The organism is Bacteroides graminisolvens (assembly GCF_963666085.1).
GTDB classification, from domain to species: domain Bacteria; phylum Bacteroidota; class Bacteroidia; order Bacteroidales; family Bacteroidaceae; genus Bacteroides; species Bacteroides graminisolvens.
In genome coordinates, this window is the sequence record NZ_OY762556.1 from 2764065 (window position 1) to 3225437 (window position 461373).

A 461373-nucleotide genomic window follows, 5' to 3' on the forward strand; every position below is an offset into this window, starting at 1 on the left:
CTACCATATTCTTTTAGCTGATTTATGTTTTCCTGATAGGTAAAATTGAAAGCTTCGTCATGCGCTACGGCAATTTTAAGTTTTCGGGGAGAACATGACGAAACGGGTGCGTATATGGGCTGTACGTTTTCCGTCTCTTTGCTGCAAATATTTAACAAATCATCTACCTGTATGTACTGTTCTATTGATGCGGCAATGCGGTCGGCAAACTCCTCGAAACGGAATTTTTCATCGAGTGTAAGGCCCAAATGACGCGACGGAATCTCAATGTCTTTTTGTCTCGGAAGGTACCCGAAGCAATGAACCCCTGCATCGGTACAGGCTTGTTTCAGGTAGCTGAAATGGCTTTCACCGGCTACTTGGTTAAAGATGACTCCGGCAATGCGCACCGTCGGATTGAAATGTTTGTATCCGTAAAGTATAGGAGCTACCGAGTAAGCCATGGAGCGGGCATTGAGAACCAGTACCACGGGAATTTGGAGCAGGGAGGCAATGGCAGCACTACTACCCTTCATACCATCGTATCCGTCGAACAACCCCATCACTCCTTCCGTGAGGCAAACATCGGCTTTGGCTCCGTAACGGCTGTAAAGCTCGCGCACATGTTCCTCGGAAGCCATCCATGTATCCAGATTCACCGAAGGGCATCCCGCAGCTAGTGCATGGTGCTGGGTGTCAATGTAATCGGGACCGCATTTAAACGGTTGCACCGCATACCCCCGTTTACTCAAAAGCCTGAGCAAACCCAGCGTGAGCGTTGTTTTTCCGCTGCCCGAAGAAGCGGCACCTATCAATATATGGGCATTCATTTGGTCTATCAATTTGAATTAATAAGATGCAAATATAAAATAAATTAATAACTTTGCGGCGCTTTGGTGATGTAACGAACATCCTGTTTGCTACATAAAAGGGAATCCGGTGAGAGTCCGGAGCAGTGCCCGCTACTGTAATCCCCTGCCCTTACGGGGCATCACCTGAAGAGCTTACTCGCTCACATGCCACTGTTTCTTATTGCATAATGAAACGGGAAGGCGCTCTTCAAGGGGAAAGTCAGGAAACCTGCCAGGCAATATAATGAATACAGCAATCCCGGGGTCAGGAATGCTATTTATTAACTACTTATCATATATCAATGAGGAAAAAATGCCTGCTTGCAATCCTTGTAGAAGGTTGCATTGTTATGAATTCGTTCGCGCAAGTAACGCTGAGCGGAAAAGTGATTGACGCAGAAAACGGACTACCCGTGAGGGGTGCCAACGTTCGTTTGGAACAAACTACTATCGGTTGTGCTACCAATGCCAAAGGAGAATTCACTCTCAGTAATGTGAAAGAAGGGGAACAAGTGCTCAGGGTGAGCTGCTTAAACTATGCTCCGCTTAGTCGGAAAATATCGGGCAGCAACTCCAATCTGGTACTAAAGTTGAAGAACGCGTACATCAACCTCGATCAGGTGGTTGTTACGGGTACCGGTACGCATCACAAGTTAAAGGACACTCCCGTACCCATTGAAGTGATGAGTGCCGCCGACATCAAGAAAGCCGGAATCACCGATTTTCAAACGGCCATGACCATGCTTCAGCCTTCGCTTTCTTTTTCAACCAATGCCATGGGGTCTTACCTGATGATGAACGGATTGAGCAACAAATACGTGCTCATTCTGGTGAATGGTAAGAAGCTGACGGGTGATACATCGAACAACATCGACCTGAGTCAGATCAACATGAACAACGTGAAGCGCATAGAGGTTTTGAAAGGAGCTGCTTCTGCTCTTTACGGCTCCGATGCCATTGCCGGGGTAATCAACATCATTACAGACAACCCCAAGAATTTGATTACCGTTACTTCGAATACGAAGATGGAGGAGCGCGGGCAGTTTACGCAGGGTGTCAATGTAGATGTTAACACCGGAAACTTCGGATCGTTCACTTCATACACCCGTCAGCAGTCGGATAGCTGGAAGCTGAGTTCGTACGACGAGGATGGTAACCTGACGGATAAGTTACCCGTGAATGCTTTTTATTCCGATGTGATTAATCAGAAATTTACCTACTCGCCTACCGCGGCTTTATCCATGTATGCCGAAGGCGGATACTATGACCGGATGACGAAGCGTCCCGTCAGTGCTTACACCTACAACATGAAATACGATGCGTACAATTTGGGTGCCGGTGCCAAATATTTACTGGGTAACTCATCATACCTCAGCTTGGATCTGACTAAAAACAACTACGTGTCATACTATAAATACCTCAAGGAGTCGGGCAATTTTAAGGAGGGTGATGAGAGCATGACCAAGAAACAAAACTACTACAACGCCAATTTGAAAGGAGTTTTCAAACATTCGGATGCTTTTAAAAGCATTGTGGGATTGGAGTATGTTACCGACGAGTTGAAGCGTCCCGATGCGAGTGTTGACGAAAGCGTATATACCGCTGCGGCTTTCTGGCAGGAAGAAATCAATATACTAAAGAACCTGCAGGCCATTGTGGGACTTCGTTATTCGCACCACGAAACTGCGGGCAACGGCTTTACTCCCAAGGCTTCGTTGATGTATAGTCTGGGCGACTTTAATTTCAGGGCTTCATACGCAGCGGGATTCCGTGCACCGGGCTTGGATGAACTATATTATTATACTTTTAAAACCAAAACCATTACGGCAGGTAGTACCGAACTAAAACCCGAGAAGAGTCATTACGGTTCTTTGAATGTAGAGTATGTGCACAACCGTTTCACCGCTTCGGTCAATGCTTATGTTAATTCCATAGAAGATATGATCAGTAGCAAAACGACAGCCCTTTCGTCTATGCCGGCTGATCAACAAGCGGCTATTCTGGAAAAAGCGACTGCCGTTTTCGGAGCTACCGAAATTAAAAACCTGAAGAATTACAAGGAGTATAAAAACTTCGATAAAGCGTTGGTGAAAGGTTTTGATGCCAATCTGAATGCAGCACTGGGTTACGGATTCATGCTGGGCGGCGGGTATTCTTTTGCATATGCCCGCGGAAAGGATGAAAGCGGATGGGCCAATATAGAGAGAAGCATTCGTCATACGGGTAGTGTTACAGCCAACTGGGCACATTCGTGGAAGGCGTATCAGCTTAACGTGAACCTCAACGGACGTGTACAGAGCAAACGTTTCCACCAGTCGGGCGATTTGGATGAATCGGCTCCCGGGTTTGGTCTTTGGAACCTGAATACACGACACACTTTTGATAAGTGGGATCATTTTATTTTGGAACCGGGCTTGGGTGTGAATAACATTTTCAATTACCGTGACGACCGTCCGTATGGAGTTAATTATGCATCGCTTACTCCGGGGCGTACCGTGTATGTGAGTCTGCTTCTTAAATTCAAGAAATAACCATGAGAAAATTCATCTTTTGTTTCGCAATTCTTTTTAGTGTCATGATGAAGGCTCACGAAGGAGGAAATTTTGTAGAGTCGGACATGCTTGCATCGCTCCAACCTGGCGATAAGGCGGCCTTGCTGGTAGTGCATTTCGGTACTACCTATCCTGAAACCCGCCAACGGACCATTGAAGCTATCAATCGAAAAATAGCGGATGCTTTTCCGCAACTGACAATACGTGAGGCCTGGACCTCACGTATTGTGATTAAGCGCATGGCTGCCCGTGGAGAAAAGATTTCTGTTCCTGCCCAAGCATTACAGCAATTGCACGCAGAAGGTTTTACGCACGTGGTGGTACAATCAACCAATATTATTGAGGGCATTGAGATGGAAGCTTTGCGGGGTGAGGTAGCTCAGGCTGCTTCACTTTTCAAAGACATCCGGGTGGGTAATCCCCTGCTCTATTCAGTTGACGACTACCGTCAGGTGCTTCAAACGGTAGTGCAGCACGCACCTGCTCGTAAAGAGGTTGTATTGGTGGGGCACGGTACATACACTCCCAGCACATCTACCTATGCCATGATGGATTATATGCTAAAGGCCAAAGGATATGCTAATTTTCACGTAGGTACTATTGAAGGCTATCCTTCTTTTGATGATATGTTGCAACAGCTCAAAGCCAGCGGAAAGAAAGAAGTTACACTGATGCCTTTCATGTTTGTTGCCGGTGATCATGCCAACAATGACATAGCTGTTGATTGGAAAGAGGCATTAGTAAAAGAAGGCTTTCGGGTAGATGTAATGATGCAGGGTTTGGGTGAGTTACTCCAGATTCAGGAGCAGTTTATGGAGCATGCCCGTTTTGCGCTGACTCATAAATTAATTGATATTAAAGACAAGAAGAAACAATACGCACAATCAGAAAATGAATAAAAACAGACGATAGTCAACTATGATAAATAAAATAATCTATTCAATTCACAGAATACTGGGCACTTTGCTCAGTATTCTGTTTCTAATGTGGTTTCTTACGGGTCTGGTTTTGATGTACCATACTTTTCCCAAGGTTAATAACAAACAGAAAACGAAGGTGCTCGATACTTTGTCGATTGCCCATTTACCTGATTTCAATTCGGTACTGCATCAGATTCCTGATTCGATGCTCGAAGGAACCATCAGACTGGATCAGTTCTTGGGCGAAACAAAGTTTCATGTACAAGCAGGCAAAACAGAATGTATAATACCTGCCGATTCATTGAAAACATTCTCTGAGGTTAACTGGAATTACATAAAGCAGACTGCTGAAAAGTGGTGTAGCGCCCAAGTGATCAGGGTTGACACATTAAGAAAACTAGATCAGTGGATACCGTTTGGGCAATTGAAGAAAGATTTCCCCATCTATAAATTCTATTACGATGATGAAGAGAATCACCAATTGTATATTTCATCCAAATCGGCAGATGTACTTCAGTTTACTACGTCCGATCAGCGTTTTTGGGCGTGGGTGGGCGCTATACCGCATTGGGTGTATTTTACAATCTTGCGGCAGGATAAAGACCTATGGGTGAAGTCGGTTGTGATCCTGTCTGCTCTGGGTATTCTAATGACAGTATCGGGCATTTGGGTAGGTATTGATGCTTATTTGCAGAGATACCGCCGACAAAAAACACTGGCTTCTCCTTATAAGAAGAAATGGTATTGGTGGCACCACGTTACCGGTGTGCTGTTTGGAATCTTTGTGCTTACATGGATCTTTAGCGGAATGATGTCTCTTGTCGACACCCCTTCGTGGTTAGGACGAACACGGAATGAATCTTCGGTCGATCGGGTTTTGTCTCACCGCAACGTTTCTTCTTTGAACTACAAACTTGATTACCGTACTGTAGTTAAGGCGTATAGCGGAAAAATAAAATCGGTGGAATGGGATAACTTCAGAAACATTCCATTGTACAATATCGTGACTGAGACGGATAAAGTAACGATAGATGCATCTGCCGATACGCTTCGAGTTTTACAATTAACAGAGCAGGATGTGTTAAGCGTAATCCATGAAATTCATGGCAACCATATTCCTAAAAATATATCGTTGCTTACTGAGTACGATGCTTACTATATTTCAAAGGCAGGACACCTCCCCTTACCTGTATATCGGGTTAACATTGATAATGAAGACAAGGATACTTACTATATCAATCCGGCTACAGGAAAGTATCGCCATGTGAATAATCACGATCGTTGGGGCTTCTGGATGTATCAGGGGTTGCACAGTTTAAAGATTAAGTTCTTGCTTGATTATCCGTGGGTGTGGACCCTTGTGATGTGGACATTACTAACCGGTGGAGCCGTTGTTTCGCTGAGTGGCGTAGTGCTTGGTTACAGATATGTGGCGCGCAAATGCCGAAAACTAAAGAGTTAATTTTATCTTTGCATATTCAGATAGAAAAAAATATGAAAAAAGGAAAAATCATAGTAGCCGGTATCGGACCGGGCAGTGAGGCCGACATAACCCCGGCTGTGCTCCATGCCGTTGCTCATGCCGATGTGGTGGTAGGCTATAAATATTATTTTCAGTTTATAAAGCCTTATCTTGCTCCCGACACGGTGTGTGTGGATACCGGCATGAAGAAAGAAAAACAGCGAGCCGAACAAGCGTTTGAATACGCTGATCAGGGAAAAACGGTTTGCGTCATCAGTTCGGGAGATGCCGGCATTTATGGCATGACTCCGCTGGTTTACGAAATGAAGAAGGAACGCCGCAGTGAGGTGGAAATTGTTTCATTGCCAGGCATTAGTGCTTTTCAGAAGGCAGCCAGTTTGCTGGGTGCGCCTGTGGGGCATGATTTCTGCGTCATCTCTCTGTCGGACCTGATGACTCCCTGGGAGAAGATTGAGAAAAGAATCATTGCGGCTGCAACAGCCGATTTTGTTACTGCTATATATAATCCCCGTAGTGAAGGGCGTTACTGGCAATTGCACCGATTGAAGGAGTTGTTCCTCGAAGCAGGTCGCTCGCCGGAAACACCTGTGGGACTGGTTCGTCAGGCGGGACGGGAAGAACAGCAGGTGAAGCTTACTACGCTGCATGATTTTCAACCCGATGATGCCGATATGTTTACCGTTGTGCTAGTGGGTAACTCACAATCCTACAATTGGCAGAACACGTTTATTACTCCCCGCGGTTATTACAAGGAAGATGCGGAAGAGGCCAACGGCATTGGACAACAGATTATGATTCGCAGTTTCCGTACCATTGAGGCCGAACTGAAAGACAAGAACATTCCCCTGGGACGTAAATGGGCTTTGCTGCATGCCATTCATACCACGGCAGATTTCGATATGGAAAAACTGCTTAAGATAGACGATAATACGGTGGAGAATCTCTATTCTCGCTTTGAAAAGAGAGAGATAAAGACAGTGGTGACGGATGTAACAATGGCTGCATCGGGCATTCGGAAAGGTGCTTTGCAACGCATGGGCGTGGAGGTGAAATGCTACTTGGGCGATGAACGGGTGGCTGCTCTGGCTGCCGAAAAAGGTATTACCCGCACACAGGCAGGTATTCGCCTAGCCGTTGAGGAACATCCCGATGCGCTGTATGTGTTTGGCAATGCCCCTACTGCACTGATGGAACTTTGCCTGCTTATCAAAAAGGGAAAGGCTGCTCCTGCGGGGGTTGTTGCTGCTCCGGTAGGCTTTGTACATGTAGAAGAATCCAAGCACATGCTGAAACCTTTTGCCGCTGTACCCAAACTAATTGTAGAGGGACGTAAAGGGGGCAGCAACCTGGCTGCTACGCTAGTCAACGCTATTTTGTGTTTCAATGATGCCGAACTGTTAAAGCCTGGAAGAGACGTATAGACATGGAACAGCAATTGTTTACAGTCATTGGGTTGAGTGACGGCAGGGAACTGTTTCTGCCTCCGCACATAGAGCGCATCATCCGTAACGGTGAGGTGTTCTCGGGTGGGGTGCGTCACAGACAGATTATGGAGAATCACTTACCACAGGGTGCTTTGTGGATAGACATAACCACACCGCTCGATGATGTGTTCCGGCAGTATGCTGGTCATTCTCACGTGGTGGTATTTGCTTCGGGTGATCCGTTGTTTTTTGGTTTTGCCACCACCATACAGAAGAGGCTTCCGCAGGCACGGGTGGTAACTTACCCTGCGTTCAACTCATTACAGATGTTGGCACATGAACTGACTATGCCTTACCACGACATGCAGGTGGTGTCGCTTACGGGGCGTCCGTGGCAAGAATTTGACAATGCGCTGATTCGCCGCACAGTTAAGATGGGGGTGCTGACCGACAGGGAGCATACGCCTGCTACTATTGCCGCGCGCATGTTATATTACGGCTACAGCGATTACACTTTGTTTGTAGGCGAATGTTTGGGTAACGAAGAAGAACAACGGATTCGTGCACTGAGTTTGGAGGAAGCTTCCAAAGAGTCGTTCAAACACCCAAATAACCTTATTCTGATGGCTCAAGGTGAAAGCAGACCCCGTTATTTCGGTATTCCCGATGGTGAGTTTGAGTTGCTTCACAACCGTGACAAGATGATTACCAAAGCTCCCCTGCGGCTGATGGATTTAAGTGTGTTGGGATTGCAAAACCGTCGTTCGTTTTGGGACGTTGGCTTTTGTACCGGGTCGGTGTCTATTGAGGCCCGATTGCAATTCCCTCACCTGCTCGTTACCTCCTTTGAAATCCGTCCCGAAGGCGAACAGTTGATGGAAGCTAACTCCCGTCGTTTCGGTGCTCCGGGTATACGGAGTGTGATAGGTGATTTCACTGTACAGGACTTATCTTCCCTACCCGCTCCCGATGCCGTATTTATAGGTGGTCACGGCGGTAAGCTCAAAGAGGTGATGGAACAAATCAGCCGGGTGTTACTGCCCGGAGGCATTGTGGTGTTCAACTCGGTGAGCGAAAACAGTTACCGTTTGTTTCTGGAAGCCGTGGAAACCACCCCATTGACCTTACAAAACGAGTGCCTCGTTGCACTCGATGATAATAACCCGATACGAATTTTAAGTGCCGTATTATGAAAAAGAAAACTGCCATTATATTGGTTTCTCCTTCCGGTTTACCCGTTGCGTCTGTCTTACAAAAAGAGTTGGAGCAGAGTACCGTTTATACTGCTGCTCCGGTAGAAGGTTGTACGCAAATTGACCATATAGCTGCTTTTGTGGAGCAAAGCTTCACAGGGTTCAGCACATTTATTTTTATTGGTGCCATGGGCATTTGTGTTCGTAGCATTGCTCCCTGCCTGGGGCACAAACATACGGATCCGGCAGTGATCAACGTTGACAGCACCGGCAAGTATGTGGTTTCCGTCCTTTCGGGACACGTGGGCGGTGCCAATGAGTTAACGCGTCACGTGGCATCTGTGCTTGGCGCCGAACCGGTTATTACCACGCAGAGTGATAATAGCGGACTGTGGGCGTTAGATTTGCTGCCGTCCTTATACCATTGGGTGGCTGAGCCGTGTGGTGCAAGCATGAACCAGCTTATTGCTGCTTTCGTGAACGGTGAACCTACTGCTTTGCTACTCGAGGTGAGAGATGCAGGTACCTCTTATCTGGAGCGTACCTTGCCGCCTCATGTACATGTATGCTACCGTTACGAGGACATTCCGGTTGCGGATGTTGGTTTGATTATAGCTGTTACCCCACGCATTTACACTGTGGATGTTCCGGTATTGTACTTCCGCCCCAAGGTGCTCCATTTGGGTATGGGATGCCGTAAGGAGGCTCATCCGCAGGGGGTGAGTGAGTATATAAAAGAGGAATTGGTAAAAAGCGGACTTTCTCCGTTGTCGGTTGTTAGCTTGTCGACCATTGACCTGAAGAAAGAGGAGCCTTTGCTGGCCAATCTTCAACAAAGTTTCGGGGTGAACGAGCTGCACATCTACTCGGGTGAAGAGTTGAATGAAGTAGCCGTACCGCACCCATCGGAAAAGGTTGATACGGTAACGGGCACATCCAGTGTAGCCGAAGCATCGGCCATTCTGGCATCGGGCGGTGGTGCTCTTTGTCTGGAAAAGCAGAAGGGAGTACTCACAGAGAACAGCCATTTTACTTTTGCAGTGGCTATGGATAGCAGTGCTTGTCGCGGCGGACATATTGAAATTGTGGGTGCCGGACCGGGTGATCCGGATCTTATTTCCGTCAAGGGGCGTCACTTTCTTGAAGAGGCCGATTTGATACTTTATGCCGGTAGTTTGGTACCTCGGGAGCTGACTTACTGTGCCAAGAAGGGAGCCACCGTGCGTAGTTCGGCTTCCCTTGCGCTCGAAGAACAGTTTGCTCTAATGAAGGAGTTTTACGACAGGGGGCAATTGGTGGTGCGTCTGCATACGGGAGATCCTTGTATTTACGGTGCCATACAAGAACAGATGGCCTTTTTCGATCAGTACGGCATGCGTTATCACATTACTCCGGGCATTTCATCGTTTCAGGCGGCAGCGGCAGCTTTACAGTCGCAATTCACCATTCCCGAGAAGGTACAAACCATCATTCTGACCCGTGGTGAGGGACGTACGCCCATGCCCGATAAAGAGAAACTGCATCTGCTGGCTCGTTCTCAGAGTACGATGTGTATCTTCCTGAGTGCCGGAGTGGTTGATCAGGTGCAAGCGGAGCTGTTACAACACTACCCGCCCACTACACCTGTGGCGGCATGTTATCACCTCACATGGAAAGACGAGCGCATCTACCGCGGTGAACTTCAAAACCTGGCATCCATCGTAAAGGAGAACAACCTGACGCTGACCACTATGATTGTGGTGGGCGATGCCATTGACAACCGGGAAGGATTGTCGAAATTATACTCGCACAAGTTTACTCATTTGTTCCGTAAAGGAACGGAAGGAGATGCAAAATGATTCTGGTTTTAGGCGGTACTACGGAAGGTAGAAAGGCGGTTGAGGTGCTTGAAGAGGCGGCACAGCCATACTTTTATTCTACCAAGGGCGAAGTGCAACAAGTGGCTTCTCCTCACGGAACACGCATTACGGGGGCGCTGGATGCAGCCTCTATGCTTGCTTTCTGCAAAGAGCACGGCATTCGTTTGCTGGTAGATGCCGCCCACCCTTTTGCTGAAAATCTTCACTGCACCGTAGCGGATGTTTCCGGCGAGCTGGACATCCCGGTAGTCCGCTACGAGAGGCAGTATCCTCCGAAAGACAATGACTTGGTGTGGTGCAATGATTACCAGGATGCCATGCAGCAGATGGAGGCAGCTGGAGTAGATCGTTTGCTGGCGCTCACCGGGGTACAAACCATCGGTAAATTGGCTCCTTTTTGGCAAAAGCATCTTTGTTGGTTTCGGGTATTGGACCGGGAAGAGTCGCTGCAACTAGCTGTGAAACAAGGTTTTCCGGCCGAAAGAGTTCTTTTCTACCAACCCGGTGGTGACGAGAGTGAAGTGTTGAATCAGCTGCATCCGCAGGCAATCATAACCAAAGAGAGTGGTGCAAGCGGTGGATTTAATGAAAAAATAGAAGCAGCCCGCCAAGCGGGTGTGAAGGTTTTTGTGGTGAAAAGGCCTGAATTGTCGCCCGACTTTCGGTTAGTAGACGGTCCGCACGGTCTGCGTAGGACTGTAGAGCAGCTCTTGCCGGGGTTCTATCCGCTTCGTACGGGTTACACCACAGGCAGTTGTGCCACGGCAGCATCTTTAGCTGCATTAAAAAAGTGGCTGGGGGAAGCTGTTGCGCATGTATCCATCTTTTTACCCGACGGAGAAAGCATCTCCATTCAAGCTGAAGCTCGTCTACTTAGTGATTATTCGGCTATGGGCTGTGTTGTGAAAGATGCAGGCGATGACCCCGATATAACCAGTGGAACAGAGATTTGGTCGACCGTGGAATACCGTCCTTCAGCCGGTCAACTCGAAATCGACATTCAGGGTGGTCAGGGCGTGGGACGCGTTACCCTGCCCGGATTGGGACTTGAAGTGGGCGGTGCGGCTATCAACCAAACTCCCCGCCGGATGATAGAAGAAAATCTTCGCTATCACCTTCGTCAACAAGGTATTACGACGGGAACCATTACTGTAACCATTGCCGTTCCGCAAGGAGAAGAGTTGGCAAAGAAAACATTCAATCCTCGTTTGGGCATTGAGGGAGGCATCTCCATCATTGGTACGTCGGGCATTGTGAAGCCCTTTTCTTCAGAAGCATTCGTTAACTCCATTCGCAAGCAGGTTGAAATGGTTCAGGCGTTGAAGGTGGAACGTTTGGTCATCAATTCGGGTGCCAAGAGTGAGAAGTACGTGCGCAAGCTCTACCCTCACCTGCCCTCACAAGCTTTTGTGCATTACGGTAACTTCATTGGTGAAACGATTCGTGTGGCTCACGAGGTGGGCTTGCCCCGGGTAACCATGGGTATTATGATTGGCAAGGCGGTGAAGCTGGCCGAAGGTTCGCTTGATACGCATAGCAAGCACAGTACCATGAACAAGTTGTTTTTGCAAGACATGGCACAACAGGCAGGATGCTCAGCGGATGCTGTGGCTGCCATTGATTCCATCACGTTAGCACGTGAGCTGTGGAGTCTGTTTCATGCCGACGATCATAAACGGTTCTTTACTTCGCTGTTACAGGCATGTCACCTGCACGCCGATGTGCTGCTTCCTCAGGGCGAACTGACTATTTTGTTGCTTACGGAAGAAGGGGATGTTTATTGATGCGGAATTAACTTAGCGCATATGTAATTCCGGCTACACGGGTTGTTTTGTTCCTCATAAAAAGTATAAAAAGAAGTATCACCAAGTATCACCAACTTTTTTGGCGATGATTCCTTATAGACATATATCTGTTTATTGTTTTTATATAGGGCTTTTCGTTAGTTCCTTTATGTATTTATTTTGCGTATTGGCCGTTTTTGTTACATTCGAAACACCGCGGTTTGTGCCCCAATAATAACCTGATAAAATAACCACAATGATTTGGAATTGACAGTATAATGTATTATCTTTGTACTTATAATCTTATAGTATATTCAAATTATTATAGGCGCAAAGGCAGGAGCTCATACTCTTGCCTTTTTTTATGCCTTAACGGTTTATTATTGCATTAATACGGTATCTCGCGCCGGTTTGCACGGTAGCAAAAGGCTCCTGAGAAACCGTCTTACGGCGAAGAGACGGTTGCTCATGACCCAAAAGACGGTTTATGATTTAAAATTGCTCGTTATCTTTTTGAAAAAGTCGGTTATGTTTTTCAAAAAGTTGGTTATGTTTTACCAAAGTCTTGCTGTTCCTTGTTGCTTCCCGGTTTACCCGTTAATAATATATAAAACTGCTCTTGACAAGATTTGCCTGATTCATGATCTCAAGGGGTGAATTTGTAAAAAGAAAGTAGCGTATTTCACAATACACCACCCTCACCAGTTGTCTGAATTCACATGAGTATCTATATTATAATTGCTATTCAGCTGTTTTTATTGAATAGATAGTATCGTCTGGAAAGACGAATTTAATAGAATCACATGCCGATACTATTTTAGTTTCCTGAAATAGATAGTCTTTATGTATCTTCTCAGCATCCCACGAACGATTACTTAGATAAATGCGATATTCATAAATACAGCCGGCATAAAGCAGAGGTACCACAAAATCAAGAGTATCCAATACATCTTTTTGATAAGAAAAATCATTCATGAATCTGGTATAATTTTCATTAGGATAATAAACCCGTAAACAAAATTCCGCCATTTCATAACTGTTCTCATTCGTCGCATTGTGCTTCTTGATAAATCGAAATACACTGTTCTCCTTAACTGCCGGAACAGGCGAATTTTCGTCATTGCTACTACTACAACTAGCAAAAACAAGAATCAATAATACAGATAGATATTTAATCATAATTTAAATACTCTCTATTGATATGAAAATTATTCCTTTCTTAAGCTTATCGGCACTTCTAAAATTGAAAAAGAAGGCAGCGTACTTCACAATGCACCACCCTCACCAGTTGTCTGAATTCACATGAGTATCTATCGTCATGTATCGGATAATACTTGCTAATATATTTTCTAAATAGAGCCTCTCCGTAGCTTACGCTTAAACCACGGAGGGCACATTTACCTAAAAACTAGGTAGTGAAAAAGAAAACACATCAAAAAAATATTAGCGAATAATATATTTGTAAAACGAATCATCTTAGAATTTTCCTATTAACAGGAGACATTTTCCTAAGGTATAGAGAAAACAGACTCTCAGTTATTTAGGAATTAAATACACCTAATCAATCTTACTTAAAGTGAAAGCTTAATAACTCACTTCAATTATTCCCAAGCAGTACCAAAAACATAATTAAACCTATATGTAGTAGGGGCAGCCATTTGACAAGTCGCAAATTTATTTATAGCCTTAAAGCCTGTCACTGAATCAAAAGAAGAACTTCCCGTTTGAAAAGTAATTAAACCTGCTCTACTTGTGTGTTGAGCAAGCATTACTCCTGTAGCCAAATCTGTAATATCACAACAAAAATAGGCTGTTCTAGTACTCGCTGGAAAAAAGTGATTTAAATTCAACTCCACATAAGAACTAAGTTTTCCTTCTTCTAGAGTAATAGAACCAACTGAATCCCATGTTCTAAAGTCTGTAGATGTAAATATATCTACTTTCGCTGAATTCCCTATTCCCTCAATACCATTATAGAAAAAACGCACTTTAATTCGGCTCGATTCAGATGGATCTTCATCCTCCACCGTGGGTGACAAAGAAATAGTTGATCCTGGCAATTGGATTAAAGAAATTACTCCATTCTCAATTGTGACCTCCTTTTCTAATTCCGGTGTTGTCTCATCATTCCTATAAACTCTCAGTACCCCGGATGTTTGTTCTCGAGGCACAATAATTCCTGTATTTTGTTTGATTGTGTCATTATCAAACGTCATTTTATAGTCAATGTTAGCATCTGCCTGCCACTCTATTTTTACCGTAAAGGAAACATATCCGGCATCAGTATATTCTCCTTCTGTATCACAACCAGACAATATTAATATAAAAAAATACAGAATAAGTGATTTTACATTCTTCATTTAGTCTAATTTTAAATAAAAGAGCAGAGTCGTTTGCGGAAATAATCCGCAAACGTTACTGTTCTTTTATTACTTAAAAAATTATCATACAATATTTATCTTACCCAAGTAGCACTTGCCCAAGTATCTTCAGTGCTAGAGAAAGCTCCTTTATAGGTTGTTGAAGTGAAAAAGTTAGCATCTAAACCTGTAAAATCTGCTCCAGTAAGGGCAGGAGCACTAAACGCTGCTAAAGCAAAAGTACTCTGATATCCACCCCAAGCGTCAAATAAACCATTAGCGCTACTTGCAACCAATGAATTATTCACATTAGTAAATGTGCCACTATTTGAGCTACTTACAATTTCATTTCCAGATGGTTCAGAAGATATTACATTATAGGTAAGCACACTATTATCTAATTGTACTTGTGGCTCATCAGTAAAATAAATTCCTTTAGGGAAACCGTACAAAACACTATTTCTCAGAGTGAATAGAGTTCCTCTACGGAAGTTAGCAGCAGATTTCAAAGCAACACCAGCACTAGTTTTACCTGTAGAAGTACCTACAATAGTAAGGTTACTCAATACAGGATGCGTATAAGGAGTGTGAGTAGCATTGTATGGATTTTCATTATCGCACTCAATACCATTGGGATCTGAAGAGTAAGTCAATGAAGGATCAATAGTTGCTACAGCAAATTGAATTTTGCCTCTGTAACCAAAGTCAAAATCAAACGCATCATCATCACAAGCAGTTGCAATAAGATACTTACAATTAACTGCACCACCGAAGAATTCGAAAGCGTCATCTGCTCCGTGGTATGCTTGGCAATGTTCAACAGTTGTCAATGAGCCTACGCCACCAAAAGTAAAGGCATTCAATTCATTTGCATCTGCGATAGAGGCTCCTGCATTTTCCACACGTACATATTTTAATGTACCGGAACTTACGTTATTAAGTGCATTAATTTGAGCCTCAGTCATTCCCTGAGCTGGAGTACCATAAGTAATGTCATTACCTGCAGCCTGAACAGAGGTAATACCTTCGATGGTTTTTGCTGTACTCTGGTTAATAGCTCCCGTACCAAGAAGTACAAGTCCGCCCCATGCCCCTTTGGTATCAGTTTCACCTTTGAAGATAATAGTACCATTGGTACCATCTGCATTAATTGTACCGGTTTTAGTAATAATCAAAGCAGAAGCTAGTTCAGCAGTGCTCTTTGCTTTACCGATAATTGTTGTTCCTGCAGCAATGTTCAGGGTTCCGTTAACTAAAAACACTTTACCATCCAAATAGACGGTTCCACTCCAATTATTAGTACCCGTAATAACGCCGGAAACAGTAATTGACTGAGTAGCACGCGTGTCTACACTACTTAACTCAGAATCATTGGAACAAGAAATCATTGTTACGCTGGCAAATAGTACTGATAAAAGTACCAAACTTTGCTTCAAGAGAAATTTTTTCATAAAATCTTTTTGTTTAAATAAAAAATAAAACTCAAATAAACATTTAAACTTAAATTGTATCTACTTCTTGACAGAGAACGAAAAGCGTGCATTACGTCTAATGTTTGCTTCCCATGAGTACATTTCACTATATAGAAAATATATACATTTTTTCATGCTATTAAAATTTGTAACCGATTGAGAAAGAAAGATTAACTCCCCGCTTGATTCGGCTCATCACCCAATCGCCGGTATTATAATCCATACCTAAATTAGTTCGATTTAAATATCCATCATCCGAGGCATCACCACTCATTTCATAACCACAATTTCGATATATAATAATGTCTTGGTTTAGTAGGTCACTAGCATTAAATTTCAGTTCAAGCTTATCTTTCAGGAGACGGGTGGATAATTGTAAATCAAGCACATCACGCGGATTTTCGTATTGGTCATACTTGTCCGCTTCTCCGGCAAAGACCAATCTTCGTCCCGTTCGTCCATAATTCAATGCTGCCCCTATTTGTTTTCCGTCATAGGCAAGCCCCAAATTAACCGTGTAAGGTGCCAGCCCTTGCAAAGGACGATTACGATCTTCCGTGTATATTTTCTGCGTAACTCCCGTTGCTGCAACCAATTTGTCATAATTATAGGTTACGTTTCCTTTTATTAAGGTAGCATTCCCACTTACATAAATGTCTTTTAAAAATGTGCTGACTCCAATAAAGCCGAGTGATTTACGAATATTAAATTCAATCCCTTTGACCGTAGCATCATCCAAGTTAAATGCAAACTGATGATAAGAGTTTCCATCACTTAACATATACGAAACCATCTCGACCGGATCTTTAAATTTCTTATAAAATCCGCTGACAGAGATTATCTCACCGGCACGCGGATACCATTCAAGACGTAAGTCAAAATTATCTGTCTGTGACTGCTTTATAGCTCCTAGCCCAACTACTGTCATGCGATCATCTACATTGTAGTATTCAGTAGGGGTCATCTCCCTGAAGTCTGCCCGGGCAAGGGTACGGCTGTAAGCCAGACGGACATTTACTTCATTCGTTATATTATATACAACTGTTGCTGCCGGAAGCCAATCCTTTTTCTCTACAGTAATGAGGCTATCTCTATACTTGAAACCGCTTCCATCATCCTCATAGCTATGATACTTGGTATGCACTTCTGTTTTAGCATCTTCCATGCGAAACCCGGTTGTAAAGTGTAATTTGCGAAAGAAAGAAAATTCACCCATCAGATAAGCGGCATGGATGGTTTGCTTGCCGTCATAAAAATCGATGCCGTCACCTTTCCCACCCTGTACATATTTCAAAACTCCACTTGAAAAGCTTTCGGAAGCAAAATAATCTTGTATGGGAGAGCCATAAAGAGGAGTCGATCTATCAACAACGCCGTCAGCTTTGAGATATTGTTGTTCAAAATCCGAAGAACGGAACGTACCCATATAGCCGGCCTTGAGTCGTTGAGGATTACCTGCTACCACAAATGGGTATTCCAGATTACCACCAACTGTTTTCTTAGTCTCTTTCAACTCACTATACATGATATGGCTGTCATTCAAATTGACTCCACCAAACTGAGTGGACCATCCCCAATCAACAAAAGATTCTCCATCGGCATTTTCACTTAACACAGCTCCTTTCGCGTAGCGATCGTCCGGATTGGTTCGCTTCACCTTGTTATAAGAGCCGTTCCAAGTAAAGATTAGCTTCTTATTGAACAGATAATGTTCACCGTCCAACTGGGTTTGTATCAAATTGGAGATTAAAGGCACGCTATATTGTTCGTAAGCTTTTGACGTATTTTCATACGTATTATAATAGATATTGATATATCGTTCCATATTGGTATGCGTAAAGCGATTGTTGTACAGATTGCGCCATGTGATGCGATGATTAGGCATCTCCCACCCTATATTAGCCACCGCACCGGTGGAGGTAACAAACTTATAGCGATGAGAAGTTTTGTAGATGCTATCGCGCGTTATCATGTGCGCCTCCTTTATTTCGTCCGTGGTTTGCTCGTTACGGTAAGTGACAGCCGTCACAAAGCCCAACTTTTGGTTGTTGCCCAAATCAAGCGGAAGTCCCCAAGTCAGGCTATAATTTTGCATGGGAGAAGCGCTGTATTTCTTAAAACCATAACTGTTCATTTGAGACGCATTCTGGATGTTCTGCTCTCTTATATCTTCACCCTTCCCCACATACCATTGGCGTTTGTCTTTTTCGCCAAACAACCAGTCGGAGCCGTAACGTTTGGCACTCAAGAAATCTTTTCCCGTGCTTTGCGTGTTCATACCTGTACCCAGAGTAACAGTAAAGAAGCTTTTTTGAGGCACTGAAAGCGTTTGCACCTCTACTAAACCACCGGTAAACTCTCCCGGAAGATCAGGGGTAAAGGTCTTGGAGATCGTTACATTATCTATCAGGTTAGAAGGTATGACATCAAAAGCGAAGTTGCGACGGTTAGGTTCTGTAGAAGGGAGCGTAGCACCGTTGAGTTGCACGTTGTTGTATCTTTCGCCCATACCGCGAATGGTTACATATTTGCCATTATCAATAGTAACCCCACTGACTCTTTTGAGCACTTGCGCCACATTGTTATCGCTGGTTTTCTTTATCAGGTCGGCGCTTACACCGTCGCTCATGGCAGTCATGGTTTTTTGCTTGGCATAGAGCCCTTTGGCAGAGGCATCGTTATATTCAGCTGTTACCACTACTTCACCCAACTCTTCGCTGGCTTCCTTCATCACAAGGTCTAGCTCCGTGGTGCGTGCCGGGTTAATCTTTACTTGCGTAATCTTTTGTGTTTCGAAAGAAAGATAACTGGCTTCTACCGTTACCGTGCCAACAGGAACTGTTTTCAGCGTATATTTTCCTTCAATATTGGTCACTGTGCCTAGCTGTGTGTTGGGTATTCGTACCGTGGCACCTACCAGTGGTTCGCCTTTCTGGTCGAGGATAAACCCTGAGAGGGTACCCGTATCGGTCGACTTTGTTTTTTTCTTGTTGTCGTCATCTGATTTGTAAATGATGTAAGAATTATTGTCGTATTTAAACGTGTAACCTGTTGTATTGAGGCTGCTGGTTAGTAATTGCTCTAAATTATGATTGTTGGCAATTAACGCAGGTACAACAACATTACCTACTTGGGTGGCATCAAATGTAATTGTTTTGTCGGTAATTTCTGCCAATTGTTTGATGCGTGCAGAGAGCTTTTCTTGTGGAAACTTTCGTTTAATAAGTTGTGCATAGGTACCTAACGGACTCCATAATAACAGGGCCGAAAGTAACACGGCAAAATGCAGATTAGTTTGTTTAATACTACTTTTCATCACGTTTATGAGTTTATTAATTTTGATATGAATAATTTTATTTTATTTCTATTTCTTCTTGTAATTTACGGAACACAATGACTTGTTCTCCCTCTATCTTGTATTGTGTGCCATATACCAGCATCAACCGTTCCATCACTTGGTTCAGTGTTGCATTGGAAGCGAACTCTGAATTGAAGCACACGTTGGTGCCTAATGCCTGTTTTTCAATCACCAGTTCTTTGTTGAATGCTTGTTTGATGCGCATAGCTATCTCTTTTTCGTTAGCATCAACCCATACTATTTTTCCGTCAATCCACCCGGCAGAAGATTGCCAGCTCCTATCCCGAACGGTATATTTACCGGTTATTTTGTTGTATAGAAGTTGTTTGTTTGCTGTGAGCATGGCTATTTGCTTACCTTCTGTACTAACCGACACAACTCCCGTGCGTACGGTTATAGTGCTGACATCTAACTCCGGATAATCACAAATAGTAAAAGAGGTTCCTTTTACCTGAGTTTGTAGTACACTATGTGCTATAATAAATGGTTTTTGTGTGTTTTTAGCTACTTCAAAAAAGATCTCTCCCGTCATTTCAACTTTACGAGAATGGTGGTTGAAATCACGACTAAGTGTCAGGCGGCTATCACGATTCATTTGTATGTGGGTGTTATCGGGCAACTGTTCACTAATTATATTATGATTTGATTGTAGCACTTCATTTGGTGTGTAATACTGAAATAAAACGAAGCAAAACATAATAGCAATCATGGCAGCCACACCAACGTATAAAGAAGTTGCTAGTTTTGATTTTTGTGGCTTAGGTGTATGTTGAGTATGAGCAGTGTTAATCATTGCTTCATATTCAGCTAACTTTACTTCCGGTTGTTGTGCTACAAGTTTCCAGTCGCTTTGAGGAAACTCCTGACTGATGGCTACTTTTCTGTAAATCCGTTCGTTTACTTGAGTAAGAACTGAAAAGGGTAGTTCTTGAAATTGTTCGCCGTTAAAGGAGTTACCTTCTTCTGCGCGCCAACTTTCTATAACTTCTCTTTCGCGGTCGGTAGCTTCTCCTCTGACATAACGACGTAATAAGGTGTGTACGAACAAAAATCGTCTTACTCGCCATTCAGGAGTGCTTCCTTTCATCATTTCTCTGGTCCGTTTTTCAATTTTACGGTTTATCATATCTATAAATTTTAAAATGTTTCTTTGTTATCGTCTATATAGATATACGATATGAGAAGACCGGAATGGGAATGAAAAGCAATTAAGATTCGGTTACATTTTTCCAAGTAAAGAACTTAACATCTTTGTAACAATGAATATGAAATAAACATTGTAGTTTTGTGGAAATGAAAATCAATGTCTTATGGGTACTTCGGATGGTGAATTACTGGCAAGAATAGCAGAACAGGATTATGATGCGTTTAATATACTATACGCTCGTTATAATCGTTTGTTCATGACGTGGACGTACAAGCGTACGCGAAGCAGCCAAACATCGGAGGATATTATGCAGATCTTTTGGGCCAATTTATGGAATACCCCTAGTGTTTTTAATGTGAATGAAATGGGCACTGCCAAACAAAGTTTCCTTAAAATTCTTTCGTTCCGCATTACTGACTATCTCAGGGCTATGGAAAGAAAAGAGGAGACTACTGCGGATGGGGATATTATGTCTGAATTAAGTTCAGATCTATCTTATACGCATGTTTTCGAAGACTTACAGGAAGATGAGATTCATAAAATACTAAATAAGGTGCTTACTACTTTGCCTCAGTTACATCAGGATATTTACCATCTACGTTGGCACCAGCACTATTCTACCAAGGAAACAGCTGAGTCATTGGGCATTTGCGAAAAGGTGGTGCGCGAAAGATATAAGAAAACACTTACTTATTTAAAAAAACGTTTGACGGAAGATTATCTTAATGATAAAAAAACGAATCAATCGTCGGCCATCGTTTTGCTACTGCTCATTCGCCTGAATCTTTTTTATTTGTCGATATCTGGCATGGCCAATGATTTTTTAACTGCTATGGGTATTCGTTAATTGAGCCCGTAAACATGACTCCACTCTAATTTACTGAAATAGTATGTGTACTCTGTGGTTCCTGACCATTTACTGAGGGGTACATAAACGCTTAAACCGCTACATGCTGTCAGCGATAAATCACTGGCAAATTTTTCGGTTGTTGCTTTGTAGAGAACAGTTTGCGCCAGTTGTGTTTTAAATGTGTTGTATTGGGCGGTGGTGCTTGTTAGTTTCATAATTGCATCTAAATCAAAAAAAATCTTAGGCAAGCTGCCTCTGTGGTAAACCTGCACTCCATCAGTATTTAAACTTTGCATGGCGGCTAACCGATTATCGAGTATGCTGTTGACCGTTGAATAGAGCCCGTCTAACTGTTGTGCATCAATGAGTGTAATGGTGGCTGAACGCAGAATCTTGGCGCTCATGTTGTTATAATGGTTGTAGTATTTTTCGCAAGCCAAGGCTAATTCTTCTTTTCCTCCGAATAACTGGGGGAGTAATTCAGAATAAGGCATGCCGGAAGCATCATAATCTGCTTCCATTAGTATTTCGGCAGGAGAAGCAATGAAGTAGCGGCACTTGTTTCGAAGCTGATAGAGGGCTTCAACGCTACCCATCATACAAGCATCAAACAACATGAATTGGGCTACGTTATCAGGCAGTGCAGCTGCCATTTCATCTATCTCCATCAGTGTGAGTCCTTGTGTGTTAAGGGCTTGATGCTCGTCCATACCCAGGTATCGGGTGCGGGGAAAAGAGGCTTCATTGGAAACAGTTGCGCGCGTGTCTTTCGAATATCCTGAGGGCACCCATCCCATGGAGTGCGACCAGTAAACTAATCCGAAAGTTTCCGATGGTACCAGTGTTTTAGTTTCGGCTATGACTCGTGCCAATGTTTCGGCACTGGCAGAGTTTTCTTCTTCGTAGTCTTTTAAAGCAACTTCCTCGCCATCGGCGGTAATCTGAAAAAGACGAGGTGCTGCGTCGGATCTATCCAGGTAGACTACCGTATTGCCACCACTGCGTTTCATGCCTTCTTTGAGTTCCTGCAAGGTATAGTCTACCTCAGAATTCATGGAGTTGTCTGCCGCCATATATATTAATAAGCTGTATGACACAGGCACCACCGGCGAATCGTTATCATCAGTGGAGCAGGCAGTAAAAAGAAAGAGATGACAGAAGAGCACACTGCACAAGGAAAAAACGTTTTTCATACGCTAACCCACAATGGGATTTTTATTTATGCAGCAAATGTAAGGGAAGGATGTTACAATTTGAAGACAAACGTTTGAAATAACAATATATGTTACACCCCATTACCTATATTGTTAGACTCACAACATATATTGTTATCGGGTGATACTAATGGTTGGGCTTTTGTTGTAATACGTAGTTCAACAATTCTTCGATGGAATGGACTGTAAATGGTTCATTATCAATAGGATGCACCACGTATTTCGTGTCTTTCAAATCTCCGGTTTCAATAAAAAACTCCGATTCCACCGAACGACCTGCCAGTATTCCGTTGCGTTGCAAAGCTTTACGAGCCATGGCGTACTTTTGTCCGTGTCCTACCAGTCGCAACTCCGAAGTATGCACATTCTCTACTCGGAACAAACCCGTTTCCCGATCAAAAGTAATCCCTTTGCGGGCAAAGAATCCGCTCAGACTGCCGTTTAACGACAGGTCTTCGGGGGTTCCGATGGTTAATCCGTTGGTTTTGTCCATCATCCAAATCTTGTCGGCTATCTGTAAAGCCAGCTCCAGGTCGTGTGTGGAAAGGAAGATGGTCTTTCCGGTTTCTCTGCTCAAACGGTGCAACAGTTGCATGATTTCTACTTTGCTGGGGAAATCAAGAAAAGCAGTGGGTTCATCGAGGAAAATGACAGGCGTTTCTTGTGCTAAAGCCTTGGCAATCATCACCTTCTGCCGTTCACCATCACTCAGGGTGTGTACCATGCGGTCTTTTAGTTCTCCGGCGCGAACCAGTTCGATGGAGTGTTCCACTATGCGGCGGTCGTCTTTGGTCAGTGTACCCCAGAAATTGGTATACGGACTTCTTCCCAGTCCCACCAGTTCGGTAACCGTCATGTTGCGCACATCGCATTTTTCCGTCAACACCACGCTGATTACGGTGGACAAATCACTGTCTGTGTAGTCCGAAATATCTTTCCCCTGAATGAATATGTGTCCTGAAATCTTAGGTTGAAAAGCCGATAATGTACGCAGCAAGGTCGACTTACCCACTCCGTTGGCACCCAACAGACAGGTTAGTTCCCCACTGTTAATGGTAGCGTTGTAGTTCGCGGCTACCACTTTTACACTGCTTTTTCCACGATATCCGATGGAAAGGGAATCAATTCGTATCGTTTCGCTTTTCATATCAGTTTTATTCATTCAGTTCGTTTTTTCTTTTCTTGAATAGTACGGAGGCCACAATAGGTGCTCCTACCAGTGCGGTAACCGAGTTAACGGGCATAGCTCCTTCGAAGCCGGGCATGCGCGAAATAAGGTTGCATATCAGTGCCAATGAAGCACCGGTCAGCAATACGCCGGGCATCAGTACACGGTGATCTGACGTATGGAAAATAGCCCTGCACAGATGAGGAACGGCTAGTCCCAGAAACATGATAGGGCCACAGTAGGCCGTTACGATGGCTACCAGCACACCCGAGCAAACAATGACCAACAGTCGCGCCCGCTTGATGTGAAGTCCCAGGTTACGGGCATAGCTATCGCCCAACAGCAAGAGGTTCATTGTTTTAATGAGCAGAAAAGACAAAGGCATCAGCACTAGCATGAGGCATACAAACAACACCATTTGATCACCCGATACGCGCGAGAAACTGCCCAGTCCCCAGATAACATAGGCCCGTATATCTTCCTCCACACTAAAATATTTCAAAACGCCGATAATGGCATTGGCCACGTAGCCAATCATAACACCGATAATGAGCAACGTAACGTTTCCTCTTACTTTTTGTGATACGTATACGATGATGGCCATAACCGCAAAAGCCCCAATGGTAGCCGAAATAGTCAATGCCATTTCGCCGAAATAGCCCATGTTGCTTAACGCCACGCCTCCTATGCTCCCCGAAATAAGTACGGCAAAAGCAACGCCCAGACTGGCTCCCGAACTGATACCCAACACCGAGGGACCTGCCAACGGATTGCGAAAAACAGTTTGCATCTGCAAGCCGCTGATGGATAGTCCGGCTCCTGCCACCAAGGCTGTTAACGCCTGTGGTACACGAGACTTCAGGACAATGTTTTGCCATACCACCGATTGCTCCTCACCGCCCAACAAGATATTCACTACAGATGACAACGGAATATCCACCGAACCAATTAATAGGTTCAGCAGGAAGAACAGAAAGATAGATGCTGCGATCATTGCCATCAGCAGGGAGGTGTGTCTCTTCATGGTGCTGCTACTTTAACAGTTCGTAATAACCGGGTTTGTGATTGGGCAATAAATCAGGATGAAACACGTGTATAAAATCGGCAAGTACCACTTCGGGTTCCACCGGCATGCTTTCGTAGAAGGGCGTTTTAGACATGTTGCAGTACACCACCTTATGTTCTTTGAATGCTTTGAAATCAGCATAACGGGCATCTTCTTCTTTCAGGGTTTCATAACTGAAATTACCTTTGAAGCTATTAACAATGCGCCAGTAGTCAACGTCTTCTGCCTGGTTATACACCGTTTCAAAGTCGAGCGTTACCCCACCCGATGTAGAATCATTCCTTAAGAAGTAATCGGCTCCGGCGTCACGAAACAACTGTGCCAGAAAACTCTTTCCACCCACGGCATACCAATTACCACCGCGCAACTCACCGCTGAACACTACCGGACGTTTTTCTACATTCGCCGCTAATTGTTTCAGTTCGTTGTATCGTTTTTCAGTAGCCGAGAAAAGCTTGTTGGCTTTGGCTTCTTGTCCGGTAAACAGACCGATAAACTTCACCCACTCTGCTTGCCCCAACGGTGACGTTTCTTTGTAACCCAGGTGCGGAATGAGTGGAATTCCTACTTCATGCATGGCATCGTAACCGCCTCTCTTAAAGGGAGATATGAATATGACATCGGGGTTGATACCCATAATGAGTTCATTGTCAAAGTTGCCTTCAATGCCTATTTTTTGTGCTGCACCGCTCTTCAAACGCTCTTTCATTTCCTTATTGAATAGGTGACGTGAACTGGTAATACCGGTCACTTTGTTAACCGCTCCCAATTTAATGAAGTTAGAAAGCTGAAGAGAAGTCATACAGATAACCCGGTCAACCGGTACATGAATCACTGTATATCCCGAAGGTATGTTCTTGGTTTCTGTATTTTTGTCAATCAAAGCAAAATGAAACGTTTTACCTCCATGCTTTTGTGGGTCCTGAACATCTACCAGTCGGCAATTATCGCTCAGGTATTTTACAGTAAACCCTTTGGCATAATGAGTAGTGACCTGTGTCTCCGCATCTGCTGAGGTGATTTCCGTTCCGCTGGTTGAGTGAGAGGAGGAAGTAGTCTTTTGTTTGCATCCTGTGCCGCATAATGCCCATAACAGACAGCATACACTTGCTATTTTATAATTCATGTGTTGTTTAATCTACAATTAATCTTAAGTGAGGAACAAAGATACTTAATTATTCTTGTTCGGCAGAGATATTTTAAGCACTTTTGTATTTTGAAAACGCTAAATAAAACGAACCATGAACCTACACGAGGTATCTTTTGTATCGCTGGGTCCGGGCGATCCCGAATTAATCACGCTAAAAGGCTTGAATACGCTTCGCCGGGCCGATGTAATCTATTGCCCTGCCACGCTTACTTCTTCGGGTAAACAACTCTCCCGCTCGGCCGACATTCTTCGTGCGCTTGACGTAGACGAACAACATATTCAGTATTTTATTGTACCCATGAGCAAAGATCGTGCGGCCGCTATGGAGGCTTATGAAAAGCTTTCGACTGAAGCTGCCGCTTCGTATGCTGCCGGTAAACTTATTGCCATTGTGGCCGAGGGGGATGCCGGCTTTTATTCGTCGGTACATTATGTGTTTGAGCAATTGCTGGCGCAGGGCATTGCTGTGCAACAAGTGGCAGGAATCCCTGCTTTTATTGCTTCGGGGGCGCTGGCCGGACTTCATATTGTTAGTCAGGAAGAGCGCCTGATGGTGATCCCCGGTAATACCACGGCTCAGGAACTAAGTGATTGGCTGGATGCCGGACTGGTAGTAGTCATCATGAAGCTTTCTCAGTGCAGGGAAGCGGTGAAACAATGCATGGCACAGTATAATGATCATACCTTTCATTATTTTGAGAACGTAGGTACCCCGCGTGAGGTGTATATCAGGGCTACAAAAGAGCTTATTGAGAAGGAATTTCCTTATTTCTCGCTAATGATTATTAAAAAAACAATGTAACTACACTATTTATTAGGCGTTTATCTGTTTTTCAACGTATCTTGTTAACAAACAATTATAAAATCAATTTAAACAAATCATGAAAAAACAATTGTTAACCTGTTGCATTGCTTCGCTTTGCTTGGGAGTATCGGCACAGACCAACGAATGGCTTAATCCGGAGGTCAATGCGGTGAACCGTGCACCGATGCATGCTAACTATTTTGCTTACGAATCTCCTGCAAAAGCCGCTCAGGGAGTGAAGGAAAAATCATCTAACTACATGTCGCTTAATGGCTTGTGGAAGTTTAACTGGGTTCGTCATGCCGAACAACGGCCAACAACGTTCTTCCGTACTGATTTCAATGATAAGAGTTGGGATCATATTCAGGTACCTGCGTTGTGGGAAATTAATGGCTATGGTGATCCTATCTATGTGAATGTAGGCTATGCCTGGCGTAACCAATTCAGGCACAACCCGCCTCAGGTACCTACGGAAAACAATCACGTGGGTTCTTATCGAAAAGAAATTGTATTGCCTGCCGATTGGAAAGGGAAAGAGGTGTTTGCTCATTTCGGTTCGGTAACGTCTAACATGTATTTGTGGGTAAACGGCAAGTATGTGGGCTATAGTGAGGACAGTAAACTCGAAGCGGAGTTTAACCTGACCAAGTATCTGAAACCGGGTAAAAACCTGATTGCTTTTCAGGTGTTTCGTTGGTGTGACGGGTCTTATCTGGAAGATCAGGACTTCTTCCGCTTTAGCGGTGTAGCTCGTGATTGTTATCTGTATGCCCGTAACAAACAACGCATAGAAGATATTCGTGTTACGCCCGATCTAGATGCTCAGTACAAGGATGGAACGTTGCACGTTGCTCTTCAGCTTAATGGCGGTAATACCGTAGAGTTGAGTTTGACCGATGCACATAACAAGCAGGTGGCTCAACAAATGGTTAAAGGTAGTGGCAAAGTAACTGCTACGTTGCAAGTGGCTAACCCTGCCAAGTGGACTGCCGAAACACCGAATCTTTATACGCTGACTGCTACGTTGAAAGACGGCGGTAAAACGTCGGAAGTGATTCCCGTAAAGGTGGGCTTCCGTAAAATAGAAATGAAGAATGCACAGATATTAGTCAACGGTCAGCCGGTGCTTTTCAAAGGTGCCAACCGTCATGAAATGGATCCCGATCATGGTTATCACATCTCTCGCGAACGGATGATTCAGGACATTCTTTTGATGAAGCAATTCAATATTAATGCCGTACGTACCTGTCATTATCCCGACAATAACCTGTGGTATGATTTGTGCGATGAGTATGGACTTTATGTAGTTGCTGAAGCCAATGTGGAATCACACGGTATGGGTTACAAAGAAACAACATTGGCCAAGAATCCTGCTTATGCTAAACCACACATGGAACGCAATCAACGCAATGTGCAACGTGGGTTTAACCATCCGTCCATCATCTTCTGGTCATTGGGTAATGAAGCCGGATTCGGACCTAATTTCGAAGCTTGTTACCGTTGGATTAAGAATGAAGACAAGAGTCGTCCCGTTCAGTACGAACAGGCTCACGGAAATGAATTTACGGATGTTTACTGCCCTATGTATCTGGATTATCACGGAAGTGAGAGGTATGTAAGCGGTAATCCAACCAAACCTCTTATTCAATGTGAATACGCTCATGCCATGGGTAATTCCATGGGAGGCTTTAAGGAATATTGGGATCTTACCCGCAAGTATCCTTCTTATCAGGGAGGTTTCATTTGGGACTTTGTAGACCAGTCAATCCGTTGGAAGAACAAAGAAGGCAAAGAAATATATGCCTACGGAGGAGATTTCAATGCTTACGATGCATCCGACAATAACTTCTGTGACAACGGTTTGGTTAGTCCCGACCGTGTACCCAATCCCCACATGTATGAGGTAGGTCATATCTATCAGTCTATCTGGGTCAGTGATGTGAAACAAGCCGATAAAGAGCTTGAGGTTAGTGTTTATAACGAGAATTTCTTCCGTGATTTATCTGGCTATTACATGGAATGGCAAATCCTGGCCGACGGAGAAGTGTTGCAATCAGGTGTTGAACAAAACCTCCAAGTAGCACCTCAACAAACGGTTAAGGTGAAACTTCCTTTGCGGGCTGCATTACCCGCCACAGAGAAAGAGTTGCTGCTTAATGTAGCCTTTAAACTGAAAGCAGCTGAAACGTTATTGCCTGCCGGATATGCCGTAGCTCGTAATCAGCTGGTACTTACTCCGTGGAAAGCATCTGTTGTTGCCATAAGCAATCAGGAGGAAACGAATCAAGCCGTTGTGGCTCCTCAGGTGAAGGATAATGATTTTAACTACCTGATTGTCAACGGACAAGACTTTACGCTCAATTTCAACCGTTTCACCGGATATCTTTGTAAATACGTATCGGGTGGCAAGGAATTGATTCAAGAACAAGGTGCATTGACACCCAACTTCTGGCGTGCTCCTACCGATAATGATATGGGTGCCAACCTGCAAAACAGATACCGTGTTTGGAATAACCCCGAACTTAAATTGGTTTCGTTGCAGCATGCCACTGTCGATGGAATGGTACAAATTGTAGCACAGTATGACATTCCTGCTGTTTCCGGTAAGCTATCATTAACCTATCTGGTTAATAATCAGGGTGCTATCAAAGTAACCCAGAAGCTTACAGCTGATAAAAATGCTAAGGTGGCCGATATGTTCCGCTTTGGTATGCAAGTACAAATGCCCGATTCTTATGTACAGAGCATTTATTACGGACGCGGTCCGGTAGAGAACTACGTGGATAGAAATAATGCTGCATTCATCGGTAAATACAAACAAAATGTAGATGAGCAGTTCTACTCTTATATTCGTCCGCAGGAAACAGGAACGAAAACAGATATCCGTTGGTGGAAACAAGTAACCAAAGGAGGCTTCGGCTTGCAATTCACATCCGATGCAGCTTTCTCGGCTTCTGCTCTTAACTACAGCATTGCTTCGCTTGATGACGGAGTTGATAAAGATCAGCGTCACCCTGCTGATGTTGACAAAGCCGGCTACACCAATTTATGTATTGATAAGATGCAAATGGGATTAGGTTGCGTAAATAGCTGGGGAGCATTACCTCTTGAGAAGTATCGTTTGCCTTACGGTGATTATGAATTTAATTTCCTAATTACTCCGGTGAAATAGTGCTTTTTGTAATAGATACGATTGTATCTTAAGTTTTAAAAGCGGTTGTTCCTTTACGAACAGCCGCTTTTAATTTTATAATAAATGCAATGGTTACCATACAAAAAAGTCTCGTTTCATTTGCATGAAACAAGACTCAGTTATGATTTAGGATAATTATAAAAATTGAGCGAAAGACGGGACTCGAACCCGCGACCCTAACCTTGGCAAGGTTATGCTCTACCAACTGAGCTACTTTCGCAAATAATCAACATCAAATAGAATGGTGAAGAGAATGAGACTCGAACTCACACGACATAACTGTCACTACCCCCTCAAAGTAGCGCGTCTACCAATTCCGCCATCTCTCCAACATATTATAAGATCGCTTGCAGTTTCTTACTTATGTGCCCAGAACAAGACTCGAACTTGCACGTCATTGCTAACACTAGTACCTGAAACTAGCGCGTCTACCATTCCGCCACCTGGGCATTAGTAGAAACTGTTTTCGTTGAGCGAAAGACGGGACTCGAACCCGCGACCCTAACCTTGGCAAGGTTATGCTCTACCAACTGAGCTACTTTCGCGATTGCGGTTGCAAAGGTAGATATTTTCTCTAAACCTCCAAATAATCCGAAGTTTTTTTTTCGTGTAAAAACAGTCTGCCCTTTTCCCGCTATAAGCCATTATATTGATTATCAACTCATTCGGTCTCGATAATCTTCATAAGAAAATTGTTTGTAGATTTCCGCTTTTCCTTCTTTCGTCCACAAAGCAATGGCCGGATGGTGAATTCCGTTAAACATGTTTGTTTTTACGGTAGTATAGTGAATCATATCTTCAAACACGATGCGTTCGCCTATCTTTAATTCATGGTCAAAGCTCCAATACCCCATGTAGTCACCACTTAAGCAAGAGTTGCCGCCTAACCGATAAACATAAGGTCCCTCCTCGCCCAGTTCTGCACCTCTTACCGTGGGTTGATAAGGCATCTCCAGGCAGTCGGGCATGTGACAGGTAAAGCTCACATTTAATATGGCAGTTTTTATACCTTTGCTCTCTACCACATCAACCACATTGGCTGTTAGTACCCCTGTTTGCCATGTGAAAGCCGATCCGGGTTCCAAGATAATTTGCAGGTGCGGATAACGTTCCTTCAATCCTTTCAATAATCCGATAAGATGTTCTACGTCATAATTTTTGCGGGTCATCAGGTGGCCGCCTCCCAGATTAAGCCATTTAAGGTACTTAAACCAATGAGAGAAACGCTTTTCCAGATGCACCAAGGTTTGCTCCAACTCATACGAAGAAGATTCACAGTGTGCATGGCAGTGAAAGCCCTCTATACCTTCGGGTAATACGTCGGGAAGTAAATCGGATGTAATTCCAAAACGCGTACCGGGAGCACAAGGGTTATACAATTCAGTTTCTACTTCAGAATATTCGGGGTTTACACGAATGCCGCAAGAGATACCCTCTTGGGCAGCCTGCTGGTAGAAACGCTCATATTGAGTCAATGAATTGAAAGTAATGTGGCTGCTGCAGCGCATTATTTCAGGAAAATCTTCTTCAGTATATGCAGGTGAATAAGTATGCGCCTTGCTTCCAAATTCTTCCAGAGCTAAACGTGCCTCGTAAACCGAACTAGCTGTAGAGTGGTCTATATATTCCCTAAAGATTGGGAAAGAACGCCACATAGCAAACGACTTGAAAGCCAGAATAATTTCTACACCGGCTCTGTCTTTAACGCTTTGAATCAGGTTGAGGTTGCGTCTTAGTAGTTCCTCTTCCATGATGTAACAAGGAGAAGGGAATTGGTTAAAATCTATCATTTGTCAGTCACTAAACTATTATAAATCATTTTAGTCTGCAAAGTTAGACAAATGTTTCGGTTAACTAGTCGATTGAAGAAACAAAAAAGGGCAATAAGTTTGAGTGCTGATTCGTAACCTATTGCCCACTTGACGACATCTAACCGATGCCAATCAATAGCTTAACAGTTTGGATACCCGTATTTTACTACCGGAGTGGTATCTTGACTGCAAGGATAACCGTACTTCAAAAGTGCCGCATCATTTTGAGCACAAGGGTAACCGTACTTCAAAAGTGTAGCATCCTGACTGCATGGATAACCATATTTATCAGCTACAGCATTTTCTTGTGCACACGGATAACCATACTTATATGCAGCTGCATCCTGACTACACGGATAACCGTATTTATAGGCTGCTGCATCTACGCTACAGGGGTAACCATACTTCAGTCCGACTCCTGATTCAAGGTTACACGGATAGCCATACTTTAACGCAGTGATCAGGTCACTGCCACCACCAGGAGAATACATTGCCGCATTACCGCTGTATTGAACAAACTTACTTCCTTCAAGTTTATTTGCAGGAATTACGTTTACAAACACAGTTACCATTTCTTCATACTTGAAAGGATTCAATTCTGAAGGATTCTGAGTAAGACAGCACAAACCAAAGTCAATTTCTGTCTTCTCTTGAGTAGCTTCTGTAGCAATGAAATAAAAGATTTGGTTTACCAATGCATTTCGAGTACCATCTTGAAATGCCGGTTCGTTGGCCTGTCCTGCTAAGATAATTCCTTTCGGCAATGAAATTAAGCACCAGCCATAGTTCGTACTTCCCAGGTACGATTGCAATGTCACATTAAAACTCTTGCCCTCATAGGCGGAAATTGATTCTTCCATTAACAAATAATTTAAAGTTAAACATAGAGATTATATTATCTGGAAGCCAGATGTTCTTGTTTCAATACATTCATATCATGAATAATGTCCATGTCGGCTCCGTTGCTTAATTGGTTGGCACGTTCCATCAATGCCATAACCTCCTCGTACGGAAGCTTATTTTGCTTGTATACAGATAAAGCCAGTCCTTTCAGAGCATAAGCGTCGTTCTCGTTTAGTTTTAATGCCTCTTCATTGCTTTTTTGTGCTTCTTTGTAATTGCCACACATGTAATCGGCATACCCTTTGAGGCGATAAAGTTCTGTGTTTACCCTGTCGAGTTCCAATGCCCGTTGTGCCAAGATAGCCGCTTCCTGAGGCTCGTTAGATTGAACAGCCTGTTGCGCTTTCATTAAGAGAGTCTTTGCATTGGTTTCACGGGCTATTTCGGCCATTCTTTGTTTGAGATACACATTATACGAGCAATACTTGTTTTCGCCGTATATGCTTCCTTCCATGGTAAGACGCGTATTGGCACAGCCTCCCAGACACCTGCTGCCGTACTTACATGTGCGGCACTCTCCGCTTAGCATTTCTTTCGTCATATTTCTACGCCAGGTAAAAGAATTGGTGCCAGTCCATATTTCATTCAGTGATTTTTCCCGAACATTGCCTTCTATAAACTCAGGGCTTCTTACAGAGGTGCAGCCTATTACGTCTCCATTTTGTAAAAGTCCAAATCCTCTTATTCCGGCATTACATCCTTCCCACAATATACCCTCGGCGTTATATGCACGTCTTTTTACTTCCTGCTCTTTGACCGTATAGTAGCCAATGCAATCGGCCGGGTACATCTTTATTTTGCCTTCGAGAGCCGTTTCGTAACAAAAATCAATAATCTTGTCAACTTCCTGCGGCTCAATAATGTTTTCTTTATGCTTTAGCAAATTGCCCATGGGTAAGCCAATCTGTACTTGCCAGGAGTTAACTCCTGCTTTTATTAAGTCTTCTTTCAGTACCCTTAACACATACAGATTTTTTTTGGTAATAGTGGTTATAACGCCAACTTCTACTCCTAGCTTACGGAGATGGGCTATGCCCACTAAATCACGCTCAAAAGATCCTTGTTTACGGGTTTCATTATGTATTTCGCGCGTACCGTCAATGCTGATAGCCACTACAGATACTCCTGCATCTCTAAGCTCTTGAGCCATATCGGGCAACAGCCAACCGTTTGTAATCACGTTGGCACTCATCCCCATTGCTTTGATTTTTCTAATGAGTAACGGTAAATCTTTTCTGGTAAGAGGTTCGCCACCCGAGAGGGTTATCCATTTAACACCTAACGCTGCTATATCTTCAATGGTAGTTACGGCTTCTTGCGTGGTTAGTTCATCCGGGTATGGTTTGTTGCAAGAAGACCCACAATGCGCGCAATTCATGTTACATCCCATGGTAACTTCCCATACAACAGTTACCGGGCGATATTTGCCTGTTACGTTTTTAATCATTTTCTAAGTATTTAAATTTATAAAAGGTTAGAAATCAGAATGGTATAATGAATTTATATAAAAATATAAGAATAAACATATCAAAAGTAGATTTGTTTATTCTTATACCTTGTTTTTTACTCTATATTTTATTTTTTTCTTTCCAAACGGTTTTAAACTGCGTGCTCATATCCACTTGTATCCATTTATTAATTTCAAGCGAATCTTGCCAAGCCGGAACCGCTGTTCCGTGATAGGGAGGATAAGCATATTCGCGTTGATCGTCATCGTGGTTTAACATTAATTCCATGTGAGGATATTTGCTTGTGGCAGTCAGATGAAACATACCGAAATCTCCTGTCGTGTTTCCAAAAGCAAAAACAGGAATCTTACCTATGGCATTATAAATGTTCAGGCTCTTACCATTTCCGTCATTTTTGGGAGGAAAAATGGCCTTTTCAATGCGTAGTATGGTTTTGCCGTCTTGGTATATGGGGGTAAGTGCTTGTCGGGTACCAATGAGATGCGCTCTGTTGAAGCCTATTGTTTGCGGACAAATACTCCAGATAACTCCCGTCATTGATCCGGACACAATGTAAACATCGAACTCGTTTTTCTGAAGTAGCTCTATTAGTTCAAGCATGGGTTCGTAAAACATATCTCCTAAAATCATATTAAACTTTTTGTCTTTTGTTTCCATGAGATACTTGGCAGACATATCGATAGACGTTTCAAAGTCGACCGGTGTAAATGCTTTTAATATGATGGAGTCCAGGTAGTTCACACCGTCTACCATCCAATGATTAAGAACGGTAGTATCGGCCGGATTTTCCCATAACTTTTTGGCGTATTGGTACTCTTTGAGCTTCAGTAGTTCCGGTTGCTTTACATATTGCTGGTGCATGCCATATACAGCTGTAGCCATTTCAAACCAAAGCGGAGTTTCGCAGGCTATGGTTCCGTCCATATCAAACACGGCAACACGATCTTCAACCGGAATTTCTTTTTGTGCCAACGCCACATAATTCAGAATCTGTTGTTTCACAGGAGTGTCATTCCATGCCGATAAGGCATCATCTTGTTTGTTGTTTGGGGTACACGAAAACAACAAGGCTGTCACCGCAGCAATGATCATTACATTTTTGTTCATAGATATAATTTTAATTGGGTATTATATAGCATTTAAGTAATTTAATGCGATATCAATTTTCAGTTGCGTTCTTTCTGTATCTACAGCACTATTTTGAGCACTCAGCATATTATTATTTCGGGCAGCTTCGGCATCATATCCTTTTTCTTTGTTGAATGATGAGTTCTTGCCAGTATAATCATCTTGCCACATGTAGTACTTGTAAAATTCGGGGCCATATCCGTATTCATCAGATCTGCATGCTGTCCCGTCCGACTTCTTGAAGTAATTTTTACGATCAACAGCTATGTCCTCGAATGTATTGTTTATGTGCTTAATGGCATCACTCTTCATTTTGACTATGCTGGTAAGGTAGTATTGAGACGTTTTGTAATTAGCCTCTCCTTTGTCTTGCATAGCCATCTCTTTCCAAACACCTATTGCCATAGCCACTGCCTGAATATAGACGGTAAGTCCTGGCTTTCTAAACGGATCCGTAGCTAAAGTGCCTATAATGGTATTCATGGATGCCTCCGGAATACGCAGTAAAGCGATTAATTCGGCCTGCGACTTTGATTGTTTCATCGCTGCACTATACGTATATTTCATGTAATTAACCACCCCGTTTATTTTGCCATTTTCCTCATCAATGGTATTTTGATTGACGGCAGATTTCACGATGCCGGCAATGCGTTGGTAGTCAATTTCAAAATGTTGTTCCGGAAATACCAATTCAAAGATAGAACCGCCTGCTTTCTCTGCCAATCCTTTTAGTAAGGATATAAATAACTTTTCAGCTACTTCGCCTCTTGTTACAGGGGGCATAAAACTGTGTTTGGGGGGCACTGGCAATTGCATGCTAACCTCTTTACCCGACCACTGATGAAAGTCGAATACGTAATAGAGAGTTGCCTGACTGGTTTGTCTTATCAGTACAGGAGATCCGGCAACACACGAGCCATATCGTTCTTTTAAATATGTAAAACTGTCGTTCAATAACTCCTCACCTGCCAGTAGCGGATAAGATTCATTGATGTACTTTAGTCCGCATGCCTGTCGGTTGCGTAGTTCAGCAACATCTTTGGCACTCAGCTTTTTGCATTCGTGTTGGTATTCGCTTTCGGTAATTAGCGGCAAAGAAAGATTCTTTATGAGATTTTCCGGAGCGATCGTGTTTTTAAAATCATCGGCATTTTCTCCCAATCGTTGGGCAATGTACGCTAAAGCCTGATCTTTGTTTGTTACGTGAATAAAAATCTTCATAGGTCATTAATTAGTTAGAAATATGAATATCACAAAGAACGCAATAATCAGCAAAAAATGCAACTATTCTAGATATAAATTCAATACATTTTTTTATTATCTCCTCTTTGTTTTCATTAAGAATATTCTTTTAAGCCATTCACGTACAGGTTCATCATATAATTTTAAAGAAGCATAGGCAATAGCTATGGATAGGAAAAAGACTGAAATTCCAACGAATATATGTACACCTAACGGTGCACTGGGATGATTACGGGCCCATCCTGTTTGCATGTATATAAGCGGGTAATGCGTGATGTAGAGCGGATAAGAGATTTCACCGAAGAATTTGCAAACGGCTACAGAACGGGTGCCTGTAACTCTACTGCCGGCGCCTGTTGCCACTATTAACGGGAATAACATGAGTACGCATACAGCTTCATACATTCCGTTCATCCACATATTGGTTTCTCCGCCGATGCGAGGCATTACCAGGATTATGGCAATAAACAGCGAACACCACCAAAAGCCTCTTTTTATTTGAATGAGTTTGTTGATGCGTGACAGTAGTAATCCGGCAAAGAAAGGATATAGTAAGCGGGTTGCTCCGATGTACATTTGGTCGGGCGTGATGCTCCACCCGCCAATGAAAGTATATGCGGCATAAGATCTGTTGGCCAACAAGCCAAACGTGTCGATATTCAAAGCAATGTCTACGGTCAGATAAGCAGTCAGCAACACAAATATGCCAAGAGCTACTTTTGAAAAGCGTCGTATAAAGAGAGCATACAAAATATTGGCCACGTACTCCCACATCAACGACCAAGCGGGACCGTTTAAGGAATTGGTTTCACCCCATCCGCGTATATCCCATGACGGTGGTGTAGGAATCATCATACATCCTAGCAACATAACGAATAATACTTGCCACAAAGGAGTTTGCATGATATGAGAAAAGGCAGGGCTTTCTGAAAAATAAAACAAAGCTCCGCCAATCAATGTACCCATAATAACCATGGGGTGTAGGCGTACCAGCCGGCGTTTGAAGAAATCTTTCAGAGACATGCTATTCCACCGATCATCATAGGCATAACCTATTACAAAGCCCGAGAGTACAAAGAAGAAATCGACCGCTAAGTAGCCGTGGTTCAAGGTTTGATATACTGGTCCCCGAGAATATGTTTCAAATAGGTGAAAAGCTACTACGATAAGTGCAGCTACTCCACGCAGTCCGTCGAGAATTTCGTACCGGGGCTTAGATTCAAGATAAGTTGTTGTCATTTAAAATTATGTTTTATTTTATGTTAGGGGGGGGACTTTGCACGCTCACTCCAAAGAAGGCTTAGTGGGTGAAATGTGGCAATGAATGATTTTCCATTCGTCATTGTCTTCCAGACGATACACCTCTGTACAATTTTCTTTCCAGAGCATATCCCCTAGTCGAATGTGCAGATTGTAAGTCAGTATAGCTATCGTGTCGGTTGATTGTACAACGGGATTAATCATCTGAAATTGATCAATCTTGGCTTTTCCCCGCATGCTTTCATAAAGCTCCTCTATCTTATTCCAGCCATCCAGTCGCCATTCTAACGACGGATCAAAGTACGTAAAGTCTTTCGAATAAAGATCCAAAAATGGAGACGGATTGCCGTTAAGCCATGCTTGCATAGCTGCTTTTTCTAATGCAATGATTGTTTCTGAAATATTCTGTTTACTCATAGTATTGTTAACTAAATTATTATTGAATTAGTAGTGTTTGAATAAACAATTCAACCTTTGTTACGGTGGGATATGTTGCTTGATATTCTTTGGTCAGATCTTTCACAAGGTAAAATACCCCCTCCAGGTTACGTGTATAATATGTCATGATAACAGTGCTATAATCTGCCGAAAAGATTTCTATTTGTTCACTGCTTATTTTCTCATGAACCGGGCCGCTAAGAATGCAGTTATTATCCTTGTCGTATACATCCAAACGAACAACTTTATCACCAAACGGAATGTATGAACGTGTTTTGTATACGTATTTGTAATCTTTGTCGTTTGCAATGGCATGGGCTGCAATAGCAGCAGAATCTGCCCGTGTAGTACCGGTTACAACACATTGTTTGGTACCTCTTACAGTGCTGACACTTTTTTGGCTCCATAATTCTTCTACATCTTTAACAACAACGGTGAAACGTTTGGAATTTCCTTCAGCATCTGTCACTGTAACAAAGACATTACCCACAGCATGAGCCTTTACCTGTACAGATTTTGTCTCTTCGTTCTGGCAGGTGGCTGTTGCTATTTTGTCGTCAGATGAAGTGGCACTGATAACTCCTTTGGATCCCTGTACATTTACCCCTCCACCTTCTGTGGTGTAGATGCTTAGTGTATTATTCTTCAAGCCTATTTGCTTACCCGTGAGTATATCTCCTTGTATGATTTCGTCTTGCGTAAAATAGATTCCGTCTTCATCATCACAGGCCACAAAAGTTAATGTACAGCAAATGAATAATAATAGTTTTGCAAATTTGTTCGTTCTCATATTTTTGATTTTATCAGTTACCTAGTTAAAATGCAGGAGCTACCAAATTACTGCATGTGTTTGCATTGAATTCATTCTTTTTTCTCATTAGATTTGTAGGTATCATAAATCGATTGATCTTTATACATTTCTTGCTTTACAAGAATAGAGTCCCGAAAGGTAAACATGGTGGTAACAACATGCCAGCCTACATTGTATAAGCGTTCCATGTAAAATAACCTTTCTTCCATTACGCTGTCGGGGGTGTAATATGCGTCCTGACTGTATGGCATACCATATTGAGCTAAAAACAACTCTTTGCTTATGCCTAAAAGTTCCTGACCCTTGGCAAACTTGCTTACGGGGATAAATTGAGAGCAGCTGCTTAATAAAACAGTGCTCACCAACAGACTAAAAAAACAGAATGCTTTCATAATAATTTATTGAATAGTTTATAATTAATTGCCTTGCTGTTAGCTTTTATTTTTATTGAAAACAAAAATAAGCTTTTTTTCTATAAAAACAGCATTTATTCCATTTATTTTTCTTCCTAATATCATAGTATATATTTTAAAGGCTGTGTGTGTGTAATTAAATAGAGGGTAGGTATACCTAACCTATATTAATATACACACACAACAAACAAAATAATCACTCACTTTTCGAACATAAATTACGGTCCAATACTTAATATATATTAAATTCGCGGCTTTTTCTTTTAATATAAATAGTAATTATGGCTAAAAAAGACTCATTAAAAACAGTGAATATGCTGGAGACACAAGAGTTCATTATCGTTCTTAAAAATGACACGGAAGAAACACGTAGCAAGCTGAAAAAGCTGATATCGGGCAACACTAAAGTATTGGAAATCAGAGACCAAGATCGTTTCATAGAAGGGGTAGTAAAGCTGCTGTACATTGATCATAACTTAAAAGATCAGCTTAGTGTAAAGGAGCTTGCAGTTCATTTTGACAGTTGTTACGACTTCAGAAACAAGCGATGCCCCGACAAAAAAATATCATTGAAAAGTTTGGAAACAACCATTCACAGGATGGTTACGGAGTTTTTAGAGAATGTTGACGCTGATGATTAGTGATTTTGGCGCAAATTGACTACAAAGTACTAATTTCAATATCCGGTTATTTCATGCATCTTTGTACCGTCAACAATGACAAAACAAATTTTTAACTATGATTGAAAACATTCTTGTTAACCGTTACAAAGGTTTCACAAAAGTATCCGGCGACTTAACTTTTTCTGATTTCATCAATGAAATCAAGAGTGCTAAACACAGTAAAGCTATTGAAAAAATAGCTGCTTTGGTAGCCGACGGCAGAATGGCAGAAGCTCAAAACTCCAAGAAGCAACTGCCATTCTTTACCGTTACGGCAAACTACCGCGAAAAGAGGCTTCCCGAAAGTGTTCTTCGTTACAATGACGTGCTTACCATTGATGTTGACGGACTGTCTGATGAACAGGTCGTTCACATGCGCCCGCTTATTGAGGCCGATCCTGCTGTACTGGCCAATTTTCTTACGCCCAAAAGGCATGGCTTTAAAATCTTCGTTTACCTCACTTCTGCTTTGATGGAGCATCTCAGGCTATCTGCCTTTACGAAAGGGAAAATTGCCTGGCAAGAGTTGGAGCATTATCATGCGCAGGCTTACGAAGCGGCTCGGCGCCATTTTGAGCAGCTGCTGGGTGTACCGGTTGATACCAGCGGAAAGGACATCGGACGCGGGGTGTACGCCTCCTATGACCCCAATGTTTACCTTAACGAGCAACTGTTGCAAAAGCTAAAAGTGCCCGATGTAGAGATTCTGCCTCCGGTGGTTACAGCTAAGAAATCCGGTCGTCAAAAGGTGGAGAAGGGAAATTCGGCAGTAGATATTACCGGTATAAGTACGTGGGACAAAGCCTCTTTTGCCAAGGCGGTAGCCGCCACTCGCAGAACCATGCGGTTTGAAGAGGGCAAACGCGACACGTTTTTGTTTACCTTGGGCAACAAGTGTTACCGCAACGGATTATCCGAGGAAGTGGTGAAACTCCTGGCACGACGTGAGTTTGAGTCCGATGGACTAGATGTGGAGTTACCTATAGCCAACGCTTATCAGTACACTGATAAAACCGAGACGGCCATACAAAACACGGAAGAAAAACGTCCCGTTGTGGAGCAGGTCATTGAGTTCATTGACGAGCATTACGACATCCGTCGCAACATCATTCTCGATAAGCTGGAGTATGCCGAATGTGCCGACAACATACCCCAAGAGAAGCGCATGTACATACCCATGCGCCGCAAAGACTTTAACACGGTGTACATGAAAGCGCAACTGTCGGGTCTGAGGTGCTCTCAAAACATGGTTTACGCCATCATTGACTCCAATTACGCCCGTCCATACAGTCCGTTTGAACACTACTTCTGTTCCCTCCCACCCTGGGATGGTCAGACCGACTACATCAACGAACTGGCCAACACGGTAACCACTACAGATCAGGCGTTTTGGCAAGATAGCTTCAAGCACTGGCTGGTGGGCATGGTGGCCTGTGCGTTGTATGACGAAGTGGTTAACCACCTGGTGATCATCCTCAACAGTAGTCAGGGAAAAGGCAAAAGTACATGGATTCGCAACCTGTTGCCCCCTTGTCTGAGAGACTACTACCGCAACGGAATGATAAACCCCGAAAATAAGGACCACGCCTTGCTCCTTGCCACGCACATACTCATTAACATGGAAGAGTTCGAAGGTATGAGAAACGGCGACGTAGCGGCTCTGAAACGTCTCATCACGTTGGAACTGATTACCGAACGCAAAGCCTATGACACGAATGTGGAGAGCTACAAACGCCACGCTTCTTTCATTGGCAGTACCAATGAAAAACATTTCCTGCAAGACTTTAGCGGGTCGCGCCGCTTTATTTGTCCCACGGTAGAAAAGATTGATTGCCTAACCAAAGTGAACTACACTGGTGTATACAGTCAGGCAATGCACCTGTTGCGCAATGGTTACCGGTATTGGTACGAAGGTCACGAGATTAGTGAAATTAACGACCGCAATGAGCAGCACCGCATGAAGGATCCTATAGAGGAACTGCTTTACATTTACTTCCGCAAACCCGTAGCTACCGATCTGGATACGAAGTGGAAGCCCGCTGCTTCTTTGCTGGTTTATCTTTCCATTCACGGGCGTGTTCTGGTCAACAAAGCCTCGCAGCAAAATCTTATTAAAGTGTTGGAGAAGGGCGATTTCACCAAACGAACCAATGAGCAAGGTGTTGATGAGTATGCCGTTATTCAGTTTTGTATGGATGAGGTGGAGCGAAATTTTAAACGACTGTAACCGTTTGCTTGTTTGTTACGTATAATGTAATGCCCCTTTACATATATTGTTATTTCGATATGAATATATGTAATGGGGCATTAAGTGTATTGCAATTAAGGTTCTCCCAGGTATTTAACAATGATTCGTACCTCGAGCGGCGTAAGTGAATGCCGCGAGCTTTTGTAGCAGGCATCCGTCAGCTCTTGCTGTAGCTTCTTATTAAATCGTATCCAGCGGTTGAACATACCCAAAGAGACTTTGGAGGTGGCAGCGGGATAGTAAAGGCCGGCCAGCTCTGATTTTACATAGGTACGATACTCAAACTTTTTCTCCGTAACTTCCTTTTTTTCTTCTTTTATCATATTCTATATTCATTTTGATTACATTGTAAATATAATCATTTATTACGTGTTTAGCAACTAAATAAAGCTCTATATTTCCTTGTTTTGACTCCTATTGTCGTATAACTATTTCATCACAATGCGCCCTGTGTTATCTTTGCTGCATACGCTTATAGAAGGGAGGTTTATTATGCTTTGACAGTAACGTAAAGAGCCGTACAACACGGTGACGGCGGTGATTCCGACCGAGAGTGCATGCACTCATTTTTTTTTAAATAGTAATCAAATAAAAAGAAAGTAAACTATGGCTATTCCATATAAAAAAATAGGTAGAAAGGATACGCGCAAAGCAGATGCCAAACTGCTCTATTATCCTCAATTGGTGACGATGGGGCAGAATGCCACGCTCGACTCCATTGCTTACCGTATGAAAGAGACCAGCTCGCTGTCGCTGGGTGATATTCAAAGCGTGTTGAGCAACTTTGTTGAAGCTATGCGCTCGGCATTATATAACGGGCAGTCGGTTAATATCAGAGACTTTGGCGTATTCAGTTTGTCGGCCCGCACACAGGGCACTGAGTTAGAAAAGGATTGTACTACGAAGAATATCAAGGCGGTTAAAATTAACTTCCGTGCTTCGAGCAGTGTACGTCCCAACCTCACCTCCACCCGCGCGGGCGATAAGCTGGAGTTTATTGACATTGTGGCGGCACTAGCCGGTCAGAAAGAAGGCGGGGGCGATAATGGCGGTGGTACGCCTACGGATCCGGGCAATCCGGGTACTCCCGGCGATGACGATGATGATCCTAACGGTTAACTTTTAAAAACGAACAACTATGAATATTTTATTTAAAATTCTGAGGTGGTTGCTTTATCGCATCTTTCCTCGTACAGCCTGATAATTAGCTAAAAAACTGCCGGCAAATTACTTACATAGTAACATGGCCGGCAGTATCACTGAAATACCGAAAAAATAATTCTTTTACAGATGACTCTCGAAATAAGTTATTGTTTTCTTCAAGCCTTCTTCCAGCTGTATCTGAGGTTGCCAGCCGTTGAGTTTCTCCATGGCCAGCGAAATATCCGGTTTCCGTTGCTGCGGGTCATCACCCGGCAATGGCATGTGTACAATAGAGGAGCGGGAATTGGTCAGATCAATAACCTTCTGTGCCAGCTCCAGCATAGTGAATTCACCCGGATTGCCAATGTTGACAGGTCCAATGAAGTCGTCACCTGTTGCCATCATGCGGGTCATGCCCTCAATCAAATCATCAATATACTGAAAACTGCGTGTTTGCAAACCGGTACCGTAAATGGTAATATCCTCGTTGCGAAGAGCCTGCATAATAAAGTTAGACACTACCCTTCCGTCATTCGGATTCATGCGTGGACCGTAAGTATTGAAGATGCGGATAATCTTAATACGTACTCCGTTTTGGCGATAATAATCCATGAACAATGTTTCGGCGGCACGCTTCCCTTCGTCATAACAAGAGCGTATACCGATGGGATTAACATGTCCCCAGTAGCTTTCCGGTTGCGGATGTACTTCGGGGTCTCCGTAGACTTCACTAGTGGAAGCCTGCAAAATCTTGGCCCTTATACGTTTGGCAAGTCCCAGTGTATTCATGGCTCCGTATATGGAGGTTTTCATGGTTTTAATGGGGTTGTACTGGTAGTAAGGCGGCGAAGCCGGACAGGCCAGGTTGTACACCTCGTCAACTTCAGCAAAGTAAGGAGAGGTAATGTCGTGGCGCACCAGTTCAAAGTTATGGTTATCGAGCAGATGGCGGATGTTGTCTTTACTGCCTGTGAAGTAATTGTCCAGACAAATCACATCATGTCCCTCATTGATAAGTCGTTCACAAAGATGAGAGCCTATAAATCCGGCTCCCCCTGTTATAAGAATTCTTTTCATAAACCGGTATTATTTCAAGCCGATGCGGCTATAAGTGAAACCATTGTCCTGAAGCTCTTTGGGATCATAAATATTACGTCCGTCAACCACTACGTGATTTCTCATGGCCTTGCGAATGATAGACCAGCTAGGCATGCGGAACTGTTTCCATTCGGTGAGCAATGCCAGTGCATCGGCATCAATCACAGCTTCGTACATGTCTTTACAGTAAGTGACTTTATCGCCTATCCTACGGTGGGTCTCCTCCATGGCAATGGGGTCATAAGCACGAACAACGGCACCTGCCTCAATCAGTTTTTCAATGACAACCAGAGAGGGAGCCTCGCGCATATCGTCAGTTTCGGGCTTGAAAGAAAGTCCCCACATGGCAATAACCCTACCACGCAAGTCACCGTCAAAAGCTCGCAACAGTTTCTCGAATACTATATTTTTCTGTGCCTCGTTAACGGCCTCAACCGCTTCGATAACACGCATGGGGTAACCGTTTTCAATACCGGTATGTGCCAGTGCTTTTACATCTTTGGGGAAACAAGAGCCACCATAACCGCAACCTGCATACAAGAAATGCTTGCCGATGCGCGGATCAGAACCCATACCCTTGCGCACATTGTCAACATTGGCTCCTACCCGTTCGCACAGATTGGCAATGTCGTTCATGAAGCTGATACGGGTAGCCAGCATGGCGTTGGCGGCGTATTTGGTCATCTCGGCAGAAGGCACATCCATCACCAGAATGGGGTAACCGTTGAGCGTAAAGGGGCGGTAAAGGCGTTCCATGAGTTCACGGGCTTTTTCGCTCTCAACTCCCACTACAACCCTGTCGGGTGACATGAAGTCTTTAATGGCAGCTCCTTCTTTCAGAAATTCGGGATTAGAAGCAATATCGAAGGGGATGTTCACTCCGCGCTTATCAAGCTCTTCTTGTACAGCCATGCGTACTTTAGGGGCCGTACCCACGGGTACCGTACTTTTGGTAACAAGTACCAGGTATTTGTTCATGTGGCGTCCTACCGTGCGGGCTACTTCGAGCACGTAACGCAGGTCGGCGCTGCCGTCTTCATCGGGCGGAGTACCTACCGCGCTGAATACAACATCCGTATCATCGAGACAAGAAGTTAAATCGGTGGTAAACTGAAGACGGCCTTCGCGTACATTACGCAAAACCAAATCTTCCAAACCGGGTTCGTAAATTGGCATAATGCCCTGATGTAATTTTTCAATCTTGGCACTGTCAATATCTACGCAGGTTACGTTGATTCCCATTTCAGCGAAACAGGCACCCGAGACAAGTCCCACGTATCCGGTTCCTACTATTGCTATATTCATATATCGTTTGTTTATGGTTACTATCTTATTTTAAAAAGCCTGTTCAACTCATCTTGTAGTTCTTCGGATACCCAGAATACGCTGTTTTGTTCCATGTTTGTGAAGCCGCAGTCAACTACAGCCGATGTATATTGTGGAAACGAATTGGCTTTGCTGAAATTATTTTTCCAATGCATGGCACGTATATTCAGCGGATGATTCCACAATTCACGAGGAATACCCAGAATGTTAAGCCGGGAAGTTGGATATACATGATCAATTTCCCAGCCAAACATGCTTTCCTTATTGTTGAAATCATCATAAGCAATCCACGCGCCACAAGCATCCTTCCTTATGCGGTCGGGGTTGTATTCGTCAACGGCTATGGCTGCACGCCAAGCTATATCTTTTAGTTCGGGTTTCATGAAAGTTTTAAACTCATTCAACTGTTTACGTACTAAATGTATTGGTTCGTCAAAGATTGAAAAAAAAAGCATTTTGCACAATGGTTTTATCAGTTTTTTTTCTATTTTTTTAATCAATAACGGTAAAACGTGCAAAGCGTAGTAACAATTGTTTTTCGCCTGCATGACGGAAACGGATCGTTGCTTTGGCATTGTCGCCACTACCTTCCAATTTAGTAACCTCTCCCATCCCGAAGCGCTCGTGCTGTATGTTTTGTCCCACTCGCAGTTCGCCCAAAGAGGTTTGCATGCTTTGAGCCGACTGGTTTTCTGCACTGCTGCTTGCTACCTTTTTAAGGTTGCGGGGCAGCGTTGGTGCAATAACCTGTGCTCGGGGACGTATTTGCTGCCGTACTTCTTCTTTCCGGAAACGAGCAGCCCCTTCGTCCACTTTGTGACCGATGCCTGCTTCGTGCGGTAAATCCAGAAAACAGGTATCAATGTCACGTAAGAACCTGCTGGGTGTGCCAAATTCCATCTTTCCGTAACGGAAACGAGTGCGAGCATATGACAAGAAGCAATGTTCCTCGGCACGGGTAATGGCCACATAAAACAAACGGCGTTCTTCTTCCATGGCACGGGGGGAATCTCCCGCCATGCTTCCGGGAAATAGATTCTCTTCCATACCTACTACAAAAACGTTACGGAATTCAAGTCCCTTGGCTGAGTGTACGGTCATGAGTACCACCTTAGCCCCTTCGTTATCTTTGTCGGAATCCTGATCGGTAAGCAAGGCTATGTCCGACAGGTAGTCCGACAAGCTGATGTCTGTACTACCCTCTTCCATACGCAGGGCACAAAAATCCTGCAGACCGTTTACCAACTCCTCAATATTTTCTTGTCGGCTCAAGCTTTCGGGAGAATTATCGGCATGTATATCGGTCATAATACCTGAACGGCGGATGATATCAGTACCTATCTGATAGGCATTGTCTGTACCTAGGCGATCACGGAACGATTCAATGAGTTCACGAAACTCCTGCAACTTGGTATGAGTACCTTTATTTATAGAGAGCTGATACGCCAGCGGATCACACAATACATTCCACAAGCTGGTATTATTTCCCGTTGCCGCCTCAATTATTTTACCCAGAGTGGTATCACCGATTCCCCTTGCCGGGTAGTTAATGATACGTTTGAAAGCCTCTTCATCAGCCGGATTTACCGTTACACGGAAGTATGCCACCACATCTTTGATCTCTTTACGCTGGTAAAATGAAAGTCCGCCATAAATTTTATAAGGCATTCCGTTTTTCCGCAAGGTCTCTTCAAAAATACGGCTCTGAGCATTGGTACGGTACAAAATGGCAAAATCACTGTATTCATAGTCGTGACGGCGGCGAAGATCTTTGATTTTGTTAATCACAATGTCGCCCTCTTCAACGTCAGAATAGGCCTGAAATACACCGATGGCCTCCCCTCTTTCCTTTTCAGAGAAGACCTCTTTGCGTATTTGCCGCTGGTTTTTTTCAATGAGACTGTTGGCCGCACACACTATGGTTTGTGTGGAGCGGTAGTTTTGTTCCAGCTTAAATACGCGGGTATTGGGATAGATCTTGGTAAAATAGAGAATGTTATCAATGTCGGCACCACGGAAAGAATAAATACTTTGGGCATCATCACCCACCACACAAATGTGTTGATGTTCGCCGGCCAATTGTTGCACAATGCTGTGTTGTGCATAATTGGTATCCTGATACTCGTCGACCAACACGTAACGGAACTGCTCGCGGTAGCGTGCCAGCACATCAGGATGCTTCTGAAACAGTATCCAGGTGTAGAATAACAGATCATCAAAATCCATTGCTCCGGCCTGTCGGCAGCGTTCCCAATATCGTTGGTACACTTCACGTATGGCGGGCATTTTAGTTGCCGCATCGGCTTCACAGGCTTCTTTGTTGGCAGCATAGCTGGCAGGAGAAACCAAATGATTCTTAGCATTAGAGATACGGGCTTGTACGGTACCGGGCTTGTAAGTCTTTTCATCAAGTCCCATTTCTTTGAGTATGGAACGGATGAGACTTTTACTATCTGCCGAATCATAAATGGTAAACCGCGAGTTAAACCCCAGATGTTCTGCTTCGGCACGTAGAATGCGGGCAAATACGGAATGAAAGGTTCCCATCCAGAGGTATCGGGCAGCTTCTGCTCCTACCTGACGGGCAATACGTTCTTTCATCTCACGGGCGGCTTTATTGGTAAAGGTAAGTGCCAATATGTTGCTTGCACGGTAACCGCTGCTCAGCAACCAGGCTATTTTGTATGTCAGCACGCGCGTCTTGCCTGAACCGGCACCTGCAATAACGAGAGAAGGTCCGTCATTGTAGAGTACGGCAGCACGTTGGCTTTCATTGAGTTCTTCCAAGTAATTATCTTGCATGATGAAGTGTTTCTATCTGTTTTGATACGCAAAGATATAAGAAAGTTGTAATACTGGCGAACCTTTTTATAAATATGGCGTTATTATAATCAAAGTTTCAATCACGATTAAACATTGAGCTTATGAATACATTATTAATGTCTTTAATATTTATGACTATGACTTATAATATGCCGACGCTTCCTTATGCAACCAATGCATTGGAACCTGTAATCAGCCAGCAGACAATTGAGTTTCACTACGGTAAACACCTGCAGGCTTATGTAAATAACTTAAATAGCCTTGTTCCGGGTACGGAATTTGAAGGAAAAAGTGTGGAAGAAATTGTAAAAACTGCTCCCGATGGCGCTGTATTTAACAATGCCGGACAAGTTTTGAATCACGAACTGTACTTCACACAATTTGCTCCGAAACCTGCTCATAGCGAACCGGTAGGCAAACTAGCCGAGGCTATTGTGAAAGATTTCGGCAGTTTTGATAATTTCAAGAAAGAGTTTACTGCTGCCTCTGTTGGCCTGTTTGGCTCAGGATGGGCATGGCTTTCTGTTGATAAGAGCGGTAAACTGGTAATTACAAAAGAAGCCAACGGAAGTAACCCGGTGCGTGCAGGACTGAAACCGTTACTAGGGTTTGACGTATGGGAACACTCTTATTACTTGGATTATCAAAACCGCCGTGCCGACCACATCAATGCTCTTTGGAGTATTGTTGACTGGGACGTTGTAGGAAGCCGCTTTTAAGGCTTGACTCACACCGCTTTACTAAAAGCGTGGCGTTGAAACAAATAAAACACAGATATTGATTTTAATGTCTGTGTTTTTTTATACCTTTGCGGCCTGTATAATATCTGATGTCTATGAAGTTTGTTTATAAAGATCAAGTACAGCGATTTCTTCTGGTAATATTTTTACTGTTTTTCTGTTTGATAGCTATCAAGGCGCATGACTTGACAGTTGTAAAAGATCAAATAAAAGATAGTAAAGAGATTCTTTTTATCAGCGCATACCACTCCGATACACGCTACACCTCCGAAAACATAGCCGAATTCATTGACACTTACCGCAATCTGGGCGGAAATTGTTCCGTAGTTATTGAAAACATGAACTGCATGGGGCTTGATGAAGCGTATGAATGGCCTCATAGACTGAAACGGCTTCTTGATAAGCATCCTAATGTTGCCATGATTATATTATTGGGTGGTGAGGCTTGGAACTCTTTCCTGAAATTGAACGATCCCGAATATAACAAGGTGCCGGTGATGTTTGCTATGGCTTCCCGCAATGGTTTCTTGATTCCGAACGATTCTATTTCTCTCACTGATTACGAACCGCAGTCTGTGGACATGTACGAGCAAATGCACAGTGTAAATGTGAAGATGGCTGTTGCCAGTAATCACGATGTGATTAAAAACATAGAACTGATTCGCACACTTTATCCTAAAAACAATCATTTGGCCATATTGACAGATAATACTTACTATGGCCTGGCACATTATGCGTACATAAGGAAAGAACTAAAGAAAATTCGGGAGATTCATCCTATTTACATTGACGGAAGAAAAAAGAACCTGGATCAGGCTGTAGAGGCTTTGCATGAGGTTCCTCACAACAGTGTGTTGTTGCTTGCCATGTGGCGGATAGACAGTTTGAAGATGTCTTACGTGAATAATGCTGCAACTGCTTTTCAATTTGTACAACCACATATACCGGTATTTTCGCTGACAGGCACTGGTATGGGGCATTGGGCTATTGGCGGATACATGCCTCATATTGAAGGAATTGGCAGAAGACTTGGCTTTAAGGCCTATGAGGTGCTTGACAAAAAAGAAGTCAAGGCTCCCGAAATGATTACTTTGCGCAATGAATACAGGTTTGATGATCAAAAGATCAAAGAGTTCAAAATAAAGTCCTCACTGTTACCCGAAAATTCAATTCTGATTAACCACATCCCTCCTTTCTTTGTGGTTTACAAGAAAGAAATAGAAACTTTATTCTTGGTTTTCATTACGTTAGTATTGGGTCTGGTTACCAGCTTGTACTATTACTTTAAAATGAAAGCTCTGAAAAATAACATGGCTTCTTTGAATGAAGAGCTTAGACACGATAAGGCTAAGCTGGAAAAATCAGAAGCCGACTTACGTCATGCCAAAGAATTGGCCGAAGAAGCTAACCTCATGAAGAGTGCTTTTGTGTCTAACATGAGTCATGAAATTCGTACGCCTCTTAATGCCATAGTGGGGTTCACCAGCTTATTGGTTGAAAATGATTGTGCCACGGAGGAACAAAAGGAATATGCCAAGATCATTCAAACCAATTCAGATTTACTGTTGCAACTCATTAGTGATGTACTTGACATTTCTAGACTGGAATCGGGTCGATTGAAGTTCAATTATGAAATACGTGATTTGGCGGCTACACTGAGCGATATGGTTGTTCAAACGCAACGCTTGTCGCAAGAAAAACAAGTAGCGATAGTTACCAGTTTTTCTGATGAGTCACTGATCATTGAAACGGATCCGTTGCGCTTACAGCAAATTGTAATTAACCTGGTAAATAATGCCTTGAAATTTACTCCTCCCGGAGGTAAAATTACCATAGGATTTGAAAAAGATGTTGAAGATAAATGTGTGCTGGTTTCTGTCACAGATACCGGTCGTGGCATTCCTGCCGAGAAACATCGGGATGTATTTAAACGTTTCGAAAAGCTAGATGAATTTATTCAGGGCACGGGACTAGGGCTCTCCATTTGTAAACTTACCATTAATTATATGGGAGGTGATATCTGGATTGATCGCGCATACACTGACGGAGCACGTTTTGTGTTCTCGCATCCGTTTACACAAGCGGATAGAAAAGCATAGTCTTTTTATTTATCTCCGAAAAATTACTTTTTCAATAGGGTTTCTCAATTATTTTGTTTTACTTTGTCCGCTGTAAAGACAAAGGGGTGCCCTAAAGGCTGAGATTATACCCTACGAACCTGATGCAGATAATACTGACGCAGGGAATTGTTATTTTTCTTTTCTTATGTAAACTCTTCTTTTAACAGGCGCTACGCTTTGTTTTTACATCTATTTAATACTGAAAATAATGGAGGTAATAGTCAACAACAAAGCAACAGTGATTTCCGAATCAGCTACACTGGAACAGCTCATTAGTGGGCTCAACATCTTGTCCACAGGAATGGCGGTGGCTGTGAACAAACAATTAATTCCTCGTACACAGTGGAAAACCTTTTCATTAACTGAAAAAGATGAAGTAGTGATCATCAAGGCAGCCTGCGGAGGATAACACATGGCCAGTCTACAATTTATTACCCACGAGACGGAACAGTTTTCGTATCGTGAAGGGGCTTTTATGGCTTTGGAAGCCGGCTGTAAATGGATTCAACTGCGCATGAAAGATGTAGCTGTTGAAACGGTGCGGCAATTGGCTGAAGAGCTAAAAAAGGCTTGTGAAAACCACCATGCATTGCTCATCATTGATGACTATGTTGAGGTAGCTCGTGAAGTGAAGGCCGATGGTGTGCACTTAGGTAAGAATGACATGCCCATTGAGGAAGCTCGTAAACTGTTGGGTGAAGGCTTTATCATTGGTGGTACAGCTAACACCTTTGAGGATGTGAAGCGACATTACGAAGCAGGGGCCGATTACCTGGGCATCGGACCGTTTCGTTTTACTACGACCAAAAAGAACCTGAGTCCTGTTCTGGGACTGGAGGGGTATCGTAACATCAAACAACAAATGATTGAAGCCGGTATTATTTTACCGGCGGTAGCTATTGGCGGTATCACCGTGGAAGATATTCCGGCTATACTGGCAACCGGCATAGAAGGTATTGCCATGAGTGGCGCCATTCTACAAGCACATGATCCGGCTGCTGAGATAAAACGCATACTTACCATGTAGTGAAAAACATACGTTTAAAGAAATGAATACAATGAAGAAACTTACAATTGCAGGGAGAGAGTTTACCTCCCGTCTGTTCTTGGGAACGGGAAAATTTAGTTCGAATGAACTGATGGAAGAAGCTATTCTGGCTTCGGGCACACAACTGGTCACAGTGGCAATGAAACGAATCGACATGGATAATCAGGAAGATGACATGCTGAAACACATTGTGCATCCGGGTATCGGACTGCTACCTAATACATCGGGCGCACGCAATGCCGAAGAGGCTGTCTTTGCAGCACAAATGGCACGTGAAGCCTTTGGTACCAATTGGTTAAAGCTGGAAATTCATCCTGATCCGCGTTACTTGCTGCCCGATCCTATTGAAACATTAAAGGCCACGGAAGAACTCGTGAAACTGGGATTCGTAGTACTCCCCTACTGTCAGGCCGATCCTGTGTTTTGCAAACGTCTGGAAGAGGCAGGTGCGGCTGTTGTGATGCCGTTGGGCGCTCCCATTGGTACCAATATGGGGTTACAAACACGTGACTTCCTTCGTATCATCATTGAACAGGCTAACGTTCCTGTGGTGGTAGATGCCGGTATCGGTGTGCCCAGCCATGCTGCCGAAGCCATGGAAATGGGGGCTTCGGCTGTATTGGTTAATACGGCTATAGCTGTAGCAGGCAATCCGGTAGCCATGGCTGTTGCATTCAAAGAGGCAGTTATTGCCGGACAAAGAGCGTTTGAAGCAGGTCCGGGTATGACGGGAATCTTGGCAGATGCCAGTTCACCACTTACCGCATTTCTGGATTAAATGAAGCGTATTGTTTAACGTGACAAAAACGAAATAAACCTATAAAGATGAAAAATAGAATTGAATTTCCAGCATCGGAAAAAGTATATATGACAGGGACCCACTACCCTGATTTACACGTGGGTATGCGTAAAGTTGAACAAATGCCAACCGTAACGGTTAAAGATGGGAAAAAAGAACTGGTTCAAAATCAGGATGTTTACTTATACGATACCAGTGGCGCTTACAGCGATCCTGATGTTTGCATTGATTTGGAAAGAGGCTTGCCCCGCATACGCGAACGTTTTATTCGGTGTAATGATGATATTGTACAACTAGAAGAGATCACTTCTGAGTACGGACGTATGCGTCTGAAAGACTCTTTTTTGGATACGCTTCGGTTTAAAAACACGGTTCCACCTTATGTGGCGGCTGCTGGTAAGCAAATTACTCAACTATACTACGCTCGTTGCGGAATGATTACGCCCGAAATGGAATACGTGGCCATCCGTGAAAACATGAACTGCGACCAACTGGGTATTGATACGCACATTACTCCCGAGTTTGTACGAGATGAGATCGCTGCCGGACGGGCTGTGATTCCTGCCAATATCAATCATCCGGAAGCGGAACCTATGATTATCGGACGTAATTTTTTGGTGAAGATTAATACCAATATTGGGAATTCGGCTACCTCTTCGAGCATGGAGGAGGAAGTTGAAAAGGCTATTTGGAGCTGTAAATGGGGCGGTGATACCTTAATGGATCTTTCAACCGGAGCCAATATTCATGAAACACGCGAATGGATTATCCGAAACTGTCCGGTACCGGTGGGCACTGTCCCTATTTATCAGGCACTGGAAAAGGTGAATGGTAAAGTGGAAGATCTTACGTGGGAAATATACCGGGACACACTGTTGGAACAGTGCGAGCAAGGAGTCGATTACTTTACCATACACGCCGGTATTCGTTTGCAAAATGTTTACTTGGCGGAGAAACGACTGACCGGAATCGTGTCACGCGGAGGTAGTATCATGTCAAAATGGTGTTTGGTACACAACCGTGAGAGCTTTTTATACGAGCATTTTGATGATATTTGTGATTTACTGGCCCAATATGATGTAGCCATTTCGTTGGGCGACGGTTTACGTCCCGGCTCCATTCACGATGCCAATGATGAAGCTCAGTTTGCTGAACTCGATACTCTAGGCGAACTGGTGCAACGAACATGGAATAAGAATGTTCAGGCATTTATTGAAGGTCCCGGACATGTACCAATGCACAAGCTGCGTGAAAATATGGACCGTCAGATGAAGGCTTGTCACGAAGCTCCTTTTTATACTTTAGGTCCTTTGGTAACGGATATTGCACCGGGCTACGACCACATTACATCGGCCATTGGAGCTGCGCAGATTGGCTGGATGGGCACAGCCATGCTATGTTATGTCACGCCTAAGGAACATTTAGGATTGCCTGATAAAGAAGATGTGCGTACCGGGGTGGTGACTTATAAGCTGGCAGCTCATGCGGCCGATTTGGCAAAAGGGCATCCTGTAGCTCAGGTAAGAGACAATGCGCTGTCAAAAGCTCGCTACGAGTTCCGTTGGAAAGATCAGTTTAACTTGTCACTTGATCCGGAGAGAGCATTGGAGTACTTCAAAGCGGGGCATCACGAAGAAGGAGAATACTGTACCATGTGCGGTCCTAACTTCTGTGCCATGCGTTTGAGCAGAGATTTGAGTAATTGTAGTTTATAGGGCACTAAAAGAAATAATATGTGGTTTTCAGAAGAACTGGAAAAGATATCGTGGGAACAGACAACCCGCGATATCTACGAAAAGACCGATGCCGATGTGCGTAGGGCCTTAGCAAAAAAGCGTCTGGACGTGGAGGATTTCAAAGCACTTATTTCACCTGCGGCAATACCTTATCTGGAGGTGATGGCGCAGCTTAGCCGAAAGTATACATTGGAACGTTTTGGTAAAACTATTTCTATGTTTATCCCGCTCTATATTACCAATTCTTGTACCAATTCATGTATCTATTGCGGCTTTAATCATAACAATCCCATGAAGCGTACCATCCTCACGGAAAAGGAAATGATTAACGAATACAAAGCCATTAAGAAGCTGGCTCCTTTTGAGAATTTATTATTGGTAACGGGCGAGAATCCGGCTAAGGCAGGGGTTGATTACATCAAGCGGGCTTTGTTATTAGCACGCCCTTATTTTTCTAATCTTCAAATTGAGGTTATGCCTCTTAAATCAGAAGAATATGAGCAACTTACACATGCTGGATTAAATGGAGTTATCTGTTTCCAGGAAACGTATAACCGAGCTAATTACAACCTTTATCACCCTCGCGGGATGAAGTCTAAATTTGAATGGCGTGTTAACGGCTTCGACCGTATGGGACAAGCCGGCATACATAAAATAGGTATGGGTGTACTGATTGGTTTAGAAGAGTGGCGCACAGATGTTACCATGATGGCTTATCACTTGCGTTACTTACAAAAGCATTATTGGAAAACAAAGTACAGTGTAAACTTTCCTCGCATGAGGCCTTCTGAAAATGGAGGATTTCAACCCAATGTCGTTATGAGTGATCGGGAACTGGCACAGCTGACCTTTGCGATGCGTATCTTTGATCATGATGTGGATATCTCCTATTCCACCCGCGAATGTGCCGAACTTCGTGATCAGATGGCTACGTTGGGGGTAACAACCATGAGTGCGGAAAGTAAGACTGAACCGGGTGGTTACTTCAGTTATCCGCAAACATTGGAGCAATTTCATGTGAGTGACGAACGTAAAGCAGTGGAGGTTGATGCTGCCTTGCGTGCATTGGGAAGAATACCGGTATACAAAGACTGGGATTTAGCATTAGACAGAATAAAATGATGGAGAGATATAACAGGCAGATGATGCTCCCGGAAATAGGTCAGGAAGGGCAAGACAAGCTGCAAGCTGCTAAAGTACTTGTTGTTGGCGTTGGGGGACTGGGCTCTCCCATCGCCCTTTATCTGGCTGGTGCCGGCGTAGGTACGCTGGGACTGGTAGATTGTGATGTGGTAGATGTGTCGAACCTGCATAGGCAGGTATTGTATACGGAGGATGAAACGGGTGATTTGAAGGCAGTGTGTGCTGCCATGCGTTTGCAGGCGCTCAATCGGAGTATTACCATTCATGCTTTTTCGGGCAGGTTGACGAAGGAGAATGCTGAAGAGCTGATTGGTGCTTACGATTTGGTGGTTGACGGATGCGATAATTTTGCCACCCGGTATTTGATAAACGACGTATGCGTAAAGTTGGGTAAGCCCTATGTGTACGGGGCTATTTGTGGTTTCGAGGGGCAGGTATCTGTCTTTAACCACAATTCGGATAAAACATATCGCGACTTATTTCCCGATGAAGAGTTGATGCTCAAAATGCCCCCGCCTCCCAAAGGCGTAATAGGTATGACACCGGGTGTAACAGGCTGTGTGCAGGCTATGGAAGCCGTGAAGATTATTTGTGGTTTGGGTGAAGTGATGGCGGGTAAACTTTGGACTATAGATATTAGAACCTTGCAAACTAACATCTTTTCACTATAAAGTTTGGAGCGTATGGCATGAATGAGCTAACTTTGTGGCAATTTTCACATTTTTAGAATGAAACTGATTGTAATAACGACTCCGAATTACTTTGTAGAAGAGGATAAAATCATTACTACTCTCTTCGAAGAAGGACTGGATATCCTTCACTTACGTAAGCCCGACATGCCGGCTATTTATGCGGAAAGACTGCTGACTTTGATACCCGAGAAGTATCATCGTCGCATCGTAACGCATGACCATTTTTATTTGAAAAATGAGTTTGATTTGATGGGTATTCACTTGAATCGTCGTAATCCGGAGGAACCTCATGATTACCACGGACATGTGAGTTTCTCTTGTCATTCCTTGGAAGAGGTTGAGCAGTACAAAGATAAATACGAATATGTTTTTCTGAGTCCGGTTTACCCCAGTATATCGAAAGCTTCTTACGAGCCTCCTTATACGCCTGAGGAAATAAGAGAAGCAGTTGCCAAAAAGATTATTGATAAGAAAGTCATTGCTCTAGGGGGCATAACTCCTGAAACATTACCCGAAATAAAAGATTTCGGATTTGGAGGTGCGGCTGTATTAGGTGATCTTTGGAATAAGTTCGATGCATGTACTGAAATAAACTACAAAGGTATTGTAGAGCATTTCCGACAGTTAAAGGATATGGCGGAATAAAAACAGAATCATCATTATACACAATAAACAGGGCTGCCAAAAAAGCAGCCCCATTTTTTGATATAAAAAACTTAAATTTAAGGATAAATCATTCTTCAATGGCTGCCTGCGCTGCTGCTAAGCGAGCAATGGGCACCCTGAAAGGAGAACAGCTTACGTAATTGAGTCCCACTTTATGGCAGAACTTCACAGAAGAAGGTTCACCACCGTGTTCACCGCAAATACCACATTTCAAATCGGGACGAACAGAACGTCCTTTCTCGGTTGCCATTCTTACCAGCTGTCCCACTCCATTCTGATCCAGTACTTGGAATGGGTCTACCTTTAATATTTTCTTTTCCAGATATACCGGGAGGAAAGAAGCAATGTCATCACGAGAGTAACCAAATGTCATTTGTGTGAGGTCATTGGTTCCAAAGGAGAAGAATTCTGCCGATGCAGCAATCTTGTTGGCTGTAAGTGCTGCACGAGGTATTTCAATCATCGTACCTACTTTAAACTCAATGCGCATTCCCTTTTCGGCAAATAAAGCTTCAGCCTCGCTGCGAATCACCTTTTCTTGCTCGTTGAATTCGTACACAATTCCGGTCAGCGGAACCATGATTTCAGGTATCGTTGTTATGCCTTCTTTTTTCAGTTCAAGTGCAGCTCCCAGAATGGCACGAGTCTGCATTTGAGTTATTTCAGGATACGTGTTTCCTAAGCGACATCCGCGGTGTCCTAACATAGGGTTGTGTTCGCACAAAGCTTCCACACGCTGCTGAATATACGCAAGCGTAACTCCCATGGCTTCTGCCATTTCTTCCTGACCTTTCAAATCATGCGGAACAAACTCATGCAAAGGAGGATCCAGCAAACGAACTGTAACCGGATAGCCTTGCATGGCTTTAAATATTCCTTTAAAATCATCTTGCTGATAAGGTAATATTTTGGCTAAAGCTTTGCGTCTGCCTTCAGCATCAACAGCCAGAATCATTTCGCGCATGGCTTTAATCTTTTCACCTTCAAAGAACATGTGTTCCGTGCGGCACAAGCCGATACCGACCGCACCAAAATTACGGGCAACAGCAGCATCGTGAGGCGTGTCGGCATTAGTCCTTACTTGCAATTTGGTATATTTATCGGCAAGTTTCATTAATTCAGAGAAGTCGTCTGATAACTCGGCAGCACGGGTTTCTACTTTGCCTTGGTAAACCTCTCCTGTACTACCGTTAATTGAGATGAAATCACCTTCTTTTAACACGGTTCCGTCAATCTCTACCGTACGAGCTTTGTAATCAATATTGAGAGCACCTGCACCTGATACACAGCATTTACCCATTCCTCTGGCCACTACAGCTGCATGCGAAGTCATACCTCCGCGAGCCGTGAGAATACCTTGTGCTACTTGCATTCCGGCCAAGTCTTCCGGAGAAGTTTCCAGACGAACCATCACCACCTTATTACCGGCAGCATGCCATTCGGCGGCATCATCAGCAAAGAATACAATTTGTCCGGTGGCAGCCCCAGGCGAAGCCGGAAGTCCACGAGTCAGTACAATGGCTTGACTTAAAGCTATTTTATCAAATACCGGATGAAGCAGTTCATCTAATTTATTAGGTTCTACGCGAAGTATAGCTATTTTCTCGTCAATCATTCCTTGGCGTAACAAATCCATGGCAATTTTAACCATAGCAGCACCGGTACGTTTACCGTTACGCGTTTGCAGGAACCACAACTTGCCTTCCTGAACGGTGAATTCCATGTCTTGCATGTCACGGTAGTGATTTTCCAGTTTGGTTTGCAAACGATCAAGTTCAGCATAAATCTCGGGCATAGCCTCTTCCATTGACGGGTAGCATTTGGAACGAGTCTCCTCACTAACGCCTGCCAAAGCAGCCCAACGTTGCGAACCGATGAGTGTAATTTGTTGTGGAGTGCGTATTCCAGCTACCACATCTTCGCCCTGTGCATTAATCAGGTATTCACCGTTGAAAAGATCTTCACCGGTACCGGCATCGCGTGAAAAACACACTCCCGTTGCCGATGTTTCGCCCATATTTCCAAATACCATGGCTTGCACGGTAACAGCCGTTCCCCATTCGTCGGGTATACCTTCCATTTTGCGGTACAAGATGGCACGTTCGTTCATCCAGGAATTGAATACGGCACATACGGCTCCCCATAACTGTTCGAAAGCAGATGTAGGAAAATCCTTACCGGTACGTTCTTTCACAGCAGCTTTAAACTTAGCAACCAGTTCTTTCAGATCCTCTACCTTGAGTTCGTTGTCGAGCTTAACGCCCTTGGCGTGTTTCACTTCCTCAATAATTTCCTCAAAAGGATCAATTTCTTCCTTGTTTGAAGGTTTCATTCCAAGTACCACATCGCCATACATCTGAACAAAACGACGGTATGAATCCCATGCAAAACGTGCATTGCCTGTTTTACGGGTTAGTCCTTCAACCACCTCGTCGTTTAAACCTAAATTCAGAATCGTATCCATCATACCGGGCATGGAAGCACGAGCTCCCGAACGTACGGAAACCAATAAAGGATTCTCCACGTCGCCGAATTTGGATCTCATCAATGTTTCAATATGTGCAATGGCTTGTTCAACCTCGTTTTTAAGTAGGGCAACCACTTTGTTGTGACCTAGTTCATAGTATTCAGTACAAACTTCAGTGGTTATTGTAAATCCGGGAGGCACCGGAACGCCAATCAGGTTCATTTCTGCCAGGTTTGCCCCTTTGCCGCCTAAAAGGTTTTTCATGTCGGCTCTACCTTCGGCTTGTCCGTTCCCGAAGGTGTAGACTCTTTTTTTGTCCATAAGTGTGTGTTTAAAGTTATATAAGGTTTTTTCTGTTCGCAAAACTAATGATATTTTGGAGACTGCAAAACATTTTAGGGAAAAATATTCACGTTAAATGTAATTTCAAGATGGCAATATTTAATATTTATAGAGATAGAGAGAATTCTCCCAAAAATGCTTATTTTTGCAAAATAATTAATTATACTGGTGTAAAAGTGGCAAGAAAGAAAAAAGAACTTCCCTTTTTGGAGAAGGTGACTATAAAAGATGTGGCGGCTGAAGGAAAAGCAATTGCTAAGATTGACGATTTGGTAGTGTTTGTTCCCTTTGTTGTGCCCGGAGATGTGGTCGATTTACAAGTCAAGAGAAAGAAAAACAAATATGCGGAAGCTGAAGCTGTGAAATTCCATGAGTATTCACCTGTCCGTGAGGTAGCATTTTGTGAACATTACGGTGTGTGTGGCGGATGCAAATGGCAAATTTTACCTTATCAAGAGCAAATAAAGTACAAGCAGAAACAAGTAACGGACAATCTGACCCGCATCGGAAAGATTGAACTTCCGGAGATCTCTCCTATTCTGGGATCTGAGAAGACAACGTTTTACCGTAACAAGCTGGAATTCACTTTTTCTAATAAGCGTTGGCTTACTTACGAAGAAGTAAAGCAAAACGTAACTTATGATCAGATGAATGCGGTGGGATTTCACATTCCTAATGCGTTTGATAAAGTGCTGGCCATAGAGAAATGCTGGTTGCAAGATGATATTTCAAACCGTATACGTAATGCTGTACGCGACTATGCCTATGAGCATAATTATAGCTTCTTTGACTTGCGCAATCAGGTAGGTATGCTTCGTAACATGATTATTCGTACCTCTACTACGGGAGAACTGATGGTCATTCTTATCTGCCGCATTGACGAAGAACACCATGAGGAAGAAATGGTACTCTTTAAGAAACTGTTGCAGCACATGGCAGATTCTTTCCCCGAAATAACTTCTCTCCTTTATATTATTAATAATAAATGCAACGATACGATAACAGACAGAGACGTGTTTGTCTTCAAAGGGAACGATTACATTTATGAGGAGATGGAAGGATTGAAATTTAAAATCGGTCCGAAGTCATTCTATCAAACCAATTCCGAACAAGCTTATAATTTGTATAAGATAACTCGAAACTTCGCACAACTAACGGGCAATGAGCTGGTATATGATTTGTATACGGGTACAGGTACTATTGCCAATTTCGTTGCAAGCAAGGCCAAACAGGTTATTGGTATTGAATATGTTCCCGAGGCTATTGAAGATGCTAAGGTGAATGCTGATATTAACGGCATCAAGAATACGTTGTTCTTTGCCGGTGATATGAAAGACATGCTGACGCAAGATTTTATCAACCAATATGGCAGACCGGATGTGATCATTACCGATCCTCCCCGTGCCGGTATGCATCAGGATGTAGTAGATGTTATTTTGTTTGCAGAACCTCAACGCATTGTTTATGTGAGTTGCAATCCGGCAACACAAGCGCGTGATTTGGCTTTGTTGGATGAAAAATATAAAGTGACTGCCGTGCAACCGGTAGATATGTTCCCGCATACGCATCACGTTGAGAATGTGGTATTGCTTGAAAAGCGATAAAAACCGGACCGTATGAATGGTCTTTATAAATGATGAATTATGGTGATAACCAAAAAGAAAAAAGAAAAGAAGAGTAAGCCTGTAGCAAGAGCTAAGGCAAAATATACAGCGTATTCTGTGAAAGAAGCCAGCGAACTGATGGATTTCTTAATGAATAAGATAGACGGTATAAGCAGAACTACAGCGAAATCTCTGTTGAGCAAGCGCATGGTTATGGTCGACAATGTGATCCGCACGCAATATAATCATCCGCTTAAGCCGGGTATGAAAGTGCAGGTGAGCAAAAATAAGGGCAATAAAGAATTTAGAAGCAGTCTCCTGAAACTGGTATACGAAGATGCTTATCTTTTGGTGGTTGATAAACGTGAAGGACTTCTCACTATAGGAACTGATAAGCAGAAGGAACGTACTGCTCACAGCATCTTGAATGAATATGTACAGCGCTCCGGCAAAAACCATAGAATATATGTGGTACATCGCTTAGACCGTGATACATCGGGCTTATTGGTTTTTGCCAAGGATGAGAAGACCAAAATTACTTTGCAGGATTATTGGGACAGAATTGTGAAAGACAGAAGGTATGTGGCTGTTGTATCGGGTGAGGTGGAGAAAGACGGTGGTACCATTACTTCGTGGTTGAAAGACAACAAGGTATTTATCACTTACTCAAGCATGACCAATAACGGAGGTGATAAAGCCATTACGCATTACAAGGTAATCAAAAGAGCAAATGGTTATTCATTGCTGGAACTTGAACTGGAAACGGGACGCAAAAACCAGATTCGCGTACATATGCAAGATCTCAAACATCCGGTTCTGGGAGATGTGAAATACGGTGATGGCAACAATCCTATTGGACGCTTGGCATTGCACGCCTACAAACTCTCATTCTATCATCCTGTAACCGATGAGTTGTTAGAGTTTGAAACACCTTATCCTTCGGAATTCAGGAAAATCATGTTGAAACAAAAGACAGCAAAACCAAAGGAAGATGTCATTGATACCGAATAATCTGAAGCGGCTATTCTCTTGATTATTACATAAAAAAGAGTGCTTTTCATTGCGAAGAGCACTCTTTTTATATAATATATTTTATAGACTAATTAAAAGATATCGGAATTAGTAAAAGTAGATTGTATTCCATCAAAAACTCCCGAAAGATAATCATTTCTCACCCAAACATCATCAAAATAGATATAGTTACCCGATCCATACTCTAGAACTAACCCCTCTCTGTAGTCGTTTTGCCAATACCACACAAAACTCCGTGTTTCAGTTTTATAAGGTGCTAGTAAACTACCACTGGTATTGTAACGTTGGTAAATAAAGATTTCGCGGCCCGAGCCGTTGTAGGCAAATTCCAATTGATGCGTACAGTGGTCTCCTGCATTTGTTTCATATGCTTCAACCCACAATTTGGTACATAATTTTGATTCACTGTTTTGGAAATCTTCATTTTCTTCGCAGGAAGTTAACCCCAGAACTGTGATTACTGCAAGTAAGATGCTTACATAGTTTAATTTTCTCATTTTAGTTTTTATTATATAATTGATACTTAATTAAATTTGGTGCAAAGATAAAATTATATTTGAAAGATTCTTTTGTTATTTATACTTTTTTTGCACAATAACGGATGATAACGAACTCTAAAAAGATGTATATTTGCGCCCAAGTTAAGGAAAGATGCCAGAGTGATCGATCGGGACGGACTCGAAATCCGTTGTACGGCTTTGCTGTACCGTGGGTTTGAATCCCACTCTTTCCGCTAAATTGTTCGTTGTGATAAAGGTTGTCTGATTTATTGGGCAGCCTTTATTTGTATATTTTGTATTTTCCTTCAATTCTGGTCGCGGCATTACCACCAAAACAGACCCTGACCTTATTGCTTTCATCTTTTTGCATTTGCAATTTAACAACGTTATAATTGTCAATTAATCCATTTTGTTCTATCGTTAGCAGTCCTTCCGTCCACCAATCGTTTTTTATTAAATAGTAACCAAAGGCGGAATTACCGGAACCAGTAGCAGGATCTTCAAGATAGCCGAATGTGGGCGCAAAAACTCTTGTCCTGTAATCATTCCTTTTGTTTCGTGTTTCGGCAGTATATACTTCAATAATATCAATCTGACTTTTCACACAAAACCGTTTTAGTTCCTCCATATCGGAGTTTATTTTTATAATTGCTTCCAATGAAACAATGGGCACAATCAGCGTGGTTAACCCCGCATTAATAACAGATATGGGGCGTTTCGCGTCGACTTCACCCAATGTAAGTTTCAGTTGCTTTGCCAATTCTGCACTGTCAATCAAGATATTCTTGTGTTCCGGTACGGGTGACATGATGAAAACGGCATCTTCGGATTTCGTTTGATTGTAGACGGTGAGAGAACCTCTGTTGGTGTTTATTTTCAGGGTAGGAACTTCGGCCAAGAATTTATTTGTTTTGATCAGATCATACATGATTGCAATGGTTGCATGACCACAAAAATCGACTTCTCTTTCGGACGAATAGTAACGTAGATCGAATTCAAAATCATTAACTTGAGCTAGATATCCTACTTCATTGACAAAGCCTTTTAATTCTTTGGCTATTTGTTGCATCTCGGCAGTTGTTATATCTGCCAGTTCAGCCAAACGTATATACCCTGCCGGGTTTCCGGTTGAGCTTTCTGTTGCAAATGCATCAATCTTCTTAAAATTGAATTCTTTCATCCTTCTTTAGAATTGAGTTCTGTTCGTACCTCAGATATTGTCTGTGTTAGCTAATACAACAGATGTTTCCACTTGCCTGCCAGGTATCGACCAATATTTCTTCAATAATAGATTCTTTTTATTTTCCTCCACCAGATGAAAGCCGTGCTTTTCGTAAAAACTGATTGCCCATGTAGCATCTTTCCAAGTACCAATGAGTATAGGAACGCTTGCTAATTTCATTAAATGGGTCAAGAGCTTTCCGCCAATACCTTTTTGTCTGGAAGTTGTACGAACATAGGCATGGCGTATTAATATCACATCGCCTTTATATTGTATACCCATTACTCCTTTAATTTCGTCATCTTCCTCATATTTCCAAATTTCAACACCTTCTTCTATTTCATGTTTCAATTCTTCTTTTGTCATGTAAGGCTCTTTCCAGCGGTCGGCCGGGATTACTCCTTTGTACGCAACAGACGCATCATTTATTATCTCGTGTATTATCTCAAAATCATGTTTGGTACTTTTAGAAATCATATTATGATATTATGAAGTAATTAATAATCTTACTAGTAAACCGCATCAAAAATACTTTTTTTTCTTAAATGTCCTTTCTTTTTTATTGAAAATAATGATTTAATTCATTCTCTTTTGATAAACGGATAAAATAAAAGCATTACTTTTGTGAGACAAACTTCTTACAAGATGAAAAAAATAATGAATGGTGGCCGGTTTACACCTAAAAACTATCCGGATGAAATGGAAGAAAGAATCCAAAAATATAGAAAGCAAGGCATTAAACTCCCCCCTAGAAAAGTGCTGAGAACACCGGAACAGATTGAAGGGATAAAGGCTAGTGCGCTTATCAATACAGGAGTACTTGACCATGTAGCGGCACATATCCGTGAGGGAATGAGCACAGCCGAAATCGATAAGCTGGTGTATGACTATACGCTTGCTCATGGTGCCATCCCCGCTCCGCTCAACTACGAAGGGTTCCCTAAAAGTGTTTGTACTTCAATTAATGATGTAGTGTGTCACGGCATTCCATCGGAACAAGAATTTCTGAAGAACGGCGATATTGTCAATGTGGATGTTTCTACCATCTATAATGGTTATTTCTCGGATGCATCGCGCATGTTTATGATTGGCAATGTGCACCCGGCTATCAAAAGATTGGTAGATGTGACCAAAGAGTGCCTGGAAATTGGTATTCAAGCAGCGCAGCCCTGGGCCCGACTGGGTGATGTGGGTGCGGCCATTCAACAACACGCTGAAAAGAACGGTTACAGTGTGGTACGTGAGTTGTGCGGACATGGTGTTGGCATTAAGTTTCACGAAGAACCTGATGTAGAGCATTTTGGACGTAAAGGAACGGGAATGATGATTTTGCCGGGCATGACTTTTACTATTGAACCGATGATTAATATGGGTAAGTGCGATGTTTTCATTGATGAGGAAGACGGATGGACTGTTTACACAGATGATAGCATGCCGTCTGCTCAATGGGAGAAAATGATTCTGATTACGGAAACGGGCAACGAGGTGCTTACTTATTAATCGCTTACTACTTTATGGAGATTGTTTTGCTAACGGTCAACTTGGTGTTGCTGCTGGTGTTGCTTTTCCTTTTTATCGGACGCAGACAAACCAAACAGTGGGATGAACTGCAAACCGTTTTGCGTCAGCAGATGCAAGAAAACCGTGAAGAGCTAAACCGTAGCATTCGTGAGTTACGCATGGAAATAACGCAAACGTTGAGTGAAAACATTCGTCATTTGCAAGATGCCATGTATCAGAATATGCGTGCTAACGGTGAGTTGCAGGCGCAAAAATTCGATGAGCTGACCAAGCAGCAGGATAAACTGGTGACTTCCACGGAAAAGAGACTCGATGATATGCGCGTGATGGTTGAGGAAAAGCTACAAAAAACATTGAACGAACGCATTGGTCAGTCGTTTGAAATCGTTCGTTCGCAGCTCGAAAACGTGCAGAAAGGACTAGGCGAAATGCAATCGTTGGCGCAAGATGTTGGGGGCTTGAAGAAAGTACTGAGCAATGTGAAGATGCGCGGTACTTTCGGTGAAGTACAATTGGGGGCTTTGTTGGAGCAGATGTTGAGTCCGGAGCAATATGCCGTCAATGTGAAAACCAAAAAGAGTTCTACCGATTTTGTAGAGTATGCCATCAAACTTCCCGGAAAGAATGATAACGAAGAGGTGGTGTACTTACCGGTCGATGCCAAATTTCCACAGGATATTTACGAACGCTATTATGATGCTTTTGAGGCCGGAGATGCCGTAGCGATGGATGCTTGCGGCAAACAGCTGGAAACTGTCATTAAGAAAATGGCTAAAGATATTCATGAGAAGTATGTTGATCCGCCTGCCACAACTGATTTTGCTATTATGTTTTTACCTTTTGAAAACATTTACGCTGAAGTGATTCGGCGAACGGCATTGGTAGAGACTCTGCAGAAGGAATATAAGATTGTGGTTACCGGTCCTACTACCCTGGGAGCCATACTAAATAGTTTGCAGATGGGTTTCCGTACGTTGGCTATTCAGAAGCGTACCAGTGAAGTGTGGAGCGTGTTGGGTGCTGTCAAAACAGAATTTGGAAAGTTTGGTGGCATGTTGCAAAAGGTTCAAAAGAATCTGCAAAATGCAGGAGACCAACTGGAAGAGGTAATGGGAAAACGAACACGCGCCATTGAACGTAGGTTGCGGCAAGTGGAGGAACTACCCCAAGATGAAAGTCGTAAGATTCTTCCTCTGGAAGCTTTTGATGACGACGATGACGAGACAACGGAAAATCTTTAATCGGCTACATAAACTGAATCGCCCCAAAAGTTCACCAGAGCTTTTGGGGCGATTTGTTATTGATAACATGCCGTTTATTAATGTTTCAATTTCCTTTCATCATAGGCCAATGCCCAACGCAGGTAGAGAAATCCCAGCATACCCGCCACTAAAGTACCCAGAAGTACACCGAACTTAGCTTGATTTAGCAGTACTGCCTGCCCGTCTCCAAAAGATAGATTTGTGATAAACAGGGAAACGGTAAAACCGATACCGCCTAGCAAGGACACTCCCGCCGTTGTTTTCCAGGTCATACCCCTTGGCATGCCGGCAATGCCCGTTTTAACGGCAAGCCATGTGAATAGATATATACCGAAGAATTTCCCGAAAAGCAATCCGGCTGCAATGGCCCAGGTTACATCTCCTACCAACTCCCCGCTTCCGCTAAACACCACACCGGCATTGGCAAAAGCAAATAAAGGCAAGATCACAAAGTTTACTGCCAGGTGTAGGTTGTCTTCCAGTGATTGTAGGGGACTAATTACGCGGTCGGAAGCAGACTCCACCCGTTTCAGCATGGCGATTTGCCTGTTGGTAAGTACAATCTCATCTTCGTTCGTTACCGGGAACATATTAATAGTACGCCGGATGCGTTCAATGTATTTTCCTACATCCAAACGCGGACGAGCGGGGATCACGAAGGCAAGCAATACGCCTGCAATGGTACTGTGTATGCCCGATTGCAAAAAGAGATACCAGATTACAATTCCAATCAGCATGAAGAAAGTCTTGTTGGTCGACACTCTTTTACCTATGAGGAACAACATCAGCAATAAAACGGCTGCCCAAGCTAAATATCCCAGACTTACATGTTTACTGTAGAATGCTGCTATCACCATGATACCACCAATATCATCGACCACAGCAAAGGCGGTGAGGAATATTTTCAAACTTAGTGGCACTCGCTTTCCCAGTAAACTAAGTACACCAAGCGAAAAGGCGATGTCTGTTGCCATAGGAATAGCTAACCCGTGGCCTGCATCGGTATTTGCCGGACAAATAAACGTGTAAATAGCCACCGGAACAATCATTCCGCCACAGGCTGCAATGAAAGGTAACAATGCTTTGCGAACGGACGATAGCTCACCTACCAGTAGTTCACGCTTAATTTCCAATCCCACGGTCAGGAAGAAAACCGTCATCAATCCGTCGTTAATAAACTGATGCACCGTTAGGCTGTGACCATTGTGCGAAAACAGATTGAAATCACCAACCTGAAAATACAGTTGATGCGACAAGAAATCGTTGTAAACAGGAGCGAAAGAAGAATTGGCAGCAACGGCAGCCAATAACGCCATCAGAAAGAGAAATGCACTGGCTACTATATTCATGGGCACCGCAGCGCTCCACAAACGAATGGTTTTAAGAATTGAATTCAGAACTTTTTCCATATAAATCTAGATTATAAAGGGGTAACTTCGCTCAAAGCTCTGCGAACAAGTGCAGTTACCCCTTTTTGTTTTTTACTAATCGAGTTTCAGCACTGCCAGGAAGGCTTTCTGGGGAACTTCCACATTACCAATCTGCTTCATGCGCTTCTTACCCTTCTTTTGTTTCTCAAGCAATTTACGCTTACGACTGATGTCACCTCCATAACATTTAGCGGTAACATCTTTACGAACGGCTTTGATTGTTTCCCGGGAAATAATCTTGGAACCGATGGCTGCCTGAATAGCAATATCAAACTGCTGGCGCGGTATGAGTTCTTTGAGCTTTTCACACATTCGCTTGCCTAATTCGTAGGCATTATCAACGTGGGTCAGTGTTGACAAAGCATCAACCGGCTCGCTGTTGAGCAGGATGTCCATCTTAATCAGTTTGGATGGTCTGAATCCGTCGGTATGATAATCAAAGGAAGCATATCCTTTGGAGATACTCTTCAGTTTATCATAAAAATCAATCACAATCTCTCCCAAAGGCATGTTATAATGAATCTCTACCCGATTGCCCGATATGTACTCTTGCTTAATCAGCTCTCCGCGCTTTCCAAGACAAAGGGTCATAATCGGCCCGATGTAATCCGTCGTGGTAATAACCGAAGCCTTGATGTAAGGTTCTTCAATACGGTCAATCAGTGTTGGGTCGGGCATACCTCCCGGGTTGTGTATTTCGGCCATGTTGCCCTGTTTGTCGTACACCTTGTATGACACGTTGGGAACGGTGGTAATCACATTCATATCGAACTCGCGGTCCAAACGTTCCTGAACAATTTCCATGTGGAGTAAACCCAGGAATCCGCAACGGAAACCAAAACCCAAAGCCAAAGAAGACTCCGGCTGGAAGGTAAGCGAGGCATCGTTGAGCTGTAATTTCTCTAAGGAGGCACGCAAATCTTCAAAATCTTCGGCTTCAATGGGGTAAACGCCGGCAAAGACCATAGGCTTCACCTCTTCGAATCCTGAAATGCCCTTGCTGCAAGGACGTGCAATGTGGGTAATGGTATCACCTACTTTTACTTCTTTTGAAGTCTTTATTCCCGAAATAATATAACCTACATCGCCTGTGCGAAGTTCTTTCCGGGGTACCATATCCATTTTTAGAACCCCAATTTCATCGGCCATGTATTCTTTTCCGGTATTGAAAAACTTCACTTTATCTCCCGTGCGAATCACACCGTTTGTAATTTTGAAGTAGGCAATGATACCGCGAAACGAGTTGAATACAGAGTCGAAAATCAAGGCCTGTAGCGGTGCTTCTTCATCACCCACCGGACAAGGAATACGTTCAATGACGGCAGCCAGTATTTCTTCTATTCCCATACCGGTTTTACCCGACGCACGAATAATCTCTTCGCGTTTGCATCCCAGCAACTCAACTATCTCATCTTCCACTTCTTCGGGCATGGCACTGGCCATATCGCATTTGTTGATGATGGGAATGATTTCCAGGTCGTGCTCAATGGCCATGTAAAGGTTGGAAATGGTTTGCGCCTGAACTCCTTGCGAAGCGTCGACAATCAGCAAAGCTCCTTCACAAGCGGCAATGGAACGGGATACCTCGTAAGAAAAGTCTACGTGTCCCGGAGTATCAATCAAGTTGAGAATATATTTTTCGCCATTATACATATATTCCATCTGAATGGCATGACTTTTAATGGTGATGCCCCTCTCCTTTTCCAGGTCCATATCGTCGAGCATCTGCCCTCCCGTAACCTGAATGGTTTTGGTGAATTCCAGCAAGCGGTCGGCCAGCGTTGACTTACCGTGGTCTATATGAGCAATGATACAAAAGTTTCGAATATTCTTCATGTTGGATATTTAACTTTAATTTAGTGTGCAAAGATACATAAAGGGAAGAATAAAAAAAAGTGTACCTATCACATATCGTAATGTAATGGCACACTTTTTTTGCATTTTATGTGTTTGCAGTAAGTTTGTTCTTACTTTAGTTTTGCAAACAGTTCTCCATCGACTTCAGAGGTCGAAATTTTGTCTTCTCTCAACAACCATCCAAGACCCAAATAAAGGTCTTTATCCACTAGTTTAGTGGCCTTTTTTAGCTGTTTGGCTGTGAGCCCTTCGCTTTCGCTTAGCGCATTCCAGATTTTTCCGGCTGTTTCGCCTGCTTTTTCTTTTAACATTCTTCTAGAGTTTTGGTTAGACATTCTTTTCAGTGAACTGGCAATCAATTCACTACGTATGTTTGCAAATATATATAAATTATATGTTTTACAACACAAAAAGCCGACTTTATTTTACTTTTTCAAGGTATTCGGCCCAAATGCAGGCTGCTTCCTCAACCATTTTAACGCAAGGTCTTTTGGCATAGTATTGTTCTGTGCGCTCTTCGGGAGTCGATACAACCGGAGTTTGGGGCTTTAGTCCCAGCAATTCGGCACAGATTAGCGAACCGTTTCTCTTACGAAATTCGGCGGCCAGCTCTTGTACCAAAGCATAATTGACTGCTTTTCCTTCACGATCACCGGCTACCACGCTCCCTTTTTCTAGTCCGGCTAAGATAAACATACCACAGGCTGCACCGCAGGTTTCACGCATGCGTCCTATTCCTCCCCCGAAGGAGGCCGACATACGCAGGGCCTGTTCTTCGGTAAATCCGTACATGTCGGCAAAAGCCGCCACGACAGACTGAGAGCAGTTGTAGCCGTTTTTAAACAGTTCAACTGCTCTTTCAATTCTTTTTTGCATTTCTTCCATGTTTCAAATTACACTATTTCGAGCATCATGGGGCAGTGGTCCGAGTGAACGGCATCTCCCAAGATGCGTGCTTCTTTTAGGTCTGGTTGCAGATTGGCGGTAACCATACAGTAATCAATACGCCATCCTTTGTTTTTTGAGCGTGAGTTGAAACGATAGCTCCACCAGGTATATTCTTGTTTCTGGGGGTACAGATGCCGGAAGGTGTCAATGTATCCATCGGCTAAAAAACGTGTCATCCATTCGCGCTCTTCGGGTAAGAAACCGCTGTTGGTTGCATTGCGCACCGGGTCGTGAATGTCAATGGGCTCGTGGCAAATGTTGTAGTCTCCGCAAAGAATCAGCTTGGGACGTTCCTTGCGCAGTTGGTTAACGTACTTTTGAAACGCTTCCAGCCAGATCATCTTAAAATCTTGCCGCTCATCACCACTGGTACCCGAAGGGTGGTACACGCTGACAACCGACAAATCGCCAAAGTCGGCACGGATGAAACGCCCTTCGCGGTCGTACTCCTCCAGTCCCATGCCATACTCCACGTGGTCGGGTTCACGACGTGTTAAAATGGCCACTCCGCTGTATCCTTTCTTTTCTGCCGAAAAAAGATACGCTTTATAACCCAGCGCTTCAAATTCAGAAGCAGGATACTGATCGGGTTGCAGCTTGGTTTCCTGAAGGCAAAGCACATCGGGGCTTTCTTGCTCCAGCCAGTTTGGCAGTCCTTTGCTTGCTGCGGCTCTCAGGCCGTTAACGTTGTATGTAATGATCTTCATAATCTATGAAAAAAGTAACATGATATTTAATATAGATACGATAACTGCAATGCTGTAAAGCACAAAAGTACTCCAACGGCTATTCACATATTTACCCATCACACGGGGCGAGGAAGTGAGTCCCACTTGCAGGAAAACGGTAAACGGCAACTGAATGCTCAGAATCATTTGCGAAATAATAAGTCCCTTGAACGGATCACCAATGAAAAAGATAAGCAGCAGAGCCACACCGAGCGATAGCAATACACCTACCTGTGAATGGCTGTCTTTGATGTGGTATGATTCGCCGAATATGCCCGAAAAAATAGAGCCCGCCGCCATACCGCTGGTAATGGTCGAGGAGATACCTGCCATGAGCAATGCCAAAGCAAATACCATGGCGGCATTATTACCCAAAAGCGGTTCCAATAAAGACTTTGCCTGTTGCAATTCTTCAACTTGTATACCACTTTTAAAGAAAGTGGCTGCTGCCAGCAGAATCATAGCACTGTTGATGGCCCATCCCACAATCATGGAGAAGAGTGTGTCAAACAGCTCATATTTCAACACTTTACGAATGGAGTTATCGTCTTTTTTATTGTATTCGTGACTTTGTATGACCTCCGAATGCAGAAACAGGTTATGAGGCATGACCACAGCACCCAATACGCTCATAATGATGAGCATACTTCCTTTCGGGAAAGAGGGTGTTACCCACCCTGCGGTAGCGGCAGGCCAGTCAATTTCGACCAGAAATAATTCATAGATGAATGAAAGTCCGATAACGGATACAAAGGCGATAATGGAACGTTCAATCTTTTTATATGAATTGGTGAAAAGCATCAATAGAACAAAGAGTGTGGTGAGTATGGCACCCCAGAGTATGGGGATGTCAAACAGCATTTCCAGAGCAATGGCTCCTCCCAGAATTTCGGCCAGCGAGGTGGAGATGGAGGCCAGCACGGCAGTGCCCAATATAGGGCGGGATATCCATTTGGGAGTGTATTGGGTGGCAGCTTCCGACAAGCATAAGCCGGTTACAATGCCCAAGTGGGCTACGTTGTGCTGCAAAATAATCAACATAATGGTTGAGAGGGTTACTACCCATAACAGTGAATAGCCGAATTCGGAACCGGCAGCAAAGTTTGATGCCCAGTTGCCCGGGTCGATAAAACCTACCGTCACGAGTAGTCCCGGACCTATGTATCTGAAAATATCAAGACCACCCAAATAACGCTTGTGGTCTTTCCGTTTTAAATCTTTTAAATAGTTCTTCATATTTTCATCTGTTTGTGCAAAGATAATGTTTTAAAACAATTATTCTTGTTCATGGTTCAATTATAACGGTGCATTTTGGTGGTGTTTCGGTAGTATCTAAAAATGGGTTTTGTTGAAGTAATGCTATACTTTAATGCATACTGTATGTTTCCTTTTTTGATGGTTTACAAACTTCGTATACACCCGGGTGTATGGAACGTGTACACCCGGATCTACAAGTTGTGTAAATGGGGGTGTATAACTGTTGTACACCCGGGTGTACAACGATTTTGTTCACGTGCAAATCAATAGATTAAAACCGCCATTTTGTCTATATAATGCTTATTGATAATTACCTAAATGTGTAATGAATGATTTATAAAAACAGGTGTGACACTTGGTGATACTTGGTGATACTTTTTTTGAGCAAGTATCACACCTTAACAACTTGACTTTCAGCGCATTGCAAGGTTGGTGATACTTGGTGATACTTTTTTTCATAACTTTTATGTAGCGAAACGACGGAAACGGAAATACCCCAAAAGCCATTTCAATAGCCTTTGGGGTATTATAAAAACCGGCAAAGTAAATGTATTGCTGATTACTCTTCGTCCTCAGCCGGCTTCAAGTTGGTATATACGTTCTGAACGTCTTCATCATCTTCGAGGCGTTCAACCATTTTTTCAATCGTTGCACGTTGTTCGGCATTCAGTTCTTTTTCATCTGTGGGGATGCGCGTGAATTCCGAACTTTTAATTTCGTATTGGTTTTCTTCCAGGTATTTTTGAATCAGATTGAATGACTGGAATTCACCGTAGATAGTCAACTCTTCGCCATCATCATCTACGTCTTCATCTACTCCGAAATCAATCAGTTCCAAGATAAGGTCTTCTACAGACATTCCTTCTTTCTTGGCGATGGTAAATACGGATTTGTGACTGAACATGAAGTCCAAGCTGCCCGATGTACCCAAAGTACCGCCAAATTTATTGAAAACGCTGCGAACGTTGGCAACGGTGCGAGTCGTGTTATCGGTTGCTGTTTCCACCAAAACTGCAATACCAAAGGGTCCGTAACCTTCGTACACCATTTCTTTGTAGTCCTTCTGGTCTTTACCCATTGCATTTTTGATAGCACGCTCTACGTTATCTTTGGGCATGTTCTCGCGTTTGGCATTGGCTACAACCGCTCTCAGGTGAGGATTGTTTTCAATATCCGGACCACCGGCTTTCACCGCAATGGCTATTTGTTTTCCTATTCTGGTAAATGTACGGGCCATGTTGCCCCATCTCTTCATTTTAGTGGCTTTTCTGTATTCAAATGCTCTTCCCATTGGTGTAATTTTTAAGCCTGTCTCTATGAGGAAGGCAGGCATTTGTTATTTATTTTATTATTAATTCTTATCTCAGGCGTGCACCTAGCTTGTCTTCCAGATTCTTAATGAGTTTGCTCATGACCTTATCGATGGTCTTGTCATTCAGCGTCTGATTCTCATCTTGAAGCAAGAAGCTGACTGCGTATGATTTCTTTCCGGCATCCAGGTTTTTACCTTCGTACACATCAAAAAGAGAGACTTCCTTCAGTAGCTTCTTCTCTGTATCATAAGCTATCTTTTCTATTTCGGCAAAGGTTACCGAGCGGTCAATCAACAAAGCTAAATCTCTTTTCACAGCGGGGAACTTCGACAATTCGGTATAGCTTACTTTTACTGATTTGATGGCTTTCATCAACTCTTTCCAGTTAAGGTCAGCATAATACACTTCATTGTCGATGTCGAATGCCTTCAACAGTTTTTTGGTTACCACACCAAAGACGGCCAATCGCTTGCCTCCGCGTGTGTTCACAGAAAGTGCAGAAGTAAATACGTCATCGGCAAGGTTACCGATAACCAAATTCTGTGGGTTTAATCCCAAACGAAGGAGTACGTTTTCAACGTATGCTTTCAGTTCGTAAACGGAACTGTTCTCGTCGGCGTGTGCCCATGAGCCCGATACTTTTTTACCAGTTACCCACATGCCCAGGTGATAGTCTTCCGAATAAGGCGCAAGTACTTTCTCCGCATTCTTTTTCTCGGCATTGAAATAGTAACAATTACCAAACTCAAAGAATTTCAGGTCGGCATTCTTACGATTTGCATTGTGCGCAATGCTTTCCAAACCACCAAACAAAAGTGTTTGACGCATTGCATTCAAATCGGCACTTAGCGGATTGAGCAGCATCACCAAATTATCTGCGGGGAAAGTAGGGAGTTCATTATAATAAGCAGCACGTGTCAGTGAGTTGTTCAATATTTCATTGAATCCGCAACCAACCAACTGTTCTGCTATCAAATTCTGTAACTTGTTCGACTTGTCGGCTTCTCCTTTGGTGGTGAGGCTCGACTTCAGCGTACTGGGAATTTCAACGTTGTTGTATCCGTAAATGCGCAGAATGTCTTCAATTACGTCAACATCGCGTTGCACATCTACCCTGTAAGGAGGTACGGCAAGTACCAATCCCTCTTCTGTTTCCGAAGTGATCTTCATCTCCAGACTGAGAACGATGCTCTTTATCTTGTCTGTCGGAATCACTTTTCCAATCAGCGTGTTTACTTTGTCGTATGATAGATTCACCATGAAATCTGCCGCAGGTGTTGCACACACATCTTTGATTTCAGATGAAACGGTTCCTCCCGCCAACTCTTTCACCATAAGTGCAGCCAGTTTCAGGCAGTAAAGTGTAATATTGGGATCGATACCTCTTTCAAAGCGGAACGATGCATCTGTATTCAACCCGTGACGACGAGCGGTTTTACGCACCCATGTGGGATGGAAGTAAGCACTCTCGAGGAAGATGTCGGTCGTAGTTTCCGTTGATCCTGATTCCAGTCCGCCAAAAACTCCGGCAATGCACATCGCCTCTTCGCTGTTGCAAATCATCAGATCCTTATCGGCCAGTTTGCGTTCTACTCCGTCAAGGGTAACAAAAGGAGTTTCGTTCGGCATGGTTTTTACGACCACGCGGTTTCCTTTAATCTTTGACGCATCAAAGCAGTGCAACGGTTGCCCAAAGGCGTGAACAATATAATTGGTAATATCTACTACGTTGTTGATGGGGCGGATACCGATGATGCGCAGTTTATCTTGCAACCATTCGGGGCTTTCCTTAACGGTAACTCCTTTGATGGATACACCAGCGTAACGCGGACAAGCTTCTGTATTCTCTACCTGAACATCTATATCCAGATCGTGATTATCCACCTTGAACTCATCTACCGAAGGGCGTTTCAATGTAGCTTCGAAACCATTGCTAAGCAAGTAAGCGTACAAATCTCTTGCCACACCGTAATGAGAGCAGGCATCGGCTCGGTTGGGGGTGATATCCACTTCGAGCACATAGTCGCTTTTGATGTTGTAATAGTCTTTGGCCAGTGTACCGGGAACAGCGTCGGCGGGCAATACAATGATGCCGTCATGAGAAGTACCGATACCTATTTCGTCTTCAGCGCAAATCATACCGTTTGATTCAACGCCGCGTATTTTTGATTTCTTGATGGTAAAACTTTCCTCGCCGCTATAAAGAACGGTGCCCAAGGTAGCAACAACAACTTTTTGTCCGGCAGCCACATTGGCGGCACCGCACACAATCTGAGAAGGTTCACCGCTACCCAGGTTAACAGTAGTTACGTGTAGATGGTCTGAATTGGGATGCTCTTCACATGTCAGCACTTCGCCGATAACCAAGCCTTCCAATCCGCCTTTAATGGTTTGCATTTCTTCTACTCCTCCGGTTTCAAGGCCGATTGAGGTTAATGCAGCGGCAACTTCGTCGGGAGTTAAATTAAAGTCGACATACTCTTTCAGCCAATTATAAGAGATATTCATATCATTAGTATTTTATTATTTTCAAAAACGACACGCAAAGTTAATAAGATTTTTTGGTTGTCAGATTATTATGCTTATGAAAATCGTGTCATCCTTTTATAAGCCATAGCATAAATGCCAATAACAAGGAAGCAAATAAGTGGTACAATAAAGCCAATTGCCATGTTGTTTTCTCCAATCAACCCCATCAGAACAGGGGCAACAGCTCCACCTACGATGGCCATAATCAGGAACGAAGAGGCTCTTTTGGTGTGATGTCCTAACCGCACAATGGACAAAGCAAACAGGGTTGGGAACATGATCGATTCGAAAAGGTAGCAGATGAATAGTCCGCCAACCGACAGCCATCCCCAATTACCTATCACAATAACCATGCACACAGAAGCGCCCACCGCAAAGTAGAACAATAACTTCTCCGCCCGCACCAGATTCATCAGCCAGCTTCCCAGAAAACGTCCCAGCATGAAAAGTCCCATTCCTCCAAAAGAAAGTAACAGGGCTGCGGTGGCATTGTTAACCTGTAAATAGCTCTCGGTTACATAATTGATAAAGAAACTATTGATACCTGTTTGTGCGGCAACGTAGCAAAACAAAGCTATTACACCCCATAAAAAATGGGCGTGCTGCCACAAGCCTTTATTCAGAACAGCGGCATCAGTCGAGGGTTCTTCTTCTTTTATCTCGGGCAACCGAATGCGCATAAAAAAGAAAGCGACTAGTAACACGACACTTCCTATGATGATGTAGGGAATAGACACGTCGGCATTGGTAGAGAACAAAGCCATACCTCCCACCAAGGGACCAAGTATCCAACCCAATCCGTTGAATGACTGAGCCAGGTTTAGTCGGCTGGCACCATACTTTAAATCGCCCAATACGGTGATGTAGGGATTAGCGGCTGTTTCCAGACAAGTAAGTCCGCAACCGATAATGAAAAGAGAGAAAAGGAAAAACTCAAAAGACATGAGCCGGCTGCCGGGTATAAACAAAAAAGCTCCAATGGCATAAAGCAACAGTCCCAATACCACTCCCTTGCGATAGCCGTATCGTTTAATAATGTATCCTGCCGGTAGTGCCATAAGGAAATAACCTCCGTAAACCACTGCCTGAATCAATGCCGATTTGGCTTTCGAAATAACCAGCACTTCCTGAAAGTGCTTATTCAGTACATCGAGTATGCTATGCGCAAATCCCCACAGAAAGAAAAGCGAGGTGACTAATACAAAAGGCCAGAAGTATGAGATACCTTCTTTGGTTCTTACTATTTTCATGGTGTTTTGTTTTATGAACGTGATATTTGCAATCCTTTGTTGGAAAGATCCATGCGTACAAAACGGGCACGGGCATTGGGTGGATTGTTGGTTAATATTTCTTTGATTCTTGCGGCTGCTTCAACGTCTTTGGCTACCATATAGAGGTATCCGCCACCTCCTGCACCGGGAAGCTTGTAACCGAGTGTGTAATCTTTAATCCGGTCGATAATCGCTTCAACGGAAGGGGGATTGGTTCCGCTGTCAAGGGCTTTGTTTTGCATCCACGATTTGCCCACTAGTGTGGCGTACCGATTAAAATGACCTCGTTGAACGGCTTCGGCCATGTCGAGTGCATGTGCTTTCATTTCGGCTAGCAGACTAAGATGTGCCGATGAATTGAGGAACATGGAACTCACTATCTCTCCTAAAATGCCTTTGGCTGTGCGGGTTATGCCCGTATAGTACAGCAAATGACATTCTTTGAAACCCGGTTCACTAAAGAGGTAGTCGGGTAACCAGCGAACCTGTGGCGATTGATTGAAACCATCTTCCGTTTGCAGTAGTTTGATGCCGTGCAACACCCCACCGTACTGGTCTTGCCAACCACCACCGGTAGTAAGTAACTGTTCGAGCACAAGTGTGCGGCGACAAATTTCGTTCTTATCCCAGGCTAATCCGCAGAAGTCATTTACAGCCCCCAATACGGTAGAAGCTAAGATGGAACTCGTCCCTAAACCCGAACCGGCAGGTATGGCAGCCAGCAAAGTAATTTCCAGTCCGGCTCCAAATGCTTCCAACTGCTCGTTCAGTGTGCCGTAATGTTCAGCAAAGAAATCGGGATGAAAGCCGGCCAGTACCAAGGCAGCTTTGGGAATGGAGAAGGGGGAGCCGACTTTCTTATATTGGCTTAACTCCTCATACGTTTTGATGATTTCCATTGCTCCCATATCAATGGAACGCAATATAATGTGGTGCTCGTTGCAAGGTTTGATATACACCTGTAACGGTGGCTGTCCGTTTAGCTCAATGGCCAGGTTCACTACATTTCCTCCCGAATACAAAGAGTAAGGAGGTGTATCGGTCCACCCGCCGGCTACGTCAATGCGTACCGGACTGCGTCCCCACACAATCTGATCTGAGTATACGTTGAGTTGCGGAAGGCTTTTCTGATTGCTTATTTCTCCTAATAAACCATCACGCAGCAATTCAAATGCCTTGAGTTTTTCCGCTTCGCCATCAGTTCCTTTCCGGCTGTTGATGCGTGAGCGAAGCATGTGATTATGTATTCTCGACATGAGTTGAGCTTCTTCGGGAAGTTCATCGGGCGCATCGAGATCTAAGCGTACAAACTCATCGGCAGCATGTTGAAGATCAAGCTGGTAGAACACACTTTTTTCATAATTGTGTGCCAGACTTACCCAGTTTTGACGGGTAAACTCTTCACGTTGTGCATACAGGCGTTTGAGGTTGGCTTGGGATGCAATTTCATCGGCAGATAGTCGCGTGGCATGTTTCCAAATTTCTTTGCCTGCTTCCAGCCGGGCTTCGGATACCATCCAGCGGAGCACCTGTCCCATTTCTTCCACGTTAGTAACGACAGGAAATATTCCGGCCGCTTGCAAATCGTTTGTGTTTGTACCGTTAAAATCTTCCAAAGTGAGATTTCTTTCAGACATCCATTGGGTGAAAGGTTTCTCTAGGAAATGAGTATCTGTAGCTGTCAGACTTCCCCTGAAAGCATCGTTCATGCCGTAAGGACGCACTGCCCACTCCTTATCGCCAACCGGAACAATGTCTACACAAACACCTTCGGGCAGGGTTATTGTCCACTGGTTAACCGGTACTCCGGTAATGATGTGCCGACTGGAAAGTTGCCAGCCTTGAGGTACATAGCTATTTTCAATCCATAAATCGGCATTGACCGCAGTCAGGTCTACCGGCGTGCAGGAGTTTTGAATAAACATAGCCGGGTTGGGCTTGATCTTACGATGTATGATGCGGCGTTGATCATATACTTTATTTTGAAGTGAGAGTGTGGATGAAATGAGTTCACGACTGGTGCCGTAGTGATAAAACTCCCCTCCTTGCAAAGGTAGAATGGCGACTGACAATTCGTTAAGTTCCGGGTCGGGCAGTAAAGGATGATTGCCCAATGCCAACCCAAACTCCGAATATAAATCGTAATAAGTAAGGTCGGCAGAGTCTTTTTTACGAGACTTCTGCATCAATAGCCTGATGGCCTTGTCACTCAGCAGCCACACCCCAATATCCATAAGAAAGATGTGTGTTTTAGATAATTCTTCGAGCTTGCCCAGCGTTGGTTTCTGAATCATAAAATCGAGTTCGGCAGGGTTATTTCGTTCCGAAACATATACTCCGTGATGTGTGGCGAGCGAAGGATCTACCCAAAGCCCGTAGCATACAACGTCGGCTTCGGGAATAGGCTGTAACGGCTTGTCAGAGCGGATGTACACATCACCACTGGCAATGAGCGTGTGCAGCGATTGCGGTGCTTGAGATAAAATACGTTCGTAAAGCGGAAGCTGCAAAGACAAAAGATTCTGATTCAGTTTCTGTCCGCGTTCCCAACGAAAAACGGGTATAGGCGTAAGTATTTTCCCCGAAGGAGCATATCCCGGCAAACGCCGGCTTTGTCCGCCTGCATGCAATAAAATGCGTTTATCACTTCTCAACCATTCATCGAAAGACAAGTTATTGCCTTTGTTTCGGTAGCAAGATTCCAACAACCAGGTGGTTCCCCCACCCGATCCGAGCTTGGATCCTACCGGATCCGAAGTACAAAACCATTCGTCGGTAGTAATTTGCTCTAACTCATAAAAATAGTCCACCAAATTAGACGGTACAGATAGTAATTTTTGCATTTTATTCATGTTATCAGATTCTGTAATGTATGAGCGTTAAAAAGGGAGCGGTCCGTCGTTTCCATTGCTTCCGAACGGATTTTCCGGAAACGGTACCCCTTCTGTTGGCGGAGGCGGTATGGCTCCGGCATGGTTGCGGTTTATCTTTGAACCCAGTACGGCTCCCGAGTCAGGTGTCGGAATAATCATATCATCATCCGGATTCTGGAAGCGGGCAAACTCTCCTTTGAATCGTAGCAACACATCACCGGTGGCACCGTTACGATGCTTGGCTATAATGATTTCGGCCATACCACGGAGGTCGTTACCTCGGTCATCTTCATATATCTTATAGTACTCGGGGCGGTGAATGAAACATACCATATCGGCATCCTGCTCAATGGCTCCCGACTCACGAAGGTCGCTCAATTGAGGTCGTTTACCTTCAATACCTTCACGGCTTTCAACACCACGGTTCAACTGTGACAAGGCAATGATGGGAATGTTCAGTTCTTTGGCTAGTCCTTTGAGCGAACGTGAAATGGTACTTACCTCTTCCTGGCGACTGCCGTATGACATTCCACTGGCATTCATCAACTGAAGGTAGTCAATAATGATGACTCTCACTCCGTGTTCTCTTACCAAACGACGCGCTTTGGTACGCAGTTCAAATACCGAAAGAGACGGAGTATCATCTACATACAAAGGGGCATCAATCAAATCCTTCAACTTATAATCGAGTTGCTGCCATTCGTAAGGCGCCAGCTGACCGCTTTTGATTTTCTCACCCGGAATTTCGCAAACGTTCACAATCAAACGGTTTACCAGCTGTACGTTACTCATTTCAAGCGAGAACAAGGCTACGGGGTGACGGAAGTTAACGGCAATGTTACGAGCCATGGAAAGTACAAAGGCTGTTTTACCCATGGCGGGACGGGCAGCGATAATGATCAAGTCGGAATTTTGCCAGCCCGAAGTCATCTTGTCGAGTTTAGAGAATCCACTTTCCAAACCACTTAAACCGTCGGTACGGGCGGCTGCTTTCTGTAAGAGATCATACGCTTCGGCAATAACCGGATTGATCTGGGTATAATCTTTCTTCATGTTTCGTTGAGAAATCTCAAAGAGCTTACCTTCCGCCTCCTGCATCAAATCATCAACATCGAGTGTTTCATCAAATGCTTTCGATTCAATGTCGCTACTGAAACTAATCAACTCGCGAGCTAAGTATTTTTGCGCAATAATACGAGCATGGTATTCAATGTGTGCCGAAGAAGCAACCTTGCTACTCAGTTGGGTGATATAAAACGGTCCGCCTACCTCATCAATATCTCCGCGTTTACGAAGTTGCTCAGTTACGGTAAGGATGTCGACAGGCTTTTGCTGAACGGCCAAATCGGTAATAGCTGAATAAATTAATTGGTGTCTGTGTTCGTAAAACGATTCGGGACGTAAAATTTCACTAACCTGGGCATAAGCATCTTTTTCTATCATTAAAGCCCCCAACACGGCTTCTTCCAGTTCGGGTGCCTGAGGTTGTAGTCTGCCATAATCACTGACAGGCTGGGGTGATCGGGTTTTGGTAGTACGGGTGTTTCTCTTTGCTTCAGCCATTTTATCGTTAATTATATCGTTGTTATTTAATTTTAGAGCTTACAAAGTTAGTCATTGAATTCAAAATAAAAACTTCTGCCTATTAAATATTTCTATTATGTAATTTAATCATAACTTTGTGCACTGTTTAATACGTAAAACTCATGATTACTTTCCCTAATTCGAAGATAAACATAGGATTGAATATAGTAGAAAAGCGGGTTGACGGATATCATAATCTGGAGACGGTTTTCTACCCCATCCCACTACAAGATGCACTTGAAATTGTTCCTGCTCCGGCACAGGAGAACGGTTTTCGCTTCACTGCATCGGGCGTTGACATAGAAGGTGATCCGGATACTAATTTGGTTGTGAAGGCATACAAACTACTATCAGCTGCCTATCAACTGCCTCCTATTGATATTTATTTGCATAAAAACATCCCCACCGGCGCCGGATTAGGTGGAGGCTCGTCTGATGCAGCATTTATGTTGAAGCTTCTCAATGAGGCTTTTAGCCTAAACCTACAGACTGAAGAGCTGGAGATATATGCAGGAAAATTGGGAGCCGACTGTCCCTTCTTTATTCGCAATACACCGGTTTATGCCGAAGGCACTGGAAATTGGTTCTCTCCTGTCAGTCTGTCATTGAAGGGTTATAAACTGATATTAGTTAAACCTCGTGTATTTGTTTCAACCAAAGATGCTTTTTCTAGGATCATCCCTATCAAACCGCCGGTATCAGTGAAAGAGATTGTAGCTACTCCCATTACGGAATGGAAAGAACTACTGAAAAATGACTTTGAAACAAGCGTTTTTGCACTTTACCCCGAGATTGCACAGATAAAGGAAGAACTGTACGCACGCGAAGCAATTTATGCATCAATGAGTGGATCGGGAGCTTCGGTATACGGATTGTTCAATGCCGAGCAACAAGTAAATACCAATGTATTCGGTAATTGCTTTGTATACGAAACGTTGCTTGATTAAACGGTCACATATTCAGGTAATAATCGCGGGTTAAAGCGATATATTCTTCGCTGTATTGGTGGCGACTTATCTCGGTAAGCAAGGTTTCATTGTCGCAAGGTTGTTGTGTAAACGAGAAGGTGACTACTACTCTTTTGGGGTTACTGCCCGGTTTGGTTAATACCAATAAACAGCGTATGGGGTATAAATGGTGCTTGCCGGCAAGTGTTACCAAATCAGCATACACGTCGAACGGAGCAATCATTGTAAATTCACCTGTTGATTCCATGCATAGTGCAACTCCCTTGAAAAGATCTTCGTAAGTAAGTTCATCCGTATGCCGCGCTGTGGTGCGCTTTTTATCCGGACTTTTCAGTGAATCAATAAAATAGGGAGGATTGCAAACAATGGTATCATATAGTGCGCCTGCCTGATAGCTGGTGAAGTCGTGTTGCTCTACCGCAATGCGATGTGCCCAAGGAGATTTTTCGGCATTCTCTTTGGCTTGCATAACAGCATCTGCATCAATATCTATTGCGGTAATTAGAGCATCGGAACGCTGAGCAAGCATCAGAGATACCAAACCGGTACCGGTACCCACATCTAATATGCGTTTAGAATGTGTCACACGGGTCCACGCACCCAATAAAACTCCATCGGTACCTACTTTCATGCCACATTTGTCATGCCATACCGTAAATTGCTTAAACTGAAAATATGAATTGGACATTGCTTTCAACAATCTATATGTTTTGCAAAATTAAATAAATATTTGAAGAGTAATAAAGACCTTTTCAGATATTTGGCATTGTTTTTGTTCCTTTATAACTGCTTTATTTCATATTATTAAAAAATAAATTAACTTTGCAGCCGCTTTATTTCCATGAAGAGGACATTATTAAAAACTAGAAATATACGAAAAATGAATGATTTTATATACAGTTCAGAAACTGACCAGCAGGATGATGAAGTCTTTTCTTTCTTGACAGATTATCAAGATGATGAGAAGGTTTCTGAGATGAAATTTGACTTAGATGCGATGCCTGTTCTTCCGCTTCGGAATCTGGCTTTATTTCCACATGTACTGATGCCGGTACACGTGGGTAGACCCTCTTCCTTGAAACTAATCAGAGAGGCTTATAAGAAGAAGAAAGAAGTAGCTCTGTTCTCTCAAAAACAAGCAGAAACCGAATTCCCTGAAAAAGATGATTTACATAAATATGGCACTATAGCCAAGATACTTCGTATATTGGAAATGCCTGATAATAACGTGACCGTTATTTTTCAAGGTTTGGTACGTTGCGAACTAAAACAAATTGTTCAAGATGCTCCTTACATCAAAGCGGAAGTAGAACTTGCCAGAGAAGATCGTCCGGAAAAGGATGATAAGAACTTTCAGGTTTTGGCTGATACTTGTAAAGAATATGCTATTACCTTGCTTAAATTGTCCGAACTGAAAGATGAAGCAACTTTTGCCATTCGGAATATTCCGAATGCAACGGCTTCTATTAATTTTATCAGTAACAATATATCGCTTTCTGTTAAGCAAAAAAATGAGCTTTTAAGTTGTTCTTCTATTTTGGATCGTGGACAGCTTTTACTGCGTATGTTATCGACAGAACTGCAAATGGCAGAAATCAAGGCAAACATACAGATGCGGGCTAAGGAAGATATTGATCAGCAACAGCGTGAGTATTTCTTGCAACAACAAATTAAAACCATTCAAGATGAATTGGGCGGCAGTGCTCAGGAACAGGAAATAGAAGAACTCCGTGAGAAATCTTTAAAAATGAAATGGTCTGCCGAAGTTCAGGAAGTTTTCAATAAGGAACTGGCCAAACTAGAAAGAACGCACTCACAATCACCCGATTACAATGTACAACTTAGTTATTTACAAACTATGTTGGGACTTCCGTGGGGTGTGTACACTACCGATAGTCTGAACTTGAAGAATGCCGAGAAGGTATTGAATAAAGATCACTACGGACTAGAGAAAGTGAAGGAACGTATCTTAGAGCATCTGGCGGTTCTGCAACTTAAAAACGATATGAAATCGCCCATTATCTGTCTTTACGGCCCTCCGGGGGTTGGTAAAACGTCTTTGGGTAAATCAATAGCTGCAGCTTTGAAAAGGAAATACATCAGAATGTCTTTGGGTGGCGTACATGATGAAGCAGAGATTCGTGGACACCGTAAAACGTACATCGGCGCTATGCCGGGACGTATCATCAAGGGGTTAGCTAAAGCTGGCTCTTCCAATCCGGTATTCATTCTTGATGAAATAGACAAACTTAGTTCGGATCGTCAGGGAGATCCTTCTTCTGCTTTACTTGAAGTTTTGGATCCCGAACAAAATAATACATTCCACGATAACTACCTGGATATTGACTATGATCTTTCTAAGGTTATGTTTATTGCTACTGCCAATAACTTGAATTCAATACCGGCTCCGCTACTTGATCGTATGGAACTAATTGAGGTAAGCGGTTATATAACTGAAGAAAAAGTGGAAATTGCAAAGAAGCACTTGGTTCCTAAGGAAATGGAAGCTAACGGGATCAATAAGCACGATATCAAATTTGCTAAGAAGACGCTTGAGGCAATGGTGGAGTCGTATACGCGTGAAAGTGGTGTACGTGAACTAGAAAAGAAAATAAATAAGATATTCAGAAAGCTGGCACGCGAATATGCTACTGATGGATTCTTTAGTCGCAAGGAAATCAAACCTGAGGATTTGTATTACTTTCTGGGACTACCTGAATACAATCGTGATAAATATCAGGGCAATGAGTATGCCGGTGTTGTTACCGGATTAGCGTGGACAGCTGTTGGCGGTGAAATCTTGTTTGTGGAAACAAGTTTAAGCAAGGGAAAAGGTGGCCGACTGACGTTGACGGGTAACTTGGGTGATGTAATGAAAGAGTCGGCCATGCTGGCTTTGGAGTACATCAAGGCTCATGCCGCAATGTTGCAGATTGAAGATGAGATCTTCGAAAATTGGAATATACACGTGCACGTACCTGAAGGTGCCATTCCTAAAGATGGACCTTCTGCCGGTATTACTATGGCTACTTCTATTGCATCTGCATTAACGCAACGCAAGGTAAAAGCCAACATTGCCATGACCGGTGAAATTACACTTAGAGGAAAAGTGCTTCCTGTAGGTGGAATTAAAGAGAAAATATTGGCAGCTAAGCGTGCTGGTATTAAGGAAATCATCATGAGTGCAGAGAATAAGAAAAACATAGAAGACATTCAGGATATATATTTAAAGGGACTGGAGTTTCATTATGTAAATGATATAAAGGAAGTTTTTGCGCTGGCTTTGAGTGAGGAAAAGGTGGCAGATGCTATCGACTTTACTATAAAGAAAACAACAACGAAAGAATGAAATTCGAGTTACAATATACTGATTCAAAAAGCAATGCCCGTGCCGGATTGATTACAACTGATCACGGGCAAATTGAAACTCCTATTTTCATGCCGGTTGGTACCCTTGGCTCTGTAAAAGGAGTACATCAAACAGAACTGAAAGAGGATATTAAAGCGCAGATTATACTGGGTAATACATATCACTTATATCTGAGACCGGGATTGGATGTTTTGGAAAAAGCGGGCGGTTTACATAAATTCAACGGCTTTGATCGTCCCATGCTAACAGATAGTGGTGGCTTTCAGGTGTTTTCTTTGGCGGGAATTCGTAAGCTTAGAGAAGAAGGTGCCGAGTTTCGATCTCACATTGATGGAAGTAAGCATGTGTTCACTCCGGAAAAGGTTATGGATATTGAACGAATTATCGGGGCAGATATCATGATGGCTTTTGACGAATGCCCTCCGGGAGATTCTGATTATGAATACGCTAAAAAGTCAATGGGACTTACGCATCGTTGGCTCGACAGATGTATTAAACGCTTCAATGAAACAGAACCTAAATACGGATATAGTCAATCTTTGTTCCCTATTGTACAAGGTTGTGTTTATCCTGATTTGAGAAAGCAGTCGGCTGAATTTATCGCATCGAAAAATGCAGATGGTAATGCTATTGGCGGATTGGCAGTGGGTGAACCGGTTGATAAGATGTACGAGATGATTGAACTGGTTAACGAAATACTGCCTACTGATAAACCACGTTATTTAATGGGAGTAGGAACTCCCGTTAATATTTTGGAAGGTATAGAAAGAGGAGTTGATATGTTTGATTGTGTAATGCCTACGCGAAACGGACGAAATGGCATGATTTTCACCAAAGACGGCATAATGAATATGAGGAACAAAAAGTGGGAAACAGATTTTTCTCCTATTGAAGCCGATGGTGCATCTTATGTAGATACCCTTTACAGCAAAGCTTATCTGCGTCACTTATTTCATGCTCAGGAACTTTTGGCCATGCAAATAGCTTCTATACACAATCTGGCATTCTATTTATGGTTGGCAGGCGAAGCACGTAAACATATAATTGCCGGTGATTTTTCGATCTGGAAGCCAATGATGGTTAAACGTGTTTCAACAAGATTGTAACATACGAACATGAATAACAAATTTATTAAAAGGCTGGATTGGTACATCATTAAAAAGTTCTTGGGTACCTATGTATTTGCTATCGCTTTGATTATATCTATTGCGGTAGTATTTGACTTTAATGAGAAGATGGACAAGTTTATGACCAATGAGGCTCCATGGAAAGCAATCATTTTTGATTACTACATGAACTTCATCCCCTACTTCGCCAATCTTTTCAGTCCTTTGTTTGTATTCATTGCCGTTATATTCTTTACCTCCAAGCTTGCTGAAAATTCGGAGATCATTGCCATGTTCTCTACGGGCATGAGTTTCAAAAGACTAATGCGCCCCTATATGATATCAGCAGGTATCATTGCCTTGGTTACTTTTGGTCTCGGATCTTATGTAATCCCCAAAGGGAGTGTGAAACGCTTAAATTTTGAGGATAGGTATTATAAAAAAAGAAAGGCTACTTCAGTAAGAAATGTACAGCTAGAAGTTGATAGCGGAGTTATTGCATATATAGAGAGATATGAGGATTATAATAAGACCGGTTATCGCTTTTCCTTGGATAAATTTGTAGATAAAAAGTTGGTTTCACATCTTACCGCCCGTAGTATATCATACGATACAACCACAGTAAACAAGTGGATTATTAAAGATTATATGATTCGTGAGCTTCATGGAATGAAGGAAAAAATAACTCGTGGTGAAACGCTTGATTCTACTATCGTCATGCAACCTACTGATTTTCTAATTATGAAAAACCAGCAGGAAGTTCTTACGAGCCCGCAGCTAGGGTCGTACATAGACAGGCAAAAACAACGAGGGTTTGCTAATATAAAAGAATTTGAGATAGAGTATCATAAGCGTATTGCTATGTCTTTTGCTTCATTTATTCTAACCGCAATAGGGTTGTCATTATCCTCCAAAAAAGTAAAGGGTGGAATGGGACTTCATTTAGGAATAGGTTTGGCACTTAGCTTCTCATATATATTATTTCAAACAATCTCATCAACATTTGCCATTAATGGTAATGTTCCGCCAGCACTGGCCGTATGGATCCCGAATGTTTTATATGCATTTATTGCTGTCTATTTATATATGAAGGCTCCTAAGTAAATGGTGATGACTAGTAATAATAAAAAAGTCCCGTTACACTTCAATAAAGAAGTTAACGGGACTTTTTGTTGTTGTATACATTTGTAGCATTCAGCAGATGTGACTTACTCTTAATTTAAAATAGAGAGTAAATTTTCTGCAGAGATGTTTTTGGCTATAATTGTGCCATTATCATCTAATAAGTAATTTGCGAAACCACGGTTTAAACGATACTTTTTGAATAAACCTGAATCTTCCCCTTTTGTTTCGACAGCACAAACACGTGCATTTAGTCGGTCTTTGCGAATGGTTTCTTTGCATACTGACGAAAATTCATCAAATGAAACAGAAACCATTTCAACCTTTCGGGAAGTGTGATTGAGTACCTCGTTCAACTGCGCATTATGCATGCGCGAAAGAGCATCATAACTTGCCCAAAAGCTAATAAGCACATACTTGCCTTTTAAATCGTCAAGCTTAAATTTGTGCCCACTCAATGTAGATTCGATTATAAAATCCGGGGCTACATCACCCACATTCAATCCTTCAGTGGATTTGTCTTTTGCTACAAAAGAAGTCAAGGAACTAATTAATAATACAACAAAAATCCATTTTACATATTTCATGTAATTAGGTTTTAGTTAATACTATCCGGGCCTGTCTTCCAACAGCGATTTCTACCCGAAACATTGTCTGTGAAAGGCATTCAGTATACTAAATGTACTGATAATCAAGGCCTTTATTTATAGAAATCAGTGCAAAGGTAAGTAATTATTATCTTAACATCCAAATAATAATACTTTTTTCTTCCTTGCCAGCTGTAATATTTGATGTTATTTAGCATAGAATGTAGGTTTTTTCCTTACTTTTGCCAATTATATAAAATATAAGTTATGGAATTATCAAATACTGAACTTATCTTAATGCGCATAACCGGAGAAGATAGGCCCGGTTTGACAGCTTCAGTTACAGAAATATTAGCCAAATATGATGCAGCTATCCTTGATATCGGACAAGCTGATATACACAATACTCTGTCATTAGGTATTCTTTGTAAGACGGAAGAACAATATTCCGGATTTATAATGAAAGAATTGCTGTTTAAAGCTTCCAGTTTAGGGGTCACCATTCGGTTTTATCCTATCTCAGTTGGTGAATATGAGAATTGGGTTAAAATGCAAGGGAAAAACCGTTATATATTAACGCTTTTAGGACGTAAGTTGACTGCTCGCCAAATATCTGCCGTAACTCAAATATTGGCAGAGCAAGGCATGAATATTGATGCGATTAAACGTCTGACGGGACGTATTCCGCTTGAGGAATGCAAAGCCAATATCCGTGCATGTATTGAATTCTCTGTACGCGGTACGCCTAAAGATAGGATACAAATGCAGGAGCAGTTGATGAAGTTAGCAAGCGAATTAGAGATGGATTTTTCTTTCCAGCTTGATAACATGTATCGTAGAATGCGGCGTTTAATCTGTTTTGATATGGACTCTACATTGATTGAAACGGAAGTTATTGATGAATTAGCTATCAAAGCGGGCGTAGGCGATCAGGTGAAAGCAATCACAGAGCGGGCTATGCGAGGTGAAATTGATTTCACCGAAAGTTTTCGTGAACGTGTGGCACTTCTTAAAGGGTTGGACGAATCAGTAATGAAGGAAATAGCAGAAAATTTGCCTATTACTGAAGGGGTCGACCGATTAATGTATGTGTTGAAAAGATATGGTTATAAAATCGCAATTTTATCAGGTGGATTTACTTATTTTGGTCGTTATTTGCAAGATAAGTATGGTGTAGACTACGTTTATGCTAATGAATTAGAAATTGTTGATGGAAAGTTAACCGGTAATTACTTAGGAGATGTGGTTGACGGTAAACGAAAGGCTGAACTGCTGAAACTGATTGCTCAAGTTGAAAAGGTGGATATTGCCCAAACGATAGCTGTTGGTGATGGTGCTAATGACCTCCCCATGCTTGGTGTAGCTGGTTTAGGTATCGCTTTTCATGCGAAACCAAAAGTAGTAGCAAATGCCAAACAGTCAATTAATACGATTGGCCTTGATGGGGTTCTTTATTTTCTCGGATTTAAAGACTCTTATTTAGATGAACAAGGCATATTGTAACATCTATCCTGAAAAGATTTGTGAGCACAATGAATTAGTTTATCTTTGTACATAAATAGATAATAAGATGAAGTTTTCTGAACTTGAATTAGAAGAGAGTGTTCTAGAGGCACTTGATGCCATGAGATTTGACGAGTGCACCCCTATACAGGAACAAGCAATTCCAATTATCCTCGAAGGCAAAGATTTAATAGCTGTAGCGCAAACAGGAACCGGTAAAACGGCTGCTTTTCTTTTGCCAGTGCTCAACAAACTATGTAAAGGCGAACACAGACAGGATGTTATAAATTGCGTGGTTATGTCGCCTACCAGAGAACTGGCTCAGCAAATAGACCAACAAATGGAGGGCTTTTCTTATTTTATGCCCGTATCTAGTGTCGCTGTATACGGCGGAAATGACGGAAGCTTATTTGAGCAGCAGAAAAAAGGTTTATCTTTGGGCGCAGACGTTGTCATAGCAACTCCTGGACGACTGCTTTCTCATTTGAATTTAGGATATGTAGATTTGTCACATGTTTCTTATTTCATACTTGATGAAGCTGATAGAATGCTTGATATGGGTTTTTTTGACGATATAATGCAGATTGTCAAGCATATGCCTAAAGAAAGACAAACAATCATGTTTTCTGCTACTATGCCGGCCAAGATACAACAGTTAGCAAACACAATTCTACGTAATCCTTCTGAAATTAAATTAGCGGTATCTAAACCTGCCGAAAAAATTATTCAGGCTGCGTACGTTTGTTACGAACGCCAAAAGTTAGGTATTGTACAACACCTCTTCGAACAGGAAGTTCCCGAAAAAGTGATCGTATTTGTATCTTCTAAGATAAAAGTTAAAGAGGTTACACGTGCTTTGAAAATGAAAAAGCTCAATGTTGGTGAAATGCATTCTGATTTAGAGCAAGTTCAGAGAGAACAGATTATGCGCGATTTCAAATCGGGCAGGATAAACATTCTTGTAGCAACTGATATTGTATCAAGAGGCATTGATATTGACGATATTCGCCTAGTTATCAATTATGATGTTCCAAATGACAGTGAGGACTATGTACATCGTATTGGTAGAACTGCGCGCGCTAATAATGATGGCGTAGCTATTACTTTCGTAAACGAGAAAGAACAAAGCAATTTTAAAAATATTGAAAACTTTCTTGAAAAAGAAATTTATAAAATTCCAGTTCCAGTTGAATTAGGCGAATCTCCTGAGTATGCGCCAAGAACAAGATCAAATAGCCACAATAATTCTTCAAGAAATAAGAAGCGCTTTAACAGAAAGCCTTCCCAAAGGAAATAAGACTACATTTCAGATTACTACCTACTGTGCATGAATAATGAAGCTATATGTTTCATTATTCGTGAATAATAGACTACATTTGTATCTGTAGTAATCATAAATACCATATGGAACTTTTAGTTTATAAGGCGTCTGCCGGTTCAGGCAAGACATTCACTTTGGCTGTTGAATACATAAGACAGCTTATTCTCAATCCGCGTTCTTACCAACAAATTTTAGCTGTAACATTCACTAATAAAGCTACGGCTGAGATGAAAGAGAGAATTTTAAGTCAGCTGTACGGTATTTGGATAGTAGATGCTGATTCGGATGCTTATCTGAAAAGAATTACTCAATTAACCGGAATGGAAGAGAAAGAAATCAGAATTGCAGCGGGTCAAGCTTTAAGATACATGTTACATGATTACACGCGTTTTCGTGTTGAAACTATCGACTCTTTTTTTCAATCGGTAATGAGAAATTTGGCTAGAGAACTAGAGCTAAGTCCTAATTTAAATATCGAATTAAACAATGAAGAGATTCTGGATGTTGCTATTGATTCCATGATAGAAAAATTAACCCCGAACTCTCCTATTTTAGCTTGGTTACTTGATTACATTGATGAACGCATTGCTGATGACAAGAAATGGAATGTTGCTTACGAAATCAAACGTTTTGGGAAAAATATTTTTAGTGAGGAGTATATTGAAAAAGGAGGTAAGTTGCGAGAAAAGCTCAAAGATCCAAATATCATAAAAAAATACAAAGTACATCTTAATGAACTCCAAAAAGAAGCTCTAGAACAGATGAAAGGCTTTTCCGATCAATTTGAAGGCGAATTAGAGAGGCATGGACTTACTTCTAATGATTTAAAAAATGGGTCAAAGGGTATAGGAAGTTATTTTAGGAAGTTGTACAATGGAAATTTAAGCAATGAAATACGAAATGTAACGGTTGATAAATGTTTGGAAAGCGAGGACAACTGGGCTGCCAAAAGTTCATCTAGATTTTCAGATATAACATCTTTAGCAGCCTCTAGCTTGATCCCAGTTCTTCAAGATGCTGAAGAACTGCGTGCTAAAAACAATCTTATTGTAAATAGTTGTAGCCTATCTTTGCAGCACCTTAATAAACTGCAACTATTAGCCAGTATTGATGAAGAAGTACGTTCTATAAATAAGGAAAAGAACAGTTTTTTACTTTCGGATACTAATGCATTACTTCATAATTTGATAAAGGAAGATGATTCTTCTTTTGTCTTTGAAAAAATAGGAACCAGTATTCGTAATGTTATGATTGATGAATTTCAGGACACAAGCCGAATGCAATGGAATAATTTTAAATTATTATTGCTTGAAGGATTATCCCAAGGAGCCGATAGTCTAATTGTAGGTGACGTGAAACAATCAATTTATAGATGGCGAAGTGGTGATTGGAGTATATTGAATAACCTGAATGAAAAAATAGCCCACTTTCCTATTAGAGTAGAAACGCTAAAAACGAATAGGAGAAGTGAAGTTAACGTTATAAATTTTAATAATTCAGTCTTTCAACAAATAGTTTCAGTTTTAGATAAGAAACATCAGGATGAGTTAGGCGTGAGTTGTGAATCATTGGTAAAAGCTTATGCTGATGTTGAGCAAGAGTGGCCAAATGGTAAAGAAGAAAAAGGTTATGTAAAAGTTTCCTTCTTAGAAGATGATGATGAGAATAGCTATTCTGATAATATGCTTTCTGAGCTGGGTAAAGAAGTTAAACATTTGCTTGCAAGTGGAGTTAAGATGAATGATATTGCTATTCTAGTAAGAACAAATAAAACGATTCCTCTTATTGCTACATATTTTGATGAGAATATGAACTTCAAGATTGTGTCTGATGAAGCGTTCAGACTGGATGCATCTTTTGCATTATGTATGTTAATCAATGCTCTCCGTTTTTTATCTGATAAAAATAACACAATTGCTCTGAGTTTGCTTGCTTTATCATATCAAAGAGATATTTTAAAACAGACAACAGATATAAATCGTATACTTACAGAAAATACTGAAGAATTTCTTCCAAAAGATTTTATTAGCTGTTCGGAGAGAATGAGGCTTATGCCTTTATATGAATTACTGGAAGAGTTATATTCTCTTTTTTCGATGGATTTAATTGAAAAACAAGATGCATACGTATTTGCTTTCTTTGATGCCGTGATTGAATATTTGAAAAGCAATTCTTCTGAGATTGATAATTTTATTCGTTTTTGGGATGAAAAACTATGTAGTAAAACAATTCCGGGAGGGGAAATAGAAGGTATCAGAATCTTGTCTATTCATAAATCAAAAGGGCTTGAATTTCATACAGTATTAATACCATATTGCGATTGGTCAATAGAGAACGAAAGGCACGGACAATTGGTTTGGTGTTTTCCTGAAACTTCCCCATTTGATGAAATTGACATTGTTCCTGTTAATTATTCCAGAAAGATGTCTGAATCAATTTATAACAATGATTATTTACATGAACGTTTGCAGCAATGGGTAGATAATATTAATCTATTATATGTTGCATTTACAAGAGCAGGGAAGAATCTAATTATTTGGGGGCATAAGAAAAAAAATAATTCCGTATCATATTTATTGACATCTAGTCTTCCGCAAATTGATAATATGAGAGAATATTGGGACGATACATTGTGTAGCTTCGAATATGGAAATCTATCTTCTTCAGAAATGATAGTGGATAAAGAGAAAAAAAATAAACTATTACGTAAATCTAGTAAAAGATTGGTGAAGATGTTATCTGTTAAACCAGATATTGAGTTTAGACAATCAAATAAATCGGCAGATTTTATATCGGGAGTTGAAGAAGATAAATCTGATAAACGTTTTATCAACCGAGGGAAATTATTACACTCTCTCTTCTCTGTGATCCGAACAGATCAGGATATAGAAGGAGCTATCCAACAGCTTATATTTGAAGGTGTAATTGACAATAAGGAAATTGAAGATGAGATCAGAAAATTGACAAAGAAAGCTTTCTCAAATGAACGTATCAAAGATTGGTATTCGGGAGCATGGATTTTGTATAATGAATGTGCTATTATATATAAACAAAATGGTGCTTTACAGATTCGTCGTCCGGATCGTGTAATGATGAAAGATGGAGAAGTTGTAGTTGTTGATTTTAAGTTTGGAAAACCAAACAGTAAGTACAACAAACAAGTTGTTGATTATATGCAACTACTGAGTAAAATGGGATATGAAAATATATCTGGTTACCTATGGTATGTTGAAGAAGAGAGAATTGAGCTAGTAAGAACAAATTAAAGAAGCCTAAAATTGATTTTATATGGAAACTTTCTTAAATATTGTAGCTAAAGATATATATACTAAAATTGGAAACGATTTATCAAAAGTTGCGATTGTATTCCCAAATAAAAGAGCAAGTCTTTTTTTTAATGAGTTTTTAGCAGACCAAAGTGAGAACCCTATTTGGTCTCCAGCTTATTTAAGTATCAGTGAATTATTTCAGCAACTGTCTGTTTTAAAATTGGCCGATTCAGTAACTCTAGTATGTGAACTTTATAAAGTATTTATTGAAGAAACTAAAAGTTCTGAGACTTTAGATGAATTTTATTTTTGGGGTGAATTGCTTATCAGTGATTTTGATGATGCAGATAAAAACATGGTTGATACAGTGAAATTATTTTCTAATTTGCAAGAGTTAAAAAATATCATGTCAGGGTACGATTATCTTGATAAGGAACAGGAAGAAGCAATACAAGCATTTTTTCAGAATTTCTCAATTGAGCGTCGTACGCAATTGAAAGAAAAGTTTATTTCACTATGGGATAAGCTTGGAAATGTCTATAATCAATTTACCTATAGCTTACGTACTGCAGGAATAGCATATGAGGGTCTGTTATACAGAGATGTCATTCAAACTATAAAATCCGAATCATTTAAGTATGATAAGTATGTTTTTGTTGGCTTTAATGTTTTAAATAAAGTTGAGAGTTCCTTGTTTGAAACTCTTCAAGCAGATAATAAAGCTATGTTCTATTGGGATTTTGATGTCTATTATACTCAGACTACTGGTTTTAAACACGAAGCTGGTGAGTTTATTAATAGGAATATCCAACGCTTTCAATCTGAACTGAAAGGTCAATATTTTGATAATTTGCGTAAGCCTAAAAATATTAAATTCATTTCGTCTCCTACTGAAAACGCTCAGGCACGTTTTTTGCCCGAATGGATTAGTGAGGTTTATTCCAATAATGAAAGAGAAAATGCTGTTGTATTGTGTAATGAGACATTATTATTGCCTGTTTTACATTCTATCCCAAAACATGTGAATAATTTAAATATCACGATGGGATTTCCATTATCACAAACACCTGTATATAGTTTTATTGATGCTCTTATTGATTTACAAATAATAGGTTACAAACATAAAGAAGGATGTTTTATTTATGATGCAGTGCTTGCTGTCTTAAAACATCCATATACGAGAATGCTTTCTGCTAATGCAAAAGATTTGGAAAGAAGTATATTAGAAAGAAATAAATTTTATCCTCTTCCTTCTGAATTAAGAAAAGATGAGATCTTAGATCTAATATTTACCCCTTGTTCTAATCTATATTCTTTGTGTCAATATTTAAAAGAATTAATATCTGTAGCAGCTTCTTTATACATAGAAAAAGAGGGAAGTACTGATGATATATTCAACCAGCTGTATAGAGAATCTCTTTTTAAAAGTTATACCTCAATTAATCGTATAAGCAACCTAATAGAAAATGGTAAATTGGAGGTTCGGGTAGACACTTTCAGAAAACTAATTAACAAAATATTATCTTCCTTAAATATTCCTTTTCATGGAGAGCCTGCCATTGGAATGCAAATAATGGGAGTACTAGAAACTCGAAATCTAGATTTTAAAAATTTAATTATAATGTCATTAAACGAAGGACAATTGCCCAAATCTGGAGGTGATGCTTCTTTTATTCCTTATAATTTAAGAAAAGCTTTTGGAATGACAATAATAGAGCACAAAAATGCAGTTTATGCATACTATTTTTATCGATTGATCCAAAGAGCAGAAAATGTTACTTTATTATATAATAATTCTTCTGACAGCTTAAACAAAGGAGAATGGTCAAGATTTATGTTACAATTATTACTGGAATGGCCAAACGAAATAAAAAAAGAATATATTGAATCGGGGCAATCTCCACAAACGATTGAAAGTATTACTGTTAATAAAAGTCCCGATTTATTATTAGAACTGGAATATAAGTTTGACACATCATATAACAATAGTGCATTATTGTCTCCCTCAGCTCTAAACACATATCTTGATTGCCCACTGAAGTTTTATTATCAATACTTGGTTGGTTTGAATAGGCCCAATAAAGTCTCATCTGAAATTGACGCAGCACAATTTGGTAGTATATTTCATTTATCAGCACAAAAGACCTATGAATATCTTACTTCACGAGATGATTTGATCACAAAAGATATCCTTGAATCATTAATAAAGAAAGATGTCAAATTACAATCTTACGTAGACTTTGCTTTTAATAATATTTTATTTAAATCTAACGATGATTTGAAACCAGAATATAATGGACAACAACTTATTAATTCAAAAGTGATTGTTTCATATCTCAAACAGCTATTAAGAAATGATATACAATACGCTCCCTTTCAAATGATTGCCATGGAAAAATTTATATCAGAAGATTTTCCTATAATAATAAATGGTAAAAAGCTGAATTTAAGATTTGGAGGAATAATTGACCGAATAGACAGAAAAGAGGATACGTTGCGTATTGTTGATTACAAAACGGGAGGAACGCCTGAAACTCCAGCAAACCTAGAAGCGTTATTTACGCCTTCGAAGAAAAGACCGAGCCACATTTTTCAAACTTTTTTATATGCATCAATACAATGTAAAAAAGAATCTTTGAAAGTAGCTCCGTCATTACTTTATATTCATCATGCATCATCTGAAACATATTCTCCAATTATCGAGATAGGAGAACCAAGGAAAGCCAAGATTCCTGTTAGCGACTTCTCAATATATGAGGAAAAATTTAGAGATAGACTAAGCTTACTTATAAAAGAAATTTTCAATCCGGAAATACCTTTCACTCAAACCAAAGACATTGATTTTTGTGAATATTGTGATTTTAAGACTTTATGCAAGAAGTAATAAAATAGCCCGATCAAATGTCGCGGGCTATTTTATGTTTATTTTTTTAATGGTATTGAAAAACTGAATGTAGAACCTTTTCCTTTTTCTGATTCAAACCATAAATCTCCACTGTTTTTTTGAGCAAAATCTTTGCAAAGAAGTAAACCTAATCCAGAGCCTTCCTCATTATTTGTACCAAATGTACTGAAGTGTGTATCAGTATGTAAGAGTTTCTTTTGCCCTTCTGAATCAATTCCACAGCCATAATCCTTCACACTGAGCACAGAGAACTCTTCTTTATCGGTTACAACTACAAGAATCTCTGATTTTTGATTACTAAACTTGATTGCATTACTCAGTAAATTACGAACAACTGTTTTAACCATGTCAATATCTCCATGGACAATTAATTTTTCAGGTGTTTCCAGTTTTATTGATATTTTTTTGGCGGCTGCAACCATGGAAAAAATTTCAATTACTCCTTGAGCAACCTCAACAATATCAAAATCTTGATATACAACTTTCATCCTACCTATTTGGCTTTTAGTCCACTTTAACAAGTTGTCAAGGAGAGAAAATACATCTTCTGTTGTTTGATTAGCCATTGTTAGCAATTCATACATCTCTTCTCCTATTTTTGAACTAGGTAAATTGAGGATAAGCATATTAAGAACCATTTTAATAGAACCGACGGGCGAACGAAGATCATGTGCAATAACTGAATATAATTTATCACGACCAATAATAGTTTTTTGAAGTTCTTCTGTTTGTGCTAAAATAATTCTCTTTGCAGCAACTAATGATATCTGATGTGTTATACGAATTATAAGTTCTTCTTTATTAAAAGGTTTGGATATAAAATCATTACCACCTACTTGAAAGCCCTTTACGACATCTGTTGTTCCATTTAATGCGGTTAAAAATATTATGGGGATCTCTGATGTTTCAGTTTTTTGCTTTAATATTTGTGCAACCTCAAATCCATTCATTTCTGGCATCATCACATCTAGCAAGACTAAATCGGGACGGTCATTTTCAACAAGTTCAAGTGCTTGTTTGCCGCTGCTGGCAGTAATGACATTGAATTTTTCGTTTGTCAGTAATACCTTCAATAGCAAAACATTAGATGTTACATCATCTACAATAAGTATCTTATATTCAGACGGAGTTATTTTCATGGTATTGTAATTTTGCACTTTGTTAACTGTTCAAATTAGAATTGTGTAAACTACACTTCTACAAATTTAAACGTTTCTTTAAAATTAGCAAAACTCTATGTTACTTATTCTAGCTAAAAGAGTTATTTTAATAAAAAAAAACAAAATGCCTAGAATTGGACTTTATATAATCTTGTACAAAGCTATTATTCAATTAAAAAGGAGGAATGCTATTATAAATCTGCATTCCTCCTTTTTTGGGATTGAAAAAACTTATAGATTGATTATTTATATTCTTCCCAACTCTTAATTGCTATGTCATCTATGCTCATTGTGCAAAAAGCATTGATAAATGAACTTGCTAAACGTGCATTGGTTATAAGCGGAATATTCAAATCTATCGCAGCTCGCCTTATTTTATACCCATTATCAAGTTCTCCTGCTGTTAGATTTTTTGGAACATTAACAACCATGTCGAGTTCTTTTTTATGTAGCATATCAAGAGCTTGTGGCTTTCCTAATTCACTAGGCCAGTAGACTAATGTACTTTCAATATTATTTTCAGTAAGGTATTTATGTGTTCCTCCTGTCGCATATATTTTATATCCTTTGTTAGCCAAAAGTCTGGCCGCATCAATCATGTCTGCTTTTTGTTTCGGGGTTCCCGTTGATAACAGAATATTCTTTTTAGGTATTCTGTGCCCCACAGATAACATGGCTTGAAGTACTGCACTTGAAGTGTCAGACCCGATGCACCCTACTTCTCCTGTTGAAGCCATATCAACTCCCAAAACAGGGTCAGCTTTTTGCAAGCGGTTAAAGGAGAACTGAGAAGCCTTAATTCCAACATAATCAAGCTCAAATAAGTTTTTTGATGGTTTCTCAACAGGAAGCCCCAACATAACTTTGGTCGCCAACTCTATGAAATTAATTTTCAGGACTTTACTTACAAATGGAAAGCTTCTAGATGCACGTAAATTGCATTCAATCACTTTAATATCATTTTCCTTAGCTAGAAATTGAATATTAAAAGGTCCAGAAATATTAAGCTCTTTAGCAATTTCCCGGCTGATACGTTTGATGCGCCTTACTGTTTCAACATATAGTTTTTGAGGAGGAAATTGAATAGTGGCGTCTCCACTATGTACACCAGCAAATTCAATGTGCTCGCTGATTGCATAAGCTATTATCTCGCCATTTTTGGCTACAGCATCCATTTCCACTTCTTTGGCGTGTTCTATGAACTGACTTACAACAACGGGATGCTTTTTACTTACATTAGCGGCAAGTTTTAAAAAGCGTTCGAGTTCCTCATCGTTTGAACAAACATTCATTGCAGCTCCAGATAGTACATAAGAAGGCCTTACTAGCACAGGAAAACCAACTTCGCTTACGAATGAATTAATATCTTCAAGCGAAGTTAATTCCCTCCAACGTGGTTGATCAACCCCAATACGGTCCAACATAGCAGAGAATTTTTCTCTGTCTTCTGCATTATCAATGCTTGTGGCTGTAGTCCCAAGAATGTTGATTTTTTGTTCGTCCAATCGCATGGCTAGATTATTGGGTATCTGACCTCCTGTAGAAACAATGACTCCATGAGGATTCTCTAATTCAAGAATATCCATTACTCTTTCAAAAGTCAACTCATCGAAGTAAAGTCTATCGCACATATCATAGTCCGTAGAAACGGTTTCCGGATTGTAGTTGATCATAACACTACGGAACCCTTCTTGACGGATTGTATTTAATGCTTGCACACCACACCAGTCAAATTCAACAGATGAGCCGATACGATAAGCGCCTGATCCCAAAACTACTATTGATCTGTGATCGCCTAAGTATTTAACGTCATTAGTTACACCATTATACGTAAGATATAAATAATTAGTCTGTGCAGGATATTCAGCTGCTAACGTATCTATTTGTTTAACAACAGGCACAATGCCAATGCTTTTTCTATAATTTCTGACAGAAAGTATCCCTTCTTCCATATCACCGTCAAAACCTATAGCACGAGCTATTTGGAAATCAGAAAATCCTTGTTTCTTGGCTTTCATCAGAAGATCAGATGAAAGAGATGCTATTTGTTTGTTATTATTCCCCCATTTATTTAATTCTTTCGAAGTCTGATAGATATTCATCAATTTATCAAGGAACCACTTATCTATTTTGGTAAGCTCGCGAATTTGATCAATGGTATATCCGGCTCTAAATGCTTCTGATATCACAAAGATTCGTTTGTCTGTTGGCTCTCTTAAAGATTTGTCAATATCTTCAATTACCAATTCTTTATTACCAACGAATCCATGCATACCTTGTCCAATCATTCGAAGACCTTTTTGAATGGCTTCCTCAAATGTTCTACCAATAGCCATTACTTCACCTACTGATTTCATTGAAGAGCCTAATTCTCTATCAACACCATGAAATTTACCTAAATCCCAGCGAGGTATCTTACAGACTACATAATCAAGTGCAGGTTCAAAGAAAGCTGATGTAGTTTTAGTTACTGAATTTTTAAGATCAAAAAGACCGTAACCCAATCCTAATTTGGCAGCGACAAAAGCTAATGGGTAACCTGTTGCTTTAGATGCTAAAGCAGAAGAACGGCTCAATCTTGCATTTACTTCAATGACGCGATAATCTTCCGATTCAGGATCAAAAGCGTATTGTACATTACACTCACCAACAATTCCAATGTGACGAATAATACGAATAGCCAATTCGCGCAATTTGTGATATTCGGCATTAGTTAATGTCTGTGATGGAGCGATTACTATAGATTCTCCTGTATGAATACCCAATGGGTCAAAGTTCTCCATGTTACAAACTGTAATACAGTTATCATAACAGTCTCTTACTACTTCGTATTCAACTTCCTTCCAACCTTTAAGACTTTTCTCTACTAATACTTGAGGAGAAAATGAAAATGCCTTTTCAGCAATTTTATCGAGTTCTTCTTCATTATCACAGAATCCGGATCCTAATCCCCCTAAAGCATAAGCAGCACGAATGATAACCGGATAACCTAATTCCTTAGCAGCTCTTCGAGCATCGGGTATATTATTTACGGCTTCACTCTTAATAGTCTTAACATTAATCTCATCGAGCTTTCTAACAAAGAGTTCACGATCTTCAGTATCTATAATTGCTTGTACAGGAGTACCTAGCACTTCTAAATCATACTTTTCAAGTACGCCTGATTTATAAAGTTCCACTCCACAATTTAATGCTGTCTGTCCACCAAAAGCAAGTAAAACTCCTTGCGGCTTTTCTTTCTGAATGACCTTTTCTACAAAGTAAGGAGTGACAGGTAAAAAGTATATTTGATCAGCCACGCCTTCACTCGTTTGTACGGTTGCTATGTTAGGATTAATAAGAATAGTCTCAATACCTTCTTCTTTTAAGGCTTTTAAGGCTTGTGAGCCTGAATAGTCAAACTCACCGGCTTCTCCAATTTTAAGGGCACCAGAACCTAGCAGCAAAACTTTCTTTATATCTTTTCTCATTATTCTGTTATTTTAGAAGTGCAACAAACTCATCAAATAAAAATTCCGTATCAGTCGGTCCACTGGCCGCCTCTGGATGGAACTGTGCAGAGAACCAGGGGTTCTTTTTATGTTTGATACCCTCATTTGATCCATCATTCATATTTATAAATAATGGTTCCCAATCAGTAGTTAAGGTATTGTTATCAACTGCGTAACCATGATTCTGGCTTGTGATGAAACAACGATTAGTACCTACCATTCTCACAGGTTGATTGTGACTTCTATGTCCATATTTTAATTTATAAATTGATGCTCCTCCCGCTTTTGATAGCAATTGGTTTCCCATGCATATACCGAAAATAGGTAAGTTTTGATTTTGCATTGCTTTTCTAATATTTTGAACAGCAGCATCACAGGTATCTGGATCGCCAGGACCGTTACTGATAAACAATCCGTCATATTGAAGATTTGTAAAATCGTAGTCCCATGGAACTCTGATTACTTCGACATCACGTTTAAGTAAACATCTAATTATATTTGTTTTTACTCCACAGTCTACAAGCACTACTTTTTTCTTATCAGTTCCTTCATTGTATCTGATAATCTCTTTACATGAAACTTGGTCGACGTAGTTAACACCACTATAAGTTGCTTCTATTGTGTGCTCCGCATCGTCATCAAAGATGATTTTGCCCATCATAACGCCATGTTCTCTTAATACTTTAGTTAGCTCACGAGTATCAATACCGGTAATACCTGGTACTTTTTCGCGTTTAAGCCAGTCTGCTAAACTTTCTTTAGCGTTCCAGTGACTAAATTCATAAGAATAATCACTAACAATAATTGCTTCAGCATGAATTCTTTCACTTTCCATCAAAGTGGCTAATCCGTTTGATTCAAAAGTAAACGGCGGAACTCCATAGTTACCCACTAACGGATAAGTGAGAGTCATAAGCTGTCCGGCATAAGAAGGATCTGTTAAACTCTCCGGATAACCTGTCATAGCAGTGTTAAAGACAACCTCACCAGCTACCGGCTTTTCATAACCAAACGACTTGCCGTGAAAACAGCTCCCGTCGTCAAGGATTAATGTTACTTTTCTTTGTTGCATTGCAGTCACTCTATCTATATACTAAATTATAGTTTAAACATTAAAATTGATAAACTTGTTCTATATAATCAATAAAGGCTTGGTTAACCAACTTCACACCTCCTGGAGTGGGATAATCTCCTGTAAAGTACCAATCACCTTTGTGATTCGGACAAGCTTCATGTAGTCCTTCAATATGTTGGTATACAATCTCAACTTTGGCCTTAGTCCCTTTGGGAGTTAGCAATTCTACCATTTTTTCAGATATCTCTTCGTCAGTGAATGGAGCATATATGTCTTTCACATAGTTAACCATTTTTTCTTTTTCTACGTTAACCTGTTCTTTAGCTTTGTTATATGCTCGTTCAATAACGTCTCTCATTTCTCTTTCTTTAAGCAGTTCAATTGCAGCTCTAAATGCAATAAACTCATTCATTCTAGCCATGTCAATACCATAATAATCAGGATACCGTACTTGGGGAGAAGAAGATACTATGACTATTTTTTTAGGATGTAAACGATCTAATATGCCAATAATACTTTGTTTGAGCGTAGTACCTCGAACAATACTGTCGTCTATGACTACTAAATTATCTTCGTACGGTTTTAAGCTTCCATAGGTAATGTCGTATACGTGAGCTGCTAAGTCATTTCTACTATTACCTTCAGCTATAAAAGTTCTAAGTTTAATATCTTTAATGGCCACCTTTTCGCTCCTAATCCTCATAGAAAGAATTTTTTCTAGTTCGTCATGATTGGGTTTATGACCTAATTCTTCAATACGTTTAACCTTTTGTTCATTGAGATAATTATCAAAACCTTCCAATAAACCATAAAAAGCTACCTCAGCAGTATTTGGGATAAATGAGAACACAGTGTGTTCTATATCGTAATTGATAGTTTTAAGAATTGGCTCAACTAATTTTTCACCCAGTCTTTTTCTCTCTTTGTAAATATCAATATCACTACCACGAGAAAAATAAATTCTTTCAAAAGAGCAAGGTTTAATATTTTTAGGAGTGTTGATTTGCGTTAAGCGCATCTTGCCGGCTTTATTCCAAATTGCAGCTTCACCAGGCTTTAATTCTTTAATAGATTCAGCAGGAACATTAAATGCCGTTTGAATAACAGGGCGTTCTGAAGCTAATACTGCAACTTCATCATCCATATACCAAAAGGCCGGACGTATACCCCAAGGATCTCTGACCGCAAATGCTTCTCCACTTCCTGTGATACCGCATACCACATATCCCCCATCCCACTCTTTCGTAGATGTTTTAAGTACATTTGACAAATCGATTTTCTCTTCTATTTGATGGGTAATTTCCATACCCTGCAATCCTTCATCTTCACATTCACGATACAGACGTTCAACCTCTCTGTCTAATCTATGCCCCACCTGCTCAAGCATAATGTAAGTATCGGAATATTTTCTTGGATGCTGTCCGATCGTTGTTATTTTAGTAAAAATTTCATCGACATTGGTCATATTAAAATTACCACATAATGCCAGATTTTTTGCTCTCCAGTTATTCCTTCTTAAGAAAGGGTGTACATAAGTAATACCCGATTTCCCAGTCGTGCTATATCTCAAATGTCCCATGTACACTTCACCGGCAAATGGTAAGCAACACTTGGCAAAATTGACATCAGATAATCGATCAGATGGTGCTTCTTTAAAGTAATTTTGTATGTTACCAAAAATTTCAGTAATGGCTCCGGAACCTAAGGCACGTTCACGGAACATATATTCCTCACCTGGATTGGCTTGAAGTTTAACACAAGCTAAGCCGGCCCCTTCTTGTCCACGATTATGTTGTTTTTCCATTAATAAGTATAACTTATTAAGTGCATACATCCACGTACCATACTTTTTCTGATAGTACTCCAAAGGTTTGAGTAAACGAATCATGGCTACGCCACATTCATGTTTCAATTCTTCCATCTTAATATTTAAAAAACAATATTATTCTACTGTAACAGATTTAGCTAAATTACGAGGTTGATCAACATCCATACCTTTACAAACGGCTATATGATAGGCCAATAATTGCAATGGTACTGTTGTTATCAACGGATCAAGGCATTCTATAGTTTCCGGTAATTCAATACAATAATCTGCTATATTGCTTATGTATGTATCGCCTTCGGTTACTAAAGCAATTACTTTTCCTTTTCTTGCTTTTATTTCTTGAATATTACTCAGTACTTTCTCATAAAGCCCATTATGTGTTGCTATTACAACAACTGGCATTTCAGCATCAATCAAAGCTATCGGACCATGTTTCATTTCGGCAGCGGGATACCCTTCTGCATGAATGTATGAAATCTCTTTTAACTTCAGTGCCCCTTCTAGAGCTACCGGGTAACTGTAGCCACGACCTAAATAGATAAAGTTGTGAGCATAAGTAAATATTTTAGACAGCTCGGCTATTTTAGAATTTAATTCCAGTACCTTTTTCATCTTTTCCGGAATCATATTTAACTCTTTTACTATGCTCAAAAAATCATTTTGAGTTATCGTAGCTTTTTCTTTTGCAAGAGTTAAAGCTAACATAGTGAGTACTGTAACTTGTCCGGTAAATGCTTTTGTGGACGCAACACCAATTTCTGGTCCTACATGGATATATGAACCTGTATGTGTTGCACGAGGAATAGAAGATCCTACAGCATTGCAAATTCCATAAATAAAAGCTCCTTTACTTTTTGCTAGCTCTATAGCAGCTAGTGTATCAGCTGTTTCTCCTGATTGTGATATGGCTATAATTACATCATCAGAATTGATGACCGGATCACGATATCTAAATTCGGAAGCATATTCTACCTCAACAGGGATGCGACAGAAACTTTCAATTAAATGCTTGCCTATTAACCCAGCATGCCAAGAAGTACCGCAAGCAACTATAATAAAACGTTTCGCATTCAATAACTTCTCTTTGTAATCAATAACTGCCGATAGAACAACATTTGAACCTTCAATATTAATACGTCCTCTCATGCAATCGTGAATACAACCGGGTTGCTCCACAATTTCTTTTAGCATAAAATGGGGGTAACCTCCTTTTTCCAATTGCCCCAAGTTTAGCTTAACGCTTTTTACTTGGTGTAGCATTTCTACATTATTCAGATTTACAATTTTTAAATCCTTATGACGTCTAATTAAAGCTATTTCCTCATCTTCCAAATAAACTACTTTGTCCGTGTATTCAACTATTGGAGTTGCATCAGACGCTAAAAAAAACTCATCCTGACCAATTCCTACAACCAAAGGGCTACTTTTACGGGCTGCAATAATTTCGTCAGGATGATTTTTCTCTAAAACAGCAATAGCATAAGCGCCAATAACTTCCCCTAGCGCAAGTTGAACTGCTGATAATAAATCTAAATTATTTGATATTTTAATATATTCAATTAGTTGGACTAATACTTCAGTATCCGTACTGCTTTTGAATGAATATCCTTTTTCTTGTAGTTTTTCTTTTAGTGAGGCATAGTTTTCAATGATGCCGTTATGGATGAGTGCTAAGTTTTCGGAAGAAGAATAATGAGGATGAGCATTTTCTGAACAAGGCTCCCCATGAGTAGCCCAACGTGTATGGGCAATACCAATATTACCAGAAATGTCTTTTTGAACAACAAAATTTTCGAGATCACTGACTTTACCTTTCGTCTTATATACGTTTAAATCTTGATTCTCGTTTATCAATGCTACCCCGGCACTGTCATAACCTCTATATTCCAGCCTTTTTAATCCTTTTATAAGAATTGGGTAGGCATCTCTATTTCCAATATAGCCTACGATTCCGCACATATTATTATATCATGTATTTGTTTCGCATGCAAAGATACACATTATAATGACATAAATATCACAAGTCTCTATAAATATTTGACATAAACGCCAAAATTCCGGCAAATGATTATCAGAAGAATATATATGCATAAGTTTTTCATTCAGCATCAAAAGTGATGTTTTGAAATTAAAAATGATATATTTGTTTTAAAATGAAATATAAATAGATATATTAATAATGAAATGAAACTAGTAATATGTAAACAGGAAAATAATGCGTCATTAAAACAGTGCAATAAGAATCACATTGAAATCAAAATGCTATATTTGCAGAACAAATTGACAGTATCAGTAGGTATAAAACAATATTAAGTTATAATGCATGAAAGAAAAAGAACTTTTTAACAACGAAACAAAAGCCGATTCATTCCAACAACATTTTAGTCAGACAGGATTATATGATCCTTCCAATGAACATGATGCCTGTGGTGTTGGTATGCTGGTAAATATTCATGGAAACAAATCACATGAGTTAGTGGAGTCAGCACTAAAAGTATTAGAGAACATGCGTCATAGAGGCGCGGAAGGTGCTGATAATAAGACAGGTGACGGTGCGGGAATTATGTTGCAAATTCCGCATGAGTTTATACTGCTTCAAGGAATTCCAGTTCCTGAAAAAGGAAAGTATGGAACAGGATTACTGTTTTTACCAAAAGATTCTCAATCTCAAGCCTATATTTTAAGTGTTATTATTGAGGAAATAGAGAAAGAAGGATTAACACTTATGCATTTAAGAAATGTACCAACAAATTCAACAATTTTGGGACATGATGCTTTAAGCCGCGAGCCAGAGATTAAACAGATATTCGTGACCGGATTTAGTGATTCGGATACGGCTGATATACAATTATATGTAATCCGCAAGAAGATTGAAAATAGGATATTAGCCTCCGAGTGTAATAATAAAGAGGATTTTTACATTGTATCTCTTTCAACTAAAAATATTATTTACAAAGGAATGTTGTCTTCGCTCCAATTGAGAAGTTACTTTCCTGATCTTACAAATAATTATTTCACTAGCGGTTTAGCATTAGTACATTCTAGGTTCAGTACAAATACCTTCCCTACTTGGAGCTTGGCGCAGCCATTCAGATTGCTAGCTCACAATGGTGAAATTAATACCATAAGGGGTAACAGGGCTTGGATGGAAGCGCGCGAAACAGTATTATCCTCTCCGGCTTTAGGTGAAATCAAAAACATTCATCCGATTATTCAAAAGAATATGAGTGATAGTGCTTCTCTGGATAATGTTTTGGAATTCCTTGTCATGTCTGGATTAACATTACCACATGCAATGGCAATGTTAGTACCCGAATCCTTTAATGAAAAAAACCCAATTAGTGAAGATCTTAAAGCTTTTTATGAATATCATTCCATCTTGATGGAACCTTGGGACGGTCCGGCCGCTTTACTATTCAGCGACGGAAGGTTTGCTGGCGGTATGTTGGATCGTAATGGTCTTAGACCTGCCAGATACCTCATTACTCACAATGATATGATGGTCGTTGCTTCTGAAGTTGGAGTAATGGATTTTGAGCCGGGCGACATCAAGGAAAAAGGGCGTTTGCAACCCGGGAAAATATTGATGGTTGATACTGAAAAAGGAAAAGTATACTATGATGGTGATTTAAAGCAAGATTTAGCTTTAGCCAAACCATATCGTGCGTGGCTATCTACCAACCGTATTGAACTTGATGAACTTAAAAGTGGCCGTAAGATTTCACACAAAGTTGATAATTACAACCAAATGTTGCACACATTTGGGTATTCAAAAGAAGATGTAGAAAAAATTATAGCTCCAATGAGTACCACAAGCGCTGAGCCCATAAATTCAATGGGTAACGATACTCCGCTTGCTGTATTATCTGACAAACCACAACTATTATATAATTACTTTAGGCAGCAGTTTGCGCAGGTAACTAACCCTCCTATCGATCCGATAAGGGAAGAACTGGTCATGTCGCTGACTGAATACATTGGAGCAGTTGGGATGAATATACTTACGCCCAATGAAAGTCACTGTAAGATGGTGCGTCTTAATCATCCGATATTGACAAATACGCAGTTGGATTTATTGTGTAACATCAGATATAAAGGATTTAATACGGTTAAACTTCCTATACTTTTTGAAGTAGAAAAAGGGAAAGCTGGGTTGCAACAATCGTTAACTGATTTGTGTAAACTTGCAGAAAAATCTGTCTCTGAAGGAGTTAACTACATCATTTTGTCGGACAGAGACGTTGATGAAAAGCATGCTGCAATACCTTCGTTATTAGCTGTCAGTGCGGTTCATCACCATCTTATCTCTGTAGGGAAACGTGTACAGACCGCTTTGATAGTTGAATCGGGAGAGATACGTGAAGTAATGCACGCAGCACTTCTGCTAGGTTTTGGTGCTAGCGCACTAAATCCATATATGGCATTTGCTATTTTGGATAATCTTGTAGCAAAGAAAGAAATTCAGCTAGACTATGCAACAGCGGAAAAAAATTATATCAAAGCGATATGCAAAGGTTTACTGAAGGTTATTAGTAAGATGGGTATCAGCACGATACGTTCATATCGTGGAGCTAAGATTTTTGAAGCGGTTGGATTGAGTGCAGAATTAAGTAATGCATACTTTGGCGGTATTAATTCAAGTATCAGCGGTATTGGTTTGGAAGAAATCGCTAAAGATGCTATTGCTTTTCATCAGGATGGATTTGCCAATGAAAATATTGACGGATTACTTATAAACAAAGGCATTTATGCTTATAGAAAAGATGGAGAGCAGCATGCATGGAATCCTGAAACGATAAGCACATTGCAACTTGCAACAAGATTGGGAAGCTATAAAAAATTCAAAGAGTTTTCTTCTTTGGTTGATGGTAAGGAGTCTCCTATTTTCTTGAGAGATTTTTTTGAATACAAACGTAGTCCCATTAGTATTGATCAGGTTGAACCTGTCGAGAATATCATGAGACGGTTCGTAACTGGTGCTATGTCATACGGTTCTATTAGCAGAGAAGCTCATGAAGCAATGGCCATAGCCATGAACAAAATACATGGTCGTAGCAATACGGGAGAAGGTGGTGAAGATGCTGCCAGATTTATTCCTCGTGAAGATGGAACAAGTCTTCGTAGTGCTATCAAACAAGTTGCTTCCGGACGATTTGGTGTGACCACAGAATATTTAGTTAATGCAGATGAAATCCAAATTAAGATAGCACAAGGAGCTAAGCCCGGTGAAGGCGGACAATTACCAGGATATAAAGTTGATCAAGTTATTGCTAAGACACGCCATAGCATACCCGGTATATCACTTATTTCTCCTCCACCTCACCACGATATATACTCTATAGAAGATTTAGCACAGCTTATTTTTGATTTGAAAAATGTAAATCCGAACGCAAAGATAAGTGTCAAATTGGTTGCTGAAACTGGAGTTGGAACTATTGCAGCTGGTGTCGCAAAAGCTAAGGCAGATCTCATTGTGATTTCAGGAGCAGAAGGTGGAACAGGTGCTTCACCTGCATCTTCAATTAAATATGCAGGTATATCACCGGAATTGGGCTTAAGCGAAACTCAACAAACTTTGGTATTGAACAGCTTAAGAGGACAAATTAAGCTACAAGTTGATGGTCAGATAAAAACTGGTCGTGACATTGTCATAATGGCTATGTTAGGAGCCGAAGAATTTGGTTTTGCTACTTCTGCATTAATTGTGTTAGGTTGCGTCATGATGCGTAAATGCCACATGAATACTTGTCCTGTTGGTGTTGCAACCCAAGATGCAGAACTAAGAAAAAGATTTTTGGGACGTAGCGAATACCTAGTTAATTTCTTTACTTTCTTAGCAGAGGAAGTTAGAGAACATCTTGCCGAGATGGGATTCACTAAGCTCGATGACATAGTAGGACGTACGGATTTGATTAACAGAAAATCGGAGAATAAAACAGAAAAGCATGCTTTGCTTGACTTCTCAAAAGTTTTATTCAGAATAAATAACGATGCAGCTTTAAGACACATTATCAACCAAGATCACGGAGTAGATCAGGTGAAAGATGTTGCCATCATTCAAGCAGCTAAAGCGGCCATTGAGGATAACAAAGAAATATCTTTGGAGTATACAATTGCCAATACAGATCGTGCTGTCGGAGCGATGCTCTCTGGTACTATTGCCACTAAAAACGGTGAAAAAGGACTACCGGAACATACCTTGAATATTAAGTTTAAAGGTTCTGCCGGACAGAGTTTCGGAGCTTTCCTTGTTCCCGGAGTCAATTTCAAATTGGAAGGAGAAGCTAACGACTATTTAGGCAAAGGGCTTAGTGGTGGCCGCATAGCAGTTTTACCACCAGTTCGAAGTAACTTTGATGCCGAAAAGAATACCATTGCAGGTAACACTCTTTTGTATGGGGCTACTTCTGGAGAAGTTTATATTAATGGCAAGGTGGGCGAACGTTTTGCAGTACGTAATTCTGGGGCAATAGCCGTTGTTGAAGGAGCAGGTGACCATTGTTGCGAATACATGACTGGTGGTCGTGTGGTAGTATTGGGAAGTACCGGAAAGAATTTTGCTGCAGGTATGAGCGGTGGTGTTGCTTATGTATGGAACAAAGATGGCAACTTTGACTTTTTCTGTAACATGGAGATGGTTGAACTATCGTTGATTGAGGAAGCTAGTTACCGGAAAGAATTACATGAATTAATTCGTCAACATTATCTCTATACAGGCTCTAAGTTGGCTAGAACAATGCTTGATGACTGGAATAAATATGTTGATCAATTTATTCAGGTAGTGCCAATTGAATACAAAAAAGTTCTGCAAGAAGAGCAAATGCAGAAATTGCAGCAGAAAATAGCCGATATGCAGAGAGATTATTAAAACAAATCACCACAAAAGATTATTAAAAAGTTACATTATGGGAGATCCGAAAGCATTTCTTAAAATACATAGACAAGAGGCAGGCTATAGACCTGTACATGAACGTATTACCGACTTTGGGGAAGTTGAACAAACCCTCAATACGAATGATCGCCGACTTCAGGCGTCTCGCTGCATGGACTGTGGCATTCCTTTCTGTCATTGGGCTTGTCCTGTAAGCAATAAACAACCTGAATGGCAAGATGCTCTTTACAGAGGAAACTGGAAAGAAGCATACGAAATACTCTCATCCACATGTGATTTTCCGGAGTTTACGGGTAGAATTTGTCCGGCGCCTTGCGAGAAGAGTTGTGTGCTTAAATTATCTTCGGATGAACCTGTAACTATTCGTGAGAATGAAGCTGCAATTGTTGAAGCAGCTTTTCGCGAAGGATATATTAAAGCAGTTACTCCTAAAAGAAATGGGAAAAAGGTAGCCGTTATTGGTGCAGGTCCTGCCGGACTGACAGCTGCCAACCGATTGAATAAAAAAGGTTATTTAGTGACTTTATTCGATAAGGCTGAAGCTCCAGGAGGTTTGTTGCGTTTTGGTATTCCTAACTTTAAGCTGAATAAAAACATAATTGACCGTCGTATGGTTTTCTTGAAAGCTGAAGGCATTCAGTTTGAAATGGGTGTTGAAGTTAATCTTCAAAACCTTCCTGCCGGTTTCGATGCTTATTGTATTTGTGTGGGGGCAGAAACTCCAAGAGATTTGTCTGTTCCGGGAAGAGAGTTCAAAGGAATACATTTTGCTATGGAGATACTAAGCCAGCAAAATCGCATTTTGGAAGGACAAACTTTCCCCAAAGATAAATTAATTAATGCCAAAGGTAAAAAAGTGCTTGTTATTGGCGGTGGTGATACCGGATCAGACTGCATAGGAACCAGTATCCGTCAAGGTGCACTGAGCGTTACTCAAATTGAGATTCTCCCTCAGCCTCCTGCCGGACATAATAGCGCAACACCTTGGCCACAATGGCCCAATGTATTGAAAACCAGCTCAAGTCATGAAGAAGGCTGTTTGAGAAGATGGAGTTTGACTTCTAATCAATTTCTGGGCAAGAATGGAAAAGTAACAGGTGTAGAGGTTGAAGAAGTAGAATGGATTCCCTCTGAAAATGGAGGTCGTTCTACCATGAAAGCTACAGGTAAAAAAGAGATAATAGAGGCCGATTTAGTTTTATTGGCTATGGGATTCTTAAAACCTGAAGTACCACAATATGCCCAAAATGTTTTTGCTGCCGGAGATTATATCAGTGGTCCAAGTCTTGTTGTAAGAGCCATGTCGGCTGCAAAAGAAATGGTTCAAAAAGTTGACCAGTACTTAAGCAAGTAAAATATAAAAACTCCTTTTAAAGAAGTATTAACACCCCCAAAAAAGTAAACTTATGTGCGGAATCGTAGGAATATTCAATATAAAAGAGCAGAAAAAAGAGTTAAGACAAAAGGCTCTTAAAATGGCCCAGAAAATACGTCATCGCGGGCCCGATTGGAGTGGAATTTACGTAGGCTCCAAGGCTATATTGGCTCATGAGCGTTTGTCAATAGTTGACCCTCAAAGTGGAGGACAACCACTCTATAGTGCTGATAAAAAACAAGTGCTTGCTGTGAACGGTGAGATTTATAATCATCGGGACTTGCGTAATGAATATGCCGGTAAATATGACTTCCAAACAGGGTCTGACTGTGAAGTTATTCTTGCTTTGTATAAACATAAAGGCATTGATTTTCTAGAAGATTTGAGTGGCATTTTCGCTTTTGCTTTGTATGACGAAGAAAAAGATGAATTTCTTATTGCCCGAGATCCTATTGGTGTGATACCTCTTTATATAGGTAAAGATGCAGATGGTAAAATCTATTGTGCAAGTGAATTAAAAGCACTTGAAGGCTTTTGCGATGAGTATGAACCTTTTTTACCAGGACATTATTATTGGAGTAAAGAAGGGGTCATGAAGCGCTGGTATCAACGTGAGTGGACTGAATATGAGACAGTTAAAAACAATGATGCCAAAGTTTCTGATGTACACGATGCGCTTGAAGATGCCGTACAAAGACAATTAATGAGTGATGTTCCCTATGGAGTACTATTAAGTGGAGGACTTGACAGTAGTGTTATTTCTGCCGTTGCTAAAAAATACGCATCTAAACGCATTGAAACTGATGGCGCAAGTGATGCATGGTGGCCGCAGTTGCACTCTTTTGCTATAGGTCTAAAGGGAGCACCGGATTTATCAAAAGCACGTGAAGTGGCCGACTATATAGGAACAGTGCACCATGAAATTAACTACACCGTTCAAGAGGGTTTAGATGCCATCAGAGATGTTATTTACTTCATTGAAACCTATGATGTTACAACCGTACGTGCTTCTACCCCGATGTATTTATTGGCTCGTGTCATTAAATCAATGGGCATTAAAATGGTACTGAGTGGTGAAGGTGCCGATGAAATTTTTGGAGGTTACTTATATTTTCATAAAGCCCCTGATGCGAAAGCTTTTCATGATGAAACCGTTCGTAAATTAAGCAAGTTACACATGTATGATTGTTTACGAGCAAACAAAAGTTTGGCAGCATGGGGAGTTGAAGGAAGAGTTCCTTTCCTTGATAAGGAGTTTCTCGATGTGGCAATGCGCCTGAATCCTCAAGCTAAAATGGCTCCTGGAAATGTTATTGAAAAGAAAATTGTTCGCGAGGCATTTGCCGATATGTTGCCCGAGAGTGTAACATGGCGTCAAAAAGAACAATTTAGCGATGGCGTTGGCTACAACTGGATTGATACTCTCAAAGAAGTCACAACGAATGCTGTAACAGAAGAACAAATGCTTCATGCTCACGAAAGGTTCCCCATAAATACTCCTTTAAGCAAAGAAGAGTATTACTATAGAAGCATTTTTGAAGAACATTTTCCTAGTGAAAGCGCGGCTCGTTCAGTGCCCAGTGTGCCTAGCGTAGCATGTTCAACAGCCGAAGCATTGGCTTGGGATGCTTCTTTTCAAAACGTCAATGATCCTTCGGGTAGAGCTGTAAAAGGCGTACATGCCGAATCATATTAAACAATACATCTAGTTTGTCATTTTACAATGGTGGCATAGTGATCACAAGATATTGTCCTCTGTGATTTCTATGCTACCATTTTTTTATACCTTTGCTTCTGTACATTAAAACCTATATTATGAATATTAAAAGATTATTTTTTGCAGGAGCGTTTGCTCTTTTTGTGAGCCAAATTAGCGCACAAACAAATGTTATTGCCCACAGAGGCTTCTGGAAAACAGATGGTTCTGCACAGAACAGTATTGCGGCCTTAGTAAAGGCAGATTCAATAAACTGTTATGGTAGTGAATTTGATGTTTGGCTCACTAAAGACAATAAGCTCATTGTTAACCACGATGCATCATTTATGGGGCAAAGAATGGAGGACAGCAATTACGAACAATTACAAAAATTACGCCTTAAAAATGGAGAAACGATGCCTGGCCTGTCTGACTATCTGACTGAAGCAAGCAAACTTAAAACTAAATTAATACTTGAGCTTAAAGAACAGAGTAGTGCTGAACGTGAGAGCGAAGCTGTTAAGAAGATAGTAACTATGGTACATAATATGAAACTAGAAGATAGAATAGAGTACATTAGTTTCTCAAAACATGCAGTGAAAGAGTTTATTAGACTTGCTCCTCAAAATACACCTGTTTATTACTTGAAGGGAGACTTAAGCCCTGCACAGTTAAAGGAGTTAGGGGCATCTGGCGCTGATTATCACCTGAGTGTATTCCAAAAAAATCCTCAACTCATAACAGAATGCCATCAATTGGGTTTAAAGGTAAATGTGTGGACGGTTAATAATACGGAAGACTTTCAATGGTGTATAACTAATCAGGTAGATTTTATCACAACCAATGAACCTATTAGTCTACAAAATGTTTTAAAAAACAAATAATCGCTATCTATTTGTGCTTTATTAGTCTCCTAATGATGTTATTTTATAACTATCATTAGGGGTAATTAAGCCCACATACTTTCAGTTTTTAATTATATATATCGTATAAATATTAATGTGATACTAAATATACCCTATTTGCATTAAAATAATAAGTCTTTTAAATTATTTCTATAAATGAAAGCATTTAAAGCATTATTTCATCAAAAAGATATATATTTGCATTATAAAACAACAAAAAGAAATAATTTAAGAGAATAGAACCTCAAAATGGTAAAGGTAATTAAGTTCACGAAAATGCATGGTGCCGGTAATGACTATATATATGTAGATAATACTAAGTACCCAATTGCAAATCCAGAAGAAAAATCTATCATTTGGAGTAAGCCACACACTGGTATTGGAAGTGACGGGTTGGTCCTGATTGATAAATCAAAGATAGCAGATTTCAGTATGCGAATATTTAATGCCGATGGCTCGGAAGCTATGATGTGCGGAAATGCCAGTCGTTGCATCGGCAAATATTTATATGAATATGGACTGACTGCAAAAAGAGAAATTTCATTGGAAACATTATCGGGCATAAAGTTGCTCAAGCTTTCTATTAAAGAGGATAAAGTTGAAGCTGTTACAGTAGATATGGGCGAACCTTCCATGGAACTGATTGAATATAGAGAGGGTGGAATAAAAGAAGAAATGATTGCCCAGCCCATAAAAGTAAACGGAAAAGAATATAAAGCAACGGCTATATCGATGGGAAATCCTCATTTGGTAATTTTCGTAGAAGATATAACAAAAGTTGATTTACCTATAATAGGGCCTGTGTTAGAGAATCATTCTTACTTTAAAGATCGCATAAACGTTGAATTTGCAGAGATACTAACAAACGGAGATATTCGGATGCGAGTTTGGGAAAGAGGATCAGGTATTACACAAGCGTGCGGAACCGGAGCATGCGCAACAGCGGTTGCTGCTTTTATAAATAAAAAGAGTGGAAGAACAAGCAATGTTGTGATGGACGGAGGGACGCTGACCATTGAGTGGGACGAAAAAAGCAACCATGTATTTATGACTGGTCCCGCAACAAAAGTGTTTGATGGTGAAATTGAAGTTGAAGATTAAGATTTATACATTGACAGATACAACAAACTTAAAACAATAAACAAGTATGGCATTAGTTAACGAACATTTTTTAAAATTGCCTGGAAGTTATTTATTTTCAGACATAGCAAAGAAAGTTAATACGTTCAAAGTTACACACCCTAAGCAGGATATTATTCGTTTAGGAATTGGAGATGTAACACGCCCTTTGCCACAAGCATCCATTGAAGCGATGCACAAGGCTGTTGAGGAGTTAACAAGCAAAGGAACCTTTCGTGGTTATGGTCCGGAACAGGGATATGATTTTTTGATAGACGCTATTATTAAAAACGATTTCACTCCGAGAGGAATACACCTTAGTCCAACGGAAGTTTTCGTAAACGACGGGGCAAAGAGTGATACCGGCAATATCGGTGATATACTTCGTCATGACAACAGTGTGGGAGTTACCGACCCTATTTATCCGGTGTATATTGACAGTAACGTAATGAGCGGTCGCGCCGGTGTATTACAAGAAGACGGGAAATGGAGCAATGTGGTTTATATACCCTGCACAAGTGATAATGATTTCATTCCTCAGATACCCGACAAGCGAATTGATGTTTTGTATTTATGTTATCCTAACAACCCAACGGGAACCACATTAACGAAAGAAGAACTGAAAAAGTGGGTAAACTATGCGTTGGCAAATGACACGCTAATCTTGTTTGATGCAGCATACGAGGCTTACATTCAAGACCCAGAAATCCCCCACTCTATTTATGAAATTAAAGGTGCTAGAAAATGCGCCATTGAATTTCGTAGTTTTTCAAAAACAGCAGGGTTTACAGGAGTAAGATGTGGTTATACTATTGTGCCGAAAGAAGTAACGGCTGCTACATTATCCGGCGAGCGTATATCGCTCAATAAGCTTTGGAATCGCAGGCAGTGCACCAAGTTCAATGGAACTTCATATATAACCCAACGCGGAGCTGAAGCCATATATAGCCCAGAAGGAAAAGAACAAGTGAAAGAAACCATAAACTATTACATGACCAACGCTAAAATTATGAAAGAGGGGCTCGAAGCTACAGGCTTAAAAGTTTATGGAGGCGAAAACGCTCCTTATTTATGGGTAAAAACGCCCAATAATACAAGCTCATGGCGTTTCTTTGATCAGATGCTTTATGAGGCCAATGTAGTAGGAACACCGGGTGTAGGATTCGGACCAAGTGGCGAAGGATATATCAGGTTAACTGCTTTTGGAGAACGAGAAAACTGTATTGAAGCAATGAGAAGAATCAGAAACTGGATTAAATAAAAACTCTTTCTTTTTCATTGCAGCTTTAAAAAGATAGTAATTGCGCGCTACTATATATTTGGGACGACAAATCCACAATTTTTCTAACTTAAAATGTAAAAACGATGAGCAAAATGAATTTAACAAAATGGGGAGTAATTGCAGTTGCGTTACTAACATATCTAATGCCTTCTGACGTAAAGGCACAAGATAAAGTGGAAGTTTCTTTAGGTGCTGATTTAGTTAGTGGATATGTCTGGAGAGGACAAGATTTAGGAGGTGTTAGTCTTCAACCCAGTATTTCTATCTCAAAAGGAGGTTTATCTCTTACCGGATGGGGATCTGTTGGTCTTGAAAAAACAGACACACGTGAATTTGATCTTACTCTGGGATATAGCACCGGAGGGTTGAGCTTAGCATTTACTGACTATTGGTTTAACTACTATGGAACTGAAAGCAAATATTTCGATTATGGCGCTCATAGCACAGTTCATGTGTTCGAAGCAACAATCGGATATGACTTTGGTCCGCTGGCTTTATCATGGAATACCAACATTGGTGGTGCCGATGGAACGAAAGAGAACGGTGACAGAGCTTACTCTTCTTACTTCGAAGCAAGTGCTCCTTTCAAATTGGGAGGTGTTGATTGTTCGGCAGAAGTTGGTGGAACTCCTTGGGAAAATACATTCTACGGAGCATCTGGATTTGCTATAACAAACATTGGTTTCAAAGCGACTAAAGAAATTAAGGTAACAGATTCATTTACGCTACCCGTTTTTGCGAAAGCAATTTGGAATCCATGCTCAGATAAAGCTTATCTTACTTTTGGCATGACATTCTAAAAATAAAAAAACAATTCAGAGAGTATAAAGTGAGGTAGCCGTAGTTTATTGATTTTTCGGTTTGTTGTATGGTAACCTTACTGTGGCTGCCAACACTTTATACCTCTTTGAGTATTAGCGACACACTAATTTTAAAGCATATGAAAAAGATTGAGGCAATTATCCGTAAAACCAAGTTCGAAGAAGTTAAAGACGCACTTCTGGAAGCGGACATTGAGTGGTTCTCTTATTATGATGTAAGAGGGGTAGGAAAAGCAAGACAAGGACGTATCTATCGTGGAGTGGTATATGATACCAGCTTTATTGAAAGAACCTTGATTTCTATTGTTGTACGCGACAAAAATACAGAGAAGACTGTACAAGCAATTATCAAATCGGCTCAGACCGGTGAAATTGGAGATGGAAGAATCTTTGTTATTCCCATTGAAGATTCCATTCGTATCCGTACCGGTGAGAGAGGTGACATTGCTCTTTATAACGCAGAACAAGAAAAGTAAAATCAGGTTTGACAATAGGTATAATATTATATTAAAATAAGACTCACGATTATGGATACATATAAAAAACATAGCATTGCGAAGCTATGGATTGCAGGCGCCATGATGATGGCATTCTTCTTCGCAACAAGTGCCTTGGCACAAGACACGACAGCAGTAGATAGTACTGCGGTAGCCCCGGCAGTGGCTGAGGCAGTGGCTCCCGCTGCTGAAGCAGCACCCGACACGGTAGGCGATTTGGCATTAGGATTGAACACAGTATGGATGTTATTAGCAGCAGCTCTTGTGTTCTTTATGCAGCCCGGTTTTGCTTTAGTGGAAGCAGGTTTTACCCGGTCAAAGAATACAGCCAATATTTTGATGAAGAACTTTGTTGATTTCTTATTAGGTTCTTTGCTTTATTGGGCTATTGGTTTCGGATTGATGTTTGGAGTTGGAGGTTTTTTAGGTGCTCCGCACTTCTTTGATTTATCTTTCTATTCAGGTAGTTTGCCCGCAGAAGGATTCCTTATTTTCCAAACTGTTTTCTGCGCTACGGCTGCTACTATCGTTTCGGGAGCAATGGCAGAACGCACCAAATTCTCTGCATACATTGTCTATACTGTAATTATCAGTGCAATAATATATCCTATATCCGGTCACTGGACCTGGGGAGGAGGCTGGCTGATGAACGGTGCTGCAGACAGCTTTATGATGACTACTTTCGGAGCTACATTCCATGATTTTGCAGGTTCTACCGTTGTACACTCTGTAGGTGGATGGATTGCATTAGTAGGTGCTGCTATACTAGGCCCGCGTCTTGGTAAATATGGAAAAGATGGCAAATCAAAGGCTATCCCCGGACACAGTTTGACTATGGCAGCATTGGGTGTATTTATCTTATGGTTCGGTTGGTTTGGATTCAACCCCGGCTCACAATTAGCAGCAGCTACAGAGACTGACCGTATTGCCATATCACACGTATTCCTTACAACAAACTTGGCAGCTTGTGCAGGTGGTGTACTAGCCTTGGCTTTAAGTTGGTTTAAGTACAGTAAACCGTCTCTATCATTAACTTTAAATGGTATTTTGGCCGGACTGGTAGGTATTACAGCAGGATGTGATCTTGTTTCTCCGCTTAGTGCAGTAATTATTGGTGCTGTGTGCGGAGTTGTTATGATCTACTCTGTTGAATTTATAGAGAAAGTGTTGAAAATAGACGATCCCGTTGGTGCTTCATCAGTACACGGTGTATGCGGTTTCTTAGGTACAGTGATGACCGGCTTATTTGCTGCCGAAGGCGGACTATTCTTCGGTGGTGGTACTTCACTTTTGCTTGCTCAGTTATTCGGCGCACTTCTTATCGGAGTATGGGCAGCAGGTATGGGTTTCATCTTGTTTAAGGTTCTCGACAGAGCACATGGTCTTCGTGTTACGGCACGTATTGAAGAAGAAGGATTGGACATTTACGAACATGGCGAATCCGCTTACAACTAAAATATATTATCCCGGACGGGCTTGGCCGCCTTTCCGGGAACGAAGAAAGAGTTACTTAAAATTTTTTATCAACAAATCAAATTTCAAATTATGTCAAAATTAAGATTTAGAGTCGTTGAAACAGCCTTCAAAAAGAAAGCTGTGGAGGTAGCTGTACCGGCCGAGCGCCCTTCAGAGTATTTTGGAAAACTCGTGTTTAACCGCACCAAAATGTACAAGTACCTTCCTGGCAAAGTTTACCAGAAATTAGTTGATGCTATTGACAACGGTACTGCACTTGATCGCACTATTGCCGATGATGTAGCTGCCGGTATGAAAAAATGGGCCATTGAAATGGGAGCTACCCATTACACACACTGGTTTCATCCTTTGACAGAAGGCACTGCAGAAAAGCATGATGCATTTGTTGAACATGATGGCAAAGGTGGAATGATGGAAGAATTCTCGGGCAAATTGTTGGTTCAACAAGAACCTGATGCATCGAGTTTCCCTAACGGTGGTATCCGTAACACTTTCGAAGCTAGAGGATACTCTGCCTGGGATCCCTCCTCACCTGCATTTATTGTTGACGATACCTTGTGTATCCCAACCATATTCATAGCATACACCGGCGAATCTTTAGACTATAAAGCTCCTCTTTTGAAAGCATTGAGAGCTGTTGACAAAGCTGCTGTTGAAGTATGCCACTACTTCAATCCTGAAGTGAAAAAAGTATATGCTTATTTGGGCTGGGAACAAGAATACTTCCTAGTTGACGAAGGCTTGTACGCTGCACGTCCCGACTTGTTGCTTACCGGACGTACCTTAATGGGTCACGACAGTGCCAAAAATCAACAGTTGGAAGATCACTACTTTGGTGCCATTCCTACTCGTGTAGCTGCTTTCATGAAAGACCTTGAAATTGAATCATTAAAGCTTGGAATTCCTGTTAAAACCCGCCACAACGAAGTTGCTCCAAACCAATTTGAACTTGCGCCAATCTACGAAGAATGTAACCTGGCTGTTGATCACAACATGCTTATCATGTCTGTTATGCGCAAAGTATCACGTCGTCATGGTTTCCGCGTACTGTTGCACGAAAAACCTTTCAAAGGCGTAAACGGTTCGGGTAAACACAATAACTGGTCATTGGGAACCGATACCGGCGTACTGTTGATGGGACCGGGCAAAACTCCTGAAGAAAACTTGCGTTTCATTACATTCGTTGTTAACACCCTGATGGCTGTTTACAAACACAACGGAGTGCTTAAAGCAAGTATTTCAAGTGCTACCAATGCACACCGTTTGGGAGCCAACGAAGCACCTCCCGCAATCATCTCTTCTTTCTTAGGCAAACAGCTTACACAAGTATTGCAGCACATTGCCGAAAGCACAAAAGATGATTTGATCAGCTTAAGCGGCAAACAAGGATTGAAATTGGATATTCCACAAATTCCTGAATTGCTGATTGACAACACTGATCGTAACCGTACTTCTCCTTTTGCTTTCACAGGTAACCGTTTTGAATTCCGTGCAGTAGGTTCTGAAGCTAACTGTGCATCGGCCATGATTGCTCTTAATGCTGCTTTAGCTGAGCAATTGGTTAAGTTCAAAAAAGACGTTGATACTTTGATTGACAAAGGTGAACCGAAGATTTCTGCTATTCTCGAAATCATCCGCGGATACATCAAAGAGTGCAAGAACATCCATTTCGATGGTAACGGATACAGCGACGAATGGAAAGTTGAAGCAGCTAAACGTGGTTTAGACTGTGAAACAAGCGTTCCTGTTATCTTCGATAATTACTTGAAACCCGAAACCATTGCCATGTTTGAGGCTACCGGTGTTCTTACCAGAAAAGAACTCGAAGCGCGCAACGAGGTTAAATGGGAAACATATACCAAGAAAATTCAAATTGAAGCACGTGTGTTGGGCGATTTAGCCATGAACCACATCATTCCCGTGGCAACACAGTATCAAAGCGATTTGATTGATAACGTGTACAAAATGAAGAATCTGTTCCCGGGTGAAAAAGCTACAAAGCTTTCTGCTAAAAACCTTGAGCTGATTGAGGAAATTGCAGACCGTACAGCATACATCAAAGAACATGTTGACGCCATGATTGAAGCTCGTAAAGTGGCTAACAAGATTGAGAGCGAACGTGAAAAAGCAGTTGTTTATCACGATAAGATTGTTCCTATGCTGGAAGAAATCAGATATCACATTGATAAGCTTGAGTTAATTGTCGACAACCAAATGTGGACACTGCCTAAGTACAGAGAACTCTTGTTTATCAGATAAAGATAAGAATCTAGATAATCTAAAAATTATCTATTTCTTTTGTTGGTTGTTTTAAGTTTGCAGGAGAGGGGTGCCGTGAGGTAGTCCTCTTCTCATTTTTAGGAAATCAAGATTTCAAAGAACGCCGGCAGATTCCATATCACACCTAAAAGCCTGCTCTTCTACCCTATTGCAGGTCTCTTCCTTTTGCATAACAGCTGATAATATCTACTTTGAAAATTGCTCGGGGCAATTTAACAACTGCTCGGGGCAATTGAGTGAATTGGTCGTTGCAATCGAACCAATTGCTCGTGGCAATTTTCTACTCAAATACAATGCACGAACGGGCCCTGATAAGGCATGTATTGAAGTGTAGGAAAAATCACTTGGCAAAGAAAAGCATAAAAAACAGATTAGGTGCAGGACATTTGTCCTACACCCAAACTTTTTTTTATTTTTCTTTTAGGGGGCAAAAAACGTGAGATTGAAATAGAAGCATCACATTCTGTGACACCCAAAAAAACAACTGCTGCTGCTTTCTTTTTCTTCTTCGGCAGAAGAAGTTTTTTCTTTATTTCTTCTATACTTTACTCTTCTTTTCTTTTCTCTTCTATTCTTTTCTCTTCTAGAAACGCGCTTGCAAACAATTGATAATCAGCGTGTTACAAAAGCCATTTTTTGCATGTTTTTTAGTTGTTTTTTAAGCTTCATCTTCAATGATTTCTGCATCCTCAACCGGGGCAATCATTTTATTTTGAGGCTTCAATCTTAGGAATTTAAACCAGTTAATAAGTTCTGCAACGGCATAGACTAAACAAGTAATTCCAATGATGATAAAGGTCGTATTTAATGTTTCAACTGGATTTAATAAAATAATGATTCCTGCCAAGAGTATAAGTACCGGAATCACGTAAAACAGTCCCGGTACTCTCACCCATTTCCTGGCTGAAAACAGTGAAGCAATTTGTTGTATGCCGGCCATGATCAGTATGAATCCCAATAGGAACATTAGTATATTGACAAAGAAATCGGGCATAATAACCAGCCACAAACCTAAGAGGATGCTTCCCACGGCCTCAATCGGAAAACGTGTAGAAAGCTCAGGCATATTTTTACTTGCAAAATAACCCACAATGCTTATTATTCCGGGAATAATAAATAAAATCCCTATGGTTATGGCCATGTAATTAGCAGCCGCATCCGGCCAAACGACCAATACCAAGCCTATAATCATGGCAAATATGATTCTCATCAAAGAATTATTCACTGTTTTCATGCTCATTAGTTATTAAGGATTTATCAATTAAAGACAACTTTCAAGTATCTGCCTGGCTACCGCGGCGGTTACCTTACCGTTTTCGCCGTAAGCCACATTGCGTTCGGTAAATCGTTTCTCAATTTCGTTGATGGTAGCTTCACCAATTTGTTCTTCATTAAGGCGCGTAGTGAGTCCCAGTGAACGGAAAAACTCTTCAGTTTTGGCAATAGCTTTGTTGATACGTTCTTCATTGCTACCTGTGTTGATTTGCCATACTCTTTCAGCATATTGTAGAATCTTACCGGCTTTATCTTCTTTTAAAACCCGCAGCGTAGCCGGATAAACAATGGCCAGCGTATGTCCGTGCGACAAGCCGTGAAGTGCTGTCAGCTCATGCCCAATCATGTGTGTGCCCCAGTCTTGCGATACACCCATGGCAATAAATCCGTTCAAGGCCATAGTAGCAGAAAGCATAAAATCGGCCATCAACTGATAATCAGTTTTGTTTTCACGAATTTTAGGTGCAATTTCAATCAACGTCTGCAAAATAGATTCTGCCCACCTGTCCATCAGGCGAGATTGCCCCGGAGTTGTCATGTACTGCTCCATTACATGCACAAACGTATCAGCTAATCCGCAGGCAATCTGATGATCGGGCAACGTAAAGGTTACTTCCGGATCAAGAATAGAGAACACCGGATAATTAGCAAAAAATGCATGCTTCACTTTCTTTTCATAACTAGAGATGACAGCACCGTTATTCATCTCAGAACCCGTAGCAGGTAGCGTTAGCACCGTTGCTAAAGGCACTGTTCCTGCAGCAGGCTTACCGGTAAGCACCATATCCCAGGCATCACCGTCGTACAACAAACCGGCAGAAATCAGTTTAGTTCCGTCAATGACCGATCCACCACCTACTGCCAACAAAAAATCGACTTTCTTCTCTTTACCCAAAGCAATAGCTTTGCGCAGAGTTTCAATAGAAGGATTGGGCTCAATTCCCCAAAATTCAACGGTATTATAGCCTTGTAAGGCTTTTATTACCTGATCATAAACTCCATTCTTTTTTACACTACCTCCGCCAAAGGTAATCATGATGCTTTTGTCTTTGGGTATTTCATTTGATAGAGTGGCAATGGTACCCTTGCCCATAATTAACTTGACGGGATTTTGAAAACTAAAATTGTACATAGCTACACTTTTTGATTTTAAATTAATATGCTATAAAAATACTCATTTTGAAATAAAACAGCAAGGAAGAAGAAATGTTCTACAAACTTTTTTCAGGTCGACACAAAAAAAAGTAAGATTTTGTTTGGTATTAAAATCAATCTGATTACATTTGCAACCGAATAAGAACAAAATATAATGAGAATAATTTTAGTAAATACAGGTTGGTGGCGCTACTTACAACTCCATAAGGTCGTAAGGTAGCAGTCTCGTGTATATATACTAAAGAAGATATTACAGTTAAAGAGCCCTGTCGAACTTACGACAGGGCTCTTTCTTTTTTCAGACAAAAATTATAATATATATAAAAGCATTATGAAAAGTTTTTTAGTAGATCAAAATGGGTATTACGGCGAGTTTGGTGGAGCATACATTCCGGAAATTCTTCACAAATGCGTGGAAGACCTGAAGAACAATTATCTGAAAGTTTTGCAGAGTGATGACTTCAAAAAAGAGTTTGAACAACTGTTGAGAGATTATGTGGGACGCCCTTCTCCGCTGTATTTGGCAAACCGCCTTTCGGAAAAATACGGATGCAAGATTTACCTAAAACGCGAGGATCTTAACCACACCGGAGCTCATAAAATAAACAATACCGTGGGACAGATTTTGTTGGCTAAACGGATGGGCAAGAAAAGAATTATTGCCGAAACCGGTGCCGGGCAACATGGAGTAGCTACTGCTACGGTTTGTGCCCTAATGGATCTTGAATGCATTGTTTACATGGGCAAAACGGATGTAGAACGCCAACACATTAATGTTGAAAAGATGAAAATGCTGGGTGCTACAGTAGTTCCTGTTACATCGGGAAACATGACATTGAAAGATGCCACTAACGAAGCCATACGCGACTGGTGTTGTCATCCGGCCGATACGTTTTATATTATCGGTTCTACGGTTGGTCCTCACCCCTATCCGGACATGGTAGCCCGTTTGCAATCTATCATCAGCGAGGAAATAAAAAAACAGTTGCTCGAAAAAGAAGGGCGCGATTATCCTGATTACCTGATTGCTTGTGTAGGAGGCGGAAGCAATGCAGCCGGAACCATTTATCATTTTATTGATGACGAACGCATTAAGATTGTATTAGCAGAAGCGGGAGGAAAAGGAGTTAACACGGGGCTTACGGCTGCTACCATTCAATTGGGAAAAACGGGTATCATACACGGGTCACGTACGTATGTTATTCAAAGTGAAGACGGACAGATAGAAGAGCCTTATTCTATTTCAGCCGGATTGGATTATCCGGGTATTGGCCCTATTCATGCTAACCTAGCCGCACAAAGGAGAGCAACTGTCATTGCAATTAATGACGATGAAGCCATTGAAGCTGCTTATGAATTAACCCGAATAGAAGGAATTATTCCGGCACTGGAGTCGGCACATGCCTTGGGAGCACTCAAAAAAATGTCTTTTAAGCCCGAAGATGTGGTGGTACTTACCGTATCTGGTCGAGGCGATAAAGATATAGAGACCTATCTCGATAATGCTCCTGCTCAATAATGAATAAACACAATTACCTTTAAAAACAGGAAATCATGAAACAATTTTCATATAAAACCAATAGCAAGAAAGTGCTGGGAGATATGCATACACCCGTAAGCATTTACTTAAAAGTGAGAGATTTGTACCCTCAGTCGGCATTGATGGAAAGCTCCGATTATCATGCGGGAGAAAACAGTTTATCGTTCATTGCATTGTGTCCCATGGCCAGCGTAGGCATTAACAACGGAAAAGCAACCATGACTTATCCGGATAACACAACAGTAGAAGAAACATTGAGTAAGGCTTTTACTGTAGAAACGGCTCTCAATCGTTTTATCTCTGAGTTTAAGGTTAGTGGCGAGAACTGCAACATTTGCGGATTGTATGGCTACACAACATTCAATGCGGTAAAGTACTTTGAAAATATTCCGGTGAAAGAAAGCCATGACGATTTGAATGATGCTCCCGATGTATTGTATATTTTATATAAGTATATTATCGTATTCAATCATTTTAAAAACGAGCTCACCTTAGTGGAAATGTTATGTGAGGATGAAGAAAGCGGACTGGAACAACTCGAATCGGCCATAGAGAACCGTAATTATGCTTCTTATAACTTCTCAGTTACCGGCCCTGTAACCAGCACCATTACCGATGAACAGCACAAAGCCAATGTCCGCAAAGGAATAGCCCACTGTTTGAGAGGCGATGTGTTTCAAATCGTCTTGTCCAGGCGATTTATACAACCTTACGCAGGCGATGATTTTAAAGTGTACAGAGCTTTGCGAAGTATCAACCCCTCTCCTTACTTGTTTTACTTTGATTTCGGAGGTTATCGCATCTTTGGTTCATCTCCCGAAACACATTGCAAGATTGAAAACGGAAATGCATACATTGACCCCATAGCCGGAACCACTCGCCGCACCGGAGATGCGCTGAAAGATAAAGAGCTGACCGAGGCCTTGCTGGCCGACCCGAAAGAAAATGCGGAACATGTGATGCTGGTTGATCTGGCACGCAATGACTTAAGCCGCAATTGCCACGATGTACGTGTTCTGTTTTACAAAGAGCCACAGTACTACAGTCACGTCATACACTTGGTATCCAGAGTTTGTGGTGAATTGAACGAGGGAGCCAATACCATGAAGGCTTTTATTGATACTTTTCCCGCCGGTACGCTGAGCGGTGCTCCTAAGGTGCGCGCCATGCAGTTGATTAGTGAAATTGAACCGCATAATCGTGGTGCATACGGAGGATGCATAGGGTTCATCGGTCTCAACGGCGAACTGAATCAGGCCATTACCATCCGTACGTTTGTAAGTCGTAACAACGAATTATGGTTCCAAGCCGGAGGTGGTATTGTGGCACGCAGCGAAGACGAATATGAACTGCAAGAGGTGAACAACAAACTAGGTGCATTGAAAAAAGCCATAGACCTGGCAGTTACTTTAAAAAATTAATCCCACTGTTTTATCATTCAATATTTAAAACAATGAAAATACTTATATTAGATAATTACGACTCATTTACGTATAATTTATTGCATTTGGTAAAAGAGCTTGGCGAAGAAGATGTAACGGTTGTAAGAAATGATCAAATTGTGCTAAGCGAGGTGGAACAGTATGATAAAATCATCCTTTCTCCCGGTCCCGGAATACCCGAAGAAGCCGGACTCCTGCTACCGCTCATAAAGGAATATGCCGACAAGAAACCCATATTAGGAGTCTGCCTAGGGCATCAGGCCATAGGCGAAGCCTTTGGTGGCAAACTGGAAAACCTGAAGGAGGTGCATCACGGTGTGCAAACGCCCATCAGCATTATAAAAAGCAATGAATTGTTTAGCGGACTGGAAGGAGAAATATTAGTAGGCAGGTATCACTCCTGGGTTGTTAGTCCGCAAGAATTTCCCGATTGTTTGGAAATAACGGCCGAAAGCAAAGAAGGAGAAGTCATGGCCTTGCGTCACAAACAATACCGTGTATTCGGCATACAGTTTCATCCGGAGTCGGTGTTAACCCCACAAGGTAAAACCATTATCAGTAATTTCTTAAATTTATAATCTTATGAAACAAATATTATACAAACTGTTTGAACACCAATATCTGGGACGCAGCGAAGCGCGAGATATTTTGCAAAACATAGCGCAAGGTAAATACAGTGATGCGCAAATAGCCTCTCTGATTACCGTTTTTCTGATGCGTAACATTTCGGTGGAAGAGCTCTGCGGATTCCGTGATGCCCTACTTGATATGCGCATACCCGTTGACCTCAACGAGTTTTCACCCATCGACATTGTTGGCACCGGTGGTGATGGCAAAAATACATTCAACATATCAACGGCATCTTGTTTTGTATTGGCAGGCGCCGGATATCCGGTGGTGAAGCACGGAAACTATGGCGCAACCTCGGTAAGCGGAGCTAGTAACGTGATGGAACAGCACGGCGTGAAGTTTACCAATGACAATGACAAACTGCGTCGCAGCATGGAACAATGTAACATGGCTTATCTGCATGCACCTTTATTTAACTCGGCCATGAAAGCGGTTGCTCCTGTTAGAAAGGCCTTGGGAGTGCGCACTTTCTTTAATATGCTAGGCCCTTTGGTCAACCCTGTATTTCCGAAATATCAATTACTGGGTGTGTATAACTTGCCTTTGTTGAGATTATACAGTTACACCTATCAGCAAAGTGATACCCAATTTGCCGTAGTACACAGCCTTGACGGATACGATGAAATTTCTCTGACTACCGAGTTTAAAGTAGCCACATCCGGCAATGAAAAGATATATACGCCGGAATCATTAGGCTTTTCGCGCTACCAAGAAGCTGATTTGTATGGAGGAGATACTCCTGAAGAAGCTGCTAAGATATTCAATAATGTATTAAAGAATAAGGCGACAAGTGCCCAACGTGATGTCGTGATTGCTAACTCGGCATTTGCCATACAAGTTATTGAATCGCAGAAATCAATTTTTGAATGCATTGATATGGCCAAAGAGTCTTTGGAAAGCGGCAAGGCTTTACAGGTACTGAATAAATTTGTTGAACTCAACAGCTAAGCAAGATGAAAGATATACTGTCTGAAATTATAGCCAATAAGCGATTTGAGGTTGATTTGCAGAAACAAAGCATATCATTGGAACAGCTTCAAAACAGTTTGGAAACCACAGTTAAACAGCGGTCGCTCAAAGAAGCTTTAAAGAGTTCTTCAAGCGGTATCATTGCTGAATTCAAACGCCGGTCGCCTTCCAAAGGGTGGATCCATCGCAAGGCTCAGGCTGAAGATATTGTGCCCGGATATGCCAATGCAGGTGCTTCCGCTGTATCCATACTGACGGATGAAAAGTTTTTCGGAGGGAATCTGAAAGACATTAAGGATACTCGTCCGCTAATTGATATTCCCATTTTACGGAAAGATTTTATAGTTGATGAATACCAACTTTACCAAGCTAAAATAATAGGTGCCGATGCCGTACTGTTGATTGCTGCTGCATTGAAGAAAGAGGAATTGCACGCTTTGGCTGCCAAAGCGCATGAATTAGGACTGGAGGTTTTGCTGGAAATACACAGTGCTGAAGAGTTGAAGTATATCAATGCAAACATGGATGTCATTGGTATTAATAACAGGAATCTGGGCACGTTTTTTACGGATGTGGAAAACTCTTTCAGGCTGGCTGAACAATTACCATCGGATGCTGTTTTGGTTTCCGAAAGCGGTATTTCTGATCCGGCAACGGTAAAAAGGTTGCAGAAGGCCGGATTTAAAGGTTTTCTTATAGGTGAGAACTTTATGAAAACCGATAATCCCGAGCTGGCTCTGAAATCATTTATTGAAGATCTGAGTACAAATTAATAGTGTAGAACATGATAAATGGTAAACTGATTAAAGTATGCGGCATGCGCGTAGCCGATAACATTGCCGAGGTTGAATCTTTGGGAGTTGACTTGATGGGGTTTATTTTCTATCATAAGTCTCCACGCTACGTGTTTGACATCCCGGCTTATCTACCTACTAAGGCCAAAAGAGTAGGTGTTTTTGTGAACGAAACAAAAGAAATGGTACACACTATTGCCGATCGCTACGGACTGGATTATATTCAGCTACACGGCAATGAATCTCCTGCTTACTGTAAGTCATTGCAGCAATGCGGCATGAAGGTTTTTAAAGCTTTTTCGGTCGACAAGCCCAAGGATTTGAATGGCGTGGAAGAGTATCACGGATTGTGTGACTACTTTGTGTTTGACACCAAGTGTGAGCAATACGGAGGCTCGGGCAATCAGTTCGACTGGAGCTTGCTCGACGAATATAAAGGAAACACTCCTTTTCTGTTGAGCGGTGGCATTAATTTGTATAGTGCAAAGGCATTAAAAGAGTTTCAGCATCCTCAACTGGCAGGCTACGATTTAAACAGTAGGTTTGAAACAGCACCCGGAATGAAAGATATCGGGCGAATACAACTTTTCTTAAAAGAATTACAGCAACAAGACTGAACTCGTTTTTCAGTCATAAAATAAAAAACAATGAATAGAATCAATCATTTATTCAGTAACAAAGAGAAAGACCTGTTATCTATTTACTTTTGTGCAGGTCACCCTACCTTGGAAGGTACCGCTGAGGTTATTAAAACCTTGGAGGACAATGGTGTGAAGATGGTAGAAATAGGTATACCGTTCAGTGACCCTATGGCCGACGGTGTTGTGATACAAAATGCTGCAACACAGGCCTTAAGAAATGGCATGTCCTTGAAAGTTCTTTTTGAACAGCTAAAAGACATTCGCAAAACGGTAACTATTCCACTTGTTTTGATGGGGTATTTGAATCCCATCATGCAATTTGGTTTTGAGCACTTTTGCAAACAGTGCACAGAGTGTGGGGTGGATGGTATGATTATACCCGATCTTCCTTTTAAAGATTACCAAGAACATTACCGTATTATTGCGGAACGGTACAACCTGCGCATCATTATGCTTATTACTCCCGAAACAAGCGAAGAAAGAGTGCGGGAAATTGATGAGCATACCGCTGGCTTTATATACATGGTTTCATCTGCTTCCACTACCGGAGCACAACAAGACTTTGATAGTCAGAAGCGTAATTACTTTAAGAGAATTGAAGAAATGAAACTTCGCAACCCCAGAATGGTTGGATTTGGCATTAGCAATAAAGCAACCTTTAAAGCTGCATGCGAACACGCTTCAGGTGCTATTATAGGAAGTCGTTTCGTTACACTGTTGGAAGAAGAAAAAGACCCACAGCAAGCAATAACTAGTCTGTTGAACGGATTAAAGGAATAAAACGAACTTGTGTTTGAATTAAAATCTGCATATATTATGGCAAATTGTCAGAAATATATGCAGATACATAATAAGTCATATTCAAATGCGATATACTCTTCGGTTAGAACGCTATAATTCATGTTTATTTGTTCTAAAGCTGTATCTTTGCAAAAATAAATATCAGCAACTATGTATATCACTACTGATTATCCATCCGTTTTGCTCATATATACAGGCGGTACAATAGGAATGATTGAAAACCCGGAGACCGGTGCACTCGAGAACTTCAACTTCGATCATCTGATGAAACATGTTCCCGAACTGAAACGATTCAACTATCGCATATCATCTTATCAGTTTGATCCTCCTATCGATTCTTCTGACATGGAACCTTCCTACTGGGCCAAGTTAGTGAAGATCATCAATTATAATTATGATTATTTCGACGGGTTTGTGATTCTTCACGGAACCGATACCATGGCTTATACAGCTTCCGCCTTAAGCTTTATGCTCGAGAATTTGAATAAACCGGTTATACTCACCGGTTCACAGCTACCTATTGGAACGTTGCGTACCGACGGAAAAGAGAATCTGATTACTGCCATAGAGATTGCTGCTGCCAAAAACAGTGACGGAATGCCTATCGTTCCTGAGGTTTGCATTTTCTTTGAAAATCATTTAATGAGAGGTAATCGCACCACCAAGATTAATGCCGAGAACTTCAATGCTTTTCGTTCATTTAATTATCCGGCATTAGCCAGAGTAGGTATTCACATTAAGTATGAACCTTCGCTCATTCTAAAGAGAGATACGGCCCTACCCTTAAAGCCACATTATCTGTTTGATGCCAATGTGGTTATTCTGACTCTGTTTCCGGGTATACAACAAAGCATTGTTTCAGCCGTGCTTCATGTACCCGGCTTAAAGGCTGTCGTTTTAAAAACATTTGGTTCAGGCAATGCTCCTCAAAAAGAATGGTTTATACGTGAACTAAAGGAGGCTACGGAAAGAGGCATTATCATTGTCAACATTACTCAGTGTACTTCCGGTGCAGTTGAAATGGAACGTTACGAAACGGGTATTCATTTGTTGGAAGCCGGAGTGATTAGCGGTTATGACAGTACTCCTGAATCGGCCGTTACCAAATTAATGTTCTTGTTGGGACATGACCTTAGCAACAAGGAGATAAGAAATAAAATGAAAACATCTATTGCGGGTGAAATAAGCAAAAGCAAACACTAAATTCATTGCAAAAATAAGTTGTGTGTGATGGAGCAGTTGATTGTGGACAGAATATACAACTTTAGTAGATACAGAATTTATATACCATGCTATAATAACTGAAAACAAAAACTTTATTCTTTCATATACACCATATTCAACTTGTCAATTATGACTATATTCATGTTAAAAATGCACAAATAGAGCAACAATAGGCTATCGAAAAGCGTTCAAATCTTGTAAATGATTTAACTTTGCAAAATAAAATAAACTTTAAGAGCTTATTATAATTTACTCGTATATGAAAATGACATCAAAACAAACATTAGTTATAGGTTTATTTGCCTTGGCTATTCCATTCACTAGCTGTGTTGATTCTGGCAAAGACCTATTTGACGCTGAAGAAGCTGCTAAACTCTATGCGGAATCCTTTCCTGTTAAAAACGTAGATCCGGATATGGATTGGAAAACGACTGCATCTGCGAATGTTACAGTAAAAGTAAATGCTGATGCAGGTGTTACATACAAAATTGAAATTTTTGATTCCAACCCTTTGGCAGTAAGCAGTACAGCTAAATTGCTGACTTCAGGTGAAGCAAGCAATAATCTTGTTTTTAGCACCAAAATGGACTACCCTTCCGCACTCAATACTGTTTATGTTGCACGAGTGGATGAAAAAGGAAGATATGCTGTTCAACCAGCCACAATTGAGAACGGTGTAATAGATGTTACTTTTGGTAACACATCTACTACTAAAAGCACCAGAGCTACATCCGATGATATTCCAGAAATGGCTGTGCCTTATACTGATGCTCAACTTTCAACAATGCTAGCTTCTGCCACTGAAATTCAAAATAATTGGGATATATCAGCTCCATCTAGTTGGGGGGGGCAGTATTCAGCACCAGTATTCAATCAATCATTGAGATATTTCAAAATAACAAAAGATTTTAATGGCACTTTTAGTGCAACACAAACTAATGTTACTATTAAAATCATTATTACTGCAAAAGTGACTTTAAATCAGTTAACGTCAATAAATTCAGGTGAGTTTATTATTGCAGATGGTGGCGAATTAGTTCTAAACAACCAGTTAACGCTTACTAATGGCGGATATGTAACCGTATTAGGAGGTGGTAAGATATCGGGTAGTACTTTGTATTTTGCAAATGCGTCTAATGGAATTGCAAACTACAACGGAGGTACTATCAACTTAACAAACCTAGATATAAGTTGTGCAGGAACTTTTTATAATGCAGGAACAATGACTTTAGGCAAGTATAATGCTTCAAGCACTGATATGCAGTTGGTTAATCGTGGAAACATTAAAGCTACCGAAATATTTGGCAACAACAACACTGATATTAAGAATGCTTGTTATATAGAAGTCACAAACAATCTTACTGCTAGAAAATTTATACTTGGAAGCAATTCGGCCATTAAATGTGGAAGCTTTACCTCTGATGGAAGCAACGGTTTAACCATGATTATGAATAGCAATTCCATGTTTGAATGTACTGGCAATATCAGTTTAAAGCGCAATATAACAGGACCAACAACAGGTAAGGCCTTACTTAAATTTGATGGTAGCAAAATACAAGATAATATTAAATATGCTAATTCTACCACCTCTAATAACGTTATTTGTGAGGTTGCCAACCAAAATCCTAGTGGTGGAATATATACATGGCAGTTTAACAACTACGATTGGTTTGTTTATGGCTTAAAAGACGGAGCTACTATCTGCAATCCGGGCAAAGCAGACTTTTTACTACCTGCAGGAGATTGCACAGGTGCAGGTTATACTCCCGAAAGTACAGGAGATGTAATCACTGTTGATCCTATCGTTTATACTTATGCATTTGAAGATAATTTTCCTAAAGTAGGTGATTATGATTTTAATGATGTTGTAATGGATCTTTCGACCGAGTACACAAAAAGCAATAACAGAATAAAGAGCATCCAGTTAAATGTTACGTTAAAAGCTATTGGAGCAACTAAACAATTAGGTGCTGGATTACGATTAGTAGGTGTTTCTAAAAATGCCATTAAGTCGATTACTTTTAGTGGTGATAAAGATGTATATAGAAACACATTAACTGCTACAAATTCTATATTTGAGAATGCAACCACTGAATCTGGTGATAACGATATTGTAATTCCTATTTTTGGCGATGCACATAAGGTTTACGGATATAGTGACAGAACCATGCTTAATACGAGTGGAGTTGAACTTCCCCAGTTATACACATTGAAAATTATCATTGAGCTTGCTGACCAAACTCAATTAATGCCACTTGTCACAAATGATAATCTTGACATGTTTATTGCATACGGCAATTTAGCAAAACGTAGCGAAATACATCTGTATGAATTTAGAAGCTACGGTGCTACTGCTCACGGAAATGTCCACTCTGAGAATTTGGATGTTGCAGGAAATTATACTTGGGGCATAAAAGCTCCGGAGTTCAAATATCCCAAAGAAGGTATCAATATCGTAACCGCATATCCGGAGTTTTCAAAATGGGCGCAGAATAGATTAGAAAATACTAATTGGTATATGAATCCTGAATTAAGCAATGTTTTTTCTAATGAATAATTATTATTAAGCTGTAATGTACTTAATAAAGGCCGAGGCATTCTCGGCCTTTTTACATTTTATGCTCAATGAGTGACACTCAAAATCACAATTATGCGTTTTTAGTTTTAATAAAATAAAAATATCCATATCTTTGCTAAATAATTAATACAAGTAAATCATAAAACATAAATCTCCTTTTATGAAGAAAAAAATAGTTCTTATTGACGACAAAGTTTCAATAGCCAAAGTGGTATCGATCTATCTTAGTTCGGAATACGAGCTTATATATTTTGAAAATCCTATAAAAGCTATTGAATGGTTGCAAAAGGGTGATATGCCCGATTTAATCATTTCAGATATTCGCATGCCAGAGATGAGAGGTGACGAGTTTTTGAGTTACATGAAAAAAAACGAACTTTTTAAGTCCATACCCATCATTATGCTTTCTAGTGAAGAGAGTACAACAGAAAGGATTAGGCTTCTTGAAGAAGGCGCGGTTGATTATATCCTCAAACCATTTAACCCGATGGAGTTGAAAGTACGTATCAAGAAAATAATTTAGACAAATGCAATATTTGGTATATGTCGGTGTAAACAATGAAACTATCAATCATTTCTCAAAGTTGTCTGATGGTGTGTTTTGCGCTACGCCTAATTCGGCAAAGGCATCCAATCTAATTGATAGTATTAAAAGCAAAGATGACATTGCAGTACTTTTTGAAAGGCAAAACATTCAAAAGGACTTGCTAGACATTGCATATCTCAGAAAAAAATACCCGTCAGTTTACATGGTGTTAGTTACCAGTGAGCTTACCAAAGAGGAAAGTTTGAAGTATCTGAAGGCTGGCATAAACAATACCATCATACCACAAGCTCAAAAGGAATCGATAACTGATTTATATAGATTTATTCTTATACGTAGTGAAAGTAAAAGCAAAGGCCGATATAAGAAAGAAAAAAAACAGAGTGTAAACAGCTTCCGTTTACCGTTGTGGAAGAGAGTCTTTGATATTATATTTTCATTAGTTGCTCTGTTATTTCTCTCTCCTCTACTATTGGTTACTGCATGTGCTATTGCAGTTGAAAGCAAAGGTAAGATTATCTATAAATCCAAAAGAGTAGGTAGTAATTATCAAATTTTTGATTTCTTAAAATTCAGATCCATGTATTCTGATGCCGATAAGAAACTCAAAGAACTTAATGAATTAAATCAATATCAATCGGAGCAAGATACCATCGAATTACTACCCGATCAAGCTCAAGAAGATACTGTAGAAGATATTATTTTAGTTTCTGATGATTTCGTTATTTCTGAACAAGAATACTTGGTTCAAAAGACTGTTGAGAAAAAGAACAGCTTTGTTAAATTAGAACATGACCCGCGTATCACAAAAGTGGGACGGTTTATTCGAAAATACAGTATTGATGAACTTCCTCAATTGATTAATATATTGAAAGGAGATATGTCAATTGTAGGCAACAGGCCTTTGCCTTTGTATGAAGCCGAACTTCTGACTAGCGATGAATACATAGACCGTTTTATGGCACCGTCCGGGCTGACAGGGCTGTGGCAAGTTGAAAAGCGAGGCGAATCAGGTAAATTATCTGCTGAAGAAAGAAAACAGCTGGATATTATATATGCAAAAAACTTTTCTTTTTGGCTGGATGTGAAAATCATTCTAAAAACATTTACTGCATTTATTCAGAAGGAAGATGTGTAACGTTATTGATTCTCCGCTTTTATCTATTGTGACCATCAACTTTAATGGTTACAAAGATACTTGTGAACTGATTGATTCAATAAAACGCCATATTCACTCTGTTAGCTATGAAATTATTGTAGTTGATAATGCCTCGAGGCAACAAGAAGGCGAACTCATAAAATCAAATTATCCTTGGGTAAGCGTAATCTGTAGCACGGTTAACCTGGGCTTTTCAGGAGGGAATAATCTAGGTATAAAACAAGCTAATGGTGAATATATCTTTCTATTGAATAATGACACTTATGTGTGTGATGACCACTTCGATGTACTTATTAAGCTATTAAAAGAGAATGATCGAATAGGCATTATTTCGCCTAAGATACGTTTTGCAGCTCAACCTCAGCTCATTCAATATGCAGGGTTTACCTCGTTAAGCCATATCACATTAAGAAATAAAGCCATCGGATATGCTGAAGTTGACAATGGACAATTTGATTCAACGTATCAAACGGGGTATGCTCATGGTGCCGCACTTCTCATAAAAAAAACGGTTATTGAGAAGATTGGTTTGATGCCGGATATTTTCTTCTTGTACTATGAAGAACTTGATTGGTGCACAAAGGCTCTGGAAAATAATTATGAAATATGGTATAGCGGTTTAGCCACGGTCTATCATAAGGAGAGTCAAAGTACAGGTGAAGCAAGTCCACTAAAAACCTATTTTATGACAAGAAATCGCTTGTTATATGCGTGGCGGCACAAAGAAGGTTTATGAAGTGGGTTTCTTTGCTATACCTAATCATAGTAGTGTCATTGAGAGATTCATTAAAATTTCTATTATCCGGCAAGTATCACCTTATAAAGGCTACTTGGAAAGGTATTATTGACTTTATTAAATTACCTCATAAATTGAGTTAAACATGAATCTGAGCACCTTTAAAAAACGTATTGCCGAGCATCCTCAGCTAAAGACAAAACTGCATAACTTAATTATGCACCCTATAAAAACTCGCCCCAGATGGTGGGTGCGTGCCGTGTATTTCTTATACTTAAAAAGAGGAAAAGGGTCTGTTATATATAGTAGTGTTCGCAAAGACCTCCCTCCTTTCAATAAATTCTATTTAGGTAAATACTCGGTTATAGAAGATTTTTCATGCATAAACAATGCTGTGGGCGATTTAATTATTGGTGATTATTCAAGAATCGGGCTTAGAAACACCATTATTGGTCCGGTAACAATAGGAAACGATGTGCATACTGCACAGAATGTTACCGTTAGCGGTTTGAATCATAATTATCAAGACGTTACCGTATGTATTGATAAACAAGGAGTATCAACTAATCCTATAATCATAGAAGATGATGTATGGATAGGAGCTAACAGCATTGTATTACCGGGCGTGGTAATTGGCAAACATAGCGTTGTTGCAGCTGGCAGTGTGGTATCTCACTCAATCCCTTCGTACTGTGTATGTGCCGGCATTCCGGCACGCGTCATCAAAAAATATAATTTCTCTTCGCAAGCATGGGAAAAAGTGAACTTATAGCTCCTTGTCTCACTATTAATAATTACTTCTCATAAAGAATATACCACATAAAGGTGATTGCACAGCCACCCGATTCCCATTATCTTTGCAGTATCAGAATTTAATTAATTAGTCATAATTTTATTACGTAGCCACATTTGAGTAAAATTAACAGGTCCTGCCGAAGTGATTCGTCGGGATTTTGTTTTTAATCTCTTTTATACTCTATAAAAAACCTCTTTATCTTTTTTAAAAACATAAAGGCGTTTTTTGAAAACATAAAGAGGTTTTTTATTAAAGATAATGAGCCTTCAAATAGCTACATAAATGACATCTTAAAATTTAATAATAGCTGCTTAATTGAGAAATGAGTCAGCAAACATTATCGTAAAGTGATACGTTATTATATAATCAAAAATATAAAGTAGTAGAACAATGAAAAAACTTATATTAGTAAGGCATGGCGAAAGCCAATGGAACAAAGAGAATCGGTTTACAGGATGGGCAGATGTACCTTTAAGTGAAAAAGGAGAAAATGAAGCTCGTGAAGCCGGCCGATTAATTAAGAATGCGGGAATTAAGATTGATTTGGCCTTTTCTTCTGTGTTGAAACGAGCCATCAAAACGCAACACCTGTTACAAGAAGAAGCCGACCAGATGTGGATTCCTGAAGTTCATCACTGGCGTTTAAACGAGCGGCATTACGGAGCTTTGCAAGGTCTAAATAAGGCAGAAACAGCTGCAAAGTACGGAGACGAACAGGTGCATATCTGGAGACGAAGTTTTGATATAACCCCTCCTCTACTCTCTCCTGATGACGAACGTTGTGCTAATCATGAAAGTAAATATGCAAAATTAGATCAAAGTTTACTTCCGCTAAGTGAGTCTCTTAAACTAACAATAGATAGAGTGCTTCCTTTTTGGCACGATGCCATAGCGCCTGCGCTTTTGGATGACAAAACAGTGCTAATTGTAGCGCATGGTAATAGTTTGCGTGCTTTAATTAAGTATCTGGAGCATATTAGTGATGAAAACATTGTGAGCTTGGAGATACCAACAGGGATACCGCAGGTATATGAACTAAATGATGATTTGAAACCCGTTAATCATTACTATTTAAAGTAATAACATAAAAAAATTCCTTCTTCGATTTCTCAAAGAAGGAATTTCTATTATAAAGCGGAGAGACAGGGATTCGAACCCCGGGAACCTCGCAGTTCAACGGTTTTCAAGACCGCCGCAATCGACCACTCTGCCACCTCTCCCAATACTAGTTTATAACGCTTTTCGTTTAAAGCGGTGCAAAGATACATACTATTTTAAAACTTCCAAGCAATATACTAAAAACAAATTATTTTTTTTTAGCTGTCGGGCATTCCACGACCCGTAGAATAACTATATATTAGTATTTTTATGCTGAACAACATAAAAACAGCCTTTATTATAGCTGTATTTCACAAAAAGATAGTAAATTTGCACGCTCTAAAGGATAACTAACCAGTAACTAATAACATTATGGAATCAGTTAAGAAATTCAAAGATGGTCTTTGGAGCAAAGAAATCAATGTGAAGGATTTTGTTAGCAATAACATCAAACCGTATGACGGGGATGCTTCCTTTTTACAAGGACCAACAGAAAGAACTAAACAAATTTGGGATATTTGCCTTCAGGCAATTGAAGAGGAAAGAGCTAATAACGGACTTCGCTCACTAGATAACAAAACAGTATCAACAATTACTTCCCACAAAGCCGGATATATTGATAAAGAGAACGAACTGATCGTTGGCTTACAAACTGATGAATTATTGAGACGTGCCATTAAACCCTTTGGCGGTATCAATGTAGTTGCAAGAGCATGTAAGGAGAACGGTCTGGAAGTTGATGAAAAAGTAAAAGATATTTTCACTCATTACAGAAAGACTCATAATGACGGAGTATTTGATGTGTATACTGATGAAATCCGCTCATTCAGATCATTGGGATTCTTGACCGGATTGCCCGACAATTATGCACGTGGTCGTGTTATCGGTGACTATCGCAGATTGGCTCTTTATGGTATTGACAGACTTATTGAAGCTAAATTACAAGATTTGCAGACTCTGACGGGGCCAATGACTGAGGCACGTATCCGTTTACGTGAAGAAGTTGCTGATCAGATAAAAGCATTGAAGGATATAAAAGTGATGGGCGAATACTACGGATTAGATCTTTCCCGTCCGGCTCACACAGCTCAAGAGGCAGTGCAATGGGTGTATATGGCTTATTTGGCTGCGGTAAAAGAGCAAGACGGTGCAGCCATGTCACTCGGAAATGTTTCTTCATTCTTAGATATCTATATTGATTATGAACTAAGCAATGGAACAATTGATGAAACTTTTGCTCAGGAGCTAATTGATCAGTTTGTGATCAAACTTCGTATGGTTCGTCATTTACGCATGCAATCATACAATGATATATTTGCTGGTGACCCCACATGGGTAACTGAAGCAATTGGAGGACGTTTAAACGATGGTCGTCATAAAGTTACGAAGACATCATTCCGCTTCCTTCAAACATTGTACAACTTAGGACCGTCACCCGAACCAAACATGACAGTTCTTTGGTCACCCGAACTTCCTGAAGGATTCAAAAGTTTCTGCGCCAAAGTTTCTATTGATACTTCTTCTATTCAATATGAGAACGATGATTTGATGCGTAGTGTACGCCATTCTGATGATTACGGAATTGCATGTTGCGTATCATTCCAAGATATAGGACGTCAAATTCAGTTCTTCGGTGCAAGAGCTAATCTTGCAAAAGCTCTCTTATTGGCTATAAATGGAGGACGTTGCGAAAATACAGGCACGTTAATGGTTAAAGATATTCCTGTACTGACAGGTGATGTTTTAAACTTTGACGAGGTAATGGCCAATTACAAAAAGGTATTGAAAGAAATCGCTCGTGTTTATAATGATGCAATGAATATCATTCATTATATGCATGATAAATACTATTACGAAAAGGCTCAAATGGCGTTTGTTGATACCAACCCAAGAATTAACTTGGCATATGGTGCTGCCGGGTTGTCAATTGCAGCCGATTCACTTTCTGCCATTAAGTTTGCCAAAGTAAAAGCACAAAGAAATGATATCGGATTAACAACTGCATTCGATATTGATGGCGATTTTCCTTGTTATGGCAACGATGACGATCGAGTTGATAGCTTGGCAGTTGAGCTTACTCATCATTTTAGTGAAGAATTAAGCAAACTTCCAATATACAAGAATGCACGCCCTACTCTATCCATTCTGACCATTACTTCTAACGTAATGTACGGAACAAAAACAGGCGCTACTCCAGATGGTCGTAAAAAAGGTGTTGCCTTTGCTCCGGGTGCTAACCCCATGCACGGACGCGATGCCAAGGGTGCTATTGCTTCACTTACTTCAGTTGCTAAAATTAGTTATGAAGATGCACAAGACGGGGTAAGTAATACTTTCTCCATTGTGCCTAAATCATTAGGAGTAACAGAAGAAGACCGCGTTGATAACTTAGTAGATATGATGGATGGATATTTCAGTAAAGGAGCACATCACCTTAACGTGAATGTACTTAACAGAGAAATGCTTGAAGATGCTATGGAGCATCCTGAAAAATATCCTCAATTGACCATTCGTGTATCCGGATATGCTGTACATTTTGTAAGCTTAAGCCGTGAACATCAGCTAGAGGTTATTTCTCGCAGTTTTCACAATAGAATGTAATATGATCAAAGTTCATTCATATGAATCAATGGGAACATACGACGGGCCGGGCTTACGGCTCGTCGTTTTCCTTCAAGGATGTAATTTCCGCTGTTTATATTGTGCCAATCCTGATACAATAGCATTACAGGGTGGAACAGTTACTGACGCTGAAGAGATTGTACGAATGGCACTTAGCCAAAAAGCATTCTTCGGGAAAAAAGGAGGTATCACATTCTCAGGAGGAGAGCCTACTTTACAAGCTAAAGAATTAATTCCGCTATTCAAACGCTTGAAAGCTGAAGGCATACATATTTGTTTAGACAGTAACGGAAGCGTATGGAATCAGGATGTTGAAGAGCTGTTGCAACTAACGGATCTTGTATTGCTGGATATAAAACAGTTTAACAGTCAACGCCACCAAGAGCTAACAAAGCACAGTAATTCGCAAACAATAAAGACCGCAGCATGGCTTGAAGAGCACAACAAACCATTCTGGCTAAGATATGTATTGGTTCCGGGATACAGTGACTTCGAAGAAGATATAATGATGTTGGGTGAGCAATTAACCAACTATAAGATGATTCAACGTATTGAGATTCTGCCTTACCATACGCTTGGTGTTCATAAATACGAAATCATGGGTCAAGAGTATCAACTCAAGAATATAAAAGAAAATACGCCCGAACAGATTGAGAAGGCTGCCGGGCTGTTTAAACGTTTTTTTAATTGTGTTTACGTGAACTAATCATTAATATGTAAAGCGGACTCCCGCTTGCAGATTGAAGTTAAAGGGAGTCTCTTTTCGTATTGTTTCAATTTCAGAACCGTCGTCAAAGAAGTAAGCTACACCCGGTTCAAGGTATAATCCTATATTTTTATTTATATTTAATTGTGCTCCCAGCGCACTCGATATAGATAATTGAAGCGGCTTAACTGTTATATCCTCATCGCCCAACTTTCCATATACAGCTTTCTCAATCATTCCACCTCCTGTTACATAAAATGTGAAGCGTTTACTATTTGCAAAATTCCAGTTTAGTTTCAGGGGAATGCCTAGATAATGAATTTTCTGCTCTAATTCTTGACTTCCCCCTACAAATTTAATATCAGATGATAACAATGTGTAGGTTAACCCTGTTTCTAAAGATAGGTTCGAAGTAAGTTCTTTACGTAGCGAAAGTCCAAACGAAATAGGTTGATGATGATTCACGTCACTAATTTCGCTTACTAAATAAGGTACTCCTTCTTTAAAGGAGATACTTTGATTAGATGGTATAGTTATAAAACTATTGGCTACATCCGATAAACTAAGTCTATCGTAACTAGAATACATAAAGGCATCCTCCGTATTTCCTGATGCCCCAGCGGCATTACCAATGTGTACTCCCATTCCCCATTTCTTATGCTTTTTATTTTCGGCAGAAGGTATGTGTAGTTTGTCCCTCGTTGAGGGCTTGCGTTCCACTTTTTTTGTTTCTACAGAAGTGCTGGCAGATGCTTCTACCTCAGTTTCATTTATTCTTTCTTCTTTAGTATCAGCAGCTACTTCGTTTTTATTTTTAAATTCAGTCACTTCTTCTTCGGGCTGAAAAGTCTTCGGGTCCGAATCAATATTTGCCCGTATAAAAGCTTCTATATTCTGTTTTTTTATAACTTGGCTGGATGTATTTGCCAAACTTTCACTCTCTGTTTTATCGTCTTCATTTTCAATTCTTGCAGTAGGGGCTGGTAGCGGCATAACCTTCTCGTCCAGATCATTAGTTATAAATAGGAATGTGACAGCAGTAATAAATAGGGCTATCACTGCTGCAACGCTCATCCAACCATATATCGATATTTTTGGCGCAGTTTTGGAGGAGGGCAATGTATTTTCGAGCCTTTGCCAACCATCTTGAGGCAACGGTTCGGAGTAATCTTTTAAAGATTCTCTCATTTTCTTCATCCACAACTCTTTATCTTCTTTTACCATATCAAAATTTATTCGGCGTTGTTTTCTAAATACAATTTAATTTTCTTTGCTAATGATTGTTTAGCCCTAAATAATTGAGAAGCTGATGATTTCTCATTGATACTTAAAAGCTGAGCAATTTCCTTATGTGATTTTTCTTCGAAAGTATACAGATTAAATACAGTTCTATACCCTTCAGGTAATTCAGAAATGAATCTCATCAAAACAGTATTAGGTATTCGCTCTACATCTTCAACATCTGGTTCTTCTGCGTCAAATGATTCATTTACATCATCAATATTAACTGCTAAACTCATTACATCATTTTTGCGTAAATGTTGCAGGGCAGTATTAACCATTATTCTTTCAATCCAAGCTCTTAAAGAACCCTCTCCCCTCCAAGTAAATTTATCAAATGAACCATATATTTTAATAAACCCGTCATGCAAAACATCCTGAGCCGTTTCTCTGTCATTCACGTAACGCAAACAGATTGCAAATAACCTGCCTCCATAACGCTCATACAGTTCCTTGCGAGCCAAGTTATTACCTTGCCTGCACTTTTCTACCAGCTCATATTCTTCCATTCCTTGAAACACGTGTTTATCAAATAAATGCCAACTCACTAAAAATACTGCATGCGAACAGAATATCTTCTTCTTTTTTACAATATTTAATATTTTCAGATGCAATAACAGCGAAGTTAGAGCATTTTACAAACAAAAGAAAAAAATAATGTATTAATTAGATTGATAGAAGTTATGAAAAAGGTAAAATGGATATTATTTAGTTTTCTATTGATTGGTGGTTCATTATTATTGCAATCGTGCTTGGACGATGATGATAATAATGATTATAATTCTCTGGCAATAACAACAATAAAAGTGAAGGCCGGGCAAGATTATTATTTTGCTTTGGATGATGGAAAAAAGATGTTACCAGGAGATACTACTTCCATTCATAATTACCTCGTAAAAGATGGACAAAGAGCTTTTGTTTATTTCAATCTTCTTGAAGAAAAAAAAGAAGGCTATGATTATAATGCGAAGGTTCAATATATAGAAAACATCTTAACTAAGAGTGTAATACCAATGGATGAACAAACCACCGATAGCATTGGTGATGATCGGATTAATATAGTTGATATGTGGTTAGGCGGTGGCTATCTTAATATTGAGTTTCAATTGTTTGGTACTCAAAACATTCAAAAGAAACACATGCTTAACTTAGTTAGGAATGAAAGGCAAGATGCCCCTCAAGAAGATGCCGATTATATTAATCTGGAGTTTAGGCACAATGCATACGATGATACTCCGGCATATTTAGGAAATGGATTTGTATGTTTCAAACTTGACAACATTGATACCACCAAAAAAGGATTTAATATTCGGGTTAATACTTTATACAATGGCATAAAGCAATATAAAATAAATATGGATACTAGCACAGCAGCATTAAATGCTTCATTAAAAGCATATACAGAACAAACTATTCCTATAAAATAAGATACAATCTCAATAATTTTCCTAGATCTTAATTCAAGGAGGATGTACGCTACGAAGCAATCATCCTCCTTTCTTACTAATTATACAATATATTGCAACGCTTGCAAGTTTAGCATTTCTTTCGGCACTGCTGCAAGTATTTCTTTTCTAAGAACATCGAGTATACTATTTCTGATAAAGCCTTTTTTAGTCACTACAACAATTTGACGAGTTGGACGAGGTACTGCAAATGAACGAACAAGCTCCTTTTGCTTTTCACCCAACTGCAACATTGCCAATTCCGGAATGAAAGTAATTCCTTTGCCGCTTTCAACCATTCGCATAAAAGTTTCCAAACTACCAAGTTTGTATGCCATTTGGTTTAACTTTACAGACTCCATCTGGCAAAAACGAATAAGTTGATCTCTAAAACAATGTCCCTCATCAAGAAGCCAGAGCCTCTCTCCTGTTATATCAGATGTTTTAATCAAATTATGCTTAAATAATGTTTCTTTACGAGATACGTAAGCAAAAAATTGTTCGTAAAATAAAGTCTCACTAACCAAAAGAGTATTTTCAGGGTGATTTGCAATAATAGCAGCATCAAGCTCTTCATTTAATAAAGATCTTCGAATATCCGTTGTTTTCATTTCCGTAACGCGGATATCCATTTCGGGATATTTTTCCATTAATTGAGGGAAAAAACGAGGCAATAAATAAGGAGCAATAGTTGGTAATACGCCTAAATGAAAAGTACCCGATAAAGAATGCTGTTCTTCGTTGATTATTTCTTTTACATGAGTAGTCTGTGCTAAAATCATTCTGGCCTGCTCTAGTACCTTTATCCCTATTGCAGTAGGGCAAACTGGCTGAGTAGTTCTGTCAAAGAGCTTAACACCAAGCTCTTCCTCTAGCTTTTGTATCATCGCACTGAGTGTAGGCTGAGTTACATTGCAATACTCTGCAGCCTTAGCAAAGTGGCGAAATTGATCCACAGCTAAAATGTATTCAAGTTGTTGAATCGTCATGCTTATTTAGATTTAATCTATAAATAAATTCTATGCAAAGATAGAAAAATAGAATTTTCAAGAAACATATAATGGAGTAACTTTGTTTTCAATTCAACAGAAAGAAGTGTAATTTATAAAATTATTTATTATGAAGACCTTAAGTTATACCAAATTAAATGAAAAAGAAGTGAACAATGTTATTGCTTCCTTGCAGCAGTTATTAGCCGATTTTCAGGTTTACTACACAAATTTAAGAGGGTTTCATTGGAATATCAAAGGACATGCATTTTTTATTCTACACTCTAAATTCGAAGAAATTTATAATGATGCAGCCGAAAAAATAGATGAGATAGCCGAGCGAATATTGATGTTGGGTGGTACGCCCTACAATAAATTTAGTGATTACCTGAAGATTGCAAAAGTGAAAGAAGTAGATGGAGTATATACTGCTGACGCATCTTTACATGTTGTTTTAGAAACATTAAGCCATTTGATTGCGGAAGAAAGAAAGATTTTATCGCTAGCATCCAATGTAAAAGATGAAGTTACCGTAGCCCTAATGAGTGATTATTTAAAAGAACAAGAAAAAGTGGTATGGATGCTAACTGCATATACCTATAAATAAATTTAATAGACTCTTAATGAGTTTACCTTCACGCAAAAGTTTTTAGTAATTTTTGCGTGATTTCTTTTTATATATATACTTTTGTACGGCTATATAATAGATTTTAAAATGGATATTCTGCTTATTGAAGATGATTTACGTATGGCTGAACTAATCAGTAGAAGGTAACGGGATCGGTTTATATCTCACACAAAAAATAATTGCTCTACATCTTGGACAAATAGAACTAACATCATTAAATCAAATAACTTCCTTTAAAACAAAACTTCCAATGTTTGAAGGCTAGGTATAAAAAAGACGGCACCTCGATTCTCATCGCTGTACCGCCACAACACAAACACAAAATAAAACACGACAAAACTACTATGCAATCTTACCTGTTTATGCCGGAGAGGCATAAGTAACCATCATAAATATTCACATACAAATAATTAGTTCAGGTTGACTTGCAATTATAAAACACTTAACCTTCACATTTGTTCGAATATAATAAGTTAAAATGAAAGAAAATAATTATTTAACTTTTATTAGTATTGACATTATTGAATACCTCTTTCTCTTAGTTTCAATTGCCACGCCCACGCAGACTTTAAAGTCTCTTCAATAGATATTTCAGCTTTCCATCCCAATTCATTATTTGCATAATCAGGATTTGCCCATACCTTTTCAATATCTCCGGCGCGTCTTCCTACAATCTCATAATTCAATTTAACTCCCGTAGATTTTTCAAATAGGTTGATTAGTTCAAGCACAGATAATCCTCTTCCAGTGCCTATATTGAAAGTTTCAACTGCTTGTTTTTGCTTCTTATCAAGAATGCGTTCAATAGCAGTAACATGTGCTTTAGCTAAATCAACTACATTGATAAAGTCTCTGATGCATGAGCCATCAGGCGTATTGTAATCGTTTCCAAATACACTTAGTTTCTCACGTATTCCAATGGCTGTTTGAGTAAGGAAAGGTATCAAGTTTTGAGGCACACCATTGGGCAGTTCACCCAATAATGCGGTTTGATGTGCTCCTATCGGATTAAAATAACGCAATAGAATAGCACTAATAGGACTACCCGATTTTATTGTGTCACAAATAATTTCTTCATTAACTTGTTTGGTATTACCGTAAGGCGACTCAGCCTTTTTAATAGGAGCTTTCTCGGTTACGGGAAGTTCATCCGGTTGCCCATAAACGGTACATGAAGATGAAAAAACAATGCCTTCCACACCATGTTGAGGCATCAACTCCAAAATATTAATTAAAGAGAGTAAATTATTGCGGTAATATAATAATGGCTTTTGAACTGACTCACCAACTGCTTTACTTGCTGCGAAATGAATAATTGCCTTAATTCCTTTGTGTTTGGCAAAAACAGTATTCAATCCTTCATAATCTAAGCAATCAAGTTCTTCAAAAATAGGTCTTACTCCTGATACTTTTTCTATATTATCAACAACATCGGCACTAGAATTTGATAGATTATCAATTATAACAACTTCATAACCACTGTTTTGCAATTCTACTACTGTGTGTGAACCAATATATCCAGTACCACCTGTAACCAATATTTTCTGTTTCATTTTGTTGAGTAATTAATTCATAATAAGATTTCGTTCACAAAAGTAGAGAAATAATTCAAAACCGTGTTATTATTACATAGAAATAATTCTATAAATAAAAAAACGCTTGAGATAAGGCCCAAGCGTTTTTTTATTTATGATATAAAGACAAATGTGCTATACTACACCCGAGAATCCCATAAATGCCATAGCCAATAGACCTGCAGTTATCAAAGCAATCGGAGTACCTTCCATACCTTTAGGAATACGAACCAAGCTCATTTGCTCTCTTAAGCCAGCAAACAAAACTAATGCAAGTCCGAATCCTAAGGCGGTTGAGAATGCATAAACTACTCCTGTCAGAAGATTGAAATCTTTTTGTATTACTAAAATGGCAACTCCCAAGATACAGCAGTTGGTAGTAATCAAGGGTAAGAAAACTCCCAAAGCCTGATACAAGGCAGGAGACACTTTCTTTAAAATGATTTCAACCATTTGAACTAAAGCAGCAATGACTAATATAAAAGTAATTGTCTGCAAATAACCTAGTCCAAATGCATCTAACACGTATTTTTGAATCAAGAAAGTAACAATTGTGGCAATTGTTAGCACAAAAGCTACAGCTGCCGACATACCCAAGGCTGTTTCTACTTTTTTAGAAACACCTAAGAACGGGCAAATGCCTAAGAACTGTGACAATACGATATTATTAACGAATACCGCAGAGATAAATATTAATATATATTCCATAATTCGTTCTCTTTTACGTTATGCTTTTTTAAAACTATTAATCAGAGCAATTAAATACCCTAAGGCAATAAAAGCTCCAGGTGCCAACACAAAGACCAACATGCCATATTCTTCTGGAAGAATACTTAAATTAAAGATCTTGCCCGTTCCTAAAAACTCCCTAACAGCTCCCAAAAGAGTTAACGCAATAGTAAATCCTAAGCCCATACCCAAACCATCAAATAAAGAGGCTAACGGATTGTTTTTTGCTGCAAAAGCTTCAGCACGGCCAAGCAATATACAATTCACAACAATCAATGGGATAAACAAACCTAAAGTGGCATATAAAGCCGGAACAAAAGCTTGCATAACCATTTGCAATAACGTAACAAAAGAAGCAATCACAACCACAAAAGCAGGAATACGAACCATGTCCGGGATGAGATTCTTGATACTTGAAATAACGACATTTGAGCAGATAAGAACAAATGCTGTTGCCAATCCCATTCCCATACCATTAATAGCAGAAGAAGTCGTACCTAATGTAGGACACATACCGAGTAAGAGTACAAATGTTGGGTTCTCTTTTACGATACCATTCATTAAAACTTTAAAGTTATTCATATAATCTCCCCCTTATTAATTAGCACTGACTGAATCAGTATATTCAACATGTTGTGTCGCTCCCGTAGTGGCATTTGTATCACTATCTTGAGTATTACCTTTGTAGGCAGAATAAGCAGCATTTACCGCATTTAAGAAGGCACGAGATGTAATAGTAGAAGCCGTGATAGCATCAACTTGTCCACCGTCTTTGCTTACTGCTAACGGTGTTTCGCCGGGGTTAAGTCCTTTAATACTTCCTTTATTCCCTTCTTTAAACCAATCAGCAGCCTTTGAGCCTAATCCCGGAGTTTCAGCATGCGCTAACAATGAGTAATTATAGATTTTGCCGTCGGCATCAAATCCTACCAAAATTTTCAGTTCGCCACCAAATCCCATTGATTTAGCTTCAACAGCCGTACCGACTGTTTCTTCGCCATTCTTTGCCGGATAAATAATAAAATCAACGATCTTTTTCCCATCCTTTTCACTGAATATGGTATCACATTCGGCTACAGGATTATTTGTAAACGCGGGCACCACACTTTTTAAAGCTTCATTCAGAGTCTTTGCATTTGCTTGAGCAATAGGTTCTTTGGTCAGTTCATTCACGTACGCCAAAAGAGCAACAGAAACTCCTGTTACAGCTGTTAGTACAAGCAACATATTTTTTAATGATGATTCTAACTTCTTCATTTTGTCTTAGCTACCTCCCCGAAGCGTTTTGGTTTACAATACGTATTAATTAGTGGTGTAAATGCATTCATAATAAGAATTGCAAAAGACATACCTTCGGGGTATGCACCAAACAAGCGGATAATGACAGTGAGTAATCCAATGCAAACACCATAAATCAACATTCCTTTGTGACTCATCGGTGATGTAACGTAGTCTGTTGCCATAAAAATAGCTCCTAGTAACAAACCACCCGATATTAGTTGAATTACCGGTGATACATATATTTGCGGATTAACAAGATACATTATTCCTGAGAAAACAAATACAGTTACCAAAATCGATACCGGCACGTGCCAAGTTATGATCTTCTTCATCAACATATAAACTAGCCCTATTAATAAAGCTGCTGCACTTACTTCTCCTATACAACCTCCATTATTACCAATGAATAAATTAAAGGAATCGGGTAGTTGATCAAGAGAATAGCCGGGAGCTCCTTTGATTACACCTTTCATAATAGATAACGGAGTTGCTGCAGTTTCTGCATCAATGTAAGAAGACAGTTGACCAACTTTAGGCCAGGTAGTCATTTGCACAGGAAATGAGAGTAATAAGAATACGCGTCCCGCCAAAGCCGGATTAAACGGATTATTTCCTAAACCGCCAAAAGACATTTTTCCAACTCCAATTGCAAAAAGAGCACCAATGACGATAATCCATACCGGTAAATTTGAAGGCAAATTAAATGCCAGTAAAACACCTGTTATTGCAGCAGAACCATCGAGGATGGAATTACCTGAACGTTTCATTATAAAACGAGCTATAGCCCATTCAAAAAACAAACAAGCTGCAACTGAGGTCAGCGTTACAATTAACGCTCCTAAACCAAAATAGATTAGCGATACGACAAATGCAGGCAGCAAAGCAATCAGCACACCATACATGTTTTTCTCAACACTGTCACCACTATGTACATGCGGAGAAAGAGATACTAATAATTTATTATCCATAAAATCTTAATTATTTAGCCTGACGTGCGCGAATCATTGCACCAACTTTTGATTTTCCTAAACGACAATAATCCAATAAAGGACGATAAGCCGGACAGGTAAACTGGCACGAACCACATTCAATACAATCCATAATTCTTTCCTTTTCCATTCTCTCAAAATCCTTGTTCTCTGCTAAAGCTCCTAACAAAAAAGGTTCAAGCCCCATCGGACATACGCTTACACATTTTGAACAACGAATACAATTGCGTTCTTCACCACGCTTGGCCTCTTTTTTATTCATTATAAGAATACCTGAGCTTCCTTTGGCTGTAGGCACGTCTGTGTTCACAAGTGCTTTACCCATCATAGGACCTCCACCGATAATTTTACCGGTATCTTCAGGCAATCCGCCACAAGCATCAATTAACTGGCTCATTGGCGTACCAATTCTAGCCATGAAGTTTGAGGGCTTCTGAAGAGATTTCCCTGTTACTGTAATAACACGCTCTAGTAATGGTTTATTCTTTTGAACAGCTTCATACACAGCGAAAGCAGTCCCAACGTTTTGAACAACTGCACCTGTTGCAATAGGCAATGCTCCACTAGGAACCTGACGTGCTATGATAGCGTCAATCAATTGCTTCTCACCTCCCTGAGGGTATTTAACCTTTAAAGGAACTACACTGATTCCTGCGTAGGTTGATGCAACCTTGGTCATCAGCTCAATGGCGTCAGGTTTGTTATTCTCAATTCCAATGAATGCTTTATTTACTTTAATAGCTTTCATTAAGATAGAAACGCCAACCATAATTTCTTCTGCACGTTCCAACATCAGTTGATGGTCGGCAGTCAAATAAGGTTCGCACTCTACCGCATTAATAATAAGACATTCAGCAGTAAATGATGGAGGAGGACAAAGTTTTACTTGAGTTGGGAAACAAGCGCCGCCCAGACCAACAATACCTGCATCTGCTATTTTCTTCACAATTTCTTCAGACGAGAGTGAGCATTCTTTTATCAGTGTTGTGTCACGATCAATAGATTCTTCCCATTCATCACCTTCCACATCTATAAAAATAGCAGGTTTTGCATAGCCACTAGCATCAATAACCGAATCTATTTTTGCAATCTTTCCACTAACAGAAGAATGGATAGCTGCAGAAACAAATCCGTTTGCATCTGCTATTTTTGTACCCACTTTAACCATATCTCCTTTTGCGACAATTGGTTTTGCAGGAGCACCGATGTGTTGACCAAGCAAAATAATTGCTTTTGCAGGAACATCTGCTGCAACAATGGGTTGATGCGCTGAAAGTTTATTTTCTTGCGGATGAACACCGCCAATTGAAAATGTCTTCAACATACATTATGTATTTTATCAGTTTATATTCTGTTTATTATGCTTCAGCTACCGGAGCAGTTTCAACTGCCTCTTGTTTAGGCTTACGAGGAGGAAAGTTAACCTCAATGATTGTACTCTGAGGGCAGACTTCCACGCACTTACGGCAAGATTTGCACTTGTTGTAATCAATGTAAGCCAAATTGCTGGTCACTGTGATAGCTTCGTAAGGACAGGCTTTCACGCATTTACTGCATCCAATACATCCTACATCACAAGCTTTACGAGTTAAAGCACCCTTATCCTTGTTAACGCAAGATACATACACACGGCGTGATTTTTTACCTTTTGCACGAAGTTCAATAATAGATTTAGGACAAGCTTTAACGCACGCATTACAAGCAGTACACTTATCCTCATCTACTTCAGGAAGTCCGGTTTCAGGGTTCATGTGTATCGCATCAAACTGGCAAGCTTCCACACAATCGCCACAACCTAAACAACCGTAACTGCAACCGGTCTCTCCTCCATAAAGAGAAGCGGCAATAGCACAACTCATCGGACCATCGTAGGTATTCAAACGAGGGCGATGTTCGCAGCTTCCGTTACATCTAACCACAGCTACCATTGGATCAGAGGCCTCTGCATCCATACCGAGTATAGACGCAACCTGTCCCATTACTGACTGACCGCCAACCGGGCAATACTTACCCTCTAAAGTCTCTGCTTTTACACATGCATCAGCAAAAGCACTACAACCCGGGTAACCACAACCTCCACAATTAGCTTGAGGTAAAACCTCTCCAACTTTAGCAATACGTGGATCTTCATACACGGCAAATTTCTTAGAAGCTACAAATAATATTGCTGCTGAAATAAGCGCAATAGCCCCCAAAGAAATCACTGCTATCAGAATCAAATTCATAAATTAGTTATTTTATTGGTTTTATAGTAAATGAAAAATGTTTTTTCATTTTAGCCTTGCTTACCCATAATATTAGGTAATAAGGAACAAGAAGTATGAATGAAACGGCAGATGATAAAAGTTCATTGCCACCTGATAAAGACATCGTTGAAAATAAAGAGATTATAAGAATCAGAAAAGGTAAAATGAAAGCCCACAGCACAGCCATCATTCCCATTGATGTCTGCCCTGTAATTTCTACAAAGTCGCCAACATTATAATTCATTGAATCATAATCAGTCACTTCTATTGTCTTCTCTTTGCTTTCTGAAGAAGAACAATACCCCCTGGCACTGCACGAAGCACAACCTGTAGTTTGGACAATTCTCACAAAGATTTGAGAACCGATTATGTTTTCCACAATACCTTGATGTTTAATAGTATCCGCCATTTTTGCAAACTCAACATTACAAATTGCGGCAAATTTAAGCATAATTTATAAACTACGAAGCTTTCTACTGTTTTTTATATGGTATAAAATGCCTTTTTTGAATGCTCAAACAAACCAATTTTTACACCATTCTATATCATTGGAAAAGAATATTAATCGTATAAACTTCAATTTATCATTCAGCTAACGGAATAAAATACAAAAGAAAAGAAAAACAGCTTTATTTGCAACAATATACAAAAAGCGAAGACGCCTTCAGAAACTATATAGAAACAGTTTTCTGAAGGCGCCTTCGCCTGAGACTGAACTTAATTACCAGGTGTAATTAATACCAAAGCTTAAAAGCTCTTTCAGTTGAAAGTAACTAGATCCTTCACTGCGTGTAGAACTATCGTCATAACGAGCATGCACAAACAGCTTTGTAGAAAGATAACGGTTCAACACAAAATTAAATGTGTTCTCCCATTCTGCTTCCACCTTCTGATAATTAGAAAAATAATATAAGCGCGAATTCAGAGTTATCGAAGGAATTATTGTCCAGGCCAGTGTGGTTTCAACTTTAGAACCGATAACATGCAAAGTTGACTTTCCTTCATCCAAACCAAATTTTGTTTCATCAACTTTCTTATCACCAACATAACGGAGGTTATATGAAACAGGAGACATTAAGACAGACAAATTTAGTTTTTTATTTTTCAATTTATAGTCCATACCGACACTGAATATAAAATTAGCCGGTGACATGAATGAAGATACAACATTATTGGTGTTTGTTTTATAATTCTTCCAAAATTGGGTGTTAAACTCGGAAGAAATAGTATAATACCACTTCGAAGCCGCCTGAATACCTAATTTACTATATAAACGAAGCACATCCGTATTAATTCTATATTCTCTGACTGTATCCGAAGGAACCGTGTTAAATCCCATTTTTATTTCCATCAGGTTTTCAAACTGCACCTTCTCCTTATCATTATAATTAGCGTAGAGCTGCAGGTTACCCAAAACAGAATTAGTACTTTCTCCACCTTTGTACCAGTTATCAGAAATATAGTTTTGAGTTATTTGAAGCGAGCCGCTACCACCTGTAACCCACCAATTAGGTTTACGAATAACCACTTGAGCTTTCCCAACATCTTCTTTAACCTCCTCGGGTTTGAAAAGTTTCATCACTCGCGTTTCAGATGACATTTTAACGGGAATGTCTTCACGGAACAAACGGCGGCTCCTTATTTGATCTTCTGTTGTTACTACAAGATCCGGCCTGCTAACGTACAGGTTTAACAGCACTTTATTAACCTGTTTATTCGTTCGAGCCGTTTTATTGAACAACTTATCATTGTATGATAGCAATCCGCTACCTATGGACTGAACAGAATCGGGCATTTGAAAACTCCAATTCATCTCAGATGCTTGTTTGATGGGAGCATAATAATAAGCTATTGGAACAAACAACTGATAATAGTCCGGATCAGATTCAATATACCTCATGGGAACCGTATCATTATTCAATGAATCAAGTTGCCCAAAATAATGCTGATACAATAAGCTGGGAACTGTATCAACATGATTTTTGTCTGTGTTGTGATTTACACGTGTTCTACCATTTCTAGCTGACCTTTGAGCATCTGCCGGTGATAGAAATAATACCAATAAGATCAAAAATGCATAAAGTTTCCTCATACGAATTCATGTTTGAACAGCAAAAATACACTAAAATCCGGTGAATAACAAAATAAAAATCACATCCGGAGCAATTCTATCTGTAAAATGCAAAAATCAATAATTTGTTTAGCTAAAGCCTATGTACTTCCTCTTTTTTTTCTAATTTTGCATTTTTAAGCCAACTTACAGTATATAACAATTAAAATATAAAACAGTACAACTGTGGGAGAAACAAAGTACATTTTCGTGACCGGTGGTGTTGCCTCTTCTCTTGGAAAAGGAATTATATCATCTTCCATCGGTAAATTGCTTCAAGCAAGAGGTTACAAAGTAACCATTCAAAAGTTTGACCCGTATATCAATATTGATCCGGGAACATTGAACCCTTACGAGCACGGAGAATGCTATGTTACGGTAGATGGTCACGAGGCCGACCTTGACCTGGGACACTACGAACGTTTTTTGGGCATTCAAACAACAAAGGCGAACAACATTACTACTGGCCGCATTTATAAAAGCGTCATAGATAAAGAACGAAGAGGTGATTTTCTGGGTAAAACAATTCAAGTGATACCACATATTACCGACGAAATTAAACGCAACGTAAAATTACTTGGTAACAAGTACAAGTTTGACTTTGTTATTACTGAAATAGGTGGAACTGTGGGTGATATTGAATCATTGCCATATCTTGAAAGCATCCGTCAGTTAAAATGGGAACTCGGTCAGAATGCTTTATGCGTACACCTTACCTACGTGCCTTTCTTAGCTGCTGCCGGTGAATTAAAGACCAAACCTACTCAACACTCCGTAAAAGAGCTACAGTCATTAGGCGTACAGCCGGATGTTTTGGTGCTTAGAACAGAGCACAACTTAAACATGTCTTTGCGTAAGAAAGTGGCATTATTCTGTAATGTGGCCGAAGAAGCTGTTGTGCAATCCATTGATGCTTCTACTATATATGAAGTTCCCTTGTTGATGCAAGATCAAGGTCTTGACGAAACTATTCTTAAGAAAATGGGATTGCCAACCGGCGAAAAGCCAAATCTAGAGCCTTGGAAAGAGTTCTTGAAGAGAAGATCCCAAGCTACAGATGAAGTGAAAATAGCTTTGGTCGGTAAGTATGTTGAATTGCAAGACGCTTACAAATCCATATTGGAATCACTCTCGCAGGCTGCCACCTACAATGATCATAAATTGAAGATTGAATATGTGCAGTCCGAACAACTCACAGAGGCTAATGTTGATGAAAAGCTGGGTCATGTTAATGGCGTAGTTATATGCCCGGGCTTTGGTTCCAGAGGTATTGAAGGAAAATTTGTTGCAGCCAAATACACTCGTGAACATGACATTCCCACTTTCGGTATTTGTTTAGGCATGCAATGCATTGCCATTGAGTTTGCCCGCAACGTATTGGGTTACCCAGATGCCAATTCCGTTGAATTCAATGAAAAGACTCCTCACAACATTATTGATATTATGGAAGAACAAAAAGCCATAACCAATATGGGAGGAACGATGCGTCTGGGAGCTTTTGAATGTATCATTAATAAGAATTCCAAAGCCTATCAGGCTTACAAACAGGAACACATACAAGAACGCCATCGCCATCGTTATGAATTTAACAATGACTACCGCAAGCAATTTGAAGACAACGGCATGAAATGTGTAGGAGTCAATCCGGAATCTGATTTGGTTGAGATTGTGGAAATTCCAGCACTGAAATGGTACATTGGTACTCAGTTCCATCCGGAATACAGTAGCACAGTGCTTAATCCGCATCCGCTATTTATTTCCTTTATCAAAGCTGCTATTGGTAAATAAAAGGTTTCTAACAATTATTATATAAACAAATTTATGGACAAAAACACCGTAACAGGTCTGGTTTTAATAGGTATATTACTAATTGGATTCAGTTATTTCAGTCGTCCCAGTGATGAAGAACAAGCTGCCATGCAGCGATACAATGATTCTATCACCGTAGTAAAGCAGCAGGAAGCCGCATTGGAAGCTAAAAAAACAGCAGCTCTGGCAAATGAAACCCAGAAGGTGAATACAGCCGATTCCAATTCCGTTTTCTTTCAATCAGCCAATGGCAGTGAACAAGTTACGACTATTGAGAATAATTTGATTAAGCTGTCAGTGACTAATAAGGGAGGATACGTTAATTCGGTTCTTTTGAAGAATTACAAAGGACAAGACAAACAACCGCTGGTTCTTTTTAAAGAAAACGATGCGACTCTTAACTTTAACTTCTATAATAAGGAAGAGGTTATACAATCAAAAGACTATTACTTCCAAGCGATAAACCAAACAGATAGTACGCTTACTATGCGTTTGGCTGCTGATAGCACAAGTTACATAGACTTTGTGTACAAACTACACAACGACAGCTATATGGTAGACTTTTCTATTCAGGCAACAGGCATGCAAGGAAAGTTAGCCAGTACAAACTATGTCGACATTCAGTGGGCACAGCGCGCGCGTCAATTAGAGAAAGGCTTTACGTATGAAAACCGTCTATCTGAACTTACATTCAAGTATTCGGGTGATAATTCCGATTACCTTTCGGCATCTAAAGACGAAGAAAAGTCTGTTCCTGAAAGACTTGACTGGATCGGTTATAAAAATCAGTTTTTCTCTTCGGTGCTGATAGCCGATAAAGATTTTGAGAAAAGTGTATTAAAGACAAAGATAGAGACACAAGGAAGCGGATACATCAAAAACTATGCTTCAGAGATGAGCACATTCTTTGATCCGAACGGCTCTGCTCCTACTGCTCTTCATTTTTATTACGGTCCTAACCACTACAAAACTCTTAAAGCCTTTGATAAAGACAGAGACGATAAGCTGGAACTCGATAACTTAGTTTATCTGGGATGGCCTGTTGTACGATCAATAAACAAATGGTTTACTATCAACATCTTCGACTGGTTGTCAAGCTGGGGATTAAGCATGGGCATTGTATTATTACTGATGACAATTATTGTAAAAGTGGTTGTATTCCCTGCTACATGGAAAACGTATATTTCATCTGCCAAGATGCGAGTTCTAAGACCTCAGGTGGAAGAAATAAATAAGAAATACCCCAAGCAGGAAGACGCCATGAAGAAACAGCAGGAAGTCATGTCACTCTATAGCCAATACGGCGTAAGTCCCATGGGCGGATGCTTACCTATGTTGCTTCAATTCCCAATTTTAATGGCACTCTTCATGTTTGTACCAAGCGCTATTGAGCTTCGTCAGGAAAGTTTTCTTTGGGCAGATGACCTTTCAACGTATGATGCCATTGTGACGTTCCCCTTCCACATTCCGTTCTTGGGCAATCACTTGAGCTTATTCTGTATTTTGATGACGGTAACTAATATTTTGAATACTAAGTTTACCATGTCACAACAAGATACCGGACAGCAACAAATGGCTGCAATGAAGTGGATGATGTACCTTATGCCGGTTATGTTCCTATTCGTATTGAACGACTACCCCGCCGGTTTGAACTATTACTACTTCATCTCTACCCTAATCAGTGTAGTAACCATGATTGTTTTGCGTAGAGTAACGAGTGAAGACAAGCTGTTGGCTCAACTGGAAGTCAAAAAAGCAAAGCCCAAGAAGAAATCAGGTTTTGCTGCTCGTTTGGAACAGATGCAGAAACAACAGGAACAAATAATGAAAGACCGTCCCAAAGGCAAAAAGTAAAACTTTGGAATTTGATTTGATATTTTTCAGCTAACGATAAACTCCGCCTCGCAATGATTGCCCGGCGGAGTTTTTTTATTGCTTTGAAAATAATCGTATCTTTACGGCATGACAATTATAAAACGAATTATTAATATGAAATCTGCAAACCTAATGATTATGTCGGCAGCCATGGCACTAGCCACAAGCACAGCTGATGCGGCGAATGCAAGTCAGGAACTGATTGGAAAGTCGGAAGTCCGCATCACCGACGGGCGTATGACTCCCGAAGCACTCTGGGCTATGGGCCGTATGGGCGGTGTATCCGTATCGCCCGATAACAAAAAAGTAGTGTATACGGTAGCTTATTATAGCGTTCCGCAAAACAAAAGTAACCGTGAGATATTCATCATGAATGCCGACGGCAGTGGACAACAGCAGCTCACAGCTACTCCTTTTTCGGAAAACGAAGCAACCTTTATTAAAGGAGGAAGCAAAATTGCTTTTCTCAGTTCAGAGAGCGGAAGCAGTCAGCTTTGGGAAATGGACCTCGACGGCACGAACCGGAAGCAATTGTCTCAATACGATGGAGATGTAGAAGGCTTCTCTTTCTCACCTGACGGAAAGAAAGTTCTTTTTATTGCTCAGGTAAAAACCGTTCCGAGCACAGCCGATAAATACCCCGACCTGCCAAAAGCTTCAGGAGTTGTAGTGAACGACCTCATGTATAAGCATTGGGATGAATGGGTTACAACCGCTCCACATCCTTTCGTTGCCGATTTTGACGGCTCTTCTTTGAGCAATGTAACCGACATCATGCAAGGAGAACCTTATGAAAGTCCCATGAAACCCTTTGGCGGCATGGAACAGCTGACATGGAACACCACTTCCGACAAGATCGCTTACACCAGTCGCAAGAAGACAGGCAAAGAATATGCCGTTTCTACCAATTCAGACATCTACGTGTACGACCTGCAAACAAAAAAGACGGTTAACATAACCGAAGGTATGATGGGTTATGACACCAATCCGCAATATTCGCCCGACGGAAAGAGCATTGCTTGGTTAAGCATGGAACGCGACGGATACGAAGCCGACCTCAATCGTCTCTTCGTTATGAACCTGGAAACCGGAGAAAAACGCTTTGTCAGTCAGGCATTTGAATCCAACGTTGACGGTTTCTGCTGGAACACCGATAGTAAAAGTATTTATTTCACCGGAGTTTGGCACGCCACTTCACAAATTTACTCAGTCAACCTGAAAGACAATTCCATCAAGGCACTCACAAGCGGTCAGCACGATTATGCTTCCATCGCACTCTGCGGAAAGAAACTTATTGCGACAAGACACTCCATGAGCATGCCCGATGACATTTATGCTGTCGATTTAAAAGGAAAAGCAACCCAGCTGACCTTCGAAAACAAGCACATAACCGACCAAATTGAAATGGGCAAGGTAGAAGAACGTTGGATGACAACAACCGACGGCAAGCGCATGTTGACATGGGTTATCTATCCCCCTAAGTTCGATCCGACTAAAAAACACCCCACCCTGCTCTACTGTCAGGGAGGTCCGCAAAGCGCAGTCAGCCAATTCTGGTCATATAGATGGAACTTGCAGATCATGGCTTCCAACGATTACATTATTGTTGCCCCCAACCGCAGAGGACTGCCCGGATTCGGTAAAGAATGGAACGAACAAATCAGTGGCGATTACGGCGGACAGTGCATGAACGACTACTTCACCGCTATTGACGAAATGGCTAAGGAACCGTTTGTTGATAAAGACAGACTGGGCTGTGTTGGTGCCAGCTTTGGCGGTTTCTCAGTTTACTGGCTGGCCGGTCATCACAACAAACGCTTCAAAGCATTTATTGCACACGACGGTATTTTCAATATGGAAATGCAATACCTCGAAACAGAAGAGATGTGGTTTGCCAACTGGGACATGGGAGGCGCCTATTGGGAAAGAAACAATGCAACAGCGCAACGCACCTTTGCCAATTCTCCCCATCAGTTTGTCGACAAATGGGACACACCCATCCTCTGCATACACGGCGAAAAAGATTATCGCATACTTGCTTCGCAAGGAATGGCAGCATTTAACGCAGCCATATTAAGAGGCGTTCCCGCCCAATTGCTTCTTTATCCGGATGAGAACCATTGGGTTCTTAAACCACAGAACGGCATTTTGTGGCAACGCACCTTCTTCGAATGGTTAGACAAATGGTTAAAAAAATAAGAGCATGAAAATAAATATATTAGTTTGTGATTGGTTTGAAGACATCCTCCCACCTTTTCTTCCAACCTTTCCTACGTTGATATACAACCTTTTCAATCAGGTTGACGCAACAATAGAATACGAATTGTTTGATGTGCAAAAAGGAAATTTACCTCAGCTGAACGGTAATGAGATCAATCTCATTGCCGGCAGTCGGGCCGGCGCCTATGAAAATCTGCCGTGGGTGACTAATTTGCTTGACTTTATCCGCAGCGCCCATCAGGCCAAAGCCAAGCTCGTGGGATTTTGTTTCGGACATCAGGCCATCGCCCAGGCATTGGGTGGCGAAGTGGCTCCCTCCGGTAAAGGATGGGGCACGGGAATCCGATCGTCTCAAGTGATACATCCCAAAGCATTGAAGTACTTCCCTGACGGAAAGATGTACCTTAACTACAACCACAACGATCAGGTAATGCAATTACCACCCGAAGCCGAACTGCTTGCAACGAGTGATTTCTGTCCAAACGAAGCCTTCATGGTGGGCAATCATATTTTGTGTTTTCAGGGACACCCCGAATACACCAAACAATACGCCCAACACGTTCTAGAAAAAGCAAAAGGAAAAGATGCAGAGCTGATTCGGAAAGCGACAGAAAGCCTGCAATTGCAAACTGCACAAGGAGCAACCATAGCCCGTTGGATACTCAACCTCAACTAAATGCGTGCCGATGCACCATAAAAAAGTCCGGCAAAACATACTAAAATGCTTTGCCGGACAACCAACTAAATATAACTAAATTATGAAATCAAGTCTTCTTAATGTGTAGTAGCACTCACTAAAAAAGTTCCAAAAGCAGAAGCCTCTTGCTCTTTATAATGATACAAGCCTGTAATTGGCGTGTAGTTGTAAGGCACAAACTGGAACAATTGCACAACTGAAAACTGATGATCGGCAGAAACCAGCACATCCATTCTCAAATTTCCGCTTGTTTCACTTTTTAAAGCTTTCAAAGAAGAAAAATCCTTCTTATCCAAACCATCCTTCAGTGCATCGAGATGCTTCAAATCAAAATACACACTTTTTTCTTTCACAACACTACCTGTAGGTACGTAAACCATCTGTTTTGATTTCCAGAACAAGCGGAAAACTCCTGTAAGAAACAAAACAGAACCCGCCACCATGGCCATCATGCTTAAAGTTGACGACCTATCGTCCATTCCAAGAATGGAAACAAAACTCAAAACACCTAAAGCCAACATCGTTAATGAGATTCCAATTTTTGACGCACTGGCTTTCTTCGCCACATCGGCGTAAGAGGATGCAAAAATAGTTGCAACCTGAACATTATCTGTCATATAAATACTGTTTAAACGTTATTTAATCAATGATTAAAAAGAGAAAGGTCAACAAAAAAACACGTATTTAAACAGCTAAATCATGATGCGTCTTAACGTATACACATAATAATTGGTGAGTCCTGATACCGTTCGATACGGAGCATGCAGCAGCGCAGGCCATTTGTGCATGAACTCGGACGATTTATGCAGAGACATACATTGAAGAATGCCCCTCAAAGAACCGTGATATTCTACCAGATTTACGCGTTGCAGGCGGGTATCAACGGCATGATAGCCGTCGCAAAAGCCACTGCCCAGTTCAGCATCCGAGAAGTTTGAATGCCTCACCATGTCAATCGTGTAGGTCTTTGAGGTAAATGCGGAAGAGTGATCAGCAGCATGAGCAGCACCGCCTGCTACAGCTTCCGGCTGCAACAAGACAGAACAGTCCACATAGCACACAGCTATAACAGACAGAATAAACAAGGCTACTTTTATCACTCGTACCATAGATGGCTGCAAATATAGTTTTAAATCCGCTTATTTGCTTAAAATCGTTATTTATTTAAGTTTATTCTCCCTAAAAACATTAAAAATCGTAGGCAGCAGTCCGTTACAAGCTGGCTAACCGCCTATAAACAGGCTCCTGCAGTCAGCAAACGAGCCACTTCTTCCATGTGCCTGTAGTCCGTGCCGCAACAACCTCCAAAGATGCGAAGTCCGTTTTCTTGCCGTAACTTCATCATGTCACACGCAAGCGCCACCGGGTCCGAACTCTTCAAATCGACCGCATTATCAAGTTCAGCATAAGAAAGCGGCGACGTATTGGCCTGTATGCCCAAGAAACGTTTTCTCACCAGATCCGTATCATTGAATGCCCGATGCAAAGCATCATACACAATGCCGGGGTGAACACAATTAGTCATGTAGCACACCGGAGGAACATCCGTTGCAGCATCAATCGTTTCGATAGCCTGATGAATACTCGTTCCGTCAATCAACAACCCATTTCGTTCGATGGTGAAACTGATTATATAAGGAATTCCCGTGCTGCACATGGCGCGAGCCATCCCTATCGCTTCGGATAAAACAGGCATGATGCCCGCAAATAAAAAATCGGCACCGGCTTCCTTGAATTGCTCCGCCTGCCAGGAATGAAAACGGTATGCATCCTCTTCATTCAAAGCATCACTACCCGTGTAAGCATCGCCTTTGCACCCCATTAAACCGCCAACATACATCTCCATGCCCGCGTGCGATTGAATTTCCTTCAAGAAAAGAACATTATCAGATATGATCTGATGAGTCATACCGCTTTTCAGCACACGCTCCGAATTGGCTCTTCGGGTAGGAGTTGTTGCCAAAAACGGCAGTTGATGCCTACGGGCAATATCCAGATACCCGTTCCACAAAGACCTCAATGCCGCCCTACCCGCCTCCGAATAGATTAAATCGGCCATAGCCACATCGGGATGAAACGACAGATGGAACTCCCGTTTCAATCTCTCGCCCAAGGCCCCCTCCAAGAGAACGCATTTATTCGTATGAATGCACTGAATGAAATTTTGCATACCTATTATATTATATGAATTGCTGATAAATAAACCTGAAACACAAAATTATAAATCTTTTATGACTACATGATGCATTTATCAATCAAAAAGCTTTATTTTTGTCCATGTATAACGGTTTTCCATACAAGTTACCAACCTTATTGATTTTTTAGAAAGAAAAACATGATGCTACGAACTGTCAGGCTTATTGCCGCCGTGGTGTGTTTTGTACTTATCACACTGCTTTTTCTTGATTTTACAGGCACGCTGCACCCCTGGCTGGGCTGGCTTGCCAAAATACAGCTGCTCCCTGCCATACTGGCAATGAATGTAGGTGTCGTTTTGTTCCTCGTTCTGCTTACGTTGCTCGCCGGCAGAATATATTGTTCCGTCATCTGCCCGCTGGGTGTGTTCCAAGATGTTGTTTCGTGGATAGCCGGAAAGCGCAAGAAAAGACGTTTCTCCTATTCGCCGGCCATGAACCGGTTGCGTTATGGCGTGCTGATTCTTTTTATTGTTGCCCTGGTAGCCGGAGTCGGCTCACTGGTAGCCCTGCTCGATCCCTACAGCGCCTTCGGAAGAATAGCGGCAAACCTCCTCAATCCTGCTTATTTGTGGATAAACAACCTGCTGGCCGATGCCGCTGAGCGGATGGAAAGCTACGCGTTCTATCACACAAATATATGGATCAGAAGCCTGTCCGTCCTCATTACCGCCGCCGTAACACTGGTCGTTGTCAGCGTATTGGCTTGGCGAAACGGAAGAACTTATTGCAACACCGTTTGTCCGGTAGGTACCTTTCTGGGCTTCTTATCGAAATACTCCTACCTCAAACCGATTATTAATACCGATAAATGCAATTCGTGCGGACTCTGTTCACGCAATTGCAAAGCCTCGTGCATCAACACCAAAGAGCACAGCATTGATTACAGTCGTTGTGTAACCTGCATGGACTGCCTGAACAGCTGCACCAAAGGTGCCATCACTTACGCACATGCCCCTAAGGCAACCCAGTCGGTTGCTGCGGAAATGCCCGCCACTCCGGCAGAAGGTAGTCCGAACAACCGCAGAGATTTCCTATCGCTCACGGCGTTGATTGCCACCACCTCCTTTCTGAAAGCCCAAGAGAAAAAGGTAGATGGCGGACTGGCGGCCATTGAAGACAAGAAAGTGCCCAACCGCCTCACTCCCATCGTGCCTCCCGGCTCCCGAGGCCTGCACCACATGGCACAACATTGCACCGCCTGTCAGCTCTGCGTAACGGTTTGCCCCAACGAAATATTACTGCCTTCGCAAAAACTCAGCAACTGGATGCAACCCGAGATGACGTACGAAAGAGGCTATTGCCGCCCCGAATGCACCAAATGCTCCGAAGTTTGTCCCACAGGCGCCATTGATCTGATCAGCCGTGCCGACAAATCGTCAACACAGATAGGGCACGCCGTATGGATCAAAGCCAATTGTGTGGTGATAACCGACGAAGTAAAATGCGGAAACTGCGCCCGTCATTGTCCCGCCGGCGCCATCTTGATGGTTCCTTCGAGCAAAGCCCCCGATTCATTGGAGATACCGGTGGTAAACACCGAGCGCTGCATCGGCTGCGGAGCCTGCGAGAACTTATGCCCTGCCCGCCCGTTTAGCGCCATCTACGTGGAGGGTCACGAAATGCACCGAGTAATATAATCTTTCGAAAGATTCTGAACATGAAAGAACAAGATAAAAATAAAATCAACCGCCGCCATTTTCTAAAAATGATGGGCGTAGGTGCGGCAGCCGGCACCACCTTATTATATGGTTGCCATTCAGACAAGAAACAAAGCAGCAAGAGCAGTGCCCAACTGCCCGTGCCCACAGATAAAATGACCTACCGCATCAACCCCAGTACGGGCGACCGCGTATCGCTTTTGGGCTACGGTTGCATGCGTTGGCCCACCATGCCTTCACCCGACGGTAAAGGAGAAATTATAGACCAAGAGCAGGTGAACCGATTGGTTGACTATGCCATTGCCCACGGAGTGAACTTCTTCGACACATCGCCCGTTTACGTGCAGGGATTGTCCGAGAAGGCTACGGGCATCGCGCTGAAAAGACATCCGCGCAACAAGTACTTTATCTCGACCAAACTCTCGAACTTTCAGAATTACAGCCGCGAGAATTCCATCGCCATGTACAAGCAGTCGTTTCAAGACTTGCAAACAGATTACATTGACTATTACCTGCTGCATGCAGTTGGCGGCGGAGGAATCAGTGCTTTGAAAGAAAGGTATTTTGATAACGGCCTGCTCGATTTTTTGCTCAATGAGCGCAAAGCGGGACGCATACGCAACCTCGGCTTTTCTTTTCACGGCGAGGTGGAAGTGTATGATTACCTGTTGGCATCGGACATCAAGTGGGATTTTGTGCTCATTCAGCTCAACTATGTTGACTGGAAGCACGCATCGGGTTTCAACGTCAACGCCGATTATCTGTATGGCGAGCTGGTTAAAAAAGGAATCAGAGCCTTGGTTATGGAACCGCTGCTGGGCGGCCGGCTAACGAAGCTGAGCGACAGTCTGGTGGCCCGCCTCAAAGAAAGGCGTCCCGAAGACAGCGTGGCCTCTTGGGCATTTCGTTTCTCGGGATCGCCCGAAAACGTTCTGTCCGTGTTGAGCGGCATGACGTACATGGAGCACCTGCAAGACAACATTCGCACTTATTCACCACTGGAACCGCTAACCGACGAAGAGAAAGACTTCCTCGAAGAAACGGCGCAGATCCTGCTGAAATACCCCACCATACCCTGCACCGACTGCAAATATTGCATGCCGTGCCCGTATGGAATAGACATACCAACCATATTCATGCACTACAACAAATGCGTGAACGAAGGCAACGTACCCAAAAGTCAGCAAGATCCTATTTATCGTGAGGCGCGAACGGCCTTTTTGGTGGGCTACGACAGAACGGTGCCCCGCTTGCGACAGGCCAGCCACTGCATAGGTTGCGAAATATGCAAGCCCCACTGTCCGCAAAGCATTGAGATACCCGAAGAGCTTCATCGCATTGATGCCTTTGTGGAGCAGCTCAAGCAAAACACCTTATAAAGTCCCCTCGCCCGAATTAGTTCGAGGGAAACACCCAGTCATTGATATCTTTCTGCGCTTCTATGCTCTTCTCTACCTCATCGGGCAAAGCCGGAAAGAAATCGATGGCGGTGATACGCTCCACCTCATCAACCGAGTTCACATAAGCATCGAGCGGATGATTGCCCGATGTGTTTTTATAAATAAAACCGATCGCCTTCGGATGGTCGCCCAAAGACAACACCACCTTAAAAAACGCTTCGGGAACTGCCACTTTATGCTTGCCAATGGTTTTATGCGGGCGGTCATACAAAACCGGTCCGCACACAATGTACACAGCCCCGCTCTCCTTTGCCCACTCCCGGCACGCCTCTTCCAGCTCCTTCCAGTCGCCCCTGTTCAGGTTGTTGTTCTGCGGACAAATGTTAGTCATGTAAAAACTCTCGACCATAGCCATGCGCGTCCATTTATTATCGCCTGCCGGACACATGTGCCCGCGGTCATAGCCTGAACGTTTATAATCATCCGTGGTAACCGCCTCGTTGGGACTCAAATCCGGGTCGGGCAAGAAATCATTCGTCCGGCTCTCTCTGTCCACCAAACGCCGGGGCGTTAGCTTCCACGCAACCCAAATCGGCAATTTCGTCTTTTTATTGTAAGAAACCGTGTAACCCTTGCGCACCAAAATGAGTTCCGGACGATCCGTGAGCCGGGCAGGAATTTCAATCACATCATCCACTTTCATGGGCAAAGCAGATACCGTTGCCTCCTCTTTATTCAGAGAAACTTTCTTGCCATCCGTAACATCCGGTATTTCATTCCATGCGAATTGAGCCAGATAAAACAATCCGGCAACAACTACCATCCATACAAATTTCGCTTTGCTATTTTTCTTTTTACCCATACAAGTCATTCCGTTACGCAACAAACCTTTGCCACTTTGTAAAACCAGTGCGAAGGTAATACATTTCGCTTACAACAGAAACGGAAAGCCAACCTAAAATATCCCTTTACCACAAACAAGCTAAGCAAAAACAGCGCCTATACTAAGGCAATACACCGTACAAACTAAGCCATTTCTTCTTTATATACAGTTCGTCCCCGCTACCTGTGACGAATAGCCCCGCATGCGGGGACAACAGTCACCGCTACCCGTGACGAATGGCATGGCATGCGATGACGAACTAGTCTTCCTTAAGAAATGGCTTACTACTAGTGCCCAATTAGCATAGTCTTTACTATATTTATGCTAACTTTGTGGTAACAAAAAAAAGAAAGCACCCATGAAACAATCCATAAGAACCCTGTTAATGCTGGTAGCAATAAGCATCAGTTGCTCAGTAGTCTACGCCGCTACTCCCCTGCGCAACGGCGATTTAATATTTCAGGAGTCGTGTCGCGGCACCATGAACGATGCCATTAAAGGAGTTACCACCAGCATTTCCGGTTATCAGTTTACGCATGTAGGAATCGTATGGATTCATCAGAAAGACACCTTTGTGGTTGAAGCCACCCGTCCGCGTGTAGCCATCACCCCGCTGAAAGAGTTCCTGCATCCCGAAGCAGAGAAATCCTGTCCGCCCGTCTCCGTACTGGCCCGAATGAAACCACGTTTCCAATCACTCATCCCGCAAGCCATTGAAGAAGCCCGCCGGCTTGTTGGCAAAGACTACGACAGCGCCTTTATTCTCAACAACGACATGTATTATTGCTCCGAACTGGTATACGAAATCTTCCTTAAAGCCAACCAAAACGTCCCCGTGTTTACGCTGAACGCCATGACTTTCAAAGCCCCCGGAAGCAAGGATTTCACCCCCGAATGGGTTGAGTATTATAAAAAACTGGGGCAACCCATCCCCGAAGGCGAACCGGGAATCAACCCCGGAGCCATGTCAAAAGCAGATGTGATTGAGATACTTGGGGAGTTGTGACGTGAAGGGTTTGCCGATTCATTGAAGAGATTTGTGGTAAAGTCAATAATCTTAAAAACATTTTGAATCATAAAATTTTAAAATATAAGAAGAAATAGTTGGCTTTTTCAAATACGTTGAGTAAATTTGCTCATCACACTGAGTAAATTTATTATTTATGTTTCAAAGACCTCATATTGAGCTAGTTAAATCACGAATAGAAGAGCCTAGAAAGTTCATTCAAGTTATTTTAGGGCCGCGTCAAGTAGGTAAAACTACGATGATAAGCCAGCTTTTATCAGAGCTATCTGTTTTCAATCTATTTGAATCTGCAGATGCTATTTCTGCCACAAATTCAGCTTGGTTAGTGCAAGTGTGGGAATCGGCTAGATTGAGATTAAAAGCATCGGGCGCAACGGAATACTTATTGGTTATTGATGAAATACAAAAGATAGATAACTGGAGCGAAATCGTCAAACAACAATGGGATAAGGACACTCGTGAAAACATTAACATAAAGGTAATCCTCCTCGGATCCTCCCGTTTATTAATTCAGAAAGGATTGACAGAATCTTTAGCCGGTCGATTTGAAACACTCTATTTGGGACATTGGTCTTATCCGGAGATGCAAGAGGCGTTTGGGTGGAGCATTGAGCAATATGTTTATTTCGGTGGTTATCCTGGATCGGCTTCGTTAATCAATGATGAGGAACGTTGGAAGAACTACATAAAAGATTCGCTTATTGAGACCAGCATCTCAAAAGATATATTGATGCTGACACGGGTAGATAAACCCGCCTTATTGAAACGGCTGTTTGAACTTGGCAGTTTATATTCCGGACAGATCCTGTCGTATACAAAAATCATTGGGCAGCTTCAAGATGCGGGAAACACCGTTACATTAGCCAATTACTTGAAAATCTTATCTGATTGCGGACTATTGGGTGGTTTGGATAAATACGCCGGAGATATTATCCGCAAACGTGGTTCAAGTCCCAAGTTCCAAGTATATAATAATGCCTTAATTACTTCACAAAGTAATGATACGTATGAGAAAACCATCATTAATCCCGAGCTATGGGGACGATTGGTTGAATCTTCTGTAGGAGCACATTTAATTAACTATTCCATCTCTGAAAGATACAATCTCTACTACTGGCGCGAAGGCAATAACGAAGTTGACTTTATATTGGAGAAAGGAGATAAAATAATCGGGCTAGAAGTTAAAAGCGGTATGAAAGCCGACAATGCAGGAATGAGTGTGTTTGCAGAAAAGTTCCATCCCGAAAAAATATTGCTTGTTGGCACCGGAGGAATTCCGTATGATGAGTTTTTGAAGATTAATCCGAAAGAGTTGTTTTAGTTAAAAAAGAGAGGTTTACGTTTATGCGATTATTTGCATGGATAATTCGATTATATGCGCTATTATTAATCATTTATTGTACTCTTTATGATTTTTTCGGCTACCCTCTAATAACATAAGCCATCAGCTAAAAGGCATTTTTCATTCTATCAATACAATCCCATTTTTAGAAAGCTATTGCACAACAATATGATTATGCTATGAATAAGAAACAGTCTTTCCCAAAAGCACAGTAGCATTACTTACATTATATTATCGGCCAGTTTGTATATCATCCTTATTGTTAATAACTGATGTGTAGCTCCCGATACGAATATTTATTATTGCTCCATCTATTTTGCATTAGCGGATATTTTAATTAATGCATTTTCTAAATAATCAGCATTAACTATTTCAAATTTATATTCACTTGGGCTTCCATATTTATCTGCAAGAGCTACAAACTTTATTTTTCCACCATTTAGCAATATAGCCTTTACCTCATCAAAGTATTCTTCTTCAATAGTATTATCCCCAGAATCATTATTATATGATTTTACTGTATGTATTTTATCATTAGAATCTTTAATTGTAAATTTTAAAAAACCTTCTCCTTTAATAGGGTGATTCCCTGCATATTCATAAAGTTGAATTCTTATGCTATTTTTATCAATTATAAAACAGACTCTTAAATCAGAGTTAGTAGTTGCTGAATTACTAAATGTGCCATTAACATAAGTTTCAACATAACGTTCCCCTGTTGGTTCATCGAAATTGTTTACATAATAACCTATTTTCCATATTCCGAGTTTATTAATGTTGGCAAGACGTATACTATCCTTTCTTTTCTTTTCAATTTTCTTTAATTCGTTTTGAACTTTTGGTTCAATTTCAACTAACATATTTTTATAATATGTAAACTTTGATGATTCTGGATGTTTTTTAAGTAATCTGTCTATATAAAACTTAGCTTTGATGTACTCATTGTCCTTGTATGCGTTTTCAGCTAAATTAATAAGTCGTTCTTCTCCATTATTCAATTCTTCAAGTTCCTCCTTTAAAGTTTCGATTTCATTCATTAATGAATCCCTTTTAGATATCATTTTGCGATATTCAGATTGCGATATTCCGCAAGAACAAAAAATCATTGATAAAATACAAATAAATATACATCCTCTCATAATCGTATATTAAAATTAAACAATACACAAATGTAGAAACTTTTAATAAAAAAAAAACTACTCAATCATTTTCAGCAAATATTCTATCTAAAAAAAACTATTTTTAAATAATGACTATTGATTCTCTTTCTTTTTCTTTATAAAATAATCTTTTCCTAATTGACATCCTTGTTCAACTTCACCATTCAAATTAATTGAGGTATATGTTCGGTTTGGTGAAGCCAATGAAATTAAAGATATACCAGGATGATCTAGCCATTGTTTTACTATCCTCTTAAAAAGATCTTGTTTTTTAGGATTAACGAATCTATATTTATCTTGACTAGAAAATGGAAGTATGTATATATATGATTTATTTACGATTGTAAGTACAGCTATACAATATGGAGAATTGTAATCATCACTCTTTCTTATACATATAAGCATAGTAGGCCCACTTAAATGATCTGGATTATTATAACTATAGATTGGTGGTAATTTTATAGGTCTAGTAGGTTCCTCATTTATCCAATTTATCGTTTTTTGAAAATTTGGTAGATACTTATTATCCAATACGCTAATAACATATTTACAAAAACATTTATATACATTTTGAGGTATGAATGTAAGAGATGAAGTATCTAATGTAATATTATTAATTATAGATTTTATATCATCCGAGTCATTAATCAAACCATCATATTGAATACATATAGTATCTATATCACCAGCTGTTTCATTTGATTTATCTATTGACAATTTAAAATTACGTCCTTTGACCTTTTTTACACCATTTTTCCCTTTTACACAATAAAAAGATAATAAAAAAGAATGCATATTGGTAATATGAGGCTCTATAGTCCTACTGAAACGTTCATTACATTCATCGCATTCTTCTCTACATATTAAGCTTTTATTGCCTAAAGCTTCAGTTATAGCATGAGATTTATGTGCAAACGAGACATCAGGCATAGATCGATTACAAAAACGACATACTCTATCAAACTTGTCAACAACTCCAAAAGACTGAGCCTTACCATCTCCTTCATATACTCTCACCCAATATTTAGATGAAAACTGTCGGATTTTATCGGGAATGAGCATAATTGAACTATCAATCTCTAAGTTATTTATTTTAAAGACTTGATTCTTCAAATTAATAAGTTCAATGCTATCTTCGTAATAGTTCGGTAAAACAAGATATTTCGTTCCATTAGGAATACCATTCAAATTGGCTTTTAATCGCCTATATCTTTTATCTAATGAGTCAAGAATATCTAAACGAGATTTAAAATCTTTATCAGCTATTTGCACGTAGAAAATCTCCTGTTTATCATTAACTTGAAATATCCTTAACAAGAGCTTATAATCATCTGCATTATTAATACTTATACAAATAGAATCTTCAGATAATGATACGATGGTTATATCCATACTAAAATGTTAATTGATTCATAATAACATAAGTAAAGTTATATTATTTATATAATTCCCCGCATCAAAAATTCCAAAATCTTATACGGTTAACGAATTTTAAATATACGCACAAATCATTCTTCATTATAAGTCGTTATTGCAATATTAATCAAATATGATATAATAATATAAATTAATTTTTCACGTATTCAAAAAAATATCGTTATTATATGAGAGCTTCAAAAATTATATATAGGAAAAACGAGCTATTTTTGCGATAGACTATAACAAAAAAGCTCCGAAAGTTTAAAACCTTCGGAGCTTTTTTGTTGCGGTGCGTACGGGACTCGAACCCGTGACCCCATGCGTGACAGGCATGTATTCTAACCAACTGAACTAACGCACCATTATTTCTTTTGTTCGTAATCTCTCTCGATTGCGGATGCAAAGGTAGACATTTATCTGAATTCTGCAATACCTTGAGAAAACTATTTTTTATCTTTTTTAAAAGTGCTCTGATTACTAAGGCATTACAATAAAAAGATTTTTTCGGTTCAAGCCAATGAGCACACAAATATTCTCCTTTTTCAATCGTTCAAGATGGATATTAAAAGATTAAAGTGTACTTTTGCATACACATTTAATCATCTTCGTACTGACAAAGAACAAATATATTATGAGAAATACACCAATCAGCAAGAGTGTAATCGATAAGGCAATTGAGAAATTTGCCATTGCCGATTTTTCTAAAGCGACTATTCGTGAAGTGAAAGCCATAGCAGCAGAGGCTGAAGAGGCTTCGGGCATTGAGTTTATCAAAATGGAAATGGGTGTGCCCGGATTACCGGCGTCGGCCGTTGGAGTGCAGGCGGAAATTGAAGCTTTGCAAAACGGAATTGCCAGTTTGTACCCCGACATTAACGGATTGCCTGCCCTCAAAGAGGAAGCGGCTCGCTTTGTGAAGGCTTTTATCAACGTAGATATCAACCCCGAAGGGTGTGTTCCCGTAACGGGTTCCATGCAGGGCACTTTTGCTTCTTTCTTAACTTGCAGCCAATGCAATCCGCAAAAAGATACGATTCTTTTTATCGATCCGGGATTTCCCGTGCAGAAACAGCAATTGGTGGTGATGGGACAAAAATACGAAACGTTTGACGTTTATGATTTCCGCGGTGATAAACTGAAAGCCAAGCTGGAGGGCTATCTGCAAAAGGGGAACATCTCGGCCATTGTCTATTCTAACCCGAACAATCCCAGCTGGATTTGTTTAAAAGATGAGGAGTTACGCATTATTGGCGAGCTGGCTACTCAATATGATGTCATTGTTCTCGAAGACTTGGCTTATTTCGCCATGGATTTCAGAAGTGATATGGGAACTCCTTTCCAAGCGCCTTTTCAACCTTCGGTAGCGCATTACACGGATAATTATGTTCTTCTGATTTCGGGTTCAAAGGCTTTCAGCTATGCCGGACAACGAATTGGGGTAACTTGCATATCCGATAAACTGTACCACCGTGCTTATCCCGGCTTTGAAGTCCGATACGGCGGAGGTACATTCGGTACTGTTTTCATTCACCGGGTGCTTTACGCATTATCTTCGGGCACCAGTCACTCGGCTCAATATGCCATGGCGGCTATGATGAAAGCAGCAAGCAATGGGGAGTACAAGTTCCTCAACGAGGTGAAGGTGTACGGTCAGCGGGCGCAAAAGCTGAAAGAGATTTTCTTGCGCTACGGTTTTTATCTGGTGTACGACAATGATTTGGGCGATGCCGTGGCGGATGGTTTTTATTTCACCATAGGTTATCCGGGAATGACAAGCGGTGTGCTGGCCAAAGAGTTGATGTATTACGGCGTTAGTGCCATTTCTTTGGTAACAACCGGCAGTAAGCAGGAAGGTTTGCGTGCCTGTACGTCGTTCATCAAAGATCATCAATATACGCAATTGGAAGAACGAATGGCTATTTTTGCCGAAAACCATCCGGTTGTGTAAGTCCGGCTTTACTTTCAATGATTAGAAACTTTTAATAAGCGAATCAAAAAAAAGAGTAATTCTTTTTGCTCCTAACAAATTATGTATATATTAGGGGCATGAAGATTAACTCAGACATACTAAAAATAGAATCTAATAACGTGGCGCCGTCACGCGGAAAGATACTGATTTCGGAACCATTCCTTGTTGACAATATGTTCGGGCGATCTGTTGTTCTGCTTATTGATCATACAATTGATGGTAGTATGGGACTTGTTTTGAATAAGATGGCTCCCATTTTGTTGAATGACGTTATCAAGGATTTTAAAGACGTAGAGAGTATTCCTATATATAAAGGAGGGCCTTTGGCTACCGATACACTGTTTTATCTGCACACCATTCCGGATGTTCCGGACGCTTTGCCCATCTCGAGTAAGCTGTATTTAAATGGTGACTTTGAGGTCATCAGGGATTACATCGTGAAAGGAAATCCGCTAAGGGGCTCCATTCGTTTTTTCCTGGGCTATTCGGGTTGGGAATTGAAGCAACTTCATCAGGAGATACAAGATAATACGTGGCTCATTGGTAAAAGCGATGTGAAATCTATGTTGAGTTATAACACGGAGGGCATGTGGCAAAAGGCATTGAGCAAGCTCGGCAGCAAGTACGAAACGTGGGCGCGCTTTCCTCAAATACCTTCGTTGAACTAAGTTTCGCTACACAATGCGTTGCATAATAACTACGTCTTTATAGGTTTGACCGGATACCAACCATGATTTTAGCAGTCCGCTTTGCTCGAAACCGTTTCCGGAAAAGAGTTTCAGGCTGGCTTCATTGTCGGCGGGTATGTGTGCGTAGAGTTGCTTGAAGCGAAGAAACTCAAAAGCGTATTCGCACAAAAGTGCAAGAGCGTCTGCCGCATATCCCATGCCTCTATAGGGTTCAAGTAAACCGATGCCTACGGCTCCTCTTCCGTGAAGGGGGGCGTAGTCTGTAATGTCTATGGTTCCAAGCGTTACTTCGTCGTCACGGCGAATAATCATCAAACGGATTTGTTTATCGGCATACATGTCGCTCTGCGAGTTTTCAATGTATTCTTTTAAAATGTATCTGGAGTACGGCACGGTGAGACAGCTAATTTCCCAAAAGGCCGGATCATTCTCCATCACATACATAATGTCCAGGTCTTCGGGTTCTACCGGACGTAGATAGATTCTATCATTAATTAAAAAAGAATTCTTCATCGGGTGTGTTATAAGCTTGTTATCCTATTCTAAATTTAAGTCTTTCTGTATTTTGGTTTTACCGGGCATACAAAAAAAAGACGCTGTGGCACCAATCAAGGCACAAAGTCCGCCTACGCTATCAAATGTGAGGTAATATATAAACAGGTTGATCAGAATTACAACTTCAAGAAGCAGTAACCTGATGGCGCTCCAACGAGCGTATAGTGTAAAAGCGCGAAGCAAATCGGCCGGATCAATCTTTTTCTTTAATACGTAGGCAAACAGTTTCAACGAAACGGGCACTATGGCAATAGCGGACAATATGCCGACTGTTTCAAGCAAGTATTGCATGCGTGCATCATCGGCATAAATCCCTACCGGCAATAAATCGGTTTCAAACCCAATCATCATAAGGAAGGGTAAAGCCCAGAAAACAACATACTGTATTTTCAGTGTTTTATATAAGGAGGTACTATTCAAATCCATTGTGTTCTATTAAAAAAAGGTTTGGTTATGATACTTATTTATACTGTGCCGTTAAATGCGGTGCGGTTCACGATGCTTCGTCCCAAAGTGATTTCATCGGTGTATTCCAGTTCGTCGCCAATAGACACGCCTCTTGCGATGATGCTCAGTTTGACTCCGCTCTTTTCAAGTTTGCGGTACAGGTAGAAATTGGTTGTATCGCCTTCCATGGTGGTGCTCAGCGCCAGAATGATTTCTTTCACGCCCCCGTCCTTTACTCGATTAATCAAACTTTCAATCTGAAGATCGCCCGGCCCTACTCCGTCCATCGGAGAGATGACTCCTCCCAGCACATGATACAAGCCTTTGTATTGCTGAGTAGCCTCAACGGCCATCACGTCTCGTATGTTTTCAACGACACAAACGGTGGAACTGTCTCTTTGAGTATTGGCACATATCTGGCATACATCTGTGTCGGAGATGTTGTGACAAACCTTGCAATACTTCACTTCGCGTTTGAGTGTTATAACGGAATTACCAAATGCTTCGACGGTTGCCGTGTCTTGTCGCAACAGGTGCAAAACCAGTCGCATAGCCGTTTTCTTTCCTATTCCGGGTAGTTTGGCAAACTCGCTGACTGCCTTTTCTAAAAGCAGGGATGAATATTGTTGGTTCACTTTTTTGTTTACTTATTTATCATGGTTTACAATCTGATACCATCCGCAAAGATAACAATCAATAGTGAAATATGAAGTTCCAATTGAGAAATAAGTGTTATCTTTGCCCGAAACATCGAAGTTATGATACTAATCACCATCATTTGCTACTTTGCCGTTTTGTTGATTATAGCTCGTATCACCGGTAGGAAGGGCGGCTCGGATGCTGCTTTTTTCAAAGGAGAAAATAAATCTCCCTGGTATGTTGTTTCATTTGGAATGATAGGGGCTTCCATTTCCGGAGTTACTTTCGTCTCGGTTCCGGGCATGGTAAGAGGAATGGATATGACGTACATGCAAACGGTACTCGGTTTCTTTTTCGGTTATCTGGTGGTGGCGCATCTTCTTCTTCCGTTGTATTACCGGCTCAATCTCACCAGTATTTATACGTACCTGGGAACACGCATCGGAAACAGGTCTTACCGCACAGGTTCTCTGTTTTTCTTATTGTCGCGCATGCTGGGAACGGCTGCCAAGCTCTATTTGGTATGTCTTATATTATATACGTATGTTTTTAGTGCTATGGGGGTTCCTTTCTGGACGATAGCTGCGGGTGCGGTTACTTTGGTTTGGGTTTACACGCACAAAAGCGGCATTAAAACGATTGTGTGGACGGATACGTTGCAAACATTCTGCCTGATAGCGGCACTGGTTAGTATTATTTTTGTGACCGTGAGCCATTTACAACTCAGCTTTGGCGGCATTGTTCAAACCATATCTGAAAGTAGTTACAGTCGTATCTTTGTGCTCGACGACTGGGTTTCCAGACAAAACTTTTTCAAGCAGTTCTTCAGCGGAATCTTTATTGTGATTGTGATGACTGGTTTGGATCAGGACATGATGCAAAAGAATCTTTCGTGCAGAAACCTCAGGGAGGCGCAGAAAAACATGTATTGCTATGGTTTTTCATTTGTACCGCTTAACTTTTTGTTCCTGTGTCTGGGCATTCTGCTCATTACTCTTGCAGGCAAAAATGGCATTGCTTTGCCGGCGGTAAACGATGATATTCTTCCGATGTTTGCTACGCAGGGTTATCTGGGCGAAGGGGTACTGGTACTTTTCACCATCGGTATTATTGCTGCTGCATTCAGCAATTCTGATTCGGCGCTGACTGCCATGACAACAAGCTTCTGCGTGGATATTTTGCGAACGGGAAAAGACGCCGAAGCCATTGCTTTGCGAAAAAGGAACAGAGTGCATGTTTTGTTTTCTGTCTTGTTGGTGCTGTTTATCTGCTTTTTCCGTGTGGTCAATGAAAGCAGTGTGATTGATACGATTTACGTAATTGCTTCTTATACATACGGTCCGCTACTGGGTATGTTCGCCTTCGGACTGTTCACGAAACGCAATACTAAAGATAAGTATGTGCCTTACATAGCGGTGGCTGCTCCGGTAATTTGTTACCTGGCCGATAGCATGACGTTAAGAGTTTTGGGATATAAATTTGGTTATGAGATGCTTATGATAAATGGAATGCTTACCTTTGCAGGCTTGTGGCTTTTTTCTTCAAATAATAATTTTAATAAAACAACATAGAACAATGGAAATATCGAGCGCTGAATTTATTATCAGTAACACCAACGTGAAGAAATGTCCGGCCGGCGTGTTTCCGGAATATGCTTTCATCGGGCGATCAAACGTAGGTAAGTCTAGTCTCATCAATATGCTCACCGCGCATAAAGGGTTGGCCATGGCTTCATCAACGCCCGGAAAAACAATGCTCATTAATCATTTCCTGATTAATAAAAGCTGGTATTTGGTTGACTTACCGGGTTACGGTTATGCTCGCAGGGGACAAAAAGGTCAAGAGCAGATTAGAACGATTATTGAAGATTATATATTGGAACGCGAACAGATGACCAATTTGTTTGTGCTCATTGACAGCAGACTGGAACCTCAAAAGATTGATCTGGAATTTATGGAATGGCTGGGTGAGAACGGAATTCCTTTTGCTATTGTATTCACCAAAGCGGATAAGCTTTCGGGCGGAAGAATTAACGGCAATGTAAGTTCTTACCTGAGCAAGCTCAAAAAACAATGGGAAGAACTCCCCCCCTACTTCGTTACCTCAGCGGAAACTCGTATGGGAAGGAAGGAAATTCTCGATTATATAGAAAGTATCAACAAATCGGTTTATTGAGTAACACCGAAGCGATAAACGGTGTGGCTCCGGTATCGTTCGCCCGGACGAAGAACTGTTGACGGGAATTGTGGTTTATTGGGACTATCGGCAAAATGCTGTGTTTCAAAACAAACGGAACAACGCTTGCTGTAAACCGTTTGTTTTTTGCCTGTTATATTCCCTTTCAAACCATTGGCCGTATAAATTTGCAATCCGGGTTCGGTGGTGTAAACTTCCATGGTGCGGCCGCTTGCATCATCTGTTATGCGAGCTGCCAAACGGGTATCGTCGCCTTGCGTATTGAGCACCCACGTGTGGTCATAACCGCCGGTAACATTCAGTTGCAAACAGTCAACATCAATGCTGTCACCAACGTAGCGGGGTGATTTGAAGTCGAACGGTGTAGCAGTCACCGGCAGCATTTCACCCGTCACACATTTGGTTGAATCGTAAGGAGTGTAACGATCGGCGTCAATCATTAGCTTCTGGTCCTCGACCGTATGGCTGAAATCTCCCGATATGTTGAAGAATGAATGATTAGAAAGGTTGAGAACGGTAGGTTTATCTGTGGTGGCTTCGTAGCGTATATCTAATTCATTCTTGTCGGTCACCGTGAAATAGACGTCAATAGTCAGGTTCCCGGGAAATCCATTCTCTCCGTCGGGCGAAAAGTAGCTCAACTTCAAAGAGTTGTTATCCAAACGATCGGCCTGCCAGATGCGTGACGCAAAGCCGGGCTCACCTCCATGAGCACAATGTGCACCGGTGTTCGCCTTTAGCTGATAGGTAACGGAATCTAAGGTAAAACGAGCATTTAAAATACGACCAATGTAACGTCCGATGGTTGCTCCGAAGTTTTGTTTTTTATTCATGTAGTCATCTACATTTGAAAACCCACAGACTACATCTTCAAACTTACCATGCCTGTCGGGTACCATCACTGAAACGACTCGTGCCCCGTAATTAGTTATGCAGACTTCCATTCCGGCACTGTTCTTGAGCACAAAGAGATTGGTGAGTTGGCCGTTAACCTCTCGCTGAAAGTCGGCCGGACGCAATCCCGACAGTGTTTGTTGGTCTTTTCCCGTACACGCCATAGCCAGCACGTTCAGGCAAATGAATGATAGTAGTGTTATCTTTTTCATCATTTTACTGTTGTTTGAAGTTTGTTACAGATTGATTTGTCATATTTAATAGAATTTCGCAAATATACGGGAATATTTCTAAAAAAAACGTCTACCTTTGTCTATTATAAAATACCAAAAGTGAAATGAATATGAAGAAAATATTATTTTTTGTTGTTATGCTGGTAATGGGTGTAGCCTATGCCTCTGCTCAAAGCCAAGCAGAAATCAAATTTGATAAGACAACACATGACTTCGGAACATTTTCAGAAAATAGTCCTGTAGTGAGTTGTACTTTTACCTTTAGCAACGTTGGAAATGCGCCTCTGGTTATTCATCAGGCAGTGGCATCTTGCGGATGCACCGTTCCCGATTACACCAAAGAGCCCATACTACCGGGACAAAAAGGTACCATAAAAGTAACCTACAACGGAACCGGAAAGTATCCCGGTCACTTTAAAAAATCAATCACACTTCGCACCAATGCTAAAACAGAAATGCTACGGTTATACATTGAAGGTGACATGACAGCTAAAGACGCCAAATAAGAGATAATAAATAACAAGCCAGGGAGAATCTTTTGATTCTCCTTTTTTTTTGTTTACTTTGAAACGCTTTATCAAATAGATATACGCAATTTATTTAATCACCCTAATTATTAGCAAATTTAGAGAGTATGAAACACGAAGAAGAGAAGCCTGTAGGACTACCCGAAAATGCGTTTCGGGAGCTGAAACCCGAGGAAGAATATCAACCCCTGATGAATCCTCATAAAAACTATGCAGAAGTTAACTTATGGTCTGTTTTATGGGGAATAGGTATGGCTGTATTATTTTCGGCCGCTGCTGCCTACCTTGGGTTAAAAGTGGGACAGGTTTTTGAGGCAGCCATCCCCATTGCCATTATTGCGGTAGGCGTATCGGGCGCAGCCAAAAGAAAGAATGCGTTAGGCGAAAACGTGATTATTCAATCAATCGGTGCCAGTTCGGGCGTTATTGTGGCGGGAGCCATTTTTACACTGCCTGCACTGTACATCTTACAAGAAACATATCCGGAAGAAATTACCATCACCTTTACTCAGGTCTTTATCAGTTCCTTGCTGGGAGGGATATTGGGAATACTCTTCCTCATTCCTTTCCGCAAATACTTTGTAAAAGACATGCACGGTAAATATCCTTTTCCCGAAGCAACGGCAACGACTCAGGTGCTTGTGTCGGGTGAGAAAGGCGGCAATCAGGCCAAACCTCTTCTGATGGCGGGTATCGTAGGAGGTCTTTACGATTTCATTGTGGCTACGTTCGGCTGGTGGAACGAGAACTTCACCACGCGTGTTTGCGGTTTCGGCGAAATGCTGGCCGATAAAGCCAAACTAGTTTTTAAAGTCAATACCGGAGCGGCCGTTATGGGATTGGGTTACATTGTCGGCTTGAAATATGCATCTATTATTTGTGCAGGTTCGCTGGCTGTGTGGTGGATCATCATTCCTGGGATGTCTCTCATTTGGGGCGATAGTGTTCTCAACATGTGGAATCCTGAAATAACAGCAACGGTTGGCAGCATGTTACCCGAAGAGATTTTTAAACATTATGCTAAAAGCATTGGTATTGGTGGTATTGCCATGGCCGGTGTAATTGGTATCATTCGTTCTTGGGGAATTATAAAAGGTGCTGTGGGACTAGCTGCCAAAGAGATGAAAGGCAAACCGGTTGTCGACGAAGAAACAACTCGAACTCAACGTGATCTTTCTATGAAAATCATTGCCATTGGTTCTTTACTTACATTGGTATTGATTTTCCTTTTCTTCTTCTTTGATGTCATGCAAGGCAACTTGCTTTATACCGTAGTTGGTATCTTATTGGTAGCCGGAATTGCATTCCTGTTTACAACGGTTGCGGCTAACGCCATTGCGATTGTTGGAACCAATCCGGTATCAGGAATGACACTGATGACTCTTATTTTGGCATCGGTCGTTATGGTTGCCGTAGGACTGAAAGGCCCTGGCGGAATGGTAGCGGCTTTGGTTATGGGAGGCGTTGTTTGTACGGCTCTATCCATGGCAGGCGGATTCATAACCGACCTGAAGATTGGTTATTGGTTAGGTAGCACGCCCGCCAAACAGCAAACGTGGAAGTTCTTGGGCACATTAGTATCTGCCGCCACAGTGGGTGGAGTGATGATTATTCTAAATAAAACATACGGATTTACAAGCGGACAACTCGCTGCTCCGCAGGCCAATGCCATGGCAGCTGTCATTGAACCGTTGATGAACGGCGTAGGTGCTCCCTGGCTACTCTACGGCGTAGGTGCCTTGCTTGCCATTGTACTTACATTCTTCAAAATACCGGCATTGGCTTTTGCGTTGGGTATGTTCATCCCTCTGGAACTTAACGTGCCGTTAGTTGTGGGTGGAGCCATCAATTGGTACGTCACTACACGTAGTAAAGACGAAAGCATTAATACAGCCCGTGGCGAAAAAGGAACGTTGCTTGCATCCGGATTCATTGCCGGTGGTGCCCTGATGGGAGTAGTTAGTGCTGCCATGCGTTTTGGTGGAATCAACTTGGTTCAGGAACAATGGTTGCAAAACACTTGGTCAGAAGTACTGGCATTGGTCGCTTATGCTTTGTTGATACTCTATTTCATCAAGTCGGCCATGAAGAAATAACTTAATCATCAATATATGAAAACAATTCTAGTAACAGCTCTATTGATCATGACAACGAGCTTATGTGCACAAAAGCCTATTGAACTGCCTTTATGGCCCAATGGCGCACCCAACAGCAATGAGCTGAAGGGCGACGAACAAGAAATGGACAACGGAAGAGTAAGCAACATCAAGAATCCCGATATTACTGTTTACCGGGCAGAGCATCCCAACGGAATGGCTGTGATTATGTGTCCCGGTGGCGGTTACGCCCGTTTGGCCATGAGCCATGAAGGACACGACATGGCTCCGTGGTTCAACACGCAGGGAATTACGTATGTTGTTTTGAAATACAGAATGCCCAACGGACACAACGAGGTTCCTTTCTCGGATGTTGAACAAGCCATCCGCTTGGTGAGACAACATGCGGCGGAGTGGAATATCAATCCGGCCAAGGTAGGTATCATGGGAGCATCGGCAGGCGGACACCTGGCCTCTACGCTGGCTACGCATTACACAAGTAAAGAAACCCGTCCCGATTTTCAAATTCTTCTATATCCGGTAATCACAATGGATGCAAACTTCACGCATGCCGGCTCCAGAGAGAATTTGATCACCAAAAATCCTTCGGCTGATTTAATTGCCAAGTATTCCAACGAGTTGCAAGTAAATGCGCAAACTCCGCAGGCGTTTATTGCTTTGTCATCGGATGACAAGGCTGTGTTGCCTCAAAACAGCATCAACTACTACTTGGCTTTACTGAAACATAACGTTCCGGCCACCATGCACATTTATCCAACCGGAGGACACGGATGGGGGTTCAGAGACAACTTTACCTACAAGCGTCAGTGGACAGATGAATTGGAGAAATGGCTGCGTAACGGCGTGAAATTATAAACATTTAAATAGATACACTATGAAAAAGATGACATCTCTGTTATCATTTGCGCTACTTCTGGCTTTGCCGGAAGTAGGAGCGCAGGAATCCAACCCAATGCTGAGCAACGGATTGAAGTTATTGAACACTCCTTACATAGCTTATACGCTCGAAGGAAACAGTGAAGAAGAACTAGTCGTTAACTGTGATGAGGTTGACTGCACAACGTTCGTCGAAAACGTACTGGCCATGGCTCTTTGTCCCACACAAGGCGAACAAATGAGTGAGGCCGACTTTATGAAGAACCTGCAGAACATTCGTTACCGTAACGGTCAGATTAACGGATATACCTCTCGTTTGCATTACATGACGGATTGGATTAATGATAACGTTCAAAAAGGACTGATTGAAGATGTAGCTGCGCAATACAGCCCGTCTACTCAAACAGTGAACCTATCGTTCATGTCATCTCACCCGGAATTATACAAACAGCTGAACTCCTCACCCGAAAGAGTTGCCGAAATGGCATCCATTGAGCAACGCTTATCGGGTCAGCAAGTTCACTGGGTACCCAAGGACATGTTACCTGCTCAAGGGTTACCGTGGATTAAGAACGGTGATATCATAGCTATTACCACCAATACGCCGGGTCTGGACATTAGTCACCTGGGAATCGCTATTTACATTAAAGATCAGCTTCATTTGTTGCATGCTTCTTCCAAACAAAAAAAGGTTGTAGTTGAGAAGTTAGCCCTTAACAAACAACTTGCCGGCAATAAAACGTGGACGGGAATACGTGTTTTAAGGATGAAAAGTCTTAATTAATGCTAATCTCTTAATCATTTTCCAAAGGAAACTTGTTATAAGGGAAAATTAGAACAAGATACATTATGGAACAACTTAAGAAAATCATCGGCAAAAACATACTGTTTATTATCGGAGCAGTAGCAGGGGCCATCGGAGGTTACTTTTACTGGCTTTACGTAGGATGCACCAGTGGCACTTGCCCCATTACATCATCGCCATTCATGAGTACCGTTTGGGGTGCAGTAATGGGCGGATTGTTACTAAGCATCTTTCAAAAAGATAAAGATAAAAGCAAAAAACAATAATAATTCATATAACCCTGAGAACCAATGAAGAAAATAATTCTTGCAGCTGCCATGATGACCCTGGTTGTTTCATCATGTAACGGAAAACAAAAAGAGAATGAAAAAGCAACTAATAAAACTGAAAATAAAATGAAAACAATTCATCTAAGTAAAAGTGATTTCCTGACTAAAGTAGCCAATTATGAAACAACTCCTAACGAGTGGAAGTATTTGGGCGATAAACCCGCTATCGTTGATTTCTATGCTTCGTGGTGCGGACCGTGCAAAACCATTGCTCCCATATTGGAAGAGTTAGCTGCCGAATATGGAGATCAGATATACATTTATAAAGTTGATACGGAGGAAGAACAAGAACTGGCTGCCGCTTTCGGTATCAGAAGCATCCCTACCCTATTGTTTATCCCCATGGATGGCGAACCGCAAATGGCTCAGGGCGCTATGCCAAAAGCGTCTTTTAAAGAAGCCATTGAAAAAGTTCTATTGAAGAAATAAATCATAGCAGGCTTTTCTGAGAGCACAATAACAATTACTTTTCATTTTGCACAACGAGGCTGTCATCCGCAGGGAAGGCAGCCTCGTTTTTTAGTGACTTGTAGTTAATTACTTCAGTGCGTATTTACCAAAGCTAATGGAATGAATCATGACCGACACGCTTGAGAAAGCCATCGCAGCACTAGCTAGCATGGGGTTCAGCAACAGTCCATTCACGGGGAACAACAATCCGGCCGCAATAGGAATACCTATCAGGTTGTAGATGAATGCCCAAAACAAATTTTGATGTATGAGGCGCACTGTTTGTTTAGAGAGTGATAAAGCTTTGGGGAGCAACAACAAGTCTGAAGTCATAAGAGTTACCATCGCTACATCCATGGCAATATCGGTTCCTTTACCCATAGCAATACTTACATCGGCACGGGCAAGTGCTTGTGAGTCGTTGATACCGTCGCCCACCATAGCCACTTTTTTACCCTGTAATTGCAGTTCGCGCACAAATAGTTCTTTGTCGTCGGGCAACGCATCGGCCATAAAACGAGTGATGCCCAGTTTGCGTGCCACAGCCGATGCTGTACGCTCGCCATCACCGGTAAGCATGCAAATTTCCACACCTTGGCGTTTCAACTCTTTAACGGCTTCCACAGAAGTGGCCTTAATCTGGTCGGTGATGGCAATAACAGCCAGCAATTCATGTTCGCGACCAAAGTAAACAATACTGTTTCCGGCCGATTGATATTGCACCAGCATACCTGCCATGGTATCCGAAATACCTGCACTAAAGTCTTTCAGTAGTTTGTGGCTGCCCGCCCAGTAAACTTGTTCGTTATAAACCACCTGAATTCCTTTTCCGGTAATGCTCTTGAAACTTTCTATGGCGGCAGGTTCAATGCCCGATTCCTGCAACTCGGCTACAATGGCTTCGGCTAGTGGATGCTCCGACTTCAATTCGGCTGCCAGCAATACATCTTTGAAATGCTCCTCTTCGGGACGCTCCCACAAGGAAGTCGAAACGGTAGGATGTCCTTCGGTCAGTGTTCCGGTCTTATCGAGTACCACCACATCAACCTTGCGCATTTGCTCCAGTGCAACGGCATCTTTTATCAAGATATGGTAATCGGCTGCTTTACCGATACCCACCATCAAAGCTGTTGGAGTTGCCAGTCCCAGTGCACAAGGACAAGCAATGACCAGCACGGAAACGGCCGACAACATGGCATGGGAGAAATAATCGGGACCGGCTATCAGTAACCATCCAATGAATGTAAGCAAGGAAATGCCCAATACAACCGGAACAAAAATACCGGTTATCTGGTCAACAATGCGTTGCACGGGTGCTTTGCTTCCCTGTGCTTCTTGCACCATACTGATGATGCGGGCAAGTACCGTATGTTTGCCTACTTGCAAGGCTTTAATAACAAAAGAGCCTTTTTGATTAATGGTTCCTGCCAGCACTTTATCATCTGTTTTCTTTTCAACCGGCACGGGTTCACCGCTTATCATGCTTTCATCGACAAAAGAGTCGCCATCGGTCAGTATTCCGTCAACGGGAATCTGCTCTCCGGGACGCACCACTACCAGGTCGTTTACCTGAAGTTCGGCAATGGTTACTTCCTCTTCTTTTCCGTTGCGCAACACCTGGGCTGTTTTGGGTTGTAAACCCATGAGTTTGCGTATGGCGGCAGACGTGTTACCTTTTGCACGTTCTTCCATCAATTTGCCCGTGAGCACAAAGGCTATAATGACCGTAGCGGCTTCATAATACACATGAGGTTCCAGTCCGCGGTTATACCAAAACTCTGGGAAGAATGTGTTGAACAGACTGAAAAGAAACGCAATGGCTGTACTCAGCGCCACCAACGTATCCATATTGCTGCGTCCCAACTTGGCTTGTTTCCATGCATTTACATAGAAAGATCTGCCGAAAAGGACCAGCACCGGCACGGACAGCACTAACATTAATACATTGGCATAAGGCAAGTGCATAAATACCATAGCAAGCAGAAGCATCGGAACAGAAAAGATCCATGCTCCGATTACGCGTTTTTTCAAACTCTGGTAGTGTTTTTGCTGCTCTTCTTGTTGGCGTTCCTGTTTGTTTTCTTCTTCCACTATGAGGTCGTAACCGGCAGCAAGTACGGCTGCCCGCATTTCACCTGGAGTCAGTTTATCGTTCTCATAAGCTACAGAAAGCGTATTGGCTGCCAGGTTGACTGAAGCATCGGATATACCTGGAAGTTTTTTGATAGTGCGTTCTACATTGGTAGCACATCCCGCGCAATGCATGTTAAGCACCGGGAATGTTTTTTTTTCTATTTTGCTCATTTGAATATGTGATTTAGGATATGTCGTATTATAGGAGTAAACAAGTGGTACGGTTTATTGTTCAAATAACCCGGCAGGCAGTGTGTAAACACACTGTCCGTCAGGTTATTCAAAAACCAAAGACGAGATTTACATCAATAAATCCGCAGAGGGAAAAAGGCTTTATTTCTTATCTGCCTCTTTTGTCTCTTTTACCAGTTCGGCTTCGTAATCAAACTTACGGAAGCCTTCCTTGATTTTCTCAATGTTCGTTTTCTCGGCATCGTAGGTAATGGTTACCGTACGTTTTTTCAGGTCGGTGGTAAACTTCTTCAGTCCTTTTTCGAACTTGATGTTGTTCTTCACCTTGCGTTCACAGTTTTCACACTCCATTTGTGTAACCTTGAAAATAGCTGTACGAATATCTTTTGCGTACACACTTACTGCGCTAAACAGTACTACGGCCAAAGCCGCCATCATTCTTTTTGTTTTCATCATTTGCTTAAATTTAATCTTACTCCTACATAATATTTAGCTCCATGCACAGGCCCCCAAATCATGGTTGAGTCAAAGTTGTCCCCCCAAGGTTCGGTAGCTGCTATAATGGGATTTTTTTGTTTGAAATTGGTCAGGTTTTCCGCTCCTACGTAAAGCGACCATCCGCGGAAATAACGGGTTATCTGAGCACTTAACTGTTCAAAGGAACCGTATCGGCTGTTCCATGATGAGGATCCGTCGGCCAACGCATAAGGATTGGGCATTCTTCCGCCTCCATTAAGTTGCAGGGTGGTGTCAAACTGCCAGATACCTAGCGGTGTTTGGTAAGAAGCGGTAATCAATCCTTTGTACTTACTGGTCAGTGGTTTCTCAAGCAGTTGACCGTTGTACGTGGTTTTGGCATCCGTTAAACGGTAGGCAGCCAGCAATGTAAATCCTTCAAAGAAAGGATATGATGCTTCCACTTGAAATGCTTTGGAGTACGACTTTCCGTCGAGGTTCGTAAAGGCTATTTCATGGGGATTGCTGTCCATGTCAACCACCACTTGGTTGCGGAAGTCGGTGTAATAGTATTCCGTATTCACATTCAACGTTTTGCCAAACAAAGGAATGTATGTGGAGACACTGGCGCCATAGTTCCATGCTTCTTCCTGATCTAAATTATCGGTAATCGTCACTTGGCGACTGCTTGCCAGCAGATAGTTATTTTCCGCCAATACATGATTGGTACGGTAACCTTTACCGGCCGACAAGCGGAAATGTACTATCTCATTGGGGTTGTACTTGATGTGGGCACGCGGGGTGACAAAGAAACCGTATTCGCTGCTGTAGTCGCCACGCAAACCACCCATCACAACGAGCTTATCATCGAGGTTGTAGGTGTACTGTGCATAAGCACCCGGTACGGCTTCCTTCACAAAACGTGATGTGCGGGGCAAATCAACCTGATTCGTTAAACGGTAATTCTGGTCAAAAGAGTCATAGTTAAAGCTCAGTCCGGTAGACAAGCTGTGTCTTTTCCCCAAATTGGTTTCGTACATCAACGAAGCATAGAAGTTGCTTTGATCTACATCGTAAAGCTTGCGACCGTAGGCGGCATCCTGGTTGTGCAGACTAGCCGATAACATCAACGCCACATTGGCATTGGTCTCTGGGTTAAGCAAATAAGCATTCTTCATGTAGGCTTCGTAACGGTTGGTTTTTATACCTATTTTATATAGGTCATCCGTCATTGACATGTTACCACCGTGAAGGGTTTGTCCGCTGTTACGGTCTTCACTGAGCGCTTTAATACCCACTTGAAATTCGTAGCGACTGTTAAAGTATGCCCAGCGGTTATGGAAATTATATTGCTCCACTTTGGGTAAGTCCAGAAAACCGTCGTTGTTGGAGTCGTGCGACTTCGTTTGGTTTTCATAGTGCATCAACAACATGGTGCTCCAGTTCTTGTTGATCTTTGCCAGTACATCAGCATTGGCTTCGTAGCGACTATCAGAGTCGGCATAGAGGTTGGCCGTTAAAATATCAGCTTCCGGAGTTTGCGGCTTCTTGAACTCAACGTTTATTTGTCCGGTAATAGCCTCATAGCCGTTTTTAACGGAAGATGTTCCTTTGGATACCTGAATGCTCTGCATCCACGGTCCGGGTACATAGCCCAGTGCATAAGGCGCGGCAGCTCCACGATAGTTGGGTATGTTTTCAGTAAGCATCTGCACGTAGGTACCCGACAGTCCCAAGAGTTTTATCTGCTTGGCACCTGTTGCCGCGTCCGAGTAGCTCACGTCGACCGATGGGTTGGTCACAAAGCTTTCTCCCAAGTTGCAGCATGCCGCACGAAAGAGTTCTGTGCTGCTAATCATTTCCTGATTCATCACACTGTTACGCATCTTCATGGTACCCAACTTGCGGCTAACCACGTTGACTTCACTTAACTCAACTCCTTCATGGAGCACCACATCAATAGAAGCGTTTTTCTTTTCCACGTGAATGGTATCATTCACAAAGCCAATGAAACTAACCACCAGCATGTGGCTCTTGGCAGGCTTCTCAATGCTAAAGCGTCCTTCGGCAGAACTGGTTACGCCCGAGGTGGTTCCCATCCAGAACACGTTGGCACCGGGAATGGGTTCGCCTTGTTTGTCTTTTACAGTTCCGCGTACTTGTGCGTATGTGAAATTAGCTGTCATCATGAACAGCATAAGATAGATGTATTTCATACTTGATATTCGTTCGTTATTTAATAAATAGAATAGCTTGCCGTTGAGTTACAAACAGCAAGGGTTACCGATGTGCAAAATCGGCACTACGAGTTCGGCTCATTCATCGAAGAACCGATAACGAACGACTAAATAAGTAAGGTAGAGTAAAGAGCCAGGTATTGCCGGGAGCCTACGGCAGGCGGCGAGGTATCCGTGTAATGATGAGCCGCGTCTTCCATCCGCGGAACGGACACCATCAAATCGGGTAATTCCTGGCACAGAAGGTTTATAACCGGTACGGTAATAACCGACTCGAAAGAGTACTTTACCAAGTCGAGTTTGTAGATGCTTACCGTACAGCCTTTGCTGTGGCACAACTGTTCGCCGTGAGTGGCAACTGATTGGTGTTTCTCCGAAGCGGAAGTACAGCAAGAGGGCTGTGTTTCCTGCACAGAACAAGATCCGCAAGAGGATGCAGTAGCATGCTGTGCATGTTGCACCTCACAAGGCATGTCTCCGTGTTGGTGAGATTCCACATGAGAAGATTCACAGCGATTGCAACAATAATGCATCACTGCCACACCCGCTCCCACATAGATAATGAGTACGGAGAGCAAACAAGCAATTATGTAACGGAGTCTTTTCATGCTTTTTGCAAAGATAGCTTATTAAGTGTATAAGAAGATATTAAATTTTATGTTTTTATGTGCCCGATTCGTTAATATGTTCTATATTTGTGCGTATAGACAAGGCTTTATAAGCCGCTTAAAATGTAATTTAAAAGCATTTGCCATGATAAAAAAACAATATGTAATGCAGCTGGCCGTTATACTTTCTGTTGGCGGTATTTTATTTTCGTGTGGTAACAAGATGGATAAAAACACAGGCGGGTTGGAATTTGATAGTATATCAATTAACCAAACAGAACATTTGTTTGCCGACTCGGCCAAACCGGCTTGTAATTTGGTTATTAAGTATACCTATCCGGTGAAGGCAACCGACAACCGACTCAAAGACAGCTTGAACTCTTATTTCGTAGCCGCATGTTTTGGCGATAAGTATGTGGGACTACCCACACCGCAAGTTATCAAGCAGTTCAGCGAAAACTATGTGGCTGATTACCGCAAAGACCTGGAACCCATGTATCTGGAAGACCAGAAAAAGCACAATGATGAGGTTACTCCGTGGTATTCTTATTACAAGAGCATTGAAGGGCACGTGCAGCACTACAAAGGCAATCTGCTTACGTACCGGATTAACTACAACGAATATACGGGCGGTGCTCATGGCATGTACACAACCACTTACCTGAATATCAACCTGGCTACCCTTCGACCTATTAAGTTGAATGATGTATTTGTTGGCGAATATCAGGAGTTGCTCACCGATTTGCTGTGGAATCAGCTGATGGCCGATAATAAAATGACTACTCGCGAGGAATTGGAAGATATAGGATATGGATCGACCGGCGATTTGGTGGCTACGGATAATTTCTATCTGGAGCCAGACGGTATTGTATTTCATTTCAACGTGTATGAATTTACACCTTATGCCATGGGTGAAGTGAACATTAAACTTCCTTACCAAATGATGGAGCACATCTTGGCAAAAGATAATATGATCATCAACGAACTTAAAAATTAATAGATAAAACCACGATTATTTTCATGGATATTATATTGAAATACTTTCCCGACATTACAGAGGAACAAAAAAAACAGTTTGCAGCCTTGTATGATTTATACACGGAATGGAATGCAAAAATCAACGTTATCTCACGCAAAGACATTGAAAACCTGTATGAGCACCACGTGTTACACTCGCTGGGTATTGCACGTGTCATACAGTTCCGCGCCGGATCTCGTATTATGGATTTGGGTACAGGCGGTGGCTTTCCGGGCATACCGTTGGCTATCTTGTTTCCCGAAGTGCACTTTCACTTGGTTGACAGTATCGGCAAGAAGGTGCGGGTGGCTACGGAGGTGGCTACTGCCATTGGCCTGAAGAACGTTACCTTCAGGCATGCACGGGCCGAGGAAGAGAAGCAAACGTTTGATTTTGTAGTGAGCCGGGCTGTGATGCCACTTGCCGATCTGATTAAAATAATCAAAAAAAACATATCGGTAAAGCAACAAAACGCCCTGCCAAACGGTTTAATTTGTCTGAAAGGCGGTGAGCTGGAACACGAAGCCATGCCTTTTAAACACAAAACGGTTATGCACAACCTGAGCGATGAATTCGAAGAAGAGTTCTTTAAAACCAAGAAAGTGGTTTACGTAACGGTGTAAACCGTATCATGCTGAGTAAAGCGGATGCGCCTTGGCGCTCCGCATCATTTTAAAGTGAACAAGATGAAAATAAAAAGATTTGAATTTAATATGTTCCCGGTAAATTGCTACGTGGTGTGGGACGAGACCTACGAAGCCGTAGTCATTGATCCGGGGTGTTATTACGAAGAAGAAAAGCAGGCTCTCAAAACATTTATCCTCTCCAATAAGCTTACCGTGAAGCATTTGCTCAACACACACCTGCATCTGGATCATATATTTGGTAACCCGTTTATGCTGAAAGAGTTCGGATTGAAAGCCGAGGCTTGTCAGATTGACGAGTTCTGGCTGGAAAATGCTCCGAAGCAATCGCGCATGTTTGGCTTTGAACTGAAGGAAGAACCGGTTCCTCTGGGTAAATATCTGTACGATGGTGACATTATCAGCTTTGGTAATACTCAATTGGAAGCCATTCACGTGCCGGGTCACTCACCGGGCAGTTTGGTATTCTACAGCAAGGGAGATAACTGTATGTTTTCCGGAGATGTTCTGTTTCAGGGCAGCATAGGCAGGGCCGACCTCGCAGGTGGAAATTTCGATGATCTGCGCGAACACATCTGTAGCCGACTGTTCGTTTTGCCCAACGAAACCATTGTTTACCCCGGGCATGGTGCTCCTACTACCATTGGCATAGAGAAAGTGGAGAATCCGTTTTTCAGATAATGCAATCAAACTAAAACCTTAAATATCATGGAAACAAATACATTGTGCAATCGTCACATCGGTCCCGATGAGAGCGATGTGAAAAAGATGCTTGAAAAGATAGGTGTGCACTCGCTGGATGAGCTGATTAATCAGGTTATTCCGGCTGACATTCGTCTCAAAGAACCCATTGAGTTACCGGAACCGCTCACGGAATATGCTTACGGTAAACACATGGCAGAACTGGCAGCTAAAAATAAGTTATATGCTACCTACATCGGTATGGGATGGTACAACACCATTACGCCGGCCGTCATTCAGCGCAATGTATTTGAAAACCCCGTGTGGTACACTTCGTACACGCCCTACCAGGCTGAGATTTCGCAAGGGCGACTCGAGGCGCTGATGAACTTTCAAACGGCTGTGTGCGACCTTACAGGGATGCCGCTGGCTAACAGTTCGCTGCTCGACGAAGCGACTGCTGCTGCCGAAGCGGTAACGATGATGCACGGACTTCGACCACGTGATCAGCAAAAGAACAATGCCAACGTGGTGTTGGTCGACGAAAAGATTTTTCCGCAAACGCTGGCGGTTATGCAAACACGGGCGTTGCCTCAGGGCATTGAGCTACGGGTTGGTCAGTACACTTCTTTTGAATTTACCCCCGATGTATTTGCCTGTGTGATACAGTATCCTAACGCCGACGGTAGTGTAGAAGATTATCGGGAGCTGACTGCCCAAGCACATGCAGCCAACTGCAAGGTGGCTGTAGCAGCCGACATACTGAGCCTGGCACTACTCACTCCTCCGGGCGAATGGGATGCGGATGTGGTATTTGGCAGTACACAGCGACTGGGCGTGCCCTTGTTCTATGGCGGACCCTCGGCTGCTTACTTTGCTACGCGCGATGAATACAAACGCAACGTACCGGGACGAATCATTGGGTGGTCAAAAGATAAGTACGGTAAACCTTGTTTCCGCATGGCGTTGCAAACGCGAGAGCAGCACATCAAGCGCGAGAAGGCTACTTCAAACATCTGCACGGCACAAGCCTTACTGGCTACCATGGCCGGATTTTATACGGTGTATCATGGTGAGGAAGGCGTTAAAAGCATAGCCCGGAAAATTCACGCTACAACGGTTTCTCTTGATAAAGCATTGCAGGCTCTGGGCTACAACCAGCTCAACAAGGCTTATTTTGATACGCTGCGCATAGCTCTTCCTCAAGAGGTTTCCACGCAGCATCTACAAAGCGTGGCGCTGAGCAAGGAGGTCAATTTGCGCTACTTTGACAACGGTGATGTAGGGGTTAGCATCGATGAAACAACTGATTTCTGTGCGCTGAACACATTGATAAGCGTATTTGCCATGGCTGCCAACGGGACTACCGAAAGCATTCAGCCGGTTAGTGAAGCCTGTGTTATCCCTGACACACTGCAAAGAAAAAGCAGTTTCCTGATGCATCCGGTGTTCCGGTTATATCACACGGAGACGGAGATGATGCGCTACATCAAGCGGTTGGACCGCAAAGATATTTCGTTGGCGCACTCTATGATTTCGCTGGGTTCGTGCACCATGAAGCTGAATGCAGCATCGGAGATGCTTCCGCTGAGCCGTCCCGAATTTGGCGGAATGCATCCGCTGGTTCCGGCAGATCAAGCGCAGGGGTATTTAGAAATGATTCAAAATCTGGGGCAGTATTTGCAGCGCATTACGGGCTTTGCAGGGGTAAGTTTCCAACCGAATTCGGGTGCTGCGGGCGAATATACCGGACTCATGGTGATTCGTTCTTTCCTGGCAAGCATCGGTCAGAGGCATCGCGACAAAGTACTTATTCCGGCATCGGCACACGGTACCAATCCGGCATCGGCAGTACAGGCAGGCTTCAATGTTGTGATTTGTGCGTGCGATGAGCAGGGAAATGTCGACATGGACGATCTGCGCAACAAAGCCGAAGCCAACCGCAACGAACTGGCTGCATTGATGATTACCTATCCTTCAACACACGGCATATTCGAAACTTCTATTCGTGAAATATGCGAGCTCATTCACAGTTGTGGGGCGCAGGTTTACATGGATGGCGCCAATATGAATGCGCAAGTCGGACTAACCAACCCGGGCTTTATCGGTGCCGATGTGTGTCACCTCAATTTACATAAAACATTCTGCATTCCTCACGGTGGTGGTGGTCCGGGTGCCGGTCCCATCTGTGTGGCTGCTCATCTGGTACCGTTCTTGCCCTCGCATCCGCACTTTGCTGATAATAGCACCGCTAACGTGCTCCACGCAGCAGATGATACGCTCACGGGAGTACATGCCGGTGTAAGTGATTTACCGCTGCATACGGTGGCGGCTTCGCCTTATGGCAGTGCAGGAATCTTGCCTGTTACTTACGGCTACATCCGCATGATGGGGGCTGCCGGACTAACGGCTGCTACGCGTGCTGCCATTTTGAACGCTAATTACTTGGCTGCTTGTTTGCGAGACACTTATGGCATTGTTTACCGTGGGGCAACTGGTTTTGTGGGACACGAAATGATTTTGGAATGCCGTAACATACATCAGGAAACTGGCATCACTGAAAACGATATGGCCAAGCGACTGATGGATTACGGATACCACGCACCTACCCTTTCGTTCCCTGTGCACGGCACGCTGATGATTGAACCGACCGAAAGTGAGAGTCTGGCCGAATTGGATAATTTCGTAGAGGTAATGTTGAGCATCTGGCAAGAAATTGAGGAAGTGAAAAACGGCACCGCCAGCAAGGAAGATAATGTGCTGATCAACGCTCCACACCCTGAATACGAAGCGGTAGCCGATAATTGGGAGCACAGCTACGGACGGCAAAAGGCTGTTTACCCCACAGAGAACGTGCGCAACAATAAATTCTGGATAAACGTGGCAAGAGTAGATAATACGCTGGGCGATCGAAAATTATTGCCTACGCTATACGGAGTGTCACAGTTATGAGCTATATAGGCGAACTGTCCTGACCTATATAGCGTATATGCACTGAGGTATATAGCCGGTTTCAATGAGCTATATACCTCAGTACTTGTTGGCTATATACCCTAGGCGTTTAGCGTTTCACCAAACCAATTTTGGCATTCAGTTTAAAATAGTACACTCCGTTTTCACGCTCCAGGAAACCGTATTTATCTTTCTCAACCGCTCCTTTTTCGAAACGGGTATTGAGGTAAAGAAAGTCTTCGAACACTGCTTTATCTGATTTGTGGTAGCACAGTACTTCACCGTTGCCACTAACCAAAAGCATTCCTTCCACAGCCGAGTCGGTTCCGTTGTAAATCTTGGCAGGGCGCATACCCAAAGCCAGAGCCAACAAAAACTGCTTCATCTTGAACTCATAATAATGGTGTTTGGTGATGAGTTCCTCCTTTATCTTTAATGGATTGATGGAATTCATAGCCTCGGTCAGTTCGGAAACACGAGTAATTCCGTCGAGCTGCATCACACGAAGCATCTCTGCCAGCAAACGTGGAAAATGCAGGTCAATCATCAGGAGATTGCAGCGAAATACCTTGTCGGCTACATCGGCATACTTCAGCACTCCACCCAAACGGTCAATCAGCATCATGCGGTCGGCCACTTCATTGGCTGATTCCAATGCATTGACTTTGCTCACAGTGGGCGTTGCAAATTTAATACCCGTTTGCTCAAACTTCAAGTTAGCCGTGCGCCCACCGTCGAGCAACGGATTCATCCGTCCGATGCGTGAGCGTACCACAAGCCCCGTAAGCGGTGCATCGGCATGCCAGAAAGCAATAGAAAAGTCTGTGCGATCTTCTGTTTTTGCTTCCAGATCAAAGATAGAAACAGCATCGAGAAACTCCTCTACTCCATCGGGAGAAGCCACTTCATCATCGGGAGATGTCTTTATCGCATCCAAAATAAGATCGGCCACAGTGGCAAAATCCTCTCTTGGGAAACGAGCATCCATCTCTTCACCCACCACATGTACTTCCTCTCCTTCGAGGTAATAGCGACGGGTGCCGTTGTGCTCTTCGCGTTGAATCATTGCAATGCTCAACTTCTTTTCATCGTCTTTTTTCCCCTGCGGAGTACCCATGTGTACCACACCGGTTGCCAGCAAGCGGAAAAACGTATACAACTCACTCCACTCTTTTTTTGTTGCTTCAAATGCCATCTTATCTGATATATAATATTTAATTGACTAATCTTGGTCGGCCAAACGAGCCGTTTCAACTTTCGACAAGCGCTCGCGTAAGCGGGGCATGCACGAACGGCGAATACGAAGCGTCATGCGGCAATCCATGTCATACAACTGGTCTACAATTTCTGGTTCTTCTTCCTTCACAATGCGCATTACATCATTCATGAAGGGGTATTCAAAAAGCACCGTAACCTCGTCGTCGACGGTTTTCTCCAGAATGGTAGCAGCAGCAATTGCTTCGGCAGCGGCAGCTTTATAAGCCACAATAAGTCCGCTGGTTCCCAACTTGATACCACCAAAATAACGCACCACAATCACCAGAATATCCGTCAGCTCGTTCGAGTTGATCTGCCCCAAAATGGGTTTGCCCGCAGTACCCGATGGTTCTCCGTTGTCATTGGCACGAAAGTCTTTCCGTTCGTGCCCCAGCATGTACGCATAGCACACGTGGCGAGCATCGTAGTACTTCTTTTGATACACTTCCAAATGCTCTTTTATCTCTTCTACGGTTTTCACCGGAAGGGCCACAGCAATGAATTTGCTTCGCTTCTCAGTGTACAACCCTTCGGATACATCGGCTATTGTTTTATAAGTATCTTGAACCATGGCGCAAAGTTACAAAAAAAGTCATTACATATAACTAAAAAGGGCTGCCCGCTTTTACAGACAGCCCATATAGTGCTTATTATTAAGACGCAGAAGCGTCATTTGTTCATGGTTAGCATACGCCTCACGCGCTACAGCATGAACGCTACGGCTTATACCAATTTGTGAATCACAAGGCCCGAACGCAATTTGGGTTCAAACCAAGTAGTTTTGGGAGGCATAATATTACCGGTATCGGCAATGTCCATGAGCTGTTTCATGGAAACAGGATAGAGAGCCAATGCCACTTTCATTTCTCCGCTGTCAACACGTTTGCTCAGTTCGCCTAAGCCACGGATGCCACCTACAAAATCAATTCGTTTATCAGAACGCAAGTCCTTGATGCCCAGAATTTCATCCAGAATGAGGTTGGAAGAGATGGTTACATCCAATACACCAATCGGGTCATTGTCATCATACGTGCCCGGTTTAGCGGTCAAACTGTACCATTTGCCCTCCAGATACAAGCTGAAGTTATGCAACTCATTGGGTTTGTAAATATCAGCACCTTTCTCTTCTACAACAAAACTCTTTTCGAGAGCAGCAAGAAACTCAGCAGCAGAAAGCCCGTTAAGATCCTTCACCACACGGTTGTAGTCGATAATGGTCAACTGATTGGCTGGGAAACACACTGCCATGAAGTAGTTGTACTCCTCATCACCACGATGATTGGGGTTCTGTTTAGCTTTTTCGGCACCCACCAGCGCAGCAGCTGCCGAACGGTGATGGCCATCGGCAATATATAACGCCGGCATGGCAGCAAATTCCTTCGTTACGGTAGCAATGTCATTTGCATCGTCAATAATCCAGAATGTATGTCCAAATCCATCGCCCGGAGCAATAAAATCATAAACAGGCTCCTGAACGGTATATTTCTTCACCAAGGCATCCAACGTTGCGTTATCGGGATAGGCAAAGAATACCGGCTCAATGTTAGCATTGTTCACACGAACATGCTTCATGCGGTCTTCCTCCTTGTCGCGACGGGTTAGTTCGTGCTTTTTGATGATTCCATTCATGTAGTCGGGCACGTAAGCACCAACCACCAAACCATACTGCGTTTTGCCATTCATGGTTTGTGCATAAATGTAGTACAATTCCTTTTCGTCCTGTACCAACCATCCTTTGTCCTGGAATAATTGGAAATTCTCTGCAGCTTTGGCATACACACAGTCATCGTGTTCGTCGGTGCCCTGCGGAAAATCAATTTCCGGCTTGATAATGTGATAAAGAGATTTTTCGTTTCCGGCAGCCTCTTCACGGGCTTCTTCTGAGTTTAACACGTCGTAAGGGCGCGATGCTACTTGCTCCACCAGGTTCTGAGGCGGACGAATACCCTTAAAAGGTTTTATTATTGCCATAAATTCTATTCGTTAATATTATTTGTTTACTCTGAACTTCTCGCATCCATCTTTCAGGAAGCCAACAATTTGTTTGGCAGCAGCAATTCCGGCATTGATATTTGCTTCGGCAGTCTGCGCACCCATTTTCTTCGGAGTAGCAAAATAACGACCGGCAAACTTTTCTGCAAACTCTGCATGAGCAGCCGGCATAATGTCAGTAACATACTTGAAGTCGGGTCTGTCGGCCATCAGTTTCAGCACTTCAGCTTCGTTGATTACCTCTTTGCGCGCTGTGTTTACCAGCAATCCACCTTTAGGCATGCCATTGAGCAATGCGTAGTTGATGGAGTTCTTTGTTTCGGCAGTTGCCGGAATGTGCAAAGAAACAACATCACAAGCCTTATAAAGTTCATCGGCAGAGTCACAAACTTTCACCCCTTCGCTCTCCATCACTTCTTTAGGGCAGAAAGCGTCGTATGCGTAAATCTCCATACCAAAGCCTCTGGCTATGCGGGCCACATTGCGACCTACATTTCCATAAGCATGAATACCCAGTTTTTTACCCATCAGTTCCGTTCCCGAAGTTCCGTTGTAGAAGTTACGCACAGCATAGACCATCATACCCAAAGCCAGTTCAGCCACAGCATTAGCATTCTGTCCGGGCGTATTCATCACACAAACTTGGTGAGCCGTTGCAGCTTCCAAATCAACGTTATCATATCCGGCACCGGCACGAACCACAATTTTCAGTTCCTTGGCAGCATCCAGAACCTCAGCATCAATAATGTCACTGCGTATAATGATGGCATTGGCATCTTTCACTGCATCCAGCAATTGAGCCTTTTCAGTATATTTTTCGAGTAAAGCCAGTTCAAATCCGGCAGCTTCAATCTCTTTACGAATACCGTCTACAGCCACTTTGGCAAACGGTTTGTCGGTAGCAATTAGTACTTTCATAGCAAATATTGATAGTTTATAAAATGAAATCACCACAGATTACACAAGGCATTTTCACAGATTATTATTCATCTGCGCCCTCGTACAATCTGTGGTGAAAATTATATTAATAAGGTTGCTTAGTGCAGTTTTTCAAACTCCTGCATGCAATCTATTAAAGCCTGAACACTTTCTTTTGGGAGGGCATTGTAGCACGAAGCTCTGAAACCGCCCACCGAACGGTGACCTTTGATACCCACCATACCTCTTTCTGTAGCGAACTTCAAGAAATCGGCTTCCAGTTCTTTGTATTCGGGAGTCATAACAAAGCAGATGTTCATTCTGGAACGATCTTCTTCGGCAGCAGTACCCACAAATAACTTGTTACGATCAATTTCGTTGTACAGCAAATCGGCTTTCTCAATGGCACGGCGTTCCATCTCTTTTACGCCACCCTGAGCTTTAACCCATTTCAGCGTTTGCAATGCAGCATAAATAGGTACTACAGGAGGTGTGTTGAACATCGAACCATTATCAATGTGAGTTTGATAACTCAACATTGTAGGAATGTAACGAGACACCTTACCCAGCGCGTCATTCTTCACAATAACAAAAGTAAGACCGGCAGGAGCCAGATTCTTTTGTGCACCACCATAAATACAAGCGTATTTAGATACGTCGATAGGGCGTGAGAAAATATCCGAAGACATGTCGGCTACGACAGGAATCGGCGAATTAAGATCTTCCTTTAACTCTGTACCAAAAATTGTGTTGTTGGTTGTAATGTGAAAGTAGTCTGCGTCGGTTGGGATTGTGTAGTCTTTCGGGATAAATGTGTAATTAGCATCGGCTGAAGAGGCAACTTCAACAACTTCACCAAAGCCTTTGGCTTCCTTCATTGCTTTTTTTGCCCATGTACCGGTATTGAGGTAAGCTGCTTTCTTCTCAAGGAAATTGAAAGGTACCATGCAGAATTCCAAACTGGCACCACCACCCAGGAAGAGCACCGAGTAACCCTCGGGAATGTTAAGTAATTCCTTAAACAACGCTTCCGCTTCGTCAACCACAGGTTGGAAGTCTTTAGCACGGTGGCTGATTTCCATCAGAGAGAGACCAGACCCATTAAAATCCAAAATGGCCTTTGCAGTATCCTCTATTACTTCGCGAGGAAGTATGGAAGGTCCGGCATTGAAATTATGCTTTTTCATTTGAAAGTTGGTTTTTGTTATACAATTTCAGTTATTAGAAGTCTTAAGACGCTGCGAAATTACAAAATATTTCCCTTACGCCAAACGTTTCTCTATAAAATTATAATCACTAAGGCTATTTACCTTTCTTTTTATTGGTTTATACAGTATTTATACACCAGATTGTTAGTCGGGTAAACTCAATGGAATGCGCATATAAAGATGAATTAATCAAAACAAAGAAACACGTATAACAAACTGATTATGACTATTATACAAGAACAAACACATAAATATGCAAATCAAAAATATATACCTGACGGACATATTAATGAGAAAGATGCTGCCAAATAATGTTTCATAAAAAAAAGATGACCTCAGAGCAGTTTTGTCACAAAACAAAAACAGACAAAGCATATTATTATGAGCGTTATCGCACACAACATCGTGCTATTATTTTGCTTCTTCAATTAGAGTCTTCATTCCCTTTATTTTTTCTCCCCGAATCAAGGTAAACAGTTGCTTTATTTTGCTGCGACGCACTGCCACGAAAGCATAATGCTCTTTCACATCCACGCGGCCCACATCTTCCTTGCCTAAATTCCCCTTTTTATAAAAGAAACCCACAATATCAATTTTGTTCAGCTTATCCTTTTTCCCTTTACCTATATATATAGTAGCCCACAAAGGTTGGGGCGGACGAGTCGGATTATCGGGTAATTGATACACCTCCGTATCATTGGGCACATAAGTCGGACAGGCCTCTTCTGCATGCAGAATGATATAAGACGTTCCGCTGGCATCCCAACGAGCCGTTCGTCCGTTGCGATGGGTAAACGCTTCCTCGTTGACCGGCAAATGATAATGAATGATGTGCTCCACCTCGGGAATATCTAATCCACGAGCAGCCAAATCTGTAGAAACCAACACGTGACAACTGCCGTTTCTGAACTTATAAAGTGCCTTTTCCCGGTCGGGTTGTTCCATGCCACCATGAAACACCTCGTTGTAAAGTCCCTTTTCAGCCAGCAAAGCACCTACCCTATCGGCTGCATCGCGGTGGTTGCAGAACACAATGCTCGAGCTGCTTCCCAACGAACAAAGCAAGGCAAACAACGTATCAATTTTGTCTTTCGCAGGAGATAGCACTTTCATCAGGCGAAGGCGTGATTCAGACTCTTCGCCATCGGGAGAAAGATAATTGAGCCTGATTACCCGGTTATCGATACCGGTAAACTGTGGAATTTCGGCAGCATCGGTAGCCGATAAAAGCATGCGCTTTGCAAGACCCGGCAACTGGTTAATAATTTCAGCCATCTCATCCTGGAAACCAAACTCCAGTGACTTGTCGAATTCATCAATCACTAACGTATGAATGGTGTCGGGGTTGAAATTACCTTTCCCCAAATGGTCTGTGATACGTCCCGGCGTACCTATTATCAAAGCCGGACGGTTGCCCAGCATACTTTTCTTTTCTTCGGCAATAGGGTGCCCACCGTAACAGCAAACAGCTTTCCACGGCGTATTCATGTCTTTAAAAACGGTTTCAATTTGCAATGCCAATTCGCGAGAGGGAACTAGTATCATTGCCTGTATACCGTCATCGGTCGGTTTCAACAGCTGAAGTAACGGTAGCAAATATGCCAGTGTTTTGCCGGTGCCCGTAGGCGACAACAAAATAACATCCTCGCGTTCGCCTGCAGCGCAAGCTAACGCAGCTTCCTGCATAGGGTTTAGTTTTTCTATTTTCAAGGCAGCCAAAGCCGCACGTACAATTTGATTCTTCTTTTCCATCCTTATTTCTTTACGCAACAAAGGTACGGCATTGTTTTGACAATACGAGGAAAAACGGGAAGAAATAGAGAACAAGGGGACGGCAGAGAGTACGCACAAAAGGGGAAAGTGCTAAATTAAGCCGATTCACGCAAGCATGCAGAATATAAAAAGATGGGGTTAATTTAAAGCGCATCAAAAAGGGGGAAGAACTAAATTAAGTAAGAATACGCTAATATACTGAGCAAGCAAAAGAATAAAAATAAAAGAAGAAAGGCTGCTCCCCCTTGTTCCGGTAAACCGTTGCCAGGACGAAGCAGCCTTCTGCTATTGTGTGTATTCAGATAACCGGATTAAGCTCCAAAGTCATCGAACATCAACATGTTACGCGGTACACCCAAGTCGTAAAGCATCTTTTCAACAGCTTTAGCCATCGGGCCGGGACCGCACATGTAGTATTCTACATCTTCGGGTGCCTCATGGTCTTTGAGGCAATTGTTCAGAATCACGTTGTGGATGAAACCAACCGGACCAGTCCAGTTGTCCTCGGGCAACGGATCGCTCAGCGCAATGTGGAACGAGAAGTTCGGGAACTCTCTCTCCAGTTCGCGGAAATCTTCCTCGTAGAAGATTTCGTTCTTTGAACGGGCACCATACCAATAAGAAATCTTACGATCGGTGATTTTCAAAGTCTTCAGCAAGTGCAGAATGTGCGAACGTAGCGGAGCCATACCCGCACCACCACCAACGTAAAGCATTTCTCTGCCAGAATCCAGAATCGGGTGGAATTCACCGAACGGACCCGATACCATAACCTTATCACCCGGTTTGAGTGAGAAGATGTATGAAGAAGAAATACCCGGAGGTACATTCATGAAACCACCATTTACACGGTCAAACGGAGGAGTAGCGATACGCACGTTGAGCATCACGATGTCTCCTTCAGCCGGATAGTTGGCCATAGAATAAGCACGCATAGTTTCTTCCTCGTTTTTACAAGTAAGATCCCACATTTTAAACTTATCCCAATCGCCACGGAAGCGGTCTTCTATTTCATAATCAGCATACTTGATATCATATTTCGGAATATCAATCTGAATATAACCACCCGACACAAAGTTAAGGTGTTCACCCTTAGGCAAACGCACCACAAACTCTTTGATGAAAGTAGCTACGTTGTTGTTTGACACCACTTCGCACTCCCATTTCTTCACGCCCAGTACCGCTTCGGGCACTTTGATTTCCATGTCCTGTTTTACCTTCACCTGGCATCCGAGGCGCCAGTTTGCCTGTTGTTCTTTACGAGAAAAATGCACTTTCTCGGTAGGCAGAATTTCACCTCCACCCGCTTCTACCTGGCAACGGCATTGTGCGCACGAACCACCGCCACCACAAGCCGAGGGTAAGAAAATTTTGTTTTCAGCCAGCGTAGACAGCAGACTTGAGCCCACTTCTACCTCTACTTCCTTCTCGCCGTTGATGGTCACCTTTACTTTTCCGGAAGGAGAAAGATACCTTTTAGCAATAAGAAGTATAATGACGAGCAGGAGAATCACTCCAAGGAAAACCCCTACACTCGCAAGTATTAAAGACGTCATTGTATATTTCCTTTTTATTAATTATAACTTCAATCCTGAGAAACACATAAAGGCCATAGCCATCAGTCCTACCGTGATGAATGTAATACCCAGTCCCCTAAGCGGAGCAGGCACATCAGAGTAAGCCATTTTTTCGCGGATAGCAGCCAAGCCGACAATGGCCAGCAACCAGCCCACACCCGAACCTAAAGAGTAAGATACCGCCTCACCCATATCAACAAAATGTCTTTGTTGCATGAAGAGAGAAGCACCCATGATGGCACAGTTCACAGCGATAAGAGGGAGGAAAATACCCAGCGAAGCGTACAGTGACGGACTGAATTTCTCCACCGCCATTTCAACCAGCTGCACAATACCCGCTATCACCGCAATGAAAAGAATAAAACTCAGGAAGCTGAGATCAACACCTTCAATAATCTTATCTGCTTTCAGCACATAATTCTCCAGCAAATAGTTAACGGGAAGCGTCACAACCAACACGAAAGTAACTGCAATACCCAATCCCAATGCTGTTTTCACATTCTTCGAAACCGCCAGGTAAGAACACATTCCCAGGAAGTATGCGAAGATCATATTGTCGACAAAGATCGACTTGACAAATAAACTCAAATAATCATTCATAATTTCCAAGAATTTAGGTTACTTTTCCTGCAAAGCTTTGTTCTTACTCCGTTGATACCAAATGATGCAAGCACAAATAATCAGTGCCATAGGCGGCATCAGCATCAAACCATTATTAATGTAACCCAAGTCGTAGAAAGACTGAGGAATGATGCGGATGTTAAACAACGCGCCCGAACCCAGTAATTCACGGAAGAAAGCTACAATCACTAAAATCTTGGCATATCCCAAACCGTTGCCCAAACCATCGAGGAAAGACTCCCAAGGACCATTCGCCATGGCAAAAGCCTCCAAACGCCCCATCAGGATACAGTTGGTAATAATCAAGCCCACATATACGGAAAGCTGCACACTTACGTCATACGCAAACGCCTTCAGCACCTCACTAACGATAGTAACCAGCGCAGCCACAACCACCAGCTGAACAATAATACGAATACGGTTCGGTATGGTGTTGCGCAACAATGAAATAATCACATTGGCGAATGCCACGATCACTGTTACCGATAAACCCATCACGATAGCCGGCTCCAATTTGGCTGTAACAGCCAAGGCCGAGCAGATACCCAATACCTGTACGGTAACCGGGTTGTTCATGCTAATCGGGGCAGAGAATACTTCTTTATTCTTTTTAGAAAACAATTGGCTCATATTCTATTTCCCTCCTTATTTATTTGCAGTTAAAAACTTGTCATACTGGCTCAGGCATACCTTCAGCATGGCATCTACTCCTTTCGAAGTAATTGTACCCCCTGAAATACCGTCAACCTGATAATCAGGTTCAGTAACCTTGCCATTCTTCTCAACGGCCAGTGCCACAGCACCATCCTTCATCACCTTCTTGCCAGCAAACTGAGCCTGGAAAGCAGACGTACTGATTTCCGCACCCAATCCCGGAGTTTCACCTTGGTGAGAGAAGTAAACGCCGAACACCGAATCCTTATCGTCATTCAACCCTACATATCCCCAGATGGGTCCCCACAAACCGGCGCCATAAAGCGGCAACACATATTTAGTTTGGCCGTTCACCTGGCAAACATACAGCGGAAGCTGACGCTTTTCAAGCGGTTTAGCCAACTCGGCCTTCATATCAATTTTAAAGCCACCCTCCTGAGCAACCACCTCACCGGCAGCGTTCAGAATCTGATCAGCTTTCACATATTCTTTGTACATCTTCTCTGCATCCTGCCCTTTGGTATCCACGTTCAGCGCATACAGAATCTGCTTCATCTTATCGAGCTCCACATTTTTATTCTGCGTATCTCTGAGTGATGCAGAAGTAAATGCCAGCACAAATGCTACGATAACAACCATTACCGAAGCATATATAATAGTATAAGAGTTACTATTTGTATTCATCATCTTCCGGTTTTAGTTGTTTGACTTAGTTGCACGTTTCTCTCTGCGGCCGATGTTACCTTGCACCACCGTGTAATCAATAAGCGGAGCAAAAATATTCATCAACAAGATAGCAAGCATCATACCTTCGGGATAACCCGGGTTAAGCACACGAATAATGATAGCCATGGCACCAATGAGGAAACCATAAATATACTTACCCGTTTCGGTACGCGCTGCAGTAACAGGGTCGGTAGCCATAAACACAGCACCGAAGCAGAAACCACCCAATGCCAGGTGTTCATACCAAGGCATGTTGGCCATAGCCGTATCAGGACCAATGGTGTTAAACACAAACGCCATGAACGATCCACCCACGAAAACAGAGAACATAACCTTCCAGCTTGCAATGCCTGTTGCCAACAACACAGCCGCACCCAGTAAGATAGCTATCACACTTGTTTCACCGATAGAACCCGGAATCAAACCCGTAACCATGTCCCATGAGAAAGCCGGATAACCGTTAGGATCAACCGCTGTTGAAGCCACCCCGAGAGAAGTAGCCGCAGTAAGTCCGTCGACCGATTTACCCAGTCCGAAGATGCTTTCGCCCGATACCCAAACGGCATCACCCGACATCTTAGTCGGATAAGCGAAGAACAAAAACGCACGTGTCACCAAAGCCACGTTGAACACGTTCATACCCGTACCGCCAAATACCTCTTTGGCGAATATAACAGCAAATGCAGTAGCCACAGCCAGAATCCACAGCGGACAGTCAACCGGAACAATCATCGGAATCAAGATACCCGATACCAGGAACCCTTCCTGAATTTCCTCCTTCTTCCATTGAGCAATCACAAATTCGATGCCCAGACCCACTACATAAGATACAACCAGTTTAGGTAAAACAGCCAGAGCACCGTAGGCAAACATTTCCAAGAAACCGTCCTGAGCTCCTGTATGAGTAAAATGCTGGTAACCCACGTTGTACATACCGAACAATAGCGCCGGTATCAAGGCAATTACCACCATCGACATGATGCGTTTGCTATCAATCGCATCATGGATATGAGTTCCCGATTTCGCAGTGCGGTTGGGCACGAACAAGAACGTTTCAAACCCGTCGAACACCGAGTGAAATGCGTGGAACTTGCCTCCCTCTTCAAAGTTCGGCTTTATCTTGTCGAGATAATTTCTTAACGCTTTCATTTATAATTTTTCAGTTAGTTATCAATTAGTGATTAGCACATCTCAGCGCGAAGAGCATCGAGACCCTCACGAACAATGCGCTGTACGGGTACTTTCGACGAGCACACAAACTCGCACAACGCGAAGTCCTCGGGTGCCACCTCATAAATACCCAATTGCTCCATGCGATCGATATCGCCGGCAATGACAGCCTTTACCAGATACTCCGGTAAAATATCCATCGGGAACACGCGATCGTACTCATTTGACATAATCATGTGCCTTTCACCTCCTTTGATACGAGCATCGAGCACATACTCACGTTTCTTGAACGCATCGAGAATCCAGCTGAAATAAGAACGATTCACACTGAACTGATTGAATCTCGGCATAATCCATCCGGCCAGTTCGTGCACCTCAGAACCTTCGGGAATCACAGTCAGCTGACTATGGAAAGCACCCAGGAACTGGTTTGGAGAAACCTGTTTGCCGGTAAGCACGTTACCGCTGATGTAGCGCAACTCGCGTTCCTTCTTCACATTGCCTGCAAATACGTTGGTAAGCAAAGCCCCAACAGCCAGTTTGCAGTATGCCGGTTTCAACACTTCCGATCCGGTAACGGCCACTGTGCGGGTAAAGTTCACCCGACCGGTATTAAATAAACGTCCGATGAAGATAACCTCCTGCGCTCCGATGGTCCACACCGTTTCGCCCTTGTTAACCGCATCGATATGATGAATCTGCACCCCTACGTTGCCGGCCGGATGAGGACCGTCAAACACAGTAACGGTTACGTTCTGTGCATTAGTAAGTGCAGCCGCTTTTTGTTTGGCACTGATGCCCAGATACGTCTTCGCCATTTTAGCCAGCGCATCCAGTCCGGTTTGGAAGTTCTGCTCCTCCCCTTTCAACACAAACTCAAAGTCGGGTGCCAGCGGACTGCTGTCGAATGCCGAAACGAAGATAGCTTTAGGAGCCACCGTAGGGTCAGCAATCACGTCATACGGACGCTGCTTCATAAAAGCAAACAAGCCGGCTTGCATAAGCGCGGCTTTCACAGCATCGGCCGATAGTTCGGCCACCTTCTTAACACCAAATTCTTCAAAATCCTGTTCCTCGGCAGCTTGCACAGTGATGCACATCACCTTGCGGCGTTCGCCACGCTCTACGCTGGTAACTACACCGCTCACCGGAGAAACAAACTTCACTTCAGGATGATTCTTGTCTACAAACAAGGGTCCTCCAGCCATTACATACTCCTGCTCTTTCACCACAACTTTGGGAGTTATTCCGGGAAAGTCATCGGGCACCAGCCCGTATATCCCCGGTTCTTTGACAGAGAATAACTCTTCGGTTGCTTTTCCTTTCAGGTTTATGTCAAGGCCTTTACGTAACTTTATTACATTTGCCATGCTATATAAAATAATGGTTTCATAAATTTGCCCGCAAAAGTAATAAATAATAATGTGATTTGATAGCAAAACAAAAAGAATTAAAGAAATAAATCCTTAATTCTTTTCGTTTGCGTACACGAATTATAAAGTTTCGCTTAATACGCCTTAAATTCTATAAAAACGTCAGTACAAACCTATCAGCAAGTACCTGTTATCACTCCTTTTACTGCTCCGAAGCAAACATTGGGTCCCATGCCGGCAGGCGCACAGGTTTCTGTTTCAACACATCGAGCACCTTGGCAGGAACATATTTTTTCTCAACAACCAGGCGGAACATGTATTCATTAAACCACTCGTCGGTCATAATGAGATGTCCCTGATAACCATTGGTTGCTCCCCAACTGTTTTCCACCATCCACTTCTTCGGATTCCCCTGCTTGTCGATGTCTACAGCCATCAGCGTCATGGCATGAGATGACCCGCTGGCAAACGTCTGTATGCGTTGCTTCTTATTCATGGCAAAATCAGTACCCATCAGTGAAGCATAGTCATAGTTCTTCACATCGAGCAACCCACGCTCCGAGTTCAGGAACTTACCCACATCACACGAGAAATACATCATGGTACTGTCTTTGATGGACGTAATGGCCATCTGCTTAATCTCCTCAACAGGCAAATTTACGTACGTCCAGTTACGACCGTCATACCGGTGCCTGTCAAAATCAATCTCGTAACACTTATAAAATTCCCGGCTCGGATCATTCATCACCATCACATAATTATGGGTAAGATCCTCGTTCACATACGCCTGATAGAAAGAAAGCGGCGTATAAGTCTGCGTGTCAACAGGGTTTCCCTTGGCATCTTTGCGAGTCCAGGTAAATTCCGTGGGCGGCACACCTAAGTTCAGTACCAGCATGCGGTACACCGTGCCCAACATCTGCGTTTTGCTCTTAGCCAATGCGGCAGGCTTCGCCCCTTTGACAGCTTCATCGCGCAGCTGCAAGCCATATTCGCGTAACTTAAGCGAAAGCAAATCGGCCATGCGCGACGTATTTTCGCTGCTATTCGTTTCGGGCATCACCTCCTTGGGCACCAGTCCGTACTTACTAACCAAATCGGACACCCCGGTAAACTGTCCGCCATCACTCAACGGATTTTTAAAGAGCCACTCCACCATCTTATCGTCCAGAGGCTTGGTGCGGGTGTCAATTACCCCCTGCAGAAACAAATTAGCTTTCTCGAGCTGATCCCAAAAGAACACGTACGACTGTGAGAACTCAAAGCTACCCAGGTTGTATTTGGCAATCATCTTGGCACGCAAAACGTTGAGCCCTGTGAACAGCCAGCATCTGCCGGACGACTGCTGATTGGTGATTCCCTTCGACTCAACTTTATTAGAGAAATACGTGTCCATTGCCACCATATTTTCCTGATTCAGCGCCAACTTGCGTATGTCGTTGTTGCAAATGGCGTTGCGGATGGCCTTATCGGCAGGCATACCCACGTAACTCTGTTTGATCTCTTTCAGCATCTGAGGCGAAATGCTCTCTCCGTCGGGCTGTGCTTGTGTCTGGAGGCAAAAACCAGCCAGAACAATTGACATTAAAATCTGTTTATTCATTATAAGGAAAATTAATTTTAGAGTAATATCCATGCAAAGGTATAATGCATATTTATATACCGAAAATAAAAACCTCTAAAATATTTTAGGGCATTAAACATGAATATTTCATTCATAAAGATTATTTTATTTCTATATTTGCATGATAATTACAGAAAAAAACAACAGAACAAGCATTTCAGTATGAAGAACAAATACATAATTTGCCTAATTGTAGCTGTTTTAAGCCTATATTCCAATAATATCAGGTCGCAAGAAATCAGTGAAGAAATTAGTGATTACACCCAGTTGGATCCTGAAGATTATTTGAGCATAACCTTACCACCGCTGGATTTGTTGTTTGCCAACGCCAGAAGCAACCCCGCCTACCAATTAGCACAAAACCGGGTACGTTTAGAACATAAGCTGCTCACCAAAGAAAAAAAATCATTTTTAAGTTTCTTCAGTCTACGCGGAAGTTACCAATACGGTATGTTTGGAAACGATGCTACTTACTCTGACGTTGTAACTCCTGTTGTTAGCACCTACACTTCCAGCGCCCAAAGTAGTTATACGGTAGGTGGTGCTGTCAGTATACCCCTCAGTGATTTTTTTGATTTGAGTGCGCGTGTTACCCGCCAACGAATCAATGCACACAGTGCGGAACTGGAAAGAGAAATTAAATTTGAAGAATTAAAAAAGGAAATTGTACAACTTTATGCTACCGCAACCAGTCAGCTTACTATTCTAAAAATGAAAGCGGAGAACGTTATGTTAGCTAGTACTCAATACAAAATAATAGAAAAAGATTTTGTTAACGGACAGGCTACATCAGGTGATCTTTCAACTGAGAAAACCAACCAAACTAAAGCATTGGAAGAATATGAGACTACTAAATCCCAACTCAATACCAGTCTCTTGATGCTCGAAATCGTAACCCATACACCTTTAGTCAATATCCCTAAAATTAAAAAGTAACTTTATGGAATATATAGTTTATCTTTTTCGTTTTTTATATCGCATCAAGTGGTGGCTCATTATCGTACCATTTCTAGTTGGTGTAACTGTATACTATACCACCAAAGAAATGAAAGGTAGTTATGAAGTAAGCACTACGGTATATACCGGGGTTGTATCCGGCTACAATATTGAAAATGCAGGTATTGCCTCCAGTATGAACGCATCAAACAGTGAGATGGACAACCTCATCAATGTAATGACGGCTGAAAGTACACTAAAAAAAGTAAGCTTCAGACTCTTTGCCCGCAACATGGTCTATGGAAATCCAGATAACGATACTAAATACCTAACGGCCGAAAGCTATCGTGAAATATATGGAAGAATGATGGGGAACCATGATGCCAAAGGACTACAGAAGCTTATTGATAAAAGTAGTGAAAATAAAACCATGCAAAACATTGTGAAGTACGAACAACCGGATAAAGCCAATTTCATATACGGATTGTTTTACTATTTTCACCCGCAATATAGTTATAGTGCACTTAAGAACATCAAGATATCACGTAAAGGGTCCAGTGATTTATTAGAAATTTCTTATTCATCATCTGATCCCGGTATTGCTTTCAATACCGTTGACATCCTTTTAAAAGAGTTTATAACCGAATATCAGAAACTTCGTTTTGGCGAAACAGACAGTGTGATTAATTTCTTCCGAAGTGAACTAAATCGCATTGGAAATGATCTTCGATTGGCCGAAGACTCTCTGACTGATTATAACATTGAAAAACGTGTGATTAATTATACAGATGAAACTAAAGAAATAGCCGCAATCGATAAGGAATTTGAGCTCAGAGAACAAGATGTCCTCTTCAGCTATAACAGTTCCAAGGCGTTAATTGATGAACTAGAGAGAAGAATGGGGAGCAATGCGCAATCCATTCGAAACAATTTAAGATTTGTAGAAAAACTAAAAGAAGCATCTACATTGACCGGTAAAATGTCTCAAATCGAGAATTCAGGTACTGATACCGATAACTTGCAAAGCTATCAGAATCGACTTGATAAGACTACAAAAGATTTGGAATCGATTACCGATAAATATGTAACACAACAATACACCAAAGAAGGGATTGCAAAAAAATCAGTAGTAGACCAATGGCTGGAGCAAATATTGCTTTTTGAAAAAGCCAAATCAGATTTGGAAGTTATACAGACCGCGCGTAGAAGCCTTGACGAGAAGTATCGTTTCTTTGCTCCCGTTGGTTCCACTTTAAAAAGAAAAGAGCGCCTGATTAATTTCAATGAGCAAAACTACATGACTTTGCTCAACAATTACAACGATGCCCTTACCCGAAGAAAAAATCTGCAGATGAGTTCTGCCTCTTTGAAAGTACTAAATCCACCGTCATACCCACTGACCTCAAGCTCAACACCCAGAAAAAAGATCGTTTATCTATCGATCTTTGGCTCAGTACTATTCATTATCGGATTCTTCCTGCTCATTGAAATTCTTGATAGAACCTTGAGAGACAAAATCAGAGCTGAAAGAATTATCGGCGGTAAAGTATTGGGGGCATATCCAAACGCCAAAACGATCCGGTATAAAAAGTATGAAAAGGCCATCCGGCTGATTTCATCCCGATACCTTAGCACTACGGTTTTGAGTCATTTCAACAGAAGAAAGCCCGGATATCCCTACATTGTCAATGTAATCAGTACGGAAGAAGGAGACGGAAAATCCTACCTGATCAACGAACTGGAAGAATATTGGCAGCTATTGGGAATCAAAACCCGTAAAGCCGTGTGGAACAAAGATTTCAATATAAACTCTCCAGAGTTTGTTTTGGCACAAACCATTACCGATTTTTGTTACCTGAACGGTGAAGATATCCTGATTATGGAGTACCCCAATATGGGTCAACACAACATATCAGAGGCTTTATTGCAAGAAGCCAATCTCAATTTAATGGTAGTCAGGGCTACACGTGCATGGAAGCCTTCAGACAAACTTGTTTATGAAAAGGTTAAAGCGCAATCGGGCAATACTCCACTATGCTTTTACCTGAACTTTGCAGAGCAAAAAGTAGTTGAAGGATTTACGGGTATGCTTCCGCCATACAACAAGATGAATAAGTTGATATACCGTTTCTCCCACTTGGGTTTAACAGAAAAACTTTAGCCGTTGTTATTATGGGGAGTAAACTTGAAAAGTTCTATCCATTATTCCAAACCTTTACTCAGTTTTTATTGAGTAAGGGTTGGATATACGTTTTGCTATTGTCATGCATTCTCATTTTTTATCAACTTATTTTTCACAATGGTATTGAAATAGGCTTAACATTTGCATCCATCCCCATAGCTATTTGCATGATAATTCTTATAATTAGTCAACCTTATAAAAGCTTTTATTTGCTTTTTATCGCTAATTATCTATTATTAATAATCAGTCGTTTTGTGGATATTAAACTGGGAATTAGTACACTAATTTTTGCTCTATTGATGCTAGTTGTAGTCATCATGCGAAGTATGTATGAAAAAATTCAATGGGGTAAAACTCAAAAAGCGGTATATGCATTATGGGGTGTTTGGACCTTATATTGCGTAGCTCAAATATTTAATCCCAATAACGTACAAGAAGCTTGGAACATTTACATCACCATGTATATTGTTTATCCTTTTATCTGCCTCATACTAGTACCTCTATCTATTAAAAACATCAAAAATATAGAATTTTTACTTGTCATTTGGGTGGTATTCATTCTCATCATGGGAATAAAAGGATACTGGCAAAAAAATAATGGATTTACCTCATATGAGCTATATTGGCTGTATTCAGAAGGAGGAGCCCGCACCCATTTTATATGGAGCGGCATTCGTTATTTTTCGTTCTTTACAGATGCAGCCAATTACGGAGTAAATATGGGCATGGCCATAGTTGCATTTTTTATATCATTTATTCATACAAAAAACTACATTTTAAAGCTACTATTACTAGGTGGTATTGTTGCTTCGGTTTATGGTTTGGGTATATCCGGAACCCGAACAGCCATTGCCGTACCCATTGCCGGCTTAGCTCTTTACATCTTTTTATCGGGCAGCAAGAAAGCAGCTATAAGCGGAGTTTTAAGTCTAGCTATTTTTGTTGGTTTCTTCGCTTTTACTACAATTGGAGACAGTAATCAATATATCCGAAAAATGCGTTCAGCTTTTCGCCCTACGGCAGATGCTTCATATTTAGTTAGAGTTGAAAACCGGAAAAAGATTGCTGAGTATATGGCTGATAAACCTTTCGGGTATGGTATCGGTTTGGGTGGTAAAGGTGAAAGATTCAATCCTAAAAAACTAATGCCAATTCCTCCTGACTCTTGGCTGGTTAATGTTTGGGCGGATACCGGTATTGTTGGAGTAACCTTGTACTGTCTTATCCATGTCATTCTTTTTGCATGGTGTTCATGGATCTTAAAATACAGAATACGAAATAAACAATTGCGGGGCCTACTTACTGCATGGCTTTGCATGAATGCGGGTTTCTTTGTCGCCACTTATGCCAATGACGTCATGCAGTACCCCAATGCCATTATCGTATACACAGGTTTTGCACTTTGCTTTGCCGGAGTCCATATTGATAAATCCTTAGCTAAAGCAGAAGCCGGGGAAGAAAACCAGGAAGAAAAATCGGATGCCGTATGATAGCTACATTGCGCCTCATAGAACTTATTCTTTTTTACATGCTGAGTATATCGGCAGGTTACGTGCTGGTTTTTGCCTTAGCCAGTAAGCTATACCGAAAAAGAAAGTACAAGCAGAATGAAACATACAACCGATTTGCCGTACTCTTCCCTGCTTACAAGGAAGACAAGGTTATTGTACAATCCGTAATCAGTTTTCTGGAACAAGATTATCCGAAGGACAAATATGACATAATCGTGATTTCCGACCAAATGGAAGACGTGACCAATGAGGCGTTGAGCAAACTGCCTATCCGTTTGTTAAAAGCGACATATACCGATAGCTCCAAGGCCAAAGCCATGACTCTTGCCATGAATGAAACCCGCAACGAAGCGTATGATATGGTTGTTGTAATGGATGCCGATAACACCACCCTTCCTTCTTTCCTTGAAGAACTGAATAAGGCTTCCAACAAGGGGCTAAAAGCTATTCAGGCGCACCGCACCGCCAAGAATCAGAATACAAGCATTGCCATGCTCGACTCGCTGAGTGAAGAAATAAACAACTCCATTTTCAGAAAAGGACATGTTGCCATCGGCTTTTCATCAGCGCTCATCGGTTCGGGAATGGCTATTAACGCTGACTGGTTCAGAGAGCATGTAGAGTTGTTGCAAACAGCCGGAGAGGACAAGGAACTGGAGCTTCTGTTACTCAAACAAAGAATCTACATCGAATACTTGGATCATGTACCAGTATACGATGAAAAAACCAGCCAAAAAGATAACCTGCAACAACAGCGCAGACGCTGGCAGGCAGCACAATTCGTCTCTTTACTGAGCGCATTACCTCATTTTCTCAAAGCCTTTTTTACAGACAATTTTGACTATTGCGACAAAGTGTTGCAATGGCTCATGCCATCTCGAATCATGTTACTTGCATTTATATTTGCCATCAGCAGTTGTGTATCTTTGGTTAGTCTGCACATGGCCATGAAATGGTGGCTACTGTTAGCCGTACTTGTATTTGCACTTGCCTTGGCTGTACCCGGACGTATGTGGAACAAAAAGCTACTAGCTGCACTGATCAAAGCTCCGCTTTTTGCTTTTGTGATGATTAGCAATCTATTCAAACTAAAAGGGGCGGGCAAACGTTTCATACATACACGTCACGGTGAGCATTAAACCTTAAAGCAATACATTATGAAAATAGCCATCGAAGCTCAACGCATATTCAGAGCCAACAAGCACGGAATGGATTTCGTAGCACTGGAAAGCATCCGGCAACTACAAAAGATAGACAAGGAGAACGAATATTATATATTTGTCAGCCCCGGACCCGATCGCTGCCTGGAAGAATCGGCCAACGTGCACATCATTGAGCTGAACTGCCCCACCTACCCGCTTTGGGAACAACTGGCGCTACCTGCTGCTGTGCACAAGCTACAACCGCACTTGCTACACTGCACCAGCAACACAGCTCCCCTACGCTGCCCCGTGCCACTTGTACTGACACTGCATGACATTATCTTTCTTGAAAGCAGACAGTCGGCCAGCAAATCCCTCTATCAGGAAATGGGTTGGCATTACAGGCGACTGGTTTTGCCCCGAATCTTATCAAAATGCAGTAAAATTATTACCGTATCTCAGTTTGAGTGCCAACGCATCCGTACAGCGCTACACTTGCCCGAACAGCAAATTACTGCTGTGTACAACGGATATAACACACATTTCACCCCTCAAAAGGCCGACAGCAGTATCTGCCGAAAATACATAGACACGGAGGATTTTCTGTTCTTTCTGGGTAACACTGATCCTAAAAAAAACGCAGCAAGAGTTCTGAAAGCATACAGTATGTACCTGCAAAGATCCACGCGGAAACAATCTTTACTGATAGCCGACTTGAAAGAGGAATACATTGACAAACTACTGGCAAACATGCACATTGAAGAGATAAAACCCTACCTCCGATTCCCGGGATACATTCCCAACAAAGACCTGGCAGCTCTTTACAACGGTGCCTTTGCTTTTTTGTATCCTTCCATGCGTGAAAGTTTCGGAATACCCATACTGGAAGCAATGGCATGCGGAACACCCGTTATAACCGGAAATACCTCTGCCATGCCTGAAATAGCAGGTGATGGCGCTTTGCTGGTAGATCCCTACATGGTTGAAGAAATAGCAGAGAAAATTCTTCTGCTTGAAAACGATGCCGATCTCTACCAACAACAGGTGAGTTACGGGCTGCAACGGGTTAAACTTTTTTCTTGGGAAGCAACTGCACATTCTTTGCTACATATTTATCGTGAAGTTGCGATGAAAGAATACAGATAGGCATGAAAACACAAAAAGCAGCGAAACCACCTTAACCGGCAAGTTTCGCTGCTTTTGTTATTAACTCAACTGTTACAGTTCATCGTTGACTGAATAACTAGGACATTCTTTCAATCGCTCGTGCGGATCAATGCGACCGTTGCCGTTCAGGTCCGGACTCAAGTCCCGATGACCACACACCACACTGCCCGGATAATCACGCTGCAACTCGTGTAGCAGAGCCGTAAGCGACTCCTTCTGAGCAGCGGTGCGCGTGTCTTTGGCACGACCCTGGGCATCCAGTCCCCCTTCGTAGCAAACACCAATGCTGGCCGTGTTATGCCCCCGAGCATGTGCTCCGGGAAGCTCCACCCCGCGCGTGTTTACAATGCGACCGTCTTTGCGGATGTAAAAGTGGTAACCCGCACCCTGAAAACCACGTGCCCGGTGAGCAGCATCCAGATCCTGTTCCGTGAAATCACGATCCTCACGCGTGGCAGAACAGTGCACCACAATCAGGTTGATGGCTCGCATACCCCCTACTGTCTGGATAAACATTCGCGAACGGTGCATTGCTCGCTCAGTGAACGAGCCAGTTGTTCCTTCAGTGCAAACATCTCGGTGTGCATCTCCTTGACCCGTGCGCTCAGCTCGAAGTAATCTTTCAGCACCTTTTCGAGCTGGGTTACCAGGAACTCGTACTGACCGGTTATCAGGTCACTGAATTCCTTCACTTCCTTGGCGTTCTTCTTTTTGAAGAACGGCAGGAGTGCCAAAAGGCACTCCAATAATTGTTCTACAATCTTCTTCATTATGATTCATTGTTAACGTTAATACTCAGCTTATCCGTTTGGATCATCGTCATCACCGCCCGGATTGGTGGGGTCAGGTGGCGTTGTGCCGCCTGTATTATCACCCGTTGCAGCCGTTTCGGTTTTCAACACAAACTCCACATTGTTTGGAGCGCTACGGGTAGTCGCCAACGAATCATTCACCAAGCGCAGCGTACTAGCCACCTTGAAACGCAGATTCACCCTGCTGATGTTTTTAATGGTACAGTCTTTCTCCACTTCTACCCCCGGACAAGTCAGGGTGATGTAAAAAATACCCAGTCCGTCGACCCGCACTTTGTTGCCCTCCTTGAGCACATTGCGAATGCTACGCACAAAGGATTTCATTACGTGAAGAATATCTTCCTTCGAGAGCGATCCGGCCATCTCAATATCATTTGCTAAGGCATCCAGATCATAGATTTTCGACGTACCAGCTGCCTGTTTGAGCAGGTAGATGTTGGGAGAAGATTCTATTCCCAATCTTTTTTTGCGCATATAGCGCACTACACTTACTGACATAATTTTTTCTTTTTAAAGGTTATTACTTTGTGATCACAGGGGCAAAGGTAATACAGCCCGGGCAGGCACAGAGGCGTTTCACATCCTGATGGCTCCTGATAAGAAAACTATGCGCAAAGCTGCGAAATAAAGCGGTTTGCTGGCTATAAAATGTAAGGAAAATGATTGGTTAATTGGTATTTTTTCGGTATATTTGAGGTATGGAAACAGAAGATAAATTCCCCATACGCAGCTATAGCAAGAGTGAGCTGGCATCGCTCTACCTGCCTCACATTACGTCCAAGAGTGCCGTGTGCAAACTCAATAAATGGATAGCGCACTACCCCGGTTTGTGGAATGCGTTGCTTGAAATAGGCTTTGCCCCGAAGAGTCATTATTATACGCCTGCACAAGTCAGGTTGATTGTGCAGGCGTTGGGGAAACCGTAGAAATGTGGTCTAAAACAACTCCCCTTGCACCTCTTCGGGTAGCCAGCAATTGGTGTCGAACGTGAAGTTGGTGAGGCGAAGGCTGGCCTGATGAGCCGCCAAATTCTCCACGCAAGGTGTGTAGCGGCCGTTGATGGTGTTGTACACAAACGGAACCACGCCGGGAGTACCCAGCTGGCGGAACTTGACCTTCTGCACATGCACACGGACCACATCGGGCTCGCGCTCGATGACCAACCCGAAATCACATTTGTTGAAGAATGCAGCCGATCCGTTGATGTCATACAGCGTGGGCACGGGCATGCGGCCGTTGGCATCGCGGTTCATCTTGCGCGGATGGGGAACGAGAATCACCAGGCAGTTGTAGCGCAAGGCAAAGTTACTCAGCTTGTCAAGAAAGGAGCTGATGTACTGCGTTTCGCTCATCCCCTCGGGGTGTTGGTGTTCCATGCGGTTAAAGGGGTCAAGAACCAGCACACGTATGCCGCGACGGTTGACCAGCTCGGCTGCTTTTTGCAGGATGTTATCTACCGTAAAATCGTCTTGCGGCATGATGTGGCACACGTTGCGGTCAAGGTAGCCGAGTACCCGGTCGTACAGCTCGTCGGTCATGCAACCGGGCTTGAAGTACTTGCCGCTGAGCTTCTCGCACAGCTTGCGCAGGTGGTAGCTCATGGGCATGTTTTCGGGACTGAAGAAAGCGGGCATCCAGCTATGTTTGAGGCAGAGGCGAAGCACCATCTCGTCAACAAATTCGGACTTTCCGCAACCGGGGATACCGGTTATCACACACAAACGACCGGTCTCGAAGGTGATGCACTTATCGAGCTCCTCAAGTCCCGTATCGGCACCGGGCGTGGGACCTTTGAGGAAGAGCGTGCGCAGGTCTTCACTCACATCGGAGGCGGTGTACACGCCTTCGAGCGGAATCTGAGGCGCGCGGTCAATGGCATCGCAAAGTGCCTGTGCACCATGCTTCAGTAGCACATCGTTGGCATCCTTGCAATCATCGGGAAATGCCACCACACGGCAACGCTCCTTGCCCAGCCTACGAAGCAGTTCGTTTCGTAGTTCGATGCCCACAGGGTCGTTATCCACCGCCAGATAAACAATCTTTTTGTTGTCGAAGTGCGACTTCATAAACGGATCCAGCCAGGTAAGATTCTTGTTGGCTCCGCCGGGAACGCTGATCACTTCTGTGCGCCCGGCGGTGAGGCAGGCCAGCGCATCGGGTTCACCCTCCACGATAATGCATTGCTCTGCATGGGCTATGCCGTCGATATTGTAAGGAATGAGGCGTGCACCGGCGTTGAGTTTGAAAGCCTTGTCGGCCGTGCGGTATTTGGTATTCACCACCTCTCCATTGTACAAATAATTGAAGCAAATGCAGCTTTCCGTTTTGCCACTTTGGGCGATGTGCACGCGTGCCGTGGTGAGGTGCATCTGCTGCGCTACGGCAGCGGAAATACCTCGTGCCGTGCGCAACCATTCGAGCCAAAAGGCTACGTCGGCATCGTCTTTGCCGGCCTCACAGAGCAGCTTGTGACCTTTGGGGAGGGTAAAAGAATCACGTAACGCCGACACCCCCGCAGCACTTTCTGCAACCGGCATTTCCGATTTCGGCAGACTGGCACCCTGAGGCGTTTCAGTTTGTGCGGCGGGTATTTCGCCACAAGTTCCGGTAACAGTAAAAAGTGCAGCTTGCGGAACAGGCACAATGGGTACAGGGCGATAGGGTTTCTTTTCCTTCCACTGATCGTTATCATCGGGCACTACGCCCTTCCAGTCGCAATGAAAGCAGCGAAAAATACCTTCGTCGAGGTCAACGTAAAGTGATTTATCGCGTTTGTTGCGGCGCGTGTTGCGACATTGCGGACAATAGGTTTTTATTTTTCCACCACGGCGGGTGCCTGTTTCAATTCCAAATTCTTTAAAATTTCTCATGTATTCTTTTGATTTTAGTTTAATCTGGGCTATATACCTCAGGGGGTGCGAGCTATATAGCCTATGCTCACGGGCTATATACCCCGGCATGCTTCGGCTATATAGCTCACGGGGCGTGGTCTATATAGCCGAGGAAAGGGGCTAGTGTCTCCAGCAATGACCGTCGTCATCCCACACAGCATTGATGGCGGGGCGCGGTGGGGCTCCCTCCTCAATGGGCATGCCGCAGTAGGTTCGCCGGCCGTCGACTATCGTTTCGAAGCGGTACGGATCGGGTGCAGCTTCCTCCTGCCTTTGCAAACGGGCCATAAGCTGCTTGCAGTCGGCCGATTGCATCCAGAAGAAAAACCGCCGTTTGGCATCGTTCACCGTGGGAATGGAGTTTTCCTCACCAATGAGGCTGATGTAGGTGGAAAAGGCCAGCAGCAAAGCGTCGAAATGTGCAGCGAATTTCAACCCCATGCCACTCTTCATGGCCATCTGTTCCTGCCAGATGGCTTCGTGCTTCATCTCTGCCACCGTACGAAGCAGTTCTTCCGGTGAAGAGCAAGAGTTCGCTTCGCTCTCACTCTTCAAAGGAGTAATTATATGATTACTCTCTCTCTGTAATGCTAAAGCGTTCGCTTCGTCACTTTGGCTGATTTTCAGGCTATTAGCTAGTCCTCCAAGACGTCCATTAGCCCGACATGAGCCCACAACTCGGTCGTGCGCTGCCATTCTTTCGAACAAGCCGGATGAATAAAAACGATCATCTGTAAGCACAAATAAATCATAATCGGATATAATTCTCATCATCTTTTTTTGTGTTGTGTTCGTCTTTCTTGCTAGTTGCGAAAGCGTGACACGCGAAGCAGAGTATTCAGGTTGCATACGTAAGAATTCAAGAATAGCCCAGTAGATTCCATAACCGGACAAACCTTCTTTTTGGACCAAATTCATCAGTTTGGCATTACTAAAAGCCGAAGCATCGTGTTTAAAATAAAAGTTTTTTTCCATTTTTATAATTAAATTAATTGGTTAACAAAAGTGCTAACTATCTGATTATAAAGATTCAAAAAAAGAAATGGATTTCCTGTTACCTTTTTCGTTAACACGATAATAAAAAAAATAGTAATCTTTGTAGAACTAAAAACGAACAGTAAAATGTCTAAATTCACAGAAAGGTTTATGCTTGGCTTAGCGAAAAATATGAGATTAATCAGATTGTCGTGCGGGTTGACGCTAGAAGACGCATCTTATGCGGTAGATATTGAGAAGGGGAAAATGAGTTATTACGAAAACAACAAACAGCGAATGACTATGAAGACCTATCTAAAAATTATATATGGTTATCAAAGCTATTGCATGGACAACAACGTAGCAATGCCTGACATTCTATGTTTTCATTATAATTTTATAATGAGAATGTGTGACACTAATTAATACTATTCAAAAAGCTAGTTCTCCTTTCGGGCGAAAGTTGGTTGATGAAATACAAAGCATCTGCTTTCGATTCATCCGAAGGAGAATCTTTATAGATATCCGTGTAACGTTGGGCACGCTCCAATAAAGAAGGATTGCAATTCAGGTTTATCATCAACGTTTTGTCTTCAGGCCTGTATTTGTAACTATATCCATATACATTGGGACCAAAAGTAAGCGTCACACCGCTCATGCTTTCGAGACCTGTAACAAGAAGCGTAAAGTCACGATGATACGTGCATTCTTCGGGTAGCTTATAATCGGGTGCTGCCTCAATTCGGAAAGTGGCTTTATTACCCTCTATTGTTTTTTGAATGGGATAATTGGCTTTGAAATGATAGTACTCATACACTTCATCAATAGTGGCAAACCAAATATCATCTGTACCGTCTTTGCCGTAAGTATCATTGATTTTGCGCAGCAGTTGCATAAAAATAGAATTTACACCGTGATTGAAGAATTGAAACCAAAAGGGATTATCTGATTCATAATTGTCTTGTACTTGAGTGAAATAATTTGCCATTTTATTATCATCACTAAAATAAAGACGTGTTATGTATTTCTTATATAGATCTGAAGTCAGATTTATAGGATAAATAAGGTCGGTACCTCCCTGATCACTAATAATGGTAATCGGATTATAAGCTGAAGCTGCCTGATAATATTTTTTATCACCATTGGGTACAACAAGTGTTTTTATTTTCCGGCCAATTCGCTCTGTGGTTCTTACTTGGTCATAATCAAATCCGGCTCTTATACTATCAAGATTGGCATCTTTTGAGAAACGAATATTAACATCATGAAAATAGATATCTCCTCCGAAATCAATGATGGGTATTATATCTTTCCAAACTAAATAAGGATAAGCTGTTCCCGGACTTTTATATCCCATATAATCAGAAATAAGACTATTGCTATTCGTCGGCCAGATAGCTAGTCCTATAGGAAACCTAATTTCGGTATCACAGCCATCCGTATACCCCAATGTTTTTTCCGGCATTGTACCAGTACTATGATTAAAACCCACGTGAAAGTTTTGTATATCATCAACAAAATGCTTATTAATAATTGCAAATGCGCGAGAATAAGCAGTTATGGGTACATCATCTATTGTATAAGAAAGCACCATGTGCTTATCATATTTCAATGGTGCATAATCCGCACTTAATAAATTTAGAGGTTGATCAGTGGAAATAGCCACATAAGCATCTTGCCAGTTAAATGAAGAAGTACCTGATAATTTGGGTAAATCTTCTTCCGGTGCCTCAGATAAATCACGGTCTCTATCAACACATGATGTTATGAATATGAATAATGATAGTCTCAAACCGATACAAAACATTTTTTCAATAGAAATCATAATACAACTTAATTTTGGCTACAAATATAGATAATATATATATCCACAAACTATTTCACACAATAAAAATGAAATTTTACATTATTATAATTATATTTGCATAACAGCAAAAGTATAAAAGATGAAGAAACTCAAAATCTGTTTTTATTGTGATACAATCTTTTCATTTGGAGGTGTTCAGAGGGTACTTGCCGTAATAGCAGGTGAACTTTCAAAAGAACATGATGTAACAATTCTCACACATGATAATCCAGAAAAAACAGATACATCAATGTATGATTTGAATCAAACAAATATTCGTTTTGACTATATAGCGTACACAAATCTTCCTTTTTATGAATATTTGCCATGCAAAACATATAGTTTACTATACAAAAAAATACTCCCACAGAACAAGCTAACTTCTCATATCTATGGATATAGTTCTTTCCCTCTTTCCAGAAGACGGAAACTAATAAAAAAGCTGAATAATGAAGGTTTTGATATTGTTGTAGGCGTTCATGCATTTTTATCCCTTTATTTGGCAAGTATAAGCCATCAGTTAAAAGCCAAAACCATAGGGTGGATGCACACATCTTTTGATGGTTTCTTCAATACCCCAAATTTGTATCTTTGGGACCAAAAGATGCAATTTAAATACGAAAGTACAAAGCTAAACCAAATTATAGTTTTAACAAAAACAGACAGTCTACTTTTCAAAGAAAAGCTAGGAGTTAAAACATCAGCTATATACAATCCACTAACTATTATCCCTAAAGGGAAAGGAAGCCTAAATTATAAAAGCCTTTTAGCAATAGGTAGATTCTCTCACTTAACTAAAGGCTTTGACTTACTGATAGAATCATTCAATCTGATATCTTCAAAACATAAAGAATGGACTCTAAAGATTGTCGGAGAAGGGCCTGAAGAAGATAACTTAAAAGCCTTAATAAAAAAATACAACTTAGATGCCCAAATAAGTATCTATCCATTTACGAATGATATACAAAGTCATTATTCCTCTGCTAGTGCTTTTATTTTAAGTTCGAGATGGGAAGGATTCCCTTTAGTTTTAGCAGAAGCAATGGCTCATCATCTACCTATAATTGCTTCTGACTTACCCGTTGTAATTGAATTATTAGCTAATGCAAATAATAATTATATTTTTGAAAACGGTAATATATATGATATGGCAGAAAAAATAAATCAGTTTATCAATACTTCAAATTACGAAGAGATGTCAGAACAATCCTATATTCTATCTAAACATCTCAATGTTTGCTCAATCATCAATCAGTGGAATGTTCTTTTATCAAATCTATCTGCTTAATAAAATGCAATCAACAAAAAAAACACTTTTATCTGGCGTTCTATATACTGCTATAGCAAGATATTCAGGAATTCTGATTTCTCTTGCCGTGACAGCTGTTCTATCGCGCTTACTTTCCCCCGACGATTTTGGTATAGTCGCAATAGCTACTGTTATAATCAGCTTCTTTGCTATTTTCACTGATATGGGAATATCACCAGCCATTGTACAAAATAAGGAACTAACTGACTGTGATTTATCAGATTTATATTCATTTACCGTATGGACTGGAGTCATTATCTCTATACTTTTTTTTATTGCATCTTGGCCAATATCCCTTTGGTATAATTCATCTATATTAAGAATCTTATGTCAATTTCTTGCTATTGATCTATTTTTCTCTTCCATTACTATTGTTCCCAATGCCCTTTTTTATAAAAATAAAGAATTTAAGTTTATTGCATGGAGAAGTTTTATAATACAAATAGCTAGCGGAACTATAGGTGTAATAGTTGCTCTTGCAGGAGGAGGATTGTATGCATTAATTATAGGTCCAATTCTATCCAGTATACTAATTTTTTTGGTCTCAATAAATAAGTACCCTCAAAGATTAAAATTTGAATTAGGGCTCTGCGGAGTAAAAAAAATATTTAGTTATTCAGCTTATCAATTTTCATTTAACGTGTTGTACTATTTCAGCAGGAATCTAGACAAACTGCTTATTGGTAAATACATGTCTATGTCTCTCTTAGGTTATTACGAAAAATCTTATAGACTGATGACTCTTCCTCTCCAAAATATAACACACGTTATTACACCTGTAATGCATCCGGTTCTCAGCGATTTTCAACAGGATATAAGAAAACTATCCATGTCATACGAAAAAATAGTTCGCCTACTCGCTTTCATTGGTTTTCCCTTGAGTATTATTTTGTTTTTCACGGCAAAAGAACTTACGCTTATCATTTTTGGAAATCAATGGTTGCCATCTGTCCCTGTATTTAAAATATTAAGTTTATCGGTAGGTTTACAAATAATACTATCTTCCTCTGGCTCTATTTTTCAAGCAGCCGGAGATACAAAAAGCTTATTTAAATGCGGACTATTTTCTTCAGTATTAAATGTAAGTGGCATGTTAATAGGAATCTTTTTTATTGGTACATTGGAAGGTGTGGCTATATGCATTTGTATAGCTTATTGTTTTAATTTCATACAAACATACTGGCAAATGTATTTTATCACCTTTCAGAAAAGATTTATTCTTATATTTATGAAAGAATTAATCCATGCTGTATTTTTAAGTCTTATATTAGGACTTATTTTATATATTGCCAATATGCTGACCGAATCACTAAATCTATTTGTAAGTTTGACTATCAAAGGAATATTATTCATTGTCATAAGTAGTTGTTACATACAACTTTCTGGTGAATATGATATTATAAATAGAATCAAAAGTCTAAAAAAGAGATGAAAGCGCTGTTCCTTATATTTCATGGATTCGAAGAATTTAACGGAATTTCAAAGAAAATTCGCTACCAAATCAAAGCATTGAAAGAATGTGGTTTGGAAGTATATACTTGCTATTACGAGGTTCTACCAAACGGACACAGAACTTGGATGATTGATGACACCGTACTGAAAGATTTAGGAACTGGAAAAATTGCTAAGATAAAAAAGCGTGTTTCGTATAAGTTCATTAGTCAGTTTGTGGCCGAACAAAAAATAGAATTTGTGTACATGCGCTCTTATCACAATGCCAATCCTTTTACCATAACATTAGTCAAAGAGATAAGAGCATTGGGCGCCAAAGTGGTTATGGAGATCCCTACCTACCCGTATGATCAGGAATACATTGACTGGAATATGAAGTGCGAATTGCTTGTTGACAAAATTTTCAGAAGAAAGTTATCCGGTTATTTAAATGCTATTGTGACCTATTCAAACTACGATTTTATATTCGGACAAAGAACTATACGTATATCAAATGGTATAGATTTTAGCTCTATCAAACCAAAGCAGAACAGAAACAATACCAGTCTACAGCTTAATTTGATAGGTGTTGCCGAAATTCATTACTGGCATGGTTTTGATAGAATTATCAATGGTTTGCATGAGTACTATGCCAGCCAACCTTTACCCAATTACAAAGTGTTTTTTCATATAGTAGGCAGTCCCAGCGGTATAAGAGAAACCCGCGAAGTTGTGCAGTTGATCAAAGAAAAAGAATTAGACGACTATGTTTTTCTACATGGCAATCAGCATGGCAATGAATTAGATGATTTGTTTGAATTGGCAGATTTGGGCATAGGAAGTTTAGCGCGACATAGAAGTGGCATTACGCACATTAAAACATTAAAGAACAGAGAATATGCGGCTCGGGGCATACCTTTCATTTATTCCGAAATTGATGCTGACTTCGAGCAGATGCCATATATCCTGAAAATAACACCCGATGAATCGCCGATTAATATTAAATCTTTAATTGATTTTTATCATCAGGTTGATTTGAATCCCCAACAAATAAGAGATTCAATAAAAGACTTGTCGTGGAGTTGCCAACTTAGGAAAGTAATTAATAGTCTTTGAACATGAAAATAGCATATTGCATACCCGGATTATATAATTCAGGCGGAATGGAACGAGTACTAACGCTGAAAGCAAACTATTTTGCCGATGTGTTGGGCTATGATGTAATTGTGGTATTAACTGAAGGAAAAGGAAAAGACTATTATTATAAATTATCTTCCCGAATAAAAGTAATCAATCTTGATATAAATTTTGACTCCACTTACGGATTACCCATTTACATTAGAGCATTCAAGCAAATAACGAAAGAAAGACTATTTAAGAAAAAATTAAAAGACACTCTGTTTTATGAAAAGCCAGATATTACTATTTCTTTGTTAAGACGAGAAATTAATTTCTTAACCTCCATCAAAGACGGAAGCATTAAAATTGGAGAAATACATTTTGGCAGAGATAATTTCAGAACACTAGAAGAGTATCACTTACCACAGTCAATAAGAGTATTTCTGGCAAAAAGATGGATCAATTCTTTCATCAAAAAGGTCAAAGAACTAGATTCCTTTGTCGTGCTAACCCATGAAGACAAGGAGAAATGGAGCGAGCTGAATAACATGACAGTAATACACAATCCGCTAACGTTTTATCCGTCTGAAATCTCCAACTGTAGCTCCAAACAAGTAATTGCTGCAGGAAGATATGTACCTATAAAGAGATTTGATCATCTTATTGAAGCATGGGCTATCGTTTCTCAAAAACACACAGACTGGACCTTACAACTGTATGGAGCCGGCAACAGAGAGCAATATCATCGCCTAATGGAGAAATACCAACTAAAGAATTGTTTTATTAACCCTCCGGCACCTGATATAGAACAAAAATACTGCGATAGTTCCATATTTGTGCTGTCTTCTAAAAATGAAGGGTTTGGCATGGTTATTATTGAGGCCATGGCATGCGGAGTTCCCCCTGTGTCTTATGACTGTCCGTGCGGACCAAAAGATATCATTACCGACCAAGAAGACGGTTTGTTAGTTGAAAACGGTAACATCAGTATGCTTGCTGAAAAGATAATATATCTTATTGAAAACGATGACATAAGAAAAGAAATGGGACGATTGGCACGAATTAAGTCACAACAATTCCTGATAGATAACATTGGTAAAAAATGGGACGAATTGTTTAATCATTTATTACGCAGAAAGCATGAGATCACTGATTAAAACATTAAAATTCATATATAGAGCGATTCCTGTATATGTGTTACGAGCAACAGCAAAGCTGCTAGCTAAACCACTAGACATTCATGGACGCACGCTCATTATTGCCCCACATCCCGATGATGAGGTATTGGGTTGTGCCGGATTAATTCAACGGCTTGTAAAAGAGCAAGAAGAGGTTCATGTATTAATTATGACAGGAGGTGAAGCATCTCATACCGGGTGTTGCAACATAGAACATAACATTATTAAATCTGAAAGAAGACAATTGTCTAAGAAAGCGCTCGGTGAATTAGGTGTAATAGAACAGCATATTTACTTTTTAAACTTTACAGATGGGGACATTTCGTTTAATGACAAAGAACAAGTAATTCAATTGCGCCATTACATGAAACAACTAAATCCAACAAATATTCTGGTACCAAGAAGCGATGAGGGCTGGAAAGATCATATTGAAACAAACAAACTAATAACATCTATAGCTCACGAAGAAGACAAATATTCTGTATATGAATACTGCGTTTGGTTTTGGTTTTATTATGATTGGATTATTAACTGGAAAGACTCTAGACTTTTACAGTTAAACTGCGATGAGCACCAACAAAAAGCTAGCTCAATAGACACTTACCTTACGCCAAAAGCTCCCTGTGGCAAACCTTGGTGCGGAACATTGCCATGGGCTATGGTGTATGCAAACAAATGGAAAAACGAAATGTATTTCAAAGTAAAATCGTAATAAACAAGCATATGACAAAGTGGTACACTAAATACCTGGAGGTATTCGAAAAACCCATCGATTCTATCCCTGAACAGACGGTGAACGAAGTAAGGAAGAAGTTAATGGCTCTGCAAAGTAAAGAGCCAGTGGTATCTGTCGTATTGATTGCTCACAACGAAGAAACGCATCTGTTAGCTTGCCTGTGGTCATTGTGTGACAACACATGTCCTGTTCCCATGGAAATATTGACGGTAAACAATAACTCGACAGACAAAACAACCGAAGTACTTGACCGCCTAGGGGCTACTTGGTTTGACGAGAAGCTGAAAGGTCCGGGGCATGCCCGGCAATGCGGACTAAACCATGCAAAGGGAAAATACCACATCTGCATTGATGCTGACACCATGTATCCACCGCATTACATTGAAACGCATCTCAAGGAACTGATGAAGCCCGAAGTTGCTTGCACCTTTGCCTTGTGGAGCTTCGTGCCTCGCAAAGGAGAATCAATATGGGCACTCCGAGTGTACGAATCGTTACGTGATCTTCATCTGCGTATTCAAGCCGTCAAACGCCCTGAATTGTGTGTGCGTGGCATGGTTTTCGGTTTTAAAACGGAATACGGTCGGCAAATAGGATTCCGAACAGACATTATCCGAGGTGAAGATGGTTCACTGGCCCTTGCCATGAAACCCATGGGCAGGTTGGTATTCATCACCAGCCGTAAGGCTCGGGCACTGACCAGCAATTCAACATTGAATGCCGACGGCTCTTTACTAAAAAGTTTCACTAAACGATTGATAAAAGCATGTCGAGGTCTTGGCGGGCTTTTTAAGAAGAAAGAAATATACGAAGACCAAGATAGCAATATAATCAAATAATTATATAAATGAAAACACGTACTCCTTATGACAGAACAGATCTGAAAATTCGCAAAAAAGATAGAGTCCTAGAAGTTGGTCCGGGGCATGCTCCCTCTTACAGATCAAACGTACTTGCTGAGAAATTTATCGACGATAATTACCACAGATGTGGTGATGTGAAAATTTATCCACATCAATCCCTAGTTAACGCTAGTGGAGAAAATCTACCATTTAAAGATAAAGAATTTGATTACGTTATATGTAATCAGGTTTTGGAACATGCTGAAGATCCAGAAAAATTTCTAACGGAACTATCCAGAGTCGCTCAAAGAGGATATATAGAAACTCCCAGTTTACTTGGCGAATTTCTTTTTCCTAAGAAATCTCACAAATGGGTAGTGCTTGATATCGATGATAAATTGGTATTGTTTGAAAAAGATAAAATGCCTGGAAATTACAGAAACGACTATGGGGAACTCTTTCTCAATTACCTTCCATACCAATCATTGGCATATAAGTTATTGTGGTTTACAGACGGTGACATCATGCTAAACAGGTATGAGTGGAAAGATAACATTGAGTTTATTGTAAATCCAACAGATGAGTATTATCAATCTTTCTTTACTCAAAAGTGGGATAGAAATATGGTTTGTAAAATAATACCTCAAAGAAATACATATCAAGAATTATCTAATATTTTATCTGCTTTGGCTCATGTTATAAAAAGGAAACTAATAGAAAAGATGTATAGAAGAAGACCGATTACGCTAGATGAATTTAATAAAATTTCCGATAACACTCCCACCCCATGACCACCCTAGAAATCCTCTTCTACATCGCCCTATTTGTAGTATTCTACACCTACTTGGGCTACGGCATAGTGCTTTACCTACTGGTGAAAGTAAAAGAATTATTTGCCAAACCGAAGGGAAAAACGCTCCCGGCTGACGAGCAGCTGCCTGAGGTAACGCTCTTCATCACTGCTTATAACGAAGAGACGGTGGTCGACGAGAAGATGCTAAACTCCCTGGCGCTGGATTATCCCGCTGTGAAGAAGAAAATTGTGTGGGTAACCGACGGCAGTACAGACGGCACCAACACACGTTTGGCAAACTGGCCGCAAGCGACCGTCTTTTTTCAGCCCGAAAGGCAGGGGAAAACAGCTGCCATGAATCGGGGGATGACGCTGGTCACATCGCCCATCGTGGTGTTTACCGATGCCAACACCATGCTCAACAAAGAGGCCTTGCGCGAAATAGTACGGGCGTTCAGTGATCCCTTGGTGGGCTGTGTAGCGGGCGAAAAGCGCATAGCCGTGAAAACGGAAGATGGAGCAGCTGCCGGTGGCGAAGGAATCTACTGGAAATATGAATCGACTCTCAAGGCGCTCGATGCCCGGCTTTACTCTGCCGTGGGGGCAGCAGGCGAACTGTTTGCCGTGCGACGCGAGCTGTATGTTCCCATGCAACGCGACACCTTGCTCGACGATTTTGTGCTTTCGCTGCGCATTGCCATGAAGGGTTACAAGATTGATTATTGCAGCAACGCTTATGCTGTAGAAAGTGGTTCGGCCAACATGCTTGAGGAAGAGAAACGAAAGGTGCGCATCTGTGCGGGCGGACTGCAGTCGGTGTGGCGGCTCAGGCCTTTACTCAATCCGCTAAGGTACGGGGTGCTAAGTTTTCAATATATCTCGCACAGGGTGTTGCGATGGTCGGTTACACCGTTTCTGTTATTCGCTTTGTTACCGCTCAATGTGGCGCTGGTTGTAACGCAGAATTGCTGGTTTTATACGTTACTGTTGGTGTTACAGATTCTATTTTACATAGCCGGTTTCTATGGCCACTACTTGGCAAGCAAACAAATTAAAAACAAACTTTTATTCATTCCTTATTACTTCTTGTTTATGAACATCAATGTATTGAAAGGCATTCCCTATTTAATGAGAAAAAGTGGTAATGGAACATGGGAAAAAGCCAAAAGAGCGGACTAAATTGCTGATTTAACACGATATGTAGCTTGTAATTGTGATATTTTGTTATATTTGGCGCATTAATAATGAATAGACCTTAATAGTAAAATGAAGAGAATTTTACACGATGCATCTTATTCTCAAGAAATACTTCAACTCACTGCTGATACCCTTATTTTGGTTGATGCTGAAGGAGTGTGCCGGGATGTATCCATACACACTGATTTGTGCTTCATGCAAGAGAAGTATATGCTTGGAAAAAACGTTTTCGATATTCTGCCCGAACATACCCGTGAAAAGGTATATCCGGAGTTCAAACGGGTATTAGAGGAGAATATCAGCATTACCAAAAACTTTAAACTGCCTTTTGCGCATAAAACATATTATTTCAAGTGCATCATGCATCCTTATAAGGGGATGGTGCTTTGTCAGTACAGGGACATCACGGAACGGTGTAACATGAAACTGCAATTGCAAAAAACAAACGAAAAGTTTCGCGATATTCAGCACATGGCCAAAATTGCTACGTGGAGGTACAGCCTGAAAGATGATACGATTTATTATCAGCTTTCAATGAATGAAGCAGAACGTGATAAGTTTGTACCGGTTCCTCGCAAGGAATATATGGCTCAAATCTTTGAGCTGGATCGCGAGACGTTTGCTAACTGGCTGAATAATTGTTTGCAAACCGACATGGAAACGCCTATCGCTTACAGGGTTCTTTTCAACAATGAATGGATTCACGTAAGGATATTGGCTTACACAAAAATTGAAAAGGGAGAAGGTGACATTGAGCTGGAAGGCTATGCACAGGATATTACTGAAATTAGGCGTAAGGAGAAGAATCTGGATACGCTGACCCATGCCATTGACAATGCTGCCGAGGAAATATTTGCTGCTAAAGAAGATGGTACACTGATTTTTGTGAACAAAAAGTTCAGGGAATTGCATAAGGTACCTCAAGGTGTGCCGCTCAGCGAACTGAAAATACATACGTTGCCCTACGGCGCCATGACCGAAGAAAGATGGATGAGTATTTATGGGAAAATGGAAAACAATACTTATAAATCTTTCATCGTACTGAATCCTATCAAGGAAAACAAGGAATTACTAGGACTTGAAGTGATTACTTATACTGTGCTCGACGAGAATCAGGAGAAGAATGTATGGATATTCGGTCGTGATATCTCGGGTCAGATAAAATATGAAACGGAAATAAAACGCACCAATCAGATTTTGGATGTTACCATGAAGAATCTGCCTGCCAGCATCGTGGTGAAAGATGTGCTCAATAATTTCAGTTACATTTATCGGAACAGAGATGTGCAATATAACATTCTGGACGATTACAAAAACATAATAGGAAAGACTGATTTTGACATGCATCCGTATGATGTGGCTGCCGAAAAACGTTTGGTTGACATCGAGGTGTTTCAACAGAAAAAATATCTGCACGACACACTCGAAAAGGTAACTGAGGATGGTAAAACGCTGATTCTCGACAGAAGAAAGGTTCTGATTGAAAGTGATGACTTCTCTCCCATGATTCTGAATATTGAATGGGACATAACGGAACTGGAGCTTACCAAACGGGAACTGATAGCAGCAAAAGAAAAAGCCGAAACATCGGATCAGTTTAAGTCTTCTTTTCTGGCCAACATGAGTCACGAAATACGCACACCGCTCAATGCCATAGTGGGATTCTCGCGTATTATAGCCGACTGTGATAACTTTGAAGAACGAAGGGAGTATTACAGCATAGTGGAAGCTAACAATGAAAGGTTATTGGGCTTGATTAACGAAATTCTCGATTTGTCGAAGATTGAATCGGGCGTGGTTGAGTTCAGTTACAGCACGGTGTCTTTGCATGATTTATGCAAGGAGGTTTATGATGCGCATACTTTCAGGTGCCCGGAGAATGTGAAGCTGGTATTTGAGGAGTCGGCTTCTGATTTGCACATCAAGTCTGATAAAAACAGGATATTCCAGGTATTGTCTAACCTGATTGGAAATGCATTTAAATTTGTGACAAAGGGCAGTGTAAGTTATGGGTATGAATTACAGGGGGAGCAAATAGTTTTTCATGTAACTGATACGGGACTGGGCATTGCCAAAGAGAAGTTGGACAGTATATTCGACCGCTTTGTGAAGCTAAACACTTTTGCACAGGGCACGGGTTTGGGATTGTCCATTTGCCGGACAATTATTGAAAAACTGGGTGGCAGTATTTCTGTTACGTCTGAATTGGGAAAAGGTACAACCTTTACTTTTACGTTGCCTTATAACGAGTTGCACGATCTGAATAAATCAGCCGATATGCATAAGAGCATGCAAAACAATACCAATAGCCCATTACATTACAATGTCGATCAAAAGAAAACGGAAACAACCATTTTGGTTGCTGAAGATATTGACAATAACTTTGACTTGCTAAAGGCTATTTTAGGGAAAGAATATCGTATTATTAGGGCTAAAGACGGTAAGGAAGCTATTGAACTATACAGAAGAAACAAACCCGACTTAATATTGATGGACATAAAAATGCCCAACATGAATGGCTTAGACGCAGCCAAAAAGATTAGGGAATCATCTATTCATATTCCTATCATCGCTTTAAGTGCCTACGCTTATGTGAGCGACAGAGAAGCGGCTAAAGAGGCTGGCTGCAATGATTTTATAACTAAGCCTATATCTCAAAACATATTAAACAATACGATTCACAAATGGTTAAAATAGCAAAGATTGCAAACATTACGCTCTTCATCATTACTATTCTCTTGTTCATCGTTACTTTTGGAGCTAACTTATCCGAATGTTTATCTCCCGAGGAGTTTAGCCTGTCTCCTGTGTTGGCATTGTTACTGCCAATGTTGTTGGTAGCCAACGTATGTTTCTTAATCTACTGGCTGGTGAGGTGCTATTATTGGAGCATCTTCCCCATAGCTGCTCTTGTTATGAGCATAAGTTACATCAGCAGAGTGTATCAGGTTAAGTGGAACGATGTTAAGGTGTCCGACAGTTCGGTAAGTGTGAAACTGGCTACATACAATGTACATAGTTTCGGGAAGGAAACCGACGGTTATTCGTGCAAAAAAATAGCTCAATACATGGACGAGAACAGTGTGGACATTATTTGTTTTCAAGAGTTTGTTGACAATGATCAGTTCACGGTAGACAGTATTAAACATGTATTTACCACCTGGAGATATAAAACCATTGTTCCGCATACGGAAAAGGTATTGCCTTTGGCGGTATTTAGCAAATACCCAATCATCAGCAGTCAATTGGTGATGTACCCCGATAGCCGTAACTGCACGTTGATATGCGATGTGCTTATTGGTAAAAAGCAGGTCAGACTGTTTAATAATCACTTGCAAACCACCAATATGTCATCAAGAAATAGCATGGATGACACGGATTACACGATGCAAACTTTAATAGCTAATGCGACCAAAAGAGGACGTCAGGCTGAAGCTTTGCAGCACATGGTAATGAATTCGCCTCACCAGGTTCTGGTATGTGGTGACTTTAATGATGTTCCGTCATCTTATACGTATCGTATGGCAAGAGGGAAGCTAAAAGACGGCTTTCAAACAGCCGGACAGGGTTATGCTTATACGTATCGCTACTACAAGCGCATGCTACGCATTGATTATATCTTTCATTCTGAAAGTTTGCAGGGCATTGATTATTATTCGCCCAACCAAGAATTGTGCAGTGATCACAACCCGGTTATTATGCAACTGGGAGTGCCGCAACAATAGTAATAAAAAGTATTCATAATAAAAAAAGCTGCCTCCTTGCGGAGAGCAGCTTTTTTATTTTATATAATCAGGTAATGATTACTTCTTTGCCAAAGAGCCTTCAACATATTCAAACTGACCAGCACCTGTTACTTTGTAAACAATGGTATAATTTGTATTGTTAGTACCATCATAAACCACAAAGTTAAATGTATAGGTTACATCTACACCTGCTACAGGAGCTGCATCCGGATGAATTGCTTTAAGAGCATAGATAAATGACTCGGGTAAGCGCTCATACATCAACGCAGTCAATTGCTCATCTGTCATATTTGCATATTCAGTAGTTTGTGCTTTCCATGCAGACGGACGGAAGTCGAAATTGTTCTGGAATGCTGATCCTCCATAGTAATAATCATTATTACCATAAGAAGTAACGTACTGACTACCCTTTTCTGCTTTTACAGCATCGGTAATTGCCTGATAATATTTAGCTGATTCAGGAAGATTCTTGCCTGCAACCAAAGTAATTACCACACTAGGGTTATAAGTCCACTTCCCTGCATTACGCACAAACTGATCGGTAACAGTTACAATACCGTTGTTCTTAACCCAAGCACCGCTTGTATAAGTGTACTCATCAGCACGAACCGTAGTCACTTTAGTTGTTGAATTGTAGAATTTGTAAACCGGAGTAACAACTGTTCCTTCAATAAGCAAGTATTTCTTAGACAAGAATAGCGGTAAGTATACATCAGGATTCATTGTTGAACTGAAGTTGTCATAAGTGCTGTTCAATAAATTAAAGTCAGCCTTAGTCATCATGTAAGCGTTTGCATTAGCAGAATACGGAGCCCATTTAGTTCCGTCGAAAGCATACAAAGCAGTAGTTGCTGCATACACATCAGTACCACCTGCACCTTCAGACTTAACAACCATGTTGTCAACTTGAATAGTTGTAGTTGCTCCAGTAGTACCGTCACCAGTATACTTGAATGCAATACGAACGTTCTTACCTGCATAAGAACTTAGGTCAGCTTCACCAGCTTTGGTCAAAGTACCATAGGTTCCAGTAGGTATCTCAATTGTAAAGTTACTGGTTACATCTTTCCAAGTAGCTGCAGTAACAGCTTCGGCCGTTTCGCCAGAGAAGTTTTCAGAAACAAGAACTGATAAAGTACCTCCCTTAGCTGTATAGTTACCATAGCAAGCGCTGAAAGAGAGTTTCATGCCAGACTTAACTGACACACTAGGTGAAATCATGTATGTTTCTAGCGGACCAGCAGTGTGTTTATAAGCACTTGCTTGGATGTATCCGTTGCTCGAGAAGTTTTTGCCGTTCCAAAAATAGGTACCGGTAGTTGTTATATTCAACCAACCTGTCAGTTCTGCTTTCGTTGAGCTGGTAGTAAGATAAGAATCTACAGTTTCATTCAGCCCAACCACAGAACCACTGGGTTCTTTTTCTGACTGGTTGTAATCAACCGCAACAATAGCACCGGTCTCTGCCGAAGGATAAGCTGTCTTTAAAAATGTAGGAATGTAAGCAGAAGCCTTCACTGTAGGAGTAAAGAACTTATTGCTGGAAGAGCTACCCCATACCGTTGCATAATCTGTATTCGAAACTTTGTATGTAGATGTAGCATTCAATGCAGTCACATAAGCCGGTACACCTTCCATTTTTTGATAAGTCACTTTAACAGAAGAGCCATCATCGGCAGTGTACCATTTAGCTGCCAGGAATGCCGGAATATAAGTTTCAGCATTGATAACATCTGTTAGGTACATGTTTGTTTTAACAGCGGTTAGCTGGGCACTTACACCTGCAGCTTTCGCTATCGCTACGTTGCTTGAATTACTTGAAATAGTAGCATAATCTGCTGTTTCAAGTTTATATTCAAGAGTCTTCACATCAGTTGGGACAGTCGCCTCGTCCAACCAATCAAAATATTTATCATTGTAATCACAACCACTTAACAAAAGTGCAGCAGCTGCAACGGTCATAAATAAATTCTTCTTCATATTTTCAGTTCTTTAGAAGTTAAGTTTGAGGTTAACGCTATATGTACGACCAAATCCGTAGAAGATGCCATAAGCTGTTCTGTCATTATGGTCACCACCATCAATTGCGTCAGAAATATATTCTTGATTGAACACATTATTGATATTACCAACAAGTGTAGCATTAACTGAACCAAGACGGAAACGATAGCTACCGTTCAAATCGAACAGGTGAGCAGATGGGATACGCCAAGGAGAAGCATAACTTTTTTCACCGTTTAACAAGATGTCGCTGCTGCTGAAAGCCCAGTCTGCATAGTTTCTTCCTTGGAAGCTATAATCAACTCCTAAGCGAATGTCTTTGTTTATACGGAAGTCTGTACCCAAGAAAGCTGTAGTCTGAGCAGATCCACCTACTCTAACGTCTTTCAGGTTGATCTTCATAGAAGCATGATCTGCTGTTTGAAGACCTGAAGCATGTACAACTTCAACCTTACCTGTATCTGCATTCTTTCCGTAAGATTTTACAGGCTGTCCTGTTGAATCATAGAAATAACCTTTAGCATTGCTGGTCCATCTCCAATCTCCGATAGAGAACATACCTTTGATGTTTAACCAAGTAAGAGGTTTAGCTACAAAGTCAAGTTCAATACCTTCGTGGGTAGCGTTAACGCCACTCATGTTAAGGCTCAAACGGTCAACAAATGTATCACCGTCTTTTACATCAATACCTTTTGACATAGTTTTATCTTTCCATTCGGTATGATATGCATTGATATTAGCAGTAAGGAACTCAGAACGGAAACCATAACCTAGTTCCAAAGAGAATATCTTTTCATTAACAGCATCGGGGTTAGTGATGTTGCTAGTTGTAGCCTGCAAGAATGCACCACCTGAAAAGAAAGGAGCACGACTGATGTAACCTACGTTTGCAAATACGTTGTGATTCTCAGTTAAGTTATAGTTCAAACCTCCTTTAGCAGTCCAACCAATGAAGTTTACCGTTTCTGATTTTTCATGATCTGCATCATAGTAGAAACGGTCACGACGCCAGTAACTTGTATTTGATAGTGAACCGGCAACAAAAGCACTTAATTTGTCCTTGTTGTATTCAACTTGACCAAACGCACCTTCTGACATTACAAAACCATCATAATCGCGGTAAACTACATCACCCACTTTAAGTTTCTGGTTTACAAAAGAAGAACCGGCTGCTGCAGCAGAATTGTTAGTTGCTGAAACTCCTGATCTTGATGAAGAGTCAACATAATACTTACCTCCGTAAAGGTCAACAATTTCATTGGTATGAACTCCTTTGTAATAGCGCAAGTCAACACCTCCGTAGAAATCAATATTATCAGTCAGCTTATTAGTATAAGTTGAAAGAAGACCGTACCAGTTATGGAAGTTCTTTGATTTAGACATCACCATTAAGGAACCGTTGCTGCTTGCCTCATTGAGGTCATATATTTGATCGTAAGCAAATGTTCCGTCTGAATTTCTAAATGTAGTATTGAGTGTACCGTATGAACTACCGTACCAGTTATTTCTGTCAGTGCTTGTTAAACCTTGACCGGAATAGCCGTATCCACGTCCAATAGAAGTATAAAGAGCAGTACTCAAGCTAGATTTAGAATTAATCTGCCAAAGGTGGTTCAAAGAAATCTGAGGTTTGTTATATACATTATAAGCTGATTTCTTTCTTTCACCGTTGGGCCCAAAACCATAAGAAGGGTTGTATTTGTAAGGATCATCACCGTTCATGTAGTTTTTAGCAACTGATTGCCAGCCTGCAATGGTTAAACCGTCATTGTTGTTACGTTGATTGTGCCATTGAGGAGCTCCGAAAGCTGTTAATGATAACTGATGATTTTCATTGAAACGTTTTGTGATGTTCACAAACCAATTGTAACCTTCAAATTCTGTTCCTTGAATATATCCGTCACCCCAAGTTTTTCCACCGAGCAATGTGAATGCCCAGCCTGATTTTGAAAGACCGGAAGAAACGGTGAAGAGCATCTTGTTGTATCCGTCATTACCAATTCCGTAAGATACACTTCCGCCCTTTTTAGCTTCAATCGTATTTGTTACAATGTTAATAGAACCACCCACTGAAGGAGCAGCAACTTTTGAAGCGCCTAACCCACGTTGAGTTTGCATGCTACGGGTTACGTCGGAAAGTCCGGCCCAGTTTGACCAGTAAACGCCACCCCATTCCATGTCATTCATTGGAACACCGTTGATCATCATTGCAATATTCTCACTCTTGAAACCACGCATGTTAATTTTAGAGTCACCGTAACCACCACCTTGTTTGGTTGCATACACACCCGGAGTTGATTTCAATATTTCAGGAAACTCTTGAGTTCCCAATCTTTCTTGAATAAATACCGGTTCAATGGTAGAAACTGCTACCGGCGTTTTGCGGGCAACGGCAATTGAAGAAGTTATTGTTACGTCGGCAAGGGCCACTGCATCAACTTCCAAATTGATAACTCCCAAGTTTACCTGACCTCTTTGGGTTACCTTTTTCTTAAATTCCTTGTAACCAAGAAATTTAACTGCTAAAGTTGAATTGGGAGCCACATTCAGAGTAAACTGACCATCAACGTCAGTTACTGTACCCTGAGTAGTGCCTACGACAGTAACAGCTGCACCGATCATCGGATCACCGTTTTCTGCATCCACAACTTGACCTTTCACTGTTGTCTGGGCTATAGCCGTAGCAGCGGAGCATACCGACAGCAAAGCAACCAGCAGGAAATGAATTAGATGTCTTCTCATAATTCTTTTTGTTAAGTAATTGAATTTGTTAATTAATGATATAATCTCTCTTGAGCACACAAAGATAATTAATATACTTTATATGTACATTACAAATCTATTTCATTTTTTAAGCATTCAAAGCAAATATATGCTATATAATTAAAAAAAATAACGGAGGTTACGAAATTATTTCAAAATAACTCCATACCTCCGTTACCTATGAGCAGTAGAAAACTTAATCTTGCATCAGTTTCCTATATCTAACACGCTTGGGTTCTTCGTTGCCAAGACGTTTCATTTTATTCTCTTCGTATTCCGAATAGGATCCTTCAAAATAGAATACATTGGAATCTCCTTCGAAGGCCAGAATGTGGGTACAAATACGATCCAGGAACCAACGGTCATGCGATATGACAACGGCACATCCTGCAAAATCTTCCAGACCTTCTTCGAGTGCACGAAGTGTGTTTACGTCAATATCATTGGTCGGCTCATCGAGCAGCAACACATTGCCTTCTTCTTTCAAAGCCATAGCTAAATGCAAACGATTTCTTTCTCCACCCGACAGCATTCCGCAAAGTTTTTCCTGATCACCGCCTGAAAAATTAAAACGTGACAAATAGGCACGTGCATTCACATCACGACCACCCATTCGTATCAATTCCGCTCCTCCGGATATCACTTGGTACACACTTTTTTCGGAATCAATGTCTTTATGCTGCTGATCAACGTAAGCCACTTTCACGGTTTCGCCTACTTCGAACTCGCCTTTGTCGACCTTTTCAATTCCCATGATAAGGCGGAAAAGAGTGGTTTTACCTGCACCGTTAGGACCGATCACTCCTACTATACCGTTGGGCGGAAGCATGAAGTTAAGATCGTCAAACAGCAGTTTGTCGCCATAGGCTTTGGCAACGCCTTTGGCTTCAATCACTTTATTACCCAGACGGGGACCGTTGGGGATGAATATTTCAAGCTTTTCTTCTTTTTCTTTCTGATCTTCGTTAAGCAACTTGTCGTATGAATTCAAACGGGCTTTTCCTTTGGCCTGACGGGCTTTGGGGGCCATGCGCACCCACTCTAACTCGCGCTCTAAAGTTTTGCGGCGTTTGCTGGCTGTCTTCTCTTCCATCTCCATGCGCTTGGTTTTCTGATCCAACCAAGAAGAGTAGTTGCCTTTCCAGGGGATACCTTCGCCACGATCTAGTTCGAGAATCCATCCGGCTACGTGGTCGAGGAAATAACGGTCGTGCGTTACGGCAATTACCGTTCCTTCGTATTGCTGCAAGTGCTGCTCCAACCAGTCAATAGACTCAGCGTCGAGGTGGTTGGTTGGCTCATCGAGCAACAAGATATCGGGTTTCTGAAGTAACAAACGACACAAAGCGACTCTGCGACGCTCACCTCCCGAAAGGTTGGCAACCGACTGATCTTCGGGCGGACAACGAAGGGCATCCATAGCACGCTCTAGTTTGCTGTCGAGGTTCCACGCATCTGTTGCATCAATAATATCCTGCAATTCGGCCTGACGGGCAAAGAGTTTGTCCATCTTTTCGGAATCTTCATAATACTCCGGTTCACCAAACTTCAGGTTGATTGCTTCGTATTCGGCAAGGGTGTCAACAATGGGTTGCACACCTTCCATCACAATTTCTTTCACGGTTTTTGTGTCATCCAGATAAGGTTCCTGCGCCAGGTATCCCACAGAATAACCCGGAGAGAAAACAACCTCGCCCTGATATGACTTTTCAAGACCGGCAATAATTTTTAGCAGTGTTGACTTACCCGATCCGTTGAGACCAATGATACCAATTTTGGCACCATAGAAGAAGGATAGGTAGATGTCTTTCAATACATTTTTGTTGGGTTGGAAAGCTTTGCTAACACCAACCATTGAGAAAATAATCTTTTTATCGTCAGCCATATATAATAAGGTATAAATAATACATCTGAGAAGACCGTTACCGACCTTTTCGGGACAAAGATAAGAAAAACACTTGAATTTATTTGGATGTGCCGATAATTCGTTTTACCTTTGCACCCGCTTAACCGCAATAAAAGGATTGATTCGCTAGCTCAGCAGGTAGAGCACAACACTTTTAATGTTGGGGTCCTGGGTTCGAGCCCCAGGCGGATCACTGAAAGAAAACGCAAGACGCTAATTATCAAGCTCTTGCGTTTTTATTTTTATAACTTTGCACCACGTTTGCACCACTGAATATCAAGAACAGCTCTACCGTTTGTGGCTGCAAGTTCTTTGATTCTATTTTTGCTTTCCAAAAAAGAACTACCCGACGATGATTTGATTCATCCTCCTTTGTCCTATACCCTCTCGTACCTTATAGTATTAGCCTAAATAAGTTTAGTATCTTCTTGTATATATTATACAAGAAGATACTAAACTTATTCTGATGACTATTAATAAAGTTAAAAAAACAGGTTTAGTAACCTCTTGCATATATTATACAAGTACCAAAGTAAACTTGTACTTTACCCTTTATACTCCTATCTTTTTTGGAAAGCAAGATAATCTTTCCTATTTTACTGGATCACCCGAAATATCCGGTGCTGATTCCTGAATGTCTCAATAAGCTAATTCATAGATAATAAGTAAAATGTTAAATTTATCATTCTACCCTTTATTTTGTCATATTGCAAAGGTTGAGATTTAAAAAGATTTCTCTTATACTTTTTCTTATTATCAATAGAATAGCTATCTTTATAAGAATATTTGATTTAATAGTTAGTCTATGAGTTATACAGTAAAAACATACATTAAAGTAAGTGATGAAGAAAGGGAACAGAAAACAAGTGATGTTTTTTTTCTAAATCAAGATGTTGAAAGCAGGAGATTAGAACTTTTCAAAATAAGAAATGAAGAAGTCGAATTATACAAAAAAGGAAAGAATCTGTATATATGTGGATACTGTAAAAAGCCTATCCGCATTTGCGGTGGACGAGGAAAAAATAAACAGTCTTTGCACTTTAGACATTATGGAAGAGATAATAAAGAATGTAAATATGAAAATAAGGAGAGACTGACGGATGAACAAATTTTGCGAATTAAATATAATGGAGCCAAAGAAGGGAAAAAGCATGAAAACTATAAGAATTTTGTAGCTGAACGGCTTTTGAGTATTGAACATCCCAAATTGTCAGTTAAAGATGTCGAAGTAGAAAAAGTGTATAAAGATAGAGCTATCTCCATGGAATGGAGAAAGCCAGATGTAATGGCTACTCTTCCAGATAAAAAGATTGCTTTTGAGTTACAGTTCTCAACCACTTTTTTAAGTGTCATTGCTGCTAGACAGGAATTCTATCGAGAGCATAAAATATTCATTTTTTGGATATTTGACAAATTTTCTCTTGAGAAGGGCCAGCAGTCCTTTGCTCAATTAGATATATTAGTTTCTAATAACTATAATGTCTTTGTCTTAGATGAAGAAGCAAAAAAACTCTCAATTCAAAACAACGATTTATATTTAAAATGTTATTATATAACATATAGAAATGAACATGGAAAGTTATCTGAACCAATCTGGGAATTTCAGTTGATTTCATTCTCTCAGTTGATTTATAATAATGAAGACTATAAAGTATTTGCCTGGGATACAGAATATAAGAAAAAAGAAATAATAAATGAAATAGCAGAAAAAAATAGCAGAAAAGAAGAAGCTGAACAACAACAGGATATTCACAAAAAGAAAATCAGTAGTTTTTTTTACCTAATGGAAGGTGTAAATAGAGATTTTGATTTATCAGTTATCAAGAACAGTTTATCAAATATTAAATTTATAGAACTTATACCTCGTTTATATTCGACATTGGATTCAATAGAGAATGAAGGTGCTATACTTGCATTAAGAAATGGAGAGAATCTGATTGCCATGCTTCTGGAATATTATAAAATAGTTCAAGGGAGCCATTCATTTAACAAACTAAATGAATATAATTATAGATATAGCCTGGCTATTGTAGATTGGATAATAAGAAAGATAAAAGAGAGCGACCGAATTGTTTTGGGTGAATTAGACGAAATATCATCTGTTACTCGAAATGTACTAGTCACAGAACTTAATACTATTGTTAAAGGCTTTTTATATAACCAGAGAGCTGAGATTCTGAAAGAGAAAATATCAATAATCAATATCCTTATATTGGTATACGATAAACTATTCTTAATAGGAATGAAAGAGAAAATGACACTATTGCGTAACATCGTTTATGAATGGGAGAACAACCGTAGACTAAAATATATTAAAACCAAACAGCAGATTCAACGCTGGAAAGTAATTCAGAAAGTTATAGAAAATAAATATAAGAAGCTGGAAAATAAAAAAGAGGAATTTCAAATATTTGTAAATGAGTTGGATAAGATTTCACTAAGCACAAAAAGTGCGGAAATGGTATTTGATGTTTTTTGTAGAAATGAGATTCCATCATCTTTCTGTATAAATGAATCAAAAATTTTCTATTCTAAGTGTATAAATAAAATTTCTTATTTAAATATTAAGCAATTATATGGCGAGTGTCAAAAATATGAGCAGGAATATGGTGACCTCTATGTAAACTCAGTCAACGCAAAAAAGAATTTAGAACAGCTCAAAAAGGATACTGAGACTGGATATTCCGAGATTAACGGTAAAGATTTCTCCTTTGTTTTTATTGTCCAAAAAGGATATCGAGACCTTATATATTGTAAGAGTAAGAAATATCCAATTTTCGGTTTAGAAAAACTATCTGATTTTGATTTTGGAAATAATCCAGATTACATATACTACATTAATATAAAGCCCATCATGGAAAAACATCAAAATATAATATCTAATTATGAATATAATACAATGCACAAAATAGAAAAAGTAAAGATAGATATATTTGCAATTCTTAGTCGTGAATTGAATGCCCTCAAATTAAGTCTTGCGAATCAAATTTTGTCGCTTGATTGTAAAATTAGTAAGAGTCACGATTTGTTAACAGACTTGAGCTTCATTTTTAAAAATAAAATGAAAGAATCTGGATTTTGCTCATATCTGAATGCTGCCTTTTGGGAAGGAAAGTGCGGTAAAACCATTGTCCCTTGTTGGATATTCGTAAATAGGTCAAAGTATATAGATGGCGATTGTTTAATCCCTCGACGAGATAACTGTTTACTATTCGGTGAGTTGAGCGAAGATTATTCTTATTCTAGTGGATATTGCAATGACTATGATCCGGATACAGCCAAAAGTGAACTAATGGATTATTTTGAATACTAATGCTTTTGAAAATAATTAGTTTACGACTATGGAGATGCTTTAAGTGAATATTGAATATAGTATACAAATAAGAAATGTAACAAAATATCTTCATTTATATACATCATGTTTATACTGCCCTTCTTTTATCAATAAGAATAGATAATAGTAAACTGCCTCTCCTTGACTTTCCAACAAGAAACTGGAAGGAAAGGGACATACATTTATTTTTAGCTTCAATGCTGCCCCATTAAAATCCAAAATAGTTCTTTGAAATATAGTTAGTTACAACGTTTTTACGATTAAACGGGTTTCAATTCTCAACTTTGCAATTCTTAAAATAGATTTGCAAATGCATAAGGATAAATTCGTTTTCGCTCAATTCATTTCATTTTTGGATAGAAACAAGCTCAATTATATTGTTCGCAAGTACGATGGCGACAAGTATGTGAAGTATCTCACTTGTTGGAGCCAATTGCTTGCTTTGATGTTTGGTCAACTTTCCAACCGTGAAAGTCTGCGAGATTTAATTGTTGCTCTTGATGCTCATCACTCTAAATGTTATCATTTAGGAATGGGTAAAAATGTTTCAAAATCATCCTTAGCAAGAGCTAATCAAGATAGAAACTATCACATTTTTGAAGAGTATGCATGCTATCTTGTAAATGAAGCAAGACAGAAACGTGCTACAGATATCTTCAAACTCGGTGGTAAACGTTTACGCTTTCGATTCAACTATAATAGACTTGTGTCTTGCCGTCTTTTGGTGGGCAAAGTTTCGTAAAAAGAAAGGAGGAATCAAAGTATATACATTATATGATGTCGAAACACAGATACCCACATTCTTTCATATCACTGAAGTGTCTGTACACGATTCTAAAGCGATGAATGAAATACCTTATGAATCTGGATCTTATTATATATTTGACCGTACTTACAACAACTTCAAGATGCTATATAAGATTCATCTGATCGGAGCTTTTTTCGTTGTCAGAACAAAAAAGAATCTTCAATACAAATCTATCAAATGGACACGAAGGCTACCTAAGAATGTACTTTCAGATGCATTGATCGAACTAATTGGATTTTTTTCTAGGCGATATTAGCCGAAACAACTTCGTTTAGTCAGATATGGGGATGTAGAACAAGAACGTGAATTTGTATTTCTTACTAATGCAAAGCATATTTCCGCCCTTCAAGTTGCTGAACTTTACAAAAATCGCTAGCAAAGTGGAGCTGTTTTTCAAATGGCTAAAACAGCACCTCAAAATCAAAAAGTTTTGGGGTACTACCGAAAATGCTGTAAGAATCCAAATCTATGCAGCAATGTATACTTACTCGCTGGTGGCAATTGTTCAAAAAGATATGCGACTAGACAGAAGTGCATACGAAGTTATACAAATATTAAGCATCTCATTAACGGATAAAACTAATTTTAGAGACCTCTTCAACAAAACTATATTTCAAAATGACAAAGAACGAGTTAGTTCTAATGAGCCAAGTTTCTTTAATTTTTAAAACGTCTCAATTTTAATGGGACACGAGTGATAAGTGATATAATAGAACGATACAATAAGCATAAAAAGGAAAACTTAGGAATTTAAAAGATAAATCTTCTTTTTTTGTAAGGCAGAAAGGAAGACAATAAAATAGAATAATTCTTGCACCAGCCGTACCTCTTATACCAGCTTTCTGCCCTTCGGGTTGTCCACTTATATCTGTTCCCATTTCGCAAATTGCGACCATGCCACTTTATAGAAATATAGAAAAACATTCCTGAATGGATTTCTATTGCATCATCTTTTCATGGGAGGCAATAATCGTCAGGCCCATTACAAGACGTATTTTGTATCACGATCTTCCCTCCATTATGACCTCATATATGCAACATCATCTGTACCATCCAATAGACAGATGCGCCATTAGAAAACCGTTCATGCAACCACCGCATCTGGCTGATAACAGGCTTCTTTTACTATATAGACTTTCGTTCAACCACAAGTAAATTCTTTACTTGCCGACATGAATGGCTAGCACTCCTTTATCAACCCCCACTACAATATTTCAACTCTGTTTCACCATTGCATTTTGGGCGAAATCACATCATTTTTCTTAATGCAAAGCTGTAATGCAGCACCGCTGTGGCGGTTACGGGACATTTCATTCTAACCAATGGCGTATCGGCACAATCTTCCTTTTTTTTGATGCTCGGAATAAAAAAGAGTATTGAACCGCTATCCTTGGTGCTGCCCTATGACTGCAATATCTTGGTGCATTATAAAAATTGATTGTATAACTTCTAAAATTTATCGTTATGAAGAAGATTGAAAATTCTTTTGCAGTTACAGGTTTCATTGGTAAGGATGCTGAAATCCGTCAATTTACTTCCGCAAGTGTCGCAAAATTCTCCTTGGCAGTCGGTCGAACAGAGACCGTTGGCAAAGAAACCAAAAGAGTATCAACTTTCATGGCTGTGGAGGTTTGGCGCAAGAACGAAAGCGCATCCTTTGAACTATTGAAAAAGGGACAAATGATAACCGTTCATGGCTATTTCAAACCTGAAGAATGGAGCGATGACAAAGGCAAACACAATCGCATGGTAATGGTTGCCACCGAGTTTTTTGCTACTCCTGAAAAAGATGAAGCTCCTGCAGAGCAGAAATCCACATCAAAGAAAGTCAAGAAATAATTCTTGGCTCTCTCTAAGAAAAGCGGCTTTCTAGTCGCTTTTCTTTTTGCTCATTACATTCCTCCCTCCCTGTTATAACTGCTACTCACCTCTTTTCATCTATTATCAAATTCCTCCATTTATAACCACAAAATGAAATCTTGTGTTCGTTAAACGCCAATAGGCATATCTTTCTTTTGGAAAGCAAAATAGAATTTTAATGCGCCTCTCTGTTTTCCTGCCGCAAAGTTATGTCCGCTATATTTCCACCAATGAATCATGGATGTTTTTTAATCCTGCGGATAAAAACGTCAATGAACCCTTGGCTTGAAAATCTTTCAGCGAACAGATGGGAGCAGCGTAAAAAGGAAGCTTGAATATTAAAATCCTCCCATTGTTTAACTTTTAAACTTTCGATTATGCCAAATTGATGTTCAATAAATTATCAGATTGTAGGGAAACAACAGAATGTTGCAAATCTCTTTAAAGGACTGCAAAAAGTTCTCAGTACAGACAGAAGCGATAAAAAGAAAGATTCATTTTTGCCTAACGCTTCGTGGCTCAAATATGTCGCTAGTGACATTTTGGGCATTGACCCTGAAAAAGAATGTGTCCCATGCAGGGGTAGCATTAGTTATATGGATGAAGAGATGGACGATGATGGAAACCTAGCTAGTTTCACTTTATCCACAGAAACCGCCTGGTCAGACTGCCGGAAGTTATTCTATCTGCTTTCAATCAAGTTTAACGTAGAAATATTATTCTACACAGAGGAACTCGAATGTGGCATTCATGAAACCAATAACGAAGAAGGACGTTATTTTGATACCAGTTACTTGTTGGATAACTCTGAAAATGAAATGAGTTATTACAGCTCATTTGACGATTTTACGAAAGAGATTGAAGAAATGACCGATGAAAAGCCCGGTAAGTTTGAGGATGTTGACGATATTCTTGAAAGACATGAACTTTCAAGAACCATAAATGCCTATCAGATTGATATTTTTTATCTACAAGACTTCTAATTCATTTTTTTCAGTAACTCCGCCCAGTCAATCCCGATTATCACAAATAGTCGGGATTTTTATGTTCTACTGACTATTACCGCATATCCTTTTATAAGATGGTTTGAATAAGCCTTTCCGATTGGGCGCCTTGACACTTTGATAACAGACTGTATATCAATAGCTATTTGAGGATAAAACACTGAATCCACCGTGTAATCCTACACGAAACTGGTTTATATTAGTGTTATTTCGAGCGCAAAGAGATACAGTCTGTTTTGATTTTACAGTCCTTGTTAAGTTTTTTTTATGAAATCAATATATACAAGAAAAAATGATTTATTATCACACTATAATACCCTACATAAGCCATGTTCATCTATGATAATTATGTATCGTATGCAAAATATGAATTAAAATAAAGAGCTTTGCCCAACAATAATTGGAGTTAATAACTTCTCTCTGACTTCTTGGTAAATAGGTATATCTATTTCTTCTGCAACTTCTAATGTTACGGCTATAGAATACGGTATTAAATATTTAAAATCTATAGCATCTTTTTTACATGTAACTCGTATTGCAATATTCCCATCATCTTCAAATGCTACAGCATTCTGACCTACAAATACTTCATGTTGTAAAGTGCCTTTTTTTACCTTCTGCCATTGTGCATCATCTCTTTTTACTCCAATAATAGCACTATCAGCTTCAAAATAAAGATTTGCCATTCTGTATTTTTGCGTATTAGACGCAATAGGAGTAAACCATGACAAAGTTACTGTAAGTTTTCTATTTTCTGGTCTACCGGAAAGCGAAGGAGGTAGAGGAAATTTAAATAAGTGTGATGTATCTTGTCCGATCTCTCCAAAACCAAGAATTGTGACTCTTTGTTGAGTACATTCTTGAACTTTACTGATGTCTGGGATTCCATATCCAATCCAATCAGTGATAACCTTTTCTATGTCACTATTATTGTATTTACCATTTAAGATTCTTTTAAGATTTGTCTCTAATTCACCCCAGGAACATCCATGTGTTAGGAGCGTCTTAATTATTAGAGGTAGATATTGACGATATTGCGGCAAAAAATAATCCTCCTGAAATAGTTCCTTTAAGGTATCTGTTATCTGGATGCCTCTACGAGTAATTAAAGCTGCGGCATTACTAGTTCCTCTAACAAACCAAGTTTTACTCAAATCATCTGCTGGTGCAGCGACTCGATTACCTGGCGATCCGAAATGACAAGAAAATTTTAATGGTGTTGGTGTCAAATCCAACAAAGGTTCATCAAAAAATTGACTTCCACCATAATAAACAAAATCAGGCTTTATAGATCTCCTATAACCACCGCCAAAAGAAGAATGAACATTTGGCAACATGTGCAAAGCCGGATTTATTCTTCTTTCATAAGGATTTGCAGGAGAATTATCTACACTAATCGAACCGACTGTAAGATTATTGATGCTCTCTGACGGTGATAATATTCTTCTATTTCTTCTATCTTTTATAATAGTATTATAGATAATATCTTCCTTTTGCTGGTCACTTAATATTTTGAAATCCTTATATAAGATTGGCATTTCAAGGGAATTAACGTGATTACCTGCACTAATTACAAATAATACATTGTATTTCCAGCTAAGCCAGTCTAATAATTTTGCAGCAGGGCTCATCGAATGAAAAAAAAGTATCGAACTATCTCCAATAGACAAATTGATGAGTTTAATAGAATCAATAGGATCACTATCTAGATCCCCATCGAATATTCTTTTAACAGCTCTGTGGAGTAAATCAACAAATAATACATCGCTAGGTACCTTCTCTATCGAATTAGACATCCCAGCTACAGGCTTCATTACAGGTCTAACATATAATGGAGTTGATATTGCTCTCTCATTATCATTGATATCACCATGAATTATTAAGGAACTCATTGCCGTTCCATGTACTCTATGTTGAACAATATAACCATCACTATAATCATCAGGATCATCAACCACAATTCGATTCGATAGCTTCTGATGATTATTAACAGGAAGCCCATCGAAAATTGCCGCTTCAGGTTCTCCACTTGGCAATTTCTCATTCAACGATTCATCGTTAATTAGCCTATCGACTTCAATTTCTGAAATAATTGCTATTTGTCCAGATGGTCTAAAAAACATTACCTGATCACATCTCACCAATTGAGTGTCTTGGGTGTCAATAATATCCTGTATAGCAGTTGATGGTAATTCCACTAAAACACCATGATAAGATATTTCCTCTATAACAGCGTGAACTAGGCATCTACCATTTAATGATTCAATAATAGCAGATATCCTACTAAATGAGGCATCTCTTTTTTCAGGAGATGTACTAAACCATAATTGTAACTCAAAACGGATGATTTGTTCATTTGCTTCGATATCTTGCTTCCAATACTCAATGACGTTTGTTTCAATTAAACGATCCTGTACATTCCATCTGCGAATGGTATTAAGTTGCTTAAACAATACCTTAAATCCATTTAAACCTCGTTGAAATTTGATGTTTGGATTAATAGAATACTGCTCCCATAGAGATAGCATTTCAGTCAGAGCTCTCTGGTTAGTCATTGTTAAAAATAATCTTCCTTGAAGATTTTGCTCTTCTAATCCTGCTTCAGCGTAATGAAAATCATCAGATGGATGGATATCATCCAATTCTATTTCGCCCATCCATTCCAAACCTTCCGTGTTTTTGATTGCTGTAACGAAACTCTCTACATTACCTATAGTTTCAAACACGAGTACCTGTTCTGGATCTATTCCAACAGGTGTGTTTTGAATGTCAGCTCTCTGATTTTCAAAAGATCTACGTAATGTCTCAAACAATGGAGATAATCGTTCTGTTTGTCTATCATTTGAAGGAAAATGTATCGATTTGGGAACGAATTGATTTCCAGCAGTTCTTTGAAGTGGAATAGGTTCAGGGAAAAATAATAAAGGATAATTTGCCATAGATATTATTTATTTTTGAGACTCTGAATCAGAGATATTATTTGCTTTGCTTTTTAATTCATTAGAAACAATGTCTTTCATATTTGAATCTGGCAATGATAGCACATACTGTCTTAATATTGACAATCCAAATTCTTCTAATTCAGCATAATTTATTCCTAATAATTTTTTAGCTATTGTTTCGGATGCATATTCAAATCTAATTTTATGCTTATGCTGAAATTCATCTAACCATGAGATGATATTAACTCTTGTCGGAATTGGTAGTGATATTTTAATCTGAAATCTTCGCCATACGGCTCTGTCTAATAATTCAGGGTGATTTGTGGCACCAATAACTATAACGTGACTTGGAAGATTGTCTATTTGCAATAACAAAGAACTGACCACGCGTTTAATCTCTCCTGTCTCATGGGTATCGCCACGTTCTTTCCCCAGTGTTTCAAATTCATCAAAAAACAGCACGCATTTTCTTGTGCTAACATAATCCATTAGTTTTCTCAATCGTGAGGCTGTTTCTCCCAAATAAGCACCAACGAGACTGTCATATTTCACAACAAACAATGGTATCAATAAAGCTTCCGCATATGCTTCGGCTATGGATGTTTTTCCATTTCCTGGAGGGCCAATAAGAAGAATCCGATTTCTTGGTTCTAATCCATAAGAGCGCAACAAATCAACTCTAAATTGTTCTTGAATAAATTGATTGGATAAAGTAACTACGTCTAATGGTAGTATTAAATCAGTCAATTTTTTTATAGGCGTAATTTCGTCGATCAGATTTTCTGCTCGATAATCTAATGTTACTTTACCATTGGTATTTAGGTTGATGTTATTATTTGAACTATCAATAGCTCTATTTTTATTCAGCTCATTTTCTATTTTGTCAGCTAAAATAGTATGTTGTTTCTTCCTTTCTTCAGAAATGATTGCTTCAGTAACTTTTTTGACCATAGGCTTATTTCCTGTGATCGCATGTCGTATCAAGTCTACTATTAAATCTGCTCTAGCCATTATTTTATTTCGTTTTATTGAAAAGTTCTCTTATATCTATATCAAGCAATTTCGCTATCTGATAAAATGTCTCTACTCCAGGCTGACTCTCATTTGTGCACCAACGAGATATAGTTGCTGCATTTTTACCTAATGAATCAGCTAACCATTTATTCGTTTTCTTATTTTCAGCAAGTGCGGCCTTAATTCTGTTTATCTGAATGCCCATAGTCTAAATAATTGATGTTATTTGCAACAATAATTGCTTTTTATATATGCTTAGGCAAAAGTACAGATTTAATTTTGAACTACAATGCACGAGCTCGTAAATTATTAAGTCTTCAGTTGTGCACATGAAAATTCACACCGATCTTTTGTCTAACTAAAATACCTCATTCATTTTCTCCTTCATTTTTTCTTTGTCGGAAATGATATAGTAGTGCCGATAGATAGTTTGTGGAAAGTTGCCAGCAAGTTCCGCAACTTGAAGCGGATGAAAACCCTCATCAATCATCTTAGAGATATAGCTATTACGGGCGGTTCCCCATGTAACTCGTGATTTGACGCCGCAGTGGTCGCAGATTTTACGTAGCGTCTCGTTGACTTTGGCGTTTATCCGTTTTACTCGTCCGTAGAGTTTGGATTGAGTAGGATTACACCGCTTGATTGTCGGAAAGACATACTGAATACGAACAGTTCTGTCAGCAACAACGGTATAAGCTATTGATGGGATAGCTTCCATTAGTCATCCTTTAGTCCATAATAAGATACGCTTGTATTCATATATGGACTAAAAGGAATGTTTTCTAATATGAGTGAATAGGATTATATATCCTACCTATTAATAAATACTACTTATAGTAATTACTAAATAAAGTAAATCGGCTGCAAACTGCTTCGTAAACACTCACAGCTCCTTACATAGACTTCGAGCGAGATATTGTATGCGGTCTTTGCCATAGTTACAGTATTGATTTACATCGCCGACCTTCAAAAAAATAATTTTTCCAAGCAAATCACTATTCTTGCACTTCTATTATTCAGCTAAAAAAGACTAACTTTGCAGTATGAAGAAAACTCTAACTACATTTGTATTTTTCTGCTTGACACTCCCAATCTATCCACAACAATGGGTAATGGATGAAATTGCAGACGAGGCTCGCGATAATGGAATAAGTGGATTCGATGGCTTAGTCGGAGTGGTGATAATTGTTGGAATTATTTATATAATAAGTAACCTGATACATAAAGAAGATAAAAAAAACACCACTGACTATAATCCGAATGATGAAATAGATTATGATACTCTCGAAAGGCTTGAGGAACAAAAAGAACTTGAAATGATAAACTATGACCTCTATGAAAAAGAGATAGAGCCCAATTCATTCAATTCTATAGATGTGTTGGGTTCAGGAATTGATATCCAGGAAATTAAACCTATTTCAAAACATAAGGTAGCAGAAACAGATAAAAGAACTGAAAAAAATATTAATAAGGACGAAATACTCCGTTCCTTATCAGCCGAATGTTACGTTGATTTAGGTCTCTCTGTAAAATAGGCCTCAGTTAATATCGGAGCAAAAGATCCGTTTTCCCTAGGCTTGTATTTTAAATGAGCTTCTTTGGAAGGTCTTGACATTCCAGACGAAGAGGCTCTTCTGAAATATCTTAAGCAAGATTACCCATCTGAATTGGGAAATTTGAAATTAATCATTAGTGGAAATCCTCAATATGATGCTGCATGTAAATATACTCATATGATTGGAAGAATACCAACCAAAGAGGAGTTTCAAGAGTTAATAGATAAATGTGACTGGGAATATATAGAAACAGAAGAAAATAAGGGTTATAAAATAACTGGACTCAATGGCAACTGTATTTATTTGCCTTTGTATTATACAACGTTTGTTAACTATATGTATCAAACAATGCTGACTATCGCTATCAGCTATATTTCTGGAACACCAAAATTAGAAAATGGCCCTAAGTTTGAGGATTCAAGTTCTTATAGTTTACATACAACAAATCTTGTAAATAACAAGAGGGAACTTTTTATTACTGTGGAAGAAACATTCAAAAAGTGTTGCTATCCCATTAGACCGGTTTTAAATCAATATTCAACAGACAGATAAGCTCATTGATGGTGGCATAATCACGAATGTTGCCTTTCAGTTTGGGATTAGCTTTACGCCACTGTTTCGCTGTCATGTTAAACATCGCCACGTTCAACACATAGGCTTCGTTGGCATAGATAATGCTTGTCTGTGTCGGAGTAATCTCCGACGGTATCAGATTTCTCTTGATAGCATCAGTATGCATGCGATAGTTGATTTTCGACAGTTCACGTTTCGCCGACCAACCGAGCTATCTTTGTTCTTTAGCCGTTTAAACACCTCAATAAGGTAAAGTTTAAAAAGAACACTGATTGCAGAGCCGAACTCAAATGCAGTATCCTTATAGGCGTAAGTTCCACCAGACGTCTTTTTTTTATGACAATGCCAACGGCATTAGTACACCCTATCCATTCGGAAACATTTGATACAAAAGACAGAACCCCGCACTCATTCTAACGTGGTTGTAAATAACAATGCTAACCGTCCCGCCATTGCAGGGTTATTCTAGAATGCCCACCCTTGCTAGCTCCTTTTATATGAATAGAAAGTCATCTTCCCGATCCTGCCGATGGAATATTTTTCAGCAAATGTATCAAATGTCATTCCAAATATCAAATCCAATGAAGCACAAGTGCCTGTAAAAATCGTCCTAGTATGAATGCGAGCGTATTTTCATCATTAGATTTGCCTTATTGGCACCACTTCCTTTGCAAAGCCGAAAAATCTACTTCAGCAGGTTATTGACATGATGCAAATCTAATAAAAATTTAAGTAGATAGTACGTTGCTAAACCATTAGCATTTTCAAAACTAAAAAATAATTCAATATGAAATTTTATGAATAATCACTATCTTTGCATTCAAAATAAGCGTTCTTATCATTAATGTAGAATTAGGCGATTAAGGTAACTTTGCTCGTTTCTATACTTTAAGCGGGTATTTTTTGTGCATTTCATCTTATATAGGGTTTAGAGACACCACAAAGATGCTTACTTTTTAGTTCGCACAAAACTTGACAGAGAGAAGTCTAAATCGTTATCTATCAAAAAACACAATCCTGTGATTCGCTTATTTTCAACAGGCAAAAACAATATTTCACAATAATAATTGTAAAAAAAGATAAGACACAAAACTATGATGGGAATTGACGATATTTTTATCAGTTTTATTATTTCATACATAGCCGGTAGCATACCTGCTATCAAGGAGCTTATAAAGAAAGACAAAGGATTCCAGAAGCACATGGATGACAGCTATCAACGAGCACTCGAAAAGTGGTATCAAAATGATGGTGTTCGCAGAAGTTTGTCTTCACGTCGGTTCGCCTACTTAGGTAAATTGTGCGAATACCTAAAAAATCCAGATGCCATCAAGAGCAATGAATTGCTAAAACTATGGGCAGATGAACTACGAGCAGATGCTGTGTGTTATGACTTCATTCTTGAAATGAAGGTGGACGCTGCAGCTGATGCTGTTAACTCATGCAACTTCATCTTGCAGAGAGTTAACGAAAAACAAGATCTTATCATAAATGCAATAACCAACAATGACTCTACGTTTTTAAGAGGCTTGAAAACTCACAAACCTGTAGATGGATATATACGTCGGTATTGCACTTCGAGCAAGGATCACAATGACTTCATTTACTACTTAAATAAAGAAGCAGAAAGATTTACACTTGTTGATTATGTAATAGCCGCTGTAAATGAAGGGTATAACAAGTTTATCTTGTACAGTGGAGCACAAACAGGAAAAACAACAGAACTTCGCAATCTATGTTGGGAACTACAACAGAGTGGACTGTACCTACCTATAAGTTATGAGGTAAAGACAAGTACTGACCTAAAACAAGAACAGATGCCAAGGGCACGATTCGTGGATGAGAAAGAAGTCGTTGTAATAATAGATGCTTTGGACGAAATCAATGGCAAAGGACGAGAAGAACTACTTCTTGCTATTTGCTCTTATGCCCATGATAACCCAGAGATGAAGATGGTGCTATCGTGCAGAAGCAATTATCGAAGGGAGGATAAAATGGAGGAGTTCCATGAATTGTACCTTACAGAACTCAGCTATAGTGATGCTCAGGATCATATAGACAATTGTTTAGGGAAGGGTAATTCGTTAAGTCAACAGATAAATAAAAAAGATTTGGCCGAGTTTGTTAAGCATCCCTTTTTCCTGAACATACTGATTGATGCATATCAAAATAGCAATGATTTACCCCAAAGTCGTGCGGACGTATATAAGCTATTTATAGAGAAAAGTTACAAGATCGAGAAAAAACAAAAGGCAACCCTTGATATCTATCAGCAAACTTCTCAAGATGCTATTATCCTGCTGGAAAGAGTTGCGTTGGCTATGTCGCTGATGAACAAGCAGGCATTAACAGAACGTGAGTTTGATACGTGTTTAAGTAATGATGAAAGTAAGATCAGCGAGTGTAAAAGGTATGGTATCATCAAGTATGAGAATGAACAATATTCGTTTGAGCATAACGCCTTCAGAGAGTGGTTAGTTGCATTCTATCTGTATCAGAATGGTATTGAAAAGGCACGAAAAATGGCAACTCATTCCAATGGCAAAATAAGACCTGAATGGTACAACATCATTATGCTGTGGACTTCAATGTATACAAAAAAGGACAAGCAACAAGTAGAAATGATAGTCGATTGGCTGAAAACGGCAAGTTTGGAATTGCTTATCTATTCTGATAGAGATACCCTTGATGAAGAAACCAAGAACAATATATTCAAGGGAATTTTATTGGAGTATAAGTCACTCGGCATCAGAATAGCTAATATACTCTCTAACGAGTATCGTAATCTTTTGGATTTCGGTCAATCAATAGATACTTTGAACTTTATTGCCGATGAGTTAGAAAATGCTCATCCAAGAACTGCATATTTCGCAGATCTTATGTGTATGTGCCTATTCTTGAAGTGGCATATTCTTAAACTTCAATCAAAGGAAACATTTGACAGGCTGATTAATGTGTTGGAGAAGAAGACCTTAGAGGAACTTCAGCAGAAGCCTAATGGTGATTTAGCTTATATATACCTTGAAAATGAATTCTTTGCGAAAAAGCAATATGTAGATAAATATTATACTCTGATAAAGGATTTTAATAACTATGACGCTATTAAGGTGATGATGAGTCTAATACACAAGACAAATCTTGGTGACACTTACATTAACTACATATTAGACAAAGAACAATATGTACATAACCAGCAGGAAGGCTCTACTACGCATATTGTTTCAAGGCATGAAGTCTATCGTTCTTTAACGACTGTAACCTCAGCCGAATCTATAAATAAAATATTACAGCATAATTTTTATGATCCCCATTACTATTTTCGCGATGAGTGGGAGGACTATAGTAAAATGATGTCCAACTGCCTTCAGAAAGCAACGGAATATATTAAGCATGGTAATAGGGAGTTAATTACGTTAGTGGAGAGTAGCTTCTTTAAACACTTTGGTAATCGCTATAATAGTTATTCTCATGATGTAAACACAGAAGAGTTATTGGCTCAATTCCGACTTTTATATCATGAAACAGGTTTGGACGTTGAGGCAAAGGCAGAATTTGACAGCAAAGCTAAACTGATGTTTGTTGAGGGGGCTAACCGTAAAACATGTGAGGAATTATATGGTAAAACAGGGTTGTGGATTACCCTAGAGATGCTTGATGATTACTATCAATATTTGGATAAGAATAATGATGCTGATAACAGCTTTGCTTCATGGTTCACTGAATGCCCTATTGTTGAGATTGCCAAGGCAGCTCGTGTAAAAAATGAAGCTTTCTTCCCTGAGCCTGAAGGAATCAGAAAAAGCCGACAAAGGAGAGAATTTATCCTTAAGGATTTTGCGAACTATGATGTATTTCAACAACAGGTCCTAGAATCAATAGAAAAAATGTCAGATACCAACCGTAAACAGATGAGAAAACAGATGCGTATTGGTACTGATGAACAGTTGAGTGATTATGTGTATAGATTTGTAATAGAATATGTTGACGATCAGAATGCTTTTATTCAAGATGAAATAATCAAAGCCATAAAGAACAAACATCGGTATGAAGTATTCTTTATGAAGATAATCTCAGATTCATTAATCCATTCGACAAATGATTCCTTCATAGATGATAGCTGTAGAAACCGCTGTATTGCTACTGCAAAAACTGTTGTTGAGACACTGACATTTCAATCCGATGAATGTCCTTATGTCCAGGAAGCTTTACAGTTAATGTTGCTTGGACATTTTAATGTAAGCGAGAACACTTTGATTTCATTGTTGCCTTATTCTTTTGTAAATGTGAGCAAAAGAGATGGGGGTAATTTCTGTAGTACATATTCTTTGTTCGATTATCTCACGGAGCATATATCGCAAGATAATCTTGCTAATGCCATTATACGAATGTTGGAAGAAGAAACAGCTTGGATGCAGTATCATGCAAGTAGCAAGTTTGCTAGTTTCATCATTGATAATCGGATTGAACGAGGATATAGTATTTTGCTCGACTATATTGTGCGAGATGCTAAATCTGCGATGAACATTGCCGAGATGATGCTTAAAGCCGACGTGTTGGTAAAAGAAATAAAAGCTATATCTGACAGAATGGACATTGAGGATAGACTGACCATTTATTCATGCATGAAACAATATCAAAATGCTGACGAATGGATAATGCAAAAACTTGAACCAAAGTTTAAGCAGTTCGAAGGTTATGCGTTAAAACAATCTTTGTTCCTCTTGCTTGGCATTGGAAGTATGGAGGCGTTGCAATATTTGACAACCAATCCAGAATTGTTACGTGATGAGCGTGATTACCATTTCAATTATACAAATCCGACAGCTACAAGTATGTTGGCTTATGTGCTGCAATATCTTCATGAGAATAAAATGTATGACTATTTTTCCGCAAACGGCATATACAGTTCGTTTGAGAAGATTGCAGTTCAAAGCAAGATAAATCTGGATGAGGTGAAATCGGTTTTGGAAAGTCTCGTTTCAAAAGATAAGAAATACAAGTATATCAATCGATATATTATCATGTATGAAAACAAATTCTATGAAATGAATTCGCCTATCAAGAATATTGCTGATGTAATGAATCTTATTGATGCACATTTATCACAAGAGGAGACTCCAATTGAGGACTTGAATTCACGAATGGAACCAATATACATTTCATACAATTGGGAATTAACATCTGATCATACTGTCAACTACTTCTGTTTTGTACTTGATAGCCACAAAATTCCATATCGTAGAGACAAATGTGAATGCACATACATTGCAAACATAAAGGAATTCATGGATGCTATTAGAAAAGGCCAGCAAATTGTGGTTGTTCTTAGTCGTCCATACCTAAAGTCAAAAAATTGCATGTATGAACTCACTGGCATAATGCAGCATTCAGACTACAAAAACCGTATTCTGCCTGTAGTGACGGATGATACTATACGAGATACATATTTTTATGTTGAGCTATGCAGGCATTGGGCTGACAAGAAGGTAGAGAAAGAAGAACTTGTTGAGCAATTGAATACTATTGACCCCAAACTTGCGGCTCCAATAGCAAAAGAGTTGGCAGAAGTTGAAACTATATACAATTTCCTTACTAAAGTAAAGGAATATATTGATTGGACTAATGCAGAATCCTTAAATACATTGAGTAGTACACACTTTAAATCAATAATCGATAAAATTTTGTAGTAAAGGCTGATTCTTCTTACAGCTAAACTCACGGAGATATTTAACTTTTCTCCCTTGTTTTGTAGTGAGACAGGACGAGGGATTTCTCCCCTCACGGGAGAAGCTAATGCCCGGCTTCCTTATATATTCTCTTATCTTCCTATTATAAAATGGCTTTCCCACCCCAAAAGTGGTAGGAATATCTGTTTCTGAATACCACCTCCCTTTGGTCAGTCATATTCAGAAAAGGGCAAACAGCGGCACATTCCTTGCATCATAGTGCAGGAGTTTCGATTCATCGAAATAATCCAGCCCGTCGATGCCGGAACAAGCCGCTTTTCTTGTTTGCCCCGGCAGACTTCATTGTTTACCCGCCCAAGCCTTTTTCATCCTGTTGTAGAGGTATCTCCTTTATAGGTGATTCTTCCTTTTATAGCGTTTCAGTCATATCAGAATATTCTATCTATCCGATGGATTTTACCAGATGCGAAGGTCTGTCACCCGACTTTAAAGCCTGGTTTAAAATGTATTTCTTTCGGATTCTTCCTCCTACGGAGAGTAATCGTCAAGAAAAACCGGCTTCAAAAGTTCGGTCGGTGACAGTTGAATTGCACTGTTAAATTCCCAATCGGCTTCGATAAGAAAAGTCTGAGGTAAGGGGAAAATAAATGTTTCATTTAACACGATTTGAATATGGAAAATTATCAGAACATCGAGCAGACGAAAGAGTACCAACTGGCTAAGGCTGTTGAAGGCGCATTGAACGATTATTGTTTCAATGCCAAGAACTTTGCAGCAGCAATCCCAGTAATGCACCCAACACTGCAACAGTCTCTTTATCGACTAATCCGCGAATGTATAAAGGTCATAGCGGATGAAAACCGCCGTTATGATGACCGTAATCGTTCTTCTCATGAAGATACAAAAGCAATGCTTGAATACCTCCAGGAGAAAGGGCAACCGATACCATTTATTTAATTCAAAATACTTACAGTTATGGACAAAGAGTATGTTTTGCAGGTGGCAGAGACCGTCAAAAATCAGTTATTGGCAACAACCCCGATGAATATTATTCTTTCTTGGGGAGTAGAAAAATTAATCGCCACAGTATTCAAGGAAATGCCGGCACTCAAATTCAGAGTAAACGGACGCTTGTTCAAGGGGTTTGTGATAGTTACTCTTAATGGCAGTGACTATTACGAGATCTACCTGATGCATTATCAAGAAACCAAATGTGTCACCGATAGAGCTTTTTTTGATCAGGTAGGTGAAATCATTGACAAAGCCATCGAAAGCGGTACTAATAAGACTGAATACGAACAGTTCTGTCGCCAACAATGGTATGAGCTATTGGCGAAATAGCCTCCATTAGTCATCCTCTAGTCCATATCAGATACTCTTGTATTCATATATGGGCTAAAAGGAATGTATCATCATAATATGAGTGGATAAGATTATATGCAATATGTAAAATACTGTATATAAGCAAATACTACTTATAGTAATTACTAAATAAAGTAAAATAGGAATAGTATTAAATACTAATAATAGTATATACTAATATAGTTATTACCTTTGTATTCTAATGTAAAAAAAAGAATGAAATATGCCCAGTATTATAGCGATATTAAATCATAAAGGAGGCGTAGGCAAAACCACCACAACTATCAACCTTGCCGCTGCCTTGCAACAAAAAGGTAAGAAAATCCTTGTTATAGACCTTGACGGACAAGCAAACCTTACCGAATCCTTCGGCTGCTCTATTGAGGAGTCGAACACGGTATATGGAGCGATGAAAGGTGAATACCCTCTTCCTCTTGTCAAGACAGAGAGCGGCATTACCTTGACTCCGTCCTGTCTTGATTTGTCGGCGGCAGAATCAGAACTTATCAATGAGCCGGGACGGGAAATGATTTTGAGGCAACTGATTAGTAAACTGCCTAAAGAAAATAAGTTTGATTACATTCTGATTGACTGCCCCCCTTCATTGGGATTGCTTACCTTAAACGCATTAACAGCAGCCGATTTCCTTATTATTCCGGTACAGGCTCAATTCTTGGCCATGCGAGGCATGGCTAAGATTATGAATGTTATTAATATTGTTCAAGAGCGTCTCAACTCCAATTTGAAGATTGGCGGTATTGTCATTACCCAATATGACAAGCGCAAGACTCTGAACAAGAGCGTTACGGAAATTATCCATGATTCTTTCTGCAACAAGGTTTTCAAGACAATTATCCGTGACAATGTGGCATTGGCAGAAGCGCCGATTAATGGAAAGAATATCTATGAGTACAACAAGAATAGTAACGGAGCCAAAGATTACATGGCCTTAGCCGGAGAAGTCATAAAATTAAAAAAACCAATATGGGCAAAAGTAACCTACTAAAAGACAGCATGAAAGGTGGTCTGAACGGCCTCCTATCACCAACAACCCCCTCTTACACAGAGGATAAACCCGCAAAAGTTGAGACAGAAAAGGAGAAAGAGACAGCAGTACACTGTAACTTCCTTATCAACAAGAGTATTCATACCAGAATGAAGTACTTGGCAATAGATAAAAATATGTCCCTGAAAGACATTGTGAACGAGGCCATGAAGGAGTATTTAGACAAGTATGAAAAGAAGTAACCCATGAGGAAAACAATCATAGTGACCGGTGGAGCCAACGGTATCGGTCGTTGCATAACGGAACACTTCGCATCAGAGGGTGATACTGTATATATCCTAGATAAAGAGGCCAAGCAGACTGTCTTAGTAGCCAATGAGATGCAACACAAAGGATGGAATGTCATTAGTTCTATCGGAGACATAGCCGACAAACAAACCCTTATAGACTTTGCGGGACAAGTTCTTTCCGAGCATCCCGAAGGCATCCATTGCATCATCAACAATGCCTGCCTGATGCTGGGAGGTGTGCTGGACGGTTGCGACTATGAGGATTTTCTTTACGTGCAACGGGTAGGTGTAGCCGCTCCATTCATGTTGGCAAAGCTATTCAAAGATCATTTCATAGGTTTAGGTTCTATCGTGAACATCTCTTCCACGCGAGCGTTCCAGTCACAACCCAACACGGAAAGCTATACGGCTGCCAAAGGCGGCATTACGTCTTTGACTCATGCACTTGCCGTCAGTTTGTCCGGCATAGCACGCGTTAATTCCATTGCGCCAGGATGGATAGAGACGGGTACACATCAGGAGGCAGCATTTGTACCTTCAAATGAAAGTGATTACCTACAGCATCCTTCCCAAAGAGTCGGTAATTCCGATGACATAGCCCGTGCGGTCGCTTTCCTGTGTGATGAGCGAAACTCATTCATCAACGGTGAGAATATTACTATCGACGGAGGTATGAGCAAGCTGATGATTTACCATAATGATTGTGGATGGGAATATAAAGCCCGATAGTCACACACCCCTAAATAAGCACTTGAACAGGAAGAAAAATGATAAAGCTCCGTTGCGTAATAGAGCGCATTACCTATCAGAATCCCGATAATGGGTATTCGGTGATGAAAGTCAATGTAAAAGGTTATAATGATCTTGTTACTTTGGTGGGCAACTTACTGGAAGTTCCGGTAGGCAGTGTCCTGCTATGCGATGGCAATTGGAAAGTCGATAAGAAATACGGGAGCCAGTTTGTCGTAGAATCATGGGAGGAAGTCATGCCTGCTACCATCTACGGCATCGAGAAATATTTGGGTAGCGGACTGGTAAAAGGCATCGGCCCCAAGTTTGCCAAGCTGATTGTGGCTAAGTTCGGGCTGGAAACCATTGATGTGATAGAAAGCAACATCGAACGCTTGCATGAAGTGCCCGGCATCGGCAAAAAGCGTGTAGAGAAGATCGGTGAAAGTTGGGAAAAGCAGAAGGACATCAAGAACGTGATGCTTTTTCTGCAAGGCTATGGAGTAAGTACCGCATACGCTGCCAAAATCTATCGGCAGTACGGCAAGGAAAGTATTAATAAGGTGAAAGACAATCCGTATCGCTTAGCGGATGATATATGGGGTATCGGCTTCAAGACCGCTGATGGTATCGCTGCCAAGATGGGCTACGAAAAGAGTGACTTACGCCGTTGCCGGAGTGGAATCCTCTACACTTTGGGGCAGCTCTCCAATGACGGTCATGTATATGCGGAAGAGGAACAGTTGATAAAATCCGCTATGCAGTTGCTTGAAGTCGAGGAGGAACCCGTAAAGCAGGCTATGACACAAATGATTGAGGCTAAAGATCTGGAACTGGACAATGAGGCCATCTATCTTCCCCCCTTTTATTATGCCGAATGTGGTGCAGCCAACCGTCTTGTGGCACTGGTGGAAGCAGTCGAAGCAGACAAGAAGAAGCCTACATTCAACCTTGCGGCCATTTCACAAGAAACCGGTATTGAATACGACGATGTTCAGATAGCCGATCCGCCAAGCCGTAGAATCCAAAGTAATGATTCTCACTGGCGGTCCCGGAACAGGAAAGACCACTACCACGCAAGGTATCATTGCCGCTTTAAAGACGGCAGGCATGAGAATCTTGCTTGCCGCACCGACCGGAAGAGCCGCCAAGCGAATGAGCGAGGCTACCGGCATGGAAGCTAAAACCATCCATCGGTTGTTGGAATACAATCCGAAAGACGGATACAAGCGTAATGAAGAAAACCCGTTGGAAGCCGACGCTTTGATTGTGGATGAATGTTCCATGATAGACATCCTCCTGATGAATCATCTGATGAAAGCCATTTCTTCAGGAATGCGATTGGTGATGGTGGGTGACATCGACCAGTTACCCAGTGTCGGGGCAGGCAATGTATTGCGTGACATCATTGATTCAAAGAAAATTCCTGTTGTACGTCTGACACGGATTTTCCGCCAGGCCCAATCCAGCCGTATCGTGATGAGTGCCCATGCCATCAACAACGGCCAGTTTCCTGATACGAGCAACGGCAAAGACACCGACTTCTTTTTTATCAAGACAGAAAATCCGAATCAGGTTGCCGAAAGTATTGTCCACCTAGTGAAAGGACGGCTTCCGAAAGCATACAGTCTGCCGTCGAACAAAATACAAGTCCTTACGCCCATGCAACGGGGAGTAGTAGGCGCATCCAATCTGAACCTAGAGTGGTATATATCAAAGAAACAGATAAGGTAAAATCTAAGTTGGATGAACTGCTATTCCTAAATAGTTTTCTTACAAATGACTCTAACAACTACACCTTTCAGTCTGTTCTACAGCCGCAACTTTACTGTTTTTATCATCTTGTGAACACTATAGATCAGAATGAGGTACTGGCTACTGCCTCAAAGATATTGTTCGAAAAATGGGGCATTACTTCTTGGAAACAGTATCTGACAACCTTACTGTATATCGCTAACGAGACTGAAAAGTATCGAGTTAGCCAACACGGTGGTGTTCCTATATTGAAACCCTACATAATACAGACACATGACGAGACTGATTTGTTTTCTCCTTCTCTTGTGGAATCTTTGTATATAGAAGAGAATGAATTTGTACCTTACAATGATTTGGAGGGAAGAGATAAGAGGCAAGAAAATGTAGACTACAAGATATTCAGATCAAAACCTTTCGTCAAGTTAGAAGATGGTTCTGGGTATGTTGTGATAAATATCCAGTTGCTTTGCGAACGAATTTTTAATAGTCTTTATTTTGATTTCGCACCTTTGATTAATGGCCAGAAAGGTAGTGTTGGATTTTATGATTTCAATAAGGAGTTTGTTGAAAAAATAATGTTTAGGCAGACTTTCTTTAATTGCATACCCACATCACAATTTACATATCCTTCACAAAACTCCACTGTGGAAAAAGAGGATCCCCATGAGCCTGATTTTTATTGTCGTTTTCAAGATAATATTGTTCTCGTAGAGTGCAAGGCAATAAAAATGAATGGAGTAATAAGAGATGATGGGGATTATTCAAGATTGCTTGAAGAACTTCATGAGAAGATTGTTTTAAAGACAAAGAATCTTGACCCTAAAAGAAAGGCGTTCAAGACTGAGCCAGAACCTATTGGTATTGGCCAGCTAATCCATCACATTGATAGTATTGAGGCTGATGAATTCCAATGGGATACAAATATTCCAGATGCTGTGGCTTACTATCCTTTAATAGTCTTTGAGGATGTAAGACTTCTTCAACCAGGTTTATTGTCTCTACTCAATAGATGGTTTAATGAACAGTTAGTAGAAAAGAACGAACTTTCTGATATCTCTTGCCAACCTGTAATGGCTGTTTCAATTAATACTTTGTTTTTATATGATGATCTGATAAAAAGAAAAAGTCTGATAAATATGATTGATCAATTCGTTTCTGAGTATTCTGTTGTTGATGCTGATGGTATGATAATAGTTGCTGAAGATGCTGATTTCGACGATTATCTTAGAATGAATAAATTTGAGAAACAAAATTTATTAGGAGAATGGCTTACGAGCAAAGAATAAATTGGTAGTTTAGCCTGACTAAACGTTACGTAAAACAGTATACGACGATATAGTGTTTAGTGATGAATATGTTATTAGCGGTAGCCGGGTTTGCTATCGTTGTGGCCAATTTATTTATCATGCACAGAATCATGAGAAAATAAAAAAAAGGATGTCCTCACATTTACTTTCCTTTATTTCCGTATGGAACGGTATCTTCCGCTGCCATTGAACAGGGTGCTTCTGGGTGTTCTGGATATGGAATAACTTTCGGAGTTATAATCGGCTTATCTGTTTTTGCAGCCAATGCTGGGTTTAATCTTTCCTTGAGTTTCGTGTTGCGTTTCAAAACAGGCATATTGTGGATGGCATAAGCCAGTGCTTTAGTGGTACCGATAAGTACACAAATTTTCTTGGCGCGGGTAATGCCTGTGTAGATAAGGTTTCGCTGAAGCATCACATAATGATTCATCAATACCGGCATGACTACTATCGGATATTCCGATCCTTGTGATTTATGAATGGTGGTGGCGTATGCCAAAGAGAGTTCATCGAGTTCGGAAACTTCATACTCTACCGAAATGCCGTCAAAACTGGCAATGAGAGTACGTTCCTCCATATCTACTTCTTCGATGTACCCCAAGTCTCCATTGAATACTCCTTTGTCGTAGTTGTTGCGTATCTGCATTACACGGTCGCCTTTCCGATAAGAATAGCCGCCCCGGTTCAGACAGACAGATGTGGGGTTCAACGCATCCTGAAGTGCTAGCATTGAGAGTAAGAACAACCTTAAATAAAAGCAATTCTATGTCTTCCTCCTTTACAGTATTCTGATACTCATCTGATTTTATTGCAAATATATATCTCCACAACTCTAAGCCTGTCCTGTAGGTAACAACTTCAACTTTCTGTCCAGATTGACAACCAATTCTCATAAAGTAAGCGTCAAAGCAAAGGTTCAAATAATCCATATGCTTTTTGCTACTATCAGAGAATAATGTTCGCTTGTCGTCTGGTATATACAAGTTACCATAATACAAACTCAGGATTGTAGCCATGCGAATTAATTTGTTCCTATTGAACAGCTTTAGCGTGGCAACAACGTCAATGGGTTTCTCACCGACGAAAAATTCATTGTATTCAATTACTCGTCTTATTTCAAATGATCTTCTCTTTTTCAGCATAAAGTTACTCTTCTATAATCTATTAATTACCTCAAAAAATAGAACAAACACATGCAATAAAGGAATATTTATTCTTCTTTCCCTTTTCTCGGGCCAAGCGAACCTTTCGTATATCCTCTATTCAGGTTCACACCAGCTGCATTCAATATTCTGAAGATGGAACTTCTGCTCTTGAATCCGCTTGTTTTCCAGATGTCATCAATGGTATGACCACTCTTATACATATTCACCACAAGCTTGGCTCTTTCTGCCTTATTATGTGCGGCAGAAGTAAGGACTTTGATTTTACTTTTCAGTTGGCGTATATGATTAGTGGACTTCCGGTTGGCATTCACCTCTACCGGCAATAAAGCGATGGTTAGCAGTATATCTGACGTTTTGGTTTCGGGAAACAACTCATTGCCGGAATCAATCTTATCATGGATAGAGATCATCCGAATGACTTTCATCCGGCAGAATTCCAGGAAGAAAGCCAGTTGCCGAGTGCCCTGTAATACATTGCTCAGTTTTGGCACGACCAATTCATCACCCTTATGCAGATTTCCAAGCACTTTGTTCCATAGCGGACGAAGTTTCTCATGTTCCGGCTTCTCTTCTACAATCTCACAACAACCATAATTCTTCATCCATTCAATATCGGATTCAGCACCATCATAATGAGCGGAGCGCATCAAATAGCCAACTTTTGCCATAGCTTACTTTTTAGATATGAAATTTGTGAGTAAAGTTACAATGTTTTCAACAGAATAAATCATACTCAAACCAAAAATGAGTATGATTTATGTTTTTTTGCCATTACACGGCTGTCAGACAAATGCAGATATGCTTTTGTCTGAAACATCGACATATTCTGATATGAAAAATTTCGTGTATTTTCGGGTAGTTCAGGCTTCCAAAATAGTATTCTGCTTATCAATAACGGAGAGTTTTTCACAGTAAGTTTTTGCTGTTATATTTTATCATTTAACTGATCTATAATCAATTCTATAAATCATACTTTGAGTATGATTATATAAGAATGATTAAATCGAACAATAGATGACGCTTTGCAGGATTTTAATATTATACATTTGCATTCAAATTTTTAATCGAATAGACAATATGGAGCGATTTTCATTAAAAAGAAATCTGCATCAATGGCAGATGAAATATACACAATACGCAGGATGTGCCGCATCACTTTTTATCGGATATAGAAAGAATCATACTCATACGTTATTGATGCTGTTTTCTCTTTTATTCCTGCCAAGTTGTTCCTCAAAGGAAGGTCTTCATTTTCAGGATTCCAATGAGGCAATTAATGCCTACAGTAATCTCCTGCATAGGATCAGGCTATACGATCAGGCTTCAACAGATCTCATTGTTGATTTAGCCCATGAATGGCGAACGGTAAGTGATTCTGTTTTCGCCTGCATCAATCGGGACAGTATCAATAATAAGAATTATCACGCCAAGTCCGCATACGACGTAATCAACGACTCAATAATTATTGAATTTGAACGTCTGATTGACGGCAGTTCTCATAATTTCAAAGATTATTATCACGTTCTGGATAAATTGTCCAACCAAAAGCTACCAAGAGAAGTGGAAGATTTAGTCGTGTCGGCTCACGTTTTTTTCCATTCTATGGACTCCATGGCGATTCAACCGGTTGATAAGCGTCATACAATACAGATTTACGAAAATACGTTGAACTCTGCTTTGGCCCAAGGCATCCGGTCAAAGCAGGACATTCTTCATTTTCTAAAATCCGAAGACATCGCTTTCAGGCTATTTCTCGGACACTTGTCTTCTTGGGGAGATATATCTCTTACCAACATCAAAACCCAAACAGAGCAACAGGTCAAAAGCATATTTGATTCATCAAGTCGCCAACGGCCCATAATGAGTAAAACCGAAATAGTGGTACTCATGACCATGCGCAATAACCGACGGTTACTTCAAAACGCCGCCACTTGCGTGACTGACGTACATAAACTGAGTTTCAAGGACAGCAATCAGGCAACGGCATACCTATGGATGCTTCTCCAACCTTGGCTGTCAATAGACGGTTTCTCCTATACACTGCTGTCGCAAGAAGAAAAAGAATCACTTGAAAAATTGGCTGCTGAAATGCCGCAATCTTTCAGTAAGTTGGAATCGGGACGTTTTCCTATTGACTTAAACGAGCTTCCGGCACTTTTGATGAAAGCCTATATTGATAATTTATAAACCACATCCATATGCAACAGGAACATATCGAACGTTTCATCATGTTGGCTTCTCTGGAGATGCCCAACCTTATTGTCTCAACTCTTATTCAGGGAGCGGAACTATCCGATGAAAGTGCATTGCTGACATTCCTTTTACCCCAAAAGTACTCATTGGAGGAATTGATTGACGAACTGGAGGATCAGATGGAATTAATCCTTTTATACCATCACATCCCCTCGGAAGATACCATCTTTGGCCATCATTGCTGCGCGTACTCTAACCCGCATTTTGACCACATGTATAAAATCAATGCCATCGCAGATGAGCGTTGTCAATGCGACACCATCTACGTTACCTTGTATTCGTCATTGGAAGTCATGGGTGTTGAGTTGCGTAATGAACTGGTAGAGACAGGCAAACATGGGCGGTTTATTTATAACCGCAAAATTGATGAACTGCTACGGGATTTCATCTGATATGAAAACGGAGCTGTATCATCAATTGGTCACTCTTATCCATACCACTTATACATGGGTGGATGTCATGGATGCCAACACAGAAGAAACCTTCAGTTTCCATACCGGTGGGAGCTTTTACCCCGTTCACTGCCGGATTTTGTGCCTGGTCGTCAAATGGTCTAACTACAATTACCCGAAAGGCCAATGCTGGCGTATTCCTGAGTTTGAACTGGACAATGCCATACGTGCGTTAAGGCAAAACCCGTCGTTCAGAAAGCGTTGCCGGAACGAACAGCTTCTCTATTCAGATGCGGAAGCAATCATCAAGAAAGCCTCTTTCGGACATATTATTTTAGAATTAGAAACATAGCGGAAATGATTACAAATAGCATACACATCCTATTACCCGTATTATTACTCCTACTTTCCCTATTTTGCTATAGAGCAGATGGAAAGAGAATGACCAAATTCTATGTGCACATGGCCTGCCGCCATTGTTGGCGTAAGTTCTATACACTAATGCTGCTACTGATATTGTTGCTGTTCCATTTCAACTATGTCAATATGGCTCAAAGCGTATATGACCTAGCTCCCTCATCGGTCGCCTTTATCTTTCTGTTCTCACATCGTTTCACAGAGCGCATCATCTATTACCTACAGAACAGAAGGACGCTTTTCGTCAGTGCTATCATTGCCATAGCCTGTCTGTTTGTTCCGATCTTCTTTTCGACAACCGTCACTATATGGATTCTTTCATTCGGAGCGATATTTTACCCCTCACGAAAAGTACGTGAGCGAATTTCATTTCCTGATTATCACAAGGAAATAATGGGACAGCCAAGAGAAATACGACACTTCTATTACGATTGGAATGACTGATAATTGGATTTCTTTTTTCGATGGCAATTGACTGTCACATGACAGAATCAAACTTTATAAATGAATAGGATTGATCGGAAAAATTCTTTCGCCCGATATACATGCCCCAACAAGACAATTACAGTAGTTCATTGTCAGTCACTATCCCTTCCAATCCTAAGATTAGAATCAAAACATTATTATTAAAACAGATAACACCCATGAGTGAAATTATTGCAAATTACCAGATAAAAGCAGACAAGCTTCTGCTTGACTATCTTCGTCCCAGAACTACAGACCGGACATCAAAATTGGATGCCTTCTGTGAACTGATGAACATGGCAATGAGCAAAAGCACCCAATCGGAGGAAACCCGGTTCGGTACCACCGTTCATTTGCATCAAGGACAGTTTACAGTGACTGTCACCGGCCTTGCAAAAAGATGGAATTGGCATAGGGTTACGGTCAAGTCCTTTCTCGACACGTTGGTTGCCATGAATTATGCTGATATGTTATCAGAGGGCAAATTCTTTGTAATAACCATGCGCTATACCCAACCCTCAGAACATGATAAGAACGAGGCTCTGCCCATCAAAGATGAGCAGCGACTTGTCAGATGGCTGAGTGGATATATTAGTGTAGAAGAGATGCTCTCTTCCGGTGTCGATTTTTTCAAGGATACCGACAAACTGTTCAAGCCACAAATGTCAGATAGCAAAGCAGATACAGGGAAACGGTTGCACCAGTTCATCTCACATGTCATCCTGAGCCACTCCCATCTCATCCCGGAACAGCCCGATGTGAATGCGGCACTCGCCACACTCTTTACCGAGCATTGCCACCATGACTTCATTGAATTCTGGCACCTGCTTTCTTTGGGTGGCCTTCTTTTTTCAAATGGTCAAAGTCCGATACTCAAACCGTGTTTGTCCGAACTTCCGGCAGAAGTCAAAAAGTTATCGAACGTAATCTTTGCGCACTACGGAATGATACTCCGTTCTGCCCCCATTGAAAATGAAAAATAGAAACTACCGCAAACTTGTAGTCTCAGCAGAAAACAGAAAGCCCCGCTTCAACAGAACACAGCCTCATGAAGCTACCCCTCCCACCCCAGCAAGGATATTCGCTTCGGAGGTCTTGACCTCTTGTAAGGCACAAGGCTTGCCTTTTCAGGCACAGAATTCATTCTGTGGGTAGCCTAATACCCCATTTGCAAAATTGCAATGGGAAATAGGCTCTAACGAGGCAGCAAGCTGTGAAAAAAACAAAAAAATATGGCGAAACAAATGAAGCAGGTAATGGATATCCGCGCCTCGAAAGGGATAACGGTTGGTCAAAGTAACGAGCATCAGCGTAAATGGTCGGAGAAGGGTTGGAACAATGCTGTTGACACCGGAAACTATGACCGCAGCCGTGAGCCTCTCAATTTTGAGATTAAAAAGGGAGGGATTGTTTCCTCCGTCGATAAGCGTAAAAACATTCCTCAACTGATGGCAGAGAACTTGGCAGAACGTGGCATCAAAGATCCTAATGAAGGTCGGGAAATACCTAAGTACCGGACGGTGGTCAATTTCATTTTTGGCGGTACTCGTGAGCGCATGCTTGAAATAGCTTTCGGAAATCAAAAGGTGGATCTTACACAGGGTGCTGACAATTCTCACATAAAACGAAGCTCGGATATTGAACGGTGGGCACAGGATATGTACAGATTCGCAAGTGACAGATGGGGCGAGGAGAACATTGTCGCCTTCATTGTACATCTCGATGAAACCAATCCACATATTCACATGACTCTTTTGCCAATAGACAAGGACAAGAAATTTGCCTTCAAAAAAATGTTTGCAGGCAAGGATAAATATGAATACAAGGAAATCATGCTGGCTCTTCACGATGAACTGGCCAAGGTAAATGAGAAGTGGGGACTGAAGCGTGGAGACAGTATTGCCGTAACGGGTGCCAAACATCGCACAACGGAAGAATACAAGCGTGAACTTTCCGGTCAGTGTACCACCCTCGAAGGACAGATTGAAGAGAACAAGAAAATACTCAAGCAGCTCTATGACGATATCCGGTTTGCGGAAAAGAGAGTCAAGGGTCTCACCACGATGACCTTGAATTTGGAACAGCGAAAAGATGAGTTGGAGAAAGAAATTGCCGCTGTTAATGAAGAATTGAAAAACGGCAAAGGGAACTCCGAAGAGTTACATGAACGAATCAAGGAACTGGATAATGAGCTTCAAAAAGTATTGGATAATTTGGCGGACAAACAGGCAAAACTTGAACAAGCCAATGAACAGTTGGATGAGTTGAAAAGCCTTAAAGACAAGGCGAAGGATATGACAGAACAATACCAGCAGCAGCTTAGGCTTTCGACATCCAATCTAACCCAGCAAGTACGCTTTAGATTGGCAGATGTGCTTTTGGATGACCTGATCAGAGATTTCAAATTGATTTTGCCAACTCTCAGCCTTGGAACGAAAGAATCATTGGATGATTCACTGTTACAAGATATGGCGGAACGAGGCGAAGATATTATCAAATGTGCCATATTCCTATATGCCAATCTGGTGGATCAGGCGACCAACTTTGCGAAAGGACACGGAGGAGGTGGAGGAGGAAGCGATCTCCCTTGGGGACGTAAAGAAGATGAAGATGACCGGGCTTGGGCACGTCGCTGTCTGATGATGGCTCATCGGATGATGAAGCCAAGTGGAAAAAATATCCGAAGATAGTATCTGAGTATGATAACAGGTATGATTTTTACTCAAAAATAGAACGCAGGTTAAATACAGATTGATTGGAAGTAGAACCTTTCTTCACTTCATTTAGATACAGTTTCTTTGCTCCATATTTAAAATTTAGATTACAATGATAAAGAAAATAGTATTGATTTTACCACTTGCTTTATCGCTGAATGCGCAAGCTGGGGATGTCCGCCTTTTAGATAGTCTTGTTGTTCATAATGCTTCTTTGGAGATGCTCGAACCAATTGAACCGTCCTACCTTGAAAATATAACTTCTGCGAGGATATGGAATGGCAATTGGTTTCTGGGCATTTCCGGTGGAGCTTCGGCATTTGTCGGTTCTCCGTTAGGGTGTGCCGACTTGTTCAATCGGATAGAGCCTACTTTATCTGTTTCGGGTGGGAAATGGTTCACACCGGCCATTGGTGGTCGAGTCTCCTTTCAGGGATTCAAACTTAAAAACAGTCTGTTGTATAAGCAATCCTACAAGAGTGTACATGCTGATTTTTTATGGAACGTATTGTCTCACCATTACAATAACCGTGACCAACCAAAATGGAAGATTGTTCCCTATGCAGGACTTGGCATCATACATAACGAGGATAATGGGAACACTCCTTTTGCCTTCTCTTATGGCGTGACGGGGAAATATCGTCTTTCTCAAAGGATTCACCTTACTATGGAACTTGGCGGCACTACTACATTTAAGGACTTTGACGGTCGCAGCGCGTCCAATAGATTCGGTGATAATCTGATGAGCCTCACAGCCGGCCTATCTTTCTGCATCGGAAAGGTAGGCTGGAAAAGAGTGGTGGATGCCAGTCCTTATATAAAGCAAAATGAATGGTTAATTGACTATGCTTCCTCGTTAAGCGATTGCAATTTTCTGTTGGCCAAGCAACATAATGAAGATGCAGAATCAATCGCTGAGTTGAAAAAGATTCTGGAGATTGAAGGATTACTTGATTTGTATAAGAATCGTTCAAAAAATGAGGAAAAGAAAAGCCTCTCAAAGAAACTTTATCCAAAAAACGATTACAGCGGACTTAATTCCCTTCGCTCAAGATTGAAGGGTATTCAGTGGCCGGGTGATTCACTCAGCGGTGATTCTATTCAAGGCAAGAGTTCAACAGAAAATTATAAGTTTGGAAGTTCTTCCGAATACCAATCATCATTACAAGGTTATCTTTCCGATCTGTCAAAAGGAAAAAGTTGCATAGGCGCACCTATCTTCTTTTTCTTTGAGTTAGGCACAAATCATCTTACGGATGCTTCTCAATTGGTCAACTTGGATGAGATTGCCAGGATTACAAAACAATACAATCTGAGTATTAGGGTTTGTGGTGCTGCTGACAGTGCTACCGGAACATCTGATATCAATCATAGTTTAGGAGCCAGCCGTTCCGAATATATCTACTCACAGTTGTTGCATCGAGGAATTGACAAAAGTCGAATTTCAGAGGTCAATAAAGGAGGGATTGATGCATATACACCGAAGGAAGCCAACCGAAACACTTCTGTGATGCTTTTCCTCAAATAGTAAATAACAGTCGAATAATAACTTTTCCGTAATAAATTAAACAGTTGCAGAAGGGGCTTGCTTGTGAAAGTAGGTTCCTTTTTTAAGTGAATGAGTGAATGTTTTGGTATTAAACTACCGCATATTTTAAAATTAGCGGTATTTTTGTGCCAAATAAAATGGTAATGGAAACAATAGGGGTTTGCTTGCGAAAGTCGGTCCTTTTTTCATTTATTGCACCATGCAGTGAACCAGATATCAAAATTGTCAGGCATTTGGAATGTCTTACCCAGAAATAAAGCATAAGCCACTTTTCCACCTTTCATTTCAATTTGCTTTTTGAAATCAAGGAGACTACACCCAGTGGTAAATAAATCATCGACTACGATTACTCTTTTCCCAGTCAAATCACAATTAATGTAGTAATTCTGCTCCAAACTCTTTTTTGTCCGGTCTTTGGTCAGGTGAAGACTTTCCCGTTCCCCCGTATAAGTGATGAATTTATAGCCATCAGAGGATTCAGGATAGTAATCTTCAAGAAAATCGTTCAATGCACGAAACCGTCTCTTATAATGCCAGTTCTTACTACAAGGCATAAACATGATGACACAATCATCTTCCGGATTTAACGCTTCCGTACAGTTCATAAAAAACTCGTAACCATTTCGTTTGCCATCCTTAAATTCCAACAGTTCATCACAAAAGAATCGTTGTTCACAACCGATGTCGTTACGATAGCGATTGGGGAAATAATAATCAGAGAAGATACACTTTACTCCCTTAAATTTGAATGGTTCCATCGGCTTATGGCTATCAAATTCGGTCGGATTAGAAAGAGCATAAATAGGGTAAGCTGCTTTATTTCCTGCTAACACTGCTTTTCTGCTAAGTTTTCCTCTCAATGACTGATCGGAGGTCAATTGAGCTGCATAGAAGTATGCCTCTCCGGCCTTTTTTAAGCAGTAGAATGCGAATCTTATGGCGGCAACAGTAACCGCAAGTAGAATGAAATATATAATTAAGGCTTTATCCATCTTATTTTGAGGTGCAAAGTTAAGGCGAAAATAAGATTTCTGAAACGTTTTATGAAGGAAATGTGGAAATGAATACTTGAAGAATGATTCAATGTCCTGCAAATCTAATTCTCACAAAAAATGCTATTTTTGCAAATCAAAAAAAGTAAGATTATGAACAAGACCTTTAATATATACTGTGATGAGAGCCGCAACGCAAGGGACAGGCATATTTTCTTCTGACGGCTTAGAAACTGTTTTGATTTAATTTAAAAGTCTATCAGTTGGCAGTCTCTTATCAATTTCTTATCTTTAAATATAACGACCAAATCATATTTAAAGAGTAATAAAATGGGATATTGTACTGACCTAACTGATAAACAGTGGCAAGTTATAGAAAATCTTTTAGATGACAAAGACCGCAAGCGAAAACATTCTCTTCGTTCTATTTTTAATGGTATTTTTTATTTGGTAAAAACCGGATGTCAATGGCGTATGCTTCCTTGTGACTTCGCTCCTTGGAATACAGTTTACTATTATTATCGTAAATGGAGAAACAATGGTTTTATAGAGGAAGTCCATGAAACACTGCGAGATATGGTTCGACAGCAGAGTGGGAAGGATAAAAGCCCCAGTTTGGGGCTGATCGATAGTCGCAGCGTAAAGACTTCCCGTAATGGTGGTGAATCACGTGGTATTGATGGAGGTAAAAAGACAAAAGGCCGTAAACAACATATCATCACTGATACGCTTGGCTTAATTTTGGTTGTAGTTATTCACGCTGCAAACATACATGATAGTAAAGGAGCTGTTGATGTAATTAGTAATCTCAAAGGTAGATTTCCTATACTCTGAAAGATTGTAGCTGATGGAGGATACAGAGGCGAATTGATTGAGAATGTGAAAAAACATTTGGGTGGGTATTGGAAATTCTACTCAGGCCTGATGCTGCCAAAAAGTTCACGGTACTACCCAAAAGATGGATTGTGGAAAGAACGTTCTCATGGTTCGAAAGTTTTAGAAGGCTCAGTAAAGACTACGAAGTACTTCCAGAAACTTCACAAATCATGATATACCTAACGATGATACAAATTATGCTTAACAGGGTCAAATGATAAATTCAAAACAGTTTCTGAATACAAAACTGAAAAGTTGAATTCTCCAAAAACCTCTTCTCCATCTACTTCGAATATATTACGTAAGATATCATCATCAGAAGTAAAATAAAAGATATAATGCATATCAGTAGGACGAATAGGATTCCGTAAAATACGTGCCATAGAAGCTTTATCAGGTAAAGAATGTTTGTTAATTCCATTTACGCTGAACAAGTATGTATCACATCTTATCAAAGAAAAAAGCTCATTACTATTATTACCTATACTACCATGATGGGAGACCTTTACTAAATTACAAACAAGTGGATTTTCTTCACTATAACCCTTTTCTCTTAAAGAAGTAACGATTGTTGATGCGTGTGTATCTGCAAGCCATAAAACTGTCTTTTCCCGGAAAGTAGTAAAAAAGGCGATACTACTTCTATTTTCTACAGAATCATCCTCTTCTCCTTTATCTAAATCGAAATCTTTCAAACGCGTTGAATGATCACGCTGTTTTGCGCTTTTAGCTTCGCTTATTTTCTGGCATTCCTGTCTCTCAAATAAAGTATCTGCTGACATATATTTATCTTTCAAAGAAGCCAGACCTTCAGGTGAAGGAGACAAAAGTGTAAAAGTAAGACCAGCAAAATCAACAGTTTCCATTCCAGTCGTTATATCAGTAACCGGTCGACTATTTTTGATAAGATATTCACTTAACAGATCTGCACTCCCGATGGATTTGGCACTACTTACTGAAGTAGCTCTCTTTATAGCTGGAAATGTTTTGGCTGATAAACGGGGTATGTTATACCACCAGGTACCAACCAGATCTTTTTTTCTTCCGGTCAGAATATGTTTCACATATGTTTCCATACCCTTGATATGATCGTCGTGTATATGGGTTATTACACATAAGTCTATTTGCTCTCCAAGTTTTTCCAAATCAGCAATTTCTTGAGAGAGAAAGGAATCATAGGTAGATTTAAAACCGGAATCAACAAATATAGTATGCATATTTTTATCCGTTCCTTTATAACGAATCTTAGCAGCGTCAGCACAGCCCGCTGGGTAAAAAGTAATTGTGCAATCAGTCATTTTTAATGGTTTCTTTTGTTAAATTTATTTTTCCACTAATTTCACCTTTCTCTAATGTAAAAACGCCATTGATAATACTGCGACCCCCCCAATGATCTTTACCTACAAATAATTTTTCTCCTAATACAGTCCATATAATCTCCAGATTTTCCCGGTCCAGAAATTCCATAAAATCCGATTTTAATATAAGTGGATCATCTGGAGAAACGCATTTACAGATAACTTTATTGGATGCATTTTCAAAAACACCTTCCATTTTCCCATATTGCATATCCATTCCTGCCCAAATTATTTTAGATGGCATTTCGTAACTCTTATGAGCTCCGGACTTATCCTGGGAAAATTCACCGGCACTTTTATGGGTAGTCAGGGCGACATCAAAATTTCCTCTCTCAATTTCCTCCCAAACGTCCGTTTCTATATAATCATCCTGAGAAGCGGGTGACCAATAATTCTCATGACTAAACACATCATTAGTATTTCCTGATTCAGGCATCCATCGCCCATGAAAATTCTGTGTACTTAGCCATTCTACAACCTTTTTCTTTTCCTCTTTATGTATCAGATAGCTTTTTATCATATACCATATTTCCCGTCGAGATCTGTGATAAGTATTTTCACCTATTTGTTTTGGCTCTTCCCATTTAATGAATGAATCCAGAGATAGCCATTGAGACCCTTCCTCATCTTCTCTCTGAATAATGTTTTTAACCGAAGGTAAATCCTGCTGGTTTATAAGCCAATCTTCAAGAGGTTGATCCCAGTTGGCATAATCCCAACAACCGTTTACGTGAGTTGGATCAGATTCTGTTTCTAAGTTTTCATCTGAGTTTTCTTGTGTTCGATCAATGTATCCTACATTTATATCTCGTATATAATAATTCCATATACTTTTATACGTAGGATTTTGATTTCCCCATGAAGACTCCATTTCACAATTATCAGCAACCTTACCTAAAAGCTCATATAAAGCAATCCACTGATATTTTTTCCCGATACGTTCTATCTCAGGCCCACCTCTACCTACATAACCTAAATATTCTTCATACTCTCCATGCTTTTTAGGATCATAGCCATATTTTTCAAAGATCCATTCAACAGCCATATTACTTAAACCGTTTACATCTACCTCCCAGTTGCTCAATGCACTTTGGAAAACATATCGGCCAAAATCACCATAGCTTCCCGTACCGCGACCATATTCTGTGGTCATTGAACTTAAAATTGTGTTTTGTTTTAAATAATCCTTAGGAATAGTATCATCCTGATAATCGAGTTTATATTTTCTGTCAATATCTTCTATGGTTGGAAAAACGGTTGGCATATCACTTTGATAAGGAGGACGTAGTTTACTTATATCCACTCTTGGAGCCAAGTCTTTATAAATACCAAACTCTACTATATTTTGAGCATAATCTCTCAAAAGGATATGCTCAGGTGGAGTATTATTTTCAAAGTTCCGACCGTAAACATATTGTACTAACTCCTGAACTGCTGACAGTTGGGCAGTTCGTAATACACAGCCGTATGCCACACCATAAAGCCGCTCCGCTATATATAAATCTGAAACATCCTGAAATTCAATCATCAATTTAATTAATACAGGCAGTTGCTCTTCCAATAAATTGATTAATGCTTTTGTGGTCTGATCCCTTAATTGTCTGTTCGTCGTTGCTAAGCCCCAGATCAGTGTCTGTGCTGTTAATCTTGCGGTTTCCGCATCCACTAAAGTCGAGACACCCGGCTGCCATGCCCAATCAACTAAACGACTAAAAGGAAAAGCCTGACCTTCGTCTGTTCCGGTATAATATAGAAGAAATTCCTGCCAGAATGAATCTCTATCAGCCATCGAAAAACGTTTCAGGATATTATTTAACCGGTCACTATTGAAAGGATGTGATGGTAAAGCAGACATTTCAATCAAGCGATTAAGCCAATCATAATTTAACTTGAATCCAACTGAATTCAGCCATTTCGATATCTTTTCATCATCTATCGTTTTTCCTTGTCTCCATCTTAAACTATTAAGTATATATTCTATAATTTGTCCTCCTGTTGTATGCCTTCCTTTGGAGTCTTCAAAAACCCAATCGTAAACTTCAAATAGTTCTAAATTAAATTTTTCAGGTAAAAGTGATGCCATTGCTTCTATTATCCCTTCATATTTCCAAGGGTTATCTAATAAAGAGCCTATTTCATTACCCTCTTTAAAAGCCATACGAACTTCTTCTTCAGATGAATACATATTTAGCAATTGTTCTGCCATATAGAAATCACCAAATCGCTCGTATGCAAAATAAATAGTTTCTATTTCTTCCCTATTACGATAATGTCTGTATAAATTCCGGACGATAACATTCTCTGCAATTAAATCATGCATCAAAAAACGAAAGTCATTAAATTTTTCCCGAAACAATGTTTCAGCTTCTTTATACGTTAGTTTTTTGTCATTAACCTTTTTGTAGCATGCATACGCTAATTCATAAATAGCTTCTTTTACAATCCCTTGATGAGTAGCATATTCCTCACGTTTTTCTTCCAGTCTTTTTTCTATATATTCTAAATGATTAATATATATATTTGTTAATCCTTCAAAACACAATGGAATTTCTTTTGAAGGTGTTGATTTTGCAGTCTGACAAATTAAATGAAGAAATAAAGGACTTGTAAATTCAGGATTCAAAATTGGGAATTGTGGTTGTTTCAACTCATAATATTCACAAAAAAGACGTAAAGCAGCATATTCATTTCCTGCAAATCCCTGATGTGTGAGTTGAGTGAGTTCTGGTTTTTTCTGTACTTGCTCTGGAATAACTGCATTATAATAAGTACTACGCACAGTTATTACAAGGCTAATGAATGGATATGATGCAACCTCATCTATAAATCCGGATAAACCATTTCTCCAAAGTTCTTTTCCCCCTCCTTCGTTCAGGGCATCTATCATAAATAATACACGGGAATTAATCTGTTTGCCAATTTCATTAATTCCATTTAATAACTCACTGAAAGTTCCCCGATAATCAAGAAGAGTTATGATATTTTGACTGATGCTCTGACTCGCTATAAATTGTTGTCCTAATAGTAGAATAACCGGTTTCCCTTCTTTTATTTTCCAATTAGAAATATCGCCCAAGAGATGAGATTTTCCACAACCGGCATCTCCTTTAATAAGTAGCAAAGGATTGTTGAATAAGCCTATATTTAACTCTTCCAAATCTTGAAGTAATGAGCTATTCAATTCAATCTGCTCATAAATATGCTTAATGCTTTTACTGCGTTTTTCGTACTTTTTTGCGGTTGATTTAGTTGGTGAATCTATTACTCTGGATGTTTCTTCCAGAGATATATTATACTGATTTATTCTTTCTATGAAGTCTTCAATATGGATTGGGAGAGGTTCTTCCCACTTTTCAATAACCTCATTAAACCAACTTTTTACAAATTCTTTTATCGCTAAATGTTCTTCTTGTAACTTCTGATTGATACTGTCTGATACACTATTCAAATGGTCATTTAATCCATAACCATACCTTCCGTTATTTAGCAACCATCGGTCAATTATACGTTGTATTTTCTTCTTATATATATTTTCTTTCCCGAGGGCTTCAAAACAGGAAACTATAGGTAAACGAAAGTTCAATTCTTCATTAAATCGAGGTCCCAAGTCACTAATAGCTTTACTAATGCGTCGTGAAAAGTCATCACGTGTTAATCCTGGTCCTCCGATAAAAGAATAAGGAAGAGGGGACAGATAGTTTTCCTTCAAAAGCTGATTTATTTGGTTTATATATTGGCAATAAATAATTCGTCCTCTACCTTCTTCACGGTAACGGGTAAATATACCCATCAGAAATAATTTATTATCGGTATGAAGATAGATTCCACTTCCGGAGAATCCATCAATTTCATCAGCATTGTAATCATCATTCAACTTTAATTGAAATTGACATTCCGGAACAAAATCCTGGCTCCATTCCGGGTAGATACAGACAATCTCTTTTCCTTGAGTGGCTAATGGAAATCCTTTTGCAACAAAGGTGGAGATCGCAAGATGATTTTTTATAATCTCGACACGAGGTAAGGAATCTATGACAGACAGAATTTCATTTTTATCTACTACAATAATTGCCACATCCCTTTCTATACAGGCTGATACAAGATTATAATTTATCTTTTTGTATATATAAATTTTACCATTAAATAAATCAATTTTGATCCCTTCACGTGGCTCTGTAAAGCTATCTCCATCTTTATATAAGCAATGAGCAGCTGTTAGTATATAAATCTGGCTTTTTAGATCAGGATGATAATATAATACTCCACTTCCTATCGGTTGTGAATTATCACACTCTCTTAAACGTACACTTAAATTTGAAAGCAGTAAATCATTTGACGGATTCAGACTCATAATATTTTATTAATTTATATCCACTTCTTAATACCTATCTGAGGATTACAGAATTAACTCACAAAATTACATAAAAAATCTTGATTTATAAGCGTGCTCAATAAAAAATAAAGAGTGCATTATCCTTCATTTATAGAGGAAATATAATGGAAATTAAGAAACTGTTTTGATTTAATTTAAAAGTCTATCAGTTGGCAGTCTCCTGTCAATTTCTTATCTTTAAATATAACGACCAAATCATATTTAAAGAGTAATAAAATGGGATATTGTACTGACCTAACTGATAAACAGTAGCAAGTTATAGAAAATCTTTTAGATGACAAGGACCGCAAGCGAAAACATTCTCTTCGTTCTATTTTTAATAGTATTTTTTATTTGGTAAAAACCGGATGTCAATGGCGTATGCTTCCTTGTGACTTCGCTCCTTGGAATACAGTTTACTATTATTATCGTAAATGGAGAAACAATGGTTTTATAGAGGAAGTGCATGAAACATTGCGAGATATGGTTCGACAGCAGAGTGGAAAGGATAAAAGCCCCAGTTTGGGTCTGATCGATAGTCGCAGCGTAAAGACTTCCCGTAATGGTGGTGAATCACGTGGTATTGATGGAGGTAAAAAGACAAAAGGGCGTAAACAACATATCATCACTGATACGCTTGGCTTAATTTTGATTGTAGTTATTCACGCTGCAAACATACATGATAGTAAAGGAGCTGTTGATGTAATTAGTAATCTCAAAGGTAGATTTCCTATACTCAGAAAGATTGTAGCTGATGGAGGATACAGAGGCGAATTGATTGAGAATGTGAAAAAAACATTTGGGTGGGTATTGGAAATTTTACTCAGGCCTGATGCTGCCAAAAAGTTCACGATACTACCTAAAAGATGGATTATGGAAAGAACGTTTTCATGGTTCGAAAGTTTTAGAAGGCTCAGTAAAGACTACGAAGTACTTCCAGAAACTTCACAAACCATGATATACCTAACAATGATACAAATTATGCTTAACAGGGTTAAATTATAAATTCAAAACAGTTTCTTATTATCTGAATAAAGAATATGGAGGGAAACAAATCAAGAAAAAAATGAAAAAAGGAATTATACTATAAAAAGCAAGGCTCGATATATGTCAGGATATAACGAGCCTCGAAACTCCTTCTGTCTACAGATGAGCATTGCAAAAGTATGAGTTTTTTTGGTTAGAACAAGAAACTCTGAAAAGAAATCTTCTTTTTGCGCATATTTAACGAATTAATGAGATTTATTCTTAGTGTATTAACGGGCTAGTCCTAAAACTACTTATCTCCCCCTCCTGCAATACACCTCTTCCTCAACCTCTTCCACCGGCTGCTTTTCTTCGCGGGCCACTTCATCCATGATACCATCATTATCCACATCACCAATATCCGCTTTCTCGTGTTGGTATTCCGACATCTCAGAAAGTTGCTCATGGACACTTTGCAGATTGGCATCAAGAGTAAAGCTATGGTCAGATGCAAAGGAGTGCTTCACGGCAAGACCGATATTAGTGACAGTACCGACATCGAGATGGTCAGTCTCTTTGTTGTACTGTACCTGCAACACTTCTTCATTGTTCATCTCAAATATAGGCATACGTTTGGTTGTCATCTCGACGAACTGTTCAGCTAGCATATACTTGGCTACTGTCCTCACATCCTCTGAGACAGTATTGGGTAGTCCATAACGCTCAATCATGCTGCGTACTTCCTGTTCAGGTACTTTACGCATGATTTCGTATGTGCCGCCAACACTGTTGTTATAGACCACGGCATAGTAGTCATCCTCATCCAACAGAACATCACTGTGGTTCTGGATTGGTGATTTGAAGGTATGCTCCAAGTCGATGGCATCACCTTGGTCATATTCCTTTGCCTCTTGTAGCAACCGATCATAGTTACCATTCTCATGCAGTCGGTCTAAGAGCTGTGTGTCATCAGCATTTTGGAGGTAAGCCACTGATGCATAAAAGTTACAGCTATCCCTGCTTTCGCCGCTCTTTTCTGTAATATTCTGCTGTACAGAATTCTCATTGTCTATTTGTTGTGCAATCTGGTCTAACTGTTCTATTATCATAGCCGATGCCCGTTTCACGTCAAACAGAGTAGTCTTGATGAAGTCTGGCGACTCCTTCAGACTATTAAGCCAGGACTTCAGGTATGCAGCCGATTCGTCCTTCACATTCTTTGATAGACCATACCGCTGCGCCACCAAAGCACTACCCAGCTCGGCCACCAATTCTTCACGAGCATATTCTTCCGACCCGAACACACTTGGCTTTATTCTGTTCAATCGGCTCTCTGCCCCTGTGCTATGCGTCATTTCATGAAAAAGTGTCCCATAAAATGATTCTCCATCCACAAACTGCGATTTTTCCGGCATTACAATCCTATCATTTAATATGCTGTAGTAAGCCTTATCTTGATGTTGCTGCTCGATGGGACAAACCCAGCCATTGTCTTCAATCATCTTATCAACGGCAGAAAACGAAAAACCTTTACCATTCAGTGCTGGTTTTACAAGCTGATTTTTTTCTTCAATCTTCGCATAGAGTTCAGGACGTGCCTCTTTCATATTAGTCTGATCCACATTGAACACGGAATAGACCTGGATTTTCGGGTACACTGTATAGCTCTGTTTCTCTACGTCCGAAAGCTTCTTATAATCATCATACTTTATCTTAGCCTTGGTGTCCTTATCCACCACGGTAAATGTGGTAATAAAAACCGGGAATGACTTTTCCCCTTTCTGCACGCTGACTTGCAGTAATGGCTCCCCATTCTCATCTTTCAACGCTGTCCGGTTCCCCTGTTTGTCTTTCTGGAAATTCAGCCCAATCACCCTGTCAAAAGTACAATAAACAGGCAGCTTATACCCTTTCTTTTCAGCATAGAGCATCAGCATCAAAGCATTCATTCCATTATAATCACGCCCCGACAGGTTCTTGGGCCATTTCATAGTTCCTTCAGTGAACCACGGTTTTTTCCAGTCACTTTGCAAATTGTTGATTTTATCTATCATCAGTTCTGCAAAACGGTCCAGCGCTCTATCTTCTGCACTGGGCCCATCCGTATTAAATTTCTTCTTATACACCATAACTAAAAAAATATTTCTTCATTCGACTTTTAGGCATTCTGTTTGACCCATTCACTGATCTCTTCCACTCTACATCCCAAATTGATTTTATCCTGGTAAATGGAAATTTCCAGAGTTCCATTGATATGAATCTTCCCTTTAGGAATCAGAAAAGTCTCATATTCGGGAGCGAACCGAATAAAGCGAACCCAAGTATATTCAAAAACATCTCCGTCTTTCTCAGTACTGAAAGCCGAGAATATCAGATACTTCCTGCCTTTCTTGTCCGTCTTTTCGTCCACCTGCTTACCAATTGTTCCTTTAAACTCCATACTTCCGGCAATGCCATCCTGATTGTTTACCGGGTTGAAGTCCACCGAGTCCGCATGGAAGTTGAAATAGAAATTATTTTCACGTTTTCTGAAAGTCAGACTACCTTTCAGCTCCACTCGTGTACCGAAGAAATACTGTGCGAGTTCGTTGCTGTTACCTTCCTGGAGTACACTCACCTCCACTGCTTTGCAGGAATCCGCGTCCTTTGAAGGCACATTCACTTTGACAGCAAAACTGATGTATGCCTTACCCTCTTTACCGGTGCGCATCGACGCTGCACGACTGATGACACCATTGACTGTTACATTACACTTAATCATAAAATTCTGTATTTTGAAATTAATTATTCGTCCGACATCGAGGCATGTTTCATCTCATAAATAGTCCATGCCAGCCCGATGATAACCACTGTCATGTATGCCACTGAAGCAATTAACCCGAAACAGCTATATATGGCATAGCGGATAGCCCAAGCACAGGCAATAACCAGAGCGATGGCCAAGATTAACCCTATTGTCTTCATCGTATCTGTAGATTTTTGTTTTCCTGCTGGCTGGCATTTTGTTCATAGTTGCGCGAAGCCTGTTGCGTCAACAAGGCATTATTCACCATACCCGCAATGCGTTGCTGTTTATCGGTATCTGACAGACCTGAGTCACCGAGAGTACTTTGTAGCCGGTTCATTTCCACGGTACTTAGTTCATGGTTATAACTATTCTTTCCGTCATTCATTTGTAGAAGAGCTTTCCCATTCTCCTGAATGCTCAAACTACATTCTTTTAACGACGGCATCAAGGTGGACAAATCCACCTGCTTTTTTATAGCAGAGTCCGTAGCAGCCTGCATTTTCTCTTCTTCCGATTTACCATCAATTTGCACCGCCAGTGCCATCAGCGAGGTAAACAGGGTTGTTACCAGTTCCATAATCGGATCACCTGATGACAGACCCACTCCGCTGTCTTCCGATGACAGCAACTTCTTCATCCAGTATTCCGGTGATAGTGTCGTGTCAATCTGTGAATTTTTACCGGGTGCAGCCTCCTTGTATTTGGCCAACAGATCTGTTCCATTCGATAAGACTTGCAACTGAATATTCCCCTTCTGCCCGATTTCCGCCAAGTAAGCGGCCGGGTCAATATCTCTTGATGTTCCGTCCGCAGTTATCTGTTTCACTCCGAAATGTAGATGTTCGCCCGTTGTCCGTGTACCAGTATTGCCTGATATGCCTATTTTCTGACCAGCCTCCACGTCATCTCCAATCTTCACGTCAATGGAAGAAAGATGCAAATAATTGATTTGGCATTTATCCCCGTTTTCACGTTGATATTCCAGCGTGACTGATTTACCACCGGCGGTGTGAGCATTCTGATTGACCGCTATGACCTTTCCATGATTTTCCGTTGCCAGCACATCATCCAGTTTAGTTTGTATATCAATGCCTTTGTGCATTTGTTGTTTGGACGAATCCACTGGATCCTTGCGCATACCGAACTGTGAAGTGACCAACATAAACTCATCTCGCTTCAAAGGAAATGAATAACCATTGCCATTCACCGTGTAATGATCTGACTTTCCGCTATTACTATATGTAGTATTCACTATATTACTATTCATAGTACGATGATCCTGTTCCGTTCCGAACGTTTGTCCTTTCGCTTTCATCTCTGCCATTACCTGTTGGTCATACTTTTGCAGATCATTCTTTTCAATAATGCCGACAAGGTTGGAAGCATATTTCCCTGCCGTAGCATAACCGGCTTTCTCCAACCCTTTAGCCCAGCCACGGTAATCGTCAGGTGACAGTTTGAAACAACCTGCATACCGCTGATTATTTTTGAGAAACTGGCTATGATGTTCATACGAGTTACCGACATTGCCATAACTACAAAATTTCTCATTCGGTTTGTCATCAGTATAAAGACTGTATTTGCCACCACCAGCTATCCATGCTTGTGTAGCCTTGATACCAAAATGGTTATTTTCATTACGTGCCAGCTGGCTTTGTCCGTTACTGCTCTCTATGATACCCTGTGCCAGTGTGACAGAGGCAGGGATGCCGTATCTCCGCATTTGTTCCATAGCGTATTCAGCATATTCTTCCGCATAATCCTTATTCTTGCTCATGATTCAAATTTGTTATAAACGTCTGCCTGTACGTACCTCTTCCTGCTGCTCATTGTCGATAATCTCCTTATGTTCCACCTTGTCACATATCGCAACCCGGTTTCCCGCCCGAATCAATTCCGGCAGAACAGTATCGAGGTTATAGCTTGGGAAAGAGACAATATCCACCTGATTCTTTGAGCCGCTTTCTATGCCAATAGCTTTGTCGAACTTCAGCAACTTGGAAATCTTGTCGGCATCTTCCGCATACGATTCATAGCTATCCCCATTGCGGAATAACAGGATTGCATCCGGGTGTTTCGTTTTGATTTCTCCGTATTGTTTCAGATTGATCTGTGGGAGCGCACTCTTCTCTTCCATTTCCAGTACTTGAATCGGCTTCAGCAAATCATTGAATACTTTGGCGGCAAGGTTCGTCTTGTATTCCGCCATATCTTCCGCCACCCACATCCGTTGCCATTGTTGGGGGGTAATCTCCCGTGGTTCCACTTTGGGGATACCGTCAATGACCGGGGCACAGAGAATGCGTTCATCTTTAGTCTTGTAGATAACCACACGCTGTATCTTTGATAAATCTGCCTCATTGTCTTTACCGCCGCCGAATAGGTCAATCTTCAATTCTGGATAATTGGTCGCCAAAGCGTGATACTTCTGCGCCAGTTCCGTGCGCAACCGTTCTCCTTGCTCATATTGCCCTTGCTTGATGGTCGAGAAGAATTGATTGATGTCCGCTTTATCCGGATAGACACTGAACGAAGGTTCATTCTGTGGTTTCAAATACAGAATCCATCGGTTGTTGTCGTCCCGTAGCATCTGTATTCGGTCAAACAGTACGTTGGCTTTTTGTACATGTTCGCTCACGTCAAAGTGGGATACTGCCTCCAGTGACTTTCCATTCAGCTTGTTGAGCGAAACATCCTTTCCTTCAAAATAGCTGTCATCTGGACGATAGCCCAATATTCCGTTATTATTGTAAAAGCGGATATACCGATAACCTTCCTGCAACAGTGCATCTTGAATACGCTGTTTGGAAAATCCGGGAATATTGTAATTTCGTACCTCTGCATGTGCGGCAACACGTTCATCTGCCGTCATCACCTCATCTGGAGTCAGGCGGTAAGGGCGTTTCTCCCCATTGGGCATAGCCACTACACCGCCTCCCATAGCACCTGCCGGTATCACAACATCAACGATGCCTGAAATATTGTCTTTTACGACTACCATTTCTTTCGTACTTCTGTCAGGCAACTTTTTCAATTCGTCGGCAATGAAGTAGCTGCCTTTCGTGTTCCATTGTTCCGGTATTATCTCGGTGCATATTTCGGCTATTTTCGCTCCATTATCCACCGCTTCGGTAAAAGCGGTTTCCACTACTTCCGGATCTTCATGCCTGGTTTGTTCCAAAGCGTAGTTCTTCTCCTTTTCGTAGTGTGACAGGCTGAATTTCTCCAAAAAGGCTGTTTTGACTTCCGGTGAGGGGAAGTTACGTTCGTCTATCTTCATGCCCCCATGACGGATCACATCCTGCAGGATAGCACTTTCCCTGCTGTCCACCTGTGGTTTCTGTTTCTCCTTCATCTCTGTGGTTTGCTGCTTGTTGCGAAAAGTGGCAAATTCTATCTTTTCTCCTTCTTCCGCTCTGCGGATAATATCCACGGCGTTGTTCACGTCAGCTTCGATGGCATCTATCAGGCAAGGGTTCTCTTTCAGTTCCCGTGTCCAGTATTCTACCAGAGGCAGACTGTCATTCGAGAGTTTCGACGGTAGTTCCAGTTCCATCATCTTTACACCCGAAGCCACTTCTGCTACCAGTTGTTCGTACTTCATGGCATCTTCTGACGGAACAATTCCACCTTTCATCACCATGCCTTCACGTGCCAGCCGCTGTTGGTGTCCCGTTGCCGTAACCACCTGCCGCATCAGTTCCTGTACATAGTCATTGTATTGTCCGAAGTGTTTCTTTTCGGGTATATACATCGCATTTTTCTCTGAATCATAATGTACTATACCCGTAACACTTTTCCGGATAGGAACTAAATTATCACGCATCCGCAATGCGAAGTCGTTCACCTCGATACGCAGTTTTCCCTCTTCATTTTGGGTATGCTTGCGGTCTTCATACCTGCCATAGCGTTCTACCGATTGCTCATACTTATCTTTGTCAGTGTATGGCAAAGTTGTCTGGTCGATATTAAACATGGTTTGTACTTCCCGGTTACGAATGCCTTTATAGAGAGCTTTCTCTTCGTTTGGAAGTTTCAGATAGTCTTCCCTGCTGATGGTGTCTTCAGGGTTATGGCGGTTCACATATTCTTTCCAACGATACCAGAAAAACGGCGCACCTGTTTCATGTTCATGGATGGCTTCACCCCGTTTCTTGGCATCTGCAAACAAAGTGTACAGGTTGGTCTTGTAACCGTTCTGGTCAGCGTGCATACTCAGCACAAGGGAGTTGAACGGACTGACGGCCGGTCCTTTGGGATAAATTCTTGGCAGGCTTCTCGATGAAGCGTTCAACCAATATCCACCGCTGACGGCAGCTCCGTTCAATGCGTTTGTCAGCAATTCCACTTGTCGGTTGGCAGCGTTCTGCTCCTGTTTATTCTTCTGTTTCATGCTCCTAATAACTATTTGACAACGAGGGTCCTCCCCTATCTTCTAATTGATTATTCTCCACAGCCCGGTAATTCTCCTGTGCCACTTGACGCATCTGGTCGTTTTTAGCCAGTACTGCATTGGAGAGCGTATTCAGCGGTAACGCTCCGGCTTCATAAGCAGCTACCACAGAGTTTGGCAATTGTATACTGCACGGCACTTTGTCTATGGTAGCGATAAGGCAGCTTCCTTGTAGTGCCGGATTTCCGATACGTGGGTTCAGTGGTTCATCAGGATAAGCCTTATAATGCGGTTCCATTCTTGCACTTTGCAGCGTTCGTCCTTCCTGCTTTTCCATCGCTTCGTGACCGACTTTATTAAGCAGATTCAATCCTCCCATACCGATCAAAACCATCTTTAGCAGCGGGTTTTTCACAAACAGCCCCACCAAAATCGAGGCAACAGGCATTAACATATTCTTCATGTTCAGGGATTTTGTCTTTCCCGTAAAAAGTCCTATGAGCATATCAGGAAGCATGGATACTACATAGCCGAGATTCTTACCGATATCACCCAGTCCATTCAGTCCGACCGAACCGAAGAGATTACTCCATCCATTTTCATTGGTGGATGTTTTCCCCATATCCGATTTTGCAAGATTCCCCGAAGTCTCTTTTTCTGAATACGACTCCGAAGTTTCCACTGCCGATTTCTGAATTTCTTTCTTGGAAACCTCCTGCGTTCTTTTCAGATTGTCAAGATATTCCTGCTCATGTCCGGGTGCGACCACCATCGGTACTTGAGCATATTCCACTTTCTGCTTTTTTTCCGGCACAACGGGTGAAGCGCGTTGCCAAAGCGGTTTTCCCGATTCTCCCACCCAGAAAGGTTTTTCAGTTGGTATAGCCATTTTATTTGTCAGTTGGTTATTGAATGATAACACATAGTCGTTCTCCCAAGAGTTGATTGCTTTGCTCCGTTTTCTGAAATCCTCAAAGACATTCTGCTGCGAACCAAAGACACCTGTACTGATGCAATCTTCGATAGTGACAACCTTCTCTTTTTGTCTCTTGCCAAGACAAGACTCTACTCCGCTAAAGACAACTTCGGTTCCAAGTAACTTTGCGATGGAGGCCCAGGAAGAAAAACCGCCTGTCGTAGCCACATCAGCCCCAAACGATACGCCCTTTCCTGCACCTTTCTCTACCAAATTCGGATGATAAGCTGCTTCGCCTTTCCTCTCGATTTCCTGCTCCAGGGGTGAATTGGAAAGTGATTGTGTCAACCCCAACAGGCTCTCTGAAGTTCCTTTGCGGAGTATATACTCCACAGATGATTTCGGCATCTTGTCGGCTACCATTTTGTTGATCATCATCTGTTCCACACGGTAATCCACATAGGCAAAAGCAAGGTCGCAACCTAATTTCTTTGAGAGTGTATCATACCTCCCACACCCTATTTCTGCAACCACGGTATTTCGCCATTCTTCGGCCATATACTCCAAATCTTTCCGAAAGTCTTTTGAGGTGCTTATCCGCTCACGGCACATCTCCACATAGTCCTCTGCGGTCTTACTGTTCCATTCACCGGTCAGCTTGACATACTGCATGGAATCGTCCGACATACCATTCATGCCGCTGGCCGCCGAACGTAGAATTCCGCTGATACTGGTGGTATAGTCGCTGTATTCCTTTATCTGCTTTTTAGACAGTTCCTGTTGGACATTACGCATAGCAGGGTCCAACTGACTGTCGCAATAGCGTTGCAGACAATACTCAATCTCTGCGAACCGTTGTGATTGTTTAGGACTATTCATGAGATATTGATTTGTTTCAGTAATTGTACTCTTGTTTGCTCTATGACATTGCGATAGACTTCCATCTGTTTAGGAAAATACTCTTCAAGCATGGTATTCTTGTCTATCTGACTCTGTAGAAAGCGAACAGCCACCTGCCGGGTGATTTCGATGGAATCTTCTCCTTCTTCCTGATTGTTGAACCATGCCTTCGTCCACCATCGGATACCTGCCTGATCAGGATAGACCGTAATTAGCCTCAGTATGTCAAAGCTCTGTACGTCTATCTCCAGTTCTGCCAAAGGGTCGATGATTCCTCCGCTTGTCAGAGCTTCGTCAAAAGTTTTTTTTTATCGCTTTCGCCTAGAGTGGATAGGAATATCTGATGCCGCAACGCCATATAGTTCAGAAAGTCGCCAATCAGCAAGTTTTGCACTTTGGCCGCCACCGGCACGGCTCTTTGCCCGATACCCAAAGGATTGCTCAATGACGGTATCACCTCATAGAAATAGTTCTTGATGGCTGACAAGGAGAAGATATTGCGAAACGACTGCTCCGTATGCTGTGGCAGTAAATATTTTCCGTCGTTCAATTCTGCCAGATAGTCGGGATAAAAGCGTAGCATCAACTGTTCGACTTCTTCCTGATTGTCTTCGAAATCTGTAGGAATATCCATGTCGATGGTATCAAAATCCGGCATACCCACTTCTCCTTGCTGTTGCATCATCTTGAGATTGCCGTAAATCATGGTTAGAAATTCAAGAGGATTGATTTCCTCTCCGTCGTATCTCACTTCTATATGAAGAAGTTCTCCACTGACACTCGCCACGCTTCCCGCCTTTACCTTCGTGCCAAAGGTCGCCAGTACATTGGTCAGATGAGCGTAGGTAACTTCATAGTTGCCGTATCGTATTACCTGAAAGAGTCCATGTCGTGCGTCACTTCCGATACCGCTGACAATTCCATCGGCACAGGCTGACAGCAGATAGTGCTTGGTGATAAAATCTATTCCGTGATGGAAAAACTCTTCTCCAGTCTTGGGGTGAACCTGTGTCCCGTAGTCCAATGACATACGGACTTCACCCTTACGCTCTTCAAAGGGCATACAATAGCCGCTTTTAGATTGCAGATTCATTTCTTGGGTATAGTTCATATCTTAATGATTTTCAATTATTACTACTTTACTAATCCACTACATTACTATTTAATTACATGCTTGTTTTACTATTTTCCTGTCAGTAGTACAATAGTCTATCGTCTCATCCCTCCGTTTCGTTGCACATCCTGTGATTCACTCTGTGAGGGTTGTTCAGTTTGGACACCCCGGCTGTTACTGCCAATGAGCATCATGCCCATCAAAGCTCCGGCTATCTTTCCCAGCCAGCCGAACCTCCCAAAGATGAGCAGTGAGGACGCTACCAGTCCGAGCATACTCAACCCGGACACATTGCCTTTGCCGATATTTCCGAAGAAACTCCCAAGCATACCCAATCCGTTACCGCCGAGCATATTTTTAAGAAAACTGCCGATTCCGCTCCATGCACCCGATACGCCCGACACGGATGAAGAAATGCTCTCCATATTTTCACCGACCTTCTCCACCATGCTGTCCACCTTGTCGGAAGCCTTGCCGGCTACTTCCAAACCTTTGTCAACTGTTTCTTCTCCAACGAGAACATCGGCGGCAGTTCTGACAATCGGTTTGTCGTTTACGATGTTTTCCCAAGCCAGATAGCCCATTCCGCCGCCTACGACCGCAGTCTTCGTAGCTTTTCCCAGTCCGACCAATGTCCGTTGCGGATGAATCATCGCATCGCCCATCGTCGTTGCAGCAGACGAGTTTGCAGCCTTTTTGCCATATTTTAGTAAAGTTGCCCATTTACTCATATCGTTTGATTATTATATTGGTTGTTATCTTTTCCCGTTGGATTTCCACCTCTGCATACAGGCCTTTGCTATGTCCGATTTGTCCACTTTCAGTCGTGCTCCTTCATCTATCTCCGCCCATACATCCCCGAAGGAGGTGTATTTCACAGCCCTGGCCAGTCTCTGTAGTTTCTTGTTCATCATTTGCAGTTTGGGCCGGATAGCCAGTACGATTTCGATGCGTTGCTTCTCTGTCATCTTGGTATTGCTAAGGCATACCTGCCTGATGTCATTCACGATCTCCACGCTTCCCAGAATTAAATCCCGATAAATCTGGTTACGCCGGGGTGTGAGGGCTATTGCAAAGGCTCCTTGCCCGTTTTCCCGAAGTTGTTTGTTCAGTTCCCCCATAGTGTCGGACAGCTTGCCGACTTCATGGTAAAATCCGTATATCTGCGCTGCATAGCAGATGATGTCCCTAAATGAATCGAGGTACTCATTGTATTGCCGTTGCAGGTCGGTGGTCGCTTCCACTTCCTCCCGAATCCACAAATGACCGGTAGTCTGCATCAGCATGGCTTTCTCCTGTGCCTTGAGTTGATCCTTTGCCTTATCCGTATAAGCGGCAATTATTCCCTCCAGAGTAGGGTCTGTCTGTGCTTGCGCCTGTATCACAGCCAACAAAGCGAATAAACATCCGAATACAATTCTTGTTCTCATATCTGTACCTGTTAATCATTGATGGCTTTCGCCGTCCGTTTCCATCGCCCCAATGCCATGACCGCCACTTCTCCGGGCGTACGTTCCAGCATTCCGGCTGTCGCATTGTTCCACACATCCATCATCGTATAATAGCGGATGCTCAGATACAGTCGGTTCAGTTTCTTATGGAATGTTCCCAATTTATCAGACAATGCCCACATCGTCTCACTACGTTCGGCTCCGGTCAGCATATTCTGTTTGCCGCCTGTCGCCACTGCATTTCTCAGTAGCGTATAGACCGTCACCAGTTCCGTAGCGGTTTCGATATACAGGTTATTCATACTAACGGTGGCCACTAACCCTTGCGCATTCTTATTGATGGCATGTAGCTTGCCAAGCGTAATAAAGATTCTTACACCGTCTTCATACAGGGTAGAAGCTGCTTTCAGCGAAGAAGCGTAGCCACTGGCCGTTTGCAGATAGCTGCTGTATTTGCGCTCCCATTCGTGGATCTTGTTAAATTCTGCAGCGATTGTATTCTGCAGTATGGCAGTCTTCACCTGACCTTCCGTTTCTGCCTGCACCTGGTTATTGATCGCTTCGTTCCCTTCGGCAAGGGCAACCCACTCCAAGGGATTGGTTTGCACATATTGCGCCTTGATTTCCTGAACGCCAAACAGGAGACACACCATCAGACTAGCGATTTGTAATTTCATAGATGCCCTTTCTTTGTTTGTTAAATTCCACTCGTTCACGGATGAGCGATACTAAATCAAGATCATTTTTCAATCCGGTAATGACCAGTTTGGGACTGCTTCTGTCACCCGAATAGATAGTGACGGATTTCAATCCGCATATTTGTTGCGGAAGGGTACGGTGTTCATTGAAGTCCACGATGCGGTAGAGTTCCAGATAGTCACTCTTTCTCGTGAATACCCCATATTCAATAATAAGTTGCTCTCCATTGATACGGTATTCCATCCGTCGCAGATAGACAAAAGCATATAGCAGACGCAGAGCAAGAAGTACCGCCGCAACTAAAATCAGGTTGGCAAACGGCATGGCATCCACACCAGCTACAATCAGGCAACTGCCGGTAAGCAGTATTTTTGGCAACTCATTGATAATGAATTGCAACCAGTGAGGTTGCAGAAATAGCGTTCTGAATCTTATTACGGTTCCTTCTCTCATGGTTATCTATGGAAATGGTAGGTTCTTTCTTCTTCCTTGTTATTTTCTTCATCTCTTTCTTTCGACCTATTTCCGGCTGCGACATTGTTTTCCGAAGCCTTGTCAATAGCATTGTCTTCCTCTGCTGCTATCCTTTTGCCCAGCAATTGGTCGTTCCAGTCCTTATATTCTTTTTCACACGGCTGATAGATGGTTCCTCTGACTGATTCATATTGAGATACAGCATCTTTCATAGATGCTTTGTACGCTTGATACGAAGTCCTTAGCTCATCACCGATATCTTCTAAATCCTCTTGACAGACCAATCCACTATACTTTGCAGAATGATATTCTTCACAGGCACTCTCGTATCTCTCGTATGCTTTCAATAAATCAGGTGGCAACAGATATTCTTCTCCGGAAAAAATATCCTCTTTATTCCGTAAGCTCTCCATGTATTCCGTCATTTCACTCCGCTGTGTTTGAGCATCTGCACCCAGTATTTTCAATAATCGGTCAAACTCAAACAGTTCCGGATTTAGTTCATGCTGCTGATATTTATCAGTGGTTTCTACCACTATCAGCTTACCTTTCGGCGTAACATGTGTGTTGAATGTCTTTCCTGCTTTGGTCAATGCAAAATTGATGGCGAACATCTGCCCGGCACGGTCTCTGTCAAAACACAAGTGGTGATTTGCTTCAGGTGTTTCTGCTATCATTCCTTTGAATTGGTGAATGCTCGGATTGCCTCCGGTACTTGCAAACACAGACTTGTCAAGCAGTGACAGTTCTTTTTCCGAATCCCGGTTTTTATCATTATTCAGTTCATTCTTAGTAATCTGATAAAAAGCCATCGCATCGTATGCGCTCTCAAACCAATACACATCTTTCGCTTTATCCAATACTTCTCCTGACGGACAAGCGATCCACAAACCTTCCGTAGCATTACTTCCGGCGGCCATTCCTTTATAGATAGTCTTACCTTCAGCCTTGGCACGGCCCCGTTCTTCCAGCCCCACAATGGTTTCCAAATCATTGGGCTTTCGCAAAGGGAAGGACAGATTGGCATAAGTCTTACCATTAGAAGTTTCTCTCATAGTAATAAAGAAATGATTGCTAAACGCACGCTGGGTATCAAGAGTAATTCCTCTTGACTTGAAATAGGGATAAAAAGCTTTTTGACTATTCCAATCATCTCCACGGAACTCCAACCGTTCATATTCCTTCAGGTCAAAAGTCTTTTTCGAGCGTTCTCTATCTGTCACGATTGAAGATCGCCTGTCAACCGGATGATTAAGCAATCGGTTACATACGAGATTGACCAATCGGTCCGTGTTCATACCCGAAGTATATTCCGAAAAGAAATGCGGATGTTCTTTGATAAACGAGATGACATTGTAGTTCTTCTGTTCCGGTGGCTGGAAACAGCATAGTCCGTTGCCTGTGACTATGAACTTGTCGCCACGTACACGTTTTCCGTCACTTCCCATCCTTACGTAGGATGGATAGCGTAATCCATCGCGCCTGTTAAGACTGTAACCGGCATCTATCAACAAATCCTGTATGTTGATGCGTCTCATAAAATCTTCGTAATTCAGTTCTGCCATAAGGATGCTATTTATTTGTTTACATTCAGCGACTAAGTTCCCGCTGCATCATCTCCGTATTGACCGCCGCCTCATAGTTCCGTGCGGCCACATCCATCGGAGTATCTACTCCGGGTTTGAAATAGGCTCTCGCTTCCGGCTTGTGTCCGTGATGCTCCACAAACACCTCCGGACAAGGACGGTCATGAAATTCTCTTCCGAGTTCTCCCAGCACCGTCGCGCCTGCCAGAAGTGCGGCTCCAATCTTGGTTCCCAGTGCCACGCCGTCACCCCGGCTTTTTAGTTCCACCTCCCCGAATATTTTCGAGAAGAGTTTCATACGGTGAAAGTCGTCTATGACCATAAACTTATCATACTGCTTTTGGCTAATCTCATGGCTAACGGCTTCCCCGTCAATCACAGCGGTCATCTTGTATTTGCCTTCCATTATCGGCTCTACCCGTATAGCATCCACAGTTACCTCCCTGCCATGCTGACCTTCCCTGAACCATCCTTTATTTTTGTCCAGATATCCCAAATCTGTACCATTCATCACGACCGTTCCTTTGGGCAATGCCTGTTCAGCCCGTATTTCCATCCCGTCTTCCACACTGGCACCCGGCCCTCTGTCTTTCCCTACCATCGTCTGTAGCTGATAGTTCAAGCCTCTCTGAACAGCCGATTGCAAGGGTATATCAATGGATTTTTTGCTGTTGAGCAACTCCAATGTAATAGCACCGTTGAAGTCCTCCTTGATAATCTCATTGAGCATATCCAGTCGCTTTTCTACAGAGGCTTCTTTAATGGAATTATGGGTCAGTGTCTTCACTTCCTCGTCGGTCAGGTCATATTGGAAGTCGGCTTGCGTGGCCTTAGACTGTATAGTCAGTTTCTTAGCCTGTGCATCGACAATAATGCCGTGACTGCCCAAGCATTCCTGCCACTTCTCATTCGTGAAGTACACGGGTGAAGTGATAAGCTCCTTATAAGGTTTCGCTGCTTCCGCACTTCGGTTGCTTGCCTGTATGGGAGTAATCACACTCTGCAAGTCTTTCAGCACATCCTGCCCGGCCACCGGAGCCGTCTGCTGACCTTTATAGTAGAATCCGTAACCGCCACTCTGTAGTTCTCCGGGTTTCATGCGTCCATCGGGACGTTCCGGTACCATAGGAGCACCGGGATAGTACAAGTTCCCTCCGATACGCCGTAAGTGGAATCCTTCCTGTTGTCGGGGAGTCCAGCCAAGAAATCGCTCTCCCCAAGCATGGAAATGCCGGGGTATGCCCGTCCGTCCGTATTCTCCTGCACCGATACGGTAGCCATGCAGCCCCATCGCCACACGCCCGTTGGCATTGCGTGCGTGAACGAAGTCCTTGGGCATGTCAAAGTCCGCTGCCACAATACTGGCAAAGGTATTGTAACTCCGCTTGTTGGTGAAGTTGGTTCCTCCGTCGGTCAGCGCCATAAGTTGCTTCTCGCTAATCGGATAAGTCAGCATGGGCGAATCATGACCTTGCACGGTCAGGCTGAATCCATTGCTGCTTCCTGTGATATGCGCACGCATTCCATTCCGGATAAGAATGTCTTGCAGTTCCACTGGCAAATCCAGTGGAATAGAGTTGGTATTCTTTCTGATTGTCATCTGCTGATCGTTTGTTAAGCATCTCCGTTTTCCAAGGCTTCCTCCAATTGCTGTTGTTTCAGCTCGATATAGGCCTGTGCCGTATTTTCATTGATGGATAGTCCTCTGGATTTGCAATACACCGTATATTCCTGTTTCCACTCACGTGAGTGGTGATTGACGTAATCAAGCCAGCCAAATTCTCCTTTTTGAACTTTCTCCACCAGCTCTTCTTCTGTATAGTATTTCTCTTTTGCCATCGTTCTTATAGTTTAGGAGTAGCAACTTGTGATTTGCGGCTTTCGCCTTTTCGTTTCATCTCTTCCCACATCTCATCGGTGTACACTTCTTCCGGAGTGTAGTCCAGGTTACCCTCTTCGTCCATTGTCCAGCACCCGAAGCATCCGTAGTTGTATTTCTCCCAATCCTTCTTCATCTCCGCACTCCATTTGCGTTGGTCACCTGTACAGATGCGGATGCCGGTAGACTCATTCAGGTCAACACCCACGGTGATGGTGTCATCACCAGTCAGGATAGTCAACGGATCACCATTGCGCAGGCAGATAATTTCAGCATTGCTCAGGTGAAATTCATCGGCGATGACCTGAAGATTTCTGCCGATTACCGGAGTGGGCACATAGAGAATTTGTTGCGTGCCTTTGTCAATCTGTAGAAAGGCTTGCATCTCTTTGCCGTCAGCGGTGGACAGTCTATCAATAATTGCCTTGTCAGACTGCAACTTGCTTCTGTTCTCAACACTGAATTTCTCAAGTTGGGCTTGTTGCAGTTGTGGATAGAATAATACATCCACTCGGTTATCTTCCGTTCGATACAGAGAAAAGCGGGTTCGGCTTTTATAGGTATTCCCTTGCTCATCTGTATACTCTATAGGCAATACAGGAGAGCGGTAGCCTTCCGCAATCTGTGACAGCGTATGGGTAGGCAGGTCGCCAATCATTTCTTGAGTAAGACCGAATTTCCGAAGAATAGCGTAAGGTATCTCCGCGTCCGAGAATCTGCTTCTGTTCATAGTTCCTATGTGTTTAATAAATAAATTATTGGGCGAAAATAGATGGTGGATGGTGCGATAAATGGTGCATTCTCTTTTATCTCTCTGAATTTCGACTTATTTAGTATTGTGGATTAAAATCAGACCTGTAATCATACTCAAAAGAAGAAATGAACATACGATACAGAATAATTGTCCTGAGTATAAAAACACAGTATGATTACCTACAGGATGTTAAAGAACGATTGTTTAAATGAGTATTAGGTCATAGTTCACAGAGGTGAGATATACTTTTACCAAATGAAATCACTACTAACAATATTCATGCTCTTTCAGAACTGCTTCTGCCTTCAGGCGCAATTCTACACGGTAAGCAAACAGCCGGCTTCGTGGAAGGTACAACAGATACAGCAAAACCTCCCCGAAACTGAGGAGGTCAGTAAGAGTGATTCCTCTACTAAAGTAGGGAAATCAAAAGCGGAAGGTCTGGATGAAAGGATACAGCGGTATCTGAGTGTATCTTATCCGCTAGATAAATTGGTTGTCAATTCTCCTTATGGCTGGCGACATGACCCATTCACCGGCAAGCAGAAGTTTCACAATGGCATGGATTTTCACACAAGGAGCAACAAGGTCTATGCGATGATGAAGGGGGAAGTTACAAAGGTGGGGCATGATAGTCGTTCGGGCAATTATATTACCATACGCCATGGCAACTATACCGTCAGTTACTGCCACCTTTCTAAAGCTTTGGTAAAAAAGAATACAATAGTGAAGCCAGGCGAAGTAGTTGCTATCACAGGTAATACTGGCAAGTCAACAGGAGAGCATCTACATTTGTCGGTCAAGTACAATGATGAATTCATCAATCCTAATACTCTGTTGGATTTTATTAAAGAAACCAGAGATAAGGCTATCGCCGATTGCTCTTCTCATGCTGCTCATAATCAAACGGTCGATTGTCATTCGGCAGAGTCTTATCCTTAACAAATACCTTCAAGATCAGGAACGGCCAAAAGATAGGAATAGCCAGCATTATAAGGGTATTCCAGTTGGCGTCATCGCTTCCACTCCCTTTCTTTCGGTAATAATCATTGTCCTTTTCTTTAGGCAGATGGCGTATGATAGGTGCAACAACATAACGCCCGACAATGATTGCCACGCTAAGCCATGCACAATTAGGGATAAAGAGCAACCCCAATATCAATAGCCAAAAGCTGGCATTGGATGGTGACATGAAATGTCGAAGCATCTTTCCGACTATTCGCAACAGGAAATAGGCAACAAGAATAAGAAGTATGTACGACATATAGGTTGAAGATTTATCACGTAAAGGTAGCTGTTTTTTTGTAAATATACAAGTCCATTTAAAAATCATTCTGCTATTTCTTGCACATGTAATTCAATGGTTCTGTACGCGCATCCACCGTGTTGCTTAGCCTCATTTAATGCCGTAGATAGTTTACTATTATTAAGAAGAACATTCTTTGCTGATGATAGAATAAGTCCGTTCTTGTCTATAACATGTTGCCACCGTGTTGTGATGAGTTTGTGTTCACACAGGGCATCAAAGAAAAAAGCAACTCTACGATTACAGGCTGACTTCAAAGGATGTTCCAAGCAACAGGCAAAGAGAGCTTTCACCTCTGCCTCTGACACATCGGGGAAAAACAGATGAGCTTCATTCGCAATATGCGTAATGAGACTTATTTTTGCGGAATTAAAATAGCATTGAAAATCCGGTTTGGAAGTAAACGCGACTGGGAGTAAATCTGAAACAATAGATACTTTAGAATCGGGAGACGGTGGAATTGTATTAAACTCATGGTGCATAATTGAATAATCTAAATCACATAGCTTTTCTTTTGTAAAATATCTCTGTACTAAATCTTTACGAATGATCAAAAGCTCTTCCATGATGTGAAAGTTTTTTCTATGTTCATTCATCCCTGCTGCATCAACACGGTCGGTATACATATGGCTATTTAGGAAATCACTGACATAACGATTATACAACTTACCGTATCCAATTACCTCGGACTGGTATAGTTCATGAGCGGTTTTGTAAAACATCCATAATTCATCTCTCCCTTTATCAGACTTATTTAATCCAGCATTTTTTTGCCTTAATAGATTTTGTTGGTATTTATCCTCAAGCTGAGAATCATTTTTTTTCGTTTCATTGTTTTTAATTTAATTCGTTAATAATTATTGTGATGGTATTTGTTTATCCACAAAAACTTATTAGCAATTGTGTTTTATAAACTGGCTTCTTAAGGTATAATAGGTTATACGCAACACTAATCCAATGCAAAAACAGAAATTATACAGCATATACTGTTTTGTGTGTACGTAAATTCATGTTTTTATCGTAAAAGAAAACAACTAAAACAATCAAAATAATGAGAGAAATAAAACGTTATCTATTTCTTCAAATAATCTCATGAAAATGATTTTTTGAGCAAAAAAACAAGACGGCCAGGAGAATATATACTGATTTTTTTGGTTTAGTCAATATTGAATATTTTTCTCAACATTTTTTTCTTTGTATTTGAAGGGAAAGACAGCACATTTTTTCGGTCCAATTCATCCATTACTGTCCGGTAAAAAAAATGAGCGAATAGCCCATAGCCATCCGCTCAGAAGTTATCTTGGTATTTTTTTCATTCGAACGTATTGAGGTTTTGATAAAACATAAATAAGTTTTTTATTCTGCAATAACTAACTCCTGCGAATGGTCTACTTCCATGCATTGATTTTTCCACTCAAGGGTAGCGTGGACTCCTTCTGGAAGCACAATCCGGGCATGCAAGGCATGGCCCGTCTTTCGGTACGCTACAGAGATGCTACCCAACGGATGGGGTATGGAGCCTGATGCCTCCGACAGGTGACCAAGAGCAGGAGTCAGACGAACTTTGGCAAACCCCGGAGCGGCAGAGTGAATGCCCAACAACATACGATAGAACTCGATATTGAGATGGGCGCTCCAGGCATGGCAGTCAGAGCGCGACGGTTCGGGAGTCTCTGCCCAAGTGGTGAGCCCGATGGCAAGCTGGTCTCGCCATGGCTGTAGGGTATCGAGCAGGCGGTTGGCCATGCCAGCCTTGTCCATGGCTTGCTGTACGAAATAGCGGAAATAGAAAGTGGCTTGGATGAGTGTCGTGTCGTCGAGCATCTTTTGGCACACCTCCTGCGCTTCATGATCATCGAGCACTTCAGTCAGTATGGCCAGAGCATTCACATGTTGCGAATAGACGTTTTGTTCAGGAGTATCGGCCAACAATCCGCGCGCGCTGTTCCAGTATTTGGTCCTGACGGCAGCGGTTATCTGCCGGGCCAAATCGTGGTAATAGTCTCCCAATACCTCTAAGCCGAAAGATTTTTCCATAGCGGCCTGTTCGCGTAGTGCCATAACAAATACCAGATCCTGATAGGCAGAGCTGCCGTCTTGACTGTAGTTAGGTTCTCCATAGTCGAAACCCGTGGCCCAATCGGCGAAGAACCAATGAGGCATACGCGCCAGACTCTTGTCGGCTCGCAGGTATCTCTCATAGCAACCTATGATGTGGCGGGAGGCGGGCAGGTATTGACGGAGCCACTGATGCCCGTCGCGCATCATCCAGTAGTCGTAGAGCATACCTATCCAACTGAGCGAATAGGAGGATATCATTTGTGGCGAGACCGAAGGGTAGCGGCTTTGTGTCAGTCCGTCGGCGGTCATCGACATGCGTCCCTGCTCGATGGCGTGCCGGGGCAGGAGCGTGTCGCGGGTGTTGTACAGGGTGAGCATGGCCTGAATCCGGGTGTCGCCAAAATATTGAAGTTGTTCGTAATAGGGGCAGTCCATATAGGTTTCGTTGGCACAGAAGCGTGCGGTGCGCCAGCCTATCTTCTCTATTTGTTCTAGTTCCTGACTTGCGCGCAGGTGGCTCTCCTTCTTTAGCGGATAGGCCGTGAAGGTGGCTCCCAGGCGTTCGATAGTTAGTGCTTCGTCGGCTGTTTCCACCGTCAGTTCCAGATAACGCCAGGTACGCCACCAAAGTGTAGTCGTTTGTCGATGCATACCGCCATCCATCAGGAATTGGTCCTTCACTCCCATCATAGCTTTGCCTGTTGTCTCATCACGATGTGGTTTGGTGGCATGCCAGATGTCGGGCATATCGGGATTGAACAGTGCCTCAGCGTAACATACTTCCACACTAGCTCCCTTACCGCCTGAAGTGGTCAGGTGGAAATATGCGGTGGTGAGCGAGTCGCGATCTATCAATACTGACGTTCGTGTATGTGGAGCAACGGTCAGTGGCAAACTGATATCCCCTGCCGACACTTCACGCATCTCCATCTGCGGTATGGAGCGAGGCACAAGGAGGCGACCTCCACGATCGCGTGTGCCCTTGTCGACTGCTGCATCCAGGTATCGGGCCTGCTTCCACTTGAATCCGGGGGTTTCCTGTTCTGTCTGCCATCCCCAGGGGTAGTCGTTAGCATCAAACCGCTCACCGCGGTCGGCCGCATAGTAGCCAGGGACTACAAAGTCGTCGAACGATGAGTAGGATTCGCCTGTGAGCACCTGCCAATTCCAATCGGTGTTGAACACCGGGTCTGCTCCGTCGGCACATACCAATAGAGCAATGTCGTTGGTTCCCATTTGTGCCATCGGACGCTTCTCGCCATAGTTCCAGACCAAGGCTGCCAGGGTGTTTTTCCCTTGGCGAAGATAGGGTGCGATATCCACCGTCTCGTAATTCCAGTTACTGAGATCGCTGCGCGCCGGTCCCAGAGAAACAAATACACCATTGACAAAAAGTTTATATCTGTTGTCTGCCGATACGCGTAACAGATGCTGTTCAGGCACCGTGTCCAACCGCACACTTTTACGAAAATAGGCGACACACAGATCCGCGCTCGATTTTTCTGTGTGGCAACCAATCCATACAGCCGGCCATACAGCCGCACCACAGGATAATGTCAGGCAAAGAAAAAATAAAATAAAGAGGCTCTTCTTCATATTCATCAGTTATCAGGTATAATTTCATTTATTTTGATTGTTACCCACTGAAATAATAGCTCTTCTATAACTCCATAAAGTTGGTTCTCCAGAATCTTTTATTTCAAGAATAACATGCAAGGTTCCGCTCTTAATGTTTTCCGGTAACACTACTTTCGTCGTTTCACCCACCATTTGTGTTAATGATGCGTTTTTTATTGTTCCCGCTTCCGGATATATCCACCACCGGGTGTCTATTTGGTCTATATCTGGATCATAGCTTCCGCATGCCGATAATTCAATAGATGGTTCCTTGTCCACTGAAATGTGAACCACCGATTTTGTGGAATCTCCATTGAGAATAGCTATGGGATTGTGATTGGCTTTATGATAAGAATCGGCAATACACCAATCCATCCGGGCGGCAAAATCATGTTGGTAGTGTTCACGCCAACGCCAAATAGTGGCACCATTTGACATGTAGATTTTCCCAGGTTCGTATTCCACCTTGTCCCGACTATGGCTATTACTTGTCCAAATTGGCCGGCTCTCTCCATAGGGTCTATACAGTTTATATCTTCCTCCCCATCCTCCAAAGTCTGGACTTTGCTCCCAGCCAAGGCCATTATTGATTAATCCTAAAAATGAAGGTGAATCGCCTTCCATAATAATCTCAACCTTACGATAGCAAGCACCGAGCGAACCGTGATTTTTCATAATATGAGTTTCCAACCACGGATGTTCCACCAACTCAAATTTGTACATGGGCCCATTTAAACCGTTTCGATCACCTGAGATGCCATTCCAGGTGGCCGAGTAATAAGTTTGAGAATCAGGATTTGAGGGATCAACAATATAAAATAAGGAAGGGAATTCATGCCTTATCCATGGTCCTGCATCGTCCTGATCGGAAATGGAGTATATCCTAACATTACTGAGTATGCTTTCAATTTGGCTGTCGGGATATTGATTGCGCAAATCAATTAAGGCCTGTGCAAGCGTATTGGCTCCTCCCCATAATAGAATCCACAAAGGGCGGGTATCTTCACGAATAAAATTCTTAAATATAAGACTGGATCCTGCTGTCGATTTTCCGGCACCCGTGTCATTAAGACCAAAAAGCTGCTGACCTGTACATGTTTTCCGTCGTAAATCGTCTGCTTCTGGAAAACCTATACTATGCTTAAGAAGGTTTTCACGAACTTTTTCATAAGCATCAAGTTGTCGCCTTATTAAATCTTCTCTGGTATTTTTTCGCAACCAACACGAGGTGGTAGCGACTAGTCCCTCTACGTTGTATTCATTGGAATAAACCAGAAATCTAACCAGAGATTCTTCATCATCCGGTTCATTGTTAATATCGGTCAGGACAATGACACGTGGTTTTTCCTGTCCGAATAGAAACGAATATTCACCACATATCAAAAACAAAAAAAGAATAATCTTTATCAACATCTTAGTTTGCATGATATCCTACTTTTTATTAAAAAACACTATTAACCAACTGAAATTTCAGACTGCCGGTTTTATTAACTTACACGGTCTGTATCGTGCTTTTTCTCTATATTTCTAAATGCCCCCTTGCCAAGTAAAGGTCATGGTGGTTGCGCCCAATTTTTCTGCGTGGCAACCAATCCATATAGCCGGCCATACAGCTGCACCACAGGATAGTACCAGGCAAAGAAAAAATAAAACGAAAAGGCTCTTCTTCATATTCATCAGTTATCAGGTATATTTTCTTCTTCCCAGGTATAGTCTTCCGTGCAATGGATGTTCACCGACTGGTCTCCGCAGGCGATATTGAATTCGCCGGCTTCGAGTGTCCACTTCTTGTCGGTTCCCACAAAGGCGAGGTCACTTGCCTTGATGCGGAAGGTTACCGTTTTGCTTTCACCCGGGGCGAGTGCAATCTTCTCGAACCCACGCAGGCGGCGATTATCGGGCATGAGCGAAGCATAGAGATCGGAAGTATAGAGCATCACTGTTTCCTTGCCCGCCATGGCGCCTGTGTTCTTTACATCGACTGTTAAAGTGAGCACATCGTCTTTCGTGAAACGATTCTTATCGGCATGGAGATTGCTGTAGGTATAGGTGGTATAGCTCATACCGGCTCCAAACCACCACTGTTCGTAGGTCTTGGCATTATAGTCGTATACACCGCTGATGGTCTCGCGCACTTCGCTCGCCTTATAATCGTAGTTGACCATAGCATTCGGCTGAGCGCTGTAGGTATATGGCAGACGGCCGGAGAAGTTTTCGTTGCCCGCCAGGAGTTCGGCCAGCGCATCTCCTCCATAATTGCCAGGCAGCATGGTGTGTACTATGGCCTTTGCCAAAGGTTCGATGTCGCTGATGGCGCGTCCGCGCGACTCGTTCAGCACCAGGAGGATGGGCTTGCCCGTAGCAGCCAGTGCCTTCACCAGGTTTTTCTGATTGGTACTGAGATTGATATCGGCAATGTTGCCCCGGGTCTCAGCGTAGGTATTCTCTCCGATGCACACTATCACATAGTCGTTGTCGGCAGCAGCTGCCACGGCATCGGCGATATTATCGGCATGATCCATTGCCCAGCGTTTCGAGTCGTAACTCACGCCCTCTACCAACGTCACCTGCTCGCTTCCGAACTTGTTCCGCAGGGCTTCATAGATGGTGTTGAAGTGCCCGGTAAATTCCTCGCGGTCGGCACCGTCGCCCTGCCAGGTATAGCTCCAGCCGCCGTTAAGTGTACGCATGCTGTTGGCATTAGGTCCACATACCAGCAGCCGGGTGCCTTGCTTTACAGGCAACAAGCGGCTTTGACTATCTACAGAGTCGTTCTTCAGCAAAACGATGGATTCCAGTGCGGCCTGCCGGCTGTATGCCGCAAACTCCTCACTACCGAATTTGGGATAATTTACAACAAAGGTGTTAGGCTGTTCGAAAAGTCCCACCCGGTGTTTCAGGCGCAGGATGCGTCGCACGGCATCGTCAATGCGTTCCATGCTGACGCTGCCCTCTTCTACCAGTTCTTTGAGTAAGCCGTTGTAAGTGAATTGCGAGGGAACCATCATCATATCTACACCGGCATTGATAGCTAGCCGGATTGCCTCCTTGGCAGTAGGGGCCACGCGGTCGCTGGTAACGGCTCCATCGATGTCTCCCCAGTCGGTTACCACCATTCCGTCCCAGCCAAGCCCCTCCTTGAGCCAGCCGGTGATAAATTCCCGGTTGACCGTGCCCTTCACGCCATTCACGTTGGAACTGTTGGTCATGATGCTTAAGGCTCCTTCCCGGATTCCCCGCAGAAAGGGTGCAAACTGCTTCTCGCGCAGTTCCTCGTAGCTCAATCTGGCCGGTGAACGATCCAGTCCGTTGTATGGTGCTCCGTAGGCAAAGTAATGCTTCAGGCAGCCTGCCACGTGGTATGCATCGATATGGTTAGGATTATCACCTTGCATGCCGCGAAGAGCAGCTGCCCCTATCTCGCCGGAGAGGAATACATCTTCGCCAAATGATTCATACTGCCGGCTCCAGGCTTGCATTCTGCCGAGGTCGATACACGGGCCGTAAATCCAGGGTACATTACAGGCACGAGTCTCGTAGGCCACTATTTCGCCCATCTTATATACAAGGTCGCGGTTGAAAGTGGCCGCCATGTTGATGGCACCCGGGAAAAGCGTGCCACCGGCGGAGTAGGTGGTGCCATGCATCTGGTCGAGACCATACACGGTGGGGATGCCGAGATGTTTTATTGACATATCCTGAATGGTCTTTACCACCTGATTCCACACAGCAGGGGTCTGGGCGGTAGTTTGTGGCGCATTGAGAATGGAGCCAACTTTATATTTGCCCACTACGGAGTCGAGCGCTGCCTCGTCTAACCGGAAAGGGAGCTTCGCTTGGATGTCGTTGGACACCCAGTAGAGTCCCATCAGCTTTTCCCTGTTTTGCTTATCTTCGGGAGTTTTCAGTGCCAACTGGGCGGCATTGTGCTGCTTGTCGAGCCCAAAGCGGTGTAAGGTGTCGGCAAGTTCCTGCTCCGACATCCGGGCAAGCTTCTCCACGACGTAACGCGGGTCTCGATAGGTAATCATGCCTATCTCCAGTTCCACCATCTGCCCGATTTTCTCATCGAGGCTCATCTGCTCCAACTGTTTCTCTATCTTGGCTTCTATGGCGGCATCACGTGGCATTACGGGCGGCTGTTGCGCCACAGTGCTCCCGTAAGCCAGCAAGAAAAGGAGGCTAAATAAATATTTCATTGGGATGAATAATTTTTAAGTAGATGTTCATAATTAATTCATATTTTTATTGTTTCGATTTAATTCAGGCTGTAGAGACGCAAGGCTTGCGTCTCTACAGTTTCACTCATTTCCGGTCAGTGCCTGGATACTTTCCTGATTCCATGTCTTTGTCTGGAGATCATAGAGGCCGAACAGCCCGCGGTATGCCCAGATATGGCTGCTGAATCCGCGCAGCTGGAACTGCTCTTGCATGAAGGAGAAGTAGCGGTTCATCGATTGCTGGTCGGCCTTGAGGCAGACACCGTATTCGCCGATGTTGAGCGGACGACCGCTCTGTTCGCTCCAGCGTTGGCAGAAGTCGAGGTCGCGAATAATAGGCGCCTTCTCATTTTCGGTTCCGTGCCACTCTACCTGATGTCCTACCATAGCACTCGCCACATACTCCAGATTCTGATGGGTGAAGGTATGAGGCAGGTAGTAGTGACCCTGAACGATGATATTCCATTCGTTTTCCGGGAATTTCAGTTCGCCCAGTGTCCAAGTCTGTCCCAGATTGGGAGTGCCTATAATCAGTGTACGGCCCGGGTTGGTCCGTCGGATGATGGCAATGAGCTCGGCATGCAGTTTGTTCACACCATCGGCTCCAAGGCGCATGTTGGGTTCGTTTAACAAGTCAAAGAAGAGCATGTCGTTGGGATAATCCTTGTAATGCTCGGCAATCTGTGTCCATAGCGACTTAATTCGGTCGAGATTCTGCTCCCAGGTGAGTTCGGGGTCGTCTTCGCCCATATTGATGGCCGGGTAGTAGTGTTGGTCAATAGAGACGGCGATGTTGTTCTTCAGGCACTGCTCGATGGTCCAATCCATCTTTTGGAAGAAGTCTGCATCAATGGTATAGGGAGCCTCCTTGGCGCAGTGCTTCACCCAAGTCGTAGGGATACGCACGCTTTGGAATCCGGCTTCGGCAATGCCCCGAAAATCGGCTTCCGTCATGGGGGCATCGTTGCCATCTACGGGATTGGCATCCACATATCCATTCATGTTGAGTCCTCTGCCCAGACGTTTATTTCGTTCGAAGGGAATAGCCGCTTCGGCCGGAGCCTTTACCTTGGTGTCGAGTACGGAGATTACCTTGGTGGGATCCCGATAAAGATCCAGCATCAGATTTCCATGTGCCGAATTGGCATCTTCATACTTCTGCGGACGGGGAGCATACTGTTCCGGACCAAACACGATACCAATCTGCAGATGGTCTGCGCCATCGAAGAGGGCAATACCGCGATTCTCCATACCCATCCGGAGGTCGAAGTGACAGCCATCAGCCTGGGGGGAAACTACATAGCCCACGGTCATGTTGGCAGCAGAGTTGGCCTCGCTGCTAATGGTGATGGTGCTGTCTTCGTTGAAGTGGACTACGCTGCGACAACCGTACTGTGTGGCATACCAAGTGCCGGTAAACGATGGTTTTTGGGTTTTGCCAGTGGCGCAGCCAACCAGCAACGCTACCGAGAGGAGTAAGAAAAGTCTTTTTTTCATGATTATATTTTTTTAGTGTTAATTTTCAATTTACAGTCAGTTTTGCTTTGTTTACATGTTGACTGTCATGCCCAATCATTATCTCGAAGTCGCCCGGCTCTACCGTCAGTTGCAACGCATGATTGTAGTATTCCAGTTGCTTGCGGCCAATCTCAAACGATACGGTCTTGCTCTCGCCGGCTTTGAGGCTGATTTTCTCGAAACCTTTCAGCTCCTTCACCGGGCGCGAACAGGTGGCATAGATGTCCTTTACATAGAGTTGTACCACCTCCATACCATCCCGTTTGCCGGTGTTGGTCACTGTCACCGAAGCCTTCACCTGACCATCGACAGTCATCTCATTGGTTGATAGTGTGATGTCGCTGTATTCGAAGGTAGTGTAGCTCAATCCGTGTCCAAAAGCATAGAGTGGCCCGTGAATGCAGTCGAGATAGTTGCTGGTGAAGCGAGAATAGGCTGCACCATCTTGATGCGGACGCCCCGTGTTCTTGTGGTTATAGTAGATGGGACACTGACCCACGTTGCGCGGGAAAGAGGTGGTCAGACGTGCACTCGGATTGACATCACCAAAGACCACATCGGCCATGGCACGACCTGCCTGATCGCCCAACGACCATGTATAAAGTATAGCATCAGCCAGCGGTTCGGTTTCGGTGAGCGCCAGCGGCCGGCCGGCGGTCAGAATGAGAATTACCGGCTTGCCGGTAGCCTTCAGTGCCTTGAGAAGTTCTACCTGCGGGAGCCCCAGGGTAATGTCGGAACGCGACACGCCTTCGCCGTTCATGTTGTTCAACTCACCCAAGGCAGCCACCACCACATCGCTCCGGCGGGCCAGGGCCACAGCCTCTGCCACGAGTTGCTCGTTTGGACGGGTATGCACAGGTTTGATGACCTGTCCTGGCTTGTAAGCGCCCAGATATTGGTTGACCATATCCTGCTCCAGTTGCTTGTCTTCAAGCACCCAACAGCCTTCGGCGTATGTAGCCGAACCGCCATGGCCTGCCACAGCTTCCTGCATACCTTCCAAAAAAGTTACACAGCCATCGGCAAACCTGGAGAAGGACCAACTGCCCTGCATCTCTTTGGCTGCCACCGCAAACGGACCCACCAGGGCAATCCTGGCCGATTTGGAGAGAGGCAGCACATTGCCCTTATTCTTGAGCAACACTTGACATTCTCTGGCTATCTCACGGCTGAGCTGACGCGACTCATCGGTGTGAATCTCGCATTGGTAACGCTGTAGGTCCAGATAGCGATAGGGGTCTTCAAAGAGTCCCAGCTTGTATTTGGCTTCCAACACCCGGCGACAGGCCACCTCAATATCTTTTTCCGATAAACGTCCCTGCTTGACCAAGTTCTCCAGATTGTCCATATAGGCACTTCCGTTGAGATCCATATCCACCGAAGCCTCTATGGCCAGTGCGGTAACTTCCTCAATATCGCCTATGCCGTGGTTCACACATTCGTTAATGCCCTCATAGTCGGAAGTGATGAATCCCTTGAATCCCCATTCCTCGCGCAACAGGTCGTTGAGCAGGTAGCGGTTGACGTGTGCAGGGATGCCCTCAAAATCGTTGAACGAGGCCATGAAGCTGCCTGCACCCTCGTAGGCAGATTCGCGATAAGGCGGAAGAAATCCGTTAAGAGCCTCCTGGCGTCCCATGTTCACAATGTTGTAGTCGCGGCCACTCTCCACCGCTCCGTAGAGCGCATAGTGCTTCACGCAGGCCATGACCGTGGTGTTGTCGACAAGGTCGGTACCCTGATAACCGCGTACCATTGCCTTACCAAGTTCACCGCACAGAAAAGGGTCTTCTCCAAATGTCTCAGCAATGCGTCCCCAACGGGCATCTCGGCAGATATCCAGCATCGGCGAAAAGACCCAGTTGATGCCGGAAGCCGTAGCCTCAAGGGAAGCAGCGCGGGCTCCCCGCTCTATCAGTTCCGGATTCCACGAGGTGGACATAGCCAGCGGTATAGGCTGCACCGTCTGCAAACCATGAATAACATCGTAGCCGAACATAAGCGGAATGCCCAGGCGACTCTTCTCTACTGCCAGTTTCTGTGCTGCCAACAGGTCTTCTGCCACATAGCTGCCATACATGGCGCCAAGTTTACCATCGATTATGAGTTGTTCGCGGCTGTCGTTATCGTCAGATGCGTTGCCCGATACAAACGAAGGCACCGCTAGGAGATTCAACTGTCCTACCTTTTCCGTGAGCGTCATCTTCGCCATCAGGTCATCGATAAACGCATCCATCTCTCCATCAGCGGAAGGGGGCGGAGTATAACTGGTCAGAGTCAATACTCCACATGCTAAAGCAATCAATTTGTTATATTTCATCATATTTACTTAAATTTATATTTAGAGTTCCAAAATTGTAGAGGATTCATCACTCCACATCAGGCTTTGTCAACGATCGGTAAGATTATTAATTATTAATCTTTTTCATCTCCGAAAAGTAAACTGTGCGCAAGGGCATAGTGTGAGCATCACCGATGAGACAGATACTGTCGGTAAGGCGAATATCGTTTGATGCTGCACCAACTTTTATAATGAAATCACCCTTTTTTATAGTCCATATTCCATCATTATAATAACCCAATTGTTGCGGTGACATGATGAAGTCAATTTTTTTAGTTTCGCCCGGTTTAAGTGATACTCGACCAAATCCGGCGAGTTTAATGGGTTTCAATGGTTGACTTGCTGAAGTAGGTGATATATATATCTGTACGATTTCATCACCTTCGCGCGACCCGGTATTAGTCACATTGAAGGAAATATTGAATAATTCATCAGTCGTGAAAACTGATTTGTCAACTACTAAGTCTGAATAATCAAAAGTAGTGTAATTCAGTCCGTACCCGAAGTGATATTGAATACGCTCATCAGGAGTATTGGAATAATTATAGCAGATGTTTTCGTTAAGTTCTACTTTTGGATAACTCACACTCAACTTTCCTGACGGCGCAACATTACCATAAATAATATCGGCTAAAGCATTACCCCCTTCTTCACCGGGGTACCACGCCTGAATCACGGCTGCACATTTATCCGCAAGGTCGCCAATAACCTGTGCACGCCCACCGAACATAACCAATACAACAGGCTTACCTGTAACTATTAATTGTCTGACAAATTCCTCCTGTTTTCCTGGTAACCGTAAACTTCCACGGTCTCGATTTTCTCCGCATAGTAAAGTGTTCTCCCCCATTGCGGCAATGATTATGTCGCTATTGGCAGCTAACGAAAGCGCCTCTTTAGCATCTATTTTCTCATCACGGGCTATATGACGATTCTTATCGAGCCATATTGCACGATCATCCCCGCCTTTTGAAATGGATGTCTCAGTTTTTTCAACCCAATCCACACCACAGGAATAGTTCACAGTGCATCCATCTGGTAGTTTTTTTTCCAGACCTTCTTTCAAAGTTATAATCTGATTGTTTGTGTTTCCAGTATTAATGCCTCGCCAAAAATAGTGCAAACCTTGATATGTGTAATCACCAAGCATAGCCCACATTGTGTTGGCATTAGGTCCCACAAGAGCTATCTTCCTAGGATGTTCGATAGGGAGGACGTTATCATTCTTAAGAAGTACTACTGATTGTGTGGCAAGTTCATAAGCTGTTTGACGCTCCTCGGCGGTGTCGAATTCGATATCGCCTTCTGCACAGAATGTCGGATTTTCATCAAACAGGCCCACAGCAGCTTTTAACCTCAAAACTCGTTTGACAGCGTCTTCGAATGTCGCCTCACTAACAAGTCCTTGCTTTATTGCTTCGGGAAGGTATTGATAATTGTCACGGTTTTGAAATTCCACATCGTTCCCAGCATTTATGGCAGCCACTCCGCGGTGCAACGCATCTTCTTCTGTGTCAATCTGGTTAATCGAACCATAGTCACTTACTGTTATGCCGTCAAATCCGAGATAATTACGCAAAATATCCTGCATAAGATATTTATTGGCAACAGCTTTCACACCATGAAAGTAGTGATAACCGGTCATTATCACTTTACTACCCTTAGTTCGAATCATTGTCTCGTGAGGCAAGAGTATTTCTTCAAAAAGTTCTTTTTTTCTGTCGGTATTGCATCCGCCACCATAGCCCAAAAAATGTTTTGAACATGCCGCCACTCCACTTTTCATCCCTCCGTATTGCAAACCTTCAACAAAAGCAGAACCCATAGCAGCACTTAGATAAGCGTCTTCGCCATACGATTCCTCCAAACGGTTGAAATATGGATTCCGAACCACATCCACCATAGGTGACAACGAAAGCATACCTCCAATTTTTCGCATGCTGGTAGCAGTTTGACGAGTTTTTTCTACAGCCAGTTCAGTATTGAACGAACATGCCAAACCAATTTGCTGTGGGTAAACCGTTGCTTCTTTTGCAGCAATACCTGTTATGACTTCTTCATGAAATAAGGCTGGCACTCCAGTTGGTGTATTCTTTACCAGCCACTCCTGCGCTTGTTTTACCATATCGCGAAGCTCCTCGGGGCCATCTAACGAATTGCTGGCATACTGAGCAAAATGTCCTATTCCGTTAGGAATAAGTTCACAGCATCGGACTGTATCAAGTTGATTGTTTTCATCAAAAAGTTCCGACAGATACATGCTCTGAAGTTGGGCTGCACGTTCATCCATACTCATGCGTTGATATATGTTATCAATTATCTTCTCGGTAAACTCATTTGATAACGGAATTTTTAGTGCCTTGTGTCGAAAGAAAACGGATGCCAATTTATTATCAGAGGCACAACCAGCCAGAATCAACGCTCCCCATGCTAAAGCAATCAATTTATTGTATTTCATTATATTGTCAAAAATGTTTTAGAGGGGTTATCGTCCCACATCAGGCTTTAGAATGACTCACTTACTGTTTATGCCTAATACCTAAATACCTTTATTTCAGCTTAATGAATCCATTTCCGCTTGAGCGAGCGATAACTCCTATTTATTTTATATACTGTAAATTATGTACTATCGGGTACTTCCGACTTGGTTTCATACTGAGGCAAGGAGTGTCAAGGCATGAAACCAAGTTGGGACTATCATCACTCTGTTGGTTTTGGCTTGAAGCACCAGAAGGTACAGGATGCATAGTCATAAATGGATCCTCCGGCTTCGGATAATGCAGCTAGTACCAGATTATTGGCATCGCATTTTACGATATAGAAATCCGTAGGTTGGTACGATACCGCCTGTGTATTCCCATCGAAAGCCCATCCAAAGAGGATAGAGCCATTTACATGGAGCTTGCCTACAGACCAGCTAGGTACTGTGTCATCGAAGTCATACGAGAAGGTGCCGGTGCGACCTGTAGGAGCTACAGAGAAGTTTCCGTCGATATTGAGTATCATGCTTCCCGTCTCTTCACCAGCCATACCAATGTAAGAGGCAATCATGGACATCGTGGGCGTATCGAAGACAAACCAATCGGGATAAGTGCTGGTATTGTAACCGCCAAGTCCATAGAAATTATTATCCTGCCAGGTCCATGTCTTCTCGCCATCCTCACCCACTAGGTCGAGCACTATCTGCGGGAGGTTGAAATCCCTGACAATGACTGTACCCAGTTCTTTTGTTACCTGCTCTCCGTTGGCAAGGGTAAAAGTAGCTGAAAGGGGAAACTCACCAGCACACGTCAGTCGCATCTGAGCCACATTCTTGTCTGAAGTGACACCGCCACAGCTCCACACGGTTAATACGGGGTTGCCGTTCTTCACGGTAACGAGATCCTCTTCGTTGGAGAACTCGATTTTTTCCATGTCGATAGTCGTTCCAAAGTAGGTGGGAGCTCCCTCCTGACCGATGCACAGTCGGTTGGCTATATCGGTCGGAATCGTTGAGATGGTATCTACCTTTACGGTAAACGAGGTCTCAGTAAATGTCTGTCCGTTGCTATTCAGTCCGCGGAAGTTAACGGTATGCTGCCCAATGAAAGATACCGAAAGCTCGGCATACGCCTTGCGTGCGACAGACTCGCCCACACTCCACTCAGAGAGTATCGGAGAATTGTTTTCTACAACGATGATGTTACCATTTTTGCCATCTACAAACTTGGGAGCCACACTGAGCTGGAGCCCATCAGCGGAAATGGTGCTATCGTCTATGGTATATGTATCGGTGATAGGGTCGCAAGATACGAATGCTCCCATCACAGCGATTATACTGATGTATTTATAAAAGTTTTTCATGATGATGTTTTTAATAATTTTGAACTACAAGTTACTTGTCAAAATTCCAAGTGGTGTAACGTGCGTCCGGAGTGTCCCAGCCGGGATTCTGCATGAGCACACCGTCAGACAACTGAATTTGCGCGGACGGAATGGGCCAGAATCCGCCGGTAGCCTGATAACGTGCGGCATACTTGCCATCGCGCATCACGGTACTTACGCCCAGATTCTTCAGCGTGGTGTTGTTCTGTTCGCTGAGTGCAGTCTCGGCAATGTGCCAGCGACGAATGTCTTGGAAGCGCTGTCCCTCGAAGGCAAGCTCGTGGCGACGCTCCTGCTGCAATGCCTCCAGCGAATAGCCGATAGCCGGCAGGCCGGCACGGGCGCGCACCCGGTTCATGTTGTCGGCATTGCCGGTTAATTCACTGTGCATAAGCAGCACGTCAGCAAAGCGGATGATGTAAAGGTCTTCAAACATGGCTCCCCAACGGGGCTGAATGTAAGCATCGGTCATACCTGTATATTCTGGATAAGCTACCCAAAAGAGTGAGTTAGCCCAAGAACCCACCTTGTCGTATGCTTTCTTGGAAAGAATGGGCTGTAGCTTCTTGTTCCACAGACCGGTCTCTTCCCACTGCCCGCGCACCTCACCACTTTCATAATTGGCCATATCGAATTCATCTTTGTCTACGATCACAGATGCCCTGCGACGGATATCATTAGGCTCGGCTGCTTCCCAGGAGTCCCAGAGACTGATAGGAACCGTTCCAAGGGAGTTTGTGTTGCCAAAGGGGAAAGCAGCCCCATTGTCGCTCTTGCTCATGATGCCGAAGAAACTCAGGTAGAGATTGCAGTAGCCGCCCTGATTCTCGTAGGAATAACCGGCAAAGTTGCCAAACTTCACGGCAAATACCGCCTCGGCATTACCGTTGCCTGCCCACCGGAGGGGCTGGCCATCTACCCCTGTTATACCGGCCGTATATGCGTAGTCGTCTACCGTATATTCGTTGGTGTATGCCCATAGGTTGCGGAAATCGCCCACCAACTGGTGTCCGGAGTTAGCGATGCAGTCTTCCAGCCAGGTTACCACCTGTTGCTTGGTTATGCTGCCGCCATCAGCCGTGGGCATAGCCTCTTTCTGGTAGTAGCCGGTATAGAAGAGGAAGCAGCGAGCCATCAGCGCCTGGGCTGCCCACTTAGTGGTGTGTCCGGACTCTATTTCGTGATACTTCTTATCGCTCATAAGGCTGATAGCTTGCTGCAAATCGGTAGCTATCTGCGCCCACACCATGTCGGCGGTAGCGCGGGGCGCGTTGGTCTCCTGCGTTGTACTGAGTATCAGGGGTACGCCGCCAAACAGTTCGGCCAGTTCGTAGTACTGGAAGGCACGCATGAAATGGGCTTCGCCCTTGCGCTGGCTGAAGAGTCCGGCATCGGGCACGTTGTCGGCAGCTTCCATCAGGTTAAGACCCTCCAGACAGGTATTGGCGGCATAGATGCCCTTATAGTGAATATCCCAGCAGAAGTCAAACTGTGAATCACTCCTATACATCAGATGGTCGAGTTCCGCATCTTTACTTCCGGTAAACATATCGTCGCTGGCATAGAGGTTGGTGAGCAAATAGGAGGATTCGGGCTTTGCCGCCTGATGATTCAGGTTGGCGTACATAGATGTCACGAGCATTTCCACATCATCCATCGATGTGGGGAAATTCTGCGTGTTGGACTGTGTATAGTTCTTGGAGTCAAGCAGATCCTCGCACGAGCAGAGCGTCATCGCGGCTAGTGCGACTACCCCTATATATTTCGTTACTTTCTTTGTTTTCATTGTTTTCTTTAATTTAGAGTTAACAGTGTCTTAGAACTTCAGATTGGCGCCAATCAGCCAGGTGCGTGCAGCCGGATAAGATCCCATATCTATGCCGCTCACCCACGAAGTGGCGTTTTCTCCATAACGGTCGGTACCACCGAAACCTACCTCCGGATCCATTCCTTTATAGCTGGTGAAAGTGAAGAGATTCTGTACACTTACATAGAGGCGCAGTTGCGACAGTGGGCAATTCTTCCAGAGGCGCTTGAAGTCATATCCCAAAGTCATGTTCTGAATGCGGAGATAGTCGCCGTTCTCTATGTCAATATCAGTCACATGGTCTACAATCATAGCACTGTTGCCCAGACGCGGGTAGCGGTTGGATGTACCTTCGCCATGCCAGCGGCCAAATGCCTCGATGGTGTGCTCGCGCGTGCCATAGTAGAGCTGTTGCCCAAAGGCACCGGAAGTGGTGACAGAGAAGTCGAAGTCCTTCCACCCGAGATTGATTGAGAAACCCAGGTGCCAGTCGGGGTGCGGATTACCAATCATGGTTTTGTCTTTTTCGTCGATAACTCCATCGCGGTGGCGATCCACATAAATCAGGTCGCCGGGTTGCGGGTTGGCCTGTGCCACACCATTGCCTGCTGCTTTCCAATCATCAATCTGCTTTTGGTTTTGAAAAACACCGGCTGTCTGGTAGCCCCAGAAGTAACCGATGGGATAGCCAACCTGTGCCCGGTAGAACTCGGCGGCGTTGACGGAAGCAATAGCTCCTTTATTGCCGTGGATGACGCCCTCTGAGTTGGCAATACGGGTGACTTCATTCTCGTTATACGAGGCATTTAGGCTCAATCCGTATGTAAAGTCCTTACCCACACGGTCGTTCCAGGCGAGGGAGAGTTCCACGCCCTTGTTGCTCACATCGCCACCATTGATGTAGGGAGCCTGGGTACCTACTGTAGAGAGTACCGGAGCCTGTACGAGCCAGTCCTTGGTCTTCTTGTTGTACCAGTCGGCACTTACCCGCAAGCGGTTGCCCAAGAATACGGCATCAATACCCAAGTCGATTTGTTCTGACTTCTCCCACGTCACATTTTCATTGGCCTGCGTGGTGGCATAGGCACCGGTAGTAGGGAGCTTCCCCGCCCCAATGTGTGTCTGACCAAACTGGTAGCCATGCGAGAGGTCGAAGGCTATAGGCGACACATACTGAAAGTTGGGTATCGACTGATTACCATTCTGTCCCCAACTGGCACGCAATTTAAGGAAGTCGAGCCAGCCACGGGTGCTTTCCATAAAATTCTCCTCGCTGATAAGCCATCCGGCCGATGCAGAGGGGAAGATGCCCCAGCGATGTCCACGGGCAAAGTTACTCGAACCATCGGTACGCATAATCAGCGTAGCCATGTATTTATCTTTGTAGTTGTAGTTGATACGACCAAAGAAGGAGGCCAGCGCCCATTCATCAAACGGATAGCCCTCGATGTCGGTGGCGGCATTTCCGATGGTATTGGATATCCAAGCATGATCCATATCGGGTTTCATCGTGGGCAGTTGCTGCCCCTCCGCCACGCTGTTGATTATAGAAAGGTTTTCGCCCGGTATGGTCTTCTCAAACGACTGGCCTACCAGTACATCAAAGAGGTGACCCTTCCATTTGGGAAGAATGTAAGATATTGTATTCTCCTGCGAGATGCTATGCCCCAATGCTGAACTCTGGCTCACAATATATGAGGCACTTCCCTCGTTTGAAGAAGCCTGATAGGGGGTGGTAAGTGAACGACTGGAACTGTTGGTCATACGGTAGCTGAACGAACTACGCCACTTGAGATTCTTAATGGGTTCTACCTCCAGATAGGCAGTAGCGTTGAGACCGTATGTACGGTTCTTGTTTAGCCCGTGCGCCTTCTGCATCAGCAGAACAGGATTGCCCTGTTTATCGTCATACACCCAGCCCGTTTGCTGCATGTTGTGGTAATCGAACAGTTCTCCTTCGGCATTGTACATAGGCAACAGCGGAGTAGTCTTTATGGAATTGTAGACATCGTTATAAAGAGTAGATGTCTGTGCTATCGTGCTCTGGTTTGAGTAGTAGAACAGCAAATTCTCACCAATCTTGATGATGTCCCGATCGCCCCCCTTGAGGAGCACATGATCGGAGTTGACACGAGCGGTATAGCGCGTATAGTTGGGCACAGTACCCTTGCCTATAATACCGTCTTGGGAGGTAAAGCTGAAACCGGCTGAGAACTTGCTCATCTCGTTACCACCTGTCAGATTGATGGAATGGTTCTGCATCGCTGCATTCTCGTTGCGCATCTCGTCAAGCCAGTTAGTACCTTGCCAACCGTTCTGAAGCATATTCCAAGTGTATTCGCCCAATTGTGTCTGCCAGTTCAGCGCCGGAACACCGTTATTGAAGTTGGTTTCATCAGTAATTGCCATGAATTGCTGCGCATTGAGCGTGTTGGGCATCTTATATACATTCTGCCAACCGTAATACATGTCGTAACTGAACTGCATCTTGCCCTTCTTCCCCTGTTTGGTCGTAACCAGAATAACACCATTAGCAGCACGCGAACCATAAATAGCAGCCGAAGCAGCATCTTTGAGCACATCGATAGACTCGATATCTGCCGGGTTGAGTGTATTGATATCGCTACCGGCCACACCGTCAATCACATACAACGGTGCAGAGTCGCCCACGGTACCGATACCGCGAATATTCACCTTGAAACCTTCGCCGGGCAAACCATTGTTAGCCGTAATGTTGATACCGGGCGTCTGGTTCTGTAAGGCACCCAGTGCATTGGTGGTATTGAGTTTTGCCACATCATCACCCTTCACCTGTACAGTGGCGCCGGTAACGAGTTTCTTTTTCTGTACACCGTAGCCCACTACCACCACTTCTTCCAGTTGCCGGTAGTCTTCTTCCAACGTAATCCGGAGATGAGTGACATCTGTTACCACTATCACGCGGGTCTTATAGCCTACGTAGGAGATTTCGAGTTTGGCTCCCCGGTTGACCGTTAGCGTGAAATTACCGTCAATATCGGTAATCACACCGTTGGTTGTACCTTGTTCTATCACACTGGCACCGACAATGGTACCCATTGCATCGGATACATTACCTGTCACCTTTACCATCTGTTGCTGCATATTCAGCACATCAGGACTCTGAACTGCATAGACATGAGAGGTTGCTCCCAGTATCATGACAGACAATAATCCTGCAAATAGCATAGACTTGTTAAAACTAAATTTACGATCCATTGTTTTTTTCTGTTTTTGTAAGTATTAGTATAAGTATAACGTTACCTTAATATTATTAAATTTATTGTATTTTCCTCTAATGAATTCTGCTGCTAAATTACGGTATTAATTTATATGGTCTAACTGCGGGTAACCGGTAACGGTAGATTTTAATTTAGCGTATTTATTTCATAATCAATAAGTTACACTTTTCATTGAGCAATAAAAAGTAGATTTTATAGACACTTTGATGAGGCTAATTTTCCTATCCGAATGAAAAAATGTGGTGAATTTCACGTCACAACATGATGAAGAGTGTTATGTTTCCAAATATCTTAGTATCTTTAGGGCAAAATGTGCGACAGCTTGTCGCACAAGTAATTGTTCAGCATCATGTCTGAACCTATTGTTCCGTCAATAGTAGCCTAAAGAAGCGTGCGTGACTGGTAACGGTCGGGTACGAAGCCCTCTTGATAACGACGTTCCATCCTAAACATCCTAGGTGAAGAATGGCAAGGCTGACCGATATGAGTAACGCAGGTGAACCGCTGCACCATCGTAATAAAGAAATGGCTCACAGATGTTAACGAGCCATGCCAAAAGGCAAGCAGCCAGGATAGCACGCTATTTTGCCGTGCTACACGGATGCCGCACTGCCGGTGGATGGGCGGACTCTAAGTCGGTCGTGAGTTACTTGTGCGGAACTTGGTAAGCCCGTATTTCTCCCATCAACTAACCGTAGATGGGTAAGCCAATCGTAAGAGCGGACGAATGGAGTGCGGGTAAAGGATTGTGGAGAAAGCGAATGCCATGATGTAATGTCGTGGATAGGAGTTTGAACGTCACCCCACGCGAAAGCGGGCAGACTTCCACAGGGTAATTCTTTGTGAAACGAATGGTAGAACTTAAAAGAATGAAGAAACAGCAAAGGAGCGAGGCGCAAGCCGAGTGTGCATCTTCAGCCAATAGCGGCACATCATGGAAGGGAATCGACTTCACACGATGTGAACGCAAGGTAAGGAAGCTACAAGTCCAAATAGCAAAGGCTCAGAAAAAAGGAAGATATAACAAGGTGAAAGCCTTGCAGCATCTTCTTGTCACCTCCTTTGAAGCCAAGGCATTGGCGGTGAGGAAAGTGACAACCAATAAAGGAAAACGTACGGCAGGGGTCGACCATACATTATGGGATACCAATGCCAAGAAGATAAACGCAGTGTGTTCTTTGAAACGGAGAGGGTACAGTGCCCTCCCACTGAAAAGGGTCAACATACCGAAGAAGAACGGGAAGATGAGACCGCTCGGGATTCCTACCATGAAAGACAGAGCCATGCAGGCTCTTTATTTGATGGCATTAGACCCCGTTACGGAGGCAACGGCTGATGCCAACTCCTATGGCTTTAGAAAGTATAGAAGTACGGCTGATGCTATTGATGCCCTACACAGATGGTTAAGCAGGGATTGATCTGCCCAATGGATATTGGAGGGAGACATCAAGGGATGCTTCGACCACATCAGCCACGAATGGCTTTTGGATAACGTACGAATCGACAAGCTCATCTTGGAGAAATGGTTGAAAAGTGGTGTTGTGTTCAACAAGCTGTTACAGCCTACGGTGGAGGATACTCCGCAAGGCGGCATCATCTCACCCACACTCGCCAACGCTACGCTTGATGGCATGGAAAGAATGCTGAAAGCGAAGTACAAGGGGAGCTATATCGATGGTAGACTTTACTATCCCAAAGTGAATTGCGTTCGTTATGCCGATGACTTTATCGTCACGGCAGACAAACGGGAAACACTCGAAGAGATAAAGCGCATGTTGATTGGGTTTCTTGGGGAGCGTGGGCTCACACTGTCCGAAGAAAAGACACGGATAACACACATCAGCGAAGGTTTTGACTTTTTAGGATTCAATGTTCGGAAGTACAACGGTACATTGTTAATCAAACCATCCTATAAAAGCCAAAAACGGTTCACTGAAAAACTGCATGAGGTCGTGCTCGGAAAGAACAAGACGGTAGCGCAGCAAAAGCTGATAGAAGACCTTAACCCCGTATTACGGGGATGGGGCAACTACTACAGCGGTGTGGTATCGGAAACTACGTTTAGCAAGATAGACCATATATTAACCTATCAGTTAAAGCGTTGGTCTTATCGCAGGCATACGAACAAGTCGAGAAGATGGATAAAGGACAAATACTTTATCAAGGTCGGCAATCGGGATTGGATTTTTGGCTTTAGGTACAAAGATTGCGAGAAAGAAACTATCTTTGCACTTAGGAGGCTGGCAGACATACCGATTAGGCGACATGTAAAAGTGAAGTGTGAAGCCAATCCATACGACCCCACTTGGGATGCCTACTTCTTGAAGCGGAAGCAGAAAAGCAGCCGCACACGTACGTCCCGAAAGGGAACTTTATCGGAAAGCGTCTCCTGAAAAGGAGCGGATGAGCCGATTTAGTTTTATGAGAACTAAATTTTGAATTATCGGAGCTGTATGCGGTGAAAGTCGCACGCACAGTTCTTAATGGGGAAAGCGGCGGAAACGCAGCCGACCTACATAACTAAAATATAAGTATGAGAACAGTTGCCATAACCTTTCTGTTACTTTTCCTATGCAGTTTACAAGGTAAAGCAGCACTCTATTATAGTGATAAGGCTGCAAACCTGCTGAATGTGCTGGATTCGCTGATAGAGAATTACCATCAAATCATTGAGCAGCGCCAATCGGCTATCAATCAAATAGCTAATAAACCTATGCCCAATACGCTACAGGCACGCTATGAACTCAACAAACGTTTGTTTCAGGAATATCAATATTTCAATATTGATTCGGCACTTATATACGTCAATGACAATATTGTCATTGCCCAACAGACTGGTGATGACAACATGATGAACCTATGTCGTATACAAAAGTCATATATTTATGCCATTATTGGACAACTGTATGAATCCGTCGAAGAGATACAACAAATAGACCACGACAAACTAACAGGAGGTATGCTTATAGAATATTTGGGACAGATGTCTCTGCTCTACTCCCGATTTGCCGAATATACAGACAGTGGTAGCGATAAGCGAGAATATTATTACGAGAGAGAACACTTTTATGTAGATTCTACCATGAATGTATTACCTCATGATAATCCCTATTACATTCTATATAAAGGATTAAAAGATTTGCGTACCGGAAATTATTCCGGTTCCATCGTTGCACTAAAAGTTTATTTGGAAACATCAAAGACAATTAACATTACCAACAGCAAATTGCTATATGTGCTATCCACACTATATCGGGACAACAATCAACCGGATCTGAGGCTGGAGTGTTTGGCAGAAGCCGCCATCATGGATGTAACACTGGCCAACAACGATAACACTACATTGCATGACCTGGCTACGCTGCTCAATGAAAAAGGTGATAATGAGCGTGCTTACAAATACATCTCTTTATGTCTGGAAATGGCCAATATCATGAACAATCGGGTCCGTATGGTTTCTTGTCTCTCTACATTTGATGCCATACAGAAGACAAATCTGCAAATTAAGAAAACCCAAAACAGAAAGTTAAGCTGGTCGCTGTCGATTATCGGATTCGTTTCTTGTCTGCTCACCCTTACTCTGATTTATACTTACAGAATATTGAAACAACGTAGTCGACAACGAGAAGAGTTGAAGAATCTGAATGGACTGCTTTCTGCTTCAAATACAGAGTTGGAATCAGCCAATGAACAGTTGAAGATCAAGCTGCATGAAATCACCGTACTTCACCAGCAGATTACAGAGACCAACAACCTGCTGAAAGAAGCCAATGAAAAACTCTATGACCAGAATATCATCAAAGAGGAATATATAGGATTTGTGCTCACCCTCTGCTCTGACTACATCAGCAAGCTTGACCAATACCGAAAGAACGTCAACAATAAGGTGAAAGCTCAGCAGTATAAAGACTTGCTGAAATTTACGGATTCTCCCATCCTGATAGAATCTGAATTAAAGGATTTTTATCAGACTTTCGATGCCATCTTCTTACACGTCTATCCTTCTTTCGTGAGCGACTTCAACTCTTTACTTCAACCCGAACAACGTATCACCCCCAAGGAAGAGGGGCGTCTGAACACGGAATTGCGTATCTTCGCACTGATGCACCTCGGCGTTACGGATTCCAGCAAAATTGCAGATTTTTTTCACTGGTCTACCCAGACAGTCTATAACAAACGGTTGCACACCCGTCAGAAGGCTATTGACCATGAAACCTTCAATGAGCAGGTGCGTAGACTGGGAAAATCATAATAATTTTTCTCACAGAATCACAACAGCCCTACGGTGCGGAGATAACATCAACTTACGAATTTCTGTATAATTTTGGCGACATTCCAGTATGATTTCTAAAGCTCGTTCTTTGAACGCTTGGTTATATCGAATTGACTTTCCCATGACTTTGATTTTTTTAATTTGCACCGACGGCAGGATTCGAACCTGCAACCTTCCCGATTTGATATCGAGGCGCTCTGACCATTGAGCTACGCCGGATTTGTTGGTTAGAAGCGGTATCCTATGCCCAAACTAACTGTCTCGTTCAGCACGGTGGCATTCTTTTTTCCTGTATTCAATGCGTCTATGAATCCGATTTTATACCCCGCATTGATTTGTAAGCCAAAATTGAACTCATAGCCAAACATGACGCCTGCTCCAACATCCAAGCGTTGCATAGCCGATTTTTGACCGCTATACTCTTTGTAGAGTTTGCCATCGTCCATGTTTTTGGCTTTGTAGCGGGCATCAAAACCAAACCCAACATAAGAGCCTATGCCAATGTAACCCTTCCCGTTGCCCAATTTCATTTGTCCGATAGCATACACCGGAATTTCGGTGCCAAAGTATTGGTAATCGACTTTTGTCTTAGTAGCTTTTTCTTTCATTTCGGAATTTTTGAAATTGAATAGCAATTCGGGTTGAACGGCAAAGTGTTCTCCGATATTGATTTTGGCAAACCCGATGAAGCTGGCTCCAAAACCTAATTTGCTTTTCATCCCATCCATATCGGACAAGATAAAATTGGACATATTGGCTTCCGCTTTTACTCCGAAGTCCACTTTTTATGCATACGTTTGCGTTGCTCCTAATCCAATCACTAACGCTAATGACAACATTACTTTTTGTTTTTAAATTGTTATTAATAAATTGTTTAAAAATGTACGTTATTAACAATTCATTTTATGCCGGCGACAGGATTCGAACCTGTAATTTTCCCGAATTTGAAATCGGGACGCCCTAACCGTTGAGCTACGCCGGATTTGATGTCACTGTGCGGTAGCTTGTTTGTATCTGCTCAATTTCATTTGATAGCCCGTGGTGGCTTCGGTATATTGGTCACGGGCCTGCTGCAAGGCACTTTGGGCATCCAACAAGTCGGTGAGTAATCCTGTTCCGACTTTGTAATAATCATCGTTGAGCCGTACATTTTCCAAAGCCGAAGCAATTGTTTTTTCAGCCAAAATAATTTGGACATAGGCTTCTTCCAGATCGTTCCAAAGTTGTTGCATTTGTATAAGCAGCAATTCCGCTGCATCGCGTTTGTCATTTTCGGCCATAAGAACCTGTAATTTTTGTCGCTTGATGGCGTGTGAGCCTCCCCACCAGCCGGAAATGGGTATGGAGACGGTAGCAAAAACCATCCCGAAATTACTTTTCATAGCCGCCGGCGAACCTTTGTCGAAATTCATATAGCTCCATCCTACATTGGCGGCTATGGTAGGAAGGTTTTTGCCAATCTCCATTCGCACCTGCAAGCGGTTCGCTTCTATATTCTTATCCAGCAGTTGATATTCGGCACGTTGCGACAGAACAGACAGGTGGTCAACGCGAACAGTGTACGGTGAAACACCGGGCTCTCCTAAGCTATGGTTGATTTCAAATCCGTGGGCAGGAATGCCTATATATTGCCCCAACAGCATTTTAGCCAACCTTAAGCCGTTCTCCAGTTTCAACCGGGTGCTTTCCAGTTCGTTCTGCTTGAGTTCCACTTTCAACAGGTCATTCCGATTGACCATCCCAGTTTCGTATGAGTTGTTCACGTTGCCGTAAATGCTTGCAAGCAGAGTATCGGCTTCAGCGACGGTTTTCATTTTTTCTTCCAGCACCACTACCTGCCAATAGTATTGTTCGGTGGTGAGCAGTACCTCGTCATCCGACATAATCTTTTGCAGTTGTCCGACTTGCGACTGGACTCTGGCCAGTTTATTCCCGGTAACAATCTGCCCTCCAGCATATATGGTTTGCGAAGCCGATACCATACCCAACATCCCTTTCTCCAACATTCCCATTCCGCCAAGTTCCATCATCGGTTCGGTCGAATAAAAGCCTATCCCGGTAGCACTCACCGAAGGAAAATATTGGGTAAACGCTTCCTTTTTAGCTTGCCCGGCCGCTTCTAACGAGAGTTGCGCATTTTGAACTTTGACATTGTTTTCCAAAGCCAGTTGCTTGCATCTTTCCAATGTGTAATTTTCTTGCGCCTGTGCCGAAACGCATATCAAGCAAGCGATTGATGCTATAATTAAATTTTTCCGTATCATATTTATGCGTATTAATTTTTTGAACTGGTGTTTTCACACAGAACAGCAAGGCGTAAAATATTGGCAGTAAGATCAGCGTGATGATAGTACCTACGGTAAGGCCGGCAAGAACCACCAAAGCAAGGCTCGAATACATGGGGTCGGTAATCAGGGGCAGCATACCCAATATGGTTGTTGCCGACACCATGACAACAGGATTTGTGCGGTACTGAAATAGAGATTAGGGACTATTGTGTCAATACCGTCTTGTTCAGAATACATCAGTACATTCAATCTTGGTTCCTTATAACCGAAGTCACATTCTAATCTGATTTTCTTGTATTCCGGGTGAGGATCAATTGTGTTATAGAGTTTATTTATTAAGTCTAGCTGAAAATATCTTTCAACAAAATTATTCAGATAATCCTGCAATTTCATTCTTTCATCATCAACTATTAGTTTATTCTTTTCCTCCTTTTCAATTTGATCTTTAATTTCTTTCAACTTATTTTTTATTTTTCATTCTCATTATATTGTTTCCCTAGCGAAAAAAGGTTGATGTAACTATTTATGAGATTTGTATTCTCTTCGAGTTTTTGCTTATTTTTCAATACTCTCTTCTGACAATCATAATATAAAGATATAATTTCTTTAGGATCAATATCTGCATTTATGTTGGAAATACCACAATCGTTAACAAGAAAAGTCAGAGTTTTATCCATTGGTCAGATAATACATCAAAATGAGATTTTTCTTTTTCCAAATAGCCCATTATCTCTACTTCTTTATCGATATTCGTTCCTTCTAACTTCAACTCAAAAAGTTGTTTCTTGTCAGAATCAATTTGCTCTTTTAGGGCAGCCACCTTCTTTTGTCTTTCTTTCAAGGTGTCATTCCAAAGTTCCAACGAGGAGGATGTAATTTCTTCTTTACCACTCCTTGCTTGATATTCTTGATAGAATGGATTTGAGGTAATGGAAATAATTCTTTTGTTGATATTCTCTATTTGTGATAAAAGTAAATCACTTTGTTTTTGTTGCTTTTCGAAAATATCCTTGATAGAGTTTATGGAAATCATAAGTTCATCTATTTTCAGTGTCAAATCCCTTTTTCTAGCTTCTATTTCCTTTTTCTTTTCTTCCTCTGACCATTCCTTCAAATCAGCAAACAGAACCAAGTGACGATGAATGCCGCTAATGCCATCAAGTCGAAACGTATCATCGAACTGACCAACGGCGAAGCCGGAATCGAGACCAAAGAGAAGGTGTTCCTGCTGGACTGGATGAATACCTACAAGGAGAATCAAGCTAAACGGGACAAAAAGGATGGCAATCAGATAAAGGTTACGATTCGCATCCTGAAGGATTATGCGGGAGAACGAATGACGATGGATCAGATCGACAAGACGTTCTGCCAGGAGTATATCGACTACCTGCTGACGGAATACCGACCCAACGGGAAGAAGGTGACGAACTTTACACTACATACCTATTACCGCATCCTAAACGGAGCATTGAATGCTGCCGTCCGCGCGGAGATTATCAAGGTGAATCCGTTTACGAAGCTCAACAACTCGAACAAGATTCGGCTGCCGGAAAGCAAGCGGTCGTATATGACCATTGAGGAAGTAAAGGCGTTAATCACTACACCGATGAAGAAAGAGGCGGTAAAGAATGCCTATCTTTTTTCCTGCTTCTGCGGGCTGCGCGTCAGCGATATTGTGGGGCTGAAGTGGAAGGACGTGTTCATAGACCAGTGGCAATACCGTTTGGCCGTGTCCATGCAGAAGACGAAAGAGCCGATTTATCTGCCGCTTTCTCCAGAAGCGTTGAAGTGGGTGCCGGAACGGGTAAACAAGACGGCGGAGGATCATGTGTTCGACTTGCCAAGTCCGACACATATGAATCTGCTGATAAAACCGTGGGCGAAAGCGGCGGGGATAGACAAGCGGTTTACTTTTCATACGGCAAGGCATACGTTTACGACGATGATGCTGACACTCGGCGCGGATCTCTACACGACCTCGAAGCTACTCGGTCATGCCGATGTGAAAATGACGCAGGTGTACGCCAAGATCATCAATCAGAAAAAGGACGATGCGGTAAATTTGGTGAACGGGTTGTTCGATTGATATTTTATTGCTGATTATCGTACTTGAATACGGTAAAAGGGTGTGTTTCCGAATGGAAGAAAGCGACACCTAAATAGAAAAATAATTTGGTTTACTTTGGTGTGGGTATGTATAGGAGAAAAATCAAAGTAAACTTTTTGAGGGAAATAGTCTATAAGTATTGCTGCAGTGAGAATAAAATTACTCTTTTTACAGTTGTTTGATGATCTGCGCTGAATTGATTTTAAATTATTTTCATTATTATTATGAATTATTATATATTTTATCAACTCTTAAACTATCGAATAGATGCATCCTTCCTATACTCCGACGGCGTTATTTTCATTCTCTTCTGCACACACCGACTGAAATAAGAAACAGAGGAGAAATTCATCTGCTCCGCAATTACAGTTAAAGACAATTCTTTTTGTCGCAGCAAGCGGGTGATCTCCTGGAGGATAAAGCGCTCTATCCAATAAGTAGCGGGTTTGCTACTTATTTTTCGACAGATTTCCGATAAGTAATGCGGCGTGATACAAAGCTCGGAAGCATAGAAGTCGAGATCACGGTTTCGGATATATTCGCCGTTATGAAAGAATACAGTGATTATTATACAACTCCACGGGGTTATCATCCTCGTTCACTCAATTCCAATGGAGGATGGCAAACCGTAACAAGTCTTCCATTTTTTGCTTTCCCGTTATTAACCTATGCCGATGAAATTTATAGTGCAGTGCTTTTACTGCATGGTGAAAAGGCGTATTCTCTTGATGCAAGCCTTGACGCATTTAAACTGATGAAAGGCGACAACAAGAAATTGACGATTATTCCCGGTGCTACACATGTCGATCTTTATGATCGTGTGGAGATTATTCCTTTCGATAAAATCGAGTTTTTTTTTAAGCAATATCTAAATAATTAACCAATATAAAAATGAAGATGAAGCAATTAATTGCATTAGGAACATGGTCGTAGGACAGCGGAGTTGCCGGAGACGACCAAGTATTCAGAAATCATTTGGACATAGAAAACCTGCAATCTGTATTCGATGCTGCCAATCATGCAGGATTGAACTTGTGGGACACCGCTGCTGTTTATGGCATGGGAGCTGGCATTCAGTATCTTTCGGGTATGTTCAACACCATATTATAGTCGAATTTTCGATATTCGGGCAGAGAAAGATGAAAAATATACATCGGATGCGAATTGCGTTGATTAGCTGCGACCTGCATATCGGAGGACAGTTCTACAACGAAGTTAACCTTGCATTCATAATTTTTGGTATTCGGAGGGCGAACATCCGACCTTATTCTTGAAATACTTTCCGAAAAAGGATTGATTGGCAAAGTTCAGCATGTCGGCTACCTGCTGCACGGTGTATTTGCGGCTCTTGAGCAGGGCTTTCGCTTCTAGAATAACGAAATCAATAATCCAATCACTCGCAAAACGCCCGCTTATATTATGAATGACCTGCGACAGATATTTGGGTGTTATGCACAGTACGTCCGCATAGTACGAGATGCTACGCTCTTTCGTGTAGCTTTTCTGCACTTCATGGATAAATTGCGTGTAAAGTTCTTGTTGCCGACTGCTCTTTTCTATCGCTTTCCCATCTTTGGAATCGGATGCGAGCAGATATTTGTAGGCATTGTAGATAAGTACCTGTGTATATCCCAATAGTGCCCCTTTGCGAAACGGATTGTCCGTTTCCGCAATTTTCGCTTTCATCAAACGATAGATCGCTATCGACTCTTCCATCGCTTTATCCGTCAAATGACAAAGGGGTGAAGCGTACAGCCTTCGTTGCAAAGACATGGTCGCATCGATTTGCAGAGCGGTTTGGAAGTATTCGGATGAAGAGGCGATCACGGCAATCCGAGTATCATCGCTCATACCCTGGTATTCCCCAATACTTTTCTCCCGGACAATCAGAATATCATTGGTTTGAAGCTCAAAATCCTGCAAATTGATTTGAAATCGCATCCGACCTACCAGACAAAAAATCGCAATCGTAAAGGAGAGCTTGACCGGATGATTCACAAACTCCAAATCCGTATTTATTTGTTCCGAAGTCTCATCAAAGTTGTCGATCAGAATGAACTCTTTATTCAAATGAGCTGCCGTGTTCTCTGCGGACAGCTGAATCAAATCTAAATCCCAATAAGCCTGTTTCATATTCTCTATATTTAACTTTTCTACAAGCAAAGTTAGGCATTTTAGTCGAAATGAATACTATTTATTATCCATTAGAACAAAATACTATTCCATCAGACGACATAACCTATTGGATAAATCAGGAACTTTGCAGCGAAATAAAGAACAATCACTAAAAAAAAATCGAAACAATGAAAAGATTGATTACAATGGTTATCATCGTCGGGGCACTTTGCTCCTGCGGTGGAGTTTCGCACGAAAATTCCGAAATACGGAGCGTTGCCCTGACTAAACCTGTATTATTGGAACCCGTCCGTGTAATAACCCGTCCGGGCATCGTCCGCGAAGCGCATACGATCAGCCTCGGATTCAAAACGGCCGGACAAATCGAGCGTATCCATGTGCGGGAGGGCAACCATGTCCATCAAGGGCAATTACTCGCCGAGTTGGACAACACCGACTATCGGCTGAACGTCGAGGCGTTGCAGATCCAATACGACCAACTTAAAGACGAGGTAGAACGCACGGAGAAGCTTTTCGACCAGAAAAGCATCTCGGCCAACGATTACGAAAAGGCCGTCGCCGGATTAAAACAGTTGAGCGTAGAGTTGCAGACGAACAAGAATAAGCTCGACTACACGAAACTTTATGCACCGACAGACGGGTACATACAGTCCGTGAATCTTTCTCCGGCAGAGATGGTTAATGTTGGGACGGCTCTTTTTACGCTGTTGGACGTATCGCGCATGGAGGTCGTAGCGGATATTCCGGTCGGCGAATACAGACAACGCGACCGCTTTGCCAGCTTTTCTTGTAAGGTGGCGGGCATCGAAGACGAATTCCCGATGAAACTGTCGAGCATCACGCCTAAAGCCGACGGAAATCAACTTTATCAGTTGCGTCTGACTTTTACGGCACAACACGATAAGCGACTTACGGCGGGTATGAATGCTGAGATCGGAATCATTGTAACAAATACGGTTCCTGCTACCGGATTCGCCGTACCGTTGTGCGCCGTCTTCCGTGACAATGCTAAAAATGAACCGTGCGTGTGGGTATTGGAGGCGGACTCTACTGTATTCAAGCGTCCTGTCGTGCTGAACGGAACGGATGCCGAAGGTCGTGCCGTCGTCATCGAAGGACTGACGGGCGATGAACGTATCGTCCGTGCCGGAGTGAATGTTTTGCAGGAAGGACAGCGGGTGCGTGTTGTCAAAAAAACGAGTAAAACCAATATAGGGGGACTACTGTAATGAAGATGACTGATTTTTTCATGCGGCAGCCAATCCTTTTTTGGTCGCTCATAGCGGCGATCCTCGTCGCCGGAGTGCTCGCATTCGTACAGATGCCCAAATTGGAAGACCCTGCCGTATCAGCTAAACAAGCGATGGTAGTGGTTTCGTGGCCGGGAGCCAGCGCACACGAGATGGAGCTGAAGGTCGCCCAAATGATGGAAGATGAGTTGCGGGCGCTACCCAATGTGAAAAAGATAAAGACCGAATGCCAAAACGGTTCTGCCATGTTTACTGTCGAATTTCAAATGACAGTATTAAATCAAGATTTGGAACAGCATTTCGATTTACTGAGACGTAAGGTCAATGACGTAGCTTCACGTCTTCCCCAAGGGTGTTACAGTCCGGTCGTGGTGGATGATATGATGGATGTATATGGTATTTTCTATGCATTGACTGCCGACGGTTACGACTATCCCGAAATGTATAAATACGCCAAATACCTCCGTCGTGAACTACTCGACGTGAAAGGTGTCAAACGCATCAACATTATCGGCAACCGAGACGAAGTAATCAACATCATCCTCTCTAAAGAGCAGATTACCCGCAACGGCATTGTTCCCACACAAATCATGTCCGTATTGCAGGCAGCCGGAAAGACTGTCGATGCGGGAAAATATCGCAGCGGCGACGATCAGATTGCGCTCTACGTCGATTCGGCTGTTGAAAACGAGGAAGATATTCGCGACCTGCTGATTCAAACACTGGACGGGAAACGCATCCACCTCGGTGATATTGCCCGTGTGGAACGGGCTTATGCCGAACCGCAACGAAATGGCTTTTTCGTCGGAAACCAGCCTGCGCTGGCCATCTGTATAGCGATGGAGTCGTCGGCCATTGTTCCCGACGTAGGCAAGGCCGTCGATGCCCGGCTGGCCAATGCAATGAGACACGTCCCCGTCGGATTTGAAACCGAAAAAATCTTTTTCCAACCCGACAAGGTAGATGAAGCCATCTCCTCCTTTATGTGGAATCTCGTCGAATCGGTTGCCATCGTTATTTTAGTGTTGATATTCACGATGGGGCTGCGCAGCGGACTGATCATCGGGGTCGGTCTGGTGCTTACGGTAGCAGTGTCGTTTCCTATTTTACTCGTCTGCGGAACAACGCTGCAACGTATTTCGCTCGGCGCATTCATCGTGGCGATGGGAATGTTAGTGGATAATGCCGTCGTGATTATGGACGGAATCTTGATCGATAAAAAAAGGGGATTGGGGCCGAAAACCTATCTTTACCGTATTGGGCGTAATACAGCCATACCGTTATTAGGTGCAACAATCATCGCCGCTTCCACATTCCTCTGCGTCTATCTTTCGCCCGATACAGCCGGAGAGTACGCCGGCGACCTCTTTTTAGTGTTATGTGTCAGTTTGTTGGCAAGTTGGATGTTGGCTTTGGTACAGGTTCCTATCTGCGCAAAATCATGGTTACCGAAGCGGGAGAAACCGACCGGAAACGATTCCGGTGTGGTAATGAACTCGCCTGTACACCGTTTTGTGCGTCGTACAATCGTATTTCTGATCGGTTACAAAAAGACTACCATCGTCGTGGCTTTTTCCATGTTAGTTCTCTGCATTTTCGGTATGACACGTGTCAAAAATCTCTTCTTTCCCGATTTCGACTATAAGCAGTTCGTTGTTGAATGTTTCTTTCCTTCAGCCACCGACGCCGATGTAGTACGTGATCGATTGCTGGAAATGAGCGACCGACTATCGGACAATCCAGATATCGAACGTGTCGCTATCAGCCAAGGTAGTGCTCCGGCCCTCTACTGTCTGGTACGTCCGATGACTTCGGGAGGCGATTGTTATGGCGAACTGATTGCCGATTGTAAGGACTACAATACCGTTTTGAAGCAGATTCCCTCCATTCGGCAACAACTGCGCGAAGAATTTCCCGACGCTTACATCCGCATCCGAAAATACAACTTTTCCACTTCGACCTCGCATACCGTCGAAGTGGAGTTTGCAGGTCCCGATCCGACTGTACTGCGTGATTTGAGCGCACGAGCCGAAGTCATCATGCGCCGTTCGCCCTACGTTGATGCCTATTCGGTACAAAATAATTGGAAGCCGAAAGGCAAAGCATTCGTGGCGGAATACATACAGAAAGACGCCCTGCGTTCGGGAGTCGAGCGCGGAGACGTGGCCAATGCGCTGTTGGCCGCCACGAACGGAATGACGGTCAGTACTCTGAACGATCAGGAACGTATGGTAATGCTTAATTTGCAAATCCGCAATGACGACGGAAGCCGCATTCAAAAACTTGAAGACATTCCCGTATGGAGCACGATGAATGTACACCTGTCGAACGAAGAATTACAAGGAACACTTGCCGGAGGCAAGGCGATGAGCGAATTGCAAGACAAGGTTTTTCGTGCCGTGCCGCTCGGTAACGTCGTCGATAGCCTGCGGCTCGATTGGGACGAAGACCTCGTATTGCGCCTTAACGGACGGCGTGCAATCGAAGCGGAGTGCGATCCGAATCCTAACTGCGACGAAGCCACCCCGGCCAAAGTCGTATCCTCCATTCAGGATGAAATCGAAGCGATCCCGTTGCCTGAAGGCTATACGATGCGTTGGGTCGGCGAAGGCGAGGTACAAGGGGAAGCTATCGGCAACTTGATGAAATTCGTACCGATAACTATTTTCCTGATTCTTGCCATCTTGTTGTTCCTATTCAACAGTTGGCGTAAAGTCATCCTGATTCTGCTCTGTTTCCCATTCGTGTTCTGCGGTATTACCCCTTCGCTACTATTGAGCGGGCAACCTATGACTTTCATGGCCATTATCGGCATGTTGGGACTTATCGGCATGATGGTCAAGAACGCCATCGTGCTCGTAGACGAGATCAATCGGCTCCAGACCGAAGAGAAAGTCGCGCCCTACACCGCCGTGGTGGAAGCGACCGTTTCCCGCGTACGCCCCGTGTTGATGGCCTCGCTGACGACGATCGTCGGCATGATTCCGCTCGTCGGCGATCCGATGTACAGCTCGATGGCCATTACGATCATGGGGGGCCTCACAATCGGCACGATCATTACGCTCGTCCTGCTACCGCTTTTCTATGCAACGTTGTTCCGCATCCGTAAATCCGCTAACATATAAAAATGATAACCAAATGAATAAGAGAAATATAGTTATTTCGTGTTGTGTCAGCCTGTTTTCAATCGTAAGTGTTTCGGCACAACAACCGCTCCGGCTCTCACAGGTTGAATGCCGAAAGATGGCGCTGTCGCACAGCGAAGAACTGCAACAGGCGGACAATAAGCTTCGACAGGCGGAACTCGATCGGAAAATTGCAAAAACGGCTTTTTTGCCAAATATCGACGCTTCGGCAACCGGAGCCTATCTACTTCCCGATATGGATATGATGGGCATGGAGATGCGTATGCGCGGTACTTATATGGCTGGCATCAATCTGACACAACCCATTTATGCGGGAGGTAAAATCACGACCGGACATCGGTTGGCCCGCATCGGTGAGGAAGCCGCAGCCGAGCGGTATCGCATGACCCGCATGGAGGTACTCGTCGAAGCCGACAATGCCTATTGGACTTATATTGCCGTAGGGCGCAAGGTGCGGATGCTGGAAAGTTACCATGCGCAGATGGATACCCTGCGCCGCCAGACGGAAACGGCACTTGCGGCGGGGATGGCGACCGAAAACGAGCTACTGCGTATCGAAGCCAAACGTAGCGACGTCCGCTATCAGTTGCAAAAGGTACAGAATGGAGCAGACCTGTGCCGTATGTCGCTCTGTCGGATTGTGGGTGTCGATTTCGATACGGAGATAGAAGCCATCGATACGACATTTGTCATTTCGGAACCCAGCGGAATTACATCGGATATAAATTCCCGCCCCGAACTGCACCTGCTCGAAAAACAGGTCGCAGCCGAAAAGGAGCAAATTCGCATGGCACGTGCCGATATGTTACCCACTATCGGGCTATCGGTCGGTTATTCCTATTACGGCAATATCAAGCTCAAAGGCATGACCGATACCGGTGGCGGTGCGATGATTCCCTATTCGCAGGAATTCCGCGACGGAATGGGCATGGCCATGCTGTCTGTGAAGATTCCGATTTTCCATTGGGGCGAGAGCCGCAAAAAAGTCCGCAAAGCACAATATGAGCTGTGCAATGCCGAACTCGACCTGCAAAAGAATACCCGACTGCTCAATATCGAGGTGCAACAGGCAATCCGCAATTTGCAGGATAGTTACGGACTTATCAATACGGCGGAAAAAGGATTGCAGCAGGCTGATGAAAACCTGCGTGTGATGCGAAACCGTTATGCGGCGTCGATGGCTCCGCTGACCGACCTGCTCGACGCCCAGTCGCAGTGGCAGCAGGCCGAGAATAATCTGATTGAGGCGCAAACGCAGTATAGAATCTACGAAACGGAATATCTGCGAGCGACGGGAATATTGTAATCAAAAAGTTGGGCGATGTTTCCCTAAATGAGTTTGGTAAAGGGCTACAAACTAAAGTATAAACCCATAAACAAGTAATTCAAATATGAAAGAACAGAACAAAAAAACGTCTCTTTTTTTTAAAGAAAGACAACATCAGCACCATTTCGCTACCGAACAGGATGTAGCGGAGGAATTTTTCGCGTTGCTCTCGAAAGCAAGAGAGCATTATCTTCAGGATGTCGTAACAGACGGCAAGCGGTATGACCGCTACGTGGATGACTTCGTAAACGGCCACCGGTACATAGATGCGATCAGGCGGTCTGCCGAAATTGCCACGAAATGAATATCCACATCATCAAGGGACTGCTAAACGACTGCGCCAGCCTTGTCAAACTTCTTTTTGCAGCCACCTCCTTCTCGCTTGAGAAGTGCATGGAACTAAAATGGATGTACGATACGTCCGAATCGCTGTCGATAACCGGCAGGCATCGCATCTATAAGCCGAACGACGCCCCTCCTCTTTCTTTCGGCAGCCATTTCACCCGTGAACAGATGGTAGGTATTGTGTCTTGTGCCAATACTTACCATCCTTTTTGTACTCCTATTATTGCTGTCCGGTAAAACTTTTTCGAGCTATTAAAATTAGGGCTGGCATCTCAGGTGAGGTGTCAGCCCTTTGAGTTACCTTTACGTCGCTAAACAAATAAATGTAACTATGGGTAAAGGTAGCTATTTTACCGGACAGCCGGTCTATAGTCAGGTAATTAAATTGCTTGATAAATCAGAAATAGTCAAAATCAGCCGTGAAACAAAGGGAAGCGAGGCTTACGTCAAGCGATTAGATGGTTACCAGCATCTTATTGTAATGCTTTTCGGCGTGCTGAAACACTTTGATTCTCTGCGTGAGTTGGAGATTGGCATGAAGGCGGAGGCAAACAAGTTGCATCACCTGGGTCTTGACTATCTGGTGAAACGCAGTACGCTTTCCGAGGCCAACATCCGGCGTCCCCAAGAATTCTTCGCCAAGGTGTATTCGCTTTGTTGGAGCACTATGCCAAGTTTTTAGCGGACAGCCGCCCTGTGCACACCTACAAAGGCTGCACGCACGAGCCCAAGGACTGGGAGAAACTTCTTTATATGATGGATTCAACAACCATTAGCCTCTTTGACAACATTCTAAAAGGCGTTGGACGCCATCCTAAATCGGGAAGGAAGAAGGGCGGTATGAAAGTACATACGGTGATGAAGTACCATGTTGGACTTCCGATGGTGGTGCAACTCACTTCAGCGGCCAAACAGGACCATTACCTGCTCAAAGAGGTATATTTGCCGAAAGATTCCACCTTGGCAATGGATCGCGGATATATCGACATAGCCCAATTCCAGGGGCTTACGGAAAAAGGCGTGTGTTATGTGACAAAGATGAAGAGAAACTTGAAATACGAAGTGCTGGAGTCTATCACATATGTCAACCCACAGGGACTTGTCACCCACATAGACCAAAAAGTGAGCTTTACCCGCAACGAACTGACACACGAGGCGCGACGTGTGGCGATTTTCGATAATAAGAAGAAAGCTGTAGTGCTACTGACCAACAACTTCGAGTTCTCAGTAGAGGACATTTCCGAGATTTACCGTCTGAAATGGGGCCATAGAGAGCCTGTACAAGCAGCTCAAGCAAAACTTTCCGCTGCATTTCTTCTATGGAGACAGCGTCAATGCCATACAAATCCAAACGTGGGTGGCACTGATTGCCAACCTGCTCTTCATTGTGCTGTCAAGAACCATCAAGCAGCATTGCGCTTTCTCGCAACTCGTGACTATGGTGCGCCTGACACTCATGTACTACATCGATTTCATAGCCTTTATGGAAAATCCAGACAGGATTTGGGAGGATATGGTGACTAAAGAAAGCTCAATGCACCACCTGAACCTGGACTTTTCGACTAAGGGGGCTTGCTTTTGAAAAATCCTAGCCGAAGCACGTATATACAGAGCTTCGGGAAGAATTTTCATGACGTTATGAGTTTTACCGGACAGCAATAAAAAAAATAGAAAACATCGAGCTAACCGAAGGCTACTCGCTCAAATGGCTTGGCGAACAGAAGTTGCAGGCGGATGCTATGACCAATATTTTCAAATTCATTCCTCTGACCATCATCCTCATCCTTGTCATACTGTTATTGCTTTTCAATGACATCCGCAAGTTGCTCCTGATTCTTTGCTGCCTGCCTTTTGTCATCGTGGGTATTTCGCCGACGTTGCTTATCACGGGAACGCCGTTTACTTTCATGGCCATTCTCGGAGCTATGGGATTGATGGGAATGATGATAAAAAACTCGATCGTACTGGTGGACGAAATCACGCGCCTCACCAAAGAAGGCATGGCGCCTTACGATGCCATCATCAACTCCACAGTCAACCGCACGCGTCCTGTTTTTTTAGGGAGCAAAATATATCACCTTATTTTTTATTGATCACTTAATAACAGACAACCTTAGATACTACCTTTTTTATTAAGTACATCCCCAATCATCGCTTTCACCTCCTGCCCAACTTCTACAAAATTCCTGTAGAGAATCCGTTCCCGCTCTTCTCTAGAATTGAATGTATAGAACCGGGGCAGCGGATAGTTTTTATAGTCCGCTTCCTCTCTCTTTATCGCTGTCATGTCAAAGTCCGTCTTGCAGTAAAACTTGGAAGTTTTGAATTCATCCGATTCTTGAATGTTCATACTTCCATTCTTCCCTACCTTCGTTTTCACAAAGTCACGTGCGACCTGGCCGCATATCCAGCCAGTAGGCAAATCGGAAATCTTACTTGCCGGAACGAGGTTGTCCATATTTTCATTCAGATTAATCGAGGTCTTGTCCCGATCAATAGTTACTCCTTTCTTGAGCTGCACCACCTTACCGAAAATATCATTACTCAGCCACTCCAGCGTTTCCTTGGCACGGGCAGAGCCGCTTATCACATTGCCCACAGTTGTAATAATCTTCTGCATACCCACTTTCCCGTAATCCGCTTCCAATTGTGGTAGTTCCTGAAATCCCAAAGCCACGCTTACCTTATTACTTCGGGCAGTACCTATCAGTCGGTCTATCTTATGGAAGTACAGCGTAGGCAACTCATCCACGATAATGCTCACTGGGATATTCTTACCTTGCCCAGTATTCACTCTTGTCACAAGCCGGTTCAGAATCAGAGCATTCAATGCTCCGATAATGCTTTCCATCTCCGGGTCATTAGCTATCAGCAGATAGCTTGGATTCTTCGGGTCTGATACTTTCAAGTCAAAGTCATCACCGTCTTTATGAAAAATCCAATAAGACTCTTTGGTAGCCAACCGGCTAGTATAGACACGCAGCGTGCCGATCATACCCTCCAACTGTTCCATCGCTTTGTTTTTCAATGCCGTTTGAAACGGACCGAGTAGCGGCGCTACCTCATTATCCGTTTCCAACACTTCAAATATGGTTTGATATCCTTCATTCAGAAATGAAAGAATATGTGGCATATCCGAATATTTGCCCAACCAATAAGCCGGCTGAACTATATCCCCATCTTTCTTATCACGCACCACACCTGTCGGTTTCCAGAATTTCGTTTCCTTGTCTTGCGCTTTTTCCGCATACAGCCGTTTACCATTCTCATCGTATGGCTCCCGTTCATAGTTCACAAAGAAGTAGATGCACGCTGCCAGGAAGTTGACCGCCGATGTTTGGAAAAACTGATCACTGCCGCCACCGCCTTCTCTCTTTCCTTTTTGCAGGGATTCCAGCAATGTCTCAGCCGTCTCACTAGCCGCCGCCAAGTTCTGGATGTATTTTTGCTGAATGGGATTCACCCTCCGGCTGTATTCCACATTCACAAAGTTGATAGTGTTAAACTTACAGCCTTTAGGTACTTTGCCAAGTTTTTGATTCTTCCTGTAATGATAGTAGAGTTTCTCAGCCAAGGTCGGAAACTTATAATCATACACCACCATCGCAAACCCTTTAGCGGAGTGCTGGCGGATAAACGGTTCAATGATGGAAAAGGTCTTGCCTGATCCCGGCGTACCCACGACCCAAGTTCCTCTGAACGGATTAGAAATATTACAGAATCCTTTACGAAACTTACCTTTATAATAGAAGCGCATCGGGATATTCACCGAATATGCAGTTTCCTGAAGCTGGGTACACTGTTCAAAACTTTCGTTCTCAAGGTTAAAGCGATCTTTCAGCAATCCTTCCTTCAGTAACTTTGAGATATTATCTAATGCCACATGTACCAGAATAGTTCCCACGATGGTGGTTCCCATGTAGAGAATAATATTCAGTGGCAAACCGTAGAACCGTACATTCAGGGTAAAGCCAAAGAGGCACACGGCCGCTATCAGCAACGCTACACCACTAACCAACGGATAAAGCACTTGCCGTCTGGCATCAAATTCCAAATGCTTCTTATTCCGGGTGCCCACACACGTGATGCAGATAAGCGCAAAGGTCGCTATCTTGCTGTAAACAAGATTTCCGTCCTGATAGATAAGCCACGTCTTGATACGACCATGCACATCACAGAGTATGCCGCTCCAGTGGTCTAGCATCTCCGGTGACACGGCATACTCGAAAAATTCCATCAGGATAGAGATATAAATCACTGCTCTGAATATCTTGTACGCTCCCTGTAGTTCCTTGCTTTCTTCCATATATTCCTGTATCTGTTTGTATCAGTACGTGCTACTCATTGATGGTTATGATCGCTCTCGCCTTATGCGCTTGCAGCTTCGGTGTTTCCTGCAAGGCTCCGCTTCCAACGGAATACAGCCACGCTTTGGCAGTCTGCTGTCCTTTCACCTCCGTAGAAGTCCAGTACCAGCACCGGTCAGGATGATCAGGCACCAAGTCCCCTCCGCAAAGTCCGATAGATTGGTTCACTACTTCTTTCACGCCATGCAACAGCTTCATTTGAGCCACCGACGGGATATAAGCACTTTGTCCGTAGCTCCAAATATCGAACACGCTTTTCGCCAAAGGAGAAGACGTATCCGTCGTATGAAATAGGGCAAAGGTGTTAGCGTTCCCGTCCAGTGCAGTCATATCTGCCGATGTACCTTGATTTACTCCGATACTATCTGCAAAAGCTTCGGCAGTCGTATCATGGAGATATACGGCATAACCTTTCCCTTCCGTTTCTGAATCACGATTCAGGTAGAAAACAACTCCGACAGCTTCCTTGCCTGATTCTTTATAGTCGTCGTAGGCCAGCGCCTGCCCGTCCGTACACAGGATATGGCCCACTTTCATAGCAGTGTCCGGGAACTCCTGATGACTGTCACACCCCGCAAGCAGGACAGCACTCATACATATCAATACTATCTTTCTCATTTGGTTGGTATTTTTATTCCAATTACTATACCTGTACGAAACATATCTTTACCTTCTATCATTATGCCACTCTTCACTTGCCAATAAAGCTGCCACCCCTTTTTCAAGGAATAGCTATGCTCGTAGCCCACATGAATACCGCCTAACACATTTCCGTTGCCGGAATCTAGAGAGCCGCCAAGCCGCAAATTTCCATGATGGTTACGCCCCCTCACCACGCAAGGCTTGTAAGCCACGCCCAATCCCCACGTTCTGTAGTTGTTCCAAAATGACTTCGGGCAGACATGTCCGCAGGAAGCACATTCATCCCATTTCAGATAGGCGTTGCCGAAGAACTCCCATGCGTTATGATACTTCGTTTCGTATTCATAGCCGATAGTCAAATCCATTCCATTCTCATAGAGCAGTCCGGTTCCTATTTGTATTCTTCCGTCCCGGTCATCCGCCCATACGGTAGTGCCCATTGTCAGGGCTATTACCAATATCATCAGTATCTTTTTCATTCTTCTCTCAGTAAGGCGTTATTAAAGCTGTCGGCACTCAACACATCCTCATAGTCTATATTGAGAGTGATAGTTCTGCCGGAAATCTGCTTCTCGCTCATCTCGATGGTCAGTACCTTATCGTTGGGGAACGTCAGTTTCTTTACGACCATCACATTCCTATACCCGTGCAGAAAAGATTTGGTCTGTTCCAAGGTCATTTCAGGTTTCAGTTCGATGATTTGCGAATTGGTCGCTTTCGACACTTTTTTGTCTGCCAGCTTGATGCGTACTTCATCGATGTCAAATCGGATGTTCGTGCGATTCTCTATCGAGTAGTCGATAAAGAAATAGTCACCCACGGCATACACATTGTTCAGCCGCATGGTCATCCGGTGTTGCTTACTACTCACATTCCTGAACTTTGCCGGAGAAGTCCATATCTGCCGGGCATAGCGGTACATCTCTTCCGTGGACAGGCTCACTGCCGGATTGCGGTAAGCCTGTCTTTCCATTAGCTGTATCTCTTTGTCACTCACCGCTTCCCTCATCCTTGTTGTGTATAGCAAAGCATATTGCGTGCGGTAACGTTCCGTCACTATCGTTACGATGGCCAGCACCTCGCCATCTTCATGCCCACCTTCTTTGGGCTTCAGTCGGATCGTGTTATTGATGGGTTGGTCGCCTGCCACCTTATCGGTGGATATATCCACAAATCGAATCGGTTCTGAGGCGGTGATGACAGTAGTCACCTGCTCATTCACGGTTATCTGTTCCATCTCTTCGTAGGTCTGTTGTGCGAAGGTCGGACATACTGTCAATAGCCCCCATGCGAGGGATGCAATCTTCTGTTTGATATTCATATCTTTTACTCCTTATTATCGTTCCGTTGATTTTTTCTCTTTACCGTTCACCAGGTACACGAATGTCCCGTATTTCAGCTTCGCCTTATTCTTCTTCACCGACTTAGAGATGGCATTGCTGGTTTGCTGGTAAGCATTCTGTACAGCTTGCATACCCCATTGGGTAAAGCTGTTGCCACCCGTTCCGTTGTTCATATTTACATTGCTACCCAAGGCACTGCTCGCCACATCCTTGCTTGTTTCCCTGAATGTGCTACTAGGTACATATAACCCTTCCAACCCGTCCGTATCGTAAATGGAAAGATCCACCTTCAGCAGTTCATCATCCACCATCAGGCTTTTCACATTGCCTTTCACTCGTTGGCTACCGAATCCGGTCATCGTAGCATAGAGGTAAGCTCCTTTGGATACAACCAGCTCACCGATTTCCACATCATCCAGCAGTCGAAGCCTTACCCTCGACCCATCCACCGCCTTGATGTCCTCGTCTATGATGGCTTTTATCAATTTCGGTTCCGACTTATTCTCGGCCAAAGTGTGGAAATAATCCGATGGCTTCTTTACAAGTTTTACTACCGTACTACTTGTAGTATTATCGCCAATACCGTTCACCTCTATTTTCCCTTTCATGGCGGTATGTCCGTTTCCTGCATTGTCCGTATTCTCAGCCATATCCGGCACACCTTCCGTATTTTTCTGACCGTTCAGCCGTGCTTCGGCAAGTGCTTTTTGCAATTCTGCCAATGCCCCTTGTTCCCGTTGTTTGCTTCGTGCCAGCCGTTCCGCTTCGCTGAGTGGTTGCAGGTTGGTGGAGTCCGTCATCAGATTTTTCCCTTTTTCAGCACTTTGCCGGAGCTTTTCCTGCATCTCTTGCGAGCGTTGCAGTTTTTCCAGTTCCTCGGTCCTTTGGGCTGCTTCCATATCCAGCAGGGCAAGGTCATCTTTTGAATACTTCGAATCATAGCCTTCCTTGTCCTCTTCCTCATTGCCCCGGTCAATATTCTCTACCGCCGAATAGTCCTGGATTTTTCCGTAGGACTTCACCATGCTCTCGTACTTGCCGCCTATACCGTCACTCTGAATCTGTGCTTGTGGCAGTTCCGGATTCAGAAATTCCGTGGTTTGCAGTTCACTTGGTTTCTCTGCTGCTTCGGTGTCAAAGATGTCAAAGACTAAATACCCGGTTATCAGCAAGAGGGGGTAAAGGATAGCAGGAAGCATATACTTCGGCTGCTTGAAGTTTATCTTATCTGTGATCATTGCGGTGAAGTTTTTGTTTGAGTAATTTTTCCTGTTGCTCCGTAGCCGTTGCGTGTTGCTCTGTCTTCTGCATCCGGCTCACGGCTACCATGCGGTAAATATTAAATGCCAGGCAACTCACCACAATGGTGAATACGATGGTAAGAAACCATTTCGGATGTTTACAGGCAAACCGCTGCACACCACTGGCCGCCTTATCAATCTTCAATACTTTGGCAGTCTTGCAGCCTGCCGCCACTTCACTCTCATACCGCTTTCTGTATTTCGGATCGTCTTTGTCTGGCATTCTTTCTCCGATTATCATCTTTTTCCAACTCATATCAATATGCTTTAGGGATTATTCTCAATAATTGTTCTTTGTCTTCTGCTCAATGTCTTTGTTCAGCAGCGTTCGCCAGTTCACCACCAGTAGCCCGTGTGGGTTGTTGTCCGTTCTCGGCACCCGTTTCAGTTGTCCTGCTGTCACCAGTTCACGGGTCAGGATGCTTGTCCTTCGCTCAATGCGTTGGCGGCCGTAATAGGTAAATTCCATCTTTTCCTTATCGAATTTAATGCTGTCACAGAAGATGGAGAACACCGCACTCGTACCCATGATATTGTTATAGAAGCCTTTTTCTTTCAGGGTATTGTATTGCGCCAATCCCGTTTCATCGACTAAGTACATCGCCTTTTCCATCGTGTATTTGATGTATTTATCATCAGGAGCCAATGTGAAAAAATAGTGGTGGAACATCTCCACATGGCTTTTGGCTTCCACGTCAAGGGTTTCCTCCATCGTGGTACGCTGTACTAGGATGGGTACATTGCCGTCCAATACATACACTTTCTGTTGAGCATCCACCACCATAGTTCTTGCCGTCCAGATACTCGATACGCTGATAAGAATACACCCCAACAGGAAAAATCCACAGATGATGGTTACCAGCTTTACTTTGTTTTCAAGATTCTTAATGACCATATTTGATTCTATTTTTGTTGCTTGTCCTTTTCTTTTCCCTTATTTCATCATGGAACTGATAGCTCCCGTCGTTGACATCTTGGCTTGTTGTGCCACACCCTCGCCGAAGTTTCGGGTAGAGAATGCCGTATCTCCTTCCGGCACCATCCATGCCGCCAAGTCCGGCACAAGGTTCAGGCATTTCAGAGCCACGATGCTTGCCGCCATCAGATAACCGGCAGAGAAAAAGGAGTTTTGCAGGTAGGCAGCCATGGTCTGTTCGGAGGTGGTGATTGCTTTCAGGTTCTCCACCTGTATGCAGAGCACAATGTCAAAGAGTAATAGCACGTAGAATCCCACGAAGTACAACATCGCCCCATAGAAATGCACCGTCAGATACCTTGTCAGCCACTTCGCCCATGCACCTTCCCATTTCGGAAGCAGGCTGAAAGCCCACTGTATAGGGCCAAAGATGGTCAGCATACCGAGCAATATCTGCTGACAGTATATCGTTGCCCACCACCCGATACGAAATACGATCAGGGCTATCACCATCACTATTTTATCTATGCAGACGGTCGCTCCGCTCACCAAGGAAGTGAACCACAGCTTGCTGGCATCCTTTTCCATATTCGTCACTTCATCCACTCCAGTATGCTCCATCGTGGACTCTATCAGATTGGGGTCTGATGTTCCTGAATGAGCTACATCGGCTTGTGCCTGTAGGTTGGTGTACATGGTGTCCCTCACGTAGATCAGCTCCTGCACCTCCTGAAACTTATCCGTTATCTGTGTAGCTTCCGCTTCATACAAGTCATGTGTATAGGAGCCGATAGCGTTGGGAATATAGGATAGGAAATCCAGCACGCACCAATTGCTTCCGCTACCGTTCATGCCTGTGTCTGCCGGTGGGTACCACCACGACAGAATGATAGCGATCACCAGTGGTTTGAACAGTTTCATCACATCCAGCGGCTCATGCTTTATCATCATCTTATACGCCATTCCTCCGGCCACAATGATGGAGAAGAGTGCTGCCAGTGCCATGCACATTTGAAGAATCCACCAAAAAGGCCCTTGCGAACCCGTAAAGGTGGCATCGCAAAGAAATTCATTAGTCTGAAAGATTACGTCGTCTATCTCTTCTTCGAGAATATTGATTCCGAAATCCGAAAGTATGTTATCTGCCATACGTCTGCTGTTTTTAGGTTATGTCATTCTATTGTTTATTCTTCCAGTCCATGTTTACTGGTGCTCCAGCCCGCATCTCTCCAACGGGAGAGAGCATTTCTCACGATCTGTGCCTTGTGGTTCTCGATGTTCCCCGTAGCCGCCAGTAGCTCCGAAGTCTTCCGGGCATTGGAGAGCCGCACGATGTAAAGGATAAGTGTTTCATTTTTCCGTGCCACATCCGCATAAATGCGCAGGTATTCTTTTTTTCGTTGGGCATTGGGCATATAGGCATTCTGTGCCGCTTTGATGGCGCATTGATACACGTTGTAGTACTCCTTCCAATGCGTTTGTTCATTGGCGGTACCACCCACCTTCATTACCCGGCGGATATTCCGTTCAAAGTCCGCCATCTTGCTATTCAGTTTACCGTTCTCTGCCACCCATGCCAGATCCAGTACGCCACCGCTTCGGTCTGCCACATTCAGGGCTTCTATCTTTGCCCGTTTGTTCAGGGCGGAATCCAGTGCTTCGGCATCATCTACTTGTGCATAGAGGTTCAATCCGGCAGTCGTTCTGAAAGCCAGCTTGTTCTTGCTCGATGCGCTTTTCTGATAAGATTTATGCAGAACGGTATAGTACAACGAGGGGGTCAACCCTCCCGAACCGATTTCCATGACGGTGATCTGGTTCATCTTGGCATCATCGTGGTCATACGTGACGCTTTGCGCCTTTACCAGGGGACAAATACCCATAACCACTGCCGATAGGAGTAAGATTCTTTTCATCATTTACTTATTTTTATAGGGGTTCAGTCCTGATTCTTTCCATCTGCCGAAAGCGCCCTCTATGATTTCGGACTTGCTTTTGGTCCGATAGACGGATTCTTTCCAATATCCCATGCGGAGTTGGATATACCGCCACGTCTCAAAGTAAGATTTGTTCAGGTGCTTCTCTATATTGTCCAGCCCGGTATTGATACTTTCCAGTACAAAAAGCAGGTCGGAGGTGGAGCAGGCGGCCGCACCGGTAGCATACAACACAAGGTCACTGAGTGAGCGGTAGAGGTGATTGCCTTCATCGCTTATTTTTTGTATGCAGCGTAGGTTAATCCCGATAAGCAGTGTATCACCCAAAGATAGTTTATTGCGTTTCAGCACCTTCTCATTATAGTCTTCCAGCAGGTGCTTGTACTCCTGTATGCGCTCGCTTACTGATTTGTAAGTTGAATAGACATTCAAGCTGGTACGCAGCGACTGATAAAGTACATCTATCACATCAAAGGCACGGGTGTACTTGTCCAAATCCACATTCAGGTTCTTGTAGTCCACCGTAGCCTCGCTGCTATACCCATGCAGAAGTTGGTTGCTGAGTTCCAGTGTCGAACGTGCCAGCAACAAGCTCCGTTGTTGCTTGTGGTCATTGATATAGGCTTCCACCGCCGGCAAATCAAATCCCCATTGGGCACTCGCCTTAATAGGAAATAGAAAGATTACTATAAGTAGTATAATAGTATGTACTATTATACTGAATCTGTTTTTTCCTTTTTCCATCATTATTCCTCCTCATATTTTCCGTTATAATCCACTGAGTGCAGACTGTTGGCGGCTCCACGTAACCACCGTTTCCGACATTGCTCCACCAGTGTCAGTCTCCTGCCTTGGTCATCATGGATAGCTGGTGCGATGTCTTTCAGCACATCTATGATCGACCGTTTGTAGTGCATCATCTTTTCCAGTGATACCAGGTCGGCATAGATTTTCGTCAGTCGGGTATCCACCTGTCGGGCTACTTGCAGTCTGTCCGACGACCAGAGCAGATGATAGACATCTTCACTCTGATCTTCTTCTGATGGGGCACTCTTCATATATTCTGTACTTACCTGGCAGTTGGGATATTGTCTGGCTACCTCCGATATCCGGTTGTTCACTTCTTTGGCTTTATCCGCATCGCTCTTATTAGGGTCGAGTTGCAGTACATCCACCACCTCCGTATCGGTGTATTCTGCGGTCAGTTCCCAACTGATTTGCACAATGGCACGGTGTATCTTGATACCCAGAAAATATTTAGGTTTCCGGGCAATGGTCACGGTAGCTTTGAAAGTAACAATACCCTTGATGTTGGGAGCGGTCGCTTTCCTCAGATAGCTATAACCTTCCCACCACCCGTCACCCTGCCATGTCAGGCTATAGGCCGTTTTGCAATCTTGTAGGATAGCTGGTATTCGGTAATAGTCATCCGTCGGCACAGCATTGTCTTCGTTGGCTTCGGCACGGGCTTCTGCCAACTCTTCCATCTTCTTTTGCCAACCGGAAAGTTCCGTTTGCAACTGGGTTATCCGGCTCTTATTCTGGTTATATTGCTGCCTGTACTTGGCTGCATCTTCCACACTGGCTGACGCTATCTTCTTTATCAGATCGGCATTCTCATTTTCCAGTTGCTCTATCTGACTTTGCAGCAGATTGATTTGTTGTTGGTATTCTTTCTCTTTTTCATCCAGTTCGGACAAATCCAGGCTTCCATTTCCCGAAAGGGTGGTCTGCATCGCACACTCTTTGGTGTGTGCATCCAAGCTACCTCCGCATGTGCGGCATTTATAGGAGGTGGTACCGGAAATAAGTGTAGCCCCATCATGACAAGTCACGCTGATGATGACGCTTTCGCAACCTTTCAGCTTGGCGGCATCCGTTGCCTGATAGTATTTCTTGGCATCGCTACCTATATAATAGGTATAGCCCTCTTCATTGTCATTGTATTCTGACAGCTTTGCGGTCAGTTGCGCCTTGAACGCATTCAGGTCCATCGTGTAGGAATCAAACAAATCCTCGTAGATGACTTCCGTATGATTCCAGCTCTTGGTCACGGAAATACTGTATGCGTAGGCTTTCTTCGTCTGTCTCCCGTTTCTTGAAATGACATAGCCATTACGCCAGTAGTTGATAGAATAGGTATAGCCGTCATTACTACTATTCAGTTGGCTCACCTTGGCTCTCGACCATCCGGCATACCTTTCCGAATTACTCAATATCTGTTCCACCTGTGCCGCATTGGGATAAAAACCGGCATCGCCTGTTTCAAAACGCACCCATTCACCTCCATTGATCACACTGTTATCATCGGTGGGTGGATTGTAGTCGCAGAGTGTCTCACTACCGGCATCCCGTCGGTAGATATACCACCGTTGGGTATAATATTGTCCCACTGCCTCATGCAGATAGTCCGTCGTCCACGAGGTCAGGTTGTAGTTACTCAGGTTGAACAAGTTACTTACGTTGTTCTCTCCGCCGACTAACGACAGCAATGTGCCTCCGATAGATTTATCCATCTGCTCATAAAGTTGATAGCTTCCTTTCACGGCATTAATCACCGTTTTGGTTTTTCCCTGAAGAAGGTCATCAAAACTGCTATTACACAATATCTGCTCCGACAGGTTATCACCTCCGGTAGTAGCCAGATTCACTCCCATGTTATACAGTTGGTCTATATCTGCCTGAAGATTCTCTTTGGTGAAATTACTTGAGATCTTGCCGAAATCGTCAAACATTGTTTGCCAGTCAATGTCTCCGGACTCGAAGAGTTTGAAGAGGGCGGCGATTTTTGGATCAAGCTCCAGAAAGACAATGTCTTTAAATGATAGTTCACTGTTTGTCACTACCGATTCAAACTGCATACAGAGAATTTTGGTCTCGGTGCAGATTTTCATCAGATAGCTGCCCCAGTAGAGGGCGGTTTGCGGAGAGCGGAGCATCAACCCCGCCACCGTCCATATTTTGGGCATGATCTTTGCACTGACAAGATTGTAGATGCGGCGGTAATAATAGTTTTCTGTACTGCTGGCGAGTATGCCGAGTTCGGTCATACCTTTCCGATCCATGTATTTGGATAGGAAGATACCTGCAGCTGCCACCTCTGCGGCACTGTACTTATCCAGAATCTTCTTTACCTGCTCGTTGTAGTAGACTTCGGCCACCGTCTCTGCCCCGTATGCCCCCACCATAGCCGCGATAGTCTTCTTGTCATAGTTGACACGCACATACTGCGCATTCACCTGAATGGCAAAAGCACAGATCACTATGAGTATGAACAGAGTTTTTTTCATTGTTATCAATTCTCTTATTTATCCTTTTTGGCTTTTTTGTGCAAGATTAAGTACAGTTCCTGCTTGATTCACCTTTTGTGCAAACGACAGTGATTTGTCAATACCGGACAGGTTCCAGTCCCGGCAGTAGGCTTCGATGGCTTCCTGATGGCTGCATCCCAACTCCCGTTTATAAAGTTTCAAGGCTTCCTTCTCTGCCCGCTCCGTAGTGTAGGTCATATAACACTCCTTGGATTCCTCCACGCCATACACGCCGCTGGTCATTCCTCTGCGGATAAACACCTCTTTAAAGAACGAGCGTCCTTCCTTGTTTTCAAGGCGATTGATGGTGAATATCTTCTTGCAGTCCACATCGGTCAGGCCGAGGATGGATTGTATATTATCGAATCGCTCCCTGAACTTGCTTTGGTCGAGCAGCATCACCACATCCGAGTTGTTGATGATGGCTTCCTTTACCACCGGGCTATCAATGATGTCCTGAATCTCCTGTGTCACCACGCCCACACTTGCCCAAAATTTACGGGCGGTTTTGTACATAAACTTAATGTATTCTGCCATTAGGGGAGAGGCTATCGCCTTCCATGCTTCCTCGATTACAAGGACTTTCCGGTTCGTTTTCAGACGCATTTTTTGCAAAAAAACGTCCATGATAATAAGCGTGACTATCGGGAATAATTCCTTACTGTCCTTAATGGCATCCACCTCGAATACGATGAAACTCTCATTGAACAGTGTCGTATCCACCTGTTCATTAAGTGTCTTCTCATATTTTCCACCCTTATAAAAAGGCTGTATCATATAGGCGTACTTGTCATAGTCTATCTCGGTGATGTTGTTCTCCATGCAGATGATGTCAAGTAATTCAATAGAGAACTCGTAGAAACTGTTGAATGAAAGCTCCTTCACCTTCAGTGCCTTGCGTCTCTCTTCCAGCATAGACACCGTTCCGGGCACTTTAGCAAGTAAAGTCTCTGTGTCCACACCCAGTATGGCAGCTTTACGCTTCGCTCCGTTGACGAGCTTTTTGGTCACAGCCTCCCTGCGTGCAGGGTCATAACCGCTGGAACCGTTGAAACAAACTTCGTAATACTCGTTGATCATCTGTTCGGCGATACGGATTTCAAGGTCGGTAGCCGTAGCATCCGAACCTTTCCAAATCTGTAGAATCAAGTTTTTCAAGAAATTGACTTTCTCTATATTCAGTTCTGCACGGTTGATATGGAACGGATTCATGGTGATAGGCTTCTCTTCGGTATAGCTGATATACCTGCCGCTGAGGTACTCACAAAGTCCTTCGTATGAATTACCCGTATCTACCATGACTACATCGGTATTCTGTTCATAGAGTTGTCTGATCACACTGTTCATGTGGAAACTCTTACCGCTTCCGGAAGGGCCGAGGCAAAAGAAGTTACTGTTATCCGTCAGCTTGTTACGCCCTTCCTTTCCTGTTATATCAATAGCGACAGGCACACCCTGCCTGTCTGTATAGTAAATTTTGAGAGGTGTTTCCTCGTTGTGCTGGGTACGCTCCTTGTACATCAGGCAAGTAGCGGCATCACCGAGTGTCAGGAAGCGATCATAGTCCGCATTCATGCCGTAGCAATTTCCGGGGAAAGAGTTAACAAAAAGTTCCAGTTGGTTATAGGCTCTCTTACTGATATGGATGCCTATACGCCCGAAACAATTCTCCAAATGGTTTGTCGGCTTCTGCAAGTCCGCCTGCTTGTCGCAGCATACCACCAAGTTATAATGCGTGTAAACCAATTGCTTGCTTTCTCTGGCCACCGTCTCCTGCACACGCTTGATGTCTTCCACAGCCATCTCATTGGAAGGATTCGGGATGCTCGCATGGCGGTTCTTCTTTTTGTCCAGCATAGTCAGTTCCCGTTTTTGATTGGGGATGAATATCATCTGATTATAGATCACGGTCTGCGCTTCGGGTATGCTGTCTATCATGGAAACCAAGTCTACCGGCATACTGGTATTGTTCACCTCGATGTTGGTGTAGGGGCGGATCAGTCCGGGAAGATTGGTGCTGTCCACATCCACAAGGCTATATAGCTTGCATTTATGATCACCCATCCCGATGCTTTCTTCATCCACCTTGAAGTTACTCATGGAGATATTCTTATCTGTAAAGTTCATGGAGAAACAGCGGTCCACCAGCTCATTTGCGGCATCTTTGTCCAGAAATTCCGATTGCACGCCTGCGTCGCGCAACTGATCCTGTACCTTACGGATTTTCACAAGGAAGTCCTTCCATTTCTTATTGTCGAACGAGAACAGGCTACTCTTCCTGGCTTCCTGCGTGATAGTGAGATAAGTGCAGCTATCCGTATATTGTCTTCCCTTGAAATATCCGAAATAGGATTTCGACAGAAACTCTTTCTTCTCCGCATCCACAAATCCGAAGCGGTTTCTTGTGAAGATGTCCTGTTTGTGCAAGGCATACCCTTCACCCAATGTCTGTGCTATAGCGGTGAATAGATGAGTGAACTCATAGTAACTGTCTATATTGGCGGAATATTTCTGTACCGGATTATCCAGTTTCAGCACCGCTGAATATTCTCCAGTCTTGGTATAGATAACACCAATTCCATTTGTGTCTTCCACAGAGAAATAAATATCCTGAAAGATATGCTGACGTTTACCTCCCGTTCCAAAAGCATAGACCGATACGGCCATGCCTATAAGCAGTGCCACAAAAAAAAGGATTACATAGATTGTCATTGCTATATTCTATTTAGTGACTGCAATAGTTGTTTGTTTACCTGTTCAAAAAAGATAGAAAAGACGCAACTGCATCTTTGCGTACTGTTTGGATAGTGTCCCCGCAATGATGCCGTTCTCCATATCCATCATGTAAAATGACTGGCTGGTAGATTCGCTGCTGGTCAGGTATTCACCGCTTGGAATCTCAAACTGTTTCCATGCGGCATCTCTTTCAGAGTAGCGAAGCTGATAATACAATACCACCATTTCAGCAAGAGACGGTACATAGCTTCCCGGATGCCTTTGCACTTCATCAATCATCATCTTTCGTGACAAGGAGAAGCCTGTATCTGTATGAAGAGCATCACCCGTATCTTTTATATGTGATTTTCCAATCAACAGCGTGGTCAGTTCCGCACCGTTTGTATAACCAAGGGCACAATTCATTCCGTATGGAATACCGGGCTTGAAGATGATTCTCTCCGCATCACCGACTCCCTGAGCCTGTTTGGGATTGACAATTCCTTCTTTCCGCTTTCCGTCAATGGTAGCGAACACCTTTCCACTGGTCAAGGAGCTGCTACCAAAACAGAGCCTCCCTTCACAGTCTTTCAGTGCCACCGCTTTACCACGTTTTCCGTCGGTCTGAATGACGATTGCAACAGAAGATGTGTCCCGCTTATCGCTGATATAGCCACCCTTTTGCAGATAATAACCGACTTTCACGGTATCTACCTCAGAAATCCTGTTATTACTAAGAATTGCATGACGTGTATCTACCCAACTGCTGTTCACGGTAAGTCCGTTAGCTGTCTTGTGAAGATTGATTTGGGTCAGACTCCCTGCACGCAAAGGTGGTAGCGTAGTCTTTACCGCATAATTTTTCTGGTTGATTTTTGCAAGGATTGTAACCACACCTACCGTTTCCGTCGGAATCAGGTAATAGTCAAACGATCTGCCATTGTTCAGCAGGCAGTCCGCTTGCCGGGCAGTGATGGAACCATCCGCAGTCATGCCGAGCCATCTGCCTTGATAGAGCAGATACATGGCCTTTGTATAAACGCCTTCACCGTTGATATTCAACCCTTCTAGCCAATCTTGTACATCGTTACTTCCACAGGTAATGCGAAGCAAAGCCATCGCACTGACCATATTCACCTTTACTGATACTGTTCGGCCATATTCACGTTGCACTTCCCTCCCGTACAGATTTTCCCCAAAAGGAGCGTTCAGTAGAATGGCATCTTTGTCTTTCAGCCCTTTGCGGTACGGGAAACAGACGTATAGCTGTGCTGTCGAGTCTGTAGCCACCGCATTCCGGTCGTTTGTCTGATAGCTTCCGTTCTCATTCTTCATAAATGCCGTCCCCTGAAAAGCAACCGATTCTTCCTCCGTGGCATCCTTCGGATTCGTATAAATCCCAATTGAGGACAACGCCTCCATTTCCTGCGTTAACAAACCTTCGATGCTCACTTCAAAAGGGCGTTTGGCATTGTCCCAATTTTCCCTTGTCTTTTCGGCTGTCTGTTGGGCTTCCAGTGAATGTTCCGTTTGAGTCTTTTTGCCACAGGCTGACAACAGGATTGTTCCGATTAAAATAAATAGATACTGCATTTGATTTTAAGTTAGACAGGCTCACCTTTCCGGTAAGAGGGCTGGCTGCTTACTTGAACGGTGAGCCTGTCAGGATTAATACCGATTGTTAATCCGCATGATTTTGTCACACTCTTTTTAAATAGGCGTAAATGAATACCCCCTTGCTGCTTTTCTTGGTGTGCAGCCCTTTTCTCTGCTTGAGGAAGATGAGAGCCGCGCCTGTACCCAGTGCAAGAACCAATGTAATCAGTCCGGCAAGGAAGCCTATTAGACAGTAAGCCACGATGAAACCGATAATGGCTCCACCGATGGCACCTGCTGCCCAATAGATGTAGCGGCCTTGGACTCCCATGAATTCAAGAGGTTTTTGCAGCCCCTTGAACAACGGGTATTCTGCATACCGGCTGTCGGAATTAGAGTCTGTACCCATTGCTGTTTAGCTAGTTACACCAAAGAACAACGGCAATGCTTGTGCGGCTGCCACAAGGAAGATACAAGCTCCCACAATCATCATGATGGACTTCTTGACATCCTGTTCCTCATTGTTCATCTTGATGTACACACTGATAGCACCTACGACCGCCACCACACCGGCAATGGCGTAACACAATTTCACCACATACGGCACATACTTGGCAATTTCCGTGGTCACAGTCCCAAGGGCTGTAGTACCGGCGGTATAGTCACCTGCCCCATTCTGGGCCATCGCTGCCGTCGTTCCGACAAGCAACATGAGAGACATCATTTTGATTCTCTCGGAAGAGCAAATGCCCTTCATCATTTTTTTGATTTTCTGAAACATTTTCTTACATTAATAATTAGTACACAGTTTTACTCTTCTGCGCAGTCGAGTGTTTTTATATCTGATATCCGAAGAAGGAAGGAAATAGGATGGAGGCACTAATCAGGAAGATGCAGGCACCTACCAGAAAGAGTATCTCTTTCGTTACTCCCTCTTCCCCGATATTCATTTTTATGTATATTTGAAGACTTGCTATCACCGCTACTATAGCAGCAATAGCATAACCTAAGTAAAGCACGTAGAGCATCATCGTTACCACATAATCGTGCATCAAAGCCAGTGCATCGGCTCCCCAGCTATAATCCACACCGCCGCATTTGGCACGTGCGGACTGAACCGAAAACAAGCCAATCAAAACAAAAGAAGACCTAAGCATTTTAGATAGCATCTCTAATCTCCGATTCGTTGTTTTCAGGCTTCCCATTATCAGGAGCCTTCACTTCTCTAAGTCCCTTGCTCTGGCGTTGATTATCAAAAAGGATAACCTGCTGATTGATAAGATAGTCCTCAAATTGTTTCTCATTCATCACGACTTCGCTCTGAACATCCCCTTCAAGCATATTCTGGCGTACATTATCAACCTGCTCTTCGACCTTACTTTTTTCAGCGATTCCACTTTTCTCGTCTGTTCCACCCTTATCAGCTGTTCCACTCTTGTAAGCTGTTCCACCCTTGTAAGAATCATCACTTCCCTTTCCCTCTCTTCCCTGTTCTCCGGGGTGATTAGATTCTGAAAGATTTTCAAGGTCAGCTTGCGTTCCTATGATAAAGCTATCCCCGTCTTCTGTCACTGGAATTGGCTCTTCAATCTCCGACATAGTACCCATATCGAAAATCTCTTCCGTTTCATTCTCCTGACCCTTTTTACCGTACAGGTCTCGACTGATATTCACGCCATAGTAGATTATGTATGCTATGGTCAGCATAATGGCAAATATTGCAAATGGACTCATGTTATTAAGCTGTTTTTGTTCGATTTCGGGGGCAAAGGAATAGTAAAAAAGGACGGGAAAATCAGATTCTGTTTGGAAAGCTTCCGTTTTTAACCTGTATTCCGTTTTCAAATAAAAATCATACCTATAATCATACTCAAATGAAGAAAATTGCGGTTCTTTTCATTAGGAAATGACATCTGTTCCAATTTCTTTTTCCTGTTTCCGGTAGCCATCACTCCCTTCATGCGAAAAGGTAGAATAAGTTGATGCAGGCAACTAACTTGTTGCGTGCGCAAAGGTAAAATCGGGTTTTGCTTATCTGAACAATTTTTTTGTATCACAATCTCCACACCTTCGGATAGTATTCTGCTAAAAAATTTGCTCCTGAAAAACGCCTCTCCTTTGCAAAGCCAACGAAACAAGTCAGTAGCTCAACTCATTCACCGCACAAAAAAGGTCATGATTATGAAAACAAGAACAGAAATATCAATACGAAACAATATCGTGACTAATCTATTCTCGCATAAAATCTTCAATGCAGTAAGAGTAATGGCGACAGCTTTTGACATTATAAACATTAAAAATATAATAGAATAGAATGAAAGGGACAGAACATTTTAAGAGAATAATACAAGCGTTTTTAGAACAACGTGCAGCGGAAGATGAACTCTTTGCAGTGAACTACCGCAATCCCGCCAAGAATATAGACGATTGCATCACTTTTGTTTTAAATTACGTACAAAAAAGCGATTGCAACGGTTTCTCTGATGATGAGATATTCGGGCAAGTTGTACACTTTACGATGAAGTGAACATAGAAATCGTAAAACCTATCGACTGCAAAGTAGTAGTTAATCATCACGTAGAACTGACCGAAGAAGAAAAATTGGAAGCACGGCAGCAGGCTATCAAGCGAGCCGAAGATGAAGGCTATGCCAAGATGAAGCAGCAGAGAGAAAGAGCCACCCGACAAAGGGTATTGAAAGAGATTGAATACTTTGGCATCATTACTACTTGTGACGGTTTTCAAGTGATGCGGTATTTCCATATCAACGTATATCGCAAGGCAGATGAACAGGCTCGTTACAACTGTTCCGAAGTGGTGCAACGTTGGTTGTCGCCCAATGGTAAAGAAGCCATCGTTGCCCGTCTGCGAGGAATGAGCATCATGTATTACGACATTTGGAACTTCAGTTAGGGGCTTGAAATCCGTCCCTATCATCGGGCACACGATATAAATCCAGCACAATTCTACCCCCGACAGCGTGTTATCTCCGAAATCAGCCGTAACGGTTTTTGTGGGGAGTATCACGGCATACATCCGTTGGCATTGTTCCACTCTATCCTTACAAGCAGCAAGGCTGAAACCTTGTTGAAAGCAGGACAATGCGAACTACTGAAAATACTTTGTCCACAGTAACTTTCGCAATATTGACACCTACTGGAGTTCAGTGCGCATTTGCATCCGCAACTTATGTTGGGTAGTCACTTATGTTGTGTTGGATCATAATTAATTTAATATAAATATGATAAATTAGTTATACACAACATGTATATTTTTATTTTATTTGATGACATCTATTGAAACATTGCAGCTTTTTCTAAGGAAATGTGCAAAAGTGACATGCGTTATCCATGGCTACGAGAATATATATATACAAAATACATTAGAATGATTAGGATTGTCCCCAATATACGGTTGATATAGATTTAGAGTAATTCCTTTTTAATGAGCATAGGATATCTATCATCCAAAAAGTCTTATAAATATCTCTATTATTATTTTATTTAAAAATTTCGTCATAAATACATTCAAAAATCTCTGTATGATCAATTTCTTGTGGGTCGAATCCATACGATTCTACCTCATACTCAAGTATAGTACGGCACTCTCGTATGTATGATTGTGTCTCAGTAGATAATTGACCTGAATGTTCCTTATCCCAATCATATGGTCCTAAACCTTCTTTTTTATATATGTCACTCAAGATTGCTGTGCTCCATTCCACAGAACAAGCACCAAACAGGGCTCGTTCAACAGTTATGCGATGAAGCATTTTCTTATCAAAATGAGTTGGGGCATGCTTAAACTCCACTCCATTATAATTGAATGTCATTAAGGCGTCTTCAAGAGGCTTAAGAATATTATCCTCAGCTTCTGTTAGACTTAGCTGGCAGTGATTGAATTCAGGAACTGCTCCATTTTCATCTTCCATGTTGATATGCAAAAAGGGGACACCTTTGTGCGAAAGATCAAAACGTGCAAGCAAAGGATGACCGTTTTCTAAAGTAAAATAAACTTTTAGTCGCGTAGTATTATCAGAAGACCCTCGATATTTGGGGATAATCGACTGATTTAAAGAAGACTGTTCTACTATTATATGATGAACATATACAGAACCAAAATTATGTAATAGGCAAGAGGCAAAATCTCTGAATGAACTTCGCATAGCTTTTGGTAAAGATGGGCATGTGACAATTTGCAATAGACATGTCCAAAATGCCATAAATCTACATTGGCAAGCAAATTCTTCTAACCTTGTCTTAAACACCTTTTGAAGTCTTCTTTTGTTCTCACTATCCGCCACAAATATTCCGGATCCATTCAATTCACGCAACCAATCTAAGTTAATATAATCCGGATGGAGTTTATAACTCCAATCAAATGTTCCGTTTTCGTATACAAGATTGTAAAAGAAATCCCCTATACCATTATTCAGAAACATGTAAGATGTCGTTAATTGTTGTGTAATTTTACATATATCAGTTTCCGAAGATGTTTCTAATTTCAAATTTTCCAATTGGGCGAATGCGTCCTGCAATACAGACAATTGTAAATATACATCTGCTCTTGGTTGTGAATGGTCACCGGAATTGCAGATGTAGCTGCTTGACCCAAATAGTTCACTTAAGATCTTAAAGCATATTGCGTTATTCTGTGTCTTACAATAATTGTTCAAAGCATTCCAATCGCTATAATCTCGAGGCAAAGGCAAAGAAACTAACAAATGAGAATTCCCGTCATGATATTCGTCTTGAACCATTTTTCTTACCACAGCGGCTAATACCTGAATTTGAGCTATGTTGGCATTAACACGTCTGAAGTCTATATCGAATGAATTTGCTTCCATTTTTTAATTATATCGTTTATTCTTGAGAGATTAAATACGCTCATTGTCCTTACGGGCCTACGGCAAGCATTTGCACGAGTGATTGTCTTTTATCGGTATAATCTATTTTCATTTTCTTCCAAATATTTATTATATAATCGAATAAAGATTTTATCTATCAGTATCAAAAGTGAGAAACGGACAAAATAATTATCATGCTTATAATCATCATGTACCAAAGTTTTGAGAGTAGGTAGATTTTGTTGATAGGATAAGGTGTTATGAGCGCATCTATTTCTATGGCTATAAAGCTGTTTGTAGAGGTTTTGTAATGTGTTTTCAAATAAGTTATCATTGGAGCCAAAGTAAGTTGGACGAATTAGAGTACGATCATTTACAAATTCAATAAAACTATTCTGTGCCCATACAGACAAATTTGTCTTTCCAAAAGTATCTTTAAGGAAAGTGAATGTCTCTCTCAATATCTCTTCCCTATCTAAGTATGTTGAAACGTCAAAATTGGCAACACTTTTTTGTATTTGTTTTATTAAATCCTTATAAATATCTTTTTTATCATTATAGTTTGAACATTCGCCTATTGTTTTTTTTGAATACTTCTCATACCTATACTCATAGTCATACGTTGCCAATTCCCAACAAACACATTTCATTTTTTGCTCTTGGAATCCTGTCATCTTCAAGAAGAGTGTTTGCATAACATAATCATATATAGGGTAGGTTTCAATTCCATTTCCAATCCCTGCTATAGCAGTAACAACATCCTCTAAAATTCGAGTCATTGGGGACAATATAAAATCTGTATGACTATTCATGTTGTAAATCTATGATATATTGCAATTGAAGATTCAATGCGTAAGCGCAAATATTTTAGTGCGCCTGGAGCACGTTTATGAGAGAGATCATTTTTTAACTGTTCTATCTTTCTTTCTAACTTGATTTTAAGCTCATCAATTTTAGTAGCATCAATTTCTTTATTTCTGAAAACTATTACATATATCAATCCAAAGAAGAAAATATCCAAATCAATAATGGAAATAAATTGATGGTTTTTTACACCTAATGAAATAATAGTTTGTTTCAAAATGTCATATCTGGTAGCATAGTTTTTATCAGGGAAAACAGCAGAAAATCGTGCGAATGTATGAGTGTCACTATCCTCCTCTGCTACATAGTAAATATACTTCTCATAATACTTTTCCATTATGGGTTTATAACCTCGTGCAATTCTACCAGTATTACTATCTTTATGGTATTGAGACAATAAAGATAAGTATCTAACAAAGTCTAATTTTGTTTCACTACCCGAGTTTTTAATTCTTATATCCTTACAAAAATCAGGGTCAAAGAATTGAGCTAAATTTTCATCTAAGTAATAAAGAGATGCTCTACTTTCTTGAGGTAATAAAGCCTGACCTTGAATGTTGATATTTCTAAAAACAGACGAGTAATATTTTTGTTGAATTCTTTCATTGGAAATATAAGGAACTAGATAGGAAAATCCTAAAAAAGTATTTTTCAAGAACTCATCATCTATTCCAAAGTCAATTATCTTATAATTACCATCAATGATATTAACTAGTATAGATTCCTTATTTTTACCTTTCTCTGTTAGCTTGTCAAAAGTCCACTCAAATACGTTATCAAGTTCTACCTTATCTTCATCTTCATCATCGTTGTCATTAGCAAAATCAGCTTCAGCTTTTTTAAAAGTTGCTTCATCTGGGAATAGACCAAGATATGCCAATAATATACTTGTTAACCTCTGTTGTCCATCAAGTATTAAATTTTGCTCTGTTCCTGCATTTTTAAATGCACCAATGGTAATTGGAGGAACAAATTGTTTATTCTTGAACGTTTCGATCAAGGTTTTAACTTTATTTTCTCGCCAGACAAAATATCGTTGATACTCTGGAAGTATGATATTTTTCTTCAGAATTAACTCAATCCAGTGTTTGAGTGAATATTCCCCATAGTAGACTCTATTTTCCATTTTACATATAATTTAACCAAAAGTATTTCTCTTAGCTCGCTAAATTAGAAAAAAAGTTATCCCCCCCCTTCAATAGTGCAGTTTTTTTGTGTTAGAACGAAAAAAAATATATTATAGATGCACAATCTATTAAAATATTTGAGATATGTTAGAACTCTTATTTAAGAATTCTTTGCGTAAGCATCTCGATATGCCCTCTTACTGAAAGAGTGCGAAAGTTATCTTTTGTTTTTAAATTCAACGGGGATATGTAGAAACAGCCTTATTTTAGCTGCGGATTATATGCTACGCATTATTGAGCTTATGGCTCTTTCTGCCCCTCCTGTAAAGTAAAGCCATTGAAAGTTGACGAAATAGTTATTCGGCTGAGGGCTGGAGTAACAGGGGGATACCGAGTCTCTCCTCCAAAAGGGAAAAGTCGTCATCAAAGCGTTGACGTTCACGCTTTATTAGCTATGCATTAAGATGGTTCTTATATTCAGGATGGTTGGAGATTGAGCTGACAGACATAATTTCATCTGTCCCGGGTAATCTATATAATCCAAGAGTTCCTTTTAGAAAGCATGAAACAGCCCCATTGTTGGAAGAACGTGAATCCTTCCTGACTTATAAGAGCCAGCTAGGGACAAGTGTCTGTACTTTGAACTTCATTCGCGCAACATTACCCCATATCATTGAGTTCTTGCAATTCTACGAAAGGAGAATCGTAACTGAGGTAGAAATACGAACTGCAGCAACTCATTGGGGATATATAGCATGGAAAAGATATCTTATAAGCAATTATCCTGAAGCTGCTAAAAAAAAGTTCATTCGTTATGCCATACAATGGATGGAATTTCTTGGTTGTCTGAAAAAGAAATCAAACACAATACCTTTTGCATCTTATCTTAACGAATATCTTTGTTGGCTCAATGAAAAAAAAGGTTTCGCTGATTCCACAATCAAAGTGCTAAGAAGGGTACTTCCTAAGTTACTTCACTATATAGAAGAATTATGTGGGGAGTTTCATTTACTTAGCCCTGCTACCGCAGATGTAATAATCAAAAAGAGACACGAGGAAGGAGTAAGCCGAAGAGGTATGGCTTACTTCTTATCAACTTATCGTACATTCTTAAAATGTGCAGAAAGTAAAGAATGGTGTGCTAAAGGGATCTACCTGGCATTCAAATCGCCACGGTTGTTCAAACATGAAGAATTACCCTCGTTTACGACATGGAATACAGTAGCAGCTATTCTTGAAAGGAAAGATACTGATCATCCCACAGATATTAGGGATTATGCTATCATTTTGCTGTTGTCTGTATACAATCTAAGGGTAAGTGAGGTTTCGAATCTGAGGCTCAAAGATATCGACTGGTGGAAGAAAGAGATACAGATCCGACATGCTAAAAATGGACATCCAATGGCATATCCCTTGATAGATAGCGTTGGAGATACTATTACAAGGTATTTAAAAGAAGTGAGGAACAATATAGTATAGGAAAAGACTTTATATTCATAGGTATGCACGCTCCACACCGGAAACTCTCAAGGGATGCAATCTACATGAGGGTTAGCAAAGCATTAAAGGCTCAAGAAATTACTCTACGACACTATGGTTCACACTGCCTACGTTATCCAAACCTTTATAAAATCCCAACCTTTGGATTTGCTTCGCCACAGTCGAGCCATACACCTCCTCCAAGCCGGGTGGGATCTTATCCATATACGCGATTCTTGGTCATGAATCAATTACGACGACAGAGGTATATGCCCGTATTGACTCTAAAGCTAAACGAGAAGCCATAGAGAAAGTTTATGAACAAGTAGGAATAAAAGAACCGGAAGTCAAGAGTTGGGAGAAAGACTTAAAACTGAAGGTTTCTCTGAAAAATCTGTGCTGATACTATAAATGTTATCAAATGAAAAATGACAAAAGAGTATCTGACTATCAATCTAATAGGAGGGTACTCTTTGGAATACTTTTGATAACCGTGGCGTTTGCAACTCCAATACAGAGTATCATGAGCGTATCATCAACCTTGTAAATAAGAACGCAAACCATATCCGTAAGCGGATGAAAGCAGCATGATTATTTACCCATTAAACACAAAAATATGGAAGTGAAATTTGAAAGTCTTGTAAGCGTGTGGGATGACCAAATCTCGATGTTACTGATTAGCCTTGGGAACATAGTTGTGTTCTCAAGGGACGAAAACGAGTTACGTGTAGCCATAAAACAACTGTCCGAAAATACAGACTTTGACAAGTTCTTTGCCTATGGCTTCGAAGGCAGTCATTTTTGGTTAAAGCAAAGACTTGTGTCCGACACAAGCAAGTACGTAAAGGATAGGTTATTGGATTTTCTTTCCAAATAATTAGCAAGGTGGCTTCTATAGGTGCAGCAATTATGGTAGCAAAAAAAAAAACAAATTTATAGAAATACAAGCCCCAACATGGTAAGTTAGAGAAAACTATAATATTTTTCAAGAATCAAGACAATACACTATACGGTGTATTGTTTTTATTGGCTCACTTTATAAACTTTCTACAAATTCAATTTTGCATTACCAATGGATGCGTTATCTTATAAGCATCTACCAGACATTGTCTGTACACAGTATCACTAGACATACGAAAAGCTATAGAGAGGATGGACTGCGCCTGAGTATAATCCATTTTTTTAAACATAAGAGCAAATATGTTTATAGCAAATATATTCAGCCCTGGTTCTATTATTCCATCGAGTAGTCTAAGAACTGAATTTAATACATTATAGGTATTCAGCTTATTCTTCTCTATATTTAAATAACAGTTCTGTAAATGATTTGGTTCTTTACGATTATTCTTGTAGTATTGATCGCATATGTACTCTGATGTCATTTCGCAACCGAAATAGTTCAAATTCGCAAAGTATACATCAATTCTTATCATTTCTTCATAATCCATAAAATATAACCAGTTATTGCAACTTACTGCCTTGTATGCATTGAAGTTAATCATCGAAATAGTCCAATCTTCTGTAATCAGAATACGATTTGGTTGATTGGCCATCATTATAGACTCTAAAAACATATGTTGTAACCGCATGTCAATTTTCGACAAATCTTGATTCAGTATTTCCTCACAATTCTCTATATCACAATAGTCTGCAATCCACTGTCTCACCATTTTGAGTTTTGCAACCAAAGGGGAAATCTCTGGCACCCCTTCATGTTGTTCTATCACAAGTATATCACATAGCTTCTGACTAAAAAAAGTAGGCATACCTTTTAACTCCTCCATGATAGAATCATCAATCGCGACTGCAATACTTTTCGCTAAGATAAAGCGTTTAGTGAACGAAAGTTTGAACTGCTTATGAATCTCATGCATCATCAACAATGAACTTAGCTCAAGTACAGGTTGTACATCCTTCATATTGTAATTGCATGCTGTAATGTGTTGAGCAACAACCTTCCGTGGAATCATACATATTGTAAAATCACCAAATAATTTATCATACAAATCACTCATTATTTGGTGGTCTCCAATAAAATTATACAATGTTATAGAACCATTTTGATAATTAATTTTAGCTTCTTCCATTTCTGAAACATAACCATCACCTCGACCCGACAATTCCTTAAGGTTAGCAAATATTCCATCACCACCAGTTAGATCATCAATCGTGAATGACTTGATCGTCTTACTCCTATTCTCCGAAATTTCCTTCATACAATCCATCCACAACTTATGATACTTGTTGAAAATGGCTTTTACGGTCACAATACTAGTGCGACGGAAATGATACAGTTCTAAAGCCTCACCTAGATGCTTACCAACCAAATCTTCAAGATAAGAGCCCGAGAGAATCTCATCATATTGTTCTTGGCCATCCACATCCAGCATCACATAACTGTTTAGGGAAACAACATCATATTGTTGATGAATGATGTCACCCAATGATTTCTGAACGGAAAATTGATAGAAAAGGTCATGCAGAGGCTGTGTAGGCTTCCTATGTATTTGTTGATACAGAAACTCTACAGCCAAGTCTGGACGATTGACGAAGTGATAAGTATTGGTAATATTACTAATGGCTGTTTCGGGAAAATCTATATCTTTAAGTCTATCAAAAAACTTCTCCACAACATCATACCTTTTGCATCGATACAATGCCATCAAATGATGCTCTATCAGAATGCCATTTTTAGGATTTTTATCAATACAAAGTGTTGTAATCTGCAATGCACGCTCAAAATCTTGCATTGATTCTGCCATTCTAAGTTCAATGCTCAACGTATCAGATGTTTCAAGATTATTTAAACGCAATTGTCTGCAGAAATCATATAGTTTACTACCATATTTTCTATCCTTTTGTAATAACTGAACATAGGTATGAGTTCTAATATCATAATAGTTCATATCAATGATAGGCTCTATCATTTTAATAGCATCATCAAGACCTACATGTTTCTCATAAAGAAGTGTTACGTAAGGTCTTAAAAGATAGTGAAGTTCACCCTCATGAGTTTTGATGTATTCAATATTAACTTGCTTACCTTCGAAGAAAGCCAGTACTTCCAAAATTATATTTTTAGTTATAATGTTTACGATATTCAACTGAGAAATATATGGTGATACAACTTCAGTAAAATATTGAATTGAGGACAGTACATAATTCAAGCTATCATCGTCAAATGAAACATTATATTGGCAAGCATATTGAAAAACCTGTATGATATTATCGCCATTTTTCGCTTTTAACGCTAAAAAAAGCCTCTGTTGCAGCACAGATGCACTGACATTTGCACCATAAGCAGCAAGAAATTCTATCGCTTCTAGCTCCCTATTAGCACTCATTAGCATAGATGCAACTGCTAGATAATAGAAATCTTTCTGCTGTGGTGTATAAGTACAGGTTTTGATATCATCAATCCATGAAATACAATTATCATGGTTATATGCCACCAGCGCATGAGTAAACCTCAAATCTGGAAGCATATCATTTAATTCAGTTTTATGAAGCAGTTCATAAAATTTTTCTGACATGGCATACAAATCTTCAGATTCCTTACATGGCATATTATTGATGTCAGCAGGTTTATAAACCCATTGCTTTAGAAAACGCGTCAACGAGATGCTTAGATAGAAGACCCACATGGAAACATTATCAATCGTAAGACTATCCAATATCTTAACAGGGTGAGTATCCAGATCAACAGGGATTTCTTTAAACACATCATTATCAAGCATACTGACTATAGCAATAAGACTATCTCCAAATTTTGCATTCTCTGGTACATTGTGCAAAGATTCATTTATATCAATCGCAAAAACAAGTGCAGGAATCCATGCCCAAACATTATTAGAATCCCTTAGCTTGATACTCTCAGCCAATTCTAGAGCCTTATCTTTATTCCTATTTTTGCAATAAACATAAATCTGACCTGCAGCAATATCACAATCAAAATAGTTTGCCCTTTCTGCGGTTTGGTAAGCTATCTCATAATGTTCCAGTGCCTTTTTGCTATCAACATAACGCTTACAGTTACCCATAAAGTAATCAATAGTAGCAAGCAAAGGAAGGTCTGGATAACTCTCTCTTATAACAACAACTCTTAGTTTTTCCAGTAACCTATAAGCAGTATTTACATGTAGGCTATTGATTGCAGGCGCTAGCTCTTTGACAATGTCTATCGTGTCCTTATTTGCCATACGTTTCAGAACTACATCGAGCTTTTTATCAGCCCTTTCTGTAGTATCACTTATTTTCCCCAGTTGCTCGATACTAGGATTCAGTTGCTTACCTTCATACCACATATATAAGATATACATAACCACAATAAGTGCCACCAGCGACACGACAAACCAATCCAAAGCTCCGTATTCGAACTCTAAAGCAGCCCATATTCCACTGTCTTTATTCTCTTTTGATAGACCGACTGTTAATTTGGTGATTGACCAACCTGTACAAATTGCAGCAATGACACCTAAAAAAGCAAGTGTCACTTTGCGTACACTGATAACAAATAAATAATTGAATATCGGCAAACCTATATTTTTCCATATCCATGGAAACTTCTCCTCAATGACTTTAGACCTCCAAATGAAGAATATTAACAAAATCGCTAATGCAGAAACTACTAAGCTTATTAAACCAATCATTGAATTTAATTTGAATTTGATATTACACTATGATATATAGTTCCAAAATTACAAAAAACGCTGTAATAATCAAAAAAAACAAGCCTAGTGTGAAAATCTATATTATCACCGGTATCAGGAAAGAGTATCCTCATTGGTATAGAATATGTATCGCACCAGATATGAAAGATTGGGATCCAATAGATGATGGGAAGAGATATTGTACAATTCTCTCGCGAAAGCATACAATGACACCTAGTAATTCCATAAATATAGATCAATTTATAAAGCATTATAACATCTTCAAAGGTTGTTGGCTAATGGCATTAAAAATTGGATCTGACAATAATATCATAATGCCCAATTCTTTTGATTCAGCTTTCAAGTTTACCAATATAATCTTTAGGAATGCTTGGGAGCTTAGTACGGGGGATGATGCTTTTATGGCGATTGAGCCAGATGATGATCCATTTATTCCAATTGGTCAAGAGAAGACGGCTCCAATTGTCAAATCGCTTGAACTACTTAGGCAACGAATTAAATCCCAATAAGTATATGTGGTGAAAGATGTGATAAAGAAGCGCCCTGTGTGTATTGCTCCACCTGAACAACTTTATGAAAGCTACAAAGAGTTTTTTCTTGACTTTATCAATCGTCATCCTATAATTCCTTACCTGACGATTCAAATAAAGGTCCATTTCTCGATGCTTTCCAGTAAGCATTCGGTGAAATAAGTTCTTTTCAGTGAGTTTTTTCTACTTTTGACAGTGAGCAAAATGCGGCACAAAAGGTAGCAAAAAGCCCTCCCCAAAGGAGAACTTCATCGATGCAATCCATTCTGTCGCAACATTTCTGATAGTATCTCAATACGATAATTTATTTCCTCTTTTATTTGGTGGATCCAATAGCTGTCAACCCCCGCCATATGCGCATATTGCTGGTAGTCGCTGACAATACTGATTGCCTTTTCTATGAGGGAATCAGCACCTTTTATATTGTATTTCTTAGCCAGCTCAAGCAAATCTCCACGTTCAATGGCAGAGTTTTTGTTGTTTATGGTAATGCAATGACGGTTTACATATCTTGGTGCCGACGGATCGACCGAGAATGTGAAATCATATGTGGGTGTAATATGCCACACACCGTCTTGCCCCATCATAAAGCTGAAATTCTTATTGTGGTCATCCACATTTCCTCCAAGCACATTCATGGTCATGGACAGGAACAACCTCTGCATTTCCACCGGTATGATACCGATGCGGCAGGCGGTGTCAAACAGAGACTCATAACTATCCGCTGCCGGGTTCATTGCTGCCAAAGTCTGGATATGAATTTTCTCATTTCCCTTACGGTCAAACCGCTCGGTAAGGAAATGCGCTTCCTTTTCACCCTCGACAAGCATCGATGGCATCATTTCCATCCCTGCGTCCCGAGCCATCAGGTAATAGCTATATTCGATACGTGTTGTCGGCAGATCAAGATGCTCATCAAACTTGATAATCATCGGGATAAAACCGGGTGCAGGGGCACTTACCTGTCCCGAATAGCACTCATTAGTTTCCGTATTCACATGGATGATCGCTTTTGCTCTGCGACCGCCGGCAGATGTTCCCACCTTGAACAGGCTTTCAATCATCAAGTCAGGTTGCATCTCTGCCTTGAAGTCTTTAGCCTCGTTCAAGGCAGCACGGGCAAGCCTGTACAGGTCGGCAATCTCCACTTTGAACGACTTCTCCATTTCTTCAGCGGCAGGAGGTACAAACTCCAACGCCCCCATTCCTCGCCTACCGATGTATGCCAGACGGTCAAGTGATGACAGGTCACGAGATTTTATATGATGCACTTTCGCCCATTCATTGAATACCCTATTCCCCCAATGGTCGGGTAGTGAATCGGCTATGAAAGAGGGCAAACCACCAAAAATCTTATCATCTTCGGCATAAACAGGCAACCCACGTTGAGCGGACACACCGTTTATTGGGGCTTGCAGCGGAGCGATGTCATACCCGCCCTTTATAAAGTCACTGTCGAAATAGAAGCATACCTTTTCTGCGTATTTCTCCTTATAGGCTACCAATGTACCCACTTTCCGATTCCATAAAAATACATCAAGATTTTGTATCATCACTGTTCCTCCTTACTCTTTTGGGAATGAATTTATTTATTTGTTTCAGTGCCATCGGCGGCATGGGCAACTCAGGCAGTAAATCACTTATTCGTTGCTCCATGCCGATTATCCGCAACAATGATATGAAATTATTCAGGGTCATGTTCTGATTGACACCCTGTTCAAAATGGCTTATTGTAGCAAGGCTCACACCGGATTTCTCCGCCATTTCCTTTTGGCTCATCCGTGCGGCAAGCCTGTACTCCTTTATGCGTTTCGCTAAAAGTAGCATAATATCTTGATTGGTAACATAGTTTGCATTACTCATACATGGTAGGATATTACTATTTAATTGCAAAATTAGAAAATAATATCCATATATTACTACTATTATGGGATTTTTTTCTTATTTCTCAGGAAGTCATTCAAATCCTTGTAGAGTGGATAAGACGCAAACATATCCTGTACTTTATCACCCAATAATTCATACAAGGAGTCCACCACCCGTCTACCGGCATCATCATTGTCAAGATAGCAATGAATGACTTCATATTTTTTAATTGGCTCGATGGCCCTGCTGACATTACTTACCGAGTTCAAAACAATATAATCCATAGACTTGCCGCCTTCAGTTATTCTTCCCAATTTTACTAAAGTCAGATAGGAGAGGTAATCCATAAAACCCTCAAATAGGCAACAGCAATGTACTCTTAATCTATCCGATTTTTGGATGATGGATATATCCTTTGGCGCAATACACCCTTTAAAATAAGGATTACGGATTTCATATCCACCGGCAATATTTGGAAAAGCAACAGCAAAATATCCCTTTTTATTACAGGAATAATGCACTTCCTTACATTCGCATTCCCCAATATCTAAATCAATACCACGGGATTGCAGATATGACTTCAATGCTTCATGATTCAAGTTCACCACTTTTATATTTCTGAACTGATCCGTTAGCCGTTCTCCATCCTGGGATATAGGTGTTCTAATTCGAGGAGCCAGAGCCGGTGCTGCACCCTCTATGAGCTTGAGCAATCGCGATACATCTTTTGATTGGTAGAGTAGTTCCGCCAAATCAATGATGTCACCACTTTGAGCCGTTCCAAAGTCATACCATATTTTTTTGTCTTTATTGACTTTGAATGACGGTGTTCTGTCTTCTCGATAAGGAGCATGATACCATGCTGACTTAGCCGACTCCTTTGTTGGTGAAAAGCCAATGGCTTTCAGATAGTCCACCAGGTCTATTTGCTTTATTTGAGCGATGTTCATACTATTTTTTTGGTATTTATTGCGGTTCGACATAGATTTACCATATATAGCCTCGGAGTAAACTAAACTTATTTCCATTCTATATTGGTTCCTCATTCTCAAAGGCTTTAGGTTCGTAAGAGTAAGTCTTGTCCTTTTTGGTTATTACCCCTTTTCCCATCAGGAACTTATTCAGTTCCACGCACACGTTCCGCCCCCGTTTATAGCCGATGGCCTCATAACCTTTCTGCAAGGATTTGAGCATATTCTCATACCCGACAATTGGACCCTCCGAAAAGACACTTTCCAATGCGCTCACATGTTGCTCATCCATCAATACTTCGAATAGAGGTTTACGCTCCGCCTCAAACGCGTAATTATCCACCAGTTCGGGCAATGCTTCACTATTGATTTTGAATGCGAACGGAGTAAATTCTTTCTCCCGGATGTGCATGGCCTTTACTTGGCTTATACTGCTATCAAAGGGGCTTTTCGTGACTTGGAGTATTGTTTCAGCCTTATTATTCAGTTCTGTACCTATGTGCCCACGGGTATTATCATCACCTTTATTTAGATGCAGTACCGTATGGATATGCAGATCGTGCATACTGGACCACCGCATCAAGTCATTGATAAGCTCTACCGACTCACTGGGATTGTTGATGTCGTACATAAGATCACGGATTCCGTCAATCACCACGAATCCGATATTCGGGTCTGTTTCCAGTGCAAGGTTAATGATCTGCCTCCTGTGTTTGGGTGAATATTCTCGTAGCATATAGAACTCCAGTCGTTCATTCTCACGGTCAATCGGCATTCCGGCCAGTACCAATATTCGTTCCAGTACCTTGTGACAATGACATTTACTCTGTTCTGTATCTACATACAATACTTTATGTTTCTCTTTCGGCAGGGTCGCCTTGTAACGCAGTACCTCCTTACCGGATAATGCAGAAGCCACGATAGCCGACACGTTGAAAGTTTTCTTACTCTTCGGCTTTCCGGTCGATGCACTAAAGTTTCCCAGCGTGGCAATGGTGATACCGTCCACTTGTACGATCTCTGGCGGATAAGCATAAACATCCGTAACTCTGAGTCGGATAAATTTCAAAATCTGCTCAAAGGCACTTTCGTCTATATCTTCACCTAAACTAATCTTTTTGTTCTCAATCATTATTTGAAGTCTTTCTTTTTGAATCAACCGTTTGATTTATCATTGTGGCAAGTACCGTCCTTATCTATGTCAGCGATTATATTTTCACACTCTGCATTCGTCACTAAATGATTCTGACACATCCATTCATCCAATTCTTGCTTGTTGAAATAAATCAATTTACCGGTCGGCTTATAATATGGTATGTCTCCATTCCTTGTCAACTTGTAAAGCTGGCTATTGGACAGGTCGAGATATTCGCGCGCTTCCTTGAAGTTGAGCGTGCCTTTGATGCAACAAAGGGCACTCTCTATTTTTTCCATCCGTGCGATGATGTAGCTTAACTTCAACAGGCATGAGGAGCACACGATGGCTTCTCCATTTTCTATATTTTTCTTTGTCATCAGTTTTTTGTTTAATAATTATACATGAGAGGTTTTTTCCCTCTGTTCACTCTGAAACCGGTTCCGAAGGACAAAGTTAGTTGGAACATAAAAGCCGAAAACATCTATCACCTTGATACTATGCTGGTATCAAGCTAACTATCAGGGTAGGATGCTCTATTTCTTATATTTTCCCTCTATTTCTTTTCTCTCCTCTGGTAATGTCACCAATAATCAAAAAAAACTTATATTGTACTGACAGTCTTGTCTATGATTTTTCAGAATGGTTCTGCCATCGTTCATAAGACTTCACCTTTTTGTATCCTTTCCACGTCGGACAATTTGTAGCGAACTTTACTACCCACTTTGGCAGAGACAAGATAGCCCTCTTTATTCCAACGCCATAGAGTGGATCGGTCAACTTTCAACCGTTTAGCAGTTTCCTCAGCCGTCAGATATACTTCCTGCTTGTTCTCACGTTGGTCAAGTAACTTTCCAATGGCCTTTTGAACTACACGTTCCAAATCATCCTGAGACACAATCATGAGCATTTGTGAACTTTGATTTCTAAATTCATCCATCATACTTTTACGGCAGGTTTGTTGGCAGCCATCATTGGCAAGACATTCGCCGCTGCACCCGCACCAGTCTCCACACGTTACATGATGAGATAACGGCTTTGACCGATGCAAAACTAATGTGAAAAAACAAGATTGCAAGGGCTTGAAACACAGCTTAACAAACTGGTTTCTTGACGCTTTTTATTCACTTGTACACTCGCATGTATGTACAAATAGACAGTCGAAAGTCCACTTCTTTTGACTTCCGAGAAAATAGAGAAATAGACAGAAAATACATTTGATTATACGTTGTGTATCCATATCATAGATAAGTGTGCTTTTTTATCAGTCGCAGTCAGTAGAGGAGTCAATTGAGTACCACATTGCCACATTTATAGACAGTCAAAAAAAAAATCAGGTGTACAGATAAAACAGAAATCAGGCTAACAATCTTTAACGCAAGATGTTTAACCTGATTTTATTTTTAGTGCAGAATGTGGCTTCAGATGCTATTTACGATGATACTTACCGTTATATCCCTTTTTGTGTCGTAATTGCAATTGGGTTATCAAAGTTCGACAGCCCTTGAAAACAGTTATTATATTTCCCGTATTATTCATCAATTATATTCAACTCCTTATCCACCTTATATATAGGCTGCTCAAAAGCTACGCACATCAACGTAAAATGATCTTTCATTTCCATTCTTGTATAGCGGTTTACAGCCTTACTGCCTTCCTTGTGAAGACCAGCAGCATACATATTGACTTGCACCTTATTCATTATATCCACATGTGTTTTCCGGCAAAGTTTGCTACTACCAAATGTATACAGCGGTTTATATACATTATCATTTATCCCGTCATCAAAAATCTTACACTCACGATCAATTCCACAATATTGCAGTAGCAGCTTTATCTTAGCATTATATCCACTTTTACCCGTAACATATTTCAAGATAGGAAAATTGAACTGCCATTTCTTAATCAAGTCAAGAGCATAACGCAAGATAGGAGTTTCAATTTCGGTATTCTCTACATTTTCGCGTAAGGTTTTCTTCGGTAGGTAATGTATGAAGGGAATACCATTATCTGTCACCTTGATTTTACTCATAGACAATGCCTGAAAATCTGCGATACGGCAACCAAAAGCGCATTGCAGTAGAAAGCATTCTTTGGTTTCCTGAAGCGTGGCAGGAACTTCCGTCCGCATTACCTTCAATAGTTCATCTTTATAAAGATAAACCGGTTCGTCATAACGCTCTTTCAGAACGGCAGCCTTTCTTTTCCTCCCTAACTTCCGAAACGGAGAAGCCATGATTTCCTCCTTATCTTCCAACTCATTGAAAAACGCTTGCAGCTTTTTTAGCCTGGTAATGGTTGTATTCATGTCTCTAGGCTGGCGAGGAATATCACGCTCTATTTTATTATCATACAAGTAGGAATATTTTTCCACATACTCATATTCATTCGTGAAAAAGTAACGGAGATCCATCAGCATATCAGCAGTAAACTCAATGGGAGTTATACTTCTGAGATTCTTTATTGCCAAAAATCGCTCCAACGCACCATATACAACACGATAGTGTTTCATGCGCCCTTCAGCAAATATACCATCCCGATAACCATCCGCAATGAATCTATCAAACCGTTCAAGCATGGTCATCTCAGCTTTCTTTTGGCTTCGAGTATCAGGATTCAGCACCAAATCAATTGCGTCCTCAAATATTTCACCATTGATATGTCCTTTCTGCATCTTCTCACACAAGGAATGATATGCAGCATATATGGCATCCATTTCACGATCAATGGCCAGTTTAAGTTCTTTGTTAAAAATCGAAACCTTTGGTTTGACATTACCATTTTCATCAAACTTAGCCATATCTTTCAGAGCGGCTCTGATCTCACTTTTATGATACAGGTCAACTTCTCTACCATCGCGCAAACGAAAACGTAACTTGATATCGCCTTCCGTTTTTGTTGTCCTTAAAAAGATGGTAACTCGTTCCATAGCTTATTGAATTTTGAATGTTTTTATCGTGGTGCAAATATAGCAATTTTGCACCACATAATCACAAAACTGCACCACACAAATTCAATAGAATGCAATAAAATAAAATATAAACATCTGATTATCAATTAACACATATTCATTCGTGTTTCACAAGTATCTAAATAATAAGCCCCAGGCGGATCACTCAAGAAAAAATCTCCGGTAACTGTAATGGTTGCCGGAGTTTTTTTATGCTACCTATTCGTGAAAATTAAAATCCTTTCTTATTGCATGAAACAAGTCGATAGTATATCTTTGCACACGAAAATTTCAATAAGGAATGAAAATCAATACATTATTGAGCATATTTGCTCCGAAAGATATTAAGTTCTTCCCCATGCTGGAAGAAACTGCCGCGCTCTTATCTCAATCGTCTGCTTATCTGCAGGAGTTGTTTTCTTGTGAAGACAAAACTCACAGAGAGGAATTATGCAAGCTTATAAAGGCTGAAGAGGTGAAAGGTGACAAGGTTACCGGAAACATTATTCACGAGCTGAACAATACGTTCATCACCCCTTTTGACAGGGAAGATGTGCATGCTTTGGCCGACGTGATGGATGATGTGCTGGATGTGATTAACCGATGCGCACAAAAGGTGCAGCTTTACCAACCCCAACGTTTCCCGTCACACACGGTTACACTGGTTGAAGTGATAAAAAAAGGTAGCGATGAATTGCAGAGTGCTGTCAATGAGCTATCGAACATCAAAAGGACCGACTTGCGGCTACGAGCGCACTGTAAGGAGATTAAGAAGCTGGAAGAAGCTGCCGACACGGTGTACGAAGAGGCCATCACTTACCTTTTCAGTCAAGAAACCAATGCGGTGGAACTGATCAAACTGAAGGAAATTATTCAGGAGCTTGAGAAAGCGGTGAATAAGATAAACAGTGCTGCCAAAGTGATTACTTCCATTCTCGTAAAATACGCCTGATAAAATAAAAATATGACATTACTTATACTTGTCATTGCGTTGGCACTGATCTTTGATTTCATCAACGGCTTTCATGATGCAGCCAATTCAATTGCAACCATAGTGACCACGAGAGTGCTCACTCCTTTTCAGGCTGTGCTCTGGGCAGCAGCTTTTAATTTCATTGCTTTCTTTGTTGCCAAATACATCATTGGTGAATTTGGTATTGCCGATACGGTATCAAAAACGGTCTTGAGGGAATTCATCACTTTACCCATCATTCTTTCGGGACTGCTTGCAGCTATCTCTTGGAACTTAATGACTTGGTGGCTGGGCATACCCTCATCTTCATCGCACACACTCATAGGCGGATTTGCGGGTGCAGCTATCAGCGCAGCCGGTTTTCAATCTATTCACGTGGGCGTAATCGTTAAGATTGCTTCGTTTATTATCTTGGCGCCTGTTATTGGGTTGCTCATTTCATCCATCATTACCATATCTGTGTTGTGGGCTTTCAAAAGGGTCAATGCTCGCACTGCCGAGAATTCTTTCCGAAAGTTACAACTGGTGTCGTCGGGCTTATTCAGCTTGGGGCACGGGTTGAACGACTCTCAAAAGGTAATGGGTATCATTGCCACAGCCATGATTTCTTATGGCAGCATTGATTCCATAGAAGCCATGCCCGACTGGGTTCCTCTTTCTTGCTTTGCTGCCATCGGTTTGGGTACCATGAGCGGCGGATGGCGTATTGTGAAGACGATGGGAAGCAAAATTACCAAAGTAACTTCGCTGGAAGGCGTTTGTGCCGAAACAGCCGGTGCACTGACGCTATTCATCACCGAGCATTTAAAAATACCTGTGAGCACCACACACACCATTACGGGTGCCATTATGGGCGTGGGCGCAGTAAAGCGTTTATCGGCTGTGCGCTGGGGAATCACCATCAACCTGATGTGGGCATGGATTCTGACGATTCCCGTGAGTGCTGTATTAGCCGGACTTATTTACTTGCTTATCAGCACGCTGGGGCTCAGATAAAAGACGCCAGCTTTATTATAATAACTAGGTAAAGAAACCTCATATACACCCGGATGTACAGCCATTGTACACCCGGGTGTATGGCATTTGTAGACCCGGGTGTACAAACCCTGTACATGGGGGTGTACACAGAGTTTTGTCGCTTTCAAAAATGCAAAAAGGGTTATCTCTTGAACCGAGACAACCCTTGCGCTACGTTTTTTCTAACCTTCATTAATCTATTAATCTTATTATGAACAAGCTTTTACCTTTTGTATACCTTATGAAAACGTTATCCTGAATCTAATCCTTTTTTCTCTCACAGAAACCTTCCCTATCACTAACGTTACACTTAACTTTATAAACACTTGTAATATCTTACACTAATACACTTTTCCAAATAGAGTCTTTCAATGATGCTGCCTCTGCATCGCTGAGCAACTGCTCATTGGGCAAACCCTGCAATACATCCCGGGCCTCATTGAACAAAGCTTCTTGCATGGGGCAGTGCCTGAGGAACTCCTCCCACTGAGAAAGCTTTGCAGAATCATGATCTAAAACGGCAATGATAAAATCATCGTCTTTCAGATAATCATCTACGGTATATAATATTCTTTTATCCATCCTTGTATTTTCTAATAAGACGGAGGAGGAAATATTATGTACTCAAAAAAAACAAAAACTAAAAAAATATATTCTTAGCCGGCTAATGTTCTGAGTTTCAGGAGTCCCCTGTGCATCAAATTGCGTACCGATTGGTAATTCATATTCATGATTTCGCAAATATCTTCATACTTTCTCTCTTCTATGTAGTACAGAGTAAGTGCCTCGCGCTGGCGGGGAGAAAGCTGTGAAAGCAAACGCTTCACCATTGATTTATCGTTCTTCATGCCTTCAGAAGAAATATAGTCTTCTTCCACGTCCTCTTCACCCGAAATGCTGCTGTATTCTTCCACCGGAGTGTCCGACATATAGATACGTTTACGCATCTCGTCACACAATTTGTTTTTGAGTGAGATGAACAGGTACGATCTGATGTTATTAATATCCGTAATGCAATCACGACGGCTGTGCATTTTCACAAAAACATCGTGAATGCAGTCGCGCAGCAATTCACGGTCGGTTGTTAGTTTGCAGCCATAATTGAAAAGAATATGAATATGTGAATCATACAAGCGCGAGAAAGCACGCATATCGCCCGCTTGAAAATCGGCCAATAGTTGCGCTTCAGGATCTAAGCACGTATTCGACAAGTTGATATTAGCATCACAATTTTGTTCCATCATGGTATCAATCAGAGTTGTTTTTCTTATGATGCAAAAATAGGGAGTACGCTGTTGCTCGTTAGGGAATATTTGGTTATAGGATTGAAAAAACAGATATTGTGTTATATAACATAAATGTAATATAAAAGCTGTAAGAAGAAAAAAAGCCTGCCGCGTGATGCAGCAGGCTTTCCGTTTATAAGTTCCTGATCCAGTAAACGCCTTCGTTGCCAGACGGCAGTTTCAGCGGGTTTCCGGCTTTCACCGAGGTTGTTTTCGCTAATGTGGTAATCTCTCCGGAACGAGGATTTACATAGCTTATGCGGTATTTACCGGCCGGAATGCTGATGGTAATTCCTGATTTAGACTTGGAATAAATGATAATTCCCGTACCAGATTTTACCATTTTACAATATTCGTCCGTTCCGGTAGCTTCAGTGTGCATCTGAGCAGCATCACGCAAAAAGTCTTTATCGGCAACCGGAATCTGTGCACAAGAGCCTCCCGCCATGAAGATGGCCCAAGCCATATCGGGGTAGTTTTGTGCGTAGAACGTTACAGCTTTTTCAGGGTAACGGGTGCGGTATTCATTCACTGCTTTATAGGCTTCGTTGAATGTTACTTTACCTACTTTCATCTTGCGCATGTGCTGACGAGGTGCCATGTTTTTGCCACCTTCGGGAGCATACACCGTACCGTCGTTTTTGTAATGCCAATAGCGAATGTCAATCACGTCGACAACCGCAGCACGTGCCGGATCATTCAAAATGGCATCTTGCACATCTTTCGTTGTGCTAAGTGCTATGAGCGGATGTTTGCCGGTTTCTTTCTTCCACTGGGCAATCACGTCGAGCCAAAACTCTACGAAATGAAGCGGACCGGTGTACTCGGCACTAACCAGCTGAATCACGTTTTGGTTATCGGCAAAGTTATCCAAACACTGACGGATGTACTTGCGATGCAGTTCTCTGCGCACGGGGTCGGTTACATCATAGAACTGTTCCGCCATAAAGATGCGTTTATCACCGGCAAAAGGAACTGGCTCCGGAAAACCGGTGCTGTTTATGTTGTTGGCCGACCGCCAGGGAGAATCGACCCAATGTGCTCCGGCTTCAATGATGTTGTGCTGAAAATAGTTCTGATGGAATAGCAGCAAACCTTCTTGCTCACCTTTATCGGCAAATTCTTTGAGGCGTGACCAATACCACTTATTATAATGCGTGAGGTCGTACTTACTCAAACCTTCCCAAGCGGTGCTTACACCACTGCGGGCAAAGGGCTGTTCATAGAACGGTCCCCACACATCGCCGTTACGACGACGTATGCGTTCGTGGTCATCACGTCTTCTGTCATACCACAAACCGTAATTATGATCGAGCACCAAGATATTCTTTTCCTTCATGTAGCTCACCACCGAGTCGATGCGGTCGGTCAGCCCCTGCCCTTCTCTTCCGGGAACAAAGCGTGTTACGTGGGGTTTAGCCGAAGGCAAGAAGTTTGTTTTCAGCTTGCCGCTCCACCAAGGAACTTCCTGACGACCACCTACCATCAAAGCACCATCGGTTACCAAGCGACCATGTTGCAGTCCCATGTTGTGTTTGCTCTTTTGAGGTAACTGCCAGTTGAATTTCAACTGATCAACTGATTTCACTTTATCGGCACTCACCGAGGCAGAGAAACTACCCTGCTCTATCCACTGCTCCAACGTAAGGCGAGGTTGGAAAGATTCTTTTGCCAAACGCATGGCTTCTTCCACTTCCGGACTACTGGTAGCACTAGTGTTACGTGGCAAGATGCGTGCACGCTTGTCTACATCCGCCTGCAATCTTTCTTGTAGCTGTGCGTAGAAGATACTGCGCGGGTGCACATGATTGTTTGATTCATCCCACTCACCGTTGCCCGAGAATTGAGCCCAACAGCCGTAAGCTCTGTTTGGAGCATCGGCGGCTACAGTGTAACATTCAATTTCAGCAGCTGTGCATTGCCAGAACAAGCTATTGGCCGTGTTCCATCCGGCACCGTTTTTATCTTGGCCTAAGTTTTTGTACGACAGGTTGTGTCCGTCAACGTTAACCACGTCGAAAAGCAATCCGCAGGCCCATGCATCAATAGATCCGCTAAAGCCCAACGACTCTTTCGTGTCACACTGCACAAAAGCATTGGGACCGGCAGCAGCATATCCGGCAGCAAAATCGTGTATTCCCTGTTCGGAATAACAACGCTGAAACAAGCACAGTTGTCCCAGTGTGAAGAAGGTACAACGACGCATACCTCCTACCTCGGATATTGGTTCACAAGAAATACAATCTTCCACCGTAATGCGTGAACCTGTGCGCTGCACAATGACCGCACTACCGCTGAAATGTTTGAAGTTAACCCTGCGCACCCAGCAGTTTTCCGCATTCTCGATGGAAACTCCCACCCAGGCATGGTCTTCATCTTTGGGATATTGTTTGTTGTAATCGGACACCATCGTGAGGTTCTCCACACCGGAATGAGCAATTCTGCCCGTCCACCGGTAACGAATGACCTTAGCTTTACCAAAGGCAGCATCCAGCGCCACGGTAAACGGCACATCCACCGTTAGTTTGTTGCCGGCCACAGCGGTTACGGTTCTGTCCCACAGCAAATCGGTATCACCGGGTTTCCAACCCAGCGCATCAATGCCTCCTCCGTAAATATTACAACCAATGGAAGCAATCCACTCTTTGGTCGACGGACGAACCACCAACACACGGTCGCCCACGCGGAAAGCACCCGAATGTGAAACCTGTAACTCCTTGCTGCCAACGGGCACATACGCTTGTTGCACCTCTACCGTATCCGTAGTCATTACATTGTTCTGTCCTTCCACATAAAGCAATGCACCCCTGTCAACACCGGTTTTAAGCAACACCGTTTGCTCCTTGTCGGCTCCACGCAACACCACACCCGATGCTACAATGCGCAGCTCACGACTCAGTGTGTATGTACCTTTTCCAAGCAAAACCGCCCCACGAAACCCTTGTTTATCGGGTTTCAATGACGACACATAATCAATTGCCTTTTGAATATTGGCCCAGTTGTCGCCCGCATTGCAGGGCACAAACACAGCATTATTCACATTCGGAATGTCCTGCTCCGAATTGCGGTAACCACAGTACGAAAAATCGAGCACACGATTTCCCTTGCTGTCGTTTACGTACGTAATCTTATTGTTCTTTACCTGTAAAGCAAAGGTTTGCGCACTAGCGTGCACAAACCCCATACTTACCAACCCTAGGAAGAGAACTTTTACATTCATCTTTTTCATTATAACAAGCTTTTTCGTCCGACCAACGTGTCGTGATTGTTTTTCACATCCTTCCAGTCGACCTTCTTTTTGGTATCTATTCCGTTGATATACTTTTCAATATTGGTATAGCCGTCGCCGTTGCAGTCAAGCGTAGCATCCGACGGATCATGAGGATTCAAACCATTCTTTATTTCCCATGCATCGGGCATACCGTCATTGTCAGAGTCCTTCACCGGTGTTCCCTTGTATTGGGGCAAACCGCCTACCTGACGAATATCGGTAATAATACCCTGTTTGTATGAGTCGGCCGGCAATCTTCTCTTAATGTAGGGAGAAACAAACTCAGGTGCATTTTCAACGTAAATGGCCTTTCCTGTTTGTACCGACTTCACAATGCGTGAATCAACAGCATCACGCTTAGGGAAGTTGGCTCCTACGTTCTCCATGACAAAGTTATATGCCTTTTGGGCTGGCATAATAGTAACATGTGGCATAGCGAAAGGTTCGTTAACCCTAATTTTGCTCAGGAATTCTTCTTCCTTTACGTCATCGGCCAACTGCACCCCACCGTTCCAATTATCTTTAGTAACCTTCTTATTGCCATGCACAATGTTACCGTTGACATAAGCCTTGCCAAACGATAGTGCTTTGCTTTTATCTCTACCTGATTCTGGTTTCAATATACGGTAAGAAATTGGTTTATCGAGCGGAGTGATAGGACCCGGTTTGAAGTAGTTATTGATGATGTTAAACAAGCTGGTGTTATCACCACCGTCTACCGAACGATTCCACCAGTTAAACGTCACATTGTTCACGAAGTTGAACCCTTCATTCATACCTACCGAGCAGTTGCGACTAATGTTTGAGGCAAAAAGGTTGCGGGCAAACATGCAGTTGTGTCCCCCAATGGTTCCACCAAACGCATGGTTGTAGGTATCCATCGCTTCGGAGAAGACCGAGTTCTGAATCGTAATATTCACCGTGGGCAGTTTAAGACCGTGACCGGTTTCATCACGATTGTACACGTGGCGGTAGATAGACATGTTTTCGTCCAACCCCCAACTTGCCGAACAGTGGTCAATCATAATGTTACCCACCGGATTGCCACCGATGGCATCGTCACGGAAAGCTACATCTTGCGCTCCACGACGGAAACGCATGTGTCTGATAACCACGTCATGTGTATCGATCAGGAAAGAAGCACCTGTAAGACATACACCGTCGCCCGGAGACGTTTGCCCGGCAATGGTTACGTAAGGTGCACGCAAATGAATGGGACTGCTTAAGCGTATAACTCCCGACACATTGAACACGATAATGCGTGCTCCGCCTGTTTCACAAGCTTCGCGAAACGTACCGGGACCTTCATCGGCCAACGAGGTAACTACAATTACCTTACCACCACGACCACCGGGAGTATAAGCACCACCACCTTCTGCACCGGGGAAAGCAGGAATATCTACTTTTAGCAAATCATCCGGCTTCGAAGCCCAAGGTTTATAGAAACGACCTTTAGCAGCTTCTTCCAGAATAACGGGCAATGCTTTCTGCCAGGCAGCATCCGATTTACGCATAATCTCAGCCTCCTGACGCTCGCCACGAGCTTTTACCGAATCAGGAATAACGGGATATTGTGCCATGACCGAAGGTACTATTCCGGCGGCCAACATCCATAATGAGAGTTTTTTCTTCATGTTCTTCATCTTGTAAATGTTGCATATTTACAAATAAGACGATTGAGAAAAGCCTATGTAATCGGTGGTTTACACTTTTCTCCACTCATTCATGTATTCGCGGGGAGTCTGGTCGTACTTTTTGCGGAAACACTTACTGTAATAACCCGAATCCTTGAATCCTACGGCAAAGGCAATCTCCGAAATGCTCATGTCCGTATTCTTGATGAGTTCGATAGACTTATTCAGACGAATCTCTTTCACAAGGTCAACCGGAGCCAAACCGGTAAGACTCTTCAACTTCTTGAAGAAAGCCGAACGGCTCAACCCTACGTTGGCAGCTATGGTGTCAATGTTGAAGTCGCTGTTGTCGAGGTTTTCTTCAATCACCTGATGTATCTTCTCAAGCAACTGAATATCTTTCTTTACCAAGTACTGCTCGTAATTGTCGGGCTGTGCCTCTTCAGAATGTGTCCACACACGTTCGCGGAACAGTTTACGCTCACCCAGCAACTGCTCTATACGCGCAATAAGATAGTCTTTACTGAATGGCTTGGTTATGTAAGCATTGGCTCCCATACTGATGGCTTTGGTCTTAGCCTCATCGTCATTCTTAGCCGTGAGGATGATCACCGGGATGTGACTGATCTGGAAATCCTGACGAATACGTTGCAGCATCTCCGTACCCGACATTTCGGGCATCATCTGATCTGTCACCACAATATCGGGATGATACAAATGCACTTTCTTCAAACCTTCTACCCCATTGGCAGCCAGATAAATGTTGTAACGGTCTTCCAGCTGAAGTTTGAGCAGATTGCCCAGATCTTTATTGTCCTCAACCAACAACACAGTGGGTAATGAAGCATCCATACCCTCTTCCTCGTTAACAACCTCCTGTGTTTCAGCAGACGACAAGTCGCTGCCCACAGCCTCTGCCTCACCGTCGCCCACATAAAAATCAACCTCAGAAGGCTTATAGTGTTCCTTTCCAAGCAAAAGTTCTACTGTAAACACAGCTCCTTGTTGGGCTTCACTCTCCGCCTTCACCACTCCGTGATGCAAAGAGATAATCTCTTTCGACAAGGCCAATCCGATGCCGGTACCCTGATAATATGCATTCCGCGCATTCTCTCCTTGCGAGAAACGCTCAAATATTTCGGATAGTTTGTTTTGCGGTATACCTACCCCGTTGTCCTCCACACGGATGTAGCAACGCTCGCTTCCTTCCACTAAACCGGTCGACACAAAAATGCTTCCACCCGAAGGGGTGAACTTGAAAGCATTTGAAATGATATTCCGAATCACCGTTTCCAGCTTCTCTTTATCGGCCCAGAGGTATATGGTTTCATCGGCCAACTGGAAATTGAAACTGATTTCGTTTTCCTCGGCCAGTACACGAAACTCTTTCTGGAAGCTTTTTACCAGCGTATTCAGGTTTATTTGTGATACGTGCAAACGCATTTTGCCGCTTTGTATCTTCCGGAAATCAAGTATCTGATTCACCAACTGAAGCATCTGATTGGTATTCTTTTCCATCAGTTCCACGTACTGCTTCCCTTTTTCTGTGAGACTTTCCTTCTCTTTCAGTTCCTGAATAGGGCCTTTGATCAAAGTAAGCGGCGTGCGCAATTCGTGTGATATGTTAGTGAAGAACTTAATCTTCAGCTCCGATAACCGCTGCTCAATGTAGATGTCGTTTTTCATGCGTATCATGAAGAACGTGAGCTTCAGAATGGCCCATAACAATGCCAATCCGATAAGCGTATAAATGGTGTATGCCCACCACGTGCGCCACCAGGGAGGAAGAATGGTGATGTGCAGTGTCTTCTCCGATAGCAATTCGGGATTGGCCTCGTCAATGGATTGCACACGGAACACGTATTCGCCCGGAGGTACATTGGTGTACGAAGCAATACGGTTCTTGCCGTTGAAGTGCCACTCCGTTTCGTAACCTTCGAGTATGTATTTATAAGACACCCGGTTTTGGTTGTAATAGTTGAGCGCAGCAAACTCAATGGTAAACATGGACTGATTGTGCTTCAACTCAATGTTATCGGCATATTTCACCGATTCCATCAGGATGGGATCTTCACGGAAACTACGCAAATCCCTGTTCGACACCTGGAAATCCACGATGTACGTTTGGTAGCTTACATTGAGTGTTTCAATCTTGTCGGGCGAGAAAATGAGCACGCCCTGTTTACAGCCCAACCACAGTTCACCGTCGAATGTTTTGAGGGCCGAACTCTCTTCCATCTTCACGTTAAAGAACCCGTCATATTTGTCGAAATTACGAATACGCTCCGTTTTACGATCAAAACGAGACAAGCCATCTTCCGTTACAAACCACAGGTATTTGTCCTTATCTTCTACAATAGATACAACCACATCCGTGTTTAGTCCCTCACGCAAACCGTATGATTTGAACAACGGTCTGCGAGTTATTTTATCGTACCCGATGAGTTTACTAACTCCTCCGCCAAACACACTCACCCATATACTGCCTTCCCTATCACGGTAAAGCACATAGATATCATTATCGGCAATGTTAGAGCTGGCACTCTGTCCGCGATACGTTTCAAATTCTATTTGTTCGGGCGAGGTGAAACGACTGCTAAAAGACATCAGCCCATCCATAGTACCCACCCAGATACGTCCGTCATTGTCTTCGGTAATGTTACGCACATCCATGTACAATCCGTAAGACGGATAACGTTTTAAACCGTTATATTTGTGTTTAAACACCGTTTGCCCGTGTTCCTCACTCAATAGATTCAGTCCACCAGCCAGCACACCTACCCAAATGTGTCCTTTACTGTCTTGAAAAGTAAAGTACACCTCGTTGCCGCTGATAGAATTACTTTGTTGAGGGTTATTCGTAAATCGGGTAAACTTAAAGCCTAACTTGGAAGAAGCGTCCGGTTCAGCCTTAACCAAACCGTTACCTTTGGTTGAGAACCAAAGATTACCTTTGTTATCTTCCATGATGTTATACACATTGCCTATGTGATAATTGGCTGCCGAATAAACTTGTTTGATTCTTCCCTGTCGATCCAGACGGTACACCTGCTGCCAGCGAGTACCAATCCATATATCTCCGTTACGAGCCTGGAACAAAGCTTTGATACCCATAGCCGACTGGCTCTCATCTACCGAACCAAAGCTGCGAGGATCCAGCAAACGAAATTGTTTTTTGGGGAAATTGATGCGATACACTCCGGCACTGGTTGATGTTAGCCACAAAACGCCATCGTTGTCAATCAGCATATTGAAGAAGAGATGATTCTTCTCTTCAATCATGAACTGCTTCATCTGGTTGAGGCGGGTCATAATTCGCGTTTCACGATCATAAGACATTACCTCTCCGGAAGTAGTGAGGAAGAACAGTCCTTGTTCACCGGCATCTTGTACCGAGAAGTCACAAAGAGCCTGTCCCGAAGGAAAAGTAAACCGTTCACTCTCATCGTTAAGCGGATCATAGCACAAAGCACCGCTGTTGCCCTCAATAAACCACAGTTTATCATACTTATCGACAAAAGAGTGAGTTACTGTTGCCTTCCCTGCTGCAACAGGCAGTTTGCGAAGCGAGCGACTGTTGAGGTTGTATTCATAAAACCCCTGACCACCCATACTGATATACACTACTCCGGCATCGGTAACCAGCAGATTCTCTATTCTGCTTACAATACCCGGTAGCCTGTATTTGTTTACCCCACCGCTTGTCAGATCAATGCGGTAAAGGTTTCCATTCTCATCTCCCAGCCACACAGCCTTTTCACCACCATAGGCACAAGTAAACACCTTTTTGGCACTCACCCCCATCTTTTTACTGATAAAGTCAATTGGTTTATCGAGCAGTTTACTACCCTTGCGAAAAGAAAATATCTTGTAATCAATGCCTATCCAGTTAACGTATTCGCGCGTTTCACAAAACACATTGTTGCGCAAACGCCAGTCATACAACGCCGCATTAATGCCCGAATCGTGCAGCAAACGGATGTCAATCTTACCTTCCTTATCAGTAGATGCACGAAGCAGACTCTTGTCTTTGGTCAGCAGCAGTACATCGCCTTCGGGGGTAAGTTGTATCTTAATGATCTGAATGTTTTCCGAATACTCTTTCATGTCGTCATACACGGCATGGAAGCGTTCGTTAACCTTATCGAAAACATAGAGTTTTCTATCCACAGTTTTGATCCAGAGAAAGCCGTTTTTATCTTCGAGCAGACTCTGGATTTTACGAGGCGGAATGTCTGAATAGAAACCGTCGCGGTTGTTATAAGCACGGAACTTACTGCCGTCGAAACTGCACAAGCCGTACCAGGTACCAAACCACATAAAGCCATCTCTTCCTTTGAGCGAACAGTTTACGATGTTGTTGGGCAACCCCTGATCAACCGTGTAGTGTTCAACAATCATATTGGTGTACGCATGCACCGATAAGCATGAGTACACCATTAATAGAAAGATAAAGCTAAGCTTCTTCATGGTAAAGTGACGTTCAAATTGTGTGATAACCGCTCCAAAGGTAGCAAAAAAAACTATTCCTTGTGTTTTTCACCAAATTCGGTTTGCTGACGTTCAACTTCTATAAGTAATTTTTGCTTTTCTTCTTCACTTAATATTTTCTTTTCTGACGAGGCCGACTGTCCCTTAGCCGTACTCGCAGCATCGGTTTGACGAGTTTGCTCAGTGAAGCATGCCGGCAGTAATGAGGGTACGCTTTCAATCTCAATCTCAGCAGGTGTGGGCGCATGGGTACCTTCGTATTGTACACGAGCCTTTACTTTAATCTTACCGGCCTTACGGGTAGAACGAATAAGCACCGGTGCCGAACCGAATTCCACTGCACGGGGATTGGCTCCGATGGTTGCATCACCTATTATCTCACCTTCACCTTCAACCGTGAACACTACATTTTCTTTAGCCAAGCGACGCACATTGCCGCTATCGTCCGTTACTTCGGCCACAACAACAATGAAGTCGGATCCATCCGCTACGAGAGGTGAATTTTGATAATCTACCCGCAACTGCAACTTGGTTGACCGGCGCGACGGCATTTTCTTGGTAGTACACACCACCTCTCCGTTCCGAATGCCTTCGACAACCAAATTTACCTTTTGCCAGTTCTTCTGAACATAGCTATAACCTCTTGCTTCCCAGAAATCCCATACGTTTTCAAATATAACAGGAGCATTGGGCATGTGTCCTTTAGCATGCACAACCGGTTTCGTCCAGCTACGAGTACCGTCATAAATAGACAGTCGCACTGAATCGCAATTACTGAACACAACCACATCTTTATCTGAAAACTGGGACATTTCATGTGCGATGTAAACCATAGGTCCACTTTCAGCCAAAGGATGATTCAGGTTGGCTGCTGTCTGACTGCGAAACATGTAATACGCGTATTTGGGCTGACGGAAAGCATCAAAGATTCCTCCCCAATACGGATCCGGATGATACCCCCGTTGATGATCAAACGGATGCCATTGCGCACCTCCGATAAACTGTCCGTTGGTTTGATACATCTCATCATAGCTTTTAGCTAATGACAAAGCTTGTACCAACATGGGGCGCTCACCCCAGCTGCGACTAGCACGGTTATTATTGTTGTGCGCATACCAATCGTCAACATTCTCACCAAACTCACGGGTAAAGATGCATTGCCGTGCAACACCTTTTACATCATCGCCCGGCCATCCGTACACCACGTCGTAATGTTCCTTCACTCCCTCCGAGTGGACATCGGCAGCAGCTACCGGACGCCCCGGATAAGGGTATTCGTCTTTTGTGATTTGCAAAGCTTCCAATGCAAAGTCGAGCGGATAACGCGTTTCATTCAAAATAGGTTCCCACATCAGTACCGAAGCATGGTTACGGTCACGACGAATCATCATGCGGGTGTTTTCATGCACTAAACGGGCAAACTCAGGATCTTTGTTCCAATACTGCCAACCCGGAGTTGCTACAATAACGAAAATACCCAATTCGTCACACGCATCCATAAAGGAAGGATCCTGCGGGTAATGAGCCACACGAACAATGCGACAGCCGGCATCACGCAAACGCTTAGCATCTCTCCATTGCTGCGAATTAGGCAATGCATTGCCTACATAAGCAAAGTCCTGATGACGATTGGCTCCTACCAACTGGCCAAACGGCTTACCGTTGAGCCAAAATCCGTCTTTACCTTTAAACTCAGCTTTGCGAATACCTACGCGGGTTACACCACCGTCGAGTGCCAGTTTGCCTTCCGCAACACGAGATTCCACTCTATACAAATAAGGAGAATCCGGGCTCCACAGATGCGGATTGCTTACCTGCATCTTCTGTTTTACCGTTACACTTTCACCAGCGTTGAGCATTACACGGCTCGAAGTCTGCTTTACTTTCTTTCCGGATGCATTGGTCAATGTGGTTTCTACTGTAACCACCCTGCGTGCCGTTCCGCTATTCTTTACCTCCGTATCAACAAACACCTGTGCCTTCTTCTCAGATATCTGATCAAAATGCACAAACACTCCGCCGCCGGCCACTTTATTGGCTTCGAGCGCATCTGTTATGCTCACATCCGATTTACCGATGAGCCACACATCACGATAGATGCCACCGTGATAAGCAAAGTCGAGTGTGTACTGAGGTTTACCGGGAGGATAGTTCTTATCGTTGCTATTGTCGGTCATTACGGCCAACACACATTTGTCACCAGCTTTGATACCATAATCGGTCAAGTTCACCGAAAAAGGCAGATAACCTCCTGCGTGTTTTCTCACTAGTTTTCCGTTGAGGAAGACTTCCTGCTTGCCCATTACAGCCTCAAAGTAAACCGTAACCAGCTGACCCTGCATTGCAGCAGGCACCACAAAATGTTTGCGATACCAAGCTATTCCCTGATAATTGCGACCACCGCTTGCCTCAGCTGGCTCCAGTTCCACTGTATGCGGAGTAGAAACCACCTGCCAGGCAGAATCATCAAAGTTTAACGCTTCGGCACCTGCCACATCTCCTTTATGGAAACGCCATCCGGGATTAAAATTATACACGTTTCTGCCCGATCCCGGCAACGACATAAAACCCGCTACCGAGGTTTCCGGACGATAGTTCTGCGCCCATACCGATGTAATGAGCAATACAGCCACAAGCGTAGATACAATTTTCTTCATGCAATCTGTTTCTTTATATGTATTATACTTACTTATCTCACTTAATCATTAATTCGATGTCTTTGCGACGACTTTCGGGTGTAACCTTTAACTGAGTCAGTCGACCACCTTTCCATTCAGCCTCAACCACCGTTTGTTTGGGGGCATGTAGTTTGAAATGCACATCCCAGTTGACAGGCCATGCAGGAAAGAGAAGAATACGATCACCCACTGTTTGCAACAACATTTCCTGCAAACCAATCATGCCGCTACCGCCCCAGTTGTGATCGGGCGTCCAGTCGTAACCGGGTCCCCAGAATGCGGGGAAACGGTGCGGACCATCGGCAAGTTTCAACAGAGACAGCCTTTGAGCTTCTTCCGTAAGTCCCAGACAAGCCGCCCAAATGTTATCTTGCTTCCAACCGGTGTGTGTACGGAATTTTAGCGCATCGGGGTCATACAGATATGTATTCCGAGCTAGTTGCAAACTATCTCTTCCCACTCCATACATACGCCACGGAAACACGGGGTAAAGTTGTGGGGTTTCCACGTTGTTCACACGCTCCCATGTTTTGGCAGGTGCTATCATCTCCTTACCATCCACCACGCGCAAAGGCAATGGAGGGATTTTAGCAAGCATCTCGGGTTTCTTTCCGTAATTTTGCAACACCGTGCGTAAAGCCGCTACTGTGCTGGCAGCATTGTTTGCCATTTTATAAGTTTCGCAAGCCGAACCCGGGAAGAGCACCAAATGTCCGTTACCATCCAAATCTTTACGTCCGCGCAGTCGGGCCAGGTAACGATAGTGCTCATCAAAAAACGTGAGTGCACTATCTATCATGGGCAGGTAAGCATCTATGTTTGCACCGGCATAATCATGTGAATCCAGAATCATCTGACAGAACTCCAGCACCGTGTCCCATTCATACTCCAGCCAAGCGTTATACTCCACTCCCTTATCGAAATAAGCGGGGCGCTTAAAGCCATATTCAGCCGGGTTGGGTAAGCCGAAGTTCTCTATCTGTTCGGCAAAACAAGCACCCGCATGATTCCAATACACCTTACTGCGCAACTCTGCATTGCCGAGCATGCGCAAGTAAAAGTTAAACTGAGAAGGCATCATATCAGCATCACCGCTTTTGAGCATGGGCCAGTATACCAGTCGCTGATTTTGTGCCGTCATGGTACCGCCTCCCCACTTCCTGTAATCGGGTGTGAACGATTGCTTCTCATCCACATGGCAAGGGTCAAAGGTGAATAGTCCGCCGTTGAATTTAGTAGGTACTGTTCCGTACGCATTGCAGCCCAACATGTAGCGAAACAGTGTATAGTTACGTGTAATATTAGCCAAATCAGGAGTTGAAGACGGATTGGCAGCTACAATAAAGCTACGTTGCCAGAACCTGTTCCACCAATCACGCGTATTCTTCTTATCTTGTTGCAGCATAGCCTGTTTACGAGGCTTTACAAGCTTAGCCAATCCCTGCTCCCATTCGTTTACGTGAGCTGTTTGCAGCGTATGCAAAGCAATATGAAGTTGCTGCGTACGCACGGGTTTCTGTGTGCGCAAATGCCAGGCGCGGTAATCGGTTCCCGCATAAACACCTTCTTGAGTGCCTACAAAAGTAAGGTTGTCGCCCCAAAGCTTTCCTCCAAAGGTAAGGTTCTTCAAAGGATTCATCATTTTATCTTTTACAGTCTCCATGCCCTGCTGTTCCACAGCAACGTCGAAAATGGTTTGTTCCGGATTACGGTGGTAAAAAACCACCTCATTGCGCACGGCCCTGATAGAGTCTTTCGTAGTAGCCATGCCCTCTCTCATCACCCATTTGTAGGAATTTTGCTGTCCCTCACCCTTGCGTATCAATCGGTCCTGATACCTCCAGTTTTCGTAGAAGACATCGGCTGTAACCGGAGTGTTACTTTTCAGTTCCACGTGAATGAGTGGTTTGAAAACATCTACCCACAGCTGCACCACCGCACCACCGCAAGCAACCTCTACATAGCCATCATTCAGTTTGAGTTCCTGACGGAAACCATCCTTCACGGCAAACAGATTGGGTGTCAGACGCATACGCACCCGCCCCTGCTTAAGCTGACAGTTGTGCTCATCGAACGTACCGCTGCGACTGATGTAGAAAAGTAAATCGCCATTTTCCACCCATACATTCAGTCCGATGTCACCACCACCACACGGCATGGATTCCGACGAATTACGCGAGGGAGTATTCCAAACAACATTGGCATGCTGGGCCCGAAGAACCTGCACGCCAATGATCAACATCAAAAATAGTGAAAAGAGTTTCCTCATATATCTTGTATAACGTTACCAATTATCAGTGCGGAAAGACGATATAGGCAAGCCGTTGCAGCCATACAAATCGCCATCCACATAATTATCGAATGCATAGCGCACAGCCACCGGATGAGGCACCTGCTCGCTCTTTACATACACTTTACTGCGTTCAATCCAAGCCTTGGCCGGATAGAACACTTTGTCGGCTCCTGCCACCTTGAAGAGTTTCGATTCAAAGCAATCTTTGCCGGTAATCCACATCGGAGCACGTTCAAATTGCACAATAGCTGTGTCACCCTTTACCTCGAAGGCTTTGTAGTAAGGACTTTCACCGCTTAATCCCTCAAAACCGTAAGTCTTGCTCAGCGCCAGTAGTGCCAAACGCTCACCGGCTATGTTTTTCTTCGACGGATGAATTCCTTTTTCCATTCCTGCATCGAGCAAAACAGCCATGCCCGTATGCGGTACACGTTGTTCTACTTGCGCCTGCGCCTCACGAAGATAAGCCGAATTAATTACTTCCTTTCCTTTTTCAGTGATAATTCCGTAATCGTAAGGAGCAATCTGACAATAGTAGAACGGAAAATCACCTTGCTTCCAGGCAGCACGCCAGCCCTTAATCAACGTGGCAAACATATCTGCATAAGTGTGTGCACGGTTGTAATTATCTTCACCCTGATACCAAATAACTCCTTTCATGGTCAGACCGATCAGCGGGTTCAACATTCCGTTGTACAACACTGTAGGCGTGCGGTTTTTCGACTTGATATCCTCATCCGTACGGGGAATTTTAGCATCGGGAAAGGCTTTTAGCATATCCTCCGTCATCCATGCTTCAGCAGCCGATCCACCCCAGGCAGTAACCACCAGCCCCACAGGAACTTGCAGCATTTCTTGTATTAGTTTACCGAAATAGTAAGCCGTTGCACTGAATTCATATACCGTTTTAGGTTCGGCTTCCCGCCAGCTACCCACCACATCAGTTTGAGGCAATAAGGTAGAAGTACGCTTCACGGTAAACAAACGGATAGCGGGATTCTTACTCTTCAGAACATCCATATTGGCTCCTGCCACCGGTTGGTTTTTGAAGCCCTTCATGGGCATTTCCATGTTGCTTTGACCTGAGCAAAGCCACACCTCACCTACCAACACATTCTTCAGTGAAGTTGTTTGACCATCGTTAAAGGTAAGTGTATACGGTCCGCCAGCCTTGGGAGTAGCCACAGCTACCTGCCACTTACCGGTAGCATCGGCTTTGGTGCGGTATTGTTTATTGTTCCATCCGGTAGTAATGACCACCTGTTTACCGGCTGTAGCCGTACCCCAGAGGTTAGCGTTGCTTTGTTGTTGCATCACCATACCGTCTGAGAAAATAGCAGGGAGCTTTACCTCTGCCTTCACACCAAGCGCAGTTGCCAACAAACAGGCAAGCAGCAGCGTTTTTCTTGGTAAAACTGATTTTTTCATTGTCTTCCTTTATAATATTGTTGTTATTTCATTTGTTGTTCAAGCAGCTGCACCGGACCGAGCAAGCCTGCCGGAATCAAAACGTCTTCCTTCATGCGGTACTTCGCATTGGTCCATATACCTTCGAAAGGAGCTTTCCCTTTGTCGGCTCCATTAATGGCATTGGCCCACGTGTTGGTCACTTCAATCTGCAATGTATTTTGTCCTTTCTTCAAGGCATGCGTTACATCGACACAGTAAGGGGCAGTCCACAACGTACCGCAATCTACTCCGTTAACCTTGATTGTAGCCACATCTGCCACCTTACCCACTGAAAGATACACACGACCTGTTACCCCCTTGGCACTACCCTTGGCACTCCAAGTGAAGGTTGTTTGATAGGTTGCCGTACCCGAGTAATATTTCACCTTTTCATTGAGCGAGGTAGTCCAGTCAAACAGCTTACTATCCTTTATTTCTTGATTGATGCGAGGAAAATGAATGTTCCACTCACTACCGTTTAATGTTAGAACAGTAGTGGTCTTAATTTCGGCACTCTGCTGCACAGCCGAACGGGGAGTTTTCGTCAACACCACGAATACCGACTCATTGGCATGCAGTTTCACGGTTATTTCGGTACGTCCGTTGCGTTCTGTGCAGGCTACGGGAGTGATCTCACCCGTTACCGGATTCCAGAGTTCAACGTGCATGCCACTCTGACGCATGCTTACCGGGAAACTACGTTCTTTATCTTGTTGGTTGGAGATGAAGTAAATATCGGTTTCCTTACCGCAACGGTGAGTCCACGCCACATCGGCCGGAACGATGACATCACGCTGCAAACCGTAAGCAGAGAAATCGCTTTCCATATACGGAAGTTGAGGTATAATGATACCTGCATCACGCCATTCGTTCACTTTGGCTTGCACTTCCTGAGAAAGAGGCAGACTGTCGGGACTCATGGGACGTGGCAATGGCAACACCAACACCTTATAGGACGCTCCGCCGGGTAGTGTTAACCGGCCGTTCTTCACCTTAGCCAAGCGAAGCAGTGCATCTCGATTAAAGGAATCGTATGCGTAACCGCGCAACGGATTCACCCATTGATCGGGATCGGCCATGTTGGCTGAATGACTCACACCCACCGGTTGTTCACGCAAAGGCTGGCCCACATTAGCCAGTCGCACCCGTTCGCTCTCCACCCGTTCACTACCAAACAAACCCGGAAGTGAAGGTACCAAACGCTCGGGCAATACAGCCCGTCGAGGCATCTCTTCACCGGTAAACACAGCTACATCAGCAACCGGATGTCCGTATTGCAACAAAGTCTGACAGCGAGCGATGTACTCAACAAACGCCTTTCCACCATCCTTCCACCAAGTTTGATCCCGTTGGAAAAACAGTCCGATGCCATCCAGCGTCATGCCCGGCTGACGATCCGTGTACGGGTTGTGCGTGTTCACATGGAAAAACAATTTGTTGATACCCAATGCATAGTTGCGATCGAGCAAAGTCTTCAGCATAGCCGGATGCTCGTTCCATGTGCCGCGCAACTCCGTAAAGCCTTCTGCCTGAATAATATTCTTTCCGTAGATATGTGCACCGCTAATGGCATCGAGCATATCGTTTGGTTTATCGTGAGTGGGACTGTTCAACCAGAATTCCCCCATGGGTCTGTCGGCTACCTGATAGTGCAACAATCCGTCGCTCACCATGGTAGGTGCCACACATTCGGCCGAGAACTCGCAGCCGTACGATTGTGCGCAGGCAGCCAGCGTTTTATAGAATACATCGACCACCAGTTCACTAATGGTGGTACGCACATCGCGAAGCACATCTTCCGAACGAGAAGCGCTCTCCATCGGAATACCCGCCAGCAGAGGCAGGTAAGGCATCAGCGAATAACCTCTGCGTTTGTGGAACTCAGCAGCAAAATTGGAGCTCCAGTTCTGACTGCCACACTCCCAACTGTCAACGTGCATGTATTTAAGAACTTTACGTGCCAAAGCCGGATCCGTTTTGCTAAACGCAGCACCAAACCAGTTGTTGAACTGCTTGCGCACGGCCGCCTCACTAAACTTATCGCACTCCAGTCCGATAGCCCCACCACCGGTAGCGTTGGTGTGCCCCGTTGCCGTGTGCCCCATGCGCAACAACCTCCATTTCCCTTTGGGTAATTTCGCAGTAAGCACCCCGTCCTTCAAATAACGGGTGAGGTCGATGACCTGATTTGGGTTGATGCAATCGGCAGCGCCAATCTCCTTATCCGTAGTGCGAGCAGCAACACGCCAAACCAGTCCGGCTTTACCTTCCCACTGATTGAGACGCGGTTCGCTGTGCAACACCAGTTGCTTAATCTTTAAGTTCGGTTTCCACTTGGCAGCATCCATGTCTTCACTACCCGGTTCACTACCCGCTGGATCCCAGTAAAAACGAAAGTAACGAGCCGTAGTGGCCGGTATGCTGTGAGTAGAGTTCTCATCTGTATTTTGCCATCCCTGACGGGCAGGGACAAACTGCTTCACCAAGCGGAAATTTACCCCGTCATCACTCGCCATTACCTTCAGGCGATGTGCCTGATAATTGTTACCGTTCAGAATCACCTCCACGTTGCGGCAGGTAAACGGCCGGGCATATTCATACTGAATCCAGCAGGGAAGTGACGAACGAATAACTCCGTCGGCAGCAATGGTAATACCTTTGGCAGGGTCAATAGTCTTACCCATATCCGTGTTGCCCGACGTGATACGCACCGGTTGAGTACCGGCATCACCCGCCCACTGCGTGGCAGGCAGAGCCAGCAAGGCAATCTCTTTGTAGAATCCTTTGTATGATTCGGGCTGCTTGAGGCGTACGTTGCGCAAATTGCCTCCCGACACGATGGTGTCACTCCATACTACCTTCTGCATAGATTCTTCAGGAGTAATCCACGGACCACCCGCCAAGGCAAAACCGTCACAAATGTGCATACCCAACTGCAATCCCAGTCTGTCGGCTTCCTGCATGCTATAACGCACCATCTCCCACCACTGAGGTGTAAGCTGATTGGCCGGATTGGGGTATTCACTAAAGCGTGAGGAATCACGAATGGGCATCAGGTAAGCTCCGCCCAAGCCGACTTGCTTCATCGCTTCCAGATCGGCTTTGATGCCTTCCTTGGAAACAGCACCATACATCCAGTACCAGAATGTCCAGGGCTTTGCCTCGCCCGATGGGTTGCGAAAATGATTACGAAGAGCTTCCTGCGCCGTTATACTACCCAAAAGAGCAACGAAGCAAGCAAGTAGCGAAAGTATACGAAGTTTCGTGTTGATCATGATTTTGCCTATTATTATACTAAGGAGACGAACAAAGATAGCAATTGTACCCATTAAAAAGAGGTATATAGCTACTGAGTTGTGAGCTATATACCTCAATGTATGTAAGCTATATAGCCCGCAAGCCGCAGCTATATACCTGATGATTGATCATCTATATACCTCACGAGCAGTGAGCTATATAGATGAAGTGATGATTTAGTTTGCTTGGAAGCGAAGTACTATTTGTCCCTGTTGCGCTCCACTAACCCAACGGGGTTGTGACGACGGACCGCAAAGGTCGGTTGCATTCACTTTGTTACGCACAGCCGGGATCACGTTGAGCAGAGATATTCCGCTTTCGGGCAGTGTATAGAGCAAACGATCGCGACCATCGCGTGGTTGATACACTCCCACATACGCATCCGGTGTGTGGTTGGTGATGCTGATCACGCCTTCGCGGGTGCGGATGTTCATCCATGAAACGTTAGCAAAGTAACCTTTGAACTCAGGATAAGTAAAGCTCTCACCAGGCACGGGATCGTTGTAATCATTCTCCCACAAGTTGTATTGCGGACCGTGCAAGCGGTTTTGCCACACCCGGTACGGACCGTCGCCCAACCATTGCTTGCTCAGCACCTTTTCTTCGGGATAGTCAAAACAGATACCCATCAAATCGACTACACCACTGAAGTTATACGTATAATCGAGCACCAGTGTACCATCGGCCAGCACACTCCACTGTGCTTTGTCCAGGTTGCCTAACTTATAATTGGCTGTTACCACCAGCACACCCGACTCCTGTTTCACGTCGAATCCGGTGAAGCGGGCTGCGTCTGTAAACTCCGTATACGTGCGGTCTTTCTCTTTCGCTTTCTCATCGTCGTGGTTGTAGAACTGATCCAACGAACGGTCGGCACGACGTGCGCCGATGAAACGCGGACCATTGGCAAAGCTCATCAGCTTGCTACCCAGTTTCACCTGCTTCAGCTGTCCGTCTTTCTTGCAGAACGTATATTCCTTGTCGCCCACCTTCACAGTCAGCGCTTCGGCCGTTTCCGAGTACGTAGCAGCCGATGCCTTTTGCGGGTCAACACCTGCAGCAGCCACACTGCTGTTATCCAATTTAAAGCTCCAGGTAAATAACTCCTTACCGTAAGCGTCTATTGCCGTAAGCAGCAACGCATCGGCATCTTTCACCGCCGGAGCAATCTGCAACGTTCCCGCAGCATGCGGTGCCACATTGCTTCCTTTCGCCTCGCCACTTTTCAGCACCTTTACTGCTTTTTGCGCATCCGTAGCTTGTGGGAAACGAACGTATTTCCAAGCAAAAGTACAAGTATTCAGGTTCAGAAAATCGTAACGGTTCTCCACTTGAAGTACCCCATCGAAAGCAGTAGTCAGCTTCGTGTTCATCACCTGAACCGGATTCCATATCTGTTTAATGGTGAAGTAGCTACCCTCCTTTTCATGATGAGGTCCAACAATTCCATCGGCACCAAAATTACCTTGATTATCGATGAAGTTATTCATGTCGACACGCTTCACCCCTTCGTCGGCCAGCACCCAAAGGAAGCCACCGATGCAACGCGGATGCTTGCGCATCATTTCCCAGTAATCCCACAAACCGGCACCGTGACCACCGTCATACAAACCGTGAAGGAATTCTGTAGGCATAAAGATTTCGGGCAGACGCATGTACTCCTGGCTCTCACCGTAAGAACGGTAGTGCATGGTTTCAAATCCGCCAAAATTACCCTGCGGATGTATAACCGGACGCTTTTGCGGATCGTGCTTGTGGAACTCACCATCCAGTTCGGTATTCCAGCCTTTCTCGTTTCCGTTGCTCCACCAGATAACCGACGGATGATTCACGTCACGTTCCACCATGCTCTTAATCAGCTTCACACCGGTGGGCGTATCGTATTTGCCATGCCAGCCACCCAGCTCACTCATCACGTAAAGTCCCAATGAGTCGCAAGCCTGAAGAAATTCAGGATCGGCCGGATAGTGCGACAAGCGCACCGAGTTCATATTCATGTCTTTAATCAGCAGCACATCTTCTATGTTCTTGGCTTTGCTCAGCGTGCGCCCAGTTTCCGGACGGAAGCTGTGACGGTTCACCCCGCGGATGTTTACCCGCACCCCGTTGATGTACATTCCATCGCTCTCCTTCACCTCGATGGTGCGGAAACCAAACGATTTCGTTTCACGGTGCAGCACACTACCATCTGCTGCCAGCAATGAAAACTCAGCCTTGTATAAGTTAGGCGTTTCAGCGCTCCACAACAAAGGTTTCTGCACACGGGCAGTCACCGTGGTCCAGTCGCCCCCTGCCTTAACAGGAGTCACCTCTTCGGCCACCTTTTTGCCTTTGGCATCGAAAATTACAGTACGCACCTTGGTGTTGGCAGCAGCCATATTGAGATAGCAGTCGGTCACAAACGCGCCATCGGCTGTAGCGTTGATAGCTACCCTGCTGATGTTCACAGCTGGTCTTACTTCAAGGAATACCGGACGGAAAATACCTCCGAAGTTCCAATAGTCGGCTCTGCGCTCGGCCAAATTCACACCGGCATTCTCGCTCTCCTTGCTCACGGTTACCTCCAGCAAGTTTTTCTTTCCGTATTTCAGCAGATCCGTTACGTTGTAAGTAAAACGATAGAACGCTCCCTGGTGCTTGCTTCCGGCTTTGCGTCCGTTCACCTTCACTTCCGTGTCGGTCATGGAAGCCTCGAACACCAGTTCAACTGCGTTTCCGCGCCATTGAGCCGGCACATCGAACTCATATTTGTACATACCCTTTTCATCGGCAATGCCCTCAGGAAAGGGTTTCCCGTAGAAACCTATTCCATATTGGAACTTACCGAACCCCTGCAATTCCCAGCAAGAAGGTACCCCTATTTTCGTCCATTTGTTGGAGTTACGACCATCGGTACAAAAGAAATCCCATTGCACCATGTCATCACTGCCCGTACCGGAAAGGTAATGTCTTGTTGTAACCGGTACCTTCGTTTGCGCCCCCAGCGAAGCGGTACACGCCATCCATAGCGACAGAGCCGAGAATAAACGGCTCCATTTCAATCGTCTCATCATTATATTTCGAATATTTGTTATATCTATAGCTACTCATTAAGACGCAGCAAGCAGGTATTTGTACCCACAAAACACGCATTTATGGCATTATTTGTTTACCTTTGCCGAGCCATGTTCTCACCAACTGGTGTGCATGCAATGACCCATTAAAACAAAAAGAAAAGATGAATAACAGCTCCGAAAAACCCAAGCGTGAAATTCCCCGTAAGAATGGCAAAAAAGTGCAACCAACCGGCAAGCGCATCGGGAAGTCGCGTCCCAACAAAGCCAATAACCAGTTGAACCGCAGAGTAAAATAATTACCTGAAAGTAGGTATTTGTCCTACAAGGAAAGAAGCTTATCTTTGCAAGCCTAATATCAAACCATAAATCATTGACAAATGAGAATTAAATTAAGCTTGCTATTCGCAATTCTATCCTTTTCATGGGCTACAGCCCAAGATACCCTTACAGGTGATGTAAAGTCTTTCGGATTAATGAAAGCCGGAGCTACACAAAAAGCCCTGTACTTAGGCGACTCGTCAGAACAAGCCCTGAAGATTTTAGGGAAACCAACTCAAACGGAAACCCTTTATTCCGAAGTAGATGATGCCATGATGGAGGTGTGGACTTACCACCAAAGCAAACTCTACTTTCTAAAAAATGCGTTGAAAGACTTCACCATTTCCGATACCCATTTATGGGTAGGCAAGGCACGAGGAGAAACCTTTAAAATAGGTGACAAGCTATTGATGCAGCGCAATGGCAACACAAAAACAGCTCTGTTTTACCATTATCCGGTAACTATTGAAAAAGGAAGATCCAGAAACATAGAATATACTGAAAGCTGTGCCATTACCTTTACGATTAATGGCCATTGGTGTGAGAACTTCATTGAATTGTTATTTAAAAACGGTGTGCTGATAAACGTAGGAACGTTTACACCTGCCTAAAATAAAACAAAAAAAGTCCGCCTCAGAAATGAACCCGTAGCCGGCGTTCTCTTCTGAGGCGGATTTATTTTTATAGATCAGCGCAGCCCACGCATGCGGGCTACGGAATTATTTCACCTTCTGAAAGCGTACATGCAAGGTGTGCGGTACCTTTTCAATGGCATACTTCTTCAGTACACCGGGACCACAACTGCTGTTGCCCAGTCCGAGTACAGCCGCATCCAGATTCAAGATTACTTCCTGACGGGGTTTCAAGTCGCAATCGTGAGCCGTACCCGCCAAATCCTGCGCGGTAAAATGCAGTGCCGAAGCAGCAAACAGCTTTCCTACAGCCTCTACCTGTATGCCCTGCCCTTTGGCATCTGTGAGCCGCAAGTAGCGCACCTCTTCCTTGTTGCCACTCTCTTGCGGACGAGGATATGGGGTGTACTGTGCAGCCACCTTGTCGTTCCAAAGACCGATAGTCTCCGCTGTTTTACGATCCGGATAGCTGTCGAGCGGTCCCCTGCCGTACCATGCAAAGTTTTCGTATCCGGCTGCAATTGCCATGCTGACTCCCAGACGGGGCAATTCGGGCAGTTCCCCTTCCGGAGTAAAAGTAGCCTTCACATCCAGCTGTCCCTGTGCCGTAACGGTGTAAACGGTAGCAGTTACCACGCTTCCGCGGTTGTATTTGTTTTCGGTCACCGCTTCAACCACCAAGGCTCCATCGGCACGCAGATGGTGTGCAAACGAGCGTAAAGCGTGTTGCGGCGTACTGAGTCCGTGTTGCTCCCAATCTTTAGCTAGCCAGTTGCCAAATCCTTTATCGTTATCGGTCGGTGCACGAAACGCTTGTGTGTACAACCCCTGTGCCAGCATCTCTTTCCCGTTGTAGCAAAGCGAAACCAATTGGCCGTTGGTGGTATTCCACCCCGCAGAAAAACCTTTTGTCTTCGCTGTGAGGAGTGAATCATTCGCTTCCTCTACCAGCAGTTTCCCTTTGTTGAGAAGCTGTGCCGAAGCGGTGTCACCGGCTTGCAAGCAGAACTGCTCCCAGCTAACCTCGTGCCCGGCTTTGGCCCATGTGCAATCATTGCGTAACACCACACGCACCAGCAAACGAACATCACTGCCCTGAGGAGCAGCAAACCCGCTGATAACCGCAGGAAGCGTAACCGTAGCCGTGCTACCCGGCTCTAACTGCGGCAACGCCAGTTCACCTTGTTTCTTTACCTTGCCGTCAACGCTGATGCTCCACAAACAGCGATAGCCTTCCATGCCGATGTGGTGGTTGTGATTGGTAACCAGCAATTCACTGTTGTCTTTCAACGACAGGTAAACCGGAGCATATACCTTTTTCACTTCCATGTACTTGGGCGTAATTTCCCGGTCGCTGCGTACCACCCCGTTGAAGCAGAATGCTTTCAGGTTGGGCACGTCACCAAAATCACCACCATAGGCTACCATGGTTCGACCATCGGGTCGTTTTTTGTAGATACCCTGATCCACCCAATCCCAGATGAAGCCGCCCACCATACGCGGGTGACTGTATATTTCTTCCCAATACTCCTTGAAGTTACCCAACGCGTTGCCCATGCAATGAGCATACTCGCTGGTCAGTACCGGACGGTTATCATTCGTGCGTTGTGCTATGCTGAGCAGGCGTTCCCAACGAGCATTTTCCGCACGTTCCTTATCGGCTCCTTCGGCTATGCCTGGGTTGAGATACTCCTGTTGCACACGCGGATAAAAACGACTGATCACATCTACCGTAGCCGGATCGGGTTCACCGTCGACTCCCTGTGCACCTTCGTAGTGTATCGGACGAGTGGGATCAAAATCGCGCAACCATGCTGAGATAGCAGCAAAGTTGGGTCCGTAACCGCTTTCGTTACCCATGCTCCACATAATAACAGACGGATGATTCTTATCGCGTTCAGCCATGCGTACTGCCCTATCCAGAAACGCCGCATGCCAGTCGGGTGTGCTAGCCAACGTACCCCGCAAACCATGTTCCTCAATATCGGCCTCGTCCATCACATAAAGCCCCAGACTGTCGCACAATTCATACCAACGGGTTACATTGGGGTAATGACTGGTACGCACCGCATTCACATTGGCCTGTTTCATCAGCAAAATATCTTGCAGCATGCGCTCTTCACTCATCACACGTGCCGTAAGCGGATCGTGCTCGTGGCGGTTCACCCCGCGGAAGCGGATGGGTTTACCGTTGACCAGCAACAAGCCATTCTTCACCTCCACCTTGCGGAAACCCACCTGCGTGCGCACCTGCTCACGAGTCACCTCGTTGCTGTCGTTCAAACACAGATACAAGCTATACAGGTTAGGCGTTTCGGCTGTCCACTTCAACGGATTCTTCACCTCCATGCTGATGCGTCCCGTCTTACGAGGTCCCCGTTGCGGAAACCATTCGTTCATGACAGATGCCTTGTGATCCAGATCGAGAATAGGCTCCGCATCTGCCCAAGCAGAAGAGATCACACGACCATTCGCATCTTCCAAACGGGCAACCACCCGGTAACCCTTGCCCCGTTCGCTACCAAATACCGCCAGCTCCGGATCAACCTGAAGCGTGGCATCGGTGTAGCTGTCATCGAGCTGCGTACGCACCGAAAAATCACTGATGCGTACATCTGGCGTGTGAAACAGCGTAATGCTGCGGTGAATGCCTCCGAAGCGCCAGAAATCCTGATCTTCCAGGTACGAACCATCACTATATTTGTACACCTCCACAGCAATGAGGTTTTTATCTTTGTTCAGGTAACGGGTAACGTTAAATTCGCTGGGCTCCATGCTGCCCTGACTGTAACCAACCAAGGCTCCGTTTATCCAAACATAAAAAGCACTCATGGCACCATCGAAACGAAGGAACGTTTGTCCGCTGCCCTGCCAGTGAGCCGGACAAGCAAATTCTCTTCTGTACTGCCCCACCGGGTTGCGTTCAACAAACGTGGTGTACGTCTTCTTCGGCTCGCTCATAACCCGCGGAGGATCAATGCGGAACGGATAACCTGCCGAAACATAAATGGGTGTTCCGTAACCGTTATTCTCCCAATTGGCAGGCACCTGAAAGTCCGTCCACGAAGAATCGTTGAACGGCAAGCGGTAGAAATCCTTCACCCGCCCCTGAGGTGTTGGTGACCAGTGGAACTTCCAAGTACCGTTGAGCGATAAAAGACGGTCGCCCGCCTTTTTATCGTACCCAAAGAAAGCAGCCCTTGCAGGCTCCCTGTTTATTTGCAACACATGATGATTCTCCCAGTCGGCTGTCCGCCCCGAATCATCGGGCACTTGTGCGCCGGCCACACTGCCCAGCACACAGCAAACGCCCCATATTGTATAAGCTAATTTCCTCATTTTATACTCATTCGTCTTAATCGTTACACCTTATTGCACATCGAGCGCATCCAGCCACAACCCGTTCATATCAGGCGAAGAAAGGATCACCCTATAATGCCCTGCGTTGATGAACGTACCCGTTGTGGTGCTCATCAGCCTCCATTTCTCGGGTGCTTCGGAGAATGAAATCTCATCATCCTTCAGCACCGTACCGTTGGCCGCTACAAACTGTAAACGCACAGTTTTCGGTTTCCCGCTGGTATTCATATACTTGAAACGAAGCGCGTACACCTGCGCCAGTCCGGTAGACACATTCCACTCAATACTACCCGCCTTAGCCTTGTTGAAACGAATGCCTGTTTGCTTGCGGTGCTCCACCTTCGTGAAAGCCCCTTTGCATTTGGCCGATTCAGCTTCGTAAGTAGCCGTAGCACGCACATTCAGGTCTTCGGGTAACATCTCTTTGGGTGTTTTGACCAATGTATCCGCATCGGCAGCAGCCCAGCTCCACGTAGCAGCCTGACGACTGTTCTCGAGCAGCGTAGCACTCACCTGTGCTGGTACAGCTTCACCGGCACCCATGCGGGCAACAGCAATGGCAGAGATCACCGCCTGTCCGGCTTTCACTTCGGGAAAGTCAATGACCAGTTTGCCATCCTTCACCTCCGCTTCCACTACCCTTTTCAAAGCAGCATCGTGTCCGGCTTCCGCCCAGATATCCAAATCATCAATCATCGTATGGCCGTTCACCGCCACATCAAAGATGCGCAGTCCCTCGCAATCCGTTTTCTCACTGCCACCCGTTCCATGCCAAGGCTCTACAAAATAGAGCTCCACACGGTACTTACCGTTGGGCAAGGGGAATTGATACGCCAGCTTGTGCCTTCCGAAACGGAAATGCTGCAACAGCGACCAGTCACGCACTCCCTTAATAGGATCGTTTGTTTTCCGCTGACTAGCCAGGTAAGGATCCAGCCCCTCAAAATCGGCAGCCCAGCTACGCGACACACTGCTGTTGTCCGGCATCCACAGCTGACCGTATTCATCTTTGTATTCGTCGCCACCGCAATTCACACGATACAGATACTCATATCCCTGAGCACCCTTGAGCAGTGCACCATACTTCTCATTATCCTGGTACAACGCATCAAAACCGGGAGCTTTCTCCAGTCCGTTGAGCACAATCAAATCTTCGGCTACTGCCTTTCCTTGGAAGTAACCCACGGCACGAAGCACGTTGTAGCGAATATCACGGTGTTCCCACATAAAATGCGTTCCCACCCCGTTGTTCTTCTTACGACCCAGGAAAGCCTGATTGCCCGCATCGTTGTACAACAACACCGAGTCACAATTGCTATACACCTCAATGGTAGTACGTCTGCGACCCGTCTGTGCAAAACGGTTGGGCCACGTGTGCGACACCAGATACACCATCGGATCTTTCGCAGCAGGCACATAGTTGGCACGATACATGTAATACACATCCAGCGGTTCCTCCCACGGAGTGACTAACCCCTTGTAGTTAAACGGTCCCACCTTGTCGACCTTGCGGTAAGCCTCATCGGGCTGACGGCGTCCCGGGTTATCGTGACTGCTGTAAATCCACTGAAACTGTCCGCACACACTATCCTTAGCCTGTTCCGCCTTACGGATTTTCATCTCCATGAGCTGACACATGCGGTCTTCACTCCACACGCCGTCTTGCTGAAACGCACCCGGCTCCGTGTGCAAGTCAATGCTTCTCCACGCCCCGTACTCACCGTTCAGCAACTGATCCTTCTGCGCCAGTTCGCGGTTATAATTCTCCGGCTTTCCGCCATAGGTGCCGCTCCAGTTCTGCACCACATCCCAGTCGGTACCGCTACCCCCGTTGCACGTCGTAATTACACGCATGTTGCGGGCAGTAGGATCCATTTCGCGTATGATGTTGCTGCACTCCTCGGCAAAATCCTTGGGCAGCACACTCTCGTTTTGCAGTCCCCACATCACAACCGACGGAGAGTTTCTGCGCTCCTTCACCCACTGGCGAAGCAATTTCTTAAAGTTCTCGCGGAACTCCGGCGTGTCATACCACACGTGGGCCGACAGTTGAGTCCAGAACAAAACACCTTCTTCATCCCAATACCTCTGATAGTCGAGGTTATGAGGCTGGTGCGCATCACGGAAAGCATTGAAGCCCGCAGCCTTCATCTGCTTCACACGGGCAGCCACCTGCTCCTTGCTGAAAGCATGACTCTGCCCAAACTGGTGCTCGTACTCGCATACCCCATTCAGGAACACCGGTTTGTTGTTCAGATAGAAACGGCCGTCACCGTCGTTACGTTTCACCGGCCAGCTGATGGTACGAATACCAAAAGGCGTAGTCACCTCATCCGTAGTAGCTGTGCCCCGTTTAATCAGGGAAGCCAGACTATATAAATACGGATTCTCCACGCTCCACAGAGCAGGATTCTCTACCTGAGCCGATTGCTTAATCACCTTGGTTTCACCCGGAGCCAACACCACATCCTGTGCCAAGCGGAACGTCTGAAGACCATCGGCATTGCTGAGCTTGTTCACCACCTGGATGCTCTGCGACTGGTTGGTGTAGTTGCGCACTTCCGTTTCCACGAACACCGTCTGCGCCTTGTCGTCATTCCAGATGTGCACACCAAACGGTTCAATGCGTACCTCGTCGGTTACCTCGAGCACTACCGGACGGAAAATACCCAACGGCTGAGAGCCTTCGCTAAAGCCCCATTCCGACGAACAGCCACCGCACACCCAAGGCATGTCGGCAATCATATCGGGATGCTCTGCACGCACCACCAACTGATTCTCAGCACCCGGCTTCAAGGCATCGGTCACATCGAGCGTAAGCGTTGTGCGCCCCACCGGATGGCGACCATAATCCTTGCCGTTGAGCGTAATGGCAGCATACGTGCCCACCCCTTCGAAACGAAGGAAATAACGCTTGCCCGCTTTGGGTTGCGGAGCCGTAAATGTTTTCGTATAAAGAGCCGTACCGTGCAAGTTACCGTGAGTAAGCTGACGATAGCCGTAGTAATCATCCCAGTTGTGAGGTACGTTCACCGTTTTCCACGACAGAGCAGCCGTATTCACTTCCTGCTGAGCAGCCACATTTGCACCCTTTGCCTCAGGCAACAAAGCCGTTTGCCAGCCCGCATTCAAATCCACCAGTTCACGACGCCCTTTGACTTCCGGTTGTGGAAAACGCACCTCAGAGCGCCCCAGCGGTTTGCTCGTAGCCACCGCAATGCCACGCTGATCATCCTTGTTCACCGCACAATAAAAATGATACACCACCCCTTCGTGGTAAATCACATAACTCTTGTGCGCAAACAAATTATCATAGTTTTTAGAAGGAATGATCAGATCCTCCCCCTGCCAGTCGGTCCAGTGCACCAAGTCGTAACTGCACGCAAACGTATTGAACGCCTTGTACTTGCGTGAAGGTTCAAAGGCCGAGAAGTAAAACATCACGTACACATCACCCATCTTCTGAATGTGCGCATCGCCCGTGATGGTACCCTGCGATTCGTGTGCAAATACCGGATTGCCCTCGTAACGTTTCCACTTCTTCATGTCTTTAGAAAGCGCAATGCCCACCCTTTCCCCTTTCAGGTTCGTTTCAGGATGACGGCCACCGGCGTTGTAGAACATCACAAACGGATAACCCAGCGTTTTCTGCTTGTCCCAGTAAATGGTACTCTTGTATTGCGTTAGGTTCTCAAACCATTGCGCATCCTTGTCCTCCACAGAAAGCAGCGGTTTATCGGCAGCAGTCCACTCCACCGCCTTGCCCAGGTTCTTCTCTTTCGTCCACGACAAACCGATGTAAAGCGGTCCCGTTTCGTAGCCCGCATTGGCACCCCCGATGTACGTCATCCAGTAGTTACCCTTGTAAGGCTGCAACGCATAGCTTCCGCCCCACTCCGTATCGGGCAACGCCGGAAAGCCACCCCGCTGGTTGGCATCCCACATACCGTCACGAAAAGACAGCAGTTTCCCTTTGATATCCCAGTTCAGCAGATTATCACTCTCGGCCAGCCAAGTCTCGTATCCACGTCCGTCCTTACCGGTACGACCGTTGTAGATCACAAACGTCATGTACCATTTGTTGCCGTGGCGGAATACCGTGGGACAGTCCATCTTGTAATTGTTCGTCTGCGGTGCCAGTACCAGTCCGTACTTAAACGGCGTGCGCACCTGTTCGTAAATCTCCTGCATCTTTTTCTGCGGCACCTCCCGTTGAGCATGGAGCGCCAAGGCAAAGAAAGAGCAGAAAAGCAACCAACCAAATTTCTTCATAAACCTACTATTTATTGTAACGAAGGTGCACCTGCTTTACTAACCAGGCACACCCTCTATTCCTCTCTATTTAGTTATAAAAACATCATATCCTAATAGAACAACCAGTCCATTGTTTCCTCCGCACCGGCCAGCGCAGCATTGCGCGGCGTTATATCGGCACTGGTGAAACCGAACACCATCAAGTACCCTTTGGGCAGCAACAACTTGTGTTTGCCGGCAGGGAAATGATACGCATGCACATCGGCCAGAGGCATACCGTCAATGCGGATGGCATTGGTTAGCTTCGCTTCGGCCTGACCGTATTCGTTAGCAGCCGCATCCGTTTCCAACTTCGGCGCTTTGGCATACTTCTTCTGGTCATCACGGAAGTAACCCACCAACAGCTTCACCGGCTCTTTCGCCTCGAACTCGATGGTTGTACCTACCTCACGCTGCTTGTCGCCGTTGAACGTGAAAGCCTGCAAGCCCACCAACTCAGGAGCCAAGTCCTCTACAGCACCGGGAACGTTGCTAAACAGACGAACACCCTTGTCGAGTTTCACCAACGAAGCAGTACCGGCCAACTTCACATTGGCAGCAGGCAGTGCCTGAATGGTTTTTACTGTAGCTACCCCCTTGCCGTTGGCCCTGTCTTTCAACATTGCCAAATTGGCTTTAAAGTTAGTCAATTCCTTTTCATAATGTACCAACAACTCTTCCCAAGTTTTGTTTTTGCCATCGTCGCCACCAATGGGGATGCGACGTTGAGCCGTTTGCATGCTGTTGGCATAATAATAAGCATCCTTGGTCAGACTCACCAGCTTGCGGTAATGCTCCAAGCTCTGTTCCATCAACGGCACGGCAGCATCGAGGTTGGCCATGTCCTTACCCCACTGATAATCGAGTACCAGTTTGGCAGCCTTCACCTTGAGGTTGAAAGCATAGGCAAACTCACGGTAGCAATGCATGTCGTTGCGCAGGCGGTCGAACTCATCCTTGTTCTTACCGATGCTTGCTGCAGCACGATCAATAGCCGCAATGGCCTTGTCGCCATGCTCAATAACCTGTGCCACTATATCCAGCGGAAGTTCACCCACGTGTGGTTGCTTCTTCCATTCCTTCTCAACAAATTCAATAAGCTTCTCACCTTCGGGACCGCAGCTCTCGTAGAAGCCCGGATAGATGGTGTATTTATACGGATTCACCAGCTGACTCATGAACATACCCAGCAACAGTGTCTGGCGGTTACCCTCGGTGATACCGAAACGGCGAAGCAACTTCGGTGCAATTTCACCCGACTGCTCGTAAGCCTCCAATATGTTAGCTGCTGTATTGCTATCAGCACCGTAATACTCACCCAGTTCCTTCTTCCAGTAATCAACCTCATCGACACGGTCACGGCGGCAGTTCCACGCGTAGCGACCCCACACCTTATACCAAATCCAGTCACGATCCAGCTGATACTGACGCTTACCGTCTTTCAGCTTATCGGCCGTGTAAGGCCAGTCCCAGTAAGAAGCCTGCGGATAGAGGTGAAGTGCGTTGGCACCGTGCACATCGTGCATGGCCTGCACAGCCTTCTGCGTAAAGTCGGGCGATCCCCAACGGAACGGCTCCAGATTGGCTAAGATGTGCACGTTACTGATGTGAATACTACCCAGCGAGCTGAGATCCTTGTGAATTTGAGACCAAGGTCCGCGAGGCTCGTATGTAGTGAGCGACTCACCGTTGTACTTGTGCATGGTGTACAAGTTCTTATACAGAGGCAATGCCGCATCCATCACCCGTTTGCAGTCGGTGTCATGTGCACGCAACAATACAGGAGGTTCATCGGTACGGCCCAATGCTTTGAGTCCGTCTTTCACACCCGGAATAATGGTTTTGGTAAACCACTCCACATCATCTTCATACGTATCCATGGCTTCGCCCAGACACACCAACAAGCCCACGTTGGGGTACTTCTCGATGAATGCCGCAACCGACTTACGGGTGTAGTCACTGATGAGCGGCGTGATGGGACGGTTACGATCCTGCGTTTTCAGTCCGTAATGATCGGCAAACGGTTTCGACAGGATAATATTGTAGAACATCTGAATCACAAAGATACCGCGCTTGTCGGCCTCCTTGGTCAGGAACGAGAAGATCTCTTCGTTCTTTTTGAAGGTAGCCTCATCGACCTCCAGTGCAAACGGATATTCCTTGAGCTTCACCAGCGAAGCAAACGGGTGACCGTTCCACAAGTATAGCGTATTCATGCGGTTTTCCACCAACATGTCGAGGTACTTAATCCACTGCTCTTTGTCATAAAACCAAGGGAAGTTCTCGGGCGTATACGGATACTCGTACACACCGTGTCCCGGCAGGTAAGTCGTTTTCTGCAAGCCCACACATGCACCGCGCAACACCATTTCGGGAGCATCGGTTACCTGTTTGGGGAAATCGAGATTTTTGTTGCCGTTTACATGGTCAATCAGCTCGCGGCAGGCATAAATAACCCCGTTGCCATCAAAGCCGGTCAGCTCGGTGAGTTCGCCGGTTGTTTTTATACTGAAACCTTCTTTCTTCAGGTTTGCCTCATCATTCTTTTGATGAATAAAAATAGTTTTTCCCTTTACCTTTCCGGCAGATGCGGCTGTGTGCATCCGGACGTTGTATCCGGCTTCTTCGAGCGTAGTTTTGAGCTGTTCCGCGCCAAACTGCGCACGCACCGATGCATCGGGAGGAGTGATAATGTTTACAGTTGTTTTGCCGCATGCACAAAGTAAAAACACGCATGCGCCCAACAAGAGCCTTCTTAGGTTCGCCATTTCGTTATTGTTTAGATAATTAATGTTTCAGCTAAGAAGACGCAAAGAATGGTGCGTTGTACTCAATGTTTGCGGTGCAAACGGCAACATTTTACAAAAAAAACAAACGATTCCTGGTTCGTAATTAAATATTTTTGCCATATTTGCAAAAACTATTAAAATCATTTTTATGGAAGAAAACACTACTATTGCAGAGAACACACAACCATCTGTTACTAACTACTCACTAAATTTTCATGGAAAAGGAGGAGAATATTTCAGTATCGTCATTGTCAACTGGCTCCTCACAGTTATCACACTCGGCCTGTATTACCCTTGGGCCAAAGCACGGCAACTACAATACCTGTATGGTGCCACCGAACTGGAAGGCGATCGCTTCACGTTTCACGGCACCGGTAAGGAAATGTTCAAAGGATTCATCAAAGCTATTTTGATTTTTGCCATCATTTACGGCGGATTCTTTGCCCTGGCAGCAGCCGAGATGCCCATCTGGGCAGTTGTGTACCTCTATGCGGGACTCATCGCACTGATACCGCTGGCCATACACGGTTCTTACCGCTACCGCATGTCGCGCACCTCATGGAGGGGCATCCGCTTCGGTTATCGCGGGCAGAAAACAGAATTGATTCTCAACATGGCGAAATGGTTATTCCTTACCCTCATCACATTTGGTATTTACGGTGCCTGGATGGAGATGAACATGCGCAAATACGTATTGGAAAATGTACGCATGGGTAATGCCCGCTTTTTATACAAAGGCGAAGGCCTTGATTATTTGTTGCTCAATATTATAGGATACTTTCTTTCTATTATCACACTGGGCATTTACATTCCCTGGTGGTTGAATAAACTTTTCGCCTACTATGTGGACAACTTGGTGCTGTACAAAGACGATAAAGAGGTACGCATGAAATCTACCGCAACGGGTGGTGGTTTCTGGGGACTTTTCATCGTTAACCTGTTCATTCTCATCTTTACGCTCGGGCTGGGTTATGCCTTTGTGGTAACCCGCACCATGAATTACCTCGTTCAACACATTGAATTGGAGGGTGAGATTGACTTATCAGAGCTTCAGCAAACGGAAGATGCTTACACCGATGCAACGGGTGAGGATCTTTCGGATATGCTCGACATTGACTTTGTATTCTGATGATTGAAACCACAGCAACATACTTCGACGGCATCTCTTCCGTTGCGCATCCGGTAACCGTGATGCTCAACGAAGCAGATGCCTCGTTGCAGTTTACCACCCACACGGGTAAGAAAGAATGGCGCATAGCACTGGTTACCTACCACACCGTGGGCAACATGACCGAGCTGCACTGCCAGAATTCCATCATGGAGATTTTACAGCTACGTGACACCGCTTTTGTGAAGGAGCTGAAGCGTTTACGCCGGCGCTACGGACACAGTGACATCTACCACCGCCTTATCGATCTGGGTTGGAAGATACACTGCCTCATTGCAGTGGGAATCATTGCCCTGATTATCGTGTGCAATATTTTTGTACTGCCGTGGATGGCCGAGAAAACCGTGAACATGCTACCCGAAAGCTATGACAACCGCCTGGGCGACATGTACATCATGAAGTACATCAGTCCGGAAGAGGTTGACAGCGTAAAGACCGTACAGCTACAGCAGTTTGCCGCACTGATGAATTTCGGCAACAGCCGTCCGCTGCGCTTTACCTTGGTCAACTCCAGTGTGGTGAATGCCTACGCACTGCCCAACGGTGAAATTGTGGTGTACTCCGGATTGCTTGATGCCATGGACAGCTACGAGGAACTGGCCGGTGTATTGGCACACGAAGCCATGCACGTAAACCACCGCCACTCCATGAAGATGCTGGCGCGCGACTTGTCGGGCTACCTCTTCCTCTCCGCCGTGCTGAGTGATGTGAACGGCATCATGGGCGTCATCAGCCAGAACGTGCACACACTAAGCAGCCTCACCTACTCACGCGAGTTTGAAACCGAGGCCGACCGTGGTGCTGTGGAACTGCTCATTGCCAACCACATTGACCCCAACGGCATGACCAAGCTCTTGCTGCATTTGCAGAAGGAATCGTCGGGTTTCATGCCCCAGATACTGAGCACACACCCGCTCTCCGCTCACCGCATAACCAAGGTAGAGGAACTGAAAAAGGAACTATCCTATCAACCCAAAGAACAACCCTGGATGAAGACGATTTTTGAGACCATTAAAAAATAAAGGATACTACCACACAAGCATTCGCCTGGTAAGTGGCTTACACCACTCCGAAAATCAATTCGGAAGACAGAGAACTTACTGTGGAGTATTGAAATACGTTGAACGTACATAACGGTCTATATTCTGCTGAAGCGTTACAAAAGCTTCTCCGTTGGCAAACTCAGCATTCTCATAGCCAATAGGGAAACCTTTTGTAACATATTCCTTGTTTACCGAAAGAGTGAGCGGTGCAAACTGACTCAGTACCTCGCCAGTGAGCGGTGCGTTTATATCCAGAAACAAAGGAGTCTTGGCAGAAAAATCAATGGCCTTCATATCAATTGTCTTAACATCCTTGCTTGCGTCGGTACGAAACTGAATGTTGGTGTGAAGGACATCATAAATCAACTGCCACTCGCCACGACCAATGTTATTGAGCGCATTCCACGCATAAATGATGGGATCACCGTCTGCCTTTGCATTGTAAAACTTCATGTAGTGAGCGGCCTTCGTGTATCTTTCCGACCATTCAAGCTTAGTCTTAGTCATGTCGAATTCCTGCTCGCCACCAAAAGCCTTGTAAGCATTGAGCGTATTCAGTTCTTGTTGATAAGGTTTGTTGCATAAAACAGGTACAGGCATTGTTTTCCTTGTTGAAATAACGTACTTGCCGTCTATCAGCTCAACGGCAGCCGTGTTTCCCTTTTTATCACTCAGAAAGAAATGACTACCCGGAAACCCAGGCCACCAGTCGATAACAGGCGCTTCATTCAGGTGCGCCACCACTTCACCTACCGTAGCAAAATTATCGAGTTGGTACTGAATCCAGTGTCCCCAAAATAAGTTAACTTTTTTTTCATCAGCGATAGAGTACGTTTTAGCCAGATAAAGTTCTACAATAAACAATCCTTTTTCATTAATTCCGTAACACGGCATATCTACACCTAAAAGATTGAAGCTCACAGATCCGTAGCGTGAAGTCCACTTGGCTTGTTGTTCAGGTACTGGTGTTTCGGAAACCAGTTGTTTCCAACTCATGCCCGTCTTTTGCACCCCTCTGCCATTAATAACCACCATGCCCGGCATCGATTTCCAGTTCTCATTAAAGCCAATCACACTGTAACCCTTGCCGTTCAACAAAAAGGCAGAACAAGCCAGCGAAGTAAAGGGTGCCACAAAAGAAGTAAAGATTAGCAGTGCTAGTAAAGTAAATTGTTTCATTGTTATTAAATTAAAAAGATTAACTATCATCAACCACTGATGAATGACAAATATATATCTATTTAACCATAGCATCACTACCCGTCAAACAGTTATTTAGAATCTTTAAAGATTAATATGCATTCAGTTGTATCGAGATAAATAAGAATACGCTTATCTTTATCGCGAATTGGTTCCGCATAAGCATTCCTGCTATTCGGATTAAAAGGGAATCGGGTGTAAATCCTGAACAGTCCCGCTGCTGTGAAACTCTGTAAACTTTCCGATACAAACCTATTGCCACTGTATCATACCCTAGAAACGGATGAACGGGAAGGCGTCGGAAACGAGGAGTAAGTCAGAAGACCTGCCATTCATTAAAGGCTGTTTCCACTCGTGGGTTAGGGAATCAGAACGAAAAGATACACTAATTTATCTCAACGTATTTCATGCAAATAGTTAAGAGAAATGGGACAACGGAATCCTATAACAGAGAAAAAATAGCCGTTGCCATACAAAAAAGCTTTGCCAGCACCGGCAAGGCCACAACACATGATGTTGTTTATAGTCTGGTGAAAGAAGTAGAACTCTTTTTAGAGAACAATGAAGACAGTCGCCATGTGGAGCGCATTCAAGATGAGGTGGAACGTTGCTTGATGGAGCAAGGTTACTATGCCGAAGCCAAAAGCTACATCCTGTACCGCTGGCAGCGCACCGAACGTCGCAAAGCCCTCCAACAGATTGTTGACACTACGGCAGATGATACGCTGGCCGACCTGCTCAAAGAAATTCAGGCCGACTTCACCGCCAAGGAGTACTGCCTCACCGTGCTGGCCGAGAAGTTCACCGGCTTTTGCAAACCCGACATGAGTGCCGATGAACGGCTCAACGCCCTCATCAAAGCAGCGGTGGAACTGACCACCCAAGAGGCTCCCGACTGGGAGTTTATAGCTGCCCGCCTGTTAAACTTCTGCTTAGCAAAGAAACTGCACATACAAGCCGAGCTAGCGGGCATTCACAGTTTCTACGACAAGCTGCGTTACCTCACTGATCAGGGCTTGTATGGCAGCTACATATTAGAGTCTTATAGCCCTGCCGAAATAGAGGAAGCGGCTGCCTTTATGCGCATCGAGCGCGACAAGCTGTTCAACTACTCCGGCTTGGATCTGTTGGTGAAACGTTACCTCATCCGCACACACCACCACGAACCGATGGAATCCGTGCAAGAAATGTATCTGGGCATCGCCCTTCATCTGGCCATGCCCGAAACCAACCAACGACTGCTGTGGGTGCAACGATTTTACGACATACTCAGCCGGCTGGAAGTAACCATGGCAACCCCTACCCTGGCCAATGCCCGCAAACCCTACCACCAACTATCGAGCTGTTTCATAGACACCGTGCCCGACAGTCTGGAGGGCATTTACCGCAGCATAGACAACTTTGCCATGGTGAGCAAGTTTGGCGGAGGCATGGGACTTTACTTCGGCAAGGTACGTGCAGCAGGCGGCAGCATACGCGGGTTTAAAGGCGTAGCAGGCGGTGTAATCCGCTGGATTAAGCTGGTGAATGACACGGCTGTTGCGGTTGACCAGCTGGGCATACGTCAGGGAGCCGTAGCCGTGTATCTGGATGTGTGGCACAAAGACCTGCCCGAGTTCCTGCAACTACGCACCAACAACGGTGACGACCGCATGAAGGCGCACGACATTTTCCCTGCTGTGTGCTACTCCGACTTGTTCTGGAAGATGGTACGCCAAGACATGAACCAGCCGTGGCACCTGTTTTGTCCCAACGAAATAATGAGTGTCAAAGGCTATTGCCTGGAAGACTCCTACGGTGAAGAGTGGGAACGCAAATACCACGACTGCGTAAACGATCCGCGCCTGAGCAAACGTACCATAGTCATCAAAGACCTTGTGAGACTGATCCTGCGATCGTCTATTGAAACGGGAGCACCCTTTGCCTTCAACCGCGACACGGTGAACAGGGCCAACCCCAACAACCACCAAGGCATTATTTACTGCTCCAACCTGTGCACGGAGATAGCACAAAACATGTCGGCCATTGAAAGCATTTCCACCGAAATACGTACCGAAGACGGCGACACCGTGGTGGTAAAAACAGTACGCCCGGGCGACTTTGTGGTTTGCAACCTCGCCAGCTTGTCGCTAGGGCACCTACCTCTGGAAGACGAACAACAAATGCAAGACAAAATAGCCACCGTGGTACGTGCACTCGACAACGTGATAGACCTCAACTTCTACCCCGTTCCCTTTGCTCAGATAACCAATCAGCGATTCCGCAGCATCGGACTGGGCGTAAGCGGCTACCACCATGCACTAGCCATTCGTGGCATCCGTTGGGAAAGTGAGGAACACCTGCACTTTGCCGATACCGTTTTCGAGCGCATCAACTACGCCGCCATAACAGCAAGCACACAACTCGCCAAAGAAAAAGGAAAGTACGCCCATTTTGAAGGAAGCGACTGGCAAACCGGTGCTTATTTCACCAAGCGCAACTACCACTCACCCCAGTGGAACGAGCTGGCAGGCAAAGTAGCCGCACAAGGCATGCGCAACGCATACCTGCTGGCCATTGCACCCACCAGCAGCACCAGCATCATTGCCGGAACCACTGCCGGGACAGACCCCGTTATGCAACGCTTCTTCCTCGAAGAGAAGAAAGATGCCATGCTGCCCCGGGTAGCCCCTGCCCTGTCTGACAAGACCCATTGGCTATACAAAAGCGCCTACCAGATGGAGCAGTCGTGGAGCATACGTGCAGCCGGCGTGCGCCAACGGCACATCGATCAGGCACAAAGCATGAATCTCTACATCACCAACCAATTCACCTTGCGGCAATTGCTCGATTTGTACTTGCTGGCATGGGAGTGCAACGTAAAAACCTTGTATTATGTGCGCAGCAAATCACTTGAAGTAGAAGAGTGCGAAAGCTGTGCCTCTTAACCCGATAACATAAAAATAACCACAATTATGGATATAAAGAAATTAAAGAAGAACGCCCTGTTCAACCCATCGGGCGATACCGAGGTACGCCTCCGAAGAATCATAGGCGGAAAAACCACCAACCTCAATGACTTTAACAACATGCGTTACAAGTGGGTAAGCGACTGGTACCGACAAGCCATGAATAACTTCTGGATACCGGAAGAGATAAACCTCACCCAAGACGCTAAAGACTACCCCAACCTGGCTCAGGCAGAGCGAGCTGCCTACGATAAAATCCTCAGCTTCCTCGTCTTTCTGGACTCCCTGCAAAGCAACAACCTGCCTGCCATCAGCGAGTACATTACGGCCAACGAGGTAAACCTCTGCCTGCACATTCAGGCGTTTCAGGAGTGTGTGCACAGTCAGAGTTACAGCTACATGCTCGACTCTATCTGTAGTCCGGAAGAGCGCAACGACATCTTATACCAATGGAAAACAGATGAGCATCTGCTGAAACGAAACACCTTTGTGGGCAACTGCTACAATGAGTTTCAGGAGAGTCAGGACGGCTTTACGCTGATGAAAACCCTCATTGCCAACTTCATACTTGAGGGCATCTACTTCTACAGTGGGTTTATGTTTTTCTACAACCTGAGCCGCAACGGAAAGATGTCGGGCTCGGCACAAGAGATCCGTTACATCAACCGCGATGAAAACACTCACCTGTGGCTGTTTCGCAACATCATTCTGGAACTTAAGAAAGAGGAGCCCGAACTGTTTACCCCCCAACGCATCAAGCTATACGAAGAGATGATGCGCGAAGGCGTAAGGCAGGAGATAGAATGGGGACAGTACGTTATTGGCGACGACATACAGGGGCTAAACCGCACCATGATAAACGACTACATTCATTACCTGGGCAACCTCCGCTGGAAGAGCCTCGGCTTTGGCGTGTTGTATGAGGAGCACCAGAAAGAGCCCGAAAGCATGCACTGGGTGGCGCAATACTCAAATGCCAACACCGTGAAGACCGATTTCTTCGAAGCCAAAAGCACCGCTTATGCCAAGAGCACCGCGCTGGAAGATGATTTGTAGCACCTAGCATTAACGACTAACAAAAAAAGCAGCGAAACCACCTTAATAGGTCAGTTTCGCTGCTTTTATTATATTGAATAGTATGTGGTAATGCTTACTTCAAATGTGAAGAAAGAAAGTCTTTCAAGGGTGTTAAGTAGTCAACTTCTAAATTCCACAAATCTGCTTGGTTAAAACGCCAATCGCCCTTTTTGAACATTTTTATATCATTCGGATCTGTTTGTGTACTAACATAAGCATACATTTTAGCTTTCTGGTTAGGAGATACATACTTAGGATTATTTCGGCCTCTTATGCAGCTCTCGTAGCCCTCAAAACATTCCAGCAAACCTTTGTGCTCTTCTGTTGCAAGATGCTCTAAAAGATGCTCAAATGTTCCGTTATCTTGGTTATTGGGGAAAAGAAACAATTCAAAGTCTACCTTTTCTTTCTCTTTGAGATTCAACAGTTTGAGGTTTCTCTTCTCAAATCCACCCTCTTTGGGAAAGTCAGCATCAAAAATCACTAAATTCTTTATGCCATTATCTGTATTTCTTTGCATCTGAACAGCAAACTGATCTAAGTTTGTATATCCACCTGTTCCAACGATTTCTATTTCTTTTGAATCACCAGCATAAATCAGTTCAGCTATGTGACGAACAAAATGCCCTTCATTTGTAGTTTCCTTATCACTCTCAATAAAGATGCAAACCTTACTCATCTGATATCCTCCCCTTTATTGATCAAAAACTCAAAATTATCGGCACTGTAACGATAGCCTTTTATTTCATTTGTTTGGGTTCTTTGCAAGTAATAACAAGCTACCTTGTCTTGCATTTCTTCTATTGGATAGTCATTGATCAATTCAGACAGGCTTCTAAGTGTATCCATACTGTGAGTCGTTGCAAACACTTGTACATTTAGTTTCGTTGAAAGATCATTTATGACCTTCCATAGTTGATACTGAACAGAGTAATGCAATCCATTCTCAAATTCGTCAATCAATAAAACTCCGTTTTCGCAATTCAACATGGCCAATATAATAGTCAGAATTCTATTGATACCATCACCCATTGCGCTAAGCCGATATCGTTTAGACTCATTCTTAAGGACTACAAACGGAACACGTTCATCCGATTGGCCGGGTGCCTTGTCGTCTTTCAAAAAATTGATGTTTTCAATTTGCGGTTCAATAATTTGGAGAGCCTTAATAATATACTTTTCATTCGGAGTTAGCGCTATCTTATCATACAATTTGGGGTTCTTATCTCCCATGATTTGATTCGTGCGCACGTATTCAAAAGCGTTCAATCCCTCAGCCGGATTTCTTTTGCGTTCCCCGTTAAACATATAAAACGTTTTACGTTCGTCATAGCTCAACAACAGTCCAATGTGTATATCGGGATTTTCAAACATCGCCTCATTATTATCTTCCAGCAATTTATACGGTCTTTCAAAACCTTGCGAATCTGTTTCTAGACTCTTGATATACCCGGCTAAGCGCATAGAAAATTTTGTTTTACGACCGGATAACTTCTCGTTTGCAGATATTTCAATGGGATGATTTAAAAAATCCGGCACATTCCATTGATGGTACAAAGAAAGAAATCGTTCCATCTCTTTTTCAGCCAATTTCTCAACCGAAGACGAAGAGCCAACACCTTCTCCCCGACTTGCCAACACAGCTTTTATTTGCTCCAAATCTCCGTTTGACGCAAATATAGATACGGCCTCAAGCAGAGCAGATTTACCCACGTTGTTTTTTCCAACAATCAAATTGATGTTGGCCAAATCATTCAATGTCAGGTGCTCAAAATTCTTGTACTTCTTGACTTCTAACGATTTCATTTTGCTTCCTCTTAGTTATAGATAACAAAAATAGTATTTTAATCTGATAGATTACTAAGTCGCCTTCAATTATCTAACAAAAAAAGCAGCGAAACCACCTTAACCGGCAAGTTTCGCTGCTTTTGTTATTAACTCAACTGTTACAGTTCATCGTTGACTGAATAACTAGGGCACTCCTTCAAACGCTCGTGCGGATCAATGCGACCGTTACCGTTCAGGTCCGGACTCAAGTCCCGATGACCACACACCACACTACCCGGATAATCACGCTGCAACTCGTGCAGCAGAGCCGTAAGCGACTCCTTCTGAGCAGCCGTGCGCGTGTCTTTGGCACAACCCTGGGCATCTAGTCCACCTTCGTAGCAAACACCAATGCTAGCCGTGTTATGCCCCCGGGCATGTGCTCCGGGAAGCTCTACCGCACGCGTGTTCACAATGCGACCGTCTTTGCGGATGTAAAAATGGTAACCCGCACCCTGAAAACCACGTGCCCGGTGAGCGGCATCCAGATCCTGTTCCGTAAAATCGCGATCCTCACGCGTGGCAGAGCAGTGCACCACAATCAGGTTGATGGCTCGCATACCCCCTACTGTCTGGATAAACATTCGCGAACGGTGCATTGCTCGCTCAGCGAACGAGCCAGTTGTTCCTTCAAACCAAACATCTCGGTGTGCATCTCCTTGACTCGTGCGCTCAGCTCGAAGTAATCTTTCAGCACCTTTTCGAGCTGGGTAACCAGGAACTCGTACTGACCGGTTATCAGGTCACTGAATTCCTTCACTTCCTTGGCGTTCTTCTTCTTGAAGAACGGCAGGAGTGCCAAAAGGCACTCCAGTAATTGTTCTACAATCTTCTTCATCATGGTTCATTGTTAACGTTAATACTCAGCTTATCCGTTTGGATCATCTTCATCACCGCCCGGATTGGTGGGATCCGTGGGATTCGTGGGATCTGTTGGCGTTGTGCCGCCTGTGTTGCCGGTACCCGCCACGCCGGAGTCGATCACAAAGTCGATGTTGTTATCACCGCTTCGGGTGGTAGCGGTAGAGCTGTTGGCCAACCGCAAACCGTTGTCGACCATGAAGCGAAGGTTCACCTTGGCGATGTTCTTCACCACGCAATCTTTCTCCGTCTCCACCCCGGGACATTTCAGGGTGATGTAAAACGTGCCCAGTCCGTCCACCTTCACGCGGTTGCCCTCCACGAGCACCTTCTTCATGCGTCGCACAAAGGCCTTCATCACGTGGGTTACGTCTTCTTGCGAGAGCGAACCGATGGTTTCGATGTCGCTGGCAATCATCTCGATGGTGTGAACCTTGGATGTGCCGGGCTTTTGTTTCAACACATAGATGTTTGGCGAGCTGGCATCGCCAATGCGTTTTTTGCGCTGATAGCGCACTACACTTACTGACATAATTTTTTGTTTTAAGATTAATACTACATCGGCGAAGGTAGTGCATGGAGCTGGTGCCGTATGAGATAGCATGAGTTAGCCTGATTTACCGTGTGTTATCTTCCGTTATCTTCGTTTACAGTGCCTTTTTGCATGGAAAAAGTGGGCAGCTAGTTTGTTTTCATAGAGTATTTTTTGTACATTTACAAGAAAATAAAGAAGATGATAACCACTACTGAAGAACCCGCATTTCTTATCCGCAGCTACGGCAAAGGCGAGCTGGCGGCTCTGTACCTGCCACACCTGCATCCGCGCAGTGCGCTGGCCTCGTTTAACGATTGGATCGGTCGGTTTCCCGGACTGGGCACCGCCCTGCAACAAGCGGGACTGGCTGCCAATGCCCGTCGATATACGCCCGCCCAGGTGAAGCTGATTGTTGGGGCGTTGGGGGAGCCGTGAAAGAGGAAGGGTGATGAAACAGAGCATTTAGAACGAAAAAATCTCTTAAATCACACGTTTTAATAAAATAAAAGGCATAAGTAGAACTAAATAAGAGATTTTTTCGTTTCATTTGCATAATAATTAAGAATCAAACCGCTTACAGTTATGCTAATCAGGTTTAACATCACCAATTTCCTATCATTCAATCAGGAAACCGAGTTCAATATGCTGGCAGCTACCTCGTTACGAACTCACAAAGATCATGTGTATTCCATCAAGAAGGATATTCATGTGCTTAAAGCATCTACCATATACGGAGCCAACGGTGCCGGAAAGTCAAACATGATTAAGGCTCTTGCATCACTAAAGAATTTTGTTCTCGCAGGCAAAGTCGCCTCAAGTGTATCAAAATATAAATTCAAATTCCAGGAAGAGAATCAGAAATTACCCATTCAGCTAGAAATTGAATTTTCAACCGCTGATGACAAAATATACACCTACGGCATTGCATTCGATGATGACATGGTGCTTGAAGAGTGGCTTTATCGTACAGGTATCGGTAACCCGAAAGCTGTTTTTGAGAGAGTGCACTCTGCCGAAACAGGACTTCCTTCTATAAAGCCCGATTCAAAGTTTGTGCAGACTTATAAAAACAAGATGCTGATCAGTTTGATGGAGGAAAATCTCTTAAAACCCAATGAATTGTTTATTTCGAAAAACGACTCCCTGAAATACGACGAAATAAATGACGTGCTCGAGTGGTTTAAGAATGATTTATTCGTCATATATCCTGAGTCCAAAAGTCCGGCATTGATTACAGCTTTGAGTCTAAACGAAGATTTTAGAGTTTTCTCCAACGAACTCTTCCATTCTTTCGATTTGGGCATTCAGTCACTCGATCTAAAAAGTTGGGATTTGGATGAACTCTTCAATCAATATTCAATGGATCGCCAACAGATTGAACACATTAAAAAAATATTAGACATTGACGAGCAAGCAAATGGAATGCTAGAAGAAACTATGTTTGGTGCTTTCAAAGAAGGGAACAAGTACGTTGCCAAGACGCTTGTAAGCAAGCATACCGTAGGTAACAGTAATTACATTTTTGGCATGGAAAATGAATCGGACGGCACACAAAGGTTGACTTTTTTCTTACCTATGATTTACGGCTTGCTGGAAACTAAAAGTACGTTTGTGATTGACGAATTGGACCGCAGTCTTCACCCTTCTATTTTGCATAAGCTCATTCATAAAATTATGGATAACAGCAACATAAAAGGGCAGCTTATCTTCACCACGCATGAATCGAGTTTGCTTAACTGTAACATTTTCCGTGCCGATGAAATCTGGTTTGCACAGAAGAACAAAGAAGAACAAAGCACCCAGCTCTATACGCTTCACGAGTTTAAACCCCGTGCCGATCTTGACATTGAAAAGGGTTACCTGAACGGTCGCTTCGGTGCCATACCGTTTTTGGCGAAGTTAGACGACTTAAATTGGTAAGCATTATGGGGTTTAAAGTAAGAGGATACAAGAAAGAAACGGGAGCAAAGACAAGAGACTACAGTTTGTTTGTTATTGCCTGCGAAGGAACCGAAAGAGAACCTGAATATTTTCGCCCATTCGATGGCATTGATCGCATCAAGGTTGATATTGTTGAACACACTATCGGTCATCGCGATTCAGCCCCCAAACAAGTGCTGGAACGTGCCAAGCAATATATTGAGAAAGTAGGGTTTTCCGAAGCAGATGGCGATACCCTTTGGTTTGTTGTTGATGTTGACAAGTGGCCCAGAGAGCAATTGGAAGAGTTGGCTTCTTTTGCAAATAGCAGCAAGAACTGCCACATCACTATCAGCAATCCTTGCTTTGAAGTATGGTTGCTTTATCACAAGCTGGCCAATCTGGACTCTACAGGCTGCTCCACCCCAACCCAAACCAAGCAATCTTTGCATAAACTGGAGAAAGGCGGTTATTATTATCTGAACTACTTGCCACTTATTGAAACAGCTATTAAAAACGCCAAACTGCATGATTCTTGTCCGGATCACCACTATCCGAAAGCAAAAGAAAGCAAGGTTTACTTATTGGCAGATGCTCTTTTAGCTAAGATAGGTAAACCTCGTTTTGATAAGTTTGTGGCGGAGATAACGGATAAGAAGTTGAAGAGGAGATGAATAAATATTTTCTTCCTTGATAATTAAGAGTATGTGATGTTTTAACTGCTCCCCGTTTGCCTGGCTAATGATTGGATAAGCAAACAGGGAGGAGTTTTTATGTGGTTGGTGAAATAATTAATTTACTCGACCCCAATGAATTCATAAGGTACACTTTTTCCAAAATCAAACTCAATATAGCTGTATTTATTATTTTTCAGTTTAACAAAGAAGTCTGTAAATAATTGGATATCCTTTACTTTACTTTCGTCTAAAAATCTTAAGTAGGCTTCAAATTTATCCCAACCCCCAAATCCCCGTTTCACCAAAGATGAAATACTATATTTTTTCTTACTAGTAGGGTCGATATTATCCATTACAAAAATCATTCTCATAAAATTTGCAGGGTCTTTCTCTGCGCATGCCACAAATAACCTATCAGCTTCCTCTATTGGACTAAATAGTCGTGACTTTGGATTGGCACCCATACTTTGCCAGCGTTCATAGTAACAGTTATTATACAACCAAAATATTTTTTTATCAACCTTCGTACATTCATCATGATATCTCTTAAAATATTGAATATTTTGCTTGAGCAATTCTTTTTCCAACAAAGGAAAATCAGATATTTCATCTTTCGATATATTATTTAAAATACGATTAATAAAATAAGAAGCAAATAAATAAGGGTACTTTTGTTCATTAAATAAAGTCCTTAAAAACTCCACAAAATCTTTACGTTTATAGTAGTTTGAATAAGTTGACTTGGTTAACTTATTCAACAAATAGATACTGTCATTATTTGAAAAATAACTCTCTCTATCAATTTGTAACGAACCATAATAAAAAATTGCGCGAATGATTTTCTCATAATCTTCGACACCATTATAAAAATCGATTCTGTATAATAAATCATGGAGCCCATTCTTGCCTTCATCAAACCATATTTCAATTTGCGCCTGAAATTCTTTGTCTGACTTCGTTCGATATTCAGAAAATTCAACTATTGATATATCAGAGTTTAATAATTGATAATGAAAATAACGATCTACACCAATAGGATTACAAATAGATTCAAGTTTAATCGTCTTATTTTTCTCCTTTCGAAAAATGAAAGAAGCATATAATATAGCATCGCGTATTTTAGTTTCCACTAAACCCACTTCAATAAAATGTTTCTCAAGATAGACCTCGAGTTCTGTTTTGTTAGAAGACTCATTTTTTTCTAATTCTAATTGATTGTTAAGGGTATGGAAATATTTATTTTTATTTTTAGCAAGCAACGTATATACCCCAGGATACTTTATTTTTAAGAGTTCTAAATTTAGCAAATCAGATAAGACGATCTCACCTTTAAGTAAGTCATAAGAGATTAGAAATGAATTAACTAATCTATTTATATCGCGAATGGTTTCAATGCCGGCAAAATAGAATAATTTAGAATCTAACAATGCACGATTTAATTCTACTTTATCTCTTTCATAGCCTTCGTAGTTATGATGCTTACAACTTGTGAAATAATCAAAATAAGCATTTAGTTTATTCTGTAATATTTCAACTAGAAGATATCTTTCAAATTGCGGCAAAGGAAGCTCCAATTGAAATATTTTTTCCAGATACGCATGCGGATGGTACTCATTTACTTTTTTAAGCGCAGCTACTAAGTAGTTTCTATCATAAGCTACAATAAAAATAGTATTTAAAAAATTCGCACTGTTTCTTATCAAACTAAGAACTTCCAGTATTTCTGAATCATAAAGCCTATCGAGATCGTCAATAAAGACTATAATTTGTAGCCTCGTGCGTTTGATAGCTTTGTTTATTTCCTCAAATCGCTCTCGCAAAGTCGGAGTACCATCTAAACTCAAACAAGCATTTAGTAGATTAGCATACTTACCGGCTGAGCTGTCAATCAACGTCTTGGCGTACTTCAATATATCATTGGATAAGCTACTATCGTAAGCCTTCAATGCAGAGCTCATTTCATCGAAGAAAGAGAGTGTAGCTGATTTCCTATCACTATTAAGCCAAGGATTATAATGAATAATGACTCTTTTGTTTTTATCAAGGTGCCTCTCTATCAAATTAAGAAATGAAGTTTTTCCGTTTCCCCATTCGGATGTCACACCAATTGCAAATGAAACATCTATGTTTGCTGTATTTTGGATTCTTTCGCAGACCTGTCTAACTAGATTTTCTCTATTAAGCAAATCTGGATCGGACTTAGATAAAGGCGAATCGAAGCAAAAACCTTTTTGGGCAACTTGTAGGGGGCTCTCTTTCTCTAGTGGTAAGCTTTTCTTTTTAATGAAGTATGACAGAGACAAAACCGGTATAAAATCAATATACTTACATGTATCACACAAATAGAATGGAGTATAAATCCAAGCATCTGAATGAAAACGATAATAAGACCATATCAATATTATAACGAACACAAAGAGATCAGTAATTCTTTTATAAAAAAGAGATAGCGGATGATTATCAATAACTTTTCTAATGTATATAATAGCCAAAACAGTTAATGCAACAAATATCACATCATTCAAAAAAGACGTTTCCAAGTAGCTTAAAAAAGGTTTTACGAGCACTACCGTGAATAGATTCTCAAAAAAAGCATGAAAAAGAATGTAAACAACCGCCAGAGCAGGTATATATTTATGCTGACCAAAGAAAGTCTTTATTTGCTTAAAGAGCCCTACGTTATTTTTATCAGCGTTATTCAATGATTCACCCATCAATTTAGATTTTCAAGTTAGATATAAAATTACGAATCCCTACAAAAGTAGGAAAAATAGTTGAACTGAAAACAATGTTTATTCATTTCCTCGTAGAAAATTATTCAAAGCTTCGGATCCTCCTTTTTTGCAAATTTTCGATTGAAAACTAAATTTGCAAGGTTAATGCGATATTATTTTGTGAATTAGGTGATTAAGCAGCACTCATTATAGTCAGCATCAGTATAGATCAACTTCGATTTTCAAGTTAGATATAACATTACGGATCCCTACAAAAGTAGGAAAAATAGTTGAACTGAAAACAAAATTCATTCATTTCCTTCCCAAAATAATTCTTGATCTTCCTCTTTGGGCAACCAACAATCGGTGTTAAACTTTACGTTAGTGATGCGCATCTCTGGGCTGCCGGCCGTGGGCTCTTCATCGCACAGGCTGTAGCGACCGTTGGTTGGGTTGAACACCAGCGGCACCATGCCGGGCTGACCGAGGTTGCGGAACTTCACCTTCTCCACGTAGATGTGCACCACATCGGGCATGCGCTCCACCACCAAGCCGAAATCGCACTTGTTGAAGAAGGCGGCCGAGCCGTTGATGTCGTACAGCGTGGGGCGATCGGGGCTGCCCGTGCGGGCATCGCGGTTCATCTTGCGGGGGTGCGCCACCAGAATGACGAGGCAGTCGTTGAGCACGGCAAAGTTGGTGAGCTTGTCAAGAAAGTTGTCGATGTATTGCGTTTCGCTCATGCCGGGCGGAATCTGGTGCTCCATGCGGTTGTAGGGGTCGATCACGAGGATGCGGATGCCTTTGCGACGCACCAGCTGACGGGCTTTCTCGAGTACCGTATCGACACAGAAATCGGCTTTGGGAATGATGTGACACACGTTGTTGCCCATGAAGTTCTGCACCCTGCGATACAGCTCGGGACCGGTGCATTGGGGCGAGAAGCGCTTGCCGCTCACCTTCTCGAACAGCTTGCGGAGGTGGTACACCAGCGGCACGTTTTCGGGACTGAAGTAACCAATTTTCCAACTGTGATGCAGGCAGAGTCGAAGCACCATTTCATCAACAAACTCGGATTTCCCTTGTCCCGGAACACCCGTCACCACACAAAGGCGCTTGGTTTCGAAGGTGATGAACTTGTCGAGTGCCGTGAGTCCGGTAGGCGCACCCTGCTCAAATCCGTTGTTAAAAAATGCCAGCAGCTCATCACTCACATCGTGGGCGGTGTACACATCTTCGAGAGGCACCTCGGGGGCATCCTCCAAAGCCTGTGCCAGCGAATCGGCACCAAACTTCAGCAGGTGCTCGTTGGCATCCTTGCAGCCCTCGCCAAAGTTGACAATGCGGCACCGTTCCAACCCCAACCGACGCAAAAGTTCCTGTTGCAGTTGTCGGCCTTTTTCATCGGCATCCACAGCCAGGAAAATCACCTCCTTGTCTTCAAAATGCGTCTCCACAAAACGATCCAGCCACGTAAGGTTGCTGCCGGCACCGTTGGGCACGCTCACCACATCCGTGCGGCCGATGGCGAGGAACGAAAGCAGGTCGATTTCGCCTTCGGTGATGATGCACTGCGGGGTGCCCGCAATGCCGTCGATGTTGTACGGAATGAGTTCGGCACCGGTGATCATTTTGAAATTCTTGCACCCGTCGCGATATTTGGTGTTAATCAGCTCGTTTTCTTCAAAATAATTGAAACAGATGCAGTTCTCTTTCTTGCCCGTTTGCGGCATGAGTTCCTGTGAGCTGCTGATTTTCATGTAAGCCACCGCCTGGGCAGGAATGCCCCGATCGTGCATCAGCCAGTGAAGGGCGGCATCTCTTGCTGCATCGGGGTTAGCGGGTGTTTCCGCCCCATTGGGAGGCGCGGCATCGGTAGCCTGAGTCACCGCAAAAGGCGGGGTAAACGGGGCGTTCACTGGGGCTTTGTCGGTTGCATGACTGGAAACGTTGATGTGGCCGGAATCACCGTTAAACGGAGCTTTCGGGGCGACTTCATCCGTAGCCTTGGCAGCCACGAGCAGCGTTCCGGGAATGGGCCTGCAGGTAAACGTGGGTTGCTTCTTCGGCACCCTATTGGCAGGGGGCGGCACTTGCCCACTCCACGGGCTCTTAGGCACACGGTTTGCACCGCTGTTGTAACCGTAGGTGTTGTTAATTTTGAAACGATTACTGAAATCTTCCGCCTTGCCACTGGCGTCACAATAGTGGCAATGATACAGCCCTGTACCGAGATTTACACTGAGCGATTTGTCGCGTTTATTCGTCCGCCTGTCATGGCAAAACGGACATTTTACTTTCATTTTTCCGCTTGTGCGGCCATTTACATCAATTCCGAGTTTACTAAAGTCAAACATAATTACTGTATTAAAATTTAAATTCACAAAGGTTTGAGCGATGTTTTCGCCCATGCTGCCCATTGCCCCGAGCACTTTGAAATCTGCCCCGAGCAATGGAAGCAATTGCACCGAGCAATTGGGTGGATTGCCCCGAGCAATTTGTTGTCGTGCAGGCAAGCTAATATTCCCAGCAGAGCTTCCTTTCATCCCACACCGAAGTCACGGCCGGACGAGGCGGTGCTCCCTCGGGAATGGGCAATCCGCAGTACGTTCGCTGTCCGTCGACCAGCTGCTCGAAGCGGTAAACATCCGTGGCAGCAGCCTTTTCAATCACCTCTCGCAAGTGCTTGTTCGTGATGCTGCCCTGACGAATGTAGTTGCTGAAGTACGACTTCACATCGCGCAGCGAACAGATCGTAACCTCCGTTCCCTGCCTGAGTACGTGCTCCCTGAATGTCTTGGAAATAACTTCCAGATACGGCAGGAAAGCACCTCCCAACCCCGAATGCATCGCCTGAAGTTCCAACCACGAACGCTCCCCTAGCGCTTCGTTCAGCCAACCCTCCCAAGAAGAAGATTTGCTGCCGCTGCTGCTGCTTTCTTTTTCAGAAGCGGTAGCTTCTTTTTCTTTTCTCTTAATTTCTTCTATCCTTTTCTCTTCTATTCTCTTCTCTTCTAGAGATGCCTTTGCAACACGCTCATTATCAACTAGTTGCAAAGGCGTATTTTCGACGTTTTTTGCACTGTTTTTTTCGTTTGTTTCTGTTTTTTGTGCAGCAGAAAATGACGAATTTGTGTTGCTGTTAACGGGTTTTTCGGGCATCGTTTTTTGGGTTGGCGGAACTGTTTTTTCAGTTGGCGAAACCGATTCGTGGGTTGTTGGCTGAACTGTTTCGTTAGTTGGCGGAAGAGCCGTTTCTTGAGTTTGAGGAACAGCCTCGCAGATTGGTGCAACAGTTTCACGGGTTTGAGGAACGGCTTCATAAGTCGGTGCAACAATTTGTTGAGTTGGCGAAACAGTTTCGCAGGTTGGTTGCAAAATAATTTCCCCGCTTGGCGAAACAGCCTCGCCGGTTTCCGAAAAGCAGTCAGCCTCACCCACCGGTTTTGCAACAACAGGGCGAACAGGTTTGGCTACCGCACGTGTTTTCCGGCTTGCTGTTGGCGGGGTACCATTGCCCGCTTGTTGGGCAGCCAATTTGAGGGCTTCTTTCTCCGCTTTGGCATCACGTGCCTTTCTCTTATTTTCCAACGGCTTCATTCGTTGTTGCAAGCCCTGAGAGGTGAAGCGTCCGTCGTTCGTCAGCACAAATAAGCCGTAATTACAAACTATTTCTTCCACCCATTGAGTGAATTTGCCCAATTGTTTGGCCAAAGATGGTAACAAAGACAAGGGCATGCAGTAATCGCTTTGCTCGCGAAGATATTCCAACAGCACCCAGTAGGCTCCGTAACCCTCCAAACCTTTGTCGGCAGTAAGGGAAAGCATCTTGGCATTGTTGCGCGCGCAGCAGTCGTGAAGGAAATATTGACTATTTTTCATGTTTAAAGGATTTAATTATTTTCATTGGCGCAAAGAAAAGAAGTTATTTTCATATAGGTGCCGGACAAAAGTCCTGCACCTATCATTTTTTTAAAAATTATTTTTGCAGCAAACAACCAATTATAGAATAATGACTAACAGAAAAAAGAACAAGAAACAAGATTTCGAGACTAGGCTTTATAGTAATACGGTAAATGTAGCATTGTACCTAATAAATAGGCTTTCAAAACACGCTTCACTCTCCATGCGCGAGATAGAACTAAGGTGCGGAACTAGTAGCAAATCAATACGCAAAACCCAGAAAGGAGTATCTCCCAACCTCAAAACTATTCATAAAAATATAAATTGCTGCCTCAGTGAAATGAATTACGACTTCATTTTACACAAATTGGCACGCATTATTTCAAAAGTAATCAGCGAGGATAAAAATCTCGTTTTCATGGTGGTAGATGATGATGAGCTGGAAAAATATCCGGAGTCGCAAATCATTTTGAAAAAGAAGAGGAAAAGGAGGAGGAGAAGTTAAGCTGAAAGAATAAATGCATAACGGTCATTCATATATAAGATAAAAAAAATAGAAATTTAGGGGAGGTAAATCCATTTGATTTATTTATATTTGTATCTTATAAGTTCACTTAAAAGAGTAGTAACAAGACAAAAAACATGAGCATGGAAAAGGTGACGGATATTGAAATTTACCTGAATGATATCGCTGAAAAATTATATAACGGACATGCCAGCTTAATGGTTGGTGCCGGCTTCAGCATGAATGCACAATGTGATGGAATAAGTTCAAAGAAGTTTCCTTCATGGAGTGACTTAGGAGATTGTTTCTATAAAAAGGTTCATGGTTCGGCTCCAAGTGAAGATAAAAAATGCTATTTAGATGTTTTAAAATTGGCTGAAGAGGTTGAAGTTACAGTAGGAAGAGCTGCACTAAACAAACTTTTGCAAGATGAGATTCCCGATTTAGAATACCAACCTTCCGAACTACATAGAATGTTATTACAATTGCCTTGGACAGATGTTTTCACGACGAATTACGATACGCTGCTAGAGCGAACTGCAGAAAAAATATTAGAACAACGTTATGAAACTGTTATAAACAAAGAAGATTTGGTTTGGTCAACTAAGCCTCGAATCATCAAGTTGCACGGCAGTTTCCCTTCAGATAGACCATTTATTATTACAGAAGAAGATTACCGTAAGTATCCCCGCGATTTTGCCCCGTTTGTAAACACCGTGCAACAATCATTACTTGAAAACACACTCTGTTTAATTGGTTTCTCGGGTAACGATCCCAATTTTCAAAAATGGATTGGGTGGATACGTGACAATTTAGGCAAAGATAATTCACCAAAAATATATTTAATAGGGGTACTGTCTCTTTCAGAGGGAGAGAGAAAATTATTGGAATGTAGAAACGTTATACCCGTTGATCTAACTCGTTACTCTACTATGCATAGCGACGCACTGAGATTATTCATTGAAAAACTCAAAGCTAAGGGGGCTAAAACTGATAATAACTTCAATTACCCCAAAAACGAGAACAGAATTAGTTTGACTAATAAAGAAGATCTACCTAACCAATTCAAAAAAATAATTAACATATGGAAACAAACAAGAGAAGAATATCCTAATTGGCTTATACTACCCAAAGAAAGCCGTGACAAGCTATATGAGTTAACTCGCATATACTACATTAATAAAATCAATAATCTTGAACCTGAATTAGCACTCACATTCTTATATGAATTCAATTGGAGAATAGAGAAATGCTTATTCCCTATTTTAAATGAATGGATTCAGTACTACGAAACTGCCGTTTCAAAATACAATCCATTTCCGAACATATTTCAAATTGAAAATGCTAATACTCCACAAGAGAATGATGGCATTAATTGGGAATCAATCAAATCATATTGGATTGAGCTACAACTTTCTATGTTGCGATATTATCGGGAAGAAAATATTAATGATAAATGGAATGAATTGGCTGCAAAAATAGATTCTATAAAAAAGAAACTATCTGCAGAATTACTTGCTAGATACTGTTATGAGCGCTGTTTATATTTCATGTTCGTACTAGACATATCCTCAGTACGCAAGGAACTGAATAACTGGCCTACGAACACAGCACTTCCATATTGGGAAGCTAAAAGGGCCGGTTTAATGGCAGAGCTAGGAAATACAAAAGAGGCCGAAAAGATACTAGAAACATCTTTAAATGAAGTAAGGAATAGATTAACGCTAAAGCCCATCAATAATGACTATCTTTTAATTTCACAAGAATCATATATTCTGCAATTATTGCAATACGTAAAAAGAGCACTATACCTTTTCCATAACTCTGAAAAGTTAGAAGAAACAAAAGAATATTCCAAACGTTGGAATACACTAGCCCAATATAAATGCGACCCTTGGGGCGAACTAAAAACATTTGAATACCTGTTAAACACTAACTCCGAAAATAAAAATGAATATGACACAAAATATAATTTTGAGATTGGTAGTAAAAGTCGGACGTTTTATCTAAACAATAGCCCCACTTATACAATGGATGCATACTCTTTTCTCAGATATATAGAAGAAACAGGTATTCCTCTCAAAATGCCTAATATTACATTTGGAGATAAATCTGCAAAAAGAGCTATAATATGCATTTCAGACTATTCACCTAATTGGGCTTTTATTTCGTTTATTAGATCAGGAAATAAAGAGACTATAAAAGATATTTGGAATAGACGTTCCTTGGCATTTTACAGCCAAAAAAGGTGTGATGAATTAGTGCACTTTTATTTAAAAGCTCTAAGAGAGACAGAAATGGAAAGACAAAAAGGTGATATCTACTATCGTGAAAACTTTGCCATTTTATTATCGACTGTTTTTCCTGAAGCATTATCCAGACTTTGCGTAAAGTGCAGTTTTGAAGTCAGAAAGGAATTGCTGTTATTTATTAGAGAACTTTATGTATCATATAGCACATCGAAATCAACATATACTGGCATTAACAAATTAGTTCAAAAAATTACAACATCTTTTAGCACTGAAGAACAATATAATTTAATTCCTGACCTATTAGAGTTTCCCATTATTTTAGAACCTGACGAAACAGATTCTTTTATTGACCCGCTTCGCTTGCTCAACATAGACAAAATCTCCCAAAACAATAACAAGAATATTGATGTAAATAAAAGAATAGAAAAACTGCTTTCTTATTTAACAAATAACGCCACAACAAAAGAAATAGCCATAACCTCTTTAGATGTTCTTCGCAGATTAAATTTACTAACAAATGCACAGGAACAAGAATTTGGAACAGCGTTATGGAGTTCGGTAGGTAATGATGGTTTTCCGATAAATACGAATTTCGACAAATTTCATTTTTTAAAGCTGCCTCACCCTCAACATATTAATCCTCAAGAGCTATTACGGAATTATATTGAAATATCCGAGTTGCCAATTCAGGCCAATGATAAGACATATGAAATAAGTGACACAGGAGGTAGTAGATTGCCTTTATTTCAAGACATCATAGGTACTACATATAAAAAGACTGAATATATTTGGCAAGCCGAAGACATTAACAATCTTGCTAAAAAAATTATTGATTGGTGGAATGCTGATAAAGAATATCTAAAAGACACAAGAGATAGATTCATGGGAAGCTATTCCGAAAAATTCAAAGCAAGATTTAAAAATATGATTAACGTATTCTCTCAACTCTTCGTGAAACACACATCACTTATTAATCCTTTAAATAAAAAAGCCATTCAAACTTTGCTTGATGAACTAAGTGAATACAACATGGAAGACCTGGAAGCAAAATCATCCTTTATTAGGATCTTTCCCGAATCCAAAAGGTCTTTATATAAAGAAATAAACAAAAAACTATATTCAAAAAATGAAGATGAAATCTTCGATGCTCTTAATGCCGTATTAGTACTTGTTGAGCAAAGATACGAAGACACCAGTATTTTGATAAACAGTATCATTGAAAACATAAAAAATCGGAAGGAACCGGGTCTAGACAAATACATTGAAACTTTAAATGAATTATTGTCTACTAACAAATCGTTGTTTACAGAAGAAGTTTTATCTGAGTTACAGATTGGATTCGAATACTTATACGATGAGATATCCATTCAAAAAGGAGATTCTGAAGAAGACGTTCATCTCAAACTTCTAAAAAAAAGCAGAGCCTCCAGATTTCTAGTTACGCTGAAGAAATACTATATAGAAGAACTAGAAATAGAGCTGCCAACTTACATCAGCCAATGGGAAGAACTATGCTTAAACGTTGATGAATTCTGTGAAATTAGAAATATATGGTTGAACGGAAATGCGAATTAAAATCATAGATATATGTTCAAGGTCGCTATTTGCGACCTTGAACGAAAGGATAAAAGAAGAAGACGGACTGATTGGAAACAATTATTTTGATCAGATAATGCAAGAGATTATGGATGAGTTTTACGTAATGCTTAACTATTACGGAAATGACAGCGACCATGATAAAAGCCCGTCAACATCTACAATAATGTAGCTACGTACAGTTTAAACTGTTAGAATGCCACAAAAAAAAAGTAAGTTTGTGGCAAATCAATGAAAAATAGGATCAAGATAATTCTATCTGAATGAAAATAGTTATCAACACAATTGCTGTAATTGTTCTTAGCGTGCAGTTCTTTTCCTTTGCATTTATGCTTTAAATCAGAAGAAACCGGAAAGTACCTTAGATTGCTTTTTGATTATTATATCATGCGCAACATACTAAAGTCCTTTTCCATAGGGTAAAACTACTCTTTAAGACATATCAGCTTTAGAATAAAAAGACTTTTATTCTGCTTACAAAACAAAAAATTCCTATTTTTGTTTTGCATATAAAATAAAAGCATGCTATATTTGTGCTATTGACAGAATAAAAACAGGAAGATATGGATAAAAATATTCTGAAAACGGTTATCGCTGACAATCAGCTGGAAGTCCCAAAATATAAGGTAATCTCACGGGATTTCACTTTTGAGGAGTTTGGGAACTACGTCTTTGTTGGTATCCGGCGAGCAGGAAAATCGTATCTCTTATACCAACGGATGCAACAGCTACTTGCACAAGGCGTACAGTGGGATGAAATGCTTTATATCAATTTTGAAGACGAACGCCTTACTGGAATGAAAGCGGAGGTTTTGAATCTGCTATTAGAAGTTCATTTAGAAATGTACGGCAAGAGACCTATCCTGTTTTTGGATGAGGTGCAAAACGTTCCCGGATGGGAAAAATTTGCCCGTCGTATGGCTGATACTAAACATCGAGTTTATATCACGGGAAGCAATGCTAAAATGTTAAGCCAGGATATACAAACAACTTTGGGAGGGCGTTATATTCCTATTGATGTTTATCCGTATTCTTTCAAAGAGTTTTTGACGGCAAACAATGTTCCGGCAACGGCTAAGCATCTCCTATCTACGGAAGGCAAAGCCGAAATATTACGAAAGTTCAACGATTATTTCTACTTTGGTGGATTCCCGGAAGGAGCAGAATTTGCCGCAAAACGGGATTACCTGACTAGTGTTTATCAGAAAATCTATCTGGGAGATATTGCGGCTCGTCATACGGTAGATAACACCTTTGCTTTGCGCATTATGTTCAAGAAACTGGCGGAAAGCGTAAAACAACCATTGTCGTTTACCCGTATAGCGAATATCGTATCTTCGACCGGAGCAAAGGTAGGAACGCAGACCGTTATTAATTATATGGAATACGCCAAAGATGCCTGGCTTATCAACCCTGTGCAAAATATAGCGGGAAAATTGGTCGATAAGGAAACTTCACCAAAGTACTATTTCACAGATAACGGCATTCTGAACCTCTTTTTATTGGACGGAAACACTTCTTTGTTGGAGAACATGGTAGCTGTAAACCTACTTCGTAAATATGGACGAAATGATGCTGTTTATTTCTATAATCAAAGTATTGAAGTTGACTTCTACATTCCCGATGATTACACAGCCATTCAGGTATGTTATAATCTCGACAATAACGATGGAACGTTTGACAGGGAAGTAAAAGCCTTACTGAAAATTACCGAAGTATTGGAATGCAAGAAACTGCTGATTATTACTCGTGATACAGAGCGCGTGCTAAAAATAAACGGTAAAACAATTGAGGTCATTCCGGTATGGAAATGGCTGTTATGCTAATTATATTGTGACATTTAGTCTACAAAAACAAAGTCATATACACAGGGATATAATTGACTCCATTTTCTCGTTTCAAGTCCTTGGTATATATAAGGAATTTGTTTTGAATTCTATCCGAGAACTTGTCACAAAAGGCATCCAATGATGAGTGAGTTTTGTATCCGGATGATTTCACTTCAATGGGTGACACCTTGTTTGATTCAGAAATCAGGAAATCTATCTCATAATACTTTTTCCCTTCAGCTATTGGAATAGTATGATAATATAGTTGTTTGCCTGTAGCCCGAAGCATTTGAGCCACAACATTCTCATATACATAGCCTAAATTTGCTTTGAGTTTATCATTCAGTAATTTATTGTATATGATGTTTTCCGTAAAATCTTTATCTTTAAATGCAAGTGTTATAAAAAGGCCTGTATCGCCTGCGTAAATTTTATATTTCTCGTTATCTTTTGTAAGCGCCAAGCCCACATTAGGATCTGTGGAGTGATAAGCAATGTTAGTTGTCATAGAATCTTCTAGCGCCTGCACAAGGCTGATCACTCTATCTTGTCTCTCACCCGGTATAGCAGCAGAGACTTTATATCGGGACGCATTTTTGCTAAGTTGTGCAGGTATGGCATCAAACATTGCAGTTGCCCGCCCTGAAGCATCTATTTTTCTGAAATCTTCCTCGTACAGAGAAATAATATCACGCTTAACCTGATCTACAGCACTCAAATTATTCGTTTTTATATATTCTGCAACAGCCTGTGGCATTCCACCAACAAGCATATACAAACGAAAATCACGCATCATTCTGCGGTGAACGGCATCGCCCAAAGATATTTTCTTTTCAAATGCTGTGCGAAGTAATGGTATGGTTGCGGTATCGCCTATGGCCCATTTGAACTCTTCATAATCCATAGGAAACATATCAACCTTTGTCTCCTCACTTGGAATCACTATATCTACAGTGCTTTTATATACTGAGATTAGTGAACCGGTTTCAATATAATCGTATCGGTGGTCTTTTACCAAATGTTTAATTGCCTGTCGAGCCAAAGGTGCTTTCTGAACTTCATCAAAGATAATCACAGACTGGCGTTCTATCAGTTGCACCCGATAAATAAGTTGTAGTCTCAGAAAAATATAATCAAGATCGGACACATCTTTAAAAAGATCATGAACCTCGACCGGAGCAATAGAAAAATCAATAAGCATGAAGGATGTATACTCGTTACGGGCAAATTCCTCTGCCAATGTAGACTTACCAATGCGTCTGGCTCCTTGTATAAGTAACGCTGTTGCACCATCACGCTCCTTTTTCCACTGAAGCATGCGTTCATACATTTTTCGTTTAAAATAGATCATATTATCCTCCATTACTTTTGTTTCGTAGCGCAATATTAAGCATTTCCTTTGGTCCCACCAAATTTAAATAGCACCTTTTGTCAATTTCCACCAATTTCAAATAGCCTATTCTGTCAATTTCCACCAAATATTTGAGGTAAATTCAATTCTCATCATGTTTTTGAGGTATTTTTTATACCTTTGAAAGGTAATACCACAAAACATTAAACAAGTCAAGAACATGAATAACAAATTAAACATTCTGTAATAAAACATCATAAAAAACCTTACTCCCAACATTATTAACGAGAAGAAAAAAATATATTCCTTCTTATTCTTGTTACTTCAGCATTTTATGCCTAAATTCCCATCGTTTTTCAGTAAGATTAGTTGAGTAACAATCTACATTCACCTTAAATACTAAATCCATGAATACGAAAGGATGGGATACTGTTGGTTTGGTTAAAACCGAACATGTTAATCAGGACATAAGAAATTGCTGGCATCTATTCAACAATGAAATAAAAAAGACAGAAGTTGAGTATGAGTTATCTGGAAAATTCGGACCGTGGCAAATTACCGATGGAGGCAGCAACAAGCTGATAAGATTCAACATCCCCTTTGAATCGGGCACGTTTCGCCTATTCGATAATGCCAGTATCATGGCGGCTGACGAAAACAGCCAAAAAGAATACAGCTTAACGAATTGCGAATGCATAGTGGAGATGATGATGGATTTCGTCAATACGGATAACAACAAAAAGCTACTGAAACTTGACATCAAACAGCTTGCAAAAAGCAGAGACGAGATAGCAAGCAGCAATGAACAGGGAGGTTGGATAGTACCCATACTTTTTAAGGGTAATATCCCTGCGTTCTACCAGCCCGTTATACTCGAGCTAGTATGCCAATATTTAATAGAACACCCCGAGCAGATTAATTATGTATTTGCATCCATCAACTTTGCTCAAGAGAGCGGAAGCTGGGTAACACCTGTGAAATGCAAATATTCTTATCTAGACAGTCAACCGTCTTATATGGGGGTTCTATCTGTGTGTAGCAATAAGGACATCACCAATATGCCTGTAGATATAGACGTCAATTCGCTTCCGGGCAATCCGAATAGTTATTTCATTACTTCATCAGATTTGTTTCTATTGAATGTCATGATGCCGTCATTTATCGACTTCTTCCAACACTCAAACAGTTCAGATTACAGGATAAACGATCTGGGCATTTTGGTTAACACACGCAGCCTCGAGATGAACAGTGTAAAAAGTGGAGCTATTTGGTACACACCCATAATAGAAGGACTGGAAGTTTCTGTTTTAGGAGGAGTATTAGAAATAAAAATAAATGGAAAGTGTGACCTCAAAGCCGGTATCTGGATGTATTTCAACGGCAGGTTCAAAGCCTATCCGCAATTATCAAACCAAGTAGTGGAATTCAGGATAGACGGTACCCCCTCTTTTGATCATCACGAAGACATTCCCTGGTACCTTGCCTGGCTACTACCCCTTGTTGGATTGATTACAAAAATTGTGGTTTCATGCATTTCTAGCGATCTCATGAACTCTATTACAAAAATATTTGGAGAGAGGATGCATATTGATAACATTTCCCCTGTAGCATGGACCGGCAACCCCAAGGAAGTAAATCTTGTCAATGTAAAACTAGACGATTCTTTTATTATAGAATATATTATAAATTAAAAAATCTTATCATTATGATGTCAAACGAAAAATTGGGCGTTGGGATGAAGACCATCACCATGATGCCCGAAATGGACAAAGAGTTAGTTAAAATAGCTCTGCAAAGTTCGCTTTACAAAGACAGGGGGAGATTAAGAGCCAATTTTATGCAGGATGAAATTGAGCTAATGGCCCAGAGTGCAATCAGTACCAATGGATGGGACACTGTTTTTGCAATCAGTGCTGAACACTTAAACACAGCGATAATAAAAAAGAAAAGTTATCCTGCAACGATAGAATACACAGTCACAGATGGAGATGAATCTTACAGCATTACAAACGGAAAGTTTAATGCATGGCAAATTTCGGAAGGTGGTGACGGCTCCAACATCAACCTCAAATTACCTATTGCAAGTGGTAATTTTGACTATGGCAAAGGATATGCTCTTAACGGAGTAGAAGCCATTGTGCAGATTAAATTGCGATACTTCCCCGAGGTGCTGGATGATCAGGTGCTGAAAGATGGTCTGTATGACTTAAAGGTATCAACTACATCTAACAATCCGGATGTTCCTGTTGTAAGCCTCGTACAATTGAATGTACCTTCATCTCTGGGAATGGGAACAATAACTAAATCCGTACTCAGTAGTTTGATTCTTGAATGGTGTAATCATAATCTTGACAAATTCAACACGATATTCTCTACCATAAACCTGAATAGTTTAGGCGACAAAGAGGACTATAGATGGTTGAAATCAACTCACATGAGTTATGCATATACTGACAATGGTACGCTAACAAACAGTGTTTTTGGGGTGTTGTGTATGACTCTGGGGCATTCGGCAGTGGGGTTGCCTCGCCAAATCACTCAAAATGCATTGACAGACAAAGGGAATGGTACATATATTATTAATACGGGATTATTTGCTGAGTACCAATTCTTACCCTCTCTGCCTTTTGTATTCGAAGATGCTAAAGCATCTGATTTTACGCTGAATGACACAAAGAACGGCATCACCAGCACAAAACTTAAAATGGAAGGTGTAAAGTATGGAGCAATTACATACCACCCTGTTTGCGAGAGTTTTGAGGTGTTCTTTGAACAAACTTACATCAGATCTCACACCACAGTTAAGACAGATATATCACCGGGAATTGTTTCCATTGTTGATATCGATGTAAAAATGACTCTTAAGCTAGATACCAATGCTGCAGGGGAGCAAATATTGACTTATGAATTACTTGGAGACCCTGCGGTCATATCGAAAACGGAGACAGAGGCTTGGGTTGTTATTACGGAAGTAATAGCAGGGTTAATTCTGGCAGTTGTGGGGTTAGTTGTTGGTGCTTGCATGAAGACTATCGTGCAAAGAATAATTGTAGGTGTTATCGTAGCAGTAATCGCTGCCATCATTTCAGTAGTTATACATGTAATCATTGAGAAGGTGATTGCAGAAGGTGTGAGTAAAGGGCTTCCGTCCATAGATCCTATGGTAAAGGTAGCTACGAACCAGGTTATATGGCCATTGTGCGATCCGGCAGATCCCAACAGGTTCACGCTAACGAGTGTAACTTACAACGGCTCAATTGCTTTAATTGGTAATCCGGGTTATGTAGAGTAATTGTTGCTGATTATAATGCATATTGGGTAAGGCAAAAGTCTCGAGATTTCGATTGGCTTTTGCCTTCTTTTTATATTCTGAATAGCACCTTTTGTCAATTTCCACCGATTTCAAACAGCCCATTTTGTCAATTTCCACCAAATGTTTGAGGTAAATTCGGTTCACTTCGTGTTTTTGAGGTATTTTTTATACCTTTGAAGGGTAATACCACAAAACATTAAACAAGTCAGGAATATGAATAACAAATTAAACATTCTGTGGACAACAGATAACAGAGATACGGTATTCAACATGTTGTCAATGTACGCCATTAACTCCGTGAACAAAGATTGGTGGGAACACGTCAATATAATTCTGTGGGGAGCTTCCGTGAAGCTGGTAGCTAACGACACGCAAGTACAAACAGAGAATCACTCACCCAATACATCAAAGACGGTGAGCATGTATTGTATCTGTAGAAGAAACTGAAAGTTACACTCCCGTGAATTTTTCACGTTTCATTTGTTTCTTAATACAATAACGGTTATATTTGCCGGAGTAACAACAAAGAAAGCCATGCTATTAAGAGTCATTGTACAGAATTTCCTTTCATTCTTCGAACCCGTACAGTTCGACATGTTTCCCAACATGAAGAAAGAGACGTTTGAAAGCCATATCTACCGAAATCAACAGATTCCGGTACTCAAACAAGCGGCATTATTGGGGCCTAACGGTTCGGGCAAGTCGAACTTTGTAAAAGCCGTGAACTTTATACAAAGCATAGCTACGCAGAAGAATTTCTTAGAGAAAATAAACATAAGTAAGTACTTCTTTCGTCTCACCGAGAGCAATAATCAACCCATCTCAATGGCTATAGAGTTCTGCAAAGATGAACAGTATTTTATCTATATCATTGATATTTTACCCACACACATAGAAAAGGAAGAACTTTATCTGTCGGGCTTAGGCAAAGAAGACAATAAGCTTGTTTTTTCAAGAACAAAAGAGGGTGTATCGCTTCCCAAAATGCCCGAAGGGACTTTATTGGAGGCTATCAGAAAAATGATTATCTCCAACCCGTTATCATCTTTACTGGTGCTGAACAATGAATTCCCCATCATTGAAGATGAGCTGGCTAAAACTGCGTTCCAGTGGTTCAACGATGATTTGGAGGTTGTTTCAATTAACACTACTGCACCGGGATTAATAGACTTGATGTCTAGAAATGAGGAGATACTCCAATTTACAAACAACATTTTTTCTGAAATTGGCATAGGTATCAACAAGGTAAAAGTGCAATCGGAACCATTGGATCAATGGCTGACACACACTGATGACAACAATAAATCAGATTTAACCAAGCACCTGGAACAGTCGCTAACCAAAGAAAATGAAATAATTACTCGGATGCAACATAAGAAGAACCTATTCACCATATCGATTGAAGACGGTATTAAAACGGTGAAGGAATTTATCTTTGAGCAATTGGGTAAAAACGGATATGTAGGTGAAATGGATATATTGGCTCAGTCTGATGGAACGGTTCGGTTACTCACTCTGATTCCGGCTATTTATGATGCTATATCTAAAGGCAAAACAGTAGTCATTGATGAAATTGACAATAGCATTCATCCAAAATTAATGTATGCGCTAATTGAGTATTACTCGCATGCAAAGACTTCCGGGCAATTGATTTACACTACACACGAAATGTCATTGCTGGATCAACAAAACTTGTTGAGACCCGATGAGATATGGCTAACAGAAAAGAAGGATGGTGCCACCAATATGTATTCTCTCAATGAATTCAAATTACACAACACCATTTCCATAGAGAAGGGTTACAGAGAAGGGCGTTATGGAGCCAATCCGCATATTGAGTTGCTTGATAAATAGACGGAATGGATCTATCAAAGCTAACATACAGCAAAGATGTATCTGGTAAAGAAGAAATCGCTCCGGTAGAATCTCCTATCATTTCACCGGAAAAGGTAGAAGAACCGTTGCCTCTTGTTGAACAGATCAAAGGGTATTCTAAAGAGGAAGGTGAGAGAACTCCTGCCCTATTCTTTATTATTTCGGGCGGTGAGGAAAGAGAACGTAATTACATCTCAGCCATCGAAAAGAAAAATGAATTTCAGCGTATCCGGATGATTTTCATTTCATCGCCAAAGGGAGAAGGAGGCTTAAAGCCCAAAGCTATGATGGAAAAACTTATTGATGCAAACCGTAAAGGGACATTTGAGATTGATGCACAAAGCTACAATTGGGAGGAATACGATAAGGTATATCTGGTAAGTGATGTTGATGAATTCGCCGAGGATCTTAAAGAGTTGCTCTGTACGCCTCCCGATATATCAAAAACATATCATTGGGCTATCAGCAATCCTTGCTTCGAAATATGGCTATATTACTCTTACTTCAGTGAACTAAGCGCTGAAGTGCAGTCACTTGAACAAATAACAATAAATAAGAGGAGTTGCACTCTTAAAACACTTAACGGTGAGGCCAAACCCGGAGGAATAGATCCACGCAAAGCGTTTGAAGAAATGCTGACTGCATCGGCCAACTCAAAGATTCACTATGCGGAAGATGAATTTGGAATTCCAGTGTTGTTTGCCACTCAAATGCACTTTTTGGCAGATGACGTGCTTTCAACATTAGGCACTGAGTATGAAGAATGGAAAGCTAAAAAATTAGCTTTAATTAATAGATTTAAAAAGGAAATTAACTAAACAACAAAAAAGATGAGAAAATTATTACTAGTGCTAACTATGCTATGCTTGCCTATTCTGGTGTTTTCGCAAGCTAAAAAGTATGTCTACGCCAAGGCTAGGTATAACTCAAGTGATCGCTGTATCTTCTATTACAAGTACGATGACGAGAAAGGAATGCCTATTATGAATAATGATGGCGTTATTTTAAAATTCCGCACGGACATTGAGTTTATAAACTACTTGGCAAATGAGGGATGGGAGTTACTGCATCTTTACGACACGCACCGGAATCAAGACTCTACTACTTACTATTACTTCAGGAAACCTCAGAGTGAGTTCACTGAAGAAGAGTTGTCGGACATCATTAGAACGACAAACATTAAAAAGAAAAGGTAATATAGTATGGCCGAAAGCATTCCGCAATTCTACAAAAGAATACAACCTGACAATTCTCAGCCGGCAACAAGCTATAGCCGGGAGAAACCGTATTTCAATATCTTCTCCCGGGCATGTAATTTCGGAACGGTGCAATTCAGCTACAGGGAGTTCTACAAGGTGACACTGGTTATTGGCGTGGGGAGGTTGTATTATGCCGACAAATGGATTTTGGTAGATCGCCCTGCACTGATGTTCTCCAATCCTTTGGTGCCTTATGCCTGGGAATCAATCAGCGAGGAACAGAATGGCATGTTTTGCATCTTCAACGAGCAGTTTGTACTCCCCGAAGAGAAGAGCGGATCGCTGGCCGATACTCCGTTATTCAAGGTGACGGGCGATAAGGTTTTCTTCTTAAATGAGGAGCAGGTGGCTAAGGTGCTAGATATATACGCGCAAATGAAGGCGGAGAATGAGACTGATTATGCAGGGAAGTTTGATGTGCTGCGCTGTTATCTTCATTTGCTGATACACACGGCCCTGAAAATGCAGGACTCAAACAGGTATGAATCGCACCCGAATGCTTCGCAACGCATAGCCGAGCTGTTTATAGAACTGCTAGACAGGCAATTTCCCGTTACGGATCCGCATGCGGTATTGGCCTTACGCACTCCTGCCGATTATGCTAACCGCTTATCCGTGCACGTTAATCACCTCAACAAAGTGGTAAAGGAGGTTACGGGAAAAACGACTTCTGCCATGATTGCCGAGAGGGTTGTTAAGGAGTGCACGCAGCACTTACTGCACAGTCATCTATCTATTTCGGAAATTGCTTACAGCCTGGGCTTTGAGAGTGTGGCTTATTTCAGCAAATTCTATCGCAAGCATACGGGGAAATCGCCCAGCGAAAGCAGGGAGCAGTCAATTATTTGATTTGTGCAACGGATGCTTTGATTTGTGTTAACGGGTGACACCGGCATGCGTTACTTTTGTACCGACTAAAATGATTGGTTATGAAGTACAGAAAATTAGGTAATACTGAGGTCAACCTCTCCGCTATCGGATTGGGTTGTATGGGTATGAGTGCTGCCTACGGAGCAGCCGACGAGAAAGAGAGTATCCAAACTTTGCATCGGGCTTTGGAGCTGGGCGTTAACTTCTGGGATACGGCCGATGTATATGGCAATGGTGCCAATGAGGAGTTGTTAGCGAAGGTGCTGGCCGACAAAAGAGATCAGATTTTCATTGCAACAAAATTTGGCTTCCGCCTACGCAATGGGCAAGGCAATGTGTTTGCTAATGGTGAGAGTTATGTAGATGCTTCGCCGCAATACATGCGGCAGGCGGTGGAAGGTAGTTTGAGGAGGCTGAACATTGAGACCATCGACTTGTACTATGCGCATCGGGTGGATCCTACCATACCCGTTGAGGAGACTGTTGGCGCTATGGCGGAGTTAGTGAAAGAGGGCAAGGTACGTTATTTGGGACTAAGTGAGTGTTCTGCTCAATCATTGAAGAGGGCTTGTGCGGTTCATCCCATATCTGCTGTTCAAAGTGAGTATTCTCTATTGACTCGGGATGTTGAGAAGGAGATGCTGCCGCTCACAAAGGAGCTGGGGGTTACTTTGGTGCCTTTCTCGCCTTTAAGCAGGGGGTTGGTGACTAACACGGTCAACGTGAATGCATTGGGGGATAATGATTTTCGTAAGCGTCTGCCGCGTTACAACGGTGAGCACTGGGAAAACAACCAAAAGCTAGCTGCTGAATTTGCAGAAATGGCTCACGGCAAAGGGATTACTCCTGCTCAGCTTGCTTTGGCATGGGTATTGGCACAGGGCGCAAACATCATTCCTATTCCGGGAACGAAGCGGATTAAGTATGTAGAGGAGAATGCAATGGCGGCGGATGTGGTTCTTTCACCGGAGGATGTTTCGGGCATTCAAAGGCTTCTGGATAAGTATCCTCACATCGGCAACCGATACAATGAACATGAGTTTCAGTTTGTGAATAAGTAACTTCATAAAAACTGAATAGGGAGACTAGCCGTGGCTAATCTCCCTATTTTTATGGTTATAAGCAGTGTGCTTATGTTATTTAGTACCTACCAACTTTACGTTATCAACGCGATAACCTGCTGTATTGGTTTCTGCGGTAGAAATAAACTCAATAGAAGTTATATTCTCAGGCACATTGCTTAGTTCAACTGTTTGATAGACATTTGTTGCTGGTATTGCTACACTGGGAACAGTCATAACCGTGCTTCCACATTTTACCTGAATCACATTCTGATCAACCGATTTAGCATTAGCAGCTATGCTGTAAGACAGCTTCAGGTTGGTGTAACCGGTAGTGTTGAAACCGGATATTTGTAAACCCGAGTTTTTGGTAGCTGCAAACCATACATGACTATTCATTGTCGTTGTGGAACGAACACTGGCATAGCTATATGTAGCCGACAAATAATTATCTGTGAATGTAAAAGTAGGGTTGTCCCAACCGGTAAACTGGTTAACACCCGGCCAGTTGCCATCTACCTTCTCAACCGTAGCACCGAATGTTTCAGTAAAGATCGTTGTTTCGGTACCTTCTGAAGGATCTGTAGGGGTTGTTCCGCCTCCTAAATCAATGTTGATGTCACTACCAGGAACGGTTACCCAATTGGTAATGGTGGCCTGACCAACAGCCACAACAAGCTTACCTGCATTGTCGGAGATATTGGCTGGGTAGCTATAGCTACTGCCGGCATTGAGTGAAGCGGCTGCCAGACTCGTTTTGAAGGTCTGTGTGCCAATGGTGAACTCAATAGCTGCATCGTCCGGTAGCTTGCTGTTAGGCAATACAATGGCCTCTGCCTGATACTGATCGTTGCCCTTATCTGTTAGCTTGTAGGCTATAGAAGCCACGTTGCCGGCTGTTGTAGTCAGGGTACCCGTTGCCAAATCAAATGCTGCTTTGGTTTCGGTTCCCACTAACTTTACTGCAAAATTAGTCAACGTTACATTAGAGGCTTTGGTGATATTCAAAACCATGCGTGTAAGCTGGTGGGTGAAGTTCAGATTTACTTTGGTCGATGCATTGTTAAAACCGGTAGTTGTAGGTGCGTATAACAAATCAATGGCTTCCTGAGTGGTCTGGTTTGTTACATCAACAGCTATCTGGTTGTTGCTGACGGTTGCTGTGTAAGGATAGTATGTAACGAAGTTCACCTTACTGCCGTCTACAGGGAAGTAAATAGCCTGATCTTCTGAGTCGTAAGTTAATTCACCTGTTGAAGATGCCGTATACTTTTTGTTTGAAGCCAATGCTGTAGCCAGTGTGCCTCCTTCGGGAATCATGTAAACACCTACTTTGTCGCCGGTAGTCCATGCATCATTGGCAGCACGGGTATTCGATGAAATAGTTGTGCTGAAAGATACCACTTGTTTGGTTTCGGGCAAGTCTTTGTCGTCACTGGAACAACCTGACAAGATTGTAGCAACTAAAGCTGAGAAGTAAACTAAAGTTTTAAATTTCATTTTATGAGGTTTTAATATGGTAAATGTATGTTTTGTACTATTTGGGTTTATATGATTTAATTCCACTTGGATGTATCAAGCGTTGCTTTAACAGTAGAATCAATGGTCGGGAAGAACGTAAATCCGGTAACTGTTTCCAGGTCTTGAACCGAAATAGCTTCTTCCATATAGTTAGTACCCGAGTACACTTTATTGTCAAATTTGAAAGCGATGGTGGTAAAGCTTCCGTTTATTCTTCGGGCAAGTGCCTTGAAGTAATAAGCGGGCACGGTCATGCCTTTCATCTGCGTTACAGTACCGGTTGGAGGTATGGCACCCGTTACCACGTATAGCGTGTCTGTTCCACTCATCCATGAACGCACTTGTGTTTCAAGCGAAGCCCAGATGGTCTGGTTCAGCCCTACTCCTATCTGAGGGGTCATGTTGCTGTAGTAGAAAGTAGTGCGGTTAGTAGCAGCATCGCACGTGCGGTCGGCACTAGGTATTTGGTGTCCGCGGTCATAGCCGTTTCCGCCAAAGCCGCTGGATAGATTGGCTTGATAGGTTTCTGCAATATTGGGGTCGTACGCCCAGGCATCTGTACGCCCTGAACTGCCGGTACAAGCCGGGAAGAGCGGATAGGCTACCCAGTAGGCTATTTTATTGCTTTTGCTGTACAACATGCTGTAGTTACGCATCTCTTTTCCTGATACGGGATCGACCATTGAGTTGGGCATGTCGTGGTTGACATATAGCAAATCGGGGTCATTGATCATGCTTTCGGTAATCAACGGGGTTTCGGTCCAGCGTTTGTAGGATGCCTGCGGATCGATGCTGGTGTCACCACCGGTGATATTCAGGTTATACGAATATTCTGTTCCTCTGTCAAGAGAGGTAAGCGAAAGATCATAGTGTTTCTTTGTGCCGTTCAGTTCCACAGTCAGGGTAATCTTACTAATGGAACTTTCGGGTATCAAGATGGCTTGTGCAATGCCGGTAGTATTAGTTACGGCTGCTACGCTGGTGTGCATCACAATGGTATCCGTAGCTGTCTGATCGGGCGTTAGCGTGGCATCGGCCAGAGAGAAAGAAGCCTTGGTCTTTAAACCGGATAGTTTGAGTTTCAAACCGGTAAGTTTGCTGTTGTCCGTACCCTTAACATTCAGGATTAAACGTGAAAGTTGATGAGTAAATGCTAAGTTTACCGCATTGGAACGGCTGCTGATACCGATCAGGTTATTGGAGTATAGCAAGTCAATTGCCTCCAGGTCGGTCTGATCGGTTACGTTGACCGGATAAACGTATGGGTCACTTAAAGTTCGTTGCGGATAGTAGGCAATGAAGTCGACCTGACTTTGGTCTTCCGGATAATACAAATCGGTTCCTGCCGTAACGAAATTTCCGTCACCATTCTTAGTAGTATAAAGAAGGTTGGCAGCTGAATTGACAATTGAACCGGCGGAAAGAGGTTCTCCGCTTTTTTTCATGTATACGCCAATGGAATCATTAACCGTCCACGAAGCTCCATTGGCGCGAGTGAGGGCAACGCCTTTGACGGTCGAGGTGAAGTGAATTGCTGTTGCTTGGCCTGAGTTATCAATCGGCTGATTATCTTCTTGATTACATGCAAGCAGGAAGAGCAAAAATACACTACTCCAAAGTTTAAATTTTATCATTCTGTATTGTTTAGGTGAAATAACGAAATGCAAAAATATAAAATATATATTTCATTTACGTTACTTAACTGTTAATACAATAAGTCGCCAAACGTTTATCTTCAGGCTAAACAAATCACTTCTCCGTTAATTATACTTAAATCAAAGTCCTAACCTATTGATAATCTGAATTATTCTTCGTTATATTGTGATATCAAAATAATATCATTACGAATAACTAAAATCAATTTCTTATGAATACAAAAGAATTTCAGTATCAAAGCATGTTAGTGAACGGATTCCTCATGCTGTTTCTCAATCTGTTGGTTATTCCGGCGCTCGTAGTATCGAGTTTCCTGGTATTTGGTTCAGAGAGCGCTGTAACCATTGCGGCAACTGTTTTACTCTCCATACTCTTTATTCTGATTACTCCGGGTTACTTCTCGCAGGAGCC

General features: G+C 42.3%; 350 protein-coding genes, 8 tRNA genes, 10 pseudogenes and 3 riboswitches (2 of these 371 running past the window's edge). Of the genes and pseudogenes, 168 read left to right on the top strand and 200 right to left on the bottom strand.

Annotated elements, in window-relative coordinates; genetic code table 11:
* Positions 1-809 carry the 5' portion of a cobyrinic acid a,c-diamide synthase CobB gene (locus tag ACKPCE_RS11770; RefSeq protein WP_319505328.1) on the bottom strand. It extends 493 nt beyond the left edge of the window, so only the first 809 of its 1302 coding nucleotides appear in the window; its start codon is at positions 807-809; the stop codon falls past the left edge of the window.
* Positions 810-855: 46 nt separating this feature from the next.
* Positions 856-1081: riboswitch (cobalamin riboswitch) on the top strand.
* Between the two features lie 99 nt (positions 1082-1180).
* On the opposite strand from ACKPCE_RS11770, the gene ACKPCE_RS11775 reads away from it, so the two are divergent.
* From ACKPCE_RS11775 to cbiD, 7 genes are read left to right on the top strand one after another with little or no spacing between them, the layout of a single operon-like run.
* Positions 1181-3361: a TonB-dependent receptor gene (locus ACKPCE_RS11775; protein ID WP_319505329.1), complete on the top strand. Its 2181-nt coding sequence runs from the start codon at positions 1181-1183 to the stop codon at positions 3359-3361.
* Between the two features lie 2 nt (positions 3362-3363).
* Positions 3364-4281 carry a sirohydrochlorin cobaltochelatase gene (locus tag ACKPCE_RS11780; RefSeq protein WP_319505330.1) on the top strand — a complete coding sequence of 306 codons (918 nt, stop codon included), beginning with the start codon at positions 3364-3366 and terminating at the stop codon, positions 4279-4281.
* Between the two features lie 19 nt (positions 4282-4300).
* The gene (locus ACKPCE_RS11785; RefSeq protein ID WP_319505331.1) at positions 4301-5764 is read left to right on the top strand and encodes a PepSY-associated transmembrane domain-containing protein; all 1464 of its coding nucleotides are present in this window, start codon (positions 4301-4303) and stop codon (positions 5762-5764) included.
* Positions 5765-5796: 32 nt separating this feature from the next.
* A complete protein-coding gene (cobJ, locus tag ACKPCE_RS11790; protein WP_319505332.1) occupies positions 5797-7206 on the top strand; it encodes a precorrin-3B C(17)-methyltransferase in 1410 nt (469 codons plus the stop codon).
* Between the two features lie 2 nt (positions 7207-7208).
* Positions 7209-8402 carry a precorrin-6y C5,15-methyltransferase (decarboxylating) subunit CbiE gene (gene cbiE / locus ACKPCE_RS11795; protein WP_319505333.1) on the top strand — a complete coding sequence of 398 codons (1194 nt, stop codon included), beginning with the start codon at positions 7209-7211 and terminating at the stop codon, positions 8400-8402.
* Positions 8399-10240, top strand: coding sequence for a precorrin-4 C(11)-methyltransferase (cobM, locus tag ACKPCE_RS11800; RefSeq protein WP_319505334.1), 1842 nt, complete (start codon positions 8399-8401; stop codon positions 10238-10240). Before cbiE ends, cobM begins: the two co-directional genes overlap by 4 nt.
* On the top strand, positions 10237-12045 hold the full coding sequence (gene cbiD, locus ACKPCE_RS11805) for a cobalt-precorrin-5B (C(1))-methyltransferase CbiD (RefSeq protein WP_319505335.1): 1809 nt from the start codon (positions 10237-10239) through the stop codon (positions 12043-12045). Before cobM ends, cbiD begins: the two co-directional genes overlap by 4 nt.
* Positions 12046-12786: 741 nt before the next feature.
* Here cbiD and ACKPCE_RS11810 read toward each other — a convergent pair.
* From ACKPCE_RS11810 to ACKPCE_RS11830, 5 genes are all read right to left on the bottom strand, one after another.
* Positions 12787-13224 (bottom strand): hypothetical protein, encoded by a 438-nt coding sequence (locus tag ACKPCE_RS11810; protein WP_319505336.1) that lies wholly within the window; start codon positions 13222-13224, stop codon positions 12787-12789.
* Positions 13225-13646: 422 nt separating this feature from the next.
* Positions 13647-14405, bottom strand: coding sequence for a hypothetical protein (locus ACKPCE_RS11815; protein ID WP_319505337.1), 759 nt, complete (start codon positions 14403-14405; stop codon positions 13647-13649).
* Between the two features lie 95 nt (positions 14406-14500).
* Positions 14501-15856: a beta-helix domain-containing protein gene (locus ACKPCE_RS11820; RefSeq protein WP_319505338.1), complete on the bottom strand. Its 1356-nt coding sequence runs from the start codon at positions 15854-15856 to the stop codon at positions 14501-14503.
* A gap of 160 nt (positions 15857-16016) precedes the next feature.
* Complete coding sequence (locus tag ACKPCE_RS11825) at positions 16017-19193, bottom strand: TonB-dependent receptor (protein ID WP_319505339.1); 3177 nt, start codon at positions 19191-19193, stop codon at positions 16017-16019.
* 37 nt (positions 19194-19230) lie between these two features.
* A complete protein-coding gene (locus ACKPCE_RS11830; protein ID WP_319505340.1) occupies positions 19231-20361 on the bottom strand; it encodes a FecR family protein in 1131 nt (376 codons plus the stop codon).
* Positions 20362-20545: 184 nt separating this feature from the next.
* On the opposite strand from ACKPCE_RS11830, the gene ACKPCE_RS11835 reads away from it, so the two are divergent.
* A complete protein-coding gene (locus tag ACKPCE_RS11835) occupies positions 20546-21229 on the top strand; it encodes an RNA polymerase sigma factor (RefSeq protein WP_319505341.1) in 684 nt (227 codons plus the stop codon).
* Here the strand turns inward: ACKPCE_RS11835 and ACKPCE_RS11840 are convergent.
* The 4 genes from ACKPCE_RS11840 to ACKPCE_RS11855 form a co-directional block, all read right to left on the bottom strand.
* Positions 21226-22425: a clostripain-related cysteine peptidase gene (locus ACKPCE_RS11840; protein ID WP_319505342.1), complete on the bottom strand. Its 1200-nt coding sequence runs from the start codon at positions 22423-22425 to the stop codon at positions 21226-21228. The genes ACKPCE_RS11835 and ACKPCE_RS11840 overlap by 4 nt on opposite strands.
* Positions 22426-22573: 148 nt before the next feature.
* A complete protein-coding gene (locus ACKPCE_RS11845) occupies positions 22574-23593 on the bottom strand; it encodes an ABC transporter ATP-binding protein (RefSeq protein WP_027318285.1) in 1020 nt (339 codons plus the stop codon).
* 7 nt (positions 23594-23600) lie between these two features.
* Positions 23601-24638, bottom strand: a complete 1038-nt coding sequence (locus tag ACKPCE_RS11850) for an iron chelate uptake ABC transporter family permease subunit (protein WP_277638304.1) — start codon at positions 24636-24638, stop codon at positions 23601-23603.
* Between the two features lie 7 nt (positions 24639-24645).
* The gene (locus ACKPCE_RS11855; RefSeq protein ID WP_319505343.1) at positions 24646-25806 is read right to left on the bottom strand and encodes an ABC transporter substrate-binding protein; all 1161 of its coding nucleotides are present in this window, start codon (positions 25804-25806) and stop codon (positions 24646-24648) included.
* 115 nt (positions 25807-25921) lie between these two features.
* On the opposite strand from ACKPCE_RS11855, the gene ACKPCE_RS11860 reads away from it, so the two are divergent.
* A complete protein-coding gene (locus ACKPCE_RS11860; protein ID WP_319505344.1) occupies positions 25922-26632 on the top strand; it encodes a precorrin-2 C(20)-methyltransferase in 711 nt (236 codons plus the stop codon).
* A 79-nt stretch (positions 26633-26711) separates the two neighbouring features.
* Positions 26712-29807: a beta-galactosidase, LacZ type gene (lacZ, locus tag ACKPCE_RS11865; RefSeq protein ID WP_319505345.1), complete on the top strand. Its 3096-nt coding sequence runs from the start codon at positions 26712-26714 to the stop codon at positions 29805-29807.
* Between the two features lie 168 nt (positions 29808-29975).
* Here the strand turns inward: lacZ and ACKPCE_RS11870 are convergent.
* The 13 genes from ACKPCE_RS11870 to ACKPCE_RS11930 all read right to left on the bottom strand — a co-directional run bounded on the left by ACKPCE_RS11870 (position 29976) and on the right by ACKPCE_RS11930 (position 39282).
* Positions 29976-30048, bottom strand: a tRNA-Gly gene (locus ACKPCE_RS11870).
* A 22-nt stretch (positions 30049-30070) separates the two neighbouring features.
* Positions 30071-30157: transfer RNA gene (locus tag ACKPCE_RS11875), tRNA-Leu, on the bottom strand.
* A 37-nt stretch (positions 30158-30194) separates the two neighbouring features.
* A tRNA-Leu gene (locus ACKPCE_RS11880) sits at positions 30195-30277 on the bottom strand.
* A gap of 23 nt (positions 30278-30300) precedes the next feature.
* Positions 30301-30373, bottom strand: a tRNA-Gly gene (locus ACKPCE_RS11885).
* Between the two features lie 111 nt (positions 30374-30484).
* Complete coding sequence (nspC, locus tag ACKPCE_RS11890) at positions 30485-31618, bottom strand: carboxynorspermidine decarboxylase (RefSeq protein ID WP_319505346.1); 1134 nt, start codon at positions 31616-31618, stop codon at positions 30485-30487.
* A gap of 161 nt (positions 31619-31779) precedes the next feature.
* Positions 31780-32499: a hypothetical protein gene (locus ACKPCE_RS11895; protein ID WP_308764441.1), complete on the bottom strand. Its 720-nt coding sequence runs from the start codon at positions 32497-32499 to the stop codon at positions 31780-31782.
* 35 nt (positions 32500-32534) lie between these two features.
* Entirely contained in the window at positions 32535-33989 is a 1455-nt protein-coding gene (locus tag ACKPCE_RS11900) for a radical SAM/SPASM domain-containing protein (RefSeq protein WP_319505347.1), read from the bottom strand.
* A gap of 121 nt (positions 33990-34110) precedes the next feature.
* Positions 34111-35118, bottom strand: a complete 1008-nt coding sequence (locus ACKPCE_RS11905) for an HAD family hydrolase (RefSeq protein ID WP_319505348.1) — start codon at positions 35116-35118, stop codon at positions 34111-34113.
* A 21-nt stretch (positions 35119-35139) separates the two neighbouring features.
* Positions 35140-36360 (bottom strand): hypothetical protein, encoded by a 1221-nt coding sequence (locus tag ACKPCE_RS11910; protein WP_319505349.1) that lies wholly within the window; start codon positions 36358-36360, stop codon positions 35140-35142.
* A gap of 96 nt (positions 36361-36456) precedes the next feature.
* The gene (locus tag ACKPCE_RS11915; protein ID WP_319505350.1) at positions 36457-37620 is read right to left on the bottom strand and encodes an acyltransferase family protein; all 1164 of its coding nucleotides are present in this window, start codon (positions 37618-37620) and stop codon (positions 36457-36459) included.
* A gap of 45 nt (positions 37621-37665) precedes the next feature.
* A complete protein-coding gene (locus ACKPCE_RS11920) occupies positions 37666-38058 on the bottom strand; it encodes a YybH family protein (protein WP_319505351.1) in 393 nt (130 codons plus the stop codon).
* Between the two features lie 19 nt (positions 38059-38077).
* Positions 38078-38869, bottom strand: coding sequence for a hypothetical protein (locus ACKPCE_RS11925; protein WP_319505352.1), 792 nt, complete (start codon positions 38867-38869; stop codon positions 38078-38080).
* 71 nt (positions 38870-38940) lie between these two features.
* Positions 38941-39282 (bottom strand): hypothetical protein, encoded by a 342-nt coding sequence (locus tag ACKPCE_RS11930; protein ID WP_319505353.1) that lies wholly within the window; start codon positions 39280-39282, stop codon positions 38941-38943.
* Positions 39283-39584: 302 nt separating this feature from the next.
* On the opposite strand from ACKPCE_RS11930, the gene ACKPCE_RS11935 reads away from it, so the two are divergent.
* Positions 39585-39944, top strand: coding sequence for a hypothetical protein (locus tag ACKPCE_RS11935; RefSeq protein WP_319505354.1), 360 nt, complete (start codon positions 39585-39587; stop codon positions 39942-39944).
* A 97-nt stretch (positions 39945-40041) separates the two neighbouring features.
* Complete coding sequence (locus ACKPCE_RS11940; RefSeq protein ID WP_319505355.1) at positions 40042-42192, top strand: VapE domain-containing protein; 2151 nt, start codon at positions 40042-40044, stop codon at positions 42190-42192.
* 95 nt (positions 42193-42287) lie between these two features.
* Here the strand turns inward: ACKPCE_RS11940 and ACKPCE_RS11945 are convergent, their stop codons facing one another.
* A complete protein-coding gene (locus ACKPCE_RS11945) occupies positions 42288-42536 on the bottom strand; it encodes a DUF4248 domain-containing protein (protein ID WP_276965196.1) in 249 nt (82 codons plus the stop codon).
* A 283-nt stretch (positions 42537-42819) separates the two neighbouring features.
* On the opposite strand from ACKPCE_RS11945, the gene ACKPCE_RS11950 reads away from it, so the two are divergent.
* A complete protein-coding gene (locus ACKPCE_RS11950) occupies positions 42820-43332 on the top strand; it encodes an HU family DNA-binding protein (RefSeq protein WP_276965199.1) in 513 nt (170 codons plus the stop codon).
* Positions 43333-43497: 165 nt separating this feature from the next.
* Here ACKPCE_RS11950 and ACKPCE_RS11955 read toward each other — a convergent pair whose 3' ends face one another.
* The 4 genes from ACKPCE_RS11955 to ACKPCE_RS11970 are packed head-to-tail and all read right to left on the bottom strand — an operon-like array spanning position 43498 to position 48582.
* Complete coding sequence (locus ACKPCE_RS11955; protein ID WP_276965201.1) at positions 43498-44433, bottom strand: UDP-glucuronic acid decarboxylase family protein; 936 nt, start codon at positions 44431-44433, stop codon at positions 43498-43500.
* Positions 44434-44442: 9 nt separating this feature from the next.
* Positions 44443-45759 carry a UDP-glucose dehydrogenase family protein gene (locus ACKPCE_RS11960; RefSeq protein WP_319505356.1) on the bottom strand — a complete coding sequence of 439 codons (1317 nt, stop codon included), beginning with the start codon at positions 45757-45759 and terminating at the stop codon, positions 44443-44445.
* A gap of 20 nt (positions 45760-45779) precedes the next feature.
* Positions 45780-46235: a hypothetical protein gene (locus ACKPCE_RS11965; protein ID WP_277638313.1), complete on the bottom strand. Its 456-nt coding sequence runs from the start codon at positions 46233-46235 to the stop codon at positions 45780-45782.
* A gap of 37 nt (positions 46236-46272) precedes the next feature.
* Positions 46273-48582: an ATP-dependent helicase gene (locus ACKPCE_RS11970; RefSeq protein ID WP_319505357.1), complete on the bottom strand. Its 2310-nt coding sequence runs from the start codon at positions 48580-48582 to the stop codon at positions 46273-46275.
* Between the two features lie 122 nt (positions 48583-48704).
* Between ACKPCE_RS11970 and ACKPCE_RS11975 the strand changes: the two genes are divergently transcribed.
* The 9 genes from ACKPCE_RS11975 to ACKPCE_RS12015 all read left to right on the top strand — a co-directional run bounded on the left by ACKPCE_RS11975 (position 48705) and on the right by ACKPCE_RS12015 (position 57526).
* Positions 48705-49322, top strand: a complete 618-nt coding sequence (locus ACKPCE_RS11975; protein ID WP_024995576.1) for a superoxide dismutase — start codon at positions 48705-48707, stop codon at positions 49320-49322.
* A gap of 116 nt (positions 49323-49438) precedes the next feature.
* Positions 49439-51442: a sensor histidine kinase gene (locus ACKPCE_RS11980; protein ID WP_319505358.1), complete on the top strand. Its 2004-nt coding sequence runs from the start codon at positions 49439-49441 to the stop codon at positions 51440-51442.
* A gap of 72 nt (positions 51443-51514) precedes the next feature.
* A riboswitch (TPP riboswitch) is annotated at positions 51515-51606 on the top strand.
* Positions 51607-51671: 65 nt separating this feature from the next.
* On the top strand, positions 51672-51872 hold the full coding sequence (thiS, locus tag ACKPCE_RS11985; protein WP_319505359.1) for a sulfur carrier protein ThiS: 201 nt from the start codon (positions 51672-51674) through the stop codon (positions 51870-51872).
* Between the two features lie 3 nt (positions 51873-51875).
* Positions 51876-52490: a thiamine phosphate synthase gene (locus ACKPCE_RS11990; protein WP_319505360.1), complete on the top strand. Its 615-nt coding sequence runs from the start codon at positions 51876-51878 to the stop codon at positions 52488-52490.
* Between the two features lie 31 nt (positions 52491-52521).
* Entirely contained in the window at positions 52522-53289 is a 768-nt protein-coding gene (locus ACKPCE_RS11995; protein ID WP_319505361.1) for a thiazole synthase, read from the top strand.
* A gap of 47 nt (positions 53290-53336) precedes the next feature.
* A complete protein-coding gene (gene thiC / locus ACKPCE_RS12000; protein ID WP_319505362.1) occupies positions 53337-55025 on the top strand; it encodes a phosphomethylpyrimidine synthase ThiC in 1689 nt (562 codons plus the stop codon).
* 18 nt (positions 55026-55043) lie between these two features.
* Positions 55044-56168: a 2-iminoacetate synthase ThiH gene (gene thiH, locus ACKPCE_RS12005; protein WP_319505363.1), complete on the top strand. Its 1125-nt coding sequence runs from the start codon at positions 55044-55046 to the stop codon at positions 56166-56168.
* A complete protein-coding gene (locus ACKPCE_RS12010) occupies positions 56168-56860 on the top strand; it encodes a HesA/MoeB/ThiF family protein (RefSeq protein ID WP_319505962.1) in 693 nt (230 codons plus the stop codon). The genes thiH and ACKPCE_RS12010 overlap by 1 nt, the downstream gene beginning before the upstream one ends.
* 57 nt (positions 56861-56917) lie before the next feature.
* Positions 56918-57526, top strand: a complete 609-nt coding sequence (locus ACKPCE_RS12015; protein ID WP_319505364.1) for a thiamine phosphate synthase — start codon at positions 56918-56920, stop codon at positions 57524-57526.
* A gap of 88 nt (positions 57527-57614) precedes the next feature.
* On the opposite strand, the gene ppdK is transcribed toward ACKPCE_RS12015, so the two are convergent.
* Positions 57615-60335 carry a pyruvate, phosphate dikinase gene (gene ppdK, locus ACKPCE_RS12020; RefSeq protein WP_319505365.1) on the bottom strand — a complete coding sequence of 907 codons (2721 nt, stop codon included), beginning with the start codon at positions 60333-60335 and terminating at the stop codon, positions 57615-57617.
* A 197-nt stretch (positions 60336-60532) separates the two neighbouring features.
* Between ppdK and rlmD the strand changes: the two genes are divergently transcribed.
* Both rlmD and ACKPCE_RS12030 read left to right on the top strand, forming a co-directional pair.
* Entirely contained in the window at positions 60533-61960 is a 1428-nt protein-coding gene (gene rlmD, locus ACKPCE_RS12025; protein WP_024995584.1) for a 23S rRNA (uracil(1939)-C(5))-methyltransferase RlmD, read from the top strand.
* A 39-nt stretch (positions 61961-61999) separates the two neighbouring features.
* Positions 62000-62971: an RluA family pseudouridine synthase gene (locus tag ACKPCE_RS12030; RefSeq protein ID WP_034782522.1), complete on the top strand. Its 972-nt coding sequence runs from the start codon at positions 62000-62002 to the stop codon at positions 62969-62971.
* A 92-nt stretch (positions 62972-63063) separates the two neighbouring features.
* Here ACKPCE_RS12030 and ACKPCE_RS12035 read toward each other — a convergent pair whose 3' ends face one another.
* Positions 63064-63489 carry a hypothetical protein gene (locus ACKPCE_RS12035; protein WP_276992070.1) on the bottom strand — a complete coding sequence of 142 codons (426 nt, stop codon included), beginning with the start codon at positions 63487-63489 and terminating at the stop codon, positions 63064-63066.
* A gap of 148 nt (positions 63490-63637) precedes the next feature.
* Between ACKPCE_RS12035 and ACKPCE_RS12040 the strand changes: the two genes are divergently transcribed.
* Positions 63638-63725, top strand: a tRNA-Ser gene (locus ACKPCE_RS12040).
* A gap of 47 nt (positions 63726-63772) precedes the next feature.
* On the opposite strand, the gene ACKPCE_RS12045 is transcribed toward ACKPCE_RS12040, so the two are convergent.
* Both ACKPCE_RS12045 and ACKPCE_RS12050 read right to left on the bottom strand, forming a co-directional pair.
* Positions 63773-64672 (bottom strand): PhzF family protein, encoded by a 900-nt coding sequence (locus ACKPCE_RS12045; RefSeq protein ID WP_319505366.1) that lies wholly within the window; start codon positions 64670-64672, stop codon positions 63773-63775.
* Between the two features lie 30 nt (positions 64673-64702).
* Complete coding sequence (locus tag ACKPCE_RS12050; RefSeq protein WP_319505367.1) at positions 64703-65191, bottom strand: GNAT family N-acetyltransferase; 489 nt, start codon at positions 65189-65191, stop codon at positions 64703-64705.
* A gap of 168 nt (positions 65192-65359) precedes the next feature.
* Here ACKPCE_RS12050 and map point away from each other — a divergent pair, with 168 nt between their 5' ends.
* Together map and ACKPCE_RS12060 are read left to right on the top strand one after the other, a co-directional pair.
* A complete protein-coding gene (gene map / locus ACKPCE_RS12055; RefSeq protein ID WP_024995587.1) occupies positions 65360-66214 on the top strand; it encodes a type I methionyl aminopeptidase in 855 nt (284 codons plus the stop codon).
* Positions 66215-66228: 14 nt separating this feature from the next.
* Complete coding sequence (locus ACKPCE_RS12060; protein WP_319505963.1) at positions 66229-67476, top strand: DNA recombination protein RmuC; 1248 nt, start codon at positions 66229-66231, stop codon at positions 67474-67476.
* A 77-nt stretch (positions 67477-67553) separates the two neighbouring features.
* Here ACKPCE_RS12060 and nhaA read toward each other — a convergent pair whose 3' ends face one another.
* The 11 genes from nhaA to dnaB all read right to left on the bottom strand — a co-directional run bounded on the left by nhaA (position 67554) and on the right by dnaB (position 83266).
* Entirely contained in the window at positions 67554-68906 is a 1353-nt protein-coding gene (gene nhaA, locus ACKPCE_RS12065) for a Na+/H+ antiporter NhaA (protein WP_407654971.1), read from the bottom strand.
* Between the two features lie 75 nt (positions 68907-68981).
* Complete coding sequence (gene lepA, locus ACKPCE_RS12070; RefSeq protein WP_276994169.1) at positions 68982-70763, bottom strand: translation elongation factor 4; 1782 nt, start codon at positions 70761-70763, stop codon at positions 68982-68984.
* A 131-nt stretch (positions 70764-70894) separates the two neighbouring features.
* Positions 70895-71095 (bottom strand): winged helix-turn-helix domain-containing protein, encoded by a 201-nt coding sequence (locus ACKPCE_RS12075; RefSeq protein ID WP_319505368.1) that lies wholly within the window; start codon positions 71093-71095, stop codon positions 70895-70897.
* 109 nt (positions 71096-71204) lie between these two features.
* Positions 71205-71660 carry a C-GCAxxG-C-C family protein gene (locus tag ACKPCE_RS12080; protein ID WP_319505369.1) on the bottom strand — a complete coding sequence of 152 codons (456 nt, stop codon included), beginning with the start codon at positions 71658-71660 and terminating at the stop codon, positions 71205-71207.
* Between the two features lie 17 nt (positions 71661-71677).
* On the bottom strand, positions 71678-72439 hold the full coding sequence (locus tag ACKPCE_RS12085; RefSeq protein ID WP_024995593.1) for an exodeoxyribonuclease III: 762 nt from the start codon (positions 72437-72439) through the stop codon (positions 71678-71680).
* Between the two features lie 3 nt (positions 72440-72442).
* Positions 72443-73696, bottom strand: coding sequence for an Nramp family divalent metal transporter (locus ACKPCE_RS12090; RefSeq protein WP_276994173.1), 1254 nt, complete (start codon positions 73694-73696; stop codon positions 72443-72445).
* A gap of 580 nt (positions 73697-74276) precedes the next feature.
* On the bottom strand, positions 74277-75008 hold the full coding sequence (locus ACKPCE_RS12095; RefSeq protein WP_319505370.1) for a YebC/PmpR family DNA-binding transcriptional regulator: 732 nt from the start codon (positions 75006-75008) through the stop codon (positions 74277-74279).
* Positions 75009-75075: 67 nt separating this feature from the next.
* Complete coding sequence (gene pheT / locus ACKPCE_RS12100) at positions 75076-77538, bottom strand: phenylalanine--tRNA ligase subunit beta (protein ID WP_319505371.1); 2463 nt, start codon at positions 77536-77538, stop codon at positions 75076-75078.
* Positions 77539-77612: 74 nt separating this feature from the next.
* On the bottom strand, positions 77613-78809 hold the full coding sequence (locus ACKPCE_RS12105) for a sugar MFS transporter (RefSeq protein ID WP_319505372.1): 1197 nt from the start codon (positions 78807-78809) through the stop codon (positions 77613-77615).
* Between the two features lie 11 nt (positions 78810-78820).
* Complete coding sequence (locus ACKPCE_RS12110; RefSeq protein ID WP_319505373.1) at positions 78821-81673, bottom strand: bifunctional fucokinase/fucose-1-phosphate guanylyltransferase; 2853 nt, start codon at positions 81671-81673, stop codon at positions 78821-78823.
* A gap of 36 nt (positions 81674-81709) precedes the next feature.
* The gene (dnaB, locus tag ACKPCE_RS12115) at positions 81710-83266 is read right to left on the bottom strand and encodes a replicative DNA helicase (protein WP_024995599.1); all 1557 of its coding nucleotides are present in this window, start codon (positions 83264-83266) and stop codon (positions 81710-81712) included.
* Between the two features lie 143 nt (positions 83267-83409).
* Between dnaB and ispE the strand changes: the two genes are divergently transcribed.
* The gene (ispE, locus tag ACKPCE_RS12120; RefSeq protein WP_319505374.1) at positions 83410-84234 is read left to right on the top strand and encodes a 4-(cytidine 5'-diphospho)-2-C-methyl-D-erythritol kinase; all 825 of its coding nucleotides are present in this window, start codon (positions 83410-83412) and stop codon (positions 84232-84234) included.
* A 4-nt stretch (positions 84235-84238) separates the two neighbouring features.
* Here the strand turns inward: ispE and ACKPCE_RS12125 are convergent, their stop codons facing one another.
* Complete coding sequence (locus tag ACKPCE_RS12125) at positions 84239-84943, bottom strand: tRNA1(Val) (adenine(37)-N6)-methyltransferase (RefSeq protein ID WP_319505375.1); 705 nt, start codon at positions 84941-84943, stop codon at positions 84239-84241.
* Positions 84944-85135: 192 nt separating this feature from the next.
* On the opposite strand from ACKPCE_RS12125, the gene lon reads away from it, so the two are divergent.
* Genes lon through ACKPCE_RS12140 form a run of 3 tightly spaced genes read left to right on the top strand, consistent with a single transcriptional unit; the run spans position 85136 to position 89835 of the window.
* A complete protein-coding gene (lon, locus tag ACKPCE_RS12130) occupies positions 85136-87604 on the top strand; it encodes an endopeptidase La (protein ID WP_308764416.1) in 2469 nt (822 codons plus the stop codon).
* Positions 87601-88731, top strand: coding sequence for a tRNA guanosine(34) transglycosylase Tgt (tgt, locus tag ACKPCE_RS12135; RefSeq protein ID WP_277638330.1), 1131 nt, complete (start codon positions 87601-87603; stop codon positions 88729-88731). The genes lon and tgt overlap by 4 nt, the downstream gene beginning before the upstream one ends.
* Positions 88732-88740: 9 nt before the next feature.
* Entirely contained in the window at positions 88741-89835 is a 1095-nt protein-coding gene (locus ACKPCE_RS12140) for an LptF/LptG family permease (protein ID WP_276963407.1), read from the top strand.
* A gap of 110 nt (positions 89836-89945) precedes the next feature.
* On the opposite strand, the gene ACKPCE_RS12145 is transcribed toward ACKPCE_RS12140, so the two are convergent.
* The gene (locus ACKPCE_RS12145) at positions 89946-90440 is read right to left on the bottom strand and encodes a peroxiredoxin family protein (RefSeq protein WP_308764414.1); all 495 of its coding nucleotides are present in this window, start codon (positions 90438-90440) and stop codon (positions 89946-89948) included.
* A 267-nt stretch (positions 90441-90707) separates the two neighbouring features.
* Here ACKPCE_RS12145 and serB point away from each other — a divergent pair, with 267 nt between their 5' ends.
* The 4 genes from serB to ACKPCE_RS12165 all read left to right on the top strand — a co-directional run bounded on the left by serB (position 90708) and on the right by ACKPCE_RS12165 (position 99417).
* Positions 90708-91943 (top strand): phosphoserine phosphatase SerB, encoded by a 1236-nt coding sequence (serB, locus tag ACKPCE_RS12150; RefSeq protein WP_319505376.1) that lies wholly within the window; start codon positions 90708-90710, stop codon positions 91941-91943.
* 67 nt (positions 91944-92010) lie between these two features.
* A complete protein-coding gene (locus ACKPCE_RS12155) occupies positions 92011-93240 on the top strand; it encodes a DEAD/DEAH box helicase (protein ID WP_319505377.1) in 1230 nt (409 codons plus the stop codon).
* A 107-nt stretch (positions 93241-93347) separates the two neighbouring features.
* The gene (locus tag ACKPCE_RS12160) at positions 93348-96530 is read left to right on the top strand and encodes a UvrD-helicase domain-containing protein (RefSeq protein WP_319505378.1); all 3183 of its coding nucleotides are present in this window, start codon (positions 93348-93350) and stop codon (positions 96528-96530) included.
* Between the two features lie 22 nt (positions 96531-96552).
* Positions 96553-99417, top strand: a complete 2865-nt coding sequence (locus tag ACKPCE_RS12165; RefSeq protein WP_319505379.1) for a PD-(D/E)XK nuclease family protein — start codon at positions 96553-96555, stop codon at positions 99415-99417.
* 38 nt (positions 99418-99455) lie between these two features.
* Here the strand turns inward: ACKPCE_RS12165 and ACKPCE_RS12170 are convergent, their stop codons facing one another.
* From ACKPCE_RS12170 to glmS, 5 genes are all read right to left on the bottom strand, one after another.
* On the bottom strand, positions 99456-100577 hold the full coding sequence (locus ACKPCE_RS12170) for an ATP-binding response regulator (RefSeq protein WP_034782530.1): 1122 nt from the start codon (positions 100575-100577) through the stop codon (positions 99456-99458).
* A 263-nt stretch (positions 100578-100840) separates the two neighbouring features.
* Entirely contained in the window at positions 100841-104068 is a 3228-nt protein-coding gene (gene carB / locus ACKPCE_RS12175) for a carbamoyl-phosphate synthase (glutamine-hydrolyzing) large subunit (RefSeq protein ID WP_319505380.1), read from the bottom strand.
* A 7-nt stretch (positions 104069-104075) separates the two neighbouring features.
* Positions 104076-105161 carry a glutamine-hydrolyzing carbamoyl-phosphate synthase small subunit gene (gene carA, locus ACKPCE_RS12180; RefSeq protein ID WP_319505381.1) on the bottom strand — a complete coding sequence of 362 codons (1086 nt, stop codon included), beginning with the start codon at positions 105159-105161 and terminating at the stop codon, positions 104076-104078.
* Positions 105162-105201: 40 nt separating this feature from the next.
* Positions 105202-107085 (bottom strand): amidophosphoribosyltransferase, encoded by a 1884-nt coding sequence (locus ACKPCE_RS12185; RefSeq protein ID WP_319505382.1) that lies wholly within the window; start codon positions 107083-107085, stop codon positions 105202-105204.
* A 21-nt stretch (positions 107086-107106) separates the two neighbouring features.
* Complete coding sequence (gene glmS, locus ACKPCE_RS12190; protein ID WP_319505383.1) at positions 107107-108951, bottom strand: glutamine--fructose-6-phosphate transaminase (isomerizing); 1845 nt, start codon at positions 108949-108951, stop codon at positions 107107-107109.
* A 364-nt stretch (positions 108952-109315) separates the two neighbouring features.
* Between glmS and gltB the strand changes: the two genes are divergently transcribed.
* The 10 genes from gltB to ACKPCE_RS12240 all read left to right on the top strand — a co-directional run bounded on the left by gltB (position 109316) and on the right by ACKPCE_RS12240 (position 125314).
* Positions 109316-113860 carry a glutamate synthase large subunit gene (gene gltB, locus ACKPCE_RS12195; protein WP_319505384.1) on the top strand — a complete coding sequence of 1515 codons (4545 nt, stop codon included), beginning with the start codon at positions 109316-109318 and terminating at the stop codon, positions 113858-113860.
* A gap of 37 nt (positions 113861-113897) precedes the next feature.
* Positions 113898-115238, top strand: a complete 1341-nt coding sequence (locus ACKPCE_RS12200) for a glutamate synthase subunit beta (RefSeq protein WP_319505385.1) — start codon at positions 113898-113900, stop codon at positions 115236-115238.
* 52 nt (positions 115239-115290) lie between these two features.
* On the top strand, positions 115291-116955 hold the full coding sequence (gene asnB, locus ACKPCE_RS12205) for an asparagine synthase B (RefSeq protein ID WP_319505386.1): 1665 nt from the start codon (positions 115291-115293) through the stop codon (positions 116953-116955).
* 119 nt (positions 116956-117074) lie between these two features.
* Positions 117075-117839, top strand: a complete 765-nt coding sequence (locus ACKPCE_RS12210; RefSeq protein ID WP_319505387.1) for a glycerophosphodiester phosphodiesterase family protein — start codon at positions 117075-117077, stop codon at positions 117837-117839.
* Between the two features lie 270 nt (positions 117840-118109).
* Entirely contained in the window at positions 118110-118961 is an 852-nt protein-coding gene (dapF, locus tag ACKPCE_RS12215) for a diaminopimelate epimerase (protein WP_319505388.1), read from the top strand.
* 46 nt (positions 118962-119007) lie between these two features.
* Positions 119008-120240, top strand: a complete 1233-nt coding sequence (locus ACKPCE_RS12220; protein WP_276963371.1) for an LL-diaminopimelate aminotransferase — start codon at positions 119008-119010, stop codon at positions 120238-120240.
* Positions 120241-120344: 104 nt separating this feature from the next.
* Positions 120345-121061 (top strand): hypothetical protein, encoded by a 717-nt coding sequence (locus tag ACKPCE_RS12225; RefSeq protein ID WP_407654973.1) that lies wholly within the window; start codon positions 120345-120347, stop codon positions 121059-121061.
* A 140-nt stretch (positions 121062-121201) separates the two neighbouring features.
* A complete protein-coding gene (locus tag ACKPCE_RS12230) occupies positions 121202-121558 on the top strand; it encodes a P-II family nitrogen regulator (protein WP_319505390.1) in 357 nt (118 codons plus the stop codon).
* A 51-nt stretch (positions 121559-121609) separates the two neighbouring features.
* The gene (locus ACKPCE_RS12235) at positions 121610-123034 is read left to right on the top strand and encodes an ammonium transporter (protein WP_319505391.1); all 1425 of its coding nucleotides are present in this window, start codon (positions 121610-121612) and stop codon (positions 123032-123034) included.
* A gap of 90 nt (positions 123035-123124) precedes the next feature.
* Positions 123125-125314, top strand: a complete 2190-nt coding sequence (locus tag ACKPCE_RS12240) for a glutamine synthetase III family protein (protein WP_319505392.1) — start codon at positions 123125-123127, stop codon at positions 125312-125314.
* 679 nt (positions 125315-125993) lie between these two features.
* Here the strand turns inward: ACKPCE_RS12240 and ACKPCE_RS12245 are convergent.
* Together ACKPCE_RS12245 and ACKPCE_RS12250 are read right to left on the bottom strand one after the other, a co-directional pair.
* Positions 125994-126569: an HdeD family acid-resistance protein gene (locus ACKPCE_RS12245; RefSeq protein ID WP_319505393.1), complete on the bottom strand. Its 576-nt coding sequence runs from the start codon at positions 126567-126569 to the stop codon at positions 125994-125996.
* Between the two features lie 27 nt (positions 126570-126596).
* Entirely contained in the window at positions 126597-127742 is a 1146-nt protein-coding gene (locus ACKPCE_RS12250) for an iron-containing alcohol dehydrogenase (RefSeq protein ID WP_319505394.1), read from the bottom strand.
* Positions 127743-128096: 354 nt separating this feature from the next.
* Here ACKPCE_RS12250 and trpB point away from each other — a divergent pair, with 354 nt between their 5' ends.
* From trpB to gpmA, 14 genes are all read left to right on the top strand, one after another.
* The gene (gene trpB / locus ACKPCE_RS12255; protein WP_319505395.1) at positions 128097-129284 is read left to right on the top strand and encodes a tryptophan synthase subunit beta; all 1188 of its coding nucleotides are present in this window, start codon (positions 128097-128099) and stop codon (positions 129282-129284) included.
* Between the two features lie 35 nt (positions 129285-129319).
* Positions 129320-130726, top strand: coding sequence for an anthranilate synthase component I family protein (locus tag ACKPCE_RS12260; protein WP_319505396.1), 1407 nt, complete (start codon positions 129320-129322; stop codon positions 130724-130726).
* Positions 130727-130758: 32 nt separating this feature from the next.
* On the top strand, positions 130759-131325 hold the full coding sequence (locus ACKPCE_RS12265; RefSeq protein ID WP_276963345.1) for an anthranilate synthase component II: 567 nt from the start codon (positions 130759-130761) through the stop codon (positions 131323-131325).
* A gap of 4 nt (positions 131326-131329) precedes the next feature.
* A complete protein-coding gene (trpD, locus tag ACKPCE_RS12270; RefSeq protein WP_319505397.1) occupies positions 131330-132325 on the top strand; it encodes an anthranilate phosphoribosyltransferase in 996 nt (331 codons plus the stop codon).
* A gap of 5 nt (positions 132326-132330) precedes the next feature.
* Positions 132331-133119, top strand: coding sequence for an indole-3-glycerol phosphate synthase TrpC (gene trpC / locus ACKPCE_RS12275; protein ID WP_319505398.1), 789 nt, complete (start codon positions 132331-132333; stop codon positions 133117-133119).
* Between the two features lie 11 nt (positions 133120-133130).
* On the top strand, positions 133131-133757 hold the full coding sequence (locus ACKPCE_RS12280; protein ID WP_319505399.1) for a phosphoribosylanthranilate isomerase: 627 nt from the start codon (positions 133131-133133) through the stop codon (positions 133755-133757).
* A 30-nt stretch (positions 133758-133787) separates the two neighbouring features.
* A complete protein-coding gene (trpA, locus tag ACKPCE_RS12285; RefSeq protein ID WP_319505400.1) occupies positions 133788-134561 on the top strand; it encodes a tryptophan synthase subunit alpha in 774 nt (257 codons plus the stop codon).
* A gap of 171 nt (positions 134562-134732) precedes the next feature.
* Entirely contained in the window at positions 134733-135785 is a 1053-nt protein-coding gene (locus tag ACKPCE_RS12290; protein ID WP_407654975.1) for an asparaginase, read from the top strand.
* A gap of 280 nt (positions 135786-136065) precedes the next feature.
* The gene (locus ACKPCE_RS12295) at positions 136066-138363 is read left to right on the top strand and encodes an LruC domain-containing protein (protein ID WP_319505401.1); all 2298 of its coding nucleotides are present in this window, start codon (positions 136066-136068) and stop codon (positions 138361-138363) included.
* 181 nt (positions 138364-138544) lie between these two features.
* Positions 138545-138907: a response regulator gene (locus tag ACKPCE_RS12300; protein ID WP_319505402.1), complete on the top strand. Its 363-nt coding sequence runs from the start codon at positions 138545-138547 to the stop codon at positions 138905-138907.
* Positions 138908-138911: 4 nt separating this feature from the next.
* Complete coding sequence (locus ACKPCE_RS12305; protein ID WP_319505403.1) at positions 138912-140066, top strand: sugar transferase; 1155 nt, start codon at positions 138912-138914, stop codon at positions 140064-140066.
* Positions 140059-140823, top strand: coding sequence for a glycosyltransferase family 2 protein (locus tag ACKPCE_RS12310; protein ID WP_319505404.1), 765 nt, complete (start codon positions 140059-140061; stop codon positions 140821-140823). The genes ACKPCE_RS12305 and ACKPCE_RS12310 overlap by 8 nt, the downstream gene beginning before the upstream one ends.
* 145 nt (positions 140824-140968) lie before the next feature.
* Positions 140969-141595 carry an acyltransferase gene (locus ACKPCE_RS12315; protein ID WP_319505405.1) on the top strand — a complete coding sequence of 209 codons (627 nt, stop codon included), beginning with the start codon at positions 140969-140971 and terminating at the stop codon, positions 141593-141595.
* A gap of 414 nt (positions 141596-142009) precedes the next feature.
* Positions 142010-142699, top strand: coding sequence for a 2,3-diphosphoglycerate-dependent phosphoglycerate mutase (gene gpmA / locus ACKPCE_RS12320; RefSeq protein WP_024995631.1), 690 nt, complete (start codon positions 142010-142012; stop codon positions 142697-142699).
* 55 nt (positions 142700-142754) lie between these two features.
* Here the strand turns inward: gpmA and ACKPCE_RS12325 are convergent.
* Positions 142755-142839, bottom strand: a tRNA-Ser gene (locus tag ACKPCE_RS12325).
* A 250-nt stretch (positions 142840-143089) separates the two neighbouring features.
* Between ACKPCE_RS12325 and pflB the strand changes: the two genes are divergently transcribed.
* Together pflB and pflA are read left to right on the top strand one after the other, a co-directional pair.
* Entirely contained in the window at positions 143090-145318 is a 2229-nt protein-coding gene (gene pflB / locus ACKPCE_RS12330; protein WP_319505406.1) for a formate C-acetyltransferase, read from the top strand.
* A 1-nt stretch (position 145319) separates the two neighbouring features.
* Positions 145320-146045 carry a pyruvate formate-lyase-activating protein gene (gene pflA / locus ACKPCE_RS12335; protein WP_276994008.1) on the top strand — a complete coding sequence of 242 codons (726 nt, stop codon included), beginning with the start codon at positions 145320-145322 and terminating at the stop codon, positions 146043-146045.
* Between the two features lie 3 nt (positions 146046-146048).
* Here the strand turns inward: pflA and ACKPCE_RS12340 are convergent, their stop codons facing one another.
* Positions 146049-147269: a Dma1 family dual membrane-spanning anti-sigma factor gene (locus ACKPCE_RS12340; RefSeq protein ID WP_319505407.1), complete on the bottom strand. Its 1221-nt coding sequence runs from the start codon at positions 147267-147269 to the stop codon at positions 146049-146051.
* Between the two features lie 8 nt (positions 147270-147277).
* Positions 147278-147835: an RNA polymerase sigma factor gene (locus ACKPCE_RS12345; protein ID WP_024995635.1), complete on the bottom strand. Its 558-nt coding sequence runs from the start codon at positions 147833-147835 to the stop codon at positions 147278-147280.
* Positions 147836-148009: 174 nt separating this feature from the next.
* Between ACKPCE_RS12345 and ACKPCE_RS12350 the strand changes: the two genes are divergently transcribed.
* Complete coding sequence (locus ACKPCE_RS12350) at positions 148010-148753, top strand: NigD1/NigD2 family lipoprotein (protein WP_319505408.1); 744 nt, start codon at positions 148010-148012, stop codon at positions 148751-148753.
* Between the two features lie 80 nt (positions 148754-148833).
* On the opposite strand, the gene ACKPCE_RS12355 is transcribed toward ACKPCE_RS12350, so the two are convergent.
* The gene (locus ACKPCE_RS12355) at positions 148834-149760 is read right to left on the bottom strand and encodes a hydrogen peroxide-inducible genes activator (RefSeq protein WP_319505409.1); all 927 of its coding nucleotides are present in this window, start codon (positions 149758-149760) and stop codon (positions 148834-148836) included.
* A gap of 130 nt (positions 149761-149890) precedes the next feature.
* Between ACKPCE_RS12355 and ACKPCE_RS12360 the strand changes: the two genes are divergently transcribed.
* A complete protein-coding gene (locus tag ACKPCE_RS12360; protein WP_319505410.1) occupies positions 149891-150367 on the top strand; it encodes a Dps family protein in 477 nt (158 codons plus the stop codon).
* Positions 150368-150906: 539 nt separating this feature from the next.
* Here the strand turns inward: ACKPCE_RS12360 and galE are convergent.
* The 9 genes from galE to ACKPCE_RS12405 all read right to left on the bottom strand — a co-directional run bounded on the left by galE (position 150907) and on the right by ACKPCE_RS12405 (position 159299).
* On the bottom strand, positions 150907-151941 hold the full coding sequence (galE, locus tag ACKPCE_RS12365) for a UDP-glucose 4-epimerase GalE (protein ID WP_319505411.1): 1035 nt from the start codon (positions 151939-151941) through the stop codon (positions 150907-150909).
* Between the two features lie 156 nt (positions 151942-152097).
* Positions 152098-152670 (bottom strand): electron transport complex subunit RsxA, encoded by a 573-nt coding sequence (gene rsxA, locus ACKPCE_RS12370; protein ID WP_319505412.1) that lies wholly within the window; start codon positions 152668-152670, stop codon positions 152098-152100.
* A gap of 18 nt (positions 152671-152688) precedes the next feature.
* Complete coding sequence (rsxE, locus tag ACKPCE_RS12375) at positions 152689-153273, bottom strand: electron transport complex subunit RsxE (protein WP_276963299.1); 585 nt, start codon at positions 153271-153273, stop codon at positions 152689-152691.
* A 15-nt stretch (positions 153274-153288) separates the two neighbouring features.
* Positions 153289-153948: an RnfABCDGE type electron transport complex subunit G gene (locus ACKPCE_RS12380; RefSeq protein WP_319505413.1), complete on the bottom strand. Its 660-nt coding sequence runs from the start codon at positions 153946-153948 to the stop codon at positions 153289-153291.
* Positions 153945-154940 carry an RnfABCDGE type electron transport complex subunit D gene (locus ACKPCE_RS12385; RefSeq protein ID WP_319505414.1) on the bottom strand — a complete coding sequence of 332 codons (996 nt, stop codon included), beginning with the start codon at positions 154938-154940 and terminating at the stop codon, positions 153945-153947. Before ACKPCE_RS12385 ends, ACKPCE_RS12380 begins: the two co-directional genes overlap by 4 nt.
* A 10-nt stretch (positions 154941-154950) precedes the next feature.
* Complete coding sequence (gene rsxC, locus ACKPCE_RS12390) at positions 154951-156285, bottom strand: electron transport complex subunit RsxC (RefSeq protein ID WP_277638360.1); 1335 nt, start codon at positions 156283-156285, stop codon at positions 154951-154953.
* A 34-nt stretch (positions 156286-156319) separates the two neighbouring features.
* Positions 156320-157186, bottom strand: coding sequence for a Fe-S cluster domain-containing protein (locus tag ACKPCE_RS12395; RefSeq protein WP_024995647.1), 867 nt, complete (start codon positions 157184-157186; stop codon positions 156320-156322).
* Between the two features lie 7 nt (positions 157187-157193).
* Complete coding sequence (locus tag ACKPCE_RS12400; protein ID WP_277638547.1) at positions 157194-157616, bottom strand: SoxR reducing system RseC family protein; 423 nt, start codon at positions 157614-157616, stop codon at positions 157194-157196.
* A 312-nt stretch (positions 157617-157928) separates the two neighbouring features.
* Positions 157929-159299: a DUF3078 domain-containing protein gene (locus tag ACKPCE_RS12405; protein ID WP_319505415.1), complete on the bottom strand. Its 1371-nt coding sequence runs from the start codon at positions 159297-159299 to the stop codon at positions 157929-157931.
* A 204-nt stretch (positions 159300-159503) separates the two neighbouring features.
* Between ACKPCE_RS12405 and ACKPCE_RS12410 the strand changes: the two genes are divergently transcribed.
* From ACKPCE_RS12410 to ACKPCE_RS12425, 4 genes are all read left to right on the top strand, one after another.
* Positions 159504-161105 (top strand): CTP synthase, encoded by a 1602-nt coding sequence (locus ACKPCE_RS12410; RefSeq protein ID WP_319505416.1) that lies wholly within the window; start codon positions 159504-159506, stop codon positions 161103-161105.
* Between the two features lie 33 nt (positions 161106-161138).
* Entirely contained in the window at positions 161139-162980 is a 1842-nt protein-coding gene (gene yidC, locus ACKPCE_RS12415) for a membrane protein insertase YidC (RefSeq protein ID WP_319505417.1), read from the top strand.
* Between the two features lie 135 nt (positions 162981-163115).
* Entirely contained in the window at positions 163116-165200 is a 2085-nt protein-coding gene (gene dpp5, locus ACKPCE_RS12420) for a dipeptidyl-peptidase Dpp5 (RefSeq protein ID WP_319505418.1), read from the top strand.
* A gap of 4 nt (positions 165201-165204) precedes the next feature.
* The gene (locus ACKPCE_RS12425) at positions 165205-165897 is read left to right on the top strand and encodes a glutamine amidotransferase-related protein (RefSeq protein WP_319505419.1); all 693 of its coding nucleotides are present in this window, start codon (positions 165205-165207) and stop codon (positions 165895-165897) included.
* A 98-nt stretch (positions 165898-165995) separates the two neighbouring features.
* Here the strand turns inward: ACKPCE_RS12425 and ACKPCE_RS12430 are convergent, their stop codons facing one another.
* From ACKPCE_RS12430 to ACKPCE_RS12440, 3 genes are all read right to left on the bottom strand, one after another.
* Positions 165996-166535 carry a DUF8460 domain-containing protein gene (locus ACKPCE_RS12430; protein ID WP_319505420.1) on the bottom strand — a complete coding sequence of 180 codons (540 nt, stop codon included), beginning with the start codon at positions 166533-166535 and terminating at the stop codon, positions 165996-165998.
* Positions 166536-166610: 75 nt separating this feature from the next.
* Complete coding sequence (locus ACKPCE_RS12435; protein WP_319505421.1) at positions 166611-167027, bottom strand: DUF8440 family protein; 417 nt, start codon at positions 167025-167027, stop codon at positions 166611-166613.
* A gap of 122 nt (positions 167028-167149) precedes the next feature.
* The gene (locus ACKPCE_RS12440) at positions 167150-168088 is read right to left on the bottom strand and encodes a homocysteine S-methyltransferase family protein (RefSeq protein WP_319505422.1); all 939 of its coding nucleotides are present in this window, start codon (positions 168086-168088) and stop codon (positions 167150-167152) included.
* A gap of 168 nt (positions 168089-168256) precedes the next feature.
* On the opposite strand from ACKPCE_RS12440, the gene ACKPCE_RS12445 reads away from it, so the two are divergent.
* Positions 168257-169753 (top strand): 4Fe-4S binding protein, encoded by a 1497-nt coding sequence (locus ACKPCE_RS12445; RefSeq protein ID WP_319505966.1) that lies wholly within the window; start codon positions 168257-168259, stop codon positions 169751-169753.
* 20 nt (positions 169754-169773) lie between these two features.
* Positions 169774-171153 carry an aldo/keto reductase gene (locus ACKPCE_RS12450; RefSeq protein ID WP_319505423.1) on the top strand — a complete coding sequence of 460 codons (1380 nt, stop codon included), beginning with the start codon at positions 169774-169776 and terminating at the stop codon, positions 171151-171153.
* A 16-nt stretch (positions 171154-171169) separates the two neighbouring features.
* On the opposite strand, the gene ACKPCE_RS12455 is transcribed toward ACKPCE_RS12450, so the two are convergent.
* Positions 171170-172036 (bottom strand): DNA/RNA non-specific endonuclease, encoded by an 867-nt coding sequence (locus ACKPCE_RS12455; protein WP_407654976.1) that lies wholly within the window; start codon positions 172034-172036, stop codon positions 171170-171172.
* A gap of 379 nt (positions 172037-172415) precedes the next feature.
* Here ACKPCE_RS12455 and ACKPCE_RS12460 point away from each other — a divergent pair, with 379 nt between their 5' ends.
* Entirely contained in the window at positions 172416-173063 is a 648-nt protein-coding gene (locus tag ACKPCE_RS12460) for a YiiX/YebB-like N1pC/P60 family cysteine hydrolase (protein ID WP_319505424.1), read from the top strand.
* Positions 173064-173220: 157 nt separating this feature from the next.
* A complete protein-coding gene (locus ACKPCE_RS12465; protein ID WP_319505425.1) occupies positions 173221-174405 on the top strand; it encodes an ATP-binding protein in 1185 nt (394 codons plus the stop codon).
* A gap of 332 nt (positions 174406-174737) precedes the next feature.
* Here ACKPCE_RS12465 and ACKPCE_RS12470 read toward each other — a convergent pair whose 3' ends face one another.
* The 3 genes from ACKPCE_RS12470 to ACKPCE_RS12480 all read right to left on the bottom strand — a co-directional run bounded on the left by ACKPCE_RS12470 (position 174738) and on the right by ACKPCE_RS12480 (position 177366).
* On the bottom strand, positions 174738-175463 hold the full coding sequence (locus ACKPCE_RS12470) for a hypothetical protein (protein ID WP_319505426.1): 726 nt from the start codon (positions 175461-175463) through the stop codon (positions 174738-174740).
* Between the two features lie 216 nt (positions 175464-175679).
* Positions 175680-176978 (bottom strand): HNH endonuclease, encoded by a 1299-nt coding sequence (locus ACKPCE_RS12475; RefSeq protein WP_319505427.1) that lies wholly within the window; start codon positions 176976-176978, stop codon positions 175680-175682.
* A gap of 314 nt (positions 176979-177292) precedes the next feature.
* Positions 177293-177366, bottom strand: a tRNA-Asp gene (locus tag ACKPCE_RS12480).
* Between the two features lie 270 nt (positions 177367-177636).
* On the opposite strand from ACKPCE_RS12480, the gene ACKPCE_RS12485 reads away from it, so the two are divergent.
* Both ACKPCE_RS12485 and ACKPCE_RS12490 read left to right on the top strand, forming a co-directional pair.
* A complete protein-coding gene (locus ACKPCE_RS12485; RefSeq protein ID WP_319505428.1) occupies positions 177637-178953 on the top strand; it encodes an aminotransferase class I/II-fold pyridoxal phosphate-dependent enzyme in 1317 nt (438 codons plus the stop codon).
* A 98-nt stretch (positions 178954-179051) separates the two neighbouring features.
* Positions 179052-179642, top strand: coding sequence for a YqgE/AlgH family protein (locus tag ACKPCE_RS12490; protein ID WP_276963268.1), 591 nt, complete (start codon positions 179052-179054; stop codon positions 179640-179642).
* A gap of 6 nt (positions 179643-179648) precedes the next feature.
* On the opposite strand, the gene ACKPCE_RS12495 is transcribed toward ACKPCE_RS12490, so the two are convergent.
* From ACKPCE_RS12495 to recR, 3 genes are read right to left on the bottom strand one after another with little or no spacing between them, the layout of a single operon-like run.
* Positions 179649-180176, bottom strand: a complete 528-nt coding sequence (locus tag ACKPCE_RS12495) for a GNAT family N-acetyltransferase (protein ID WP_319505429.1) — start codon at positions 180174-180176, stop codon at positions 179649-179651.
* Between the two features lie 24 nt (positions 180177-180200).
* Positions 180201-180644 carry a hypothetical protein gene (locus ACKPCE_RS12500; protein WP_276963264.1) on the bottom strand — a complete coding sequence of 148 codons (444 nt, stop codon included), beginning with the start codon at positions 180642-180644 and terminating at the stop codon, positions 180201-180203.
* Between the two features lie 38 nt (positions 180645-180682).
* The gene (gene recR / locus ACKPCE_RS12505; protein ID WP_276963262.1) at positions 180683-181300 is read right to left on the bottom strand and encodes a recombination mediator RecR; all 618 of its coding nucleotides are present in this window, start codon (positions 181298-181300) and stop codon (positions 180683-180685) included.
* Between the two features lie 123 nt (positions 181301-181423).
* Between recR and ACKPCE_RS12510 the strand changes: the two genes are divergently transcribed.
* Positions 181424-182875, top strand: coding sequence for a sodium:solute symporter (locus ACKPCE_RS12510; protein ID WP_319505430.1), 1452 nt, complete (start codon positions 181424-181426; stop codon positions 182873-182875).
* 4 nt (positions 182876-182879) lie between these two features.
* A complete protein-coding gene (gene yihA, locus ACKPCE_RS12515) occupies positions 182880-183479 on the top strand; it encodes a ribosome biogenesis GTP-binding protein YihA/YsxC (protein WP_276994562.1) in 600 nt (199 codons plus the stop codon).
* Here the strand turns inward: yihA and ACKPCE_RS12520 are convergent.
* Entirely contained in the window at positions 183473-184609 is a 1137-nt protein-coding gene (locus ACKPCE_RS12520; RefSeq protein ID WP_319505431.1) for an aldose epimerase family protein, read from the bottom strand. The genes yihA and ACKPCE_RS12520 overlap by 7 nt on opposite strands.
* 128 nt (positions 184610-184737) lie before the next feature.
* On the opposite strand from ACKPCE_RS12520, the gene ACKPCE_RS12525 reads away from it, so the two are divergent.
* The 6 genes from ACKPCE_RS12525 (at position 184738) to trxA (ending at position 189710) form a co-directional block, all read left to right on the top strand.
* Positions 184738-185133, top strand: a complete 396-nt coding sequence (locus tag ACKPCE_RS12525; protein WP_024995665.1) for a DUF1573 domain-containing protein — start codon at positions 184738-184740, stop codon at positions 185131-185133.
* Between the two features lie 128 nt (positions 185134-185261).
* Positions 185262-187250, top strand: coding sequence for an OPT family oligopeptide transporter (locus tag ACKPCE_RS12530; RefSeq protein WP_319505432.1), 1989 nt, complete (start codon positions 185262-185264; stop codon positions 187248-187250).
* 15 nt (positions 187251-187265) lie between these two features.
* A complete protein-coding gene (locus tag ACKPCE_RS12535) occupies positions 187266-188126 on the top strand; it encodes an alpha/beta hydrolase (RefSeq protein ID WP_319505433.1) in 861 nt (286 codons plus the stop codon).
* A gap of 19 nt (positions 188127-188145) precedes the next feature.
* A complete protein-coding gene (locus ACKPCE_RS12540; RefSeq protein ID WP_319505434.1) occupies positions 188146-188931 on the top strand; it encodes an N-acetylmuramoyl-L-alanine amidase-like domain-containing protein in 786 nt (261 codons plus the stop codon).
* Positions 188932-188996: 65 nt separating this feature from the next.
* Complete coding sequence (locus ACKPCE_RS12545; protein WP_024995667.1) at positions 188997-189218, top strand: DUF6132 family protein; 222 nt, start codon at positions 188997-188999, stop codon at positions 189216-189218.
* A gap of 24 nt (positions 189219-189242) precedes the next feature.
* Complete coding sequence (gene trxA, locus ACKPCE_RS12550; RefSeq protein WP_276963246.1) at positions 189243-189710, top strand: thioredoxin; 468 nt, start codon at positions 189243-189245, stop codon at positions 189708-189710.
* A gap of 108 nt (positions 189711-189818) precedes the next feature.
* Here trxA and ACKPCE_RS12555 read toward each other — a convergent pair whose 3' ends face one another.
* From ACKPCE_RS12555 to ACKPCE_RS12570, 4 genes are all read right to left on the bottom strand, one after another.
* The gene (locus ACKPCE_RS12555; protein WP_319505435.1) at positions 189819-192035 is read right to left on the bottom strand and encodes a heavy metal translocating P-type ATPase; all 2217 of its coding nucleotides are present in this window, start codon (positions 192033-192035) and stop codon (positions 189819-189821) included.
* 162 nt (positions 192036-192197) lie between these two features.
* On the bottom strand, positions 192198-192509 hold the full coding sequence (locus ACKPCE_RS12560) for a heavy-metal-associated domain-containing protein (RefSeq protein ID WP_319505968.1): 312 nt from the start codon (positions 192507-192509) through the stop codon (positions 192198-192200).
* The gene (locus ACKPCE_RS12565; RefSeq protein WP_319505436.1) at positions 192509-194728 is read right to left on the bottom strand and encodes a TonB-dependent receptor; all 2220 of its coding nucleotides are present in this window, start codon (positions 194726-194728) and stop codon (positions 192509-192511) included. Before ACKPCE_RS12565 ends, ACKPCE_RS12560 begins: the two co-directional genes overlap by 1 nt.
* A gap of 128 nt (positions 194729-194856) precedes the next feature.
* Positions 194857-195357 (bottom strand): hypothetical protein, encoded by a 501-nt coding sequence (locus tag ACKPCE_RS12570; protein WP_319505437.1) that lies wholly within the window; start codon positions 195355-195357, stop codon positions 194857-194859.
* A 148-nt stretch (positions 195358-195505) separates the two neighbouring features.
* Between ACKPCE_RS12570 and ACKPCE_RS12575 the strand changes: the two genes are divergently transcribed.
* The 4 genes from ACKPCE_RS12575 to gcvP all read left to right on the top strand — a co-directional run bounded on the left by ACKPCE_RS12575 (position 195506) and on the right by gcvP (position 200652).
* Complete coding sequence (locus ACKPCE_RS12575) at positions 195506-196354, top strand: PdaC/RsiV family protein (RefSeq protein ID WP_319505969.1); 849 nt, start codon at positions 195506-195508, stop codon at positions 196352-196354.
* 23 nt (positions 196355-196377) lie between these two features.
* Positions 196378-196998: a 16S rRNA (guanine(527)-N(7))-methyltransferase RsmG gene (gene rsmG / locus ACKPCE_RS12580; protein WP_319505438.1), complete on the top strand. Its 621-nt coding sequence runs from the start codon at positions 196378-196380 to the stop codon at positions 196996-196998.
* Positions 196999-197061: 63 nt separating this feature from the next.
* Positions 197062-197700 carry an MBL fold metallo-hydrolase gene (locus tag ACKPCE_RS12585; protein ID WP_319505439.1) on the top strand — a complete coding sequence of 213 codons (639 nt, stop codon included), beginning with the start codon at positions 197062-197064 and terminating at the stop codon, positions 197698-197700.
* 27 nt (positions 197701-197727) lie between these two features.
* Positions 197728-200652: an aminomethyl-transferring glycine dehydrogenase gene (gene gcvP / locus ACKPCE_RS12590; RefSeq protein WP_319505440.1), complete on the top strand. Its 2925-nt coding sequence runs from the start codon at positions 197728-197730 to the stop codon at positions 200650-200652.
* A 109-nt stretch (positions 200653-200761) separates the two neighbouring features.
* Here the strand turns inward: gcvP and ACKPCE_RS12595 are convergent, their stop codons facing one another.
* The 13 genes from ACKPCE_RS12595 to ACKPCE_RS12655 form a co-directional block, all read right to left on the bottom strand.
* A complete protein-coding gene (locus ACKPCE_RS12595; protein WP_276965078.1) occupies positions 200762-201847 on the bottom strand; it encodes an HpaII family restriction endonuclease in 1086 nt (361 codons plus the stop codon).
* Positions 201848-201874: 27 nt separating this feature from the next.
* Positions 201875-202480, bottom strand: a complete 606-nt coding sequence (locus ACKPCE_RS12600; protein ID WP_319505441.1) for an IMPACT family protein — start codon at positions 202478-202480, stop codon at positions 201875-201877.
* Between the two features lie 152 nt (positions 202481-202632).
* Positions 202633-203880 (bottom strand): DUF1015 domain-containing protein, encoded by a 1248-nt coding sequence (locus ACKPCE_RS12605; RefSeq protein ID WP_319505442.1) that lies wholly within the window; start codon positions 203878-203880, stop codon positions 202633-202635.
* A gap of 18 nt (positions 203881-203898) precedes the next feature.
* Positions 203899-204819, bottom strand: a complete 921-nt coding sequence (locus ACKPCE_RS12610) for an NAD(P)-dependent oxidoreductase (protein ID WP_276994450.1) — start codon at positions 204817-204819, stop codon at positions 203899-203901.
* 119 nt (positions 204820-204938) lie between these two features.
* Positions 204939-206006 (bottom strand): 3-phosphoserine/phosphohydroxythreonine transaminase, encoded by a 1068-nt coding sequence (serC, locus tag ACKPCE_RS12615; protein WP_024995681.1) that lies wholly within the window; start codon positions 206004-206006, stop codon positions 204939-204941.
* A 432-nt stretch (positions 206007-206438) separates the two neighbouring features.
* Positions 206439-207779, bottom strand: coding sequence for a DEAD/DEAH box helicase (locus ACKPCE_RS12620; protein ID WP_319505443.1), 1341 nt, complete (start codon positions 207777-207779; stop codon positions 206439-206441).
* Between the two features lie 332 nt (positions 207780-208111).
* A complete protein-coding gene (gene nqrF / locus ACKPCE_RS12625) occupies positions 208112-209356 on the bottom strand; it encodes an NADH:ubiquinone reductase (Na(+)-transporting) subunit F (protein ID WP_319505444.1) in 1245 nt (414 codons plus the stop codon).
* A gap of 21 nt (positions 209357-209377) precedes the next feature.
* Positions 209378-209977, bottom strand: a complete 600-nt coding sequence (gene nqrE / locus ACKPCE_RS12630) for an NADH:ubiquinone reductase (Na(+)-transporting) subunit E (RefSeq protein WP_024995684.1) — start codon at positions 209975-209977, stop codon at positions 209378-209380.
* An 18-nt stretch (positions 209978-209995) separates the two neighbouring features.
* Positions 209996-210628 (bottom strand): NADH:ubiquinone reductase (Na(+)-transporting) subunit D, encoded by a 633-nt coding sequence (locus tag ACKPCE_RS12635; protein ID WP_024995685.1) that lies wholly within the window; start codon positions 210626-210628, stop codon positions 209996-209998.
* Positions 210629-210643: 15 nt separating this feature from the next.
* A complete protein-coding gene (locus tag ACKPCE_RS12640) occupies positions 210644-211336 on the bottom strand; it encodes a Na(+)-translocating NADH-quinone reductase subunit C (RefSeq protein WP_319505970.1) in 693 nt (230 codons plus the stop codon).
* 12 nt (positions 211337-211348) lie between these two features.
* The gene (locus ACKPCE_RS12645) at positions 211349-212527 is read right to left on the bottom strand and encodes an NADH:ubiquinone reductase (Na(+)-transporting) subunit B (protein ID WP_319505445.1); all 1179 of its coding nucleotides are present in this window, start codon (positions 212525-212527) and stop codon (positions 211349-211351) included.
* Between the two features lie 32 nt (positions 212528-212559).
* Positions 212560-213918 (bottom strand): Na(+)-translocating NADH-quinone reductase subunit A, encoded by a 1359-nt coding sequence (locus ACKPCE_RS12650; RefSeq protein ID WP_024995688.1) that lies wholly within the window; start codon positions 213916-213918, stop codon positions 212560-212562.
* Between the two features lie 205 nt (positions 213919-214123).
* Positions 214124-215524, bottom strand: a complete 1401-nt coding sequence (locus ACKPCE_RS12655) for a C1 family peptidase (RefSeq protein ID WP_319505446.1) — start codon at positions 215522-215524, stop codon at positions 214124-214126.
* Between the two features lie 183 nt (positions 215525-215707).
* Between ACKPCE_RS12655 and ACKPCE_RS12660 the strand changes: the two genes are divergently transcribed.
* The 5 genes from ACKPCE_RS12660 (at position 215708) to ACKPCE_RS12680 (ending at position 222462) form a co-directional block, all read left to right on the top strand.
* Entirely contained in the window at positions 215708-216481 is a 774-nt protein-coding gene (locus tag ACKPCE_RS12660) for a TolC family protein (protein ID WP_319505447.1), read from the top strand.
* A 4-nt stretch (positions 216482-216485) separates the two neighbouring features.
* Complete coding sequence (locus tag ACKPCE_RS12665; RefSeq protein ID WP_319505448.1) at positions 216486-218642, top strand: GumC family protein; 2157 nt, start codon at positions 216486-216488, stop codon at positions 218640-218642.
* Positions 218643-218830: 188 nt separating this feature from the next.
* Positions 218831-220153: an O-antigen ligase family protein gene (locus ACKPCE_RS12670; RefSeq protein WP_407655034.1), complete on the top strand. Its 1323-nt coding sequence runs from the start codon at positions 218831-218833 to the stop codon at positions 220151-220153.
* Entirely contained in the window at positions 220150-221313 is a 1164-nt protein-coding gene (locus ACKPCE_RS12675) for a glycosyltransferase family 2 protein (RefSeq protein ID WP_319505450.1), read from the top strand. The genes ACKPCE_RS12670 and ACKPCE_RS12675 overlap by 4 nt, the downstream gene beginning before the upstream one ends.
* A gap of 18 nt (positions 221314-221331) precedes the next feature.
* Entirely contained in the window at positions 221332-222462 is a 1131-nt protein-coding gene (locus ACKPCE_RS12680) for a glycosyltransferase family 4 protein (RefSeq protein ID WP_319505451.1), read from the top strand.
* Positions 222463-222534: 72 nt separating this feature from the next.
* On the opposite strand, the gene ACKPCE_RS12685 is transcribed toward ACKPCE_RS12680, so the two are convergent.
* Genes ACKPCE_RS12685 through ACKPCE_RS12695 form a run of 3 tightly spaced genes read right to left on the bottom strand, consistent with a single transcriptional unit; the run spans position 222535 to position 223796 of the window.
* Positions 222535-222975: an N-acetylmuramoyl-L-alanine amidase gene (locus ACKPCE_RS12685; protein WP_276962451.1), complete on the bottom strand. Its 441-nt coding sequence runs from the start codon at positions 222973-222975 to the stop codon at positions 222535-222537.
* Between the two features lie 5 nt (positions 222976-222980).
* On the bottom strand, positions 222981-223253 hold the full coding sequence (locus tag ACKPCE_RS12690; protein ID WP_276994296.1) for a hypothetical protein: 273 nt from the start codon (positions 223251-223253) through the stop codon (positions 222981-222983).
* A gap of 30 nt (positions 223254-223283) precedes the next feature.
* Complete coding sequence (locus tag ACKPCE_RS12695; protein ID WP_277638553.1) at positions 223284-223796, bottom strand: HU family DNA-binding protein; 513 nt, start codon at positions 223794-223796, stop codon at positions 223284-223286.
* A gap of 197 nt (positions 223797-223993) precedes the next feature.
* On the opposite strand from ACKPCE_RS12695, the gene ACKPCE_RS12700 reads away from it, so the two are divergent.
* Entirely contained in the window at positions 223994-224221 is a 228-nt protein-coding gene (locus ACKPCE_RS12700) for a DUF4248 domain-containing protein (RefSeq protein WP_276992601.1), read from the top strand.
* Positions 224222-224230: 9 nt separating this feature from the next.
* On the opposite strand, the gene ACKPCE_RS12705 is transcribed toward ACKPCE_RS12700, so the two are convergent.
* Together ACKPCE_RS12705 and ACKPCE_RS12710 are read right to left on the bottom strand one after the other, a co-directional pair.
* Positions 224231-226255 carry a bifunctional DNA primase/helicase gene (locus tag ACKPCE_RS12705; RefSeq protein ID WP_319505452.1) on the bottom strand — a complete coding sequence of 675 codons (2025 nt, stop codon included), beginning with the start codon at positions 226253-226255 and terminating at the stop codon, positions 224231-224233.
* 51 nt (positions 226256-226306) lie between these two features.
* Positions 226307-227161: a DUF7833 domain-containing protein gene (locus ACKPCE_RS12710; RefSeq protein ID WP_319505453.1), complete on the bottom strand. Its 855-nt coding sequence runs from the start codon at positions 227159-227161 to the stop codon at positions 226307-226309.
* 192 nt (positions 227162-227353) lie between these two features.
* Here ACKPCE_RS12710 and ACKPCE_RS12715 point away from each other — a divergent pair, with 192 nt between their 5' ends.
* On the top strand, positions 227354-227587 hold the full coding sequence (locus ACKPCE_RS12715) for a helix-turn-helix domain-containing protein (RefSeq protein ID WP_308764350.1): 234 nt from the start codon (positions 227354-227356) through the stop codon (positions 227585-227587).
* Here the strand turns inward: ACKPCE_RS12715 and ACKPCE_RS12720 are convergent.
* Positions 227580-228986 carry a polysaccharide deacetylase family protein gene (locus tag ACKPCE_RS12720; protein WP_319505454.1) on the bottom strand — a complete coding sequence of 469 codons (1407 nt, stop codon included), beginning with the start codon at positions 228984-228986 and terminating at the stop codon, positions 227580-227582. The two genes, ACKPCE_RS12715 and ACKPCE_RS12720, sit on opposite strands and share 8 nt — an antisense overlap.
* Positions 228987-229107: 121 nt before the next feature.
* Here ACKPCE_RS12720 and ACKPCE_RS12725 point away from each other — a divergent pair, with 121 nt between their 5' ends.
* From ACKPCE_RS12725 to ACKPCE_RS12770, 10 genes are all read left to right on the top strand, one after another.
* Positions 229108-230295, top strand: a complete 1188-nt coding sequence (locus ACKPCE_RS12725; RefSeq protein WP_319505455.1) for a glycosyltransferase — start codon at positions 229108-229110, stop codon at positions 230293-230295.
* Positions 230296-230299: 4 nt separating this feature from the next.
* Positions 230300-231748: a lipopolysaccharide biosynthesis protein gene (locus ACKPCE_RS12730; protein WP_319505456.1), complete on the top strand. Its 1449-nt coding sequence runs from the start codon at positions 230300-230302 to the stop codon at positions 231746-231748.
* Positions 231745-232863: a glycosyltransferase family protein gene (locus ACKPCE_RS12735; RefSeq protein ID WP_319505457.1), complete on the top strand. Its 1119-nt coding sequence runs from the start codon at positions 231745-231747 to the stop codon at positions 232861-232863. Before ACKPCE_RS12730 ends, ACKPCE_RS12735 begins: the two co-directional genes overlap by 4 nt.
* A gap of 2 nt (positions 232864-232865) precedes the next feature.
* Complete coding sequence (locus ACKPCE_RS12740; protein WP_319505458.1) at positions 232866-234023, top strand: glycosyltransferase family 4 protein; 1158 nt, start codon at positions 232866-232868, stop codon at positions 234021-234023.
* Positions 234007-234756, top strand: a complete 750-nt coding sequence (locus ACKPCE_RS12745; RefSeq protein WP_319505459.1) for a PIG-L deacetylase family protein — start codon at positions 234007-234009, stop codon at positions 234754-234756. The genes ACKPCE_RS12740 and ACKPCE_RS12745 overlap by 17 nt, the downstream gene beginning before the upstream one ends.
* Positions 234757-234767: 11 nt before the next feature.
* Positions 234768-235619, top strand: coding sequence for a glycosyltransferase family 2 protein (locus tag ACKPCE_RS12750; RefSeq protein WP_319505460.1), 852 nt, complete (start codon positions 234768-234770; stop codon positions 235617-235619).
* Positions 235620-235627: 8 nt separating this feature from the next.
* Positions 235628-236413 carry a class I SAM-dependent methyltransferase gene (locus tag ACKPCE_RS12755; RefSeq protein WP_319505461.1) on the top strand — a complete coding sequence of 262 codons (786 nt, stop codon included), beginning with the start codon at positions 235628-235630 and terminating at the stop codon, positions 236411-236413.
* A complete protein-coding gene (locus tag ACKPCE_RS12760; protein WP_319505462.1) occupies positions 236410-237594 on the top strand; it encodes a glycosyltransferase family 2 protein in 1185 nt (394 codons plus the stop codon). The genes ACKPCE_RS12755 and ACKPCE_RS12760 overlap by 4 nt, the downstream gene beginning before the upstream one ends.
* Before the next feature lie 87 nt (positions 237595-237681).
* Positions 237682-240309: a PAS domain-containing hybrid sensor histidine kinase/response regulator gene (locus ACKPCE_RS12765; RefSeq protein ID WP_319505463.1), complete on the top strand. Its 2628-nt coding sequence runs from the start codon at positions 237682-237684 to the stop codon at positions 240307-240309.
* Positions 240297-241337: an endonuclease/exonuclease/phosphatase family protein gene (locus tag ACKPCE_RS12770; protein WP_319505464.1), complete on the top strand. Its 1041-nt coding sequence runs from the start codon at positions 240297-240299 to the stop codon at positions 241335-241337. Before ACKPCE_RS12765 ends, ACKPCE_RS12770 begins: the two co-directional genes overlap by 13 nt.
* A 78-nt stretch (positions 241338-241415) precedes the next feature.
* Here ACKPCE_RS12770 and ACKPCE_RS12775 read toward each other — a convergent pair whose 3' ends face one another.
* The 3 genes from ACKPCE_RS12775 to ettA all read right to left on the bottom strand — a co-directional run bounded on the left by ACKPCE_RS12775 (position 241416) and on the right by ettA (position 248007).
* A complete protein-coding gene (locus ACKPCE_RS12775) occupies positions 241416-243338 on the bottom strand; it encodes a choice-of-anchor J domain-containing protein (protein WP_319505465.1) in 1923 nt (640 codons plus the stop codon).
* A 12-nt stretch (positions 243339-243350) separates the two neighbouring features.
* Positions 243351-246101 carry a TonB-dependent receptor gene (locus tag ACKPCE_RS12780; RefSeq protein WP_319505466.1) on the bottom strand — a complete coding sequence of 917 codons (2751 nt, stop codon included), beginning with the start codon at positions 246099-246101 and terminating at the stop codon, positions 243351-243353.
* 217 nt (positions 246102-246318) lie between these two features.
* Positions 246319-248007 (bottom strand): energy-dependent translational throttle protein EttA, encoded by a 1689-nt coding sequence (gene ettA, locus ACKPCE_RS12785; RefSeq protein WP_277638411.1) that lies wholly within the window; start codon positions 248005-248007, stop codon positions 246319-246321.
* Between the two features lie 141 nt (positions 248008-248148).
* Between ettA and ACKPCE_RS12790 the strand changes: the two genes are divergently transcribed.
* The 6 genes from ACKPCE_RS12790 to ACKPCE_RS12810 all read left to right on the top strand — a co-directional run bounded on the left by ACKPCE_RS12790 (position 248149) and on the right by ACKPCE_RS12810 (position 255013).
* Positions 248149-248221 (top strand) — tRNA-Lys (locus tag ACKPCE_RS12790).
* A 612-nt stretch (positions 248222-248833) separates the two neighbouring features.
* Positions 248834-251341: a DUF6035 family protein gene (locus tag ACKPCE_RS12795; RefSeq protein WP_319505467.1), complete on the top strand. Its 2508-nt coding sequence runs from the start codon at positions 248834-248836 to the stop codon at positions 251339-251341.
* Between the two features lie 331 nt (positions 251342-251672).
* The gene (locus ACKPCE_RS15720) at positions 251673-252104 is read left to right on the top strand and encodes a DUF4372 domain-containing protein (protein ID WP_462676490.1); all 432 of its coding nucleotides are present in this window, start codon (positions 251673-251675) and stop codon (positions 252102-252104) included.
* Positions 251986-252426, top strand: coding sequence for a transposase (locus tag ACKPCE_RS15725; RefSeq protein ID WP_462676491.1), 441 nt, complete (start codon positions 251986-251988; stop codon positions 252424-252426). Before ACKPCE_RS15720 ends, ACKPCE_RS15725 begins: the two co-directional genes overlap by 119 nt.
* A gap of 1208 nt (positions 252427-253634) precedes the next feature.
* Positions 253635-254009, top strand: a complete 375-nt coding sequence (locus tag ACKPCE_RS12805) for a single-stranded DNA-binding protein (protein WP_319505468.1) — start codon at positions 253635-253637, stop codon at positions 254007-254009.
* A 617-nt stretch (positions 254010-254626) separates the two neighbouring features.
* The gene (locus tag ACKPCE_RS12810; RefSeq protein WP_319505469.1) at positions 254627-255013 is read left to right on the top strand and encodes a hypothetical protein; all 387 of its coding nucleotides are present in this window, start codon (positions 254627-254629) and stop codon (positions 255011-255013) included.
* A gap of 392 nt (positions 255014-255405) precedes the next feature.
* On the opposite strand, the gene ACKPCE_RS12815 is transcribed toward ACKPCE_RS12810, so the two are convergent.
* The 4 genes from ACKPCE_RS12815 to ACKPCE_RS12830 form a co-directional block, all read right to left on the bottom strand.
* Positions 255406-257973, bottom strand: a complete 2568-nt coding sequence (locus ACKPCE_RS12815; RefSeq protein ID WP_319505470.1) for a S8 family peptidase — start codon at positions 257971-257973, stop codon at positions 255406-255408.
* Positions 257974-257982: 9 nt separating this feature from the next.
* Positions 257983-258987: an AAA family ATPase gene (locus tag ACKPCE_RS12820; protein ID WP_319505471.1), complete on the bottom strand. Its 1005-nt coding sequence runs from the start codon at positions 258985-258987 to the stop codon at positions 257983-257985.
* 4 nt (positions 258988-258991) lie between these two features.
* On the bottom strand, positions 258992-259195 hold the full coding sequence (locus tag ACKPCE_RS12825; protein WP_319505472.1) for a helix-turn-helix transcriptional regulator: 204 nt from the start codon (positions 259193-259195) through the stop codon (positions 258992-258994).
* Between the two features lie 153 nt (positions 259196-259348).
* Positions 259349-259708, bottom strand: coding sequence for a site-specific integrase (locus ACKPCE_RS12830; RefSeq protein ID WP_319505473.1), 360 nt, complete (start codon positions 259706-259708; stop codon positions 259349-259351).
* 394 nt (positions 259709-260102) lie between these two features.
* Here ACKPCE_RS12830 and ACKPCE_RS12835 point away from each other — a divergent pair, with 394 nt between their 5' ends.
* On the top strand, positions 260103-260525 hold the full coding sequence (locus ACKPCE_RS12835) for a hypothetical protein (RefSeq protein WP_319505474.1): 423 nt from the start codon (positions 260103-260105) through the stop codon (positions 260523-260525).
* A 63-nt stretch (positions 260526-260588) separates the two neighbouring features.
* Positions 260589-261098, top strand: a complete 510-nt coding sequence (locus ACKPCE_RS12840; RefSeq protein WP_319505475.1) for a hypothetical protein — start codon at positions 260589-260591, stop codon at positions 261096-261098.
* On the opposite strand, the pseudogene ACKPCE_RS12845 reads toward ACKPCE_RS12840, so the two are convergent.
* A pseudogene (locus ACKPCE_RS12845) lies at positions 261076-261532 on the bottom strand (KilA-N domain-containing protein); the annotation flags it as partial. The gene ACKPCE_RS12840 and the pseudogene ACKPCE_RS12845 sit on opposite strands and share 23 nt — an antisense overlap.
* A gap of 681 nt (positions 261533-262213) precedes the next feature.
* Here ACKPCE_RS12845 and ACKPCE_RS12850 point away from each other — a divergent pair.
* The 8 genes and pseudogenes from ACKPCE_RS12850 to ACKPCE_RS12885 all read left to right on the top strand — a co-directional run bounded on the left by ACKPCE_RS12850 (position 262214) and on the right by ACKPCE_RS12885 (position 273234).
* On the top strand, positions 262214-266806 hold the full coding sequence (locus tag ACKPCE_RS12850) for a TIR domain-containing protein (protein ID WP_319505476.1): 4593 nt from the start codon (positions 262214-262216) through the stop codon (positions 266804-266806).
* Between the two features lie 672 nt (positions 266807-267478).
* Positions 267479-267763 (top strand): hypothetical protein, encoded by a 285-nt coding sequence (locus ACKPCE_RS12855; protein ID WP_319505477.1) that lies wholly within the window; start codon positions 267479-267481, stop codon positions 267761-267763.
* Between the two features lie 18 nt (positions 267764-267781).
* Positions 267782-268147, top strand: a complete 366-nt coding sequence (locus ACKPCE_RS12860; protein ID WP_319505478.1) for a hypothetical protein — start codon at positions 267782-267784, stop codon at positions 268145-268147.
* A gap of 244 nt (positions 268148-268391) precedes the next feature.
* Entirely contained in the window at positions 268392-269174 is a 783-nt protein-coding gene (locus tag ACKPCE_RS12865) for a ParA family protein (RefSeq protein WP_319505479.1), read from the top strand.
* Positions 269153-269416: a hypothetical protein gene (locus tag ACKPCE_RS12870; RefSeq protein ID WP_319505480.1), complete on the top strand. Its 264-nt coding sequence runs from the start codon at positions 269153-269155 to the stop codon at positions 269414-269416. The genes ACKPCE_RS12865 and ACKPCE_RS12870 overlap by 22 nt, the downstream gene beginning before the upstream one ends.
* Before the next feature lie 3 nt (positions 269417-269419).
* Complete coding sequence (locus tag ACKPCE_RS12875) at positions 269420-270193, top strand: SDR family oxidoreductase (protein ID WP_319505481.1); 774 nt, start codon at positions 269420-269422, stop codon at positions 270191-270193.
* Positions 270194-270231: 38 nt separating this feature from the next.
* Positions 270232-271894 (top strand): annotated as a pseudogene (gene recD2, locus ACKPCE_RS12880) (SF1B family DNA helicase RecD2); the annotation flags it as partial.
* A gap of 41 nt (positions 271895-271935) precedes the next feature.
* Complete coding sequence (locus ACKPCE_RS12885; RefSeq protein ID WP_319505482.1) at positions 271936-273234, top strand: hypothetical protein; 1299 nt, start codon at positions 271936-271938, stop codon at positions 273232-273234.
* Positions 273235-273397: 163 nt separating this feature from the next.
* On the opposite strand, the pseudogene ACKPCE_RS12890 reads toward ACKPCE_RS12885, so the two are convergent.
* A pseudogene (locus ACKPCE_RS12890) lies at positions 273398-273982 on the bottom strand (ATP-dependent DNA helicase); the annotation flags it as partial.
* A gap of 483 nt (positions 273983-274465) precedes the next feature.
* Positions 274466-275089, bottom strand: coding sequence for a recombinase family protein (locus ACKPCE_RS12895; protein ID WP_319505483.1), 624 nt, complete (start codon positions 275087-275089; stop codon positions 274466-274468).
* 451 nt (positions 275090-275540) lie between these two features.
* On the opposite strand from ACKPCE_RS12895, the gene ACKPCE_RS12900 reads away from it, so the two are divergent.
* The 7 genes from ACKPCE_RS12900 (at position 275541) to ACKPCE_RS12930 (ending at position 282190) form a co-directional block, all read left to right on the top strand.
* Positions 275541-276608, top strand: a complete 1068-nt coding sequence (locus tag ACKPCE_RS12900) for a hypothetical protein (protein ID WP_319505484.1) — start codon at positions 275541-275543, stop codon at positions 276606-276608.
* A gap of 11 nt (positions 276609-276619) precedes the next feature.
* Entirely contained in the window at positions 276620-277066 is a 447-nt protein-coding gene (locus tag ACKPCE_RS12905; RefSeq protein WP_319505485.1) for a hypothetical protein, read from the top strand.
* A gap of 1 nt (position 277067) precedes the next feature.
* Entirely contained in the window at positions 277068-277418 is a 351-nt protein-coding gene (locus tag ACKPCE_RS12910; RefSeq protein ID WP_319505486.1) for a hypothetical protein, read from the top strand.
* 89 nt (positions 277419-277507) lie between these two features.
* Positions 277508-277927 (top strand): hypothetical protein, encoded by a 420-nt coding sequence (locus ACKPCE_RS12915; RefSeq protein ID WP_319505487.1) that lies wholly within the window; start codon positions 277508-277510, stop codon positions 277925-277927.
* A gap of 101 nt (positions 277928-278028) precedes the next feature.
* A complete protein-coding gene (locus ACKPCE_RS12920; protein WP_319505488.1) occupies positions 278029-278931 on the top strand; it encodes a hypothetical protein in 903 nt (300 codons plus the stop codon).
* Between the two features lie 249 nt (positions 278932-279180).
* Entirely contained in the window at positions 279181-280638 is a 1458-nt protein-coding gene (gene mobV / locus ACKPCE_RS12925; RefSeq protein ID WP_319505489.1) for a MobV family relaxase, read from the top strand.
* 136 nt (positions 280639-280774) lie between these two features.
* The gene (locus ACKPCE_RS12930) at positions 280775-282190 is read left to right on the top strand and encodes an OmpA family protein (protein WP_319505490.1); all 1416 of its coding nucleotides are present in this window, start codon (positions 280775-280777) and stop codon (positions 282188-282190) included.
* A 206-nt stretch (positions 282191-282396) separates the two neighbouring features.
* Here the strand turns inward: ACKPCE_RS12930 and ACKPCE_RS12935 are convergent, their stop codons facing one another.
* Positions 282397-283203 carry a phosphoribosyltransferase gene (locus tag ACKPCE_RS12935; protein ID WP_319505491.1) on the bottom strand — a complete coding sequence of 269 codons (807 nt, stop codon included), beginning with the start codon at positions 283201-283203 and terminating at the stop codon, positions 282397-282399.
* 330 nt (positions 283204-283533) lie between these two features.
* On the opposite strand from ACKPCE_RS12935, the pseudogene ACKPCE_RS12940 reads away from it, so the two are divergent.
* Positions 283534-284297, top strand: a pseudogene (locus ACKPCE_RS12940) (IS5 family transposase).
* Here the strand turns inward: ACKPCE_RS12940 and ACKPCE_RS12945 are convergent.
* Positions 284259-285377 (bottom strand): MBL fold metallo-hydrolase, encoded by a 1119-nt coding sequence (locus ACKPCE_RS12945; protein ID WP_319505492.1) that lies wholly within the window; start codon positions 285375-285377, stop codon positions 284259-284261. The pseudogene ACKPCE_RS12940 and the gene ACKPCE_RS12945 overlap by 39 nt on opposite strands.
* Positions 285370-289788: a hypothetical protein gene (locus tag ACKPCE_RS12950; RefSeq protein ID WP_319505493.1), complete on the bottom strand. Its 4419-nt coding sequence runs from the start codon at positions 289786-289788 to the stop codon at positions 285370-285372. The genes ACKPCE_RS12945 and ACKPCE_RS12950 overlap by 8 nt, the downstream gene beginning before the upstream one ends.
* Positions 289789-290088: 300 nt before the next feature.
* Between ACKPCE_RS12950 and ACKPCE_RS12955 the strand changes: the two genes are divergently transcribed.
* Positions 290089-290814, top strand: a complete 726-nt coding sequence (locus tag ACKPCE_RS12955) for an IS5 family transposase (protein ID WP_319505971.1) — start codon at positions 290089-290091, stop codon at positions 290812-290814.
* A 275-nt stretch (positions 290815-291089) separates the two neighbouring features.
* On the opposite strand, the gene ACKPCE_RS12960 is transcribed toward ACKPCE_RS12955, so the two are convergent.
* The 16 genes from ACKPCE_RS12960 to ACKPCE_RS13035 all read right to left on the bottom strand — a co-directional run bounded on the left by ACKPCE_RS12960 (position 291090) and on the right by ACKPCE_RS13035 (position 307705).
* Positions 291090-292904, bottom strand: a complete 1815-nt coding sequence (locus ACKPCE_RS12960; RefSeq protein ID WP_319505494.1) for an ArdC family protein — start codon at positions 292902-292904, stop codon at positions 291090-291092.
* 29 nt (positions 292905-292933) lie between these two features.
* Positions 292934-293536: a hypothetical protein gene (locus tag ACKPCE_RS12965; protein ID WP_319505495.1), complete on the bottom strand. Its 603-nt coding sequence runs from the start codon at positions 293534-293536 to the stop codon at positions 292934-292936.
* Between the two features lie 23 nt (positions 293537-293559).
* Positions 293560-293739, bottom strand: a complete 180-nt coding sequence (locus ACKPCE_RS12970) for a hypothetical protein (protein WP_319505496.1) — start codon at positions 293737-293739, stop codon at positions 293560-293562.
* Complete coding sequence (locus ACKPCE_RS12975) at positions 293736-295340, bottom strand: glucosaminidase domain-containing protein (protein WP_319505497.1); 1605 nt, start codon at positions 295338-295340, stop codon at positions 293736-293738. The genes ACKPCE_RS12970 and ACKPCE_RS12975 overlap by 4 nt, the downstream gene beginning before the upstream one ends.
* A gap of 12 nt (positions 295341-295352) precedes the next feature.
* The gene (locus tag ACKPCE_RS12980) at positions 295353-297956 is read right to left on the bottom strand and encodes a MutS N-terminal domain-containing protein (RefSeq protein WP_319505498.1); all 2604 of its coding nucleotides are present in this window, start codon (positions 297954-297956) and stop codon (positions 295353-295355) included.
* Between the two features lie 4 nt (positions 297957-297960).
* Positions 297961-299751 (bottom strand): hypothetical protein, encoded by a 1791-nt coding sequence (locus ACKPCE_RS12985; protein ID WP_319505499.1) that lies wholly within the window; start codon positions 299749-299751, stop codon positions 297961-297963.
* The gene (locus tag ACKPCE_RS12990; protein ID WP_319505500.1) at positions 299748-300032 is read right to left on the bottom strand and encodes a hypothetical protein; all 285 of its coding nucleotides are present in this window, start codon (positions 300030-300032) and stop codon (positions 299748-299750) included. The genes ACKPCE_RS12985 and ACKPCE_RS12990 overlap by 4 nt, the downstream gene beginning before the upstream one ends.
* Before the next feature lie 23 nt (positions 300033-300055).
* Positions 300056-300883 (bottom strand): M23 family metallopeptidase, encoded by an 828-nt coding sequence (locus ACKPCE_RS12995; RefSeq protein WP_319505501.1) that lies wholly within the window; start codon positions 300881-300883, stop codon positions 300056-300058.
* A 98-nt stretch (positions 300884-300981) separates the two neighbouring features.
* The gene (locus ACKPCE_RS13000; RefSeq protein WP_319505502.1) at positions 300982-301617 is read right to left on the bottom strand and encodes an antitoxin; all 636 of its coding nucleotides are present in this window, start codon (positions 301615-301617) and stop codon (positions 300982-300984) included.
* Positions 301618-301641: 24 nt separating this feature from the next.
* On the bottom strand, positions 301642-302316 hold the full coding sequence (locus tag ACKPCE_RS13005; RefSeq protein ID WP_319505503.1) for a hypothetical protein: 675 nt from the start codon (positions 302314-302316) through the stop codon (positions 301642-301644).
* Positions 302317-302327: 11 nt separating this feature from the next.
* Positions 302328-303014 carry a hypothetical protein gene (locus ACKPCE_RS13010; protein WP_319505972.1) on the bottom strand — a complete coding sequence of 229 codons (687 nt, stop codon included), beginning with the start codon at positions 303012-303014 and terminating at the stop codon, positions 302328-302330.
* Positions 302995-303489: a PH domain-containing protein gene (locus ACKPCE_RS13015; RefSeq protein ID WP_258978344.1), complete on the bottom strand. Its 495-nt coding sequence runs from the start codon at positions 303487-303489 to the stop codon at positions 302995-302997. The genes ACKPCE_RS13010 and ACKPCE_RS13015 overlap by 20 nt, the downstream gene beginning before the upstream one ends.
* A 2-nt stretch (positions 303490-303491) precedes the next feature.
* Positions 303492-305075, bottom strand: coding sequence for a toprim domain-containing protein (locus ACKPCE_RS13020; protein ID WP_319505504.1), 1584 nt, complete (start codon positions 305073-305075; stop codon positions 303492-303494).
* Positions 305076-305100: 25 nt separating this feature from the next.
* Positions 305101-306696 (bottom strand): hypothetical protein, encoded by a 1596-nt coding sequence (locus ACKPCE_RS13025; protein ID WP_319505505.1) that lies wholly within the window; start codon positions 306694-306696, stop codon positions 305101-305103.
* Positions 306697-306710: 14 nt separating this feature from the next.
* Complete coding sequence (locus tag ACKPCE_RS13030; protein ID WP_258978347.1) at positions 306711-306935, bottom strand: hypothetical protein; 225 nt, start codon at positions 306933-306935, stop codon at positions 306711-306713.
* A 5-nt stretch (positions 306936-306940) separates the two neighbouring features.
* Positions 306941-307705 (bottom strand): DUF4099 domain-containing protein, encoded by a 765-nt coding sequence (locus ACKPCE_RS13035; RefSeq protein WP_319505506.1) that lies wholly within the window; start codon positions 307703-307705, stop codon positions 306941-306943.
* Positions 307706-307984: 279 nt separating this feature from the next.
* Between ACKPCE_RS13035 and ACKPCE_RS13040 the strand changes: the two genes are divergently transcribed.
* A complete protein-coding gene (locus tag ACKPCE_RS13040) occupies positions 307985-308671 on the top strand; it encodes a M23 family metallopeptidase (protein WP_319505507.1) in 687 nt (228 codons plus the stop codon).
* On the opposite strand, the gene ACKPCE_RS13045 is transcribed toward ACKPCE_RS13040, so the two are convergent.
* The 11 genes from ACKPCE_RS13045 to ACKPCE_RS13095 all read right to left on the bottom strand — a co-directional run bounded on the left by ACKPCE_RS13045 (position 308598) and on the right by ACKPCE_RS13095 (position 329703).
* Complete coding sequence (locus ACKPCE_RS13045) at positions 308598-308993, bottom strand: hypothetical protein (protein ID WP_258978351.1); 396 nt, start codon at positions 308991-308993, stop codon at positions 308598-308600. The genes ACKPCE_RS13040 and ACKPCE_RS13045 overlap by 74 nt on opposite strands.
* 65 nt (positions 308994-309058) lie before the next feature.
* Positions 309059-309601 carry a hypothetical protein gene (locus ACKPCE_RS13050; protein ID WP_258978352.1) on the bottom strand — a complete coding sequence of 181 codons (543 nt, stop codon included), beginning with the start codon at positions 309599-309601 and terminating at the stop codon, positions 309059-309061.
* Positions 309602-310391: 790 nt separating this feature from the next.
* Complete coding sequence (locus ACKPCE_RS13055) at positions 310392-312698, bottom strand: alpha-L-rhamnosidase-related protein (protein ID WP_319505508.1); 2307 nt, start codon at positions 312696-312698, stop codon at positions 310392-310394.
* Between the two features lie 18 nt (positions 312699-312716).
* Positions 312717-314138 carry a DUF1593 domain-containing protein gene (locus tag ACKPCE_RS13060; protein ID WP_258978354.1) on the bottom strand — a complete coding sequence of 474 codons (1422 nt, stop codon included), beginning with the start codon at positions 314136-314138 and terminating at the stop codon, positions 312717-312719.
* Between the two features lie 251 nt (positions 314139-314389).
* The gene (locus ACKPCE_RS13065) at positions 314390-316912 is read right to left on the bottom strand and encodes a beta-glucosidase (RefSeq protein WP_319505509.1); all 2523 of its coding nucleotides are present in this window, start codon (positions 316910-316912) and stop codon (positions 314390-314392) included.
* A gap of 102 nt (positions 316913-317014) precedes the next feature.
* Positions 317015-318430 (bottom strand): glycoside hydrolase family 5 protein, encoded by a 1416-nt coding sequence (locus ACKPCE_RS13070; RefSeq protein ID WP_258978356.1) that lies wholly within the window; start codon positions 318428-318430, stop codon positions 317015-317017.
* 25 nt (positions 318431-318455) lie between these two features.
* Entirely contained in the window at positions 318456-320777 is a 2322-nt protein-coding gene (gene bglX, locus ACKPCE_RS13075; protein WP_319505510.1) for a beta-glucosidase BglX, read from the bottom strand.
* Positions 320778-320862: 85 nt separating this feature from the next.
* Entirely contained in the window at positions 320863-323253 is a 2391-nt protein-coding gene (locus ACKPCE_RS13080; protein WP_319505511.1) for a glycoside hydrolase family 3 N-terminal domain-containing protein, read from the bottom strand.
* A gap of 242 nt (positions 323254-323495) precedes the next feature.
* Positions 323496-324638, bottom strand: a complete 1143-nt coding sequence (locus ACKPCE_RS13085) for a hypothetical protein (RefSeq protein WP_319505512.1) — start codon at positions 324636-324638, stop codon at positions 323496-323498.
* A gap of 31 nt (positions 324639-324669) precedes the next feature.
* Complete coding sequence (locus ACKPCE_RS13090; protein WP_319505513.1) at positions 324670-326445, bottom strand: RagB/SusD family nutrient uptake outer membrane protein; 1776 nt, start codon at positions 326443-326445, stop codon at positions 324670-324672.
* A gap of 30 nt (positions 326446-326475) precedes the next feature.
* Entirely contained in the window at positions 326476-329703 is a 3228-nt protein-coding gene (locus ACKPCE_RS13095; protein ID WP_319505514.1) for a SusC/RagA family TonB-linked outer membrane protein, read from the bottom strand.
* A gap of 892 nt (positions 329704-330595) precedes the next feature.
* Between ACKPCE_RS13095 and ACKPCE_RS13100 the strand changes: the two are divergent.
* The 3 genes and pseudogenes from ACKPCE_RS13100 to ACKPCE_RS13110 all read left to right on the top strand — a co-directional run.
* Positions 330596-331588 (top strand): annotated as a pseudogene (locus ACKPCE_RS13100) (reverse transcriptase domain-containing protein); the annotation flags it as partial.
* Between the two features lie 30 nt (positions 331589-331618).
* Complete coding sequence (locus ACKPCE_RS13105) at positions 331619-332119, top strand: group II intron maturase-specific domain-containing protein (protein ID WP_319505973.1); 501 nt, start codon at positions 331619-331621, stop codon at positions 332117-332119.
* 140 nt (positions 332120-332259) lie between these two features.
* Positions 332260-333978 carry a SusR-related protein gene (locus ACKPCE_RS13110; protein ID WP_319505515.1) on the top strand — a complete coding sequence of 573 codons (1719 nt, stop codon included), beginning with the start codon at positions 332260-332262 and terminating at the stop codon, positions 333976-333978.
* A gap of 9 nt (positions 333979-333987) precedes the next feature.
* Here ACKPCE_RS13110 and ACKPCE_RS13115 read toward each other — a convergent pair whose 3' ends face one another.
* From ACKPCE_RS13115 to ACKPCE_RS13135, 5 genes are all read right to left on the bottom strand, one after another.
* Positions 333988-334122 (bottom strand): hypothetical protein, encoded by a 135-nt coding sequence (locus tag ACKPCE_RS13115; protein WP_258978368.1) that lies wholly within the window; start codon positions 334120-334122, stop codon positions 333988-333990.
* A 104-nt stretch (positions 334123-334226) separates the two neighbouring features.
* A complete protein-coding gene (locus ACKPCE_RS13120) occupies positions 334227-334781 on the bottom strand; it encodes a porin family protein (RefSeq protein WP_258978370.1) in 555 nt (184 codons plus the stop codon).
* 207 nt (positions 334782-334988) lie between these two features.
* The gene (locus tag ACKPCE_RS13125) at positions 334989-336263 is read right to left on the bottom strand and encodes a TolC family protein (protein WP_319505516.1); all 1275 of its coding nucleotides are present in this window, start codon (positions 336261-336263) and stop codon (positions 334989-334991) included.
* A gap of 147 nt (positions 336264-336410) precedes the next feature.
* On the bottom strand, positions 336411-336746 hold the full coding sequence (locus ACKPCE_RS13130) for a hypothetical protein (protein WP_319505517.1): 336 nt from the start codon (positions 336744-336746) through the stop codon (positions 336411-336413).
* A 202-nt stretch (positions 336747-336948) separates the two neighbouring features.
* Positions 336949-337419, bottom strand: coding sequence for a hypothetical protein (locus ACKPCE_RS13135; protein ID WP_319505518.1), 471 nt, complete (start codon positions 337417-337419; stop codon positions 336949-336951).
* On the opposite strand from ACKPCE_RS13135, the pseudogene ACKPCE_RS13140 reads away from it, so the two are divergent.
* Positions 337408-338373 (top strand): annotated as a pseudogene (locus ACKPCE_RS13140) (tyrosine-type recombinase/integrase); the annotation flags it as partial. The gene ACKPCE_RS13135 and the pseudogene ACKPCE_RS13140 overlap by 12 nt on opposite strands.
* A gap of 277 nt (positions 338374-338650) precedes the next feature.
* On the opposite strand, the pseudogene ACKPCE_RS13145 reads toward ACKPCE_RS13140, so the two are convergent.
* Positions 338651-338944: pseudogene (locus ACKPCE_RS13145) on the bottom strand (helix-turn-helix domain-containing protein); the annotation flags it as partial.
* A gap of 36 nt (positions 338945-338980) precedes the next feature.
* Between ACKPCE_RS13145 and ACKPCE_RS13150 the strand changes: the two are divergent.
* Together ACKPCE_RS13150 and ACKPCE_RS13155 are read left to right on the top strand one after the other, a co-directional pair.
* Positions 338981-339274 (top strand): annotated as a pseudogene (locus tag ACKPCE_RS13150) (alpha/beta hydrolase); the annotation flags it as partial.
* Between the two features lie 95 nt (positions 339275-339369).
* Entirely contained in the window at positions 339370-339504 is a 135-nt protein-coding gene (locus tag ACKPCE_RS13155) for a hypothetical protein (RefSeq protein WP_407654979.1), read from the top strand.
* 117 nt (positions 339505-339621) lie between these two features.
* On the opposite strand, the gene ACKPCE_RS13160 is transcribed toward ACKPCE_RS13155, so the two are convergent.
* On the bottom strand, positions 339622-340527 hold the full coding sequence (locus ACKPCE_RS13160; protein ID WP_319505519.1) for a helix-turn-helix domain-containing protein: 906 nt from the start codon (positions 340525-340527) through the stop codon (positions 339622-339624).
* 281 nt (positions 340528-340808) lie between these two features.
* Here ACKPCE_RS13160 and ACKPCE_RS13165 point away from each other — a divergent pair, with 281 nt between their 5' ends.
* The 7 genes and pseudogenes from ACKPCE_RS13165 (at position 340809) to ACKPCE_RS13195 (ending at position 348691) form a co-directional block, all read left to right on the top strand.
* On the top strand, positions 340809-341759 hold the full coding sequence (locus ACKPCE_RS13165) for an efflux RND transporter periplasmic adaptor subunit (RefSeq protein ID WP_319505974.1): 951 nt from the start codon (positions 340809-340811) through the stop codon (positions 341757-341759).
* Complete coding sequence (locus tag ACKPCE_RS13170) at positions 341759-344905, top strand: efflux RND transporter permease subunit (RefSeq protein WP_319505520.1); 3147 nt, start codon at positions 341759-341761, stop codon at positions 344903-344905. The genes ACKPCE_RS13165 and ACKPCE_RS13170 overlap by 1 nt, the downstream gene beginning before the upstream one ends.
* A gap of 13 nt (positions 344906-344918) precedes the next feature.
* Positions 344919-346232 carry a TolC family protein gene (locus ACKPCE_RS13175; protein WP_259011161.1) on the top strand — a complete coding sequence of 438 codons (1314 nt, stop codon included), beginning with the start codon at positions 344919-344921 and terminating at the stop codon, positions 346230-346232.
* A gap of 85 nt (positions 346233-346317) precedes the next feature.
* Positions 346318-346829 (top strand): annotated as a pseudogene (locus ACKPCE_RS13180) (hypothetical protein); the annotation flags it as partial.
* 100 nt (positions 346830-346929) lie between these two features.
* The gene (locus tag ACKPCE_RS13185; RefSeq protein ID WP_319505521.1) at positions 346930-347280 is read left to right on the top strand and encodes a DUF4372 domain-containing protein; all 351 of its coding nucleotides are present in this window, start codon (positions 346930-346932) and stop codon (positions 347278-347280) included.
* Between the two features lie 71 nt (positions 347281-347351).
* Positions 347352-348122 carry a transposase gene (locus tag ACKPCE_RS13190; protein ID WP_319505522.1) on the top strand — a complete coding sequence of 257 codons (771 nt, stop codon included), beginning with the start codon at positions 347352-347354 and terminating at the stop codon, positions 348120-348122.
* A 143-nt stretch (positions 348123-348265) separates the two neighbouring features.
* On the top strand, positions 348266-348691 hold the full coding sequence (locus ACKPCE_RS13195) for an efflux RND transporter permease subunit (protein ID WP_324292057.1): 426 nt from the start codon (positions 348266-348268) through the stop codon (positions 348689-348691).
* Positions 348692-348711: 20 nt separating this feature from the next.
* Here ACKPCE_RS13195 and ACKPCE_RS13200 read toward each other — a convergent pair whose 3' ends face one another.
* The 17 genes from ACKPCE_RS13200 to ACKPCE_RS13280 all read right to left on the bottom strand — a co-directional run bounded on the left by ACKPCE_RS13200 (position 348712) and on the right by ACKPCE_RS13280 (position 366460).
* The gene (locus tag ACKPCE_RS13200) at positions 348712-350904 is read right to left on the bottom strand and encodes a type IV secretory system conjugative DNA transfer family protein (RefSeq protein ID WP_319505523.1); all 2193 of its coding nucleotides are present in this window, start codon (positions 350902-350904) and stop codon (positions 348712-348714) included.
* A gap of 31 nt (positions 350905-350935) precedes the next feature.
* Positions 350936-351583 carry a DUF1566 domain-containing protein gene (locus tag ACKPCE_RS13205; RefSeq protein WP_319505524.1) on the bottom strand — a complete coding sequence of 216 codons (648 nt, stop codon included), beginning with the start codon at positions 351581-351583 and terminating at the stop codon, positions 350936-350938.
* Complete coding sequence (locus ACKPCE_RS13210; protein ID WP_462676492.1) at positions 351580-352086, bottom strand: hypothetical protein; 507 nt, start codon at positions 352084-352086, stop codon at positions 351580-351582. Before ACKPCE_RS13210 ends, ACKPCE_RS13205 begins: the two co-directional genes overlap by 4 nt.
* Positions 352083-352928, bottom strand: coding sequence for a conjugative transposon protein TraN (traN, locus tag ACKPCE_RS13215; protein WP_319505525.1), 846 nt, complete (start codon positions 352926-352928; stop codon positions 352083-352085). Before traN ends, ACKPCE_RS13210 begins: the two co-directional genes overlap by 4 nt.
* A 15-nt stretch (positions 352929-352943) precedes the next feature.
* On the bottom strand, positions 352944-354188 hold the full coding sequence (traM, locus tag ACKPCE_RS13220; RefSeq protein ID WP_319505526.1) for a conjugative transposon protein TraM: 1245 nt from the start codon (positions 354186-354188) through the stop codon (positions 352944-352946).
* Entirely contained in the window at positions 354175-354507 is a 333-nt protein-coding gene (locus ACKPCE_RS13225; protein WP_258978383.1) for a hypothetical protein, read from the bottom strand. The genes traM and ACKPCE_RS13225 overlap by 14 nt, the downstream gene beginning before the upstream one ends.
* A gap of 24 nt (positions 354508-354531) precedes the next feature.
* On the bottom strand, positions 354532-355146 hold the full coding sequence (traK, locus tag ACKPCE_RS13230) for a conjugative transposon protein TraK (RefSeq protein ID WP_258978384.1): 615 nt from the start codon (positions 355144-355146) through the stop codon (positions 354532-354534).
* Between the two features lie 39 nt (positions 355147-355185).
* Positions 355186-356316, bottom strand: a complete 1131-nt coding sequence (locus ACKPCE_RS13235) for a hypothetical protein (RefSeq protein ID WP_319505527.1) — start codon at positions 356314-356316, stop codon at positions 355186-355188.
* A 35-nt stretch (positions 356317-356351) separates the two neighbouring features.
* On the bottom strand, positions 356352-357083 hold the full coding sequence (locus ACKPCE_RS13240) for a DUF5045 domain-containing protein (protein ID WP_258981832.1): 732 nt from the start codon (positions 357081-357083) through the stop codon (positions 356352-356354).
* Between the two features lie 3 nt (positions 357084-357086).
* Positions 357087-357818: a hypothetical protein gene (locus ACKPCE_RS13245; protein WP_407655036.1), complete on the bottom strand. Its 732-nt coding sequence runs from the start codon at positions 357816-357818 to the stop codon at positions 357087-357089.
* 32 nt (positions 357819-357850) lie between these two features.
* Entirely contained in the window at positions 357851-360394 is a 2544-nt protein-coding gene (locus ACKPCE_RS13250; protein ID WP_319505528.1) for a hypothetical protein, read from the bottom strand.
* 18 nt (positions 360395-360412) lie between these two features.
* Entirely contained in the window at positions 360413-363127 is a 2715-nt protein-coding gene (locus tag ACKPCE_RS13255) for a TraG/VirB4 family ATPase (protein WP_319505529.1), read from the bottom strand.
* Between the two features lie 45 nt (positions 363128-363172).
* Positions 363173-364723: a hypothetical protein gene (locus ACKPCE_RS13260; RefSeq protein ID WP_319505530.1), complete on the bottom strand. Its 1551-nt coding sequence runs from the start codon at positions 364721-364723 to the stop codon at positions 363173-363175.
* Positions 364724-364829: 106 nt separating this feature from the next.
* Positions 364830-365135 (bottom strand): DUF4133 domain-containing protein, encoded by a 306-nt coding sequence (locus ACKPCE_RS13265; protein ID WP_319505531.1) that lies wholly within the window; start codon positions 365133-365135, stop codon positions 364830-364832.
* Between the two features lie 6 nt (positions 365136-365141).
* A complete protein-coding gene (locus tag ACKPCE_RS13270) occupies positions 365142-365507 on the bottom strand; it encodes a DUF4134 domain-containing protein (RefSeq protein WP_319505532.1) in 366 nt (121 codons plus the stop codon).
* Between the two features lie 55 nt (positions 365508-365562).
* Positions 365563-365883 carry a DUF4134 family protein gene (locus ACKPCE_RS13275; protein ID WP_407654982.1) on the bottom strand — a complete coding sequence of 107 codons (321 nt, stop codon included), beginning with the start codon at positions 365881-365883 and terminating at the stop codon, positions 365563-365565.
* Position 365884: 1 nt separating this feature from the next.
* Complete coding sequence (locus ACKPCE_RS13280; protein WP_319505534.1) at positions 365885-366460, bottom strand: hypothetical protein; 576 nt, start codon at positions 366458-366460, stop codon at positions 365885-365887.
* A 580-nt stretch (positions 366461-367040) separates the two neighbouring features.
* On the opposite strand from ACKPCE_RS13280, the pseudogene ACKPCE_RS13285 reads away from it, so the two are divergent.
* A pseudogene (locus ACKPCE_RS13285) lies at positions 367041-367352 on the top strand (PcfK-like family protein); the annotation flags it as partial.
* Between the two features lie 873 nt (positions 367353-368225).
* On the opposite strand, the gene ACKPCE_RS13290 reads toward ACKPCE_RS13285, so the two are convergent.
* The 3 genes from ACKPCE_RS13290 to ACKPCE_RS13300 all read right to left on the bottom strand — a co-directional run bounded on the left by ACKPCE_RS13290 (position 368226) and on the right by ACKPCE_RS13300 (position 371562).
* Positions 368226-369572 (bottom strand): hypothetical protein, encoded by a 1347-nt coding sequence (locus ACKPCE_RS13290; protein WP_319505535.1) that lies wholly within the window; start codon positions 369570-369572, stop codon positions 368226-368228.
* 89 nt (positions 369573-369661) lie between these two features.
* Entirely contained in the window at positions 369662-370384 is a 723-nt protein-coding gene (locus tag ACKPCE_RS13295) for a hypothetical protein (RefSeq protein ID WP_319505536.1), read from the bottom strand.
* Positions 370381-371562 (bottom strand): GmrSD restriction endonuclease domain-containing protein, encoded by a 1182-nt coding sequence (locus ACKPCE_RS13300; RefSeq protein WP_319505537.1) that lies wholly within the window; start codon positions 371560-371562, stop codon positions 370381-370383. The genes ACKPCE_RS13295 and ACKPCE_RS13300 overlap by 4 nt, the downstream gene beginning before the upstream one ends.
* A 487-nt stretch (positions 371563-372049) precedes the next feature.
* Here ACKPCE_RS13300 and ACKPCE_RS13305 point away from each other — a divergent pair, with 487 nt between their 5' ends.
* Positions 372050-373042, top strand: a complete 993-nt coding sequence (locus tag ACKPCE_RS13305; protein WP_319505538.1) for a tyrosine-type recombinase/integrase — start codon at positions 372050-372052, stop codon at positions 373040-373042.
* Between the two features lie 99 nt (positions 373043-373141).
* Here the strand turns inward: ACKPCE_RS13305 and ACKPCE_RS13310 are convergent, their stop codons facing one another.
* Positions 373142-373267, bottom strand: coding sequence for a hypothetical protein (locus ACKPCE_RS13310; protein WP_319505539.1), 126 nt, complete (start codon positions 373265-373267; stop codon positions 373142-373144).
* 830 nt (positions 373268-374097) lie between these two features.
* Positions 374098-377691 (bottom strand): hypothetical protein, encoded by a 3594-nt coding sequence (locus ACKPCE_RS13315; RefSeq protein WP_319505540.1) that lies wholly within the window; start codon positions 377689-377691, stop codon positions 374098-374100.
* A gap of 89 nt (positions 377692-377780) precedes the next feature.
* Between ACKPCE_RS13315 and ACKPCE_RS13320 the strand changes: the two genes are divergently transcribed.
* The gene (locus ACKPCE_RS13320) at positions 377781-378221 is read left to right on the top strand and encodes a hypothetical protein (protein WP_319505541.1); all 441 of its coding nucleotides are present in this window, start codon (positions 377781-377783) and stop codon (positions 378219-378221) included.
* A 269-nt stretch (positions 378222-378490) separates the two neighbouring features.
* On the opposite strand, the gene ACKPCE_RS13325 is transcribed toward ACKPCE_RS13320, so the two are convergent.
* The 7 genes from ACKPCE_RS13325 to ACKPCE_RS13355 form a co-directional block, all read right to left on the bottom strand.
* Entirely contained in the window at positions 378491-379795 is a 1305-nt protein-coding gene (locus ACKPCE_RS13325; protein ID WP_319505542.1) for a type II toxin-antitoxin system HipA family toxin, read from the bottom strand.
* On the bottom strand, positions 379779-380105 hold the full coding sequence (locus ACKPCE_RS13330; protein ID WP_319505543.1) for a type II toxin-antitoxin system RelB family anti-toxin: 327 nt from the start codon (positions 380103-380105) through the stop codon (positions 379779-379781). Before ACKPCE_RS13330 ends, ACKPCE_RS13325 begins: the two co-directional genes overlap by 17 nt.
* A gap of 62 nt (positions 380106-380167) precedes the next feature.
* Positions 380168-381154: a DUF8464 domain-containing protein gene (locus tag ACKPCE_RS13335; RefSeq protein WP_319505544.1), complete on the bottom strand. Its 987-nt coding sequence runs from the start codon at positions 381152-381154 to the stop codon at positions 380168-380170.
* On the bottom strand, positions 381138-382211 hold the full coding sequence (locus ACKPCE_RS13340) for an AAA family ATPase (protein ID WP_319505545.1): 1074 nt from the start codon (positions 382209-382211) through the stop codon (positions 381138-381140). The genes ACKPCE_RS13335 and ACKPCE_RS13340 overlap by 17 nt, the downstream gene beginning before the upstream one ends.
* A gap of 23 nt (positions 382212-382234) precedes the next feature.
* A complete protein-coding gene (locus tag ACKPCE_RS13345) occupies positions 382235-382594 on the bottom strand; it encodes a helix-turn-helix domain-containing protein (protein WP_319505546.1) in 360 nt (119 codons plus the stop codon).
* A gap of 278 nt (positions 382595-382872) precedes the next feature.
* On the bottom strand, positions 382873-383157 hold the full coding sequence (locus ACKPCE_RS13350) for a helix-turn-helix domain-containing protein (protein WP_319505547.1): 285 nt from the start codon (positions 383155-383157) through the stop codon (positions 382873-382875).
* A 588-nt stretch (positions 383158-383745) separates the two neighbouring features.
* Positions 383746-385143, bottom strand: a complete 1398-nt coding sequence (locus ACKPCE_RS13355; protein ID WP_319505548.1) for a hypothetical protein — start codon at positions 385141-385143, stop codon at positions 383746-383748.
* A 322-nt stretch (positions 385144-385465) separates the two neighbouring features.
* On the opposite strand from ACKPCE_RS13355, the gene ACKPCE_RS13360 reads away from it, so the two are divergent.
* Complete coding sequence (locus ACKPCE_RS13360) at positions 385466-386116, top strand: DUF47 domain-containing protein (RefSeq protein WP_319505549.1); 651 nt, start codon at positions 385466-385468, stop codon at positions 386114-386116.
* Between the two features lie 12 nt (positions 386117-386128).
* Positions 386129-387133 (top strand): inorganic phosphate transporter, encoded by a 1005-nt coding sequence (locus tag ACKPCE_RS13365; RefSeq protein ID WP_319505550.1) that lies wholly within the window; start codon positions 386129-386131, stop codon positions 387131-387133.
* Between the two features lie 357 nt (positions 387134-387490).
* Here ACKPCE_RS13365 and ACKPCE_RS13370 read toward each other — a convergent pair whose 3' ends face one another.
* The 10 genes from ACKPCE_RS13370 to ACKPCE_RS13415 all read right to left on the bottom strand — a co-directional run bounded on the left by ACKPCE_RS13370 (position 387491) and on the right by ACKPCE_RS13415 (position 410555).
* Entirely contained in the window at positions 387491-387736 is a 246-nt protein-coding gene (locus tag ACKPCE_RS13370) for a hypothetical protein (RefSeq protein WP_276992647.1), read from the bottom strand.
* Between the two features lie 74 nt (positions 387737-387810).
* On the bottom strand, positions 387811-388305 hold the full coding sequence (locus tag ACKPCE_RS13375) for an RNA polymerase sigma factor (RefSeq protein ID WP_148297686.1): 495 nt from the start codon (positions 388303-388305) through the stop codon (positions 387811-387813).
* Between the two features lie 268 nt (positions 388306-388573).
* The gene (locus ACKPCE_RS13380) at positions 388574-391669 is read right to left on the bottom strand and encodes a DUF6298 domain-containing protein (protein WP_407654987.1); all 3096 of its coding nucleotides are present in this window, start codon (positions 391667-391669) and stop codon (positions 388574-388576) included.
* Entirely contained in the window at positions 391669-393354 is a 1686-nt protein-coding gene (locus ACKPCE_RS13385) for a polysaccharide lyase (protein ID WP_319505551.1), read from the bottom strand. Before ACKPCE_RS13385 ends, ACKPCE_RS13380 begins: the two co-directional genes overlap by 1 nt.
* Before the next feature lie 60 nt (positions 393355-393414).
* Entirely contained in the window at positions 393415-397815 is a 4401-nt protein-coding gene (locus tag ACKPCE_RS13390) for a hybrid sensor histidine kinase/response regulator transcription factor (protein ID WP_319505552.1), read from the bottom strand.
* 53 nt (positions 397816-397868) lie between these two features.
* On the bottom strand, positions 397869-400493 hold the full coding sequence (locus ACKPCE_RS13395; protein WP_319505553.1) for a glycoside hydrolase family 2 protein: 2625 nt from the start codon (positions 400491-400493) through the stop codon (positions 397869-397871).
* Between the two features lie 37 nt (positions 400494-400530).
* Positions 400531-402783, bottom strand: coding sequence for a DUF5703 domain-containing protein (locus ACKPCE_RS13400; protein WP_319505554.1), 2253 nt, complete (start codon positions 402781-402783; stop codon positions 400531-400533).
* Between the two features lie 15 nt (positions 402784-402798).
* Positions 402799-404235 (bottom strand): sialate O-acetylesterase, encoded by a 1437-nt coding sequence (locus tag ACKPCE_RS13405; protein ID WP_319505555.1) that lies wholly within the window; start codon positions 404233-404235, stop codon positions 402799-402801.
* Between the two features lie 23 nt (positions 404236-404258).
* Entirely contained in the window at positions 404259-407531 is a 3273-nt protein-coding gene (locus ACKPCE_RS13410) for a glycosyl hydrolase (RefSeq protein ID WP_319505556.1), read from the bottom strand.
* Between the two features lie 198 nt (positions 407532-407729).
* Positions 407730-410555, bottom strand: coding sequence for a glycoside hydrolase family 2 protein (locus ACKPCE_RS13415; RefSeq protein WP_319505977.1), 2826 nt, complete (start codon positions 410553-410555; stop codon positions 407730-407732).
* A gap of 215 nt (positions 410556-410770) precedes the next feature.
* Here ACKPCE_RS13415 and ACKPCE_RS13420 point away from each other — a divergent pair, with 215 nt between their 5' ends.
* Together ACKPCE_RS13420 and ACKPCE_RS13425 are read left to right on the top strand one after the other, a co-directional pair.
* Positions 410771-410905: a hypothetical protein gene (locus tag ACKPCE_RS13420; RefSeq protein WP_276962354.1), complete on the top strand. Its 135-nt coding sequence runs from the start codon at positions 410771-410773 to the stop codon at positions 410903-410905.
* A gap of 81 nt (positions 410906-410986) precedes the next feature.
* Positions 410987-411538 carry a hypothetical protein gene (locus tag ACKPCE_RS13425; protein ID WP_319505557.1) on the top strand — a complete coding sequence of 184 codons (552 nt, stop codon included), beginning with the start codon at positions 410987-410989 and terminating at the stop codon, positions 411536-411538.
* A gap of 108 nt (positions 411539-411646) precedes the next feature.
* On the opposite strand, the gene ACKPCE_RS13430 is transcribed toward ACKPCE_RS13425, so the two are convergent.
* The 3 genes from ACKPCE_RS13430 to ACKPCE_RS13445 all read right to left on the bottom strand — a co-directional run bounded on the left by ACKPCE_RS13430 (position 411647) and on the right by ACKPCE_RS13445 (position 421980).
* Complete coding sequence (locus ACKPCE_RS13430) at positions 411647-414898, bottom strand: glycoside hydrolase family 2 TIM barrel-domain containing protein (protein WP_319505558.1); 3252 nt, start codon at positions 414896-414898, stop codon at positions 411647-411649.
* 30 nt (positions 414899-414928) lie between these two features.
* Positions 414929-419191, bottom strand: coding sequence for a beta-d-glucuronidase/beta-L-arabinofuranosidase (locus tag ACKPCE_RS13440; RefSeq protein ID WP_319505559.1), 4263 nt, complete (start codon positions 419189-419191; stop codon positions 414929-414931).
* 92 nt (positions 419192-419283) lie between these two features.
* Complete coding sequence (locus ACKPCE_RS13445) at positions 419284-421980, bottom strand: alpha-d-galacturonidase (RefSeq protein WP_319505560.1); 2697 nt, start codon at positions 421978-421980, stop codon at positions 419284-419286.
* A 169-nt stretch (positions 421981-422149) separates the two neighbouring features.
* Here ACKPCE_RS13445 and ACKPCE_RS13450 point away from each other — a divergent pair, with 169 nt between their 5' ends.
* On the top strand, positions 422150-423130 hold the full coding sequence (locus ACKPCE_RS13450) for a YjgN family protein (protein WP_276962347.1): 981 nt from the start codon (positions 422150-422152) through the stop codon (positions 423128-423130).
* Positions 423130-424191: a M48 family metallopeptidase gene (locus ACKPCE_RS13455; RefSeq protein ID WP_319505561.1), complete on the top strand. Its 1062-nt coding sequence runs from the start codon at positions 423130-423132 to the stop codon at positions 424189-424191. The genes ACKPCE_RS13450 and ACKPCE_RS13455 overlap by 1 nt, the downstream gene beginning before the upstream one ends.
* A gap of 75 nt (positions 424192-424266) precedes the next feature.
* Here ACKPCE_RS13455 and ACKPCE_RS13460 read toward each other — a convergent pair whose 3' ends face one another.
* Positions 424267-425391 (bottom strand): linear amide C-N hydrolase, encoded by a 1125-nt coding sequence (locus ACKPCE_RS13460; RefSeq protein WP_319505562.1) that lies wholly within the window; start codon positions 425389-425391, stop codon positions 424267-424269.
* 153 nt (positions 425392-425544) lie between these two features.
* A riboswitch (cobalamin riboswitch) is annotated at positions 425545-425759 on the top strand.
* Between the two features lie 60 nt (positions 425760-425819).
* On the opposite strand from ACKPCE_RS13460, the gene ACKPCE_RS13465 reads away from it, so the two are divergent.
* On the top strand, positions 425820-428339 hold the full coding sequence (locus ACKPCE_RS13465) for a ribonucleoside-diphosphate reductase subunit alpha (protein WP_319505563.1): 2520 nt from the start codon (positions 425820-425822) through the stop codon (positions 428337-428339).
* A gap of 27 nt (positions 428340-428366) precedes the next feature.
* On the top strand, positions 428367-429416 hold the full coding sequence (locus ACKPCE_RS13470; RefSeq protein WP_319505564.1) for a ribonucleotide-diphosphate reductase subunit beta: 1050 nt from the start codon (positions 428367-428369) through the stop codon (positions 429414-429416).
* A 94-nt stretch (positions 429417-429510) separates the two neighbouring features.
* On the opposite strand, the gene ACKPCE_RS13475 is transcribed toward ACKPCE_RS13470, so the two are convergent.
* The 5 genes from ACKPCE_RS13475 to ACKPCE_RS13495 form a co-directional block, all read right to left on the bottom strand.
* Positions 429511-430116, bottom strand: a complete 606-nt coding sequence (locus tag ACKPCE_RS13475) for a DUF3226 domain-containing protein (RefSeq protein ID WP_319505565.1) — start codon at positions 430114-430116, stop codon at positions 429511-429513.
* Positions 430113-431243 carry an AAA family ATPase gene (locus tag ACKPCE_RS13480; RefSeq protein ID WP_319505566.1) on the bottom strand — a complete coding sequence of 377 codons (1131 nt, stop codon included), beginning with the start codon at positions 431241-431243 and terminating at the stop codon, positions 430113-430115. The genes ACKPCE_RS13475 and ACKPCE_RS13480 overlap by 4 nt, the downstream gene beginning before the upstream one ends.
* A gap of 140 nt (positions 431244-431383) precedes the next feature.
* Positions 431384-431824 (bottom strand): N-acetylmuramoyl-L-alanine amidase, encoded by a 441-nt coding sequence (locus ACKPCE_RS13485; RefSeq protein WP_319505978.1) that lies wholly within the window; start codon positions 431822-431824, stop codon positions 431384-431386.
* 5 nt (positions 431825-431829) lie between these two features.
* Entirely contained in the window at positions 431830-432102 is a 273-nt protein-coding gene (locus ACKPCE_RS13490) for a hypothetical protein (protein ID WP_034782576.1), read from the bottom strand.
* Positions 432103-432132: 30 nt separating this feature from the next.
* Complete coding sequence (locus ACKPCE_RS13495; RefSeq protein ID WP_276994295.1) at positions 432133-432660, bottom strand: HU family DNA-binding protein; 528 nt, start codon at positions 432658-432660, stop codon at positions 432133-432135.
* 198 nt (positions 432661-432858) lie between these two features.
* Here ACKPCE_RS13495 and ACKPCE_RS13500 point away from each other — a divergent pair, with 198 nt between their 5' ends.
* From ACKPCE_RS13500 to ACKPCE_RS13510, 3 genes are all read left to right on the top strand, one after another.
* On the top strand, positions 432859-433095 hold the full coding sequence (locus tag ACKPCE_RS13500) for a DUF4248 domain-containing protein (protein WP_034782579.1): 237 nt from the start codon (positions 432859-432861) through the stop codon (positions 433093-433095).
* Between the two features lie 147 nt (positions 433096-433242).
* Entirely contained in the window at positions 433243-434580 is a 1338-nt protein-coding gene (locus ACKPCE_RS13505; protein ID WP_319505567.1) for an AAA family ATPase, read from the top strand.
* Positions 434581-434585: 5 nt separating this feature from the next.
* Positions 434586-435254: an RloB family protein gene (locus tag ACKPCE_RS13510; protein WP_276994283.1), complete on the top strand. Its 669-nt coding sequence runs from the start codon at positions 434586-434588 to the stop codon at positions 435252-435254.
* A 122-nt stretch (positions 435255-435376) separates the two neighbouring features.
* Here the strand turns inward: ACKPCE_RS13510 and ACKPCE_RS13515 are convergent, their stop codons facing one another.
* The 3 genes from ACKPCE_RS13515 to ACKPCE_RS13525 all read right to left on the bottom strand — a co-directional run bounded on the left by ACKPCE_RS13515 (position 435377) and on the right by ACKPCE_RS13525 (position 441853).
* The gene (locus ACKPCE_RS13515; protein WP_319505568.1) at positions 435377-437971 is read right to left on the bottom strand and encodes a KAP family P-loop NTPase fold protein; all 2595 of its coding nucleotides are present in this window, start codon (positions 437969-437971) and stop codon (positions 435377-435379) included.
* A 308-nt stretch (positions 437972-438279) separates the two neighbouring features.
* Positions 438280-440517: a bifunctional DNA primase/helicase gene (locus ACKPCE_RS13520; RefSeq protein WP_319505569.1), complete on the bottom strand. Its 2238-nt coding sequence runs from the start codon at positions 440515-440517 to the stop codon at positions 438280-438282.
* On the bottom strand, positions 440489-441853 hold the full coding sequence (locus tag ACKPCE_RS13525) for a DUF7833 domain-containing protein (protein ID WP_319505570.1): 1365 nt from the start codon (positions 441851-441853) through the stop codon (positions 440489-440491). Before ACKPCE_RS13525 ends, ACKPCE_RS13520 begins: the two co-directional genes overlap by 29 nt.
* 130 nt (positions 441854-441983) lie before the next feature.
* On the opposite strand from ACKPCE_RS13525, the gene ACKPCE_RS13530 reads away from it, so the two are divergent.
* The 4 genes from ACKPCE_RS13530 (at position 441984) to ACKPCE_RS13545 (ending at position 448053) form a co-directional block, all read left to right on the top strand.
* A complete protein-coding gene (locus ACKPCE_RS13530) occupies positions 441984-442379 on the top strand; it encodes a hypothetical protein (RefSeq protein WP_319505571.1) in 396 nt (131 codons plus the stop codon).
* A gap of 143 nt (positions 442380-442522) precedes the next feature.
* Positions 442523-446206, top strand: a complete 3684-nt coding sequence (locus tag ACKPCE_RS13535; RefSeq protein ID WP_319505572.1) for an SIR2 family protein — start codon at positions 442523-442525, stop codon at positions 446204-446206.
* A gap of 37 nt (positions 446207-446243) precedes the next feature.
* The gene (locus ACKPCE_RS13540) at positions 446244-446399 is read left to right on the top strand and encodes a hypothetical protein (RefSeq protein ID WP_319505573.1); all 156 of its coding nucleotides are present in this window, start codon (positions 446244-446246) and stop codon (positions 446397-446399) included.
* Between the two features lie 391 nt (positions 446400-446790).
* Positions 446791-448053, top strand: coding sequence for an ATP-binding protein (locus ACKPCE_RS13545; protein ID WP_319505574.1), 1263 nt, complete (start codon positions 446791-446793; stop codon positions 448051-448053).
* 19 nt (positions 448054-448072) lie between these two features.
* On the opposite strand, the gene ACKPCE_RS13550 is transcribed toward ACKPCE_RS13545, so the two are convergent.
* Entirely contained in the window at positions 448073-449419 is a 1347-nt protein-coding gene (locus ACKPCE_RS13550) for an ATP-binding protein (protein ID WP_319505575.1), read from the bottom strand.
* Positions 449420-449814: 395 nt separating this feature from the next.
* On the opposite strand from ACKPCE_RS13550, the gene ACKPCE_RS13555 reads away from it, so the two are divergent.
* The 8 genes from ACKPCE_RS13555 to ACKPCE_RS13590 all read left to right on the top strand — a co-directional run bounded on the left by ACKPCE_RS13555 (position 449815) and on the right by ACKPCE_RS13590 (position 457785).
* On the top strand, positions 449815-451098 hold the full coding sequence (locus ACKPCE_RS13555) for a TULIP family P47-like protein (protein WP_319505576.1): 1284 nt from the start codon (positions 449815-449817) through the stop codon (positions 451096-451098).
* 14 nt (positions 451099-451112) lie between these two features.
* Positions 451113-452699, top strand: a complete 1587-nt coding sequence (locus tag ACKPCE_RS13560) for a TULIP family P47-like protein (RefSeq protein WP_319505577.1) — start codon at positions 451113-451115, stop codon at positions 452697-452699.
* A 234-nt stretch (positions 452700-452933) separates the two neighbouring features.
* Complete coding sequence (locus ACKPCE_RS13565; RefSeq protein WP_319505578.1) at positions 452934-453167, top strand: hypothetical protein; 234 nt, start codon at positions 452934-452936, stop codon at positions 453165-453167.
* A gap of 87 nt (positions 453168-453254) precedes the next feature.
* Positions 453255-454574, top strand: a complete 1320-nt coding sequence (locus ACKPCE_RS13570) for an AAA family ATPase (RefSeq protein WP_319505579.1) — start codon at positions 453255-453257, stop codon at positions 454572-454574.
* Between the two features lie 5 nt (positions 454575-454579).
* Positions 454580-455413 (top strand): RloB family protein, encoded by an 834-nt coding sequence (locus tag ACKPCE_RS13575; protein ID WP_319505580.1) that lies wholly within the window; start codon positions 454580-454582, stop codon positions 455411-455413.
* Between the two features lie 12 nt (positions 455414-455425).
* On the top strand, positions 455426-455791 hold the full coding sequence (locus ACKPCE_RS13580) for a hypothetical protein (RefSeq protein WP_319505581.1): 366 nt from the start codon (positions 455426-455428) through the stop codon (positions 455789-455791).
* 6 nt (positions 455792-455797) lie between these two features.
* The gene (locus ACKPCE_RS13585) at positions 455798-456703 is read left to right on the top strand and encodes a helix-turn-helix domain-containing protein (protein WP_319505582.1); all 906 of its coding nucleotides are present in this window, start codon (positions 455798-455800) and stop codon (positions 456701-456703) included.
* Positions 456704-456783: 80 nt separating this feature from the next.
* On the top strand, positions 456784-457785 hold the full coding sequence (locus tag ACKPCE_RS13590) for an aldo/keto reductase (protein ID WP_319505583.1): 1002 nt from the start codon (positions 456784-456786) through the stop codon (positions 457783-457785).
* Between the two features lie 75 nt (positions 457786-457860).
* Here the strand turns inward: ACKPCE_RS13590 and ACKPCE_RS13595 are convergent, their stop codons facing one another.
* Complete coding sequence (locus ACKPCE_RS13595) at positions 457861-459285, bottom strand: fimbrillin family protein (RefSeq protein ID WP_319505584.1); 1425 nt, start codon at positions 459283-459285, stop codon at positions 457861-457863.
* A gap of 56 nt (positions 459286-459341) precedes the next feature.
* The gene (locus ACKPCE_RS13600; RefSeq protein WP_319505585.1) at positions 459342-460940 is read right to left on the bottom strand and encodes a fimbrillin family protein; all 1599 of its coding nucleotides are present in this window, start codon (positions 460938-460940) and stop codon (positions 459342-459344) included.
* Positions 460941-461173: 233 nt separating this feature from the next.
* Between ACKPCE_RS13600 and ACKPCE_RS13605 the strand changes: the two genes are divergently transcribed.
* A protein-coding gene (locus ACKPCE_RS13605) for an SPFH domain-containing protein (RefSeq protein ID WP_319505586.1) crosses the window boundary here: on the top strand, positions 461174-461373 show its start. The gene runs 754 nt beyond the window's last position; the window shows 200 of its 954 coding nt (coding positions 1-200); it begins with the start codon at positions 461174-461176; the stop codon falls past the right edge of the window.

Excerpts from the sequence above, each read along its gene's own strand:
- ACKPCE_RS11775 (WP_319505329.1), top strand. The coding sequence starts at position 1,181 with ATGAATTCGTTCGCGCAAGTAACGCTGAGCGGAAAAGTGATTGACGCA.
- ACKPCE_RS11780 (WP_319505330.1), top strand. The coding sequence starts at position 3,364 with ATGAGAAAATTCATCTTTTGTTTCGCAATTCTTTTTAGTGTCATGATG.
- ACKPCE_RS11785 (WP_319505331.1), top strand. The coding sequence starts at position 4,301 with ATGATAAATAAAATAATCTATTCAATTCACAGAATACTGGGCACTTTG.
- cobJ (WP_319505332.1), top strand. The coding sequence starts at position 5,797 with ATGAAAAAAGGAAAAATCATAGTAGCCGGTATCGGACCGGGCAGTGAG.
- cbiE (WP_319505333.1), top strand. The coding sequence starts at position 7,209 with ATGGAACAGCAATTGTTTACAGTCATTGGGTTGAGTGACGGCAGGGAA.
- cobM (WP_319505334.1), top strand. The coding sequence starts at position 8,399 with ATGAAAAAGAAAACTGCCATTATATTGGTTTCTCCTTCCGGTTTACCC.
- cbiD (WP_319505335.1), top strand. The coding sequence starts at position 10,237 with ATGATTCTGGTTTTAGGCGGTACTACGGAAGGTAGAAAGGCGGTTGAG.
- ACKPCE_RS11810 (WP_319505336.1), bottom strand. The coding sequence starts at position 13,224 with ATGATTAAATATCTATCTGTATTATTGATTCTTGTTTTTGCTAGTTGT.
- ACKPCE_RS11815 (WP_319505337.1), bottom strand. The coding sequence starts at position 14,405 with ATGAAGAATGTAAAATCACTTATTCTGTATTTTTTTATATTAATATTG.
- ACKPCE_RS11820 (WP_319505338.1), bottom strand. The coding sequence starts at position 15,856 with ATGAAAAAATTTCTCTTGAAGCAAAGTTTGGTACTTTTATCAGTACTA.
- ACKPCE_RS11825 (WP_319505339.1), bottom strand. The coding sequence starts at position 19,193 with ATGAAAAGTAGTATTAAACAAACTAATCTGCATTTTGCCGTGTTACTT.
- ACKPCE_RS11830 (WP_319505340.1), bottom strand. The coding sequence starts at position 20,361 with ATGATAAACCGTAAAATTGAAAAACGGACCAGAGAAATGATGAAAGGA.
- ACKPCE_RS11835 (WP_319505341.1), top strand. The coding sequence starts at position 20,546 with ATGGGTACTTCGGATGGTGAATTACTGGCAAGAATAGCAGAACAGGAT.
- ACKPCE_RS11840 (WP_319505342.1), bottom strand. The coding sequence starts at position 22,425 with ATGAAAAACGTTTTTTCCTTGTGCAGTGTGCTCTTCTGTCATCTCTTT.
- ACKPCE_RS11845 (WP_027318285.1), bottom strand. The coding sequence starts at position 23,593 with ATGAAAAGCGAAACGATACGAATTGATTCCCTTTCCATCGGATATCGT.
- ACKPCE_RS11850 (WP_277638304.1), bottom strand. The coding sequence starts at position 24,638 with ATGAAGAGACACACCTCCCTGCTGATGGCAATGATCGCAGCATCTATC.
- ACKPCE_RS11855 (WP_319505343.1), bottom strand. The coding sequence starts at position 25,806 with ATGAATTATAAAATAGCAAGTGTATGCTGTCTGTTATGGGCATTATGC.
- ACKPCE_RS11860 (WP_319505344.1), top strand. The coding sequence starts at position 25,922 with ATGAACCTACACGAGGTATCTTTTGTATCGCTGGGTCCGGGCGATCCC.
- lacZ (WP_319505345.1), top strand. The coding sequence starts at position 26,712 with ATGAAAAAACAATTGTTAACCTGTTGCATTGCTTCGCTTTGCTTGGGA.
- nspC (WP_319505346.1), bottom strand. The coding sequence starts at position 31,618 with ATGATAGATTTTAACCAATTCCCTTCTCCTTGTTACATCATGGAAGAG.
- ACKPCE_RS11895 (WP_308764441.1), bottom strand. The coding sequence starts at position 32,499 with ATGGAAGAATCAATTTCCGCCTATGAGGGCAAGAGTTTTAATGTGACA.
- ACKPCE_RS11900 (WP_319505347.1), bottom strand. The coding sequence starts at position 33,989 with ATGATTAAAAACGTAACAGGCAAATATCGCCCGGTAACTGTTGTATGG.
- ACKPCE_RS11905 (WP_319505348.1), bottom strand. The coding sequence starts at position 35,118 with ATGAACAAAAATGTAATGATCATTGCTGCGGTGACAGCCTTGTTGTTT.
- ACKPCE_RS11910 (WP_319505349.1), bottom strand. The coding sequence starts at position 36,360 with ATGAAGATTTTTATTCACGTAACAAACAAAGATCAGGCTTTAGCGTAC.
- ACKPCE_RS11915 (WP_319505350.1), bottom strand. The coding sequence starts at position 37,620 with ATGACAACAACTTATCTTGAATCTAAGCCCCGGTACGAAATTCTCGAC.
- ACKPCE_RS11920 (WP_319505351.1), bottom strand. The coding sequence starts at position 38,058 with ATGAGTAAACAGAATATTTCAGAAACAATCATTGCATTAGAAAAAGCA.
- ACKPCE_RS11925 (WP_319505352.1), bottom strand. The coding sequence starts at position 38,869 with ATGAGAACGAACAAATTTGCAAAACTATTATTATTCATTTGCTGTACA.
- ACKPCE_RS11930 (WP_319505353.1), bottom strand. The coding sequence starts at position 39,282 with ATGAAAGCATTCTGTTTTTTTAGTCTGTTGGTGAGCACTGTTTTATTA.
- ACKPCE_RS11935 (WP_319505354.1), top strand. The coding sequence starts at position 39,585 with ATGGCTAAAAAAGACTCATTAAAAACAGTGAATATGCTGGAGACACAA.
- ACKPCE_RS11940 (WP_319505355.1), top strand. The coding sequence starts at position 40,042 with ATGATTGAAAACATTCTTGTTAACCGTTACAAAGGTTTCACAAAAGTA.
- ACKPCE_RS11945 (WP_276965196.1), bottom strand. The coding sequence starts at position 42,536 with ATGATAAAAGAAGAAAAAAAGGAAGTTACGGAGAAAAAGTTTGAGTAT.
- ACKPCE_RS11950 (WP_276965199.1), top strand. The coding sequence starts at position 42,820 with ATGGCTATTCCATATAAAAAAATAGGTAGAAAGGATACGCGCAAAGCA.
- ACKPCE_RS11955 (WP_276965201.1), bottom strand. The coding sequence starts at position 44,433 with ATGAAAAGAATTCTTATAACAGGGGGAGCCGGATTTATAGGCTCTCAT.
- ACKPCE_RS11960 (WP_319505356.1), bottom strand. The coding sequence starts at position 45,759 with ATGAATATAGCAATAGTAGGAACCGGATACGTGGGACTTGTCTCGGGT.
- ACKPCE_RS11965 (WP_277638313.1), bottom strand. The coding sequence starts at position 46,235 with ATGCTTTTTTTTTCAATCTTTGACGAACCAATACATTTAGTACGTAAA.
- ACKPCE_RS11970 (WP_319505357.1), bottom strand. The coding sequence starts at position 48,582 with ATGCAAGATAATTACTTGGAAGAACTCAATGAAAGCCAACGTGCTGCC.
- ACKPCE_RS11975 (WP_024995576.1), top strand. The coding sequence starts at position 48,705 with ATGAATACATTATTAATGTCTTTAATATTTATGACTATGACTTATAAT.
- ACKPCE_RS11980 (WP_319505358.1), top strand. The coding sequence starts at position 49,439 with ATGAAGTTTGTTTATAAAGATCAAGTACAGCGATTTCTTCTGGTAATA.
- thiS (WP_319505359.1), top strand. The coding sequence starts at position 51,672 with ATGGAGGTAATAGTCAACAACAAAGCAACAGTGATTTCCGAATCAGCT.
- ACKPCE_RS11990 (WP_319505360.1), top strand. The coding sequence starts at position 51,876 with ATGGCCAGTCTACAATTTATTACCCACGAGACGGAACAGTTTTCGTAT.
- ACKPCE_RS11995 (WP_319505361.1), top strand. The coding sequence starts at position 52,522 with ATGAAGAAACTTACAATTGCAGGGAGAGAGTTTACCTCCCGTCTGTTC.
- thiC (WP_319505362.1), top strand. The coding sequence starts at position 53,337 with ATGAAAAATAGAATTGAATTTCCAGCATCGGAAAAAGTATATATGACA.
- thiH (WP_319505363.1), top strand. The coding sequence starts at position 55,044 with ATGTGGTTTTCAGAAGAACTGGAAAAGATATCGTGGGAACAGACAACC.
- ACKPCE_RS12010 (WP_319505962.1), top strand. The coding sequence starts at position 56,168 with ATGGAGAGATATAACAGGCAGATGATGCTCCCGGAAATAGGTCAGGAA.
- ACKPCE_RS12015 (WP_319505364.1), top strand. The coding sequence starts at position 56,918 with ATGAAACTGATTGTAATAACGACTCCGAATTACTTTGTAGAAGAGGAT.
- ppdK (WP_319505365.1), bottom strand. The coding sequence starts at position 60,335 with ATGGACAAAAAAAGAGTCTACACCTTCGGGAACGGACAAGCCGAAGGT.
- ACKPCE_RS12030 (WP_034782522.1), top strand. The coding sequence starts at position 62,000 with ATGGTGATAACCAAAAAGAAAAAAGAAAAGAAGAGTAAGCCTGTAGCA.
- ACKPCE_RS12035 (WP_276992070.1), bottom strand. The coding sequence starts at position 63,489 with ATGAGAAAATTAAACTATGTAAGCATCTTACTTGCAGTAATCACAGTT.
- ACKPCE_RS12045 (WP_319505366.1), bottom strand. The coding sequence starts at position 64,672 with ATGAAAGAATTCAATTTTAAGAAGATTGATGCATTTGCAACAGAAAGC.
- ACKPCE_RS12050 (WP_319505367.1), bottom strand. The coding sequence starts at position 65,191 with ATGATTTCTAAAAGTACCAAACATGATTTTGAGATAATACACGAGATA.
- map (WP_024995587.1), top strand. The coding sequence starts at position 65,360 with ATGAAAAAAATAATGAATGGTGGCCGGTTTACACCTAAAAACTATCCG.
- ACKPCE_RS12060 (WP_319505963.1), top strand. The coding sequence starts at position 66,229 with ATGGAGATTGTTTTGCTAACGGTCAACTTGGTGTTGCTGCTGGTGTTG.
- nhaA (WP_407654971.1), bottom strand. The coding sequence starts at position 68,906 with ATGGAAAAAGTTCTGAATTCAATTCTTAAAACCATTCGTTTGTGGAGC.
- lepA (WP_276994169.1), bottom strand. The coding sequence starts at position 70,763 with ATGAAGAATATTCGAAACTTTTGTATCATTGCTCATATAGACCACGGT.
- ACKPCE_RS12075 (WP_319505368.1), bottom strand. The coding sequence starts at position 71,095 with ATGTTAAAAGAAAAAGCAGGCGAAACAGCCGGAAAAATCTGGAATGCG.
- ACKPCE_RS12080 (WP_319505369.1), bottom strand. The coding sequence starts at position 71,660 with ATGCAAAAAAGAATTGAAAGAGCAGTTGAACTGTTTAAAAACGGCTAC.
- ACKPCE_RS12085 (WP_024995593.1), bottom strand. The coding sequence starts at position 72,439 with ATGAAGATCATTACATACAACGTTAACGGCCTGAGAGCCGCAGCAAGC.
- ACKPCE_RS12090 (WP_276994173.1), bottom strand. The coding sequence starts at position 73,696 with ATGAAGAACTATTTAAAAGATTTAAAACGGAAAGACCACAAGCGTTAT.
- ACKPCE_RS12095 (WP_319505370.1), bottom strand. The coding sequence starts at position 75,008 with ATGGGAAGAGCATTTGAATACAGAAAAGCCACTAAAATGAAGAGATGG.
- pheT (WP_319505371.1), bottom strand. The coding sequence starts at position 77,538 with ATGAATATCTCTTATAATTGGCTGAAAGAGTATGTCGACTTTAATTTA.
- ACKPCE_RS12105 (WP_319505372.1), bottom strand. The coding sequence starts at position 78,809 with ATGAAAATAGTAAGAACCAAAGAAGGTATCTCATACTTCTGGCCTTTT.
- ACKPCE_RS12110 (WP_319505373.1), bottom strand. The coding sequence starts at position 81,673 with ATGCAAAAATTACTATCTGTACCGTCTAATTTGGTGGACTATTTTTAT.
- dnaB (WP_024995599.1), bottom strand. The coding sequence starts at position 83,266 with ATGGCTGAAGCAAAGAGAAACACCCGTACTACCAAAACCCGATCACCC.
- ispE (WP_319505374.1), top strand. The coding sequence starts at position 83,410 with ATGATTACTTTCCCTAATTCGAAGATAAACATAGGATTGAATATAGTA.
- ACKPCE_RS12125 (WP_319505375.1), bottom strand. The coding sequence starts at position 84,943 with ATGTCCAATTCATATTTTCAGTTTAAGCAATTTACGGTATGGCATGAC.
- lon (WP_308764416.1), top strand. The coding sequence starts at position 85,136 with ATGAATGATTTTATATACAGTTCAGAAACTGACCAGCAGGATGATGAA.
- tgt (WP_277638330.1), top strand. The coding sequence starts at position 87,601 with ATGAAATTCGAGTTACAATATACTGATTCAAAAAGCAATGCCCGTGCC.
- ACKPCE_RS12140 (WP_276963407.1), top strand. The coding sequence starts at position 88,741 with ATGAATAACAAATTTATTAAAAGGCTGGATTGGTACATCATTAAAAAG.
- ACKPCE_RS12145 (WP_308764414.1), bottom strand. The coding sequence starts at position 90,440 with ATGAAATATGTAAAATGGATTTTTGTTGTATTATTAATTAGTTCCTTG.
- serB (WP_319505376.1), top strand. The coding sequence starts at position 90,708 with ATGGAATTATCAAATACTGAACTTATCTTAATGCGCATAACCGGAGAA.
- ACKPCE_RS12155 (WP_319505377.1), top strand. The coding sequence starts at position 92,011 with ATGAAGTTTTCTGAACTTGAATTAGAAGAGAGTGTTCTAGAGGCACTT.
- ACKPCE_RS12160 (WP_319505378.1), top strand. The coding sequence starts at position 93,348 with ATGGAACTTTTAGTTTATAAGGCGTCTGCCGGTTCAGGCAAGACATTC.
- ACKPCE_RS12165 (WP_319505379.1), top strand. The coding sequence starts at position 96,553 with ATGGAAACTTTCTTAAATATTGTAGCTAAAGATATATATACTAAAATT.
- ACKPCE_RS12170 (WP_034782530.1), bottom strand. The coding sequence starts at position 100,577 with ATGAAAATAACTCCGTCTGAATATAAGATACTTATTGTAGATGATGTA.
- carB (WP_319505380.1), bottom strand. The coding sequence starts at position 104,068 with ATGAGAAAAGATATAAAGAAAGTTTTGCTGCTAGGTTCTGGTGCCCTT.
- carA (WP_319505381.1), bottom strand. The coding sequence starts at position 105,161 with ATGCAACAAAGAAAAGTAACATTAATCCTTGACGACGGGAGCTGTTTT.
- ACKPCE_RS12185 (WP_319505382.1), bottom strand. The coding sequence starts at position 107,085 with ATGGAAGAATTGAAACATGAATGTGGCGTAGCCATGATTCGTTTACTC.
- glmS (WP_319505383.1), bottom strand. The coding sequence starts at position 108,951 with ATGTGCGGAATCGTAGGCTATATTGGAAATAGAGATGCCTACCCAATT.
- gltB (WP_319505384.1), top strand. The coding sequence starts at position 109,316 with ATGAAAGAAAAAGAACTTTTTAACAACGAAACAAAAGCCGATTCATTC.
- ACKPCE_RS12200 (WP_319505385.1), top strand. The coding sequence starts at position 113,898 with ATGGGAGATCCGAAAGCATTTCTTAAAATACATAGACAAGAGGCAGGC.
- asnB (WP_319505386.1), top strand. The coding sequence starts at position 115,291 with ATGTGCGGAATCGTAGGAATATTCAATATAAAAGAGCAGAAAAAAGAG.
- ACKPCE_RS12210 (WP_319505387.1), top strand. The coding sequence starts at position 117,075 with ATGAATATTAAAAGATTATTTTTTGCAGGAGCGTTTGCTCTTTTTGTG.
- dapF (WP_319505388.1), top strand. The coding sequence starts at position 118,110 with ATGGTAAAGGTAATTAAGTTCACGAAAATGCATGGTGCCGGTAATGAC.
- ACKPCE_RS12220 (WP_276963371.1), top strand. The coding sequence starts at position 119,008 with ATGGCATTAGTTAACGAACATTTTTTAAAATTGCCTGGAAGTTATTTA.
- ACKPCE_RS12225 (WP_407654973.1), top strand. The coding sequence starts at position 120,345 with ATGAGCAAAATGAATTTAACAAAATGGGGAGTAATTGCAGTTGCGTTA.
- ACKPCE_RS12230 (WP_319505390.1), top strand. The coding sequence starts at position 121,202 with ATGAAAAAGATTGAGGCAATTATCCGTAAAACCAAGTTCGAAGAAGTT.
- ACKPCE_RS12235 (WP_319505391.1), top strand. The coding sequence starts at position 121,610 with ATGGATACATATAAAAAACATAGCATTGCGAAGCTATGGATTGCAGGC.
- ACKPCE_RS12240 (WP_319505392.1), top strand. The coding sequence starts at position 123,125 with ATGTCAAAATTAAGATTTAGAGTCGTTGAAACAGCCTTCAAAAAGAAA.
- ACKPCE_RS12245 (WP_319505393.1), bottom strand. The coding sequence starts at position 126,569 with ATGAAAACAGTGAATAATTCTTTGATGAGAATCATATTTGCCATGATT.
- ACKPCE_RS12250 (WP_319505394.1), bottom strand. The coding sequence starts at position 127,742 with ATGTACAATTTTAGTTTTCAAAATCCCGTCAAGTTAATTATGGGCAAG.
- trpB (WP_319505395.1), top strand. The coding sequence starts at position 128,097 with ATGAAAAGTTTTTTAGTAGATCAAAATGGGTATTACGGCGAGTTTGGT.
- ACKPCE_RS12260 (WP_319505396.1), top strand. The coding sequence starts at position 129,320 with ATGAAACAATTTTCATATAAAACCAATAGCAAGAAAGTGCTGGGAGAT.
- ACKPCE_RS12265 (WP_276963345.1), top strand. The coding sequence starts at position 130,759 with ATGAAAATACTTATATTAGATAATTACGACTCATTTACGTATAATTTA.
- trpD (WP_319505397.1), top strand. The coding sequence starts at position 131,330 with ATGAAACAAATATTATACAAACTGTTTGAACACCAATATCTGGGACGC.
- trpC (WP_319505398.1), top strand. The coding sequence starts at position 132,331 with ATGAAAGATATACTGTCTGAAATTATAGCCAATAAGCGATTTGAGGTT.
- ACKPCE_RS12280 (WP_319505399.1), top strand. The coding sequence starts at position 133,131 with ATGATAAATGGTAAACTGATTAAAGTATGCGGCATGCGCGTAGCCGAT.
- trpA (WP_319505400.1), top strand. The coding sequence starts at position 133,788 with ATGAATAGAATCAATCATTTATTCAGTAACAAAGAGAAAGACCTGTTA.
- ACKPCE_RS12290 (WP_407654975.1), top strand. The coding sequence starts at position 134,733 with ATGTATATCACTACTGATTATCCATCCGTTTTGCTCATATATACAGGC.
- ACKPCE_RS12295 (WP_319505401.1), top strand. The coding sequence starts at position 136,066 with ATGAAAATGACATCAAAACAAACATTAGTTATAGGTTTATTTGCCTTG.
- ACKPCE_RS12300 (WP_319505402.1), top strand. The coding sequence starts at position 138,545 with ATGAAGAAAAAAATAGTTCTTATTGACGACAAAGTTTCAATAGCCAAA.
- ACKPCE_RS12305 (WP_319505403.1), top strand. The coding sequence starts at position 138,912 with ATGCAATATTTGGTATATGTCGGTGTAAACAATGAAACTATCAATCAT.
- ACKPCE_RS12310 (WP_319505404.1), top strand. The coding sequence starts at position 140,059 with ATGTGTAACGTTATTGATTCTCCGCTTTTATCTATTGTGACCATCAAC.
- ACKPCE_RS12315 (WP_319505405.1), top strand. The coding sequence starts at position 140,969 with ATGAATCTGAGCACCTTTAAAAAACGTATTGCCGAGCATCCTCAGCTA.
- gpmA (WP_024995631.1), top strand. The coding sequence starts at position 142,010 with ATGAAAAAACTTATATTAGTAAGGCATGGCGAAAGCCAATGGAACAAA.
- pflB (WP_319505406.1), top strand. The coding sequence starts at position 143,090 with ATGGAATCAGTTAAGAAATTCAAAGATGGTCTTTGGAGCAAAGAAATC.
- pflA (WP_276994008.1), top strand. The coding sequence starts at position 145,320 with ATGATCAAAGTTCATTCATATGAATCAATGGGAACATACGACGGGCCG.
- ACKPCE_RS12340 (WP_319505407.1), bottom strand. The coding sequence starts at position 147,269 with ATGGTAAAAGAAGATAAAGAGTTGTGGATGAAGAAAATGAGAGAATCT.
- ACKPCE_RS12345 (WP_024995635.1), bottom strand. The coding sequence starts at position 147,835 with ATGGAAGAATATGAGCTGGTAGAAAAGTGCAGGCAAGGTAATAACTTG.
- ACKPCE_RS12350 (WP_319505408.1), top strand. The coding sequence starts at position 148,010 with ATGAAAAAGGTAAAATGGATATTATTTAGTTTTCTATTGATTGGTGGT.
- ACKPCE_RS12355 (WP_319505409.1), bottom strand. The coding sequence starts at position 149,760 with ATGACGATTCAACAACTTGAATACATTTTAGCTGTGGATCAATTTCGC.
- ACKPCE_RS12360 (WP_319505410.1), top strand. The coding sequence starts at position 149,891 with ATGAAGACCTTAAGTTATACCAAATTAAATGAAAAAGAAGTGAACAAT.
- galE (WP_319505411.1), bottom strand. The coding sequence starts at position 151,941 with ATGAAACAGAAAATATTGGTTACAGGTGGTACTGGATATATTGGTTCA.
- rsxA (WP_319505412.1), bottom strand. The coding sequence starts at position 152,670 with ATGGAATATATATTAATATTTATCTCTGCGGTATTCGTTAATAATATC.
- rsxE (WP_276963299.1), bottom strand. The coding sequence starts at position 153,273 with ATGAATAACTTTAAAGTTTTAATGAATGGTATCGTAAAAGAGAACCCA.
- ACKPCE_RS12380 (WP_319505413.1), bottom strand. The coding sequence starts at position 153,948 with ATGAAGAAGTTAGAATCATCATTAAAAAATATGTTGCTTGTACTAACA.
- ACKPCE_RS12385 (WP_319505414.1), bottom strand. The coding sequence starts at position 154,940 with ATGGATAATAAATTATTAGTATCTCTTTCTCCGCATGTACATAGTGGT.
- rsxC (WP_277638360.1), bottom strand. The coding sequence starts at position 156,285 with ATGTTGAAGACATTTTCAATTGGCGGTGTTCATCCGCAAGAAAATAAA.
- ACKPCE_RS12395 (WP_024995647.1), bottom strand. The coding sequence starts at position 157,186 with ATGAATTTGATTCTGATAGCAGTGATTTCTTTGGGGGCTATTGCGCTT.
- ACKPCE_RS12400 (WP_277638547.1), bottom strand. The coding sequence starts at position 157,616 with ATGGCGGATACTATTAAACATCAAGGTATTGTGGAAAACATAATCGGT.
- ACKPCE_RS12405 (WP_319505415.1), bottom strand. The coding sequence starts at position 159,299 with ATGAGGAAACTTTATGCATTTTTGATCTTATTGGTATTATTTCTATCA.
- yidC (WP_319505417.1), top strand. The coding sequence starts at position 161,139 with ATGGACAAAAACACCGTAACAGGTCTGGTTTTAATAGGTATATTACTA.
- dpp5 (WP_319505418.1), top strand. The coding sequence starts at position 163,116 with ATGAAATCTGCAAACCTAATGATTATGTCGGCAGCCATGGCACTAGCC.
- ACKPCE_RS12425 (WP_319505419.1), top strand. The coding sequence starts at position 165,205 with ATGAAAATAAATATATTAGTTTGTGATTGGTTTGAAGACATCCTCCCA.
- ACKPCE_RS12430 (WP_319505420.1), bottom strand. The coding sequence starts at position 166,535 with ATGACAGATAATGTTCAGGTTGCAACTATTTTTGCATCCTCTTACGCC.
- ACKPCE_RS12435 (WP_319505421.1), bottom strand. The coding sequence starts at position 167,027 with ATGGTACGAGTGATAAAAGTAGCCTTGTTTATTCTGTCTGTTATAGCT.
- ACKPCE_RS12440 (WP_319505422.1), bottom strand. The coding sequence starts at position 168,088 with ATGCAAAATTTCATTCAGTGCATTCATACGAATAAATGCGTTCTCTTG.
- ACKPCE_RS12445 (WP_319505966.1), top strand. The coding sequence starts at position 168,257 with ATGCTACGAACTGTCAGGCTTATTGCCGCCGTGGTGTGTTTTGTACTT.
- ACKPCE_RS12450 (WP_319505423.1), top strand. The coding sequence starts at position 169,774 with ATGAAAGAACAAGATAAAAATAAAATCAACCGCCGCCATTTTCTAAAA.
- ACKPCE_RS12455 (WP_407654976.1), bottom strand. The coding sequence starts at position 172,036 with ATGGGTAAAAAGAAAAATAGCAAAGCGAAATTTGTATGGATGGTAGTT.
- ACKPCE_RS12460 (WP_319505424.1), top strand. The coding sequence starts at position 172,416 with ATGAAACAATCCATAAGAACCCTGTTAATGCTGGTAGCAATAAGCATC.
- ACKPCE_RS12465 (WP_319505425.1), top strand. The coding sequence starts at position 173,221 with ATGTTTCAAAGACCTCATATTGAGCTAGTTAAATCACGAATAGAAGAG.
- ACKPCE_RS12470 (WP_319505426.1), bottom strand. The coding sequence starts at position 175,463 with ATGAATGAAATCGAAACTTTAAAGGAGGAACTTGAAGAATTGAATAAT.
- ACKPCE_RS12475 (WP_319505427.1), bottom strand. The coding sequence starts at position 176,978 with ATGGATATAACCATCGTATCATTATCTGAAGATTCTATTTGTATAAGT.
- ACKPCE_RS12485 (WP_319505428.1), top strand. The coding sequence starts at position 177,637 with ATGAGAAATACACCAATCAGCAAGAGTGTAATCGATAAGGCAATTGAG.
- ACKPCE_RS12490 (WP_276963268.1), top strand. The coding sequence starts at position 179,052 with ATGAAGATTAACTCAGACATACTAAAAATAGAATCTAATAACGTGGCG.
- ACKPCE_RS12495 (WP_319505429.1), bottom strand. The coding sequence starts at position 180,176 with ATGAAGAATTCTTTTTTAATTAATGATAGAATCTATCTACGTCCGGTA.
- ACKPCE_RS12500 (WP_276963264.1), bottom strand. The coding sequence starts at position 180,644 with ATGGATTTGAATAGTACCTCCTTATATAAAACACTGAAAATACAGTAT.
- ACKPCE_RS12510 (WP_319505430.1), top strand. The coding sequence starts at position 181,424 with ATGATACTAATCACCATCATTTGCTACTTTGCCGTTTTGTTGATTATA.
- yihA (WP_276994562.1), top strand. The coding sequence starts at position 182,880 with ATGGAAATATCGAGCGCTGAATTTATTATCAGTAACACCAACGTGAAG.
- ACKPCE_RS12520 (WP_319505431.1), bottom strand. The coding sequence starts at position 184,609 with ATGATGAAAAAGATAACACTACTATCATTCATTTGCCTGAACGTGCTG.
- ACKPCE_RS12525 (WP_024995665.1), top strand. The coding sequence starts at position 184,738 with ATGAAGAAAATATTATTTTTTGTTGTTATGCTGGTAATGGGTGTAGCC.
- ACKPCE_RS12530 (WP_319505432.1), top strand. The coding sequence starts at position 185,262 with ATGAAACACGAAGAAGAGAAGCCTGTAGGACTACCCGAAAATGCGTTT.
- ACKPCE_RS12535 (WP_319505433.1), top strand. The coding sequence starts at position 187,266 with ATGAAAACAATTCTAGTAACAGCTCTATTGATCATGACAACGAGCTTA.
- ACKPCE_RS12540 (WP_319505434.1), top strand. The coding sequence starts at position 188,146 with ATGAAAAAGATGACATCTCTGTTATCATTTGCGCTACTTCTGGCTTTG.
- ACKPCE_RS12545 (WP_024995667.1), top strand. The coding sequence starts at position 188,997 with ATGGAACAACTTAAGAAAATCATCGGCAAAAACATACTGTTTATTATC.
- trxA (WP_276963246.1), top strand. The coding sequence starts at position 189,243 with ATGAAGAAAATAATTCTTGCAGCTGCCATGATGACCCTGGTTGTTTCA.
- ACKPCE_RS12555 (WP_319505435.1), bottom strand. The coding sequence starts at position 192,035 with ATGAGCAAAATAGAAAAAAAAACATTCCCGGTGCTTAACATGCATTGC.
- ACKPCE_RS12560 (WP_319505968.1), bottom strand. The coding sequence starts at position 192,509 with ATGAAAACAAAAAGAATGATGGCGGCTTTGGCCGTAGTACTGTTTAGC.
- ACKPCE_RS12565 (WP_319505436.1), bottom strand. The coding sequence starts at position 194,728 with ATGAAATACATCTATCTTATGCTGTTCATGATGACAGCTAATTTCACA.
- ACKPCE_RS12570 (WP_319505437.1), bottom strand. The coding sequence starts at position 195,357 with ATGAAAAGACTCCGTTACATAATTGCTTGTTTGCTCTCCGTACTCATT.
- rsmG (WP_319505438.1), top strand. The coding sequence starts at position 196,378 with ATGGATATTATATTGAAATACTTTCCCGACATTACAGAGGAACAAAAA.
- ACKPCE_RS12585 (WP_319505439.1), top strand. The coding sequence starts at position 197,062 with ATGAAAATAAAAAGATTTGAATTTAATATGTTCCCGGTAAATTGCTAC.
- gcvP (WP_319505440.1), top strand. The coding sequence starts at position 197,728 with ATGGAAACAAATACATTGTGCAATCGTCACATCGGTCCCGATGAGAGC.
- ACKPCE_RS12595 (WP_276965078.1), bottom strand. The coding sequence starts at position 201,847 with ATGGCATTTGAAGCAACAAAAAAAGAGTGGAGTGAGTTGTATACGTTT.
- ACKPCE_RS12600 (WP_319505441.1), bottom strand. The coding sequence starts at position 202,480 with ATGGTTCAAGATACTTATAAAACAATAGCCGATGTATCCGAAGGGTTG.
- ACKPCE_RS12605 (WP_319505442.1), bottom strand. The coding sequence starts at position 203,880 with ATGGCAATAATAAAACCTTTTAAGGGTATTCGTCCGCCTCAGAACCTG.
- ACKPCE_RS12610 (WP_276994450.1), bottom strand. The coding sequence starts at position 204,819 with ATGAAAGTACTAATTGCTACCGACAAACCGTTTGCCAAAGTGGCTGTA.
- serC (WP_024995681.1), bottom strand. The coding sequence starts at position 206,006 with ATGAAAAAGCATAATTTCAATGCCGGACCTTCCATACTTCCTCGCGAA.
- ACKPCE_RS12620 (WP_319505443.1), bottom strand. The coding sequence starts at position 207,779 with ATGGAAAAGAAGAATCAAATTGTACGTGCGGCTTTGGCTGCCTTGAAA.
- nqrF (WP_319505444.1), bottom strand. The coding sequence starts at position 209,356 with ATGACGTCTTTAATACTTGCGAGTGTAGGGGTTTTCCTTGGAGTGATT.
- nqrE (WP_024995684.1), bottom strand. The coding sequence starts at position 209,977 with ATGAATGATTATTTGAGTTTATTTGTCAAGTCGATCTTTGTCGACAAT.
- ACKPCE_RS12635 (WP_024995685.1), bottom strand. The coding sequence starts at position 210,628 with ATGAGCCAATTGTTTTCTAAAAAGAATAAAGAAGTATTCTCTGCCCCG.
- ACKPCE_RS12640 (WP_319505970.1), bottom strand. The coding sequence starts at position 211,336 with ATGAATACAAATAGTAACTCTTATACTATTATATATGCTTCGGTAATG.
- ACKPCE_RS12645 (WP_319505445.1), bottom strand. The coding sequence starts at position 212,527 with ATGAAAGCGTTAAGAAATTATCTCGACAAGATAAAGCCGAACTTTGAA.
- ACKPCE_RS12650 (WP_024995688.1), bottom strand. The coding sequence starts at position 213,918 with ATGGCAAATGTAATAAAGTTACGTAAAGGCCTTGACATAAACCTGAAA.
- ACKPCE_RS12655 (WP_319505446.1), bottom strand. The coding sequence starts at position 215,524 with ATGAATAAACAGATTTTAATGTCAATTGTTCTGGCTGGTTTTTGCCTC.
- ACKPCE_RS12660 (WP_319505447.1), top strand. The coding sequence starts at position 215,708 with ATGAAGAACAAATACATAATTTGCCTAATTGTAGCTGTTTTAAGCCTA.
- ACKPCE_RS12665 (WP_319505448.1), top strand. The coding sequence starts at position 216,486 with ATGGAATATATAGTTTATCTTTTTCGTTTTTTATATCGCATCAAGTGG.
- ACKPCE_RS12670 (WP_407655034.1), top strand. The coding sequence starts at position 218,831 with ATGATAATTCTTATAATTAGTCAACCTTATAAAAGCTTTTATTTGCTT.
- ACKPCE_RS12675 (WP_319505450.1), top strand. The coding sequence starts at position 220,150 with ATGATAGCTACATTGCGCCTCATAGAACTTATTCTTTTTTACATGCTG.
- ACKPCE_RS12680 (WP_319505451.1), top strand. The coding sequence starts at position 221,332 with ATGAAAATAGCCATCGAAGCTCAACGCATATTCAGAGCCAACAAGCAC.
- ACKPCE_RS12685 (WP_276962451.1), bottom strand. The coding sequence starts at position 222,975 with ATGCGAGCCATCAACCTGATTGTGGTGCACTGTTCTGCCACGCGTGAG.
- ACKPCE_RS12690 (WP_276994296.1), bottom strand. The coding sequence starts at position 223,253 with ATGAAGAAGATTGTAGAACAATTATTGGAGTGCCTTTTGGCACTCCTG.
- ACKPCE_RS12700 (WP_276992601.1), top strand. The coding sequence starts at position 223,994 with ATGGAAACAGAAGATAAATTCCCCATACGCAGCTATAGCAAGAGTGAG.
- ACKPCE_RS12705 (WP_319505452.1), bottom strand. The coding sequence starts at position 226,255 with ATGCCGGGGTATATAGCCCGTGAGCATAGGCTATATAGCTCGCACCCC.
- ACKPCE_RS12710 (WP_319505453.1), bottom strand. The coding sequence starts at position 227,161 with ATGGAAAAAAACTTTTATTTTAAACACGATGCTTCGGCTTTTAGTAAT.
- ACKPCE_RS12715 (WP_308764350.1), top strand. The coding sequence starts at position 227,354 with ATGAGATTAATCAGATTGTCGTGCGGGTTGACGCTAGAAGACGCATCT.
- ACKPCE_RS12720 (WP_319505454.1), bottom strand. The coding sequence starts at position 228,986 with ATGATTTCTATTGAAAAAATGTTTTGTATCGGTTTGAGACTATCATTA.
- ACKPCE_RS12725 (WP_319505455.1), top strand. The coding sequence starts at position 229,108 with ATGAAGAAACTCAAAATCTGTTTTTATTGTGATACAATCTTTTCATTT.
- ACKPCE_RS12730 (WP_319505456.1), top strand. The coding sequence starts at position 230,300 with ATGCAATCAACAAAAAAAACACTTTTATCTGGCGTTCTATATACTGCT.
- ACKPCE_RS12735 (WP_319505457.1), top strand. The coding sequence starts at position 231,745 with ATGAAAGCGCTGTTCCTTATATTTCATGGATTCGAAGAATTTAACGGA.
- ACKPCE_RS12740 (WP_319505458.1), top strand. The coding sequence starts at position 232,866 with ATGAAAATAGCATATTGCATACCCGGATTATATAATTCAGGCGGAATG.
- ACKPCE_RS12745 (WP_319505459.1), top strand. The coding sequence starts at position 234,007 with ATGAGATCACTGATTAAAACATTAAAATTCATATATAGAGCGATTCCT.
- ACKPCE_RS12750 (WP_319505460.1), top strand. The coding sequence starts at position 234,768 with ATGACAAAGTGGTACACTAAATACCTGGAGGTATTCGAAAAACCCATC.
- ACKPCE_RS12755 (WP_319505461.1), top strand. The coding sequence starts at position 235,628 with ATGAAAACACGTACTCCTTATGACAGAACAGATCTGAAAATTCGCAAA.
- ACKPCE_RS12760 (WP_319505462.1), top strand. The coding sequence starts at position 236,410 with ATGACCACCCTAGAAATCCTCTTCTACATCGCCCTATTTGTAGTATTC.
- ACKPCE_RS12765 (WP_319505463.1), top strand. The coding sequence starts at position 237,682 with ATGAAGAGAATTTTACACGATGCATCTTATTCTCAAGAAATACTTCAA.
- ACKPCE_RS12770 (WP_319505464.1), top strand. The coding sequence starts at position 240,297 with ATGGTTAAAATAGCAAAGATTGCAAACATTACGCTCTTCATCATTACT.
- ACKPCE_RS12775 (WP_319505465.1), bottom strand. The coding sequence starts at position 243,338 with ATGAAGAAGAATTTATTTATGACCGTTGCAGCTGCTGCACTTTTGTTA.
- ACKPCE_RS12780 (WP_319505466.1), bottom strand. The coding sequence starts at position 246,101 with ATGAGAAGACATCTAATTCATTTCCTGCTGGTTGCTTTGCTGTCGGTA.
- ettA (WP_277638411.1), bottom strand. The coding sequence starts at position 248,007 with ATGGCTGACGATAAAAAGATTATTTTCTCAATGGTTGGTGTTAGCAAA.
- ACKPCE_RS12795 (WP_319505467.1), top strand. The coding sequence starts at position 248,834 with ATGAGTTATACAGTAAAAACATACATTAAAGTAAGTGATGAAGAAAGG.
- ACKPCE_RS15720 (WP_462676490.1), top strand. The coding sequence starts at position 251,673 with ATGCATAAGGATAAATTCGTTTTCGCTCAATTCATTTCATTTTTGGAT.
- ACKPCE_RS15725 (WP_462676491.1), top strand. The coding sequence starts at position 251,986 with ATGAAGCAAGACAGAAACGTGCTACAGATATCTTCAAACTCGGTGGTA.
- ACKPCE_RS12805 (WP_319505468.1), top strand. The coding sequence starts at position 253,635 with ATGAAGAAGATTGAAAATTCTTTTGCAGTTACAGGTTTCATTGGTAAG.
- ACKPCE_RS12810 (WP_319505469.1), top strand. The coding sequence starts at position 254,627 with ATGGATGAAGAGATGGACGATGATGGAAACCTAGCTAGTTTCACTTTA.
- ACKPCE_RS12815 (WP_319505470.1), bottom strand. The coding sequence starts at position 257,973 with ATGGCAAATTATCCTTTATTATTTTTCCCTGAACCTATTCCACTTCAA.
- ACKPCE_RS12820 (WP_319505471.1), bottom strand. The coding sequence starts at position 258,987 with ATGGCTAGAGCAGATTTAATAGTAGACTTGATACGACATGCGATCACA.
- ACKPCE_RS12825 (WP_319505472.1), bottom strand. The coding sequence starts at position 259,195 with ATGGGCATTCAGATAAACAGAATTAAGGCCGCACTTGCTGAAAATAAG.
- ACKPCE_RS12830 (WP_319505473.1), bottom strand. The coding sequence starts at position 259,708 with ATGGAAGCTATCCCATCAATAGCTTATACCGTTGTTGCTGACAGAACT.
- ACKPCE_RS12835 (WP_319505474.1), top strand. The coding sequence starts at position 260,103 with ATGGATGAAATTGCAGACGAGGCTCGCGATAATGGAATAAGTGGATTC.
- ACKPCE_RS12850 (WP_319505476.1), top strand. The coding sequence starts at position 262,214 with ATGATGGGAATTGACGATATTTTTATCAGTTTTATTATTTCATACATA.
- ACKPCE_RS12855 (WP_319505477.1), top strand. The coding sequence starts at position 267,479 with ATGGAAAATTATCAGAACATCGAGCAGACGAAAGAGTACCAACTGGCT.
- ACKPCE_RS12860 (WP_319505478.1), top strand. The coding sequence starts at position 267,782 with ATGGACAAAGAGTATGTTTTGCAGGTGGCAGAGACCGTCAAAAATCAG.
- ACKPCE_RS12865 (WP_319505479.1), top strand. The coding sequence starts at position 268,392 with ATGCCCAGTATTATAGCGATATTAAATCATAAAGGAGGCGTAGGCAAA.
- ACKPCE_RS12870 (WP_319505480.1), top strand. The coding sequence starts at position 269,153 with ATGGGCAAAAGTAACCTACTAAAAGACAGCATGAAAGGTGGTCTGAAC.
- ACKPCE_RS12875 (WP_319505481.1), top strand. The coding sequence starts at position 269,420 with ATGAGGAAAACAATCATAGTGACCGGTGGAGCCAACGGTATCGGTCGT.
- ACKPCE_RS12895 (WP_319505483.1), bottom strand. The coding sequence starts at position 275,089 with ATGGCAAAAGTTGGCTATTTGATGCGCTCCGCTCATTATGATGGTGCT.
- ACKPCE_RS12900 (WP_319505484.1), top strand. The coding sequence starts at position 275,541 with ATGAAATATACACAATACGCAGGATGTGCCGCATCACTTTTTATCGGA.
- ACKPCE_RS12905 (WP_319505485.1), top strand. The coding sequence starts at position 276,620 with ATGCAACAGGAACATATCGAACGTTTCATCATGTTGGCTTCTCTGGAG.
- ACKPCE_RS12910 (WP_319505486.1), top strand. The coding sequence starts at position 277,068 with ATGAAAACGGAGCTGTATCATCAATTGGTCACTCTTATCCATACCACT.
- ACKPCE_RS12915 (WP_319505487.1), top strand. The coding sequence starts at position 277,508 with ATGACCAAATTCTATGTGCACATGGCCTGCCGCCATTGTTGGCGTAAG.
- ACKPCE_RS12920 (WP_319505488.1), top strand. The coding sequence starts at position 278,029 with ATGCCCCAACAAGACAATTACAGTAGTTCATTGTCAGTCACTATCCCT.
- mobV (WP_319505489.1), top strand. The coding sequence starts at position 279,181 with ATGGCGAAACAAATGAAGCAGGTAATGGATATCCGCGCCTCGAAAGGG.
- ACKPCE_RS12930 (WP_319505490.1), top strand. The coding sequence starts at position 280,775 with ATGATAAAGAAAATAGTATTGATTTTACCACTTGCTTTATCGCTGAAT.
- ACKPCE_RS12935 (WP_319505491.1), bottom strand. The coding sequence starts at position 283,203 with ATGGATAAAGCCTTAATTATATATTTCATTCTACTTGCGGTTACTGTT.
- ACKPCE_RS12945 (WP_319505492.1), bottom strand. The coding sequence starts at position 285,377 with ATGACTGATTGCACAATTACTTTTTACCCAGCGGGCTGTGCTGACGCT.
- ACKPCE_RS12950 (WP_319505493.1), bottom strand. The coding sequence starts at position 289,788 with ATGAGTCTGAATCCGTCAAATGATTTACTGCTTTCAAATTTAAGTGTA.
- ACKPCE_RS12960 (WP_319505494.1), bottom strand. The coding sequence starts at position 292,904 with ATGGTGTATAAGAAGAAATTTAATACGGATGGGCCCAGTGCAGAAGAT.
- ACKPCE_RS12965 (WP_319505495.1), bottom strand. The coding sequence starts at position 293,536 with ATGATTAAGTGTAATGTAACAGTCAATGGTGTCATCAGTCGTGCAGCG.
- ACKPCE_RS12970 (WP_319505496.1), bottom strand. The coding sequence starts at position 293,739 with ATGAAGACAATAGGGTTAATCTTGGCCATCGCTCTGGTTATTGCCTGT.
- ACKPCE_RS12975 (WP_319505497.1), bottom strand. The coding sequence starts at position 295,340 with ATGAGCAAGAATAAGGATTATGCGGAAGAATATGCTGAATACGCTATG.
- ACKPCE_RS12980 (WP_319505498.1), bottom strand. The coding sequence starts at position 297,956 with ATGAAACAGAAGAATAAACAGGAGCAGAACGCTGCCAACCGACAAGTG.
- ACKPCE_RS12985 (WP_319505499.1), bottom strand. The coding sequence starts at position 299,751 with ATGAATAGTCCTAAACAATCACAACGGTTCGCAGAGATTGAGTATTGT.
- ACKPCE_RS12995 (WP_319505501.1), bottom strand. The coding sequence starts at position 300,883 with ATGAACTATACCCAAGAAATGAATCTGCAATCTAAAAGCGGCTATTGT.
- ACKPCE_RS13000 (WP_319505502.1), bottom strand. The coding sequence starts at position 301,617 with ATGAGTAAATGGGCAACTTTACTAAAATATGGCAAAAAGGCTGCAAAC.
- ACKPCE_RS13005 (WP_319505503.1), bottom strand. The coding sequence starts at position 302,316 with ATGAGAACAAGAATTGTATTCGGATGTTTATTCGCTTTGTTGGCTGTG.
- ACKPCE_RS13010 (WP_319505972.1), bottom strand. The coding sequence starts at position 303,014 with ATGAAATTACAAATCGCTAGTCTGATGGTGTGTCTCCTGTTTGGCGTT.
- ACKPCE_RS13015 (WP_258978344.1), bottom strand. The coding sequence starts at position 303,489 with ATGAGAGAAGGAACCGTAATAAGATTCAGAACGCTATTTCTGCAACCT.
- ACKPCE_RS13020 (WP_319505504.1), bottom strand. The coding sequence starts at position 305,075 with ATGGCAGAACTGAATTACGAAGATTTTATGAGACGCATCAACATACAG.
- ACKPCE_RS13025 (WP_319505505.1), bottom strand. The coding sequence starts at position 306,696 with ATGACAATCAGAAAGAATACCAACTCTATTCCACTGGATTTGCCAGTG.
- ACKPCE_RS13030 (WP_258978347.1), bottom strand. The coding sequence starts at position 306,935 with ATGGCAAAAGAGAAATACTATACAGAAGAAGAGCTGGTGGAGAAAGTT.
- ACKPCE_RS13035 (WP_319505506.1), bottom strand. The coding sequence starts at position 307,705 with ATGAACAGAAGCAGATTCTCGGACGCGGAGATACCTTACGCTATTCTT.
- ACKPCE_RS13040 (WP_319505507.1), top strand. The coding sequence starts at position 307,985 with ATGAAATCACTACTAACAATATTCATGCTCTTTCAGAACTGCTTCTGC.
- ACKPCE_RS13045 (WP_258978351.1), bottom strand. The coding sequence starts at position 308,993 with ATGTCGTACATACTTCTTATTCTTGTTGCCTATTTCCTGTTGCGAATA.
- ACKPCE_RS13050 (WP_258978352.1), bottom strand. The coding sequence starts at position 309,601 with ATGGAAGAGCTTTTGATCATTCGTAAAGATTTAGTACAGAGATATTTT.
- ACKPCE_RS13055 (WP_319505508.1), bottom strand. The coding sequence starts at position 312,698 with ATGAATATGAAGAAGAGCCTCTTTATTTTATTTTTTCTTTGCCTGACA.
- ACKPCE_RS13060 (WP_258978354.1), bottom strand. The coding sequence starts at position 314,138 with ATGCAAACTAAGATGTTGATAAAGATTATTCTTTTTTTGTTTTTGATA.
- ACKPCE_RS13065 (WP_319505509.1), bottom strand. The coding sequence starts at position 316,912 with ATGAAATATTTATTTAGCCTCCTTTTCTTGCTGGCTTACGGGAGCACT.
- ACKPCE_RS13070 (WP_258978356.1), bottom strand. The coding sequence starts at position 318,430 with ATGAAAAAAAGACTTTTCTTACTCCTCTCGGTAGCGTTGCTGGTTGGC.
- bglX (WP_319505510.1), bottom strand. The coding sequence starts at position 320,777 with ATGATGAAATATAACAAATTGATTGCTTTAGCATGTGGAGTATTGACT.
- ACKPCE_RS13080 (WP_319505511.1), bottom strand. The coding sequence starts at position 323,253 with ATGAAATACAATAAATTGATTGCTTTAGCATGGGGAGCGTTGATTCTG.
- ACKPCE_RS13085 (WP_319505512.1), bottom strand. The coding sequence starts at position 324,638 with ATGAAAAACTTTTATAAATACATCAGTATAATCGCTGTGATGGGAGCA.
- ACKPCE_RS13090 (WP_319505513.1), bottom strand. The coding sequence starts at position 326,445 with ATGAAAACAAAGAAAGTAACGAAATATATAGGGGTAGTCGCACTAGCC.
- ACKPCE_RS13095 (WP_319505514.1), bottom strand. The coding sequence starts at position 329,703 with ATGGATCGTAAATTTAGTTTTAACAAGTCTATGCTATTTGCAGGATTA.
- ACKPCE_RS13110 (WP_319505515.1), top strand. The coding sequence starts at position 332,260 with ATGAGAACAGTTGCCATAACCTTTCTGTTACTTTTCCTATGCAGTTTA.
- ACKPCE_RS13115 (WP_258978368.1), bottom strand. The coding sequence starts at position 334,122 with ATGGGAAAGTCAATTCGATATAACCAAGCGTTCAAAGAACGAGCTTTA.
- ACKPCE_RS13125 (WP_319505516.1), bottom strand. The coding sequence starts at position 336,263 with ATGATACGGAAAAATTTAATTATAGCATCAATCGCTTGCTTGATATGC.
- ACKPCE_RS13160 (WP_319505519.1), bottom strand. The coding sequence starts at position 340,527 with ATGAAACAGGCTTATTGGGATTTAGATTTGATTCAGCTGTCCGCAGAG.
- ACKPCE_RS13170 (WP_319505520.1), top strand. The coding sequence starts at position 341,759 with ATGAAGATGACTGATTTTTTCATGCGGCAGCCAATCCTTTTTTGGTCG.
- ACKPCE_RS13175 (WP_259011161.1), top strand. The coding sequence starts at position 344,919 with ATGAATAAGAGAAATATAGTTATTTCGTGTTGTGTCAGCCTGTTTTCA.
- ACKPCE_RS13185 (WP_319505521.1), top strand. The coding sequence starts at position 346,930 with ATGGGTAAAGGTAGCTATTTTACCGGACAGCCGGTCTATAGTCAGGTA.
- ACKPCE_RS13190 (WP_319505522.1), top strand. The coding sequence starts at position 347,352 with ATGATGGATTCAACAACCATTAGCCTCTTTGACAACATTCTAAAAGGC.
- ACKPCE_RS13200 (WP_319505523.1), bottom strand. The coding sequence starts at position 350,904 with ATGGAAGAAAGCAAGGAACTACAGGGAGCGTACAAGATATTCAGAGCA.
- ACKPCE_RS13205 (WP_319505524.1), bottom strand. The coding sequence starts at position 351,583 with ATGAGAAAGATAGTATTGATATGTATGAGTGCTGTCCTGCTTGCGGGG.
- ACKPCE_RS13210 (WP_462676492.1), bottom strand. The coding sequence starts at position 352,086 with ATGAAAAAGATACTGATGATATTGGTAATAGCCCTGACAATGGGCACT.
- traN (WP_319505525.1), bottom strand. The coding sequence starts at position 352,928 with ATGAATATCAAACAGAAGATTGCATCCCTCGCATGGGGGCTATTGACA.
- traM (WP_319505526.1), bottom strand. The coding sequence starts at position 354,188 with ATGATCACAGATAAGATAAACTTCAAGCAGCCGAAGTATATGCTTCCT.
- ACKPCE_RS13225 (WP_258978383.1), bottom strand. The coding sequence starts at position 354,507 with ATGAGTTGGAAAAAGATGATAATCGGAGAAAGAATGCCAGACAAAGAC.
- traK (WP_258978384.1), bottom strand. The coding sequence starts at position 355,146 with ATGGTCATTAAGAATCTTGAAAACAAAGTAAAGCTGGTAACCATCATC.
- ACKPCE_RS13235 (WP_319505527.1), bottom strand. The coding sequence starts at position 356,316 with ATGGCAGATAACATACTTTCGGATTTCGGAATCAATATTCTCGAAGAA.
- ACKPCE_RS13240 (WP_258981832.1), bottom strand. The coding sequence starts at position 357,083 with ATGAAAAGAATCTTACTCCTATCGGCAGTGGTTATGGGTATTTGTCCC.
- ACKPCE_RS13250 (WP_319505528.1), bottom strand. The coding sequence starts at position 360,394 with ATGAAAAAAACTCTGTTCATACTCATAGTGATCTGTGCTTTTGCCATT.
- ACKPCE_RS13255 (WP_319505529.1), bottom strand. The coding sequence starts at position 363,127 with ATGACAATCTATGTAATCCTTTTTTTTGTGGCACTGCTTATAGGCATG.
- ACKPCE_RS13260 (WP_319505530.1), bottom strand. The coding sequence starts at position 364,723 with ATGCAGTATCTATTTATTTTAATCGGAACAATCCTGTTGTCAGCCTGT.
- ACKPCE_RS13265 (WP_319505531.1), bottom strand. The coding sequence starts at position 365,135 with ATGGGTACAGACTCTAATTCCGACAGCCGGTATGCAGAATACCCGTTG.
- ACKPCE_RS13270 (WP_319505532.1), bottom strand. The coding sequence starts at position 365,507 with ATGTTTCAGAAAATCAAAAAAATGATGAAGGGCATTTGCTCTTCCGAG.
- ACKPCE_RS13275 (WP_407654982.1), bottom strand. The coding sequence starts at position 365,883 with ATGCTTAGGTCTTCTTTTGTTTTGATTGGCTTGTTTTCGGTTCAGTCC.
- ACKPCE_RS13280 (WP_319505534.1), bottom strand. The coding sequence starts at position 366,460 with ATGAGTCCATTTGCAATATTTGCCATTATGCTGACCATAGCATACATA.
- ACKPCE_RS13290 (WP_319505535.1), bottom strand. The coding sequence starts at position 369,572 with ATGGAAGCAAATTCATTCGATATAGACTTCAGACGTGTTAATGCCAAC.
- ACKPCE_RS13295 (WP_319505536.1), bottom strand. The coding sequence starts at position 370,384 with ATGAATAGTCATACAGATTTTATATTGTCCCCAATGACTCGAATTTTA.
- ACKPCE_RS13300 (WP_319505537.1), bottom strand. The coding sequence starts at position 371,562 with ATGGAAAATAGAGTCTACTATGGGGAATATTCACTCAAACACTGGATT.
- ACKPCE_RS13310 (WP_319505539.1), bottom strand. The coding sequence starts at position 373,267 with ATGGATAAGATCCCACCCGGCTTGGAGGAGGTGTATGGCTCGACTGTG.
- ACKPCE_RS13315 (WP_319505540.1), bottom strand. The coding sequence starts at position 377,691 with ATGATTGGTTTAATAAGCTTAGTAGTTTCTGCATTAGCGATTTTGTTA.
- ACKPCE_RS13325 (WP_319505542.1), bottom strand. The coding sequence starts at position 379,795 with ATGATACAAAATCTTGATGTATTTTTATGGAATCGGAAAGTGGGTACA.
- ACKPCE_RS13330 (WP_319505543.1), bottom strand. The coding sequence starts at position 380,105 with ATGAGTAATGCAAACTATGTTACCAATCAAGATATTATGCTACTTTTA.
- ACKPCE_RS13335 (WP_319505544.1), bottom strand. The coding sequence starts at position 381,154 with ATGAGGAACCAATATAGAATGGAAATAAGTTTAGTTTACTCCGAGGCT.
- ACKPCE_RS13340 (WP_319505545.1), bottom strand. The coding sequence starts at position 382,211 with ATGATTGAGAACAAAAAGATTAGTTTAGGTGAAGATATAGACGAAAGT.
- ACKPCE_RS13345 (WP_319505546.1), bottom strand. The coding sequence starts at position 382,594 with ATGACAAAGAAAAATATAGAAAATGGAGAAGCCATCGTGTGCTCCTCA.
- ACKPCE_RS13350 (WP_319505547.1), bottom strand. The coding sequence starts at position 383,157 with ATGATGGATGAATTTAGAAATCAAAGTTCACAAATGCTCATGATTGTG.
- ACKPCE_RS13355 (WP_319505548.1), bottom strand. The coding sequence starts at position 385,143 with ATGGAACGAGTTACCATCTTTTTAAGGACAACAAAAACGGAAGGCGAT.
- ACKPCE_RS13360 (WP_319505549.1), top strand. The coding sequence starts at position 385,466 with ATGAAAATCAATACATTATTGAGCATATTTGCTCCGAAAGATATTAAG.
- ACKPCE_RS13365 (WP_319505550.1), top strand. The coding sequence starts at position 386,129 with ATGACATTACTTATACTTGTCATTGCGTTGGCACTGATCTTTGATTTC.
- ACKPCE_RS13370 (WP_276992647.1), bottom strand. The coding sequence starts at position 387,736 with ATGGATAAAAGAATATTATATACCGTAGATGATTATCTGAAAGACGAT.
- ACKPCE_RS13375 (WP_148297686.1), bottom strand. The coding sequence starts at position 388,305 with ATGCGTGCTTTCTCGCGCTTGTATGATTCACATATTCATATTCTTTTC.
- ACKPCE_RS13380 (WP_407654987.1), bottom strand. The coding sequence starts at position 391,669 with ATGAAAAAGATGAATGTAAAAGTTCTCTTCCTAGGGTTGGTAAGTATG.
- ACKPCE_RS13385 (WP_319505551.1), bottom strand. The coding sequence starts at position 393,354 with ATGAAGAACATGAAGAAAAAACTCTCATTATGGATGTTGGCCGCCGGA.
- ACKPCE_RS13390 (WP_319505552.1), bottom strand. The coding sequence starts at position 397,815 with ATGAAGAAGCTTAGCTTTATCTTTCTATTAATGGTGTACTCATGCTTA.
- ACKPCE_RS13395 (WP_319505553.1), bottom strand. The coding sequence starts at position 400,493 with ATGAAGAAAATTGTATCTACGCTTGTGGCTGTATTGCTCATTACATCG.
- ACKPCE_RS13400 (WP_319505554.1), bottom strand. The coding sequence starts at position 402,783 with ATGAGGAAACTCTTTTCACTATTTTTGATGTTGATCATTGGCGTGCAG.
- ACKPCE_RS13405 (WP_319505555.1), bottom strand. The coding sequence starts at position 404,235 with ATGAAAAAATCAGTTTTACCAAGAAAAACGCTGCTGCTTGCCTGTTTG.
- ACKPCE_RS13410 (WP_319505556.1), bottom strand. The coding sequence starts at position 407,531 with ATGATCAACACGAAACTTCGTATACTTTCGCTACTTGCTTGCTTCGTT.
- ACKPCE_RS13415 (WP_319505977.1), bottom strand. The coding sequence starts at position 410,555 with ATGGCGTGTACCGCTTCGCTGGGGGCGCAAACGAAGGTACCGGTTACA.
- ACKPCE_RS13420 (WP_276962354.1), top strand. The coding sequence starts at position 410,771 with ATGAATAACAGCTCCGAAAAACCCAAGCGTGAAATTCCCCGTAAGAAT.
- ACKPCE_RS13425 (WP_319505557.1), top strand. The coding sequence starts at position 410,987 with ATGAGAATTAAATTAAGCTTGCTATTCGCAATTCTATCCTTTTCATGG.
- ACKPCE_RS13430 (WP_319505558.1), bottom strand. The coding sequence starts at position 414,898 with ATGAGGAAATTAGCTTATACAATATGGGGCGTTTGCTGTGTGCTGGGC.
- ACKPCE_RS13440 (WP_319505559.1), bottom strand. The coding sequence starts at position 419,191 with ATGAAGAAATTTGGTTGGTTGCTTTTCTGCTCTTTCTTTGCCTTGGCG.
- ACKPCE_RS13445 (WP_319505560.1), bottom strand. The coding sequence starts at position 421,980 with ATGGCGAACCTAAGAAGGCTCTTGTTGGGCGCATGCGTGTTTTTACTT.
- ACKPCE_RS13450 (WP_276962347.1), top strand. The coding sequence starts at position 422,150 with ATGGAAGAAAACACTACTATTGCAGAGAACACACAACCATCTGTTACT.
- ACKPCE_RS13455 (WP_319505561.1), top strand. The coding sequence starts at position 423,130 with ATGATTGAAACCACAGCAACATACTTCGACGGCATCTCTTCCGTTGCG.
- ACKPCE_RS13460 (WP_319505562.1), bottom strand. The coding sequence starts at position 425,391 with ATGAAACAATTTACTTTACTAGCACTGCTAATCTTTACTTCTTTTGTG.
- ACKPCE_RS13465 (WP_319505563.1), top strand. The coding sequence starts at position 425,820 with ATGCAAATAGTTAAGAGAAATGGGACAACGGAATCCTATAACAGAGAA.
- ACKPCE_RS13470 (WP_319505564.1), top strand. The coding sequence starts at position 428,367 with ATGGATATAAAGAAATTAAAGAAGAACGCCCTGTTCAACCCATCGGGC.
- ACKPCE_RS13475 (WP_319505565.1), bottom strand. The coding sequence starts at position 430,116 with ATGAGTAAGGTTTGCATCTTTATTGAGAGTGATAAGGAAACTACAAAT.
- ACKPCE_RS13480 (WP_319505566.1), bottom strand. The coding sequence starts at position 431,243 with ATGAAATCGTTAGAAGTCAAGAAGTACAAGAATTTTGAGCACCTGACA.
- ACKPCE_RS13485 (WP_319505978.1), bottom strand. The coding sequence starts at position 431,824 with ATGCGAGCCATCAACCTGATTGTGGTGCACTGCTCTGCCACGCGTGAG.
- ACKPCE_RS13490 (WP_034782576.1), bottom strand. The coding sequence starts at position 432,102 with ATGAAGAAGATTGTAGAACAATTACTGGAGTGCCTTTTGGCACTCCTG.
- ACKPCE_RS13500 (WP_034782579.1), top strand. The coding sequence starts at position 432,859 with ATGATAACCACTACTGAAGAACCCGCATTTCTTATCCGCAGCTACGGC.
- ACKPCE_RS13505 (WP_319505567.1), top strand. The coding sequence starts at position 433,243 with ATGCTAATCAGGTTTAACATCACCAATTTCCTATCATTCAATCAGGAA.
- ACKPCE_RS13510 (WP_276994283.1), top strand. The coding sequence starts at position 434,586 with ATGGGGTTTAAAGTAAGAGGATACAAGAAAGAAACGGGAGCAAAGACA.
- ACKPCE_RS13515 (WP_319505568.1), bottom strand. The coding sequence starts at position 437,971 with ATGGGTGAATCATTGAATAACGCTGATAAAAATAACGTAGGGCTCTTT.
- ACKPCE_RS13520 (WP_319505569.1), bottom strand. The coding sequence starts at position 440,517 with ATGAAAGGAAGCTCTGCTGGGAATATTAGCTTGCCTGCACGACAACAA.
- ACKPCE_RS13525 (WP_319505570.1), bottom strand. The coding sequence starts at position 441,853 with ATGAAAAATAGTCAATATTTCCTTCACGACTGCTGCGCGCGCAACAAT.
- ACKPCE_RS13530 (WP_319505571.1), top strand. The coding sequence starts at position 441,984 with ATGACTAACAGAAAAAAGAACAAGAAACAAGATTTCGAGACTAGGCTT.
- ACKPCE_RS13535 (WP_319505572.1), top strand. The coding sequence starts at position 442,523 with ATGGAAAAGGTGACGGATATTGAAATTTACCTGAATGATATCGCTGAA.
- ACKPCE_RS13545 (WP_319505574.1), top strand. The coding sequence starts at position 446,791 with ATGGATAAAAATATTCTGAAAACGGTTATCGCTGACAATCAGCTGGAA.
- ACKPCE_RS13550 (WP_319505575.1), bottom strand. The coding sequence starts at position 449,419 with ATGGAGGATAATATGATCTATTTTAAACGAAAAATGTATGAACGCATG.
- ACKPCE_RS13555 (WP_319505576.1), top strand. The coding sequence starts at position 449,815 with ATGAATACGAAAGGATGGGATACTGTTGGTTTGGTTAAAACCGAACAT.
- ACKPCE_RS13560 (WP_319505577.1), top strand. The coding sequence starts at position 451,113 with ATGATGTCAAACGAAAAATTGGGCGTTGGGATGAAGACCATCACCATG.
- ACKPCE_RS13565 (WP_319505578.1), top strand. The coding sequence starts at position 452,934 with ATGAATAACAAATTAAACATTCTGTGGACAACAGATAACAGAGATACG.
- ACKPCE_RS13570 (WP_319505579.1), top strand. The coding sequence starts at position 453,255 with ATGCTATTAAGAGTCATTGTACAGAATTTCCTTTCATTCTTCGAACCC.
- ACKPCE_RS13575 (WP_319505580.1), top strand. The coding sequence starts at position 454,580 with ATGGATCTATCAAAGCTAACATACAGCAAAGATGTATCTGGTAAAGAA.
- ACKPCE_RS13580 (WP_319505581.1), top strand. The coding sequence starts at position 455,426 with ATGAGAAAATTATTACTAGTGCTAACTATGCTATGCTTGCCTATTCTG.
- ACKPCE_RS13585 (WP_319505582.1), top strand. The coding sequence starts at position 455,798 with ATGGCCGAAAGCATTCCGCAATTCTACAAAAGAATACAACCTGACAAT.
- ACKPCE_RS13590 (WP_319505583.1), top strand. The coding sequence starts at position 456,784 with ATGAAGTACAGAAAATTAGGTAATACTGAGGTCAACCTCTCCGCTATC.
- ACKPCE_RS13595 (WP_319505584.1), bottom strand. The coding sequence starts at position 459,285 with ATGAAATTTAAAACTTTAGTTTACTTCTCAGCTTTAGTTGCTACAATC.
- ACKPCE_RS13600 (WP_319505585.1), bottom strand. The coding sequence starts at position 460,940 with ATGATAAAATTTAAACTTTGGAGTAGTGTATTTTTGCTCTTCCTGCTT.